Source organism: Streptomyces sp. HUAS YS2 (genome assembly GCF_033343995.1).
Classification (GTDB): Bacteria; Actinomycetota; Actinomycetes; order Streptomycetales; family Streptomycetaceae; genus Streptomyces; species Streptomyces solicathayae.
This window is the reverse complement of record NZ_CP137573.1, coordinates 903487-1364859: the sequence shown is the minus strand read 5'-3', so window position 1 is coordinate 1364859 and position 461373 is coordinate 903487. Positions and strand designations below refer to the sequence as shown.

At 72.4% G+C, this 461373-nt stretch carries 394 protein-coding genes, 5 tRNA genes, 10 pseudogenes and 1 riboswitch (2 of these 410 cut by a window edge); of the genes and pseudogenes, 208 read left to right on the top strand and 201 right to left on the bottom strand.

The features are described from left to right. The 6 genes from R2D22_RS06305 to R2D22_RS06280 all read right to left on the bottom strand — a co-directional run. Positions 1 to 895, bottom strand: the 5' portion of a protein-coding gene (locus tag R2D22_RS06305; protein WP_318101799.1) for a GH1 family beta-glucosidase. The gene continues 488 nt to the left of window position 1, outside the view; the window shows 895 of its 1383 coding nt (coding positions 1-895); it begins with the start codon at positions 893 to 895; the stop codon falls past the left edge of the window. A gap of 62 nt (positions 896 to 957) precedes the next feature. Beyond that, positions 958 to 1794: a carbohydrate ABC transporter permease gene (locus R2D22_RS06300; RefSeq protein ID WP_318101798.1), complete on the bottom strand. Its 837-nt coding sequence runs from the start codon at positions 1792 to 1794 to the stop codon at positions 958 to 960. After that, entirely contained in the window at positions 1791 to 2699 is a 909-nt protein-coding gene (locus R2D22_RS06295; protein ID WP_318101796.1) for a carbohydrate ABC transporter permease, read from the bottom strand. The genes R2D22_RS06300 and R2D22_RS06295 overlap by 4 nt, the downstream gene beginning before the upstream one ends. Positions 2700 to 2749: 50 nt before the next feature. Beyond that, positions 2750 to 4039: an ABC transporter substrate-binding protein gene (locus R2D22_RS06290; protein WP_318101795.1), complete on the bottom strand. Its 1290-nt coding sequence runs from the start codon at positions 4037 to 4039 to the stop codon at positions 2750 to 2752. Between the two features lie 208 nt (positions 4040 to 4247). Beyond that, positions 4248 to 5276 carry a LacI family DNA-binding transcriptional regulator gene (locus R2D22_RS06285; RefSeq protein ID WP_318101794.1) on the bottom strand — a complete coding sequence of 343 codons (1029 nt, stop codon included), beginning with the start codon at positions 5274 to 5276 and terminating at the stop codon, positions 4248 to 4250. Between the two features lie 203 nt (positions 5277 to 5479). After that, on the bottom strand, positions 5480 to 7042 hold the full coding sequence (locus R2D22_RS06280) for a M1 family metallopeptidase (RefSeq protein ID WP_318101793.1): 1563 nt from the start codon (positions 7040 to 7042) through the stop codon (positions 5480 to 5482). Between the two features lie 196 nt (positions 7043 to 7238). On the opposite strand from R2D22_RS06280, the gene R2D22_RS06275 reads away from it, so the two are divergent. From R2D22_RS06275 to R2D22_RS06260, 4 genes are all read left to right on the top strand, one after another. Continuing rightward, positions 7239 to 9251 carry a Xaa-Pro dipeptidyl-peptidase gene (locus R2D22_RS06275; protein WP_318101791.1) on the top strand — a complete coding sequence of 671 codons (2013 nt, stop codon included), beginning with the start codon at positions 7239 to 7241 and terminating at the stop codon, positions 9249 to 9251. Next, positions 9248 to 10594 carry a M14 family metallopeptidase gene (locus tag R2D22_RS06270; protein WP_318101790.1) on the top strand — a complete coding sequence of 449 codons (1347 nt, stop codon included), beginning with the start codon at positions 9248 to 9250 and terminating at the stop codon, positions 10592 to 10594. Before R2D22_RS06275 ends, R2D22_RS06270 begins: the two co-directional genes overlap by 4 nt. 83 nt (positions 10595 to 10677) lie before the next feature. Continuing rightward, positions 10678 to 12396, top strand: a complete 1719-nt coding sequence (locus tag R2D22_RS06265; RefSeq protein WP_411976984.1) for a BCCT family transporter — start codon at positions 10678 to 10680, stop codon at positions 12394 to 12396. Between the two features lie 96 nt (positions 12397 to 12492). Beyond that, positions 12493 to 12804: a hypothetical protein gene (locus R2D22_RS06260; protein ID WP_318101788.1), complete on the top strand. Its 312-nt coding sequence runs from the start codon at positions 12493 to 12495 to the stop codon at positions 12802 to 12804. 139 nt (positions 12805 to 12943) lie between these two features. Here the strand turns inward: R2D22_RS06260 and R2D22_RS06255 are convergent, their stop codons facing one another. Continuing rightward, complete coding sequence (locus R2D22_RS06255) at positions 12944 to 13891, bottom strand: NAD(P)/FAD-dependent oxidoreductase (RefSeq protein WP_318101787.1); 948 nt, start codon at positions 13889 to 13891, stop codon at positions 12944 to 12946. A gap of 68 nt (positions 13892 to 13959) precedes the next feature. Here R2D22_RS06255 and R2D22_RS06250 point away from each other — a divergent pair, with 68 nt between their 5' ends. From R2D22_RS06250 to R2D22_RS06240, 3 genes are all read left to right on the top strand, one after another. Beyond that, positions 13960 to 14994 (top strand): oxidoreductase, encoded by a 1035-nt coding sequence (locus R2D22_RS06250; protein WP_318101785.1) that lies wholly within the window; start codon positions 13960 to 13962, stop codon positions 14992 to 14994. Between the two features lie 159 nt (positions 14995 to 15153). Continuing rightward, positions 15154 to 16791 carry an ABC-F family ATP-binding cassette domain-containing protein gene (locus R2D22_RS06245; protein ID WP_318101783.1) on the top strand — a complete coding sequence of 546 codons (1638 nt, stop codon included), beginning with the start codon at positions 15154 to 15156 and terminating at the stop codon, positions 16789 to 16791. After that, positions 16791 to 17201, top strand: coding sequence for a HEAT repeat domain-containing protein (locus tag R2D22_RS06240; RefSeq protein ID WP_318101782.1), 411 nt, complete (start codon positions 16791 to 16793; stop codon positions 17199 to 17201). Before R2D22_RS06245 ends, R2D22_RS06240 begins: the two co-directional genes overlap by 1 nt. Positions 17202 to 17261: 60 nt before the next feature. Here the strand turns inward: R2D22_RS06240 and R2D22_RS06235 are convergent, their stop codons facing one another. Both R2D22_RS06235 and R2D22_RS06230 read right to left on the bottom strand, forming a co-directional pair. After that, on the bottom strand, positions 17262 to 19694 hold the full coding sequence (locus R2D22_RS06235; protein WP_318101780.1) for a Tex family protein: 2433 nt from the start codon (positions 19692 to 19694) through the stop codon (positions 17262 to 17264). An 86-nt stretch (positions 19695 to 19780) separates the two neighbouring features. Further along, positions 19781 to 20647, bottom strand: a complete 867-nt coding sequence (locus R2D22_RS06230) for an SCO6745 family protein (protein WP_318101779.1) — start codon at positions 20645 to 20647, stop codon at positions 19781 to 19783. Positions 20648 to 20769: 122 nt separating this feature from the next. On the opposite strand from R2D22_RS06230, the gene R2D22_RS06225 reads away from it, so the two are divergent. Continuing rightward, on the top strand, positions 20770 to 21783 hold the full coding sequence (locus R2D22_RS06225) for a GlxA family transcriptional regulator (RefSeq protein WP_318101777.1): 1014 nt from the start codon (positions 20770 to 20772) through the stop codon (positions 21781 to 21783). Between the two features lie 28 nt (positions 21784 to 21811). Further along, positions 21812 to 22447 (top strand): DJ-1/PfpI family protein, encoded by a 636-nt coding sequence (locus tag R2D22_RS06220; RefSeq protein ID WP_318101775.1) that lies wholly within the window; start codon positions 21812 to 21814, stop codon positions 22445 to 22447. 1 nt (position 22448) lies between these two features. Here the strand turns inward: R2D22_RS06220 and R2D22_RS06215 are convergent, their stop codons facing one another. Next, a complete protein-coding gene (locus R2D22_RS06215; protein WP_318109602.1) occupies positions 22449 to 23192 on the bottom strand; it encodes an enoyl-CoA hydratase/isomerase family protein in 744 nt (247 codons plus the stop codon). Positions 23193 to 23450: 258 nt separating this feature from the next. Here R2D22_RS06215 and R2D22_RS06210 point away from each other — a divergent pair, with 258 nt between their 5' ends. Beyond that, complete coding sequence (locus R2D22_RS06210; RefSeq protein ID WP_318101774.1) at positions 23451 to 23963, top strand: ATP-binding protein; 513 nt, start codon at positions 23451 to 23453, stop codon at positions 23961 to 23963. On the opposite strand, the gene idi is transcribed toward R2D22_RS06210, so the two are convergent. The 4 genes from idi to galE all read right to left on the bottom strand — a co-directional run bounded on the left by idi (position 23929) and on the right by galE (position 28197). Further along, a complete protein-coding gene (gene idi, locus R2D22_RS06205) occupies positions 23929 to 24537 on the bottom strand; it encodes an isopentenyl-diphosphate Delta-isomerase (protein WP_318101772.1) in 609 nt (202 codons plus the stop codon). The genes R2D22_RS06210 and idi overlap by 35 nt on opposite strands. A 154-nt stretch (positions 24538 to 24691) precedes the next feature. Beyond that, positions 24692 to 25945, bottom strand: a complete 1254-nt coding sequence (locus tag R2D22_RS06200; RefSeq protein WP_318101771.1) for a bifunctional class I SAM-dependent methyltransferase/N-acetyltransferase — start codon at positions 25943 to 25945, stop codon at positions 24692 to 24694. A 171-nt stretch (positions 25946 to 26116) separates the two neighbouring features. Next, positions 26117 to 27058, bottom strand: coding sequence for a cation diffusion facilitator family transporter (locus tag R2D22_RS06195; protein WP_318101770.1), 942 nt, complete (start codon positions 27056 to 27058; stop codon positions 26117 to 26119). Between the two features lie 155 nt (positions 27059 to 27213). Next, the gene (gene galE, locus R2D22_RS06190; protein ID WP_318101768.1) at positions 27214 to 28197 is read right to left on the bottom strand and encodes a UDP-glucose 4-epimerase GalE; all 984 of its coding nucleotides are present in this window, start codon (positions 28195 to 28197) and stop codon (positions 27214 to 27216) included. A 250-nt stretch (positions 28198 to 28447) separates the two neighbouring features. Here galE and R2D22_RS06185 point away from each other — a divergent pair, with 250 nt between their 5' ends. From R2D22_RS06185 to R2D22_RS06090, 20 genes are all read left to right on the top strand, one after another. After that, entirely contained in the window at positions 28448 to 30235 is a 1788-nt protein-coding gene (locus R2D22_RS06185; protein ID WP_318109600.1) for a DUF5941 domain-containing protein, read from the top strand. Continuing rightward, positions 30232 to 30969 carry a phosphocholine cytidylyltransferase family protein gene (locus tag R2D22_RS06180; protein WP_318101767.1) on the top strand — a complete coding sequence of 246 codons (738 nt, stop codon included), beginning with the start codon at positions 30232 to 30234 and terminating at the stop codon, positions 30967 to 30969. The genes R2D22_RS06185 and R2D22_RS06180 overlap by 4 nt, the downstream gene beginning before the upstream one ends. Continuing rightward, the gene (locus tag R2D22_RS06175) at positions 30957 to 32018 is read left to right on the top strand and encodes an iron-containing alcohol dehydrogenase family protein (protein ID WP_318101765.1); all 1062 of its coding nucleotides are present in this window, start codon (positions 30957 to 30959) and stop codon (positions 32016 to 32018) included. The genes R2D22_RS06180 and R2D22_RS06175 overlap by 13 nt, the downstream gene beginning before the upstream one ends. Then, complete coding sequence (locus R2D22_RS06170) at positions 31996 to 32775, top strand: CDP-alcohol phosphatidyltransferase family protein (protein WP_318101764.1); 780 nt, start codon at positions 31996 to 31998, stop codon at positions 32773 to 32775. The genes R2D22_RS06175 and R2D22_RS06170 overlap by 23 nt, the downstream gene beginning before the upstream one ends. Positions 32776 to 32786: 11 nt before the next feature. After that, positions 32787 to 33671, top strand: a complete 885-nt coding sequence (locus R2D22_RS06165; RefSeq protein ID WP_318101762.1) for a glycosyltransferase family 2 protein — start codon at positions 32787 to 32789, stop codon at positions 33669 to 33671. 103 nt (positions 33672 to 33774) lie between these two features. Continuing rightward, a complete protein-coding gene (locus R2D22_RS06160; protein ID WP_318101761.1) occupies positions 33775 to 34704 on the top strand; it encodes an ABC transporter permease in 930 nt (309 codons plus the stop codon). Further along, positions 34697 to 35482 carry an ABC transporter ATP-binding protein gene (locus R2D22_RS06155; RefSeq protein WP_318101760.1) on the top strand — a complete coding sequence of 262 codons (786 nt, stop codon included), beginning with the start codon at positions 34697 to 34699 and terminating at the stop codon, positions 35480 to 35482. The genes R2D22_RS06160 and R2D22_RS06155 overlap by 8 nt, the downstream gene beginning before the upstream one ends. Positions 35483 to 35621: 139 nt before the next feature. Then, positions 35622 to 36278, top strand: coding sequence for a TetR/AcrR family transcriptional regulator (locus R2D22_RS06150; protein WP_318101759.1), 657 nt, complete (start codon positions 35622 to 35624; stop codon positions 36276 to 36278). A gap of 352 nt (positions 36279 to 36630) precedes the next feature. Beyond that, the gene (gene hpnC, locus R2D22_RS06145) at positions 36631 to 37524 is read left to right on the top strand and encodes a squalene synthase HpnC (RefSeq protein WP_318101758.1); all 894 of its coding nucleotides are present in this window, start codon (positions 36631 to 36633) and stop codon (positions 37522 to 37524) included. Next, positions 37521 to 38471 (top strand): presqualene diphosphate synthase HpnD, encoded by a 951-nt coding sequence (gene hpnD / locus R2D22_RS06140; protein ID WP_318101757.1) that lies wholly within the window; start codon positions 37521 to 37523, stop codon positions 38469 to 38471. Before hpnC ends, hpnD begins: the two co-directional genes overlap by 4 nt. A 139-nt stretch (positions 38472 to 38610) precedes the next feature. Further along, positions 38611 to 40056, top strand: coding sequence for a hydroxysqualene dehydroxylase HpnE (gene hpnE, locus R2D22_RS06135; RefSeq protein ID WP_318101755.1), 1446 nt, complete (start codon positions 38611 to 38613; stop codon positions 40054 to 40056). After that, positions 40053 to 41153 (top strand): polyprenyl synthetase family protein, encoded by a 1101-nt coding sequence (locus R2D22_RS06130; RefSeq protein WP_318101754.1) that lies wholly within the window; start codon positions 40053 to 40055, stop codon positions 41151 to 41153. The genes hpnE and R2D22_RS06130 overlap by 4 nt, the downstream gene beginning before the upstream one ends. Before the next feature lie 107 nt (positions 41154 to 41260). Next, entirely contained in the window at positions 41261 to 43318 is a 2058-nt protein-coding gene (gene shc / locus R2D22_RS06125; protein ID WP_318101753.1) for a squalene--hopene cyclase, read from the top strand. Further along, a complete protein-coding gene (locus R2D22_RS06120; RefSeq protein ID WP_411976983.1) occupies positions 43318 to 44016 on the top strand; it encodes a phosphorylase family protein in 699 nt (232 codons plus the stop codon). Before shc ends, R2D22_RS06120 begins: the two co-directional genes overlap by 1 nt. A 6-nt stretch (positions 44017 to 44022) precedes the next feature. Then, positions 44023 to 45045: an adenosyl-hopene transferase HpnH gene (gene hpnH / locus R2D22_RS06115; protein ID WP_318101752.1), complete on the top strand. Its 1023-nt coding sequence runs from the start codon at positions 44023 to 44025 to the stop codon at positions 45043 to 45045. Between the two features lie 4 nt (positions 45046 to 45049). After that, positions 45050 to 46225 carry a flavodoxin-dependent (E)-4-hydroxy-3-methylbut-2-enyl-diphosphate synthase gene (ispG, locus tag R2D22_RS06110; protein WP_318101751.1) on the top strand — a complete coding sequence of 392 codons (1176 nt, stop codon included), beginning with the start codon at positions 45050 to 45052 and terminating at the stop codon, positions 46223 to 46225. A 31-nt stretch (positions 46226 to 46256) separates the two neighbouring features. Then, on the top strand, positions 46257 to 48137 hold the full coding sequence (gene dxs, locus R2D22_RS06105) for a 1-deoxy-D-xylulose-5-phosphate synthase (protein WP_318101750.1): 1881 nt from the start codon (positions 46257 to 46259) through the stop codon (positions 48135 to 48137). Further along, positions 48134 to 49522 (top strand): aspartate aminotransferase family protein, encoded by a 1389-nt coding sequence (locus tag R2D22_RS06100; protein WP_318101749.1) that lies wholly within the window; start codon positions 48134 to 48136, stop codon positions 49520 to 49522. Before dxs ends, R2D22_RS06100 begins: the two co-directional genes overlap by 4 nt. 106 nt (positions 49523 to 49628) lie before the next feature. Beyond that, on the top strand, positions 49629 to 50264 hold the full coding sequence (locus tag R2D22_RS06095) for a helix-turn-helix domain-containing protein (RefSeq protein WP_318101748.1): 636 nt from the start codon (positions 49629 to 49631) through the stop codon (positions 50262 to 50264). Between the two features lie 30 nt (positions 50265 to 50294). Further along, complete coding sequence (locus R2D22_RS06090; RefSeq protein ID WP_318101747.1) at positions 50295 to 50450, top strand: DUF6126 family protein; 156 nt, start codon at positions 50295 to 50297, stop codon at positions 50448 to 50450. 30 nt (positions 50451 to 50480) lie between these two features. Here R2D22_RS06090 and R2D22_RS06085 read toward each other — a convergent pair whose 3' ends face one another. After that, the gene (locus tag R2D22_RS06085) at positions 50481 to 51293 is read right to left on the bottom strand and encodes a tyrosine-protein phosphatase (protein ID WP_318101746.1); all 813 of its coding nucleotides are present in this window, start codon (positions 51291 to 51293) and stop codon (positions 50481 to 50483) included. Between the two features lie 384 nt (positions 51294 to 51677). Continuing rightward, positions 51678 to 51835: riboswitch (cyclic di-AMP (ydaO/yuaA leader) on the top strand. A 2-nt stretch (positions 51836 to 51837) separates the two neighbouring features. Between R2D22_RS06085 and R2D22_RS06080 the strand changes: the two genes are divergently transcribed. Beyond that, positions 51838 to 52764 carry a LysM peptidoglycan-binding domain-containing M23 family metallopeptidase gene (locus tag R2D22_RS06080; RefSeq protein ID WP_318101745.1) on the top strand — a complete coding sequence of 309 codons (927 nt, stop codon included), beginning with the start codon at positions 51838 to 51840 and terminating at the stop codon, positions 52762 to 52764. A gap of 173 nt (positions 52765 to 52937) precedes the next feature. Next, entirely contained in the window at positions 52938 to 53732 is a 795-nt protein-coding gene (locus tag R2D22_RS06075) for an SGNH/GDSL hydrolase family protein (RefSeq protein ID WP_318101743.1), read from the top strand. On the opposite strand, the gene R2D22_RS06070 is transcribed toward R2D22_RS06075, so the two are convergent. From R2D22_RS06070 to R2D22_RS06050, 5 genes are read right to left on the bottom strand one after another with little or no spacing between them, the layout of a single operon-like run. Then, the gene (locus tag R2D22_RS06070; RefSeq protein ID WP_318101741.1) at positions 53719 to 54585 is read right to left on the bottom strand and encodes an STM4011 family radical SAM protein; all 867 of its coding nucleotides are present in this window, start codon (positions 54583 to 54585) and stop codon (positions 53719 to 53721) included. The genes R2D22_RS06075 and R2D22_RS06070 overlap by 14 nt on opposite strands. Positions 54586 to 54626: 41 nt before the next feature. Next, entirely contained in the window at positions 54627 to 55961 is a 1335-nt protein-coding gene (locus R2D22_RS06065) for an STM4012 family radical SAM protein (protein WP_318101740.1), read from the bottom strand. Beyond that, entirely contained in the window at positions 55958 to 56773 is an 816-nt protein-coding gene (locus R2D22_RS06060) for an STM4013/SEN3800 family hydrolase (RefSeq protein ID WP_318109596.1), read from the bottom strand. The genes R2D22_RS06065 and R2D22_RS06060 overlap by 4 nt, the downstream gene beginning before the upstream one ends. Before the next feature lie 26 nt (positions 56774 to 56799). Beyond that, positions 56800 to 57966: an STM4014 family protein gene (locus R2D22_RS06055; RefSeq protein WP_318101738.1), complete on the bottom strand. Its 1167-nt coding sequence runs from the start codon at positions 57964 to 57966 to the stop codon at positions 56800 to 56802. Next, a complete protein-coding gene (locus tag R2D22_RS06050; RefSeq protein WP_318101737.1) occupies positions 57963 to 58922 on the bottom strand; it encodes an STM4015 family protein in 960 nt (319 codons plus the stop codon). Before R2D22_RS06050 ends, R2D22_RS06055 begins: the two co-directional genes overlap by 4 nt. A gap of 157 nt (positions 58923 to 59079) precedes the next feature. Between R2D22_RS06050 and R2D22_RS06045 the strand changes: the two genes are divergently transcribed. From R2D22_RS06045 to R2D22_RS06025, 5 genes and pseudogenes are all read left to right on the top strand, one after another. Further along, positions 59080 to 59406 carry a hypothetical protein gene (locus R2D22_RS06045; protein ID WP_318101736.1) on the top strand — a complete coding sequence of 109 codons (327 nt, stop codon included), beginning with the start codon at positions 59080 to 59082 and terminating at the stop codon, positions 59404 to 59406. Positions 59407 to 59429: 23 nt separating this feature from the next. Continuing rightward, positions 59430 to 60425: a DUF6745 domain-containing protein gene (locus R2D22_RS06040; RefSeq protein WP_318101734.1), complete on the top strand. Its 996-nt coding sequence runs from the start codon at positions 59430 to 59432 to the stop codon at positions 60423 to 60425. Positions 60426 to 60472: 47 nt separating this feature from the next. Then, a pseudogene (locus tag R2D22_RS06035) lies at positions 60473 to 61305 on the top strand (IS5 family transposase). A 147-nt stretch (positions 61306 to 61452) separates the two neighbouring features. Continuing rightward, positions 61453 to 61821, top strand: coding sequence for a hypothetical protein (locus tag R2D22_RS06030; RefSeq protein WP_318101733.1), 369 nt, complete (start codon positions 61453 to 61455; stop codon positions 61819 to 61821). Positions 61822 to 62003: 182 nt separating this feature from the next. Further along, on the top strand, positions 62004 to 62195 hold the full coding sequence (locus tag R2D22_RS06025) for a hypothetical protein (RefSeq protein ID WP_318101732.1): 192 nt from the start codon (positions 62004 to 62006) through the stop codon (positions 62193 to 62195). 67 nt (positions 62196 to 62262) lie between these two features. Here R2D22_RS06025 and R2D22_RS06020 read toward each other — a convergent pair whose 3' ends face one another. The 10 genes and pseudogenes from R2D22_RS06020 to R2D22_RS05975 form a co-directional block, all read right to left on the bottom strand. Beyond that, complete coding sequence (locus tag R2D22_RS06020; protein WP_318101731.1) at positions 62263 to 62781, bottom strand: hypothetical protein; 519 nt, start codon at positions 62779 to 62781, stop codon at positions 62263 to 62265. Positions 62782 to 62983: 202 nt separating this feature from the next. Next, entirely contained in the window at positions 62984 to 63544 is a 561-nt protein-coding gene (locus R2D22_RS06015) for a hemerythrin domain-containing protein (RefSeq protein WP_318101729.1), read from the bottom strand. 133 nt (positions 63545 to 63677) lie between these two features. After that, positions 63678 to 63797: pseudogene (locus R2D22_RS06010) on the bottom strand (PHP domain-containing protein); the annotation flags it as partial. Positions 63798 to 63917: 120 nt separating this feature from the next. Further along, positions 63918 to 64154, bottom strand: coding sequence for a DUF6480 family protein (locus R2D22_RS06005; RefSeq protein ID WP_318101728.1), 237 nt, complete (start codon positions 64152 to 64154; stop codon positions 63918 to 63920). A gap of 122 nt (positions 64155 to 64276) precedes the next feature. Then, positions 64277 to 64507 carry a DUF397 domain-containing protein gene (locus R2D22_RS06000; RefSeq protein ID WP_318101727.1) on the bottom strand — a complete coding sequence of 77 codons (231 nt, stop codon included), beginning with the start codon at positions 64505 to 64507 and terminating at the stop codon, positions 64277 to 64279. 124 nt (positions 64508 to 64631) lie between these two features. Then, positions 64632 to 65837, bottom strand: a complete 1206-nt coding sequence (locus tag R2D22_RS05995) for a PP2C family protein-serine/threonine phosphatase (RefSeq protein ID WP_318109594.1) — start codon at positions 65835 to 65837, stop codon at positions 64632 to 64634. Positions 65838 to 65903: 66 nt separating this feature from the next. After that, positions 65904 to 66203, bottom strand: a pseudogene (locus R2D22_RS05990) (STAS domain-containing protein); the annotation flags it as partial. Between the two features lie 78 nt (positions 66204 to 66281). After that, on the bottom strand, positions 66282 to 66620 hold the full coding sequence (locus R2D22_RS05985; RefSeq protein WP_318101726.1) for a helix-turn-helix transcriptional regulator: 339 nt from the start codon (positions 66618 to 66620) through the stop codon (positions 66282 to 66284). 142 nt (positions 66621 to 66762) lie between these two features. Further along, the gene (locus R2D22_RS05980; protein WP_318101724.1) at positions 66763 to 67953 is read right to left on the bottom strand and encodes a methyltransferase domain-containing protein; all 1191 of its coding nucleotides are present in this window, start codon (positions 67951 to 67953) and stop codon (positions 66763 to 66765) included. 79 nt (positions 67954 to 68032) lie between these two features. Continuing rightward, positions 68033 to 68335: pseudogene (locus tag R2D22_RS05975) on the bottom strand (FAD-dependent oxidoreductase); the annotation flags it as partial. Positions 68336 to 68529: 194 nt separating this feature from the next. Here R2D22_RS05975 and R2D22_RS05970 point away from each other — a divergent pair. Then, positions 68530 to 69153, top strand: a complete 624-nt coding sequence (locus R2D22_RS05970; RefSeq protein WP_318101723.1) for a hypothetical protein — start codon at positions 68530 to 68532, stop codon at positions 69151 to 69153. Positions 69154 to 69210: 57 nt separating this feature from the next. Here the strand turns inward: R2D22_RS05970 and R2D22_RS05965 are convergent, their stop codons facing one another. Then, on the bottom strand, positions 69211 to 69771 hold the full coding sequence (locus tag R2D22_RS05965; RefSeq protein WP_318101722.1) for a dihydrofolate reductase family protein: 561 nt from the start codon (positions 69769 to 69771) through the stop codon (positions 69211 to 69213). A gap of 154 nt (positions 69772 to 69925) precedes the next feature. Continuing rightward, on the bottom strand, positions 69926 to 70834 hold the full coding sequence (locus R2D22_RS05960; RefSeq protein ID WP_318101720.1) for an aldo/keto reductase: 909 nt from the start codon (positions 70832 to 70834) through the stop codon (positions 69926 to 69928). Positions 70835 to 70901: 67 nt separating this feature from the next. Between R2D22_RS05960 and R2D22_RS05955 the strand changes: the two genes are divergently transcribed. Next, entirely contained in the window at positions 70902 to 71900 is a 999-nt protein-coding gene (locus R2D22_RS05955; protein ID WP_318101719.1) for an ArsR/SmtB family transcription factor, read from the top strand. Positions 71901 to 71927: 27 nt separating this feature from the next. Here the strand turns inward: R2D22_RS05955 and R2D22_RS05950 are convergent, their stop codons facing one another. Together R2D22_RS05950 and R2D22_RS05945 are read right to left on the bottom strand one after the other, a co-directional pair. After that, positions 71928 to 72536: a TetR/AcrR family transcriptional regulator gene (locus R2D22_RS05950; RefSeq protein ID WP_318101718.1), complete on the bottom strand. Its 609-nt coding sequence runs from the start codon at positions 72534 to 72536 to the stop codon at positions 71928 to 71930. Between the two features lie 56 nt (positions 72537 to 72592). Continuing rightward, positions 72593 to 73771 (bottom strand): Glu/Leu/Phe/Val dehydrogenase dimerization domain-containing protein, encoded by a 1179-nt coding sequence (locus tag R2D22_RS05945; protein WP_318101717.1) that lies wholly within the window; start codon positions 73769 to 73771, stop codon positions 72593 to 72595. Between the two features lie 312 nt (positions 73772 to 74083). On the opposite strand from R2D22_RS05945, the gene R2D22_RS05940 reads away from it, so the two are divergent. From R2D22_RS05940 to R2D22_RS05915, 6 genes are all read left to right on the top strand, one after another. Beyond that, complete coding sequence (locus R2D22_RS05940) at positions 74084 to 75286, top strand: MBL fold metallo-hydrolase (RefSeq protein WP_318101715.1); 1203 nt, start codon at positions 74084 to 74086, stop codon at positions 75284 to 75286. Positions 75287 to 75752: 466 nt separating this feature from the next. Beyond that, positions 75753 to 77033, top strand: coding sequence for an extracellular solute-binding protein (locus R2D22_RS05935; protein ID WP_318101714.1), 1281 nt, complete (start codon positions 75753 to 75755; stop codon positions 77031 to 77033). 97 nt (positions 77034 to 77130) lie between these two features. After that, positions 77131 to 77868: a VOC family protein gene (locus R2D22_RS05930; RefSeq protein WP_318101713.1), complete on the top strand. Its 738-nt coding sequence runs from the start codon at positions 77131 to 77133 to the stop codon at positions 77866 to 77868. 346 nt (positions 77869 to 78214) lie between these two features. Beyond that, positions 78215 to 78469, top strand: coding sequence for a lipopolysaccharide assembly protein LapA domain-containing protein (locus tag R2D22_RS05925; RefSeq protein ID WP_318101712.1), 255 nt, complete (start codon positions 78215 to 78217; stop codon positions 78467 to 78469). Between the two features lie 270 nt (positions 78470 to 78739). Beyond that, positions 78740 to 79420, top strand: coding sequence for a hypothetical protein (locus tag R2D22_RS05920; protein WP_318101711.1), 681 nt, complete (start codon positions 78740 to 78742; stop codon positions 79418 to 79420). Positions 79421 to 79579: 159 nt separating this feature from the next. Continuing rightward, on the top strand, positions 79580 to 80215 hold the full coding sequence (locus tag R2D22_RS05915; protein ID WP_318101710.1) for a class F sortase: 636 nt from the start codon (positions 79580 to 79582) through the stop codon (positions 80213 to 80215). Positions 80216 to 80289: 74 nt separating this feature from the next. Here the strand turns inward: R2D22_RS05915 and R2D22_RS05910 are convergent, their stop codons facing one another. Next, positions 80290 to 81339 carry a PP2C family protein-serine/threonine phosphatase gene (locus R2D22_RS05910; protein ID WP_318101708.1) on the bottom strand — a complete coding sequence of 350 codons (1050 nt, stop codon included), beginning with the start codon at positions 81337 to 81339 and terminating at the stop codon, positions 80290 to 80292. Positions 81340 to 81674: 335 nt separating this feature from the next. On the opposite strand from R2D22_RS05910, the gene R2D22_RS05905 reads away from it, so the two are divergent. After that, complete coding sequence (locus R2D22_RS05905; RefSeq protein ID WP_318101707.1) at positions 81675 to 82838, top strand: esterase-like activity of phytase family protein; 1164 nt, start codon at positions 81675 to 81677, stop codon at positions 82836 to 82838. Positions 82839 to 82885: 47 nt separating this feature from the next. On the opposite strand, the gene R2D22_RS05900 is transcribed toward R2D22_RS05905, so the two are convergent. The 7 genes from R2D22_RS05900 to R2D22_RS05870 form a co-directional block, all read right to left on the bottom strand. Further along, positions 82886 to 84022, bottom strand: coding sequence for a hypothetical protein (locus tag R2D22_RS05900; protein ID WP_318101706.1), 1137 nt, complete (start codon positions 84020 to 84022; stop codon positions 82886 to 82888). 304 nt (positions 84023 to 84326) lie between these two features. After that, positions 84327 to 84920 (bottom strand): RBBP9/YdeN family alpha/beta hydrolase, encoded by a 594-nt coding sequence (locus R2D22_RS05895; protein WP_318101705.1) that lies wholly within the window; start codon positions 84918 to 84920, stop codon positions 84327 to 84329. Continuing rightward, positions 84917 to 86305: an MFS transporter gene (locus R2D22_RS05890; RefSeq protein WP_318101704.1), complete on the bottom strand. Its 1389-nt coding sequence runs from the start codon at positions 86303 to 86305 to the stop codon at positions 84917 to 84919. Before R2D22_RS05890 ends, R2D22_RS05895 begins: the two co-directional genes overlap by 4 nt. A gap of 36 nt (positions 86306 to 86341) precedes the next feature. Further along, positions 86342 to 87262: a TauD/TfdA dioxygenase family protein gene (locus R2D22_RS05885; protein ID WP_318101703.1), complete on the bottom strand. Its 921-nt coding sequence runs from the start codon at positions 87260 to 87262 to the stop codon at positions 86342 to 86344. 83 nt (positions 87263 to 87345) lie between these two features. Continuing rightward, entirely contained in the window at positions 87346 to 88320 is a 975-nt protein-coding gene (locus R2D22_RS05880) for a quinone oxidoreductase family protein (RefSeq protein WP_318101702.1), read from the bottom strand. 90 nt (positions 88321 to 88410) lie between these two features. Further along, on the bottom strand, positions 88411 to 89463 hold the full coding sequence (locus R2D22_RS05875; protein WP_318101701.1) for a beta-keto acid cleavage family enzyme: 1053 nt from the start codon (positions 89461 to 89463) through the stop codon (positions 88411 to 88413). A gap of 226 nt (positions 89464 to 89689) precedes the next feature. After that, complete coding sequence (locus tag R2D22_RS05870) at positions 89690 to 90721, bottom strand: AraC family transcriptional regulator (RefSeq protein ID WP_318101699.1); 1032 nt, start codon at positions 90719 to 90721, stop codon at positions 89690 to 89692. Positions 90722 to 90980: 259 nt separating this feature from the next. On the opposite strand from R2D22_RS05870, the gene R2D22_RS05865 reads away from it, so the two are divergent. Continuing rightward, the gene (locus R2D22_RS05865; protein WP_318101697.1) at positions 90981 to 92477 is read left to right on the top strand and encodes a long-chain-fatty-acid--CoA ligase; all 1497 of its coding nucleotides are present in this window, start codon (positions 90981 to 90983) and stop codon (positions 92475 to 92477) included. A 309-nt stretch (positions 92478 to 92786) separates the two neighbouring features. Here the strand turns inward: R2D22_RS05865 and R2D22_RS05860 are convergent, their stop codons facing one another. From R2D22_RS05860 to R2D22_RS05850, 3 genes are read right to left on the bottom strand one after another with little or no spacing between them, the layout of a single operon-like run. Next, positions 92787 to 93794 carry a MerR family transcriptional regulator gene (locus R2D22_RS05860; RefSeq protein ID WP_318101696.1) on the bottom strand — a complete coding sequence of 336 codons (1008 nt, stop codon included), beginning with the start codon at positions 93792 to 93794 and terminating at the stop codon, positions 92787 to 92789. Then, positions 93781 to 94515, bottom strand: coding sequence for a HEAT repeat domain-containing protein (locus R2D22_RS05855; RefSeq protein WP_318101695.1), 735 nt, complete (start codon positions 94513 to 94515; stop codon positions 93781 to 93783). Before R2D22_RS05855 ends, R2D22_RS05860 begins: the two co-directional genes overlap by 14 nt. 48 nt (positions 94516 to 94563) lie before the next feature. After that, positions 94564 to 95262, bottom strand: a complete 699-nt coding sequence (locus tag R2D22_RS05850) for a TetR/AcrR family transcriptional regulator (RefSeq protein ID WP_318101693.1) — start codon at positions 95260 to 95262, stop codon at positions 94564 to 94566. Positions 95263 to 95414: 152 nt separating this feature from the next. On the opposite strand from R2D22_RS05850, the gene R2D22_RS05845 reads away from it, so the two are divergent. Both R2D22_RS05845 and R2D22_RS05840 read left to right on the top strand, forming a co-directional pair. Beyond that, positions 95415 to 99989, top strand: coding sequence for an aminotransferase class I/II-fold pyridoxal phosphate-dependent enzyme (locus R2D22_RS05845; protein WP_318101692.1), 4575 nt, complete (start codon positions 95415 to 95417; stop codon positions 99987 to 99989). Continuing rightward, positions 99986 to 100819, top strand: coding sequence for a class I SAM-dependent methyltransferase (locus R2D22_RS05840; RefSeq protein ID WP_318101690.1), 834 nt, complete (start codon positions 99986 to 99988; stop codon positions 100817 to 100819). The genes R2D22_RS05845 and R2D22_RS05840 overlap by 4 nt, the downstream gene beginning before the upstream one ends. Here the strand turns inward: R2D22_RS05840 and R2D22_RS05835 are convergent. The 10 genes from R2D22_RS05835 to R2D22_RS05790 all read right to left on the bottom strand — a co-directional run bounded on the left by R2D22_RS05835 (position 100809) and on the right by R2D22_RS05790 (position 113513). Next, complete coding sequence (locus tag R2D22_RS05835; protein ID WP_318101689.1) at positions 100809 to 101906, bottom strand: GNAT family N-acetyltransferase; 1098 nt, start codon at positions 101904 to 101906, stop codon at positions 100809 to 100811. The genes R2D22_RS05840 and R2D22_RS05835 overlap by 11 nt on opposite strands. A 14-nt stretch (positions 101907 to 101920) precedes the next feature. Continuing rightward, positions 101921 to 103207, bottom strand: a complete 1287-nt coding sequence (locus tag R2D22_RS05830; protein ID WP_318101688.1) for a beta-galactosidase — start codon at positions 103205 to 103207, stop codon at positions 101921 to 101923. Next, entirely contained in the window at positions 103198 to 104343 is a 1146-nt protein-coding gene (locus R2D22_RS05825; RefSeq protein ID WP_318101687.1) for a glycosyltransferase, read from the bottom strand. Before R2D22_RS05825 ends, R2D22_RS05830 begins: the two co-directional genes overlap by 10 nt. After that, positions 104333 to 105937: an ArnT family glycosyltransferase gene (locus R2D22_RS05820; RefSeq protein WP_318101686.1), complete on the bottom strand. Its 1605-nt coding sequence runs from the start codon at positions 105935 to 105937 to the stop codon at positions 104333 to 104335. Before R2D22_RS05820 ends, R2D22_RS05825 begins: the two co-directional genes overlap by 11 nt. Next, positions 105934 to 106737, bottom strand: a complete 804-nt coding sequence (locus tag R2D22_RS05815; protein ID WP_318101684.1) for a PIG-L deacetylase family protein — start codon at positions 106735 to 106737, stop codon at positions 105934 to 105936. Before R2D22_RS05815 ends, R2D22_RS05820 begins: the two co-directional genes overlap by 4 nt. Then, positions 106719 to 108626: a glycosyltransferase family 4 protein gene (locus R2D22_RS05810; protein ID WP_318101683.1), complete on the bottom strand. Its 1908-nt coding sequence runs from the start codon at positions 108624 to 108626 to the stop codon at positions 106719 to 106721. Before R2D22_RS05810 ends, R2D22_RS05815 begins: the two co-directional genes overlap by 19 nt. After that, positions 108623 to 110065, bottom strand: coding sequence for a polysaccharide biosynthesis protein (locus R2D22_RS05805; RefSeq protein WP_318101682.1), 1443 nt, complete (start codon positions 110063 to 110065; stop codon positions 108623 to 108625). Before R2D22_RS05805 ends, R2D22_RS05810 begins: the two co-directional genes overlap by 4 nt. After that, positions 110062 to 111525, bottom strand: a complete 1464-nt coding sequence (locus R2D22_RS05800) for a glycosyltransferase family 4 protein (RefSeq protein ID WP_318101681.1) — start codon at positions 111523 to 111525, stop codon at positions 110062 to 110064. Before R2D22_RS05800 ends, R2D22_RS05805 begins: the two co-directional genes overlap by 4 nt. A 5-nt stretch (positions 111526 to 111530) precedes the next feature. After that, positions 111531 to 112313, bottom strand: a complete 783-nt coding sequence (locus R2D22_RS05795; protein WP_318109591.1) for a glycosyltransferase — start codon at positions 112311 to 112313, stop codon at positions 111531 to 111533. Between the two features lie 567 nt (positions 112314 to 112880). After that, positions 112881 to 113513 carry a glycosyltransferase family 2 protein gene (locus tag R2D22_RS05790; protein ID WP_318101680.1) on the bottom strand — a complete coding sequence of 211 codons (633 nt, stop codon included), beginning with the start codon at positions 113511 to 113513 and terminating at the stop codon, positions 112881 to 112883. Positions 113514 to 113753: 240 nt separating this feature from the next. Here R2D22_RS05790 and R2D22_RS05785 point away from each other — a divergent pair, with 240 nt between their 5' ends. Next, positions 113754 to 115604, top strand: coding sequence for a glycoside hydrolase family 15 protein (locus R2D22_RS05785; protein ID WP_318101679.1), 1851 nt, complete (start codon positions 113754 to 113756; stop codon positions 115602 to 115604). A gap of 37 nt (positions 115605 to 115641) precedes the next feature. Continuing rightward, entirely contained in the window at positions 115642 to 117087 is a 1446-nt protein-coding gene (argG, locus tag R2D22_RS05780) for an argininosuccinate synthase (RefSeq protein WP_318101677.1), read from the top strand. A 74-nt stretch (positions 117088 to 117161) separates the two neighbouring features. On the opposite strand, the gene R2D22_RS05775 is transcribed toward argG, so the two are convergent. Then, complete coding sequence (locus R2D22_RS05775; RefSeq protein WP_318101676.1) at positions 117162 to 117578, bottom strand: Fur family transcriptional regulator; 417 nt, start codon at positions 117576 to 117578, stop codon at positions 117162 to 117164. A 245-nt stretch (positions 117579 to 117823) separates the two neighbouring features. On the opposite strand from R2D22_RS05775, the gene katG (R2D22_RS05770) reads away from it, so the two are divergent. The 6 genes from katG (R2D22_RS05770) (at position 117824) to R2D22_RS05745 (ending at position 124535) form a co-directional block, all read left to right on the top strand. Continuing rightward, positions 117824 to 120037 (top strand): catalase/peroxidase HPI, encoded by a 2214-nt coding sequence (gene katG / locus R2D22_RS05770; RefSeq protein ID WP_318101675.1) that lies wholly within the window; start codon positions 117824 to 117826, stop codon positions 120035 to 120037. Between the two features lie 529 nt (positions 120038 to 120566). Further along, complete coding sequence (locus tag R2D22_RS05765) at positions 120567 to 122549, top strand: sensor histidine kinase (RefSeq protein WP_318101674.1); 1983 nt, start codon at positions 120567 to 120569, stop codon at positions 122547 to 122549. Between the two features lie 7 nt (positions 122550 to 122556). Continuing rightward, entirely contained in the window at positions 122557 to 122991 is a 435-nt protein-coding gene (locus R2D22_RS05760) for a roadblock/LC7 domain-containing protein (protein ID WP_318101672.1), read from the top strand. Between the two features lie 2 nt (positions 122992 to 122993). Beyond that, positions 122994 to 123365: a DUF742 domain-containing protein gene (locus R2D22_RS05755; RefSeq protein WP_318101671.1), complete on the top strand. Its 372-nt coding sequence runs from the start codon at positions 122994 to 122996 to the stop codon at positions 123363 to 123365. Continuing rightward, positions 123343 to 123966 (top strand): GTP-binding protein, encoded by a 624-nt coding sequence (locus tag R2D22_RS05750; RefSeq protein ID WP_318101670.1) that lies wholly within the window; start codon positions 123343 to 123345, stop codon positions 123964 to 123966. The genes R2D22_RS05755 and R2D22_RS05750 overlap by 23 nt, the downstream gene beginning before the upstream one ends. Next, complete coding sequence (locus R2D22_RS05745; RefSeq protein ID WP_318101669.1) at positions 123963 to 124535, top strand: GAF domain-containing protein; 573 nt, start codon at positions 123963 to 123965, stop codon at positions 124533 to 124535. Before R2D22_RS05750 ends, R2D22_RS05745 begins: the two co-directional genes overlap by 4 nt. A 69-nt stretch (positions 124536 to 124604) precedes the next feature. On the opposite strand, the gene R2D22_RS05740 is transcribed toward R2D22_RS05745, so the two are convergent. The 3 genes from R2D22_RS05740 to R2D22_RS05730 all read right to left on the bottom strand — a co-directional run bounded on the left by R2D22_RS05740 (position 124605) and on the right by R2D22_RS05730 (position 128019). After that, positions 124605 to 125807, bottom strand: a complete 1203-nt coding sequence (locus R2D22_RS05740) for an acyl-CoA dehydrogenase family protein (protein ID WP_318101668.1) — start codon at positions 125805 to 125807, stop codon at positions 124605 to 124607. A 589-nt stretch (positions 125808 to 126396) separates the two neighbouring features. Further along, entirely contained in the window at positions 126397 to 127296 is a 900-nt protein-coding gene (locus tag R2D22_RS05735; protein ID WP_318101667.1) for a transketolase family protein, read from the bottom strand. A 36-nt stretch (positions 127297 to 127332) separates the two neighbouring features. Next, positions 127333 to 128019: a transketolase gene (locus tag R2D22_RS05730; protein ID WP_318101666.1), complete on the bottom strand. Its 687-nt coding sequence runs from the start codon at positions 128017 to 128019 to the stop codon at positions 127333 to 127335. 128 nt (positions 128020 to 128147) lie between these two features. Between R2D22_RS05730 and R2D22_RS05725 the strand changes: the two genes are divergently transcribed. Continuing rightward, a tRNA-Pro gene (locus R2D22_RS05725) sits at positions 128148 to 128224 on the top strand. A 217-nt stretch (positions 128225 to 128441) separates the two neighbouring features. On the opposite strand, the gene R2D22_RS05720 is transcribed toward R2D22_RS05725, so the two are convergent. Beyond that, on the bottom strand, positions 128442 to 129392 hold the full coding sequence (locus R2D22_RS05720; RefSeq protein WP_318101665.1) for a glycoside hydrolase family 16 protein: 951 nt from the start codon (positions 129390 to 129392) through the stop codon (positions 128442 to 128444). 719 nt (positions 129393 to 130111) lie between these two features. Here R2D22_RS05720 and R2D22_RS05715 point away from each other — a divergent pair. Continuing rightward, a complete protein-coding gene (locus R2D22_RS05715; protein WP_411976982.1) occupies positions 130112 to 132262 on the top strand; it encodes a bifunctional polysaccharide deacetylase/glycosyltransferase family 2 protein in 2151 nt (716 codons plus the stop codon). 2 nt (positions 132263 to 132264) lie between these two features. After that, positions 132265 to 133521 carry an acyltransferase family protein gene (locus R2D22_RS05710; RefSeq protein ID WP_318101663.1) on the top strand — a complete coding sequence of 419 codons (1257 nt, stop codon included), beginning with the start codon at positions 132265 to 132267 and terminating at the stop codon, positions 133519 to 133521. Positions 133522 to 133543: 22 nt separating this feature from the next. Here R2D22_RS05710 and R2D22_RS05705 read toward each other — a convergent pair whose 3' ends face one another. The 3 genes from R2D22_RS05705 to R2D22_RS05695 form a co-directional block, all read right to left on the bottom strand. Continuing rightward, positions 133544 to 134212 carry a hypothetical protein gene (locus tag R2D22_RS05705; RefSeq protein WP_318101662.1) on the bottom strand — a complete coding sequence of 223 codons (669 nt, stop codon included), beginning with the start codon at positions 134210 to 134212 and terminating at the stop codon, positions 133544 to 133546. Between the two features lie 149 nt (positions 134213 to 134361). Then, positions 134362 to 135057 (bottom strand): alpha/beta hydrolase, encoded by a 696-nt coding sequence (locus R2D22_RS05700; RefSeq protein ID WP_318101660.1) that lies wholly within the window; start codon positions 135055 to 135057, stop codon positions 134362 to 134364. A 108-nt stretch (positions 135058 to 135165) separates the two neighbouring features. Next, entirely contained in the window at positions 135166 to 136335 is a 1170-nt protein-coding gene (locus R2D22_RS05695; protein ID WP_318101659.1) for a PucR family transcriptional regulator, read from the bottom strand. A gap of 210 nt (positions 136336 to 136545) precedes the next feature. Here R2D22_RS05695 and R2D22_RS05690 point away from each other — a divergent pair, with 210 nt between their 5' ends. After that, a complete protein-coding gene (locus R2D22_RS05690) occupies positions 136546 to 138255 on the top strand; it encodes an aldehyde dehydrogenase family protein (protein ID WP_318101657.1) in 1710 nt (569 codons plus the stop codon). A gap of 20 nt (positions 138256 to 138275) precedes the next feature. Here R2D22_RS05690 and R2D22_RS05685 read toward each other — a convergent pair whose 3' ends face one another. Further along, positions 138276 to 139337 (bottom strand): MASE1 domain-containing protein, encoded by a 1062-nt coding sequence (locus R2D22_RS05685; protein ID WP_411976981.1) that lies wholly within the window; start codon positions 139335 to 139337, stop codon positions 138276 to 138278. 49 nt (positions 139338 to 139386) lie between these two features. Next, on the bottom strand, positions 139387 to 140259 hold the full coding sequence (locus R2D22_RS05680; protein WP_318101656.1) for a PP2C family protein-serine/threonine phosphatase: 873 nt from the start codon (positions 140257 to 140259) through the stop codon (positions 139387 to 139389). 191 nt (positions 140260 to 140450) lie between these two features. Between R2D22_RS05680 and R2D22_RS05675 the strand changes: the two genes are divergently transcribed. Continuing rightward, the gene (locus tag R2D22_RS05675; RefSeq protein WP_318101654.1) at positions 140451 to 140747 is read left to right on the top strand and encodes an antibiotic biosynthesis monooxygenase; all 297 of its coding nucleotides are present in this window, start codon (positions 140451 to 140453) and stop codon (positions 140745 to 140747) included. A 61-nt stretch (positions 140748 to 140808) separates the two neighbouring features. On the opposite strand, the gene R2D22_RS05670 is transcribed toward R2D22_RS05675, so the two are convergent. From R2D22_RS05670 to R2D22_RS05635, 8 genes are all read right to left on the bottom strand, one after another. Beyond that, on the bottom strand, positions 140809 to 143775 hold the full coding sequence (locus tag R2D22_RS05670) for an NHLP bacteriocin export ABC transporter permease/ATPase subunit (protein ID WP_411976980.1): 2967 nt from the start codon (positions 143773 to 143775) through the stop codon (positions 140809 to 140811). Position 143776: 1 nt separating this feature from the next. Beyond that, the gene (locus R2D22_RS05665) at positions 143777 to 146050 is read right to left on the bottom strand and encodes an NHLP family bacteriocin export ABC transporter peptidase/permease/ATPase subunit (RefSeq protein ID WP_318101653.1); all 2274 of its coding nucleotides are present in this window, start codon (positions 146048 to 146050) and stop codon (positions 143777 to 143779) included. Then, positions 146047 to 146853: a biotin/lipoyl-containing protein gene (locus R2D22_RS05660; protein WP_318101652.1), complete on the bottom strand. Its 807-nt coding sequence runs from the start codon at positions 146851 to 146853 to the stop codon at positions 146047 to 146049. The genes R2D22_RS05665 and R2D22_RS05660 overlap by 4 nt, the downstream gene beginning before the upstream one ends. 76 nt (positions 146854 to 146929) lie before the next feature. Then, complete coding sequence (locus R2D22_RS05655) at positions 146930 to 147154, bottom strand: type A2 lantipeptide (RefSeq protein WP_318101651.1); 225 nt, start codon at positions 147152 to 147154, stop codon at positions 146930 to 146932. 561 nt (positions 147155 to 147715) lie between these two features. Beyond that, positions 147716 to 148513: an ABC transporter permease gene (locus R2D22_RS05650; protein ID WP_318101650.1), complete on the bottom strand. Its 798-nt coding sequence runs from the start codon at positions 148511 to 148513 to the stop codon at positions 147716 to 147718. Continuing rightward, positions 148513 to 149496, bottom strand: coding sequence for an ATP-binding cassette domain-containing protein (locus R2D22_RS05645; protein WP_411976979.1), 984 nt, complete (start codon positions 149494 to 149496; stop codon positions 148513 to 148515). Before R2D22_RS05645 ends, R2D22_RS05650 begins: the two co-directional genes overlap by 1 nt. Before the next feature lie 156 nt (positions 149497 to 149652). Then, a complete protein-coding gene (locus tag R2D22_RS05640) occupies positions 149653 to 150543 on the bottom strand; it encodes a DUF4097 family beta strand repeat-containing protein (RefSeq protein WP_318101649.1) in 891 nt (296 codons plus the stop codon). 83 nt (positions 150544 to 150626) lie between these two features. Further along, on the bottom strand, positions 150627 to 151145 hold the full coding sequence (locus R2D22_RS05635) for a hypothetical protein (protein ID WP_318101648.1): 519 nt from the start codon (positions 151143 to 151145) through the stop codon (positions 150627 to 150629). A gap of 356 nt (positions 151146 to 151501) precedes the next feature. Here R2D22_RS05635 and R2D22_RS05630 point away from each other — a divergent pair, with 356 nt between their 5' ends. The 3 genes from R2D22_RS05630 to R2D22_RS05620 are packed head-to-tail and all read left to right on the top strand — an operon-like array spanning position 151502 to position 155644. Then, positions 151502 to 154060 carry a SpoIIE family protein phosphatase gene (locus R2D22_RS05630; RefSeq protein ID WP_411976978.1) on the top strand — a complete coding sequence of 853 codons (2559 nt, stop codon included), beginning with the start codon at positions 151502 to 151504 and terminating at the stop codon, positions 154058 to 154060. A 55-nt stretch (positions 154061 to 154115) separates the two neighbouring features. Further along, positions 154116 to 154991 (top strand): ATP-binding cassette domain-containing protein, encoded by an 876-nt coding sequence (locus R2D22_RS05625; protein WP_318101647.1) that lies wholly within the window; start codon positions 154116 to 154118, stop codon positions 154989 to 154991. Then, positions 154988 to 155644: a hypothetical protein gene (locus R2D22_RS05620; protein ID WP_318101646.1), complete on the top strand. Its 657-nt coding sequence runs from the start codon at positions 154988 to 154990 to the stop codon at positions 155642 to 155644. The genes R2D22_RS05625 and R2D22_RS05620 overlap by 4 nt, the downstream gene beginning before the upstream one ends. Before the next feature lie 129 nt (positions 155645 to 155773). Here R2D22_RS05620 and R2D22_RS05615 read toward each other — a convergent pair whose 3' ends face one another. The 9 genes from R2D22_RS05615 to R2D22_RS05575 all read right to left on the bottom strand — a co-directional run bounded on the left by R2D22_RS05615 (position 155774) and on the right by R2D22_RS05575 (position 167496). Further along, on the bottom strand, positions 155774 to 156634 hold the full coding sequence (locus R2D22_RS05615; RefSeq protein WP_318101645.1) for a DNA/RNA non-specific endonuclease: 861 nt from the start codon (positions 156632 to 156634) through the stop codon (positions 155774 to 155776). 166 nt (positions 156635 to 156800) lie between these two features. After that, positions 156801 to 159590 carry a helix-turn-helix transcriptional regulator gene (locus R2D22_RS05610; protein ID WP_318101644.1) on the bottom strand — a complete coding sequence of 930 codons (2790 nt, stop codon included), beginning with the start codon at positions 159588 to 159590 and terminating at the stop codon, positions 156801 to 156803. Between the two features lie 201 nt (positions 159591 to 159791). Beyond that, positions 159792 to 161492 (bottom strand): S8 family peptidase, encoded by a 1701-nt coding sequence (locus tag R2D22_RS05605; protein ID WP_318109581.1) that lies wholly within the window; start codon positions 161490 to 161492, stop codon positions 159792 to 159794. Between the two features lie 468 nt (positions 161493 to 161960). Next, the gene (locus R2D22_RS05600) at positions 161961 to 162824 is read right to left on the bottom strand and encodes a GNAT family N-acetyltransferase (protein WP_318101642.1); all 864 of its coding nucleotides are present in this window, start codon (positions 162822 to 162824) and stop codon (positions 161961 to 161963) included. Between the two features lie 86 nt (positions 162825 to 162910). Beyond that, the gene (locus R2D22_RS05595; RefSeq protein ID WP_318101641.1) at positions 162911 to 163810 is read right to left on the bottom strand and encodes a diacylglycerol kinase catalytic domain-containing protein; all 900 of its coding nucleotides are present in this window, start codon (positions 163808 to 163810) and stop codon (positions 162911 to 162913) included. Beyond that, the gene (locus R2D22_RS05590) at positions 163807 to 164841 is read right to left on the bottom strand and encodes an SPFH domain-containing protein (protein ID WP_318101640.1); all 1035 of its coding nucleotides are present in this window, start codon (positions 164839 to 164841) and stop codon (positions 163807 to 163809) included. The genes R2D22_RS05595 and R2D22_RS05590 overlap by 4 nt, the downstream gene beginning before the upstream one ends. Before the next feature lie 83 nt (positions 164842 to 164924). Beyond that, positions 164925 to 165698: a MerR family transcriptional regulator gene (locus tag R2D22_RS05585; RefSeq protein ID WP_318101638.1), complete on the bottom strand. Its 774-nt coding sequence runs from the start codon at positions 165696 to 165698 to the stop codon at positions 164925 to 164927. Positions 165699 to 165736: 38 nt separating this feature from the next. After that, a complete protein-coding gene (locus R2D22_RS05580) occupies positions 165737 to 166483 on the bottom strand; it encodes an SDR family oxidoreductase (RefSeq protein WP_318101637.1) in 747 nt (248 codons plus the stop codon). After that, on the bottom strand, positions 166480 to 167496 hold the full coding sequence (locus R2D22_RS05575) for an alpha/beta hydrolase family protein (protein WP_318101635.1): 1017 nt from the start codon (positions 167494 to 167496) through the stop codon (positions 166480 to 166482). The genes R2D22_RS05580 and R2D22_RS05575 overlap by 4 nt, the downstream gene beginning before the upstream one ends. 89 nt (positions 167497 to 167585) lie before the next feature. On the opposite strand from R2D22_RS05575, the gene R2D22_RS05570 reads away from it, so the two are divergent. Further along, a complete protein-coding gene (locus R2D22_RS05570) occupies positions 167586 to 168542 on the top strand; it encodes a LysR family transcriptional regulator (protein ID WP_318101634.1) in 957 nt (318 codons plus the stop codon). Positions 168543 to 168554: 12 nt separating this feature from the next. Here the strand turns inward: R2D22_RS05570 and R2D22_RS05565 are convergent, their stop codons facing one another. Beyond that, positions 168555 to 169973, bottom strand: coding sequence for an MFS transporter (locus R2D22_RS05565; RefSeq protein WP_318101633.1), 1419 nt, complete (start codon positions 169971 to 169973; stop codon positions 168555 to 168557). Positions 169974 to 170069: 96 nt separating this feature from the next. Here R2D22_RS05565 and R2D22_RS05560 point away from each other — a divergent pair, with 96 nt between their 5' ends. Continuing rightward, positions 170070 to 170759 carry a helix-turn-helix domain-containing protein gene (locus tag R2D22_RS05560; protein WP_318101632.1) on the top strand — a complete coding sequence of 230 codons (690 nt, stop codon included), beginning with the start codon at positions 170070 to 170072 and terminating at the stop codon, positions 170757 to 170759. On the opposite strand, the gene R2D22_RS05555 is transcribed toward R2D22_RS05560, so the two are convergent. Continuing rightward, the gene (locus tag R2D22_RS05555; RefSeq protein WP_318101631.1) at positions 170680 to 171714 is read right to left on the bottom strand and encodes a DMT family transporter; all 1035 of its coding nucleotides are present in this window, start codon (positions 171712 to 171714) and stop codon (positions 170680 to 170682) included. The genes R2D22_RS05560 and R2D22_RS05555 overlap by 80 nt on opposite strands. Then, entirely contained in the window at positions 171711 to 172697 is a 987-nt protein-coding gene (locus R2D22_RS05550; RefSeq protein WP_318101629.1) for a phosphatase PAP2 family protein, read from the bottom strand. The genes R2D22_RS05555 and R2D22_RS05550 overlap by 4 nt, the downstream gene beginning before the upstream one ends. A gap of 202 nt (positions 172698 to 172899) precedes the next feature. Between R2D22_RS05550 and R2D22_RS05545 the strand changes: the two genes are divergently transcribed. Next, the gene (locus R2D22_RS05545; RefSeq protein ID WP_318101628.1) at positions 172900 to 173508 is read left to right on the top strand and encodes a TetR/AcrR family transcriptional regulator; all 609 of its coding nucleotides are present in this window, start codon (positions 172900 to 172902) and stop codon (positions 173506 to 173508) included. A 55-nt stretch (positions 173509 to 173563) separates the two neighbouring features. Further along, complete coding sequence (locus R2D22_RS05540; RefSeq protein ID WP_318101626.1) at positions 173564 to 173941, top strand: DUF488 domain-containing protein; 378 nt, start codon at positions 173564 to 173566, stop codon at positions 173939 to 173941. 78 nt (positions 173942 to 174019) lie between these two features. Here R2D22_RS05540 and R2D22_RS05535 read toward each other — a convergent pair whose 3' ends face one another. Next, positions 174020 to 174172, bottom strand: a complete 153-nt coding sequence (locus tag R2D22_RS05535) for a hypothetical protein (RefSeq protein WP_318101625.1) — start codon at positions 174170 to 174172, stop codon at positions 174020 to 174022. Positions 174173 to 174253: 81 nt separating this feature from the next. Here R2D22_RS05535 and R2D22_RS05530 point away from each other — a divergent pair, with 81 nt between their 5' ends. Genes R2D22_RS05530 through R2D22_RS05515 form a run of 4 tightly spaced genes read left to right on the top strand, consistent with a single transcriptional unit; the run spans position 174254 to position 178368 of the window. Beyond that, complete coding sequence (locus tag R2D22_RS05530; protein WP_318101624.1) at positions 174254 to 175522, top strand: cytochrome P450; 1269 nt, start codon at positions 174254 to 174256, stop codon at positions 175520 to 175522. 40 nt (positions 175523 to 175562) lie between these two features. Next, positions 175563 to 176297 carry a (Fe-S)-binding protein gene (locus tag R2D22_RS05525; protein ID WP_318101623.1) on the top strand — a complete coding sequence of 245 codons (735 nt, stop codon included), beginning with the start codon at positions 175563 to 175565 and terminating at the stop codon, positions 176295 to 176297. Further along, positions 176294 to 177706: a lactate utilization protein B gene (locus R2D22_RS05520; protein ID WP_318101622.1), complete on the top strand. Its 1413-nt coding sequence runs from the start codon at positions 176294 to 176296 to the stop codon at positions 177704 to 177706. The genes R2D22_RS05525 and R2D22_RS05520 overlap by 4 nt, the downstream gene beginning before the upstream one ends. After that, on the top strand, positions 177703 to 178368 hold the full coding sequence (locus R2D22_RS05515) for a LutC/YkgG family protein (protein WP_318101620.1): 666 nt from the start codon (positions 177703 to 177705) through the stop codon (positions 178366 to 178368). Before R2D22_RS05520 ends, R2D22_RS05515 begins: the two co-directional genes overlap by 4 nt. Here R2D22_RS05515 and R2D22_RS05510 read toward each other — a convergent pair. After that, positions 178365 to 178871: a DUF309 domain-containing protein gene (locus R2D22_RS05510; protein ID WP_318101618.1), complete on the bottom strand. Its 507-nt coding sequence runs from the start codon at positions 178869 to 178871 to the stop codon at positions 178365 to 178367. The two genes, R2D22_RS05515 and R2D22_RS05510, sit on opposite strands and share 4 nt — an antisense overlap. Before the next feature lie 140 nt (positions 178872 to 179011). Between R2D22_RS05510 and R2D22_RS05505 the strand changes: the two genes are divergently transcribed. Further along, positions 179012 to 179085, top strand: a tRNA-Pro gene (locus R2D22_RS05505). Positions 179086 to 179246: 161 nt separating this feature from the next. Here the strand turns inward: R2D22_RS05505 and R2D22_RS05500 are convergent. The 5 genes from R2D22_RS05500 to R2D22_RS05480 form a co-directional block, all read right to left on the bottom strand. Further along, positions 179247 to 181820, bottom strand: coding sequence for a SpoIIE family protein phosphatase (locus R2D22_RS05500; RefSeq protein ID WP_318101617.1), 2574 nt, complete (start codon positions 181818 to 181820; stop codon positions 179247 to 179249). Between the two features lie 461 nt (positions 181821 to 182281). Then, positions 182282 to 183997 carry an aldehyde dehydrogenase family protein gene (locus tag R2D22_RS05495; RefSeq protein WP_318101616.1) on the bottom strand — a complete coding sequence of 572 codons (1716 nt, stop codon included), beginning with the start codon at positions 183995 to 183997 and terminating at the stop codon, positions 182282 to 182284. Next, positions 183997 to 185544 (bottom strand): GMC family oxidoreductase, encoded by a 1548-nt coding sequence (locus R2D22_RS05490; protein WP_411976977.1) that lies wholly within the window; start codon positions 185542 to 185544, stop codon positions 183997 to 183999. The genes R2D22_RS05495 and R2D22_RS05490 overlap by 1 nt, the downstream gene beginning before the upstream one ends. A gap of 33 nt (positions 185545 to 185577) precedes the next feature. Then, positions 185578 to 186378 carry an alpha/beta hydrolase gene (locus tag R2D22_RS05485; protein WP_318101614.1) on the bottom strand — a complete coding sequence of 267 codons (801 nt, stop codon included), beginning with the start codon at positions 186376 to 186378 and terminating at the stop codon, positions 185578 to 185580. Next, complete coding sequence (locus tag R2D22_RS05480; protein WP_318101613.1) at positions 186375 to 187895, bottom strand: flavin-containing monooxygenase; 1521 nt, start codon at positions 187893 to 187895, stop codon at positions 186375 to 186377. Before R2D22_RS05480 ends, R2D22_RS05485 begins: the two co-directional genes overlap by 4 nt. A 106-nt stretch (positions 187896 to 188001) precedes the next feature. Here R2D22_RS05480 and R2D22_RS05475 point away from each other — a divergent pair, with 106 nt between their 5' ends. Next, positions 188002 to 188637: a TetR/AcrR family transcriptional regulator gene (locus tag R2D22_RS05475; RefSeq protein ID WP_318101612.1), complete on the top strand. Its 636-nt coding sequence runs from the start codon at positions 188002 to 188004 to the stop codon at positions 188635 to 188637. A 6-nt stretch (positions 188638 to 188643) separates the two neighbouring features. Here the strand turns inward: R2D22_RS05475 and R2D22_RS05470 are convergent, their stop codons facing one another. From R2D22_RS05470 to R2D22_RS05450, 6 genes and pseudogenes are all read right to left on the bottom strand, one after another. Continuing rightward, complete coding sequence (locus tag R2D22_RS05470) at positions 188644 to 189888, bottom strand: saccharopine dehydrogenase family protein (RefSeq protein WP_318101611.1); 1245 nt, start codon at positions 189886 to 189888, stop codon at positions 188644 to 188646. A gap of 235 nt (positions 189889 to 190123) precedes the next feature. Beyond that, complete coding sequence (locus R2D22_RS05465) at positions 190124 to 191659, bottom strand: flavin monoamine oxidase family protein (protein WP_318101610.1); 1536 nt, start codon at positions 191657 to 191659, stop codon at positions 190124 to 190126. Positions 191660 to 191725: 66 nt separating this feature from the next. Further along, positions 191726 to 193261 (bottom strand): class I adenylate-forming enzyme family protein, encoded by a 1536-nt coding sequence (locus R2D22_RS05460; RefSeq protein WP_318101608.1) that lies wholly within the window; start codon positions 193259 to 193261, stop codon positions 191726 to 191728. A 247-nt stretch (positions 193262 to 193508) separates the two neighbouring features. Then, positions 193509 to 194015 carry an NAD(P)/FAD-dependent oxidoreductase gene (locus R2D22_RS05455; RefSeq protein WP_318101607.1) on the bottom strand — a complete coding sequence of 169 codons (507 nt, stop codon included), beginning with the start codon at positions 194013 to 194015 and terminating at the stop codon, positions 193509 to 193511. Positions 194016 to 194079: 64 nt separating this feature from the next. After that, positions 194080 to 194562, bottom strand: a pseudogene (locus tag R2D22_RS36095) (NAD(P)/FAD-dependent oxidoreductase); the annotation flags it as partial. A 30-nt stretch (positions 194563 to 194592) separates the two neighbouring features. Beyond that, on the bottom strand, positions 194593 to 195396 hold the full coding sequence (locus R2D22_RS05450) for an MBL fold metallo-hydrolase (RefSeq protein ID WP_318101606.1): 804 nt from the start codon (positions 195394 to 195396) through the stop codon (positions 194593 to 194595). Between the two features lie 182 nt (positions 195397 to 195578). Here R2D22_RS05450 and R2D22_RS05445 point away from each other — a divergent pair, with 182 nt between their 5' ends. The 6 genes from R2D22_RS05445 (at position 195579) to R2D22_RS05415 (ending at position 203441) form a co-directional block, all read left to right on the top strand. Further along, entirely contained in the window at positions 195579 to 196067 is a 489-nt protein-coding gene (locus R2D22_RS05445) for a MarR family winged helix-turn-helix transcriptional regulator (RefSeq protein WP_318101605.1), read from the top strand. 214 nt (positions 196068 to 196281) lie between these two features. After that, entirely contained in the window at positions 196282 to 198354 is a 2073-nt protein-coding gene (locus R2D22_RS05440) for an MMPL family transporter (RefSeq protein ID WP_318101604.1), read from the top strand. A 202-nt stretch (positions 198355 to 198556) separates the two neighbouring features. After that, positions 198557 to 199177 (top strand): sigma-70 family RNA polymerase sigma factor, encoded by a 621-nt coding sequence (locus R2D22_RS05435; RefSeq protein ID WP_318101602.1) that lies wholly within the window; start codon positions 198557 to 198559, stop codon positions 199175 to 199177. A 99-nt stretch (positions 199178 to 199276) separates the two neighbouring features. Then, positions 199277 to 200533 (top strand): NAD(P)/FAD-dependent oxidoreductase, encoded by a 1257-nt coding sequence (locus tag R2D22_RS05430; protein WP_318101601.1) that lies wholly within the window; start codon positions 199277 to 199279, stop codon positions 200531 to 200533. Next, positions 200533 to 202608 carry a DUF1365 family protein gene (locus R2D22_RS36090; RefSeq protein ID WP_411976975.1) on the top strand — a complete coding sequence of 692 codons (2076 nt, stop codon included), beginning with the start codon at positions 200533 to 200535 and terminating at the stop codon, positions 202606 to 202608. The genes R2D22_RS05430 and R2D22_RS36090 overlap by 1 nt, the downstream gene beginning before the upstream one ends. Beyond that, positions 202605 to 203441 carry a DUF1295 domain-containing protein gene (locus tag R2D22_RS05415; protein ID WP_318101600.1) on the top strand — a complete coding sequence of 279 codons (837 nt, stop codon included), beginning with the start codon at positions 202605 to 202607 and terminating at the stop codon, positions 203439 to 203441. The genes R2D22_RS36090 and R2D22_RS05415 overlap by 4 nt, the downstream gene beginning before the upstream one ends. Before the next feature lie 97 nt (positions 203442 to 203538). On the opposite strand, the gene R2D22_RS05410 is transcribed toward R2D22_RS05415, so the two are convergent. Genes R2D22_RS05410 through R2D22_RS05400 form a run of 3 tightly spaced genes read right to left on the bottom strand, consistent with a single transcriptional unit; the run spans position 203539 to position 206456 of the window. Continuing rightward, positions 203539 to 204576, bottom strand: coding sequence for a MerR family transcriptional regulator (locus R2D22_RS05410; protein ID WP_318101598.1), 1038 nt, complete (start codon positions 204574 to 204576; stop codon positions 203539 to 203541). A gap of 60 nt (positions 204577 to 204636) precedes the next feature. Then, positions 204637 to 205209, bottom strand: a complete 573-nt coding sequence (locus R2D22_RS05405) for an SRPBCC family protein (protein WP_318101597.1) — start codon at positions 205207 to 205209, stop codon at positions 204637 to 204639. Further along, complete coding sequence (locus tag R2D22_RS05400) at positions 205206 to 206456, bottom strand: FAD-dependent oxidoreductase (RefSeq protein WP_318101596.1); 1251 nt, start codon at positions 206454 to 206456, stop codon at positions 205206 to 205208. The genes R2D22_RS05405 and R2D22_RS05400 overlap by 4 nt, the downstream gene beginning before the upstream one ends. A 262-nt stretch (positions 206457 to 206718) precedes the next feature. On the opposite strand from R2D22_RS05400, the gene R2D22_RS05395 reads away from it, so the two are divergent. After that, complete coding sequence (locus tag R2D22_RS05395) at positions 206719 to 207297, top strand: fasciclin domain-containing protein (RefSeq protein WP_318101595.1); 579 nt, start codon at positions 206719 to 206721, stop codon at positions 207295 to 207297. A gap of 106 nt (positions 207298 to 207403) precedes the next feature. Here R2D22_RS05395 and R2D22_RS05390 read toward each other — a convergent pair whose 3' ends face one another. Then, positions 207404 to 208006, bottom strand: coding sequence for a TetR/AcrR family transcriptional regulator (locus R2D22_RS05390; protein ID WP_318101594.1), 603 nt, complete (start codon positions 208004 to 208006; stop codon positions 207404 to 207406). Positions 208007 to 208173: 167 nt separating this feature from the next. Between R2D22_RS05390 and R2D22_RS05385 the strand changes: the two genes are divergently transcribed. The 7 genes from R2D22_RS05385 to R2D22_RS05355 all read left to right on the top strand — a co-directional run bounded on the left by R2D22_RS05385 (position 208174) and on the right by R2D22_RS05355 (position 216416). Next, positions 208174 to 209655 carry an aldehyde dehydrogenase gene (locus tag R2D22_RS05385; protein WP_318101592.1) on the top strand — a complete coding sequence of 494 codons (1482 nt, stop codon included), beginning with the start codon at positions 208174 to 208176 and terminating at the stop codon, positions 209653 to 209655. Between the two features lie 55 nt (positions 209656 to 209710). After that, on the top strand, positions 209711 to 211078 hold the full coding sequence (locus R2D22_RS05380; protein WP_318101591.1) for an aminotransferase family protein: 1368 nt from the start codon (positions 209711 to 209713) through the stop codon (positions 211076 to 211078). 231 nt (positions 211079 to 211309) lie between these two features. After that, on the top strand, positions 211310 to 212734 hold the full coding sequence (locus R2D22_RS05375) for an APC family permease (RefSeq protein WP_318101590.1): 1425 nt from the start codon (positions 211310 to 211312) through the stop codon (positions 212732 to 212734). A gap of 55 nt (positions 212735 to 212789) precedes the next feature. Next, positions 212790 to 214127 (top strand): flavin-containing monooxygenase, encoded by a 1338-nt coding sequence (locus tag R2D22_RS05370; protein WP_318101589.1) that lies wholly within the window; start codon positions 212790 to 212792, stop codon positions 214125 to 214127. After that, the gene (locus tag R2D22_RS05365) at positions 214124 to 214594 is read left to right on the top strand and encodes a RidA family protein (protein WP_318101587.1); all 471 of its coding nucleotides are present in this window, start codon (positions 214124 to 214126) and stop codon (positions 214592 to 214594) included. The genes R2D22_RS05370 and R2D22_RS05365 overlap by 4 nt, the downstream gene beginning before the upstream one ends. Then, on the top strand, positions 214591 to 215265 hold the full coding sequence (locus R2D22_RS05360) for a DUF1028 domain-containing protein (protein WP_318101586.1): 675 nt from the start codon (positions 214591 to 214593) through the stop codon (positions 215263 to 215265). The genes R2D22_RS05365 and R2D22_RS05360 overlap by 4 nt, the downstream gene beginning before the upstream one ends. After that, positions 215265 to 216416, top strand: a complete 1152-nt coding sequence (locus R2D22_RS05355) for a M20 family metallopeptidase (protein ID WP_318101585.1) — start codon at positions 215265 to 215267, stop codon at positions 216414 to 216416. Before R2D22_RS05360 ends, R2D22_RS05355 begins: the two co-directional genes overlap by 1 nt. Here the strand turns inward: R2D22_RS05355 and R2D22_RS05350 are convergent. The 3 genes from R2D22_RS05350 to R2D22_RS05340 all read right to left on the bottom strand — a co-directional run bounded on the left by R2D22_RS05350 (position 216384) and on the right by R2D22_RS05340 (position 219870). Then, complete coding sequence (locus tag R2D22_RS05350; RefSeq protein WP_318101584.1) at positions 216384 to 217640, bottom strand: MFS transporter; 1257 nt, start codon at positions 217638 to 217640, stop codon at positions 216384 to 216386. The two genes, R2D22_RS05355 and R2D22_RS05350, sit on opposite strands and share 33 nt — an antisense overlap. Positions 217641 to 217654: 14 nt before the next feature. Continuing rightward, entirely contained in the window at positions 217655 to 219028 is a 1374-nt protein-coding gene (locus R2D22_RS05345) for a GH1 family beta-glucosidase (RefSeq protein ID WP_318101583.1), read from the bottom strand. A 182-nt stretch (positions 219029 to 219210) separates the two neighbouring features. After that, positions 219211 to 219870: a TetR/AcrR family transcriptional regulator gene (locus R2D22_RS05340; RefSeq protein WP_318101582.1), complete on the bottom strand. Its 660-nt coding sequence runs from the start codon at positions 219868 to 219870 to the stop codon at positions 219211 to 219213. Between the two features lie 195 nt (positions 219871 to 220065). Here R2D22_RS05340 and R2D22_RS05335 point away from each other — a divergent pair, with 195 nt between their 5' ends. Further along, positions 220066 to 221901: an ABC transporter ATP-binding protein gene (locus R2D22_RS05335; protein ID WP_318101580.1), complete on the top strand. Its 1836-nt coding sequence runs from the start codon at positions 220066 to 220068 to the stop codon at positions 221899 to 221901. A gap of 83 nt (positions 221902 to 221984) precedes the next feature. Here R2D22_RS05335 and R2D22_RS05330 read toward each other — a convergent pair whose 3' ends face one another. Then, a complete protein-coding gene (locus R2D22_RS05330; protein WP_318101579.1) occupies positions 221985 to 223817 on the bottom strand; it encodes a glycoside hydrolase family 15 protein in 1833 nt (610 codons plus the stop codon). Between the two features lie 282 nt (positions 223818 to 224099). Here R2D22_RS05330 and R2D22_RS05325 point away from each other — a divergent pair, with 282 nt between their 5' ends. Further along, positions 224100 to 226391 (top strand): MMPL family transporter, encoded by a 2292-nt coding sequence (locus tag R2D22_RS05325; RefSeq protein ID WP_318101578.1) that lies wholly within the window; start codon positions 224100 to 224102, stop codon positions 226389 to 226391. A 33-nt stretch (positions 226392 to 226424) separates the two neighbouring features. Here the strand turns inward: R2D22_RS05325 and R2D22_RS05320 are convergent, their stop codons facing one another. From R2D22_RS05320 to R2D22_RS05310, 3 genes are read right to left on the bottom strand one after another with little or no spacing between them, the layout of a single operon-like run. Next, a complete protein-coding gene (locus tag R2D22_RS05320) occupies positions 226425 to 226796 on the bottom strand; it encodes a hypothetical protein (RefSeq protein WP_318101577.1) in 372 nt (123 codons plus the stop codon). Further along, positions 226796 to 227617: a TIGR01458 family HAD-type hydrolase gene (locus R2D22_RS05315; RefSeq protein ID WP_318101575.1), complete on the bottom strand. Its 822-nt coding sequence runs from the start codon at positions 227615 to 227617 to the stop codon at positions 226796 to 226798. The genes R2D22_RS05320 and R2D22_RS05315 overlap by 1 nt, the downstream gene beginning before the upstream one ends. Positions 227618 to 227662: 45 nt before the next feature. Beyond that, the gene (locus R2D22_RS05310; RefSeq protein ID WP_318101573.1) at positions 227663 to 229015 is read right to left on the bottom strand and encodes an MFS transporter; all 1353 of its coding nucleotides are present in this window, start codon (positions 229013 to 229015) and stop codon (positions 227663 to 227665) included. 134 nt (positions 229016 to 229149) lie between these two features. Between R2D22_RS05310 and R2D22_RS05305 the strand changes: the two genes are divergently transcribed. After that, positions 229150 to 229548, top strand: coding sequence for a VOC family protein (locus tag R2D22_RS05305; RefSeq protein WP_318101572.1), 399 nt, complete (start codon positions 229150 to 229152; stop codon positions 229546 to 229548). A gap of 54 nt (positions 229549 to 229602) precedes the next feature. Here the strand turns inward: R2D22_RS05305 and R2D22_RS05300 are convergent, their stop codons facing one another. Continuing rightward, entirely contained in the window at positions 229603 to 230256 is a 654-nt protein-coding gene (locus tag R2D22_RS05300; RefSeq protein ID WP_318101570.1) for a TetR/AcrR family transcriptional regulator, read from the bottom strand. 126 nt (positions 230257 to 230382) lie between these two features. Between R2D22_RS05300 and R2D22_RS05295 the strand changes: the two genes are divergently transcribed. Then, positions 230383 to 230781 carry a VOC family protein gene (locus R2D22_RS05295; RefSeq protein WP_318101569.1) on the top strand — a complete coding sequence of 133 codons (399 nt, stop codon included), beginning with the start codon at positions 230383 to 230385 and terminating at the stop codon, positions 230779 to 230781. Between the two features lie 9 nt (positions 230782 to 230790). Here R2D22_RS05295 and R2D22_RS05290 read toward each other — a convergent pair whose 3' ends face one another. Next, the gene (locus tag R2D22_RS05290; protein WP_318101567.1) at positions 230791 to 231147 is read right to left on the bottom strand and encodes an ArsR/SmtB family transcription factor; all 357 of its coding nucleotides are present in this window, start codon (positions 231145 to 231147) and stop codon (positions 230791 to 230793) included. Positions 231148 to 231240: 93 nt separating this feature from the next. On the opposite strand from R2D22_RS05290, the gene R2D22_RS05285 reads away from it, so the two are divergent. After that, positions 231241 to 231966, top strand: coding sequence for a CDP-alcohol phosphatidyltransferase family protein (locus R2D22_RS05285; protein WP_318101566.1), 726 nt, complete (start codon positions 231241 to 231243; stop codon positions 231964 to 231966). Here the strand turns inward: R2D22_RS05285 and R2D22_RS05280 are convergent. Then, entirely contained in the window at positions 231926 to 232426 is a 501-nt protein-coding gene (locus R2D22_RS05280; RefSeq protein ID WP_318109577.1) for an FAD synthase family protein, read from the bottom strand. The two genes, R2D22_RS05285 and R2D22_RS05280, sit on opposite strands and share 41 nt — an antisense overlap. A 241-nt stretch (positions 232427 to 232667) precedes the next feature. Between R2D22_RS05280 and R2D22_RS05275 the strand changes: the two genes are divergently transcribed. The 3 genes from R2D22_RS05275 to R2D22_RS05265 are packed head-to-tail and all read left to right on the top strand — an operon-like array spanning position 232668 to position 236868. Further along, the gene (locus R2D22_RS05275; RefSeq protein WP_318109575.1) at positions 232668 to 233870 is read left to right on the top strand and encodes a glycosyltransferase family 4 protein; all 1203 of its coding nucleotides are present in this window, start codon (positions 232668 to 232670) and stop codon (positions 233868 to 233870) included. Further along, positions 233867 to 235624, top strand: a complete 1758-nt coding sequence (locus tag R2D22_RS05270; RefSeq protein ID WP_318101565.1) for a lipopolysaccharide biosynthesis protein — start codon at positions 233867 to 233869, stop codon at positions 235622 to 235624. The genes R2D22_RS05275 and R2D22_RS05270 overlap by 4 nt, the downstream gene beginning before the upstream one ends. Further along, a complete protein-coding gene (locus R2D22_RS05265) occupies positions 235621 to 236868 on the top strand; it encodes an MATE family efflux transporter (RefSeq protein WP_318101564.1) in 1248 nt (415 codons plus the stop codon). Before R2D22_RS05270 ends, R2D22_RS05265 begins: the two co-directional genes overlap by 4 nt. Here R2D22_RS05265 and R2D22_RS05260 read toward each other — a convergent pair. Further along, positions 236841 to 238292, bottom strand: a complete 1452-nt coding sequence (locus R2D22_RS05260) for a hypothetical protein (protein WP_318109574.1) — start codon at positions 238290 to 238292, stop codon at positions 236841 to 236843. The genes R2D22_RS05265 and R2D22_RS05260 overlap by 28 nt on opposite strands. Before the next feature lie 257 nt (positions 238293 to 238549). On the opposite strand from R2D22_RS05260, the gene R2D22_RS05255 reads away from it, so the two are divergent. Both R2D22_RS05255 and R2D22_RS05250 read left to right on the top strand, forming a co-directional pair. After that, positions 238550 to 239086, top strand: coding sequence for a WcaF family extracellular polysaccharide biosynthesis acetyltransferase (locus tag R2D22_RS05255; protein ID WP_318101562.1), 537 nt, complete (start codon positions 238550 to 238552; stop codon positions 239084 to 239086). 14 nt (positions 239087 to 239100) lie between these two features. After that, a complete protein-coding gene (locus R2D22_RS05250) occupies positions 239101 to 240231 on the top strand; it encodes a glycosyltransferase (protein WP_318109572.1) in 1131 nt (376 codons plus the stop codon). Here the strand turns inward: R2D22_RS05250 and R2D22_RS05245 are convergent. The 3 genes from R2D22_RS05245 to gmd all read right to left on the bottom strand — a co-directional run bounded on the left by R2D22_RS05245 (position 240210) and on the right by gmd (position 244868). After that, positions 240210 to 240890, bottom strand: a complete 681-nt coding sequence (locus tag R2D22_RS05245; RefSeq protein ID WP_318101561.1) for a hypothetical protein — start codon at positions 240888 to 240890, stop codon at positions 240210 to 240212. The two genes, R2D22_RS05250 and R2D22_RS05245, sit on opposite strands and share 22 nt — an antisense overlap. Positions 240891 to 240981: 91 nt before the next feature. Beyond that, the gene (locus tag R2D22_RS05240) at positions 240982 to 243699 is read right to left on the bottom strand and encodes a LamG-like jellyroll fold domain-containing protein (protein ID WP_318101560.1); all 2718 of its coding nucleotides are present in this window, start codon (positions 243697 to 243699) and stop codon (positions 240982 to 240984) included. Positions 243700 to 243854: 155 nt separating this feature from the next. After that, the gene (gene gmd, locus R2D22_RS05235) at positions 243855 to 244868 is read right to left on the bottom strand and encodes a GDP-mannose 4,6-dehydratase (protein ID WP_318101559.1); all 1014 of its coding nucleotides are present in this window, start codon (positions 244866 to 244868) and stop codon (positions 243855 to 243857) included. Positions 244869 to 244981: 113 nt separating this feature from the next. Between gmd and R2D22_RS05230 the strand changes: the two genes are divergently transcribed. Further along, positions 244982 to 245950: a GDP-L-fucose synthase family protein gene (locus R2D22_RS05230; RefSeq protein ID WP_318101557.1), complete on the top strand. Its 969-nt coding sequence runs from the start codon at positions 244982 to 244984 to the stop codon at positions 245948 to 245950. 17 nt (positions 245951 to 245967) lie between these two features. Here R2D22_RS05230 and R2D22_RS05225 read toward each other — a convergent pair whose 3' ends face one another. After that, positions 245968 to 247446: a sugar transferase gene (locus R2D22_RS05225; protein WP_318101556.1), complete on the bottom strand. Its 1479-nt coding sequence runs from the start codon at positions 247444 to 247446 to the stop codon at positions 245968 to 245970. A 248-nt stretch (positions 247447 to 247694) separates the two neighbouring features. On the opposite strand from R2D22_RS05225, the gene R2D22_RS05220 reads away from it, so the two are divergent. From R2D22_RS05220 to R2D22_RS05205, 4 genes are all read left to right on the top strand, one after another. Next, positions 247695 to 248750 carry an LCP family protein gene (locus tag R2D22_RS05220; RefSeq protein ID WP_318101555.1) on the top strand — a complete coding sequence of 352 codons (1056 nt, stop codon included), beginning with the start codon at positions 247695 to 247697 and terminating at the stop codon, positions 248748 to 248750. A 71-nt stretch (positions 248751 to 248821) separates the two neighbouring features. Beyond that, positions 248822 to 250372 carry a glycoside hydrolase family 71 protein gene (locus tag R2D22_RS05215; RefSeq protein ID WP_318101554.1) on the top strand — a complete coding sequence of 517 codons (1551 nt, stop codon included), beginning with the start codon at positions 248822 to 248824 and terminating at the stop codon, positions 250370 to 250372. A gap of 51 nt (positions 250373 to 250423) precedes the next feature. Next, entirely contained in the window at positions 250424 to 251860 is a 1437-nt protein-coding gene (locus R2D22_RS05210; protein ID WP_318101553.1) for a WGR domain-containing protein, read from the top strand. Continuing rightward, positions 251857 to 252372, top strand: a complete 516-nt coding sequence (locus R2D22_RS05205) for a hypothetical protein (protein ID WP_318101552.1) — start codon at positions 251857 to 251859, stop codon at positions 252370 to 252372. Before R2D22_RS05210 ends, R2D22_RS05205 begins: the two co-directional genes overlap by 4 nt. Positions 252373 to 252385: 13 nt before the next feature. On the opposite strand, the gene R2D22_RS05200 is transcribed toward R2D22_RS05205, so the two are convergent. Further along, positions 252386 to 252997 (bottom strand): HdeD family acid-resistance protein, encoded by a 612-nt coding sequence (locus R2D22_RS05200; RefSeq protein WP_318101551.1) that lies wholly within the window; start codon positions 252995 to 252997, stop codon positions 252386 to 252388. 7 nt (positions 252998 to 253004) lie between these two features. Next, a complete protein-coding gene (locus R2D22_RS05195) occupies positions 253005 to 254384 on the bottom strand; it encodes a dipeptidase (RefSeq protein WP_318101550.1) in 1380 nt (459 codons plus the stop codon). A 179-nt stretch (positions 254385 to 254563) separates the two neighbouring features. On the opposite strand from R2D22_RS05195, the gene R2D22_RS05190 reads away from it, so the two are divergent. The 4 genes from R2D22_RS05190 (at position 254564) to R2D22_RS05175 (ending at position 260440) form a co-directional block, all read left to right on the top strand. Beyond that, the gene (locus R2D22_RS05190) at positions 254564 to 255115 is read left to right on the top strand and encodes a DoxX family protein (protein ID WP_318101549.1); all 552 of its coding nucleotides are present in this window, start codon (positions 254564 to 254566) and stop codon (positions 255113 to 255115) included. A 232-nt stretch (positions 255116 to 255347) separates the two neighbouring features. Next, positions 255348 to 256445, top strand: coding sequence for a molybdopterin-dependent oxidoreductase (locus R2D22_RS05185; RefSeq protein WP_318101548.1), 1098 nt, complete (start codon positions 255348 to 255350; stop codon positions 256443 to 256445). A 19-nt stretch (positions 256446 to 256464) separates the two neighbouring features. Next, positions 256465 to 257823 carry an MBL fold metallo-hydrolase gene (locus R2D22_RS05180; RefSeq protein ID WP_318101547.1) on the top strand — a complete coding sequence of 453 codons (1359 nt, stop codon included), beginning with the start codon at positions 256465 to 256467 and terminating at the stop codon, positions 257821 to 257823. 151 nt (positions 257824 to 257974) lie between these two features. Then, positions 257975 to 260440, top strand: coding sequence for an ATP-binding SpoIIE family protein phosphatase (locus R2D22_RS05175; RefSeq protein ID WP_318101545.1), 2466 nt, complete (start codon positions 257975 to 257977; stop codon positions 260438 to 260440). Positions 260441 to 260496: 56 nt separating this feature from the next. Here R2D22_RS05175 and katG (R2D22_RS05170) read toward each other — a convergent pair whose 3' ends face one another. Next, entirely contained in the window at positions 260497 to 262686 is a 2190-nt protein-coding gene (gene katG / locus R2D22_RS05170) for a catalase/peroxidase HPI (RefSeq protein WP_318101542.1), read from the bottom strand. 154 nt (positions 262687 to 262840) lie between these two features. Next, on the bottom strand, positions 262841 to 264574 hold the full coding sequence (locus R2D22_RS05165) for an FAD-dependent oxidoreductase (RefSeq protein WP_318101541.1): 1734 nt from the start codon (positions 264572 to 264574) through the stop codon (positions 262841 to 262843). A 245-nt stretch (positions 264575 to 264819) separates the two neighbouring features. On the opposite strand from R2D22_RS05165, the gene R2D22_RS05160 reads away from it, so the two are divergent. The 7 genes from R2D22_RS05160 to R2D22_RS05130 all read left to right on the top strand — a co-directional run bounded on the left by R2D22_RS05160 (position 264820) and on the right by R2D22_RS05130 (position 270086). Beyond that, positions 264820 to 265941: a SchA/CurD-like domain-containing protein gene (locus R2D22_RS05160; RefSeq protein WP_318101539.1), complete on the top strand. Its 1122-nt coding sequence runs from the start codon at positions 264820 to 264822 to the stop codon at positions 265939 to 265941. 66 nt (positions 265942 to 266007) lie between these two features. Next, a complete protein-coding gene (locus tag R2D22_RS05155; protein ID WP_318101537.1) occupies positions 266008 to 266433 on the top strand; it encodes a cupin domain-containing protein in 426 nt (141 codons plus the stop codon). Beyond that, positions 266430 to 267722 carry a beta-ketoacyl-[acyl-carrier-protein] synthase family protein gene (locus R2D22_RS05150; RefSeq protein WP_318101536.1) on the top strand — a complete coding sequence of 431 codons (1293 nt, stop codon included), beginning with the start codon at positions 266430 to 266432 and terminating at the stop codon, positions 267720 to 267722. The genes R2D22_RS05155 and R2D22_RS05150 overlap by 4 nt, the downstream gene beginning before the upstream one ends. Continuing rightward, positions 267719 to 268966: a ketosynthase chain-length factor gene (locus R2D22_RS05145; RefSeq protein ID WP_318101534.1), complete on the top strand. Its 1248-nt coding sequence runs from the start codon at positions 267719 to 267721 to the stop codon at positions 268964 to 268966. Before R2D22_RS05150 ends, R2D22_RS05145 begins: the two co-directional genes overlap by 4 nt. 23 nt (positions 268967 to 268989) lie before the next feature. Continuing rightward, entirely contained in the window at positions 268990 to 269250 is a 261-nt protein-coding gene (locus R2D22_RS05140) for an acyl carrier protein (RefSeq protein WP_318101533.1), read from the top strand. Between the two features lies 1 nt (position 269251). Beyond that, the gene (locus R2D22_RS05135; RefSeq protein ID WP_318101531.1) at positions 269252 to 269731 is read left to right on the top strand and encodes an SRPBCC family protein; all 480 of its coding nucleotides are present in this window, start codon (positions 269252 to 269254) and stop codon (positions 269729 to 269731) included. A gap of 22 nt (positions 269732 to 269753) precedes the next feature. Next, positions 269754 to 270086, top strand: a complete 333-nt coding sequence (locus R2D22_RS05130) for a TcmI family type II polyketide cyclase (protein WP_318101530.1) — start codon at positions 269754 to 269756, stop codon at positions 270084 to 270086. 88 nt (positions 270087 to 270174) lie between these two features. On the opposite strand, the gene R2D22_RS05125 is transcribed toward R2D22_RS05130, so the two are convergent. The 12 genes from R2D22_RS05125 to R2D22_RS05075 form a co-directional block, all read right to left on the bottom strand. Next, positions 270175 to 271203: a methyltransferase gene (locus R2D22_RS05125; RefSeq protein ID WP_318101529.1), complete on the bottom strand. Its 1029-nt coding sequence runs from the start codon at positions 271201 to 271203 to the stop codon at positions 270175 to 270177. Between the two features lie 67 nt (positions 271204 to 271270). Further along, the gene (locus R2D22_RS05120) at positions 271271 to 272344 is read right to left on the bottom strand and encodes a right-handed parallel beta-helix repeat-containing protein (RefSeq protein WP_318101527.1); all 1074 of its coding nucleotides are present in this window, start codon (positions 272342 to 272344) and stop codon (positions 271271 to 271273) included. Positions 272345 to 272477: 133 nt separating this feature from the next. Then, complete coding sequence (locus R2D22_RS05115) at positions 272478 to 273401, bottom strand: formylglycine-generating enzyme family protein (RefSeq protein WP_318101526.1); 924 nt, start codon at positions 273399 to 273401, stop codon at positions 272478 to 272480. Between the two features lie 76 nt (positions 273402 to 273477). Further along, positions 273478 to 274881, bottom strand: coding sequence for a sulfatase family protein (locus R2D22_RS05110; RefSeq protein WP_318101525.1), 1404 nt, complete (start codon positions 274879 to 274881; stop codon positions 273478 to 273480). Between the two features lie 167 nt (positions 274882 to 275048). Further along, the gene (locus R2D22_RS36085; protein ID WP_362739322.1) at positions 275049 to 275141 is read right to left on the bottom strand and encodes a putative leader peptide; all 93 of its coding nucleotides are present in this window, start codon (positions 275139 to 275141) and stop codon (positions 275049 to 275051) included. 90 nt (positions 275142 to 275231) lie between these two features. After that, positions 275232 to 278003, bottom strand: coding sequence for a fumarate reductase/succinate dehydrogenase flavoprotein subunit (locus tag R2D22_RS05105; RefSeq protein ID WP_318101524.1), 2772 nt, complete (start codon positions 278001 to 278003; stop codon positions 275232 to 275234). A gap of 12 nt (positions 278004 to 278015) precedes the next feature. Continuing rightward, on the bottom strand, positions 278016 to 278789 hold the full coding sequence (locus R2D22_RS05100) for an ABC transporter ATP-binding protein (RefSeq protein WP_318101523.1): 774 nt from the start codon (positions 278787 to 278789) through the stop codon (positions 278016 to 278018). Further along, a complete protein-coding gene (locus R2D22_RS05095; protein WP_318101521.1) occupies positions 278786 to 279682 on the bottom strand; it encodes an ABC transporter permease in 897 nt (298 codons plus the stop codon). Before R2D22_RS05095 ends, R2D22_RS05100 begins: the two co-directional genes overlap by 4 nt. Continuing rightward, complete coding sequence (locus R2D22_RS05090; protein ID WP_318101520.1) at positions 279679 to 281031, bottom strand: ABC transporter substrate-binding protein; 1353 nt, start codon at positions 281029 to 281031, stop codon at positions 279679 to 279681. Before R2D22_RS05090 ends, R2D22_RS05095 begins: the two co-directional genes overlap by 4 nt. A gap of 14 nt (positions 281032 to 281045) precedes the next feature. Continuing rightward, complete coding sequence (locus R2D22_RS05085; protein WP_017236562.1) at positions 281046 to 281273, bottom strand: 4Fe-4S dicluster domain-containing protein; 228 nt, start codon at positions 281271 to 281273, stop codon at positions 281046 to 281048. 58 nt (positions 281274 to 281331) lie between these two features. Continuing rightward, on the bottom strand, positions 281332 to 282099 hold the full coding sequence (locus R2D22_RS05080; protein WP_318101519.1) for a GntR family transcriptional regulator: 768 nt from the start codon (positions 282097 to 282099) through the stop codon (positions 281332 to 281334). Positions 282100 to 282276: 177 nt separating this feature from the next. Beyond that, the gene (locus R2D22_RS05075) at positions 282277 to 282564 is read right to left on the bottom strand and encodes a hypothetical protein (RefSeq protein WP_318101518.1); all 288 of its coding nucleotides are present in this window, start codon (positions 282562 to 282564) and stop codon (positions 282277 to 282279) included. A 123-nt stretch (positions 282565 to 282687) separates the two neighbouring features. Here R2D22_RS05075 and R2D22_RS05070 point away from each other — a divergent pair, with 123 nt between their 5' ends. After that, positions 282688 to 283005, top strand: a complete 318-nt coding sequence (locus R2D22_RS05070) for a hypothetical protein (protein WP_318101516.1) — start codon at positions 282688 to 282690, stop codon at positions 283003 to 283005. Here the strand turns inward: R2D22_RS05070 and R2D22_RS05065 are convergent. From R2D22_RS05065 to R2D22_RS05055, 3 genes are all read right to left on the bottom strand, one after another. Continuing rightward, on the bottom strand, positions 282921 to 283967 hold the full coding sequence (locus R2D22_RS05065) for an NmrA/HSCARG family protein (protein ID WP_318101515.1): 1047 nt from the start codon (positions 283965 to 283967) through the stop codon (positions 282921 to 282923). The two genes, R2D22_RS05070 and R2D22_RS05065, sit on opposite strands and share 85 nt — an antisense overlap. Before the next feature lie 66 nt (positions 283968 to 284033). After that, positions 284034 to 285896 carry a molecular chaperone DnaK gene (gene dnaK, locus R2D22_RS05060; RefSeq protein WP_318101514.1) on the bottom strand — a complete coding sequence of 621 codons (1863 nt, stop codon included), beginning with the start codon at positions 285894 to 285896 and terminating at the stop codon, positions 284034 to 284036. Positions 285897 to 285930: 34 nt separating this feature from the next. Next, positions 285931 to 286392, bottom strand: coding sequence for a universal stress protein (locus R2D22_RS05055; RefSeq protein WP_318101513.1), 462 nt, complete (start codon positions 286390 to 286392; stop codon positions 285931 to 285933). Positions 286393 to 286552: 160 nt separating this feature from the next. Here R2D22_RS05055 and R2D22_RS05050 point away from each other — a divergent pair, with 160 nt between their 5' ends. After that, on the top strand, positions 286553 to 287191 hold the full coding sequence (locus R2D22_RS05050; RefSeq protein ID WP_318101512.1) for an endonuclease: 639 nt from the start codon (positions 286553 to 286555) through the stop codon (positions 287189 to 287191). Between the two features lie 26 nt (positions 287192 to 287217). Here the strand turns inward: R2D22_RS05050 and R2D22_RS05045 are convergent, their stop codons facing one another. After that, the gene (locus tag R2D22_RS05045; RefSeq protein ID WP_318101511.1) at positions 287218 to 288018 is read right to left on the bottom strand and encodes a DeoR/GlpR family DNA-binding transcription regulator; all 801 of its coding nucleotides are present in this window, start codon (positions 288016 to 288018) and stop codon (positions 287218 to 287220) included. A gap of 272 nt (positions 288019 to 288290) precedes the next feature. On the opposite strand from R2D22_RS05045, the gene R2D22_RS05040 reads away from it, so the two are divergent. The 9 genes from R2D22_RS05040 (at position 288291) to R2D22_RS05000 (ending at position 298617) form a co-directional block, all read left to right on the top strand. After that, positions 288291 to 289556 (top strand): extracellular solute-binding protein, encoded by a 1266-nt coding sequence (locus R2D22_RS05040; RefSeq protein ID WP_318101510.1) that lies wholly within the window; start codon positions 288291 to 288293, stop codon positions 289554 to 289556. Between the two features lie 34 nt (positions 289557 to 289590). After that, on the top strand, positions 289591 to 290523 hold the full coding sequence (locus R2D22_RS05035) for a carbohydrate ABC transporter permease (RefSeq protein WP_318101509.1): 933 nt from the start codon (positions 289591 to 289593) through the stop codon (positions 290521 to 290523). Further along, positions 290523 to 291428 carry a carbohydrate ABC transporter permease gene (locus tag R2D22_RS05030; RefSeq protein WP_318101508.1) on the top strand — a complete coding sequence of 302 codons (906 nt, stop codon included), beginning with the start codon at positions 290523 to 290525 and terminating at the stop codon, positions 291426 to 291428. The genes R2D22_RS05035 and R2D22_RS05030 overlap by 1 nt, the downstream gene beginning before the upstream one ends. Before the next feature lie 51 nt (positions 291429 to 291479). After that, positions 291480 to 292430, top strand: coding sequence for an SIS domain-containing protein (locus R2D22_RS05025; RefSeq protein WP_318101507.1), 951 nt, complete (start codon positions 291480 to 291482; stop codon positions 292428 to 292430). Next, positions 292423 to 293445: an ROK family protein gene (locus R2D22_RS05020; RefSeq protein WP_318101506.1), complete on the top strand. Its 1023-nt coding sequence runs from the start codon at positions 292423 to 292425 to the stop codon at positions 293443 to 293445. Before R2D22_RS05025 ends, R2D22_RS05020 begins: the two co-directional genes overlap by 8 nt. Continuing rightward, entirely contained in the window at positions 293426 to 294262 is an 837-nt protein-coding gene (locus R2D22_RS05015; protein ID WP_318101504.1) for a class II fructose-bisphosphate aldolase, read from the top strand. The genes R2D22_RS05020 and R2D22_RS05015 overlap by 20 nt, the downstream gene beginning before the upstream one ends. A 201-nt stretch (positions 294263 to 294463) precedes the next feature. Then, positions 294464 to 295900 (top strand): Gfo/Idh/MocA family protein, encoded by a 1437-nt coding sequence (locus R2D22_RS05010; protein ID WP_318101502.1) that lies wholly within the window; start codon positions 294464 to 294466, stop codon positions 295898 to 295900. Between the two features lie 86 nt (positions 295901 to 295986). Beyond that, positions 295987 to 296982 (top strand): NEW3 domain-containing protein, encoded by a 996-nt coding sequence (locus R2D22_RS05005; protein WP_318101501.1) that lies wholly within the window; start codon positions 295987 to 295989, stop codon positions 296980 to 296982. Positions 296983 to 297147: 165 nt separating this feature from the next. Then, the gene (locus R2D22_RS05000) at positions 297148 to 298617 is read left to right on the top strand and encodes a PP2C family protein-serine/threonine phosphatase (protein WP_318101499.1); all 1470 of its coding nucleotides are present in this window, start codon (positions 297148 to 297150) and stop codon (positions 298615 to 298617) included. Positions 298618 to 298670: 53 nt separating this feature from the next. Here the strand turns inward: R2D22_RS05000 and R2D22_RS04995 are convergent, their stop codons facing one another. Next, the gene (locus tag R2D22_RS04995) at positions 298671 to 299567 is read right to left on the bottom strand and encodes an MBL fold metallo-hydrolase (protein WP_318101497.1); all 897 of its coding nucleotides are present in this window, start codon (positions 299565 to 299567) and stop codon (positions 298671 to 298673) included. Positions 299568 to 299822: 255 nt separating this feature from the next. Here R2D22_RS04995 and R2D22_RS04990 point away from each other — a divergent pair, with 255 nt between their 5' ends. The 7 genes and pseudogenes from R2D22_RS04990 to R2D22_RS04960 all read left to right on the top strand — a co-directional run bounded on the left by R2D22_RS04990 (position 299823) and on the right by R2D22_RS04960 (position 308811). Further along, positions 299823 to 301352 (top strand): Re/Si-specific NAD(P)(+) transhydrogenase subunit alpha, encoded by a 1530-nt coding sequence (locus R2D22_RS04990; protein WP_318101496.1) that lies wholly within the window; start codon positions 299823 to 299825, stop codon positions 301350 to 301352. Between the two features lies 1 nt (position 301353). Continuing rightward, on the top strand, positions 301354 to 302772 hold the full coding sequence (pntB, locus tag R2D22_RS04985; protein ID WP_318101495.1) for a Re/Si-specific NAD(P)(+) transhydrogenase subunit beta: 1419 nt from the start codon (positions 301354 to 301356) through the stop codon (positions 302770 to 302772). A gap of 225 nt (positions 302773 to 302997) precedes the next feature. Then, positions 302998 to 303228: pseudogene (locus tag R2D22_RS04980) on the top strand (SDR family oxidoreductase); the annotation flags it as partial. Between the two features lie 121 nt (positions 303229 to 303349). Further along, positions 303350 to 304222 (top strand): S1 family peptidase, encoded by an 873-nt coding sequence (locus R2D22_RS04975; RefSeq protein WP_318101494.1) that lies wholly within the window; start codon positions 303350 to 303352, stop codon positions 304220 to 304222. 238 nt (positions 304223 to 304460) lie between these two features. After that, positions 304461 to 306761, top strand: a complete 2301-nt coding sequence (locus R2D22_RS04970; protein WP_318101492.1) for a hypothetical protein — start codon at positions 304461 to 304463, stop codon at positions 306759 to 306761. 150 nt (positions 306762 to 306911) lie between these two features. Next, complete coding sequence (locus R2D22_RS04965; protein ID WP_318101491.1) at positions 306912 to 307799, top strand: DUF4436 family protein; 888 nt, start codon at positions 306912 to 306914, stop codon at positions 307797 to 307799. A gap of 199 nt (positions 307800 to 307998) precedes the next feature. Next, complete coding sequence (locus R2D22_RS04960) at positions 307999 to 308811, top strand: hypothetical protein (RefSeq protein ID WP_318101489.1); 813 nt, start codon at positions 307999 to 308001, stop codon at positions 308809 to 308811. A gap of 57 nt (positions 308812 to 308868) precedes the next feature. Here the strand turns inward: R2D22_RS04960 and R2D22_RS04955 are convergent, their stop codons facing one another. Then, positions 308869 to 310800 carry an ABC1 kinase family protein gene (locus tag R2D22_RS04955; protein ID WP_318101488.1) on the bottom strand — a complete coding sequence of 644 codons (1932 nt, stop codon included), beginning with the start codon at positions 310798 to 310800 and terminating at the stop codon, positions 308869 to 308871. A gap of 193 nt (positions 310801 to 310993) precedes the next feature. Between R2D22_RS04955 and R2D22_RS04950 the strand changes: the two genes are divergently transcribed. From R2D22_RS04950 to R2D22_RS04925, 6 genes are all read left to right on the top strand, one after another. Then, a complete protein-coding gene (locus R2D22_RS04950; RefSeq protein ID WP_318101486.1) occupies positions 310994 to 311650 on the top strand; it encodes a TetR/AcrR family transcriptional regulator in 657 nt (218 codons plus the stop codon). An 11-nt stretch (positions 311651 to 311661) separates the two neighbouring features. Then, positions 311662 to 312285 carry a TetR/AcrR family transcriptional regulator gene (locus R2D22_RS04945; protein ID WP_411976974.1) on the top strand — a complete coding sequence of 208 codons (624 nt, stop codon included), beginning with the start codon at positions 311662 to 311664 and terminating at the stop codon, positions 312283 to 312285. A 178-nt stretch (positions 312286 to 312463) separates the two neighbouring features. Continuing rightward, positions 312464 to 313219, top strand: a complete 756-nt coding sequence (locus R2D22_RS04940; RefSeq protein WP_318101485.1) for an SDR family oxidoreductase — start codon at positions 312464 to 312466, stop codon at positions 313217 to 313219. 11 nt (positions 313220 to 313230) lie between these two features. Continuing rightward, on the top strand, positions 313231 to 313899 hold the full coding sequence (locus R2D22_RS04935; protein WP_318101484.1) for an HAD family hydrolase: 669 nt from the start codon (positions 313231 to 313233) through the stop codon (positions 313897 to 313899). Between the two features lie 46 nt (positions 313900 to 313945). Continuing rightward, positions 313946 to 314986, top strand: a complete 1041-nt coding sequence (locus R2D22_RS04930; protein ID WP_318101483.1) for a phosphotransferase family protein — start codon at positions 313946 to 313948, stop codon at positions 314984 to 314986. Further along, the gene (locus R2D22_RS04925) at positions 314986 to 316221 is read left to right on the top strand and encodes an acyl-CoA dehydrogenase family protein (protein WP_318101482.1); all 1236 of its coding nucleotides are present in this window, start codon (positions 314986 to 314988) and stop codon (positions 316219 to 316221) included. The genes R2D22_RS04930 and R2D22_RS04925 overlap by 1 nt, the downstream gene beginning before the upstream one ends. Positions 316222 to 316301: 80 nt before the next feature. Here the strand turns inward: R2D22_RS04925 and R2D22_RS04920 are convergent, their stop codons facing one another. From R2D22_RS04920 to R2D22_RS04910, 3 genes are all read right to left on the bottom strand, one after another. Continuing rightward, positions 316302 to 319238, bottom strand: a complete 2937-nt coding sequence (locus R2D22_RS04920; RefSeq protein ID WP_318101480.1) for an ABC transporter permease — start codon at positions 319236 to 319238, stop codon at positions 316302 to 316304. 2 nt (positions 319239 to 319240) lie between these two features. After that, positions 319241 to 319987: an ABC transporter ATP-binding protein gene (locus R2D22_RS04915; protein ID WP_318101478.1), complete on the bottom strand. Its 747-nt coding sequence runs from the start codon at positions 319985 to 319987 to the stop codon at positions 319241 to 319243. Positions 319988 to 320107: 120 nt separating this feature from the next. Beyond that, complete coding sequence (locus tag R2D22_RS04910) at positions 320108 to 320653, bottom strand: flavodoxin domain-containing protein (protein ID WP_318101476.1); 546 nt, start codon at positions 320651 to 320653, stop codon at positions 320108 to 320110. Between the two features lie 727 nt (positions 320654 to 321380). Here R2D22_RS04910 and R2D22_RS04905 point away from each other — a divergent pair. Continuing rightward, the gene (locus R2D22_RS04905) at positions 321381 to 322745 is read left to right on the top strand and encodes a PP2C family protein-serine/threonine phosphatase (RefSeq protein WP_318101475.1); all 1365 of its coding nucleotides are present in this window, start codon (positions 321381 to 321383) and stop codon (positions 322743 to 322745) included. Positions 322746 to 322840: 95 nt separating this feature from the next. Next, a pseudogene (locus tag R2D22_RS04900) lies at positions 322841 to 323026 on the top strand (NUDIX hydrolase); the annotation flags it as partial. 88 nt (positions 323027 to 323114) lie between these two features. Here R2D22_RS04900 and R2D22_RS04895 read toward each other — a convergent pair. Beyond that, on the bottom strand, positions 323115 to 323321 hold the full coding sequence (locus R2D22_RS04895) for a hypothetical protein (protein WP_318101474.1): 207 nt from the start codon (positions 323319 to 323321) through the stop codon (positions 323115 to 323117). Positions 323322 to 323410: 89 nt separating this feature from the next. Here R2D22_RS04895 and R2D22_RS04890 point away from each other — a divergent pair. Then, positions 323411 to 323548: pseudogene (locus R2D22_RS04890) on the top strand (transposase family protein); the annotation flags it as partial. A 129-nt stretch (positions 323549 to 323677) separates the two neighbouring features. On the opposite strand, the gene R2D22_RS04885 reads toward R2D22_RS04890, so the two are convergent. After that, on the bottom strand, positions 323678 to 324697 hold the full coding sequence (locus R2D22_RS04885) for an MASE1 domain-containing protein (RefSeq protein WP_411976973.1): 1020 nt from the start codon (positions 324695 to 324697) through the stop codon (positions 323678 to 323680). A 115-nt stretch (positions 324698 to 324812) separates the two neighbouring features. After that, positions 324813 to 325655 carry a PP2C family protein-serine/threonine phosphatase gene (locus R2D22_RS04880; RefSeq protein ID WP_318101471.1) on the bottom strand — a complete coding sequence of 281 codons (843 nt, stop codon included), beginning with the start codon at positions 325653 to 325655 and terminating at the stop codon, positions 324813 to 324815. Positions 325656 to 326009: 354 nt separating this feature from the next. Here R2D22_RS04880 and R2D22_RS04875 point away from each other — a divergent pair, with 354 nt between their 5' ends. Then, complete coding sequence (locus R2D22_RS04875) at positions 326010 to 326156, top strand: hypothetical protein (RefSeq protein ID WP_318101469.1); 147 nt, start codon at positions 326010 to 326012, stop codon at positions 326154 to 326156. A gap of 247 nt (positions 326157 to 326403) precedes the next feature. Here the strand turns inward: R2D22_RS04875 and R2D22_RS04870 are convergent, their stop codons facing one another. Together R2D22_RS04870 and R2D22_RS04865 are read right to left on the bottom strand one after the other, a co-directional pair. After that, positions 326404 to 327546, bottom strand: a complete 1143-nt coding sequence (locus R2D22_RS04870) for an ABC transporter substrate-binding protein (RefSeq protein ID WP_318101467.1) — start codon at positions 327544 to 327546, stop codon at positions 326404 to 326406. A 122-nt stretch (positions 327547 to 327668) separates the two neighbouring features. After that, positions 327669 to 330335 (bottom strand): SpoIIE family protein phosphatase, encoded by a 2667-nt coding sequence (locus R2D22_RS04865; protein ID WP_318101466.1) that lies wholly within the window; start codon positions 330333 to 330335, stop codon positions 327669 to 327671. 551 nt (positions 330336 to 330886) lie between these two features. On the opposite strand from R2D22_RS04865, the gene R2D22_RS04860 reads away from it, so the two are divergent. Beyond that, positions 330887 to 332950: a SpoIIE family protein phosphatase gene (locus tag R2D22_RS04860; RefSeq protein WP_318101465.1), complete on the top strand. Its 2064-nt coding sequence runs from the start codon at positions 330887 to 330889 to the stop codon at positions 332948 to 332950. 674 nt (positions 332951 to 333624) lie between these two features. Here the strand turns inward: R2D22_RS04860 and R2D22_RS04855 are convergent. Then, positions 333625 to 333957: a hypothetical protein gene (locus R2D22_RS04855; protein WP_318101464.1), complete on the bottom strand. Its 333-nt coding sequence runs from the start codon at positions 333955 to 333957 to the stop codon at positions 333625 to 333627. 457 nt (positions 333958 to 334414) lie between these two features. On the opposite strand from R2D22_RS04855, the gene panD reads away from it, so the two are divergent. Then, positions 334415 to 334840, top strand: coding sequence for an aspartate 1-decarboxylase (panD, locus tag R2D22_RS04850; RefSeq protein WP_318101463.1), 426 nt, complete (start codon positions 334415 to 334417; stop codon positions 334838 to 334840). Between the two features lie 5 nt (positions 334841 to 334845). Beyond that, the gene (locus R2D22_RS04845) at positions 334846 to 335481 is read left to right on the top strand and encodes an aspartate/glutamate racemase family protein (RefSeq protein ID WP_318101462.1); all 636 of its coding nucleotides are present in this window, start codon (positions 334846 to 334848) and stop codon (positions 335479 to 335481) included. A gap of 375 nt (positions 335482 to 335856) precedes the next feature. Here the strand turns inward: R2D22_RS04845 and R2D22_RS04840 are convergent, their stop codons facing one another. Continuing rightward, a complete protein-coding gene (locus tag R2D22_RS04840; RefSeq protein WP_318109570.1) occupies positions 335857 to 336174 on the bottom strand; it encodes a cupin domain-containing protein in 318 nt (105 codons plus the stop codon). 270 nt (positions 336175 to 336444) lie between these two features. On the opposite strand from R2D22_RS04840, the gene R2D22_RS04835 reads away from it, so the two are divergent. Continuing rightward, positions 336445 to 337710 (top strand): transglycosylase family protein, encoded by a 1266-nt coding sequence (locus R2D22_RS04835; RefSeq protein ID WP_318101460.1) that lies wholly within the window; start codon positions 336445 to 336447, stop codon positions 337708 to 337710. Here the strand turns inward: R2D22_RS04835 and R2D22_RS04830 are convergent. Beyond that, positions 337591 to 338583 (bottom strand): DMT family transporter, encoded by a 993-nt coding sequence (locus R2D22_RS04830; RefSeq protein ID WP_318101458.1) that lies wholly within the window; start codon positions 338581 to 338583, stop codon positions 337591 to 337593. The genes R2D22_RS04835 and R2D22_RS04830 overlap by 120 nt on opposite strands. A gap of 210 nt (positions 338584 to 338793) precedes the next feature. Between R2D22_RS04830 and R2D22_RS04825 the strand changes: the two genes are divergently transcribed. From R2D22_RS04825 to R2D22_RS04815, 3 genes are all read left to right on the top strand, one after another. Then, positions 338794 to 339540, top strand: coding sequence for an IucA/IucC family C-terminal-domain containing protein (locus R2D22_RS04825; protein WP_318101457.1), 747 nt, complete (start codon positions 338794 to 338796; stop codon positions 339538 to 339540). A gap of 58 nt (positions 339541 to 339598) precedes the next feature. Continuing rightward, the gene (locus R2D22_RS04820; RefSeq protein ID WP_318101456.1) at positions 339599 to 341074 is read left to right on the top strand and encodes an SDR family NAD(P)-dependent oxidoreductase; all 1476 of its coding nucleotides are present in this window, start codon (positions 339599 to 339601) and stop codon (positions 341072 to 341074) included. A gap of 214 nt (positions 341075 to 341288) precedes the next feature. Further along, positions 341289 to 341459, top strand: a complete 171-nt coding sequence (locus R2D22_RS04815) for a hypothetical protein (protein ID WP_318101455.1) — start codon at positions 341289 to 341291, stop codon at positions 341457 to 341459. A 71-nt stretch (positions 341460 to 341530) separates the two neighbouring features. Here the strand turns inward: R2D22_RS04815 and R2D22_RS04810 are convergent, their stop codons facing one another. Together R2D22_RS04810 and R2D22_RS04805 are read right to left on the bottom strand one after the other, a co-directional pair. Further along, the gene (locus R2D22_RS04810) at positions 341531 to 342952 is read right to left on the bottom strand and encodes a lipase maturation factor family protein (protein ID WP_318101454.1); all 1422 of its coding nucleotides are present in this window, start codon (positions 342950 to 342952) and stop codon (positions 341531 to 341533) included. A gap of 32 nt (positions 342953 to 342984) precedes the next feature. After that, the gene (locus R2D22_RS04805; protein WP_318101452.1) at positions 342985 to 343524 is read right to left on the bottom strand and encodes a DUF1990 family protein; all 540 of its coding nucleotides are present in this window, start codon (positions 343522 to 343524) and stop codon (positions 342985 to 342987) included. 242 nt (positions 343525 to 343766) lie between these two features. On the opposite strand from R2D22_RS04805, the gene R2D22_RS04800 reads away from it, so the two are divergent. The 5 genes from R2D22_RS04800 to R2D22_RS04780 all read left to right on the top strand — a co-directional run bounded on the left by R2D22_RS04800 (position 343767) and on the right by R2D22_RS04780 (position 350652). After that, positions 343767 to 344849 carry a DUF6777 domain-containing protein gene (locus R2D22_RS04800; RefSeq protein WP_318101451.1) on the top strand — a complete coding sequence of 361 codons (1083 nt, stop codon included), beginning with the start codon at positions 343767 to 343769 and terminating at the stop codon, positions 344847 to 344849. 192 nt (positions 344850 to 345041) lie between these two features. Next, positions 345042 to 347051 (top strand): SpoIIE family protein phosphatase, encoded by a 2010-nt coding sequence (locus R2D22_RS04795; RefSeq protein WP_318109569.1) that lies wholly within the window; start codon positions 345042 to 345044, stop codon positions 347049 to 347051. Positions 347052 to 347128: 77 nt separating this feature from the next. Next, a complete protein-coding gene (locus tag R2D22_RS04790) occupies positions 347129 to 348469 on the top strand; it encodes a wax ester/triacylglycerol synthase family O-acyltransferase (RefSeq protein ID WP_318101450.1) in 1341 nt (446 codons plus the stop codon). Between the two features lie 695 nt (positions 348470 to 349164). Beyond that, positions 349165 to 350025, top strand: a complete 861-nt coding sequence (locus R2D22_RS04785; RefSeq protein ID WP_318101448.1) for an Fpg/Nei family DNA glycosylase — start codon at positions 349165 to 349167, stop codon at positions 350023 to 350025. Positions 350026 to 350184: 159 nt separating this feature from the next. After that, the gene (locus R2D22_RS04780) at positions 350185 to 350652 is read left to right on the top strand and encodes a MarR family winged helix-turn-helix transcriptional regulator (protein WP_318101447.1); all 468 of its coding nucleotides are present in this window, start codon (positions 350185 to 350187) and stop codon (positions 350650 to 350652) included. Between the two features lie 10 nt (positions 350653 to 350662). On the opposite strand, the gene R2D22_RS04775 is transcribed toward R2D22_RS04780, so the two are convergent. Then, positions 350663 to 350875 (bottom strand): DUF4287 domain-containing protein, encoded by a 213-nt coding sequence (locus R2D22_RS04775; RefSeq protein WP_318101446.1) that lies wholly within the window; start codon positions 350873 to 350875, stop codon positions 350663 to 350665. A gap of 124 nt (positions 350876 to 350999) precedes the next feature. Here R2D22_RS04775 and R2D22_RS04770 point away from each other — a divergent pair, with 124 nt between their 5' ends. Continuing rightward, positions 351000 to 351818 carry an alpha/beta fold hydrolase gene (locus R2D22_RS04770; protein WP_318101445.1) on the top strand — a complete coding sequence of 273 codons (819 nt, stop codon included), beginning with the start codon at positions 351000 to 351002 and terminating at the stop codon, positions 351816 to 351818. A gap of 25 nt (positions 351819 to 351843) precedes the next feature. On the opposite strand, the gene R2D22_RS04765 is transcribed toward R2D22_RS04770, so the two are convergent. Next, entirely contained in the window at positions 351844 to 352485 is a 642-nt protein-coding gene (locus tag R2D22_RS04765) for an anti-sigma factor family protein (RefSeq protein WP_318101444.1), read from the bottom strand. 113 nt (positions 352486 to 352598) lie between these two features. Between R2D22_RS04765 and R2D22_RS04760 the strand changes: the two genes are divergently transcribed. The 4 genes from R2D22_RS04760 (at position 352599) to R2D22_RS04745 (ending at position 356729) form a co-directional block, all read left to right on the top strand. Next, entirely contained in the window at positions 352599 to 353363 is a 765-nt protein-coding gene (locus tag R2D22_RS04760; RefSeq protein ID WP_318101442.1) for a LytR/AlgR family response regulator transcription factor, read from the top strand. A gap of 65 nt (positions 353364 to 353428) precedes the next feature. Beyond that, positions 353429 to 353779, top strand: coding sequence for a DUF485 domain-containing protein (locus R2D22_RS04755; RefSeq protein WP_318101440.1), 351 nt, complete (start codon positions 353429 to 353431; stop codon positions 353777 to 353779). Beyond that, positions 353776 to 355527 carry a sodium/solute symporter gene (locus R2D22_RS04750; protein WP_318101439.1) on the top strand — a complete coding sequence of 584 codons (1752 nt, stop codon included), beginning with the start codon at positions 353776 to 353778 and terminating at the stop codon, positions 355525 to 355527. The genes R2D22_RS04755 and R2D22_RS04750 overlap by 4 nt, the downstream gene beginning before the upstream one ends. After that, entirely contained in the window at positions 355524 to 356729 is a 1206-nt protein-coding gene (locus R2D22_RS04745) for a sensor histidine kinase (RefSeq protein WP_318101438.1), read from the top strand. The genes R2D22_RS04750 and R2D22_RS04745 overlap by 4 nt, the downstream gene beginning before the upstream one ends. Positions 356730 to 356736: 7 nt before the next feature. Here R2D22_RS04745 and R2D22_RS04740 read toward each other — a convergent pair whose 3' ends face one another. The 3 genes from R2D22_RS04740 to R2D22_RS04730 form a co-directional block, all read right to left on the bottom strand. Next, positions 356737 to 357258, bottom strand: a complete 522-nt coding sequence (locus R2D22_RS04740; RefSeq protein WP_318101437.1) for a hypothetical protein — start codon at positions 357256 to 357258, stop codon at positions 356737 to 356739. Between the two features lie 200 nt (positions 357259 to 357458). Continuing rightward, complete coding sequence (locus tag R2D22_RS04735) at positions 357459 to 357884, bottom strand: PaaI family thioesterase (protein WP_318101436.1); 426 nt, start codon at positions 357882 to 357884, stop codon at positions 357459 to 357461. Between the two features lie 4 nt (positions 357885 to 357888). After that, positions 357889 to 358449, bottom strand: a complete 561-nt coding sequence (locus tag R2D22_RS04730; RefSeq protein ID WP_318101434.1) for a sigma-70 family RNA polymerase sigma factor — start codon at positions 358447 to 358449, stop codon at positions 357889 to 357891. A gap of 271 nt (positions 358450 to 358720) precedes the next feature. Here R2D22_RS04730 and R2D22_RS04725 point away from each other — a divergent pair, with 271 nt between their 5' ends. Further along, complete coding sequence (locus R2D22_RS04725; protein WP_318101433.1) at positions 358721 to 359920, top strand: CapA family protein; 1200 nt, start codon at positions 358721 to 358723, stop codon at positions 359918 to 359920. 109 nt (positions 359921 to 360029) lie between these two features. Next, a complete protein-coding gene (locus R2D22_RS04720; protein ID WP_411976972.1) occupies positions 360030 to 360908 on the top strand; it encodes a polysaccharide deacetylase family protein in 879 nt (292 codons plus the stop codon). Positions 360909 to 360951: 43 nt separating this feature from the next. On the opposite strand, the gene R2D22_RS04715 is transcribed toward R2D22_RS04720, so the two are convergent. Beyond that, positions 360952 to 361614 carry a class F sortase gene (locus tag R2D22_RS04715; RefSeq protein ID WP_318101431.1) on the bottom strand — a complete coding sequence of 221 codons (663 nt, stop codon included), beginning with the start codon at positions 361612 to 361614 and terminating at the stop codon, positions 360952 to 360954. A gap of 383 nt (positions 361615 to 361997) precedes the next feature. On the opposite strand from R2D22_RS04715, the gene R2D22_RS04710 reads away from it, so the two are divergent. Beyond that, a complete protein-coding gene (locus R2D22_RS04710; protein WP_318101430.1) occupies positions 361998 to 362519 on the top strand; it encodes a hypothetical protein in 522 nt (173 codons plus the stop codon). 241 nt (positions 362520 to 362760) lie between these two features. Here the strand turns inward: R2D22_RS04710 and R2D22_RS04705 are convergent, their stop codons facing one another. From R2D22_RS04705 to R2D22_RS04695, 3 genes are all read right to left on the bottom strand, one after another. Then, positions 362761 to 363312, bottom strand: coding sequence for a hypothetical protein (locus R2D22_RS04705; RefSeq protein WP_318101429.1), 552 nt, complete (start codon positions 363310 to 363312; stop codon positions 362761 to 362763). 166 nt (positions 363313 to 363478) lie between these two features. Beyond that, a complete protein-coding gene (locus R2D22_RS04700; protein ID WP_318101428.1) occupies positions 363479 to 364243 on the bottom strand; it encodes a bestrophin-like domain in 765 nt (254 codons plus the stop codon). Positions 364244 to 364301: 58 nt separating this feature from the next. Next, positions 364302 to 364850: a hypothetical protein gene (locus tag R2D22_RS04695; protein WP_318101427.1), complete on the bottom strand. Its 549-nt coding sequence runs from the start codon at positions 364848 to 364850 to the stop codon at positions 364302 to 364304. Positions 364851 to 365058: 208 nt separating this feature from the next. Here R2D22_RS04695 and R2D22_RS04690 point away from each other — a divergent pair, with 208 nt between their 5' ends. The 3 genes from R2D22_RS04690 to R2D22_RS04680 all read left to right on the top strand — a co-directional run bounded on the left by R2D22_RS04690 (position 365059) and on the right by R2D22_RS04680 (position 369216). Continuing rightward, complete coding sequence (locus tag R2D22_RS04690; protein WP_318101426.1) at positions 365059 to 366024, top strand: SCO0930 family lipoprotein; 966 nt, start codon at positions 365059 to 365061, stop codon at positions 366022 to 366024. Positions 366025 to 366232: 208 nt separating this feature from the next. Next, the gene (locus tag R2D22_RS04685; RefSeq protein WP_318101425.1) at positions 366233 to 367045 is read left to right on the top strand and encodes an SAM-dependent methyltransferase; all 813 of its coding nucleotides are present in this window, start codon (positions 366233 to 366235) and stop codon (positions 367043 to 367045) included. Next, a complete protein-coding gene (locus R2D22_RS04680; RefSeq protein WP_318101424.1) occupies positions 367042 to 369216 on the top strand; it encodes a putative bifunctional diguanylate cyclase/phosphodiesterase in 2175 nt (724 codons plus the stop codon). Before R2D22_RS04685 ends, R2D22_RS04680 begins: the two co-directional genes overlap by 4 nt. Positions 369217 to 369219: 3 nt before the next feature. Here the strand turns inward: R2D22_RS04680 and R2D22_RS04675 are convergent, their stop codons facing one another. After that, on the bottom strand, positions 369220 to 370107 hold the full coding sequence (locus R2D22_RS04675) for a LysR family transcriptional regulator (RefSeq protein ID WP_318101423.1): 888 nt from the start codon (positions 370105 to 370107) through the stop codon (positions 369220 to 369222). Positions 370108 to 370179: 72 nt separating this feature from the next. Here R2D22_RS04675 and R2D22_RS04670 point away from each other — a divergent pair, with 72 nt between their 5' ends. Genes R2D22_RS04670 through R2D22_RS04660 form a run of 3 tightly spaced genes read left to right on the top strand, consistent with a single transcriptional unit; the run spans position 370180 to position 373599 of the window. After that, positions 370180 to 370905, top strand: coding sequence for a succinate dehydrogenase (locus tag R2D22_RS04670; RefSeq protein ID WP_318101422.1), 726 nt, complete (start codon positions 370180 to 370182; stop codon positions 370903 to 370905). A 1-nt stretch (position 370906) separates the two neighbouring features. Then, on the top strand, positions 370907 to 372853 hold the full coding sequence (locus R2D22_RS04665) for a fumarate reductase/succinate dehydrogenase flavoprotein subunit (protein WP_318101421.1): 1947 nt from the start codon (positions 370907 to 370909) through the stop codon (positions 372851 to 372853). Further along, positions 372850 to 373599, top strand: coding sequence for a succinate dehydrogenase/fumarate reductase iron-sulfur subunit (locus R2D22_RS04660; RefSeq protein ID WP_318101420.1), 750 nt, complete (start codon positions 372850 to 372852; stop codon positions 373597 to 373599). Before R2D22_RS04665 ends, R2D22_RS04660 begins: the two co-directional genes overlap by 4 nt. Positions 373600 to 373624: 25 nt before the next feature. Here the strand turns inward: R2D22_RS04660 and R2D22_RS04655 are convergent, their stop codons facing one another. The 6 genes from R2D22_RS04655 to R2D22_RS04630 all read right to left on the bottom strand — a co-directional run bounded on the left by R2D22_RS04655 (position 373625) and on the right by R2D22_RS04630 (position 380217). Continuing rightward, positions 373625 to 374269: a response regulator transcription factor gene (locus R2D22_RS04655; RefSeq protein ID WP_318101419.1), complete on the bottom strand. Its 645-nt coding sequence runs from the start codon at positions 374267 to 374269 to the stop codon at positions 373625 to 373627. Continuing rightward, positions 374221 to 375474, bottom strand: coding sequence for a sensor histidine kinase (locus R2D22_RS04650; protein ID WP_318101418.1), 1254 nt, complete (start codon positions 375472 to 375474; stop codon positions 374221 to 374223). The genes R2D22_RS04655 and R2D22_RS04650 overlap by 49 nt, the downstream gene beginning before the upstream one ends. Positions 375475 to 375490: 16 nt before the next feature. Next, positions 375491 to 376321 (bottom strand): CPBP family intramembrane glutamic endopeptidase, encoded by an 831-nt coding sequence (locus tag R2D22_RS04645; RefSeq protein WP_318101417.1) that lies wholly within the window; start codon positions 376319 to 376321, stop codon positions 375491 to 375493. Between the two features lie 122 nt (positions 376322 to 376443). After that, the gene (locus tag R2D22_RS04640) at positions 376444 to 378837 is read right to left on the bottom strand and encodes an ATP-binding cassette domain-containing protein (RefSeq protein WP_318101416.1); all 2394 of its coding nucleotides are present in this window, start codon (positions 378835 to 378837) and stop codon (positions 376444 to 376446) included. Positions 378838 to 378847: 10 nt separating this feature from the next. Continuing rightward, complete coding sequence (locus tag R2D22_RS04635) at positions 378848 to 379924, bottom strand: MsnO8 family LLM class oxidoreductase (protein ID WP_318101415.1); 1077 nt, start codon at positions 379922 to 379924, stop codon at positions 378848 to 378850. 77 nt (positions 379925 to 380001) lie between these two features. Continuing rightward, the gene (locus tag R2D22_RS04630; RefSeq protein ID WP_318101414.1) at positions 380002 to 380217 is read right to left on the bottom strand and encodes a dodecin; all 216 of its coding nucleotides are present in this window, start codon (positions 380215 to 380217) and stop codon (positions 380002 to 380004) included. A gap of 232 nt (positions 380218 to 380449) precedes the next feature. On the opposite strand from R2D22_RS04630, the gene R2D22_RS04625 reads away from it, so the two are divergent. The 3 genes and pseudogenes from R2D22_RS04625 to R2D22_RS04615 form a co-directional block, all read left to right on the top strand. Beyond that, positions 380450 to 381700, top strand: coding sequence for an extracellular solute-binding protein (locus tag R2D22_RS04625; RefSeq protein ID WP_318101413.1), 1251 nt, complete (start codon positions 380450 to 380452; stop codon positions 381698 to 381700). A gap of 144 nt (positions 381701 to 381844) precedes the next feature. Further along, positions 381845 to 382621 (top strand): GNAT family N-acetyltransferase, encoded by a 777-nt coding sequence (locus R2D22_RS04620; protein ID WP_318101412.1) that lies wholly within the window; start codon positions 381845 to 381847, stop codon positions 382619 to 382621. Further along, a pseudogene (locus R2D22_RS04615) lies at positions 382618 to 383196 on the top strand (lysophospholipid acyltransferase family protein); the annotation flags it as partial. The gene R2D22_RS04620 and the pseudogene R2D22_RS04615, both read left to right, overlap by 4 nt. A gap of 65 nt (positions 383197 to 383261) precedes the next feature. Here the strand turns inward: R2D22_RS04615 and R2D22_RS04610 are convergent. The 5 genes from R2D22_RS04610 to egtA are packed head-to-tail and all read right to left on the bottom strand — an operon-like array spanning position 383262 to position 387829. Next, positions 383262 to 383489, bottom strand: coding sequence for a hypothetical protein (locus tag R2D22_RS04610; RefSeq protein ID WP_318101411.1), 228 nt, complete (start codon positions 383487 to 383489; stop codon positions 383262 to 383264). Beyond that, positions 383486 to 384451, bottom strand: a complete 966-nt coding sequence (egtD, locus tag R2D22_RS04605; protein ID WP_318101410.1) for an L-histidine N(alpha)-methyltransferase — start codon at positions 384449 to 384451, stop codon at positions 383486 to 383488. The genes R2D22_RS04610 and egtD overlap by 4 nt, the downstream gene beginning before the upstream one ends. Beyond that, the gene (egtC, locus tag R2D22_RS04600; protein ID WP_318101409.1) at positions 384448 to 385206 is read right to left on the bottom strand and encodes an ergothioneine biosynthesis protein EgtC; all 759 of its coding nucleotides are present in this window, start codon (positions 385204 to 385206) and stop codon (positions 384448 to 384450) included. The genes egtD and egtC overlap by 4 nt, the downstream gene beginning before the upstream one ends. After that, positions 385206 to 386522, bottom strand: a complete 1317-nt coding sequence (gene egtB / locus R2D22_RS04595) for an ergothioneine biosynthesis protein EgtB (RefSeq protein ID WP_318101408.1) — start codon at positions 386520 to 386522, stop codon at positions 385206 to 385208. Before egtB ends, egtC begins: the two co-directional genes overlap by 1 nt. Further along, complete coding sequence (gene egtA, locus R2D22_RS04590; protein WP_318101407.1) at positions 386519 to 387829, bottom strand: ergothioneine biosynthesis glutamate--cysteine ligase EgtA; 1311 nt, start codon at positions 387827 to 387829, stop codon at positions 386519 to 386521. The genes egtB and egtA overlap by 4 nt, the downstream gene beginning before the upstream one ends. Positions 387830 to 387992: 163 nt before the next feature. On the opposite strand from egtA, the gene R2D22_RS04585 reads away from it, so the two are divergent. Continuing rightward, positions 387993 to 388880 (top strand): TIGR02452 family protein, encoded by an 888-nt coding sequence (locus tag R2D22_RS04585; protein ID WP_318101406.1) that lies wholly within the window; start codon positions 387993 to 387995, stop codon positions 388878 to 388880. Positions 388881 to 388933: 53 nt separating this feature from the next. On the opposite strand, the gene R2D22_RS04580 is transcribed toward R2D22_RS04585, so the two are convergent. The 4 genes from R2D22_RS04580 to R2D22_RS04565 all read right to left on the bottom strand — a co-directional run bounded on the left by R2D22_RS04580 (position 388934) and on the right by R2D22_RS04565 (position 392662). Beyond that, on the bottom strand, positions 388934 to 390349 hold the full coding sequence (locus tag R2D22_RS04580) for a flotillin family protein (protein ID WP_318101405.1): 1416 nt from the start codon (positions 390347 to 390349) through the stop codon (positions 388934 to 388936). Between the two features lie 84 nt (positions 390350 to 390433). Beyond that, on the bottom strand, positions 390434 to 390652 hold the full coding sequence (locus R2D22_RS04575; protein ID WP_318101404.1) for a hypothetical protein: 219 nt from the start codon (positions 390650 to 390652) through the stop codon (positions 390434 to 390436). Positions 390653 to 390666: 14 nt separating this feature from the next. Further along, positions 390667 to 391365: an alpha/beta fold hydrolase gene (locus tag R2D22_RS04570; RefSeq protein WP_318101403.1), complete on the bottom strand. Its 699-nt coding sequence runs from the start codon at positions 391363 to 391365 to the stop codon at positions 390667 to 390669. A 46-nt stretch (positions 391366 to 391411) separates the two neighbouring features. After that, positions 391412 to 392662: an MFS transporter gene (locus tag R2D22_RS04565; RefSeq protein ID WP_318101402.1), complete on the bottom strand. Its 1251-nt coding sequence runs from the start codon at positions 392660 to 392662 to the stop codon at positions 391412 to 391414. A 156-nt stretch (positions 392663 to 392818) separates the two neighbouring features. Here R2D22_RS04565 and R2D22_RS04560 point away from each other — a divergent pair, with 156 nt between their 5' ends. The 3 genes from R2D22_RS04560 to R2D22_RS04550 all read left to right on the top strand — a co-directional run bounded on the left by R2D22_RS04560 (position 392819) and on the right by R2D22_RS04550 (position 395817). Beyond that, positions 392819 to 393841, top strand: coding sequence for a LacI family DNA-binding transcriptional regulator (locus R2D22_RS04560; protein WP_318101401.1), 1023 nt, complete (start codon positions 392819 to 392821; stop codon positions 393839 to 393841). Positions 393842 to 393890: 49 nt separating this feature from the next. After that, on the top strand, positions 393891 to 394160 hold the full coding sequence (locus R2D22_RS04555) for a hypothetical protein (protein ID WP_318101400.1): 270 nt from the start codon (positions 393891 to 393893) through the stop codon (positions 394158 to 394160). 469 nt (positions 394161 to 394629) lie between these two features. Then, positions 394630 to 395817: a thiolase family protein gene (locus tag R2D22_RS04550; protein ID WP_318101399.1), complete on the top strand. Its 1188-nt coding sequence runs from the start codon at positions 394630 to 394632 to the stop codon at positions 395815 to 395817. An 84-nt stretch (positions 395818 to 395901) separates the two neighbouring features. On the opposite strand, the gene trxA is transcribed toward R2D22_RS04550, so the two are convergent. Further along, the gene (gene trxA, locus R2D22_RS04545; protein WP_318101398.1) at positions 395902 to 396279 is read right to left on the bottom strand and encodes a thioredoxin; all 378 of its coding nucleotides are present in this window, start codon (positions 396277 to 396279) and stop codon (positions 395902 to 395904) included. A gap of 148 nt (positions 396280 to 396427) precedes the next feature. Between trxA and R2D22_RS04540 the strand changes: the two genes are divergently transcribed. From R2D22_RS04540 to R2D22_RS04525, 4 genes are read left to right on the top strand one after another with little or no spacing between them, the layout of a single operon-like run. Continuing rightward, the gene (locus R2D22_RS04540) at positions 396428 to 397867 is read left to right on the top strand and encodes a dihydrolipoyl dehydrogenase family protein (protein WP_318101397.1); all 1440 of its coding nucleotides are present in this window, start codon (positions 396428 to 396430) and stop codon (positions 397865 to 397867) included. 60 nt (positions 397868 to 397927) lie between these two features. Further along, on the top strand, positions 397928 to 399148 hold the full coding sequence (locus R2D22_RS04535; RefSeq protein WP_318101396.1) for an RNA ligase: 1221 nt from the start codon (positions 397928 to 397930) through the stop codon (positions 399146 to 399148). A 3-nt stretch (positions 399149 to 399151) separates the two neighbouring features. After that, on the top strand, positions 399152 to 400069 hold the full coding sequence (locus R2D22_RS04530) for a phosphatase domain-containing protein (RefSeq protein WP_318101395.1): 918 nt from the start codon (positions 399152 to 399154) through the stop codon (positions 400067 to 400069). Positions 400070 to 400120: 51 nt separating this feature from the next. Further along, positions 400121 to 400966 (top strand): 3'-5' exonuclease family protein, encoded by an 846-nt coding sequence (locus R2D22_RS04525; RefSeq protein ID WP_318101394.1) that lies wholly within the window; start codon positions 400121 to 400123, stop codon positions 400964 to 400966. A gap of 19 nt (positions 400967 to 400985) precedes the next feature. Here R2D22_RS04525 and R2D22_RS04520 read toward each other — a convergent pair whose 3' ends face one another. Continuing rightward, positions 400986 to 401594 (bottom strand): TetR/AcrR family transcriptional regulator, encoded by a 609-nt coding sequence (locus tag R2D22_RS04520; RefSeq protein WP_318101393.1) that lies wholly within the window; start codon positions 401592 to 401594, stop codon positions 400986 to 400988. Positions 401595 to 401761: 167 nt separating this feature from the next. Here R2D22_RS04520 and R2D22_RS04515 point away from each other — a divergent pair, with 167 nt between their 5' ends. Genes R2D22_RS04515 through R2D22_RS04505 form a run of 3 tightly spaced genes read left to right on the top strand, consistent with a single transcriptional unit; the run spans position 401762 to position 406364 of the window. Continuing rightward, positions 401762 to 403165, top strand: coding sequence for a purine-cytosine permease family protein (locus R2D22_RS04515; RefSeq protein ID WP_318101392.1), 1404 nt, complete (start codon positions 401762 to 401764; stop codon positions 403163 to 403165). A 30-nt stretch (positions 403166 to 403195) separates the two neighbouring features. Next, positions 403196 to 404848 (top strand): amidohydrolase, encoded by a 1653-nt coding sequence (locus R2D22_RS04510; RefSeq protein WP_318101391.1) that lies wholly within the window; start codon positions 403196 to 403198, stop codon positions 404846 to 404848. 7 nt (positions 404849 to 404855) lie between these two features. Then, complete coding sequence (locus R2D22_RS04505) at positions 404856 to 406364, top strand: PE-PGRS family protein (RefSeq protein ID WP_318101390.1); 1509 nt, start codon at positions 404856 to 404858, stop codon at positions 406362 to 406364. Positions 406365 to 406401: 37 nt separating this feature from the next. Here the strand turns inward: R2D22_RS04505 and R2D22_RS04500 are convergent, their stop codons facing one another. Both R2D22_RS04500 and R2D22_RS04495 read right to left on the bottom strand, forming a co-directional pair. Next, positions 406402 to 406752 carry a tetratricopeptide repeat protein gene (locus R2D22_RS04500; RefSeq protein WP_318101389.1) on the bottom strand — a complete coding sequence of 117 codons (351 nt, stop codon included), beginning with the start codon at positions 406750 to 406752 and terminating at the stop codon, positions 406402 to 406404. A gap of 86 nt (positions 406753 to 406838) precedes the next feature. Then, complete coding sequence (locus R2D22_RS04495) at positions 406839 to 407408, bottom strand: hypothetical protein (RefSeq protein ID WP_318101387.1); 570 nt, start codon at positions 407406 to 407408, stop codon at positions 406839 to 406841. A 240-nt stretch (positions 407409 to 407648) separates the two neighbouring features. Here R2D22_RS04495 and R2D22_RS04490 point away from each other — a divergent pair, with 240 nt between their 5' ends. From R2D22_RS04490 to R2D22_RS04480, 3 genes are all read left to right on the top strand, one after another. Further along, positions 407649 to 408074: a hypothetical protein gene (locus tag R2D22_RS04490; RefSeq protein WP_318101385.1), complete on the top strand. Its 426-nt coding sequence runs from the start codon at positions 407649 to 407651 to the stop codon at positions 408072 to 408074. Positions 408075 to 408251: 177 nt separating this feature from the next. Further along, positions 408252 to 416813, top strand: a complete 8562-nt coding sequence (locus R2D22_RS04485; protein ID WP_411977124.1) for a golvesin C-terminal-like domain-containing protein — start codon at positions 408252 to 408254, stop codon at positions 416811 to 416813. Positions 416814 to 416921: 108 nt separating this feature from the next. Continuing rightward, positions 416922 to 417329 (top strand): hypothetical protein, encoded by a 408-nt coding sequence (locus R2D22_RS04480; protein WP_318101382.1) that lies wholly within the window; start codon positions 416922 to 416924, stop codon positions 417327 to 417329. 6 nt (positions 417330 to 417335) lie between these two features. Here R2D22_RS04480 and R2D22_RS04475 read toward each other — a convergent pair whose 3' ends face one another. Next, positions 417336 to 417686, bottom strand: coding sequence for a hypothetical protein (locus R2D22_RS04475; protein WP_318101380.1), 351 nt, complete (start codon positions 417684 to 417686; stop codon positions 417336 to 417338). Between the two features lie 46 nt (positions 417687 to 417732). Further along, positions 417733 to 420009 (bottom strand): MMPL family transporter, encoded by a 2277-nt coding sequence (locus R2D22_RS04470; RefSeq protein WP_318101379.1) that lies wholly within the window; start codon positions 420007 to 420009, stop codon positions 417733 to 417735. A 175-nt stretch (positions 420010 to 420184) separates the two neighbouring features. Here R2D22_RS04470 and R2D22_RS04465 point away from each other — a divergent pair, with 175 nt between their 5' ends. The 3 genes from R2D22_RS04465 to R2D22_RS04455 all read left to right on the top strand — a co-directional run bounded on the left by R2D22_RS04465 (position 420185) and on the right by R2D22_RS04455 (position 425529). Continuing rightward, positions 420185 to 421357, top strand: a complete 1173-nt coding sequence (locus tag R2D22_RS04465) for a sensor histidine kinase (protein WP_318101378.1) — start codon at positions 420185 to 420187, stop codon at positions 421355 to 421357. Next, positions 421332 to 421994 carry a response regulator transcription factor gene (locus tag R2D22_RS04460; protein ID WP_318101376.1) on the top strand — a complete coding sequence of 221 codons (663 nt, stop codon included), beginning with the start codon at positions 421332 to 421334 and terminating at the stop codon, positions 421992 to 421994. Before R2D22_RS04465 ends, R2D22_RS04460 begins: the two co-directional genes overlap by 26 nt. Positions 421995 to 422079: 85 nt before the next feature. Further along, the gene (locus R2D22_RS04455) at positions 422080 to 425529 is read left to right on the top strand and encodes a protein kinase domain-containing protein (protein WP_318101375.1); all 3450 of its coding nucleotides are present in this window, start codon (positions 422080 to 422082) and stop codon (positions 425527 to 425529) included. Positions 425530 to 425534: 5 nt separating this feature from the next. Here the strand turns inward: R2D22_RS04455 and R2D22_RS04450 are convergent, their stop codons facing one another. From R2D22_RS04450 to R2D22_RS04440, 3 genes are read right to left on the bottom strand one after another with little or no spacing between them, the layout of a single operon-like run. Further along, positions 425535 to 427052 carry a hypothetical protein gene (locus R2D22_RS04450; RefSeq protein WP_318101374.1) on the bottom strand — a complete coding sequence of 506 codons (1518 nt, stop codon included), beginning with the start codon at positions 427050 to 427052 and terminating at the stop codon, positions 425535 to 425537. Continuing rightward, positions 427040 to 428260, bottom strand: coding sequence for a DUF6236 family protein (locus R2D22_RS04445; RefSeq protein ID WP_318101373.1), 1221 nt, complete (start codon positions 428258 to 428260; stop codon positions 427040 to 427042). Before R2D22_RS04445 ends, R2D22_RS04450 begins: the two co-directional genes overlap by 13 nt. Then, positions 428260 to 428817, bottom strand: coding sequence for a tetratricopeptide repeat protein (locus R2D22_RS04440; RefSeq protein WP_318101371.1), 558 nt, complete (start codon positions 428815 to 428817; stop codon positions 428260 to 428262). The genes R2D22_RS04445 and R2D22_RS04440 overlap by 1 nt, the downstream gene beginning before the upstream one ends. 258 nt (positions 428818 to 429075) lie before the next feature. On the opposite strand from R2D22_RS04440, the gene R2D22_RS04435 reads away from it, so the two are divergent. Together R2D22_RS04435 and R2D22_RS04430 are read left to right on the top strand one after the other, a co-directional pair. Beyond that, complete coding sequence (locus R2D22_RS04435; RefSeq protein WP_318101370.1) at positions 429076 to 430347, top strand: MFS transporter; 1272 nt, start codon at positions 429076 to 429078, stop codon at positions 430345 to 430347. Between the two features lie 122 nt (positions 430348 to 430469). Beyond that, on the top strand, positions 430470 to 430973 hold the full coding sequence (locus R2D22_RS04430; protein ID WP_318101368.1) for a GyrI-like domain-containing protein: 504 nt from the start codon (positions 430470 to 430472) through the stop codon (positions 430971 to 430973). Here the strand turns inward: R2D22_RS04430 and pspAB are convergent, their stop codons facing one another. Further along, positions 430974 to 431639 (bottom strand): PspA-associated protein PspAB, encoded by a 666-nt coding sequence (gene pspAB, locus R2D22_RS04425; RefSeq protein WP_318101366.1) that lies wholly within the window; start codon positions 431637 to 431639, stop codon positions 430974 to 430976. A 5-nt stretch (positions 431640 to 431644) separates the two neighbouring features. Next, positions 431645 to 432562 carry a zinc metalloprotease HtpX gene (htpX, locus tag R2D22_RS04420; protein WP_318101365.1) on the bottom strand — a complete coding sequence of 306 codons (918 nt, stop codon included), beginning with the start codon at positions 432560 to 432562 and terminating at the stop codon, positions 431645 to 431647. Between the two features lie 245 nt (positions 432563 to 432807). Between htpX and R2D22_RS04415 the strand changes: the two genes are divergently transcribed. After that, positions 432808 to 433461, top strand: a complete 654-nt coding sequence (locus R2D22_RS04415) for a hypothetical protein (RefSeq protein WP_318101363.1) — start codon at positions 432808 to 432810, stop codon at positions 433459 to 433461. A gap of 46 nt (positions 433462 to 433507) precedes the next feature. Here the strand turns inward: R2D22_RS04415 and R2D22_RS04410 are convergent, their stop codons facing one another. The 6 genes and pseudogenes from R2D22_RS04410 to R2D22_RS04385 all read right to left on the bottom strand — a co-directional run. Then, on the bottom strand, positions 433508 to 433795 hold the full coding sequence (locus R2D22_RS04410; protein WP_318101362.1) for a cupin domain-containing protein: 288 nt from the start codon (positions 433793 to 433795) through the stop codon (positions 433508 to 433510). A 109-nt stretch (positions 433796 to 433904) separates the two neighbouring features. Next, positions 433905 to 435128, bottom strand: a complete 1224-nt coding sequence (locus R2D22_RS04405; RefSeq protein WP_318101360.1) for an MFS transporter — start codon at positions 435126 to 435128, stop codon at positions 433905 to 433907. A gap of 423 nt (positions 435129 to 435551) precedes the next feature. Next, a complete protein-coding gene (locus R2D22_RS04400) occupies positions 435552 to 436028 on the bottom strand; it encodes a hypothetical protein (protein WP_318101359.1) in 477 nt (158 codons plus the stop codon). Between the two features lie 163 nt (positions 436029 to 436191). Further along, entirely contained in the window at positions 436192 to 436518 is a 327-nt protein-coding gene (locus R2D22_RS36080; RefSeq protein ID WP_411977123.1) for an SCO0607 family lipoprotein, read from the bottom strand. Positions 436519 to 436630: 112 nt separating this feature from the next. Then, the gene (locus tag R2D22_RS04390; RefSeq protein ID WP_318101356.1) at positions 436631 to 437278 is read right to left on the bottom strand and encodes a TIGR03086 family metal-binding protein; all 648 of its coding nucleotides are present in this window, start codon (positions 437276 to 437278) and stop codon (positions 436631 to 436633) included. Positions 437279 to 437364: 86 nt separating this feature from the next. Beyond that, a pseudogene (locus R2D22_RS04385) lies at positions 437365 to 437457 on the bottom strand (YciI family protein); the annotation flags it as partial. 339 nt (positions 437458 to 437796) lie between these two features. Between R2D22_RS04385 and R2D22_RS04380 the strand changes: the two are divergent. After that, complete coding sequence (locus tag R2D22_RS04380; protein ID WP_318101354.1) at positions 437797 to 438153, top strand: hypothetical protein; 357 nt, start codon at positions 437797 to 437799, stop codon at positions 438151 to 438153. Positions 438154 to 438368: 215 nt separating this feature from the next. On the opposite strand, the gene R2D22_RS04375 is transcribed toward R2D22_RS04380, so the two are convergent. Together R2D22_RS04375 and R2D22_RS04370 are read right to left on the bottom strand one after the other, a co-directional pair. Next, positions 438369 to 439334, bottom strand: a complete 966-nt coding sequence (locus tag R2D22_RS04375) for a pirin family protein (protein WP_318101353.1) — start codon at positions 439332 to 439334, stop codon at positions 438369 to 438371. A 185-nt stretch (positions 439335 to 439519) separates the two neighbouring features. After that, positions 439520 to 442189 (bottom strand): FAD/NAD(P)-binding protein, encoded by a 2670-nt coding sequence (locus R2D22_RS04370; protein ID WP_318101352.1) that lies wholly within the window; start codon positions 442187 to 442189, stop codon positions 439520 to 439522. Positions 442190 to 442389: 200 nt separating this feature from the next. On the opposite strand from R2D22_RS04370, the gene R2D22_RS04365 reads away from it, so the two are divergent. The 5 genes from R2D22_RS04365 to R2D22_RS04345 all read left to right on the top strand — a co-directional run bounded on the left by R2D22_RS04365 (position 442390) and on the right by R2D22_RS04345 (position 445896). Further along, the gene (locus R2D22_RS04365; RefSeq protein WP_318101350.1) at positions 442390 to 442857 is read left to right on the top strand and encodes an RrF2 family transcriptional regulator; all 468 of its coding nucleotides are present in this window, start codon (positions 442390 to 442392) and stop codon (positions 442855 to 442857) included. A 36-nt stretch (positions 442858 to 442893) separates the two neighbouring features. After that, a tRNA-Asp gene (locus R2D22_RS04360) sits at positions 442894 to 442966 on the top strand. A gap of 6 nt (positions 442967 to 442972) precedes the next feature. Continuing rightward, a tRNA-Gly gene (locus R2D22_RS04355) sits at positions 442973 to 443045 on the top strand. Between the two features lie 41 nt (positions 443046 to 443086). Next, the gene (locus R2D22_RS04350) at positions 443087 to 444424 is read left to right on the top strand and encodes an SDR family oxidoreductase (RefSeq protein ID WP_318101349.1); all 1338 of its coding nucleotides are present in this window, start codon (positions 443087 to 443089) and stop codon (positions 444422 to 444424) included. Between the two features lie 329 nt (positions 444425 to 444753). Then, positions 444754 to 445896: a leucine-rich repeat domain-containing protein gene (locus R2D22_RS04345; protein WP_318101347.1), complete on the top strand. Its 1143-nt coding sequence runs from the start codon at positions 444754 to 444756 to the stop codon at positions 445894 to 445896. A gap of 9 nt (positions 445897 to 445905) precedes the next feature. On the opposite strand, the gene R2D22_RS04340 is transcribed toward R2D22_RS04345, so the two are convergent. The 3 genes from R2D22_RS04340 to R2D22_RS04330 all read right to left on the bottom strand — a co-directional run bounded on the left by R2D22_RS04340 (position 445906) and on the right by R2D22_RS04330 (position 449683). Next, on the bottom strand, positions 445906 to 446277 hold the full coding sequence (locus tag R2D22_RS04340; RefSeq protein WP_318101345.1) for a hypothetical protein: 372 nt from the start codon (positions 446275 to 446277) through the stop codon (positions 445906 to 445908). A 140-nt stretch (positions 446278 to 446417) separates the two neighbouring features. Next, positions 446418 to 448283 (bottom strand): AAA family ATPase, encoded by a 1866-nt coding sequence (locus tag R2D22_RS04335; RefSeq protein ID WP_318101343.1) that lies wholly within the window; start codon positions 448281 to 448283, stop codon positions 446418 to 446420. Then, positions 448280 to 449683: a vWA domain-containing protein gene (locus R2D22_RS04330; protein WP_318101342.1), complete on the bottom strand. Its 1404-nt coding sequence runs from the start codon at positions 449681 to 449683 to the stop codon at positions 448280 to 448282. Before R2D22_RS04330 ends, R2D22_RS04335 begins: the two co-directional genes overlap by 4 nt. Before the next feature lie 102 nt (positions 449684 to 449785). On the opposite strand from R2D22_RS04330, the gene R2D22_RS04325 reads away from it, so the two are divergent. Beyond that, a tRNA-Trp gene (locus tag R2D22_RS04325) sits at positions 449786 to 449861 on the top strand. Between the two features lie 52 nt (positions 449862 to 449913). Here the strand turns inward: R2D22_RS04325 and R2D22_RS04320 are convergent. Further along, positions 449914 to 450750 (bottom strand): hypothetical protein, encoded by an 837-nt coding sequence (locus R2D22_RS04320; RefSeq protein ID WP_318101341.1) that lies wholly within the window; start codon positions 450748 to 450750, stop codon positions 449914 to 449916. A 114-nt stretch (positions 450751 to 450864) separates the two neighbouring features. On the opposite strand from R2D22_RS04320, the gene R2D22_RS04315 reads away from it, so the two are divergent. The 5 genes from R2D22_RS04315 to R2D22_RS04295 all read left to right on the top strand — a co-directional run bounded on the left by R2D22_RS04315 (position 450865) and on the right by R2D22_RS04295 (position 457601). Beyond that, a complete protein-coding gene (locus tag R2D22_RS04315; protein ID WP_318101340.1) occupies positions 450865 to 454233 on the top strand; it encodes a hypothetical protein in 3369 nt (1122 codons plus the stop codon). Positions 454234 to 454355: 122 nt separating this feature from the next. Next, on the top strand, positions 454356 to 455132 hold the full coding sequence (locus R2D22_RS04310) for an amino acid ABC transporter ATP-binding protein (RefSeq protein ID WP_318101339.1): 777 nt from the start codon (positions 454356 to 454358) through the stop codon (positions 455130 to 455132). Between the two features lie 39 nt (positions 455133 to 455171). Next, positions 455172 to 456014 (top strand): glutamate ABC transporter substrate-binding protein, encoded by an 843-nt coding sequence (locus R2D22_RS04305; protein ID WP_318101337.1) that lies wholly within the window; start codon positions 455172 to 455174, stop codon positions 456012 to 456014. A 10-nt stretch (positions 456015 to 456024) separates the two neighbouring features. Further along, complete coding sequence (locus R2D22_RS04300) at positions 456025 to 456690, top strand: amino acid ABC transporter permease (protein ID WP_318101336.1); 666 nt, start codon at positions 456025 to 456027, stop codon at positions 456688 to 456690. Next, the gene (locus R2D22_RS04295; RefSeq protein ID WP_318101335.1) at positions 456687 to 457601 is read left to right on the top strand and encodes an amino acid ABC transporter permease; all 915 of its coding nucleotides are present in this window, start codon (positions 456687 to 456689) and stop codon (positions 457599 to 457601) included. The genes R2D22_RS04300 and R2D22_RS04295 overlap by 4 nt, the downstream gene beginning before the upstream one ends. A gap of 22 nt (positions 457602 to 457623) precedes the next feature. Here the strand turns inward: R2D22_RS04295 and R2D22_RS04290 are convergent, their stop codons facing one another. Further along, positions 457624 to 458046 carry an acyl-CoA thioesterase gene (locus R2D22_RS04290; RefSeq protein ID WP_318101334.1) on the bottom strand — a complete coding sequence of 141 codons (423 nt, stop codon included), beginning with the start codon at positions 458044 to 458046 and terminating at the stop codon, positions 457624 to 457626. Positions 458047 to 458163: 117 nt separating this feature from the next. On the opposite strand from R2D22_RS04290, the gene bla reads away from it, so the two are divergent. The 4 genes from bla to R2D22_RS04270 form a co-directional block, all read left to right on the top strand. Continuing rightward, positions 458164 to 459156 (top strand): class A beta-lactamase, encoded by a 993-nt coding sequence (gene bla, locus R2D22_RS04285; protein WP_318101333.1) that lies wholly within the window; start codon positions 458164 to 458166, stop codon positions 459154 to 459156. A gap of 83 nt (positions 459157 to 459239) precedes the next feature. Further along, complete coding sequence (locus R2D22_RS04280) at positions 459240 to 460370, top strand: GntR family transcriptional regulator (protein ID WP_318101332.1); 1131 nt, start codon at positions 459240 to 459242, stop codon at positions 460368 to 460370. A 70-nt stretch (positions 460371 to 460440) separates the two neighbouring features. Beyond that, positions 460441 to 461334: an SIS domain-containing protein gene (locus R2D22_RS04275; protein WP_318101331.1), complete on the top strand. Its 894-nt coding sequence runs from the start codon at positions 460441 to 460443 to the stop codon at positions 461332 to 461334. Positions 461335 to 461360: 26 nt separating this feature from the next. Then, a protein-coding gene (locus R2D22_RS04270; RefSeq protein ID WP_318101329.1) for a PIG-L deacetylase family protein crosses the window boundary here: on the top strand, positions 461361 to 461373 show its beginning. 749 nt of this gene lie beyond the right edge of the window; the window shows 13 of its 762 coding nt (coding positions 1-13); it begins with the start codon at positions 461361 to 461363; its stop codon lies off the right edge, out of view.

Below are 461373 nucleotides of genomic sequence, written 5' to 3'. Positions count from 1 at the left end.
AGTAGTAGTTCACGCCGAGCGAGTCGACCGGTGCGCTCACCGCCCGCAGGTCCCCGTCGTGCACGAAGGACCAGTCGGTGAGCCCGGCCGTGTCCTCGATCAGGTCGGCGGGCAGTCGGCCGTGGAACACCGGGTCGAGGAAGATCCGGTTGCCCACCGCGTCGATCCGGCGGGCCGCGGCCACGTCCGCCGGGGCGTCCGAGAGCGGGCGCACGGCGTGCACGTTGAGCGTCAGCGAGATCTCGGCCGGGGTGGGCAGCGCCGCGCGGAGCGCCGCGACCGCGCGGCCGTGCGCCAGGTTCAGATGGTGCGCGGCGCGCAGCGCGGCGGCCGGGTCCGTACGGCCGGGGGCGTGCACCCCGGAGGAGTAGCCGAGGAACGCCGCGCACCAGGGCTCGTTCAGGGTGGTCCAGGTGACGACCCGGTCGCCGAGCGCGTCCGCGGCCAGCGCCGCGTACTCGGCGAACCGCTCCGCGGTGTCGCGGTGCGGCCAGCCGCCCGCCTCCTCCAGCTCCTGCGGCAGGTCCCAGTGGTAGAGGGTGGCCACCGGCCGGATCCCGGCGTCGAGCAGCGCGTCCGCGAGCCGGCGGTAGAAGTCCAGGCCCTTCTGCAGCGCCGGCCCCCGTCCGGTCGGCTGTACGCGGGGCCAGCCGATCGAGAACCGGTAGTCGGTGAGCCCCAGCTCCCGCATCAGGGCGACGTCCTCGGGCATCCGGTGGTAGTGGTCGGCGGCGATGTCGCCGGTGTCGCCGTTGCGCACCCGGCCCGGGACCCGGCTGAACGTGTCCCAGATCGACGGCGTGCGGCCGTCCTCGGCCGCCGCCCCCTCGATCTGGTACGCCGCGGTCGCCGCACCCCAGCGGAAACCGGCCGGGAACTTCAGCGCGATGTTCATGGACGAGGAACTCCCTTGAGTGTCGCCGGATGTGAGAGAAGGTCAGCATGAGTGGAGAAGGCTCAGCCCTTGACCGCGCCCTGCATGATGCCGCCGACGATCTGCCGCCCGAGCAGGCCGAAGACCAGCAGCACGGGCAGGGTGCCGAGCAGGGTGCCCGCCATGACCACGGACTGGTCGTGGACGTAGCCGCCGCCGAGCTGCCGCAGGGCCACCTGCACCGTCGGTTCGGACGACGAGAGCGCGACGACCGGCCAGAAGAAGTCGTTCCAGGCGGCCATGAAGGTCAGCAGACCGAGCACCGCCATCCCCGGCCTGGCCACCGGCAGCACGATCGAGCGGAAGATCCGTGCCGAGGAGGCCCCGTCGACCCGGGCGGCCTCGATCAGCTCGTCGGGCAGCGCCTGCACGAGGAACTGGCGCATGAAGAAGACCCCGAAGGCCGACACGAGACCCGGCAGGATCACCGCCCGCAACTGGTTCACCCAGCCCAGCTCGGCGATCACCATGAACAGCGGGATCACCCCCAGCTGCGGCGGGATCATCATCGTGCCCACGGTCAGCGTGAGCAGCGCGTTCCGGCCCCGGAAGCGCAGCTTGGCGAAGGCGAAACCGGCCAGGGTGCAGCACAGGACGGTGCCGACGGTGATCGAGCCGGAGACGATCAGCGAGTTGAGCAGCGCCCGGCCGATGTCCGCCTCCTCCAGGACGGCCCGCACGTTGCGCAGCAGATGCGGTCCGGGCAGCAGGCTCGGCGGCACCTGTGCGAGGTCCGCGTTGGACCGGCTCGCGGCGACGATCGTCCAGTAGAACGGGAAGGCGGAGACGAGCACGGCCAGGATCAGCACCGTGTAGGTGATCCTCCCGCCGTGCCCGGCCCGCCCGGCGCGGGCGCTCACCGGCGCACCTCCTCGCGGGAACGGCGGCGCGCGAGCAGGGCGTTGACCCCGACGAGCACCACGATCAGCAGGAACATCAGCCAGGCGACAGCGGCCGCCCGGCCCAGATGGAAGAAGCCCCAGCCCTGCTCGTACAGGTAGAGCCCGAGGGTCTGGTACTGGTGCGAGATGCCGCCCGAGACCGAGCCCTCGAAGAGCAGCGGCTCGCCGAACAGCTGGGTCGCGCCGATCGTCGACACCACGACGGTGAAGACGATCGTCGGGCGCAGCCCGGGCAGCGTGACATGGACGAACTGCCGCCACCGGGACGCCCCGTCGACCTCCGCCGCCTCGTACAGCTCGGCCGGGATCGACTGCATGCCGGCCAGGTAGATCAACGCGTTGTAGCCGGTCCAGCGCCAGACGACGATCGACGAGACGGCGACCTGGGAGGCCAGGGTGCCGTTCTGCCAGTCCACCGGCCCCAGGCCGACCAACCCCACGACGTAGTTCACCAGGCCGAAGTCCCGGCCGAAGAGCTGGCCGAAGACGAGGGTGGCCGCGGCCACCGAGGTCGCGTACGGCAGCAGCATCGCGGTACGGAAGAACGTCCGGCCGCGCAGCTTGTAGTGCAGCAGGTGCGCGAGCCCGAGGGCCGTCGCGAGCTGCGGGACGGTGGAGAGCACGCCGATCGTGAACGTATTGCGCAGCGCCGTCCAGAAGTAGTCGTCGGCGAGGATCGCCGTGTAGTTCCCGAGGCCCCGCCACTGGAGGTCGCCGGGGGTCTGCAGTTCGACCCGGTAGAGCGAGACGAACGCGGTGTAGAGCAGCGGGAAGAGCCCGAAGGCGGCGAACAGGGCGAAGAACGGGGTGACATAGGCGTACGGGGCGAGAGTTCGCGGGGCGCGATTGCGCGGGCGGCTCACGGTGCGGGCCCTTCGGCAGGAGGTGAGGCGGGCGGGGCGGCCGGCGGGGCTCAGCCGGTGGCGTTCGCGACGCCCTTGCGCGCGTTCGACCAGGCCTTGTCCGGCGCGGTGCCCTTGCGCTCCACCTCGCTCAGCGCATTGGTGATCTGGTCGGCGACGTTCTTGTCGTGGACGCCGAGCACCTGCACCGGAGCGGCCTTCGCCGCCTCGCCGAAGATCTGCCCGATCGGCGCGCCCGAGAAGTACGGGTCGGTGGCGTCGGCGATCGCGTCGATCGCGCCGGTGGAGGACGGGAAGTTGCCCTGCTTGCGGAAGAGCTTCGCCTGTTGCTCGGGCGCGGTGAGCCAGGCGATCAGCTGGTACGCCTCCTTCTTGTGCTTCGCCGCCCGGGGCACGGTGAGGTACGAGCCGCCCCAGTTGCCCGCGCCGCCGGGGAGCTTCGCGACGTCCCACTTGCCCTTGCCGCTGTCGCCCGCCTGGCCCTTGATGTAGCCGAGCATCCACGCGGGGCAGGGGAGCGTGGCGAACGAGCCGGCGGCGAAGGCCTGGTTCCACTGCGGCGACCACTGGTCGAGCTTCGCGCTCAGTCCGTCCCGCGCGGCGCGCACCGAGGTGTCCCAGGCGGTCTTCACGGCCGGGTTGGAGTCGTAGACCAGGTCGCCGGAGGCGTTGTAGTAGCGCTCCTTTTCCTGGCCGATCATGACGGTGAACAGGCTGCCGACGCTGTCCAGCCAGGCGCTCTTGGCCGGGGCCTTGGCCCGGTACTGGCGGCCGAGCTCCAGGTAGCCGTCCCAGGTGGACCAGCGCTGGGCGAGCGTGGCGCGGTCGGTGGGCAGGCCGGCCTGCCGGAGCAGGTCGGTGCGGTAGCACATGGCCTCGGGACCGACGTCGGTGCCGAGGCCGAGCACCCGGCCGTCCCCGGTGGTGGCCGCGGACCACTTGGCGGCGGCGAAGGAGCTCTTCAGCGAGGCGGCGCCGTGCTGGTTCAAGTCCTCGAACTTGTCCGCCTGTTGGCTGGTCACAGAGGCGATCCGGCCGACCTCCACGGCCTGGACGTCGGCGAGTCCGGCGCCTCCGGCGAGCCGGGTCTGCAGCGACTTCCAGTAGTCCTGCTCGTCCTCGGTGTCGGTCTGCTTGATCTTCACGCCGGGATGCGAAGCCTCGTAGGCGGCGTACAGCCCGGCCTCCTGGTAGCCGAACGAACCGAAGAGGTCGACGGTCAGGGTGATGTCGCCGCCGGCGTCGTCGGACCCTCCCGAGCCCCCGGATCCGCAGGCGGCGATGAGCACCCCGGCGACGACGACCGCGCCGAGTCGGACGGCGGCTCTGGCTCTGGGCATGGGGAAGCCTCCCTGGGCTGGGGCTGGGGCTGGTGATCGGGCTCGGGCCGGCACCGAAGGCTGGACCGGGGGATGTGTGCAGGCGCGTGGATCCGGATCCTGAGAGCGCTCTCAGGACGAGGTTGAGAGCGCTCTCAGGGCCGCGTCTGGAGCGTGCCCGGCCCGGCCGCGTCCCGTCAAGAGGCGTGCGGCGTACGGAAGATGCGGATCAGGCGGAGGCCCGGCGGACCAGTGCGGTCGGTGTGACGACGGGCTCGACGCCCGGGCCGCCGTCCAGCAGCCGCATCAGCAGCCGGACCATCAACCGACCCATGCCCTCCACGTCCTGACGGACCGTCGTCAGCGGCGGCTCGGTGGCCTCCGCGATCGGGAGCATGTCGTCGAAGCCGACCAGCGCCACGTCGTCCGGGACCCGCAGGCCGCGTTCGCGCAGCACCCGCAGCGCGCCCGAGGCCATCAGGTCGTTGGCGGCGAACACCGCGTCCAGGTCCGGCCGCCGGTCGAGCAGTTCGGTCATCGCCCGGGCCCCGCTCTCCTCGGTGAAGGCGCCCTGTGCCACCAACGCCGTTTCCTCGTAGGGGAGTTCGTCCCGGTAGCCGGCCAGTCGGTCGAGCGCGGAGGTCTGGTCGGCCGGACCGGCGATGTGCGCGACGCGCGAGCGGCCGAGCGCGCGGAGGTGACGTACGGCGTCCCGCGCGCCGCCCCGGTTGTCGCAGTCCACGTACGGCGTCGCCGGCTCGTCCGCCCCGGCCGTCCAGCCGGGCCGGCCGCCGAACACCGTCGGCACCTGGATGCCGCGGACCAGGCCCGGCAGCGGATCGTCGTCGTGCAGCGAGAAGGCGAGCGCGCCGTCGACGTGGCCGCCGCCCAGGTACCGGACGATCCGTTCGTGGTCTTCCGGGCCCTCCACCCACAGGAGCACCAACTGGGCGTCGTGGGAGGCGAGTTCGCGACTGATGCCGCGCAACTGCCGCTCGAAGAACGGGTCGGAGAAGATCCGCAGCTCGGGCTCGGCGATGACGACGGCGACCGCCCCGTTCCGCCGGGTGACCAGGGTCCGGGCGGCGTGGTTGGGGATGTACCCGAGCTCCTCGACGGCCTTGCGCACCTTGAGGACCAGGGCCTCACGCACCCCGGCCCCGCCGTTGACCACCCGGGACACCGTCGCCCGCGAGACCCCGGCGCGCGCGGCCACGGCCTCGAGGGTGGGCCGCGTCCCGGACGTCGCTTCGCTCAAGACCAGCTCCCCACGGACGCGTCGGACGACCGTGCCGACGGCTCGGACGGTCTGACGGTACTGACGGCCACGAGCGTAACCGCTGACCGCCGCGTTGCGACCTCCCCCGGACTCCGTCCGGAGGCCTCGGGGAAAGCGCTCTCGACGCGGCCGGCCCGCCGCTCCCGCCCCGAGGGGGCGCGGAACGGCGGGCCGGCGGCGGCTCAGTGACCCCGCGCGCGCTCGTGACCGTGGTCGTGGACCGTGTTCGTCGCCGCGATCTTCTGCCAGGACTTCGGCCGCACCGGCTGCGCGACCGGCGCCGAGCCCTTGCCCGCGCCCGCCTCCGTGCCCGCGTCCGCCGTCCGCGCCGCGAGGCCCGCCTCCGCCGCGGCCGGCGCGGCCGGCTTCACCGGCTGGTACAGCCAGGTGTCGAAGAGGTCCGCCAGCGGCTTGCCCGAGACCCGCTCCGCGTACGCCACGAAGTCGCCGACCTTCGCGTTGCCGTACGCCCGCTCCGTCGGCCAGCCCTTGAGAACGGCGAAGAAGTCCTCGTCGCCGATCTCGTTCCGCAGCGCCTGCAGGGCCAGCGCCCCGCGGTCGTACACGGCGATGTCGAACTGGTTGTCCGGGCCCGGGTCGCCCGGCTTCACCGTCCAGAACGGGTCGTCGGCGGCGCGGCTCGCGTACACCCAGTCGGCAAGCTCCTGGGCCGTGCCCTCGCCCTCCTTCTCCGACCAGAGCCACTGGCTGTAGCGGGCGAAGCCCTCGTTGACCCAGATGTCCTTCCAGCCGTCGACGGAGACGCTGTCGCCGTACCACTGGTGAGCCAGCTCGTGCACGACCACCGAGACGTTCGCCCCGTTGGCGAACTGCCGCGGGCTGTAGAACGGCCGGGTCTGCGTCTCCAGGGCGTAGCCGCTGGTCACGTTGGGCACGTATCCGCCCAGCGCGTTGAACGGGTACGGCCCGAAGACCCCCTCCAGCCACTCCGCGACCTCGGTGGTGCGCTCGATCGAGGCCCGGGCCGCGCCCGCGTTGTCGCCGAGGTCCTTGCTGTACGCGTTGAGGACCGGCAGCCCGCCCGCGGTCTTGTCGGTCGTGATGTCGAACTTGCCGACCGCGAGCGTGGCCAGATAGGTCGCCTGCGGCTTGTTGGAACGCCAGTTGAAGCGGGTCCAGCCGAGCCGCGAGGACTGCGACTGGAGCACGCCGTTGCTGATGGCCTGGGTGCCGTCCGGCACCGACACCGAGACGTCGAAGGTGGCCTTGTCCAGCGGGTGGTCGTTGGACGGGAACCACCAGACCGCCGAGTCCGGTTCCTGCGCGGCGACCCCGCCGTCGGGGGTGCGGTGCCAGGCCGTCCAGCCGCCGATCTTCAGCTCGGACGGCTTGCCCGCGTACCGCACCACCACCGTGACCGGGGTGTTCTTCGCCAGTGGCGTCGCCGGGGTGACCTCCAGCTCGTGGTCGCCCGACGTGGCGAACGCGGCCTTGCGCCCGTTCACCCGCACCTCGTCGACCCGCAGTCCGAGGTCGAGGTTGAAGCGGGAGAGGTTCTGCTTGGTGGTGGCGAGGATCGTCGCCGTGCCCTCCAACAGGTCGGTCGTCGGCTGGTACTTCAGCCGCAGGTCGTAGTGGGAGACGTCGTAGCCGCCGTTCCCGCTCGCCGGGTAGTACGCGTCGCCGATGCCCGGGGCGCCGGGCTCGAAGCTCGCCGCCGATGCCGGGATCGCCAGCAGGACGGAGGCCGCGAGAACGCTCGGAACGACAAGTCTGCGGTGCACGCCAGAGCTCCTGTCTTGTAAGACGTGTGGGTGGTCGTCAGTCCTTATCGACACTATTCAGCGCCCTGTCGTGCCGTCATGTCCACAGTCCCTCCTGTCACACGATCGCCATTCGGCCGACATGAACACCCCTGAACCAGCTCTCTCACGACGGCACTCTTTTGCTCCGGAGTGGACCGGGGTACGTTCCGTGCTCATGCCGATACGTGTACGGAGAACCCGTAGAGCTCGTACCTCGTGCAGAACCCTGGTGGCGGCGACCGCCGTCCTGCTGACCTCCCTGGTCGCGCCCTCCGGCGCGGCCCAGGCGACCGTCCGACCTGCCGCGCAGGTACGGGAGTCGCAGCCCGTCCACTCGTACGCCGACGCGATCCGCGAGTCCGTCTGGGTGGACACCGGCCTCGACGGGGACGGCGACGGCCGCACCGACCGCGTGGCCGCCGACATCGTCCGGCCGCGCGAACCCGCCGCCGCCGGGCGGAAGATCCCGGTCGTCATGGATGCCAGCCCGTACTACTCCTGCTGCGGACGCGGCAACGAAGGTCAGCGGAAGACCTACGACGCCGACGGAAATCCCGTCCAGTTCCCGCTCTACTACGACAACTTCTTCGTGCCCCGCGGCTACGCCTTCGTCGCCGTCGACCTGGCCGGAACCAACCGCTCCGACGGCTGCGACGACGTCGGCGGTCGCTCCGACATCCAGTCCGCCAAGGCCGTCGTCGACTGGCTGAACGGCCGGGCCCGCGGCTACACCACCCGCACCGGCGGCGAACGCGCCCGCGCCACGACCTGGTCCACCGGCGCCGTCGGCATGATCGGCAAGAGCTGGGACGGCACCATCGCCAACGGCGTCGCCGCCACCGGAGTCGAGGGGCTGAAGACCATCGTGCCGATCGGCGCGATCTCGTCCTGGTACGACTACTTCCACTCCCAGGGCGCCCCGCTCTACAACGCCAACCCCAGCTGGCTCTCCGAGTACGTCAACAGCCCCGAGGCACAGGCCCGTTGCGGCGCCGTGCAGGACCGGGTCACCGCAGGCACCCCGTACAGCGGCGACTGGACCCGCGCCTGGACCGAGCGGAACTACGTCCCCGACGCCTCGCGCGTGAAGGCCAGCGTCTTCGTCGTGCACGGACAGCAGGACCTCAACGTCCGGGCCAACCACTTCGGTCAGTGGTGGGACGCGCTCGCCGCGCAGGGCGTCGAGCGCAAGATCTGGCTCTCGCAGACCGGCCACGTCGACCCCTTCGACTTCCGCCGCGCCGACTGGGTGCGCACCCTGCACCGCTGGTTCGACCACTACCTGCTCGGCTACGACAACGGCATCGACCGCGAGCCCATGGCCGACATCGAGCGCGCCCCCGACCGCTGGTCCACCGACCGCGTCTGGCCGCCGCGCGCCGCCTCCCCGACCACCCTGCGCCCCGGGACCGGCGCCGCACCCGGCGTGGGCACCCTCACCGCGAGCCGCGCCCCGGCGGGCGCGACCGAGACCTTCACCGACGACCCGGCACTCGGCGAGACCGACTGGGCCGCGCAGATCGACCGCTCCACCCCCGCCAAGGCCGGCTTCGTCACCGTCCCGCTCACCCGTGACCTGCGGCTGTCCGGCCCGTCGACGGTGACCGTGCGGGCCACGCCGACCACCACCACGGCGCACCTGTCCGCCGTCCTGGTCGACCTCGGCCCGGACACGATCCGGGACTACGCGGCCGCCGGCGAGGGCATCACCACGCTCCCCGAGCGGACCTGCTGGGGCGCGAGCACCCCCGGCGACAGCGCCTGCTTCAAGGAGACCCGGTCCCGGACCGCGGACGTCGGGTACACGGTCGTCAGCCGCGGCTGGGCGGACCTCGGCACCTGGGCCGACCCGGGCGAGCAGCGCCCGCTGACGCCCGGCCGGGCGTACCCGTTCACCCTGAAGCTCGCCTCCGCCGACCACGTCGTCCCGGCCGGCCACCGGCTCGCCCTGATCATCGGCGGTACGGACAAGGACCTGCTCGACCCGCCCTCGACCACCCCGACGGTCACCCTCGACCTGGCCCGCACCGACGCGCGGCTGCCGCTGGTCGGCGGGTCCGAGGCGTTCGCCCGGGCTACCGCGGGCTCCTCGTCCGCCGCCCGCCCGGCCCCCGGCACCGCGCCGCCGCTCAGCGGCGTCGCCGGACCGCGCACCGACCGCCCGATCCCGGAAGGGGCCGCCCGATGACCGCCCGCACGACCCGGACGCGAACCCGGGCCCTTTCCCGGACCCGCACCCGAACGCGCGCCCTCGTCCTGGCGGCGACCGTCGCCGCGCTCGGCCTGCCCCTGCTCAACGCCCCCGCGCAGGCCGCCGACTCGCCCGCTGCCACCCCGCTGCCGCGCACCGGCTTCGAGACGAGCGCGGGCGCCCGCTGGACCACCGAGGCAGAGGAGAGCGCCTTCCTGGCCGCCGTCGACCGGGCCAGCGACCGGGTGGCGACCCGGGTCATCGGGACCACCGGCCAGGGCCGCCCCCTCCGGCTCGTCACCGTCGGCGGCGGTACGACCGCGAACACCATGCTGCTGATCTGCAGCCAGCACGGCGACGAGCCGTCCGGCCGGGAGGCCTGCCTCACCACCGTCCGCGACCTCGCCCACGCCACCGACCCGGAGACCCGGCGCTTCCTCGCCCGCACCACCGTTCTCGTGGTCCCCACGGCCAACCCCGACGGCCGGGCCGCCGACACCCGAGGCAACGGCGACGGCGTCGACGTGAACCGCGACCACATCGCCCTGAAGACCGCCGAGGGCCGCGCCATGGCCGCCGTGATCCGGGACCGGCGGCCGGACGTGATCTACGACCTGCACGAGTACGGCGGCACCTCGCCCTACTACGACAAGGACCTCCTCGCCCTCTGGCCGCGCAACCTCAACACCGACCCGGACGTGCACGCCGAGGCGGACACCCTCTCCGAGCGGTACGTCCGCCCCGCAGCGGGCGCGGCCGGCTTCAGCAGCGGCATCTACGGCCTGTGGACCGACCCGCTCACAGGCGAGACCATCAAGCAGGTCGCGGGCGACGGCCAGGAGCGCATCCTGCGGAACACCGCCGGGATCAAGCACGCCGTCGGCCTGCTGGTCGAGACCCGGGTCGAACCCCTGACGGACGCGGAGAAGGCGGATCCGGCGCTCAACCAGCGCCGCCGGGTCCACACCCAACTCGCCGCCCTGAGGGGCGCGCTCTCGTTCGTCGACGAGCGGCGCGGCCCGATCGAGGCGGCCACCTCCGCGGCCCGGCAGGTCGGCCTCGCGGACCGCGGACCGGTCTACCTGGGCGGCGCCGACAACGACCCGGCGGAACCGGCCGAGATCGTCCAGGACCCGCCCTGCGGATACCGGCTCGACGCCGCGCAGTACGCGGAGTTCGCCGACGAGCTCGCCCTGCACGGTGTCTCCGTCCGGCGCTCCGGTGACGGTGACGGAGCGTACGTACCGCTGCGGCAGTCGCAACGGGCTCTTGTGTCGCTGCTCCTCGACGAACGGGCGGCATATCGGATCACAACGGGGCAAGCCGTCAACGCCTGTTGATCCCGGGAGTTCGGCACCGCATGTGCTAGGCGTTACGGAGCGCGCAATTCCGCGCTCCGCGACCCCTGCGAAAGGTGCCTGAAGTGACGCACGATCAGCCGGGACCGGACAGGTCCCGGGAGGGGGGCCGGGCGGGGCTGCCGGTGACGGCGGACCTCCCCGGTTTCCCCGAGCACCAGCACCACGCCCGCACCGACCGCATCGTCTTCGGTGTCACCGCGGTGCTCACCGTCGCCTTCGTCCTGTGGGGCGCGATCGCCACGGACAGCCTGGAGAGCGCGTCCAGCTCGATGCTCTCCGGGCTGATCCGCAACGGCGGCTGGGCGTTCATGCTGGCCGCGTCCGGCTTCGTCGTCTTCGCCCTCTGGCTGGCGATCAGCCGCTACGGCCGGATCACCCTCGGTCAGGAGACCGAGGGGCCGGAGTTCCGCACGGTGTCCTGGATCGCCATGATGTTCAGCGCCGGCATGGGCATCGGCCTGATGTTCTACGGCGTGAGCGAACCCCTCGCGCACTACGACACCCCGCCGCCCGGCACCCACCCCACGGACTCGGCCGAGCGCATGCAGATCGCGATGGCCACCACCCTGTTCCACTGGACGCTCCACCCCTGGGCGATCTACGCCGTGGTCGGCCTGGCCATCGCGTACTCGACCTTCCGGCGCCGCAGGCGGCAGACCATCAGCGCCGTGTTCGTCCCGCTGATCGGGGAGCGGCACGCGTACGGGGCCGGCGGCCGGATCATCGACATCCTGGCCATCTTCGCGACCCTGTTCGGCTCGGCCGCCTCGCTGGGGCTGGGCGCGCTGCAGATCGGCAGCGGCGTCCAGGAACTGGGCTGGATGGACAAGGTCAGCACCGGGCTGCTCGTCGGCATCATTGCCGCGCTGACCGTCGCCTTCGTGCTGTCCGCGGTCTCCGGTGTGGAGAAGGGCATCCAGTGGCTCTCCAACACCAACATGGTGCTCGCGCTGGTGCTCGCCGTCTTCGTGTTCGTCGCCGGACCCACCATCATCGTGCTCGACCTGCTGCCCACGTCGATCGGCGCGTACCTCGGCGAGCTGCCGCAGATGGCCGGCCGGACCGAGGCGGCCGGTGGCGAGAACGTGGCCGACTGGCTGGGCAGTTGGACGGTGTTCTACTGGGCGTGGTGGATCTCCTGGACGCCCTTCGTGGGCATGTTCATCGCCCGGATCAGCCGCGGCCGGACGATCCGTCAGTTCGTCGGCGGGGTCATCCTGGTGCCGAGCGCGGTCAGCCTGGTCTGGTTCGCGGTCTTCGGCGGCTCGGCGATGAAGCTGGAGGAGCGCGGTGAGCTGGGCGCCGAGGACACCCCCGAGGGCCAGCTCTTCGGCCTGCTGCAGCAGTTCCCGATCCCGACCGCGATGAGCCTGCTGGTGATGGTGCTCGTCGGGATCTTCTTCGTCTCCGGTGCGGACGCGGCGTCGATCGTGATGGGCACGCTGTCGCAGCGCGGGTCCTTCGAACCGACCCGGCTCGTCGTGGTCTTCTGGGGCGTACTGACCGGCGCCGTCGCGGCGATCATGCTGCTCATCGGCAACGGGCAGGGCGATGCGCTCGCCGGGCTGCAGAACCTGACGATCCTGGTCGCCGCGCCGTTCGTCCTGGTGATGATCGGCATGTGCGTGGCCTTGATGCGGGACCTGCGCAGGGACCCGCTGATCGTCCGCGGCGAGGTCGGCGTCGAGGTCGTCGAGCTCGCGGTGATCGCCGGGCACCAGAAGTACGACGGCGACTTCGAGCTGCGGATCGGGCCGGGGGGCTCGGGCGAGCCGCGGTGAGGGCGCGGATCATGTCGGGCTACCGTGAGTGACCGGCGTTGACCACGCCGTCATCGTTCGACGGGTCCTGAGGACCCCGGAGTTGGAGCCCCACCCATGCGTCGCATTCTGACGACCTTCGCCGCGTCGACCCTCGCGGCCGGCACCGTGCTGCTCGGCACGGACGCCCTGAACGCCCCCGCCACCGTTTCCTCGGAGCGCTTCGCGCCCGTGGGCGGGGAAATGACCTGTGACATCCCGGCGATGCGCGCCGACATCAGCAGGGAGCGCGACAGGGCCGCGCAGCTCGACCGGCTGGGGGAGAACGACGCCGCCGGCCGCGCCCGTGCCCGCGCCGACGCGACGGAGCGCCTCATGAACGCGTGCATCGCCGCGGAACGGGACCTGTCCGGTCCGGGCTGGAGGTAGCCGTCGGAACCCGGCCACCCGGCCGCCCGCCTGTCCGGCCGCCCGCCTGTCCGGCCGCCCGCCTGCCCGGCCGCCGGGCGGGGCGGGCGACCGTGCGAGGTCGGCGGTGTGGTTGTCGGTCGGCGCGGCACCCGGGCCGTCAGGCCAGAGCGGCCGCCGCCCGGGCGCAGCCCCAGGCGACGGTGACCCCGGCGCCCCCGTGGCCGTAGTTGTGCACGAGGCGCCCGCCGTTCGACAAGGGCTCCGTCGCGATCCGCACCCCGCCCGCGCGGGACGGCCGCAGGCCCACCCGGTGGCCGATGACCCGGGCCTCCGCGATCTCCGGGCGGATCCGCGCGCACCGGGCGATGATCGCCGCCGCCGTCGCCTCGTCCGGAGCGGTCCGCGCGTCGCCCTCCTCCGCCGTCCCGCCCAGCACCAGCCGCCCCGGCTGTGGGAAGTAGTACGTCGTCGCGCTCGACGCCGGATCGGCCGCCGTGAACCACTCCTCGATCCCCGGGTTCTCCACCAGTACCAACTGCCCCCGCACCGGCCGCAGTCCGTCGTCCGGCGCCAGCGTGCGGGCCGCGAGACCCGTGCAGTCGACCACCACCGGCGCGTCGGCCTCCGCGAACGACGTGATCGCGCGCCGCTCGACCGTCCCGCCGGCCGTCACCAACCGGTCCGTCAGCCAGCCCAGATGGACCGGCATGTCGATCAGCGGCAGCCGCGCCGCCAGCCCCGTCGCGTACGGCCCCGGCACCTCCTCCGGGCGCGCCCGCCGCAGCCCGGACACCTCGGCGGACCAGGAGCCGAGCCCGTCGAGGTCGACGTCCGCGTGGACGCCGTCCACCATCCGCACCCCGGTACGCTCCGGCTCGGCCGCCAGGTCCTCGTACACCCGCAGCGAGGCGAGGGACCAGGTGCCGACCTCGGCCTCCGGTTCGATCCGGTACGGCCACCACAGCGCACCGGCCACCGCCGACGTCGTCTCCCCGGGGGCGTCCCGCGTCCACACCCGGACCCGCCGGCCGCGCTCCGCCAGCGTCACCGCCGTCGTCAGGCCCACGACCCCACTGCCCACCACGATCACATCGTCGCCGCTCATGGCCGGACCGTAACGCCGATCCGCCGCCTCCGTGCTCACATCGGCCCGGACGTGGGGATACTCCCCCCATGGCAGCCGAGTACGCGACGTTCGCCCTGGCCCCGGCGGTACGCGCCGGCGGCGTCCTGGTCCGGGGCGCCCAGAAGCTCCACCGTGAGTTCCTCGACTTCGTCGTCGACGGACGGCCGCTGCTCCAGGAACTCTCCGAGCTGGACGCCGTCTCGCCGCTCGCCGCGGACGTGCCGCCGGAGATCTTCGGCGAGGACGTCCGCCGGCTCCTGCTGGAGGCCGAGCCGCCGCTCGCCGGCGGGCGTTGCGTCCTGTACGCCTGCCCCGAGTGCGCGGGGCTCGACTGCGGCGCCGTCACGGCGGTCGTGGAGCGCGACGGGGACGCGGTCGTCTGGCGCGACTTCGCCTGGCAGACGGACGAGGACGTCGACCTGGAGCGCGACGGCTACCACGGCATCGGCCCGTTCCGGTTCCGTGCCGACGAGTACCGGGCCGCGCTGGCGCCGCTGCTCGCGGCGGGGCGGCCGGCCCGGCCGCGGGTGCTGCTCGTCGGAGCGCGTGCCACGGGCCTTGGCCGGCTCGCCGCCGCGCTGCGGTCCATCGGCATCGGCGCCGACATCGCGCAGGACGCCGAGGGCGTCACGGCGGAGGAGCTGCGCGGGTACGGGGCGGTCGCCTTCGGCCCGGAGGTCGGCGAGCCGGTACGGGGCGCCGTCCGCCAGGCCTTCGCCCGGGCGGGCGCCGCGGACGTCGCGTACGTGGACGGCCTCGCGCCGGTGATCCCGCTCCTCGTCGCCCAGATCGAGCACGCCCTGGACCGAACCCCAACCGAGCTCCGCCGGGTGACCCGCCTGGAGGCGTCCTCGGGGGAAGCGGTCCTGGAGGTGACGGCCCCCTGCCGCGTCACGCTGCTCGCCTACCGCACGGGCCTCCTGAACCGCACCCGAGTCCACCTCCTCCACGACGAGATCCTTGCCCCCGGCACCCACCGGATCCCCCTGACCCCCCACCCCCTGAAAGGCCGCAGCTACATCCTGGCCCGCACCACGTCGAACGTCCCGGTCCCGCCGGTGACGTACGACCCGCCGCGTTAGAGGCGACGGGAGCCCGGGACAGCCGCCCGACCCGGCCGGGCTCGGGTCCTGGCTTCGCCGGGCTCGCTGCTGGTGCGTCCTTTGTGGTGCCGGGGCGCGTTCACCGCGCCGACCCGGCCGTCCCGGCCGCGGGCGTCCTGACCTAGGATGCTTTCCCTGATGACTGCAACCCTCGTCGCCAAGGATCTCGCCGCCGGGCACGGCGAACGCTCGCTCTTCGCCGGGCTCGATCTGGTCGTCGCCCCCGGCGACGTCATCGGGCTCGTCGGTGTCAACGGGGCCGGGAAGTCCACGCTGCTGCGGCTGCTCGCGGGGCTCGACACGCCGGAGGAGGGCGGGGTCACGCTCTCTCCGCCCAGCGGGACCGTCGGGCACCTGCCGCAGGAGCCCGAGCGCAGGGAGGGGGAGACCGTGCGCGGGTTCCTCGCCCGTCGTACCGGTGTCGCCGCCGCGCAGGCCGCCATGGACGAGGCCACCCAGGGCCTCGTCGACGGCGCGCCCGGCGCCGACGACGCGTACGCCGTGAGCCTCGAGCGCTGGCTCGACCTCGGCGGCGCCGACCTCGACGAGCGCGCCGAGGAGGTCGCCGACTCCCTCGGCCTCACCGTCGGCCTCGACCACCCCATGACCGCGCTCTCCGGCGGCCAGGCCGCCCGCGCCGGACTCGCCTCGCTGCTCCTCTCCCGGTACGACGTCTTCCTGCTCGACGAGCCGACCAACGACCTCGACCTCGACGGCCTGGAGCGGCTCGAGGCCTTCGTGCAGGGCCTGCGTGCCGGCACCGTCGTGATCAGCCACGACCGCGAGTTCCTCACCCGGACCGTCACCAAGGTCCTCGAACTCGACCTGGCCCAGCAGCAGATCACCCTCTACGGCGGTGGCTACCAGGCGTACCTGGAGGAGCGGGACACCGCCCGCCGGCACGCCCGCGAGGAGTTCGAGGAGTACGCCGACAAGAAGGCCGCCCTCGAAGGCCGCGCCCAGATGCAGCGCTCCTGGATGGACAAGGGCGTCAAGAACGCCCGCCGCAAGGCGACCGACAACGACAAGATCGGCCGCAAGTTCCGCAGCGAGTCCAGCGAGAAGCAGGCCGCCAAGGCCCGCCAGACCCAGCGCGCGATCGAGCGCCTGGAGGTCGTCGACGAGCCCCGCAAGGAGTGGGAGCTCCGTATGGAGATCGCCACCGCCCCGCGCTCCGGCTCGGTCGTCGCGACCCTGCGCGACGCCGAGGTCCGCCGGGGCGACTTCCGCTTCGGGCCGGCCTCGCTCCAGATCGACTGGGCGGACCGCGTCGCCATCACCGGCGCCAACGGCGCCGGCAAGTCGACCCTGCTCGCCGCCCTGCTCGGCCGCCTCCCGCTGGACTCCGGTCACGCCTCCCTCGGCTCCGGCGTCGTCGTCGGCGAGGTCGACCAGGCCCGCAAGCTCTTCCACGGCTCGGAGTCGCTGCTGGACGCGTTCTGTGCGGCCGTCCCGGACACCGAACCGGCCGACGTGCGGACCCTGCTCGCCAAGTTCGGCCTCAAGGCCGACCACGTGCTGCGCCCGGCGACCACGCTCTCCCCGGGCGAGCGCACCCGCGCCGCTCTCGCCCTGCTCCAGGGCCGGGGGGTGAACCTGCTGGTCCTGGACGAGCCGACCAACCACCTGGACCTGCCGGCCATCGAACAGCTCGAGTCCGCAATGGACTCGTACAACGGCACCCTGCTCCTGGTCACCCACGACCGGCGGATGCTGGACGCCGTCCGCACGACGCGCCGCCTGGAGGTCGCGGCCGGAAAGGTGATCGAGCACTGATGAACGCGACGGACCCGAGGATCGAGCGGCTGCTCGTCATGCTGGACGACCTCGACGCGGACGTGGACGAGACCATCGACCTGGCAGACGAGCTCGCCGCCACCGGCGACCCGTCCCTGCTGCCGCACCTCGAAGCGGGTCTCGACCGGGCCCTGACCGACCGGAACTTCTACGCCCGCGAGGTGCTCGGCGGCATGATCGGCACGATCGGCGGGCCGGACACCCTGCCGCTCCTGGTCCGCGCCTCCGCCGTGGACCTGGGCGACGACCAGGACGGCCTGGCGACCGAGATCGCCGACCTCGTCACCGCCGATCCGAAGAAGGCCCGCACCCTCCTCCAGCCCCTCCTCACGGACGACGACCTGACCGTCGTCAACCGCGCGGACTGGGCCCTGAGGTTCGCGGGGTAGCCCCGAACAACGACGCAGGGCCCGGCCGGAAGGCCGGGCCCTGCGTCGTTCACGTCGCCGTCAGCGACCGCCGCGGCGCTTCCCGCCGCCGCCCTCGTTCAGCAGACCCGCCTTGCGCAGGGCGTCCGCCATCGCGCTGTTCGCCGGGGCGGGAGCCTGCGAGCGCCCCCGGTCCCGGTCGCCGCCCCGGGCGGCACCGCCACCGTTGCCGCCACCGTTGCCGCCCCCGCCGCGCCGCTGCTGCGGCGGCCGGCCGCCCCGCTCGCGCTCACCGCGCTGCCGCTTCGGCGCGCCCGCGCCGGTCTCCGCCGCCGCCTCGTCGTCCAGCCGCAGCGTCAGCGAGATCCGCTTGCGCGGGATGTCGACGTCCAGCACCTTCACCTTCACCACGTCGCCGGGCTTCACCACGTCCCGCGGGTCCTTGACGAAGGTCTTCGACAGCGCGGACACGTGCACCAAACCGTCCTGGTGCACGCCGATGTCCACGAACGCGCCGAACGCCGCCACGTTCGTGACGACACCCTCCAGGACCATCCCCGGCGCGAGGTCGCCGAGCTTCTCGACGCCCTCCTTGAAGGTCGCCGTCTTGAACGCCGGCCGCGGGTCACGGCCCGGCTTCTCCAGCTCGCGCAGGATGTCGGTGACCGTCGGCAGACCGAAGGTCTCGTCGACGAAGTCGTCCGCCCGTAGCGACCGCAGCACACCCGTGTTGCCGATCAGCGCCGCGACCTCGCCGCCCGAGGTCTTCACCATCCGCCGCACCACCGGGTACGCCTCGGGGTGCACGCTCGACGCGTCCAGCGGGTCGTCGCCGCCCCGGATGCGCAGGAAGCCCGCGCACTGCTCGTACGCCTTCGGGCCGAGCCGCGCCACGTCCTTCAGGGCCTTGCGGGACCGGAACGGGCCGTTGGCGTCGCGGTGCGCCACGATGTTCTCGGCCAGGCCCGCGCCGATCCCGGAGACCCGCGAGAGCAGCGGCGCGGAAGCGGTGTTGACGTCCACGCCGACGCCGTTGACACAGTCCTCGACCACCGCGTCCAGCGAACGCGACAGCTTCACCTCGGACAGGTCGTGCTGGTACTGGCCGACGCCGATCGACTTCGGGTCGATCTTCACCAGCTCCGCCAGCGGGTCCTGCAGCCGCCGCGCGATCGAGACCGCACCGCGCAACGACACGTCCAGGCCCGGGAGTTCCTGCGAGGCGAACGCGGAGGCGGAGTAGACCGAGGCGCCGGCCTCGGAGACCATCACCTTCGTCAGCTTCAACTCCGGGTGCTTGGCGATGAGTTCACCGGCCAGCTTGTCCGTCTCGCGGGACGCGGTGCCGTTGCCGATGGCCACCAGCTCGACCGCGTGCTCCTTCGCGAGCCGCGCCAGCTTCGCCAGCGACTCGTCCCACTTGTTCGCCGGGACGTGCGGGTAGATCGTGTCAGTGGCCACCACCTTGCCGGTCGCGTCGACCACGGCGACCTTCACGCCGGTGCGGAAGCCGGGGTCGAGGCCCAGCGTCGCCCGGGTGCCGGCGGGGGCGGCGAGCAGCAGGTCGCGCAGGTTCGCCGCGAAGACGCGTACCGCCTCGTCCTCCGCAGCGGTGCGCAGCCGCAGCCGCAGGTCGATGCCGAGGTGCACCAGCATTCGGGTGCGCCAGGCCCAACGCACCGTGTCCAGCAGCCACTTGTCGCCCGGACGACCCCGGTCGGCGACCCCGAAGCGGTGCGCGACGATCGGCTCGTACGACGACGGACCGTCGGTGGGCTCCTCCGGCTCCAGCTCCAGGGTGAGGACGTCCTCCTTCTCGCCGCGCAGCATGGCGAGGATCCGGTGCGAGGGCAGCGCGGTGAACGGCTCGGCGAAGTCGAAGTAGTCGGCGAACTTCGCGCCCGGCCCCTCCTTGCTGTCGCCTTTGCCCTCCCTGACCTTCGCGACCAGCCGGCCCCGGCCCCACATCTGCTCCCGCAGTTCGCCGATCAGGTCGGCGTCCTCCGAGAACGTCTCGGTGAGGATCGCGCGGGCGCCCTCCAGCGCGGCGGCGCCGTCCGCTACGCCCTTGTCCGCGTCCACGAACGCCGCGGCCGCGGCGAGCGGCTCCACCGACGGGTCGGCGAGCAGCCCTTCGGCCAACGGCGCGAGCCCGGCCTCGCGGGCGATCTGCGCCTTGGTGCGCCGCTTCGGCTTGAACGGCAGGTAGATGTCCTCCAGGCGCGCCTTGGTGTCGGCGGCCCGGAGCTGGGCCTCCAGCTCCTCGGTCAGCTTGCCCTGCTCGCGCACGGAGTCGAGGATCGCGGTCCGCCGGTCCTCCAGCTCCCGCAGGTAGCGCAGCCGTTCCTCGAGCGTGCGCAGCTGCGCGTCGTCGAGCATCTCCGTCGCTTCCTTGCGGTAGCGCGCGATGAACGGCACGGTCGACCCGCCGTCGAGCAGGTCGACGGCCGCCTTCACCTGTCGCTCGCGTACGCCGAGCTCCTCGGCGATCCTTGCTTCGATGGACGTCGTCACGGTGTCCCGACTCGCCTTCTCGTGCCTCAAGCTTGCGAGTGCATTCTGCCGGGTCGGCCGACGCAACACCGCACGCGCCCCGCCGCTCAGCCCTTGCCGATGAGGTCGCCCGGGAACGCGCCCGCGACGGCGGCCGTGATGAGGAAGCCGCGGCCCAGCTCGGTGAGCCGCTCGACGCCTGCCGCGCCCAGGTGCTCGTACGGGGCGGAGTCCAGCCGGTCGGTCTGCTCCTCGGTCTCCTCGCGCAGGGCGACGCCGGCGGCCGTCAGCTCGCCCTCGGCGTCGAGCAGCCCGCGCGAGCGCAGCCGCTCGGCCGCCGCCTCCCAGTCGGCGCGCCGCCAGCCGCGGCTCGACAGCACCCAGCGCGGCGACATGCCCTTGCCGGTGGCGGTGTGGCTGACCAGGGCCTCCACCGGGTCGAGCCCGGCGGCAAGGAGTGCCGCGAGGTGCCCGTCGCCGCGGTGCTCGCGCAGCAGGGTGGTGGCGTGCCAGAACCGCAGGTGCGGGGCGTCCGGCACGGGCAGGTCGGCGTTGGCGGCGTACAGCGGGCGGGCGTGTCCGGTGCACGCCTCGGCGGCGCGCAGCGCCAGCTCGGCGGCCTCGGCCAGCTCCGCGGACGCGAGCGTCTCCTCGCCGAGCAGCCGGCGCAGCGTGGCGTCGACGACGCGCAGCCGGGCGTCGAGCACGGCGGCGGGGGAGGCGGTGTCCCAGACGGCCGGGAAGTGCTGCGCGAGCAGTGCGTGGTTGTAGTTGTAGAAGGTCGCCGCCACCGTGCCGGGGCCGACGGCGCCCAGGGGGGCGCTCCGCGCGGCCAGCCGGATCGCGTTCGGGTCGGTGAACCCGAGGGCCGAGAGCTCCCGGTCCAGATCCGGCGAGAAGAACAGCGTGGCGTGCAGCGAGTTCAGCGACGAGGCACAGCGGCGGCCCGCGCGCGGCGGCAGAAGGGTGCTCATGCACGGCACGTTACCGACTGGTCGGTATCGACCGGAAGCCCGGGTGTCGGGTCGAACGCGATGGCAGGAAAGGTGGGGCCTTCGTCATTGCGGCCATCGGCGGCGGAGCGAACGATGGAGGCATGACGCAGCGACCCGTTCTCGTCGTCCTCTTCGACGACGTGCAGAGCCTCGACGTCACCGGCCCCGTCGAGGTGTTCGCCGGTGCCGCCCGGTCCGCCGGGGACCCTGGCGCGTACCCGATCCGCACCGCCTCGCTGGACGGCGGACCGGTCCGTACCCAGAGCGGGCTGCGGCTGCTGCCCGACGCCTCCCTCGCCGAGGCGGTCGCCGACGGGCCGCCGCACACCCTGATCGTCCCGGGCGGCGAGGGCACGCGTACGCCCGAGCCGGCGCTGATCGACTGGCTGCGCGCGCACGCCCCGCACGCCGAACGCCTCGTCTCCGTCTGCACCGGCGCGCTGCTGCTGGCCGAGGCCGGGCTGCTCGACGGGCACCGTGCCACCACCCACTGGGTCGCCTGCGACCACCTCGCCCGCTGCTACCCCGAGGTGGACGTCGACCCCGACCCGATCTTCGTCAGGGACGGCCGGCTGTCCACCTCCGCCGGCGTCACCGCCGGCATCGACCTCGCCCTCGCCCTGGTCGAGGAGGACCTCGGCCACGACGCGGCCCTGACCGTCGCCCGTCACCTGGTCGTCTTCCTGCGCCGCCCGGGCAACCAGGCCCAGTTCAGCGCCCAGCTGTCCGCGCAGACCGCCCGCCGCGCCCCGCTGCGCGACCTCCAGCACTGGATCAGCGAGCACCCCGGCGCGGACCTGTCCGTCGAGACCCTGGCCGCCCGTGCCCGGATGTCGCCGCGGCACTTCGCCCGCGCGTTCCGCTCCGAGACCGGGACGACCCCGGGCCGGTACGTCGACCGGGTCCGGCTGGAACACGCCCGCAGGCTCCTGGAGGAGACCGCCGGCGGCGTCGAGGAAGTCGCCCGGACGGCCGGCTACGGCACGCCCGAGGCGATGCGCCGCGCCTTCGTCAAGGCGCTGGGCACCCCGCCCGCCGACTACCGCCGCCGCTTCCACGCCCGCGCGACCGAGACCACCACCACACCCACGACCACCGTCAGTACTCATCACTGACACCAGCACCCGTCATCGGAGGGGAACCATGCAGATCGCCGTGCTGCTCTACGACAACTTCACCACGCTCGACGCGGTCGGCCCGTACGAGCTCCTGGGCCGTCTGCCCGGGGCCGAGACGGTCTTCGTCGCCAAGGAACCCGGCCCGGTCCGCAACGACCAGGGCAGCCTCGCCCTCGTCGCCGACAAGGCCCTCGCCGACGTCCCGCACCCGGACATCGTCCTGGTCCCGGGCGGCGACGGGACGCGCGAGGCCATGCAGGACGAGGCGATCCTCGCCTGGCTGCGCACGGCCGACGCGACCAGCACCTGGACCACCTCTGTGTGCACGGGCTCGCTGGTCCTGGGTGCGGCCGGGCTGCTCGAGGGCCGCCGGGCCACCAGCCACTGGCTCGCGCTGGACGTCCTGCCGCTGCTCGGCGCCGAACCCACCGGCGAGCGGGTCGTGTTCGACGGCAAGTACGTCACGGCCGCCGGCGTCTCGTCCGGCATCGACATGGCGCTGCACCTGCTCGGCCGGATCGGCGGCGACGAGGCCGCGCAGACGGTCCAGCTGCTGACCGAGTACGACCCGCAGCCGCCGTACGACGCGGGCTCGCCGGAGAAGGCGCCGGCCGAGATCGTCGCGTACTGGCGCCGTCAGGAGCTCGTGAACGTCGGCTGAGTCAGAGCCCGTACGTGAAGCGCGGCGGACGGCGCTCCAGGAAGGCCGCGACGCCCTCCGCGGTGTCGCCGCTGCCGCGCGCCTCGTCCGCCCAGTGGGCGTCCCGGTCCGTGCGGCCGTCGGCGAACTCCTTCGCCGCGGCCTGCGTGAGCAGCGAGCGCGAGGCGAGCACGCGGGTGAACTCGGCGACCCGCTTGTCGAGTTCGCCGACCGCGAGCACCTCGTCGACCAGCCCGGTGCGCAGCGCTCGCTCGCTGTCGATCAACTCGCCTGAGAAGAGCAGGTACTTGGCGGCGGCCGGGCCCACCAGGGCGGCGAGCCGCCGGGTCGACGACGCGGGGTAGACGATGCCCAGCTTCGCCGGGGTCACCCCGAACCGCGCGCCCTCCTCTGCGAACCGCAGGTCGCACGCGGCCGCCAGTTGGCTGCCGCCGCCCACGCAGAAGCCGCGCACCGCCGCCAGTGTGGGCTTCGGGAAGGCGGCGAGCGCGTCCTCGGCCCGTACCGCGAGGGACTGCTGCTCGTCGCCGGGCTCGCGCAGGGTGGAGATGTCAGCCCCGGCGCAGAACGTGTCGCCGGCCCCGGAGAGCACCAGCGCCCGGACGGCGGGGTCGGCCGCCAGCTGTCCGAGCAGGCCGGGCAGCGCGCGCCACATCCCGGCCGTCATGGCGTTGCGCTTGGCGGGGTTGGTGATCACGACGGTCGCGATGCCGTCGGCGACGGAGTGCTTCAGCTGCGGCTCGATGGGCTCCATGCCCGGATGTTATCCGGGAGACCTAAGCGCACGCTCAGGAGGGGTGTCGCTGAGGACGCACAGGCGGATACGTCCGGTAACCCGTCACCGGAGGGTCAGGCGCAGTCGAACAACTGACGCGGGCATACTCAAGCGATCAGAAAGTGGTCGATACGTGTCGACTTCTGGTCAGTAGCCCGGTCCGTACCAGGGGAATGTTCAAGACTCGACCTCGTGGCGACAATCGAGCACGAGGGTGGGAGCCGGACTATGGAGAGCCGCGGGAGCGTCCCCGCCCGGCCACCGTCCTACGAGGGTGTCTGGCGCTTCACCGCCCCTGCGGTCGACGTCTCCGTGCCGCAGGCCCGGCACGCCGTCCGCGACCTGATCGGCCGGCAGGGCGTCCCGGCCCACGACGACACCGTGCAGGGCCTGCTCCTGATCGTCTCCGAGCTGGTCACCAACGCGGTCAAGCACGCGGCGCTGCTCTCCCCGGAGATAGCGGTCGAGGTCGCGATCGGCGCCGAGTGGATCCGGGTGTCGGTCGAGGACAACCACCCGTACCGACCCAAGGCGCTGGAGGCCGACTACGCGCAGACCGGCGGCCGGGGACTCCTGCTGGTGCGGGAGATCGCCCTGGAGGCCGGAGGGGCCTGCGACGTCGAGCACACCGCGAGCGGCGGCAAGATCATCTGGGCGGCGCTGCCCCTCGCCCCGCAGGTGCCGGGGCAAGGGGCGGCGCCCGAGGTCACCAGCCCCCGGCCGGACCCGTCAGTTCCTTGATCGCCGGACGCGCGGCGTCCAGCACGGTCATGAACCAGGCCGAGAACGGCGCCGAGGCGTGCCGCTCCGTCAGCTCCGCCGCCGTCACGAACGCGGTGTCCTCGATCTCCTCCGGGTCCGGCCGCAGCGGCCCCTGCACCATGCCCACGAACAGATGGTTGAACTCCTGCTCCACCAGGCCCGACGCCGGGTCCGGGTGGTTGTAGCGGACGGTGCCCGCCTCCGCCATCAGCGACGGGGAGACGCCCAGCTCCTCGTGCGTCCGCCGGGCCGCCGCCGCGAACGGCGCCTCGCCCGGGTAGGGGTGGCCGCAGCAGGTGTTCGACCAGACGCCGGGGGAGTGGTACTTGCCGAGGGCCCGGCGCTGCAGCAGCAGCCGGCCCGACTCGTCGAAGAGGAACACGGAGAACGCCCGGTGCAGCCGGCCCGGAGCCAGGTGCGCGGAGAGCTTCTCGGCGGTCCCGATCGTCCTGCCGTCCTCGTCGACCAGTTCGAGCATGATCGACGGCTCGACTCCGCTCGGCTGGACGCCGTTCGACGAGGTGTGCGCCGCGGTTGCGGGTGTGGTCGGCATACTCATCCTTCGCTTCGGTCCTCGGCCCGGTGGGGCTCGTCCAGTCTGCCGTACAAGAACGGCATGTCCCCATTTCGGCGGCCGGACGGGTCAGCTCCCGCCGTACCGGAGTACACGCGGTGCACCCACACGTACGACGGGAGCGGACGGAGCATCAGACCCCGAAGGCCGCCGGGTAGTGGATCATGCCCAGCGGAAGCGGAGCGGAACCGTCCAGTGCCAGCGCCATCATGGCCTCGTCCGGAACCTCGAAGCCCGGCCGGATCCCGTACTCCGACGCCCGGACGAAACCGAACCTCGGGTAGTACTCCGGGTGCCCGAGCACCAGCACGAGCCGCTCCCCGCGCAGCCGCGCCGCGTCGAGCACGGCCCGGACCACGGCCTCGCCGGCCCCCTGCCGCTGGAAGGCGGGTGCGACGGCGACCGGCGCCAGCGCGGCGGCCGGCTCGCCGCCGACCGTGCACCGGGTGATCAGCGCGTACCCGGCGACGGTGCCGTCCGGGGCCTCGGCGACGTACGACAGGCCCGGCAGCCAGGCTTCCGGGTCCTCGCGCAGGGCGTCGACGAGCCCGGCCTCCTCCGCGGTCGCGAAGGCCGCCGTGTTGATCTCCCGTACGCCGGCGACGTCCGCGGCCGTCTCTTCCCGGGTGCTCCAGCGGTCGTCCGCCCGCCGCAGCACGTAGCCGGTGTAGCCGTACTCGGCGCCGTGCTCGCGGCGCATCGCGATCTCCGCGCGGGTGGCCGCCAGAGCCTCGGCCATGCCGGGGGCCGACGGGTCCGCGGCGTCGGCCCGCTCGCCCAGTGGGCCGTAGTACGCCTCCCAGTCGCTCTCCGGCTGGGGTACGACGCCGAGGACGTGGTACCCGGCGGCGACCGTCGCCGCGGTGTTCTCGGCGGTGGTGCGGAGCGTGTAGTGCTGGTCCCAGAAGGCGCGCGCCTCCGGGCCGGGGGCGCCGGTGGTCCATTCGCACTCGGTGAGCACGAGCGTCCCTCCGGGCGCGAGCAGCCCGCGCCACGCGCGCAGGGCGGTGTCGAAGCCGATCACGTAGGCCGAGCTCTCCGCCCAGATCAGGTCGAACGACCCGTCCGGGAGGTCGAGCGCGCCCATGTCGGCCTCGACCGTGTGCACCGAGCCGCCCAGCCCGCGGGCCTCGGCGGCCGTGCGCAGCTCGTCCAGGAACGGCCGGTGCAGGTCGACGGCCGTGACCTCGGCGCCCGCCTCGGCCGCGAGCAGCAGCGCGCTGCGGCCCGGGCCGCAGCCCAGGTCGAGCACGCGCGGACGCGCGGGAAGCGGGCCGCAGAGCGAGAGCAGCCGGCGGGTGGTGGAATCGGAGCCCGGGCCCTGCCGCGGCAGACCGTGGTGCAGGGCGAAGAAGGCGTCGTACAGAGCGTTGTTGTTGTCGGACAACGTGGGAAACCCTTGTGTGAGAGGGTCCCGGCCGACGTGGTGTCAGGTCAGCCGGAGACCCGGAAGCTGAAGGCGGACCGGGCGCTGCCGAACACGGCAGCCTCCATCGCGACGGTCATCAACCTCAGCTCCTCTCCACACGCGTACGTACCCGACGAGGCTACCAGCGGCTCAGTGGCAGAGCCTCGCCTCGTGCTCCGCGTGACCCACCGGCTCCAGCTGGAAGGTGCAGTGCTCCACGTCGAAGTGGTCCCCCAGGCACCCCTGGAGGTCGTGCAGCATCTTCTCGTGGCCCACCGCGTCCAGCGCCTCCTGGTCGACCACCACGTGCGCGGAGAGCACCGGCATCCCGGAGGTGATCGTCCAGGCGTGCAGGTCGTGCACGTCCTGCACGCCGGGCAGCGCCACGATGTGGGCGCGCACCTCGGCCATGTCGACGCCCTTCGGCGCCGACTCCAGGAGCACGTCGAGGGTCTCGCGCAGCAGCTTCAGCGTGCGCGGCACGATCATCAGGCCGATCACGATCGAGGCGATCGGGTCCGCGTACTGCCAGCCGGTCGCCAGGATGATGCCGGACGAGATCAGCACCGTCACCGAGCCGAGCGCGTCCGCGAGCACCTCCAGATACGCGCCGCGCACGTTCAGGCTCTCCTGCTGGCCGCGCACCAGCAGCGAGAGGGAGATCATGTTGGCCACCAGGCCGACGAGCGCGAACGCGATCGCCAGGCCGCCCTTGGTCTCGGCGGGCTCGATGAACCGCTGCACCGCCTCGTACAGCACGTAGCCGCCGACGACGAGCAGCAGCAGACAGTTCGCGAGCGCGGCCAGGATCTCCGCCCGGGCGTAGCCGAAGGTGCGGTTCCCGGAGGGGGGCTTGTTGGCGAAGTGGATCGCGAGCAGGGCCATCGCCAGGCCCACCGCGTCGGTCGCCATGTGCGCCGCGTCGGCGATCAGCGCCAGCGAGTCCGCGACGATGCCGCCGACGACCTCCACCACCATCACCGAGAGCGTGATGGCGAGCGCGATGCGCAGCCGCCCGCGGTACGCGGCGGCCGCCGTGCCCGTCGGCGGCGGGCCGCCGTGGCTGTGCCCGTGGTCGTGTCCAGCCCCCATGACAAGGCCTCCCGGTCGTGTCGTCTCCTGTGCCCCGAGTGGCCAGTGAACTACGGGTGGGGGGTATCTGCAACACGGTACTGAACACCGTTGTCATGTGCTCTGACCTGCGGTTATGTCCGCAGGTCAGAGATCTTCCGATCGGGGCGCCCCGCTCAGCGGGCGGCGGCCTCCGGGTGGTGCAGCCGCCAGCCCTCCCAGGCCGACTCGACCATCTCGCGTACGTCGCGGCTCGCCGTCCAGCCCAGTTCCTCGGCGATCCGGTCCACCGAGGCGACCGCGCGGGCCGCGTCCCCCGGCCGGCGCCCCTCGACCACCGGCGTGCCCGTGAACCCGGTCACCTCGGCGACGAGATCGGCCAGCTCGCGCACCGAGACCCCGCGCCCGCGCCCGATGTTCACCGTCAGGTCCCCGGCGCCGCGCTGCGCCTCCAACCGGCGCGCGATCGCCAGATGGGCCTCGGCGAGGTCGGAGATGTGGATGTAGTCGCGGACGCAGGTGCCGTCCTCGGTCGGGTAGTCCGTGCCGAAGATCCGCGGGGCCTCGCCCCGGGTGATCCGGTCGAAGAACATCGGGATGATGTTGAACACCCCGGTGTCCGCCAGCTCCGGCCGGGCCGCGCCCGCCACGTTGAAGTAGCGCAGACAGGCCGTCGCGATGCCGTGCGCCTGCCCGGTCGCCCGCACCAGCCACTCGCCGGCCAGCTTGGTCTCGCCGTACGGGTTGATCGGCTCCGCCGGGGTCTCCTCGGTGATCAGCTCCACGTCCGGGACGCCGTACACCGCCGCCGAGGACGAGAACAGGAACCGCGGCACCCCGGCCGCGACCACGGCCTCCAGGAGCACGGTCAGCCCGTGCACGTTCTCCCGGTAGTAGTACAGCGGGCGCTCGACGGACTCCCCGACCTGCTTCTTCGCCGCGAGATGCACCACACCCGTCACATCGTGCTCGGCGAGGGTCCGGTCGAGGAGTTCCCGGTCGGCGATCGAACCCCGCACCAGCGGGACGCCCGCGGGCAGCCGCGTGGGAACGCCCGAGGTGACGTCGTCGAGCACGACGACCCGCTCGTCGGCGTCCGTCATGGTGTGCGCCACATGGGCCCCGATGTAGCCCGCTCCGCCCGTGATCAGCCAAGTCATGACAGCCACCCTAGGTCCTCCGGGGACGCGGTTTGTGGGCCGAGGTGTCGATCGCCCATGATGATCTCCACCACGGCCGCGCGGACCGGCGGGCGGGGACGCCCGGCAACCGACCGGGGGCGGCCGTAGCACAAAACCTCGGTGAACTCGCGCTTTCGTTCATCCGATAGCCTCAGCCGGCGAGCCGCCGCCCGGGTCACGGGCCCTGCCGCCGTGCCATCAGCCCTGTCAGCGCCAAGGAGTGAGTCGTCTGTCGACCGCCATCCTCACCGGCCCGCCGGTACCCGGATCGTCGCTCGACGGTGATCTGAAGTCGCTCGGCTTCGACGTCCAGGTCGCCTCCGGCCCCTCGGACGCGGCGGCGCTGCTCGCCGCCGTGCCGGCCGGACGTCGCGTCGCCGTCGTCGACCCCCGCTTCGTCGGACACCTGCACGCGCTGCGGCTGGCCCTCACCGACCCCCGCTTCCCCGCGGCCGCCGCCCCCGGCGCGCTCACCGCGCAGCCCGACGCCCGGCCGGCCCTGGAGCGGGCGCTGACCGCCGCCCCGGCGGACTCCGAGGCGCTGCCCGACACCCTCGCCGACGCGCTCGCCGCCGACGGCGTGGCCGTGCACCGCCCCGAGCTGGGCTCCCTGGTCGCCGCCGTGCCCGACGACTCCGAGAGCCGCCACCGGGCGCGCGCCGCCGTCGCCGAGGTCGACGACGAGGCGGTACGACTGCGCAACGCGGTCAAGGCCCACGACGGCTTCTTCACCACCTTCTTCATCAGCCCGTACTCGCGCTACATCGCCCGCTGGTGCGCCCGCCGCGGCCTGACCCCGAACCAGGTCACCACCGCCTCGCTGCTCACCGCCCTGATCGCGGCCGGCTGCGCCGCCACAGGCGACCGGGCCGGCTATGTCGCGGCCGGTGTGCTGCTGCTCGTCTCCTTCGTCCTGGACTGCACCGACGGGCAGCTCGCCCGCTACTCCCTGCAGTACTCGACGATGGGCGCCTGGCTCGACGCCACCTTCGACCGGGCCAAGGAGTACTCGTTCTACGCGGGCCTCGCCCTCGGCGCCGCCCGCAACGGCGACGACGTGTGGGTCCTGGCACTCGCCTCGATGGTCCTGATGACCTGCCGACACGTCGTGGACTTCTCGTTCAACGAGGCCAACCACGACGCCACGGCGAACACCAGCCCCACCGCGGCGCTCTCCGACAGGCTCGACAGCGTGGGCTGGACGGTCTGGGCCCGCCGCATGATCGTGCTCCCGATCGGCGAGCGCTGGGCCATGATCGCGGTCCTCACCGCCGTCACGACGCCGCGCGTCGTCTTCTGGGCGCTGATCATCGGCTGCTCCTTCGCCGCCTGCTACACCACCGCGGGCCGGGTGCTGCGCTCGCTGACCCGCAAGGCCCGGCGCACCGACCGCGCCGCACAGGCGCTGTACGACCTCACCGACACCGGCCCGCTCGCCGAGCTGGTGCGCGGGACGCTGATCCGCGTCGGCGCCAAGTCGCCGGGCACCCTCGGACTGGCCGTGCTGGCCTCCGCCCAGCTGATCTTCGCCGCCACCCAGCTGCCGGTCGGCAGCTGGGGCATGGTCCTCGCGGCCGGGATCTACGCCTTCTTCGCGGGCGGCGCCGTGATGGTTCCCCTCAAGGGCGCCCTCGACTGGCTGGTCCCGCCCGTCTTCCGGGCCGGCGAGTACGTGACCGTGCTGCTGCTCGCCGCCCGCTCCGACGTCCCGCACGCCGTTCCCGCGGCATTCGGGCTGATCGCGGCGGTCGCCTACCATCACTACGACACGGTGTACCGCATTCGCGGCGGCACCGGCGCGCCGCCCGCCTGGCTGGTGCGCACCATCGGCGGTCACGAGGGCCGCACGGTCCTGGTGGCCGTGCTCGCCGCCCTCACGGCGACCGCCGGCAGCGACTTCACCCTGGCGCTCACCGCCCTCGCGGCAGCCGTGGCGCTCGTGGTGCTCGTGGAGTCCATCCGCTTCTGGGTGTCGTCCGGAGCACCCGCCGTACACGACGAAGGAGAAACCGCATGATCGGCCTCGTACTGGCAGCCGGTGCAGGACGGCGTCTGCGCCCTTACACCGACACGCTCCCGAAGGCCCTCGTGCCCGTGGACGGCGAGACGACCGTGCTCGACCTCACCCTCGCCAACTTCGCCGAGGTCGGCCTCACCGAGGCCGCGATCGTCGTCGGCTACCGCAAGGAGGCCGTCTACGCGCGCAAGGAGGAGCTGGAGGCGAAGTACGGCCTGAAGCTCACCCTGATCGACAACGACAAGGCCGAGGAGTGGAACAACGCCTACTCCCTGTGGTGCGCCCGTGACGTCCTCAAGCGGGGCGTGATCCTCGCCAACGGCGACACCGTGCACCCGGTCTCCGTCGAGAAGACCCTGCTCGCCGCCCGCGGCGACGGCCAGAAGATCATCCTCGCCCTCGACACGGTGAAGCAGCTCGCCGACGAGGAGATGAAGGTCATCACCGCCGACGGCCAGGGCGTGCGGAAGATCACCAAGCTCATGGACCCGGCCACCGCCACCGGTGAGTACATCGGCGTCACCCTGATCGAGCCCGAGGCCGCCGAGGAGCTCGGCGACGCCCTCAAGGCCACCTTCGAGCGCGACCCCGACCTCTACTACGAGGACGGCTACCAGGAGCTCGTCCACCGCGGCTTCCAGATCGACGTGGCCCCCATCGGCGAAGTGAAGTGGGTCGAGATCGACAACCACGACGACCTCGCGAAGGGCCGTGAGATCGCGTGCCAGTACTGACCCGGCTCATTCCCTCGCCGGTCGTCGTCGACGTCAGCCGGGGTGCGATGGGGGACCTCGCCGGTCTCCTCGCCGACCAGCGGATCTCCGCCTCCGGCAAGCTCGCCTTCGCGATCAGCGGCGGCTCCGGTCAGAAGCTGCGCGAGAAGCTCGCGCCCGCCCTGTCCGGCGCCGACTGGTACGAGGTCTGCGACGGCACCCTGGACTCCGCGGTCAAGCTCGCCGACGACATCAAGGGCAACCGGTACGACGCCGTGGTCGGCCTCGGCGGCGGCAAGATCATCGACGTGGCGAAGTACGCCGCGGCGCGGGTCGGCCTGCCCATGGTCGCCGTCGCGACGAACCTGTCGCACGACGGCCTGTGCTCCCCGGTGTCGATCCTGGACAACGACAACGGCCGCGGCTCCTACGGCGTCCCGACCCCCATCGCGATGGTGATCGACCTGGACGTCGTCCGGGACGCCCCGGTCCGGTTCATCCGCTCCGGCATCGGCGACGCGATCTCCAACATCTCGGCCATCGCCGACTGGGAGCTGTCCCGCGACGTCAACGGCGAGCCCGTGGACGGCCTGGCCGCCGCCATGGCCCGCACCGCCGGCGAGTCGGTGCTCCGGCACCCCGGCGGCGTCGGCGACGACGAGTTCCTCACCGTCCTGTCCGAGGGCCTGGTGCTGTCCGGCATCGCCATGTCGATCTCCGGCGACACCCGCCCCTCGTCCGGCGCCTGCCACGAGATCAGCCACGCCTTCGACCTGCTCTACCCGGAGCGCTCCGCCGCCCACGGCGAGCAGGTCGGCCTCGGCGCCGCCTTCGCGATGCACCTGCGCGGGGCCGCCGAGGAGTCCGGCCTGTTCGCCGAGGTGCTGCGGCGGCACGGCCTGCCCGTCCTGCCCGAGGAGATGGGCTTCTCCGTGGACGAGTTCGTCGCCGCCGTCGCGTACGCGCCGCAGACCCGCCCCGGACGCTTCACCATCCTCGAGCACCTCGACCTCAACGACGACCAGATCAGGGACGCGTACGCCGACTATGCCAAGACCATCCGTAGCTGAACTCCGCCCGGTCGTGCACCCGGCGGGTGTGAAGGACCGGCGCAGCGGAGAGCACTGGGGCGGCCGCCTGTACATGCGCGAGATCTCGCTGCGCATCACCCGCCTCCTGGTCACCACCAAGGTCACGCCCAACCAGCTGACCTACGTGATGACCCTCAGCGGCGTCCTCGCCGCTCCGGCGCTGCTGATCCCCGGGATCTGGGGCGCCGTGCTGGGCGTGGTCGCGGTCCAGGGGTACCTGCTGCTCGACTGCGTCGACGGCGAGGTCGCGCGCTGGAAGAAGCAGTTCTCGCTGGCCGGCGTCTACCTGGACCGGGTCGGCGCGTACCTGTGCGACGCGGCGGTCCTGGTCGGCCTCGGCCTGCGCGCCGCCGACCTGTGGGGCACCGGCCGCATCGACTGGCTGTGGGCCTTCCTGGGCACCCTGGCCGCGCTCGGCGCGATCCTGATCAAGGCCGAGACCGACCTGGTCGGCGTGGCCCGGCACCAGGGTGGGCTGCCGCCGGTGAAGGAGGCGGCCTCCGAGCCGCGCTCCTCCGGCATGGCGCTGGCCCGCCGGGCCGCCGGCGCGCTGAAATTCCACCGGCTGATCCTCGGCATCGAGGCGTCGCTGCTGATCCTGGTCCTGGCGGTCGCCGACCACATCCGCGGCGATCTGTTCTTCACGCGCCTCGGGGTCGCGGTCCTGGCCGGCATCGCGCTGCTCCAGACGGTGCTGCACCTGGTGTCGATCCTGGCGTCGAGCAGGCTGAAGTGAGGACGACGACCATGAGCAAGCCACTGAAGCTGGGCGCCGTCATCATCACCATGGGCAACCGCCCCGACGACCTGCGCGCCCTGCTCGACTCGGTCGCCCGACAGGACGGCGACCCGGTCGAGGTCGTCGTGGTCGGCAACGGCGCGCCCGTCACGGACGTCCCCGCGGGCGTGCGGACCATCGACCTGCCGGAGAACCTCGGCATCCCCGGCGGCCGCAACGTCGGCATCGAGGCCTTCGGCCCCGGCGGCACCGACGTCGACGTCCTGCTCTTCCTCGACGACGACGGCCTGCTGCCGAACACCGACACCGCCGAGCTGGTCCGCCAGGCCTTCACCGCCGACCCGAAGCTGGGCATCGTCAGCTTCCGGATCGCCGACCCGGAGACCGGGCTCACCCAGCGCCGGCACGTGCCCCGGCTGCGCGCCTCCGACCCGATGCGGTCCTCGCGCGTGACGACCTTCCTGGGCGGCGCCAACGCCGTCCGTACCAAGGTCACGGCCGAGGTCGGCGGGCTGCCGGACGAGTTCTTCTACGCCCACGAGGAGACCGATCTCGCCTGGCGGGCGCTGGACGCCGGCTGGATGATCGACTATCGCTCCGACATGGTGCTGTTCCACCCCACGACGCCGCCCTCCCGGCACGCGACGTACCACTTCAACGTGGCCCGCAACCGGGTCTGGCTGGCCCGGCGGAACCTGCCCGCCCCGCTGATCCCGCTCTACCTGGGGGTCTGGCTGCTGCTCACCCTGGTCAGGCGGCCCTCCGGGGCCGCGCTGAAGGCCTGGTTCGGCGGCTTCAAGGAGGGCTGGACCACCCCGTGCGGTCCGCGTCGGCCCATGAAGTGGCGTACGGTGTGGCGGCTGACCAGACTGGGCCGCCCTCCTGTCATCTGACAAGCTCGGTATCTGAGAGCATCGGGTTACTCCTCGGGGCACGGACGCGCCGCGCCCCCGGCACCCGACTTGCCGCGCATCTTGAACACGAAAGTTTCAACTTGTGAGTGACACAACCCATGAGGGTGCGATCGCGATGACCGCGCCGCCATCCGTCGACGACGGCCTCTCCCCGGCGGAGCTGGCCGCGAAGTACGGCCTCGCGGTGAGCGGTGCCCGGCCGGGCCTCGTCGAGTACGTCCGGCAGCTGTGGGGGCGCCGCCACTTCATCCTGGCGTTCTCCCAGGCGAAGCTGACGGCCCAGTACGCCCAGGCCAAGCTGGGCCAGCTGTGGCAGGTGGCGACCCCGCTGCTCAACGCGCTGGTCTACTACCTGATCTTCGGGCTGATCCTGAACGCGAGCCGGGGCATGTCGAAGGAGGTGTACATCCCCTTCCTGGTGACCGGTGTGTTCGTCTTCACGTTCACCCAGTCCTCGGTGATGGCGGGTGTGCGCGCGATCTCCAACAACCTGGGTCTGGTCCGGGCGCTGCACTTCCCGCGCGCCTCGCTGCCCATCTCGTTCGCGCTGCAGCAGCTCCAGCAGCTGCTGTTCTCGATGATCGTGCTGGTCGCGATCGCCGTCGCGTTCGGCAGCTACCCGTCGCTGAGCTGGCTGCTGGTCGTGCCCGCGCTGGCGCTGCAGTTCGTCTTCAACACCGGCCTCGCAATGATCATGGCCCGGCTCGGCAGCAAGACGCCCGACCTGGCCCAGCTGATGCCTTTCATCATGCGGACCTGGATGTACGCCTCCGGCGTCATGTTCTCGATCCCGCTGATGCTCGCGGACAAGCCGGCGTGGATCGCCGACGTCCTCATGTACAACCCGGCGGCGGTCTACATGGACCTGGTCCGCTTCGCACTGATCGACGGATACGGCTCCGAGAACCTGCCGTCGCACGTCTGGATGGCCGGCCTCGGCTGGGCCGTGCTGCTCGGCGTCGTCGGTTTCGTGTACTTCTGGAAGGCGGAGGAGAGGTACGGCCGTGGATGACAACCGCAACCAGGGGCGCGTCCCCACCGTCATCGCCGACGATGTCCACATCGTCTACCGGGTCAACGGAGGCGGTGGCGGCAAGGGCAGTGCCACCGCCGCGCTGAGCCGGATACTCGGCAGGGGCAAGGGCGAGGCCCGGGGCGTCCGCAAGGTGCACGCCGTGCGCGGCGTCTCCTTCACCGCGTACCGCGGCGAGGCGATCGGCCTGATCGGGACCAACGGTTCCGGCAAGTCGACCCTGCTGCGGGCCATCGCCGGACTGCTGCCGACCGAGAGCGGCAAGGTCTACACCGACGGCCAGCCGTCGCTCCTCGGCGTCAACGCGGCGCTGATGAACGACCTGACCGGCGAGCGCAACGTCATCCTCGGCGGTCTGGCCATGGGCATGAGCAAGGAGGAGATCAAGGCCCGCTACCAGGGCATCGTCGACTTCTCCGGCATCAACGAGAAGGGTGACTTCATCACCCTCCCGATGCGGACGTACTCCTCCGGCATGGGAGCCCGGCTCCGCTTCTCCATCGCGGCCGCCAAGAACCACGACGTCCTCATGATCGACGAGGCGCTGGCCACCGGTGACAGCAAGTTCCGGATCCGTTCCGAGGAGCGGATCCGCGAGCTGCGCAAGGAGGCAGGCACGGTCTTCCTGGTCAGCCACAGCAACAAGTCGATCAGGGACACCTGCGACCGCGTCCTGTGGCTGGAGAAGGGCGAGCTGCTGATGGACGGGCCCGCCGACGAGGTGCTGAAGGCGTACGAGCGCGAGACCGGGAAGTAGTCCCGGCCGCACGCGCAGGCCCCCGTCGGAGTGATCCGGCGGGGGCCTCGTGCGTGCCGCCGCCACGCACGGGTGATGTGCCGGACGGGCACGCCACGTCCGGAAAGTTCATGCGGTCAACATCGGGCAGGATGATCCCATGGCAGCGATCTCGGGGGGAAAGTCCTACCACCACGGCGACCTGCGCAACGCGCTGGTCGACGCCGCCGTCGACCTCGCAGCGGACGGCGGTCCCGAGCGGGTGGTGCTGCGCGAGGCGGCCCGCCGGGTCGGCGTCTCGCCGACCGCCGCCTACCGTCACTTCGACGGGCAGGGGGAGCTGCTGGGGGCGGTGAAGAGACACGCGCAGGGGGCGCTCGCCGAGGCGATGGAGCGGGCCGCGAGCCGGGCCCACGGGTCCGACGACCCGGCGCTCGCCGCCGAGTGCCGGCTCGCCGCCCTGGTCCGCGGGTACGTCGCCTTCGCGCTCGCCGAGCCGGGCCTGTACCGCGCCGCGTTCTGCACCCCGCGCCCGCCGTGCGGCATGGGATGGCTCGCCGGGGCAGGTGCGGAACCGGCCGCGGAGCCCGAGGTGCGGGCGTTCGCCCTGCTCACCGAGGCGCTCGCGGCGCTGGCCGCGGCCGGCCCGGCGCCCCGGCCGGCCGCGCCGGACGTACAGGCCGCCGCGTGGTCGGCCGTCCACGGGCTGTCGCTGCTGCTGGTGGACGGGCCGCTGCGGCGACTTCCGGCCGGGCGGCGGGACGGGGTCGTCGAGCGGACCCTGGCCATGCTGGTCTCCGGCGTCCGCGCCGACTGAGGGTCACGGGCCGACAACGGTTCCTTACGTGCGTCAAGTGCCATGGCGCACGGGGTGGTTGGCGTTCTGACGTGGTGTGATCGTCGTCCGCCGCACACCCCGACGCGGCACTGTGCGTTGTACAACGTAAGCTGTAGCGGTGCCGATTCGCGGCAAGTGGGGCGATAACCCCTAGGCATCCGCCCTCCGGGCGGTCACTCCACCGGCGAGGACCGGCGGCGTGTCCGAAATAGGATGTATTGGGTCGGCAGTGTAGAACGGGAGATGTGACGGCAATGACGGATGATCTCCAGCTCCGCGAGGGTACGGCCGTCCCCGCGTCGGGCAGCCCGCAGTGACGGGTGCCGGGCAGGTGCGCCCCGACGCCTCCTCGCGCACCACACTCGGCAAGGCCGCGGACGAGAACTTCCCCGTGGCCCCCTTCTTCCTGCCGCGCGCCTGGCGCGACGACCTCATGGCCGTCTACGGCTTCGCCCGCCTCGTCGACGACATCGGCGACGGCGACCTCGCCCCCGGTGGCGCCGACGCCCGGCACCTCGGCGTCGAACCCGAGTACGCCGACGACCCGCTCGCCCTGCTCGACGCCTTCGAGGCCGACCTCATGCGCGTCTTCGAGGGGACCCCGCAGCACCCCCTGCTGCGCGCCCTGCAGCCGACCGTCCGGCGCTGCTCCCTCACCCCCGGCCCGTTCCTCGGCCTGATCGAGGCCAACCGGCAGGACCAGGTGGTCCGCCGCTACGAGACCTACGACGACCTCCTCGCGTACTGCGAGCTCTCCGCCAACCCCGTCGGCCGGCTGGTCCTGGCGATCACCGGGACCGCCACCCCCGAGCGGCTGGGCCGCTCCGACGCGATCTGCACCGCGCTGCAGATCGTCGAGCACCTCCAGGACGTCGCCGAGGACCTCGGCCGGGACCGGATCTACCTGCCCGCCGAGGACATGAAGCGCTTCCACGTCACCGAGGCCGACCTGGCGCGGCCGAGTGCGAGCGCGTCGGTGCGCAGCCTGATCGCCTTCGAGGCCGAGCGGGCCCGCACCCTGCTCGACGAGGGCGCCCCGCTGGTGGGCAGCGTGCACGGCAGGCTGCGCCTGCTGCTCGCCGGATTCACGGCCGGCGGTCACGCCGCCCTCGACGCGATCACCGCCGCCGGGTTCGACGTCCTGCCCGGGCCGCCCAGGGCCGGCCGGCCCGCACTGGTGCGCGCGGCGAGCCGCGTCCTGCGCAGGGCGCGGAGAGAGGGGTGAGCCGGACCGTGGAGCCGCACAACGAGCTGTCCGCGCCGGTACGGGCCGCGTACAGCTACTGCGAGACCGTCACCGGGCAGCAGGCCCGCAACTTCGCGTACGGGATCCGGCTGCTGCCGGCCGACAAGCGCCAGGCCATGTCGGCGCTCTACGCCTTCTCGCGGCGGGTCGACGACATCGGCGACGGCGAGCTGGCGCCGGAGACCAAGCGAGAGCGGCTGGAGGCCACCCGCGCGCTGCTCGACCGGATCCGCAAGGGCGACGTGGACCAGGACGACACCGATCCGGTCGCCGTGGCCCTGGCCGACGCCGCCGAGCGCTTCCCGATCCCGCTCGGCGGGCTCGACGAACTGATCGACGGCGTCCTGATGGACGTGCGCGGCCAGACCTACGAGACCTGGGACGACCTCAAGGTCTACTGCCGCTGCGTCGCGGGCGCCATCGGCCGGCTCTCGCTCGGCGTGTTCGGCACCCAGTCGGGCGCGCACGGCGCCGAGCGCGCCCCGGAGTACGCCGACACGCTGGGGCTCGCGCTCCAGCTCACCAACATCCTGCGGGACGTCCGCGAGGACGCCGGCAACGGGCGGGTCTACCTGCCCGCCGACGACCTCGCCAAGTTCGGCTGCACCGACGGCTTCCAGGACGCGGCCCTGCCCCCCGGGGCCGACTTCGCCGGACTCGTGCACTACGAAGTCCGCCGCGCCCGTGCCCTGTTCGCCGAGGGCTACCGGCTGCTGCCGATGCTCGACCGGCGCAGCGGGGCGTGCGTCGCCGCCATGGCCGGCATCTACCGCAGACTCCTCGACCGGATCGAGCGCGACCCCGAGGCCGTACTGCGCGGCCGGGTCTCGCTGCCCGGCCGGGAGAAGGCGTACGTTGCCGTCCGCGGCCTCTCCGGCCTGGACGCCCGGCACATCTCCCGCCGCACCGTGAGGAGGCGCGCGTGACGAGTCGAGCTGAACCCCTGGCTCCTGTGGTCCGTGCCGCAGGCCAGGCGCCTCGCGGCGGCCGGGCCGTGGCGGCCGCCCGCGCAACCCGCGCGAGGAGTACCGCGTCCATGCCTGGGGCGGCACGAAGGGAGGCGTCGTGACGACGGACGACAGCACGGGTCGCCTCACGGCGCCCGGCGACCGCGACGCACCGGACTCCACCGCGTTCGCGGCGGCTCCGCACGCCGTCGTCGTCGGCGGCGGACTCGCCGGAGTCACCGCCGCCCTGCGGCTCGCCGACTCCGGGGCGCGCGTGACCCTGCTCGAAGGCCGGCCGCGGCTCGGCGGCCTCGCGTTCTCGTTCGAGCGCGGGGAGCTGACCGTCGACAACGGCCAGCACGTCTACCTGCGCTGCTGCACCGCGTACCGCTGGTTCCTCGACCGGATCGACGCCGCCCACCTCGCCCCGCTGCAGGACCGCCTCGACGTGCCCGTGCTCGACGTCGCGCACCCGCGCGGGCCCCGGCTCGGGCGGCTGCGCCGCACCGGCCTGCCCGTACCGCTGCACCTCGCCGCCAGCCTGGCGACCTACCCGCACCTGTCCCCGGCCGAGCGGGCCGGGGTGGCGCGCGCCGCCCTCGCGCTCAAGAAGCTCGACCCCGCCGACCCGGCCCTCGACGGCATCGACTTCGCCACCTGGCTCGGCCGGCACGGCCAGACGCCGCGCACCATCGAGGCCCTGTGGGACCTCGTCGGCGTCGCCACCCTCAACGCCACCGCGCCGCACGCCTCCATGGGCCTGGCCGCGATGGTCTTCAAGACCGGGCTGCTCTCCGACCCCGGCGCGGCCGACATCGGCTGGGCGCACGTCCCGCTCGGCGAACTGCACGACACCCGGGCCCGCAAGGCCCTCGACTCACTCGGCGTCCGCACCGAACTGCGCACCAAGGCCGAGCGGATCTCCCGTACGGCCGACGGGCGCTGGGCCGTCCAGGTTCCCGGCGAGACCCTCGACGCCGACGCCGTCGTCCTCGCCGTTCCGCAGCGCGAGGCCCACGGCCTGCTGCCGGAGGGCGCGCTCGCCGACCCCGACCGGCTGCTCGACATCGGCACCGCGCCGATCCTCAACGTCCATGTCGTCTACGACCGCAAGGTCCTCCGGCAGCCCTTCTTCACCGCGCTCGGCTCGCCGGTGCAGTGGGTCTTCGACCGCACCGAGTCCTCCGGCCTGAAGGGTGGAGGGCAGTACCTCGCCGTCTCGCAGTCGGCCGCGCAGGACGAGATCGACGAGCCGGTCGTCGTCCTGCGGGAGCGCTACCTGCCGGAGCTGGAGCGGCTGCTGCCCGCCGCCCGCGGCGCCGGCGTACGGGACTTCTTCGTCACCCGGGAGCGGACGGCCACGTTCGCGCCCACCCCGGGCGTCGGGCGGCTCCGCCCCGGCGCCCGCACCGCCGCGCCCGGCCTCGCCCTGGCCGGCGCATGGACCGCCACCGGCTGGCCCGCCACCATGGAGGGTGCTGTGCGCAGCGGCTTCAGTGCCGCCGACGCAGCACTCTCGGCCCTCGGCCGCCCCCATGAACATCCGCTGCAGGAGGCGGTATGAGCGTGAGTACCGGAACAAGAGGAGAGACCGTGCCGACTGTGCCACCGGGCAACCCGGTTGTCGACACCGCGGACGTGACCGCACTTCTGGAGCGGGGGCGGGCCCTGTGCACCCCCGTCCTGCGGGCGGCCGTCGACCGCCTCGCACCGCCCATGGACACCGTGGCCGCCTACCACTTCGGCTGGATCGACGCACAGGGCAACCCCACCGACGCCGACAGCGGCAAGGCCGTCCGTCCGGCGCTCGCGCTGCTCTCCGCCGAGGCCGCCGGCAGAGCCCCCGAGATCGGCATCCCCGGCGCCGTCGCCGTGGAGCTGGTGCACAACTTCTCGCTGCTGCACGACGACCTGATGGACGGCGACGAGCAGCGCCGGCACCGCGACACCGTCTGGAAGGTGCACGGCCCGGCCCAGGCGATCCTCGTCGGCGACGCGCTGTTCGCGCTGGCCAACGAACTGCTCCTGGAACTCGGCACCGTCGAGGCCGGCCGCGCCACCCGCCGGCTCACCACCGCCACCCGCAAGCTGATCGACGGGCAGGCGCAGGACATCTCCTACGAGCACCGTGAGCGGGTCACGGTCGAGGAGTGCCTGACGATGGAGGGCAACAAGACCGGCGCGCTGCTGGCCTGCGCCGTCTCCATCGGAGCGGTGCTCGGCGGCGCCGACGACCGGACCGCCGACAAGCTGGAGGAGTACGGCTACCACCTCGGCCTCGCCTTCCAGGCCGTCGACGACCTGCTCGGCATCTGGGGCGACCCGGAGGCCACCGGCAAGCAGACCTGGAGCGACCTGCGCCAGCGCAAGAAGTCGCTGCCGGTCGTCGCCGCCCTCGCGGCCGGCGGCCCGGCCTCCGAGCGGCTCGGGCAGCTCCTCGCGGCCGACGCCAAGAGCACCGACTTCGACTCGTTCTCCGAGGAGGAGTTCGCCGCCCGCGCCGCCCTGATCGAGGAGGCCGGCGGCCGCGAGTGGACCTCTCAGGAGGCCCGCCGCCAGCACGGAACGGCCATCGAGGCCCTGCACGAGGTCGACATGCCCGAGCGGGTCAGGGCGCAGCTCGTCGCGCTCGCCGACTTCGTCGTCGTACGGAAGAGATGATCACCATCACCCTGATATGAGTGCGCGGTCGCCGGCCGGCGCCATCCGGCGCCGGCCGACGGCAGACCCGAAGAAGCAGAAGCAACCGACTGCACGAAGGGGACGCCATGACAGCGACGACCGACGGAAGCGCCGGGGCCGTGGGACCCCGGGCTGCCGAGGCCGGCCGTACGACCGACACACCATCCGCTCCGGGCGAATTGCGCGGCGCCGCCGCGCGCGCCGCACAGCGCTCGACCGAGCACCTCCTCGCCCGCCAGGACGCCGCCGGCTGGTGGAAGGGCGACCTCGAGACCAACGTCACCATGGACGCCGAGGACCTGCTGCTCCGTCAGTTCCTGGGCATCCGCGACGAGGAGACCACCCGCGCCACCGCCCTGTTCATCCGCGGCGAGCAGCGCGAGGACGGCACCTGGGCCACGTTCTACGGCGGGCCCGGCGAACTGTCCACCACCGTCGAGGCGTACGTGGCGCTGCGGCTCGCCGGGGACCGGCCCGAGGACCCGCACATGGCACGTGCCGCCGCGTGGATCCGCGAGCACGGCGGCATCGCCGCCGCCCGGGTCTTCACCCGGATCTGGCTGGCCCTGTTCGGCTGGTGGAGGTGGGACGACCTGCCCGAGGTGCCGCCGGAGCTGATCCTGCTGCCCTCGTGGTTCCCGCTGAACATCTACGACTTCGGCTGCTGGGCGCGGCAGACCATCGTGCCGCTGAGCGTCGTCTCGGCAAAGCGCCCGGTGCGCCCCGCGCCGTTCCCGCTGACCGAGCTGCACACCGACCCCGCCCGGCCGGTCCCGCCCGCCCGCCCGGCCCCGCCGGCCAGCTGGGACGGCGTCTTCCAGCGGCTCGACAAGGCGCTGCACGTCTACCACCGGGTCGCGCCGCGCCGGCTGCGCCGGGCGGCGATGAACACGGCCGCCCGCTGGATCGTCGAGCGGCAGGAGAGCGACGGCTGCTGGGGCGGCATCCAGCCGCCCGCCGTGTACTCGCTGATCGCCCTGCACCTGCTCGGCTACGACCTCGAGCACCCCGTGATGCGGGCCGGCCTGGAGTCCCTCGACCGGTTCGCGGTGTGGCGCGAGGACGGCGCCCGCATGATCGAGGCCTGCCAGTCCCCGGTCTGGGACACCTGCCTGGCCACCATCGCGCTCGCCGACGCGGGGCTCGCGCCCGACCACCCGGCGCTGGTGAGGGCCGTCGACTGGATGCTCGACGAGGAGATCGTCAAGAAGGGGGACTGGGCCGTGCGGCGGCCCGGACTCGCCCCCGGCGGCTGGGCGTTCGAGTTCCACAACGACAACTACCCGGACATCGACGACACCGCCGAGGTGATCCTCGCCCTGCGCCGGGTGAAGCACCCCGACCCCGCCAAGGTCGACGCGGCCGTCGCCCGCGCCGCGCGCTGGACCCTCGGCATGCAGTCGCGCAACGGGGCCTGGGGCGCCTTCGACGCCGACAACACCAGCCCGTTCCCCAACCGGCTGCCGTTCTGCGACTTCGGCGAGGTGATCGACCCGCCGTCGGCCGACGTCACCGCGCACGTCGTCGAGGTGCTCGGCTACGAGGGGCAGGCGCAACACCCGCGCGCCCGCAGGGGAATCGACTGGCTCCTCGCCGAACAGGACGCCGACGGGGGCTGGTTCGGGCGCTGGGGCGTCAACTACCTCTACGGAACAGCCTCCGTGGTGCCCGCGCTCACCGCGGCCGGACTGCCCGTCACGCATCCCGCGCTCCGGCGCGCTGTCGCCTGGCTGGAGTCCGTGCAGAACGACGACGGCGGCTGGGGCGAGGACCTGCGCTCGTACAAGGAGCGAAGCTGGATCGGGCGCGGTGTCTCGACCGCCTCGCAGACCGGCTGGGCGCTGATCGCGCTGCTCGCGGCCGGGGAGCGGGACAGCGAGGCCGTCGAGAGGGGCGTCGCCTGGCTCACCGAGACCCAGCGGGCGGACGGGACCTGGGACGAGCCGTACTTCACCGGCACCGGCTTCCCCTGGGACTTCTCCATCAACTACCACCTGTACCGGCTGGTCTTCCCGCTCACCGCGCTCGGCCGGTACCTGAACGGCGAACCCGAGCCGGCCGGGCTGCCGGCCCGGGCGCCCGGCTCGGCCCGAGCCGGGCGCCCCGGTGCGGACGCCGGTCCCGCGCACGCCGGGGAGGGATGATGCCCCGCGGACCGGAGCCCGCCGGTTCCGCATCGGCCGGTTCGGCATCCGCCGGTTCCCGGTCGGCCGGTGCGGTGCCGCCGCTCCTGATCGCCTGTGCGCTCGGCATCGAGCAGCTCGCCCTGCGGAGCGGCGGCCTCGGCGGCGCCGCCGGACCGGTGAACGTGCTGCGCACCGGCATGGGCCCCGCGCACGCCCGCCGGGCCGTCGCCCGGCAGCTGGGGCGCGAGCCCTGGCGCGACGCCGCCGTGCTCGCCTCGGGCTTCTGCGCCGGCCTCGCCCCCGGGATGCACCCCGGGGACCTCGTGGTCGCCGAGGGAACCCGTGACCCGGACGGCGACACGCCCTGCACGGGTACCGAGCTCCTTGTGAAGGCCCTGGTCCGAGCGCTGCCCGGTCGCACCGTCCACACCGGCCCGCTGACCGGATCGGACCACGTCGTACGCGGTCACGAGCGGGCCGAGCTGCTGGCCGGCGGGGCGATCGCGGTCGACATGGAGTCCGCCGCCACGCTCCGTACCGCGCTCGCCGCCGGACCCCGTCCGGTTGCGGCCGTCCGGGTGGTCGTGGACGCTCCAGAGCATGAGCTGGTCCGAATCGGCACGGTGCGCGGGGGAATATCAGCCTTCCGTGTTCTTCGTGCCGTCCTTCCCGCTTTCTTCGAATGGCACCGTTCTTTGCTGCTCCCCAGGAGGTGAGCGAGTATGGCCATGCCGCTCCGTCAGTCCATCCGGGTCGGGACCTATCTCTTCGAACAGAAGCTCCGCAAGCGGGACAAGTTCCCGCTCATCGTCGAACTGGAGCCGTTGTACGCCTGCAACCTGAAATGCGAGGGCTGCGGCAAGATCCAGCACCCGGCGGGCGTCCTCAAGCAGCGCATGCCGGTCGCGCAAGCCGTCGGCGCCGTGCTGGAGTCCGGTGCCCCGATGGTCTCCATCGCCGGTGGCGAACCGTTGATGCACCCTCAGATCGACGAGATCGTGCGCCAGTTGGTCGCGAGGAAGAAGTACGTCTTCCTTTGCACCAACGCCCTCCTGCTGCGGAAGAAGCTGGAGAAGTTCACTCCCTCCCCGTACTTCGCCTTCGCGGTGCACATCGACGGGCTCCGTGAGCGGCACGACGAGTCGGTGGCCAAGGAGGGCGTGTTCGACGAGGCGGTGGCGGCGATCAAGGAGGCCAAGAGGCAGGGCTTCCGGGTCACCACCAACTCGACCTTCTTCAACACCGACACCCCCCAGACGATCATCGAGGTGCTGAACTTCCTCAACGACGACCTTCAGGTCGACGAAATGATGATCTCGCCCGCCTACGCCTACGAGAAGGCCCCCGACCAGGAGCACTTCCTCGGCGTCGAGCAGACCCGCGAGCTGTTCAAGAAGGCGTTCGCCGGCGGCAACCGGCGCCGCTGGCGGCTCAACCACTCGCCGCTCTTCCTGGACTTCCTGGAGGGCAAGGCGGACTTCCCGTGCACCGCCTGGGCGATCCCGAACTACTCCCTCTTCGGCTGGCAGCGGCCCTGCTACCTGATGAGCGACGGATACGTCCCCACGTACCGGGAGCTGATCGAGGACACCGACTGGAACAAGTACGGCCGGGGCAAGGACCCGCGCTGCGCCAACTGCATGGCGCACTGCGGCTACGAGCCCACCGCCGTCCTCGCCACCATGGGCTCGCTCAAGGAGTCCCTGCGCGCGGCCCGCGAGACCGTCTCCCAGAACCACGGGTGACGTCGTGAGCGCGGGAGCGGACGGTCGTTCCGTCCCTCTGGGGCTTCCCCACCCCCCGCCCCGGCCCCTGGCGGAGCGCCGCGTCTCGCGGCGGATCCACGTCGGGCCGGTGGCGGTGGGCGGGGACGCGCCCGTCTCGGTGCAGTCGATGACGACGACCCGGACCTCCGACGTCGGCGCGACGCTCCAGCAGATCGCCGAGCTGACCGCGGCCGGCTGCCAGATCGTCCGGGTGGCGTGTCCGACCCAGGACGACGCGGACGCGCTCGCGGTCATCGCGCAGAAGTCGCGCATCCCGGTGATCGCCGACATCCACTTCCAGCCGAAGTACGTGTTCGCGGCGATCGACGCGGGCTGTGCGGCGGTCCGGGTGAATCCGGGAAACATCAAGCAGTTCGACGACAAGGTGAAGGAGATCGCGAAGGCGGCCTCCGCCGCCGGCATTCCGATCCGTATCGGAGTGAACGCGGGCTCGCTCGACCGGCGACTCCTCGAGAAACACGGCAGGGCGACACCGGAGGCCCTGGTGGAATCCGCCCTCTGGGAGGCGTCGCTTTTCGAGGAGCACGGATTCGGCGACCTCAAGATCTCGGTGAAGCACAACGACCCGGTCGTGATGGTGAACGCCTACCGCGGGCTCGCCGCGGCCTGCGACTATCCGCTGCACCTCGGAGTGACCGAGGCGGGACCGGCCTTCCAGGGGACGGTCAAGTCGGCCGTCGCCTTCGGGGCGCTGCTCGGCGAGGGCATCGGCGACACCATCAGGGTCTCCCTCTCGGCCCCGCCGGTCGAGGAGATCAAGGTCGGCATCCAGATCCTGGAGTCGCTCGGGCTGCGGCAGCGCCGCCTGGAGATCGTGTCCTGCCCGTCCTGCGGCCGTGCCCAGGTAGACGTGTACAAGCTCGCCGACCAGGTCACCGCCGGGCTCGAAGGCATGGAAGTACCGCTGCGGGTGGCCGTGATGGGCTGCGTGGTCAACGGACCGGGGGAGGCCCGCGAGGCCGATCTCGGGGTCGCCTCCGGCAACGGCAAGGGCCAGATCTTCGTGAAGGGACAGGTCGTCAAGACCGTCCCCGAGTCGCGGATCGTGGAGACCCTCATCGAGGAGGCGCAGAAGATCGCCGCGGCCATGGAGGACGCGGGGGTGGCCTCCGGCCCGCCCGCGGTCTCCGTCGGCTGACGGCAGCACAGGATCCGACAGGGGGCCGAGCATGACGATTCTGGAGACCATCCGGGGACCGCGCGACCTGTGGCCGCTCACCGTCCCGCAACTGAACGAACTGGCCGGGGAGATCCGCGGCTTCCTGATCCAGGCCGTGGCCCGGACCGGCGGCCACCTCGGGCCCAACCTCGGGGTGGTGGAACTCTCCCTCGCCCTGCACCGGGTCTTCGACTCCCCACAGGACAAGGTGCTGTGGGACACCGGACACCAGAGCTACGTCCACAAACTCCTCACCGGGCGGCAGGACTTCTCCAAGCTGCGCGGCAAGGGCGGCCTGTCCGGTTACCCGTCCCGGGCGGAGTCCGAGCACGACGTCATCGAGAACTCGCACGCCTCCACGGTCCTCGGCTGGGCCGACGGCCTCGCCAAGGCCAACGAGGTGCTCGGCCGCCCGCACCACGTCGTCGCGGTCATCGGCGACGGCGCGCTGACCGGCGGCATGGCCTGGGAGGCGCTGAACAACATCGCCGCCGCCAAGGACCGTCCGCTCGTCATCGTCGTCAACGACAACGAGCGCTCGTACGCCCCGACCATCGGCGGCCTCGCCAACCACCTGGCCACCCTGCGCACGGCCGACGGCTACGAGCGCTTCCTGTCCTGGGGCAAGGACGTCCTGGAGCGCACCCCCGTGGTCGGACGGCCGCTGTACGAGTCCCTGCACGGCGCGAAGAAGGGGTTCAAGGACGCCTTCGCGCCCCAGGGGCTCTTCGAGGACCTCGGGCTCAAGTACGTCGGCCCCGTCGACGGCCACGACGTCGCCGCCGTCGAGTCCGCACTGCGCCGCGCGAAGCGGTTCAGCGGCCCGGTGCTCGTGCACTGCCTGACCGAGAAGGGCCGGGGCTACCCGCCCGCCCTGGAGGACGAGGCCGACCACTTCCACGCCGTCGGCGCGATGGACCCGCTGACCTGCGAGCCGCTGACCCCGCCGGCCGGCCCCTCCTGGACCTCGGTGTTCGGCGACGCCCTCGCCGAGATCGGCGCCGAACGGCCGGACGTCGTCGCCCTGACGGCCGCCATGCTCCACCCGGTCGGCCTGACGAAGTTCGCCGAGCGCTTCCCCGACCGGGTCTGGGACGTCGGCATCGCCGAGCAGCACGCCGCCGTGTCCGCCGCCGGGCTCGCCACCGGCGGACTGCACCCGGTCGTCGCCGTCTACGCGACCTTCCTCAACCGGGCCTTCGACCAGGTCCTCATGGACGTGGCGCTGCACCGCTGCGGCGTCACCTTCGTCCTCGACCGGGCCGGCGTCACCGGCGCCGACGGGCCCTCGCACAACGGCATGTGGGACCTGTCCGTCCTCCAGGTCGTGCCCGGCCTGCGGATCGCCGCCCCGCGCGACGCCGACCAGCTGCGGGCACAGCTGCGGGAGGCCGTGGACGTCGACGACGCGCCGACGCTGCTGCGCTTCCCGAAGGAGTCGGCCGGCCCGCCGCTGCCGGCCGTGGGCCGGATCGGCGGCATGGACGTGCTGCGCCGGGAAGACGCCGCCGACGTCCTGCTGGTCGCCGTCGGCGTGATGGCCGCAGAATGCCTCGGGGCCGCCGAGCTGCTCGCCGGACGCGGCATCCGGTGCACGGTCGTCGACCCCCGCTGGGTCAAGCCGGTCGACCCGGCGCTCGCCCCGCTGGCCGCCGGGCACCGGCTGGTCGCGGTCGTCGAGGACAACAGCCGGACCGGCGGCGTCGGGGCCGCGGTCGGCCAGGCGCTGCGCGACGCCGGCGTGGACGTGCCGCTGCGCACCTTCGGCATCCCCGAGCAGTTCCTCGCCCACGCCTCCCGCAAGGAGGTGCTGGCCGAGATCGGACTGACCCCGGTGGAGATCGCCGGCCGGATCAGCGCCGCGCTCGTACGCAAGGAGAACCAGGAATGACCGACAAGGGATTCGACCTCGGGCGGCTGCTCGCGGAGCGCGGCGCGGAGCGGTACGAGCTGCACGCGAAGTACCTGAACCACCAGCTGCCGCGCATGCTGCACACCATCGGATTCGACAAGGTCTACGAACGGGCCGAGGGCGCCCACTTCTGGGACTCCGAGGGCAACGACCACCTCGACATGCTGGCCGGCTTCGGCGTGATGGGCCTGGGCCGGCACCACCCGGTGGTCCGTAAGGCCCTGCACGACGTCCTCGACGCCTCGCTCGCCGACCTGACCCGCTTCGACTGCCCGCCGCTGCCCGGCCTGCTCGCCGAGAGGCTGCTGGCCCACAGCCCGCACCTCGACCGGGTCTTCTTCGGCAACAGCGGCACGGAGGCGGTCGAGACCGCGCTGAAGTTCGCCCGCTACGCCACCGGCCGGCCGAGGATCCTGTACTGCGACCACGCCTTCCACGGCCTGACCACCGGCTCGCTCTCGGTGAACGGCGAGCGCGGCTTCCGGGACGGCTTCGCGCCGCTGCTGCCCGACACCGCGATCGAGCTGGGCGACCTCGACGCCCTGGGGCGGGAGCTGCGCCGGGGCGACGTGGCCGCGCTGATCGTCGAGCCGATCCAGGGCAAGGGGGTGCACGAGGCGCCGCCCGGCTATCTGCGGGCGGCGCAGGAGCTGCTGCACCGGCACAAGGCGCTGCTGATCGCCGACGAGGTGCAGACCGGACTCGGCAGGACCGGCGACTTCTACGCGTACCAGCACGAGGACGGCGTGGAGCCCGACCTGGTCTGCGTCGCGAAGGCGCTGTCCGGCGGGTACGTGCCGGTCGGCGCGACCCTCGGCAAGGACTGGATCTTCAAGAAGGTCTTCTCGTCGATGGACCGGGTCCTCGTCCACTCCGCCAGTTTCGGCTCGAACGCCCAGGCCATGGCGGCCGGGCTCGCGGTGCTGTCGGTGATGGAGCAGGAGGGGACGGTGGCGCACGTCCGGCAGGTCGGCGGGCTGCTGGCCGACCGGCTGCGCGCGCTGGTGCCGCGGTACGAGCTGCTGCACGAGATCCGCGGCCGGGGACTGATGATCGGGATCGAGTTCGGACGGCCCTCCTCGCTGGGGCTGCGCAGCCGCTGGACCATGCTCCAGGCGGCCCGGAAAGGGCTCTTCGCGCAGATGGTCGTGGTGCCGCTGCTCCAGCGGCACCGGATCCTCACCCAGGTGTCGGGGGATCACCTGGAGGTGATCAAGCTGATCCCGCCGCTGGTGATCGACGAGGCGGACGTGGACCGGTTCGTCGAGGCGTTCACGGCGGTGATGGACGACGCGCACGGCGGCGGCGGGCTCATGTGGGACTTCGGGAAGACACTGGTCAAGCAGGCCGTGGCGCAGCGCTGAGGGACGGGCACAGCGCTGGGGGACGGCCTCTCCGGCGCCGGTCGCGGGTTTTTGCCTCTCGGGCAAGAAAGTTGCCTCAGAGGAAAGATCCTGGCGGAATGGAGGCATGGAGCACCTCTCGGACCTCCCCGGGGACCCGTCCCCGGACGCCGCCCCGGACGTCCTGCCGGACGTCGCCCCGCAGCTGCGCGGCCTGCGCCGCCGCCGCGGGCTGACCCTGGAGGCCGCCGCCCAGCGGGCCGGCCTCTCGCCGGCGCACCTGTCCCGCCTGGAGACGGGCCGCCGGCAGCCCTCGCTGCCGATGCTGCTGGCCCTGGCCCGTATCTACGGTACGACGGTCTCCGCGCTCCTGGGCGAGGTCCCCCCGGAACACGACCCCGTGGTCCGGGCGGGCCGGTCCGAGCCGGTCGAGGCGGACGGCTGGGTGTACCACCAGGCCGGCGGTGCGGGCCGGGCGCTCCAAGCGCTCCGGGTCCACGTCCCCTACGCCACCCGGGCCGACATCGTGCGGGTCCATCCCGGCGAGGAATGGCTCCACGTGCTGCACGGCCGGGTGCGGCTCGCGCTCGGCGACGCCGTGCACGTGCTCGACCCGGGGGACAGCGCGCACTTCGACTCGCTCACCCCGCACCGGATCGGCGCGGCCACCCGCGACGGCGCCGATCTGCTGTTCGTCCACACGCTGCTGCAGAGCCCCGCCGCCGAGCTGTGCCTCGGCGACGCGACTCCGCACCGGCGCTGAGCCCAGCTGAGCCCATGGGAGGGCCTTGACATGTCCGAAAAGTCCACGGCGATCACCGGCCAGGAGCGCGGGGGCGGCAAGTTCCCCAAGGGGCTCGTGCTCCGGCTCTTCGCCTACCTGGTGGCCGGCCACCTCTTCGCCGGCTTCCTCTACCTGCTCTTCGCGGTCGGCGCGGGGAACCCCTGACCCGCGAGGGGCCGCGGCCGGCGTGCTCCGCTACGCCTCGGTGACCAGCCGGGCGCGCAGCAGCTCGCGCGTCTCGGCGGAGAGCTTGAGGCCCTCGGTGAGATAGCCCTCGACCGAGCCGTACGTGGCCTCCATCGTCTCGAACGCGGCCCGCAGGTACTCCACCCGCGCGTCGAACAGCGGGCTCAGCAGCTCCATGACCTCGGGCGCCAGCCCGTCCGGGGCGGTGGAGCTGCGCTGCACCTTGTAGCGGCGGTGCGGCTCGTTCGACTTCACGTAGTCGGCCTCGATGGCCTCCCGCTCCACGCCGACCGCCAGCAGCGACACGGCGATCGACAGGCCGGCCCGGTCCTTGCCGGCGGCGCAGTGCATCAGCGCCGGGACGCTGTCCTCGGCCATGGCGTGCAGGATCCGGCTGTGCTCGGCCGTCCGCTGCACAATCATCTTCCGGTACGAATCGGACATACGGTCGGCCGCCTTGCCGTTCCCGAGCATCTCCCGCAGCGTCGAGAGATCGCCCGACCGCACCAGCTTCCAGAACTCCTTGCCGTCCGCCGGGTCGTTCAGGGGGATGTGCACGTTCCGCGTGCCGGGCAGCTCGACGTCCAGGCCCTCGAACTTCCGGTCGGCCTCGTTGCGGAAGTCGAAGATCGTGTGCAGTCCGAGGGTCGACAGGAAGGCCGCGTCCTCCGCGGTGGCGTGTGCGAGGTGCCCGCTGCGGAAGAGCCGGCCCGGGGTCACGGCCCTGCCGTCCACGGTCGGCAGTCCGCCCACGTCCCGGAAGTTGCGGACCCCCGTCAGTTCGGGCTCGGTCGAGGGGACCTGCGGCGTCTGCTGCGTCACGGATGCTCCTGAGTGTGTGGCGACGAGAAATCGGTTCCTGGGGCAATCATCCAGACGGACTCCCTCGCGCGCACCCCCTCGGACGGGAATGTGCAATCTGTCCGAATTAGAGGTTTTGGGTATAGCGCGCCCCGATTGAAGGTGACATGGGATCAGAGGCGTGAGGAGCGTCATAAGCGTGACGGTCCGTGCCTGATCGTCTTCTCCAAATACCCTGCGCGGAAAGGAAGGCGAAGATCCGTCATCCACGGAGGGTGACCGGAATTCCGTATGAATTCCGCCGCCGTGAATGGGAAAAGGAAATGGCGGCTTGTTCGTGCCGACCCGGCTCGTCTAGCGTCACGCTCACTCCGGTCGGACCGCCGAATCCTGCCACCGTCCGGATTTCCGCACCCACCCACGTGTGGCAGGAGCGGGGGACCCAGGTAAGACGCCGGTCCTCACGCACAGGACGGCTTGGGGTGAAGTCGCGTACGACACGCGACCGGACATCTCCAGTCCGAACCCGACAGCTCACCTCGCAGGCGACGGAGAGGAATTCGCCATGCCCGCGAAGGGTAAGCACCGCCGTCCCAAGGTCAATCCGATCACGCGCGGACTCGTCGCCGCCGGCGCCGGTGGCGCCGTCGTCGCCCTGCCGCTCTTCGGCGCGACCGGCGCCCACGCCGCCGAGCAGGCCGCCCCGAGCGTGACCTCCCAGCAGGCCGTCGCCGCCGTGGCCGCCGCGAAGCCGGCCGCCGCTCCGCAGGCCGCCAAGGCCAAGGCGAAGACCAAGGCCAAGGTCTACAAGGTCGTCCGCGGCGACTACCTGTCCAAGATCGCCCAGGAGCACCACCTGGCCGGCGGCTGGCAGAAGCTCTACAAGGACAACCGCCAGGTCATCGGCGACAACCCGTCGCTGATCCGGCCCGGCATGAAGCTCACCCTCGGCGCCAAGTCGACGGCGAAGCCGGCCGCGCAGACCGAGCGCAAGGCCGCCCCGAAGCCGGCCCCGAAGGCCGCCGCCAAGGCCACCGAGACCCGTGCTTCCCGCAGCAGTGAGCGCGCGGCCGCCCCGGCCGCCGCCTCCGGCTGGTTCGCCCCGGTCTCCGGCGGCGTCTCCACCCCGTACCGCATGGCCGGTTCGATGTGGTCCTCCGGCTACCACACCGGTGCCGACTTCATCGCCTCCACCGGCACGTCGGTCCGCGCCGTCGGTCCGGGCACGGTCGTCTCGGCCGGCTGGGGCGGTGCCTACGGCAACGAGATCGTCATCCAGCACGCCGACGGCTCGTACTCCCAGTACGCCCACCTCTCCTCGTTGGCCGTCTCGGCCGGCGAGACCGTCACCGGCGGCCAGCAGATCGGCCTCTCCGGCTCGACCGGCAACGTCACCGGCCCGCACCTGCACTTCGAGATCCGCACCGGCCCGAGCTACGGCTCGGACGTCGACCCGCTGGCCTACCTGCGCAGCCACGGCGTCTCGATCTGACGAACGCCCGCGCGAGCGGCTCCCGGAGGCCCGGCACGTGTCCACGTGTCGGGCCTCCGGCGTATCCGGCGTATTCCGGGTTGGGTGAATCTTGACCGGTGGCGTATCTCACTCTCCGTCAACCCCTCCTTACGGTCGCGTAGGTCACATCCCGGGGTGAAGGATGTGCTCCCGTGGCAGACGATTCGAGATCAAGAGACAGTGGCGCATTCGGGTCGTACGCGGCGATCGGCGACAGCTTCACCGAGGGAGTCGGAGACCCCGGCCCGGGCGGGAACTACGTCGGCTGGGCGGACCGGTTCGCGGTCCTGCTCGCCGACCAGCTGCCGGAGCACGACGATTTCCGGTACGCCAATCTCGCCGTACGCGGCAGGCTCCTCGACCAGATCGTCGAGGAACAGGTCCCGCGGGCCAAGGAGCTCGCCCCCGACCTGGTGACCTTCTGCGCGGGCGGCAACGACATCATCCGGCCCGGGACCGACCCCGACGACGTCGCCGAGCGGTTCGAGCGCGCCGTGGCCGACCTGACCTCGTCGGTCGGCACGGTCATGGTGACCACCGGCTTCGACACCCGGGACGTGCCGGTGCTCAAGCACCTGCGCGGCAAGATCGCCACGTACACCGCGCACGTGCGCGCCGTCGCGGACCGCTACGACTGCCCCGTCCTGGACCTGTGGTCGCTCAAGTCCGTCCAGGACCGGCGTGCCTGGGACGACGACCGGCTCCACCTGTCGCCGGAGGGGCACACCCGGGTCGCGCTGCGCGCAGCCCAGGTGCTCGGCCTGCCGGTGCCCGCCGACCCCGACCAGCCGTGGCCCCCGCTGCCGCCGCGCGGCACCCTGGAGGTCCGCCGCGACGACATCCACTGGGCCCGCGAGTACCTCGTGCCCTGGATCGGGCGCCGGTTGCGCGGCGAGAGCTCCGGCGACCACGTGGCCGCCAAGCGGCCCGACCTCATGCCGTTGTGACGGGAAAGCCGGCCGGGATCCGTTCCAGGACCCCGCCGGCGAACACGTCGTACAGCGGCAGCGACTCCAGGTGGACGTACCCGATGTGGCAGTCGCACACCGCGAGCGGGCAGGCCCGGGGCCGCAGCGCGGCGCGGAACGAGCCGTCGTAGAGGTTGCCCAGCTCGGCCTTCACGAAGTGGCAGCGCCGCACCGTGCCGTCGCCGTCCACCGAGACCACCGACGCGCCGGTACGGCACGGCAGCCCGGCCGACCGGTGCGGATGCCGGCTGTACGGGAAGAGGGGGTCGAGGTCCGTCCAGACCCCGGCCTCCTCGTCCGTGTACGTGTGCCCGTCCGCCGCGTTCACCCACAGGTACACCCGCTCCGGCAGGTCGGCGCGCAGCCTGCGGGCGTCCGCCAGATGCCCGGGCAGGCCGACCACGCCGACGCTGAACCGGACGCCCCGGCCGGCCAGGTCCCGGCACTTGGCGAGGAAGCGGTCGTACGGGGTCTGGCCCGGGTGGTACGTGCACCACAGCGCCAGCGACTCCGGGTCCGCCTCCGCCGTCCACTCCGTCCGGCAGCTCAGGTTGGTCTGGATCGCCACCCGCTCGACATGCGACAGCCGCGACAGTTCCACCAGGGTGCGCCGGTACCAGGAACGGACCAGCCCCTCGCCCCACGGAGTGAAGAGGATCTTCAGCCGGTCGCCCGCCTCCCCGGCCGCGGTCGCCCACGCGGCGAACCGCTCCAGGGCCTCCCGGTCGGCGCGCAGCTGCTCCCGGCTGTCCCGGCGCTTCGCGAACGGGCAGTACGGGCAGTCGTAGTCGCAGGACGCCAGCGGGCCCCGGTACAGGATCGTCAGGTCCATGCCGGGCCTTCGTACGGGATCGTCAGGTCCATGCCGCGCCTCTACTTCGCCTCGTACGCGGCCATGGCCGCCCGTACCCCGGACGAGAACAGCTCGGGCCCGAGCCCGTCCGAATGCGCGAGCCCCTCGTCCGACAGCCGCAGCAGGCCCGCCGGCGCGTCCGCGTCCAGCCAGCCCAGCGCCTCGAACCGGGCCAGCTCCGCCGGGAAGTCCGCGAAGGGCGAGGAGCCGAACCGCTCCGCGTACCCGTCGAGCGGCATCCCCTCCGCCTGGAGCAGCGACTGCAGCAGATGGCGGCGCCGGGCCTCGCCGGAGTCGACCCGGCGGCCCACCTCGGCGCGGGAGAAGTCGGCCGTCGCCGTGTACGCGTCGATGATCGCGCGGATCTCCCGCATGTCGACCGCGTAGTCGAAGGAGTAGTGCAGCGAGGACGTGTACGAACGGGCGCCGCAGCCGAGTCCGATCATCCCGTCCGTCTGGCAGGCGTGATCGTCCGGACCCTGCGGCGGGGCGTCCGCGCGCCGGAACATCCGCATCGACACCTGCTCGTAGCCGTGTCCGAGGAGATGGTCCCGGCCGTACCGGTACAGCCGCAGCCGCTGCTCGTCCCAGGCCCGGTCGGCGGCGGGACCGAGCCGGCCGAGGCCGGTCAGCGGGCGTATGTAGAGCGGGTAGAGATACAGCTCCTCGGGCCGCCAGGCGAGCGCCGCGTCGAGCGAGTGCCGCCAGGTCGACTCGGTCTGCCCGTCGATGCCGTAGATCAGATCGATGTTGAGGACCGGGACGCCGCTGTCCCGGATGCGGCCGAGTGCCGCCTCCACGTCGGCGCGGCGCTGCGGACGGACCGCCGCCCGCGCCTCGGCCTCGACGAAGCTCTGCACGCCCAGGCTCAGCCGGGTCGCGCCGCGGTCCGCGAGCACCGCGAGCCGGTCCGCGGTCGCCGTCGCGGGGGACGACTCGACGGACAGCGGGACGGCGCGCAGGTCCGCGCCCATCCGCCGCTCGGCGATGTCGCAGAGCCGCTCCAGCTCGCCGGCCGTGAGGTAGGTCGGCGTGCCGCCGCCGAAGGCGGCCGTCGCGAACCGGACCGGCGACGCGTCGCCGAGCGCGTCCCGGACCGCCGTCGCCTGCCGGTCGAGCGCGTCGAGATAGCGGGTGGTCAGCTCGTCCGGGGCGCCGATCCGGGTGAACAGATTGCAGAAGCCGCAGCGCACCTCGCAGAACGGGATGTGCAGATAGAGCGAGAGCGCGTCCTTCGGCTCGCCCGCCCAGAGACCGGTGAGTGCGGGCCGGTCCGGGAGCGGACGGTACGCGGTCTTGTGCGGGTAGGCGTAGACGTAGCTCGTGTACGGGCGGGGCGGCTGATGCGCGTTCACGCGGTCGCCTCCGGCCCGTCCAGGAAGAACTGCGCGTACGGGACGGTCCACACGGACTCGTGGCCGATGCGGTGGCCGGTGAAGCCGTCCTCCCCGTACGCCGTGCCGTGGTCGGAACAGACGATCGCGAAGCAGCGGCGACGGCTGCTCATCGCAGCGAAAAGCCGGCCGACGTGCCGGTCCACGTACTCCAGCGCCGCCGCGTGGGTGGCTCGGGAGTCCCCTGCCTCGCGCGTCGCGCCGGGCAGATGGAACCAGTTCGGCTGGTGCAGCGCGGCCACGTTGACGAACAGGAAGAGCCTCTCGTCGGCGGGCAGCGCGGACACGACCTCCTCGGCCCGGGCGACCTGCGCCTCGAAGGAGGTCGGGGAGGCGACGCCGAACTCAGGCTCCCAGTGGCTCTCCTGGAACAGGCCGGGCAGCACCGAGCCGAGCGGCCCCTGCCGGTTGAAGAAGCCCACCCCGCCGACGCACACCGTGCGGTAGCTCTGCCGCGCGAGCCCGGAGACCAGGTCCGGGGTGTCGTACACGAAGGTGCCGCCTGCGGTGGTCTCGCTGCCCGCGAACCGGGCGGCGAACAGTCGCGGATGCGGGCCGGGGGAGGCGGGGGTCGGCAGGAAGCCGGCGAACATCGCCTGGTGGGAGGCGTACGTGAAGCTCCCGGGGGCGTGTCGGCGCTCCCAGCGGCCGCCGGGCAGGTGGCGGGCGAGATTCGGGATGCGGCCGGCGGCGGCGAGCTCGTCGGCGACGTCGTGGCGGAGGGTGTCGAGCGTCATGAGGAGGAGGTCGTGGGTGCCCACGATCTCGTTCATGTCCAGGGGTGCTTGCGCGTTCGCGTTCATGACCGGGGTGTTCCTGTGGTGGTGCGGGTGGTACGGGCGGTGTGGGCCGTGCGCGTGGTGCGGTGGGCTTCGGTCAGAGAGGCGACCTGGGCCGCGTACGTGTCGAGGCCCTCGGCGCCGCTGCCCGGCAGGCCCGTCAGCCCGGGCAGCAGGTCGCCGAAGGCGTTGACCTCGCCGACGGCGAAGCGCCGCCAGCCGGTCGAGGGCAGCAGATCGACGCCCACACAGCGGGTGCCGGGAAAGGCGGCGGCGGCCCGCTCGCACACACCGAGCGCGTCCGCCCACCGGCTGCCCGCGGCGGCGACCGCCGTGCGCGCCGCGTCCAGATCGCCCCGGGCGCCGCCGAGATGGAGGTTGGTCAGCGGGGAGCGGCTGGTCCGGACGAGGGCGTGGGTGGCCCGTCCGCCGATCACCACCACCCGCAGATCGGCGCTGCGGCCGCCCTGCGCCGCCTTCGGCAGCCAGCGCTCGACGTGCAGCCCGTCCGGCGCCAGCGCGTCGACGATCGCGCCGACCTCGGCCTCGCTCGTGTAGCGGCGCACCCACAGCGAGTTGAACAGCGCGCCGTCCGGGCCGCGTTCGACCGAGGTGGTGGCCTGGACCCGGCCCGTGCCCGCGGTCTCCACTGCGAGCACCCCCGAGGCGGAGGAGCCGTGCGCGAGCTTCACGAACACCCGGCGCAGCCCGTCCCGCGCCATCAGCGCCCGTACGTCGTCCCAACCGGTGACCGCCGGGGCGGCGGGCCCCGATGTCGGGGAGTCCGGTACCGGCACGCCGGCCGTGCGCAGCAGTCCGTGGGTCAGCCGCTTGTCGAACAGCATCGCCAGATCCGCCGGGTCGTCGAGCAGCACCGCGCCCGCCGCGGCCGCCTCGGCGGCGAGACCGGACACGGCGGCGGTGAACCGCGCGTACCAGCGGCCGCTGCCCTCGACGCGGGTCGGGTCGGCGACACCGCGCAGCAGCCGGTCGACCTCCGGGTGCTCACCGGGGGAGTCGAGCCGTACGGCCTCGCCCGCGCCGAAGCGCGCCGTGCCCCGCACCACGTCGAGCCACGGCACGACCCGGGCCTCCGGCAGGCCGGCGGCCCGTACCGCGTCCCGGAAGAACGCGACCCGCCGGTTCTCCGGATTGCCGACGACGACGAGGCGCGGGGCGGCGGTCATTCGCCGACCGCGACGTACCGGTGGCCCTCGCCGTCGCCCCAGTCCTCGGCCTGCTGAGGGTCGTCCACGACGACCCGGACGCCGTGCGGCGCGAGCGCGTCGACGACCCGCTCGGTCATCTCCTCGGACAGATAGTGGTGCGAGAGGTCGAGCGAGGACAGGTGCGTCAGCGGCTGGCCGCCGAGCAGCGCCACCGCGCCCAGGTCGCCGAGCGTGCCCATCGACAGGTCCAGGTGCTCGAGCCGGGCGACCACGGGCGCGCCCGCCATGGCCTCGGCGATCTCGTCCTGGATGACGCTGTTGCGCAGGCCGAGGTGACGCAGGGACGGGAAGTTCGTGCCGGCGAGCAGCGGGGCGAGGTCGCCGGGCACGCTGTCCGCGCCGTACTCGTCGGTGCCGAGCCACAGTTCGAGGTTCACCAGGGAGGGCAGGTCGCTGCCCGCGATGCCGCGCACCACCTCCGCGCCCAGACCGCCCGACTCGACGATGAGCGTCTCCAGCGCGGTGTGCCGGATCGCCTCGAAGCCGAGCCCCGAACCGCCGCGCACGCCGAAGCCCTTCAGCCCCGGGTACGCGTTGAGCAGCGGCGTCACATCGCTCTGCTGGATCCAGGAGATCTCGCAGTCCTCGTAGGTCATGTCGCCGAGGAAGAGCCCTTCGATCCCGGTGAGCCGGGAGTTGGCGGCGATCAGCCGGGTGACGATCTCGGCCGAGCTGGTGTCGTACGCGTCCTCCCAGCCGCCGACGACCAGCGCGCGGACCCGCTTCGTGTCGACCTGCGCCAGGAACCGGTCGAAGATCTGGTCCCAGTCCTCGTCGTCCCCGTCCCGGTACGTGGGGCCCGAGATGCGCCAGGCCACCGCATCGGCCTCCGGGAGCGGGACCGTGCTGCCGGGCTCCGGGAAGTCGAACACGGGCAGTCCGCTCAGCTGCTGCAGGGGGGACCCAATGGTCATGAGAGCTCTCCAGTCACCGGCCGCCCCCGGCGGGCGGCGTTGATCGGCTGATGCGAGCAGTTGTACCAAGCGCCTCCGACAGCGCGTTGTCAGACCCTGCCCCTAGCGTCGTTGACGTGCCCGGGGCATCGTGCCGCCGGGCGGGGAGGGGAGAGCCATGTACCGGCAGGGAGACGTACTGCTCGTGCCCGCGGCGGAGGACGCCGTACCGCCGCACGTGAAGGACCGGCAGGGGGAGCCGAGGGACGCGCGGGGCCGGCTGGTGCTGGCGCTCGGCGAGGTCACCGGGCATGCGCACGCCGTTCCGTCCCGGGGCCGGCTGGTGCGCGAGCCGGGTCCGTGGGGGCCACTGCTGCTCGAACTGCCGGAGGGCGGCCGTCTGGTGCACGAGGAGCATGCGCCGATAGCCCTGCCGAAGGGCTGGTACCGGGTGGTGCGGCAGCGCGAATACGTGCCGGGCGCGTACCGCGTCGTGGCGGACTGAGGGAACGACAGGGGGAGACGAGGATGAACGACACGCTGCCGGTGGACAAGTGGCGGGCCGTGGCCGCCGCGACCGGACCGGCCGACCGGGCCTCCGCCGAGGAGGGCGTACGGCTCGCCTACCGCCTCGCGGGCCTGCCGGAACCGCAGGAGATCCGGTGGGCGGACTCGCCCCGGGAGGCCGTAGAACTGGTGAAGGAGCTGACGGACCAAGGCCGTTCGGTGCGGGACGAGGTGCGCACCCGGCCCTGGGCCGACGAGCGCCGCCGCGTCCACGACGAACTGGGGCCCGGGGGCTGGACCGCGCACTGGTCGGCGACGGGCGCGATGCTGTGGGACACCACGCGCGCGCTCGCGGACCGGATACGCGACGGGGTGACGGACGGGCCCGAGCCCGACCGGGCGCGGCTGGTGCTGCTGGACGCGGTCCTCGGACAGCACGACGCCGCCTGGCTGGCCGCGTTCGACGGGCGGGGCGACCGCCTCGCCGGACTCGCGGCGGTCGCCGAGCACGCGGGCTGGTGGTGGCCGTACGAACGGGTGGCCGTCGTCTGCGAACGCCCCGTCGAGCTCCACCGCGACGAGGCAGGCCGGCTCGACCGGGGCGACGGCCCGGCACTGGCCTTCGCGGACGGCTTCGCGCTGTACGCCTGGCGCGGCATGCCGGTCCCGTCCGACTTCCCGGACGAGCTGGCGGCACTGACGCCGGAGCGGATCCGGGCCGAGCGGAACGCCGAACTGCGCCGTGTGATGCTGGAGTTCTACGGCTACGAGCGCTACCTCGCCGAGTCGAACGCCCAGCCGGTGCACCGGGACGAGACCGGTGTCCTGTGGCGGATCGCGCTGGCGGACGACGAGGACGTGGCGATGGTCGAGGTGGTCAACTCCACGCCCGAACCCGACGGCACGTACCGCACGTACTGGCTGCGGGTGCCCCCGGAGACCCGGACGGCGCGGCAGGGCGTCGCCTGGACGTTCGGCCTCCAGCCGGAGGAGTACCGCCCGCTCGTGGAGACGTGAGGGGGCCTAGGCCGTGTCCGTAAAGTTGTTGGCTCGTTACTCCGTTTGTGGTGCGTCGACATGAACTGACGGATGAGTCGTGGGCGTTGATCGCTCCGTTGCTGGCGCCGGGCCGTATGGGCCGGCCCGTGCGGGACCGGCGCCAGGTGGTCAACGGGATCCTTTGGAAGCTGTCCACCGGGGCCGCCTGGCGTGACCTGCCCGAGCGGTACGGGCCGTGGAAGACGGTCTACGAACGCTTCCGGCACTGGTCCGCCGACGGCACCTGGGACCGGCTGCTGGCCCACGTCCAGCAGCACTCCGACGCCGTCGGGACCGTCGACTGGTCGATCGTCTGCGTGGACTCGACCACGGTCCGCGCGCATCAGCATGCGGCCGGGGCCCGAAAAGGGGGCCCTGGGAAGGCGAGGCACTCGGCCGATCACGCGGCGGGCTGACCAGCAAGATCCACCTGGCCTGCGACGGCCAGGGCCGGCCACTGGCCTTCACCCTGACCGGCGGGAACGTCAACGACTGCACCCAGTTCGAGGCGGTCATGGACCGGATCCGCGTCGCCCGGCCGGGGCCCGGCAGGCCCCGGACCCGGCCCCAGCGCGTGGTCGCAGACAAGGGCTACTCGGCCCGCAAGATCCGGGCCTACCTGAGGCGACGCGGGATCGCCTGCACGATCCCGGAGCGGATCGACCAGATCAACGGGCGCATCCGCCGCGGCGAGACCCGCTGCCGCCTCGACCGGACCGCCTACCGGCGCCGCAACGTTGTCGAACGCTGTTTCAGCCGGCTCAAGCAGAACCGGGCCCTGGCCACCCGCTACGACAAACGCGCCGTCCACTACCAAGCCATGGTCACCCTCGCCTGCCTCCGACTCTGGCTCCCATGACTTTCCGGACACGACCTAGAGGCAGGAGAGCGGCACCGCCCTGGACGACAACGGCGGTGCCGACCTTGCGCCACACGCTCCGGGCCGAGGCGCGCCCGAGCCTCATGGTCCCGAAGCGATGAGTCATGTCCAGGAAGCATGGTGGGCATGACCACTGATCATCCTGCCGAGCGGTCCGGTGCCGGAAGCGATCGGTTCGCCGCGTTTGCAGATCGGGCGTCGAACGTCACCAGCTCCCCTCCGTTCTACGTCCTGTGCGTGCTCCTGGTCCTCGGCACGATCGCCCTGCACTTCGTGCACCCGCCGCTGTCCTGGCTGATCTTCGCCGGAGACGTCATGACATCGGTCAACCTCATGCTGCTCGCCCTGCTGAAGAACACCGAACGGCGTGACACACATGCCGTTCAGCGCAAGCTGGACGCCATTGCCGCTGCACTGCTGGAGCAGCGCGAAGGCACGAGCAGCGAAGCGGCTGACGAGCTGCGGCGTGCCATCCGTATGGAAGAGAAAGGGTGAGGGCCGGCCGAACCGGCGCGTCGGCGGCTACCTCGTCCGGCGGCCGTCGACGACCGATCCGGGACCGACGACGTCCCCGCCGAGCCGCCGGCCCGGGGCGCGGACGTCCCGTCCGCACGCCGACGCGGTTGCCGCTCGCGCCTTCGGGGTATTCCTCCGCTGCACTCGTCCGAGGGGGGACCATGAGCGGCGACAACGGTGACGATCACGCTGATCACGAGCACGAGCATGACGAGGACGCGCGGAAGCGCGTCGAATTGCTGTGGCGCATAGGCACGTTGGTGGCCCTGGTGGCCTTCGTCGTCTTCCTGATCTCCATCTACGAGGACCCCGGCCCGGTTTGCGGCACGGGCCAGGACAAGGGCCCCTGCTGAGACACGGGCGGGAGGTCGGCAGCTGAGAAGGCCGATGCCGTCGAGTTCCGAGCCGTGTCGGCTGCCCCTACCCGAGAGTGGCGTTCTCGTTGTCGAGCAGATCCAGACCCATCAGATCCAGCAGGGACGCCCGGTGGAGGGCGGCGATCGGTTCGAGCAGGTCGGGGTGGCGCAGCAGAGGTGCGGCGTCGTGTTCGTGGTTGCCGGGGCGGGTGAGGCGGGTGACCTCCCCTGCCTGGCCGCGATCGGCGAGGTGATGGGCGTCCATGGCCAGGGTGGGGTCCGCGAGGAGACAGGCGGCCCAGCTGACGACGGTTTCGTCCACCCAGGTCCGCCAGCCGGCATCGGCGTCGTCGCCGTGATCGGCGCCGGTCAGCCGGTCCAGCCGGGCGCTTCCGCCGGGGGAGAGGAGATGGAGCAGCTGTGCGTCCAGCGGGGTCGGGTACCGCAGAGCGGCTGCAAGGGTGACGGCCTGACCGGCCTGGGCCTCGGCCAGGGCCTGGCTGAACGCGCCCGGGGCGGGCGGGAAGGCGGTCAGCAGCCAGCGAGTGCCGGCGGCTATGACGGGTGAGAGATCGGCGGACACGGCGGCTTCCTCCCGGGCGTGCTCGCCCTGACCCGTGCCGGTCCGCGAGCTGCGGCGCGAAGCTGCGCCGCTCCGCTCGTGGGCGACCCAGGGTAGCCGGAGACGGCAGTCGCGCGGCATGACGCACGTCACCGACTGTCCCTGCCTCGGCGGGCCCGGACTTCCACTTCCGGGTCCGCCGCCGCGCTGCCGGCCCAAGGGGTCAGGACGTGCCGCGGCCGGTCACGAAGTCGCGGGCCCGATCCACCAGGCCTGCGCCCGGCGCCAGGAGCTTGCTGGCCGTGGGGCTGCTCGGTGCCGCCGGGTGCGGGCGGGTGGGCGCCATGGCCTTGGCGCGGCGGATCTTGTCCCCGAGATCGTCCAGCTGCTGCGACGTGCAGGCTCGCTCCAGCGCCGGGAAGAGGTTGCTCTCCTCGTCCTTGATGTGGGACGTGACCTCTTCCATGAGCTGCTTCAGGAGCGGCTTGATCTGTGCGTCGTCGGTGCTGATCTGCTCCAGCTGCTTGAGGATCTTCTCGACGCGGCTGTGATCCTCGATCTCCCTGTCGGCCATCCGCCCGCCGCCCTCGACCTGCTCGCGTACCGCCGGGTAGAGGTACTGCTCCTCGGCGACCGAGTGCCGCACCAGCTCGATGGTGATCTCGTCGATGAGACCGCGGAGCTCCTGCCCGCCGCCGGTCATGGCCTTCAGGCGGCCGAACATCTCCTCCACCTCCCGGTGGTCGGCTTTCAGCTCGTCGATCACATTCCCGCCGTGTCCCATGTCGCCTCCATGCGTGTTCGGGTCGGGCCGCCCTGGCCCGCCCCGATCCGTTCCCCGCCGGACCTGCCGTCGCCCCGCAGTACGCGGCGACTCACCCGCACGGACGGGGGAGGCGGGTGGTTCACCGCCGGCTGCGGAGCTTGGAGTGCACGGATGCCACGACGATGTCGAGCCGGCCGAGCAGGTCTTCGTCCTGGTCGAGTGAGCCGTCCTGGAGGATGTCGCATTCGATGCCGGGGAGCAGCCGAAAATCCGGGTGATGGGTGCCGATCCCGGCACGGGCCAGGACGGCCTGCGTGCAGTAGTCCTCCAGGAGGGGCTGCCCGGAGGTGTAGAACGCGACCGCATCCGGCTCCGCCGAGGCCGTGCGGCCTCACCCGGTGGCGAGGACGATGGCGTACGCCAGGAAGAACAGGGCGACGACGAGTGCGAGGGCCAGCACGATGAACAGCGGGGCGCGTGCCCAGCCGCGTTGCAACGGCCGGTACGGTCCCGTGCCGGTGCTCGTTCCCGATTCGGCGGGTGGGGTGTCGCCCGGGGGGACGCCCCCGCCCGGTTCGAGCCCTGTGGCGGTACGGGGGTCGGGGTCGGGGTTGCTCGGAGTGGTCATGACGCGCCTCCTGACCGAGCGTGTGGCTCAGGTACGGCTGCTACCCAGAGCTGGGCCGCTCACCCGGGAGAACGAGGCCGGACCCGCGCCGGGCGAAAGCCCGGTGGGGAGTTCGTTCGGTCCTACTGGTCGAATTCACCGCCTCGGACGCCGGCCGTGAAGGCGGCCCACTCGGCGGGAGTGCACAGCAGCGCGGGGCGGCTGAGGTCCTTGGAGTCGCGCAGGGCGACGGTTCCGCCGTCGAGGAACGCCACTTCCAGGCAATCGGCGCCGCCTTCGCTGTGGCTGCTCTTGTGCCATGCGGCGCGGGTCAGGTCGGTGCGGCGGTAGATGTCCGGGATGTCAGCGGGCACGGTCGAGTCCTCTCTCGATGTGTGGTCCCCCCGGTGGCAGCCTGACCGCAGGGCCGTGGCGGTGCTCGGCGGCGGGGGCCGTCCGGGGGGCGGGGCGCTCAGCCGCGTTCGCCCATACGGTGTTCTACGCACCTGCGGAGGTGGCCCGTTCATCCGCTGTGTGCGTGGGCCCGTGCCAGTCCAGGCACAGGACCGTGGCGTCGTCCTTCGGCGGGTGGCCGCCGTAGACGTCCGTGACGGCGCCGACCAGGGTGCGCACGACCTCGCGCGGATGCTCGGCTTCGGTCTTGCGCAGGAGAGCGGGCAGGTCCACCACTTCGGCGTCGCGTTCCTGCATGCCGTCGGTGTGGAGCAGGAGGCGGTCACCAGGGCGCAGGTCGAGGTCCTGGGCCTGGTAGGGGCCTTGCGAAGGGATTCCGAAGGGAAGGTTCACGGCCAGGGCCAGTTCGGTGACGGCACCGTCACGCAGCAGATAGGGCCGGGGGTGACCGGCGTTGACCAGCTGGGAGCGGGTGCCGTCCAGCGCGATGCGCAGCAGCTGTCCTGTGGCGAGGCTGTGGTGGCCGTGGTTGAGGAGGGCTTCGTGGATCTGGCGGGCCTGTTCGGCGAGGCCGACGCCGGCGCGGCGGGCGCCGCGGGAGGCGTTGACCAACAGGGTGGCCATCAGTGAGGCGCGGACGTCGTGGCCCATGGCATCGGTGATCGACAGGTGCAGGGTATGGGTGTCCAGGCTGTAGTCGTACGTGTCGCCGGCGATGTCGAAGGCCGGGACCAGGGCCGCGGCCAGGGTGAACTCGGAGGCCTCGCAGCAGGAGGCGGAGGGCAGGAGCTGGCGCTGGATCTCCGCGGAGAGGCTGACCGGCCCGGTGCGGTTGCCCCAGTGGTACAGGTCGGTGAAGCGGCGGTCGGTGACGATGATGTACGCCAGAGCGTGCGCGGCTTCCTGGACCTGCGTGCGTACCTGTGGTGTGGCCTGGGCGAGGAAGAGCTCCAGGACGCCGATGGTGTCGCCACGGTTGGTGACGGGGGCCAGCACCCGATGGCCGCCCTGGCCGTCTGCGGCCACCACCAGCTCCTGGCTGCGCAGCACGTCGTCGTAGATACTGCTGCCCGCGAGAGGGACCTTTTCGGCAGGCGGTTGCCCCGGCTCCGCGGCGGTGTCGTGGACGCGCAGCAGGCGCCGGCCGACGACGTCGACGAACAGGAACGACACGAATCGGGCGTCGAACCGGTCGCGGAGATTGCGTGCCACGACATCGAGGGAGTGCACGGGCGCGGCGTTCTCGGCTTCTTCCAGCACGTCGCCCAGCCCGATCCGATCACGCGCCACAGTCGCCTCTCCGAATACAGGCTCGCCCCGCCGGGAAGGCGTGGGCCAGGCGCGGACGGTCAGCAGATGCTGCACCCCGCTCAGGCGCAGCAGGCGAGCGACCGGCCCACTCAGGGCGGCCAGCACGAGGGATTTACCGGCCGCCAGGGCCAGCCGGTCCAGGTCCAGCAGGATGTGCAGTCCCGTGGTGTCGCAGAAAGTGACTGCGGACAGGTCAAGGTCGAGGCCGTCGCGGCTGGAGTTCAGCGCCGGGATGAGGTCTCCGCGCAGTCGGTCGCCGTCGTCCATGTCGATCTCGCCGCGCACGCGGGCCAGCACCCGCCGCGGTCCGGGCTCGAGGACCACACTGACGACCGAAGGGCGCATGGTGCCGCTGATGTGCTCCGCCGCAGTGAAGGACAGCCGGCCGGGAAGATCGGGAAGAGAGGTCATGGCCTGCTCCCTTCACACCCCGGTACCGGGAGGGTGGCCGGCCTTCCCGGCCCGTGGGCCGAGGTCGACCAGCAGGTGCAGGAGGTCAGCGACCTCGTGGCGACCCTCGGCCGGATGGCGGAAGAGGGTCCCCGGCGTGACCTCGTAGTGGTTGCGGCGGCCGCGACGTGCCCGCGTGAGGTATCCGGCGCTCTCGAGATCGCGGACGATGGCTCCGGCTGCCCGTTCAGTGAGCCCGCAGCCGGCGGCCAGGTCGCGCAGTCGGATCTCCGGATCGCGAAGGATCATGGCGAGGATCCGGGCGTGGTGGGTGACGAACGTCCAGCTGGTCCGCGGCTCGACCTGCTCCATGCCTGAATTGTACGATTTGCGATTCCGGTTTCGCCAGACCGGATCCCGGAATCCTGCGACGGGTCGAAGCGCAGGGTCTGTGGGTGGGGCGCGTCACCGCGGCGCCAGGGCGCGGGACGTTCGGGGCCGCACGCGGCGACGGTCAGTCCGCGCCGAGTGCGAGCTGGCCGAAGTCGTAGAACCACAGGCGCTTGCTGCCGTGCGCGTCGACGGTGAGGCCGTACCGGTCCACGGACGGGCGGCCGAGCCGCTCCCACCGTTCGTACGCCGCTGCGACCTCGTCCCACAACGCGCGCGGGCCGGCCTGCGCGACGGTGAACCGGGCGGCGGTGTCCCCGTCGTAGTCGATGGTTGCCCACGAGCCGGTGGTGTCGTCGCGGATCTCGAGACGGGTGTGCGTGTGCCGGCCGCTGGTGTCCCAGGCGAAGTGGGCGCCGGGGACGGTGAGGCCGATGTGGAACTCGGCGTCGAGGTCGCCGCCCGCCACCGCCCACGGCGACACGTCGGTCACCGTCTCCGCGGCGGTGGTCACCGCCTCGGCCGGCGCGGCCCCCGGTGGCGGTGCGGCCCCGGCGGGCGGGCGCATGGGCATGAACGACGCGAACGAGTGGAACCGGCCCTCGGCGCCCCCGTCCTGGCCGGCTGTCAGGGCGAGGGTGCCGTACCGGCACCAGCGCGACGTCCACGGCGTCACGATCCGCCCACCCGGCCGGACCTGCTCCAGCCACGCCGCGGGCACGTGGTCGACGGAGAAGGTGGCGAGGATCTGGTCGTACGGACCACCGTCGGACCAGCCGGCCGCCGCGTCCCCCGCGACGACCCGCGGAGCGAACCCGACCGCCTTCAGGTTCCGCTCGCCACGCGCCGCAAGTTTCGGGTCCAACTCGACGCTCGTGACCTGCTCGGCACCCATCAGCGTGCACAGCAGCGCCGCGTCGAACCCGGTGCCGGTCCCGAGCTCCAGCACCCGCCCACGGTGGTCCTGCTGCCCCGGAACAGACGGTGTGAGGTCGGCGAGGAGGAGGGTCCGGACGACCGTCGACGGCATCGACGCGGACGACGACGGCAGGCCGTCGGTGAACTGGGTGACGAGCGGCGCGTCGGAGTAGGCCGCGGCCATCCATTCGTCGGGCCGGTCGGCCCGGTCCACGCGCTCGTAGTCGCCGGCGCCGTCGCGGACCCAGATCCGCTCGGGCAGGAACCGGTGCCGCGGCACTGTTCGGAACGCGCGCTGCAGCGTGTCCGGCAGCGGCTCGCCGAGCTGCTCGGCGATGGCGGCCAGCAGCTCGGCGACCAGGTCCTCCGGCGCGGTGTCCGGGAGGCGTGCGGTCATGGGTTCTACCGTTCGTCCGACGGCGGCGGGTCCCAGAACCTCAACAGTAAAGGCGGGGGTGGGCCCAGGTACAGGGCGGTCAGGACGGCTGGACCTGGTCGAGGTGGGCGAGGGTTTCGGCGGGGTCCGGGCTGACGAGGCGTTCCGGACCGGCCGTCGTGAGCTTCGCCCACCTGCCGGCTCGTGCCCGCATTCGTTTCTCGCAGGCGCGGACGGCCTCGTCAAGATCTCCGGAGCCGGTGGCGATGGCCTCGGCGAGTTCGGCGCCTTTCAGCATCGCGAGGTTCGCGCCCGCTCCCAACGGGGGCATCAGATGGGCGGCGTCGCCCAGGAGCGTCACCCCGGGGACGTGGGTCCAGGTGTGGGACACGGGTGCCGCCCGGGGCGGGCGTCGGAGGCGGGATCGCCTGTTGCGATGCGCCGTCACGCCGAGACATCCTTCGCGACCGGCCTGGACCGGGTCCTCGACGCCGTGGTCGCCAAACTCGCGCGGAACCGGTCCGCCGAGGTGATTGGGCGGCGCCCGTTGCCAGTCCCGGGTCCGACCGTGTCAGTGGCTGGTGACAGGATCGAGAGGTGCTGATCAAGGGATATGACGTCGGCCCGTTGGTGCCGGGCGAGTCACTGCTGGTCCACCCGGGCTTCTGGTCGAACTACCTCTTGACGCTGTGTAGCGACGGAGGGTGTGCCGAGCCTCCGGTTCCGGAGTGGTTCGGTGAGGACGGTGCCGATGCCGATGCCATGTCCGAGGTTCTCTTCGATCCTGAGCGCTGGCCAGTGTTCAGGGTGCCGGCAGAGAACGGCCCTGGCGCCGTGGTGATCTACCGCAATCTGGACGGCGACTACGGCACCGACTACCTCCTCACCCACCCCGGCAGAAGCTACGTCGAGCAGATCGCCGGCTGGGACGGCGACTTCTCGGGCACGGGGCTGACATGGCTCGAACTGGTCCGGATCGCCGACAACCCGTCTCTTGCGGCCGAAGGTGCACAGGACACGGCCATCCGCCTCCTGCTGCTGCTTCCACTCCTCACCGACCCGGACATTCCGGAATCGGCATCGGCAAGGCTTGTCACCGCCCTGACCGTGGTCGGCGCGCCACAAGACACTGCCTCCATCGCGGCGGAGCACCTGCTGACTCACCTCACCAGGAGATCCCGTCACGATCCCGCGTGGGCGTCTCCGCTGAGCGGCAGCTGACTGCACGGCCCTCCATGTCAGAGGCAGCCAGAAGATCATTTACAGGACAGGCGGCTCTCAGGAGTTCAGGCCATGGCGGAGGAGGACCGAGCGGCCGTCGAAGGTACGGGTCTCGAGCAGGGTCAGTTCGGTGCGGGGGAGGCTCGGTGGGAAGGTCGGCCGGCCCCCGCCGAGGACGACGGGGTGGACGACGACGTGGTACTCGTCGATCACGCGGCGCTCGGTGAGATGGGCGGCCAGCTCCGAGCCGCCGAAGAGGACCAGGTCATGGCCGGCGGCCTTCAGGGCGGCGATCTCCTCTGCGGCGTTCACGGAGATCACCCGCGTGTTGTGGTCTGCCGTTCCCAGGGTGCGCGAGACCACCACCTTGGGCGCCTTGCGCCAGACCGGGGCGAACGCGAGGTCGTGGGGGTCGTCGGAGTACTGCTCGGCGTTCGGCCAGAAGCCGGCCATCAGGTCCCACACCTTGCGGCCGTACAGGAAGAGCGTGCCCTCGGGGGTGAGGTCCTGGGAGTACGCGGAGAGCTGCGGTCCCATCGCGGGCCAGTCGAACTCGCCCTGGGGGCCCTCGATGAAGCCGTCGAGGGACTGGTGCACGAGGTGGATCAGCTTGCCCATGATGTCGACCGTTTCCCTTGCTCGGGCGGTGCCCCTGCGGCGCCGTCACCCTCCGGTCGGAGCGGACGGCCGCGGCTCGACATCGATCCGCAAAACTCGTCCGGGCGGTGTCTGACGCAACGGCGAACCCGGCCCCGCCAGGTGTGGGCCTTGCTCATGCCGTCTCGTGGTGGAGGGAGTCCAGGACGGCGAGTTCTTCCTCCGACAGGCGCAATGAGCCGACGGCCACGTTCTGGGCGAGGTGGTCGAGGTCGCCGGTGCCGGGGATGGCCAGGACGTGAGGGCCCTGGTGGAGTGTCCACGCCAGTCGGATCTGGGCCGCGCTCACGCCGCGGGCGTGGGCGACGGCGTGCACCTCCGGGCTTTGGTCGGTGGTCGCGCCGGCGGTGCGTCCGGTGCCGGCGATCGAGTAGAACGGCACGAACGCGATGCGTTGTTCACCGCACAGGTGCAGGAACTCCTTGTGCTCGGGCGACGCGCCGATGCCGTACATGTTCTGGACACAGACCACCGGTGCGATGGTCCGGGCCTCGGCGAGGTGGTGGGGGCGGACGTTGGACAGGCCCAGGTGACGGATGAGTCCGGCCTCACGCAGTTCGGCGAGCGCGCCGAAGCGTTCGGCGATGGAGTCGGTGCCGACGATGCGCAGGTTCACCACGTCGAGGTGGTCGCGGCCGAGCTGGCGCAGGTTCTCCTCGACCTGGCCCCGCAGTTGCTCGGGGGTGGCATGCGGCAGCCACCGGCCCGAGGGGTCGCGGCCCGGTCCGACCTTGGTGGCGATGACGAGGTCGTCCGGGTAGGGGGCCAGCGCCTGGTTGATCAGTTCGTTGGCGGAGCGCAACGACGAGAAGTAGAACGCGGCGGTGTCGATGTGGTTCACGCCGAGCTCGACCGTCCGGCGCAGCACACCGATCGCCTGGTCGCGGTCGCGCGGGACGGCATCGGCCGCGAACGCCTCGCCGTGCTGCGGCAGGCGCATCGCGCCGAAACCGATCCGGTTGACCGTCAGGTCGCCGAGCTTCCAGGTACCCGATGCCGCCGCGGTGATCGTCTGTGAGGTCATGGCGGGATGATCTCCGCACGGTAGATTGGTCCGCCATTGATTCATACATGCCTGAATCCGTCGAGGAGTGGTCGTCCTGGCAGAGCTGGCGTTCTCGACGAGCGATCTGGCGCAGTTGCGGTTCGCCGTCTCCCCGATGTGGGAGGTCGCACCCAGCTTCCGTCTGCTGAGGTCCGGCACCACGCATCCGGTCCACCGGCCCTGGGCCGATCAGGTACGCCCGCGTATGGTGGCCGCCGGGCTGGACCGGGGCTGGCTCTGCGAGCTGATCCCGCCCACCGGCGGCTACATCCCCGACTTCCTCAACCCGGCCCCCGCCGGACCCGCCCCCACCCCGGCGGCGGAGCGGGACGCGATCCGGGCCTCGCCCGCCGACCGGGTGCGCCAGGACCTCGACCACCTGGCCCGCCATCAGGGGAAGATCGGCCCCCGGCTGCGGACGCTGCACAACGACCCGCAGGGCCTCCTTGCCAAGGTCGTGGAAGAGCTCGAAACGTACTGGGAGCTGGCACTCGCCCCCTACTGGGCACGCATCCGGGCGGTTCTGGACGCAGACATCCTCCACCGGGCCCGCATGGCCGCCGAGCACGGCACCGGCCACCTCCTCAACGACCTGCACACGTCCCTGAGCTGGGACGGCAACGCGCTACGGATGGCTCGCCGAAAGCAGCCACTGACCCGCACGACGGCAGGAACAGGACTGCTGCTGATCCCCTCGGCCTTCACCGGACCGGGACTGCGCACCCGGACGACGCTGCCGGACCCACCTCAACTCGCCTATCCGGCGCGCGGGATAGGCACGCTGTGGAGGCCGCGCCCGGTAACCGGGACCGACTCTCTCTCCGCCGTACTGGGCCGCTCGCGGACCCTGCTGCTGACCGAGTTGGAGATGCCGGCCTCCACCACACAGCTGGCCCACCGCACCGGACTCTCCCCCGCAGGGGTGTCCCAGTACCTCACCGCGCTACGCGACGCGGGCCTGGTCAGCGCCCACCGCGCCGGCCGCTCCGTCCTCTACGCCCGCACCACCGCAGCCGAAACCCTCCTCCAAGCCGCCACCGCCTGACGTCACGTCACGTCCCGAAGGACAGGATCAGCCGGGATGGTCGGCGGGCAGGCCCAGTTCGCGGGCGAGCGCTGCGTCGGCCCACTCCAGCATGGCGGCGCGGGAGAGCGAGCCGCTGTAGGAGGTCATCTGCACGGCGAGTCCGTCGAGGAACGCGGTCAGCCGCCACGCCGCGGCGGCCGGGTCCGGGCACGGGAACTCGCCGGCCGCGGCGCCCTGAGCGATCACCGCGGTCAGCTCGGCTTTCCACTGCTGGTCCAGGTCGCCCGCGACCTCGCGCAGTGCCGGCTCGCGCAGGGACACCGCCCAGCCCTCGATCCACAGCCGCCAGCCCTTGGCCTGCCCGGTGGGGGCGTACCAGCGGACGGCCGCGCGCAGCCGCCGTACGGCGGAGGTGCGTCGGCCCAGGAGTTTGCGCAGGTGGGCCAGGTCGCTCTCGGCGGCGTACGCGAACGCCTCCGCGACCAGCTTCTCCTTGGTGGTGAAGTGGTACAGCACCAGAGCGTTGCTCACGCCGAGATCGGCGGCGACGTCCGCGATCCGCACGGCGGTGACGCCCCGCGCCTCGATCTGGGTGACGGCGGCCCGCAGCAGTTCCTCACGCCGCTCCGCCACGTTCAACCGCACTCTTGCCACGCCGCCACCTTACACAGCACATGACACGGTCATGATCATCCGACGACGGCGGCAGATCAGTACCAGCCGTACCGCTCGGCGATCGCCGCCATCCGGTCCTCGGCCAGTGCGTGGGCCGCCGCGCGGGGCGTGGTGCCGTCCTTGTCGGCCCGGTCCAGCATGTCCCCGACGAGCTCCCGCAGCGACTTCCGGGTGTACGCGAACGCCTCGTCCGCGTCGGCCCGTACGTCCCCGAAGATCGTCCACCACCACCAGGCGTTGGTACCGGAGTTGACCACCACGTCGGGCAGGACGGTGACGCCGCGGGCGGTGAGCAACTCCTCGGCCTCGGGGAGCACCGGCATGTTCGCCGCCTCGACGATCCAGCGGGCCGTGATCCATGCCTGGTTCCCGGCGTCCACGGCGTACGAGACCGCCGCCGGAACGAGCACGTCGACGTCCGCCGAGAGCCAGGCGTACCCGGCCTCCTCGCGGTCGCCGGGCCGCAGCGCGCCGCGGTTCACGGTGCCGTACGCGTCGCGTGCCGCGAGCAGCGCGGGCACGTCGAGCCCCGCCGGATTGACGATGGTGCCGCGCTCGTCGGCCACCGCGGTGATCCGCAGCCCGGCCCGGTCGAGGAACAGGGCGGTCGCCCCGCCCATCGTGCCGAAGCCCTGGAGTGCCACCCGGGCCCCCGCGTACGGCTCGCCGGCCCGGTCCAGCACGGCGAGCACGGACTCGGCGACGCCGCAGCCGCCGACGAGCGCGTCCAGGCCGATGCCGTCGACCTCGACGGCGAAGGCGTCGGCGAGCCGCTGCCGGGCCTCGGCCTCGTCGTCGAGCAGCGGGAAGACCGCCTGGACGGACGAGACGAGCCCGGCCTCGGCCGCGGCGCGGTCGACGAGGTCCTGGGTGAGCCCGAGGTCCTCGCCGGTGGTCCAGAAGCGCTCGACGAACGGACGCATGGCCAGGAGGTAGCGGACCAGCACCCCGTACGCGTCGGGGTCGCGCGGGTCGCAGTCGATGCCGCCCTTGGCGCCGCCCAGCGGGACGTACCGCGCCTCGGGGTCGTAGTGCAGGGCTTCCTTCATCGTCATGCCGCGGGCGAGCCCGGCGACCTCGGCGCGCGTGCAGCCGGGCCGCATGCGCAGGCCGCCGCTGGCCACACCGCGTACCAGCCGGTCCACCACCAGGTGCCCGCGGCGACCGGTGACGTGATCGGTCCAGTCGACGGACAGGAGGGGGGCGCTGCTCATGAAAAGTGCTCCTCGGGGCTTACTGAATGCTGGTTCAGTATTCGAGACGGCGCGGGGGTCTGTCAAACGGCGGAGGGGGTCGCGGCGGCCGTTGAGAAGGGGAGAACCAGCAGGTCAGAAGGGTATGAGGGATATTTCGGCGCCGTGTGGGGCGGCGTGGGCATCGGCGGCGGAACCGCCGGTGGAACCGGGCCGCGGAATTCTTCCGACCCCTGCGGCCTTGCCCTGGTAGCGGTCCACTCGGTTCACGCCGCCCGGGCCGCGTTCTCGTACCACCCGTTCATAATGGAATCCCGAGACCCAGGAGGTGCCGTGGCCGGCGCTGACTCCGCTCCTTCCCTGCGTGCCCGCCTGCGCTCGCTGCGGCCCGAGGCGTTCGGCGCCGACCCCGCGGGAGAGCGGATGGAACGGATCCGCCGCTCGCCGAACTTCGCGGACGGCGTGTTCCAGAACCCCGTGTCCGCGCAGCACCGCCCCTCCGGCTCCACGGCCGTCGAGATGGCCAAGATCTACTTCGAGAAGGAGGCGCGGGTCCGCCGCGCCCCCACGGGCACGATCCCGGTGCACCCCACCACCCTGGCGGACCTGGCCAAGCCCCCGGTGTCCGGGCTGCGGCTCACCTGGATGGGCCATTCGAGCGTGCTCGCCGAGATCGACGGCCACCGGATCCTCTTCGACCCCGTGTGGGGCGACCGCTGCTCCCCGTTCGACTTCGTCGGCCCCAAGCGCCTGCACCCGGTCCCGCTGCCGCTCGCGGCGATGGGCCCGGTCGACGCGGTGGTGATCTCCCACGACCACTACGACCATCTCGACCTCCCGACGATCAAGGCGCTGGCGTCGAGCGACACGTACTTCGTCGTCCCGCTGGGCGTCGGCGCCCACCTGGAGCGCTGGGGCGTGTCGGCCGGCCGACTGCGCGAGCTCGACTGGAACGAGTCGACGGAGATCGGCGACCTGACCCTCACCGCGACCCCGGCCCGCCACTTCTGCGGCCGCGGCCTGCGCAACCAGCAGCACACCCTCTGGGCCTCCTGGGTGGTCGCCGGTCCCGAGCACCGGATCTACCACAGCGGCGACACGGGCTACTTCCCCGGCTTCCAGGAGATCGGCGCGGCGCACGGCCCCTTCGACGCGACCATGATCCAGATCGGCGCGTACTCCGAGTTCTGGCCGGACATCCACATGACCCCGGCCGAGGGCGTCCGCGCCCACCTCGACCTCCAGGGCGGCGCCCCGGCGGGCGTCCTGCTGCCCATCCACTGGGGCACCTTCAACCTGGCTCCGCACCCGTGGGCGGAGCCGGGGGAGTGGACGAAGTACGAGGCCGGGGAGGCGGCCCAGGCGGTGGCCCTGCCGCGCCCCGGCCAGCCCTTCGAGCCCGCGGGCAAGCTGCCCACCGACCCCTGGTGGCGCGGGGTGTCCCATCCGATCGCGCATCCGTGGCGCAGCGCTCGGCCCGCGGAGGTCGTCGTCGCGACGCGCAGTGACGATCTCGACCTCGCGGGCGAGCGGTGACGTCGATCGGGACGGGACGCGACCGGGTGCTGCGGGCGTTGGACCAGGTGCCGGGCTGGGAGCCCGGCCGGGTGGAGTTCTGCTCCTGAATCCCCGGGCGACGTACAACCTGGCCCTGCGCGCGTGGGCGGAGCCGGGGGATGGGGCGAGGCCACCTGATCGGCCGGGCGGGGCCTGGTCGCGCCGCCCGGTCACCCGGGCGCAGGGCGCGACGCCGGGGGTGCGTCGGCGGTGCGGCACTCACCGCGGGCGCCGCGTTCTTTCGTCAATGCTCCGGACGGGAGTCGCTTTCGACGCCATGGAGGGTTCTACGCGCGTCGGAATCAGCGTCGGCATATCGGAAAACACCAGCGGGAACCGGCCTACTTGGAGCAAGGGCACAACCGTCGGGTAGGGGGCGCAATTTGCCCGCGGGCCAGGAGAGAATCCCGGACGCACCATCCAAGGAAAGCAAAAGGAAACAACCGTGCGACCAAGACTCTTCGGCGCGACCGCCTCCGTGGCCGCACTCGGACTACTGGGCTCCCTCGTCACCGCCTGCGGCTTGTCCGGGAGCGACGGAGGGACGACGCTGCGCCTGGTGGCCGCCGAGTACGGCGACAGCACGGCGACGAGCTCCAAGGCGTACTGGGACAAGCTGACCGCCGCCTTCTCCGCCGCCCACCCCGGCAAGAAGGTTGAGGTGACGCTCTACCCGTGGGCCGACGTCGACCGCGAGGTCACCCGCATGGTCAAGGAGAACAACGCCCCGGACGTGGCCCTGATGGGTGCGTACTCCGACTTCGCCGCGCAGGGCCGCCTCTACGCCGCCAGTGAGCTGCTGCCGGTCAGGGCGGAGGCGAACTTCCTGCCGCCGCTCGCAGAGGCGGGGTCGGTCGGCAACGCCCTCTACGGCCTGCCCTTCGTGGCCAGCAGCCGGCTGCTCGTCTACAACGAGGAGCTCTTCGACAAGGCCGGAGCGAAGCCGCCGAGGACCTGGTCGGACCTGAAGAGCGCGGCCAAGGCGCTGAAGAAGGAGGGCGTGCTCTATCCGTACGCCCTGCCGCTCGGTCCCGAGGAGGCGCACGCCGAAGCCCTGATCTGGGAACTGAGCAACGGCGGGGGGTACACGGACGGCACCGGCGGCTACAACATCGCTTCCCAGGAGAACGCGCAGACGTTCCGCTGGATCAAGGACAACCTGGTCGGGCCCGCCCTGACCGGCCCGGTCCCGCCGGCCGAACTCAACCGCGAGGACGCCTTCGCCGCCTTCCTGCGCGGCGAGGTCGGCATGGTCAACGGCTACCCCTCACTTCTCCACGAGGCGAGGGCGAAGGGCATGAAGGTCGGCACCCAGAGCATGCCGGTGTCGGACACGCTGAGCGACGGGGAGACCCCGCCGGCGGTGGGAGTGGCCGACTGGATGATGGCGTTCAAGCACGACGACAACCGCGAACTGGTCTCCTCGTTCCTGGACTTCGTCTACCAGGACAAGAACCTCATCGAGTTCGCCGCGCGCTACCACCTGTTGCCCTCGACGGTGTCCGCCTCCCGGGCCTCCAAGGACGCGGGGGCGGACCACGGCGCCGAGCAGTTCCTGACCGCACTGCGCACTGCCCAGCTCTACCCGGTCAACGAACCGTCCTGGCTGCAGGTCAGCAACACCATCAAGCGGAACATCGGCAAGGCCGTCGCCCCGTCCGCCGACCCGCAGGTCGTGCTGGAAGACATCGCCCAGCAGGCCTTGGACGAAGCGACGCAGGGGTAGGTGAGCCGGCGCGGGTGCCCCCGGGACTTCGCCGGGGCCGCCCACGGCAAGATCATCGCGGCGGCCTGGGCCGGCGGCAGCTTCTAGGATCTGCGGCATGGCAACACGACTCGTGCAGATCAACATGAAGGCCCAGGACGACTCCGCGCTCGGCCGGTTCTGGGCGGAGGCACTCGGGTGGGGTGTCGACAGCGAGGGACCCGGCGTGACCAACCTCGAACCCGTGGGCTTCGCCTACCCCGACGCGGTGGCCGTCTGCATCGACATCGTCGCCCGCCCGGAGCCCAAGACGGTGAAGAACCGGGTGCACCTCGATCTGGCCACCGTCTCGACCGCCCATCAGGCGGAGTTGGTCGCGCGCCTGAAGGATCTCGGCGCGACGCCTGCCGACGTGGGTCAGGGTGACGTCCCCTGGACGGTCCTGGCCGACCCGGAGGGCAACGAGTTCTGCGTCCTGGAGCCCCGCGCGATCTACCAGGACACCGGGCCGATCGCCGCGGTGGTGGTCGACTGCGCCGACCCACGGGAGATGGCCCGGTTCTGGGGCGAGGCGATGGACTGGACGCTGCACGAGGTCGCCGACGACCACGCGACCATGCGCTCCGCCGAAGGCGTCGGCCCCTACCTGGAGTTCGTCCGCACCCCCGACACCAAGACCGTGTGGAACCGCGTCCACCTCGACGTCCGCCCCTACCCCGGTGACGACCTGAAAGCAGAGGAAGCCCGACTGCGCGCCCTGGGGGCCACCGACCCCGGTATCGACCAGTCCGCGATCTCCTGGACGGTCCTGGCCGACCCGGAGGGCAACGAGTTCTGCCTCCTCAGCCCTCGCTGACCTGGCGCGGCGGCTCCGGCCGGTTCCGGTTCGGCGGCGAAGTCCGCGTTTCGTGCAGGCCGGCCTCTGCGGCGCCGGGGCGGAGGTGCGGGCGGGGCCGCCGGTGCGTGGGCGTCGGTAGGCGAAGGCGTCCTCCCCGGCGGCGCCGACGCCATCGCGGACTTCGTCGCCAGGAACACCGCCTGACGAGGGGCTTCCGCGCCCATCCGCTCGCGCACCCGCGGCGCAGCCCTCGGCCCGCCGAGGTCGTCGCCGAGAGTGGGACGGCTGGTCGTACTGTGCGGTAACCCTGGGCTGCCCCGGCCCTGGGTCGACTGCCGGAAGTTGATCGACTCATACTGGACGTATGGCACGAAACGCAGCGAAAGTGCATGAGCACTCCACCCTGACGGTCCAAGGGCGCGCCGTCCGGTTGCGTACCATCGGCTTCGTCGTGCTCGCGGCTCTCGCCATCTGGTTCATCGCCGCCAACACCGGCTCGATCACGATCCGAATGTGGGTCGCCGACGTCACGCTCCCGCTGTGGACCGTCCTCGCGGGCACCCTCCTCGTCGGGATCGTCCTGGGCCTGCTCATCGCCTATCGGCGGGCACGACGCTGACCGACGCCGACGAGCGCGGGACTTCGGCGCTGTCGGCCGACGCCTCATGGTGCGGCCACGGAGGCCGCGTGCGGATGAGCGCACAACCCGTCACCCGCACCGGCGGCGACCCCCGGCCACGGCCATCACTCACCCATGCGGGCGCGACCGTGCTCGGATGCACTACCTCAAGTGGTAGCGAGGCCCTTGGTAACTGACGGTGGAGCATGTCGCTGCGCAGGGTAAGCGGACAGTGAGTCAGCTGGCGCAGACGACGGAAGGAAGTCAACGATGCGCTCTGCCCGCATTCTCTTCGCCGCCGTGGCTGCCGCCGGCTCCCTGGCCATTTCCGCACCCGGTGCGTACGCGAACTCAGCAGGGGACTGGGACAAGGACAGCTCGTCCCGCAGCCACGAGAAGAAGGACCACCACAAGCCGAAGGGTGGCGTGCACACCGGTTCTGGTGCGCTGTCTCTCGTGAGTGGTGACGAGTGGTCGAAGGGTGACCACGAGAAGAAGGACCATCACAAGCCGAAGGGTGGCGTGCACACGGGCTCCGGTGCGCTGTCTCTCGTGAGTGGTGACGAGTGGTCGAAGGGTGACCACGAGAAGAAGGACCATCACAAGCCGAAGGGTGGCGTGCACACCGGTTCTGGTGCGCTGTCTCTCGTGAGTGGTGACGAGTGGTCGAAGGGTGACCACGAGAAGAAGGACCACGACAAGCCGAAGGGCGGCGTGCACACCGGCTCCGGGGCGCTCTCGCTCGTCAACGACAACGACTGGTCCAAGGAGAAGGACAAGGACAAGGGCAAGGACGGCGGCTGGGAGAAGGACAAGCCGAAGGGCGGCATGCACACCGGCGGTGGTGGCCTCGCGGACACCAGCGTGAACGTGACCGGTGGAGTACTGGTCGTCGGAGGACTCGCCGCGTTCGTCCTCCACCGCCGCAGGAAGGCCGCCGGCGTCGTCTAGTGCGAACCGCCTGCTCGTGGCCGTCACCTCCTGGTGACGGCCACGGTCTCTGTCTCTCTCCCCCCGCTGTCCTGCCCGCATTCGAAAGGCCCTGGTGTGACGACCCGACCCGACCCCCCTGCCGGCGCGACAGCGGTGCGGCGCTTTCCGCGGTGGGTCGTGCCCGCCGTGTTCTGGACGGTCGTCCTGGCCGCCCTGCTGTTCTTCTTCGGGCCGGGTCTGGCCGCGGACGATGAAGCCCCTCCGGCGAGGCCGCCTGCCGCTCCGGCACGCGTGGACAGTGCCGCGGGAGCGACCCGGGAGAAGGTCGCCCCCGCATCGGCCGGTCCGGCCATGCCGCGATCGGCTCCGACACGTCTGAGGATTCCCGAGATCGGTGTGGACGCGCCGTTCACGGCCCTGAAGATCGGTGCTTCGGGTGCACTGGAGCCGCCCCCGGCCGACGACACGAATCTGGTCGGCTGGCACGCCGCGGGAACCTCCCCCGGGGAGCGGGGAACCGCCGTTGTCGCGGGCCACCTCGACACCGTCACGTCGCCGGCCGTTTTCGCCAGGCTCGGGGAACTCGGCTCCGGTGACCGTTTCGAGGTGCAGCGCACGGACGGCACCACCGCTCGCTTCGTCGTCGACTCCGTGGAGACCTTCCGGAAGGACGACTTCCCCGACGAGCGCGTCTACGAGGACACCCCCGCTGCGCTGGTACGCCTCATCACCTGCGCGGGGCCGTACGACCGCGAGGCGAAGGACTACACCGAGAATCTCGTCGTCTTCGCCCACCTCGAGAACCGCCGGTGACATGGCGCGGTGCGTGTGAGGGTTTCAGCTGGTCGGCGTGCGCGGCCCGGCCGGGACGTCGGTCCTGAGACGGCTCAGTGATGCGGTGAGCGGCGCACGGTCAGTACTGCCACGTCGTCGTGTCGGTCGCCGCCGCCGGCGAATGCGCGGGCGTCGTCGTAGAGCGTGCGCGGCAGGGCGGTGGGGGAGAGGGACACGTGCTGGGTGAGGGTTTCGGAGAGGGGGTAGAACGCGCCGTCCGGGGCGCGGGTCTCGGTGAGGCCGTCCGTGGTGAGGAGCAGGGTCGCGCCGGGTGGGAAGACGAACCAGTCGACCGTCGCGGGTTCGCCGGCGAGGTCCGCGAGACCGAGGGGGACACCGGACGTCAGGGCCGGTGTCGTGACGCCGGTGTCGGTCAGCAGGTGTGGCGGGACGTGGCCGCAGTTGATGGCCTGGGCCTCCGCACCCGCGTCGATGTTGACGATGAGCGCGGTGACGAACCGTTCGTCGTCGCCGGTCTGCGCGGCATAGGAGTTGTGCCGTACGACGGCGGCGTCCAGGGCATCGACGAGCGCGGTCAGGGTGGGTTCCCGGTGGGCCGTCGCACGGAAGGCGCCGATGACGGCGAACGCCGCGCCGACGGCCGGGAGGCCCTTTCCCTGGACGTCGCCGATCAGCACCCGGGTCCCCCACGGTGAGTCGACGACGTCGTAGATGTCTCCTCCGACCAGACGGTCCTCCTGCACGGGCTCGTACACGCCGTTCACCAGGACGTCGTCGGTGAGCATGGGCAGTTGGCGCAGGATGTGGCGCTGCATCGCGGCGGCCGTGGAGCGCAGCCGGATCATCTCCTGCTCGCGACCGATGCGTCGCCGGCACGCATAGACGGAGGCCGCACCCAGGACGAGGGTGAGCAGGACCATGAGGATCCTGTCGAGCCACGGCCGTCCGTCACCGTCCCGGATCAGCACGGTGACGATGACGACGAGCACGGTCCACGCGAACACGAACTTCGTCTGGCGTACGGTGCACAGCGCCGACGCGGCCCCCGGCAGGAACACGAGGAGGCCGAGAAGCCACACCGGGGACTGAGACAGGGCACCCAGAATCATCACCAGCAGGGTCACGGCGGCGACGGCGGTCACGACTGCGGCCCCGCTCGGAGGCGCGATGGCCTCCCCGGGACGCGTCGGCTTATTCGGCTGCTGACGGAGCACGGGACCTCCGGGACGAATGGCGCATTTCCGTCAACCGTAGGCGGCACCGATCACGGCCCGGCCGCGCCTCGCCGGGCGACCGCGCCCCCGCCGCCGTACGTCCCCGACGAGACCTACTCGCCTTGCACGGGTGCCGGGGGAGTGTGGCCGGGGTGATCATCATCCCGGTGTTGGTCCGCTTGGCGGGGGAGTGGCCAGGCGTAGGGGGTAATACCCGCACGGGTGACTGCGGAGCGTACGCGGGCGGGGCCATGATCATCGGCATGAGTGCCTCCCTGATCCGCCGTGCCTGTGCCGCGGCCCTGCTCCTCACGTCCACGCTCGCCCCCGCGGTGGCCGCCGCGCCCCAACCCGGCGCTCCCGCGCCGGAGTCGAAGCGTGCGGCGCAGGCGCGCCTGCTCGGCGAGAAGATCGTGCCGTACAAGCTCGACTTCCTGGGGACCACCGTCGGCGGCCTCTCCGGCATCGACCGCGATCGGTGCACCGGCGAGTACGTCCTCATCAGCGACGATCGTTCCTTCCTCCAGCCCGCGCGCGTCTACACCGCGCGCCTCGACGTCGACACCGACGGCGTGCACAGCGTCGACTTCACCGGGACCCGCCCCCTCCTCCAGCCGGACGGCTCGGTCTATCCGTCGCCCGCCCTCGGGGACGGCAAGGCCATCGACCCGGAGGAGATCCGCGTCGACCCGCTCAAGTGCCGCTACTGGTGGGGCCAGGAGGGGGACCGGCCCCCCGTCGCCGGCCCGCCGGTCATCCAGCCGTCCGTCGAGATCTCCGATCCCGACGGCAGCCACCGCGGCCGCCTGCGGCTGCCGGAGAACTACACGATCACCGCCGACCGCGGGCCGCGCCGCAACCAGGCCGTCGAGGCGCTCACCTTCGGCGCCCGTGGCACCGTGGTGACCAGCGCGATCGAAGGCCCCCTCGTCCAGGACGGCCCGGTGCCGGACCTCACGCACGGCGCGCTCGTCCGCGTCACGCAGCAGACCCGCGCCGGCCGGGTGCTCGGACAGTTCGCCTACCCGATCGAGAAGATCTTCGCCGAGTCCGACCCGACCAGCCCGTGGGGCCCCGACACCGGCGTACCGTCGATCCTCGCCTTCCCCGACGACCCCGCCCGCTACCTCGTCCTCGAACGTACCTGGGTCGCCGGCTCCGGCTACAAGATCCGCCTCTACGACGCCACCACCCGCGGAGCCACCGACGTGCAGGCCATGGACTCCCTCGTCGACCGGCCCGTCGTCCCCATGCGGAAGCGGCTCGTCGCCGACTTCCACACCCTCGGTCTGTCCACCGTCGACAACACCGAGGGCATGACCTGGGGCCCCGTCCTGCCCTCCGGCGAGCGGTCCCTGATCCTCGTCAGCGACGACAACTTCGACAAGGACGCGGTCACCCAGTTCGTCGCCCTCGCTCTCCGCTGAGCCGCTGAGTCGCTGAGTCGCAGAGCCGTGTGCGCGCAGGACGAGGTCTACTCGTCCTGCGCGTCCTCCGTGGGCTCCGGGGGTTCGGCCTCCTCGGGTGGGAGGACCTGGCGGATCTCGCCGGACGACGTCGTGACGTAGCGGATCTCGGTGTCGCCCTCGACCCGAGGTGGGGAGACTCGGGCGCGGAGGCGTTCCTGTCGGGCCGCCACCGACTTGTCGGTGTCGTACCAGCGGCCCTTGAGTTCGAGCCGGCCGAGCTTCTCGGTCAGTTCGGTTGCGGCTGCCGCAGTGGTCTCCAGCTGATGAACCTGCGTCTCCCAGAACCTCCGCAGTGCGGAGTAAGGATTGGTGGGATCCACGAGCGCCACCGCCGCTGCTTCGGCGAGCGTCGCCTTGCGGCGTATCGCGATCGCCGCTTGGGCCAGGTGGAGTTCCCGGACGAAGTGGTCGTCCTCCTTCGTCTCCCCGCCCAGGGCCTCTTCCAGACGGCGGTAGTCGACCTTGCCGTCGTCCTCCACCAGCTCGTCGACGACGCCGCGGTGCTTCTCCAGGAACTGCTGGGAGCGATAGAACTCGTCGTCCGCGCTCTTCAGGGCGAGTTCGAGATTCGGGTGGTGGCCGTCGAGCATCAGGCTGATCGCGCGGGACAACTGGGCGTCTGCCGAACGCTGATCCTTGATGCGCTCGACGTAGTGACGCTCCTCCTGGCGGCCCAGGAGGGCTTCGACTCGGCGTTGGTGCGCCCGCTGTTCACGCTGGGCCATCATGTCGATCGCCAGGACCGTTCCGGCGACGGCCAGTACCGGCCACCCCGCCGCGATGGCCCCGCCGGCGGCGACCGGCTTCAGAACGGCGTGCGCGGTGGTGCCGCCGGTGCGCGAGAACCCTCTGAACCCGGTGGTTCCGGCGGCCTTGACGAGCTCCGCACCCTTGGGCAGTACCACCCGGAACAAGGTCGGGCTCTTCGGGTCGAGGGCCTTGATGACACCTTCCAACGCCTGCTGGGCCGCCGCGTTCACGGGTATGGTCCGGAGCTTCGCGAGCTCGGGTTCGCTGACCGGGTGGTACTCGACGGCGACCGGCGCCGCCGCGGCTTCGAGCGCGTCCCAGATCGCGGTGGGCGTCGAGCCGGCGCAGCGGAGAACGTCCTCGGGGACCAGAAGCCCTGCCGGAGGGAACACGGGTCGAACTTCGGTCACAGCCTCGGTAGTTGATGCTGCGTGTCCGCCGCCCGAGGCAGTCGGGGTGTGTCGTGAGGACCGGCGGAGCAGCCACGCCGTGACAAGGGCTGCGACAGCGACGGCCGCGACGGCAACGAGTGCAACTGGCAGGGACATCAGGCCACGTCACGTCCTTCGGCAGGCTGCGGGGCGGTTGGGACCGGGCCCGAGCATAGTCAGGGTCGCCGCCACAGATCGGCGAACATCCGGCGGAGAACGTTCAAAGCGTTCTCCTCGGCCGAGTGCAGCACATCGGGGACGGTGTTCAACGTGGCCCTTCGCCGAGCCGGTCCACGTCGCGGAGCAGTTCCTCCGCGCGCGGCCAAGGGCCGTGTCCGGACGCGGGGTTGAGGTGGCCGACCGCGCCGAGTTCCACGAGGCGGCCGCCCCAGTCCCGGGCCAGCCCGGCGACGCGGTCGAGGGTGCTCAGGGGATCGTTCGAGCCGGCCGCGACGATGCTGGGGAAGGGCAACGGTGAACGGGGCACCGGGGTCCAGCCGTTCTCGTCGAGCACCTCTGGCGTGGGGTAGCCCGTCGGCAGTGGCCGTTCGAAGTCGGGTGGCGCCACGAGCAGCGCCCCTCGTACGCGGGCCTCGTGCCGCTGGGCCCAGTGGACGGTGGTGATCACGCCGGCGCTGTGCGCGACGAGTACGACAGGTCCCGCGACCTGCCCCACCTCCTTGTCCAGCGCGGCGACGCGGGCCGCGCGGCTCAGGGGGTCCCGCGTCAGAGGGAGGACGGTGCGGACGCCGCGCCCGGACTCGGCGAGCCGGTCCGCCAGCAGGGTCTGCCAATGGTCCTCGACGTGGTCGCGCAGGCCGGGGACGATCACGACCACCGACGCGGTGGCAGGGCTCATGAGGACGACTCCGTCTTCTTCCGGTCCGCCGCCTCGGCGCTCCCGGCGAGACGGCGGAGATCACGTTCGTAGGAGTGGCGGCCGATCAGGAACGCCCCGGTGGCCGCGATCGCCACGAGCGGGACGAGTCGCAGCGCGCCGAGCAGACCGAGGTGGTCCGCGAGCATGCCCGTGATCGCCGGGCCGGGGGCCAGGCCCAGCAGGCTGTTGGCAAGAGTGAGCGTGGCGAACGCCGTCGCGGCGATGACCGCGGGGGTCAGGTTCGCCACTATCGCGGCCGCCGGCCCGGCCGGTCCGGCGCAGAGCAGGGCTCCCAGGGCGAGGACCAGCAGCTGGGCCGGGCCGGCCGGCAGGCGGAACGCGAGCGTCAGCAGGACGAGGGAGCCCACGCTGCAGCCGATGGCGACGGTCCACTTGCGGATCGGGGCGCGCGGGCTGATCCGGTCCGAGACGATTCCGCCGGCGATCATGCCGGTTCCGATCACGAGGGCGAAGAGCCCCGCGGTCGCCCCGGCCTGCGCGGTCGGCAGGTCGTAGTAGCGGTTGAAGTAGCTGGGCAGCCAGGCGATCAGCGCGCCCGCGACGAACAGTTGCAGCCCGCTGCCGGCGTACGCGCCGACCACCGAGACGGAGGAGAACAGACGGGGGAGGAGCACGCGGAGGCGGGTCTCCGCGGGAGTGCCGGGCTCGGTGCCGGCCCCGTCCTCGGCACGGGTTCCGGCCCCCGTCGCATTTCCTGCCGGGGCCAGCCGTTTCTCCTGGACGACGACGGTGTACACGGCCGCCAGCACCAGGCCCAGCACGCCCATCGCCCCGAACGCCCAGCGCCAGCCGAACGCCTCGGCCAGCGCGCCGCCGACGGAGATGCCCAGGACCGAGCCGAAGGCCCCGCCGGCGATGAAGGCCCCGGACAGCGTCGCCCGCAGGGCGGGCGGGAAGACGCTGAGGACCACGGCGATGCCGACACTTCCGTACGCCGCCTCACCGACGCCGACGAGGAACCGGCCCACGAACATCTGGCCGTAGCTCGCCGCCACCGCGCAGCCCAGGGTCGCCAGGCTCCACATCGTCGCCGCGAGGACCAGGGACCTCACCCTGCCCCACCGGTCGGCCAACAGCGAGAGCGGGAAGGTGAGCAGACCGACCATGAGCGCCACGATGCCGCTGAGGGAGCCCAGTTGGGCGTCCGAGAGCAGCCATTCGGCTTTCAGCATCGGGAAGACGGCGTTCAGGACCTGCCGGGACATGTAGTCCGAGAGCAGCAGGCCGAAACTCAGTGCAAAGACCACCCAGGCGTACGCGCGCGACACGGGCCAGGTGGAGGCACCGGCGCCGGTTCTGGCCTGGGCGGGTTCCGCGGGTTCCGCAGTGGTGAGAAACCCCATTGTCATCACCTCGACCGCAGTGGACGGAAAGGAAGGTCAGAACGGCCTGTCGCCGACGATCCCGGCGCGCTCCATCCGGCGGACGGCGGGCCAGTAGTCCTGTACGGCGTAGTGCTGGGTGGAGCGGTTGTCCCAGATGGCGACGCTGTTCGGCGTCCACCGCCAGCGCACCTGGTACTCCGGGATCGCGGCCTGGCCGATCAGGTAGTTCAGCAGGAGTCCGGCGCCGGGGGCGTAGTCCTGTCCGAAGCGGACGTTCTCCGGCGTGTGGTAGTTGACGAAGTGCGTGGTGAAGGCGTTGACGAAGAGGCTCTGTTCGCCGGTCTCGGGGTGGGTGCGGACGACCGGGTGCTCCGCGTCGGGGAACCGCGTCTTCAGCTCGTACCGCTTCTTCTGCGGCAGGACGGCGCCGAACGTCGCCTCGATGCTGTGCCGCGCCCGCAGCCCCTGGATCTGGGTCTTGATGTGCTCGGGCAGCCGGCGGTACGCCTCGGTCATGTTGACCCAGATCGTGTCCCCGCCCACCGGCGGCGTCTCGATGCAGCGCAGGACGGCTCCCATGGACGGGTTCGCCCGCCAGGTGCCGTCGGTGTGGAGGGCGTTCTCGTAGTGCTCGGGCGGGCTGTCCAGATCCTTGTAGATCCGTACGAGGCCGGGGTGGTCGGGGTCGCTGCCGACGACCGGGTGGTCCTCCAGCCGGCCGAAGCGTCCGGCGAAGGCGAGGTGTTCGGCGCGGGTGATGTCCTGGTCGCGCAGGAAGAGCACCTTGTACGTGAGGAGCAGGGCCTTGATCTCGGCGAACAGGTCGTCGTCGCGCGACGCGTCGCCGAGGTTCACACCGGTGAGTTCGGCGCCGATGGTGCAGGTCAGCGGGTGGACCTCGATCGAGCCGCCGGAGCGGGTACGGATGGAGCCCGGTGCGGGCCGGGCCTCCGGCGGAGCGAGAGTCTTCTCCATGGTGCTTCCTCCTCGTCGAGAGGGTGGTGGGGGCGCGGGGCGGAGACGGAGACGGGGACGGGGACGGGGACGGGGACCGGGGCTCAGAGGACGAAGACCGACGAGCCCGTGGTCCCGCCCGCCTCGAGTGCGCGGTGGGCGTGGGCGGCGTCCTCGAGCGCGTAGCGCTGGTTGATCTCGATGGCGATACGGCCGGACGCGACGTGGTCGAACAGTTCGCCTGCCAGCTCGGCCCGCTCGGCGGGGTCCGCGATGTAGTCGGCGAGCGCCGGCCGGGTGACGAACAGGGAGCCCTTGACGGCCAGTTGCATGGCGTCGATCGGCGGGACCGGCCCGGAGGCCGTACCGAAGCAGACCAGCAGGCCGCGGCGGCGCAGCGACGCGAGCGAGGCGGCGTACGTGGTCCTGCCGACGCTGTCGAAGGCGACCGGGACCCCTGCGCCGTCGGTGAGTTCGCGTACCCGCTCCGCCACGTCCTCGCGCCGGTAGTGGACGACGTGGTCACAACCGTGGGCGCGGGCGAGCTCGGCCTTCTCCTCGGTGGAGACCGTGCCGATGACGGTCAGCCCGAGCAGCTTGGCCCACTGGCAGACGATGAGGCCGACGCCACCCGCCGCCGCGGTCAGCAGGATCGTGTCGCCGGCCTTGAGCGGGTGGATCCTGCGCAGCAGGTACGCGGAGGTGAGGCCGCGCATGGTCATCGCGGCGGCGGTCTCGAAGCCGATGCCGTCCGGCAGCCGGATCAGCGAGCCGGCGGGCATGACCCGCTCCGTACTGTAGGCCCCGAGCGGGCTTCCGGTGTACGTGACCCGGTCGCCCTCGGCGAGGTGGGTGACGCCCTCACCCACATCCTCGACCACCCCGGCGGCCTCGACGCCCAGTCCGGCGGGCAGCGGCGCGGGATAGAGGCCGGTGCGGAAGTAGGTGTCGGCGAAGTTGAGTCCGACGGCTGCGTGCCGGATCCGTACCTCGCCCGGGCCGGGCCGGCCGACGACGACCTCTTCCCAGCGCAGGACGTCGGGACCGCCGGTCTCCTTGAAACGAATGGCGTGAGCCATGAACGTGCTCCGTTTTCGGATGAGTTGGATGTCCGGGGGAAGACAGGGCCGTCGGTGCCGCACCGTGTGCGGGGCCCGACGGCCCCCGCGTCAGACCTCGCGCAGCATGAAGCCGCGCTGCCCGGGGCGGCGGTTCGGCACCATGCCGAGGCGGGCCAGGGTCTCGTCCGCGTCGGCGTAGTGCTCGCCGAGCCGGTAGATCTTCCTGGCCTCGGCGCCGCTCGCGATGTCGCGCCCGAGCGCCTCGGAGATCTGCACCATCTGCTCGACCTGCTCGACGGTGGTCATGCGCTCGCCCTTGCGCCGCCAGAGGTTGTCCTCGTTGCCCACGCGGACGTGCACGCCGAGCGCGATGCCGATCGCGTTCATCGGCGCGACGGCGCGCATCGAACTCTCGACGGTCAGGACGGCGCCGTCGGGGGTACGGCGGACGAACTCGATCAGGTCGGCCGGGTGCCGGCCCGCGAAACCGCCGCCGATGGCCACGTAGTTGAGGATCAGCGGTCCGGTGTGCACCCCGCTCCGGATGAGCCGCTCCACGGTCTCGAGCTGGGCCAGGGTGGCGAGTTGGAAGTGCGGCTGGATGCCGTTCGCACGCAGGCGCTTCAGGTGCTCCAGATAGAACTCGGGACCCGCCTCGACGACCATGTCGCGGTACGCCTGGTAGTACTCGGGCTTCCCGATCGAGGTGCCCTCCAGATCGTCGTCGGTCATGATCTCGACGATGTTCATCTGGCTGGTGTTGATCGCGATCGTCACCTGGTCCGGCGCGGGGGTGAGGTCGGCCAGCAGGTGGCGGGTGTCGTAGCTCAGCCACTTCGCCTCGCTGCCCTCGTCCTCCGGGGCGAACGAGATCGAGCCGCCGATCTGCAGGACCATGTCCGGCACGGCCTCGCGCAGCCGGCCGAGCAACTCGTTGAACATGGACATCCGCTTGGAGCCCTTGCCGTCGAGCTCACGGACGTGGATGTGGAGCACTGTGGCGCCCGCGTTGTGGCAGTCGACGGCCGCCTGGACGTGCTCGTCCATGGTCAGGGGAAGGTCCTCGGCGTCCCCGGGCAGCCACTCCGGCCCGTACGGGGCAGCCTGGATCACCAGCTTTTCCTGGTTCTCGGGGAAGAGCGAGTCGTCGTGGAAGTGCACGGTTCCGTCTCCTTCGTGGGATCGGTGATCACTCGCCGGGAGGGCGGGGCGCGGCGCATCGCGGCCCCGTTGCGGTCGACCGGTCCGGAGGGGACGTGGAGGGGCGTACGGCGATGCAGGCGATCGAGTGTCGCGGCTCTCCTCCGGGGGCCGACCGCGCCTGGCGGTGGTGCCACGGTAGGGGCGGGCGCGGGTGATCGCTTCACCTACAGGGACGGATAACTTGTCATTTGGGGACGTCGGTCCTCGGGGTGCTTCGGACACCGGGGTCGCCGCGCCACGCCCGCGGGCTGCACCCGAAGCGCTCGCGGAACCAGCGCGAGAAGGCGCTCAGCGACGAGAAGCCCAGCAGCTCGGCGATCTCCGTCAGCGAGCGGCGCGGGTTGGCGACGAACTGCTCCGCCAGGTGCGTGCGGGTGGCGTTGAGGAGCGAGGAGAACGTCTCGCCCGAGGCGGCCAGATGCCGGTGGACGGTGCGCCGGTCGACGCCGAGGCTGCGCGCGACCTGCTCGATCGAGCAGCGACCGCTCGGCAGCAGCACCTCGATCAGCTCCCGCACCTGGTCGGCGACCGTGGTGTCCCGGGGGACCGCGATCGCCTCGAAGTACCGGCGGGCGTATTCGAGCAGCAGCGGGTCCGCCATCGCGTTGGGCGCGTCGAGGTCGTCCGCGTAGAAGACGATGCCGTTGAACTCGCGGCCGAACTCCACCCTGGGTCCCAGGAAGCGCCGGTGCGTGGCGGTGTCCGCCGGCGCGGGGTGCGTGAACCAGACGGAGAGCGGCTGCCATCCGGTGGCCCGGAACTCGCGCAGGATCCGGAGGAACGCGGCGACGGCCAGCTCCGTCGCCTGCCGGGCCGCGATCGCCTCGCCGAGCCGCAGGTCGACCTTGAGCGTGGCCAGCCCGTCGCCCTCGGACAGCCGGGCGTGCAGGACCTCGTTGTACATGTGCTGATGACGGATCAGCAGACCGAGTGCGCTGCGCACGTCGGGTTCCTCGCGCACTACCAGACTGACCGGCCCGAGGTTGGAGAAGCGCCGGAGCTGCGCCATCCGCACGCCGAAGTCCTCGTGTCCCGAGGCCGCCGCCGACAGCTCGAGCAGCTCGACCGTCGCCGCGCCGGAGATCCACCGGTCCTGGGCCGCGAGGGCGGCGGTGTCCAGGCCGACCCGTGTCATCAGTTCCTGCGGATCGACTCCGAGGGAGCGGCACAGCTCGACATAGCCGCTCAGGGCTGCGGTGCGGACCAGGGGCTTCATGCACACCCTCCAGGACTGTGGCCGTCCGGAAACTGTCCCGAAAAGTAAAGCCTGATGTCACCTGGAGGCAAGCATCGAAGGGAGCGGCGGCCTAGCATGGCGCCGATTCGTCGTCCCGCGACGTGACGTCCCCCGCGATGCGATCGCGCCCGGGACGTGACTTCCTCCGCGATGTGATCTCGCCCGCGATGTGATCTCCTCGCGATGAGATCCCTCGCGATCGGAACCCGCGCGATCGGAACCCAAGGAGACCGCAGACATGACCAACCTCGCCGCGTTCCTCGTGGACTCCGCCGCGCACCGGGGCGATCGCATCGCCGTACGCCACGACGACCACACGCTCACGTACGCCGAGCTCGACGACGCGAGCGCCAGAGTCGCCGCCCTCCTGCGCGACCGCGGGGTCGAGCCCGGCGACCGCGTCGCGATGACCCTGCCCAACGTCCCGCTGTTCCCCGTCGTCTATTACGGCATCCTGCGGGCCGGCGGCGTGGTCGTGCCGATGAATCCGCTGCTCAGGGCCCGTGAGGTGGCCTTCACCCTGCGTGACTGCGGGGCGCGGCTCGTCCTGGCCTCCCCGCTCTTCGCCGACGAGGTGGCGAAGGCCGCCGGCGAGACCGGTACCGCCTGCCTGGTGACCGAGCCGGTGGCCTTCGACGACCTGCTGCGCGCGCACGAACCGATGCCCGGCTCGGTCGACCGGACCGAGGACGACCCGGCGCTCATCCTCTACACCTCGGGCACGACGGGGACGCCGAAGGGCGCCGAGCTCTCGCACCGGAACCTGGCCACGAACACGGCCACCACGGCCGCGACGCTCGTCCAGGCGGGACCGGACGACGTGCTCTTCGGCGGCCTGCCCTTCTTCCACGCCTTCGGTCAGACCTGCGCGCTCAACACCGCCGTCGCCGCCGGCGCCACGCTCACCCTGTTGCCGAAGTTCGAGCCGCGGCGCGCCCTGGAGATCATCGCCCGCGACGGGGTCACCGTGTTCCTCGGCGTCCCGACGATGTACGCGGCGCTGCTCCACGCCGAACTCCCCGAAGGCTTCGACGCCGGCCGGTTGCGCCTGGCCGTCTCCGGCGGCGCCTCGCTCCCGGTCGAGGTGCTGCGCGGCTTCGAGGACCGCTTCGGCGTGACCGTACTGGAGGGGTACGGCCTCTCGGAGACCTCGCCGGTCGCCGCCTTCAACCACCCCGACCGGCCGCGCAAGCCGGGCTCGATCGGGCAGCCCGTGCGCGGGGTCGAGATGAAGCTCGTGGCCGAGGACGGCGGCCCGGTGCCCGAGGGCGAGGTCGGCGAGATCGCGATCCGCGGCGAGAACGTGATGACCGGCTACTGGAACCGACCGGAGGCCACGGCCGACGCGATCCGCGACGGATGGTTCCACAGCGGCGACCTGGCCCGCGTCGACGAGGACGGCTTCTATTTCATCGTCGACCGCAAGAAGGATCTGATCATCCGCGGCGGCTACAACGTCTACCCGCGGGAGATCGAGGAGGTGCTGTACGAGCACCCGGCGGTCGCCGAGGCCGCCGTCGTAGGCGTGCCGCACCCGGAACTCGGCGAGGAGATCGCCGCGGTGGTCACGCTCCTGCCCGGCGCCCGGGCCACCGCCGAGGAGATCCGCGACCACGTCAAGGAGAGGGTGGCGGCGTACAAGTACCCGCGGATCGTCACCTTCACGACGGCGCTGCCCAAGGGCCCCACCGGCAAGATCCTCAAGCGGGAGATCGAGGTCACCGATCCGCGGTAGGCGGGGTGGTCGATCGTACGCGGCTGCGCACCGCGGACTCCCTCGTCGCGACGCTCGGGACGCGGGCGGGCATGCTCGTCATGCTTGAGGAGGAGCGAGCGGCGGTGCTGGGCCTGATCCGCGCGCCTTCCTCGCGAGCGAACCGGCGACCGCCCAGGGCGAGTTCACTCTCCCGATGCTGACGGGGGTGCTGCGCGTACGGCGGCTGTGACCACCGACCGCCTCACGCCCGAGGCGCAGGCCGCCCGGCACCCCGCGCGGGGCGGGCCGGCCGATCGGGCCGAACCGGTGCCGGCGCGCCGGGAAGGTTCATCCGCGTGCGCCGCGCAGCCCGAGGATGTAGGTCGCGGTCAGGGCGACCGCGCGGTCCTCGTCGTGGGCGAGGTCCGCGAGGGCGTGTGACGGCACGTCGCCCGGGATGTCAGCGAGTGCTTCGGTCAGGCGCCGGCGGCCGAGCGAGCCCGCGCCGGCGCGGGTCAGGCGGTCGACGAGGCCGGTGGCGATGCGGTCCGCCTGTGCGGGGTCGGCCGCCAGCGCGGCCAGGGCGTCCGCGGCGTCGGTGTCGTGCCTGCCGTCGGCGATCATGTCGATGAGCGTCGGGACGGCGTCGGTCACGCCACGGGCCCCGAGCGCCAGGGCCGCGTACCGGCGGACCGTGACGTCGGGGTGCGCGAGGGCGTCCCGCAGCAGTGCGCCGGCCGTGTCGTCCGGGAGTTCGGCGAGGGTCCGCACGGCGCGTTCGCGCACCTCGGCCCGGGCGGAGCCGAGGCCCTCCGCCACCAGGGCCGGTCCGTCGCCGCCGGATTGGGCCAGGGCCCAGCGGAGGGCTCCGGCGACGATCGGGTCGGACTCGTTCAGTACGGCCTCGACCAGCGCTTCCACCGGCACCGGAACCTCCTCGACCGCGGACAGCGCCGCGCGCTGCCGCGTCAGCGCGCTCTTCGACCCCAACGCCTGGAGGAGCGTGACGACCTGGAGGACGTCCTCCCAGCCGGCGGGGTCCGCCGCGCCGATCCGGTTGAGCCGTGCCAGCAGCTCCGTCTCCGCGGCGATGCGCTCGCGCGTCCGGCCGATGAGGTCGTCGACGAGTTCCGAAGGCTTGAAGCCGGGGTCGTCGAGCGCGCGTCCGACGTCGCGCAGCGACAGCCCCAATGACCGCAGGCTCTCGATGTGGAAGATGCGCCGGACGTCGTCGGCGGAGTACTCCCGATAGCCGGAGTCGGTGCGTCCCGTCGGCCGGACCAGGCCCAGCGCCTCGTAATGCCTGAGCATGCGGGCACTGACGCCGGACCGTCGCGCGACGTCACCGATCAGCACCGTCCACCGCCCCTTCCTGTTCCGCCCCGCCGGTCCCGTCGGCTCCGCCGGCCTCGCCGGTCCCGCCCGCCGCGCCGAGGGCGACGACCCGTTTCGCCTCCTCCGCGGCGAACTCGAACCCGGCGTCAGGATCGTGCCACAGCCGTTCCGTGGCCACGGCGTGCGCGCGCACCCGCGGGTCGGGGTGCGACGTCGCGGCGTCCAGGACCGGCAGCATCACCTCCCCGAGCGCGATCAGCGCCCGGCTGAGGCTCAGTTGCGTCTCGCGCTCGCCGCGCCCCAGCTGTGTCGCCAGTCTCTCGGCCAACGCCCGCTCCTCGCCCTCGGGTACGAGGACGACCGCCGCCCGCCAGGCGCTCCGGGCCACCTCGTCGTCGGCGTCGGACAGCAGCGCCGGCGTGATCGCCGGCCACGCCCGCCGGTCCCCGATCTTGGACAGCGTGTGCAGCGCCTGGCTGCGTGCCTGGGCTCGCGCCGAGCGGACCTCGCCGACGAGCAGCGGGACCGTCGCCGCTGCCGCGTGGCGGGTGAGCGCCCAGGTCAGCATCTCGCGCACGGAGAACTCGGGCTCGATCGCGCAGCGTTCGACGAGCGTGCCGACGAACCCCGGGTCCGGGGCCGTGCCGACCGTGAGCGCCGCCCGCAGTCGGACCGAGGAGCTGTCGTGCTCCAGCGCCTGGAGCGCGCGCAGCGTGTTCGTGTCCTGTTTCGGCGTGGTCATCCGGACCACCTCCTCGGCCACAGTGAAGACCTTGTCACCGTGTCAAGGTCAAGCGGAGCCCGCATCCGGGCCGAAGTGGTCGAGGAGGGTGTCGAGGCCGGTGGTGAGGCCGGCCTCGCCGGCGGGGGTGGCCAGGGCGGGGGTCGCGCGGCGCAGCCGGGGCAGGTCGGCGGCCGGCATCAGGTGCAGGCCGAGGCGGAAGGCGGGGTCGGGCTCGTCGGGGTTGTCGACCACCGCGCGCAGCTCGACGAAGACGTAGCCGAGGACCCACGCGGTGATCGCCCGGTGCGCCCGGGCCGCGGCGGACTCGTCCAGGCCGGCCCGTTCCAGGAGCTCCAGGGTGCGTTCGTGGTCGAGCAGCAGGGGGAGGGGGCGGCGGGCCAGCGGGACGGCGAGCATCCGGGTCGCGAGCAGCGGGACCACCCTGGGGTGGCGCAGGGCGACCCGGTAGGTCTCCCGCGCCTGCCGCTGGACCTCGTCGCGCCAGGTCGCGTCCTCGGCCGGGGCGGCGGCCAGGGCCTCCGCGAGCTCCCGGTAGAGGGCCTCCACCAGGCCGTCGAGGAGCGCCTCCTTGCCGGGGGCGTAGCGGTACAGGGCCATCGCCTCGACGCCCAGCTCGGCGGCGACCCGGCGCATGCTCAGCGCGGACAGGCCCTCGCGGTCCGCGAGGCCGAGCGCCGCCGCGAGCACTCGCTCCCGGCTCAGCCGCTCGCGTCGCCGCCGGCCGGGTTCCGCATGATCCGCCATCCGCCTTGACCCCTGTCCGGAAAGGGGAGCAAAGTATATGTATACGACGTAAATATAGCGTGTCAGTATATTCAGGTCATTCCTGGCAATTCACGAGCTCAATTCCCTACGTCCGCGGGGCGGCACCAGGCCGACCCCACCGGCAGGTGAACGTGCGCAGACTCGACACAGACCGGGAGAGCACCCACGCCACGGGGATCCTCCACCTGGTACGGGTGCGGTGGACGATGCACCGGCGGCACCTCGTCCACGCGATCTCCACGGCCACGCCCCTGCGGCGCTGGACGGCCGTCTACGTCCTCGCCGTCCTCGGCCTCGTCACCGCGTACCTCACCGTCCCGTCCCGGCACACCATCCTGTGGGCCCTCATCGGGCTCAGCGGTGTCGCCGCGATCCTCACCGGGGTGCACATCCACCGTCCCTCCCGGCGCTGGCCGTGGCTGCTGCTCGCCGCCGCCAATCTGACCTTCGTCGCCGGGGACACCGTCTACAACGCGCTGGAGGCGTTCTTCGGCGCGACCCGGCCGTTCCCGTCCCTCGCGGACGCCTGCTACCTCGCCACGTACCCGCTCTTCGCCGTCGGGCTCTACGGCTTCATCCGCTACCGGGCCGCCGGCCGGGACCTCGCCGTCGCCCTCGACGCGCTCATCCTGACCTCGGGCCTCGCCCTGCTGTCCTGGGTGAACCTGATCACCCCGCTGGCCAAGATGGAGGAGATGACGTGGGTCGAGAAGGCGATCTCGATCGCCTATCCGCTCGGCGACGTCCTCATGCTCGCGATGGTCGCCCGGCTGCTCGTCGGCGGCGGGCTGCGCTCCCGCGCCGTGCAGCTCCTCACGCTCGGCACCTGCGGGATCCTCGCGTCCGACGTCGTCTACGGGGTGCTCCAGCTCCGGGGGACCTGGCAGGTCGGCACCGTCCTCGACCTCGGCTGGGTGCTCTTCTTCACCGCCTGGGGCCTCGCGGCCCTGCACCCGACGATGACCGGCCTCACCGAGACGGCGCCCGAAGCCCCCCACGTCGACGCCGAACGCCGGCTGTTCCTGCTCGCCGCCGCCTCCCTCGTCGCCCCGGCCCTGCTCCTCTACGAGGCCCTGCGCCGGGACCGGCCGCAGGACATCGCCGTCATCGCGATCTTCTCCGCGATCATGTTCCTGCTGGTCCTGGTCCGGCTCTGGCACATGATGGCGGACCACCGCAGGGCCGAGGCCCGCGAGCGCAGCCTGCGGGTGGCCGCCGCGTCCCTGGTGGCGGCACTGAGCCCACGGGAGGTGGCGAGTGCCGTCGAGGCTGCCGCGGGCACCCTCTTCGGCTCCGGCGTGGAGCACCGCGCGATGCTGTTCGTGCGCGGCCCGCGCGGGCTGCTGCACGCCGTGCCCACCCCGGAGTCCCCCTGGGAGTGCTCGGTCGCCGTGCTCTCCGCCGTCCCCGGCGCCCAGCTCTCCGAACTTCTCGCGCACGGCGCCCGCGCCGTCCCCACCGCCTCCCTCCAGCCCGCCGTCGTCGAGGCCCTCGGACCCGACGTACTGGACCCCATGCCGCAGGCGCTGCTCTGCCCGCTGGCCCTCCAGGCGCCCGCCGGCGGCGAACCCCTGCTCGGCGTCCTGCTCCTCACCGGCCCCGAGAAGAAGATCAACGAGATCGCCGGTCCGGCCCAGTCGCTCGCCTCCCAGGCCGCGCTCGCCATCGAACGGTTCGGCCTCAGCGAGGAGGTCAACCGGCGCACCAGCGAGGCGTACTTCCGGACCCTCGTGCACAACACCTCGGACGTCATCCTGATCGTCGACGACGACAACACCGTGCGGTACGCGAGCCCCTCCGCCGACACCATGTTCGGCCGCGTGCTCCTCCCCGGCACCCCGCTCGTCCATCTGCTCGCGGCCCGGGACTCAGGCAGCGCCCTGCGCACGCTGCACGAGGTCCGCAACCACGAGGACGCCGACGCCCGCGACGACTGGCGCGTGCTGCGCGGCGACGACAGCCACCTGGAGGTCGAGGTCCGCTGCAGCAACCTGCGCCACGAGCGGACCGTCCACGGGCTCGTCCTCACCCTGCGGGACGTCACCGAGCAGCGGCAGCTGGAACGGGAACTCACCCACCGGGCCTTCCACGACTCGCTCACCGGGCTGCCGAACCGCGTGCTGCTCCTGGAACGGATCGAACGCGCCCTGCTGCGCGGCCGCCGCGACGGCACGCTGATCTGCGTGCTCTTCGTCGACCTCGACGACTTCAAGGTCGTCAACGACACCATGGGCCACTCGGTCGGCGACGAACTCCTCGTCGCCGTCGCCCGCCGGCTGACCTCCGCGCTCCGACTCAGTGACACCGCAGCCCGGCTCGGCGGCGACGAGTTCGCCGTCCTCATCGAGGGCGCCAAGGACGTGCGCGACGCCGAGTCCCTGGCCTCGCAGATCGTCAGCACGCTCAGCCAGCCCTTCCACCTCACCGACGGCGCGGTCTCCGCCTCCACCAGCGTCGGCGTGGCCACCACCCGCGACAGCGCCGACGCCGAGGAACTCCTCGGTCACGCCGACCTCGCCCTGTACGCGGCGAAGGCGGCCGGCAAGAAGCGCTGGCGGCGCTTCGAGCCCGACCAGCACACCGGCCTGATCGCCCGGCACGAGCTCCAGGCCGGACTGGACTCGGCGATCGCCGAGCACGCGTTCGCCCTGCGCTACCAGCCGATCATGGACGTGACGAGCGGCGCGCTGGCCGGCTTCGAGGCCCTCGTCCGCTGGCCCCACCAGCGCCGCGGCATGGTGCCCCCGGAGCAGTTCATCACCCTCGCCGAGGAGAGCGGCCACATCACCCCGCTGGGCGCGTGGGTCCTGGAGCACGCCACCGCCGACATCGCCCATTGGCAGCGGCTGCTCCCGTCCCAGCCGCTGTACGCCAACGTCAACGTCTCCGCACGGCAGTTCCGCGACCCGGGATTCCTCGACGAGGTGCGCCATGCCCTGGACTCCTCCGGGCTCGCAGCCGGCTCCCTCGTCCTGGAACTCACCGAGACCGTCCTGATGCGGCAGGACGACCAGATCCGCATCACCATGCGGGCGCTCAAGGAACTCGGCGTCTCCATCGCGATCGACGACTTCGGTACCGGGTTCTCCTCGCTGAGCTATCTGCGGGACTTCCCCATCGACATCCTGAAGGTCGACAAGTCGTTCATCGACGACATCACCACCGACCACCAGCAGGTCGCCCTCGTCGAGGGCATCGTCCGCATCGCCGACGTCCTCGGCCTCCGGGTGGTCGCCGAGGGCATCGAGAACGAGGACCAGCGGGCCCTCCTCGCCGGCATGGGATGCCAGTACGGGCAGGGGTTCTACTACGCCCGGCCGATGGCCGCCCGCGAGGCCGAACGCTTCCTGTACGAGGCGCCCGCCCTGGGACCCGAGCACGCGCGGCGCTCCCGCCCCGCGCGCCTCGTCGAGCCCGTCGCCGAGCGGGGCACGGTCCGCCGCGAGCCCAGGTGGCGGGACCTGGAACGACTCCGGCAGCGCACCCGGATGTGCGACGCGGTGATCGACGAGGTCAGCGGCCGAAAGCTGCGGGTCGGCGACGAGTGGCTCGTCGACTTCGCCTCCTGCAACTACCTCGGCTTCGACCTCGACCCGGAGATCATGGCCGCGATCGACCCCCAGGTCAGGCACTGGGGCACCCACCCCAGCTGGTCGCGGCTCATCGGCAGCCCCCGCCTCTACCCGATGATCGAGGAACGGCTCACCGCCCTGCTCGGCGCTCCGGACACCCTGCTGCTGCCCACCATCACGCTGATCCACCAGTCCGTCATCCCGGTGCTCTCCGACTCGGGGCAGATCTTCGTCGAGGCGACCGCGCACCGCACCGTGTACGACGGCTGCGTGGTCGCCCGCGGCCAGGGCGCCACCGTCCAACGCTTCCACTCCGACCGTCCGGACGAACTGGCCGGACTCCTGCGCGCGGCGCCCGCCTCCGGCCCCCGCGTGGTCTGCATGGACGGCGTCAACAGCATGAGCGGCAACTTCCCGGACCTGCCCACCCTGGCTGCGATCTGCCGCGAGCACGGCGCGCTGCTGTACGTCGACGACGCGCACGGCTTCGGCCTCATCGGCGAACGCCGGTCCGACGAGACGTCCCCCTGGGGATCCCGGGGCAACTGCATCGTCCGGCACTTCGGCGAGTCGTACGACGGCATCGTGCTCGTCGGCGGGTTCTCCAAGGCGTACTCCTCGCTGCTCGCCTTCCTCGCCGTCCCCGAGGGACTGAAGAACCACCTGAAGGTCGCCGCCGCCCCCTACCTGTACTCCGGCCCCTCGCCGACCGCCTCCCTGGCCACCACCCTCGCCGGACTCGACGTCAACGACCGGCGCGGCGACGTGATCCGCGGCGACCTGCAGCGCAAGACGGCCCGGGTGCTCGACCACATCCACGGCCTCGGCGTCGTCACCCCCAACACCGACGGCCTGCCGATCATCGAGCTCCCCCTGCGCGACGGCGAGAGCCTGGAGGAGGTCGCCGCGCTGCTGTGGGCGCGCGGCATCTACGTCACGCTCGCCGCGTACCCGCTCGTCCCGCGCGGCCAGGTCGGCTTCCGGGTGCAGGTCACCGCCCGCAACACCGACGAGGAGGTCGACCAGCTCAACTCCGCGCTCACCGAGCTGGCCGGGAACGAGTCGCTGCGCCGCGTGGACGGCGGACCGGCCCGGCAGGCATCGGCGGCGGACACCGAAGGACGGCGCCGGTGACCGGCCGGCCCGCCGGAGGCCCAGCAGGACCCTCCGGCGCCCGGCGGAACCGCGAGGCCGACTGGAACGCCTGGCCCGTGGGCGACTACCTCGCCGAGAACTACCGGCAGCTGCACCCCGTCGACCGGGGCGTCATCGCCCACCACTCCGCGTTCTACCGGCAGTTCCCGCCCGGCACCCTCGCCCGGTCGCTGGAGTTCGGCGCCGGGCCCAACCTGTATCCGCTGATGCTCGCCGCCGGAGCCAGCCGACGCATCGACGCCCTGGAGCCCAGCGACGCGAGCGTCGCGTACCTGCGCGCCCAGCTGACCGCCCCCGACGCCAGCTGGGAGCCGTTCTGGGCGGTGTGCCGCGGCCTCGACCCGAGCCTCCCGGAACGGCTCACCGAGGCCCTGGCCCGTGTGCGCGTGGTCCACGCGGACGCCCGGTCCGTGCCGGCCGGGACGTACGATGCCGCCTCCATGAACTTCGTCGCCGAGAGCGTGACGGAGGACGCCGGCGAATTCCGGGACCTGTGCGGCCTGTTCATCCGGTCCGTCCGCCCCGGCGGCCGTCTGGTCGCCGCGTTCATGGAGAACATGCCGAGCTACCGCATCGGTACGGGCCCGAGGTGGCCCGCGATCCCGGTGGACGAGGACGCCGTCCGCGCCGTGTTCGCCCCGCACACCGAGGAACTGCGGATCACCCGGCTCGGCAAGGACCGCACGCTGCCCGAGTACGGCGACAGTGGAGTCGTCCTGCTGCGAGCCACCCGCACAACGGACGGCCCGGACGGCCCGGACGGCCCGGCCGGACCGGCGGCACCGACCGCCCCCGACCTCAGCCCCTGAGCCGCGCGAGCCCCGCCAGCGGGCGGCCCGCCCCGGCCATCGTCCGCAGCGCCATCCCCCGCAGCACCGTGTTGCCCGCGACCGCCCGGCGCAGCCCGTGCGCCGCGTCCGCCTGGAACCGGCGCAGCGCCGCCGACGGCGTACCGCTGCTCACCCGCCCCTCCAGCAGCGGCAGTTCACCGGTCTTCAGGTCGTCCTTGTAGCGCTCGGCGCCCTTGCCCAGGTCGTAGTGGCCGATCCCGCGGGCCGCCGCCTCCTCCGCCATCCGCAGGTGCAGCAGCATGCCGGGCGAGCAGGTGGCGAACTCCGCGTCGTACGCGGGGAACCAGCAGCACAGCACCTGCCGTGAGCACGGCCCGAAGTGGCCGGCCACCGGGCGCCCGCCGGCGTACAGCACGGACAGCAGCCCGGTGCAGCCGGCCGCGCGGGTCGTGTGCAGCTCCCGCACCAGGTCCGCGACCCAGGGCCGGGCGAACTGGTCGACCCGGCTCCGCTCCCGGTACTGAGCGGACTTCCAGCGCATCAGCGCCTCCAGCGGTTCCGGATCCCGCTCGTCGAAGACGAACCGGAGCTCCCCGGCCCGCCGCTCCAGCCGCCGCTCCTTGCCGCGCAGACCGCGCAGGAACCCCTTCGAGCGGGCGCGCAGCAGGTCGCGGTAGGCCTCGTACCCGTCCGACAGGTCGACGACCGGGGACCCGGCGCGGCGCACCTCGCCGCCGGTGAAAGGCGTCTGGCCCGTGGTGAGATGGTCGAACTCCCACAGCCGCAGCCCGCAGCCGGACAGCAGCTCGGCCGCGTCCCATCGGGTGCCGGGGGCGTGGATCAGGCCCTGGCAGTCGCAGAGTCCGGTCGCGATCGGCGTGCCGAGCCCCAGCGGGCGCCGCTCGAACGGGAAGTAGCCCACCGGGCGGTGTCCGCCGTCCCTCAGCACCCCGACCCGCGCGGAGGGGCGCACCCGCCCGGCGGCCCGGGCGAACTCGGGGGAGAGGAACGGGTTCTGGAGCGCCGGATCGGCGCTCTGCATGGCGCGCCATGCGGACAGGTCGGCACCGGTGAGCTCGCCGGGCCTGGCGACGGTGACATCCATGGCGGTACACCACCTCACGTGTGGCGGTCGATCACTGCGGCGTAGTCGTCGAGGGACGAGCCGGGCGTCCCGTCGTACAGCTGGGCGTCGAACGCCCACATCAGCCCCCCGAGCCCGCACGACGTCAGCTGCCGGGCCGCGTCCTCCATGACGCCGGGGCGGTACGGGGAGACGTGCGGGCCGGCGCTCTCGCCGTCGATCCGGTCGAACCCCGCGCGCTTGGCGATCGCGGAGATCCAGCGGACCGACGACCAGTCGCGGATCGCGGAATTCTTCGATGCATGGATATTCACCCGATCGTCCTCGGGACGGCAGCCGCTGTCGGGCGACGTGCCCGTCCCGTCGACGAGCGCGGTGGACACCGGACGCACGTTGTCCAGCTTCCGGACCCCGCCCAGGGTCGTGAAGAACCCGGCGCCCCGCCCCAGCAGTTCCCCGGACTCCGGCCCGGCGAGATAGCCGGCCAGCGCCGCGTCCCGGTCGGCCGGGTAGTAACCGCTGCCCGGGACCAGCACCTTGAGCCGGCCCGTGTAGCCGAGCGCGGTGTACTGGTCGAGCTGCCAGTTGACGGCGTCGGTCAGCGCGCCGAGGTACCAGTCGTACCAGCGCGCCACCTGCTCCTCGGTGAACGGCCGCCCGGCGTACGTGCGCTCGCCGGGCCGCCAGCCGGGGAAGGGGTTGGCCGGCACCGTGGCGGGGCGCCCCGGGGCCACGGCCCCCGCCTGGGCATTGGCGTCGTAGGCCCAGTACGAGGTGGCGCCCGCGGTGCCGGACGGCGGATAGCTGAACTCGCCCGCCTCGTTCACCCCGACCCGCAGCGCCCAGAAGTTCTCCAGGCCCACCGTGCGGTCCACCTCCCGCAGGTACACCGCCACCTCGTCCCGGGCCTCCTGGCTGAAGACGAGGTTCGGCGTGCCCGCGTACCGGGCGCCGCGCTGGTCGACCCAGACGGCCGCCGGATGCGCCGCGGCGAGCCACTGCGGCGGGTGGTGCAGCCCGAGCCCGGCCTCGACCTTCAGCCCGGCGGCGCGCAGCTCACGGACCGTGGCGCGCACCTCCGCGGCGTACGCGGCGTCGAAGACGCCGTCGGCGGGCTCGAACCGTTCCCAGTCCAGCTGCAGATGGGCGACCCGGACCCCGGCGGCGTACTCGGTGCTCGCCCTGGCCGGATCGGTCTGCAGCGTCCCGAAGTACACCGCGTCCGCGTCCCCGCCGTCGTGCCCGAGGATCCGTACCACTCCCAGGGAGGCCAGGAGCACGCCCAGCACGCCGAGGAGCAGCAGCCGCCGCGTCAGTCCCATGCCAGCAACTCCCGGTAAAGGTCCCGGTACTGTGCGGCGAACCGGTCGGGGGCGAACCGCTCCTCGACCGTGCGGCGGCCGCGTTCGGCCAGCATCTCCCAGCAACGGGGCTGGTCCAGCAGCCAGGCGAGCAGCAGTCCGAGACGCAGCGTGTCGCCCGGCGGAGCCCGAAGCACCGCGTCGCCGAGGTCGGCGAACTGCGGCATGTCGGTCAGGATCACCGGCCGCCCGGTCGCGAGGGCCTGGAGCACCGAGTACGGGATGTCGGCCCGGCCGCCCAGGATCGTGGGCGGCAGCAGAAGTGTGTGCGCCGAGGCCATCAGGCTCGGCATGTCGTCGACGTAACCGCGCACCTGCACGTCGGGCAGCCCGGCGGCGTGCGCCCGCGCGAGCAGCGACTCGGCCGGCCCCTCGGGGTCCTGGCCCGGCCGCGAGCGGAGGGCGAGCACGAGCCGGAACCGGGCCCCGGCCCGGGCCGCGATCCCGGCGGCGTCGACGGCGTCCGTCGCCCCGCCCAGCGGGTCGTGGTGACCGGTGACCAGCACCACCGGCGTGCCCGCCGGGCGCGGCAGCCGCGGCCACCGGTCCAGCGGCACCATCGGGGCCACCACCCGCACGTCGCGGAAACCCGCGCCGGTCAGGCTCCGGGCGGTCGTCTCGGAGAGCGCGACCGTCGTGCCGAGCGGGCGCGAGCGGGCCGGGAGCAGCGGGGCCAGCACCCCGGGAACGGTGTGCAGGACCGGAGTCGAGCCGAGCAGCAGGGCACGCAGCCGGGAGTACGCGGGAAAGCCGTTGCCGATGGTCATCACCGCGTGGACCAGGTCCGTGCCGCGGGCCACGACGGCGGCCGTGAGCGCGGCCTGGAGCCGCTCCGGCACGTGCGGCGCGCCGTCCCACGACACGATCGGCAGCGTGCGGCCGGCGGCGGCCGTGGGCTGCGGAGGAGGCGGTCCGGCGACCGGGGGGCCGGCCCGTGCGGATCCGGCGCGCGGCGGCCAGCGGGTGAACCGGGTGAACTCCACCTCCGGCAGCCCCCGCACGATGTCCGCGGTCAGCCGCAGGTCCGCGCCGTCCGCGCCGTCGGCCGGGCCGCTGGTGAGCAGGAGCACCCGAGGGGCCCGCGGGTCAGCGGTCATCGGAGCCGCCACCCGCCGGAGGCAGCCGGTAGAGCGCCAGCGTTCCGTACGTCTCGCCGTGGAAGGAGAACAGCAGGTCGCCGTCGGCGACGAGCCGCCGCACCTCCCGCGCGTCGTTCAGCGCGTACCCCTCGTCGATCACCTTCCAGGGCACGACGACGTACCGCGCCCCCGCGAAGCCCTCGACCTCGGCCGGCACCCATTCGGTCGGCCGGTACCGGTCGCGCAGCGCCCAGTAGGTGATGCCGCGGGTCTCGCCGGTGTCGGCGGTGAGGATCGGCGTGCCGTCCGGGACGTGCGCCGCCAGGTAGGCCCGCAGCCGGGCGAATCCGTCGTCCGGGCGGAGCCGTTCCTGCGCGTACACCACGGCCGGCATGACCACGGCGCCCGCGACGGCGAGCGCGGCGAGGGCCCCCAGCACGCGCCGGGCCGCGCCGGGGCCCCGGGGCACCGGGAAGGTCACCGCGAGGGCCACCAGGTTGGGCACGAACAGCAGATAGAGCGCCTGTTCCTCCAGGGTGCCCAGACCGAGCGCGTAGCCGAGCGTCAGGATCGCCGACACGTGGAAGAGCGTGAGCAGCCGGTACACGGGCGCTCGGCGGCGCAGCAGCAGGAACAGGGCGAGCGGGGTCAGGAGCAGCAGCAGGTAGGTGGTGGTGTAGCCGGGCAGCCCCTCGGCGAGCCGGTCGCTGAGGGCGGGCGTGCCGGGGGAGTTGAAGCCGGTCTCCTGGAGCACCCCGGCGAGCCGCTTCACACCGCGGGTCTTGCCCGCCCAGAACGCGTCCAGGTGCCCGGACGAGGCGATGACGGTCACGTACACCGCGTAGGGCAGGGCGGTCGTCGCCAGGGTCACCGTCAGCAGCCGGCGGGAGGGGCCCCAGCCAAGGGCCAGGGCGGCCAGCAGCGGCAGGACGGTGATGAGTGTCGAATGGTCCTTCGTGAGGACCGCCATGCCGAAGCAGAGGCCGGCGCCCGCCGCGCGCAGGACGGTGCGGCGCGGCGGGGGCTGCCGGGTCAGTGTCACCAGGAGCAGCAGGCCCGCGAGGACCCAGAACATCGTCTCGGTGTCCAGCATGGCCCGGTCGTTCTGCCGGATGCAGTACTGGTCCAGGGCGAAGATCGCGCCGGCCACCGCGCCCGCCGTCCGGGACCTGATCCGGGCGACGAGCACGACGATCAGGACGGCCGTGCCGCCCGCGATCAGGGAGTTGAGCACTCGGATCGCGTAGATCTCGGAGAGCAGGTCGTGGTCGATCGGCAGGATCCGCAGCCAGCCGGCCTGGAGGTAGAAGAAGCCCGGAGGGTGGAGGAAGAACAGGCCGTCCTCGGTGTACGGGAAGCCGCCCGCGTCGGCGGTCCTGCCGAGCTCGTGGTAGATGAGTTCGTCGACGAACAGGTCGCCGGACCGGGCGAGTCCGACCAGCCGCAGGCCCGTCGTGAGCAGCCCGACGGCGGTGGCGATCAGCCAGACCGGCAGCGGCCGCCGGGGGAGCCGGCCGGCCGCGGGCAGGCGGCCCGCGAGGCCTTCGCCCGCGCGCCGGTCGCCCTTGTGCCGGTCGCCCGCGTGCCGCGGCGCGGCTTCGGTGCGGGTCATGGGGTCGCCCCCGCGCTCTCGTCCGGCAGCAGGTACACCTCGGGGGCGCGCGGGATGCTGCCGCGCGGGAACAGGGCGTCGGCCTGCGACCGGTAGCCGCGGATCAGCTCGGCCTTGTCGTCCAGGCCCGACTCCCAGTCGCAGCGCACCAGCGCGTGGCGGCGGGTGAAGGCCGGGTCCACGTCGTACTCCTGGTTGTACGGGAAGTCGCTGTAGTAGACGACGCGTTGGCGGCTCCGCTCGGCGACCGTCCGGACCAGCAGATGGTCGACGTGGCCGCCGACGGCAAGCGGGGCGAGCACCAGGGCGTGGCCGGGAGCGGTGAGTTCGGACAGCACGTCGGCGACCTGCCGGACCGTGCCGGCGTCCTGGTCGGAGATCCGTCCGGCGCTCAGGTGCAGCCGGTAGGTCGGATAGACGTGGTCGAGCTCGGGCACGCCCCGGGCCAGCGCCCGGCGCCCCGCGCCCTGTCGCTGTCTGCGGCGGAACAGCCCGTCCGGCAGCCCGGCGTGCTGCCAGGAGACGCCCAGGCGGTCCAGGACCGCCCGGTCCTCGTCCCGCCGGGAGGCGTACAGCCGCTCCGCGTCGGACGCCCGCGTCTGGCGGAGGTAGCGCCGCGCGGACAGGGTGTGCGGCGGCGGGCCGGAGTGCGTGAACAGGGTCGCGACCGTCACCGGTGTCCGGGGCCGCAGCCGGGCGAGCAGCGCTCCGCAGGAGAGCACGGCGTCGTCGAGATGCGGGGACAGCACGACCAGCCGGGTGCGCGCCTCGATCTCGGCGGTCAGTCGGTCGGTGGCCATGACGGACCCCCTTCGCTCGACGGCCGTCCGGGGCCGGACCGTTCCGGTCCCGGACGACCGGGACCCGGCGGCTCCGGGTCCGGTCGTCCGGAATCCGGGTACCGCGGACCGGGCTCGTCCGGTCCGCTCCCGGAGGCGAGGAGATGCCGGGCCAGCGACACGTACCGGCCGGTCATCTCCTCCCAGGTGTAGCGCTGCGCGGCCTGCCGGGCCTCGCGGCCCAGCCGGCGCCGCCACTGCGGGTCGGCCGCGAGCATGCGCAGGCCGTCGGCGAGCGCGTCCACGTCGAAGGGCGGCACGCCGACGTCGCCGCCGTCCCGCATCCAGCGCAGCGCGGGCAGATTGAAGTGCAGCACCGGCTTGCCGTACGACATGCCTTCGAGCGCGACGAGGCCGAACGTCTCGTGCCGGGACGGCATCACCAGGAAGGCGCTGCCGAGCAGCAGTTCGTGCTTGCGCTCGTCCTCGGCGTGGCCGAGCCAGCGGACGTCGCCGCCCTGCCGGTCGAGCAGTGCCCGGAGCTTGCGCTCCTCGGCCTCGGTACCGCTGCCGACCAGCAGCAGCGGCAGCGACGGGCGGCCCTTGCGGTAGGCGGAGAGCAGCAGGTCGAGGCCCTTCTGCCAGAGGTCGATCCGGCCGAGGAACAGGATGTACTCGCCCTCGCCGAACCGGGACTCGTCGACCTCCTGCTGCTCCACGCCGTTGGCGATGACCTGCACGTCCGCCTTGGGGTTGATCCGCCGGACCGACTCGGCGTCCGCCTCGTTCATCACCACGATGTTCCGGTAGCAGCGCAGGCCGAGCCTCTCGATCAGGAAGAACGGGATGTGGTACTTGTGCCACAACGCCTCGCCGCTGCGGCCCTGGTCGACCCCCACGACGGGCGCGCGCGAGAACAGCGGCAGGAAGCTGGTGGAGAACGGCGGCGTGAAGCTCTCGATCCACACGTCGTGCGGGACCCGGCGCGCCGCCAGCGGCAGCAGCGCCTGGAACAGGATCTGCCCGACCCGGGGCCCCGCCCAGCACACCGGGAGATAGACGTACCGGATGCCGTCGCGGATCCGGGTCCCGCTCCGGCGGCCCGCGGTGACCACGGTCAGCTGGAAGTCCTCGGCGAGCCGGCGGGCCATCTTGTCGACCACCAGGGCGCCGCCGCCGCGGTAGTCCGGGTTGCCGGCGTCGTCGAACGTCGACACGACGATCTGCCGCGGCCGGGCACCGGCCTCGGCACGCCGCCGGGCCGAGATCGCCCGGCTCCTTTCGGTGTCGAGGACGAAGTCGAGGGCGGCCCGCGCGAGCACCGACGGCGGGGCCTCGCCGTCCAGCGGGGCCACGTCGGGCAGCCGGTGCGCCCACGCCTTGTAGCGTTCCCTGAGGTCGTGCGGCGACGGCCAGTCCCGGGCCCAGCCACGGGCCGCGAGGGTCGACGCGGAGACTTCCAGGAGCAGCGTGAGGTCGCGGTTCCGGGAGAACGAGGAGTACAGCGCCGCGACCGTCGAACCCGGGTTCGGGTCGAAGGAGGCGAGAGCGTCGAGCGGTCCGCCGTCGGTCAGCACGACGGCCGGCCGGCCGTGCGCCCTGGCCCGTGCCAGCAGCCGGGCGGCCCCGGTACGGGCGGAGAGCTCCGCGGCGTGGAGGAGAGCGTGGGCGCGCCGACGGCGCGAGCGTGAACGCGCGGGACCGTACCGGCGGTGCGCCCACTCCTCTTCCCTTTCCCTCACTCGCGGTGGTCCGGAGAAGCGGTGGCACAGGAAGCAGACATGGCCCCGCGCGGTGCCGACGCTGAACCCGCGGGACCGCAGGAGCGCCGCGAGCCGCCGCACCAGGGACGACGTGCCGGAGCGGGCCGGGCCGGACACCGTCACGAGCAGGACTCCGTCGGTGGTCATCGCGGCCTCCTCGGAGCCGGGTCCGGGACCGGCGGGCGGGTCCGCCCGAGCCGGTCGCCGCGGCCGAAGAAGCGCCAGACGGCCCAGGCGGCCGTCACCGCGGCGGCGATCAGCCACCCGACGGTGTAGGGCCGCACGGCGACCAGGATTCCGGCGAGGGCCAGCGGTTCGAGCAGCAGTGCTTTGGGCGGCAGCGCGAGCCCGACGCGGCGCACCTGACGGTGCACCAGCAGTCCGAGGGCCACGACGCTGCCGCAGACCGCGCCGATCGCCATGCCGGTCACGCCGCCGCTCTGCCAGCCGAGCAGCAGCGCGGCGACGTAGCCGACCAGGCCCAGGGCCAGCGGGCGCAGGCAGCCGTAGTCGCTCACGGCCTGGGAGAAGGTCACGATCAGACTGAGTCCGCCCAGGGCCAGGCCGGCCAGCGCGGTGTACACCATCAGGGCGCTCATCGAGCCGTACCCGGTGGGGAACACCATGGTCAGCACGGCGCCGGGGGCGGTGGCGCAGACGGCGGCCAGGGGCAGCGCGACGATCACGTACATGCCGACGGCACTGGCCGCGAGCGGGGTGCCCGCCCTGCGCCGGGACAGCGCGGGCAGGAAGGCCATCGCGACCGCGCCCGCGAGGAACAGCGGGATCCGGCCGACCATGACGCTCGCCTGGTAACTGGCGGCGGCGGCCCGGTCGGTGGGCAGCACCGCGACGAGCACCATGTCGACGGCCGCCATCACGGCGACGACGCCCTGGAGGGTCGCGACGCCGACGGCCCGCCGCCACAGTTCGCGCTGTGCGCTCACCTTGAACAGCGGCCGTTCCTTGCTGCGGATCCGGCGCGGGCGGCAGACCACGAACGGCAGGACCGCGATGCCGAACGCCGCGAGGGCGCCGGTGTCGCTCATGCCGAGCGCGGCCACCAGCAGCAGGCCGGCGACCAGCTTGAGCGCGGCCTCGCTCGTGGTCACCGCGGCCAGCGTGCGCAGGCGTTCGGTGCCCTGCAGCCAGCCGACGGTGACCCGGGTGACGTAGATCAGCAGGGTGGTCGTGGCCAGGACCAGCGTGGTCGCGGGGCCCGCGAACTGCATGGCCACGGCGGCCACCGCCGCGGCGGCGAGGAGCCCGCCGGCCGCGCCGGTGAGGACGGCGAAGCGGACCGCGTCGCCGCGCTCCTCCTCGCTCGCCGCCCGGGCCAGCGACTGCGCGAGCATCCACGGCACGGTCACCACGGCGACCGCCGCGGTGCACAGGATCAGGCTCTGGCCGGCCGCGAACGTCGCGTACGCGGAGACGTCCAGGAGCCGCGTGAGGAGCAGGGCGTAGAGGTAGTTGAGGGCGCCGACGACCACCGAGGCGGTCGCGATCCAGCGGGCTCCGCGTACCGCGGTGAGCTCGTCCTGGAGCGCTGCCTCGCGCCCGGTGGCCTGTTCGGCGTAGGTCACGGCGCGGCCCTCCCCGTACCCACGAGGACGTCCCGGCCGCTCGCCAGCGCGACGGTGGCGTCGTGCACGTCGAGGCGGCGCAGTGCGCGCAGGGCGCGCAGTTCGTCGCAGCCGTGCAGCAGCAGTCGGAAGGAGTTGCCCTGCCGGCTCCACGCGTCGGTCTGCCGCAGCGAGCGGCGCACCACGCGTTCGGTGGAGTCGGCGTCCCGCACGGTGAAGCGGGTGAGCACCGTCAGGTCGCTGGGGCTGCGCCGGGAGCGGCGGTGCCGGTGCACCCGGCCCACCTCCTCCAGGACCACGCGGGCCAGGCGTTCCGCACTGTCGTCCCAGGAGAACGACGCGGCCCAGGCGCGGCACCGGTCGGCCGCGGCCTCGCGCGCGGCGTCGTCGCCGAGCCCGGCGAGCGCCTCGGCGATGCCGTCGGCGAGGTCGGTGCCCTGGGCCAGCAGCCAGCCGTTGCGGCCCGGGTGGATGGCGTCACGCAGTCCGGGAACGTCGTACGCGAGCGCGGGCGTTCCGGCGGCGTTGGCCTCGATCACGGTCAGGCCCCAGCCCTCGGCGACGGACGGTACGACCGTCAGCCAGGCGCGGGCCAGCAGTTCGCGTTTGCGCTGCTCGGAGACCCGGCCGTGCAGGACGATCGCGCCGTCCACACCGAGTTCCTCGCTCAGCGCGCGCAGGGCGGGCAGTTCGTCGCCGTCGCCGGCGATGTCGACCCGGATGCCGGGGTACGCGCGGCGCAGCGCGGGCACGGCCCGTACGAGCAGGTCGACGCGCTTGTGCGGCACGAGCCGGCTGATCACCGCCACCGCGGGCGTGAGACTGCGCGGCGGCAGATCGCGTGCGTCGGCGGGCGCGGCGGGACGCGGGGCGCCGTTGGGCACGATGTGGATCGGGTTGGGGAAGCCGAGTTCGCGCCGGGCGCCCTCGCGGGTCGACGGGGAGACCACGACCACGGGGCGGCCCCGGTAGACGCGGCGGCTGATCTGCTTCTCGAGCAGTCGTCCGACCGCGTTCAGCGGCCAGTGGAAACGCAGGTCGAACTGGCGCTGGTGGATGTGGTGGATCACGCAGATGTCCGCGGTCCAGCGCGGTGTGAACAGCGGGGAGAAGAACGGGATCCCGTTCTGGAAGTCGACGACCGCGTCGTACGCGTGCCGGTGCCGCAGCAGGTGGCGGGCGGCGGCCGCGTACACGCCGAACGTCCCGCCGCCGCGCACGAAGCGGATCCCGTCGCGGAACTCGCGGGCGGCGGAGCCGGGGTGCCGGGCGGAGAACAGCGTGACGTGTGCGCCCGCCTCGGTGAACCGCCGGGCCATCTCGTAGCAGTACGCCTCGGCGCCGCCGGCCTGCGGATGCGTGGGATCGCGCCAGTTCAGGAACGCGATCTCGGCCCGGGCCAGTTGGCCGAGCGCGGTGGGGCGCGGGTTCGGTGCGGGGGTCGGGACGGGCGCGGTCATGGTGCTCACCTGGCCAGCGAGATCCGGAGGAGATCGGCCATGGAGCGCAGACCGTCGCGCCCGGCCGAGAAGGTCGATCCCGGTACGTCCGTCCAGACGACCGGTACTTCCACGACGTCGTGCCCTGCCCGCAGCACCCGGGCCAGCAGCTCCACGTCGAAGGCGAAGCCGTCGACGTGGCAGCTCGCGGCGATCTCGCGGGCGAGCGGACCGGGGAAGAACTTGAACCCGCACTGGCTGTCGGCGATGTCGGGCAGCGTCAGTCGCGCCAGCGCGCGGAACAGCCGTCCGCCGGCCCGTCGCAGCGCCGACTGCTCGACCGCGCGGCGCGCCCCGTCGATCTCCCGGGAGGCGATCACGGCGCCGTGGCCGTCCGCCAGGAGCGCCATCACGGGCTCCAGGGTCGCGATCGGGGTGGCGTTGTCGGCGTCGGCGAAGCCGATGTACCGGGCCGCCGAGGTCATGATGCCGCGCCGTACGGCGGCTCCCTTGCCCTGGTCGCTGCAGCCGATCACGTGCACCGCGACGGGTGCGTCCGTGAACCGCTCCAGTGCCTCAAGGGTGCTGTCCACGCTGTTGTTGTCGACCACGACGACCGCCGACGACCAGCGCTGCGCGGCGAGATAGCCGGTGGTGGCGCCGATCGTCGCGGGCAGCCGACGCCGCTCGTTGAAGGCCGGGATGATCACTTCGAGATCGACCGGCGGCCGGGTGAGCCGGGACGGCAGGGGTTCCGAAACGGGCGCGGGGACAAGCCCCGGGACGTACGAGGGCAGCACGGACACCATCACGCGTCGCCTCCTTCGGGGACGCAGCGGCGGGTGGGGAATCGGGGGGTGGAGTGCCCGCGTCCGGCGCACCGGTGATCGGAGAACCGGCGATCGGAGAACCGGTGGGCCGGAGCGCGGGCACACGAACGGCGCGACGCGCTCAGAGAGCCGCGCGCCGCGTCGGCGGGGTGTGGTGGACTTCCGTCGGAATCGTCCGCACGGCGCTCGTGCGAGCCGCGCGTGGCGGACCGGGAGCGTCGGCGGCGAGCGGCCGGGCGCGGCCTGCGCGCCTCGGCGCGGCACAGCGGGGCCGCGGGGCGGAGCAGGTCGGTGGCGCGTCGGCCCGGACGTCCCCGGTGGCGGACCCGGCGGCGGCGGTCTCCGGCGGAGGCCGCTCCGCGACGGCCGGGTGCGGCAGTGGGCCAGTCGGTCACCCGCCGCAGTGGATGCGGCGTGGGTGCCACCGGTACGCGGTGGTTGTACGTGGGAGACACGAGAGGCCTCTTCCGTCGACCGACCCTGCCAGGGGTCCGAAATGCTCTGAATTCCACGGTTAGCACCATTTGCCGGACGAGTCAACCGGGGTCACTGCTGGAGCGCCCCGGGTGCCAGCCGGGGGAGCACGTTGTGCGGGCGCTCGTCCAGCAGGGTGCCGAGGATCCGGGCGCCGTCACGGACGGTGTGCGGGTGCGCCGGGCCGTGCCGCCGAGGCTGCTCCAGGCTCGGCACCTCCGCGACCCGCAGCCCGTAGTGCAGCGCGTGCGCCACCAGTTCGGCGCCCAGCTCGTAGCCGTTGGGCCGCAGATCGAGCAGGTCGACGAAGCCGCGGCGGAACGCGCAGAAGCCGTACCAGAGATCCGTGAGGTGCTGCCCGTACAGCCGGCGCGCGACGCGAAGCAGCGCGTGGTGACCGAGCCGGCGCAGCAGCGGGTAGTCGGTGAAGTCGCCGCCGGCGATGAACCGCGAACCCTTCACGAAGTCGTACCCGCTCTCCAGGTAGTGCAGGTAGTGCGGGATCTCCCGCGGGGACATGCTGCCGTCCGCGCCCATCACCACGATGTAGTCCCCGGCCGCGGCCAGCAGTCCCGCGTGCGGGACGTCGGCGTCGCCGTGCTCCGAGGGGCCGACGAGGATCACCTCGCTCACGCGCGGCGGGAGCCGGCCGAGCAGCCAGTCGGCGTCCCCGTCGTCGGGGTGCACCGGCACGACCAGACTCACCGTCGGGAGACGGTCGGGATCGGTCGACCTGCGCAGTGGATGTTCTGTCCCGGGTGTCGTGGTACTCATCGGGGTCATCCCCAGCCGTGAAGGTAATTCAGCATCCGTCCGGGAAAGGAGCGTCGTCAAGGCCCGGTATGAGCACCTCGCGCAATGCTGTGCGGAATTCCGAATACCTATGTGGAATCCCCGGACTTCCGCCGTTGCGCCGCACCCCGGACCCAGGCTTACAATCCCGTCATGGCAGGGCGAATTGAGGACTACGCCCTCATCGGCGACCTGGAGACCGCGGCCCTTGTGGGAAATGACGGGGCGGTCGACTGGTGGTGCGCACCGCGTTTCGACTCCCCGGCCCTTTTCGCCGCACTGCTCGGCACCGAGGAGAACGGGAGCTGGCGCCTCGCGCCCGCCGCCGGCGGCCGCTGCGGTCGGCGCTCGTACCTCGGCGACTCGCTCGTCCTCGAGTCGGTCTGGGAGTCGATCTCCGGAACCGTCGCCGTCACGGACTTCATGCCACCCCGCGAAGGGCCGCCCCGGATCGTGCGCATCGTCCGCGGAATCGCCGGACGGGTGCCCATGCACGGCGAGTTGAGGGTGCGCTTCAATCACGGAAGCGTCGTGCCGTGGACCCGCAAGACCGATCCGCGCACCGTCGTGGCGGTCGCCGGACCCGATGCCGCGTATCTGTTCGCGGACGGCGGCGCCGAACTCACCGTCACCAAGGAACGCACCTCGATCGATTTCACCGTGTCCGCCGGGGAATCAATTTCCTTCGCGCTCGACTGGACTCCCTCGCACGCCGGTCCACCGGCCCGCACGGACGCCGGCCGCGCGCTTTCCGGCACGCTCGGATTCTGGCGCGACTGGACCGCACAATGCCGTTACCAAGGCCCGTGGCGGGATGCGGTGATGCGCTCGCTCATCACTCTCAAGGCGCTCACCTACGAACCGACCGGGGGAATGGTCGCGGCCGTCACGGCGTCCCTCCCCGAACGCGTCGGCGGCGAACGCAACTGGGACTACCGCTTCTGCTGGCTGCGGGACTCGACGTTCACCCTGTCGTGTCTGCTGCGCAGCGGATTCCAGCACGAGGCGATCGCCTGGAAGGACTGGCTCGAGCGTGCGATCGCCGGTGAACCCGCGGACCTCCAGACGCTGTACGGCGTCGAGGGCCGGCGCAACCTGCCGGAGACCTTGGCCGACTGGCTGCCCGGGTACGAAGGCTCCGCCCCGGTCCGGTTCGGCAACGCCGCCGTCGACCAGTTCCAACTCGACGTCTACGGCGAGGTGTTGAACACCCTGTACTCCGCCGTGCGGGCCGGCATCGCCATCGGCGAGCACGAATGGAGCCTGGTCGCCGGCCTCATGGACTATCTGGAGAAGTGCTGGCGCGAACCGGACGAGGGCATCTGGGAGGTCCGCGGCCCCCGCCGCCACTTCGTCCACTCCAAGGTCATGACCTGGGTGGCGGCCGACCGCGCCCTGCGGCTCGCCCGGGTCGCCGGGCTGCGCGGCTCCGCCCAGCGGTGGCGGGCCCTGCGTCGCGAGGTGCGCGACGACGTCTGTCGTCGGGGGTGGAGCGCCGAGCAGCAGTCCTTCGTCCAGTACTACGGCGGCAGCCGTCTCGACTCGACCGCGCTGCTGATGCCGCGCCTCGGCTTCCTGCCGGCCGACGACCCCCGGGTGCTCGCCACCCTCGCGGCGCTGCGCCGGCTCGACGACGGCGGGTTCCTGCTGCGGTACGCCGACGTTCCGGGCGCCGCCGTGCACGAGGTCGACGGCCTCACCGGCGGTGAGGGCGCGTTCCTGGCGTGCACCTTCTGGTACGCCGACGCGCTGGCCATGGCCGGCCGGGAGACGGAGGCGCGGGCGGCCTTCGAACGGGTCCTGGCCGTCCGCAACGATGTCGGGCTGCTCTCCGAGGAGTGGGATCCGGCCGCCGGCCGGCAGCTCGGCAACACCCCACAGGCCCTCAGTCACGTGGCCCTCGTGAACACGGCCTTCACCCTCTACGGCACCCGCCGCACCGACCGTCGTCCCAGGTCGGCCGCGCGCCGGGAGCGACCGCTCGCTTCCGCCGCCCCGAACTGAGATTGCATGGTCATGCGTATTGGTGCATACTCTTCCTATGTCTAAGGTCCTCACCTCCCTTCCGGTCGGCGAGCGCGTCGGCATCGCCTTCTCGGGCGGCCTCGACACCTCGGTCGCGGTCGCGTGGATGCGCGACAAGGGCGCCGTCCCGTGCACCTACACCGCCGACATCGGCCAGTACGACGAGCCCGACATCGCGTCGGTGCCCGGCCGCGCCACGAACTACGGCGCCGAGATCGCGCGCCTGGTCGACTGCCGCGCCGCGCTGGTCGAGGAGGGCCTGGCCGCGCTCACCTGCGGGGCGTTCCACATCCGCTCCGGCGGGCGTGCCTACTTCAACACCACCCCGCTCGGCCGCGCCGTCACCGGCACCCTCCTGGTCCGCGCGATGCTCGAGGACGACGTCCAGATCTGGGGCGACGGCTCGACCTACAAGGGCAACGACATCGAGCGGTTCTACCGCTACGGCCTCCTCGCCAACCCGCACCTGCGGATCTACAAGCCCTGGCTGGACGCGGACTTCGTGACCGAGCTCGGCGGTCGCAAGGAGATGTCCGAGTGGCTGGTCGCGCACGGCCTGCCCTACCGGGACAGCACCGAGAAGGCGTACTCCACCGACGCCAACATCTGGGGTGCCACCCACGAGGCGAAGACCCTGGAGCACCTCGACGTCTCCCTGGAGACCGTCGAGCCGATCATGGGCGTCAAGTTCTGGGACCCCTCGGTCGAGATCCCGACCGAGGACGTGACCATCGGCTTCGAGCAGGGCCGGCCGGTCACCATCAACGGCAAGGAGTTCGCCTCCGCCGTCGAGCTGGTCATGGAGGCCAACGCCATCGGCGGCCGCCACGGCATGGGCATGTCGGACCAGATCGAGAACCGGATCATCGAGGCCAAGAGCCGCGGCATCTACGAGGCGCCCGGCATGGCCCTGCTGCACGCGGCGTACGAGCGCCTCGTCAACGCGATCCACAACGAGGACACCCTCGCCCAGTACCACAACGAGGGCCGCCGGCTCGGCCGGCTCATGTACGAAGGCCGCTGGCTGGACCCGCAGGCGCTCATGATCCGCGAGTCGCTGCAGCGCTGGGTCGGCGCGGCCGTGACCGGCGAGGTCACCCTGCGGCTGCGGCGCGGCGAGGACTACTCGATCCTCGACACCACCGGCCCGGCGTTCAGCTACCACCCGGACAAGCTGTCGATGGAGCGCACCGAGGACTCGGCGTTCGGCCCGACGGACCGGATCGGCCAGCTGACCATGCGCAACCTCGACATCGCCGACTCGCGCGCCAAGCTGGAGCAGTACGCCGGCCTCGGCCTGATCGGCGCCGCCGGACCCGCGATCGGCGCCGCGCAGGCCGCCGCGACCGGGCTCATCGGCGCCATGCCGGAGGGCGGCGCCGAGGCCATCGCCTCCCGCGGCGAGGTCTCCGAGGAGGACGAGCTGCTGGACCGCGCCGCGATGGAGTCCGGCACGGACTGACCGGACACAGCCGTACGAAGGCCGGTTCGACGCCCCTGGGCGTCGAACCGGCCTTCGTCGCGTTCCAGCCCGGTTCAGGCCCCGGCGCAGGCGGGGCAGAGGCCCCGGTAGGTGACCTCGGCGCCGGACAGGGCGAAGCCGAACCGCTCGGAGTCGGGCAGCGAGGTCAGCGGGTCGCCGGTGGGGTGGACGTCGCGGATCGCGCCGCAGCCCGAGCACACCAGGTGCTGGTGGGGGCGGTGCGCGTTCGGGTCGTACCGCTTGGCGCGGCCGTCGGTGGCGACCTCGATCACCTCGCCGAGCGAGACGAGCTCGCCGAGCGTGTTGTACACCGTCGCCCGCGAGACCTCCGGCAGCCGGGCGGTGGCGCGGGCGTGCACCTCGTCCGCCGTGAGGTGGACGTGTTCGCCGTCGAGCACCTCGGCGACGACCCGGCGCTGGGCGGTCATCCGCCACCCGCGCCCGCGAAGCCGGTCCACCAGGTCGCTCATGACCACCGCCTAACTGTGCACATTCCGACACCCGAATCCGTATGGATCTGGTCATCACATTGACTTGGACAAAGTCCATTGTAGGATCTGTTCTGGCAACAGCCAAGGGACAGGGAGGCAGCGCGACGAAACCCGGACAGGTTCGAGGGATCATTCGGCGACTCCCGTCGCCGCCAGAGGCCCCGGCCGTAGGGTGACGACGTTGTTCCCGAGCACCGTGATCCGCCTCATCCGGAAGGATTCCCATGCCTGAGAACCAGGACGCACAGGCCGCCGACGCGACGCCGGAGGGCGGTGGCTGCCCCGTGGCGCACGGGCGCGCCCCGCACCCGACTCAGGGCGGCGGAAACCGCCAGTGGTGGCCGGACCGGCTCAACCTGAAGATCCTTGCCAAGAACCCGGCCGTCGCCAACCCGCTGGGTGAGGACTTCGACTACGCCGCCGCGTTCCAGGCGCTCGACCTGGCTGCGGTGAAGCGGGACATCGCCGAGGTGCTCACGACCTCGCAGGACTGGTGGCCGGCCGACTTCGGCAACTACGGCCCGCTGATGATCCGGATGGCCTGGCACAGCGCCGGCACCTACCGCATCAGCGACGGCCGTGGTGGCGCCGGCGCGGGCCAGCAGCGTTTCGCCCCGCTGAACAGCTGGCCGGACAACGGCAACCTGGACAAGGCCCGCCGCCTGCTGTGGCCGGTCAAGAAGAAGTACGGCCAGGCGATCTCCTGGGCCGACCTCATGATCCTCACGGGCAACGTCGCCCTGGAGACCATGGGCTTCAAGACCTTCGGCTTCGGCGGCGGCCGCGTGGACGTCTGGGAGTCGGAGGAGGACGTCTACTGGGGCCCCGAGTCCGAGTGGCTCGGCGACGCCCGTTACTCGGGCGACCGCGAGCTGGAGAGCCCCCTCGGCGCCGTCCAGATGGGCCTCATCTACGTCAACCCGGAGGGCCCCAACGGCAACCCGGACCCGATCGCCGCGGCCCGTGACATCCGCGAGACCTTCCGTCGCATGGCGATGAACGACGAGGAGACCGTCGCCCTCATCGCCGGCGGCCACACCTTCGGCAAGGCGCACGGCGCCGGCCCGGCCGACCACGTGGGCGCCGACCCCGAGGCCGCCCCGCTGGAGGAGCAGGGCTTCGGCTGGAAGAGCTCGTACAAGTCCGGCAAGGGCGCCGACGCCATCACCAGTGGCCTCGAGGTGACCTGGACCAGCACCCCGACCCAGTGGGGCAACGAGTTCTTCAAGAACCTCTTCGAGTACGAGTACGAGCTCACCAAGAGCCCGGCCGGCGCCCACCAGTGGGTGGCGAAGAACGCCGAGGCGACCATCCCCGACGCGTACGACCCGTCGAAGAAGCACCTCCCGACGATGCTCACCACCGACCTGTCGCTGCGCTTCGACCCGATCTACGAGCAGATCTCGCGCCGCTTCCACGAGAACCCGGAGGAGTTCGCCGACGCGTTCGCCCGGGCCTGGTACAAGCTGACGCACCGTGACATGGGTCCGATCGTCAACTACCTCGGCTCCGAGGTCCCGTCCGAGACGCTGCTGTGGCAGGACCCGCTGCCGGCGCGCCAGGGCGAGACGATCGACGCCGCGGACGCCGCCGCACTCAAGGAGCAGGTCCTCGCCACCGACCTGACCGTCGCACAGCTCGTCTCGGCGGCCTGGGCCTCGGCCTCCTCCTTCCGCGGCAGCGACAAGCGCGGCGGCGCCAACGGCGCCCGCATCCGCCTGGAGCCGCAGCGTGGCTGGGAGGTCAACAACCCGGACGAGCTGGCGCAGGTGCTGCGTACGCTCGAGGGCGTCCAGGAGTCCTTCAACGCCAAGGGCGGCAAGCAGGTCTCGCTGGCCGACCTGATCGTGCTCGCGGGCAACGCGGCCGTCGAGCAGGCGGCCAAGGACGGCGGCGTCCAGGTCGAGGTGCCGTTCACCGCGGGCAGGGTGGACGCCGCGCAGGACCAGACCGACGTCGAGTCCTTCGCCGCGCTCGAGCCGGCCTCCGACGGCTTCCGCAACTACGTGGGCAAGGGCAACCGCCTGCCGGCCGAGTACCTGCTGCTCGACAAGGCCAACCTGCTCACCCTGAGCGGCCCCGAGACGACCGTCCTCGTCGGCGGTCTGCGCGTCCTCGGCGCCAACCACGGCCAGTCGAAGCACGGCGTCCTCACCGACCGGCCGGGCACGCTGACCAACGACTTCTTCGTCAACCTGCTCGACCCGGGCACGACCTGGAAGTCCACGTCCGAGGCGCAGGACGAGTTCGAGGCCCGCGACGCCTCCGGCGCGGTCAAGTGGACCGGTACCCGTGCCGACCTCGTCTTCGGCTCGAACTCCGAACTCCGCGCGCTCGCCGAGGTCTACGCGAGCGACGACGCCAAGGAGAAGTTCGTCAAGGACTTCGTCGCGGCGTGGGGCAAGGTCATGGAGCTGGACCGCTTCGACCTCGTCTGATCACCCGATCGCCCGACACGGGGCCGGCCCTTCGCGGGGCCGGCCCCGTGCCGTTTCCGTACGACCTGACCGATCACGACCAGCTTCGCTCGGTCGCGAACGCAATGGAAACGAACGCGGATTCGGACAGTGTCTCCCTGTGCGACAAGTGGCACCCCCGAGCTGCCCGCGGCGCGCCGGGAAGCGCGCACACCCCCCGCGTACCGCACCGATCCGGAACGTTCCGGTCCCGGGGATTCCCGCAGACCGCACGGGGTACGCCCGGTTCCGTCCCTTCCGTACCCGGAGCCCACCGACGATTTTCGGCCGCTCCCTCCGGTGTGCGCGTGCGGGCGGCCTTAGCAGAGTGGGATGCTCGCCGAGACGAGTTTGCCAACTGCGCACCGCACATGAACGGTTGACGACTACAGTGTGTGCTCGGTGATCACCGGTAGCCTCATCGCACTTCTTCTCCATAGCAATTCGTTGTCCCTGTAAGTCCGTTGTCTTCGCAGTACGCCGAATCCTGGGCCACGTACCAAGGACACTCATGTCTCAACTTCGCGCACCCGCCGCGCGCCCGGACCGCCGCGAGGGCGGGCGGCACGGCCGGCCGGGCGCCCGCTCCACCGCCACGGGCCACCCGAACCCCGCGCAGCTCGGACCGGAAGCCCGCTTACGACCTCAACTTCTGCGGACCTCCGTGCTGCCGGCCGTCGCGGTCGCCCTCGGCGGCGCCGCCGCCGTCCTGTTCACACTCCGCTCCACCGGGACCAGCCCCTCGCCGGGCCTCTGGGCCGCGCTGGCCGGATCCGCCGCCCTCGCCGTCGCCGCCGTCGCGGCGGCCGTGCTCGGGGCCGAGCGGGTCGCCCGGACGGTGCTCGGCCGCGCCGAGGCCCTGCGCCGCGGCGCCGCGCAGGGCCAGGACGAACTGCTCACCGTCGTCGAGCAGCTGCGGCGCGGCGAAGGCCCGTCCGCCCGCCCCGCCGTACCGCGCCGCACCTCCGGCGGCGACGAGTTCGACCAGCTCGCCCAGGAACTGAGCCGGTCGCACGAAGCGGCGGTCGCCGCCGTCGTCCAGGCGTCCCGGCTCTCCAGCAGCGTCGGCAACGAGCAGAAGGTCGAGGTCTTCGTGAACCTCGCCCGACGCCTGCAGTCCCTCGTGCACCGCGAGATCCAGCTGCTCGACGAGCTGGAGAACGAGGTCGAGGACCCCGAGCTGCTCAAGGGCCTCTTCCACGTCGACCACCTCGCGACCCGCATCCGCCGCCATGCCGAGAACCTCGCCGTGCTCGGCGGCGCCATCTCCCGTCGCCAGTGGTCGAACCCGGTCACCATGACCGAGGTCCTGCGCTCGTCCATCGCCGAGGTCGAGCAGTACCCGCGGGTGAAGCTGGTGCCGCCGATCGACGGCACCCTCCGGGGCCATGCCGTGGCGGACGTCATCCACCTGCTCGCCGAACTCGTCGAGAACGCGACGCTGTTCTCCGCGCCGCACACCACCGTGCTGCTGCGCGCGCAGCACGTCACGGCCGGTCTCGCCATCGAGGTCGAGGACCGCGGCCTGGGCATGCCCGTCACCGAGCAGAACAAGATGAACGCCCTGCTCGCCGACCCCGACCAGGTCAACGTGGCGCACCTGCTGCAGGACGGCCGCATCGGACTCTTCGTGGTCTCCGCGCTCGCCCGTCGGCACGGCATCGCCGTACGCCTCCAGGCCAACATCTACGGCGGCGTCCAGGCCGTGCTCGTCCTGCCGCAGGGCCTGCTCGGCCAGGACCAGGACACCGCCGCCGCGTCCGCGCCGCACACGATCGCCCCGCAGCAGCCGGAACCCGCGGCCCCGCACCCGGCCGTCACCCAGTCCGCCGCGCACACCGCCCCGGCAGCACCGGCCGACCCGTACGCCGCCCCGCAGGCCCCCGCGCCGGCCCAGGCCCAGGCGCCGGCTCCCCGCCACACCACCGCCGGCCACCGGCCGCTGACGTACACCACCGCCGCTCCGGGCATACCCGTCCAGCCGATGAACGGCGCCACGCCCACCGACGGGGCGCCGGCTCCGTACGCCGCCGAGCCCCTCGCCACCGGCCCGGTCACCGCGTCCCCGGCCCCCGGCCCCAACGCCCCGCTCCCCGTGCGCGGCGACCGGGCCGACCGCCCGACCCCGGCCGGCGGCCGACCCGTCGTCCCCCCGCAGTCCCCGCGCACCGAACACACCGCCGTGCCCCAGTCCCACCTCCCCGGGCCCACCCCGTCCGGCAGTCCGGTACGCGGCACCATGGGCCGTCCCCAGCTCCCCAAGCGCCGTGCCCAGGAGCACCTCGTCCCGCAGCTGCGCGACGAGCCCGCGGCACGCCCGTCCGAGGAGCACGCCCTGCACGACCCCGGTCTGATGGCCGCCTTCCAGCGGGGCATCGGACTCGCCGAGTCCCAGCCGGCACCCCAGCATCCCCACACCCCCTTCGAGGCGTCGCGCGACCCCCTCGCAGCGCCTCATGATCCGCTGCGTCACGACGACGCGCACAAGGAGTAGATGCACCATGGCGAGCAATGTGCCGAACGGCCATTCCTCGGATCTCGACTGGCTCCTCAGCGGACTGGTCCAGCGGGTCCCGTACACCCGTAACGCGGTCCTGCTCTCCTCCGACGGCCTGGTGAAATCGGTGCACGGCCTGGACACCGACGCGGCCGACCACATGGCCGCCCTCGCCTCCGGCCTGTACTCGCTGGGCCGCAGCGCCGGCGCCCGGTTCGGCGACGGCGGCGAGGTCCGCCAGGTCGTCGTCGAGCTGGACTCCACGCTGCTCTTCGTCTCCACCGCCGGTTCCGGCACCTGTCTCGCCGTGCTCGCGGGGCGCGAGGCGGACGCCGCCGTCCTCGGCTACGAGATGGCGATGCTCGTCAAGAGCGTCCGGCCGTACCTGGTCACGCCGGCCAGACAGGCCGCCGGGGCGCCGGGCGGTACGGGGCAGTGATCATGCCGTCCTCCCAGGACGGGCCCTGGCTCGACGACGCGGCCGGCCGGCTGATCCGGCCGTACACCGTGAGCGGCGGCCGGACCAAGCCCAGCACCGCCCTCGACCTGCTGTCGATGGTGATGGCGACCGGCTCCGCTCCGCAGTCGCACATGGGCCCCGAGCACACCCTCGCCCTGGGGTTGTGCGACGGGCCCACGTCGGTGGCGGAGATCGCGGCCCACTTACGGTTACCGGCCGTCGTCACCAAGGTGCTGCTCTCCGATCTCGTGGACTGCGGGGCCATCACGGCCAAGGCACCCCGCTTCCACGCCCATTCATCCGACCGTTCCCTGCTGGAGGCAGTGCTCGATGGCCTACGACGACGGCTCTGAGCGCCAGGACGCTTTCCCTGCCGACCCGTTCCCCACGGCCCTGAAGATCCTGGTGGCGGGCGGCTTCGGGGTGGGCAAGACGACCCTCGTGGGAGCGGTCAGCGAGATCGAGCCGCTCAGCACCGAGGAACTCCTGACACAGGTCAGCGCGGCCACCGACAGCCTCGTGGGGGTGGAGTCCAAGACCACCACGACCGTCGCCATGGACTTCGGCCGCATCACCCTGGACGCGCAGCACGTCCTGTACCTGTTCGGCACGCCCGGACAGGAGCGCTTCTGGTTCATGTGGGACGAGCTCTCCGAAGGCGCGCTCGGCGCGGTGGTCCTCGCCGACACCCGCCGCCTGGAGGACTGCTTCTCCGCCGTGGACTTCTTCGAACGACGAGGGATCGGATTCGTCGTGGCGGTGAACGAGTTCGACGGCTCGTACCGCTACGAACCGGACGAGGTCAGGGCCGCGATCGACCTGAAGCCGGAGGTGCCGGTCGTGCTGTGCGACGCCCGCATCTCCAGCTCCGGCATCCAGACGCTGCTCACCCTCGTCCAGCATCTGCTCACCACCACCCCGGCACCGACGCCGAGCTACGGAGCACCGTCATGACCTACGACCCGACCGGTCATCTGCTGCTGACCCCCATCGACCAGGAGGCACCCGCCCGCGTGCAGCGGCTGCGTCAGCTGGGGATAGGGGAGCGGCCGGAGCCGGTGTTCGACGAGTTCGCGCACAAGCTCGCGGAGGTGACCAACGCCCCGTACACGATGGTCAACTTCATCGACGAGAACCGGCAGTTCTTCGCCGGGCTGCACACCCCGGGCGGCACGCACTCCGGTTCCGACCTCGGGGCCGGCGTGGGCGGTTCGGGCGGCGTCAGCCGGTTCATGGCCCGCGACCACGGCTACTGCCCGCACGTGGTGGTGCGGCGCAAGGCGCTGGTCCTGGAGGACGTGTGCGACTACCCGCGCTTCGCGGGGAACCCGGTCGTGGACGAGATCGGCATCCGCTCCTACCTGGGCGCGCCGCTGATCGACCGGACCGGCGTGGCGCTGGGCACGATCTGCGTGGTGGACACCGAGCCGCGGCCGTGGGGTCGGGCCGGCCTGGAGACCATCAAGGCGATGGCCGCGGAGCTGGTCGAGAAGATCCACCGCCGCGAGGACGGGCTGATCTGACACCGGACCCCGGGCCGAGATCGGCGGCCCGGGGACGTCCGGAGAGGGGCGGAGTGCGGCCGCCCGGGGTCACATCGCCGCTGCGGGCTCCATCCGGACCACGTCGGAGAGCTTCTCGGACCAGCTGCCCTTGGCGGTGCCGAGGGCGACCTCGGCCAGCCGGAGTAACTGGACGTCGGAGGTGCCGGCGGGGGCGAAGATGTGGTGCGCGTCCCGCAGGTAGCGCTCGATCGGGCGGTCGGTGAACAGCCCGGCGGCGGCGTGGATCTCCATCGCACTGCGCCCGGAGTCGATCGCCGACTCGACGTTGATCAGTTTGGCGTTCATCAGCTCGGCGTCGCAGGACAGGCCCTGGTCGAGCAGGTGCACGGCGTGGTACGCGGCCAGCCGGGCGGTCATCAGCCGGGACTGCATCTGGCCCAGCTTCAGCTTCACCGACGGGAGTTCGTGCAGCGGCTTGCCGTAGCGGATCCGCTCGGAGGCGAAGCGGGTGGTCTCCTCCAGGATCGCCTGGTGGATGCCGAGCGAGACGGCGGTGAGGTTGGCCCGCCCGTACAGGACGCTGGAGGAGTACGCGACGGCCAGGCCGTCGCCCTCCTCGCCCAGCCGGTTGGAGGCGGGGACGCGGCAGTCCTCGAAGATGAGCTCGCCGAAGCTGAAGCCGTGCAGCCCCATCGCGGGCTGCTGCGGTCCGGTGCGGAAGCCGGGGCGGTCGGACTCGACGAGGAACGCGGTGAGCCCCTTCGAGCCGGGGCCGGTGCGGACCACGACACCGTGCAGGTCGCCGACGTGACTGTTGCCGACGAACACCTTGCTGCCGTTGAGGATGTAGTCGTCGCCGTCGCGGACCGCGTCGGCCGTCATGCCGAGGACGTGACCGCCGGACTCGGGCTCGGTGACCGCGATCGTCGGCAGGCACTCGCCGGCCGCGACGGCCGGCAGCCAGGTCTTGCGCTGCTCGTCGCTGCCGAAATGGACGATCTTCGCGGTCCCCAGTTGCGAGGCCTGGACCATGGCGCCCATCGCGCCGCTGACCCGGGAGAGTTCCTCGATGATGATTGTCTTGGCCAGATGGCCGGCGCCCATTCCGCCGTATTCCTGGCCGATGGTCGCTCCCAGCCAGCCCTGCTCGGCGATGAGCCGGGAGAGCTTCTCGTGGACCGTGCGGCTCGCCTCCATCTCCGGTATCCGGGGCCTTACCTCGCGCTCCGCGAAATCACGGACCGTGTCCCGAAGTTGATGATGGAGATGACTGGAGAAGTAGCTGTCCATTTCGAGCCCTCCCTGCGAAACGCCTGCCCGCGCGGTCGCTCGAACAGGTGGTGCATCGGCAGTGGTCCCGTCCCGAACAGGCCGACACTTCATGGTGTTGATCTTTAAGAGATCGATCAATATCGCCACAGAGTTTGTCCGAAACCCGGGCGGTTGACGTTTGGTTGTGCCTGTGTTTCGGGCGTTTTTGGCCTGCTGGGCGTTGCGTCCAGGGCATTCCCTTCGAGCATCTTTTTGCCACATGCCAAGGGCAAGCGTTTCCTGTGCATTTGGCGGGGACCCGCTGACCGCCACCTCGTTCATGTACTCGTGCACCAAGGGGAATCCTTCGCCCGAAACGTTACGCCGCCGGTGGGACCGGCTCCCGGGCCGCTCCGGAGCGCACCGACCTCCCCCGGCGCGGCGCATGGAGGCGCCTGTCGGCGCGTACGGCGCGTCATTCCGACGAGGGCGCACGCTCCGGCGCACAGGGCCGCCGGGCGCGCTCGCCGCCTGGCCCGCCCCCGGGGAGGCCGAAGCGGCCGGACGACCCGGAGGGACTGATTCCGGCCACGGGCGGGGAGCGGTCGTGGGGCGGGCGCGCTCCGCGTCAGCGGCCCAGGAAGGCTCCGATCCGGGACCGCAGGCCCGCCGGGTCGAGCCCGTGCGCCGCGACGTGCTCCTCGATCTCGCCGTACTTCCGCAGCTCGGGGCGCGCCACGCCCAGCCCCAGCACCCGGTGCGGCACGTCGGCCAGCGCGTCGTTCGCGGCGGCCGTCGACGTGCCGGCCAGGTACGGCTCGACCAGCACCACGTCCGCCCGCGCCCCGTCGGCGACGGCGCGGCGCAGTGCCTCCCCGTCGAACGGACGGACCGTCGTCGCGTACAGCACGGTCACGTCCAGGCCCTCCGTCGCGGAGAGGACGTTGTCGAGCAGCGGCCCGACCGCGACCACCACACCACCGCGTCCCTCGCGCAGCCGCAGGAATCCCGTCCCCGTGACCGGCCGGGCCTCGGCGTTCGATTGCTCGGACAGCCGCACGTACACCGAGTCGTCCGCCGCCACGGCCCGCCGCAGCAGCGCCTCGGCCTCGTCCGGATGTCCCGGCACGTGGACCGTCCACCCGTCCAGGGTGTCCAGGAGCGCCACGTCCCCGGGCGCCATGTGCGTGAAGCCGCCGGCCGGCCAGTCGTACGAGGCGGCGGCGCTGACCAGCACCCCGTTCAGTCCCTGGTGTCCGAAGTCCAGCTTGACCTGCTCGAACGGCCGCTCGACCAGGAAGCTCGCGAAGGTGTGCATGAGCGGCCGCAGCCCGGTCAGGGCCATCCCGGCGCCGGCGCCGATCAGCAGCTGCTCGCGGATGCCGACGTTGACCACACGGTCCGGGTGGCGGCGCGCCGCCGGCTGGAAGCCGGCCGCGCTGATCTCGGCGAGCACGACCGCCAGGCGCGGGTCCTCGTCGAGCAGCCGGGTGGTGGTGGAGATGAAGCGGTCACGCATCGAGTCCATGGCAGGGCCCCCTCGGGTGTGCGGATGGTGCGGTGGTCAGTTCTTCGGCTCGACACGGGCCACGACGGCCCGCGGACGCCCCGGGTGAGGGGCTGCGTACGCTGCGTACAGGGCCTCGTGGTCCCGGCCGTCCACGGTCTCGGCGGACCAGCCGGCCGCCTCGAACCGCGAGGCGATGCCCCCGGGCCAGCCGTGGGTCGCCGAGCCGTTGTCGATCACCAGCGTGTGCAGCTGCTCCAGACCGGCGGGCCCGGCGTACGCGAGGGCCTCGTGGTTGCTGCCCTCGTCCAGCTCGGCGTCCCCGATCAGCACCCACACCCGCGGATCGGTGAGCCCCTGGGCCCGCAGCCCCAGCACCGTCCCCACCCCCATGGGCAGCCCGTGCCCGAGCGAACCGCTGCTGATCTCGACGCCCGGGATCAGCGTCCGGTCGGGGTGGTGGCCGAGCGGCGAGTCGTACGAGCCGAAGCCGGGCAGCCACTCCTCGGGCACGAAGCCGCGCGCCGCGAGGACGGCGTAGTACGCCATGGGCCCGTGCCCCTTCGACAGCAGGAACCGGTCCCGCCCCGGGTCGTCCGCGGTCCCGGGCGCCACCCGCAGCACCCGGTCGTAGAGCACCCACAGCGCGTCGAGCGTCGAGGTCGCGGCGGGCGAATGCTTCTCGTCGCCGGTCATGAGCGCCATGAGCCGCTCGAGCCGGTCGATCTCTGCCGTCTTCGTCATGCGGACCAGCCTGCAACCTCAAGCTTGGTCGAGGTCAACCGACGTAAAGCCGTTCGTGAGCACAGGGGGAAGTGCGGTATTGTTCTCATGCGCGTTCGGCCGGGGGAAACCCCAGGTCAGACGGGCATCGGGACGTGGCGCAGCTTGGTAGCGCACTTGACTGGGGGTCAAGGGGTCGCAGGTTCAAATCCTGTCGTCCCGACCACGCGGAAACGCAGGTCGGAGGCCGTTCTCTCATCCATGAGAGGGCGGCCTTTCGTGTTTGTCGTCGTCCCGGCACGACGGAGAGCGGCCCCTCCTGGAGCAGGAGGGGCCGCTCTCCGTGGCAGAGGCCCGGCGGGCGCGGGGTGCGATTCCGGGTACGCCGAAGGGCCCCCGGCGTGGCGGCCGGGGGCTCGGTGGTTGCCCGTGGAGGGGCGGGGTCAGGACGTCGGCACGGTGTTGACGTAGTCGGTGCCGGCGCTGTAGAAGCCGTCCACCGTCTTCTGGACGTCCGCGGGGGAAACGGTCTCGTCGGCCTTGTAGTAGACCCAGTTGACCTTCATGTCCCAGGTGCGCGGGCCGCCGGTGAAGGGGAGGTCGATGAGCCAGTTGCTGAAGTGGATGTCCATCTTCTCGCGCGGGACGTACTTGCCGGAGCTGGTGAACAGGTCCTTGCCGTCCAGGGAGTAGGTGACCTTTCCGTTCATGGCGGTGATGATCATCGTGTGCCAGCCCCCGAGCTTCCGCTCGAGGGTGTTGTGGACCCGGTCCGGCGGATCGGCCTTGTACCAGCTGACGTTGTCGAGCTGCGGGCCCACCGAACCCCAACCGCCGTTCGGCAGGTACTCGAAGTCGAGTTCGCTGTACTTCTCCGAGGAGTCCGAAGGGGAGATGGGGAAGAAGGTCTGGACGACGTGGTCCCCGTCGCGGCCGCTGGTGGGCTTGTCGCTGAGGTGGACCCTGGCGGCGAAGGTGCCCGTGAAGAGGTTCTGGCCGGTGGTCTGCACCTCGACCTGCTGGGTGCCCTGTTCGGTGCCGTCGGTGGATGACCGCAGTCGCAGGACCTTGCCCCCCTGGGCGGTCGCGTCGGAGAGGAAGCCGGCGCCGGCCGCGCTCCAGGTGTCCTTGATCCCGGGACCGCCCCCGCCGGTACGGATCTCCCAGCCGTGCGCGGCGAGGGAAGGGTCGTCGGCGCCGCTGTAGTTGAAGTTGTCGAACAGGGTTCCCGGCGGTCCGGTGGGCGTCGGCGAGGCATCCCGCGCGGGGCCGGCGGCGTCGGTGCCCCCGCCGGTCGCGGGGTCGGCGGAACACGCGGCGAGTGCGCACAGGAGGGCGGGCAGCGTGAGCGCGGTCCACGTGCGGCGACGAGAGGTGCGGCGGGGCAGGCTCACACAGGCTCCTTGGGGCGTCGAGGCGGTTTCTGGACACGCCCGTTGCATGAGGATCAATCACTGATCGCATGAATTGAGGGGTCATCCTAGCGAAGCGTTCAGGCCACCCCGCCGGGTGTGCCCGACCCGGCCGCTCAGGGGTCGGGACATGCCCGTCGACATACCGATCCGGTTACGACATTCGATCGGATCATGTCAAAACCGGATATCGCGCCCCAATCGATCAGTGTCATCCGCTACGGTCCGCTCTACGCTTCAGCGGTCTACGTCCCTGCACAAAAAGGCCACACAAGATGCGCCAAGTCGCCACATCCTTCGGGCGTGGACCGGCACACCCGGCACAGGCCGGCGTGTCCGAATCTCATGTCCAGGAGCCTGTTCCGGCACCGGTGTTCGTCGACCAGTCGGGTCTGCGCAGCCGTCTGTTCCGGCGCTTGGGCTGGCCGGTCTCCGTGGTCGGCGCGATCCTGGCAGCCGCCATGGGCAGCAGCCTGATCGGTATGCAGTCGGACGCCCCGGCGATGGAGATACCGCCGAAACCCTCCTACTTGCCCACCAAGGGTCCCCTGTCGCCCTCCTGGCCCTAGAGGGCGGTCTGCGACACCCACCCGAGAAGTCCGGCCATCACGCCGAATGTCGCGACCGTCGTGCCGCCTCGAGCAACTGCGAGCCGGCCGAGCGTGCCTGATCGTCCGCACCACCCATCTCCAGGAGCGACCTTGTCCCGCCACCAGCGTCGTCGGCAGTCCCTGCTGAGACCGCGCCGACTGGCTGCGCCGCCGCTGCGCTTCTTCATGCCGCTGTCCCTGCTGGCCTGCCTGCTCGCGCTCCTCGTCCTGCGCGGCCTCGCCACCAACGAGGCGTTCCACGACACCCGGGTCGCGACCTCGGTCGACAAGACGACCGTGCCGGAGAACCTGCTCAAGGGCGGCCCGATCATCGACGCGCGCGGTGACAAGAACGAGCGCCCGCTGAGCTATCGGGTCCCCGACCGCACCGTGGTCCTGAGCTTCGACGACGGCCCTTCGCCGGAGTGGACCCCGAAGATCCTGGACGTGCTTGCCGCCCACGACATCCACGCGGTCTTCTTCGTGACCGGCGCGATGACCACGCGCCACCCGGAGCTGATCCGGCAGATCGTCGACGGCGGCCACGAGATCGGCGTGCACACCTTCACCCACCCCGATCTGGTCTACCAGTCCGAAGCCCGGATCAGTTGGGAGCTGGCGCAGACGCAACTGGCGCTGGCCGGCGTCGCGGGCGTCCACAGCTCGCTGTTCCGCCCGCCGTACTCCTCCGACGCCTCGGCGCTCGACGACTGGAACTACCCGGTGATCAAGTACGTGGGTTCCCACGGCTACCTCACCGCGTTCATCGACCGCGACACCGACGACTGGAAGCGTCCCGGCGTCGACGCGATCGTCGAGGCGGCGATGCCGCGCAAGCCCGGCGCCGGCGAGCTGATCCTGATGCACGACGCGGGTGGCGACCGTACCGAGACCATCGCCGCGCTCGAGCAGATCATCGAGAAGCTGCACGGCGAGGGGTACCGCTTCGCCACCATCTCCGAGGCGCTCGGCGCCACCGACGCCACCGTGCCGGTGCACGGCTACCAGCTGTGGGCGGGCAAGGGATACATCTGGGCCAGCCAGGCCGCCGTGCTCACCCTGCCGGTGCTGGTCGCGCTGCTGGCCGTCGTCGGCTTCCTCAACTTCGGCAGGTTCGCGCTGATGCTCGTCCTCGCGCCGCTCCACGCCCGGCGCTCCCGGCGGCGGGACGCGTGGGGACCACCCGTCACCGAGCCGGTCACCGTCCTCGTCCCGGCCTACAACGAACGCGAGTGCATCGCGAACACCCTCAACTCGCTGGCCGCCAGTGACTATCCGATCGAGGTCATCGTCATCGACGACGGCTCCACGGACGGCACCGCGGACATCGTCGAGGCGATGGCCCTGCCGTTCGTCCGGCTGATCCGCCAGGCCAACGGCGGCAAGTCCACCGCGCTCAACACCGGTATCGCGGCCGCGTCGCACGACATCGTCGTGATGATGGACGGCGACACCGTCTTCGAGCCGTCCACCGTGCGCGAGCTGGTCCAGCCGTTCGGCGACCGGACGATCGGCGCGGTCGCGGGCAACGCAAAGGTCGGCAACCGCGAGAGCCTGATCGGCGCCTGGCAGCACATCGAGTACGTCCTCGGCCACAACCTGGACCGCCGGATGTACGACATGCTCAACGTCATCCCGACCATCCCCGGCGCGGTCGGCGCCTTCCGCAAGGAGGCCCTGCGGCGGGTCGGCGGGATGAGCGACGACACCCTCGCCGAGGACACCGACATCACCATGGCGGTGCTCTGCGACGGCTGGCGGATCGTCTACGCCGAGCGCGCCCGCGCCTGGACCGAGGCCCCCGCCAGCCTCCAGCAGCTCTGGTCCCAGCGGTACCGCTGGAGCTACGGCAGCATGCAGGCGATGTGGAAGCACCGCCGCGCCGTGACCTCCCGCGGCCCGGCCGGGCGCTTCGGCCGGCTCGGGCTGCCGCTCGTCGTGATGTTCGGCGTGGTCGCCCCGTTGCTCGCGCCGCTGGTCGACATGTTCCTGCTGTACGGCGTGCTGTTCGCGGACGCCCCGATCACCCTCGCCAGCTGGGGCGGCTTCATCCTGCTCCAGGGCGTGCTGTCCTGGTACGCCTTCCGGCTCGACGGCGAGAAGCCCCTGCATCTGATCAGCCTGCCGATCCAGCAACTGGTGTATCGGCAGCTGATGTACATCGTCCTGTTGCAGTCCGCGATCACGGCGCTGACCGGTGGCCGACTGCGCTGGCAGAAGCTCCGGCGTACCGGCGAGGTCGCCGCACCGGTGGAGGCCTGACCATGACCGCATCCTTCGAGTTCGGGGGCACCCAGGAGACCCTCCGGCTGCGCGTCCCCGCCGTTCTGCTGCAACGGGAGCGGGAGGTGGAGCCGGCGGCACCGTCCAGGGCCAAGGGCGGCCGGGACCGCTATCTCGACATGCTGCGCGCCCTGGCGCTGGTTCGCGTGGTGCTCTACCACAACTTCGGCTGGTTCTGGCTGCCCGTCGTCTTCCCGTCCATGGGCGTGATGTTCGCGCTGGCCGGGTCGCTGATGGCCCGTTCGCTCAGCCGGCCCGCCCTCGGCGTCACCCGGGGCCGCCTGCGCCGACTGCTGCCGCCGATGTGGCTGTTCGGCGCGATCTTGCTCACCGCCCAGATTCTCGACGGCGACGGGCCCGACGCCGAGGGCCACCCCGACTGGTGGTGGGGGAAGCTGCTGTTCTGGATCGTGCCGCTGAGCACGCCGCCGTACGCCGAGTCGCTGAACGGTTTCGACCACCTGGTGGGGCCGGGCTGGGCGATGCAGGTCATCGTCCCGCTCTGGTACCTCCGCGCGTACCTCTGGTTCGTCCTGCTCTCGCCGCTGATGCTGTGGGCGCTGCGGCGGATGCCGGTGGTGACGCTGTGCGTGCCGCTCGCGCTGGCGATCGTCATGCACACGTTCTTCATCGACCAGGAGTTCATCTACAGCCGGGTCTGGGAGACCGTCAGCGACTTCGCCACCTTCGGCTCCTGCTGGATCCTCGGCATGGCGCACCAGGAGGGCCTGCTCAAGAAGATCCCGCAGTACATCGTGCCGTCCGTCGCACCGCTGATCATGGTGGCCGGCTGGTGGTACCTGCAGACCCGACCGGTCGATCCGACCGTGCACACGGACATCGAGAGCTGGCCGATAGCCCAGGCCCTGTGGTCCTTCGGCTTCGTCGCCATCCTGCTCCACGTCAGTCCGTCCTGGGAGCAGTGGCCCCGACCGCTGGAGCGCTGGAACGGCCTGATCAGCCTGCTCAACGCACGCGCTGTCAGCGTCTATCTCTGGCACGAGACCGCGTTGGTGGCCGCCATCCCTCTGATCGACCCCCTCTGGTCCGTCGGCTTCGTCTACGAGCACTTCCAGTGGCTGCTGAGCAGCCAGTGGTTCCCGCTGCTGGTGGCGATCCCACTGATCGGACTGCTGGTGCTGACCTTCGGCTGGGTCGAGGACGTGGCCGCCAAGCGCTCGCCGCGGCTCTTCCCGTACCCGCGCCGCGTGCGCGGCCGGCGCCGGGCCGGTGTCTGACCCGGCGCCTGCGCGGCCTCGGCTACAGGCCGGCCAGACGACGCATGATCGTCATGAGTTCGTCGGGCGGGGAGATGCTCATCGTCCGGCTTTCCTGGTCGAAGCGCGTGATCGATGTCAGGGTGCCGGCGCGCCACCAGAACACCCGGGGGGAGAGGCGTCCGGGGCCGTCCTCGTAGGCGCCCTGCCCGAACTGTGCCAAGGCGTTGACGGCTTCGCCCACGTTCCCGTCGGCGAGCGGGTGGAGAACGAGGTTGTGCCGGTTCGGGACGACGAGCAGCGCACCCTCGTCCGGGATCCCGGGGCCGCCGGCGGCCCGCAGCGTCTCTTCGAGGAAGAGCACCTTGCTGGCTGCGAACACCGACTCCGGGTGGCCGATGATATGGAGGACCGCGCCACCTGGGAGATCGTAGGTGTCGTAGTTGACCGGCTCGCCGAGCAGGTTGGCACGCGCGGCGCTCACGAGGGTGTCCCAGTCGCCGAGGGCCACGTCGCGGTCATCGAGGACGCGGACGTTGTCAGGGGTGTCGAGGGCGATGCCCACCAGGAGGTCCGTGGCCAGCGGTCGCAGATAGCTGAACTGCCCCCGCGCTTCCTCGGGTATCGATTCCTCGGCGACCAGCCTCAGGTACACGTGGCGCAGGGGGTCCGGGGGGCTGCTGTGGTCGGTGCGGGCTGACAGGTCGCTCATACGCGGTTCCTCGGGTGTGCGGCCGCGGCGGGGCGCCGGGCACATCTGGTCGGGTGGTCCGTCGGGCGGCTCACAGGTGGAGCAGCCCACCGAAGATCACGCGTCACCACCGCACCATGGTTCCGGCGCCGCGCCCCCGGCCCGAACGCTCAGCCCGTGGTGGCGTTCGCGGCTGCCTCGATCAGGTCGACGACGCGCCCGGGCCGGGAGGCCAGCGAGGCGTGGCTCGCGTCGAGTTCGACCGTCTCGCGCGGGTTCATACGGGCGGCCATGCGGCGCTCGTTGTCCGGGTGGATCATGCGGTCCTCGGTGGATACCTGGTACCAGACGGGTTTGTTCCGCCAGGCCGGTGCGGTCACGTTGTCGCCGAACGTGGAACCGATCGGGGCCTTCTGGGTGACGGCCATGACGAGGGCCTCGTCGGCGGAAACGTCCTGGGCGAAGCTCTCGTGGAACTTGTCCTGCTTGATCCACAGGTAGCCGTCGGAGTCGGGGGCGATGTTCTCGACGGCGGCCGGCGGCATCTCCTGGGTGATCCCGCCCGGGCTCTCGCCGGCGTCCGGTGCGAACGCCGCGATGTAGACGAGAGCGGTGACGTTGGGCAGGTCGCCCGCCTCGGTGATGACCGCGCCGCCGTACGAGTGGCCGACGAGGACCACGGGGCCGTCGACCTGCCTGATCATCTTGCGGGTGCGCTCGGCGTCGTCGGCGAGCGAGGTGAGCGGGTTCTCGACGGCGTGGATCCGGTCGTAGCCGCGCTTGTTCAGTTCGACGATGACGTTCGCCCAGTGGGCGGCGCCGCCCCAGAAGCCGTGGACCAGCACGATGGCGGGCTTGGCGGACATGGTGCTCCTTCTCTCCGGTCGGACCCCCGGGAGCGAGTCTGGTGCGCCGCGCCGCAGGTGGCGCGCCGCGGCGTCCGAAAGGGTCCGGCGGCCCGTCGGTTCCCCCGGTCAACCGGTGAGACGGAGGGCCCGCAGAGCGAGGTAGAGCTCCGCCGAGGCGACGGCGTCGGCGGTGCCGCGGCCGGTGAGTTCCTGGATGCGGTTCATCCGGTACAGGACGGTGTTGCGGTGGCAGTGCAGCCGCTCGGCGGCGCGCGCGGTGGAGCCGCCGGCGGCGAACCAGGCCTCCAGGGTGTCGAGCAGCGGCGCCCGCTCCGGCCCGGGCAGCGCGCGCAGGGGGCCGAGCACCGCGTCGGCGACCTCAGCCGCCGCCTCCGGCGAGGCGGCGGCGAGCAGCGAGACCGGAGAAGTGCCGTAGACGTGGCAGCCGGTGCGGCCGACGGGCACGCAGCGGGCCGCGTTCCTCGCCTGGCGCCAGGCGCGCGGGGTGTCCTCGGGCGAGGCGAAGGTCCGGCTCACGCCGATGCGGCAGTCCGCATCCGCCGCGAGCAGGTCGACGAGGACGGTCACGGCCGCTTCGTCCGGCGCGGCCAGGAGGCCGACGCGTGCACCGACCCGCCGCACCCACACGCCCGCGATGCCGGCAGAGCGGATCCGGCTCTCGGCGGGGAGCGCGCTGTCGGTCTCGGCGTGGACGACGGCGAGCGGCCCGTGGTCCTCCAGGCGCAGGGTGCGCAGCGCCTCGCGCGCGCCGGTGCCGGCGCTCCCGGCGCTGCCGTCGAGCAGGCCGGTCAGCAGCAGCCCGCGCGTCTCGGCGTCGCGGCGGGCCTCCTCCTCCACGGTGGCGCGGTAGGCGTCGGTCGCGGCGCTGGAGAACGCGTCGATGACGAGCCAGATGTCGGACGCGAACGGCAGCAGCTCGCCCGCGCAGTCCTCCCGCCGGGCCGCGTCGAGCAGCCGGTCCCAGAGGAACCGCCCGGCCAGCCGGAAGGCGTGCAGCAGGGAGGCGAGCGGGATGCCCTGCTCGGCCTTCAGTCGGCCGGCGGCGCCCGCCGCGTCGAGGCTCACCGGCTCGCCCTGGAGGGCGGCGAGCACACTGCGCAGATTGTCGTGGACGGTGGCGCGCAGCTCCTCGCGGGTCAGCCGCGCGTCCTCGGCGTACGCGAGCTCCTCGCGGGTGATGGCCTCCGTCAGCCCGTCCGCGAGCCGGTCCACCGGACCCAGCAGGCGGGTCACCAGCGCGGCGACCTGCGGATCGGAGGCGAGGTGGGTCGTCATGCGGCCAGCCTGGCACCTCTTGTGCGGTGGCACAAGCGCCGCCCGGATATCTCCGTCGCCCGCCCATGGAGATTCCGTACGGAAGGGAGGACGATCGCGGTCAGGGTGCGACGAAGGCGTCGCGTGGCGTCGCCGGGATCGTGCCCTCGCACAAAGAGCCCGCCACCCGGCCGCGACGCACGCGGCCGGCCTCGTCGAGGGAGTGACCCGATGACCGTCTCCGCGCCGGACACCGCCGAGGCGGCCCGGATCGACCGGGTGCTCGCCGAGCTCGCCGAGGGCGAGGCGGCCTGGGCCGCCTGCGGACTCACCCGGCGGCGCGAGCTCCTGGAGGAGGTGCACGCCGCGACAGGTGTCCAGGCCCGCGCCTGGGTGGAGGCGGCCGCCGGCTTCAAGGGGTTGCCCGAGCGCAGCCCGCTCCGGGGCGAGGAGTGGACCTCGGGTCCGTACGCCCTCCTGACCGCCACCGCCGCCCTGACGGAGACCGTCCGCGCGCTGGAGGCCGGCCGCAGCCCCGTCGACGACTACACCCTCGGCCGCGCCCCGGGCGGCCGGGTCGCCGTCCGGGTCCTGCCGCACGGCGGCCGGGATCGGATGCTCCTGAACGGCTTCTCCGCGGACGTCTGGATGCCGCCGGGCGTCACGGCCGCGGAGGTCCGCGAGCGGGCCGGGCTCGGGCTGCGCGCTCCGACGGCGACCACCGGCGTCGGCGTGGTCCTCGGCGCGGGCAACATCACCTCCACCCCGCTGCTCGACGTGCTCTACGAGCTGTACGCGCACAACCGCGTCGTGGTCCTCAAGCTCAACCCGATCACCGACCCGATGCTGGACGTCTTCCGCGCGGTCCTCGCGCCGCTGATCCGGGCCGGCGCCGTACGCGTCGTGACCGGCGGCGCGGACGTCGGCGGGTACCTGGTCCACCATCCGCGGGTCGGCCATGTGCACATGACCGGCAGCGCGGTCACCCACGACGCCATCGTGTTCGGCACCGGCGAGGAGGGCGCGCGGCGCAGGGCCGCCGGCACGCCGCTGCTCGACAAGCCGGTGACCAGCGAGCTGGGCGGCGTCTCCCCGGTCGTCGTCGTGCCCGGCGACTGGTCCGAGGCCGATCTGCGTTTCCAGGCCGAGCACGTCGCCACACAGCGGCTGCACAACGGCGGCTACAACTGCATCGCCGGCCAGATCGTCGTGATCGGCCGTGATTGGGCGCAGAAGGACCGCTTCCTCGCCCACCTGCGCGCCGCCCTCGCCGCCGCGCCCGCCCGGCCCGCGTACTACCCGGGCAGCGACGGCCGGGTGGAGCAGGCCCTCGCGACCCACCCCGGTGCCGAGCGCCTCGGCCGCGGCCGGGTACTGCTGCCGGGCCTTCGCCCCGGGGCCGCCGCGCTGACCACGGAGTACTTCGCCCCCGTGCTCGGCGTCCTCGAGCTCCCAGGCGGACCGCGCGAGTTCCTGGACCGGGCGGTGGGCACGGCCAACGACGAACTGCTCGGCACCCTCGGCGCCAACGTCCTCGCCGACCCCGTCACGCTCCGCGCGCTCGGCCCGGCCTTCGGCGCCGCGATCGCCCGGCTGCGCTACGGCACCGTGGCCGTCAACGCGTGGACCGGCCTCGGCTACCTCACGCCGACCGCGACCTGGGGCGCGTACCCCGGCCACACCCTCGACGACGTGCAGAGCGGTATCGGCGTCGTGCACAACGCGGTCCTGCTCGACGCCCCGGAGCGCACGGTCGTCCGCGGCCCGTTCCGGCCCGCGCCGCGCTCGGTCCTGCACGGCGAGCCGGCGCTCTCGCCGAAGCCGCCGTGGTTCGTCGGCAACCGCACCGCCGCCACCACGGCCCGGCGGCTCACCGCCTACGCCGCACGCCCGCGCTGGTCCGCCCTGCCGGGCATCTTCGCCTCCGCACTGCGGGGCTGACCGGGACGCGGGGGCTCCGATTACGGCGACCGCTCGTCCGGTCGCTCGTCGGGCGGCTCGTCCCACGGGGTCCCGTGCGGGTCGGCCGGAGGGGTGTCGTACGGGTCGGGGCGGGGATCCAGCTGGGCCAGCATGACCGCGAAGCGGGCGCAGAGGCGGCTGATCTCGTCGTGGGTCCGGTTGCGTTCGGTGATGACGGCGGCGAGCAGGAGGGCGGTCAGGGCCGTCGTGCCGTTGAAGGCCTGCAACGTGACCATGTCGGTGAACAGGTCGTCGTGCGCGAACGGCCCGATCCCGTCGGCCGCGGCCACGATCGCCAGCGTCGAGACCGTGAGTGCGCACGGCGCCGCACCCGCCAGCTGGAAGCGGAACGCGGCCCAGATCAGGAACGGCGAGACGAGGAAGAGCAGGCTCGAATCGGCCTTGCGGGTCGCCACGAGCGTGACGGCGATCGTGCCGGCCGCCAGCGCGAGCGCCTCGACCCAGCGTGCGGGTGAGGCCCGCACCGGCCACCGGGCCCGGCGCAGCACGAGGAGGAGGGGCGTCACGACGAGGATCCCCATCGCGTCACCGGTCCACCACACCGACCAGGTCGACCAGAAGGCGCCGGCGTCCACCGCCCCGGACAGCACCAGCGCACTGGTGCCGATCGTCGAACTGATCAGCATGCCGGCCAGCGCGCCGAGGAAGATCAGCGCCATCACGTCGCGCAGCCGTTCCAGGCCGGCCTGGAAGCCGGCCCTCCGCAGCATCAGGAAGGCACAGACCGGGGCCAGGGCATTGCCCGCCGTGATGGCGAGCACGGCCACCACCGACGGTCCGAGGAACACGTTCACCAGGAACGCGCCGATCGCGATGCCCGGCCAGACCCGCAGTCCGAGGAGGAGCAGCGCGGCCAGCGCCACGCCGGTCGGCGGCCACAGCGGAGTGACCTGATCGCGCACGAGCTGCTGGAGCAGTCCCAGCCGCGCGGCGCCGTAGTACAGCGCCGCGACGCCGAGGATCCACCACACGGTGGACCACTGACCGGCCGTGATGCGCGGCGCCGCGGACCCGTGACGTCCCGTCTCCGCACTGCGCACCACTGCAGTCTGCGCCCACATCCCACCGGCGGCGACCTCAGCGGCGGCCTCAGTGGGCGTCGCTCGGCCGGGCGGGTTCGGACGGGTCGTGCCGGACGGGTTCGGACGGGCCGTCGTACCGGACGACGAGCACCGCGGCGTCGTCGCGGTGCCCCGTCCGGTCGGCCACCTTCACGACCGCGTTGGCCAGCACGTCGGGATCGGCGTCGAACCCCCTGCGCACCAGGTTCGCCACCTCGGCGAGCCCGGCCTCCATCGGATAGTGCGGGCCCTCCACCACCCCGTCGGTCAGCAGCACCAGGACCCCGGCCTCCGTCAGGCGCCGGTGGGTCACCGGGTACTTCTCGCCGGAGGCGATGCCGAGCGGCGGCCCGCCGCTGTCCAGGGCGATGCCGGACCCGCCGCCGGCCGTCGCCCAGACCATCGGCACATGGCCCGCGCGGGACACGGTCAGGTCGCGCGTCATCGGGTCGAACCGCAGGAAGCAGCAGGTCGCGAACAGGTCGCAGCCCATGGAGATCAACAGGTCGTTGGCCTGGCCCAGGACCTCCCGGGTGTCGTTCGTCGCCTGCGCGATGGCCCGCAGGCTGGTCCGGACCTGCCCCATGAAGGCGATGGCCTCCACGTCGTGCCCCTGCACGTCGCCGATCGCGAGCCCCAGTGCCCCGTCGCTCATCACGAACGCGTCGTACCAGTCGCCGCCCACGTCCAGGCCGTCCCTGGAGGGCGTGTAACGGGCCGCGAGACGCAGGCCGGGCAGCTCCGGCAGGTGGGGCGGCAGCATGTGGCGCTGCAGGGCCATCGCCAGTTCGACCCTGGCCCGCTGGTACTTGATCCGGTCCAGGGCCTGATCGACGAGTTGCCCGAGCGCCAGCAGGAGCTGCTGTGCGCTGTCGGGCGACTCGGGGCGTTGTCCGCGCACGACGGGCTCCCGCGCATGCCGGGCTCCGGGTGGTCCCGCAGGCTCCTCCCTCACCCTAGCCGCCGCCGTCGCGCCCCTCCACAGGGGAGGAAACCGCAGGCCGGAGCGGGTTCCCGAGGCGGAAACGGGGAGCCGGGCCTACGGTGGTCGAAGAGCGGGGGCTCCGCTGGAACGCACCCGAGGAGGCCGCGATGGAGCATCGCTACGTCTGGGTCACGACCCGCCGCATCAAGCCGGGCACCCTGGAGGAGTTCGAGCGGGCCTGGCGTCCGGCGATCCACCCGGCCGGGCTGCGCCGCGCGTTCGCGTACTGGTCCGAGGACGGCTCGGAGATCACCGGCGTGTCGGTGTGGGACTCCCAGGACGCCTGCGAGGCGTGGCGCTCCTCCGACACCGAACGCGAGCGGCGCGAGGTCATGGCTCCGTTCGTCGTCGCCGAGCAGGAGGGCTTCTACCTCGGTGGCGAGCTGACCATCCCCGGCGGCTGAACCGGGCGGCTGACCGGGCGGTGCACCGGCGCATCGACCCGTGGGGGAACCCGCGGGGCGGTCATTTCATCTGGCGGCGCACCAGCTCCCACAGGTGACCGCCGGGGGTCGCGAGCAGCGCCGCCGGCGGACCCTGCTCCACTATCCGGCCGTCCGCCATGACGAGCACCCGGTCGGCGTCCATGACCGTGGACAGCCGGTGGGCGATCACGAACCGGGTGGCGCTCAGCCCGCGCGTGCTGTTCATGACGATGCGCTGCGTCTCGTTGTCCAGTGCGCTGGTCGCCTCGTCGAAGTACAGGATGCGCGGCCGCCGCACCAGCGCCTGCGCGATCATCAGCCGCTGGCGCTGCCCGCCCGAGACCGCGCCGCCGCCGGAGATCATGGTGTGCAGGCCCATCGGCATCCGCGCGACGTCCTCGGCCAGGCCCGCCATCGAGAGCGCCTCCGCCACCTCCTCCTGCGTGTACGCCTCCGTGCCGCGCACGCAGTCCAGGATCGAGCCGGACAGCGGCTGCGCGTTCTGCAGCACGACCCCGCACTGGCGGCGCACGGCCGCCTGGTCGAGGGCAGCCAGGTCCTGACCGTCGTACAGCACGCTCCCGGACACCGGCCGGTCGAAGCCGATGAGCAGTCGGAGCAGCGTCGACTTGCCGCAGCCGCTCGCTCCGACGACCGCGACGAACTCGCCGGGCCGGATCTGCAGGGAGACGTCGTCGAGGACCAGCGGGCCCTCCTCCGCATACCGGAAGGAGAGGTTGCGGGCCTCGATCGCGCCGGACAGCGCGCCGGGCCGCGCGCCCGCGCCGCGCACTTCCGGCTCCTCGTCGAGCAGCGGCCTGATCTGTTCGAACAGCGGCAGTGCGGCGGCGGCCGACACCAGCGCCCCGGTGACCTGGGTGACGGAGGTCAGCAGCATGGTGAGGGCGGTGCTGAAGGTGAGGAAGGCGCCGGCCGACAGCGTGCCCCGGGCGGGTCCCGCGAGCAGCACGAACATGACCACCGAGCACAGCGGCAGGCAGACCGCGTCGAGCACGGTGCTCAGGTTCCGGACCCGGCCCGCCTGCTGCTGGAGCTCGCGGGACCGGGCGAACTCGCGCGCCCAGGCCGCGTACGCGAAGCTCTCCGCCGCCGCTACGCGCAGCTTCGGCAGCCCCCGCAGGGTCTGGTACGCCTGGTTGTTGAGCTTGTTGCCGAGCGCGACCAGCCGTCGTTGCCAGCGCAGCTGCCACAGGCCCATTCCGAGGAACACCGCGCCGACGACGGCGAGCATCGCGAGCGCCACCAGCGCCAGCGGCACGCTGTACGAGAACAGCAGGACGACGTTCATCACGCCGATCGTGCAGGCCTGCACGACCACCGGACCGAGCCCGGACAGGACCTGGCGCACGGCGCTGACCCCCATGGCCGCGCTCGCCAGTTCCCCGGTGGAGCGCCCTGCGAAGAACGCCGTCGGCAGCCGCAGCAGCCTGTCCCACACGGCGGGCTGCAGCGCGCTCTCGATCCGGCCCTCCATCCGCAGGATCGTGAGGTTCTGCAGCAGCATGAACGCGGCGGTCACCAGGCCGGCGAGCAGCACGGCGACGGAGACCTGCACGATCAGATCGGTCCTGGCGTTCGGCACGTACTCGCCGAGCACCCGGCCGGTCGCGATCGGCACCAGCGCGCCGAGCCCCACCGTGACCAGGCCGCCCAGGAGCAGGTTCCGCAGGTCCGCCCGCGTGTCGCGGAGGCTGAACCGGAGCAGCTTCCACGGGGTCACCGGGCCCGGCGGCAGCGGCCGGTAGAACATGACCGCACGCGGCTCGAACTCCTCGGCGCGCTCCGCGTCGACACGGATCCGCCGCCCGCCGGCCGCGCCGACCGCCTCGTACCCGCCGCGCCGCCACAGCAGTGCGACCGGCGCGCCGGACCTGGCGCGGTGCCCCACCAGCGGCCCGCAGTCCTCCCGCCACCAGGTGCCGGCCAGCCGGACCTCGCGGGTGCGCAGGCGCGCGGCGGACGCGAGGCGCTCGACCGGGGTGACCCGGTCGTCCGCGTCGCCGCCGGAGCGCGGGGCCTCGGGCAGCCGGATGCCGGCCGCCGCGGCGACCATGCGGCACACGGCGTACGTCGCGTCGTCCTTCGCCCGGTCGCCCGCCGTGTCACGGCGGGCCGCGCCGCGCCGGGACCGGTCGATCGACGCCAACAGCGCCTGGTCCGCGCGGGCGCGTTCGGCCTCGCCGGCCCGGATGCCCTCGGCCGCTCGGTCCTCATGGGCGCGGTCCAGGCGCTCGATCCACCGGTCCACGGCGGACAGCAGCCGGTGCTGCTGGTTCACCATGCGCTGCCACAGGGCGCCGTCGACGAGCAGCCCGGCCGCCGCGTCGACGCCGTACGACGCGTCGTACGCCGTGCCGTCGTACTGCACGCTGCCCGGCTCGACCTGCATCCACAGCACGTCGTCGTCGGCGACCGGGTCCTCGGCGGACGGGCGGCCGTCGAGCGGGGCCTCGAACAGGACGCCCAGGCCCCGGCCGACCCCGAGCGCGAAGGCGTGCTCCAGCGGGCTGGGCGGGGGCTCGGCGGAGTACGCGGGCTGCTGCGCGAACGCGTGCGCGTACGGCTGCGGTTGCGGGTGCTCGTACGTGTGCCAGACGCCGTACTCGTCGTACGCGCCGTACTCCGGCCGGGGCAGCTCCCGCAGCGCGATCCGGCGCAGCAGGCAGTCCTGCGACGGCCGGCCGAGCAGCGTGTGGCGGGGGCCCTCGACCGGGCCCAGCAGCAGCGTCCCCGCCTCCAGGCGGCCGAGGAAGTGCCAGGCGCCCTGTTCCGCGGCGTCGGCCGCGAACAGGTCGAGCGCCCCGCCCACCACGAGCCACAGCACGTGCGGGCCTTCCAGGGGAACGGTACGCAGCCCGGCGCAGTCGACGGGGAACCCGACGCCGCCCAGGGCGGCGACCACCGCGTCGGCCGCGGAGTCGGTGCCGACCGGACGGTCCCCGCCGGGGTGGTGCCCGACGGATTCGGGGGAGTACGCGGACGACACGTCAGTGCTCCTTGACCAGTTCGGCGTACGCGCCCCCGGCGACGACCAGCTCCTCGTGCCGACCCCGCTCCACCACCGCGCCGTGGTCGAGCACGAGGATCTCGTCGCTGTCGCGGACGGTGCTCAGCCGGTGGGCGATGACGACGCAGGCGCAGCCGCGCCGCCGCAGGTTGTCGATGATGGTGCGCTCGGTCTCCGCGTCGAGGGCGCTCGTCACCTCGTCCAGGACGAGGACGCTCGGCCGGCGCACCAACGCCCGTGCGATCTCCAGGCGTTGGCGCTGACCGCCGGAGAAGTTCCGGCCGTCCTGCTCGACCCGGCCGTGGATGCCGTCCGGGCGGCGCTCGATCACGTCGAGCAGCGCCGCGTCCGCGAGGGCTGCGGTCACCGCCTCGTCGGGGATCGAGGGGTCCCACAGGGCCACGTTGTCGCGGACCGTGCCCTCGAACAGGAACACGTCCTGGTCGACGAAGGAGACGGAGGCGGCGAGCGTGCCGCGGGGGATGTCCTCCAGGCGCCGGCCGTCGATCCGGATCGTCCCCTCCCAGGGCGCGTACAGGCCCGAGACGAGCCGGGAGACCGTGGACTTGCCGCTGCCGGAGCCGCCGACGAGCGCGATCTGCTGCCCGGGGCCGAGCGTCAGCGAAAAGCCGCTGAGCAGGGGTTTGTCGAGCGGGCTGTACCCGAAGGTGATGTCCTCCAGGGTCACGTGGCCCTTGAGGCGGCGGGTGTCGGCGTCGGGCCCCCAGTGCACCGGGTCGACCGGGAAGTTCTCGACGTCCTTCAGCCGGGCGAGGTCCGCCGCGAAGTCCTGGATCCGGCCCGCGACGCCGTTGAGCCGGGTGATCGGCGCGGTGAAGCGCGCCACCAGCGCCTGGAACGCGACGAGCAGACCGATCGAGAGATGCCCCTCGACCGCCCGCAGACCGCCGATCCAGAGGATCAGCGCGCTGTTGACCGTGGCGAGCGCCGGCGCGACCACGGCCAGCCAGGCGCTCGGCACGCCGAGCCGCTGCTGCACGTCCAGAGTGGTGGCGTGCTGCCCGGCCCAGCGGCGGAAGAAGCCGTCCTCGCCGCCGGTGGCCTTCATCGTCTCGATGAGCTGGAGACCGGTGTACGAGGTGTTGGTGAGCCGGGCGCTGTCGGCCCGCAGCTTCTGGGTGCCGGTGGCCCGCAGCCGGACCACGATCCGCATCGCGACCACGTTCAGCAGCGCGATCAGCACGCCCACGACGGTGAGTTGGGGATCGTACGTCCACAGCAGCAGGGCGTACAGGAGCACCACGACGCCGTCGACGGCGGCGGCCGTCAGGTCCCTGGCCAGTGTCTCGGCGACGGCGTCGTTGGACTGCAGCCGCTGCACGAGATCGGCCGGGCTGCGCTGGGCGAAGAAGCCGACCGGCAGCCGCATCAGATGCCGGAGGAAGCGTGCGCTGCTCAGCGTGGACGAGATGATCCGGCCACGCAGCAGATTGGCCTGCTGCAGCCCGGTCAGCACGGCGGTGAGCGCCACCAGCGTGGCCATCGACGCGAACAATGGCCCCAGCAACGAGGTCTGACCGTCGATCAGGAACCGGTCGATGTAGGTCCGGCTGAGCGCCGGAAGCGCCGCGCCGACCGCGACCAGCAGCAGGCTCGCGAGCAGCGTCGCCAGCAGGGTGCCCGTGGTGCCGCGCAGCCGGGCCGGCAGTGCCCGCAGCACGCCCGGCCGCCGGCCGCCCGGCCGGAAGTCGGCGGTGGGTTCGAAGACCAGGGCGACGCCGGTGAAACTGGTGTCGAAGTCCTCAGCGGGCACGAAACGGCGGCCCTTGTCGGGGTCGTTGATGTGCACGCCCCGGCGGCCGAACCGGCGCGCGGGGCCGTCGTACACGACGTAGTGGTTGAACTCCCAGAACAGGATGGCGGGCGGGCGCACCGCGGCCAGCGCCGCGGGCTCCATCTGCATGCCCTTGGCCTGCAGTCCGTAACTGCGTGCCGCCTTGAGGACGTTGCTCGCGCGCGAACCGTCGCGGGACACCCCGCAGGCGATCCGCAGCTCCTCCAACGGGACATGGCGGCCGAAGTGCGCGAGCACCATGGCGAGCGCAGCGGCGCCGCACTCCACGGCCTCCATCTGGAGGACGGTGGGCGTGCGCACGGCCTTCTGCGCCTTGGCGGGCCGCTGCGCGGGCCGTCGCCGGTTCGGCCGCGGCGGCTGTTCGGGCTGCCGCTGCGCAGCCGGTCGCGGCCCGTGCCGGCGGCGGTCCGACGGGGGCAGGCGGTGCTGAGTGCTCACGGCAGCAGCCAATCGACCGGGTGCTGTTCGGCCAGCCGTACGACACCGCTCAGCGGAGTCATGGAGGCGGGGCGGAACGGCGGCCCGCCGGCGGACGACCAGGCGTATCCGGAGGTGGTGCCCGGATCGTGTTCCAGGCGTACGAGGACGGGAAGGGTCCGGCCCTGCCGGGCGAACTGCTCGGCGAGCTGACCGCTGCCCAGGAAGGCCGCCATCTGCTGACGGGACTGTGCGGTGCGGGCCACCGACTCGACCCGGCCGCGCAGCACGCCGTACTGCTGCCGGGCCACCGACTGGACGGTCAGGTCCACGGTGGCGCCGACCGGGACGGGGGGCGCGCCGTCGGCGGGCAGGTAGACCACGGCCTTCAGCGGGTCGTCGGTGCGGGCGACGCGCTCGACGGCGGCCACGTCCGCGCCGACGGTCACCACGGTACCGATCCCGGCGACGAGGGCGGTGAGGCGGCCTGCGGCGAGGGCGCGGACGGTGCCGGTGCCTTCTGGAGTGCGCAGTTCGAGGAGCGGTGCACCGGCGGGGACCCGGTCGCCCTCCTTCGCGAGGACCTCGGTGACCTGCCCGGCGACCGGGCTCTGCAGGACGTACCCGCCCTGCGCATGGGTGAGGAGACCGGGCGCGGTCAGATTGGACGAGACGGTGCCGGTGACGGCCCAGACCGACGCCGCGGCCATCACGAGGACGGTCACGGTCAGGACGAGCAGGCCCTGGGGACGGGCGAAGCGCACCGGCAGGTCGATGTCGTCGGACGACTGCAGCTTGGAGAGGGCCTGTTGGCGGAACTGCATGGAACTCTTCCCTCACCTGGGAGGCGGGCAAGCCCCGGGGCCTGGGAGGCCCCGGGGCATGCGATGCGACCCTCGGTCAGACGCCGGCGATCGTGGCGTTGACGAGACCGGCGACCGGAGCGGTGTTCAGGCCGGTGGCGCCCTCGACGGTGCCGACGAGCGTGCCGACGAGCGGGGTCACGGCCGGGACGATGCCGTCGAGCGCGAGGGTGCCGTGCGCGACGACGCCGCCACCGAGACCACCGGACACGTTGTCCAGGTCGGCGTCGGAGATCTCCATGGTCTCGATCTGCGGGTTCATAAGGTTTCCCTTCAACATGGGGACGTATGGAAACACCCGCGGGAAGACTGCCGGACCGATGGCATCGATCCGGAGGGGGAGCTTCCGCGGTGCCTGGATCAAAGCACGCGGGCCTCGCGGCCAGCCAGTCCGGAGAGGGGCTCAACGGCCCTTCCGACGCCATGAATTGCGATCCGGTGCACGCCCGTCCATCACTTGACGGCACCTTCTTCACGAGATCACCCGACGTGATCGCCGGGGGCAGGGATCCGCGCCGACCCCCGGTGGCCCGGAAAGAGACATTCCCGCACAGAGGGGCCCGGGCGTGGTCGCGGCACCGGTCCGGACCTGGGGGAATCCCGGGAGGCGGTGTGACCTCTGCGCAATCGGTGTGCAGATAGCGCGTTCGTCATGAGGCGTTGCGGACCGCTTCGGTGAGGTCACGGACCGTCATCCGGGAGCCGGGCCACGGAGATGGCGGCGGCGGGGCAGACCCCGGCGGCCATGCGGGCCGCGTGCCGGTGGGGCCGCTGCGAGAACACGGCTCGTGCGAGGGGCGGGAGTGCGGGCGGTGTTCGGCGGTCATCGGGTGGAGGTACGGCCGAAGGCGGAGCGGCACCAGAGGTAGCCGACCAGCGTCAGGCCGACGCACCAGGCGAGGGCGATCCAGGCGCTGTTGCCGATCGCCGTCCCCATCAGGAGGCCGCGCAGCGTCTCGATGGCCGGGGTGAACGGCTGGTACTCGGCGAACCAGCGCAGGCCGGTCGGCATCGAGTCGGTCGGCACGATCGCGCTGCCGAGGAAGGGCAGGAAGGTGAGCGGCAGGGGCGTGTTGCTCGCCGACTCCGGGGTCTTGGACACCAGGCCGATGCCGGCGGAGAGCCAGGTCAGCCCGAGCGTGAGGAGCGCCAGGAGACCGGCCGCGGCGGCCCACTCGACAGCCGTGGCGTTCGGGCGGAAGCCGATGGCGAGCGCGACGCCGACGACGAGGGCGATGGCGATCAGCGTCTGGATCAGACTGCCGAGGACGTGCCCGGTCAGGAACGCGGCCCGGGAGATCGACATCGTGCGGAACCGGTTGACGATGCCCTCGGTCATGTCGACGCACACGCCGACCGCGGTCGCCACCGCGCCGGCGGTGGCGGTCATCAGGATGATGCCGGGCGCGACGTAGTCGATGTACTCGCCGCCCGCACCGCCCTCCGCCGCGGGGCCGATCCCCGCGCCGAGCGCGCCGCCGAACGCGTAGTTGAAGAGCAGCAGCATCATCACCGGCATGATCACGACGGAGAGCGTCATGGCGGGGTAGCGCTGCGCGTGCTTGAGATTGCGCCGCAGCATGGTCATCGAGTCGCTCATGGCGTACGACAGGGTGCTCATCAGGAGGCTTCCTTGAGGGAGTCGGAGCGGCCGGTCAGAGTGAGGAAGACGTCGTCCAGGTCGGGCGTGTGCAGCGTCAGCGACTCGGCCCGCAGGCCCGCCCCGTCCAGGACGTCGAGCACGGCGCGCAGGGCGGGGAGGTCGCCGTCGCTCGCGATGCGCAGGGTGAGCGTCTCGTCGTCACGCGCCGAGGCGGTGAAGTGAGCGGCCGCCGCGTCGAGTTGGGCGGCGTCGGGGAAGCGCAACCGGATGTGGCCGCCGGGGATCAGCCGCTTGAGCTCCTCCGCGGTGCCCTCGGCGACGATCCGGCCGCGGTCGAGCACGGCGATCCGGTCGGCGAGCTGGTCGGCCTCCTCCAGGTACTGCGTGGTGAGGAAGATGGTGACGCCGTCGGCGACCAGGCCGCGGATGATCTCCCACATCGTGCGGCGGCTGCGCGGGTCGAGTCCGGTGGTCGGCTCGTCGAGGAAGATGATGCGGGGCCGGCCGACCAGTGTCATCGCCAGGTCGAGTTTGCGGCGCATGCCGCCGGAGAAGGTGGAGACCGGCTTGCGGGCGGCCTCGGTCAGCTCGAACCGCTCCAGGAGGGCGGTGACGCGCTCGCGGCTCGCGCGTCGCGGCAGGTGGTTGAGGTCCGCCATGAGGAGCAGGTTCTCCTCGGCGGTCAGCAGGTTGTCCACGGCGGCGAACTGGCCGGTGACCCCGATGGCGTCGCGCACGCCCTCGGGCCGGCCCGCCAGGTCGCAGCCCGCGACCTGGGCCTCGCCGCCGTCCGGGGTGACGAGGGTGGACAGGATCTCCACGGTGGTCGTCTTGCCGGCGCCGTTGGGGCCGAGGAGGGCGAAGACCGTGCCCTCCGGGATCCGCAGGTCGACGCCGTCGAGGACGACCTTGTCGCCGTACGACTTGCGCAGACCGACGGCCGAGATCGCGGGCGGGGCCTCGGCGAGGGGACCCGCGGTGGGCGTAGTTGTCATGGTCATGACCAATGCTCTTCCGTGTCGGGTTACGGACCGGCGGGGCGAAAAAGCCGGGTTGGGGGAGGTGAGGTCAGGCGGGTGGGGTCAGGCGGGGGGCGAGGTGAGGTCGGCGAGGTGAGGTCGGCGGGGGAGAGGGTCGGGCTGCGGGAGTGGGGAAGGTCAGGCGCGGCGTACGGCGATGTCGCCGAGGCTGGTGTGGGCGTGCACCTCGACGGTCTCGTCCGAGCCGCCGGGGCCCGTGGACGCGCCCAGGGAGTTCTCCACCCGGCCGGCCTTGGTGTGCAGGTCGAGCCAGGCGGCGGTGGACTCGCGGATGCCGACCTCGATGTCACCGACGGCCGTGCGCAGGTCGATCCGGCCGCGGAACACCTCGCCGATCCGGATGGCGCCGTTGGCGGACTTCACCTCGGCGGAGGCGTGCGCCACGTCGACCGTGATGCGGCCGTTGGCCGCGTTGGCCCTGAGTCGGCCGGTGATCTCGCCGATCTCCGTGTGGCCGTTGCCGTTCTTGACGGTCGCGTCTCCCCGGATCAGCCCGATCTCGGTGTCGCCGTTGCCGTTCTTGACGGTGGCGTCGCCCTGGATCTCGCCGACCTCGATCCGTCCTGCTCCCTGGATCTCGGCGTCGCCGGTGATGCGGCCGACGTGGATGTCACCGTGCGAGGTGCGCAGGTTCACGGTCTCGGCATCGCCGAGCCGGATGTCGCCCAGCGAGGTCTTGATCCGGCAGTCGGCGAACGGCCCCTCACAGGTGAAGTCGGCCATCGGCGTGTTGCCCTGGAGGTGGGAACCGGCGGGCAGTTCGACGGTCACGTCGATCGAACCGACCTTGCCGAACACGGACCGCTTCTTCGGGCCCTTCAGGGTGAGGGTGCCGTTGGCGTAGGTCACCTTGGTCTGCTCGGCGGCCTTCACGTCGATCTCCTCGGCGCCGTTGCTCGGCACCACCTCGACCACGGTGGTGCTCTGCTTGCCCGCGACGATCCGGGCGGTGCCGATGTCGAACTCGAGGACCGCGGTGATGGGTTCGGGCGTGTCGTACGAAGGCATGGCTGTCCCGTCCTCTTGACTCGGGTGGGTGTTTCCGCAGGTCGCGGGTGGTGCGTCGGCGCGGTGACGTGTGCGGTGCGGGCCTAGCGGACCCAGCCGGTGTAACTCTGGCCCACGTGGTTGGTCCGGCCGGCGGGCCGCGCGGGCTCGCCCGGCTCCAGCGAGCGGGCCACGGCCCGTACGAGCCAGGCGTTGACGGACAGGCCCTCCTGGCCGGCGACCTCCTCGACACGTGCCTTGAGGTGCGCGGGGAGCCGGAGGTTGATGCGGGCGGTGCCGCCCTCGTCGCCCTCCAGCGCGAGCGGTGCCGCCGGCGGTGCCACGGGCGTGGCGGGGGCGGCCTCGACGGGTTCCGGGGTCGGGGCCGGCGTCACGACGAACTCGGGGTCGAGCCCCCGGAGCCTGACGTCCACCGAACCCGGTGCCAGCTCCTGGGTGATCTCGTCCGAGGCGGCGGACAGCGCGTTCAGGATGGTCAGGCGTGCCGCCGACTCCAGCGGCGCGGTGAGCCGCTCGGCCAGGGCCCGGGCCTCGTCCCCGCCGGCGTTGGCGGCGACGGCGAGCTCGTGGCGGAGGTGGTCGACGTAGGGGGTCAGATCCATAACGCCATGGTGGCACCAATATGGTGCCATTGCAAGCGGGTGCGGCTCCGAATGGCGTCATTCCGCGTCACGGCGGCGTTCCGGGGGCTTCGGGTGGCGTTGTGGCGGCGCTCTGGTGGCATCGGATGGCGCCGTTATGGCACCGGGTGGCGTCGCGGCGATGCCGGGTGGCGTCGCGATGGCGCCGGGCGGTTCTGCGGCGGTACAGGGCGGCGGTACTGGGCGCTGTACCGGGCGCGGTGCTGAGCGGCGGTGCTGAACGGCGGTGCTGGAGGTGCGGAACGGCGGTGCGGGGCGGCCCCGTTCCCGTACGGCCCGAGGCGCGCCCCGCACACGCCCGGCGCCCACTCGCCGAGATGCGCCGCCCCACCGCCCTGGAGCATCCTGACTGTGTGACCTGGTCCGGCGCGGCCGGGCCCGCCCCCTCGGCCGAGAGCCCGTCGGACCGACCCGGGGCGGTCCCAGGGGGCGCGCACGCCGACGGGCTCGTCCCGCACGGGCTGCCCATGGCGCTCGCAGGAGCGACGGTGCAGGCCGTCGAGTCCGTCGGCGGGTCCGCGGGCGCCGTGTACCTGCGCTCCAGCACGCCCGGTCTGCTGCGCCTCGCGCTGCTCGCCGGGCTGCCCGGCCAGCTGTTCCGGCCGTGGTGGCGGATGCACGTGAACCGGCCGTTCCCCATCGCCGAGGTGTACCGCTCCGGACAGCCCGTCCACCTGGCCGACGCCGAGGAGGCCATGCGGCAGTTCCCGCAGCTCGCGGCCAGCCTGCCGTTCCCCTTCGGCTCCCTGTACGCGCCCGTGGTGCACGAACGCGAGCGGGTCGGCGTGCTCGTGGTGCTGCGCCCCGCCACCCCCGGCGTCCCCGTCGGTGAGGACGACCGGCACCGGATGGCGGAGGCCGGGCGGCGCCTCGGCGAGGCGCTCGCCGAACTCGCCGCCGACGGCAGGCCCGCCGTCTGGGACGACGAACCCGTCTGCGTCCAGCTGCCGTCCGTGATCGTCCCGCCGGTCCGGATCGGCTCCTTCGACTGGGACCTGACCACCGGGGCCGTCGCCGCTGACGACGGCCTCTGCGCGATCCTCGGCATCAGCCCCGGGGCCTTCGCCGGCACCGTCGAGGCCCTGGCCGAGCGTCTCGCCCCGGAGGACGCGTACGGGCTGTGGGCGCTGGCCCGCCAGGCGGCCGAGTCCGGTGCCACCGCCGCGCGCCGGATGCGGCTGCTCGGCCCGGACGGCCGCTCGCACCTCCTGGAGGTGTCCGCGCACGCCGATCCACCGGGCGGCGCCGGCACCCGTATGTCCGGCTTCCTGGTCGACCTGGGCGCCGTCCCGGTCGGCTCCGACGCGACCGAGCGGGTCCCCCGGGCCGTCGTCGCCGTCGACCGGCTGGGCCGGATCACGTACGTCAACCGGAAGACCGAGGAGCTGGTCAGGAAGTCCCGCGACGGGATGGTCGGGCAGCTCCTGCGGGACGCCCTGCCCTGGTTCGGGAACCCCGCGCACGAGGAGAGCCTGCGGGCCGCGCTGATCTCCGACGAACCCGTGCACTTCCTCGCCGGGCCCGTCGCGGACGAGTGGCTGTCGGTCTCGCTCTATCCGGGCCGCGAGGGCGTCACGATCGTGCTCGTCGAGGGCGAGGAGCCGGACCACCGGCCCGGATCGGTCACCAGTCCCGCGCCGGGGATCGGCTCGCCGGCGGACCGGGCGACCTCGCTGTACCGGCCGGTGGCCCTCGCGATCGCCCTCACCGAGGCCGTGACGGCACGTCAGGTGTCCGCCGTCGTCACCGAGGAGCTGCTGCCCGCGTTCGGCGGCCGTCAGCTCGCGATCTACCTGCTGAGCGAACGCCATCTCTACCTGGCCTGGGAGACCGGCTTCCCCCAGGGCTTCCTGGAGCGCTTCGACGGAGTCGGGCTCGACGTCGGGCTGCCCGGCGTCGAGACCCTCACCTCCGGCCGCCCGATGTTCTTCGAGTCGATGCAGCAACTGGCCCTGGCCTACCCCGACATCCCGCTCGACTCGCACAGCGGCGCCCGGGCGTTCCTGCCGCTGATCGCCTCCGGCCGGCCGGTCGGCTCGTGCATCCTCGGCTTCGACAAGCCCCGCGGCTTCAGCCCCGAGGAGCGCACCGTCCTCACCGCGCTCGCCGGGCTCATCGCCCAGGCCCTGGAACGCGCCCGGCGCTACGACACCGAGGCCGCGCTCGCCCGCGGCCTGCAGGACGCCCTGCTGCCGAACCGGCTGCCCGTCCGCGACAAGGTCGACACGGTGGGCCGCTATCTCGCGGGAACCCAGGGCATGGACGTCGGCGGCGACTGGTACGACGTCATCGAGACCGACAGCGGGCGGCTCGCCCTGGTCATCGGCGACGTCCAGGGGCACGGCGTGGCCGCCGCCGCGACCATGGGGCAACTCCGCAGCGCGGTACGGGCTTTCGCGCTGGGCGGGCATTCCCCGCAGGACGTCGTTCGGGGAACCAACCGGCTCCTCATCGACCTGGACCCCGGGCAGTTCGCCAGCCTCTGCTACGTCACCCTCGACCCGGAGACCGGAGCCACCCTCGCCGTACGGGCCGGGCACCCGCCGCCGCTGCTGCGCCACCCGGACGGCGCCACCGAGGTGCTGTACCTCGACGGCGGGGTCGTCCTCGGCATCGCCGACGACGCCACGTACCCCGTCACCTCCCTGCGGCTGGAACCGGGGGCCGTGCTCGCCCTGTTTACCGACGGGCTGGTCGAGCGCCCCGGGGCGGACATCGACGACGGCATCGAGCGGCTGCGCGCCTCCCTCGCCGAGCACGGCCTCGCCCCGCTCACCGAGACCGCCGACGACCTGATCCGCGAGGCCCGGCTGGCCACCGACCGTCCCGACGACATCGCCCTCCTGCTAGCCGCCCGCTGGGCCGACCTCGCCTGACCGGCTCCGCGTACGCTGGCCGTCCACGGAAGACGCGGACGGGGCGGGGCGGGACGTGCGGCTCGAAGCGGTGAGCAAGCGGTACGGGCGCGGCGGCTGGGTGCTCCGCGAGGTCCACGCGGAGGTCCCGCCCGGCGCGACGGTGGCCTTCACCGGCGGTAACGGATCGGGGAAGTCGACCCTGTTGCGGATCCTCGCCGGAGTGAGCCGCCCGACCGGCGGAGCGGTCACCGGCCGCCCGCCCGTCGTCGGCTACGTCCCCGACCGCTTCGCGCCCGAGGGGCGCCTCTCCGCCCGCTCCTACCTCACGCACATGGGTCGCGTCCGGGGGCTCGGCACCGGAGCGGCGGACGCCCGCGCCCGCCGGCTCCTGGACCGGCTCGCCCTCGTCGGCGGCGCGGACGCGCAGCTGCGCACCCTGTCCAAGGGCAACGCGCAGAAGGTCGCGCTCGCCCAGGCTCTGCTCGTGCCGCCGGGGCTGCTGGTGCTCGACGAGCCCTGGTCGGGGCTCGACACGTCCGCGCACGGCGTCCTCGCCGAGATCATGGCCGAGGTCGCCGAGGCGGGCGGCGCGGTGGCCTTCACCGACCACCGCGAGGCCGTGACCCGGGCGCACGCCTCCGTCGCCTACGCGGTCGAGGGCGGCCGCGTCCGGCCCGCCGAGCCGCCGGCGCCGCGCGCCCCGGTGGCCGAGGCGGTGTTCGCGCACCCGGACGACGGCCGCGTCCCGGAGCCGGTGGACTGGGCCGCGCTGCCCGGCGTCCGCGCCGCGTCCGGCGACGCCGCCGGGACCCGCGTCCGGGTCGAACGCCCGCACGCCGACGCGCTGTTGCGCACCGCACTCGACCACGGCTGGTCCGTCGCAGCCCTGAGCCGAGACCCGGCGCCCCCGGCGGGGACACCGACGCCGAAGACCGGAGGTCGCGCGTGACCGCGCTCGTCCGCTACACCTTCGCGCTCGCCCTGCACAGCCAGCGCTACCTCGCCCCGCTGCTCCTGTTCACCGGCCTCATGGCGGTACTGACCGTCAGCGGCAGCGGACCGCTGCCGCCCGCGTACGCCTCCTCCGCCGGCGCGCTCTTCGTCGCCTCCACCTGGCTGACCGTCGCGCTCTTCAGCCTGGACGCGCCGCCCCAGCGGGCCGTCCTCGCCGTCAGCACGGGCCATCCGCTGCGAATGCTGCTCGGGCAGGTCGCGACCGTCCTGCTGAGCTGCCTGCTGCTGAGCGTCCTCGGCCTGCTCTTCCCGCTCTGGGTCGGCTCGTACGACCCCGGACCCGCCGACCTCGCGCTCGGCGCCGTCGCCCAGCTGACCGGGGCCCTGACCGGCTGCGCGATCGGCGTGCTCTGCGCGCGCCCGGTGTTCCGCCGGCAGGGGTACGCCCTGGTGGCCGCCCTCGCGCTGGTCATGACGGCGCTGTTCGTGCCCGGACTGCCTCCGGTCAACCGGCTGTTGCGCCTGATGGCCACCTCGTCCGACTCGGCCGCGCTGATCCCCGGCACCGCCGCGCTGCTGGCCTCCGCGGCGGTCCTGCTCGCCCTCGCCACGACCCTCGCGCACGCCGTGGCGACCCGCCGCGACTGAGGTCAGAAGTGCGGGTCGAGCATCGAGCCGAAGGTGTACGTGCCCGCCGGCTGGTTGAAGCTCGGGTCGATGAGGACCTTCCACGTGGAGGTGGCGTGCCGGGTTTCTGTGCTCTGCGTGCGTTCCGGTTCAGGGCTCCATGACGATGTCGTCGTACGACTCGAGGCGTCGCCAGCGGTCCTCCGGGGCGCGGGGGAACGGCATCAGGTCCACATCCGGGAGCGGCCCGAACTCCAGCTCGGTGATCTCGGCGACGTCCGAGACGGGCACCTGGTACGTCCGGAACGGGCCCAGCGGCGGCGGTGCGCCCGCCTTCGCGCCGATCAGGGCGCGGTCGGCGTCGCGGCTCAGGTCGGGGCTCTGGTCGAGGACGTACCCGGTCGCGGCCAGCGCGCCGTCCTGCATGAACGCGGCGACCTTCCAGAACCGCAGCGGGACCTGGACGCCGCGGTAGGGCGGGTCGGAGTCCTGGAGCACCGGGCCGGTGAGCACGACGATCCGGTGGTCGAACCCGGCCGCGTGGTCGAGGAGGTGGTTCTCCAGGCCCTCCCAGACCCTCTTGCCCTGGTTGAACAGGTCGGACTGCGGCGCGGCGTTGGTGAAGTGGAACGTGTCGGCGTGGGCTCGTCGCGCGTCCGCCTCGGCGCCCCAGACCGGATCGAGCCGGCGCACCAGGTGCCCGCGCTCCAGGCTGTTGTTCCGGTAGAGCGCGTCGCCGGCCTGGAGCTCCTCGGGCACCCGCGGGTCGAACGCCCAGGTGTCGTCCCCGGACACCTCCTCGACGAGTCCGCGGCCGTCCACGCAGACGGCGGCCGAGGCGGCGAGACGCCGGTCCGGGCGCAGCGCCACGGTGAAGTGGGTGTACGGCAGGATCACGGTCTCGATGCCGGGCCGTACGGGGAGCGGCAGCGGGACGGCCGGGCCGAGGAAGGCCTCGTCGTAGCCCGTGCGTCCCGTAGGTCCGGACGGCGGCCGGTCGGAACTGTTCATACGAGGGTGTTACCGCGTATCGCGCCCGGCGCTCGGCACCCGCCCCCAGGCCACTCGATCAGCCGCCCGGCGCTGTCGGCCGCGCAGCTGGGGGAGCCGCGCGGCCCCGCGTCGTGCCGAGGGCCGTGGCGAGGTGGTCGCGCGAGCGCGCCTCCGGCCCCGCCGCTCAGGGTGCCGCGTGGCCCCGTGCCGCGCCGAGGGCCGTGGCGAGTTGGGCGCGGGAGCGGACGTCCAGCTTCTGGTAGATGCGGGTCAGCCGGGCCTCCACCGTCTTCACGCTCAGGAACAGCTTCGCCGCCGCCTCCTGGTTGCTCGCCCCCTGGCCGACCAGCAGCGCGAGGCGCTGCTCCGCCTCGGTGAGCGCGGCGAGGGCCACCTCGCCGGCCGGGGCCGGTTCCGCGGGCGTACGGGCCGACGGGGTCTCCGCGGCCAGCGCCAGCCACGGCGTCGCCCCCGCCCGCTCGAACACCCCGGCCGCCGTCTGCAGCGCGCTCTGCGCCGCCGACCGGCGCCGCCTGCGCCGCTCCACCCGCGCGAGCGCGACCAGCGCACGGCCCCGCTCCAGCGGCAGCCCGGCCGCGCCGAACCGCTCCGCGGTCGAGGCGAGCAGCTCCGCCGCCTCGTCCGCGCCGCCCACCGCCGCGAGCCGCAGCGCCTCCGCCCGGTCCAGGCCCAGCAGCACCGCCGTACGGCCCAGCCGCTCGGCCACCGGGCGCACCTCCGCCAGCAGGCACCCGGCCGCGTCCGGCCGGTCCGCCGCGACCAGCGCCTCCGCCAGTTCCTCGTGCCAGCGCAGCATCGACGGGTCGACCGTCGCCTGCGCCCGCTCCTCGGTGCGCACCCGGCTCAGCGTCTCCAGGGCCGAGGCCACGTCGCCGTTCACCAACTGCACCCGGCCCAGGGCGTACAGACTGCGCGAGAGGAAGACGTGATCGCCCTCCTCCTCCGAGGCCTGCACGCTGCGCCGGGCGTAGCTCGCCGCCCGGATGAAGCTGCCGCCCGCCGTCTCGGCGAGCGCGAGGCCGTACCAGGCGGGGCCCGGTGAGAGGCCCGCCTCCAGGGTCAGGGCGAGGGCCTGGCCGGCGTGCGCGAGCGCCGCCGCGCACATCCCGCGCCGGGACTCGATCTCGGCGAGCGTGCTGAACAGCTCGATGGAGTCCTCGACCGGGCCGCGCTGCTGCACCAGCGGGAGCAGCGCGTTGAGCGCGTCCCTGGCGTCCGACAGCCGTGCGTCGAACAAGGCGTGACGGATCGTCAGGATCTGGGCGGCGTTGCGGATGCCGAGCGGCCGCTCGGACATCTCGAGGGCCCGCGCCTGCGCGAGGACGGTCTCCGCGTCCGGCGACCCGAGCACCCGGTCCATCCGCGCCTGCACGGTCAGGGCGCGCGCGGCCGTCCGCGGGTCGCCCATCGACGCGGCCAGCGCCGCGGACTCGACCGCCGCGGCCCGGGACCGCACCGGATCGCCGTCCGCGAGCACGTACTTGACGGCCAGCCGCAGCAGCACGGCCGACCGCAGCGCCGGGTCGCCCTCGGAGTCCTCCATGGCGTGCACGTACAGCTCGTCGAGCCCGGTCAGTCCCTGCCCGGCCGTGTCGAGCACCGCGAGCCGGGCCCGGACCCGGTCCGGTGGCGAGGCGTCCCGGGCCAGCAGGTCGGTCGCGGCGCGGATCGCCAGGTCCGCGCGGGCCGCGCGGGCGGCCTCCTCGGCGGCGTCGACCAGCCGGGCGATCCGCCGCGGCCCGTGCTCGACCGGCGTGGACTCGGCGGCGAGCAGTGCCAGTTCGGCGGCGAGCGTGCTGTTCCCGCGCCGCCGGGCCGTTTCCGCGGCGACCCCGATCGCGGCGGCCAGCGCCGCGTCGGGGACGTCGGTGGCCAGGGCCCGGTGGCGTACCGCCTCCACCGGGTCGTCGACCACCCCGGCGAGCGCGGCGTGCCCGGCGCTGCGCTCGGCCCAGCAGGCGTCGTGCACGAGCGTGGCGGGCAGCACGCCCGCGGTGAAGGCGACCGTGCCGTCACCGCCGAGGGCGACCAGGTCGGCGCGTTCGGCGGCGATCAGGTCCGCCTCCGCGGTCGGTCGGCCGGCCCGCCGGATCAGCGCTGCGGACGGCCGCAGCGCCAGCGCGGCGAGCAGCAGCGTCTCGCGGACCTGAGCGGGAGCCGCGCCGAGCAGTTGACGGGCGAGGTCGCGGGCCCGGCCGGACAGGGTGAGCGCCTCGGCGTGGTGGACGGGGGTGCGGGCGTCGGCGAGCGAGCGCCCGACGGCGAGCGCGAGCCGCGGATTGCCGCCGCTGGCCTTGTGGATCCGGCCGGCCATCCGGGACGGCAGCCGGTGGTGGATCAGGAGTTCGGCGATCTCGTCGGCGTGCAGCGGCGGCACGAGCAGGACGTCGGCCTCGGACGGCACCCACAGCTGCGGTGCCTGCGGGGCGTGGCAGGCGGGGGTCTCGACGGCGACGACGCGCAGCGCGGGCGGGGCGAGATGGAGGGCGAACCGGAGCAGGTCGGCGCTGTCCGGGTCGATCCGCTCGACGCCGTCCAGGACCAGCAGCACCGGCCCGGCCAGGGCGGGCTCGCGCAGGATCTGCGCGAGGCCGAGTCGCAGGGCGATGAGGTCCCTGCCGTCCTCCGGGGCCGGGGCCTGCCGGCACAGCACGGCGACCGCGTCGCGCTGCGGGCCGGGGAGCCGGTCCAGTACGTCGGGGCGGGCGACGGAGGCGATCAGCGCGGCGGCCGAAGCGCCGGGTATGTCCCGGTCGGACGGCAGGGTGGCGAGCCAGATCACGGTCTCGCCGCGGGATTCGGCGCGGGCCGCGGCGGCCAGCGCGACCTCGGTCTTGCCGACGCCGGCGGGGCCGGTGAGCAGCGCGCGGCCGCGGGCGTGCAGCACGTGCTCCAGTCGGGCGAGGAGTTCCTCCCGGCCCACCGGCGCAGCACGGTAGGACGCTTCTCTCACGTACCCACCACCACCCTCCGGCGCACCCGGGCCCCCTGCCCGTGGGCAGAGAATACGGAGGTCACGGGCACAGTAAAGGCCCGCTGTCCGAATGACGGACAGCGGGCCCCGCAACCAACTGCGGGGCGCGCCAGTGGTGTAGACCATCGACGCGCCCCTGACCAGCGGTGTTGCGGTTGTGGGGGGTGGTTCAGGTGGTGATCAGAAGGTGAGACTCCAGGAGTCGATGTAGCCGGTGTCACCCGAGGCCACATCGCGTACCTGAAGCTTCCACGTGCCGTTGGCCACCTCGGTGGAGGCGTCGACCGTGTAGGTCGCGAGCACGTTGTCGGCGCTGTCGGAACCGGACGAGGTCTTCAGGTTCCGGACGGTGCCGTCGGGCGCGATCAGGTCGATCACCAGGTCGCCGCGCCAGGTGTGCTTGATGTCGACGGCCACCTTGAGGGTGGCCGGCGCGTTGCCGGTCAGGCCGGTGACGGCGATCGAGGACGACACGGTGGTGTTGTCCGAGATCGTCACGTTCATCGCGTTGGTGAAGACGTTGCCGGTCGGCGGGGTGGTGGTGCCGGTCACGGCGTCCACGGTCTTCGCGGTGTCGGCGATGCCGGTGCCGCAGCCGCCCGAGCAGGTGCCGGGCAGCGGACGGGCGTTGGTCTTGATCGCGGACTCGATCTCGGCCGGGGTGAGCGAGCTCTTGGCCGACTCGAGCAGCGCGGCGAGGCCGGCGATGTGCGGCGCGGCCATCGAAGTGCCCTGGTAGGGCTTGTAGTTCTCGGTCGACTGGGTGGTCGTGCCCGAGTTCAGCGTGGAGTAGATGCCGTTCTCGGGGGTGGTCACCGTGCCGGGCGTGTCGGTGGCGCGACGGGTCTCGCCGCCGGGGGCCGCCACGTCGACGATGGTGCCGTAGTTCGAGTAGTACGAACGGTTGCCCTCACGGCTGGTGGACGCCACGGTGATGACGTTCGCGCAGTTGGCCGGGGTGAAGCCGGAGGCGTTGGCGTTGCTGTTGCCGGCCGCCACGACGACGGTGGTGCCGCGGCTGACGGCGCCGTTGATCGCGTTCTGGTAGACGCTCGGGCAGGTGGAGCTGGCGCCGCCGAGGCTCATGTTGATGACCTTGGCCGGCGTCGGGTTCGCGGGGACGCCCGGGACGGTGCCGCCGGACGCCCAGGTGATGGCGTCGGCGATGTCCGAGGAGGAGCCGCCGCACTTGCCGAGGACGCGCACCGGCTGGATCTTCGCGTTGTACGCGATGCCGGCGATGCCCTTGGTGTTGTGGGTGACCGCGGCGATCGTGCCGGCCACGTGGGTGCCGTGCCAGGAGGAGTTGGACGCCGGGGAGCCGGTGCCGCACTCGCCGGCGGTGGCGTTCCAGTCGCCCTCGTCCTTGGAGTCCGCGTCGCGGCCGTTGCCGTCGCGGGCGTCGGCGGAGGAGGAGATGAAGTCGTAGCCGGAGATCACGTTGGACGCGAGGTCCGAGTGGGCGGCGTAGCCGGTGTCGATGACGGCGACGGTGACGCCGGAGCCGGTGGTCTTGTCCCAGGCCGCCGGAACGTTCATGCCGCCGGTGGGCTCGAACAGGTCCCACTGCTTGGCGTAGTCGGTGTCGTTCGGGGTGACGGCCATCGCGTAGGCGCGGATGTCCGGTTCCACGGAAGCGACGGACGGGTCGGCGCGGAAGGCGGCCATGACCTCGGTCACGTCCTGCTTGGTGGCGCTGTCGCCCAGGTCCACAAGAGCGCCGCCGCCGGCGAGTCGGCGCTCGAAGGCGAGCGCCTCACCGGTGGCGGCGCCCTTGGCCGCCGCGTCGCTCTTCGCGGCGGCGTTCGAGCCGGCCTCGGCCGTCTTGGCCTTGTAGGTCACGATGACCTTCTCGACCGGCGCCGACGGAAGCGCGGTCATGGCCTGGGAGGCCGGGGCGGGCTTCGGGGACGGGGCCGCGGGGGCGGCGAGGGCCACGGTGGAAGTGGCGGCGGCGCCGAGTACCGCGGCGCTCGCGACCACGACGGATATGAGTCTCCGCCTGGAACCGTTCAAGGTGGTGCCCTTTCAGCTACGACGTTTGCGGAGCGTTGGCGGGCGGCGCGGGAACCGAGGTGCGGGTGTGGGGTTCGCGGTCCACGGTTCCCTGGGCTTGGGGGGCCCACGCGCCGCCGCCGGCGCGACGGCCCGGGTCAAGGCCGCCCCCGGCGGAGCCCCACCTTCGACCTCTACATGCACCTGACAGGCACAGGCTGGAGGAGGGGATCTGCCGGTGCGGCAGACAGTAGGGAAAGCGGAGATGAACCCGATACGGGGAAAACCCTTGTCACCCCCCGAGGGGGGTGGGGGAGGGGCGGGGGAAACGCCTCGGGAGCGGGGGCGGGGTGGTCAGCCCAGTTCGAGGGTGGTGATGCCGTAGACGCGGGCGTGGGCGAAGGGACGTACGGGGCCCGTGTACATCCGGGCGGTCTCGAAGCTCGGGCTGAGCCCGCGGGAGGCGGCCAGGGCGGTCGCGGGCCCGTTGGACTCCGGGACGTCGATCGCGACACGCGGGGCGCCCATCGCGGCGGCCTCGGCGGCGAGGGCGTCGAGCAGCACGGCGGCGTCCTCCGGGGTGTCCGCGAACAGCGGCCCGATGCGGGCCTCTTCCTGGGCCGGGCGGACCACGCCGTACCCCGTGGGACGGCCGTCCACGACGCGGGCCAGGGCCCGGTGGCCGGGGTTGCCGAGCCAGTGGTCCAGGAAACGCGGCCGCTCGGCGGGGTAGCACGCGCTGTCGTAGGCACGCAGCGCCGCGGGGCCGAGCGCGGCCGCGGGGACGACGTCCGGGGCGGGCGCCTGCGGCGCTGGCACCGCGCCGATCCAGCGGGCCGTGCGGTGCGCCGGGGCGAACCCGGAGCGGCGGTAGTTGTCCTGCTGGTCCGGCACCCCGTCCAGGCCGACCGTACGGTCCCCCGCGTGCGCGAGCGCGGCCTGCCAGGTGGTCAGTCCGTGGCCGCGCCCCCGCATGTCGGGACGGACCAGGTAGAAGCCCAGGAACGCGTACGCGTCGCTGTAGTTGACCACCGAGATCGCGGAGACCGGCTCCCCGTCGAGCCGCCCCAGGAAGAACCCCCACGGGTCCTGCGCGAAGAACGACGGCGCGTCCTCCAGGCCCGGGTTCCACCCCTCGGCCGCCGCCCACTCCCGTACGATCCCCCAGTCCGCCAGGCTCGCGCGGGTGACCTCCAGTGCGGGGGACGACGGCGTCATCGAGAACCTCCGGGCGCGAGGGAACGCGGCGCGCGAGCCGCGCCGGTACGGTCGGATGTGTCCCGGATCCTAGCGAATCGCGACCTTCAGTCGAGCAGCCGCAGAGCGGTTCCGGCCACCCCCACCCGCACCGACTGACCCCACGTCAGTTCCAGCGCGTCCGCCTCCATCCCGTCGCCGAACGCCACCAGCCGGTCCGACTCCACCGTCAGCCGCAGCCCGTCGGCCCTGCCCAGCAGCCCCGCCACCCGCGACGTCCCGGTCGCCGGCGACGGCCAGGCCTCGCGCACGAACCAGACCAGCCGCGGGTCCACCGGCCCCGGAAGGGTGAGCGTGCTGGCGCTCTGCTGCCACAGCGACCGCAGCCAGCCCGTCGCCCCGGTCCCCGTCCCCACCAGCACCCCGGACGACGCCTGCGCCTCCGGCGCCGTCCGCCCGTCGTCCGGCCCCAGTCGGTAGCGGGCGGTCTGGTGTCCCGGCGGCCCCAGGTAGATCTCGTTGAGCGCGACCAGCCGCTGCGCGTCGTCCGTCACCGCCTCGACCATCGTCAGCTCGTCCACCGCGGCCCGCCCCGCCGTCGCCGCCGGCAGCAGCCGCGTCGCGTCCCGCGCCCGGTGCCGTACGAGCACGCCCGGGTTCCGCCCCGGATCCGTGTCGATCCCGATCACGGGCTGGCCGGCCAGGTACTTGGTGGCGTTGGCCACCAGCCCGTCCTGGCCGACCACGACCACCACGTCCTCCGGGCCGAACAGGAACCTGTCCAGATCCGCCCGCTCGACCCGGCTCTGCCGCCACTGCAACGGCACGGCCGCCGTCACCTCCGCGAGCGCCCGCCGGGTCCGCTCGTGCCGCTCCCGCACCTCGTCGATGCCGCGGCCCCGGCTGGACAGGAAGAACGCCGCCTGGCCGTGCGTGCCGTGCCGGGCGAGCAACTCCTCGTACTCGGTGGTCCGGTGGACGATCACCGCCCGGGGTGCGAGGCTCACGCCCGGCCTCCGTCGGCGTCGTCCGTACCGCTGCTCGTTCCGCCGCCGAGCTTCGACAGCAGCCCGGTCAGCACGTCCGGCGACAGCGTCACGCTGTTGATCCGCGGCAGGTTCTCGGCCGCCCGCGTCGCCGCCAGCGCGTGCAGCGTCGCCGCCTCCACCTCGCCGTGCACCCGCAGCCAGGCCGCCTGCGCCTGCGCCCGCGCCTCGCCGACCTCGCGCGCCGCCTCGGCCTCGGCCCGGGCCAGCCGCACCTTCCGCGTCGCCTCCGCCTCGGCCCGTACCGCGTCCGCCGCCGCGCTCTCCTCGGCCTCCCGGCGGGCGTTCGTGCCCCGCTGGTCGACCAGCCGCTCCTCCTGCCGGGCCAGCTCGATCTTGCTCGCCAACTCGTTCTCGGCGATGGTCCGTTCCCGTTCGACGGCCACCGCGCGCCGCTCGTAGGTCGCCCGGTCCGCCTCCTGCTGGATCTGCTCCCTGGCCGGCGTCCGCAGCGCCCGCTCCACCTCGGGCTCCGGGCGGATCGCCACCACCCGCACCGCCACGACCTCGATCCCGGTGGCCGGCAGCCGCGGCTCGTCGGCCAGACCGGCCGCGATCCGGTCCCGTACCGCCGCAACGCCGTCCACCAGCGCGGCGGCGAGCGGAGTCCGGGCGAGCACGTCGAGCGCGTGCTGCTGGGCGGTCTCGGTGAGCAGCGTGGAGATCTGTTCCAGCGGCGCGCCGCGCCACGCGCCGGTGTCCGGGTCGATCGAGAAGTCGATCCGGGTGGCCGCCGCCTCCGGCTCGCTGATCCGGTACGTCACGGTCGACTGCACGCTGACGTCCTGGAAGTCGGCCGTACGGGCGTGGAACGCCATCGTCAGCTCCCGGTCGTTCACCGGCACTTCGGAGAGCGCGGCGGACAGCGACCGGTACCAGAAGCTCAGCCCGGGCCCGTCGTGCACGAGCCGCCCGCGCTTGTGGTGCCGGATGTGGGCGGTGGGCGCGGAGCGCAGGTGGCGCCAGCCGGCGCGCCGGGTGATGTCGGCCATGGGGTCCCCCTGGAGACTCGTGACTCGTGACTCGTCCGTCGTCTTGTCGTCGACATGACGATATGAGAGTCGCGGTCTTTTCGTCAAGATGACGAAAGTGGTTCTCCGTCGTCCGTGCCCTTCTCCCGCACGGGCCCCCGGCCGTACCGGCGCGCCGTGACGTCCTCGTGCGCGAGTCTCCGAAGGGCGAGCAGGATCGGCTCGTTGAGCATCGTGTACGCCACCATCGCCTCGATCGCCTCCTCCAGGACCGGGTACTCGTCCTCGATCAGGCCGGCCTCCACCTCCGCCATCGGGTGCACGGCCTCCGCGTACCGCCGGACCGAGTCCAGCGGAAAGTCGTAGCCCAGCGCGCGGAGCGTCACCACGGCCCGGGTGAGGGTGTTGAGCGCCGGGGCCTCGTCGTGCACCCGCCAGTCGAGCTCGGTCAGGAGGGCGCGCAGTTCGCGGTGCGTCGCCTCCCACTCCGGTTTCTGGGGATCCTCCTCCGTGGGCGGCGTGACCTGCGGCGGGAGCATGTACTGGGCGATGCCGAGCTGTTCGTGCCGGGTGAAGGCGGGGTCGTCCGCGACGGCGAGCACGTCGCGCGCCTGACTGATCGTCATCCCGCCGACCGTGAGCAGGGCCCGGATCAGTCGCAGTCGGCGCAGGTGCTGCTCGTCGTACTCCGCCTGGCGGGCGGTGACGGGCGTGCCGGGGGCCAGGAGCCCCTCGCGCAGGTAGTACTTGACGGTCGCCACCGACACACCGCTGTGGCGGCTCAACTCCGAGAGGCGCAAGGACGATTCTCCGTTCCGGGGGCCGAAGGGCCACCGAGCGGTCTGCCCTCGCGCACCAAGGATAGAGGGCCTATCCACCAGGTGCGGCGGCAAGAGGCCAGGTCCGGGCGCGCTCGTCAGGCCGGAACGGCGCCGATCAGGCCGCCGTCGACGACGAGGTCCTGTCCGTTGACGTACGACGCGTCGTCCGAGGCGAGGAACGCCACCGCCGCCGCGACCTCCTCGGGCCGCCCGAAGCGGGCCGCGACGACCCGGCCGGTCAACTCCCGTGCCTCCGCCGGGCCCAGCGCGTCGAACGGGTACATCGGGGTGTCGATGTACCCCGGGCTGACGGAGTTGACGCGGATGCCGCGCGGGGCGAGCGACGCGGCGAGCGTCCGGGCGAGGTTGTGCGCGGCCGCCTTGGACGCCGAGTACAGCGACAGGACACTGTTGCCCCGGTGCAGGGTCCAGGACGCGTTGACGACGACGGAGCCGCCGTCGACCAGGAGCGGGAGCGCCTTCTGGACGGTGAAGAACACCCCCTTGAAGTTGACGTCGACACCGTGGTCGAAGTCCGCCTCGGTGATGTCCTCGAACGGCAGGAACGTGCCGCTGCCCGCGTTCGCGAAGAGGCTGTCCAGCCGGCCGTGACGGGTGCGGACCGTCTCCATCAGCGCGTCCACCGCGCCGAGGTCGGCGACGTCGGCGACGACGCCCGACGCCTCGGGGCCGAGCTGCCGGACGGCGGCGTCCACTCGCGCGGCGCTGCGGCCGGTGACGACGACGCGGGCGCCCTCGGCGATCAGACGGTGCGCGGTCGCCAGACCCATGCCACTGGTGCCGCCGGTGATGAGGACGGCCTTGCCGGCGAAGCGGTTCATGCCTCTGCTCCTGTCAGGGGGTGGGTGAGATGGCCGGCGAGGTGGTCGGCGAGCAGGGGCAGCCAGTCGGGCCGTGCATTGCCGAGCAGATGGTCGCCGTGCGGGACGGACAGGTAGACGCCCGCCGGCGCCGGACGGGCCAGCGACTCGCCGTTCGTCACGCCGGGGATGACGTCGGCGCCGCCGTCCACGACCAGCAGCGGGGCGGTGATGCGCGGGGCCAGTGCGGCCAGGTCCACATGCCCGGCGAACGCCCGGGCCGCTTCGGTTCCTCCGGTGCGGCGGGCCATGATGTCCCGTACCGGCGGTGGGAGTTCCTCCCACGCGAGCCGGAACGGGCCGCTGACGGTCGCGACCGCCGCCACGCGCGGCTCGAGCGCCGCGGCCCGGGCTGCGAAGTAGCCGCCCAGGCTGAGGCCGACGAGCCCGACGCGGGCGAGGCCGAGGGCGTCGACGACCCGGCTGACGACCCGCTCGTAGTCGGGCCGGAGGTGCGACCCGGCCGCGAGCACGCCCTGCCCGGGGCCGTCCATCGCGAACACGGCCAGGCCCCGCGCCAGGAGCGCGGCCGCCAGATCGAGGAACTCCTCCTTCGCCGAGTCCAGTCCGGGGACGACGATCACCGTGCCGGGCGCGTCGGAAGGCCCGCGCAGCCAGCCGGTGAACCCGTCACCGCTCACCCGCCGCGCCTCCGGTTCCAGCGCCGCGAGCGCCCGGCCCAGGGCCCGGTCTGCCTCGGCGGCGGCGCGGTCGGACTGTGGGTGCGGGGCGAGGGTGGCGAGGTGGAACCACCGCGCCGCTGCCAGCAGATGTCCGCCCGCGGAGGCGGCGGATCCGGCCCGCTCCGCGCGGTCGAGGTGTGCCTGCCCGGTGCGCAGGAACGACGGCCCCCAGTCGGCGACGGAGACGAGCCCGTCGGTGACGCGCCGGTACTCGTGGGGGTCGACGCCCGCGCCGGTGGCGCGGGTCCACTGCGCTGCGGCGAAGTCGGCGACTTCCATCAGTCTTCGCATGCGGAGAATGCAACCCCCGAGGCGTTCTCTTGATCCAACAACGGACGAGCGAGATCGACAACTTTCGGTTGTCACCTATGGTGGGAGCCATGGATCTCGACCTGGCGCAGGTACGTGCCTTCGTACGCGCCGCCGAGGAACTGCACTTCGGACGGGCGGCGGAGTCGCTCGCCATCTCCCAGCAGGCGCTGTCGAAGAGGATCGCGCGGCTGGAACTCCTGCTCGGCACGCGGCTGTTCCAGCGCGGCGGCACCGGCGTCCGCCTCACCGACGCCGGACAGCGCTTCCTGCCGCCGGCCCGGCGGGCCCTGACCGCGGGCGAGGCCGCCGTCGTGGCGGCGACGGGGGAGGACCGTCCGCTGCGCGTCGACGTATGGGGGCACCTTTACGCGCCGATGCGGACGCTGGCCGGGGTCGCCGGGCGGGCCGGGCCGATGGCGCCGGGTCACGGGCGCGATCTGCCGTCGGTGACGGCGGCGCTGCTGAACGGCGACATCGACGCGGCCTTCGGCCGGGTGCATCCGCCGCTGCACGCCGGGCTCACCCACCGCGTCGTCCGCCTGGAGCCGGTGGACGCCGTCCTCGGCGCCGGCCATCCGCTGGCCGCCGAACCGGTGCTGCGGCCCGACCAGTTGAGCGCCGGCGTGCTGTGGGCGCCCGGAGCGCTGGACCGGCTCGACTTCCTCCGGCGGTTCGCCGAGCGGTTCGCCGTCCGGGTCACGGCGACGAGCGTCAACCTCGGCCTGGCCCACTTCCTCGGCGAGGTCGCGGCGGACCCGCGACGCTTCTCCCTGGTGCCCGCCGACGTGCCCCTGCCGGATGTCCCCGGGCTCCGCTCCGTCCCCCTGGTCGACCCCACGCCGCTCTACGCCTGGTCACTGGTGTGGCGCACGGGCAACGAAAACCCGGGCCTGTCCCGCCTCACCGCCGCCTGTGCGGAGCAGGCGGGCCGGAGCAGATGGCTGGAGTACGACCCGACCCGCGACTGGCTCCCCGAACCGCCCGCGAACGGGGGTGGGAGTGCGGACGGGGGTGGGAGTGCGTGAGCGGCCCCCCGCTCACCGCGGCTGTGCGGCGGCGAGGTCGGTGGCGTCCTCCTTCGGTCGTGACATGTGGGCGACGAGGAAGACCAGTACGCCGCAGCCGGCGACCAGGATCCAGCCCGGGCGGGACGCCTGGGCGAGTCCCGTCGGCCCGGCGGTCGCGACCAGGCCGCCGGCGACAGCGATGCCGAGGGCGGAGCCGAGTTGCCGCGCGGTCGAGGTGATCGCCCCGGCCACGCCGGCACGGGCGGGCGGAAGCCCGTCGACCGCGGTGTTGGTGATCGGGGCGTTGGCGAAGCCGAACCCGACACCGATGAGCGTGTACGAGGCCAACAGCAGGAGCACGCTCGTGTGCTGGGTGAGCGAAACCATGCAGAGCCCGCCGACCGTGATGAAACCACCGGCGAGGAGCAGCGGAAGCCGCGGTCCCGTGCGGCCGGTCATGCGGCCGGACCAGGGGGCGCAGACCGTCGCTCCGACGGCCAGGGGCAGGGTCGCCACGCCTGCGGCCAGCGGCGTCCAGCCGCGGGTGTGCTGCAGGTAGAGGGTGTTCAGCAGCAGCGTCGTGCTCAGGGCGACGAAGACCGCCACGGCGCCCAAGACCGCCCCGGTGAAGACCGGGCGGCCGAAGAGCCGCAGATCCATCAGCGGCTCGGGCCGACGGGACTCGACCCACACGAATCCGGCCGTCGCCACGGTGGCCCCCGCACAGCCCGCCAGCGCCGCGGGCGACGTCCAGCCGATGCGCGGCCCTTCGATCAGGACGCCGACCACGACCGCGAGGACCGCGGTCAGCAGGACCTGGCCGGGCAGGTCCAGCCGCCGCGCCCGCGGTGCACGGGACTCCGGCACGAACACCGCACTCAGCAGCAGAGCGGCCGCCACGACCGGCGCGTTGATCCAGAACAGCGCCCGCCAGTCGAGCCCCGCGAGCAGCGCGCCGCCCGTGACGGGACCGGCGGCCATGCTCAGCCCGAACACCGAAGCCCAGATGCCGATCGCCTGTGCCCGTTCCTTCGGGTCGGGCATCGCGTTCACCACGATCGCCAGCGCGACCGGGCTGAGCATCGAGGCGCCGACGCCCTGCAGGGCGCGGGCCGCGACGAGTACGCCCGCCGAGGGGGCGAGCGCGCAGAGCACCGAGGCGGCGCCGAACACGGCGAGCCCGCACCGGAACACCCGACGGCGTCCGAAACGGTCCGCCAGGGCGCCGGAGGAGATCAGGAGACTGGCCAGGACGAGGGTGTAGGCGTCCACGATCCATTCGAGACCGCGCGTGTCGACGTCCAGGCCGCGCCCGATGGCCGGCAGACCCACATTGACGATGGTGGTGTCCAGGCCCACCAGGAACATGCTCAGGCAGCAGACGGCCAGTACCGTCCAGCGTCTGCGCGCGCTCAGCACGGGCTGCACGGGGTGAGTCGTCGTGGTCAAGGTCCACCTCTTACGTCCGGGAACACTGCCCGGCAACGATCGGACCGGACGACGGCCCCGGCCCATGGACTTTGCGAACACTGCAAAACTGGATCCATGAACACAGGAGCCAAGGACACGGAGTTGGAGCAGATCCTCGACGGCATCGGGCCCCGGCTGCGCAGGCTGCGCAAGGAACGGGGACTCACGCTCGAGGCACTCGCGGCCACGACCGGCCTGTCCGTGAGCACCCTGTCCCGCGTGGAATCGGGGAAGCGGCGCCCGACGCTGGACCTGCTCATCCCGCTGGCACGGGCGCACCACGTCGCACTCGACCAACTGGTGGCGGCACCGGCCAGCGGTGACCCCCGGGTGCACCTCCGCCCGCTGCGCAAGGAGCGCGGCAGCGTCCTCGTGCCGTTGACGCAATACCCGGGCCGCGTCCAGGTCTTCAAACAGGTACTTGCGCCCCGCCGGCCGGAACTGGTCACCCACGAGGGCTACGAATGGCTCTACGTGCTCGCCGGTCGGCTGCGTCTCGTCCTCGGGGCGCAGGACATCACACTGAGACCGGGAGAAGTGGCCGAGTTCGACACCACCGAACCCCATTGGTTCGGCCCCGCGGACGAGAGCACCGTGGAGATCCTGCACCTGTTCGGCCCCCGCGGAGACCAGGCCGTCGTCCGCGCCGGACCGTCCACGACCGATCGGTCCGTGGGCGAGGGGGTCAGCCCGGGGCGTTCGCCGGGGCCGGGAGCGGAGCCGGGGGCGGGAGCGGAGCCGGAGCCGGGGGCGAGTCGGCGGTGACGTCCGGTACGAGTCCGTGCGCGAGGGCGGGGAGGACGTCCGGGAGGACGACCGGCACGGTCGCGGGTGCGGCGGGGACGACCTCCGGCCTGGTGCTCGGCGGGGTGTCGGGCGGAGCCGTGGTCAGCAGGACCACGCCGCGGGCGGCGACCGCCGAGGCGGCCGCCGCGGCGAGCCAGCCCCATGCGCCGCCGCGGAACGACTCCCCGAGCAGCACGACGCCGATGACCGCGGCCGCCGCCGGGTTCGACAGGTTGACCACCGCGAGCGGAGCGGCCAGTCCGCCGCGATAGGCGGTCTGCGCGAGCAGCAGGCCACCCACGGCGAACCCCGCGATCAGCACCGCGAGCAGCGCCACCTGCCACCACGGTACCGGCCCGCCCGGAAGCTCCATGGCCAGCGCCGCCGTCAGCGTCTGCGTCAGCGCGGACCCCACGCCGGACGCGATCCCGGACGCCGTCGCGTGCCGGAGCCCGAGCGTTCGGCCCGCGCTCCGGCGGGCGGTCAGCAGCGCCACGAAGGATGCCGTCGCCGCCGCGACCGCCAGCGACTCGTTCAGGCTCAGCGCGTCGCCGGGTGCCGCCGGCCCGGTCACCGCGATGAGGCCGACCAGGCCGGCCAGCGTCCACAGCGCCCCGCGCCACTCGCCGCGCGTCACCCGCCGCCGCGCGTAGTGCGCGCCCAGCGGCAGCGCGGCCACCAGGGTCAGTGCCCCGAGCGGCTGCACCAGGGTCAGGGGCCCGTAGTGCAGCGCCGCGACGTGCGCGAGCGCGCCCGCCGCGTTGAACCCGACCGACCACCACCATCCGGCGTGGGTCAGCAGCGCCCGCAGCGAACCGCGGCCCGGTTCCGCGTGGGCGGCCAGCCGCGACTGGGCGACCGCGGCGAGCGCGTACCCGGCGGCGGAGACGAGCGAGAGCAGGACCGCGAGCACGATGCCGTCGACGGAGCTCATCGCACCGCCCCCGCCGTACGGGGCGCGGCGAGGCGCGACGACGAGACCGGTTCCGCGGGTCGAGGCCGTGGCAGCGGCAGCGGCGGTGGCACGGCCGTCGGGTCGGTGGGAGGCACCGCGCCGGTGGTCAGCGCCGGGTTGGCGGTACCTGCCGTGCCGGCCGCGCGCGCCGTGCCGGCGGCCGCCGAGGGCGTCGCTGCGGAGCGCCCGGCCGGCGCCTGCGCCGCCGCGCCCGCGCGCACCACCCTCCCCGGATTGTTCCCCGGTGCCCGAACAACGGCCAGCGCCACGCCCAGCAGGACCGCCGCCGCCAACGCGTCGAACCAGTAGTGGTTGGCCGTGCCGACGATCACGAGGAGCGTCAGCGCCGGGTGGAGCAGCCACAGCCACCGACACCGCGTGTGCGTCGCCGCGATCAGGCCGATCGCGACCATCAGCGCCCAGCCGAAGTGCAGCGAGGGCATCGCGGCGAACTGGTTGGCCATCGAGTCGGTCTCCGGCGTCGCGCCGTACACCGAGGGCCCGTACACCCGCGCCGTGTCCACCAGGCCGGCGGCCGACAGCATCCGGGGCGGCGCCAGCGGAACCAGCACGTGCAGGGCCAGCGCGGCCCCGGTCAGCAGCGCCAGCACGCGCCGCGCCCACACGTAGTGGCCGGGCCGGCGCCAGTACAGCCACCCGAGGAAGGCGAGCGTGGCCGGGAAGTGCACAGCCGCGTAGTACGTGTTGGCCGACCGGACGACGGCATCGGCGTGCAGCAGGAGCTGCTGCACGGCCCCTTCACCGGGGAGGTGCACCGCCCGCTCCGCGTCCCAGACGCGGTCCGCGTTGTGGAAGGCGCGGGTCTCGTGGCCGTTCGCGAACAGCCTGCCGGCCTTGTAGACGAGGAAGAGCGAGGCCACCAGCAGGAGCTCCCGCCCCAGCGGCGGCCGTACGGGTATGCCGGCGCCGTCTCCGGCGTCCGTACGCGTTCCGGCACCCATGACACGGCCCTTCTTGCCCGGCTCTCCGCCGATCCGTCCATCACCGAATCGGCACAAACGGGGGAAGCGTAGATCCGATTCGATCGAGACGCAAACGTCTCGATACGTTTGCGTCTCGATTGTGCACCCCCTACCCTCGGATGTGCACCCACCCCACCTCGCGGGCGGTGCCACGGAGCCCCGCCCGCACCGGGAGGAAGCGATGACCACCCAGGCCGCGACCGCGGCCGCCCGCCGCAGCAAGATCACCCCGGAGCGGGAGACGGAGCTGTACGAGGCGGTGCTCGACCTCCTTCGCGAGGGCGGCTACGACGCCGTGACCATGGAGGGCGTCGCCGCCCGCACCAAGTGCGGGAAGGCCACCCTGTACCGGCAGTGGAAGACCAAGCCGCAGCTGGTCACCGCCGCCCTCGCCAGGAGCCGCTGCTCGTTCTTCACCGGGATCGACACCGGCTCGCTCCTCGGCGACCTGCGCGAGGTGGCCCGGGTCACGTCGGGCCGGCGCGAGCGCGACGCCGAGCTGATGGAGGCCGTCAACCAGGCGTACGTCCGCCACCCCGACCTGCGGCAGGCGCTCTTCGAGACCGTCATTCAGCCGGAGGTCGCCGCGATCGACGCGATGCTGGCACGCGGCGTGGAGCGCGGCGAGATCGCGCCGGACAATCCGGCGATCGGCTTCATCGCGCCCTGCCTGATGGGGATGCTGCGGGTCGAACGACTCCTGGAGGAGCGGTTCGCGGACCTGCCCGACGCCATGGCCGTGTTCGTCGAGTCCGTCGTGCTGCCCGCTCTCCGACTGGACCCGCCCTAGGCTCGTGCGGGCGCGTCCGCGTGCGGTCGCGCCGCCTCCGCTGCACCCTGGTGGGATGCCGAGCACCCCCGGTCCCGCCGTCCGCGTCCGCCGGATCTACGACCCGCCGGAGCCCGACGACGGGCTCCGCGTCCTTGTCGACCGCCTCTGGCCGCGTGGCCTGAAGAAGATCGACGCGCACATCGACGAATGGCCCAAGGCGCTCACCCCGTCGACCGAACTGCGCCGCTGGTACCACGGCTCGGAGGGCGCGTACGAGGAGTTCTGCCGGCGGTACGAGGACGAGCTCGCCGTCCCCGAGGCCGCCGCCGCGCTCGACCGCCTCCGGGACCGGGCCGCCGAGGGGCCCGTCACCCTGCTCACGGCGGCGAAGGACCCCTCCCGCAGCCACACCTCCGTCCTGGAACGCGCGCTCGCCGCCCCGGGACGCTGACGCCAACCGGAGTCACATCCTCCCCGCGCGCACCGAATATCCCCCGGCCGGACCGTAGCCAGAGCCGAGCGCCGCCGGTCACCATGGCCGCACCGGCACCGGCACCGGCACCGGCACCGGCACCGGCACCGGCACCGGCACCGGCACCGGCACCGGCACCGGCACCGGCACCGGCACCGCGCCGACCCCGCACGACCGCCGTAGAACGCGCACCGCGAGCAGCACCCGCACCGAGCAGCACCCGCACCGAGCAGCACCCGCACCGGCACACGCAGAACCCGCACCGCACCCTTCCCGTCATGGAGGCGCCGCGTGGACGCGACCCGGCACGAACGGCTCGACGAGTTACAGCGCGACCCCTATCCCCTCTACGCACAGGCCCGACGCACCGAGGGCCTGACCTTCGTAACCGAACTCGACGCCTGGCTCGTCGCCCGCGACGCCGACGTGCGCGAGGTCCTGCTGCGGGCCGACGACTTCTCGTCCGAGCAGGCCCTGCGGCCCGACGTCATGCCCTCGCCCGCCGCCTTCGGCGTCCTCGCCCAGGGGTTCGGCAAGCGCCCCACCGTCGTCTCCACCGACGGCTCCGCGCACCGCCGCCACCGCGCCCCGCTGAACAGCAGGCTCTCCGCCTCCCGCGTCGCCGAGCTGCTTCCGTACGCCACGGAGCAGGCCACCGCCCTGCTCGACGGCTTCGTAGCCGACGGCCGCACCGAGCTCATGGCCTCCTACGCCCGCCGCCTCCCCGGGGCGGTGATCGGCCGGCTCATAGGCTTCGACCCGGCGGACGTGCCCGCCGCCGTGCACGGCGGACACCGGGCCGAGCAGCTCCTCTTCCGGCCGATGAGCGAGAAGGACCAGCTCGCCGCCGCCCAGGACGTCGTCGACCTCCAGCACCTGCTCGACCGCTACGCCCGCGCCCGGCACGCCGAGCCCCGCGACGACCTCTGCTCGGCCATGGTCGCCGCGCTCGCCCCCGGCGACGCCGACGGCGATCCGGACCGGAGTACCCACGGCGATCCGGACCGGTGCGCCGAACTCACCCCCGACCAGCGCGCCGAACTCGTCTCCAACCTGCAGAACTTCCTCATCGCCGGCCACCTCACCACCACCGCCCTGATCGGCTCCACCCTGTTCCACCTGCTCCGCGACGACCGCGCCCAGTGGGAGCTGCTCCGCGACCGGCCCGAGCTGATACCCGGGGCGGTGGAGGAGGCCGCCCGCTTCGACACCGCCGTCCAGGGATTCCGCCGCACCACCACCCGCCCGGTCACCCTCGCCGGCACCGAACTGCCCGCCGGTGCCACCGTGTTCGTCGCGTACGGCTCCGCCAACCGGGACGAGAGCCGGTACGCCGACCCCGACGTCTTCGACATCACCCGCACCCCGTCCCGCCACGTGGCCTTCGGCCACGGCGCGCACGGCTGCCCCGGATCCCAGCTGGCCCGCGCCCAACTCCGGCTGACCCTGCAGCTGTTCACCGAGCGGCTGCCCGGGCTGCGGCTCGCCAAGGACCACGAGGTCGTCATGCGGCCGACCCTCATCCACCGCTCGCCCCTGGAACTCCATCTCACCTGGTGAAACACCCGGCGCTCGGCCCGCCCCGGCGTATCCTGCGCGCATGCGCGTCGCACTCTTCGTCACCTGCGTCAATGACGCCCTGTATCCCGCCACGGGGGTGGCCACCGTCCGCATTCTGGAACGGCTGGGGGTCGAGGTGGACTTCCCGGCCGGCCAGACCTGCTGCGGCCAGCCGCAGTTCAACACGGGCTACCGGCAGGACGCGGAGCCGCTCGCCCGGCGACTGGCGGACGCGTTCCGAGGCTACGAGCACGTCGTGACCCCCTCCGGGTCCTGCGCCGCCATGGTGCGGGGCCACTACGCCGGATTCGGCGCGCAGGCGGCGGCGCTCGCACCGCGCGTGCACGAGCTGACCGAGTTCCTGGTCGACGTGCTCGGGGTGACCGACGTCGGCGCCTACTTCCCGCACACCGTCACGTACCACCCCTCGTGCCACGGCCTGCGCCTGCTCGGGCTCGGCGACCGGCCGCGCCGCCTCCTCGAGGCGGTCGAGGGCCTGGTACTGCGGGAACTGCCCGGCGCGGAGGAGTGCTGCGGCTTCGGCGGGACCTTCGCCGTGAAGAACCCGGACGTGTCGGCCGCCATGGGCAGGGACAAGATCGACCACGCGGTCTCGACCGGCGCGGAGGTGCTGTGCGGGGCGGACAACTCCTGCCTGATGCACCTCGGCGGCGTCCTGCGCCGCGAGGACGCGCCGCTGCGCGCCCTGCACCTGGCCGAGATCCTCGCGAGCACCGAGACGGAGCCCCTGGAGTGGACGGAGTCCCCGCGGTGAGCGGCACCTTCCTCGGCATGCCCGCCTTCCCCGTCGCGGCGAAGGCCGCCGTCGGCGACGCGACGCTGCGCGCCAACCTGCGGCACGCCACCCACACCATCCGCGACAAGCGGGCCGCCGCCGTCGCCGAACTCGAGGACTGGGACCGGCTCCGCGAGGCGGGGAAGCAGATCAAGGACCACACCCTGCGCCACCTCGACCGCTACCTCCTCAAACTGGAGGAGGCGGTGACGGCGGCCGGCGGCACCGTCCACTGGGCGGCCGACGCCGACGAGGCGAACCGGATCGTCACCGCGCTCGTCCGCGCCACCGGCGAGACCGAGGTGGTCAAGGTCAAGTCGATGGCCACCCAGGAGATCGGCCTCAACGAGGCTCTGGAGGCGGTCGGCATCGCCGCGTACGAGACCGATCTCGCCGAACTCATCGTGCAGTTGGGCCATGACCGGCCCTCCCACATCCTCGTCCCCGCGATCCACCGCAACCGCGGCGAGATCCGCGACATCTTCCGCGCCGAGATGGGGGAGTGGGGCCGCCCCGCCCCCGACGGGCTGACCGACACGCCCGCCGACCTGGCCCAGGCCGCCCGGCTGCATCTGCGGGAGAAGTTCCTGCGCGCCAAGGTCGCCGTCTCCGGGGCGAACTTCATGGTCGCCGAGACCGGCACCCTCGTCGTCCTCGAGTCGGAGGGCAACGGCCGGATGTGCCTGACGCTCCCGGAGACCCTGATCTCGGTCGTCGGCATCGAGAAGACCGTCCCGACCTGGCGCGACCTGGAGGTCTTCCTGCAGACCCTGCCGCGCTCCTCGACGGCCGAGCGGATGAACCCGTACACGACGATGTGGACGGGCACGACGGACGGCGACGGCCCGCGGGACTTCCACCTCGTCCTCCTCGACAACGGCCGCACCGACACGCTCGCCGACGAGGTCGGCCGGCAGGCCCTGCGCTGCATCCGCTGCTCGGCCTGCCTCAACGTCTGCCCGGTGTACGAGCGAGCCGGCGGCCACGCGTACGGCTCGGTCTACCCGGGGCCGATCGGCGCGATCCTCAGCCCCCAACTCCGCGGCACGGAGAGCGAGATCGACGCCTCGCTGCCGTTCGCGTCCTCGCTGTGCGGTGCGTGCTACGAGGTCTGCCCGGTCGCCATCGACATCCCCGAGGTCCTGGTCCACCTGCGCGAACGGATCGCCGACCAGGGCGGCCACCGCCTGGAGCGCGCCGCGATGAAGGCGGCCGGCGCGGTCCTGGGCAGCCCCCGGGCCCTCGCCGCAGCCGAACGCCTGGCGGCGAGCACCCGCCGCCTCCACCCGAAGCGGCTGCCGGGGGCCTCGGCCTGGACGGACAGTCGCGAACTGCCGGAGGTCCCGGCCGAGTCGTTCCGTGCCTGGTGGAAGAGGAACCGCACATGACGCACCCAGAGCCGACGGCCGCCGCGGCCGGCACCGCCCGGGAACGGATCCTCGCCCGGATCCGCGCCGCCGTGGCCGACGCCCCGCCCGCCCCCGAACCGGACCGCGGCTACCTGCCCGCCCACGTCCCCGACGACCCGGCGGCCCTCCTCGACCTGCTGCACCACAACCTCGCCGAGTACCGCGCCCTGGTCCACCGCACGGACTCCGCGGGCATCGCCGGCCTGCTCGGGCGGCTGCTCGCCGAGCGCGGGGCGGACATGGTCCTGGTCCCCCCGGGGCTGCCGCCGCGGTGGCTGGCGGCGGCGGACGCGACCCGGATCGCCGACAGCGCGACGACGACGCCGGGGGAACTCGACGCCGTCCACAGCGTCGTCACGGGCTGCGCGCTGGCGATCGCCGAGACCGGGACGATCGTCCTCGACGGCGGCCCGGACCAGGGCCGGCGCCGGATCACCCTGATCCCCGACCACCACATCTGCGTCGTACGGGCCCCGGCCCAGATCGTCGCGTCCGTCCCGCAGGCCCTGCCGCGCCTCGACCCCCGACGCCCGCTCACCTGGATCTCCGGCCCGTCGGCCACCAGCGACATCGAACTCGATCGCGTCGAGGGCGTGCACGGCCCCCGCACCCTGGAAGTCGTCCTGCTCCAGGAGGACTAGGACGCGTGCCCGCGCAAGCGCGGCGACACGGCCGCCGGGTCGACCGGCGGCCCGCCGGCCACGAGCTCGGCCAACTCCCGGGCCCAGACGACGAGTCCGGGAAGATCGATGCCGTACGGCGACGGCTCCGGCCACTCCGCGAGCCGCGCCGCTCCGCGCACCAGGAGCCGGGCGCCGCCCGAGGCGTTCCCCCGGGCCGCGTGCGTCAGCCCCACGGCGAGCTGCGCCAGCCCCTGCCACAGGTCGCGCTCCCCGGCGGGCCCGGTCTTCCAGGCGTCCTCGAACACCTCGTGCGCGTGGAAGGGCATCCCCGCGTCCAGCAGCCGCTGCGCCTCCCACACCGTCTCCGCCGGCGCCCGCGGCACCCCCTCGGGCTGCCGGGCCACGCCCTCCGCCCCGTACGGCAGCGGACGTCCCAGCCCGTCCCGGGGCCGCGCACTGCGCGCCCGCCCTTCCTCGTCCCGATCCCGGTCCCCGCCCCGGCCCGCCGTCGTCTCGCTCACGCCCCCATTGTCCCCCGCACACCCCGTGACATGCCGGAACGCGCCAGGGACCCCTGACGCCCCGTGTCCCGACCCACCCACGGAGTGAGGTAATGTTCTCCTGCACGCAGCCACCGGGAAGCCCCGGCGGCAACGAGCACCGGGACGTGGCGCAGCTTGGTAGCGCACTTGACTGGGGGTCAAGGGGTCGCAGGTTCAAATCCTGTCGTCCCGACTCGTGAGAGTCGTAGATCGAGGGGCCGTTTCAGAGTCATCTGAGACGGCCCCTCGATCATTCCCGGGGACCATTCGGGGATCAGTGCGCTTGACCGGTCCGAGCGCAACTTGACCCGGTCAAAGTGCGCTGCCCGAGACCGTCGAGCCGTCAGAACTGGTCTAGGCGAGGGCGCCGGCGGCGGGCAGGACCTGTTCGGTCCAGATGACCTTGCCTTCCGGTGTGTACCGGGTGCCCCAGTGCTCGCTGAGCTGGGCCACCAGGAACAGTCCGCGGCCTCCCTCGTCCGTGGTGGCGGCGTACCGCAGATGCGGGGCGGTACTGCTGCCGTCCCACACCTCGCAGGTCAGAGCGCGATCGCGCAACAGACGGACGCGAACTGGCGCGGCTGCGTACCGTATGGCGTTGGTGATGAGCTCGCTGAGGATCAGTTCTGTGGTGAAGGCGAGTTCCTGCAGGCCCCACTCCTCGAGTTGCTCGGCCGCGAGGCCGCGGATGGCGCCGACCTCACTCGGGTCGAACGGTACGTCCCACTCTGCGACCCGGCCCGGGCCCAGAGTCCGTGTCCGGGCGATGAGCAGCGCGATGTCGTCGGCCGGCCGGCCGGGGAGCAAGGCGTCGAGTACGGCGCGGCGGCTGGCTTGCGGCTCTCGGTCGGGGTGGCTCAGCGCCGTGCGCAGCCTTTCCACGCCCTCTGAAATGTCCCGGCTCCGCTCCTCGACCAGCCCGTCGGTGTACAGGACGAGCTGACTGCCTTCCGCCAGGTGCAGTTCCATGGTCTCGAACGGCATGCCTCCCAGCCCCAGCGGGGGGCCGGCCGGCAGTTCCGAGATCGTCGTCGTGCCGTCCGGGGCGACCACAAGCGGTGGCATGTGTCCTGCCCGCGCCATGGTGCAGTTCTGGGAGACCGGGTCGTAGACGGCGTACAGGCAGGTCGCGCCCAGGACGCCGCCGTCGGAGGGCGCGCTGTCGCCTTCCTGGTCCATGCGCTGGACGAGGTTGTCGAGACGGGCGAGGAGTTCGTCCGGCGGCAGGTCCAAGGAGGAGAAGTTGTGCACGGCCGTGCGCAGCCGTCCCATGGTGGCCGCGGCGTGCAGGCCGTGCCCGACGACGTCTCCGACGACGAGCCCGACCCGGCTGCCCGGCAGCGGGATCACGTCGAACCAGTCCCCGCCTACTCCGGACTGGGCGGGCTGGTAGAAGTGCGCGACGTCCACCGCACTCTGCTCGGGCAGATCCTGCGGCAGCAGGCTGCGCTGGAGCGTCACGGCGAGCTTGTGTTCTCGGGTGTAGCGGCGGGCGTTGTCCATGGTGACTGCGGCGCGGCCGACAAGCTCCTCGGCCAGGGACAGGTCGTCCTCGTCGAACGGATCCGGCTTCTGCGACCGCCAGAAGTTGACCACCCCGAGCACGACGCCCCTGGCCTTCAGCGGAGCCGCGATGAGCGAGTGGATCCCGTAGCCGACGATCGCCGATGCCCGCGGTGCGTCCTGGGCGTGCCAGCCCGGCGCGTCATGGAGATCGGGCACGAGTTCGGCTGTGCCCGTGCCGTAGCCGCGGGCCTGCGGCGTGGACGGCAGGAATTCGATCAGGCTACCGAGCGGATACAGCGGGTGATCGGAGCGGATGCCGCTGACCGCCGTGCGCCGCATGTCGGCGCCCGGGCCGGGCTCGTCGCCGTTCAGTACCGGGTCGGCCAGGTCGACCGTGACGAAGTCCGCGAACTGGGGAACGGCGACGTCGGCCAGTTCCTTCGCGGTGCGGACCACGTCGAGGGTGGTGCCGATGTCACCCCCGGCGTCGTACAGCAGCTTGAGCCGCTTGCGGGCCGTCTCCGCCCGGCTGCTCAGAAGCTGCATCTCGGTGGAGTCGCGGATGGTGACCGCCGAGCCCCGCGGGCGGGTGGGCCGCTGATTGACCACGAGCAGCCGGTCCCCGGCCTCCAGCACCTCGTCGGTGGCCACCCGGCCGGACAGCAGCAGTTCCGCCATCCGGTGATCCATGCCGACCTCGTCGACGGGGCGTCCTTCGGCGTCGTCCGGCAGGCCGAGCAGCCGTCCGGCCTCGTCGTTCGCCAGGAGTAGTCGTCCTTCGCCGTCCGTGATCAGCACCCCTTCGCGAACGGAGTGGAGCACCGCGTCGTGGTGCTCGTACATGCGGGTCATCTCCTGCGTGCCGAGCCCGTGGGTCTGGCGGCGCAGTCTTCGGCTGATCAGCGCCGTGCCGACGGTGGCCAGAGCCAGACCGATGGCGATGGCCAGGAGGATGACCGGCAGCTGGCGGTCGGCGATGCCGGTCACGCTCTCCACCGTCAGACCTGCCGAGACCAGGGCGACAACCTCACCCTCGGGCGAGGTGACCGGGACGATCGCCTGGATCTCCTTACCGAGCGGCCCGTCCACGCTCTCGGTGTGCACCTGGCCGGCGAGTGAGGGCTCGATCGTGCCGACGAACCGCTCGCCGATGCGGTCGGGTTGGGGGTGGCTGTAACGGATGCCGTTCGTGTCCATCACCACGATGAAGTCCACGCCTGCGTCCTTGCGTGTCTCCTCGGCGAGGGGCTGCAGGATCGCGGACGGGTCCGGCGACCTCAGCGCTTCCTGCAGGCCCAGGGAGTTCGCGAAGGTCTGCGCCACGGAAACCGAGCGGTTGCGTGCTTCACGGTCGATGTCGTGTCGCGACTGCAGCACCAGGGCCAGCAGGGCCCCGGCGGCGAGCAGCACCACGATCGCCACCTGAAGGACGAAGACCTGTCCGGCGACGCTTCCGAATCTTCTGCCTAGGTTCGACCGCACCGGTACGCCGGGCACGAGAGACGAGACGGGCTCACAACCCCAGTTGTAACACCTCCCCGCGACCAGGGCTCCCGGCGTTCACGGTACGCATCAGGGCCACGACACAAGGTTCCCGCTGCTGCTGGTCAGGGGGATGTGCGGTCGCAGGTCAGGGGCCGTTACAGAGCGATCTGAAACGGTCCCTGACTCGTTCGGCGGGGTCAGGCCGGAACCGACCGGTTCCCGCCCGGCGTGAACGCACTGTTCGACGGTGCCCGCGTCGGCCGGGGCGCGGTGCACCGCGGCGTGCGGCTGGGCAGAGCCGGATCAGTTGCTGCCTGCACCTCACGGCCATCGACGCCTCCGGCGCCCCGGTCGAGGTGCGCTCCGTGGGGGCGAGGCCGGCGGAGTTCCGGCCGGGGTCAGCCGCGCAGTGCGGAGGCGAAGATGCCGGGCAGGGCGGACCAGCGGGGCGCCGCGGCGAAGTCGACGAGGCGACGTCCCGTCGTGGCGGCGGTGCGGTTGTCGACGAACCACGGGGGCTTCGGCGACAGGGCGAGTTCGCCGTGCAGGACGGACCGCGGCGCGGGCCGGAACGGGCCGCGGACGACGGTACGTTCCGGTGCGTCGAGCAGCAGCGCGTTGTGCACGACACCGATGCCGCTCTGGACGTCGTCCAGGGTGTGTCCCGGGAAGGCGCCCCACGTGGCGGCCGCCGTCAGATAGCCGACACCGGTCCACGCGTTCAACGCCACCGTTCCGTAGCGGAGGTCGGCGATCGCGTCGTCGAGCGAGGAGCCCAGCCGCGCGATGGTGCGCGGGTGCGCTATGAGGTTCACGCCGAGCGTGCCGGCGAACCTCTCGTTCGCGGCTCGGACCGCCTCCGTGAGGAACGTGCCCGCGTCCCCGGGGATTTCGAGAACGGCCAGGACGGGCGCGAAGTACTCGGAGGTCAGTGCGGGGCCCGGATCAGCCGCGTCCAGGCCCTCGATCAGCACCCGTCCTCCGCCGATGCGCTCGGCACCGGCGTACGAAGCAACAGCGCCCTCCACCCGGCCGTCGCTGCCCGGGTAGTAGGCGGGCCGGGCCGGGGCCTCGGACAGCGCCCGGCGCACGTGCGCCAGGAAGCGGTCCTTCTGTGGCCAGTCGGAACCGACCACGACGACCTGGCTCGCCACACAGTTGTAGCCGCCGTTGTGCAGCTTTTGGGTGGCGATGTGCTCGGCCTGGTAGCGCAGGTCCGCCTCGGACCATGCCCCCGGCACCACGATCGTGGGCGACACTCCGCCCAGTTCACTGGTGACCGGCTTGTCGAGGAGGGGTGTCCCCGCCTTCTTCCGGGCCGCGCCCTCCTCGCCCGTGCCGAAGACGATCGCGTCGTGCGTCGCGGCGCTGCCGGTCATGTGGACGTGGCCGACCTTCGGATGGTGCACGAGGTACCTGCCGACGTCGGCGCCGCCGGTCAGGATCCGCACCGCGCCGATGTCGATCAGCGGGGCCAGGACCCGGCTGAAGACCTCGAAGAGGCCGTCGGTGACCGGGTTCAGCTTCAGGGCCACCACCCGGTTGTGCGCGTACAGCTCGTACAGCACGTCCAGGACCGGGATCGAGGTGATGTTCCCCGCGCCGAGCACCACGCCGACGCCACCGGTCAACGTCGGGCGGCGCTGGCCCAGGCCCGCCCGGCTGCGCACCGCCCGCTTCGTGACGCCCGGCCGCATCCAGACCTCGGCGCTGAAACCGCTCAGCAGCAGCCGGTCCCAGACGCTGTGCGGCAGCACCCGGACGGCCACCCGACCGCCGGGCGCCGGCCTGACGGAGAACCCGTCGACAGGGCTGCGGCCCGCCTCCAGGGCGCCGATGGTCGAGGCCAACGTGCCCGCGGAGGTCAGCACCGGGTACGGACCGGTGATCCACTCCTCGCCGAGGAGCGGGCTGCCCTCCGGAAGCCTCTTGTACGCGGCGGCGGCACGCACCCATGCCTCCGCCTGCTCGGCGGTGGCCGCGTGCACCCGCTCGATCAGCTCGCGCCGCTTCGCCAGGCCGCAGGCCGCCCAGGCGGCCTCGCCGCGGACCAGGTCGTCGACGGCCCGGTCGATCTCCCACACCTGCTCGATCGGCGGCTGAAGGGTCGTCATCACACGACTCCCTTGATGAGGGCGGCGGCCTTCTCCGCGACCATGATCGTGGGCGCGTTGGTGTTGCCGCGCGGCACCGTCGGGAAGACGGAGGCGTCGACGACCCGCAGGCCGTCCACGTCGTACACGCGCAGCTCGGGGTCGACCACCGCGCCGATGGCGCAGGTCGAGGTGGGGTGGTAGAGCGTCTGCCCGATCCGCTTCGCCCAGGTGAGGATGTCGGCCTCGGAGTCGGAGGCCGGCACCTCGTACGGCCCCGTGACCAGGTCCGTCACCGCCTGCTGTGCCGCGACCTCCAGGGCGATCCGCACGCCGGCGACGATGCACTCCTGGTCCTCGCGCGACACCAGGTAGTTGTGCACGATCCGGGGCGCGGCGTGCGGCAGCGGGGAACGCAGCGTCACCGCGCCGCGGCTCGTCGGGGCGAGCACGAGCGGGCCGAAACCGAAGCCGTGCTCGGTGGCCGTGCCGAGACCCTCCTGGTGGAAGAGCACGGGAGCGGCATGGAACTGGATGTCCGGGGCGGCGAGACCGTCCCGGCTGCGGAAGAAGCCGCCGGCCTCACCGATGTTGGAGGTCAGCGGGCCGCGTCCCTCGCTCTGCAGCAGGGCAGCGTTCTCCGGAGACGCGGCGCTGATCAGAGACTCGGTGTCGGTGCGGAAGTTCAGCATCGCCATGTAGTGGTCCTGCAGGCCCTGACCGACCGGCAGATCGCGTACGACCCGGATGCCGAAGGCAGTCAGCTGGGCGGCCGGCCCGATCCCGGAGAGCATCAGCAGCTTCGGGGACTCGTAGGCGCCCGCGGACACGATCACCTCGCGCTCGGCGCGGACGATCTCCAGGGCGCCACCGCGCTCGACCTCCACGCCCGTGGCCCGGCCGTTCTCGACCACCACGCGGCGGGCGCCGGTGAAGGACAGGACGGTGAGGTTCGGCCGCTCCAGGGCGGGGTGCAGATAGGCGACGGCCGCGCTGCAGCGCAGGCCGCCGCGCTGGGTCAGCTGGTAGGGGCCGACGCCGAACTGGTCCTCGCCGTTGAAGTCGTCGTTCGCCTTGTACCCGGCCTGCTGAGCGGCCTGCACGAAGGCCGAGGACAGGGGATGCCCGGAGCGGCCGTCGCTGACGGTCAGCGGACCGCCCACGCCGTGGAACGCGTCCTCCCCGCGCTCGTTGTCCTCCGCCTGCTTGAAGTACGGCAGGACGTCGTCGTAGCCCCAGCCGGTGGCGCCGTTCGCGGCCCAGCCGTCGTAGTCGGCGCGGGCGCCGCGTATGTAGATCATGGCGTTGATCGAGCTGCAGCCGCCGAACACCTTGCCTCGGGGCAGGTACGCCCGCCGTCCGTCGATGCCCGGTTCCGGGTCCGAGTCGAGGTCCCAGTCGAGCGCGGACTTGAACAGCTGCGGGAACGCGGCCGGGATGTGGATCTCCTGCGCGGTGTCGGCGCCGCCCGCCTCGATGAGGGCCACCCTGACCTCGGGGTCCTCCGACAGCCGCGCCGCCAGGACACAGCCCGCGGATCCGGCACCGACGATGACGTAGTCGTACATGTTCATTCCGTCCCTTGAATGAAGAGTGCGTGGTTACGAAGCGTTGCTTCGCGGTGAACGCGACGGGCCGAGGCAGCGCGACAGGAAGTCGAGCTGGTCGGCGAGCGCCCGCTGCTGGATCGGGCAGTCCACGCGGCGGGCGTAGGTGGTGGGCCGGTTGAGTCCGACTTCGAGCGCCGCCCGTGCGCAGACCTCGTTGCGCCAGGTCGGGCCGGCCATCGTGGCTGCGATCCGGTCGGCGAGCGGCGTCGTCATCATGGCCGCGGTCCCGGGGTGCGCCACGACGGGCAGGTGGTGCGGGGTCCGCCCGGTGACGGCACGGGCGGCGTCCCACAGGCCGTGTCCGGTCAGTCGCAGGAGCCGGCCGACCCCGGCGTGGCGTACGACGTGGCCCAGTGTGGCCAGCCCGTCCACCGCCGGCGTCAACGAGACGACCGCCGTGATGCGTCCGTCCTGCGCCGCGACCGGGAGGACATGACCGCCGGCGTACGAAGTTCCCCAGAGCGCGATCCGGTCCGGATCGACGCCGGGCAGGCGACGGGCGGCCGCGAGGGCCGCGTGGTAGTCCTGCCGCTGCCGGCGTACCGAGACGTCCTGCCGTGGGGTGCCGCCGGAGGCGCCGAAGCCGCGGTAGTCGAAGACGAACACGTCGATCCCGGCCTCGGCGAAGGGCTCGGCGTAGCCCAGCAGGCCGCTGTCGCGGGTGCCGCCGAAGCCGTGGGCCATGACCACGCACGGCCGGCCGTCGGGGCCGGCCAGGACGTCGCTCACGGCCGGCAGGTGCCAGGCCGCGCACCGTACGCCGTGGCTGGTGAAGGTGAGGTCCTTCTTCATCGTGCTCCCTCCGGGCGGGAGGCCGACAGCTCGGCGCCCGCGCTGGTGAACTGCAGCCCGCTGTCCTCGACGGGCCCCTCACGCAGCCGCTCGACGTCCTTCTCGTACGCCTGCTCGACCGTCCACGGACCACGGCTCCCCGCACACGGGAACCGCGCGATGCCGCGCTGGACGTAGTTCGACTTCAGGTCGAGGTACGGCACCCGCTCCTGGTGCCGGTCGTCGAGGACCGGTTCGACGGTGCTGTATCCGTGGAGGTCCATGTGGTCGAGCAGACGACAGAAGTGCTCGCAGACGAGGTCGACCTTGAGCGTCCAGGAGAGGTTCGTGTAACCGAGCGCGAACACCAGGTTCGGCATGCCGGAGAGCATCATCGCCTTGTACGCCATCGTGTCCGACGGATCCACCGGGCGGTCGTCGACGCTCAGCCGGATCTTGCCGAACGGCAGCATGTTGAGCCCGGTCGCGGTCACGACGATGTCGGCGGCCAGCTCCTGACCGGACTCGAGCCGGATGCCCGTCTTGGTGAAGCGGTCGATCCGGTCGGTGACGACCGAGGCCCGACCGGCCGAGATGGCCTTGAACATGTCGCCGTCGGGCACCACGCACAGCCGCTCGTCCCACGGGTCGTACCGAGGGGTGAAGTGGGTGTCGACGTCGAAGTTCTTCGGCAGCCGCCGGCGCACGTCGGCGATCAGCAGCTTGCGCATCAGCCGCGGCGCCCGCCGGCACACCTTGTACATCGCGCGGGTCACCGCGATGTTCTTGCGCCGGACGATCGGCTGGGCCCGCCGGTGACCGAGCAGCGCGTTGAGCGCGTTCGTGATCGGGTCCTCGGCAGGCGCCGAGAAGATGTAGCTCGGCGAACGCTGCAGCATGGTGACGTGGCCCGCGGTGCGAGCCATCGACGGGATGAGGGTGACGGCCGTCGCGCCGCTGCCGATCACGACCACGCGTTTGCCGGTGTAGTCGAGACCCTCCGGCCACTGCTGCGGGTGCACGACCTGCCCCCCGAAGTCCTCGACGCCGTCGAACACGGGGGTGAAGCCCTGGTCGTGGTCGTACATGCCGGTACCCAGGAACAGGAAGCGCGCCGTGAACCTCGCCTTCTTGCCGGTGCGCGCATGCTGTGCGGTGACGGTCCACCGTCCCCGCACGGACGAGAACTCCGCGCCGACCACCCGGTATCCGTAACGGATGTGCTCGGCGAGCCCGTTCTCGGCGACGGTCTGCTGCAGATAGTCCAGGATGACGTGCCCGTCGGCGATGGACTTGCGGTGCGTCCAGGGCTTGAAACCGAACCCGTAGGTCGGCATGTCCGAGTCCGACCTGATGCCGGGGTACCGGAACAGACTCCAGGTGCCACCGAGGGTGTCGCGCGCCTCCAGGACCGTGAACGAGGTGCCCGGACGGCGGGCTTTGAGGTGAGAGGCCGCGCCGATGCCGGAGATGCCCGCGCCGATGATCAGCACATCGACGTGCACGGGCTTCGTCTGGCCGGCGGTTGTGTTCGTCACTGGTGTCTCCTGAACCGTCAACTCGATCCCTCGCCGTACGCGCATCGACCTGGGGGGCGCGGAGTGACAAGGGGGCGTGGCATGGCAACTGCTACGATCTGGAATCGTGTTCGAGCAAAATCCGGCAAATAGGGCGTCGAGCCGTCCGGCGCAGCGCCGTGGAACGGAGCGCAGGCGGGCGATCGTCGACGCGGCCGAGGCGCTGCTCGTCGAGCAGGGCTACGAGGGCGCGACCCTGAAGGCGGTCAGTGAGCGGGTCGGCATCCCGATCACCTCCGTGTACCACTACTTCTCCGATCGCCATGAGGTCGAGGCCGCGCTTCTGCGGCGGCACATCGGCAAGCTCGACGCGATCGTCGCCGCGCTGCTCGACGAGCCCGGGCCGCCCACGCTGCGCGATGCGGTCGACGTCGTCACCGACGCGCTCCTGAACTACTTCCGTAGCCACCGTGACTGTGCAGAGGTGTGGTTCTCGGGACGCAGTGAGCGGATCCAGGAGCTGGTCCACGAGTTCGACCGGGTTCAGGGGGAGCGACTGCACACCTTCCTGATGGAGCGTCAACTCATCGTCGCCGACACGCCGTCGATCGTTCTGCAGCTCTCCTTCGAGGCCGGCAACAGGTTCTTCGACGTCGCGTTCCGCGCCGTGCCGACCGGCGACGACGTGGTCATCGACGAGGCGCGCCGCTTCATCACCGCGTACCTGGAGACGTACTCCGCGCCGCCGGCGGTGCAGGACTGACACCCGTCAGACCGACTCGACGATTTCGTCGCGAGGGGTGCCCACGCGCTCGAGGGCGGTGTAGAAGGCCTGGGGGTCGGCCCAGTCCTCGGGGGCGAAGGAGCCGGTGCGCTTCCCGGCCTCGTCCAGGGCGAGGAGCATGAAGGCGGCGCAGGCGGTGCCGGTGAGACCGCCCATGCTGTTGGCGAAGTAGAGGTCCGGTCCGCTGATGGGGGTGCGGCGGATCGCGACGGCGGGGATGCCGTCGCGGGTGCCGGTGACGCGGGCGACGAGGCCGCCGCGCCACCGGTAGCGCCGGCGGAGAGTGGACTTGGCGAGGAATGTGATCATCTCGCCGGTCTCCATCTCACCGCGCTTGATCTGTCCCCTCATGCCCTTGAGGCCGTGGCGCAGACCGGTGACGTCGGTGAAGCGGTTGTGGAGGACTTCCTGGATGTAGTCCACCGCCTCCTTCACCGTCATCTTGTCGTTCTGGATGGCGAGTCCGAGGCCGCGGGCGAGACCGTTGAACGGCATGGGGTCCAGGCCGCCGAGGCAGCGGATGCGCTTGGCCTGGGGGTACTTGCGGGGGAGGGTGACGGGCTCGGGGTGGGCCGTCTCGTAGAGCAGGGTGTCGCCGACGCCGCCCCCCATGGGCAGGATCCCGGTCTCGACGTACGAGTCGTGGACGACGGGTCCGCCGTTCTCCCAGGTGAGGCACTCGCCGGCGGCGATGTGCATGAGGTGTTCGAGGACGGCGCGTCCGACGTTGGGACGCTCGTCGCCGACGAGCCAGCCGAGTTCGATGTTCTCGACGGTGTCGAGTTCGTTCGCGGCGTCGACGGCGAGGACGTTGCTCATGCCAGGGGAGGCGCCGCAGCCGACGTAGAGCGGGATGCCGGCCTCCTTGGCCCTCCCGGCCAGCGACAGCGCATGGGTCGTGCTCTCGACGTCGTCGTCGAAGTCGAGGTACGGCACACGCGCCTCGAGACACGCCTCGATCACCGGCTCCGACGTGCGGATGTAGGGGCCCGCACCCAGGACGACCAGGGCGGCGCCGCTGATCACTTCGAGCAGGTTCTCGCGGTTGTACAGGTCGAGACGCCGGACGGTGGCGAGGCCGGCGGGGAGCTGCGTCGTCAGCGGCTCCAGGAGCTCGGGCCGGATGTCGCAGAGGGTGAGGTTCCAGTCACCCTCAGCCTTCGCGAAGCGCTCGATGGCCAGCCGGCACATCTCACCCGCGGCTCCGATGAAGACGACTCGCTGCGTCATGGCATCTCCGTTCTCATGGCCGCCGCCGGCGGTGCGGCGGCATACGTGTGGCTGATGGCCGCCGCTGTGCCGCGGCCGTTGCGCTTCTCTGAGGGCTTTCGCCGGACGGTGCGGCGTGCGCTTGTCGCGTGTCTCGTCGGCTCCAGCCGAGTGCGCGAGATTCGAACTCGAATTGATTCGAGTTTAACGGTCGGTGGAGTGCCGTCAAGGTCTCGTCACGGGTGATGCCGACTCTTTACGGGCGGGTGTGAGGGGTGCCTGCGAGCGCGGTCAGCGCCCCGCCGACCTCCTTCGCCGCGCGCTCGCCGGCCTGGATCGCCCCCTCGATGTATCCCTGGTACGCGGTCGCCGACTCGGTGCCCGCCCAGTGGATGCGGCCCACCGGCTTGCGCAGGGCGTCCGTGTACTGGGTGAGCAGGCCCGGCGGGGTCGTGCTCACACAGCCGTCGATCCAGGGCTCGTGAGCCCAGTCCTGCTCCAGGAAGCGGAGGGGATGTGCCGCCTGGGGGCCGAACAGCGTCACCATGTCGGCGAGGAACGCGGCCCGGCGCTCACGGGGGTCGTCGAGGACCTTGTCGCTCCAGGTGTGGCCGTGACCGGAGCCCGCCGTGCCCATGAACGTCAGGAGGATGCCGACACTGCCGTCGGGTGGCGAGTTGTCGACGACGAAACGCGCGAACGGCAGGTCGGTCATCGCCGACCCGTTGAGCCCCTCGGCCCGCCAGAACGGCTTCTCGTAGACCGCGAACAGCTTGCTCTCCGTGCCGTTGTGCCACTTGCGCTGCAGTGACGTGCGACGGGCGGGAAGGGGCGGAGTGAAGCGGATGCGTTCGGCGTCCGCCGGCGACATGGCGACGATCACCTGCTTGCAGCGCACGTCCGCCTTCGCCGACCGGACGAGGACGTCCCCGTCCCGTTGGCGGATCTCGCTGACCGGCGAGCCGACCACCACCCGGTCGCCGAGCTGCTCGGCCATCTCCAGGGAGATCCGCTGAGTGCCGCCGACCACGCGTGACTCCTGGGCGCCCCCGGTCGTGGAGATCATGTGCTCGATCCCGTCGGCACCCACGATGTGGAAGAGGGCCATGAGGAGCGAGGTGTTGTGCGGGTCCTCCCCCTGGATGACCGTGAATGCGAGCGTGAACAGCCACTTGGCCTCCTCCGTGCCGGCGTTCGCGTCGAGCCAGTGCCCGAAGGTCGTGGCGTCCCATTCGAGGGCGTTCTTCGCGTTCCACGGCGCGTCCACGGGGACGGTCGCGGCCATCTCCTCCAGGGTCGCCGCCAAGCGGCCGAAGTCTTCGAGCGCCTTCGCCGGCAGGGCGGGGATCGACCCGGTGAACTCCTGTCGCACGCCCTTGCGGTGGAGCAGCGACTTGCCGTCGACATAGGTCTTGAAGGTCTTCAGACCGAGCTCGTCGAGGAGCGCGAAGAGGCGGTCCTGACCCGGGCCGACCCACTGCCCGCCGCCCTCGGTGACGACGCCCTTGCCGACGCTGAGGTTGAGGGTCCGGCCCCCGACCCGGTCGTCGGCCTCCAGGACGAGCACCGAGCGGCCGGCCTGGGCCAGGCGACGGGCCGCGGTGAGGCCGGAGACGCCGGCCCCGACGACCACGACGTCCGCGCGGGACTGCTTGACGGGCCCCGGGGGCGTCGCGGAGGCGGGAGAAACCCGGCCGAGCGCGAACCCCGCGCCGATGGCCGCGGCACCGCCGCCCGCCAGTACGCCACGCCGTGGGATGCCGCTCTTGTCCTGCCTTGTCGTTTCTGTCACGGGTGCTCTTCTCCTTGCTGCGATTCTCTGGGGGAGGGAAGGAGGGGGCGTGCGGCAGTCGGAGCGCTAGCGCAGCGGCGCGCCCCAACGGACCTGCTCGCGCAGGCGGTTCTTCAGGAGCTTGCCGCCCGCGTTGCGCGGCAGTGCCTCGGCGACGACCGTCGCGTACTGAGGGATCTTGAAGTCGGCGAGGTGGTCCCGGCAGTGCGCGATCACGGCGTCGACGTCGATCCGGTCCCGGTCGGTGAAGAGGACGGCGCCGACCTTCTCGCCCATCACGTCGTCGGGCACGGCGAGGACCGCGGCGTCGCTGACACCCGGGGCGGACAGCAGGACCGCCTCGACCTCCACGCTGGAGATGTTCTCTCCGCCGCGGTTGATGATGTCCTTGCTGCGGTCGACGATGTGGACGCGACCGGCGTCGTCGACGCGGACGATGTCGCCGGTGTGCAGCCAGCCGTCGACGATCGTCTCCTCGGTGGCTTCCGGCCGGTTCCAGTACCCCGTGGTCACGGTGACACCGCGGACCACCAGCTCGCCCACGTGCGGGTCGTCGCCGACCGGTACGACGCCGATGTCCACCGAGGGCGCCGCGTACCCCACGGAATCCGCGTGCTCGACCGCGTCCTCGTGCGGCATGACCGTGATCAGCGAGGCGGTCTCGGTCATGCCGTAGCCGTTGACCAACCGGGTCTGCGGGAAGGCGGCCTGGAGAGCCCTCACCAGTGACGGGGCGATCGGAGCGCCTCCGTACGCCGCCCAGCGCACCCCCGACACGTCGGCGCCGGCGAAGGCCGGATGCCGCAGCAGGAGGGAGTACACGGCGGGCACGGTCACCATGAAGGAGATCCGCTCGCCCGGAAGCGCCTCCGTCAGCCGCGGCAGATCGAGCGCAGGCATGATCACCGAGGTCCCGCCGAGGTACGCCGCGACCATGAACTGCGCGTTGCAGGCCGTGACATGGAACAGCGGCACGGAGATCAGGGTGCGCAGGTCCGGTCCGACATCGCCGGGGATGCCGAGACATCGGATCAGGTTCTCGGAGTTGGTGAGGAACGCGCGGTGCGTGGTCGGCACGCCCTTGGGGCGTCCCGTCGTTCCCGAGGTGTAGAACAGCGCGGCCACATGGGAGGGTTCGAGCTCGTCCGCCACGTACGGATCGCCTTCGGGCAGCGGAGTGAGCGCCGACAGATCGACCTTCACGCCGGCGTCGCCGAGCACGAACTCCACCTCCGGCTCGGCCGACCGGGTGTTCACCGCCACGGCGACACCGCCGGCCAGGACCGTTCCCCAGAAGGCGAGCGCCCAGTCGGTTCCGGCCGGATACCGTACGGCCACCCGGTCGCCGTGCCGCACGCCTGCGGCCCGCAGACCGCCGGCCACCCGCGAAGCGCGCTCCCACAGCTGGGCGTAGGTCAGACGTTCCCCGCCGAGTTCGACGACCGCTTCGACGTCCGGGCGGGCGTCGACGTGGGCCCGGAGCATCTCCGGAAGCGTCGCGGGCAGATCCGAGTAACCCGGGACGCCGTCGGCGTCCCTCACGACGCCCTCCCGTGGGAAGGGGTTCTGCGAGCGCGGGATCTCGCTGACTGCAAGGGCCATGGGGGCTCTCCAAGAAGTGTGCGGGGGCGGCGAGTGCCGTGTGCCGATGCGACCGGAGCGTCGCCGCGAACGCGGGCGTGGCCGTCTCCGTACTCGGGCCGCGGAAGGCGCCTCGTGGGCGCGGGGTGCCGAGGGTGGGGTGCGGAATTCGAACTCGAATTGATTCGAGTTTAGCGAGCGGAATCGTGCCGTCAAGGTCTCGCGCCGGGGGCTTGGCTCTTCGGTACGGGGAGGCTCGACCCGCGGTTCACTCTGCGGTCGCTCGTCGCGCGTTGCGCCGGCTCCCGTTGACCAGGTCGTTCCAGCGATCGACCGCCCAGATCATTCGCAGGCCCAGGCGCCCCAGCGCCACGGCGGGCGGGAACTTCGACTTCCGCGTCCATACGTGTTCGAGGTCGTCGTGCCGATGCCCGTCGATGATCATGTCGGCGATGAGCGAGCCCACGTACGGCGCTTGCGCCAGCCCGTGACCGTTGCAGGCGATCGAGTAGAAGGTGTTGTCGCCGACCTGGCCCGCGAGCGGCAGGAACGAGGAGGTGATCGCGATCCACCCGCCCCAGGCACGCTTGACCGCGACGTCCGCGAGAGAGGGGAACCTCCTCGCGAAACCCTTCGCCAGATCGTCCACGGTTCCCTGGTCCGGCGCCTTCGCGGGCAGCGGGAACTTCGTCCCCCGCTCGAGCCTCCGGACACCGAACACGATGGTGTTGCGTGAGGTCAGGCGGTAGTTCTCCATGATGTTGTGCTGCGTCACGAGCCCTGACCGGCTCGTCCAGCCGAGCGGCCAGCCGCTCCTCGTCGATCGGCTCCGTCTCCGCCTCGATGATCCAGATCGGGACGGAGAGGTTCCTGGGAGTGATGTCCCACTCTCCCGCGAACGCGTTCGTCGCCAGCACGACCTTGTTCGCCCGCACCGCACCACGTGAGGTGGAGAGCACGACCCGGCCATCGCCATCGTCCCGGGTGACGTCGGTGACCTTCGTCCCTTCGAAGACCCGGGCCGAGGACGCCAGCAGCACCGTCCGGATGCCGCGGCTGAACTTGCCGGGGTTCATCATTCCGCCGATGACCTCGCGCATCCCGCCGACGAATCCGCGGGGGATGCCCAGCTCCGCACTCGTGCCCACCTCGACGTGTCCGCCGACGCGCCGCAGGATCCTGGCGACCCGGCGTACCCGGCCCATCTGCCCGCGCGACACGGCGGCGAAGCAGTTGCCCACCGGTTCGTAGTCACAGTCGATCTCGTGGGTGTCGATGAGGCCCTCGATGAAGTGAGCGGCGTTCTCGGCAAGCCGCACCATGCCGGGCATCTTCTTGCGGTACACGAGATTTCAGCGGGCGATGAACGGCTCGGTCAGGTGCGGTGTGGCGAGGTGGAGGGTGCCGGCGGCCCGGCTCCGGAGCACCCGCTCCCTCGAGGACCTTGCCTGCGCGACGTCCATCTCGTGGGCGTAGGCGAGTTCGGGGTGGAGCAGTTGGATCGCGTGCACGAGCAGGTCACCGGTGACGGCGACCAGGTCGCGACCGGATTCGACGAGCACGCTCTGATGCCCGGGCGTGTGACCGGGAGTGGCGCACACGCGCTCGCCGCCGCGCAGCGGGGCGTCTCCGTCGAGCAGACGTAGCTGATCGGTCTTCCGGAGCGGGTCGATCACGGCGGACCGCAACTGCGGGTTGACCTCGTCGATCGCGTCGAGTTCGGCCCGCTGCAACAGGTACGTGGCATTCGGGAAGTACGGCCGCGCCTGCTCGCCGCCGACGACGGCCCAGCCCACGTGGTCGGTGTGGAGGTGCGTGAGCACCACGGTGTCCACATCGGACGGCTCGATACCCGCGGCGGCCAGCGAAGCCGGGAGCGCCCCGGGCACGGGGGCCCATGAGGCCGCCGGGCTGTCGGCCGGGCCGATTCCCGCGTCGATCAGCGTCACACCCCGGTCGCTGCGGATCGCGAACGCGCGGAACTGGAGCCACCAGCGCCCGTCGGCGTCGAGCGCGCCGGGATCGAACCGGTCGGCCGCCGCCCACTGCTCGTCGGTGGCCTCGGGAAACGCCTCCGACCTGGGGGAGAAGAAGGGGCCCGCGCTGTCGGCGAGCGCGATGACGGTGTACGGACCGACCTGAAGGGAAGGGGGCATCCTGCAGATCATGCCACCGGCGAGCGGCCCCCGGCCAGGCGTCCCGGCTCGCGGAGGCCCCCTGCCGCCTCCGCCGTCACCACACAGGCAACCGCGGCGAGTTGACCACCGCGGCGGGCCGACAGGCGTTACGCGGGTGGGGCGAGTCCCTGCCGCGGCCGGCCTCCGCATAGGCTTGTCGAGTGAGTGAAGGGACCCCCGATCGGGCCGAGACCAAGACTGCGGGTGGCGGCGACCCGCAGCACTTCGGGGTCGCGCTGCGTCGCATGCTCGGCGAGATGAACCGGCTGGTCCACGGCTTCGCGCTCACGCAGAGGCTGCATCCCACCGACGTCCACGCGCTCTCGTTCGTGCTCGACAACCCCGACGCGACCACTCCGGGACTGCTCAGGGAGCATCTCGGCCTCACGTCGGGAGCCGTGACCGCCTGCCTCGACCGGTTGGAGAAGGCGGGCCACATCCGGCGCAGCAGGGCCGACGACGACCGGCGGGTGGTCCACATCCACTATGTCGAGGGCGCGCGGTCAGTGGCTCGGGCCTACTTCATGCCGCTCGCACAGGCGGCTGACCGTGCCCGAGGGCAGTTCACAGAAGACGAACTCGCGGTGGTCCTGCGTTATCTCGACGCGCTGAACGACGAACTCGGCGAGCTGCGCGTCCCGCAGCGCTGAACCCGCCCCCTGCCCCCTGCCCCCCGCCCCCTGCCTCTTCCTGCCGGTTGCCGACCGCATCCGTTCCGTGTCCGTGGGCGGAAAGCACGGTGATCGACCTGGGAGTGCGGTACCGCCCTCGTGATCCACCCGGTGTCCGGGGTTCGAGCACGCGTGGGCTAATCTCTCTCGATCATTGAGATTATTGACGGTCAAGAGATGTTCGGGGGTTTCCATGTCCACACCCGTGCGGTGGGCGAGCAGGTTGCTGCCGCTGCTGATGGTCGTCGTCTGGCTCGCCGTCGGGGGAGGGCTCGGCCCCTACGCCGGCAAGCTGGGCGATGTGGCGACCAACGACCAGGCCGCCTTCCTGCCCAGAAGTGCCGAGTCGACCCAAGTCCTCCAGGCCCAGGAGGCGTTCCGTCAGGAAGAGACGCTTCCCGCTCTGATCGTCTGGACCGCTGCGGGTGGCGGGCGACTCGAACCGTCGGCGCGGGCGGTCGCCACACAGGCCCTGACCTCCCTGAAGGGTGCCGAAGGCGTGGTCGGTGCGCCCTCCCCGGCGATTCCGTCCGCGGACGGCGAGGCCCTGCGGGGGATCGTCCAGCTCCGTCCGGACCTCGGTGACGAGCTGCCCATGACGCTGGAGAAGGTCGACGCCGCGGTCTCCGTCGTGCCGGGAACCGAGACGTGGCTGGCCGGCCCCGCCGCCACACAGGCGGACCTCCGCGACGCGTTCGCCGGCATCGACGGTCTGCTCCTCGTCGTCGCCCTGGTGACCGTCCTGGTGATCCTGCTCCTGGTGTACCGGAGCGTCCTGCTTCCGCTGATGATCATCATCGGTGCGGTGTTCGCCCTCGGACTGGCCTGCGCGGTCGTCTACGTCCTGGCGGACAACGACATCGTGCGGGTCGACGGCCAGGTACAGGGCATCCTGTCGATCCTCGTCATCGGCGCCGCCACGGACTACGCCCTCCTGCTCGCCGCGCGGTACCGGGAAGAGCTCGGCGCGCGGGACGGCGACCGCATTCCGGCCATGCGCGCCGCACTTCGGCAGTCCTTCGGGCCGATCGTGGCCAGCGCCGCCACCGTCGCGCTCGGCCTTCTCGCCCTCCTCCTCAGCGACCTCACCAACAACAGGGCCCTCGGCCCCGTCGGCGCCATCGGCATCGCCTGCGCCGTGCTGAGCGCGGTCACGTTCCTCCCCGCGGTCCTGGTCCTGCTCGGGCGGGCCGCGTACTGGCCCGCCCGGCCCAAGGCGGCGACCGGGGACGACGCGCACCCCGTCTGGCGCAAGGTCGCGGCCCTCGTCGACCGCGCGCCGCGCAAGGTCTGGGCCGGTTCGCTCGTGGCGCTCCTCGCCTGTGCCGCCTTCTCCTTCACGCTCGACTCGAAGGGCGTTCCGCTCGACGAGATCTTCGTCAAGGACGCTCCCTCCGTCGCCGCCCAGGCGCGGCTCGGCGAGCACTTCCCGGGTGGCGCCGGCAACCCGGTCGTCGTCATCGCCGACGCCGACGCCGCCGAGAAGGTGCGCACCACCGCCGAGGCCGTCGACGGAGCCGACTCCGCGACGGTGTACACCACCCCGGGCACCTCACGGCCGCTCGTCGCGGACGGCCGGGTCCGGATCGATGTCACCCTTGCCGATGCCGCGGACTCCGACGCCGCCAAAGCCGGCGTCGCCGACCTGCGGACCGTCCTGCACGCCGTACCCGGAGCCGACGCCCTGGTCGGTGGATACACCGCCCAGCAGTACGACACCCAGCTCACTGCGGAGCGGGACCGGAAGCTCATCATCCCGGTCGTGCTCGCGATCATCCTGGTGATCCTGGTCGGTCTGCTGCGCTCCCTCCTGCTCCCCCTGCTCCTGGTGGTCACGGTCGCGCTCAACTTCGTGGCCACGCTGGGCGTCTCCGCCCTGGTGTTCGAGCATGTCTTCGGGTTCACCGGAACCGATTCCGCCGTGCCTCTGTACGGCTTCGTGTTCCTGGTCGCCCTCGGCGTCGACTACAACATCTTCCTCATGTCGCGCGTACGCGAGGAGACGGAGTCGCACGGCACGCGCGAGGGCATGCGCCGGGGACTGATCGCCACCGGCGGAGTCATCACCTCGGCCGGTGTCGTCCTCGCCGCCACCTTCGCCGCGTTGGGTGTGATCCCACTGGCGTTCCTGGTGCAGATCGCGTTCATCGTGGCCTTCGGCGTCCTGCTCGACACGCTCGTGGTGCGATCGCTCCTGGTTCCGGCCCTCGTGCGGGACATCGGCCCCATGGTCTGGTGGCCGGGCGCACTCCGTAACCGGCCCTGATCCCCTCGGCGCTCGGGCCCTGAACCGACGCACAAACGATTCGACGCAGAAACGATGCGAGTTGCTCCAGGACGGCCGTCGGCCGGAATGTGAGGGGACGCGGGGCCGGTGAGGTCCCGCCGGATCGCCAGGACGGCGCTCCCACGGCGGCGGCATCAGCCCCCCGTGGAGGCACGCGCCACCGTCCGGAGGAGTAAGCGTCATGACCGCACACCGGATCACCGACGACGTCGCTGCCCCGACCGAGCGCCCTTCCCGCCATGTGCCGCCCGGCTGCGGGACCGACGACCGGATCGCCCGCGGACTCGTCGACGGCGACGAGTACTGCCTGGACGCGGCCTACCAGCGCTGGGGTCGACTGGTCCATGGGCTGGCCGCCCGGGCGCTGGGGGATCCCCGGGAGGCGGAGGACGTCGCACAGCAGGTCTTCGTCGCCGCGTGGCGTGGACGCGAGAACTTCGATCCCGAGCGGGGAACCCTGCCGGCCTGGCTCACCGGGATCACCCGTCGGAAGATCGCCGACGCTCTGACCGCCCGCACCCGCCGCACCGCGCTCGCGGCGACCCTCGGCGCCGCCCTGGAGCACGGGAACGGCGCCGCCGACGAGCCCGAGCGGGTCCTCGACCGGCTCGTGGTCATCGAGGAACTCGCCAGGCTTCCCCGCGTCCAGCGCGACGTCCTGCGACTCGCCTACTTCGCGGACCTGACGCAGGTGCAGATCGCCGACCGCACCGGCATGCCGCTGGGCACGGTCAAGAGCCATGCCCGCCGCGGCCTCCGACGCATGCGCCACAACCTGGCCCTCGCCGCGGCCGGAGACTGATCCGGCCCGTCGGCCGGGCCGTGACTCCAAGCAACCGATCGAAGAGGGCGGGCCGCCGGTCACGACCGGCGGACGGCCCTCACACAAGGGGTGGAGACGATGAACGGACGAAGTGTCGCGGTCGTGGGGGCGGGCGTGGCGGGCCTCACCGCAGCCCACATCCTGTCCCGCAGGCACGACGTGGTGCTGTACGAGTCCGAGGATCGGCTCGGAGGCCACGCGCACACGCACGAGCTGCCGGCCGCAGCGGGCGGGACCCTCCACGTGGACACGGGCTTCATCGTCCACAACGAGCGCACCTACCCCCACCTGCTCCGCCTCTTCCGCGAACTCGGCGTCACCACGCAGGACTCCGAGATGAGCATGTCCGTCCGCTGTGACGGATGTGGTCTGGAGTACGCGGGTGCCCGAGGCGTCCGCGGCCTCCTCGGCGGGGGCAACGTCCGCCGCGGCCGCCATCTGCTGATGCTCACCGACGTGCCGCGCTTCCACCGCGCCGCGCGCCGCCTGCTGTCCGCCGACGACACGACGCTCACACTCGGCGACTTCCTCAGGACCCACCGCTTCTCCGCCTACTTCGTCAGCCACTTCGCGATCCCGCTCGTCTCGGCCGTCTGGTCGTGCGCCCCCGATACCGCACTGCGGTATCCCGCCGCGTACCTCTTCCGCTTCCTCGACCACCACGGACTCCTGTCGGTGACCGGGTCCCCGCAGTGGAAGACCGTCAGCGGCGGTTCCGCGGTGTACGTCGAGCGCGTCGCCAAATCCGTCGCCTCGGTCCGGACCTCGACCCCGGTACGCACCGTCGTACGCGGTGCCGACCGCGCGACCGTAGTCACCGCCGACGGCGAATCCACGGAGCACGCGGCCGTCGTGATCGCGGTCCACCCCGACCAGGCCCTGCGCCTCCTGGCCGACCCCACCGAGCAGGAGCGACGACTCCTCGGCGCCTTCACCTACTCGACCAATCCGACCGTCCTGCACGGCGACACGAGGCTGCTGCCGCGGTCGCCCCATGCCCGGGCATCATGGAACTACTGGCTGCCCTCCTGTACCGCCCGACCCGGCTCCGTCCAGGTCAGCTACGACATGAACCGGCTCCAGCGGCTCCCCACCCACGAGCCCCACATCGTCACACTCAACCCGGGCCACCGCCTCGACGAGTCCACCGTGATGGCGCGCATGACGTACGAACACCCCGTCTACACACCGCGGTCCGTCGCCGCGCAGCGACTGCTTCCGGCCCTCCGCAGCTCCGTGACCGCCTACGCCGGCGCCTACCACGGCTGGGGTTTCCACGAGGACGGCTGCCGGTCCGGTGTCGAAGCGGCCCTCCATCTGGGGGTGACCTGGTGATGACCGGCCTCGTCCCACCGACACCGCCCGTCCCCGCCCTGTACGAGACCGAGGTCGCCCACACCCGCGTCACCCCCTTCCACTACGCCCTGCGTCACCGCACCTACCTCTGGCTGGTCGACATCGACGACCTGCCCGTACTGCCGAGACCGCTGCGCCCCCTCGCCCGCTTCGACCCGCGCGACCACTTCGACGGGAAGGCGCCCACGTTGCGCGCCGGTCTCGACGCGTACCTCGCCGGCCAGGGCGTACGGGACGCGGACGGGCAGGTGCTGATGCTCGCCCACGCGCGCGTCCTCGGACATGTCTTCAACCCGATCACCCTGTACTGGTGCCGGGACCGCGCCGGCCGACTCGTCTGCGTCGTCGCCGAGGTGCACAACACCTACGGCGGGCGCCACTGCTATCTCATGCGCCCCGACGGGCGGGGCCTTGCCGAAGTCGCCAAGGAGTTCTACGTCTCGCCGTTCCTCGACGTCGAGGGCGCCTACCGCATGCGGCTGCCGCTCCCCGGCGACCGCCTCGACCTCACGGTTCAGCTCCGCCACACGGACGGCTCCCGTCCGCTGACCGCCACGGTCCGCGGCGCCGGCCGGCCCGCTCGTGCCCGCACGCTGCTCGCCGCAGTGGTGCGACACCCCTGGTCGACTCTCGGCGTGTCGATCGGCATCCGCCGGCACGGGATCCGCCTCTACCTCAAGGGTCTTCCCGTCCGGCCGCGTTCCCGCACCGCCCCGTCCCCCCCAGGAAGGCACCCCGTGAACCTCTCTCTCCCCGCGACCGCGTCCACCGCACCTGCGGGCCCCGCCGAGGTGGATCCCGAGCGCTGGCCGGACGTTGCTCGGTTGCCCCGGGCCTCCTCCGCGCGCACCGCGGTCGCCCGCCGTCTCGTCGAGCGGGCCCTCGCCCGGTTGCCCCTGTGGACCCTGACACCGGACGACCCGTCCGGTGTACCCCGACCACGGGGTGGCACGACGGGCGGGCCCACCCTCACGCTTCATGACCCCGACGCCTTCCACCGTCGGATCGGCGCCGACGGACTGATCGGCTTCGGTGAGTCGTACATGGCCGGTGAATGGGACGCCGACGACGTGGTGGGAGTCCTCACCGTGCTCGCCCGGCACGTCGACGACCTCGTACCCGCACCACTGCGCCGACTCCGCGGAGCCTGGGTCCGGCGCAGGCCCGCCGTCGACCGCAACACCCTTGAAGGCGCACGCGAGAACATCCACCGCCACTACGACCTCTCGAACGAACTCTTCACCCTCTTCCTCGACCCCGGCCTCACCTACTCGGCGGCGATCTTCGACCCGCTGCCGCAGGCAGGAACCCTTGTAGGCGACACGGAGCTGGCCACTGCCCAGCACCGCAAGATCGACCGGCTCCTCGACCTGGCCGAGGTCGGTCAGGGCACCGAACTGCTCGAGATCGGGACCGGCTGGGGCGAGCTCGCCATCCGCGCGTCGGCACGCGGGGCCCGCGTCCGTACCATCACCCTCTCCGAGGAGCAGCTCGACCTCGCGCGCCGGCGCGTCGCGGACGCCGGGGCGGCCGACCGCGTGACGGTCGAACTCCTCGACTACCGCGCCGTTCAGGGACGTTACGACGCCGTCGTGAGCGTCGAGATGATCGAGGCCGTCGGCCCGGAATACTGGTCCGACTACTTCGTCGCCCTGCGCCGCCTCCTCGCCCCCGGTGGACGCGTCGCGCTCCAGGCCATCACCATGCCGCACGAACGGATGCTCGCCACCGCCCGCACGCACACCTGGATCAGCAAGTACGTCTTTCCCGGCGGGCTGATCCCGTCCCCGGAGGCCATCGCCCGCGAGAGCGCGGCCGCCGGACTGCGCATCACCCACGACACCGGCTACGGCGACCACTACGCGGAGACGCTCCGGCACTGGCGGGAACGCTTCCTGCGTGAGGAGAGCGCCGTCGCCGCGCTGGGATTCGACCACGTCTTCCGGCGCATGTGGGAGTTCTACCTCGCCTACTCCGAGGCCGGATTCCGATCCGGCTACCTCGATGTCCGCCAGCTCGGGTTCGTTGCCGACGACACGGAGGGAACCCGATGACCGCGGTCGACGCGGGAGCCCTCGGCGTCGTCCTGGCCGCCTCGGCGATCACCACGCTGGTCGTCATGCTGGTGGCGTTCGGGGTCGGCACGGCCAAGGGCGTCCATCGCATCGTGGACGTCGCCTGGGGGATCGCCTTCGCGGCCGTCGCCGTGGTGGCCTGGATTCTCTCGTCCGGCCACGGCGACGACGTCCGCCGTGCGCTGGTCGCGCTCGCCACCGTGGTGTGGGGACTGCGGCTCGCGGCCCATATCGCCCGGCGCGGACGTGGCCACGGTGAGGACCCCCGGTACGCCAGGATGCTCGCTCGTGCCCGTGGCAATCCCACGTCGTACGCGCTGCGGAAGATCTACCTCCTCCAGGGCGCGCTCGTCTGGCTCGTCTCCCTGCCCGTCCAGGTCGCGGTCCTGCTGCCCGAGCGACTCGGAGCGATCGGTTTCCTGGGCCTCGCCGTGTGGGCGGCGGGGCTCACCTTCGAGGCGGTGGGGGATCATCAGCTCGCCCGGTTCAAGTCCGATCCGTCGAACCGAGGCCGTGTGATGGACCGCGGGCTGTGGAGCTGGACCAGGCACCCCAACTACTTCGGCGACTTCCTCGTCTGGTGGGGCCTCTACCTGACAGCCTGTGCCACCTGGCAGACCGCCCTGCTCACCGTCGTCTCCCCGCTGGTCATGAGTGCCCTGCTCATCTGGGGCAGCGGGAAACGTCTCCTCGAGGCTCACATGGCCGATCGCCCGGGGTACGCCGCGTACCAGGAGCGCACGAGCGGCTTCCTGCCTCGGCCTCCCCGCCGCCGGGGGAGCGGGCCACGAACCGTCGACAACCGGCTCTGACCGTGAGCGACGAGCCGGATCCTGCTCGTGGGACGACGCCTCTGCTCAGCCGTCGGCGTGCCCGGCCCTGCTCAGCCGTCGGCGTGCCCGGCCCTGCTCAGCCGTCGGGGTGCCCGGCCGGCCGGCCGTAGAGACGGCCGATCGCGTCGAGGGCTTCGCGCAGGCCGCTGGGGCGGATCATGCCGTGAGCGGGCGCCCGGCCGAGCCAGCCGGGGCCCGCGAGCAGGACCAGCGGAGCGGTGCGGGCCCCCCGCACTCCGAAGGCCGTTCCCGCGACGTGACGGGCCAAGGCGTGATCCGCGGTGGACCTGGCCTGCGACCAGAGGGCGACGGCGGCCGGACCCGACCGCCGGACCGCCGCGTCCAGAGCCTCCGCCGGTACCGCCGCGCCGAACATCCTGGTCGGGAGCCCTTGCTCGGCCAGTCCCGCCGTCAGTGCTTCCAGGGGCAGCGTGTGCTGTTCCGCCGGGACGCAGGCCAGGACGACCGGAGCGGCGGAGGACGTGGTCACCGGGCCGGTGACGGCCGCCCGCCTCAGTGCGGTGGAGACATGCCAAGACAGCAGGTGCTCCACCTCGACGTAACGGTCGTCGGAGGACTCCCACTTGCGACCCACCGCGTGCAGCGTCGGGACCATCACCTCTTCCCACGCGGTGACCAGCCCGTACTGAGCAAGGACCTCCTGCAGCAGCCCCTCCATGGCCGCACCGTCCAGCCGCACGGCGGCGCGGGCCAGCCCGCGACACTCCTGCCGGACGCTGCCCAGCGGCAGCCCGCTGCCCGGTCCGGCACGGCGGGCCTCGACCGACGGCGCTCCCGTCGGCGGTGTCCTCCGTCCCACGGGCTCGGCGGACTCGGACGGGGGGACGGCGGCCGACTCGGTGGTCACCGGCCCGGCGCTCGGTCGCCGCTGGGCGGCATGTGCCGCCTCGGCGGGCGGAACGCCCGACGCCGTGAGCCGGCACATCTCCTCCAGCATCGCCACGTCCGCCGGGTACCACCGCCTGTGCCGCCCGTCCCCGCGCACGGCGGGACCGATGCCGTACCGCTGGTCCCAGGAGCGCACCGTGGTCGGCGAGACCCCGAGACGCCGTGCCACCGCGCCCGTCGTGATCCCGTGTTCAGGTTCGGCCATGTCATCCACCGTACGATGCGGAAACGATGCGAGTGGGGCGAGACGTCGACAGGTCTGCTGTCAGGTGCGTCCTGCCGCGGCGGCGGTCGGCAGGCACGCGGACACTTCGTCGGCCAGCCGCTCGAACTCCGGTCGCAACAGCGGTGCCGCCAGCTTTGCGAGGCCCTTGAACTTCAGCGAGGCCTGATACGTCAGCCGGGTGCCGTCCCCTTCGGGGTCGAAACGGAGATCGTCCACGGCGGTCACCGTGCTGTTCTCCCCGACGAAGACCAGCCGCGCGGGCTCCCGCACGACCAGCCGGTACTCGAGTTCCGTCGTACGGCCCCGGAAGCGTGACGTGTTGCGCCAGCGCGCCCCTTCCCGTACCGGCCCGTCGTCCAGCCGCACGCACGAGACCGTCCCGGGATCCCATTCCTCGGTACGGGCGAAGTCCTCCAACCAGGTCACCAGCTCGGGCAAGGGAAGGCGTACAACGAAACTGCGCTCCACACTGATCACCGCACGATCCTCCGTCTCTTCACCGAGGCCTTCCGGGATCCGGCCCCGACACTGATGCTTCCGATCGAGGGGAGCGTCGGATGCACCCGGCCGAGCCGCCTCCGGGAACACCGTTGCCTCCGGAACAGCGTTCAAGCGGCCCCGTTCAGGTCCTGGATCACCTCGCGGGCCGCACGTGCGCCCGATGCCAGCGCGCCCTGCAGCGAGCCGGTGGCGCGGTGATCGCCGCACACGTACCTGCCCGGTGCGAAACGCGTGCTCCTGGAGAGGGGGACGGCACCGGGCATGGCCGGCAGGGCGTCGGGGACGGTGACACGGTGGACGAGCTCCCAGTCGGTCGTGTCCGCGCCGTAGACCTCGCTCAGGGCGGGCAGGACGGCCGCGGTCTCGGTCGGCCCGGGGGAACCGAGGACCGAGGTGGACACCAGCGCCCGGCCGTCGGTCGAGAAGCCCGGATGGACGGCGGTGAGGACACAGGTGTTCAGGATTCTGCGCCGTGAGTCGACCACGAGCACGGGCTCCGCCAGAGGGGGCTCCGCCGTCGCGTGGTAGAGCGTGGTGACGGTCCGGCCTTCCGGCACGCGGAGCCCCGGGAGCAGCTCGGCCGCCACCCGTTGCCCGGTCGCGACGACGACCGCGCGGGCCCGCACCACGTCGCCGCCGGCGAGTGACACTCCGTCCGGCGCCGTGCCCGTGACGGCGACGCCGGTCCGCAGCACATGTACGGGCAGCCGTGAGGCGAGCTGGGCGGGAACCGCCCCGATCCCAGCGGCGGGAAGGCAGAGGGTGCCGCGCAGCATGCTCCGCCAGACCAGATGGAAGAAGCGGGCCGACGTCTCCAACTCGTCCTCCAGGAAGACACCGGAGAGGAAGGGACGGAAGAAGGTCTCCACCAGCTGTGGTGACACGCCCGCCTCGGCCAGGGCAGTGAGTGTCGTGGTCCCGTTGCCGCCCCGCAGCACGGAGGGAGGCGCGAGCGCGTCCCGGGCCGACAGCGCGCCCAGGGCGAGCAGGTCACGGCCGGACATGAGCCTGCCGGGCAGCAGATCACGGCACTCCTTGGGCCGCCGGGTCGGGTCGGCGAATCGGCGCAGCCCTTCCCGGGTGTGCACGAGCACCCCGGGTGTGAAGGCCCGCAGGCGGAGCGCCTTCAGGTCGATGCGGCGCTTGACCTGCGGATAGGACGTGTTGAAGACCTGGAAGCCCCGGTCGACCGTGAATCCCTTCACGCGGTCGGTACGCATGCGCCCGCCCACCGTGCCCTCTGCTTCCAGCAGGCGAACCCTCAGGCCCGCCGCGTCCAGGTCGCCCGCGCAGGCGAGACCCGCGGCCCCCGCCCCGACGACCACCACGTCGTACCGAACGTCATCCGTCTCCCGCATGGGTTCCCCACTCCTCGTACGTGGTCCGGGCGTCACGGGGCCAGGTCCTGCTCGAAGCGGGCGCCTGTAAGCCCTCGCCTCCACTTCGGCACGCGGGCGGACTTCGGATGCGTTCCGGTGCAGCCCGGGGGCCGCGGCGCAGCCGTGGAGAAATGTGCCGCTGATCTCATCCGGCGGCACGCTCGGAGCCGAAGCCTTGTTGAGAGGACAACTGATCCACGGCCGCGGACGGCCGGCGTCCGGCCGGTGGGAGGAGCACGTCATGAACACCACACTCACCCGACGTCGCGTATCGGCCGCCCTGGCCGCAGCGGCGCTCTCGGTCTCGCTCGGAGCGCTGGCGCCCCTGGCCTCTGCCCACGAGGGCGACAGCCCGTTCGGCTCCGGCTGCGCCTCGGTACCGAAGGAGGGTGCCGGTTCGTTCGCCGGTATGGCAAAGGACCCCGTGGCGACGGCAGCGTCGAACAATCCGGCCCTGTCGACTCTGGCCACTGCTGTGCAGAAGGCCGGTCTGGTGGACACGCTGAACAACGCGAAGGACATCACGGTGTTCGCGCCGACCAACGCCGCGTTCGCCAAGATTCCCAAGGCGGACCTCGCCAAGGTACTCGCCGACAAGTCCATGCTCACCAGGATCCTCACCTACCACGTCGTGGACGAACCGGTGAAGAAGGCCGACCTCGGGGACGGGTCCTTCAAGACTCTCCAGGGCGGCACGCTCACGACATCGGGGTCCGGGGACTCGTACAAGGTGAACGACACCGCCACTGTCGTGTGCGGCGATGTGCGGACCGCCAACGCGACCGTGCACGTCATCGACTCGGTCCTGATGCCGCAGTGAGGGAACGGCCCACATCCTGGCGTCCCGACTTGGGAGAGTCGCGCATCGAGGGGGCCGATTCGGCGGAGTCCGAATCGGCCCCTCGATCATCGCCGGGGCCGGCCGCTCACAGGTCCGCGCAGCCCGTCGCCGTCCGGGCGTACCCGAGGATCAGCCGACGCGCCTCGTCCGGGGTCAGTTGTGTGTTGCGGCTGACGATGTGCAAGCCGTACCCGTCCTCCAGCGCCACCAGGTTGCGGGCCAGGTCGGCGGGGGTCTCGGTGAGCGTGAACGCGCCTGCCGCGGCGCCGACTTCGAGCACCGTCGTGTAGAGCGCGACCTCGCGGGCGAACAGTGAGGCCATCAGCGCGGCGTGCCCGGCGCTGCGGTCCGCGCGCCGGTGCAGCTCGTACAGCAGGCTGTGCTGCGGGTCGCCCGCCCCGGTGGGCAGTCCGCCGGAGATCAGTCCGCGCAGCCGCTCGACGGGGTCGGCGACCCCGTCCGTGCTGTCGTGGCGGGCGGCGAGGTAGCGCTCGACGGCGCCCCGGTGCACCTCCAGGACCAGCTCGTCCATCTCCGGGTAGTAGTACAGGACCGAGCCTGCCGACATCCCCGCCTCGGCCGCGATGTCCTTGATCCTCAGGCCCTCGAGCCCCCGCTCCGCGATCGCGCGTCCCGCGGCGTCGACGAGGGCCTCGCGGCGTGCCGTCTGGTTCTTCGGTCTCCCCATGTAGCGATTCTCTGCCACCTGATTCAAGTAATGCAAGTTTCTGCCTCCAAGCTGTTGACGACCTTCCACTCGATTGTTTGACTTCGGGCTCAAAGAACGAGGAGGGTGGCCGGATGGCCGGGACACCGCCGCCACCTCGTCCGCCCCGATCACCGGAGTCACCGCCCATGACGACGACCGACACGTACGCCGACTGGCAGCGGCGCGCCGCCGCCCTCGACCTCCGCACCCGCGCCTTCATCGACGGCAGGTGGACCGGGGCCGCGGACGGCGCCGAGTTCGCCACCGTCGACCCCGCCACCGGCAAGGTGACCGCGCAGGTCGCCGAATGCGGTGCCGGGGAGATCGACGCCGCCGTGCGGGCCGCCCGTACCGCCTTCGACGACGGCCGCTGGTCGCGCACCGACCCCGCCGTGCGCAAGTGCGTCCTGCTGCGCCTCGCCGAACTCGTCGAGGCGAACGCCCGCGAGCTCGCGCTCCTGGACACGCTCGACATGGGCAAGCCGATCACCGAGTCGTACGGCATCGACGTGCCCGGCGCGGCGGGCTGCTTCGCCTGGTACGCGGAGGCGGCCGACAAGCTGTACGACGAGGTGGCCCCCACCCCGCCCGGGAACCTCGCGGTCGTCCGGCGCGCCCCGCTCGGGGTCGTGGGCGCCGTCGTCCCGTGGAACTTCCCGCTCGACCTGGCCACCTGGAAGCTCGCCCCGGCGCTGGCCGCCGGCAACAGCGTCGTCCTCAAGCCCGCCGAGCAGTCCCCGCTGTCCGCCCTGCGGCTCGCGGAACTGGCGGCCGAGGCCGGTCTCCCCGACGGCGTCCTGAACGTCGTCCCCGGACCGGGCGGGACGGCGGGCCGTGCGCTCGGCCTGCACCCCGACGTCGACACGCTCGTCTTCACCGGCTCGACGGCCGTCGGCAAGCGCTTCCTGGCGTACGCGGCGGAGTCGAACATGAAGCAGGTGTGGCTCGAAGCCGGCGGCAAGAGCCCCAACGTCGTCTTCGCCGACGCCGACCTCGACGCCGCCGCCGAACGCGCCGCCTGGGGCTTCCTCTACAACGCGGGCCAGGTCTGCTCCGCCAACACCCGCCTCCTCGTGGACGCCTCGATCGCCGAGGAGTTCACCGCCCGGGTCGTCGAGCATGCGGCGGCGTACGTCCCGGGCGACCCGCTCGACCCGGCCACCCGCCTCGGCCCGCTCGTCGACGAGGAACAGGTCGGCCGCATCCTCGACGCGGTCGCCCGCTCGGGCGGGCACGTCGTGTGCGGCGGTACGCGCCCGGCCCGTGAGGGCGCCTATCTGGACCCGACCGTCGTCACCGGGCTCGCCCCCGACGCACCCCTCGCCCGCGAGGAGCTCTTCGGGCCCGTCCTGACCGTGCTCCCGTTCACCGACGAGGCGCAGGCCGTCCGGCTGGCGAACGACTCGCCGTACGGGCTGGCCGCCTCCGTCTGGACCCGCGACCTCGCCCGCGCGCACCGCGTCGCCGACGCGCTGCACGCCGGGACGGTCTCGGTGAACACGGTCGACGCGCTCAGCACCGCGACGCCGTTCGGCGGCTTCAAGCAGTCCGGCTTCGGGCGCGACCTCTCCCTGCACTCCTTCGACAAGTACACGGGACTGAAGACCACCTGGATCGCGTACGCGTGACCGCAGCCGCCACCACCGCCACCACAACCGCCGCCCCTTGAAAGGACACACGGCCATGAACACCCCGCTCGCCCCCGCACAGCTCGCCGCCACCGACCGGGCGCACATCATCCACCCCTACCTGCCCGGCACGGCCGAGGAGCGCGTCATCATGACCGGCGGCTCCGGCTGCCGGCTCACCGACGCCGAAGGCCGCTCGTACCTCGACGCCACCGGCGGGCTCTGGCTGGCGCAGATCGGGCACGGCCGGGAGGAGATCGCGCGGGTCGCGTACGACCAGATGAAGCAGCTGGAGTACTTCACCAGCTTCTGGGAGTTCTCCAACGACCGCGCCGTCGAACTCGCCGCCCGGCTGGCCTCGCTCGCCCCCGAGGGCCTCGGGCACGTCTACTTCACCTCCGGCGGTTCGGAGGGCAACGAGGCCGCCATCAAGATGGCCCGTTACTACCACCACCGCCGCGGCGACACCGGCCGCACGTGGATCCTGGCCCGGCACAAGGCGTACCACGGCATCGGCTACGGCGGCGGTTCGGCGACCGGCTTCCCGGTCTACCACGAGGGCTTCGCGCCGATGATGCCGCACGTGTCGCACCTGACGCCGCCGTGGCCGTACCGGAAGGAACTGTTCGGCGGCCAGGAGCGCACGCCCGAGCAGGTCACCAACTTCCTCATCCAGGAGCTGGAGGAGCGGATCGCGGAGATCGGCGGCGAGAACATCGCCGCCATGATCGGCGAACCGATCATGGGCGTCGGCGGGATGCTGGTGCCGCCGCCCGACTACTGGCCGCGGGTCCGGGAGGTCCTCGACCGGCACGGCATCCTGCTCATCCTCGACGAGGTGGTCACCGCCTACGGCCGGGTCGGGCAGTGGTTCGCCGCGCAGTACTTCGGGATCACCCCCGACATCATCGTCACCGCGAAGGGCATCACCTCCGGCTACATCCCGCTCGGCGCCCTGCTGGTGGGCGACCACGTCGCCGAGGTGCTGCTGCGTGACCACGGCTTCCCGATGGGCTACACCTACAACGGCCACCCGGTCGCGGCCGCGGTGGCGCTCGCCAACCTCGACATCATCGAGCGTGAGGGACTGCTGGCCAGGGCCACCGCGATCGGCGGCCACCTGCACCGCGAACTGGAGAGCCAGCTCGGCGATCTGCCGATCGTCGGCGAGATCCGCTCCGTGGGCATGATGCTCGCCGTGGAACTGGTCGCCGACCGGAAGACCCGCGAGCCGCTGCCCATGCTCCAGCCGCTGCTTCCGGACGTCATCCGGCGCGAGAGCGGCGTCATCGTCCGCGACTGCGCCCACAGCCTGGTGCTGTCGCCGCCGCTGATCATGACCGAGACGGAGGCCAAGGAGACCGTCACGGCGATGCGCTCGGTCCTGGAGCGCACGCTCCCCACCGGCGAGATCCGCGCCTGACCGCCGGTTCCGGGGGCCGCCGTCGCCGACGGCCCCCGCCGCCGGCCCACGCCCCCGCCGCCGGCCCCGCCCTCGGCGCCCCACCTGCCCCGGTTCCCGAACCCCGCCCCCTCGCGTGCCCCTCGTCCCTCCCCGCGCGCCCCCCGTCGCGCGTCCCCTGCAGGAGGAATCCCCGTGTCGGCAACACCCGCAACACCCGCACCACCGGCAGCAGTGACGGAAACCGCCCCGGTGCCTCACCTGAGACGGAGCCTCCGCCGCTTCGACATCATGGCCATGGGCATCGCCGCCGTCATCTCCTTCGACGTCGTCGGCCAGATCGCCACCGGTGGCGGCGAAGCACTCACCTGGACCGCCGCGCTCGCGTTCCTGTTCCTCGTCCCCTACGCCCTGATCTTCGCCGAGACCGGCGCCGCGTTCCCCCAGGAAGGCGGCCCCTACGTCTGGGTCAAGCTCGCCTTCGGACGCTTCGCCGCCGCGCTGACCACGCTCTTCTACTGGGTCACCAACCCGGTCTGGCTGGGCGGTTCGCTGGTCTTCGCCGCGGCGAGCGCCTGGGACGGCTTCGTCTTCCGCCTCGGCACCGGCACCGTCGCCGACTACGCCTTCAAGCTCGTCTTCATCTGGGTCTCCATCCTCACCGCGGTCGTCTCCCTGCGCCGCGGCAAGTGGATCACCACCGCGGGAGCGATCGTCAAGGTCGGCCTGGTCCTGCTGTTCACCGGCACGGCCCTCGTCTACGGCATCGAGCACGGCTTCGGCGGACTCCACGACGCCGTGCTGTCACCGACCACCGCGGGCTTCCTCGGCCTGGTACCCGTCCTGCTCTTCGCCTACGTCGGCTTCGAGGCCCCCAACGCCGCCGGCGACGAGATGCACAACCCCAAGCGGGACGTCCCCGTCTCCATCGGCGTCTCGGCGTGCGTCGCCGCCTGCTGCTACCTGCTGCCGGTCGTGGCCATCCTCTCCGTCGCCCCGGCCGAACGGGCCAGCGGCATCAGCGGGTTCCTCGAGGCCACCGCGCTCGTCTTCGGCGTCTACGGCAGTTGGGGCGGCCCGCTGCTCACCACGGCCGCCGTCATGTTCGTCTTCGCGCTGCTGACGCAGGGCAGCGCCTGGATGATCGTCAGCGACCGGATGCAGGCCATGGCGGCCGCCGACGGCGCGTTCTTCGGCCGCTCGCTGGGCGCCTTCCACGACCGGCTCGGCACCCCGGTGCGCATGAACCTGCTGTCCGGGATCACCTCCACGGCCTTCATGTTCGCGGCGATGACCCTCGTGGAGGGCGACACCGCCGCCGTCTTCGGCGTCGTCCTCACCGTCGCCATCACCACCCTGCTCCTGTCCTACCTGGTGATCATCCCCGCGCTGGTCGTCCTGCGCCGGCGCCACACGGAGGTCCCGCGCCCGTACCGGGTGCCCTTCGGCACCGCCGGCTTCCTGATCTGCGCGGGCCTGGCCTACCTCTGGATCCTCCTCGGCTCCTGGACGGCGCTGTTCCCCGGCACGCTCGAACCGCTGCTGGGCGTCGCGTACGACTTCCAGGACATCTGGGGTGTCTCCCGCATCACCTTCGAGACGTTCACCCTCGGCACCGTGGCGGCCCTGCTCGTCGTCGGCGTACTCGGGCGGGCTCTCGGCTCTCCGGATCGATGACGATCCCTCACATCCATGAACGAAGAACAACCGCAACCCATGCACGGAGGCCGCAGTGCCCACTGAAGAGACCGAAGTAGTCGTCGTAGGGGCGGGCCAGGCCGGCGTGGCCATGAGCGAGCACCTGGGCGCCCTCGGTGTCCCGCACGTCGTCCTGGAGCGGCACCGGATCGCCGAGCGGTGGCGCTCGGAGCGGTGGGACTCCCTGGTCGCCAACGGGCCCGCCTGGCACGACCGGTTCCCGGGCCTCGAGTTCACCGACGTGGCCCCCGAAGCCTTCGCCTCGAAGGAGCAGGTCGCGGACTACTTCGCGGCGTACGCGGAGAAGATCGGCGCCCCGGTCCGGTGCGGTGTCGAGGTGACCGAGGTACGACGGCACGAAGGCCGACCCGGCTTCCGCGTCGAGACGTCGGAGGGCTCCCTCGACACGCGTTTCGTCGTCGCGGCGACCGGACCGTTCCAGCGGCCCGTGATCCCGCCCGTCGTCCCGGACGGCGCCGTCCCCCTACAGATCCACTCCAGTGCCTACCGCAACCCGGAGCAGCTGCCCGAGGGCGCGGTCCTGGTGGTCGGGGCCGGGTCCTCCGGTGTCCAGATCGCCGACGAGCTGCGCCGGTCCGGCCGCCGGACCTTCCTGTCCGTCGGTCCGCACGAGAGGCCGCCCCGCGAGTACCGCGGACGGGACTTCTGCTGGTGGCTCGGTGTGCTCGGGCGCTGGGACGCGGAAACCCCGGCCCAGGGGGCCGAACACGTCACCATCGCGGTCAGCGGCGCCCGCGGCGGCCACACCGTGGACTTCCGCGCCCTCGCCGCCGACGGCATCGAGCTCGTCGGCATGACCGCGTCGTACGACGACGGCGTCCTGAGGTTCGGGGCCGATCTCGGCGCGAACATCGCGCGGGGCGACGCCGCGTACCTCGAACTCCTCCGGGCTGCGGACGCGTACGTCGAATGCAACGGCCTCGACCTTTCCGAGGAGCCGGAGGCCCACGTCCTCGGCCCGGCCCCGGAATGCGTGACCCACCCCCGACGCGAGCTCGACCTGGGCGAGGCCGGCGTCACCTCGATCGTCTGGGCGACGGGCTTCGCCGCCGACTACGGCTGGCTGAAGGCCGACGCGTTCGACGCGAACGGGCGTCCGGCGCAGCGCCGAGGTGTCTCCTCCGAGCCCGGGGTCTACTTCCTCGGCCTGCCCTGGCTGTCCCGCCGCGGGTCGAGCTTCATCTGGGGCGTCTGGCACGACGCCCGGTACATCGCCGACCACATCGCCACGCAGCGGGGCTACCTCGCGTACGGCACGACCGACCCGACCGGTACCACCGACCGGACCCGGTACCACCGACCCGACCGGCACCGCGCCGGCCACGCACACGAACTGAGGAACGACTCATGACCACCACGAGCGAGGGGCGCGGCGCGAACGCCCCGATCGTCGCCGGCGGGCACACCCGGATCCGGCCGTTCAACACCCGCGACACCTATCCCGAGCAGAGCCTGGACAACGACCTCTGCCAGGCCGTCGTGGCCGGCAACACCGTCTACGTCCGGGGCCAGATCGGCCAGGACCTCGACTCCAGCGAGTCGGTCGGCATCGGGGACGCGGAGGCTCAGGCCGAGCAGGCCATGGCCAACATCAAGATGCTGCTCGAAGAGGCCGGCAGCCGCATGGAGCATCTGGTCAAGCTGACGATCTATCTGATCGACCCGCGCTACCGCGAGGCGGTCTACCGGACCGTCGGCCGCTGGACGAAGGGCGTGCACCCCATCTCCACCGGCCTGGTGGTGTCGGCCCTGGCCCGTCCCGAGTGGCTGTGCGAGATCGACGCGATCGCGGTGGTCCCCGAGGAGCGACAGGCATGACGCTCTCCCTGGTGGTGCGGGACGGCGAGCGGTTCGGCATCGTGGTCAGCTCGTCGAGCCCGGCGGTCGCCGCCCGCGTCGCGCACCTGGAGCCCGGCGTCGGCGCGGCGGCCTCGCAGAACGTCACCGACCCCACGCTCGGCACGAGCCTGCTGGCCGGACTGGCCGAACACGGCGACGCGCGACGCGCCCTGACCGACGTCACCGGCGCGGCAAGGAGCGCGCGGACCATCGAGTACCGGCAGCTCACGGTGGTCGGCCGCTCGGGTGCCGGGTTCGCCTACAGCGGCAGGGGGACCCTCGGCACCTACGCGTCGGCCACCGCGGACGGAGCGGCAGCGGCGGGCAACATGCTGGCCGGCGAGCACATCCCGCAGGTGCTGCTCGACGCCTACGCCACGGCCACGGGCGAGCTGGAAGAGCGTCTGTTCGCCGCCCTGCGCGCCGCCGTCGAGGCAGGCGGGGAGGAGGGGCCCCTCCGCTCCGCGGGTCTGGCCGTCGTCGCGGACGTGGACTGGCGGGTGACCGACCTGCGCGTCGACTGGGCCGACGAACCCGTCGACCGGCTGGCGGAGCTGTTGGACGTCTGGCTGCCGCAGCGCGACGACTACGTGCGGCGCGGGCTCGACCCCGCGACCGCACCCTCGTACGGCGTCCCGGGTGACATGTGATGGACACGCTCAAGAAGGCCGCCCGGCAGGAGGTCGACCGTCACGCCGACGAGCTGATCCGACTCTCCGAGCGGCTGCACGCCGACCCGGAGACGGCCTGGGAGGAGCACCGCGCCGCCGCCGCCGTACCGGACCTGCTGGACCGCGCGGGATTCGACGTCACCTCGTCCTACCTGGGCCTGGACACGGCGTTCCGGGCGAGGTTCGGCAGCGGACCCACCCGGATCGCGCTGTGCGCGGAGTACGACGCGCTCCCCGGCCTGGGCCACGCCTGCGGCCACAATCTGATCGCGGCGAGTTCCGTCGGCGCCGCGCTCGGCCTGGCCGCCGTCGCCGACGACGCCGGCCTGACCGTGGAGGTCTACGGCACACCCGCCGAGGAGGGTGGCGGCGGCAAGATCGAGATGCTCGACCGGGGCGCCTTCACCGGCGTGGACCTGGCCATGATGGTGCACCCGGCGCCCGTCGACGTCGCCGAGGCCCGTCCGTTCGCGGTCAGTCACTCCAAGGTCTCGTACGCCGGGAAGTCCGCCCACGCCGCCGCCTATCCGGAAGCCGGAGTCAACGCGGCCGACGCGTTCACCGTGGCCCAGGTCGCCATCGCCCTGCTCCGCCAGCAGCTGCCGGCCTCGGCCCGGGTGCACGGCGTGGTGACCCACGCCGGGGACGCCCCGAACGCCATCCCCGAGCGGGCGACCGGGCGTTGGTACGTACGGGCCGAGACCCTCGCGGAACTGGCGGAGCTGGAGCCGCGTGTGATGCGGGCCTTCGAGGCGGGGGCCCTCGCGACCGGGTGCACCCTGGAGATCGAACCGGAGAGCAAGCCGTACGCGGAGTTCCGCACCGACGGGACGGCCCTCGCGCACTACCGGCGCAACGCCCTCACACTGGGGCGGGAGTTCGCGCCGCCCGGCCAGGCCGCCCGGATGAACCGTGCCTCCACGGACATGGGCAACGTCTCCCAGGTGGTCCCGGCCATCCACCCCTACATCGGGATCGGCTCCCTGCCCGCCACCAACCACCAGCACGAGTTCGCCGCGTACTGCGTGGGCGGAACGGCGGAGCGGGCCCTGCTCGACGGGGCGATCGCCCTGGCCTGGACCGGCGTCGACCGGGCGTCAGGCCACCCCGCGGATACGGGTGACGAGTAGGCCGCCGAGGAGGATGACCACGGCCGCCGCCAGGTAGAGACCCGTGTAGCCACCGAGGTGGGCGATGATCGGCGCCGCCACTGCGGGGGCGAGGACCTGGGGACCGGAGTTGGCGATGTTGATGACGCCCAGGTCCTTCGCCCGGTCGGCGGCCTCGGGCAGGACCTGGGTGACCAGGGCCTGGTCGACGGCGAGGTAGATGCCGTAGCCCGCGCCGAGGACGGCCGCCGAGGCGAGCGCGGACGGCCACGTGTGCAGCAGCGCCAGCAGTACCGCTGCCGCGCCCATGACCAGCGAACAGAGCACGACGAAGCCCTTGCGGCGTCCGACGCGGTCGGAGACCGCGCCCACCGGGATCGCCGTGAGCGCGGCGCAGAAGGTGTAGACGAGCGTGAGGACCAGGACGCCGGTGCCGGGGTCGCCGTAGTGGACGGCGTCGGCGAGGAAGTAGAACAGGTAGAGGGTGCCGAGGGCGTTGCCCAGGTTGATCAGGAACCGGGTCAGCCAGGCCCAGCCGAAGTCCGGGTGCCTCCGGGGGCTCACCCAGAACGAGCGGGCGAACGCGCGGGCGTCGAAGGCGGGGCGCAGCTCCTTGGGCAGGGCCGGTTCTCTGCCCAGCCAGACGAAGGGCAGTGCGAGCGCGACCGTGAGCACGGCGAGGACTCCGTAGCCGGAGACGACGCCGGTGATCAGCATGGTGGTGATCAGGGCGCCGACGACCAGGCCGACGGACTGCATCAGACCGGTCCAGCCGGAGACCTGCGCACGCTGGGTGAGCGGCACGCGGTCGGCGATCGGGGTGGTCACCCCGGCCAGCATCGCGTTCAGGCCCGCCTGCGCGAGGCACCAGCCGACGGCGACCCCGGCGACGGTGTGCTGGGACGCGGTGACCATCAGACCCGCCGCCCCGGCCAGGGCGCCGCCGAGGATCCAGGGCCGGCGGCGGCCGAACCGGCTGGTGGTCCGGTCCGACCAGGCGCCCGCGATCGGGTTGGCCAGCACCGCGACGAGCGCGCCGAGCCCGGTGACGAGCGAGAGCGCGTCGTTCTTGCCGGCCGGGTCTATCCGCTCCAGCTGGAGCGGCAGCAGGATCTGAATGGGCGTCATGAACGCCATGAAGACGGCGAGCGTGGCCAGGGAGAGGTTCACCGTCCAGCCGGGCTTCACCGGCAGGACGGGCTCGGCGAGGACGGCGGAACCGTCCGCCACTGGGGCGTGGGCCATGGTGACTCCGTCGCTCAGGACCGGTGGGAGGCGATGAGGTTGCGGTACCACTCGAAGCTGGCGCGCGGCGTGCGCAGCCCGGTGGCGAAGTCGACCTCGATCAGACCGAAGCGCTGGTGGTAGCCCTCGGCCCACTCGAAGTTGTCGAGCAGCGACCAGGTGAGGTAGCCGCGTACGTCCACCCCGCGGGCCATGGCGTCGGCGACCGCCGAGATGTGCCCGGCGAGGTAGTCGATCCGCGCCCGGTCGTCCAGCCCGGCCGGCTGCGAGCAGCCGCTTTCCGTGATCCACACCGGCGGAAGGGCGTCGCCGTAGCGGGATTTGAGGCCGGTGAGCAGGTCCGTGAGCCCCTCGGGGACGACCGGCCAGTCGAAAGCCGTGCGCGGGTAGACCTCTTCGGGCTCGGCAAGGTCGAAGGGCAGCCCGGCGGCCGGATCGGCGGCAGCGGTGACCCACGTCGGGTTGTAGTAGTTGATCCCCAGACCGTCCAACGGCGCGGCGATGGTGGCGAGATCACCGTCCCGCACCACCCCTCCCCACTCCGGGTCCGCCATCCCGTAGTCCGAGAGATCGGGGTAACTGCCGAGCAGGATCGGGTCGTTGAACAGGCGGTTGTGCAGGATGTCGTACGCCGACGCAGCCGCCAGGTCCTCCTCCCGCCGGGCATCGGAGCGCAGCCGGACGGGCGTGCAGTTGTTGGAGAGCAGTACCTGTGCGTCCGGAACGGCGGCCCGCAGAGCGGCGGTCGCGAGCCCGTGGCCGAGCAGCTGGTGGTGCGCCACGGGCAGCGCGTCCAGCATCAGGGCGCGGCCGGGGGCGTGGACGCCGAAGCCGTAGCCGAACGACATGTGCACGAACGGCTCGTTCAGGGTGATCCACCGCTTGACGCGGTCGCCGAGCCGCTCCGCCGTCACGGCCGCGTACTCGGCGAACCGGTGGGCGGTCTCGCGGTTCAACCAGCCGCCCTCGTCCTCCAGGGCCTGCGGCAGGTCCCAGTGGAACAGGGTCGGGGTGGGCTCGATCCCCGCGTCGAGCAGCGCGTCGACCAGACGGTCGTAGAAGTCCAGTCCGCGCGGCTCCACCTTGCCCGCACCGGTCGGCAGGACGCGCGGCCACGACACCGAGAAGCGGTACGCGTCGAGCCCGAGCCGGCGCATCAGCTCCACGTCCTCACCGAACCGGTGGTAGTGGTCGCAGGCGACCTCGCCGGTGTGGCCGTCGCGCACCGCCCCGGGGCGCCGGACGAAGGTGTCCCAGATCGACGCGCCCTTGCCGTCCTCGTCGGCAGCGCCCTCGATCTGGTACGCGGCGGTCGAGGCGCCCCAGACGAAGTCGGCCGGGAGCCGGGGGGTCCGGGTGGGTTCGGTGGAGCTGGTGGTCACGAGCACCTGCCTTTGTCGCGGTCTGCCGTGCGAGGTGGGCCGCAACTTAACATGAACGAGTGTTCACGTTCTAGGGGTGGAGGGCAGCCCAAAGCCGCGCCCCGGCCGCGTCTGTCGGGCGGCCGGGGCGATCACATGGAGGAATGGAGGAGAGGAGAAAAGGAGGCGGGAGTCCCGGTCGGCCGGGGTCAGCCTGCCGAGGTCATCAGGCGGTCGCGCAGGTCCACCCAGTAGGCGTTCAGCATTCGCTTGAGCTCGTCCACGGTCTCCTGGTCCGGAGTGCCGGTGCCCTTGAACACCTCGTGCAGGACGGCGTTGGCGGCCCACACCACCATCCGCGTCGCCCGGTGCGCCAGCTCGCCGCCGGGCCCGCCGGTCAGGTGCTCCACGATGCGCTGCAGGCCCTCGGAGATGAGCGTGTTGCTCGCCTCGTCGGCCCGCGCCAGCTCGGGGCTGAGGTGACGCCCGGCCCACACGGCCATACCGCCGGGCTGTGAGCGGAAGAGCTCGGCGTACACATCGACCATCGTGCCGACCAGGTCGGTCAGTTCACCCGCGAGGGCCCGCTCGACCAGGTCGTCGATGGCCGCCTTGAACGCACCGAGGTACCGCTCGCCGAGGGCGTCCACGACGGCGCCCTTGTCGGGATAGAACTGGTAGATGCTGCCGACCGGCGCGCCCGACTCCTCGGCGATCCGCCGCATCGTCAGGGCCTCGTAGCCCTCCTGGGACAGGATCCGGTCGGCCGCGGCGAGGATCGCCTCGACCCGGGCCCGGCTGCGCGCCTGCTGCGGCTGCCTCCGCAGTCGCGGTCGTGACGCCTGCTGCGGCCTCGATGCTTCCGTCACCACGTGCTCCCGGTCGTCCGATGGGGTGAACGTAGCACGGGGCCCTGTCGCGGCCTCCCTGATCAGGGCCGTCGTGGTGCGGCCGGCGCGGCCGCCGGCCGCACCACGGCGGAAAACGCTTGGACCGGCCCCGCGCCGCTGCGGGACACTCCGTTTCCTCACCTACTGGTACGACTGCAGAGGGTTGGGTTGGAAATGCCAGAATCGAGCGAAGGATTACCGAGCAAGGGTTCGGTGCTCCTCGCCCTGCGCCACTACGGTCGGGAACTGGCCCGGCTGCGGTGGCTGACCGTGCCCGCGCTGCTGCTGCCGGCGCTGGGCAACATCGGGATCAACTACATCGCGCCGCTGATCGTCGCCAAGCTGGTCGGCCGGATCGCCGGGGGCGACGGCGACGCCTTCGACATCGGGCCGATGCTGCCGTACATCGGCGCGTTCGCCGGCGTGCTGCTGCTCGCGGAGACGCTGTGGCGCATCGGACTGCACTGCCTCAACCGGGTCGACGCGCGCGGCATCGAGCACCTCTACGTGGTCGGCATGGACGAACTGTTCGCCAAGGACGCCGCGTTCTTCCACGACAACTTCGCCGGCTCCCTGACCAAGCGGGTCCTGAGCTTCGCCACCCGCTTCGAGGAGTTCGTCGACACGCTCACGTTCTCGGTCATGGGCAGCTTCGTGCCGCTGTTGTTCGCCTCGGTGGTGCTCTGGCAGTACGACCCGCTGCTCGTCGTCGGGCTTCTGGTGCTGATCGCGCTCACGGCACTGTGCGTGACCCCCCTGATCCGCCGCCGGCAGGAGCTCGTCGCCGAGCGCGAGCAGGCCATCGCCCGGGTGTCCGGGCACGTCGCCGACAGCCTCATGAACATGGACACGGTCCGGTCGTTCGCCGCCGAGGACCGCGAGGCCGCCGAACACCGGTCCCGCGTCGCCGAGTCGAGGCGGCTCACGCTGCGGTCGTGGGACTACGGCAACCTGCGCATCGACACCTTCGTCGCGCCGATGTCCGTGCTGACGAACGTGCTCGGCCTCGTCCTCGCCCTGGCGCTCGGCGCGGGTCAGCACGGCGTGGAGGCGGTCATCGTGGCCTTCACCTACTACGCGAGCGCCACCCGGATCATGTTCGAGTTCAACCAGATCTACCGCCGTCTGGAGAGCTCGATGACGGAGGCCGCGCAGTTCACCGAACTGCTCCTGGAACCCCCGACCGTCCTCGACCCGCCGTCCCCCGAACCGCTCCGGCCGGCGTCCAAGGCGGTCGACGTGCGCTTCGAGGACGTGCGGTTCGCGCACGCCGCCGGAAAGCCGCTCTTCGAGGGCCTCGACCTGGACGTGCCCGGCGGGGCGAAGATCGGTCTGGTCGGCCGGTCCGGCGGCGGCAAGACCACGCTCACCCGGCTGCTGCTGCGGATGACCGACATCGACGGCGGCCGGATCCTCGTCGGCGGACAGGACATCAGCCGGCTGCGCCAGGCCGAGCTGCGCGGCCTGCTGGCGTACGTGCCGCAGGACCCGGCGATGTTCCACCGCACCCTGCGCGAGAACATCGCCTTCGCCCGGCCGGACGCCACCGAAGCCGAGATCCGCCGCGCCGCGGAGGCCGCCCACGTCACGGAGTTCGCCGACGCGCTGCCGGACGGGTTCGACACGATGGTGGGGGAACGCGGGGTCAAGCTGTCCGGCGGCCAGCGCCAGCGCGTCGCGCTCGCCCGGGCGATCCTGCGCGACGCGCCGATCCTGCTGCTCGACGAGGCGACCAGCGCGCTCGACTCCGAGAGCGAGATCCTCGTCCAGGACGCGCTGTGGCGGCTCATGGACGGGCGGACGGCGCTCGTGGTGGCGCACCGGCTGAGCACGGTCGCCACCATGGACCGGCTCGTCGTCCTCGACCGCGGACGGATCGTCGAACAGGGCTCGCACCAGGAGCTGCTCGCCGCCGAAGGCGCGTACGCCAAGCTGTGGCAGCACCAGTCCGGCGGCTTCCTCGACGACGCCCCCGCGGGGGCCGAAGTGCATCCGGGCACCCCGGGCTGACGGGGGCTGGGTCGGTCGACCCAGCCCATCCGCACCGCCCGCCCGCTGCGCGCCGGAAGATCCATCAGCGGTTGCAGGGCTGCTCAGCGATTGGAGAGCGCGTCGATCGCCTCGTCCAGTGTGGTCGCCGCCATGATGAGCGAGAGATGGGTGAACGCCTGCGGGAAGTTGCCCAGTTGCTCGCCCGTCGGGCCGATCTCCTCAGCGAACAGCCCCACATGGTTGGCGTAGGTGAGCATCTTCTCGAAGGAGAACCGGGCCTGGCGCACGCGTCCGGCCCGCGCCAGCGCGTCCACGTACAGGAAGGTGCACAGGCTGAACGTGCCCTCCGAGCCGCGCAGTCCGTCGGGGGAGGCGGCCGGGTCGTACCGGTACACCAGACTGTCCTTCACGAGGTCCCGCTCGATCGCGTCGAGCGTGGACAGCCAGGCCGGGTCCGTGGGGTTGAGCAGCCCCGCCCGGGGGATCAGCAGCAGCGAGGCGTCGAGCACGTCACCGCCGTACGACTGGATCAGCGCGTGGCGGCGATCGCTCCAGCCGCTGTGCATCACCTGCTCGAAGATCTCGTCCCGCGCGGCGCGCCAGGTGTCGAGCGCGGCCGGCCGCCCGAACTCCTGGGCGAGGCGCAGCCCGCGGTCGAAGGCCACCCAGGACATCACCCGGCTGAACGTGAAGTCCTGCTGCCCGCCCCGGGTCTCCCAGATTCCCTCGTCCGGGCCGTCCCAGGCGTCGGCCAGCCAGTCCAGCAACCCCGACACCGCCTGCCAGCCCCGGTACGTCGGCTTGTTGTCCAGGCCGAGGCCCTGGCCGAGCGCGTACATCGCCTCGCCGTAGATGTCGAGCTGGAGCTGTTCCGCCGCGCCGTTGCCCACCCGCACGGGGTACGAGCCGCGGTACCCCTCGAAGTGCTCCAGGATCTCCTCGGGCATCGAGGGGTCCCCGTCCAGCCGGTACATGATCTGCAGCGGGCGCCCCCCGGCCGCCGGGGCGGACACCCGCTCCTCGACCCGGTCGGTGAGCCAGCCGGTGAACGCGGCGGCCTCCTCCAGGAAGCCCAGGTCCAGCAGGGCCCGTACCGCCAGGGACCCGTCGCGGACCCAGGTGTAGCGGTAGTCCCAGTTGCGCTCGCCGCCGACCATCTCCGGCAGCCCGAGGGTGGGCGCGGCGATCGGCGCGCCGGTGGGCAGGTACGTGAGCAGCTTCAGGGTGATGGCCGAGCGGTGCACCATGTCGGGCCAGCGGCCGCGGTAGCGCGCCCGGCGCACCCAGTGCTGCCAGAAGTCGACGGCGTCCCACAGGGCCGCCTCGACCTCCTGCCCCTCCGGAAGCGGCGGTACGGGCGCGTCCGGGCCGGCGACCGTGAAGGACGCGCCGGCGAGGCCGCCCTCGGCGAGGTCGAGATGCCCGCGCACGTCGTGCGGGCCGTCCCGCTCCATCGGGATGTTGGTCTGCAGGAACGCGCACAGACCGCGGGTCCGGAAGGCCGCGCTGCGGCCGTCGATCAGGGTCTCGTGCGGATCGGTGCCGAAGCCGAAACGGGGCCGGCACTCCAGGGTGAACCGGACGTTCCCGCGCGTGCAGCGCATCACGCGCATGATCGCGTGCGTGTCGGAGGGCGCCGAGGAGCGCAGCGGCGGCATCCAGTCGAGCAACTCGCCCACGCCGTCGGGAGACATGAAGCGGGTGACCAGCAACGCGGTGTCCGGGTAGTACAACTGCTTCACCGTCACGTCGTGCGCGTCGACGGAGAGCCGGAAGTACCCGCCGCGGTCGTGGTCGAGCAGTGCCGAGAAGATGCCGGGCGAGTCGAAGCGGGGGGCCGCGAACCAGTCGACCACGCCCTCGTCGGAGATGAGAGCGGCGGTCTGCAGGTCGCCCACCAGGCCGTGGTCGGCTATGAGCGGGTAGCGCTTCATGCCCTCCACTATCAGCGACGGTACGGAATCGGGCTCGGCGGAGCGCACGCGGCGGATCCCACGCGGCCGGGCCGGGCCGACGGGGCGCTGACGGGGCGCTGATGGGCTGCTGACGGGCTGCTGACGGGCGGCTGAACGTCCGCTGCGGGGCCCGGAGCCCGTCGAGATGCCGGGTCGCCGCGCAGGGCGAACAATGGGCGATGTAGGCCGTGTGCAGGCCGTGCACCCCACCGGGTGCACCTCGTCCGCTCGGGGACGTCGTCGTCGGGATTCGGCCAGAATATGAACGCACGAAGCCCTGCCCCCGCCAAGGGAGGCAGCGCACCGCGCAAGAGCGGGTTGTACCGCCTCGGCCACTGGTGCGCTCGGCATTTCATCGTCGTCATCGCCCTGTGGCTGGCTGCCGTCGCGGGCCTTCAGATCACCGACCGCGCCGTCGGAGGCCAGTTCTCCGACAACTTCGCCCTCCCCGGCGTGCAGTCGGCGGAAGGCCTGGACGTCCTCCAGGCGCACGACCCGCAGGCCGGCGGATACGGCGCCCAGGTCGTGCTCAACCGGGCCGCCGGGCCGCTGACCGACCAGGCGGCCACGGTCAACTCCGCCGTCGCCGCCCTGGCGAAGCTGCCCGACGTGCTCAGCGCACAGAACCCGCTGCCGCCGCCGGGCTCCACGCCGCAGCCACCGCCTCCCGGGACGCCCAACACGGGCCCGCTGTCCACCGACGGCAAGACCGCCTACATCACCATCCGCTTCAGCGTGCCGCCCTCCACCCTCGGCACCGACTACCTGAACGGCGTCGACGCCGCCGTCCAGCCGCTGCGCGACGCGGGCATCGACGTCGAGTACGGCGGACCGCTCGGCGAACTCGCGCGGCCGGTGGCCGACGACCGCAGCAGCGAGGCGATCGGCTTCGCCGTGGCGATCGTCGTCCTGCTGATCGGCTTCGGCAGCGTCATCGCGGCCGTCCTGCCGCTGATCACCGCCCTGATCGGGGCGATCTGCGGACTGGCGCTGCTGGGCCTGATGGCGGCGGCGTTCACCTTCGGCACGGTCTCGCCGACGCTGGCCACGATGATCGGCATCGGCGTGGGCATCGACTACGCGCTGTTCCTGATCACCCGGCACCGCCAGAACATCATGGACGGCCACGATCCCGCCGACTCCGCGGCCCTGGCGGCGACCACCAGCGGCAGAGCAGTCCTGGTCTCCGGCTGCACCGTGATCATCGCGCTGTCAGGGCTCTGGGTCTCGGGGGTCACGTTCATCGGGAAACTGGGCCTCGCGGCGGCGTTCACCGTGATCACCGCCGTGATCGCGGCCCTCACGCTGGTGCCCGCCATGCTGGGCCTCGTCGGCCGCCGCATCGACCGCTACCACGTGCGCAAGCCCGTCGCGGAGACCGACGCGGAGCCCGGCGCCACCGCGCACGGCACCTGGCACCGGTACGCGCAGCGGGTGGAGAAGCGCCCGTGGTGGTTCCTGGTGTCCGGCGTGGTGACGCTGGCGATCCTCTCCATCCCCCTGTTCTCCATCCAGCTCGGCCACATCGGCGACGGCGCCGACCCGGAGTCCTTCACCGACCGCCGGGCGTACGACCTGATCGCGACCTCGTTCGGACCCGGCGCGAACGGGCCGCTGACCCTGGTCGTGGACCAGACGGCCGTGCCGTCCGAGGACCGGGCCGAGCTGGCCACGAAGCTCCAGCAGTCGCTGACGAACGTGCCCGACGCGGCCTCCATCACCCCGCTGCGGACCACCCCGGACGGCGACGTGCTCATCGGCACGGCGTACTCGGTGGCCTCCCCGCAGGACGAGAAGACCACCCAGCTGACCGAGCACCTCGTCGACGACGTGCTGCCGCAGGCGGTCGCAGGCACGGACGCGAAGACCTACGTCACCGGCACCACGGCGGCCCAGGTGGACTTCCTGGAGATCGTCTCCAGCCGACTGCCGCTGATCATCGCGGTGGTGGTGGCGCTCGCCTTCCTCGTCATCCTGATCGTGTTCCGCGGGCTGCTCGTCGCGGTGAAGGCGGCCGTGCTGAACGTGCTCTCCATCGCGGCCTCGTACGGTGTGGTCGTGGCCGTCTTCCAGTGGGGCTGGGGCGGACCCGCGCTCGGCGTCAACGGCAAGGTGCCCATCGAGAGTTACGTGCCGATGATGATGTTCGCCATCGTCTTCGGCCTGAGCATGGACTACGAGATCTTCCTGCTCTCCCGGGTCCACGAGGCGTGGCTGCGCACCGGCGACGCCGAGGCCAGTGTGGCGCACGCCCTGGAGATCACGGCCAGAGTGATCACGTGTGCCGCGCTGATCATGGTGAGCGTGTTCGCCGCGTTCATCGTCTCGGACAACATCGTGGTCAAGATGCTGGGCCTCGGCCTGGCCGTCAGCGTCCTCATCGACGCCACCGTGGTCAGACTGTTGCTGGTCCCCGCCGTCATGACCCTCCTCGGCGAGCGCGCCTGGTGGACGCCGAGATGGCTGGACCGGATACTGCCGCACCTGGACGCGGAGGGCGAGGCGGCGCTGGAGCGGGACATGGCGGGAGAGGACGTGCCGGCGAACAGGTAGCCCACGGTGCCGCCAGGTCCCGGTGACGGAGGGTCAGGCGAGGCGGTCGCGGGGTACGTAGGGCTCCAGGGCTCGCAACGTCCCTTCCGTGTCCGCGACATGGACGGAAACGCGGGCGAAGCGGTAGGTGCGGCGCAGCTCCAGGCAGACGACCGGGTGGCCGACGCGGATCGCGGCGAAGTCCTCGCCGTCCGGGAGGACCCGGATGCCGACGGCGATGCGGTCGGGGATCCACAGACCGCGACCGCGCAGGCCCCGCAGGGCGCGCCACCAGTCGGGTTCGAGGTGTACCTCGCGCAGTGCGGTGACGGGGACGCGGATGTCCCCGCGCCGGGCGGCGAGCTTCTCCCACGGGGCGAGGTGCACGACGATGTCGGTGTCGTCCTCCACGGTCACCCGGGCCATCAGCGGGCCCCGTCCGCGTGATGCCGCACGAGCGCCGGGAGGAGCGCCGGGAGGTCGGCGAAGGAGTCGACGACGTGGTCCGGCTCACCGGGGGCGTTCCGCAGCGTCTCGGGCCGGAACTTGCCGGTGCGGACCAGGACCCCGGTGATGCCGTGGCGCTGCGCGGCCAGGACGTCCGACTCGACGTCGTCGCCGATCATCACGGCGGCCTGCGCCGTGATGCCCAGGTGCGCCAGCGCGGCGGCGAAGAACGCCTCCGCCGGTTTGCCCGTGACGACCGCCTCGACCCCCGCGGCGCGTTCGAGCCCGAGGAGGAAGGCACCGGTGTCGAGGTCGAGCCCGCCTGAGGTACGCCAGTACAGGTTGCGGTGCATGGCGACGAGGCGGGCGCCCCGGTCGAGCTGCCGGAAGACCTGGTTGAGCGCCTCGTACGTGAACGCCTCGCCGGCCCCGCCGAGGACGACGATGTCCGGGCTGTCCGCTGCGTCCACGAGGGTCACGCCCTCCAGGTCGTCCCGTACGTCGCCGCTGGTCAGCAGAGTGCAGCGGGCGTCCGGGTGGTGCGCGCGCAGATAGCCGGCCGTGGCGGCGGGCGCGGTGAGGACGTCGTCGGCCCCGACGGGGAAGCCGAGCCCGGAGAGCTTCGCCGCGATCGAGGCGCGTGTGCGGGAGGTGTTGTTGGTGACCAGGGCGAACGGGTACCCGGCGTCCCGTAGCGCGGCCATGGCCGCGACGGCTCCCGGCAGCGGTTCCCAGGACACGGTGAGGACGCCGTCGATGTCGATGAGGACGCCGGTCCGCGTCCCGCCGGTACGACCCATACGACCGACCGTCGCCGATGCGAGGGGGCGCCGCAAGCGGACGGGTCAGTCGGCGGTGGACGCGGCTGCGGGCGAGGGCCAGCGGTGGTGGTAGCAGTCGATGACGTACGGGTGCCCGTGCCGCAGGCCGGCCCCCGAGGGCAGTGCGCCGGTGAGGTGGGGGTGGCCGGGCGGCAGGCCGGTGTGCACGTGGTCCAGCAGCTCCGGCTCGTGGCGCGGCCAGGCCCGCGCCGCTGCGGCGACGGAGACCAGGGCGAGGGCGCCGAGCACCGTCGCAGTGACGGGCAGCCCCGCGGTGGCCGCGAGCCATCCGGCGAGCGGGTAGGTCAGTAGCCAGCAGCCGTGCGAGAGGGAGAACTGCGCGGCGAAGGCGGCCGGCAGGTCGGCCTCGGCGGCCGAGCGCCGGAGCACCCGCCCGGCGGGCGTGAGCACGGCGGAGCAGCCCGCCCCGAGCAGGGCCCAGGCCGTCAGGACCGCCCACCACGCCCCGGTGCTGGGGGCCTGCGCCGTGAGCACGGCGACGGCGCCGAGCAGCGCCGGCAGCGCCGCGGCGGCGCCGAGCATCACCGTGCGGTCGCCGGTGCGCCCGAGCAGCCGGGGGAGCAGCAGCGCGGCGAGCAGGGAGCCCGCGCCGTACGCGCCGAGCGCGAGCGTCAGCGCGGCGGCGGGCCGGTGGAAGTGGTCCCGTACCAGCACGACCGAGTCGACGAACACGATCGCCCCGGCGGCGGCGACCGCGAGGTCGAGGGCGAGCAGGGCGCGCAGCCGGGGCGTGGCACGGAACAGCCGGACCCCGAACGAGGCGCGCGGCGGTGGGCCGCCGGGGGCCGGGCGGCGGGGCAGTGCAACGGTCAGGACGAGCGCGGCGGAGCCCAGGAACCCGACGGTCGTACCGGCGAACAGCCACCGGTACGGGACGACGCTCAGCAGCGCCGCGGCGAGCGCCGGGCTGAGCAGACTCTCCAGGTCGTAGGCGAGCCGGGACAGCGAAAGGGCCCGCGTGTAGTCCCGTTCGTCGGGCAGCACCCCGGGAATCGTGGCCTGGAACGTCGGCGTGAACGCGGCCGACGCCGCCTGCAGCAGCAGGATCAGCGCGTAGACCTGCCAGACCTCCGCGACGAACGGCAACGCCACCGCGGTGCCCGCCCGCACCAGGTCCGCCCCCACCATGAGCCCCCGCCGGGACACCCGATGCGCGACCGCCCCGACCAGGGGCCCGACCCCGACGTACGCGACCATCTTGATCGCCAGCGCGGTCCCGAGCACGGCGGAGGCATCACCCCCGGCCAGGTCATAGGCCAGCAGCCCCAACGCGACGGTGGCCAGCCCGGTCCCGGTCAACGCGACGACCTGCGCGACGAACAGCCGCCGGTAGACCCGATCACTCAACACGGACACCCGACCATCGTAACCAACATGTGCGCACGCGTGCACATGTTGCGGAGGTGGGCCCGGGGCAACGGTCCGAAAGACCTCGGATCCCTCGGACGGGCGCAATACCCTGAGCGCCGTCCGCACTATCTGGGAGAGAAATGACAAGTAGGTTCACCGAGTTGATCGTCGACTGCCACGATCCGGAGGCGCTCGCCGCCTTCTGGTGCGAGGTCCTTGACTTCAAGGTGATCGACCGGAGCGAGGGCAGGGTCGAGATCGGCTCCTGGGTGCCGACCGTCGAGGACGTACGGGCCCGCCAGATGCCGCCCACCCTGCAGTTCATCCGAGTGCCCGAGGGCAAGACCGTCAAGAACCGGCTGCACCTCGACGTCAGCCCGGTCGACGGCAGCACCGAGGACGAGGTGACCAGACTGCTCGCCCTCGGCGCCACCACGACGGACGTGGGCCAGGGCTCGGGCCGCAACTGGGTGGTCATGGCCGACCCCGAGGGCAACGAGTTCGACGTCCTGCGCTCCCTGGCGCCGCAGCGGAACTAGGTGCCGGGTGGAGGCGTGCCCAGGTTCGCCGGCCTGGCCGGCGAGGGGCAGCCCTTACGCCACGGCGTAGTCGCCGAGGGATGGTTCGAGCAGATCGAAGGCCCTCGTCGCCTCTGCCGTGATCGTTTCGGTGATCTTGCTGTTGGGGTGCCCGGCCAGGGTGAGGTCCTGGATGCGCTGGAACAGGATGCGGTGGACGGTGCCGAGCAGGCCGGCGGCGGTTCGGGCGGTGATGTCGTCCGGCGGTGCGCCGGTGGCGGCGACGAGCGCTTGCGCCAGGGCGCTTTCGCGCTGGTCGTGCAGGCCGCGGAGGCAGGCCGTGAGGGTGGGGCTGTCGGCGATCATGCGGGCGAACTCGGGGCCGGCGAAGCCGGAGACCGGGTCCGCGGCCGCGGCGGCGTCCATGAAGGCGCGACGCAGAGCCGTCAGTGCGGATTCGCCGGAACGGCGAACGGCCACCGTGTGCGCCAGGGAGGCGATGAACGCGTCCTGGTGGTCCAGGGCCAAGTCCTCCTTGCGCGCGAAGTAGTTGGTCACCGTCTTCTTGGCGACCCGTGCGGCGGCGGCGATCTCGGCGATGGTGGTCTGCTCGAAGCCCTGGCTGATGAACAGGCGGGTGGCCTGATCGGAGATGAGCTGCCGGGTCTCCTGCTTCTTGGATTCCCGCAGGCCGGCGGGTTGCGCGGGCGGTGTCGTGTCGGTAGCCATGAGGAAATCTTACCCTCGTAGCATTTTTATGTTGACACTCGCGCGCCCTGCGGGCTAACTTTACCTTCGTCGTAAGTTTACGACGATAGAAACCTACATGCTCGCGCATCCCTCAGGAGAGCCCACTTGCAGATCACCGCGTCCACCGTCTCGCTCACCGTCGACGACGTTGCCGCTTCCCGGCAGTTCTTCACCACCCACCTCGGCTACACCGAGCAGGCCGCTGCCGAGGGCTTCGCCTCCCTGTCGCGCGACGACGCCGCGGTGGACATCGTCCTGCTCGCTCGCGGGATCGAGGTGCTGCCGGCCGACCAGCGTGACCAGCACGCCTCCGGTCTGATCCTCGCCTTCACGGGTACCGACATCGAGAAGGAGGCGAAGCGGCTGAGCGCCGAGGGCGTCGAGATCACCATGCCGCTGCGCGAAGAGCCCTGGGGTGAACGCCTCTTCCAGATCACCGACCCCAACGGCGTGGTCGTCCAGTTCGTCGAGTGGGTCGCTCCGTCCAGCCCCCAGGGCGCCTGACAGTCCCCGTCAGTCGTGCGGAGGCAGGGCGCCGATCTGGTGGTCGGCCACGTTGAGGGCCTCGTCGACCAGGCGGCGCAGGTGGCCGTGGCGGAGGGAGTAGACGACCCGGCGGCCGTCCTTGCGGGTGGTCACGAGGCCGGCGAGGCGGAGTTTGGCCAGGTGCTGGCTGACCGAGGGGCGGGCGGCTCCGCACGCTTCCGTGAGCGTGGTGACGTCCGCCTCGCCCCGGCCGAGTTCGGCGAGCAGCGCAAGACGGGTCCGGTCGGCGAGCAGGGCCAGTACCGACACGGCCACGTCCAGCCGCTCTCCGGCGGCACCTTCCCGCGCGTGGTGCGCAACCGCCGGGTCCCTGCTGTCGCTCATCCGCCCATCGTAGGCCCGGGTGTGCCGGCGTACGTGCCCGCTCCTCCTGCGATGATGGCCCGCAGACCACACACCTTGAGACCCGGGGGGGCCATGGGAACCGTTGGGACCGCGCTGTCCGAGCTGAGATCCGCGCAGAAGGCGGCGAAGGGCGTCTCGCTCTACTCGCGCTTCGTCAACCGCCCGGTCGGCCGCTACCTGGCGGCCGGGGCGTACGCGCTCGGACTGACGCCCAACCAGGTCACGCTGATCAGCGCGCTCTTCAGTTTCTCCGCGGTCGCGGGCATCGCCCTTGGCGACCCGTCCTGGAGCCTCGGCGTCCTGGTCTGGCTCGGGCTCGCGGTAGGTTTCGCCTTCGACTCCGCCGACGGGCAGCTCGCCCGGCTCCGCGGCGGCGGCAGCGCCGTGGGGGAGTGGCTCGACCACGTCGTGGACTGCGCGAAGATCACCGCGCTGCACGCGGCCGTCCTGATCGCCTTCTACCGGTGGCCCGACCACTTCGGCACGCGTACGGAAGGCTGGCTGCTCGTCCCGCTGGCCTTCCAGTTCACCGCCGTCGTCACCTTCTTCGGCGGCCTGCTCACGGAGAAGCTGAAGCCCCGCCCCGCCCCCGGCGTCCCCGCGCCGCAGCCGTCCACGCTGCGCGCCGTCGCCCTGCTCCCCGTCGACCACGGGGTCTTCTGCCTGGTCTTCCTGCTGCTCGGCGCGGGCCAGGCGCAGTTCGCCCTGGCCTACAGCGCGCTCGGCGTCGCGAGCGCGCTGTTCCTGGCGGCCTTCCTCACGAAGTGGTACCGGGAACTGAACGCAGTCCGTCGCTGACCCCGGCGGCCGGACCGGACTCGGCCTCCTGCGTCAGGAGGTCGAGCGCCCGCCGCAGTTGCGTGCTGGAGGTGTGCACGGTGTACGGGAAGTAGACGACCTCCACCCCGACCCCCGCGAAGTCCTTCTCCAGCCTGTCGCCCTTCGGTGTGCCCCGCCAGTCGTCGCCCTTGAACAGCACGTCGAACCGGACCTGCTTCCAGGTCTCCAGTTTGTCCGGCACCGTCTCGACGAACGCCGCGTCCACGTACTTCACACTGCGCACGATCTCCAGCCGTTCGACCAGCGGAATCATCGGCCGGCGCCCCTTGGCCAGCTCCGCCATCTCGTCGGACACCACGCCGGCCACCAGATAGTCGCAGCGACTGCGGGCGTGCCGGAGGATGTTGAGATGCCCGATGTGGAACAGGTCGTACGCGCCCGGCGCGTATCCCACTCGGTACGGACGGTCGGCGGCCATACGGTCCGCGGCCGTGCGGTCAGCGGTCGTACGGTCAGTGGTCATGACGGATCCCCCCAACTGCTCGCGCTCCCCAGCGCGATGGAGATAACGACGATAGCGTGCACATTCCACCGAGACCGGATGAACGATTAGGGTGAGGTCCGGTTCACGTCTGGGGGAGAGGGAACTGCGCGTGACGCATGCGGCGGAGAGTGACGGCACCGGAACGACCAGAGGGAGCGCGCGCCGCCGCCTGCTGATGGTGTCCACCAACTACGCGCCGGAGCACGCCGGCATCGGCCCGTACGCCACCCAGATCGCCGAGCACTGGGCGGAACGCGGCCACGAGACCCACGTGCTCGCCGGCATGCCGCACTACCCCTCCTGGTCGCTCGACCCCGCGTACACCGGGGTCTGGCGGCGCACCGAGCAGCGGGCCGGTGTCGTCGTGCACCGGCGCCGGCACACGGTCCCGCCGCGCCAGACCGCCCTGAAGCGGGCCGCGTTCGAGGCGAGCGTGCTCGCCCACGGCCTCGTCGCCCCGCCCGCGATGGCCCGCCCGCACGCGATACTCGCCCAGATGCCCAGCCTCGCCGGCGGCATCATCGGCGCCCGGCTCGCCGCGCGCTGGCGGGTCCCGTACGTGCCCGTCGTCCAGGACCTGATGGGCGCCGCGGCCGCGCAGAGCGGGATACAGGGCGGCGACCGCGCCGCCGACCTGGCCGCGAAGGCCGAGGCGTACGCGCTCCGCCGGGCCACCCTCGTCGGCGTCATCCACCAGACCTTCGTCGACAAGGTCGCCGCCATGGGCGTCGACCGCTCCCGGATCCGGCTCGTGCCCAACTGGTCGCACGTGAGCAGCCCTTCGACGCCGCGCGAGAAGACCCGCGCCTGGCTCGGCTGGGGCGAGGAGACGGTCGTCCTGCACTCCGGGAACATGGGGCTCAAGCAGGGCCTGGAGGTCCTCGTCGAGGCCGCCCGCCGCGACCCCGAGACCCGGTTCGTGCTGCTCGGCGACGGCAACCAGCGCGCCCACCTCGAAGAACTCGGCGCGGGCATACCGAACCTGGACTTCCTCGAGCCCGTCGGCGACGACGACTTCCCCGACGTGCTCGCCGCCGCCGACGTCCTGGCCGTCACCCAGCGCGCCTCCGTGCTCGACATGAGCGTCCCCTCCAAGCTCACCTCGTACTTCGCCGCCGGCCGGCCCGTCGTCGCCTCCGTCGCCGCCGAAGGCGGCACCGCCCACGAGGTGCTGCGCTCAGGCGCGGGCGTCCTGGTGAAGCCCGAGGACCCCGACGCGCTGCTGGCCGAGATCCGTAGACTCGGGCAGGATCCGGTCGCCGCCGACACGCTCGGCGCCCAGGGGCCCCGCCACGTCGAGGCCCATCTGACCCGGGCGGCCGGACTGGCCCGGATCGACGCACTGATCGACGAGGCCATGGGGGTGCCGAGCACGTGAGCAACTTGCACGGAGCGGCGGTGGAGGACGACGAACCGGAGCTGTTGCGGGACCAGTTCAAGCAGCTGCTGCGCTATCGGGCGGTCATAGGGACCGGCATCGGCATCGGGCTGCTCGGGGGCGTCTGGTTCGGTCTGAGCAACGCCGACACGTACGTCGCCACCAGCCAGGTCGTGCTGCGTGCCCCGGTCAACGACCCCTTCAATCCCAGCATTTCGCAGGACAAGACGCTCAACGTCGGCTCGGAGCGGCAGACCGCGCTGAGCAGCAGCGTCGCCGAGGGGGCCGCGAAGAAGCTCCACTGGACCGGCACCATCGGCCGACTGCAGAGGGACCTCCAGGTCACCAACCCGCCGCAGAGCCAGGTCCTCCAGTTCAGCTACACCGCCGACACGCCCCAGGCCGCCGCCGACCGCGCCAACGCGATGACCCAGGCGTACCTCGAACTGCGCGAGAAGCAGTGGACCGCCATCCGGGCCAAGATGCTCCAGGGCCTGAAGAACGAGCTCGACGAGGCCTCGCTCCGGCACGACAAGCAGGAGAAGAAGGTCGACCGGATGCCCGCCGGCGCTGCTCGCGACGCCGAGTACGGCATCAAGACCAACCTGGCCAACCGGATGATCGAGCTCGAAGGCCGCGTCAGCGGGCTCAAGTCGCTCGACATGTCCGCCGGTACGGTCATCCGCACCGCCACCGCACCCGGCTACTCCGACGGCCCCAGCCTGGCCATGAGCCTGGGCCTCGGCGCGCTCGTCGGCGTCGCCCTCGGTCTCCTCGCCGCCTGGGTGCGGCTCGTCTTCGACCCCGCGCCGCGCTCCGCGGGCGACGTCGCCCGCGCCGTACGCGCCCCCGTCCTCGGCACGCTGCCGCGCGGCGCCACCGAGACCCTGCTGGCCGGCGACCACACCGACGCCAAGGTCGGCGAGGAGTTCCGCTCCGTCGCCTTCAGGCTCGCCTACGACCAGCGGTTCGCCGACCGCCGCCGGCTCCTCGTCGTCGCCCCGCGCGGCAGCAGCGAGCCCGCCGCGGCCGTCGCCACCAACCTGGCCGCCTCCTTCGCCGAGACCGGCAAGGACGTCCTGCTCGTCGAGGCCGACCTGCGCACCCCGACCCTCGCCGGCCGACTGCGCGCCAACGCCAGCGGCGCGCCCCGCTGGTCCTCGGCCGCCGAGCCCGACGAGAGCGGCTGGCCGGGCCGCCGCCAACTGTCCGTCGACGCGGGCGAGTCAGGGTCCTTCGGCCTGGTGCCCGGCGAGCGCGTCCGCAACGTCGCCCGGGCGCTGACCTCGCCCCGGGTGAGCCGGCTGATCGCCGAGGCCGACTCGCCGAACTCCACCGTCGTCGTCCTCGCCCCGCCCGTGCTCGCCTACGCCGACGCGCTGGCGCTCGTCGACCGGGTCGACGGCGTCCTCATCGTCTGCGACCCGCGCAGCGTCCACCGCGTCGACCTCCAGCGCATCCGCGAACTGATAGGCGGTGCGGGCGGCACGGTGCTCGGCGCCGTCATGTTCACCCCGCCCACCCGCCGGGCCGCGAAGGCCGCCGCCAAGGCCGCGGCCCGTTCCTCCGCCCGGTCCGACGCCCCGCAGAGCCGGCGCGGTGGCGGCCGGGCCAAGCCGCCCCGGCAACAGCCCGCCGGGCAGGAGGAGGAGTACGAACCCGAACCCGACCCGCGCGTCTGGGGCGGCGAGAACTCCGACACCGTGGCACTGCGCTCGGTACGCCCCGAGGACCTCCGCGCGGGCGACCGTTGAGACGGTCGGTCACGGTCGCGGCCTCCGTCCTCGACCAGGCCGCGTCCAGCGTCACCAACATCGCGGTGGTCCTGATCGCGGCGAGGGCCAGCTCGGCGGCGGACTTCGCCGACTTCTCCCTCGTCCAGATCACATTCGGCGTGCTGCTCGGTCTGAACATGGCCCACGTCGGCCAGACGGTCGTGCTGGTACGCGGCGGCGACGCCGCGGTGGGGGCCGCCGCGCGCTCGTCGGTCGCCTTCACCGCCGTCGCCTCCCTCGTCGCCGGGCTGCTCCTCGCCGGCGGCGGCGCGCTCGCCGGTGGTGACACCGGGCGCGCGTTCCTCGCGCTCGGCGCCGTCCTGCCGATCACCCTGCTCCAGGACGGGCTGCGGTACGCGTTCTCCGCGCTGCGCCGCCCGGACCGGGCGCTCGTCGCCGACCTCGTGCGGCTCGGCTGCGTACTGCCCGCCCTGCTCGCGCAACCCCAACCGTCGTCCGCGGCCCGGCTGGTGCTCGTCTGGGGACTGTCCGCGCTGCCCGCCGCGCTCCTCGGACTGCTGCTGCTCCGGCCGTACGTCGGCGGGTACCGCGCAGACCTCCGACGCCTGCTGCGCCGCGACCACCTGGGCCGCCGGTTCGTCGTCGAGTACGCGGTCGGCAACGGCTCCAGCCAACTTGCCGTCCTCGGCCTCGGCCTGTTCGCCGCCCCGCTCGCCGTCGGCGCGCTCCGCGGCGCCACCACCGTCTTCGGCCCGCTCAACGTGCTGTTCAACTCGGTCAACACCTTCGGCCCGCCGCTGCTCGGCCGGGCCGGTTCCCGCCGCGGCACGGTACGGGCCGCCGCCGCGCTCGGCGGCGTGCTCTCCTGCGTCGCCCTCGGCTGGGCCGCCGTACTGATCGCCCTCCCCGACCGGTACGGCCGCGAACTCCTGGGCGCCACGTGGGAGTCGGCCTCCGGACTGTTCCCGGCGACCGGGGCGCAGTACGCGGTGATGGCGCTCGGCACCTGCGCCCTGGTCACCCTGCGGGTGCTGAGCCCGCGGGCCACGCTCTCCGTCCAGGTGGTCTTCTCGCTGCTGTCCGTCGCCCTCATGCTCGGCGGCTACGTCCTCGGCGGCGTGCTCGGCGCGGCCTGGGGCCTCGCGGCCGGCTCCGCGTTCAAGGCGATCGCCGCCTGGACCCGGGTCGCGCGGACCCGCCCCGAGCAGGATCCGGACCCGGGCGCCGCGAAGGATCAACGCAGCAGCGCGCCCTTGTCCTGACGCCAGGTGGTCACCAGGGCGACGCAGATCAGCGCGATAGCGACCCGGCCCGAGGCCTGCAGCAGCGGCCCGCGCAGCAGGATGAACGAGTAGCCCGCGATCAGCGGCACCACGAGGGAGATCAGGCTGCCCGGCGGGGCCCTGCGGGTGCCGCGCCGGGCGAAGCGCCCGTCGACCCGGGCCGCCGCGTACCCCATGGCCGTCATGCCGGCCGCCATCCCGACCGCGCCGAAGTCGATCCACAGCTCGGCCCAGATGGGCGAGGACAGGTTGGTGTTCACCGCCCCCATCCACTGCCCGACCATCACCCCGGTGTCCCGCGGCTTGCCCGGCCACACCGAGCGGGGCACCGCGAACAGCACCGAGCCGGCCAGCTGGCGTCCGTACCGGTGGCGCGCCCCGGACTCCACGAACGTGATGGTGTTGGCGAACATGCCGATCTGGTCGTAGTCCTTCATGGCCAGCGGCTCCAGGACCGACGTGGTCTCCACCGGTTTGTAGTTCTTCTCGTCGTACCGGAAGCGGTCCGAGAACGGGAACACGATCAGCGCCATCACCACGCCGAGGCTGAGCGCCGACCGGTACATCGCCGCACTGACCGGGAAGACCGTGAACAACAGCGCGAACATCACCGTGAGGAACCAGTAACGCGGGTTCGAGATCGGGTTGTTGACCACGCAGTTCAGCGCCACCAGCGCCAGGAACACCGCGATCACGGTCGGTCGGCGGCGGGCCCGCCGCGAGGTGACCAGCCACCGCGCGTACACCAGGAGCGCGAACAGCGCAGGTACGGTGCCGAACCCGCGCAGGAACGCCTGCCCGGCCTGCGAGTCGGCCTGCGAGACGCCCGCCTCCTCGATCCCGGCGATGATCTCCTGCCGGCTGGAGAAGAACACCGCCGGGCCGCCCAGCTTCACGATGAACAGGCCGCTGCACGCGAAGGCGAGCAGCACCAGCAGATGGAGCCGGCGCCGGTGCACCAGCGCGGGCCGCTCCTCCTCGCGGGCCGAGCCGCCCGGCCGGCCGCGCGCGAGCAGCGAGCCGAGGTCGAAGGCGGCGCAGCCGACGAGGACCAGCGCCACCGCCTCCGTCAGATCGGAACGCGGACCGACCACCGGCGTCGGCACCCGGCCGAGCACGGCCTGCGCCAGTGGCGCCACGCCCATCGCCATGTACACGAACAGCCAGAACGAGCCCTGGAGCAGCTTGCGCCGGCTGGTCAGGATCATCGCCGACAGCCGTGCGCCGGCGTACATCGTCAGCGCGATCTGCACGTAGTACGCCGCGTCGTGGACGCCCGCGCCCGGCTGCACCGCCACCAGCAGCGGCAGGAACACCGTCAGGCCGAGGACCAGGGGGATCGACAGGGCGCGGGAGAGCAGTGTGCGCGGCCTCACGGGCGGCGCGAGCAGCATCGGAGGCATCGTCCCGCCACCGGCCGCACGGGACCCGCCGCCGGCCGCACGGGACCCGCCGCCGGCCGCACCGGATCCGCCGCCGGCCGCTCCGGATCCGGCCGTACCGCGCACGTCCGTCGCCATGCCGCCCCCTGAACTCCCGTGCCTTCCCGCCCCCGGAGAAGTCACCCCGGCGCAGTCTACCGACGACCCCCCGGTCACCCTGCGTCAACCGTTAGTCTGAACGCCTCGGCGCCAGGGGAGGCGCCGATGGGGGTGAACTCATGCGGAATCTCCCGGCCTTCACCTTGGCCGGCTACGAAAAAGGCCGCTCCAAGCTGGTCCAGGCGCTGTGGTTCGCGGTGATGAACACGCTGTTCATGGCGTGGTTCTGCCCGGCCCGGGTGCGCGTGGCGCTGCTGCGGGCGTTCGGCGCGACGATCGGCGAGGGCGTCCTGATACGCCACCGGGTCCGGGTGCTGTGGCCGTGGAAACTGACCGTCGGCGACCACACCTGGATCGGCGAGGGCGCCTGGCTGCTCAACCTGGAGCCGGTGACGCTCGGCGCACACGTCTGCGTCTCGCAGGAGGCGCTGCTGTGCACCGGCAGCCACGACCACCGGGCCGCCGACTTCCGCTACCGCAATGCGCCGATCACCGTCGAGGACGGCGCCTGGATCGCGGCCCGCGCCACGGTCCTCGCCGGTGTGACCGTCGGCCGGCACGCCGTCGTCGCGGCCGGCACCACGCTCCACCGCGACCTGCCGGAGCTGACCCTGCACACGGCCGACGGCCGCCGCCCGATCCCGGTGCCCGCATGAGCGCCCCGAGACCGCTGCGCGTCCTGCACGCCGTCACCCTGCACAGCCCGACGCACGCCTTCGGCGGACCGGTCCGGGTGGCCCTCAACCTCTGCCGAGGGCTCGCCGCGCGCGGCCACACGGCCCGGCTCGTCGCCCTCGGCGACGGCTTCGACGGCCCGCTGCCCACCGAGGTCGAGGGCGTGCCCGCCCGCCTCTACCAGGCCCGTTCGATCCTGCCCCTCGGATTCAGCGGCATCACCTCGCCCGCGCTGCTGGCCGGGGCGACCGGCCTCGTCCGGGACGCCGACGTGGTCCACGTCCACCTCGCCCGCGACCTGGTGACCCTGCCGGTCGCGCTGGCCGCGCTGCGGGCCGGCAAGCCGCTGGTCCTGCAGACCCACGGCATGGTCGACCCCAGTGACCGGCTGCTCGCAAAGGTCCTGGACGCCGTCGCCGTACGTCGCGTGCTGCGCCGCTCCTCGGCCGTGCTGTACCTGACCGGGCACGAGCGCAAGGGCCTCGACGCGGTGGTGGGCGGCATCCTGGAGCAGTCCGTACGGCTGGTCAACGGCGTCCCCGCGCAGGACCCGCGGCCGGCGCCGGCCGGACCACCGCGGATCCTGTACGCGGCCCGGCTCCAGGCCCGCAAGCGGCCGCGGGACTTCGTCGCCGCCGTGCCGGAGATCCTGCACCGCCACCCGGACGCCGAGTTCGTGCTCGCCGGTCCCGACGAGGGGGAGCGGGCGGCGGTCGACGCGCTGATCGCCGAACTGGGCCTGACGGAACGGGTGACGCGACCCGGACCGCTGTCCGCGGAGCGGATGCTGGAGGAGCTGCGCAGGGCGCACGTGTACGTGCTGCCGTCGGTGGACGAGCCGTTCCCGATGTCGGTCCTGGAGTCCCTCTCGGTGGGCACCCCCGCGGTGGTCACCACGTCGAACGGCCTCGCCCGGGACATCTCCGAGGCGGGCGCCGGCCGTGTGGTCGAGGACGCCGCCGGGCTCGCCCCGGCCGTTCTCGACCTGCTCGACCCGGCCGGGAACGACAGCGCCTCCGTGGCGGCCCGGAAGCTGGCCACGGAGGCGTTCTCGATGGACGCCGTCCTCGACACGCTCCTCGACGTGTACGGGACGGCCGCGCGCTACACCGGCAGCCAGGCGTAGCAGCTCGTCGAGACGAACTCGCGGGTGCCCGACGGGATCGTGGCCTTCACGGGCCCGTCGGCGCCGGTCGACGGGCCCGAGCCGAGGACCTTGCCGTTGCTGCCCAGGGCCCGCCACGTGCACGACGGGTCGGTGGTGAGGGCCCGGTACCTGCCCGGCTTCGGCTGCTGGACCGTGCCGGCCGGGAAGCCCGTCTCGGCCTTGGCCAGCAGCGGCTTCTGCTCCGGGCACAGGTGCTCGACGGCGGCCTTCGCGTCCGGGATCTCGCCGGCGATGACGGCCCCGATCGCAGCGTCCTTGTCGCGCTTGGCGGTGCGGGCGATCCGCTGGCAGGACTCCTCGCCGGTCTGGAGCACCGCCGCGGGGTCCATGGCCTTCGGCACCCGCCCGCTCAGGTACGCCTTCTGCTTCTGCGTGAACGAGCCGGTGGCCGGCGTGATCTTCGCGTCCGGAAGCACCTGGTCCTTGGGCAGCGCGGAAGGGGATCCGACCGGGCCGGTGGGCTCGGTCTCGATCTGCCGGTCCGGCACGGCCGGGCCGCTCGACGCCCGCGGGCCGGCGGCCGGCCGGTCGCCGTCGGAGGAGCAGGCGGACACCGTCAGGAGCGCGGCCAGCAGGGCCGCGGCGACCGCCGGTCGGCGGTGGAGTGGACGACGCATGGGGTGACTCCCGTAGTACGTGGATGCGGGGCCCGGCAGGCGCCGGGCCCCGCATCCTTGTCAGGTCGGTCGTTCGGTTACGACGCCGGGGTTACGGGGCGCCGAAGGTCAGCACCAGCTGCGGGGTGCCCTCCGCGGCCGCGGCCTCGGACGACCAGATCCACAGCGGGTCGGTGCCGGTGCTGGTCAGCGCCACGCTGTACGAGCCGCCGAGCGCCGCGGAGAGCGCCGCGGTGTCCAGCGAGGCCGAGTAGACGGCGGAGCCGTCCGTCGCGCCGGTCAGCGTGCCCAGCGTTCCGGAACCGAGCGCGGGGCGGTTGTTGTACGTCAGCGTCGTGTCGGTCCACGCGCCCGTCACCGGGACGACCGACTGGCTGTCGGCCGAGCCCGCGCCGGTCATCGTGGTGGTCTTCACCGCGAGCCGGGCGCTCTTCAGTACCGTGCCGGCCGGGGCCGACGGCAGCGTGAAGCGCAGGTACGTCTCGTACGCGGAGGTGCCGCGCACCGCGAGCGAGCTGGAGCCGGCGTAGTTGGTGGACGGCGCGCCGGCGTTGGCGTAGGTGTCGTCCGTCGCGGTCACGGTGCTGACCGTGTCGGCCGGCGCCTTGGCCAGGCTGTAGTGCTGCGCCACCTGGGCGGCGGTGAGCGCCGACGGGTAGACCGCGGCCTCGTCGATCTGCCCGGCGAAGAAGTTGCTCGTCGGACGGAGCGGCCAGCCGGACAGGTTGTCCGCGCCGACGTGCCAGTAGCCCGAGTACTGCTGGTTGCCGGTGACGGTGTTGGAGGAGATCTTCTGGCCGTCCACGTACAGCGTCATGCCGCCGGGGCCCTGGGTGCCGACCACGTGGTGCCAGGCGCCGTTGTTGTACGAGCCGAGCGTGCTGAGGGTCCTGGTCCCGCCGTTGTACACGCCGAACACCAGGTTGCCGGTGTTGGTCATGTACAGGTGCTTGTCGTAGTTGCCGCTGTTGCGGGTCGTGTTGTTGCCGAAGCCGATCAGCTTGCCGCCGCGGGTCGTGGTCGTCTTGAACCACGTCTCGACGGTGAAGGCGCCGGTCACGTCCTGCCGCTTGTCGCTGTAGACCTGCTCGTCGGTGCCGTTGAGACCGACCGCGGTGGACGGGCCGGTCACGGCGGCCGGGGTCTGGCGCAGCGCCGGGGCGTTGATGTACAGACCGCTGTTGTCGGTGCTGGAGTCCGCCGCGTACGGCGTGGTGGACTCGTCGAAGCGCCAGTACAGGTTCGCGCCGTCGGCGATCACCCGGGAGGCGTACGGCTCGGCCGAGGTCGGCACGGTCACCGTGGCGGTCGCGGAGAGCGCGCTGGTGTTTCCGTCCGCGTCACTCGCGGTGACGCGGTAGCTGTAGGTCTGACCCGGCGTCACATTGGTGTCCTTGAAGGAGACCTGGGGACGCGACCACTCCAGCGAGTCGCCGGTGACGGTCTTGATCGGGGTGGCCGCGCCGTTGCGGTAGACCTTGTACGTCAGCTTGCTGTCGTCCAGGTCCAGGCTGGAGCGCCAGCGGACGTGCACCGCGTCCGGGGTCACCGCCGCGGCGTTCGCGACCGGGACGGTCGGGGCGCCGGTGTCGGGGCCGGATGCGAAGCGGGTCAGGCCCTGGGCCGGGGAGCCGTTGGTGGTCGTGAACTCGCCGCCGACCCACAGGTACTTGGTGGTGCCGGTGCCCGAGATGGCGAAGGCGCGGGGGCCGATGCCCTCGCCCAGGCCGTCGTTGGTGTCCGGCATCCAGCCGAGCTTGCCGGTGGACGTGGTCGGCTGGGCCAGCAGGTGGTGGCGGCGCCCGTCCGGGAACTCGCCGATGCTGGAGCAGTCGTGGGCGTGCGAGGCGCTGTACAGCACGCCCTGGTACGACTCCACCGCCTGGGTGGCGCCGAGGCAGGTGTCGCGCCAGCGCTGCTCGAAGTCGCTCAGGTTGAGCGCGATCCGGCCGTCGAAGACGCCGCCGCCGGTGCCCTCGTTGCCGGTGTAGAACCCGGTCGCGTCCGTGTCGATGTCCTTGACGACGGAGTTGCTGGGGATCCAGCCGCTCGGGTACGCCTTGGTCACGGCGCCGGTGGTGGCGTTCACCACGGCCAGCGCGTGCGAGTTCGCGCCGTTGACGGAGAAGAAGTCGCCGCCGAGGAGGACCTTCTGCCCGTCAGGGGTGACCTCGATCGCGCGGCCGGGCTCGTCCGCGTTCGCGGTGAACGGCAGCAGCGCGCCGGAGGTGTCGACCGCCGCGAACCGCTCGCGGGTCTGGCCCTCGACGGTGCCGAAGTCGCCGGCCGCGTAGATCGTCGTGTCGGTGACGGCGAGCGCGCGGACGGTCGCCGGGAAGGACGGCGTGAAGGCCGCCTTCGGGGTGCAGGTGGCGATGTCGATGGCGGCGACGCTGCTGACCGGGGTGCCGTTGACGGCGCCGAAGTAGCCACCCGCGTACAGCGTCTTCTTGTCGGGCGAGACGACCAGGGTCCGCACGGTCGCGGTGCCGGTGCCGATGGTGAAGGAGAGGGTGCAGTCGGTCGGAGCACCCGTCGCCGCGTTCAAGGCGGCGAAGTTGACGGCGCTCCGCGGAGTGCCGGTGCCGCCCTCGGGCGGCCGGACCTCGGAGAAGGTGCCGCCGACGAAGACGGTGTCGTTCGCCTCGGCCAGCGCCCAGACGATGCCGTTGGTCTGCCAGGTCGGCAGATCGTCCGCGGTGAAGGCCACCGGCGGCGTCAGGGCCGCGGCCGTCGGGGCGAGGGAGCCCCCGGCTCCGGCCGCGACGGTCAGGACGAGGGCAGCGGAAAGCCCCCAGGATCTACGCATGTTCCCCCCAGGCGTTTTAGCCCAGTCAATGTGGCGTGAAGTGGTCCACGTGCCATGTGGTGAATGCGCACTGTACGACGAAATGACAACTGGATACGGCCACTTGACCATATCCGTACTGTGCGCGGTCGATGTCCGGAAGCGGAAATTCCGGCTCAGCGGTCGATGCGGACGGTGACGCCGGCGAGCTGGTCCTCGACCTGGCGGACGTCGGCGTCGACCATGATCCGGGCCAGCTCCTCCACCTGCACGGTGGGCTTCCAGCCGAGCAGTTCGCGGGCCTTGGACGCGTCGCCGATCAGCGCGTCGACCTCGCTCGGACGCTCGTACTTGGGGTCGTAGCGGACGTACTCGGCCCAGTCCAGGCCGGCGTGCGCGAAGGCCGTCTCGACGAACTGCCGCACCGTCGCGGCGACTCCGGTCGCCACCACGTAGTCGGTGGCCTCGTCCTGCTGGAGCATCCGCCACATCGCGTCCACGTACTCGGGGGCGTACCCCCAGTCCCGTACCGCGTCCAGATTGCCCAGGTACAGCCTGTCCTGCAGGCCCGCCTTGATCCGGGCCACCGCCCGGGTGATCTTGCGGGTCACGAAGGTCTCGCCGCGGCGCGGCGACTCGTGGTTGAACAGGACACCGTTCACCGCGAACATCCCGTAGGCCTCACGGTAGTTGACGGTCGTCCAGTAGGCGAAGACCTTGGCGGCGCCGTACGGGCTGCGCGGGTGGAACGGGGTCTGCTCGTTCTGCGGCGGGGGAGTGGCGCCGAACATCTCGGAGGACGACGCCTGGTAGATGCGGGTGTCGACGCCGCTCGCCCGGATCGCCTCCAGGAGCCGCAGCGCCCCGAGGCCGGTCACGTCGCCGGTGTACAGCGGCGCGTCGAACGAGACCCGTACATGGGACTGCGCGCCGAGGTTGTACACCTCGTCGGGGCGGATGTCCCGCAGCAGGTTCACCAGCGCCACCCCGTCCGACAGGTCCGCGTGATGCAGCACGAACGAGCGGTTCGCCTGCTGCGGGTCCTGGTAGACGTGGTCGATCCGTTCCGTGTTGAAGCTGGACGAACGGCGGACGAGGCCGTGCACCGTGTAGCCCTTGGACAGCAGCAGTTCGGCCAGATACGAGCCGTCCTGCCCGGTGACGCCGGTGATGAGTGCGGTCTTGCTCATGCGTGGTGCCCCTCCCGAACGGACCGGCCCCCAGCCGGTCCGTATCCTGCGGTTATGTGGTGACCCGGGGAGAAAATCCGGATCTGGTGTGCTGCGGTCACCCATGGCCTGGCATGATCCGGGCCATGACTGAATCGACGAGCGCATCGACGTCGTACCTGCCCGAGCGGGCCCGCATCTTCGTCGCGGGCCACCGCGGCCTGGTGGGCTCGGCGGTCGCCCGGAGGCTCACCGCGGACGGGCACGAGGTGCTCACCCGCACCCGCGCCGAGCTCGACCTGACGGACACGGCGGGCACCGCCGCGTTCCTGCGCGAGACCCGGCCGGACGCGGTGGTGCTGGCCGCCGCGAAGGTCGGCGGCATCATGGCCAACAGCACCTACCCCGTGCAGTTCCTGGAGGAGAACCTCCGGATCCAGCTCAGTGTGATCGCGGGCGCGCACGCCGCCGGTGTCGGACGGCTGCTGTTCCTGGGGTCGTCCTGCATCTACCCCAAGCTCGCGCCGCAGCCGATCGGTGAGGACGCGCTGCTGACCGGCCCGCTGGAGCCGACGAACGAGGCCTACGCGCTCGCGAAGATCGCCGGCATCGTGCAGGTCCAGTCGTACCGGAAGCAGTACGGCGCGGCCTACATCTCCGCGATGCCGACCAACCTCTACGGCCCGGGCGACAACTTCGACCTGGAGACCTCGCACGTCCTGCCGGCCCTCGTCCGGCGCTTCCACGAGGCCCGCGAGGCCGGCCTCGACGAGATCACGCTCTGGGGCTCGGGCACCCCGCGCCGGGAGTTCCTGCACGTGGACGACCTGGCCGCGGCCTGCGCCGTGCTGCTGCGGTCCTACGACGGCGACGAGCCGGTCAACATCGGCTGCGGCGAGGACCTGACGATCCGTGAACTCGCCGAGACCGTCGCGGAGGTGACCGGTTTCGAGGGCCGCCTGGCCTGGGACACCAGCAAGCCGGACGGGACCCCGCGCAAGTTGCTCGACGTGACCCGGCTGGCCTCCCTGGGCTGGAAGCCGGGCATCGCGCTGCGCGACGGGATCGCGTCCACCTACGCCTGGTGGCGGGAACAGGGCTGACGTCATGCGGCGGCCCGTCAGTACGCTCCGCGACCGTCGACGACGGCGCGGAACGTACGGGCCATCACGTCGATGTCGCTGGTGAACGACCAGTTGTCGACATAGTGCAGGTCGAGCTCGACCGTCTCGTCCCAGGACAGGTCCGAGCGGCCGCTGATCTGCCAGAGGCCGGTCATGCCGGGCCGCACGGAGAGCCTGCGCAGCTCCACGTCGTCGTACCGGGCGACCTCCTCCGGCAGCGGCGGACGCGGCCCGACCAGCGACATCGCCCCGCACAACACGTTGATCAGCTGCGGGAGTTCGTCCATCGAGGTGCGCCGGAGCAGCCGGCCCACGCGGGTCACCCGCGGGTCCCGGCGCATCTTGAACATCAGCCCGTCGTGTTCGTTGGACTGCGTCAGCTCCTCCTTGCGGGCGTCCGCGTCGAGGAACATCGTGCGGAACTTCCACATCATGAACGGCGCCTGGTCCTGGCCGATCCGCACCTGCCGGTAGAACACCGGCCCCGGCGAGGTGAGCCGTACCGCCGCGCCGATCCCGAGGAACAGCGGCGACAGGACGAGCAGGCCGAGCGCGGCGCCGGCCCGGTCCATGACCGACTTGAGCGCCTGCTGCACGCCGTTGCGGACCGGCGGGACGACCCGCAGCAGCGCCATGCCGGCCGCCGACACGGTCTCGATCCGCTTGACCGCACACTCCACCAGGCCCGGGGCCAGGGCGAGTTCGGTCCCCGAGTCGTGCAGTCCCCAGGCCAACCGGCGCAGCCGCGGCCCGGTCATCCGGGTGCCTGGCGCGACGAGCACGAAGTCGGCCCGCAACTGCCGGGCGGCTGCGAGGACTTCGCGGGCGTCGCCGTCGACGTCCTGCGGCGCGCTCAGGCCGAGCCGGGCGGTGACCGGCGCTCCGGTCGGCGCCGGGCCCTCGCCGATCGCGACGACGCCGACGACGACGTACGGATGGTCCGTACGCCCCGACAGGTGCTCCGCGACGTCACCGGCGGCGGTGGGCTCGCCGAGGACCAGGACGCGGGTGACGACCTGCGCCTCGCGTCGCGCCGCGACGAGGTGATGCCATGTCAGTTTGCGGCAGATCAGGGTCAGTACGGGGGCCGGCAGCAGCGCGGCCAGGCAGAGCAGTGGCGGGTGGTGCAGATCGGCCGCCGCACGCAACACGGCGAGCACGCCGATCAGGATCAGCCAGTCGTGCAGCACCGGGAGGCTGCCGCGCGACTCCCCGAGCGCGCGGGCGGCGTACCGGTGCCGCAGGGCCCGCACCGACACCCACGCGGCCGCCGCGGCGGCGGCCCACACGGTCGCGTACGGCTGGTGGTCGGTGTGCAGCAGCAGCGCGGTGGGCAGGGCGACGCCCGCCACGTCCGTGGTCAGCGCGAACGGCAGATACCACTCGGTCTTGCCGCGCGGATGCGGATGGACGGTCCACGTCCGCGATCCGGTTCTTCCCCCAGCTGTGGTCTCAGCTGTACGGGCATGCCACATGTACCCCCCCGGCACGTGTCGACTCTCGCGTACCGCCCATCGACCCCCGGATCGATGAACAAGTGTCGCAACGCGGAACAGTACGACAAACGCACGTACCTCGTCTGCTGTTTACACGAAAGACGTGACAGGGTGATGGTGTGTTCATCTCGTGACACGAGAGCCCGTGTGGGGGCGGTCAAACGCATGATACTTCTGTCGTGTTCACGCTTTTCGCACGTGAACCGGCACGCTGGGAGGGGTCTCGAGTGCATCAGGGGGAAGCGACGGACACGGCGCAGGACACGCCGGATGTGGCGGACGCCACGCCGCGGCCGCGCCGTCGGGTCCGGCCGGGCAGAGTGCTCCTCGGCGCGGTCGCGCTGCTGGGCGCCGGCGTGCTGATGGCCGCCGGGGCCGGCTGGTGGGCCGTCGACCACTACACCGGCAAGGTCGAACGCATCCCGGGCGCCTTCCCGACCCAGGTCCCCGACGCGAAGCAGCCCGCGCCGGGCAAGGGCGGGCTGACCTTCCTGCTCGTCGGCGTCGACAGCCGCTCGGACCTGCCGACCACCGGACGCGACGCCAAGGCCCCGTCCTGGAAGTACGGGGCCCAGCGCAGCGACACGATGATGCTGGTCCACCTGCCCGCGGACCACTCCAACGCCTACGTCGTCTCACTGCCCCGCGACTCCTGGGTCCCCGTCCCCGGACACGGCGACGCCAAGCTCAACGCGGCCTTCTCCTGGGGCGGTCCGCCGCTGCTCATCGACACCGTGCAGCGGTTCACCAACGTGCGGATCGACCACCTCGCGGTCATCGACTGGGACGGCTTCAAGAACCTCACCGACTCGGTCGGCGGCGTCGACCTCACCGTCGACGGCGAGGTCCGGCACATGAACGGCGAACAGGGCCTGCGGTACGTGCGCGAGCGCAAGAGCCTCGCCCGCGGCGACCTCGACCGGACGCACCGTCAGCAGAACTTCCTGCGCGCCGTGTTGGCCAAGGCGATGACCCCGCGCAACCTGACCAACCCGGTCAAGGCCACCGAGCTGCTCGACGACCTCACCGCCAGCGTCAGCGTCGACGACCGGCTCAGCGACTCCGACCTGCGCGACCTGCTGTGGAGCAACCGCGAGGTCCGGCCCGGCCGCATGGTCTTCATGAACGCCCCCGTCACCGGCACCGACATGATCAAGGGGCAGTCGGTGGTCCTCGTCGACCGGAAGAAGTCGGCCGAATTGTGGACCGCCATGCGGAACGACACGATGGACGACTACGTGGCCGGTCACTCCGTCGACCGGCTCGGAAGCGGTACCCGCTAGGCCCGCGCCGGTCATCCGCCGCACCGCGGACGGTTGTTGTTCCGGCGCCGGACATCGGTTGTACTACCGCCATGACGGACACCCGCGCCGGCGCCTCGCAGGGGCGCCGCACCTCCCACCGGTCGCCGCGCCGGCGCCGTCTGCTGCCCGGCCTCGTGCTCGGTGTCCTCGCGCTCGGCGCCTGGGTCGGCAGCGGCATGGCCGACGCGGTCCGCACGGCCGGCGGCGCGGACCGGCCCACCGCCGAGCGGCCCGCCGAGTACAGCACCGCCCTGCCCTTCGACCTGCCGTCCACCCGGGTCCTGCGCGACTCCGGCAAGCCGGTCTTCGCGCACTACTTCACGCCCTACCCGCTCTCCCTCGACAACGAGCCGCCGGAACGCGACTACTATGCCCGCAACTACCTGACCCCGCAGGGTGAGAAGGGCAAACACAGCGCGTACGGCGGACTCCTCCGCGACCGTCCGCTGCCCGCCCCGCGCGAGTCCGGCGACTGGGAACTCGCCCATCTGCGCCAGGAGATCAGCACCGCACGGGACGCCGGACTCGACGGGTTCACCCTCGACATCCTGTCGCTGACCGGACGCAACGCGGAGCGCGTCGAGAACCTGCTGCGCGCCGCCGACGCCGAGGACCCCGGCTTCCGGATCGTGCTCATGCCCGACATGACCTCCCTGGAGACGAGCCCCGACGCGCTCGCGGACGCCCTCGCCCGGCTCGCCCGGCACCGCTCGGCCCACCGGCTGGCCGACGGACGCCTGGTGGTCTCCCCGTTCAAGGCCGAGGCGCAGAGCCCCGACTGGTGGCAGCGCACGACGGCGGCGCTGGAGCGCGAGCACGGCATCCGCACCGCCCTCGTCCCGCTCTTCCTCGACTTCGCCGCGAACGCCGAGCGGTTCGCACCGATCAGCCACGGCTTCTCCGAGTGGGGCAGCCGCAGTTACAGCACCCAGTCCGGATCGGAGGACGCCACCCGCCGGGCGCATCGGCTCGGCAAGATCTGGATGCAGCCGGTTTCCGTCCAGGACGCCCGGCCCAACCAGGGCGTCTACGACGAGGCGGGCAACACCGAAACACTGCGCGCGAGTTGGGGCGAGGCCATCGACAACCGAGCCGACTGGGTGCAGCTCACCACCTGGAACGACTACTCGGAGGGCAGCCACTTCGCGCCGTCCCAGCACAACGGCTACGCCTACCTCGACCTCACGTCGTACTACCTGACGCGCTTCAAGACCGGCAGCTGGCCCAGGATCGAACGGGACACGCTCTACCTCACCTCCCGCGTCCAGTTCGCCGCCGCCCGCCCGCCGACCGGCACCCAGAGCCTCCTGACAGAGCCTCGGGACGGCTCGGCCGCCCCCCGGGACACCGTCGAGGTGCTCGCCTTCCTGACCGGCCCGGCGACCCTGGAGACCTGGACCGGCGACGAGCGGGCAGGCGGGCCGGCGCCGGCCGGGGTGTCCGCGCGGCTGCTGCCGCTGCGCACCGGAACGAGCGGCGCGCGCGTCGTACGGGACGGGACGACGACGACCTCGGTCACCTCGCGGTACCCGGTGCGGGACCGGGTCGCCAGGCAGGACCTGCAGTACTACGCCGTCACCAGCGGGCGCAGCCAGCGCTGACCGGCGCGGGGCCGGCTCGCGTTGTCAGTGCGGGGTCCTACCGTTTTCCCCATGACGACGAAGACCTATCTCGAGCTGTCGCAGGACGACGGCGGCGCGCACAAGTTCTACGAAGTGGTGGTGGACGGCACCACGGTGTCGGTCCGTTACGGACGGATCGGCGCGGCCGGCCAGACGCAGGTGTCCTCCTTCGCCACCGAGGAGAAGGCGCGCGCCGCGGCGGCGAAGAAGATAGGGGAGAAGGTCCGCAAGGGATACGCACCCGCGGTGCAGGGGCAGCGGGCCGCCCGGTCCGTGACCCGCCGCCAGGTCGTCTCGGCGCCCTCCACCGCCCGCGCGGTCGCGCCGGTCCTCTGGCGGTTCCGGACCGGCTCGTCGGCCTTCGGCATCCACGTCGACGACGACCACTGCTGGGTCGGCAACCAGTCCGGGGACGTGTACACGCTCAGCCACGGCGGCGAGGTCCGGGCCCGGTTCAATCTGCCCGACGGGGTGAAGTGCCTGGTCGCCGACGACTTCTGGATCTACGCCGGCTGCGACGACGGCAAGGTCTACGACCTGTCCTCGAAGCTGCCGTTCGCCGCGTACGACATCGCCGCCGACGTCGACATCTTCTGGCTGGACATCCACGAGGGCGTGCTGAACGTCGCCGACCGGGCCGGCCGGCTCACCGTCATCGACCACGAGGACGAGCACCAGTGGGCCCGCCGCAGCGAGGGCGAGCACGCCTGGATGGTCCGCGCCGACGACAAGGCGGTCTACCACGGCCACCAGCGCGGCGTGACGGCGTACGCGCCCGACGGCGGCGGCGAGCTGTGGCACACCCCCACCCAGGGCGGGGTGCTCTTCGGCTGGCAGGAGGACACCGCGGTGTACGCGGGCACCGCGCACCGCAAGGTGCAGCGGCTCGCGAAGGCCGACGGCCGGGTCGAGGCCGTGTACGCCTGCGACTCCGCGGTCTACTCGTGCGCCACCTCGCCCGGAGGCCGGTTCGTCTTCGCCGGGGACGCCGCCTCCTCGGTGTACTGCTTCGACGCGGACGGCACCCGGCTGTGGAAGCTCGGCACCGGGGGCGGCTCGGCGCTCTCCATGCAGTACCGCGACGAGCGGCTCTACCTGGTGACCACCGACGGCTCGCTGGCCTGCGTCGACGCGAGCGAGGCGGCGATCGCCGCCGCCCAGGAGGGCACCGTCCCGGAGGCGCGGGACGTCAAGCTCGCGGCGGCGCTGCCGACGTACGAGCCGGCGACGACGACGGAGGCCGTGGTCAGCGTGGCCGCGGCCCCGGCGGGCTCGGTGGTCGTCGAGTGCGTGCAGGAGAGCGGACGGGTCCGGGTGCGGGTGGTCTCCGACGGCTACGAGCCGTCGTGGAACGTCCAGTTCCCGCGGGCGATCCGCGAGCCGGGGACCCGGTACGCGGTGGACGCGCTGCACGCGGCGGCCGGCGGCTTCTACCGGGTGCGCGGCGACATCCGGCGGCTGCAGTGACCGCCGGGGCGTTCGAGGCGGCCACCGGCGACGGGCCCCGTCCCGGTGGCGGGGACGCCGAACAGCGCTCCCGCGACGTACGGGCGGCCTTCGACGGGCTGCTGCAGATCCGGCGGGCGACGAACGACCGGGGCGGCGATCCCCTGGCGCTCCCCGCCGAGTGGGAGCGCAGACAGCCGGTCCGGGCCGTCGCGCTCGCCCTGGAGGCCGCCGGGATCGTGCCCTCGGCGGTGGACGCCGCGACGGGCGAGCGAAGCGAGATGGGGGTCCCCCCGGCCGAAGGCTGGGGGAGTTCGGCCACCGGCTACCGGGTGACCGCAGGGGACCGTCCGGGGGCGGTCGTCGTGGAGTGGGTGGGCGCGCCGGGCAGCGGCGCGGCCCACGAGGAGGAGCAGGCGCTGGGCGCCTGCGTGCCGGTGCTCGGCCGGCTCGGCTGGGAGGCGCTGCTGTACCGGGGGCCGCGGAAGAGACGCTTCCTGGAGGTCGAGGCGGTGGGCCCCGACCTCCGGTGAGGCGGACGGCGGGTCAGGTGCCGGTCGGCAGGTCCTTCGCGCCGGACCGGATCATGAGCGCGGTGACGATCTCCACCACGCCGACCACCAGTGCCCAACAGCCGCCGAGCACGGTGAGCACGGACAGGGACTCCAGTGGCGAGGCGATCAGCACGACGCCGGCCAGGAAGGTGACGACGCCGAGGAAGATGTGCCAGCCCCGGGCCGGCATCGCCGGGTCGGAGATCGCCGCTACGGTCTCCATGATCCCGCGGAACAGCCAGCCGATGCCGATCCACAGCGCGAGCAGGAAGATCGACTGCGTCGCGCCGCGGAAGCAGAACAGGCCCAGCAGGATCGATAGCGCGCCGCTGATGAAGGCCATCACCCGCAGCGCGGTGGTCGTGTGCGTGCCGAACGCCGCGATCAGCTGCATCACGCCGCTGAACAGCAGGTAGAGGCCGAACAGCACGCCGATGGCGACCAGCGTCTCGTCCGGCCACGCCAGGACCAGGACGCCGATGATCAGCGTGGCGATGCCGGCGAACAGCATGAACTGCCAGGCACTGCGGGCGAGCATGCCCAGCGGCCCCTCGGTCGGCGAGTCCCCGAACGGCGAGGAGGGTCTGTCGTGTGTCTGCGTCATGGGTCACTCACTTCCGCGTGTCGGCGTAGGTGCTGAGGAACAGCGCCTCCGCCAGCGCCATGTGCTCGATCTCCGAGGGATCCACGCTCTCGTTCGGCGCGTGGATGAGGCAGCCCGGTTCCTCCACCCCGATCAGGGCGATCTCGGCGTCCGGGAACTGCGCGGCGAGGACGTTGCAGAGCGGGATGGACCCGCCCTGGCCGGACTGCACCATGTCCTTGCCGTACGCCTCCTTCATCGCCTTCCCGAGCGCGCGGTAGGCAGGTCCGTCAGTGCGCGCGCGGAACGGCTGGCCCGAACCCTCCGGCTCCACCTCGACCTTCGCGCCCCACGGCGCCGCCCCGGTCAGATGGTCGGTGAGCGCCTGGAGCGCCTTCTCGGCGTCCGTGCCCGGCGGCACCCGGAGGCTGACCCGGGCGCGGACCTTCGCCTGAACGGCGGCGGACGAGCCGACGACCGGCGGGCAGTCGATGCCGAGCACGGTCACGGCGGGGCGTGCCCACAGCTCGTCGGCGACCGAGCCGGTCCCGACGAGCGACACGCCGTCCAGGGCGCCGACGTCGGTGCGGAACTGCTCGGCCGGGTAGTCCACGCCGTCCCAGCTCCCGTCCCCGGGCAGGCCCTTGATCGCGGTGTTGCCGTGCTCGTCGCGCAGGCTGTCCAGGATCCGCACCAGCGCCGCCAGCGCGTCCGGGGCGGGGCCGCCGAACATGCCGGAGTGCATCTCGCCGCGCAGCGTGGAGACGGTGACGACCGCGTTGGCGAGGCCGCGGAGCGAGGTCGTCGCGGTCGGCAGCCCGAGCGCGAAGTTTCCGGTGTCGCAGATCAGCAGCGTGTCCGCCGCGAAGAGTTCGGGCTGCTGCGGGACCAGCCGCTCCAGACCGCCGGTGCCCTGCTCCTCGGAGCCCTCGGCCACGAACTTGATGTGTACCGGGAAGCCCCGCCCCTCCTGGCCGCCCAGCGCCCGCAGCGCCGTCAGATGCATGGCGATGTTGCCCTTGCAGTCCGCGGTGCCCCGTCCGTACCAGCGGCCGTCGCGCTCGGTCAGCTCGAACGGCGGTGTCGTCCAGGCGGCGTCGTCCAGCGGCGGCTGCACGTCGTAGTGGCAGTACAGCAGGACGGTGGGGGAGCCCTCCGGGCCCGGGGCGTGTCCAACGACCGCGTCGGTGCCGTCCGGGGTGGTCACCCGGCGCATGTCCCGCAGTCCCGCGTCGGTGAAGGCCCCGACCAGGAAGTCGGCCGCCTTCGCGCACTCCTCGGGCGGGAACTGGCGGGGGTCGGCGACCGAGCGCATCGCCACCAGCTCCGTCAGATCGGCCTTGGCCCGAGGCATCAGCGCCCGGACGGCCTCGCGCAGAGCGGCGGTCCCGGTGGACTCAGAGGTCATGGATTCCCACTTCCTTACGGGCGATCCCCGAGCAGGCAACAGCCACCTCACTAAAGCAAGACAGGGCAAACGCCGCAAAACATGACACGTATGGAGTATCAGCACCGCTCGCGGCGGCCCCCGCACGGCGAGAGTGGAAGCCCGAGCCCCCACCCGCGCACCACACTGGGAGACCCCTCATGGGAACCATCAACAGACGCGATCTCGGCCTGCTCGTCCTGCGGGTCGGCACCGGCGCGGTCCTCGCCGCGCACGGCGCCCAGAAGCTCTTCGGCTGGTTCGGCGGCGGCGGCCTGGACGCCACCGCCAAGGGGATGGAGGCCATGGGATTCCGGCCGGGCAAGGAGAGCGCCATCGCCGCCGGCCTCGGCGAGGCGGGCGGCGGCGCGCTGCTGGCCCTCGGCTTCGCCACCCCGGCCGCCGGCGCCGCCGCGGCCGGCGCCATGGCCGGCGCGGTCTCCGTGCACGCCCCGGCAGGCTTCTTCGCCCAGGGCGGCGGCTTCGAGTACCCCGCGTTCCTCGGCTTCACCGCCGCCGCGATCGGCGTCACCGGAGCGGGCCGCCTCTCTCTCGACCACGCCACCGACCACGTGCTCGACCAGCCGTGGGTGGTCGCCGTGGCCTTCCTCGGCAGCGCCCTCGCGGCCGCGGCCGTCGTCGGCCGCCGGCAGCTGCAGGAGGACGAAGAGGCGAAGCAGGAGGCGGCGGAGGAGGCGGCCGGGTCGGTGTGACACCCGGCCCGGCTCCCACGCTCTTCCCGCCCCTGGCTCCGACACCCGTCCCGGCCCGGCTCCCACGCCCCTCCCGTCCCCGGCTCCGACGCCCCTCGGCCCCGTAGTCCTCTCCCGTCACTTCCTGGCCCCCGCCGCGCGTCCTCGCACGTCAGGCCGCCCGCGGGTCCCCGGCGTACGCTGAAAGGAACCCGCGCCGCCCCGCGCCGCGCGCCCGACGGGAGGTACCGTCATGACCGCAGGAGCGATCTCGCCCGGGGCCGGGGCGAGGGCCTGGGCACCCGAGACGGTCACGGACGAGCCGTACAACGCCCAGACCCCGACCGCGGCGCTCGCCGAACCCGTCACCCCCGCCGGGGCGCTCTTCGTACGCGACCACTTCGGCATCCCCCGGGCGACACCCCGCACCTGGCGGCTGCGCCTCGAAGGCGCGGTCGCCGCCCCGTTCTCCCTCGGCCACCGGGAACTGGCCGCCCTGCCGCACCGGGAACTCGACGTCGTCGTCGAGTGCGCGGGCAATGGACGCAGCCTGATGACGCCCCGCCCGCCCGGCGTCCCCTGGACCCAACGGGCCGTCGGCTGCGCGCACTTCGCCGGCGTGCCGTTCCACGTCCTCGCGTCCCGGGCCCGGATCGACCCGGCCGCCGTGGAGATCGTCTTCGCCGGTGCCGACTCCGGCAGCGTGCACGGCCGCACCGTCGCCTTCGAGCGCAGCCTCCCGCTGGACGCCGCCCTCCACCCGGACACCCTGCTCGCCACGCACATGAACGGCGAACCCCTCGCACCCGAGCACGGCGCCCCGGTCCGCCTCGTCGTCCCCGGCCGCTACGCCGTCGCCGACGTGAAGTGGCTCGTCGAGGCCCGGGCGGTCACCCGCCCCTTCACCGGCGTCTTCCAGGCGGACGACTACGTGTACGTCGCCTCCCGCGGCACCCCCGACGGCCCGGTCACCACCCTGCGCGTCAAGTCACTGATCACCGAGCCCGAAGCGGACTCCGCCCTCCGCCGCGGCCGCGGGATCCTCGTACGCGGCCGGGCCTGGTCCGGCGCCGGGAGGGCGGTGCGCCGGGTCGACGTACGGGCCGAACTCCTGGAGGCCGGCACCACCGCCGGTGCGGCGCCCTGGCTCCGGGCGGAACTCGACCGGCCGTCCGGCGCGTACGCCTGGACCGGCTGGTCCTGCAGGTGGACCCCGGAACGGCCCGGCCCGTACCGGCTGATCGCCCGCGCGACCGACGACAGCGGCGAAAGCCAGCCGCTCCGCGCCCCCTGGAACGCGCACGGCTACGGCTGCAACCAGGTCGCCTCGGTCGAGGTCGTCGTGGTGTGACGCGAAGGAGGCCGGTGCCGTGCACGAGATCGAGATCCTGACCACCGACTCGCTCGGCGACAGCAGCTACCTGCTCACCAGCGGCGGCGAGGCCGCGCTCGTCGACCCGCAGCGCGACAGCTGGGACCTGATGGAGTCCTGCGCCCGCAGGCGCCTGCGGATCCGGTACGTCCTGGAGACGCACGTGCACAACGACTACGTCTCCGGCGCCCTGGAGGTCCGCGCGGCGACCGGGGCGACGGTCGCCGGCCCGGCCCGCGCCGCGTACGACTTCGACCACCTGCCGCTGGCCGAGGACGACGAGATCGCCTTCGGCGACCTGACCGTACGGGCCATGGCGACCCCCGGCCACACCGCCGAGCACACCTCCTACCTGGTCTTCGACGACGCGGAGGCCCCGGAGGACGTGGCCGCCGTGTGCACCGGCGGCAGCCTGCTCGTCGGTAACGCGGGCCGCACCGACCTCTCCGGCGACGCCCGCACCCAGGAGCTGGCCCGGGCCCAGTACCGCTCGCTGCGCCGGCTCGCGCTGCTGCCCGACGCGACCCGGGTGCTCCCGACCCACGGAGCCGGCAGCTCCTGCGCGGCCGGTCCGCTCTCGCGCGAGCGGACCACCACCGTCGGGGCGGAGCGGCGGACGAACCCCGCGCTGGGCGTGCGCGACGAGGAGGCCTTCGTGGTGGAGCGGACCGAGGGCCTGCCGCCGTACCCCGCGTACTACCACCACATGGCGCCGATCAACCGGCACGGACCGGACGTCCTCGGCCGGCTGCCCGCGCTCCGGCCGCTGACCCCGGCCATGGTGGAGGGCCTGATCGGCGGCGGGGCGCGGATCGTCGACGGACGCGACCGTGCCGCGTTTGCGGAGGCCCACCTGCCCGGCTCGATCTGCGACGAGCTCGACGAGCGGTTCGCGAGCCTGGTCGGCGAGGTCCTGCCGTTCGGCACCCGGCTCGTCCTGATCCTTCCGGAACCGGCCGGGGAGGCCGCCGGCGAGGCCGTGCGGCAGCTGCTGCGGATCGGCTTCGAGAACATCGCGGGACACCTGCCGGGCGGCGTGGACACCTGGGCCGCCGCCGGCCGCCCGGTGCGCACCTTCCGCACCGCGGACGCCGCCGAGCTGGCCGGCCGCCTCGACCGCACCCGCGTCCTCGACGTACGGCCCGAGCGCCCGGAGGGCGGGGTGCCCGGCACGCTCGGCATCCCGCTCGCGGAACTGCCGCGGCGGCTCGGTGAGCTGCCCCGCGACCGGGAGATCTGGACGGTGTGCGGCAGTGGCCGCCGCGCCACGATCGCGGCCAGTCTGCTCGACATGGCGGGGATCCGCGTCACCGCAGTCACCCGCGGCGGAGTGGCCCGCCTGCCGCGCCCCGCGTGACCCGCCGGGGGCCACGAGGGGCCGTGCGGGGCCACGCGGGCGGGGGAGCGGAGGCTGCGGCGACTGGCGGCGCGCGCGTGCGGAGGGATGATGGAGGGGTCTCGGCTGCCGTGAGGGTCGGCGACGGTGAGCGCACAGCCGCGCGAGGGAGGTGACGATCGAGGTGAACGGCCACCCCGACCGCGGCACGCCCCCGCACGACCAGGGCGGTCTGCTGCTGACGGACGGCGCGGCGGGGGCCCTGATCGACACGGACGGCCGCGTCGTCGGCTGGACGCCCGGCGCGGAGGAACTGCTCTCGCTGCCCGCCGGCAGCGTCTGCGACCGCCCCGCCCGGGAACTGCTCGCCGACGGGGACGCCTGGCCCGCCCTGCTCTCCGGGCGCCGCCCGGGAGCCTGGTCGGGCGAGGCGGTGGTACGCACCGGTGACGGCGGGAACCTGCGGGTCGACTTCCAGGTCTGCCCGCTCGCGCCCGAAGGGCCCGCCCGGTACTTCGTCCTCGCGGCCCCGGCCGGAACGGTCGCCCGCTGGCGCCAGGACCAGGCGTTCACCCGGGAGCTGTTCCTGCAGGACCGGGTCGGCCTGGCCGTCTTCGACGACCAGCTGCGGCTGGTCCGTACGAACACCCACCTCCTCCCGTACAGCGGCGTCCCGCGCGACCTGCGCAACCGGCGGCTCGGCGACTTCCTGCGGGTCGAGGACGCGGAAGCGATCGAGCGGCGGCTGCGCGAGGTGCTGCACACCGGCAGCCCGCTCATCCGGGCCGAGGAGACGGCCCGGACCCTCACCAACTCCGGCGGCGGCGCCGTCATGGCGATCACCGCCTTCCGGCTCCAGGACCGTGCCGGGCAGGTACTCGGCGTCACCGCCCTGTTCACCGACGTCACCGCGCCGCGCCGGACCACCGAGCGGCTGGCGCTGCTCCAGCGCGCGACCGCCGCCGTCGGCGCGTCGCTGTCCGCTGCCGGGACCGGCGAGGAGCTGGCCGCGGTGCTGGTGCCCTCGCTCGCCGACCTCGCGGTCGTGGAGATCGCCGAGGCGGTGTTCACCGGCGACGACCCGGCGCCCGGACCCGACGGGCGGCTGACGCTCCGGCGGACCGCGGTGGTGGGGGAGCCGGAGGCGGCCGGACCGCCCGCCGGCGTCGAGGTCCTGGCCGACCCGGAGGCAATGGAGGACATCACCGGCCCGCCGATGTCGATGACGGCCGCGCTTCGTGCCCGCGGCGGCCTCCTCGGCCGCGTGACGGTCCACCGCGACGCGGGCACGCAGCCCTACGAACCGTCCGACCTGGACCTCCTCCGCGAGATCGCCATCCACGCCGGCCTCGCCCTGGACAACGCCCGCCGCTACACCCGGGAGCACCGGGCCGCCGTCGGCCTGCAGCGCAGCCTCCTGCCGCCCTCCCAGACGGACACCGTCGCCGTGACCACGGCCGGTGTCTACCTGCCCGCGGACACCGGCACGGGCGTGGGCGGCGACTGGTTCGACGTCATCCCGCTCTCCTCGGCCCGCGTCGCCCTCGTCGTCGGCGACGTCGTCGGCCACGGGCTGGCCGCCACGGCCACCATGGGCCGGCTGCGCACCGCCGTCCGCACCCTCGCCGACCTCGACCTGGAGCCGGACGAACTGCTCGTCCACCTCGACGACCTGGTCTCCCAGCTCCGCGTCGAGACCGACGACGAGTCGGACCGGGCCGGCGACTCCGACGAGCCGGACGACGCCGACGAGGAGGAACAGGGCGGTCTCGGCGGCCACCCGGCCGGAGGCTGGGAGCGGATCGACCCGGTCGGCGCCACCTGCCTGTACGCCGTCTACGACCCGGTCTCCCGGCGCTGCACGATGGCCTCAGCCGGTCACCCGCCGCCCGCCGTACGGGCCCCGGACGGCAGCGTCGCGTACGTGCCCGTGGACCCAGGACCCCCGCTCGGCGTCGGCGGCCTGCCGTTCGAGACGGCCGAGATCGACCTCGAACCCGGCACCCTCCTCGCCCTCTACACCGACGGCCTGGTCGAAGGCCTCGCCGACGGCCTGCCCGAGGACGCACCGGCCGCCCCCGCCGGTGACGACTACGACGCCGGCACGGCGGAACTCGCCCGCCGCCTGGCCGCGGCCGGTGCCGGCGCACCCACCGTGCCGCTGCGCGAACTCGGCCGCGAGATGGTCGCGGGACGCCCCGCGCACCGCCGTACCGACGACGTCACCCTGCTCCTCGCCCGCACCCACGCGGTCCCCGCCGAGGACACCGCCGCCTGGCCGGTGGAGGCCGACCCGGCCGCCGTCTCCCGCGTCCGGGCCCTGGCCGCCCGACAGCTGACCGACTGGGGCCTGGACGAACTCGCCTTCACCACCGAGCTCGTCCTCAGCGAGCTGGTCACCAACGCCATCCGCTACGCCGGCGGTCCCGTCGAGGTACGCCTCATCCGGGCCGGCCGGCTGACCTGCGAGGTCTCCGACCCCAGCGCCACCCAGCCCCGGATGCGCCGCGCCCGCCTCACCGACGAGGGCGGCCGCGGCCTCTACCTGGTCGCCCAGCTGAGCACCCGCTGGGGCAGCCGCTACACCCGCGACGGCAAGACCATCTGGTCCGAGCAGGACCTCCCGGCCACGCCATGAGAACGCCCCGGTCGGCCGAGGGCGGCGGACCGGGGCGTTCATCGGGGCAGCGGGGTTCAGCGGAGGTCGAAGCGGTCCAGGTTCATCACCTTGTCCCACGCCGCCACGAAGTCGCGGACGAACTTCTCGCCCGCGTCCTGGGACGCGTACACCTCCGAGAAGGCGCGCAGCTGGGAGTGCGAGCCGAAGACGAGGTCGGCGGCGGTGGCGGTCCACCGCGCGTTCCCCGTGGCGCGGTCGCGGCCCTCGAAGACGTTCTCGTCCTCGGCCGACGCCTTCCACTCCGTGCCCATGTCGAGCAGGTTGACGAAGAAGTCGTTGCTCAGCACCCCCGGACGGTCGGTGAGGACGCCGTGGCGGGAGCCCTTGAAGCCGGTGTCCAGCGCCCGCATGCCGCCGAGCAGGACCGTCATCTCGGGGCCGGTCAGGGTCAGCAGGCTGGCGCGGTCCAGCAGGAGCGTCTCCGGCGACAGCTTCTCGCCGCCCCGCAGATAGTTGCGGAAGCCGTCGGCCCGGGGTTCGAGCACGGAGAACGACTCGACGTCGGTCTGCTCCTGGGCCGCGTCCGTGCGGCCCGGTGCGAACGGGACCGTGATCTCGAACCCGGCGTCCCGCGCCGCCTGTTCGACGGCCGCGCAGCCGCCGAGGACGATCAGGTCGGCGAGCGAGACCTTCTTGCCGCCGGACTGCGCGCCGTCGAACTCCTGCCGGAGGCCGTCGAGGGTCCGCACGGTCTCCTTCACCTCGGGCAGGTCGTTGACCTCCCAGTCCCGCTGGGGCGCGAGACGGATCCGGGCGCCGTTGGCGCCGCCGCGCTTGTCGGTGCCGCGGAAGCTCGCTGCCGACGCCCAGGCCGTGGCGGCCAGTTGGGAGACGGAGAGGCCGGAGGCCAGGATCCGGCGCTTGAGCTCGGCGACGTCCGCGTCGCCGATCAGCTCGTGATCGACGGCGGGGACGGGGTCCTGCCACAGCTGCGGCTCCGGGACCCACGGGCCGAGGTAGCGCGAGGCGGGGCCCATGTCGCGGTGCAGCAGCTTGTACCAGGCCTTGGCGAACGCCTCAGCGAGCCGGTCCGGGTTCTCGTGGAAGCTCTTCGCGATCGGCCCGTAGACCGGATCCAGCTTCAGTGAGAGGTCCGTCGTCAGCATCATCGGGGCGTGCCGCTTCGACGGGTCGTGCGCGTCGGGCACGGTGCCCTGGGCCGAAGGGTCCGTGGGCGTCCACTGCTTGGCGCCCGCGGGGCTGGTCGTCAGCTCCCACTCGTACCCGAACAGGTTGTCCAGGTACCCGTTGTCCCATTGCGTCGGCGCGGTGGTCCAGGCGCCCTCGAGTCCGCTGGTGAGCGTGTCGGCGCCCTTGCCGCTGCCGTACGTGTTCCGCCAGCCGAGGGCCTGCTGCTCCATGGGTGCGCCCTCGGGCTCCGGGCCGACGTACGAGGCGTCGACGGCGCCGTGACACTTGCCGAACGTGTGGCCGCCGACGATGAGCGCCACCGTCTCCTCGTCGTTCATCGCCATCCGGCCGAAGGTCTCACGGATGTCCCGGGCGGCTGCGACGGGGTCCGGATTCCCGTTGGGGCCTTCGGGGTTGACGTAGATGAGCCCCATCTGCACGGCGCCGAACGGACCGGCGAGCTCCCGGTCGCCGCTGTACCGCTCGTCGCCGAGCCAGGTGTCCTCCGGTCCCCAGAAGATCTGCTCGGGCTCCCAGATGTCCTCGCGTCCGAAGCCGAAGCCGAACGTCGTGAACCCCATCGACTCCATGGCGCAGTTGCCGGCGAACACCAGAAGGTCGGCCCAGGAGATCTTCCGGCCGTACTTCTGCTTGACCGGCCAGAGCAGCCGGCGCGCCTTGTCGAGACTGGCGTTGTCCGGCCAGCTGTTGAGCGGGGCGAAGCGCTGCGCGCCCCTTCCGCCGCCGCCCCGGCCGTCGGCGATGCGGTACGTGCCCGCCGCGTGCCAGCTCATCCGGATGAACAGCGGACCGTAGTGACCGTAGTCCGCGGGCCACCAGTCCTGGGACGTCGTCATCACGTCGAAGACGTCCTGCTTCAGCGCGTCGAGGTCGAGCGTCGCGAACTCCGCCGCGTAGTCGAACTCCTCGCCCATCGGATCGGACAGGGGCGAGTGCTGATGGAGGACCCGAAGGTCCAGTTGATTCGGCCACCAGTCCTCGTTGGTCCTGGGACGGGTGTCCGTGGGGGTGGGGGAGGGGATTGCCGGGTTCTCGCTCTCGCTGCCGGACACGTACCGTCCTTCTTCCTGTCTCGGTTTCTTCCTGAGCCGCTGCGGCGCTCGGCTCGTATGGTCGCGCACGACGGACCGTGCGGCACGAAAACACGCAGAGGGGCCATACGGGACAAACGGATTCTCGGCCGACGCCGGGGCGCCGGCCGAGCCGTCAGCCTCTGTCCAGGACCGCCGTGAGGGCCCGCCGCAGCGCCGCTTCGGGATCCGCCGACGTGCCCACCGACCGCCATGCGACGAACCCGTCGGGGCGGACCAGGACCGCGCCGTCCGCGCCGATGCCGTGGGTTTGCGCCCAGTCGACGTCGCCCTCGGGGGAGAGCTCGGCCTCGGGCGCGTCGCCGACGCGGTAGGCGTCGAGCGGTACGGAGAGACGTGCCGCCAGGCGTTCCGCGGCGGCGTGCCAGCCGCCCGCGCCGCCCGCCGAACTCAGCAGCACCAGGGACCGCTCGTACAGGTCGAGGGTGGAGATCCGGCTACCGGCGCGCTCGACCCACAGGTGGGGCGCCCGGGTGCCGGGCTCGCCGGCCAGCCGCAGCGCGTCGGGCACGACCGGAACGGTCCGGTCCGCGTCCTGGACCGCGCCCTGCGGGTAGCGGTAGCCGAGCACCACGTTGAGGATGCCGCCCTTCCGCCCGCCGGGGCCGCTGCCCGGACGGCCGCCAGGACCGCCGGCCGGACCGCCGCCAGGGCCGCCGCCGGGCCCGCCGACTCCGGGCCCGCCCGCTTCGGGCCCGGGCGTGTATCCGGGGTGGCTGTGCTCGACCGAACGCGACGAGGCGCGGATGCTCGTCGCCTCGGCGACCGGCCGGCGCTCCGCGTCGTACGACGCGAGCAGGCCGGGACCGGCCCAGCCGCCCAGAACCGCGGCCAGCTTCCAGGCGAGGTTGTGCGCGTCCTGGATACCGGTGTTGGAGCCGAACGCCCCGGTGGGCGGCATCTCGTGGGCGGAGTCTCCGACGAGGAACACCCGCCCGTCCGCGTACCGTTCGGCGACCCGCTCGGCTGCGTGCCACGGCGCCCGGTCGGTGATCTCGACGTCGAGGTCCGGCACCCCGACGGCCCGCCGGATGTGCTCGCGGCACCGTTCGTCGGTGAACTCCTCCAGGGTTTCCCCGAGTTCGGGGTGCCAGGGGGCGTGGAACACCCAGCGCTCCCGGTTGTCCACCGGCAGCAGGGCGCCGTCAGCGGCCGGGTCCGTCAGGTAGCAGACGACGAAGCGCCGGTCTCCGACGACGTCCGCGAGGCCGCGCGAGACGAACGTGATGCTCACGTTGTGGAACAGGTCGCCGGGGCCGTTCCGGCCGATGCCGAGGCTCTCGCGGATCGGGCTGCGCGGGCCGTCCGCCGCGACCAGGTAGTCCGCGCGCACGGTGGTGTGCTCGCCGGTCTCGCGGCTCTTGACCCGCGCGGTCACGCCCTCGGCGTCCTGCTCGAACGACATCAGCTCCGTCGAGAACCGCAGGTCTCCGCCCAGCCGCCGGGCGTGGTCGAGGAGCACCGGCTCGAGGTCGTTCTGGCTGCACAGACACCACCCGGACGGGCTGAAGCGGGCGAGGCCGCCGCCGGGGTCGATCTCCTTGAACAGCCACTCGCCGGCGTCGCCGACCAGGCTCGGCGTCTGCAGGATGCCGTTGTTGCCGGCGAGGACCGACGCGGCCTCCCGGATGCCCTGCTCCACCCCGGCCCCGCGGAACAGTTCCATCGTGCGCACGTTGTTGCCGCGGCCGCGCGGGTGCACCGAGGTGCCCGCATGCCGCTCGACGAGCGTGTGCGGCACGCCGAGCCGGCCCAGGAACAGCGAGGTGGACAGGCCCACCAGGGAGCCGCCCGCGATGAGCACGGGCGTGCGGAGACCGGCCTCGCCGGCCCCTTCGAATCCAGTCATTGATCTTCTCCGGCGCCGCACGCGCGACGCGATTCGGGGATGGGATGCAGATTCATGCCCGTTCGGGCCCGGGTCCGCGTGCCCGGGGCACCCGGATGACGCGCAGTTCACTCGTCCGCTCCGTGGGGCGTGCGCGCCGTCGCGGCTCCTGTCAACGATCGGCACATGACGACCCCGGCGTGTCGTGCCGGAAGTCGTCCGAACCTCCCTGAGAAGTGAACCTGAGAAGAGAAGAGGTGTGCCGGATGACTCCCTCGGGACGCGTGTCGCAGTCCGCGTTCGACGGCTCCAGGCTGCGGGTGATCCTGCTGCTCGACCTGTACGAAGGCGCCCAGCAGCAGTTCCTGGACGCGTACGAGACGATGCGCAGGCAGGTCGCCTCGGTCCCCGGTCACATCAGTGACCAGCTCTGCCAGTCGATCGAGAACCCCTCGCAGTGGCTCATCACCAGCGAGTGGGAGAGCGCCCCGCCGTTCCTCGCCTGGGTGAACAGCGAGGAGCACGTCGAGACCGTCCGGCCGATGCACAGCTGCGTCCGGGACACGCGCTCGATGCGGTACAGCATCCTCCGCGAGACCAGACCCGACCGGCCGGTCGAGCCGGGCGTACAGGCGCCGGGCACGCAGGCGGAAGCCCGGGTGGGCGAGGGCGTGGTGCGCCACGCCATCACCTTCACCGTCAAGCCGGGCTCCGAATCGAAGGTCGCGGAGATCCTGTCCGGGTACGAGTCGCCCCGTGCCCGGGTCGACGACAGCACCCGGCTGCGCCGCACCTCGCTCTTCATGCACGGCAACCGCGTCGTACGGGCCGTCGAGGTCGAGGGCGACCTGCTCGCCGCCCTGCGGCACGTCGCCCGCCAGCCCGAGGTGCGCGCGGTCGAGGAGGCCATCAACCCGTACCTGGAGCAGGACCGGGACCTGAGCGACCCGGAGTCGGCGCGGGTCTTCTTCACCCGGGCGGCCCTCCCCGCCGTCCACCACGTGGTGTCCGACCGGCCGGCCCCCGAGGGCCTGCGGCGGCACGCGCTGTACTACCCGGCCGCGAAGGGCCGCGGGACGGACCTGGCCCGGCTGCTCGCCCACCAGGACGAGGCCGCGGCGGCCGACCCGGACAGCCCCGTGTACGGCAGCACCGTCTTCCTGCGCGACGACATCGTGGTGCGCCTCGTCGACGTCACCCGCGACATCGACCTGGACCCGGTCGCGTCCCTCGGCATCAAGGGCCCCGGGAAGGCCGCCGAGCTGGAGCGGCTGCTCGACGGCGCCGCGATCGGCGTCGAGGGCTCCCTGGAGACGGACCGCAACATCAACCGGCTGCTGTCGCACGCCGACATGCTCCCCGTCACGGACCGCACCGCCGGTTCCTGACCGACAGCCGCGGCCCCCGGGCCGCCGCTCCCCAGCACGTCCCTGCCACACCCGGAGGTACCAACCATGCTCAAGCAGCTTCCCCGCATCGTGAACCTCAGCGATACGGAACCCAACCGCAGGCGGGGCGGTGATCTGCGCGCCATGCTGACGCCTGCCACCGTGGGTTCGACCAGCGGCTTCATGGGCCTGGCCATCGTTCAGCCCGGCGAGCGCATCGGCGAGCACTACCACCCGTACTCCGAGGAGTTCGTGTACGTCGTCTCCGGCGCGCTCGAAGTGGACCTGGACGGCGAGACGTTCGCGCTCCAGCCCGACCAGGGACTGCTGATCCCGATCGACGTGCGGCACCGCTTCCGCAACGTCGGGGACGTGGAGGCCCGCATGGTCTTCCACCTGGGACCGCTCGCTCCCCGGCCGAGCCTCGGCCACGTCGACACCGAGGTCACCGACGAGGTGCCGGCCCCCGAGCCGACCGGGGCACTCGAGTGAACCGGCGTGTGGCCGTCACGGGCATAGGCGTGGTCGCGCCGGGCGGCACCGGGGCGCAGGCGTTCTGGGACCTCCTGGCCGACGGCCGCACGGCCACCCGGGGCATCACCCTCTTCGATCCGGTCGGCCTGCGCTCACGGATCGCCGCCGAGTGCGACTTCGACCCGTACGAGCACGGCCTCGACCCGGAGCTGAGCGAACACGCCGACCGGTACGTCCAGTTCGCGGTCGTCGCCGCCGGAGAGGCGGTACGCGACTCCGGACTCGACGCCGACCGGGAGGACCCCTGGCGGGTCGGTGTCTCCCTGGGCAGCGCCGTCGGCGGCACCACCCGGCTGGAGCACGACTACGTGCTGGTCAGCGCGGGCGGGCAGCGCTGGGACGTGGACCACCGCGCGGCCGATCCACAGCTGCACATGGCGTTCTCGCCGAGCACACTCGCCTCGGTCGTGGCCGAGCGGTTCGGGGCCCGGGGCCCGGTGCAGTCCGTCTCCACGGGCTGCACCTCCGGGCTCGACGCGGTCGGCTACGCCTTCCACACCATCCAGGAGGGCCGGGCGGACGTCGTCATAGCCGGCGCGTCGGACTCGCCGATCTCTCCGATCACCATGGCCTGCTTCGACGCGATCAAGGCGACGTCGCCCGACAACGACGACCCGGAGCACGCCTCCCGGCCGTTCGACGCCGACCGCAAGGGCTTCGTGATGGGCGAGGGCGCCGCCGTCCTCGTCCTGGAGGAGTACGAGCACGCCCGCGCCCGCGGCGCGCACGTGTACTGCGAGATAGGCGGCTATGCCACGTACGGCAACGCGTACCACATGACCGGTCTGACCGGCGAAGGACTGGAGATGGCCCGGGCGATCGACGCCACGCTCGACCAGGCCAGGCTCGATCCCACGCTGATCGACTACGTCAACGCGCACGGCTCGGGCACCCGGCAGAACGACCGGCACGAGACCGCCGCCGTGAAGCGGTCCCTGGGCGCGCACGCCTACGACACCCCGATGAGCTCCATCAAATCCATGGTAGGCCATTCGCTCGGCGCGATCGGCGCGATCGAGGTCGCGGCCTGCGTCCTGGCGCTGAAGCACCAGGTGGTGCCGCCCACGGCGAACTACCAGACCCCCGACCCGGAGTGCGACCTGGACTACGTGCCGCGCACGGCCCGCCCGCGGAAGCTGCGCAACGTGCTCTCGGTCGGCAGCGGATTCGGCGGGTTCCAGTCCGCGGTGCTCCTGACCGGGCCCGGCGGGAGGACAGCACGAGCACCAGGCGGGAGGACAGCATGAGCACACAGCGCCCTCGACGCGCGGTCGTCACCGGGATCGGCGTGATCGCTCCCAACGGGCTGAGCGCCGAGGCCTACTGGAAATCGGTCGGTGAGGGCCTCGGCGTCCTGGACCGGATCACCCGCGAGGGATGCGAGCACCTGCCGCTCAAGGTCGCGGGCGAGGTCCGCGCCTTCGACGCCGCGGCGCTCATCGACGAGCGCTTCCTCGTCCAGACCGACCGGTTCACCCACTTCGCCATGGCCGCCGCCGCTCTCGCCCTCGACGACGCGGGCCTGGGCCGGGACGGGCCCGAGGATCCGTTCTCGATCGGCGTGGCGACCGCCGCCGGTTCCGGCGGCGGCGAGTTCGGCCAGCGCGAGCTGCAGAAACTGTGGGGCCAGGGCTCCAAGTTCGTCGGCCCGTACCAGTCCATCGCCTGGTTCTACGCCGCCAGCACCGGCCAGATCTCCATCCGCAGCGGCTTCAAGGGGCCGTGCGGAGTCGTCGCGAGCGACGAGGCCGGCGGTCTGGACGTCATCGCCCATGCCGCCCGTGCCGTGCAGCGCGGGACCGGCACGATGGTCGTCGGGGCGGCGGAGGCCCCCCTCGCCCCGTACTCGATGGTGTGCCAGCTCGGCTACCCCGAGCTCAGCACCGTCGAGGACCCGGACCGCGCCTACCGCCCGTTCACGGCGGCGGCCTGCGGCTTCGTGCCCTCGGAGGGCGGTGCGATGCTCGTCGTGGAGGACGAGGACCGCGCCCGCGAGCGGGGCGCGGCCGTGCGGGCCACCGTCGCGGGCCACGGGGCCACGTTCACCGGAGCCTCCCGCTGGGAGGCGTCCCGGGAAGGGCTCGCCCGCGCGATCCGCGTCGCTCTCGACGAGGCCGACTGCGCCCCGGAGGAGATCGACGTCGTGTTCGCCGACGCCCTGGGCGTACCGGAGGCCGACCGGGCCGAAGCGCTCGCGATCGCCGACGCCCTGGGGCCGCACGCCGCCCGCGTACCCGTCACGGCGCCCAAGACCGGCACCGGTCGGGCCTACTGCGGGGCACCCGTGCTGGACACCGCGGCCGCGGTGCTCGCCATGGAACACGACCAGGTGCCCCCCACCCCCAACGTGTTCGACATCTGCCACGACCTCGACCTGGTGATGTCCCGCGCTCGCCCCGCCGAGCTGCGCACGGCCCTCGTCCTCAGCAGGGGACTCATGGGATCCAACGCGGCGCTGGTCGTGCGCCGCGGCGGCGACTCCGCCCGGTAGGACCGGGCGGGAAGGAGGAACACATGATCACCACCGAAGTGACCTTCGACGAGCTGGCCGCGCTCATGAAGCAGGCGGCCGGTGTGACCGTCGGCGCCCGCGAGCTGGAGCAGGTCGCCGGGGAGCCGTTCGGCGCGCTCGGTGTCGACTCGCTCGGCCTGCTGGGCATCGTCGGCGAGCTGGAGAACCGGTACGGCCGCTCGCTGCCCAACGACGCGGAGCGGAGCAGGACGCCCGCCGAGTTCATCGAACTCGTCAACACCACCCTCAGGACAGGAGCCTGACGTGTCCGGACACACCGACAACAGCATCACCATCGACGCCCCGCTCGACCTCGTCTGGGACATGACCAACGACATCGAGAACTGGCCGCACCTCTTCAGCGAGTACGCGTCCGTCGAGGTGCTCTCCCGCGAGGGCGAGGCGACGACCTTCCGCCTGACCATGCACCCGGACGAGTCCGGGAAGGTCTGGAGCTGGGTCTCGGAACGCGTCCTGGACCACGACAGGAAGGTCGTCCGGGCCCGCCGCGTCGAGACCGGCCCCTTCGCGCACATGAACATCCGGTGGGAGTACGTCCAGCTGCCGGGAGGCGTCCAGATGCGCTGGACGCAGGACTTCGCCATGAAGCCCGACGCCCCGGTCGACGACGACTGGATGACCGACAACATCAACCGCAACTCCCGCACGCAGATGGCGCTCATCCGGGACCGCATCGAGCAGGCCGCCCGGGACCGCCGGCAGTCGCCGGTCGCACCCGGCTGACCGCCTCCCGGAAGGACACCCGATGCACCACACCCTGATCGTGGCCCGCATGGAGCCCGGCTCGGCTCCCGCGATCGCCGACGTGTTCGCGGACTCCGACCGCGGCGAACTCCCGCACCTGGTGGGCGTGAACCGGCGCAGCCTCTTCCAGTTCGGCGACGTCTACCTGCACCTCATCGAGACCGAGCAGGACCCGGCGCCGACCATCGCGAAGCTGACCGGCCACCCCGAGTTCCGGAGCGCCAGCGACCGACTGTCCGCGTACGTCACCGCGTACGACCCGCTGACGTGGCGCGGCCCCAAGGACGCCATGGCGCAGTGCTTCTACCGCTGGGAGCGGGACCCCCGCTCCTGACGGCGACCGGGCCGGACAATCCCGAGGCCGCCGACTCCGCGAAGACGCGGGGCCGGCGGCCTCGGGATGTGGCCGGGTGCTGCCGTGCTCAGGCGGGCACGGTGCACTCGAAGGCGTGCAGATAGGCGTTGACCGGGCGGATCTCACCGATGACGAGCCCCGCGTCCGTCAGTCGCTCGACCATGCTCTGGCGGGTGTGCTTGGCGCCACCGACATTGAGCAGGAGCAGCAGGTCCATGGCCGTCGTGAACCGCATCGACGGAGTGTCGTCCACCAGGTTCTCGATCACGACGACCCGGGCGCCGGGCCGCGCCGCCTTCCGGACGTTGGCCAGCGCCCTGCGGGTGCTGTCGTCGTCCCACTCCAGGATGTTCTTGATGATGTAGAGGTCCGCCCGGACCGGGATGTCCTCGCGGCAGTCGCCCGCCACGACCCGGACCCGGGAGGCCAGCGCCCCGCCCTCGCGCAGCCGCGGATCGGCGTTCCCCACCACGCCCGGCAGGTCGAGCAGGGCGCCCTGCAGGTCGGGATGCCGCTCCAGCAGGCTCGCCAGGACGTGCCCCTGCCCGCCGCCGATGTCGGCGACGGAGGACACGTCCCGGAGGTCGAGGAGCTCCGCGACGTCCCGGGCCGACTGCTCGCTCGACGTCGTCATGGCCCGGTTGAAGACGTACGCGGACTCGGGCGCGTCCTCGTTGAGGTACGAGAAGAACTCCCGGTCGTACACGTCCTCGAAGACGTTGCGGCCCGAGCGCACGGCCTCGTCGAGCTTCGGCCAGACGTCCCATGTCCACGGCTCGGTGCACCACAGCGCGATGTAGCGCAGGCTGTGCGGATCGTCCTCGCGGAGCAGCCGGGACATCTCGGTGTGTGCGAACGTGCCGTCGGGCAGCTCCGTGAAGACGCCCTGGCAGGACAGCGCCCGCAGCAGCCGGCGCAGCGTGCGCGGCTCGGTGCGCACCGCAGCCGCCAGGTCCTCCACGGACATCGGGGTGTCGCCCAGGGCGTCGGCCACGCCCAGGCGGGCGGCCGCGCGCACGGCGGCGGCGCAGGCCGCCCCGAAAACGAGCTCCCGCAGGCGCATGGGCGCCGGGGGAGCCGGATCAACCGTCGTCATGTGTTGCCTTGCCTTTGCTGTGTATGGGTGGCCCCGTGTGGGGGATCGGGGTCGGAGGTGCGGCCGGTCAGCACATGCCGGTGGGCTCCGAGACCTTGCAGGTGTTGCCGGTGAAGGAGTTGCCCACGCCGGTGTCCCGGTCGGCCAGGTCCGCGGTGCCGTTGCGCAGAACCACGTTGTCGCGGATCTCGTTCTGCTCGTTCGGGGCGCCCACGAAGCTCTTGAACAGCACGATGCCGCCCGAGAGCGGGGAGGAACCCACGTTGTCCACGACCCTGTTGCGCTCCACCAGCGTCTCCTCGGCGCCGGTGAGGACGATGCCCGAGCCCTGCAGGAAGGGCAGGCGCGGGGTCTTCGGGCAGTACTTGTTGTTGGCCTCGACGAGGTTCCGGCGCAGGGTGGCCCGGGCGCGCGGCTTGGACTCGTCGCCCACCACGAACACCCCGGCGCAGTTCTTCGTCACATGGTTGCGCTCGACGGTCACGTTCCGCAGGCGGCGTACCGTGATGCCGATCCGGTTGCCGGACGTGAGGTTGTGGCTGATCAGCGTGCCTCTGGCGTCCGTGGAGCCGTGCTCCCGGTCGACGGTGTTGGCGAGGAACAGCCCGGCGTCGCCGTTGTTCCGGGTGATGTTGTGGCGGAACTCGCCGCGTACGGCCCGCTCCAGGCCGATGCCCCATTTCCCGTTCTTGTCGGCGACCACGTGCCGGATCTTCAGCCGGTCGGTCCACGTCGCCCACAGGCCGTTGGCGGTGAAGCCGCGGAGGGTGAGCGAGCGGATGGTGACGCGTTCGACGGGGCGGTTCTCCGACCCGGCCACGCAGATGCCGTTGCCGGCCTCGGCGCACGCGTTGCCGGCGGCGGCCCTGTCGGCCGCCTTCCCGGGCTCGATGACCGTGGGGAAGATGCCGGACCCGCGCAGTGTCAGGTTCGACGTGGTGATACGGACGCTCTCCCGGTAGACACCGGGAGAGAGAAGGACGGTGTCACCCGGCTTCGCGGCGTCGACGGCCTTCTGGATGGATTGGCCGGGCTTCACCCGGTGCACCGTCGAGTGGGCGGCCGTGGGGGCGGCGGCACCCAGCCCCGTGGCCACGACAGCCGCGGTGCATGCCAGGTGGGCGATCTGTCGTCTGGTCATGTGCCGAAGCTAAGAGCGGGTGTTCCGGCCTGCCACCGCTGATCGGCCGGCCGGGCCAGGGCGTACCTCATTGCGACGCACGCGACCGCCCCCGAGCGGCCCGCCCCACGACCGCCGCGCCCCCCGGCCGGGCCTACGGCGCTCCGCCGTCCGCGGCCACGCGGAAGCCGATGTTGCCGGTGGAGCTGTCGGGAGTGTTGGAACTGCGGGCGGCGACGCGGTAGCGGTTGCAGTACGAGTCGTGGCAGAGGTACGAGCCGCCGCGCATCACCCGGCTCGTCTCCGGGGCGAACCAGTCGGCGCACCACTCCCAGACGTTGCCCACGACGTTGTGGAGACCGTAGCCGTTGGGCCGGAAGGCGGTCACCGGGGCCGTGCCCGCGTAGCCGTCCTCGGCGGTGTTCAGGGTGGGGAAGTCGCCCCGCCAGATGTTGCACATGTGCCGGCCGCCGGGGGTGAGCTCGTCGCCCCAGGGGTAGCGGCGCTGCTCGAGTCCGCCGCGGGCCGCGTACTCCCACTCCGTCTCGGTGGGCAGCCGGGTACCGGACCAGGCGCAGTACGCCTGGGCGTCGTTCCACGAGACATGGACCACGGGGTGGTTCTGGCGGCTGGTGACCGACGATCCGGGGCCTTCCGGGCTGCGCCAGCTCGCCCCGGGAACCGCCCGCCACCAGGGGACGGCTGCCACCGCCCGGGCGGTGGCAGCAACCTCGTCGCTCAGGAAACCGCCGAACACGAAGGAGAAGCCGAAGTGCTCGGCCTCGGTGACATGGCCGGTGTCCTTCACGAACGTGGCGAACTGCGCGTTGGTCACCGTCGTGGGGGCGATGCGGAACGGCCCGACCTCGGCCGCGCGCACCGGCCCCTCGCCGTCGTCCGGGAACCCGTCCGGGTCGTCCGTGCCCATGAGGAAACGCCCGCCCGGCAGGTCGACGAGTCGTCGCGCCGCCCGCTGGGCGGCCGCGGTGCGGGGCGGGGGCGGGGGCGCGAGGGAGAGGGACAGGGAGAGGATCCCGGCGGCGGCGTCGCCGTGACCGGGGGTGCAGCAGGAAGGCATGGCGGCTCCGTCCGAGGGGAGGGGGAGAGGGACGGGCGTCCCGCGGCGGCTCGCCGCGGGACGCCCCGCGGGGTCGCTAGGCGACGCGGTCCGCGGCGAGCTGCGCCTTCAGGGCGGGGATGCCGAGGTTCTGCTCCTCCGTGGGCGTGGCCTGGTACAGCTTGTTCGTCAGCTGGTACGGGTCGGCGGCGAGGTCGTAGTACTCGCGGAACTTCACCGCACCCGTGCCCGAGACGTTGCCGTCGCCGTCGGTGGTGAGCTCGTAGTACTCCGTGTACTGCTTGTCCTTGGCGACGTACGACGACCAGGTGGGCGGTCCGCCCGCGGCCGTGCCCTGCTTCCACCACTCGACGAGCAGGTGGTCGCGGCTGTACGAGGTCAGCAGCGACCTGCCGTCGACCGAGTGGGCGGGGCTGATCCCGGCCGCGTCGAGAACGGTCGGGGCGATGTCGATGTTGGCGGTGATGCGGCTGTCGGTGGTCCCCGCGCCCAGGCCGCCGGCCGGCCAGGAGAGGTAGAACGGAACCTCGTGCGCCGGACGGTAGGGCACCGACTTCTTGGTCCAGCCGTGGTCGGCCCAGGTGAAGCCGTTGTCCGCGATGTAGATGACCAGGGTGTTGTCGAGCTGGCCGAGCGCCTGGAGCTTGTCCTTGAACGCCTGGACCGCGTCGTCCACGGTGAGCAGGGTGCGGAGCTGCTCCGCGCGGATCTGCTGCCCCTCGGCGAGCGTGCCGGTCGCGTTCTTGATGTAGCCCGGCTTGTCGGCGCGGTCGTTCTCCGGGACGGACGGCCTGCCGTTCCACTCCGGGACGGCCGTTCCCGCGTACTTCGCCTCGGGCGTGCGCGGGCCGTGGGAGGCGTACGGGGTGACGTACGCGAACCAGGGCCGGGAGTCGGTCGCCGCCTTGTCGAGGAAGTTCAGGGTGCGGTTCTTGACGATGTTGGTGGTGTAGCCGTTGATCGTCTGGACGGTGCCGTTGACGTTCCACTGCGCGTCGACGTAGCCCGGCTGGAGCAGCGCGAACTCCTCGAAGTGCGGGGGGTTGTCCGACAGGGTCCAGGAGTTGAGCCACTTGCCGAACAGGCCGGTGCGGTAGCCCGCCTGCTTCAGGTAGCGGGGCAGCGTGGTGCTCTGGTCCAGCTCGTAGGAGGCCCCGTTGTTGAGGACGCCGTGGTTGTGGGCGTAGCGCCCGGTGAGGACCGACGAGCGCGAGGGGGAGCAGAGCGGGGTCGTGACGTGCCCGTTGGTGAACTTCACGCCCTGGTCGGCCAGCCAGGCGGTGGTCTTCGGGAGGGCCCATTCGGTGTGCTTGGGCTGATCGTCGGTGACGATCAGCAGGATGTTCGGGCGGGTGGTGGCGGCGGCCGGACCACCGGCTGCCACCTGCGCGATGGCGGGAACCGCCGCGGCGGCCGCGGCGGCCGCCGAACCGGCGAGGAAGCCGCGTCGGCTGACGGGCGTTCTGCGGTTTTCGCTCATGGGGAGTCTTCTCCGGAGTCTCGTACGGGCACGGCGGAACGGTCGCCGTGAAGGGGGAGGGGAGAGAGAAGGAGAGAGACGGGAGTCGGGCAGCGGCGGCCGGCCGGCCCGAGAGGGGCCGGCGCGGCGCGCGGTGCCAGGTGGGGATCCCGTGCGAAGGGGCGTCGTTACGATCGCGCCCGGGCGACCGTACACAGCGCGCTCGCCAGCCTGCCGAGATCGAGGTGGCGGCGAGCAGTGAGAGTGCTTCCTGCTGCCATGACGACGAGCCTAGGGGCGTGGCGCACGCCGGTCCATGTACGGCATGTGAAGTGTCGAACTCCGCTTCCTCCGACGCCCGTTCGGCGTCGTCACGACACGGCTCGGGACGCGTAGGAGCGGACGTCCGCGTCCGGGTCGGAGGTGGCTGCGGCCAGGGCCTCGCGGGCGTCCGGCTCGCCGCCGTGGGGGAGGAGCGCGAGCACGGCGGCCTTGCGGACGTCCGCGTTGGCGTCGGCCAGGGCCCCGGCGAGGGCCGGGACCGCCTCGGCGGGCGGCGCCGCCCGGAGCGCGGTCGCGGCGCCCACCCGCACCTGCCAGGCCGGGTCCCCGAGCGCCGCCGCGGCCCGCGCGGCGTAGGACGGCGGGCAGCCGGTCGCGGCCAGCGCGCCCAGTGCGGCGGCGCGGACGAGCGGGTCCGCGTCGTCCAGCAGCGGGTCGAGCGGCGCCGGGGCCGGGGCGTGCACGGCCGCGAACCCGCGGGCCACCGCGACCCGGACCTCGCGGTCCGGGTCGCCGGCGGCGACCGCCAGCTCCACCACGGCGTCGACCGAGACCAGCGCCCGGACGGCGGTGACCCGTACCTCGATGTCGTCGTCGGCCAGCAAGGCGGCGTACACCCCGGCCTCCCCCAGCCGCAGCGCGCGCAGCACGTCGAGCGCGGCGGCCCGGACGGCGGGATCGGCGACACCCAGCGCCTTCCGCAGCCCGGAGCCCAACTCGGCGTCGGCGGGCAGCACTTCGACCAGCTCGCGCAGTGCGGCCGCGGCTGCGCCCCGGACCTGTGGCACGGGGTCCCGGAGGCGTTCGGCGAGCGCGGGCCCGGTGCCGGCCGGCGTCACCTCGCCGAGGACGGCGACGGCGGCGGCCCGTACCGCGGCGTCGGCGTCGCCCAGGTAGGGGCGCAGGGCGTCCAGGTCGGGGGAATCCTCGGCGAGGGCGAGGAGACGCAGCAACGCGGGGCCGGGCGACACCTCCAGGGCCTCGACCGGGTCCGGCACCGTCGCGTCCGTCACCGTCGCGTCCGGTGCGGTCGTCGGCGTCACCGGGCGGGCGGCCGGGGCGGCGTCCCGCGGGCCGGCCGTGGCCACCGGGACCAGCGCGACCTCGCCCAGCAGCCGCTCCGGCCCCGGCGTCGGCGTGAACTCCGGTACCGGGACGACGTACGGCTCGACCGGACGCGCGGTGAACTCCATCGCACCTGAAGGGGACTTGCGCAGGTCGAGGTGATGCAGCCAGCCCGCGTCGTCCCGGACCGGGTGGTCCATCCGCTCGTGGTACAGCCCCCACCGGGACTCGGTGCGGGCCAGCGACGCCCGGGCGGCCATCTCCGCGCAGTCCCGGATGAAGGAGACCTCCGCGCACCGCATCAGCTCGTGCGGCGTGCGCGCGCCCATCCCGGCGATCTCCTCCGACATCCGGGTGAACGCCTCCACGGCCAGCGACAGTTTCGCCCCGGACTTCGGCGGTGCGACGTAGTCGTTGACGAACCGCCGTAGCTTGTACTCCACCTGCGGCTGCGGCGGCCCGTCGGGGTTGCGCAGCGGCCGGTAGACCAGCGCGTGCGCGGCAGCCACCTGGTCCCGGGGCAACTCGCCCTCGTACGTTCGGTACCGCGACGCGTCCTCACCGGCCAGGTCGCCGAAGACGAACGCGCCGATCATGTAGTTGTGCGGGACGCAGGCCAGGTCACCGGCCGCGTACAGCCGGGGCACGGTGGTACGGGCGTGCGCGTCCACCCGTACTCCGGACGCGGAGTGGCCGCCGCAGAGCCCGATCTCCGAAATGTGCATCTCGACGTCGTGGGTGCGGTAGTCGTGGCCGCGGCCGGCGTGGAACGTACCGCGGGTGGGCCGCTCCGTGGTGTGCAGGATCGATTCGACGGCGGTGACCGTCTCCTCGGGCAGATGGCTCAGTTTGAGGTACACCGGGCCCCGGTCGGAGGCGAGTTCGGCCGCGAACTCGGCCATCATCTGCCCCGACCAGTAGTCCGACTCCACGAACCGCTCGCCGTGCCGGTTCACCTGGTAGCCGCCGAACGGATTCGCGACGTACGCGCAGGCCGGCCCGTTGTAGTCCTTGATCAACGGGTTGATCTGGAAGCACTCGATCCCGGTGAGCGCGGCCCCGGCGTGGTACGCCATGGCGTACCCGTCGCCCGCGTTCGTCGGGTTCTCGTACGTCCCGTACAGATAGCCGGAAGCGGGCAGGCCGAGCCGGCCGCACGCCCCCGTCGCCAGGATCACCGCGCCCGCCCGGACGGTGACGAACGCCCCGGTACGGGTGTCGAACCCGGCCGCGCCGACGGCCCGGCCGTCGTCCGGATGGGTGAGCACCCGGACCGGCATGACCCGGTTCTCGATCCGGATCCGCTCGCGCATCTCGCGACGCCGTAGCTGCCGGTAGAGGACTTTCTTGACGTCCTTGCCCTCCGGCATCGGCAGCACGTACGAACCGGACCGGTGCACCTGGCGGACCGCGTACTCGCCGTGCTCGTCCTTCTCGAACTTCACCCCGTACGACTCCAGCCGCCGGACCATCGCGAAGCCGCGGGTCGCGGTCTGCCGGACGGTGGACTGGTCGACGACGCCGTCGTTGGCGCGGGTGATCTCGGCGACGTAGTCGTCGGGCTCGGCCCGCCCGGGAACGATCGCGTTGTTGACCCCGTCCATGCCCATGGCGAGCGCGCCGGAGTGCCGCACGTGCGCCTTCTCCAGAAGCAGCACCCGCGCGCCGCGTTCGGCGGCGGTCAGCGCGGCCATGGTGCCGGCGGTCCCGCCGCCGATGACGAGGACGTCGCAGGACAGCTCGGTCGCGTCGGCGAGGGCGGGGACGGGCAGGGGAGTGTCCACCAGGGTGTCCACGGCAGGTGCCTTTCAGAGGGATTCGAGGATGCGGCGGCGCAGTGCGGCGGTGCCGGGGTCGTCCTGCGCCGCGCGTTCGCGCGGATGGGGGACGTCGAGCACCTGACCGGAGCCCAGCAGGGCGACCCGGTCGCCGAGGTGGAGGGCCTCGTCCACGTCGTGGGTGACGAAGACGACGGTCGCGCCGCTGCCCCGCAGGATCTCCACGAGCAGGTCCTGCATCCCGGCGCGGGTGTGCGCGTCCAGCGCGCCGAAGGGTTCGTCCATCAGCACGGCACGGGGCCCGCCGGCCAGGGCTCGGGCCAGCTGGACGCGCTGCCGCTGACCGCCGGACAGCTGGTGCGGCAGCTTGTGGGTGTGCTCGGCCAGACCGACCCGGTCCAGCCAGTCGCGCGCCGACCGCCGCCGCTCGGCGCGGGGCACCCGGCGGATCGCCAGCGGCAGTTCCACGTTGGCGCGGACGGTGCGCCAGGGCAGCAGAGCGTCGTGCTGGAAGACCAGCGCCCGGTCGGCGCCGGGCCGGGTGACCGGCTCGCCGTCCTGGGTGACCCGTCCGTCCAGCGGGGGGAGCAGACCGGCGAGGGTGCGCAGCAGGGTCGTCTTCCCGCAGCCCGACGGTCCGACCACGGCGAGCAGTTCCCCCGGCGCGATGCGCAGGGCGACCGTGCCGGGGAGGGCGGCGCCGTCCGGGTGGCCCAGCCGCACGTCGTGCAGGGCGAGTTCGGCGCCGGCCGGTGTTGGCGCGGGCGCGGCCGACGACGTCGCGGTACTCGTCGCGGTGCTCATGGGACCGGCTCCTTCCGGGGAACGGTGGTACGGACCTGCGCGGCCGCGGCGGAGTCGGCCGCGGTGACCCCCGGGGTGAGGGCGGTCCGGCGGGACGCCCGGCGAGGCGGGCCGGCGGCCCGCCGCGCGGCCGGGCGGGGCAGCCAGGAGGTGGCGCGCCGGCCCAGCAGCTCCACCGCGGTGGAGGTGAGCCATCCCAGGGCGCCGATGGTCGCCATGCCGACGAACACCCCCGGGTAGTCGACGATCGTGTAGTCCTGCCAGGTGCGGTAGCCCACGCCGTACTCGCCGGAGATCATCTCCGCCGAGATCACACAGATCCACGAGACGCCGATGCCCACCGACAGGCCGCCGAAGACGCCCGGCAGCGCGCCCGGCAGCACCACCGAGAACAGCACCCGCAGCCGGCCGCCGCCCATGGTCAGCACCGCCTCCTCCCAGACCGGGGCGAGTGCCCGCACCGCGTGCCGGGTCGACACCACCACCGGGAAGAAGGCGGCGGTGAACGTGATGAACACGATGCCCTGCTCGTTGGTGGGCAGCAGCAGGATGGCCACCGGGACGAGCGCGATGGCCGGAACCGGCCGCACCACCTCCACCAGCGGGCCCAGCAGGTCGGCCGCCCACCGGGACCGGGCGACGGCCGTTCCGACCGTCACCCCCGCCACCGCGGCCAGCAGGAAGCCCAGCACGATCCGGCGCAGGCTGTGACCGAGGTCCTCCCAGTACGGGGCGGTGCCCACCCGGTCGGCGAAGGCGGCGGCCACCTCGCCGACCGTGGGGAACTGCTCGAACCGCAGCCACAGATTGACGTCCAGGGAGGTCAGCAGCTGCCACGCCCCGAGGGCCGCGGCGAGCGAGGCGACGCGCAGCAGGCGGCGGCCCGTGGTCATGACGCGAGACCCACGGCGTCGGCGTAGCTGATGATCCGGGATCCAGGGCGCCCGCCGGTGTACTTCTCCGCGCTCGCCGGAGTGACGAACGCGCGCAGCTCGGAGCCGTCCGCCACCCACACCGCCTTGTCGGCGAACCACAGGGTGCCGGTCAGCGCGTCCGGCACGTACGCGGCTCGCACGTCGGCCCCCTCGGCGGCCTTGAGCAGGTCCTTCGGGCTGTCGAAGGTACGGGTGGAGCTCTGACCCTTCAGCCAGAGTTCTGCCCTTGCGGCGCCCGCCTTCGGGTAGGACGGAGCCTGCTTCGCGCGCTTCAGCGGAGCCGTGTCGACGAAGGCGTCCACGTCGACGCCGTCGACCAGCCCGGCCGCCTTGAGCACCGGGACGTCCTCCTTCAGCGCGGCGATCAACTCCGGGCGGAGCTCCGGGTCGAACGTGGCGATGCCGTTGGCGCCGTTGTAGAGGTAGACCACTTCGGCCGGCAGCCCGGTCTCCTCGGCCACCGACTCGGCCGCGGCGACCGGCCGGGCACGCAGGTGGTCGGTGGCCCGCCGCTGCGCCGCGAGGAAGGCGTCGAGGACTCCGGCCCGTTCCTCGGCGAACTTCTTCCGGACCGTGACCCCGTGGAAGGTCGGCAGGTTCAGTTCCGCGCCGTCGTAGATGGCGGTGGCGCGCCCCTCGAAGGCCAGTTTGCCGGGCCAGGCGACGAACTGCGAGAGCGCGTCCGCGCTGCCCGCGGTCAGGGCCGAAGCACCCACACTGGGCTGCTGGTTGAGCTTGCGGATGCCCTTGTCCGGGTCGATGCCGGCCCGCTGCAGTGCCCGGACCAGAGTGCCGTCGGCGGCCGAGCCGACACTGGTGGACACCTTCTTGCCGCGCAGGTCGGTCAGTGACCGAACCGGCGAACCGGGGGCGGTGACCACGGTGTTCAGGCCGCCACGGAGGTTGTAGCCGGTGACCGCGACCAGCCGGGTCGGCTGCTTGAGCTCCTTGCCGCGGGCCGCGTTGATCAGCAGCGGGAAGTCGCCCATCGAACCGATGTCGATCTTCCCGGCGGTCATCTGCGCGGTGATCGGGGCGCCCGTCGCGTAGTCCTGCCACGCCACCTTGTAGGTGATGCCGTCCTTCTTCCCGCGGGCCGCGAGCTCCTCCTCGAAGTAGCCGAGGGAGCGCAGCAGGGTGCCGGCGGTGACGGTGTTGATGGTCTTCGACTGGTAGCCGACCGTCACCGTGACGGTCTTCGAGCCGGCCTCGCCACCGGCACCGGACGCGGCGCCGCAGGCGGTCGCGAGCGGGAGCAGCAGGGCCACCGGAAGGAGGGGCAGGAGCGGAAGTCTTGTGCTGTTCATGGGAGTCGGGCCTCTCAGCGGAGCAGGTAGGGCATGTTGACGGTGACCGCGCCGGTGGGACAGCGGGCCGCGCACGGGCCGCAGTACCAGCACTCGTCCACGTGCATGTACGCCTTGCCGTCGTCCTCGCGGATCGCGAGCGAGTCGAGCGGACACATGTCGACGCAGAGGGTGCAGCCGTCGATGCACTTGGACTCGTCGATGGTCACGGGCACGTCGGCGCGCTGAGGGACAAGAGGCATGGCTGTCTCCAAGGCCCGGTGGGGCGGGAAGGTGAAGGAAGGGCGGAGCCCAGGGGGGTCAGAGGGAGCGGTGCAGCAGGCCGCTCATGGTGATGCGGTCGCCGCGGAACCGGATGAACTCCAGGTCCACCGGCCGCCCGTCGGGCAGACAGGTCAGCCGCTCCAGCATCAGTACGGCGGCCCCGCGGGGCGCCTGGAGCACCGCGGCGGAGTGCGCGTCGGCGTTGACGGCCTCCAGGGTGATCTCGGCATGGCCCAACGGGCCGCCGGTCAGCGACTCCAGGAGCCGGAACACGTCCGTGTTCTCCAGGTCGCAGCCGAGCAGTTCGCCACCGATGTCCATCGGCAGGTACGACAGGTCCAGGGAGAGCGGCAGTCCGTTGAGGCGGCGCAGCCGCTCGATACAGAGCACGTCACTGTGCTCGGGCAGGCCCAGCCGGTGCGCGACCGGGCCCGAGGCGCTGACCGGCCCGACGGTGCGGACCTCGTTGGTGACCCGGCCGTGCTCGTGCAGTGTCTCGGCCAGACCCTGGAGGCGGTCGAGCCCGTGTGGGTACTTCTCGCAGACCACCACGGTGCCGACGCCCGGCTGCCGGTCGACGAGTTGCTCGCCGCGCAGCAGGTCGAGGGCCTGCCGGACCGTGTTCCGGCTTGCCCGGTAGTCGGCGGCGATGACGTCCTCCAGGGGCAGCACCCCGCCGGGGAAGCCGCCCGCCAGGACCTGGTGGCGCAGCAGGTCGGCGAGCTGCCGGGCCCGGTCCGCGCGCAGCCGCCGCCGGCGCGCGGCGGCGACGGGGAGGGCGGCGGGTGCGGGTTCGGCTGGCATGGCACGGAACGTACCGGGGGACCGCATGCGGTGGTGTTGCCGCAGTATTGCGCCACCTGACGCTCTGTACGAACCGCCCTGACCTGCGAATTCGCCGTTGGGGAGGCAAGATCCGCCACTTGCCCGACCGCATCGTGGATGCCAGGCGTCCACCACGCGGACGAGGACTCCCAGGGGTCAGCCGAGGCCGCGGTGGGCGGCCCACAGGGCCCCGGCGCGGCCGGCGGCCTCGGAGACCAGGGCGGCCAGCTCGGGCCTGTCGGGGACCGGGAACGACACGTAGGCGCCCCGACCGCCGGCGACCGGCCGGCCGTAGGCCTTCACGGCGAGGTGACCGTCCGGGAGGAGCCGGACGTTGAGGGTGGTCAGGGTGAACGCGTCACCGCGTCGCGTGTCCGTCCAGCGGAGCGTCTCCGGGATCGTGACGTTGATGGCCAGGGCACTCACTTCCAGGTCGCTGTTCATGGACGGATGTTCCCACGGGCCGGCGCCGACGCCGGCGTCATGGGGCGGGGCGGATGAGGTCTCCTGGGCCCGACGACGTGTCGCGCGCGTGCCGAGGCGGCCACGACCAGGGATCCTCGGAACATGACCGAGAACGAGATCAAGCTCAAGGCCATCGCCGCTCTCACCGCCCTGCGCGCGGGTGACTCCGAGAGCTTCGTCTCGGATCTCCTGGGCGAGGTGATTCCCGACCAGTTCACGGTTCCGGCCGTGCCGAGCGCCGAGGAGATCGGCCGGTCCGTGCTCCATCAGCTGTCCGGGCCGCTGAGCGCGCTGATCAGCGGGTTCATCAACGCCTTCGAGGCGGTCGCGCAGGCCTACGACGAGACGGGTGCCGAGCCGCACACCGACGGCCTCCTCCAGGAACTGGCCCTGCGCCTCGCCGACGACGATCTCGGATGAGGTGCGCCGTCAGGGTCAGGCGTTGCGCCATGCGTCGCGGTTGGCGGCCAGCCAGGTGGCGAAGTTCTGTAGTTCCGGGTTGAGTTCGCGGACGGCGACGAGGTCCCGGGCCGCGGTGAAGCGGTGCTCGCAGTCCGCGTAGTACTGGAACATGTTCCCCGACTCGTCCGCGCCGGGGAATCCCTGCGCGCGCCACTCGTCGGGGGTGAGGGGCCGGTAGCGCACCGGTTCGCCCCGCGCCTCCGTGAGGGCGGCGGCCATGTCGGCGAGCGAGAGGTGTTCGCCGCGCTGCTGATCGTGGCGGCGATGAGGTCGGTGCCGCGTCGGAGGACCGCCAGCGCGGTCCTGCCGATGTCCGCGACCGCGACGCCGGAGAGCCGGCTCCCGCCCATGGGGAACGTGAGCTGGAGCGCGCCGTCGGCGCCGCGCTGCGGGGCGTAGGCGCCGAGCAGGTTCTCCCAGTAGAACGTGGTGCGCAGGAACGTCGTCGGCACGCCCTCGTCGGGGAAGTGGTGGTCCGCCTCCGCCTTGCCGTCGAAGTGCGGCACCTTGTAGCGCTCCTGGAGCGTCGGCATCCGCTCGTCGTCGAGCGGGATGCACTCCCGGGTGTCCTCCAGGGTGGACCAGATCGCGTGCTGGACGCCCGCGTGCGCGGCGGCCCGCGCGACCGCGTGGGCCTGGGTCTTCTCCCGCTCCGCGGACATGTGCTCCCAGAAGTTCGTGACCACGAAGGCGCCGTACGCGTGCTCGAAGGCGGGCGCGAGGCTCGGCGGGTCGTCCATGTCGGCCCGTACGACCTCGACGCCCAGCCGCTTCAGCTCCGCGGCCGGCTCACCGTCCGGGTGCCGGGTGACGGCGCGGACCGTGAACTCGCCGTCCCGGTCCGCCAGTACGGCCCGCACGAGGCCGCCGCCCTGCCGGCCGGTCGCGCCGATCACCGTGATGATCTTCCTCTCGGTCATGGCTCGGTCGCCTCGTACCTCGTACCTCGTACCTCGAACCTCGTGCTTGGTGCGTCGAGTGCTTGTTCAGCCGCTGCCGTCGCGCTTGTCCTCGTCGACGATCTCCGCGTCGATGATGTCCTCCTCACCGCCCTTTTCCCCGCCCCCCGTGGGCCCTGCGCCTCCCCCGGAGTCCTGGGAGCCTGCGGACCCGGCGTACATCGCGGTGCCGATCCTCTGGGCCACCGTGCTCAGCCGCTCCACGGCCGAGCGGATGGCGGCGGAGTCCTCGCCCTTGAGCTTCTCCTTCAGCTCGGCCACCGCCGCCTCGACCTCGGCCCTGACGTCCCCCGGGATCTTGTCGTAGTTGTCCCGGATCAGCCTCTCGGTCTGGTAGACGAGCTGCTCGCCCTGGTTGCGGTTCTCGGCGGCCTCGCGGCGGGCGTGGTCCTCCTCCGCGTACTTCTCGGCCTCTTCGCGCATCCGGTTGACCTCGTCCTTCGGCAGCGAGGAGCCACCGGTGACGGTCATCTTCTGCTCCTTGCCCGTGCCCAGGTCCTTCGCGGTCACGTGCATGATGCCGTTGGCGTCGATGTCGAAGGCGACCTCGATCTGCGGGACACCGCGCGGGGCCGGCGGCAGACCGGTCAGCTCGAACATGCCGAGCTTCTTGTTGTACGCCGCGATCTCGCGCTCGCCCTGGTAGACCTGGATCTGGACGGACGGCTGGTTGTCCTCGGCGGTGGTGAAGATCTCGGACCGCTTGGTCGGGATCGTCGTGTTCCGCTCGATGAGCTTCGTCATGATGCCGCCCTTGGTCTCGATACCGAGGGACAGCGGGGTCACGTCGAGGAGCAGGACGTCCTTGACCTCACCCTTGAGGACACCGGCCTGCAGGGCGGCGCCGATGGCGACGACCTCGTCCGGGTTCACGCCCTTGTGCGGGTCCTTGCCGGTGAGGGATCTCACCAGACCGCTCACCGCGGGCATCCGGGTCGAGCCGCCGACCAGGATCACGTGGTCGACGCCGGCGACGTCGATGCCCGCGTCGTTCACCGCCTGGTGGAACGGGGCCCTGCAGCGCTCCAGCAGGTCCTCCGTCATCTTCTCGAACTGCGCCCGGCCGAGCTTCTCCTCCAGGTGCAGCGGGCCCTCGGCGGAGGCCGTGATGTACGGCAGGTTGATCGTGGTCTCGGTCGCCGAGGACAGCTCGATCTTCGCCTTCTCGGCGGCCTCGCGCAGCCGCTGCATCGCCATCCTGTCCGTGGACAGATCGACGCCGTACGCGTTCTTGAACCGGGTCACCAGATGGTTCACGACGCATTCGTCCCAGTCGTCACCACCGAGCCGCGTGTCCCCGTTGGTGGCCTTCACCTCGACCACGCCGTCGCCGATCTCCAGCAGGGACACGTCGAAGGTGCCGCCACCGAGGTCGAAGACGAGGACCGTCTGGTCGTCCTTGTCGAGGCCGTAGGCCAGGGCGGCCGCGGTCGGCTCGTTGACGATGCGCAGGACGTTGAGGCCCGCGATCTCACCGGCCTCCTTGGTGGCCGTGCGCTGCGAGTCGTCGAAGTACGCGGGCACGGTGACGACGGCGTCCGTGACGTCCTCGCCGAGGTACCCCTCGGCGTCGCGCTTCAGTTTCTGCAGCACCCGTGCGGAGATCTCCTGCGCGGTGTAGCGCCGGCCGTCGACGTCGCCTTCGGCGGGGAACCGCCACTCCGCCTCGCCCATGTGCCGCTTGACCGACCGCGCGGTGCGATCCACGTTCGTGATCGCCTGCCGCTTGGCCAGCTCGCCGACGAGCACGTCGCCGCCCTTGGCGAAGGCCACCACGGACGGTGTGGTCCGCGCACCTTCCGCGTTCGAGACGACGGTCGGTTCACCGCCCTCCAGCACGGACACGACCGAATTCGTCGTTCCGAGATCGATACCGACCGACCGAGCCATCATCGGCCTCCCAACCCTCCGTTGCGGAGCGCGCTCAGGCCGCTTCGGCCTCGGAGGCGTCCGCGCGCACGATGACCACCGGACAGGAGGCGTGGACGGCGCACTGCTGACTGACCGAGCCGAGGAGCAGGCTCTTGAACCCGCCCCGGCCCCGGCTGCCGACGACGAGCAGGTCGGCGCCGTGGGACGCCTCGATCAGCACCTTGGCGGGGTTGCCCCGGACCAGGTGCTGCTCCAGAGCCGGTACGTCACCGCTCCCCGCCAGGACGGATCCGAGTTCCTCGGACAGCGCCTGCCGGGCCCCCTTCTCGTCGAACGCAGCGTCCACCGGCGGCGCGGACCATCCCGTCGCCCCGGGCACGTCGTAGACCCCCACCACTTCCAGGGCCGCTCCGGTCTGCCGTGCCTGCCGGACCGCCCACCGCAGCGCCGCGTACGACGAGGGCGAGCCGTCGACGCCCACGACCACGCGGGGAGTGCCGTCGCCGCCGTTCATGATCGTGCCCCTTCTCGCTCACGCTCTCGATCGGGCCCGAGGGAGCGGACGGGGCACCCGGTCCCGTCCTCTCCTGTTGGACCGACTACCCGGGACGACGTCACGTACGCGTGGACGCCGGGTCGGGCGGGTAGTCGCGGACCGAAGGAGGGACGGCCCAGTGGACACCGCCGAGGTGATCGCCCGGCTGCTGCGCGAGCACGGGCGGACCTACGCCGACGAGGCCGGGATCGCCCTGCGTGACAAGCCCGCCCCGCTGTACCAGCTGCTCGTCCTCACGGTCCTGTGCTCGATCCGGATCCGGGCGGCCACCGCCACCGCGGCCGCCCGCGAGCTGTTCGCGGCGGGGCTGCGGACCCCCACCGCCATGGCGGACTCCTCCTGGCAGGAGCGCGTGGACGCCCTCGGGCGGGCGCACTACGTCCGGTACGACGAGAGCACGGCGACCGCGCTCGGCGACGGAGCGACGCTGCTCCTCGACCGCTACCACGGTGATCTGCGACGTCTTCGCGAGCAGGCCTCCGGCGATCCGGAGGAGCTGCGCGGGCTGCTGCGGGAGGTGCCCAGGATCGGCCCGGTGGGCGCAGGCATCTTCTGTCGCGAGGCGCAGGCGGTCTGGCCGGAGCTGCGCCCGTACTTCGACGAACGCTCCCGCACGACCGCGGCCGCCCTGGGCCTGCCCCACACCCCGGCCGGCCTTGCCCGGCACGTTCCCCCGGACGACCTGGCCCGCCTCGCGGCCGCCCTCGTACGGGCCGGACTGTCCGGCGAGACGGCCGAGCACCTGCGGGCCGCCTGAGCCCTGCGGGCTCCGGGACGTGACGCTCAGACGGTGATCACCTTGACGCCTGCCTCCACCAGGCGCGCGGACATGTCGGCGGGCAGCTTCGTGTCGGTCACGAGGACGTCGACGCGGTCCAGTCCGCAGATCCGGGCGAAGGCACGGCGCCCCAGCTTGGACGAGTCGGTCACGACGATCACGCGGTGCGCGCGCTCGGTGAACTGCCTGCTGACACCGGCCTCGTCCTCGTGATGCGCCATGATCCCCAGCTGCGGATCGACTCCGTCGACGCCCAGGACCGCCACGTCGAGGACCACCTCGTTGAGGACGTTCATGGTGAGCGGGCCGACGAGCTCGAACGTCTGCGGGCGGGCCACGCCGCCCGTGGTCACGATCTTGATCTGGGGGCGTACGGCGAGCTCGCCGGCGATGTTGAGCGCGTTGGTCACCACGGTCAGGGCGGGTACGGGCACACTTCCGTGGCTCGTGCGCTGGGCGCCGCTGGTCCGCAGCGCGAGCGCGCGCGCGACCTCCGTCGTGGTGGTGCCGCCGTTGATCCCCACCACCTCGCCGTCGGAGATGAGGTCGGCGGCCGCGGCGGCGATCCGCTGCTTCTCGGGTGCGTTGCGCGAGGACTTGTACCGCAGCGGCAACTCGTAGGAGACCCCGTGCGCGATGGCGCCGCCACGGGTGCGGACGAGCATCTGCTGTTCCGCCAGCTCGTCGAGGTCCCTGCGGATGGTCGCGCTGGAGACCTCCAGCGTGGTCGCGGCTTCCTCGACCTCCAGGCGGCCCTCGGCGGCCAGCAGTTCGAGCAGTGCGCTCCAGCGCTCTTGCTTGGACATCGTCGGACTCCTTGTCGGCCGGGCTCGTCGTGCCGGACGCGCGGTCGTGCCGATCGCCCCGGTTGGTCGTGCGCATCGTGATCGTACGCGGACTCGATGAGCAGTCGAGGGGGTTCGGCCCAGCTGTCACCGCAAGAGGATCGCTCGATTCTGCTCGAAGAGAGCACGAAATGAACAAGTCTTGACAGTCGCAGTGTCCCTACGGGAGCGTGCAGGACGCAAGAGTCCCCGTGCCCGGGGCCCTGATCGGTGTGCAGAAGGCGGTCATTGCCATGAACAAGCGCATACGCGCTCTCAGCGCTGCCTGTGTGATCGGCGCGTTCACCCTCACCGCGTGCGGCGGAGGCGGCGGCGGTTCGGCCGACGGCGAGGTGACACTCAAGCTCGTCGCCGCCGACTACGGGGACAAGGCGGCGAACAGCTCCGCCGGCTACTGGAAGGACGTGGCGAAGAGGTTCACCGCAGCCAACCCGAAGATCAAGGTCGACGTCCGAGTCATCAATTGGAACGACATCGACGCCCAGGTCAAGACCATGATCCAGAGCGGGAACGTCCCCGACGTCCTGCAGACCGGCGGCTACGCCGACAAGGTCTCCGACGACCTGCTGTACAAGGCCGAGGACGTGCTGTCCGAGCCGACCCGGGCCAACCTCATCGACAGCTTCGCCAAGGCCGGCCAGGTCGACGGTGTCCAGTACGGCATCCCCTTCGTCTCGTCCGCCCGTGCGTTCTTCTACAACAAGTCCCTCTTCAAGCAGGCCGGCATCACCGAGGCACCCAAGACCTGGGCGGACATCACGGCGGCGGCCGAGAAGATCAAGGCGAAGGTGCCCGGCGTCACCCCGTACGCGCTGCCGCTCGGTCCCGAGGAGGCGCAGGGCGAGAGCCTGATCTGGGAGCTCGGCAACGGCGGCGGCTACACGGACGCCAAGGGCGGATACACGCTCGACAGCAAGGCCAACATCGAGGCCTTCAACTGGCTGAAGAGCAACCTGGTCGGCCCCGGGCTCACCTACGCCAACCCCGCGACCACCGACCGCAAGACGGCCTTCGCGGACTTCGCCGCCGGCAAGGCGGCCATGCTCAACGGCCACCCGTCGCTGATCCAGATGGCGAAGGACGGCAAGGTCGACTACGGCGTGGCGCCCATCCCCGGCAAGTCCGGGGCCCTCGACTCCACCCTCGGCGTGGCCGACTGGACCATGGCGTTCAAGGACAACGGGCACCAGGCGGAGATCAAGAAGTTCCTCGACTTCGCGTACTCCAAGGAGAACACGCTGAAGTTCGACGAGATGTACAACCTGATGCCCGTCACCAAGGACACGCTGCAGGAGATGCAGTCGAACGGTAAGCACCAGGACCTCGCCCCGTTCTTCGAGCTGCTGCCGAGCGCGGTCTTCTACCCGCTGGGCGACACCACGTGGGACGCCGTCTCGGCGGAGATCAAGAAGAAGGGCGGAACCGCCGTCAGCGGCAACGCCGCCGAGGTGCTCGGCGACCTGCAGAAGACGGCCGAGGACGCGGTCGCCGACCAGTAGTCCGTCCGCACCCCCGCAGACCCGGAAGGTCCCCGTGTCCACCCACCACGCCACGTCCCCGGCCCCCGGGGCCCGGAGCGCCGCCACGCCCAGGCGCTCCGGGTTCGCCCGGCTCGGGCCGCTGCCCTGGATCGGCCCCGCCGTCCTGCTCATCGTCCTCGTCGTCGTCTGGCCCGTGTACGAGATGGTCCGGACGTCGTTCCTGCGCATCAGCAGCAGCGGATTCGTCCGCGGCTCCGCCGGCATCGACAAGTACCGTCAGCTGTTCGACGAGCCCTCGCTGCCCTCGGTCCTGCTCGCCACGGCCGTCTGGACGCTCGTCGTGGTGGCGCTCACGATGACGCTGTCACTGGCCCTCGCCCAGCTGTTCAACCAGAGGTTCCCGGGCCGCCGTGTGACCCGTTGGGCGCTCATCGCGCCCTGGGCCGCGTCGGTGGTCATGACCGCCATCGGCTTCAAGTGGATGCTGAACCAGACCGCCGGCGTCCTCAACACCCTGATGACGGACCTCGGTCTGATCGACGGTCCCAAGGACTGGCTCGGCACACCCGCCACCGCCTGGCCCTGGATGATGTTCGTGGCCGTCTTCGTCTCCCTCCCGTTCACCACGTACACCCTGCTGGCCGGTCTGCAGACCGTGCCGGACGAGGTGTACGAGGCGGCCAGGGTCGACGGCAGCGGCCCCTGGCAGACCTACTGGCGGATCACGCTGCCGCTGCTGCGGCCCGCCTTCCTCGTCGGCGTCGTGATCAACCTGATCAACGTCTTCAACTCCTTCCCGATCATCTGGAGCATGACCCACGGCGGCCCGGACAGCGACACCGCCACGACCACGGTGTTCATGTACCAGCTCAAGAACTCCGACATCGGCGAGTCCGCGGCCATGTCGGTCCTCAACTTCGCCCTGGTCGTGGTCATGGTGGCCGTGTTCCTCAAGGCGAGCCGCTGGAACGAGGAGGAGAGCTGATGGCCCACCAGACCATCGCACCGACCGCCCCGACGTCCACGGTGAAGCGGCGCCAGGAGAACGGACCCGGTGCCTCCCGCCCCGGACGCGGCCTGCGCCCGCGCACGTTGGTCATCACGGCCACGGCCTGGCTGCTCGCCGCCGTCTTCCTGCTGCCGTACGCCGAGATGATCGTCACGGCGCTGCGGCCGGCCGACGAACTGCGGGACGCGACGTACCTGCCCGGCGACTTCGCCTGGTCGAACTTCGTGAACGTGTGGCGCGACTCCAACCTCGGAGCCAATCTGCGGGTCACGCTCCTCGTGGCCGCCGGCTCCACCCTCCTGGTGCTCCTGGTCGCCCTGCCCGCGGCCTACTACACGGCGCGCATGAGGTACCGCGGCCGCAAGCTCTTCCTGCTGCTGGTCCTGGTCACCCAGATGTTCCAGCCGACGTCCCTGCTGGTGGGCCTCTACCGGGAGTTCTACCAGCTGGACATGCTGAACTCGGTCTGGACGCTCATCCTCTGCAACGCCGCGTTCAACCTGGCGTTCGCCATCTGGATCCTCACCGCCTACATCGGCTCCATACCGGTCGCCCTGGAAGAGTCCGCGATGATCGACGGCCTCAGCCGCTTCGGGGCGCTCGTACGGGTCACCCTGCCGCTGGCGCTCCCCGGCGTCGTCACCGCGATGATCTTCACCTTCATCGCCGCCTGGAACGAGTTCGTCATGGGCCTGACCCTGTCGACGGTTCCCGAGAGCCAGCCGCTGACCGTCGGCATCAACAGCTTCATCGGCAACTACACCGTCCAGTGGAACTACCTCTTCGCCGGATCGGTCCTTGCCATCGTCCCCGTCGTCGTCCTCTTCGCGGTCATCGAGCGCAAGGTCGTGTCCGGTCTGACGGCCGGCTCGGTCAAGTAGCGGACACCGCGCGGACGTTCGCCCCAACCGCCCATCAAGGAGTTCGATTCCATGCCCGCCCAGGACGCCTCCCGTACCTCCGCCGAGATCGCCTCCCAGCCCGACACCTGGCGGCGCGCGGCCGCATCGGTCGCCTCCCTCACCGACGTGCTGCCCCGCCGGGGGGAGCGAGTCGCCGTCGTCGGCTGTGGCACCTCCTGGTTCATGGCACTGGCCTACGCACAGCTGCGCGAGCGCGGCGGACACGGCGAGACCGACGCCTTCGCCGCCTCCGAGTTCCCCGTCGGCCGCGCCTACGACCGCGTTCTCGCCATCACCCGGTCCGGCACCACCACCGAGGTACTCGACGTGCTCGCCGCGGTGAAGGGCACCGTCCCGACCACGGCCGTCACCGCCGACCCCGCCACCCCCGTCAAGGACATCGCCGACGCCCTCGCCGTACTGGACTACGCGGACGAGGAGTCGGTGGTCCAAACCCGCTTCGCCACCACCGTGCTCGCGCTCCTGCGCGCCCATCTGGAGAGCGAGGGCGCGCTGCCGGCCGGGGTGGGTCCGATGGCGGAGGCCGTCGCCGATGCCGAGCGCGCCGTCGCCGAGCCGCTGGACGCAGCCGTCCGCGAGGCGGAGCAGTGCACCTTCCTCGGCACCGGCTGGACCTACGGTCTCGCCCTGGAGGCCGGGCTGAAGATGCGCGAGGCCGCAGGCGCGTGGACGGAGTCGTACCCCGCGATGGAGTACCGGCACGGACCCATCAGCATCACCGGACCGGGGCGCGTGGCCTGGGTGTTCGGCCCGGCGCCCAAGGGCCTCGCCGACGACGTCGAGCGGGTCGGCGGGACCTTCGTCGCCCGCTCGGGGGACGCCCCCGGTGACCTCGATCCGCTGGCCGACCTCGTACGGGCGCAGCGGCTCGCCGTCCTCGTCGCCGAGGCCCGCGGGTACGACCCCGACCGGCCGCGCAACCTCACCCGTTCGGTCATCCTCGACGGCAGCGATGCCTGACGCGCCTGCCGCGTCCGACTGCGTGATCGCGCTCGACGTCGGCGGCACGGGCATGAAGGGCGCGGTCCTCGACCGCACGCTCACTCCGCTGGAGACGCTACGTCGGCCGACACCGCGGAGTTCGGGGCCCGACGCGGTGGTGGACGCGATCGCCGCCGCCCTGTGCGGCCTTCGGGACCACGCGGAGGCACGGGGCCTGACCGTGCGCTCCGCGGGCGCGGCCGTGCCGGGGATCGTCGACGAGGCGGCCGGGCGCGCCCTCCACTCCGCCAACATCGGTTGGTCGGACCTGCCGCTCGCGGCACTGCTCGGCGAAGCCACCGGGCTGCCCGTCGCGCTCGGGCACGACGTGCGCGCCGGCGGGATCGCCGAGTGCCGCATCGGGGCCGCCCGGGGCGCCCTGGACGCGCTCTTCGTCCCCGTCGGCACCGGGATCGCGGCCGCGATCCTGTGCGACGGGCGGCCGGTGCGCGGACTCGGTCACGCGGGCGAACTCGGCCATGTCGTCGCCGAACCGGGCGGAGCCCGCTGCGCCTGCGGTTCCCGGGGCTGTCTGGAGACCGTCGCCTCCGCCGCGGCCGTCGCGGCGGCGTACACGGAGCGTTCGGGCCGTCCCGTCGACGGAGCCGCCCGGGTGGCCGCGCTCGTGGCCCGTGGCGATCCCGTCGCCGTGGCCGTGTGGGACCGGGCCGTCGACGCCCTCGCCTCGGCGCTCGCGACCGTCAGCACGCTGCTCGCCCCCGGACTCGTCGTGATCGGGGGCGGGCTCGCGGAAGCCGGCGACCTGCTGATCGAACCGCTGCGCGACCGCCTGCACGAGCGCCTCACCTTCCAGCGGGGGCCCGATGTCGTCCGCGCGCGACTCGGCGACCGGGCCGGCTGCCTCGGCGCGGGCATCCTCGCCTGGGAGGCGGCCGGATCCGGGCCGATGGCCGTCGGAACCGAGCACGGCATCGACGACGAGTTCCGTACCACCGTTTCCGTGGAGGAGACCCATGCCCCTGACCCCCACTGACCTCATCGCCGGTCCCGCACGTGCCGACAGCAAGGGTGTCGGCGCCTTCAACGTCGTACAGATCGAGCACGCCCAGGCGATCGTCGCCGGGGCCGAGCGGGCCGGCCACCCGGTGGTGCTGCAGATCAGCGAGAACACCGCCCGGTATCACGGCGCCCTCACACCCGTCGGTCTCGCCACCCTCGCGATGGCGCGGCGGGCGGCGGTTCCCGTCGCGGTCCATCTGGACCACGCGGAGTCGCCCGAGCTGGTCCACGAGGCGGTCGAACTCGGCTTCACCTCCGTGATGTTCGACGCTTCCCGGCTGCCGTACGAGGAGAACGTGGCCGTCACCCGCGACATCACCGCGCACTGTCACCACGCGGGTGTCTGGGTCGAGGCCGAACTCGGCGAGGTCGGCGGCAAGGACGGTGCGCACGCGCCCGGCGTGCGCACCGACCCGGACGAGGCGCGGGCCTTCGTCGCGGCCACCGGGGTGGACGCCCTGGCCGTGGCCGTCGGAAGTTCCCACGCGATGCTGAGCCGGGACGCCGTCCTCGACTTCGAGCTCATCGCACGGCTGCGGGCCGCCGTCGACGTCCCGCTGGTCCTCCACGGCTCCTCCGGCGTGTCGGACACCGACCTCGCGAAGGCCGTCGCCTCGGGCATGACGAAGGTCAACATCTCGACCCACCTGAACAAGATCTTCACCAGGACGGTGCGGGAGCGCCTCGACGCGTCTCCCGAGGTCGCCGACCCGCGCAAGTACCTCGGCCCGGCCCGCTCGGCCGTCGAGGCAGAGGTGGCCCGGCTGCTCGGAGTACTCGCCGGCGGCTGAGCCCCGGTCCTCGGCCCTGAGCCTCTGCTCCCTTTCACCGCAACCCGCCCCGCCGTGCGCGCAGATGCAGCGTACGGCGCGGCTCGTTGTTCATTTCTGCGCGGAACAAGCAATTCGCAATCATCTATTGACATGCAAATGTCATGCCCGTCACAGTCGTCCCGCCAGTGATGCCGACCAAGCCGAATCTGGAGATCCGTCATGTCTCAAGTCCCCGCAGTCTCACGGCGTTCGGTTCTCGGAGGGGCGGTGGCCACGGGCGCGATCGCCGCGGGTCTGGGAGCCGCCGCGTCCGCACCCGCGCTCGCCGCCACCGGCGCGGTCACGGCCTCCGATCCGCGCCGCCTCGCCGGCCAGACCTCGATGATCAACGTGCCGTACGCGGAACACCGGACCGTCCGGGTCGCCACCGTCGGCCTCGGCAACCGCGGGAACGGCATGACCAAGGGCTGGTCCGTTGTGCCCGGCTGTCAGGTCACCGCCGTCTGCGACATCCGCGCGGACCGCGCCAAGCGGGTCGCGGACGACCTGGTCAAGGCGGGCAAGCCGCGCCCCGCCGAGTTCGGTGGCTCGGCCGGCTCGTACGCCGAGATGATCCAGCGGGACGACATCGACCTCGTCTACATCGCCACGCCCTGGGAGTTCCACTACCAGCAGGGCAAGGCCGCGCTGCTGGCCGGCAAGCACGTCATCGTCGAACTCCCCATAGCCACCCGGCTCGACGAGCTGTGGGACCTGGTCGACACCTGCGAGCGCACCCGACGGCACCTGATGCTCGCCGAGAACTGCTCGTACGGCCGCAACGAGCTGGCCATGCTCAAGATGGCGCACGACGGTGTCTTCGGCGATGTCACGAACGGCCACGGCGGCTATCTGCACGACCTGCGCGCGTTGCTCTTCTCGGACACGTACTACACGGACTCCTGGCGCCGTCTGTGGCACACCCGCAGCGTCGCGTCCTTCTACGCGATGCACGGACTCGCCCCGGTCGCCGCGGCGATGGACATCAACCGCGGCGACCGGATGACCACACTGCGCGCCACCGCGACCGCCCCGAAGGGTCTCGCCGACTACCGCGCGCGCTTCGTCCCCAAGGGCCACCCGTCCTGGAACGAGACCTACATCAACGGCGACCTCGTCACCTGCATGATCGAGACCGCGAACGGCCGGACGATCCGCGCCGAGCACAACGTGAGCGAACCCCGTCCGTACAGCCGGATCAACAGCATCGCGGGCAGCCGCGGCATCTTCGAGGACTACGCCGGAACCTCCTCAACCGGTGCCCGGGTCTACTTCGAGCCCGACCACGGCGACGACGCCTGGCGGGACTTCGAGTCGTACCGCAAGGAGTTCGACCACTGGCTCTGGAAGAAGATCGGCGACGACGCCGCGAACAACGGCGGCCACGGCGGCATGGACTACGTCCTGCAGTGGCGCACCGTGCAGCTCATGCGGGCCGGCCTCGTGCCCGACATCGACGTGTACGACTCGGCGGCCTGGTGCGCGCCGGTGCCGCTGAGCGTCATGTCGCTGGAGCATGACGGCAAGCCCGTGGCGATCCCCGACTTCACCCGTGGCGCGTGGGTGAACCTCCGGCTCGGCCTCGACTCGCGCATGACGGAGATGCCGCCCGTGTGAGGCCGGCCCCGTCCCGTCCTGTGCCGGCCTGTCCCCGGCGCCCCGGCCGAGCACTGCCCGAACCGTGAGAGAGGGAACAACCACTCATGCTCGTACACAAGATCGCCCGAAGGGCCGTGGCGGCCGTGGCGGTGGCGGCAGCGGCGTTCGTGTCCGCCCCCGCGGCCGTCGCGGCGCAGGCACCGGCCGCGTCCGAGGCGCGCACCCAGGTGACGATCGCCCCCATCGACCTGGACGGCCCGGCCATCTCGGAGGTGAAGGTCACCGTCACCAACGCGGGGCCCGAGCGCCTCAGCCGACTGAGCGTCACCTTCAACGGCCCCGTCGGCTGGGCCGTGCAGCCCGCGGTGGTCGACGTCGACGGAGCGTACAAGCCGGGTGCCGCGGCCACGGCGGAGTTCCGGATCCAGGTGCCCGAGCAGCGCGACGGCTTCACCATGCGCACGTTCACGGCCACCGCCACGTACAAGGGAGGCGACGGCCAGGGCACCGCCACCGGCACCCGGGTCGAGCGTTTCGGCCCCGTCCTTGACCGTCTCTCCGACGCGTACAACAAGGTCGCGATCACCGACGAGAGCGACACCGGCGCCGGTGACTTCGACGGCGAGGGCAACAGCTTCTCCGCGCAGAAGCTCGCCGCGGTCGGGCTCACGCCCGGAGCGTCCGTCGACGCCCTCGGCGCGCGGCTGACCTGGCCCGCCGCGGCTCCCGGCACCAAGAACAGCGTGGCGAGCAGCGGACAGGCCGTGAAGGTCTCCGGAAAGGGCGGCAAGCTGGTCTTCCTCGGCTCCGGCGTCGGCTACGGGGCCACCGGCACGGCGACCGTGTTCTACACCGACGGGACGAGCACCACCGGGTCGATCGGCTTCCCCAACTGGTCGTTCCAGGACGCGACGGCGCACGGCGCCACGCTCGTGAAGTCCACGGACGGCCGCAACCGTCCCGACGGGTACGGCAACGCCGGCATCGACTACCGGGTCTTCGCCCACTCCGTGGCCCTGGACCCCGACAAGCAGGTCGAACTCGTGGTCCTCCCGGCCAACGCCGCCCTCCACCTCTTCGACGTCGCCCTGGCCCCGTAACACGCACCCGACGCCGCGCCGCCCCGGCCTGCCGACAGGCCGGGGCGGGAGTGCTGGATCCGGGGCGGACGAACCGGCATGCTTTCGGGCAGGCCGGGCACACGGGTGCCGGCCAGCGCGATCATGGCCGCACCCGTTCGGCGGCGGTGAGGACGGGGAGCGTCTGTGGCCTGGGGAACCCGTATCGCCCGCCCCTTCCAGTCCGTCACGGGCGCGCTGGTCGCCGCTGTCGTCATCGCCGTGGCACTGACGGTCATCGACGTCCTGATCGCCATGCAGGTCCGCACCGGGCCGTCGCTCGACGGCGGCCGGGCCGAGAACGCCACCCGGGGCATCGGCCGGCTGTTCGCCGTCGTCCACGAGAGCGAGGAGAGCCGGCACACGGACCTCGGAGCGTCGGCCACCGCGCCGTTACCCGACGCGTACGCGGACCGGGCTCTCGCGGTCGCGGACACGATCACCCACGACACCGACGCCATCGGCCTGGCGTCCGAGGGCACCGCCCTGCACTCCGCCCTCAGCACCTGGGTCGTCAACCCCGCCGCGGGGATCCAGCCCGTCCTCTCCACGGCGGACCGACTCGTCGCCGCCCTCGACGCCCGCAAGGCGCGGGCCCGCCACCAGGCCGAGACCGCGCAGAACACGCTGTTCGCGCTCCACTGCGTCTTCGTCGCCACCCTGCTCCTGCTGCTCGGCCTCATGGTGTGGGCGGTGTGGCGCAGGATCGTCCGTCCGCTCGCCGACCTGGAGGCGCGCCTCGGCAGCACCACCGCCGAGATCGCGACCCGGCCCTCCGGCCGCCGCGCCCACGGCTGGCTCGGCGGGGTGTGGGGCGAGGCGGAACGCACCCTGCTCCTGCTGAAACAGTCGCGCCACCGAGCCACCCAGGCCGACCATGCCCTGCGCACCGACGCCGCGACCTCCCTCGGCCTGCGCCGGATCCTCGCCGCTCAGCACAGCCCCGGCCCGGACGTGGACGCACACGGCGAGATGACCGCTGCGGAAGGCGTGATCGCGGGCGACTTCTTCGACACCCTCGCCCTGGACGACGGCAGCACCGCCCTCGTCCAGGGCGACGTGGCCGGTCACGGCGTCGCAGCCGGACTGCTCGCCGTCCAGACCAAGAGCGCCGTCCTGTCCGCGCTCCGCCTCAGCCTCGACCCCAGGATCGCCGCCGCGGCCGCCTGGTCCATGCTGGCCGCGGAGGACGAGCGGTTCACCACGCTGGTCATCGCCGTACTCGACCCCCGGCGCAGGACGCTCCGATGGCTCAACGCCGGGCACGAGATCGCCCGCCTGCGCCGGGCCGACGGCACCGTCGAGGCCCTCGCGCCGACCGGGCCGGTGATCGGCCCCTTCGTCCTGGTCCCCGACGGCACCTGGTCCGTCACCACGACCACCCTGTCACCGGGCGATCTCGTCCTGGTCGCCACGGACGGTCTGACCGAGGCCCGCGACGCCGACGGCGTCATGCTCGGCGAGCAGACCGTCACCCGACTCCTGGGTGCCGCCGGCCCGGAGCCGAAGGAGGCGGTCCGTCGGCTGCACCTCGCGGTCCAGCAGCACGGAGCCGACTGGGAGCGCGACGACATCACCGTCCTCGCGGCCACCCTCACCACCCCGCCGGCCGTGTGACCGTACCGGTCGGACCGGCGCGCGGGGCGGCGATCGGCTCGATGGTCACGCACTCACGTCGCGCGGAACCGTCCCTCCTCCGCCTCCGTGACCATGCCCCGGCGCGTCAACCGGTCCAGATGCTGCTCGGCCGTCCTTCTCTCCACCGGCCCCACCTGCGGTCCTTCGACATGGGCCCGGTAGACCAGCCGGTGCTCGACGATCTCCTCGACGGTCCGCGGCTCGCCGAGGAACGCGAGGAGTGTCGCGTCCCGCTGCTCCACCACGTCGGTGAAGGCGTCGAGCCGGCGCCGGAACTCCGCGGGGCCCTCGATCACGCCCTTCTGGTGGGACGTGCCGTACCAGCGGGCGTCGATCTCCCGGCACCGGCGCATCGAGGCCTCGAAGTCCACCAGGCTGCTGCCGACGTCCCCGTAGTACGGGCCGAACGACGTCAGGTCGATGTCCGCCACGAACAGGAATCCGTCCGGCTCGATCAGGAACCCGCTGTGGCCCGCGGTGTGGCCGGGGAGGTGCACGACGGTCACCGTGCGTCCGCCGAGGTCGAACACGGCACCGTCCTCGAATCCCGTCGCGTCGGGACGCCCCTGGACGTGGAACCGGTCGCGCATCGTCCGGTCGAGCTCCTCGGCCGCCTCGGCCGGAAGGCCGAACCCGGCGACGAGAACGTCGCGGGACCGCAGCGCCTCGAGATCGCCCTGGTGGACGTGGACCGGCACGTCGTAGCCGCCGAGCCCGGCGATGTGGTCCTCGTGGGCGTGGCTCACGAGGACCAGGTCCGCGGGCGGCGCCGCCCCGACGAGCGACAGCGACGGATCGACGACCAGGGAGGCGGTTGCGCCGCGTACGAGCAGCGAGTTGCCGTACGGGTAGGCGCCCCGCTCCGCGCCGAACAGCACGCTGACCCGGCCGTACTCCGCTGTCGTACATCCCGTGGCGGGCTGGTTCATGACGGGCGGACACTCCGATCCGGGACTGTCGGCTGCGCCGGCACAGCCGGTGGGGAAGGACGTTGGCGAACCATTGGGGACCACGCCTTCCGGGCGTTCACGAAGGCCGCGATCCGGTGGTGTGGCATTGATCACGGCTGGCACGCTTCCGATCGAGGTGGCAGCGCCCCGATTCTGATGGCGCACAAAACTCGATTCAGCGTCGAGGTTGTTTGCGAGCCGTTGACGACCAGCGCAGCGAAACGGAGAACCCTCGTGATTGTCGGAGTCCTCAAGGAAGCGCGGGCGGGTGAGAGTCGCGTCGCGGCCACGCCGGCCACGATCGAACAGATCCGCAAACTGGGGTACGACGTCGTCGTCGACCCGGGCGCGGGCGTCGCGGCGGGCTTCACCGACAGCGCCTACGAGCTCGCCGGCGCCACCGTCGGCGACGCGACCGCCGCTGACGTGGTGCTGGGCGTCAACGCCCCCGCTCCGGCACAGCTGGACGGGGTCCGGTCCGAGGCGACCGTGATCGCGCTGTTCGCGCCGGCGTTCGACCCGGCCATGGTCGAGGACCTGGGCCGCCGGCCGTTCACCGCGCTCTCGATGGACGCCGTGCCGCGCATCAGCCGGGCCCAGTCCATGGACGTGCTGTCGTCGATGGCGAACATCGCCGGTTACCGGGCCGTGGTCGAGGCGGCGCACGAGTTCGGGCGCTTCTTCACCGGCCAGGTGACCGCGGCGGGCAAGGTGCCGCCGGCGAAGGTGCTCGTCGCGGGCGCGGGCGTCGCCGGTCTGGCGGCGATCGGCGCGTCCGGCTCGCTCGGCGCGATCGTCCGGGCGACCGACCCGCGGCCCGAGGTGGCCGACCAGGTCCGGTCGCTGGGCGGCGAGTACCTGTCGATCGAGTCCCCGGAGGTGGAGGTCTCGAAGACGGGCTACGCCAAGGAGATGGGCGACGACTACAAGGCGCGCGAGGTCGAGCTCTACGCCGCGCAGTGCCGCGAGGTCGACATCGTCATCACCACCGCGCTGATCCCGGGACGCCCCGCCCCGACGCTGATCACCGCGGACATGGTGGCGAGCATGAAGCCGGGTTCGGTGATCGTCGACATGGCGGCCGCCAACGGCGGCAACGTCGAGGGCACCGTGAAGGGCGAGAAGGTCGTCACGGAGAACGGTGTGACGATCATCGGCTACACGGATCTGGCGGGCCGCCTGCCGGCGCAGGCCTCGCAGCTGTACGGCACGAACCTGGTGAACCTCCTGAAGCTGATGACGCCGGACAAGGACGGCCGGCTGGTCCTCGACTGGGACGACGCGGTGCAGCGCTCGATCACGGTCGTACGCGAGGGCGAGTCGGCCTGGCCGCCCCCGCCCGTCCAGGTCTCCGCCGCCCCGGCACCCGCGCCCGCGGCGACCGCGGTCGAGGCGCCGAAGCCGCAGAAGGCGCCGATGACGGCCGGGCAGAAGTTCGGCGGCGTGGCCCTCGGCGCCCTGGCGCTGTTCCTCACCGCCGCGTTCGCCCCCGCGGCGCTGCTGCCCCACGTCACGGTCTTCGTGCTCGCGATCGTGATCGGCTACTACGTGATCGGGCACGTGCACCACGCGCTGCACACGCCGCTGATGTCGGTGACGAACGCGATCTCCGGGATCATCGTCGTCGGCGCGGTTCTGCAGATCGGCCACTCGAGCACGGCGGTCACCGTGCTGTCGTTCGTGGCGATCCTTCTGGCCAGTATCAATGTCTTCGGCGGCTTCGCGGTGACGCGTCGCATGCTCGCCATGTTCAACCGGAGCTGACATGTCTGCGACCCTTGCCGCCCAGGCGGCCTACCTTGTTGCCGCGCTGCTGTTCATCCTCGCGCTGGCAGGACTCTCCAAGCACGAGTCGGCGCGGCTCGGCAACGCGTTCGGCATGCTCGGCATGGGCGTCGCGCTCGTCGCGACGGTCGTGCTCGCGGTCGACGGCGACGTCAGCACCGCCGGCCTCGGCCTGATGGCCCTGGCGATGCTGGTCGGCGCAGTGATCGGTGTGCAGCGGGCGCGCGGTGTCGAGATGACGGGCATGCCCGAGCTGATCGCGCTGCTGCACTCCTTCGTCGGTCTGGCGGCCGTGCTGGTCAGCTGGAACGGCTTCCTGAACGTCGAGTTCGACCCGAACGGCCACGAGGCCGAGGCGCTGGACGCGCTCGGCACCCTGGGCATCCACCACGCCGAGGTGTTCATCGGCCTGTTCATCGGCGCGGTGACCTTCACCGGCTCCATCGTGGCGAACCTGAAGCTCTCGGCGAAGATCAACTCCAAGCCGCTGATGCTGCCGGGCAAGAACGCCCTGAACCTCGGCGCGCTGGCCCTGTTCATCGCCCTGACCGTGTGGTTCGTCATCACGCCGGAGCTGTGGCTGCTGATCACCGTGACGGTCCTGGCGCTGGCGCTGGGCTGGCACCTGGTCGCCTCGATCGGCGGCGGCGACATGCCGGTCGTGGTCTCGATGCTCAACAGCTACTCCGGCTGGGCCGCGGCGGCCTCCGGCTTCCTGCTCGGCAACGACCTGCTGATCATCACCGGCGCGCTGGTCGGCTCCTCCGGTGCCTACCTGTCGTACATCATGTGCAAGGCCATGAACCGCTCGTTCCTCTCGGTCATCGCCGGCGGTTTCGGCATCGAGGCTCCCGCGGGTGCGGACGTCGACTACGGCGAGCACACGGAGATCACCGCGCAGGGCGCCGCCGAACTCCTCGGTTCGGCCCGGTCCGTGGTCATCACGCCCGGCTACGGCATGGCCGTGGCACAGGCGCAGTACCCGGTCGCGGAGCTCACCTCGAAGCTGCGCGCGAAGGGCGTCGACGTACGGTTCGGCATCCACCCGGTCGCCGGTCGCCTTCCCGGCCACATGAACGTCCTGCTGGCCGAGGCCAAGGTGCCGTACGACGTCGTGCTCGAAATGGACGAGATCAACGAGGACTTCGCCAGGACCGACGTCGTCCTCGTCATCGGCGCCAACGACACCGTCAACCCGGCCGGGGCCGAGGACGCGTCCAGCCCGCTCGCCGGCATGCCGGTCCTCACGGTGTGGGAGGCGGAGCGGGTGATCGTGTTCAAGCGCTCGATGGCCTCCGGCTACGCGGGTGTGCAGAACCCGCTGTTCTTCAAGGAGAACACCTCGATGCTCTTCGGCGACGCGAAGGACCGGGTCGAGGCCATCGTCGGCGCGCTCTGACCCGCCGGGGGCGGTTGCTCGGGGGCGTTCGGCCAGGGGCGGTCGGTCGGGGACGGGGGAGGCGGGCGTGTGCCGGCTTCCGACCGCCCCGACCGGCCGCCCTCGGTCGTCGACGCGGCCCTCAGGACCCGCTTTCCGATGGGCGGAACGCAGGCGGCCTCAGGCGTCCGGGGCCGCCCTGACGGCGCGCGAGCGCCGTACTTCAGCGTCCAGCCCGCACTGCCCGTCACCGTCAACGCCGTCGCACCCGGCGCCGCCCGGACGGCGACCAACGGATCGGCCTTCGAGGCGCCGGGGTTGGCCGACCTCATCGTCGCGACGACGGCGCTCGATCGGCTGGGCGGGCCCGACGACGTCGCCGACGTCGTCGCGTTCCTCGCCTCCGACGCGGCCCGCTGGATCACCGGACAGGTCATCGACGCCGGCGGCGGCCTGTTCCTCGGCCCCCGCGCCTGATCGCCAAGCGTCCGTTCCTCAATCGGCCACGCCCTCTTGTCAGTTGGTGCCGACCCTTCGAAGAATGCACATGACAACCGAAGGATCTTCGGATGCACCGTCATCAGAGGGGAACCCCCACATGAAGAAGCCTCTCGCCGGCGCCCTGCTCGCCCTGCTCCTGACAGGAGCGGCGGCAGCCCCGGCCGTGGCCTCCGCACCCCAGGACACGGCCGACCGGGCCGCGGCCCCCGCATCTCGGGACCGGGCCGCGACGGCCGTCGCCGTCGACTTCGCGGGAACGGTCGCGCTCAGCAACTGTTCCGGCTCCGTCGTGCGCACGCCCAGCTCCCTGCCGACCGACCCGGCCCTCGTCCTCTCCAACGGGCACTGCCTGGAGACCGGCTTCCCGGCGGCCGGTGAGGTCGTCAAGGACCAGCGGTCCAGCCGCTCGTTCACGCTGCTCAACTCGTCCGGCTCCAAGGCCGGGACGCTTCGGGCGAGCAAGATCGCGTACGCCACGATGACCGACACGGACGTCTCGATCTACCAGCTGACCAAGACCTACGCGCAGATCCAGAGCCAGTACGGCATCAATGCCCTGACCCTCGACGACGCCCACCCGACCCAGGGTGCGGCGATCAAGGTGGTCTCCGGGTACTGGAAGCGGATCTACAGCTGCAACGTCGACGGATTCGTCTACCGCCTGAAGGAGGGCGAGTGGACCTGGAAGGACTCGGTCCGCTACACCTCCTCGTGCAACACCATCGGCGGCACTTCCGGCTCGCCGGTGATCGACACGGCCACCGGCAGGGTCGTCGCCGTCAACAACACTGGCAACGAGAGCGGTGAGAGCTGCACCGTGAACAACCCGTGCGAGGTCGACGAGAGTGGTGCCGTGACGGTCCGCCAGGGCATCAACTACGCCCAGCAGACGTACACGATCGTTCCCTGCATCGGCGCCGGGAACGTCATCGACCTGAACCGTGCCGGCTGCCTTCTGCCGAAGCCGTAGCGCCCAGCAGCCGTAACGCCCCACCCCCGCCCGGCCGTCCGGAGCCGGTCGTCCCGATATGGGACGACCGGAGCCGGGCGGCCGCGCCGTTTCAGGCGTCCCCTGCCTCCTGCCCCCTGCGACATTTCTGTGACACGAGGTTCACGTGTTCCGTGCACAACTCCCGCCTCAGTGTGTACTGTTGACCGTGTTCACAGCTCGATGTCGGAACTTCGCCTGTTAACAATTGGGGGGTCAGGTGTCCCATCACCTGCGCACAACCAGCAGCACCATCCGAACCGGCCGCACCCGGCGTACCGCCACCGCAGCCGCCATCGCCGCCGTCCTCGGTGCCGGGCTGGCCACCGCACTGCCGGTCACGGCTCACGCCGCCGACGCGGCCGAGGTCCTGATACCCGCGCCGGACGCGCACAGCGCCGGGACGGAGACGCTGCTGGCCACCGGCAGCCAGGGCGTGCTGCACCGCGAGGGCGGCGGCTACCTCTGGACCAACACGTACAACAGCCGCACCAAGGCACTCCCGGAGCTCGACGGAGTCCCGGAGGACGCGATCGTGCAGGGCCACGACGAGTACAACCGCGTCGTCTACACCAAGCCGCGCGAGGACGGCGGCACGGACATCGTGCGGGTCGGAATCGAGGACCCCAGCTTCACCAACACGTACACCGTGCCCGCCGGATACCTGAACCCGCGGGTCGTCAACGGCTGGACGCTGGCCACCGTCGACCAGGGCGACGGCAACTACCAGTTGCGCGTGGCGCGCGGCGGCGCCCCGGCGGACGACCCCGTCGTGCAACTCCCCGCCGGCGCGACCACCGGCGCCGTGCCCCTCCTGTTCGGCGCCCACTACAACCGGCTCGTGATCGGCTGGCGCAACGCCGACGGCACCCTGGGGTACGGCATCCTCACGGCGTACAACGGAACCGTCGAACGCCTGCCCGTGACCGGCGAGGTGAGCAACCTCCGGATCACCGGGGAAACCGTCAGCTGGTTCACCCGCACCGGGCAGCCGGGCGTGCGGGTCATGGCGCGCGACAACATGTCCGCCGCCCCGCGGATCGTGCCGCTCGCCACGCAGTCGACCGACAGCAAGGTCACGACCTACGTCGTGGGCGAGAACGTGCTCTGGCGCGAGGGCGACGGCGGTCCCCTGCGCCTCACCCCCTTCGCCGGGGCGGAGACCGAGCGGACGCTGATGAGCGACGTCGAGTCGACGTTCCTGCGCGCCGAGGGCGGAGGTTCGCTGGTCGCGCTCGGCAAGGGCGCCGACGGCAACCGTGCCATCCGCCACTTCAGCGTGGACGGTTCCGGGCTCGTCTTCGATCTGCTCCTGCGCGAGGTGCCGGGGGGCGAGACGACGGACGGCCACATCCAGGCGCTGAGCCTCGACCGCGGGCGACTCCGGTACGTCAACTCCCTTGCCGGCAAGGAGACGTTGCACGGCACGGACATCGGAACCGGCCTCGACCCGGCGAAGGGCGCGGCGCTCGCCGACTTCCCCGGCCTGGCGGCGGGCCGCTTCGCCGACGGAACCGACGAGGGGCTGGCCCGCCTCGTCAAGGACCCGGACACGGGCGCCGACGTGCTGGTGACCGGCGACGACCCGGAGCACCCGGCCGACAGCTTCACGCTCCCGGGCAGGGACGGGCGGATCCTCGACGCGGCACCGGAGTTCGTGCTGTACGAGGCGGCCGGACGGCAGTACGTCGTGGACACCGCACGCGACGTCGTCGTCCGCGAGCAGCCCGCGCAGGGCGCCGTACTGGACCAGAAGCGGCTGCTCAAGGCGGCGCCGAAGAATCCCGGCACGGTCAAGGTGGTCAACGTGCTCACCGGCAACGTGACCCGGACCATCGAGCTGGGCACCGCGTGCGTCCCGAACGAACTCCAGCGCAGCGGAAGCCTGCTGTACTGGAGCTGCGCCTCCCAGGACGCGGCAGGAGTGCGCGACCTGGCGACCGGGCACACCTACCCCGCCCCGACGTCGGGCGTCCTCCTTGGCGACCGGTTCCTCGCCCACCGCGACGGGTCCGGCGATCTGCGCCTCACTGCGCTGCAGGGGGACGGTGGTACGGCCGATCTGGGCACCGTCACCGGCCTGAAGCCGCCCGCGAGCGGCGACGGCCGAGGCACCACCTGGACCCTCGACGCGGACGCGGGCAAGCTCGCCTGGGTCGGCGCGGACGACACCGTCCATGTCACCGCGCCGCAGCAGGCGGTCTCCCCGCTGCGCGTCGCCCGCACCGAGGCACCTCCCACGCTGGTGCAGGGCGACACCGCCGAATGGGCCGCCGCATGGTGGCTCTCCAAGCCCGCGGCGTCCTGGCGGGTGACGCTCACCCACCGCGAGACCGGCGAGGTGGTGCGCACCTGGACGGGTGACGGGACTCTCAGCGCCGTACGCGTCTCCTGGAACGGCAGGTCCGAGGCGGGCACCCCGGTGGCGGCCGGCTCCTACAGGTGGCAGCTGACCTCCACTCCGGCGGACGGCGCCGGCGCGGCGGCGACGGCCTCGGGCGTCGTCCAGGTCAACGGCTGACCGAGGCACCGCCCGGAAGCCGGCGCCTTCCCCGAGAGCCACTCGGGGAAGGCGCCGGATCCGCCCTGTCGAGCCGGCTTCCCACCTGCGCCGACACGCCTGCCCGGATGCGGTGGATCGCCGGCCCGGTCCACGAGGATCGGACCCACCATGACCCCACCGCCGGACCCACCCCGCCCGAGCCGCTTCAAGGCGTCGCTCCTGCCGATCCTGATCCCCATCGCGGTCCTGATCGTGGTGGCGGTGGGCGTGGGGTCGTGGCTGCAGTACCGCGAGAGGCAGGAGATCGACACGGTCCACACGGTCGGTTCCGGAGCCACCGACCGCGTGGACGTGGAGGCCACGGTCCAACGCGTGGACGCCGCGGCCAGGGAGCTGCTGCTGCGCGTGCGGGTCACCCCGCTCGGGAACCTCGGTGAGGCGGGCGGCACGGCCCCGGTGGCCGATCTCAGCCTCCAGACCTCCACGCAGACCCTCGGCGACCTGACGTTCCCGGCGCACGAGCGGCTCGCGACCAAGGACGTGAAGGTCGCGATCACGGGCGGATCGATCAGCGACTACCCGTTCGACGCCTACGAGACCGAGATCGGGTTCTGGGCGGTGCTGGGTGGCGAACAGGTGCCGGTACGGATGCGGTTCTCCAGCAACGACACGCTCTTCGCGGTCTTCCCGACCCCCACGACCTCGGCGGAGGAAGCCGTCCTGGCGCTGGACCTGACCCGATCGGCCAGCCTGCTCGTCTTCGCGGTCTTCATGATGGTCGTGATGTGGGCGCTGGCGGCGTCCGTGCTCATCGGCGCCTGGTACCTGACGACCCGCAAGCAGGGTCTGCTCTGGCCCGCCCTCGCCTGGATGGCCGCCACCCTGTTCGCCCTCTCGGCCTTCCGCAACACCGCGCCCGGCACACCCCCGATCGGCTGTGTGCTGGACTGGTTCGCCTTCCTGTGGGCCGAGACCGTCATCGCCCTCTGCCTGATCGCCGTGGTGCTCGCCGGCGTCCGCACCGCCCTGACCCAGGACACCGCCGCCCGCACCTAGGCTGACGGCTACCAGGCCTGGTGTCGTGCGGTTGCTCGCCGACGTCGACGAGAGTGGGGCGCTCGACTTCGCTGAGGTCGTCGTCGCCGCCCCTCGACACCCCGGCGTCCGACGGCACCGCACTCCTCCCGCGCAAGGGCCGGGGGAACGGGGATCCAAGGGGCTGACCTGGTCGAAAACCCGCTCTACGATCATGCCCATGTCGACATCCATCTCCTCCCTCCCGGTGCTCCGAGGCCGGGGCGGGGCCGTCCTGTCCGCCGAGGACATCGGACTGGTCCTCGACCTCCCGCGCGAGCAGGTCACCTTCACCCCCGACGGGCTGGGCCGGATACGCGCCGAGGGGCGCTCGGTCCTGATCGAGCTGCGGGCGAAGTCCGGAACGACACCGCGCGTCCACCGCATCGACGACGTGGACGAGGTGGCGGCGACCGCCTTCGCCGACGGGGTCAACGCGATCCTGGCGAACCGGACGGACAGCGACGACGTCGACGGGGCACCGTTCGCCGTGGTCCGCTCGCTCGCCCCCACCTGGCGGACGAGGTTCCACCGCCGGATCCTGCGGGGCGCGCTGTGGCACCTCCTGGCGCTCGTCGCCCTCTGCGCAGTGGCCGGCGCGCTGGGAGAGTGGGACGTGGTCGTCCTCACGATCCCGGTCGGCGGCCTGGCCTGGCTGGGCCTGTGGATCGGCCTCTACGGGGTGATCCGCGCACGGCGGGAACGGTGGCTGTACCGCCACGGCGTCATGGTGACCGCCACCCGGGCCACGATGACCCGCGGCGGATACGTCTACCCGGACGCGACCGGCACGTACCGCGGCTTCCTGCACGGCGAGGCCGGTCCCGCGATCACCGTGGCCCACCCACCGGAGGACCCGGCGGACGTGCTGGTGCCGGTGGCCCCCTTCACGCACCTGGTGGACACCTACGCCGGCGCCTTCCTGGCCGTCTGCGGCGGCCTCCTGGCCCTCCTCCACGTCGTGATGGCGGTGGTCTTCCTCCTCGACGGCTGACGAGCTCGCGCAGGGCTGCGGAGCACGGGTAGGACCGGGACTCGCGGGGAGCGGAAGTCAATCCATGGGCCGGCTGGTGACATAGACGGTACGGAGGACGAGGACGGCGGAGAGCAGCAGGAGGTTGAAGCCCAGCAGCCCGTACAGTCCGAGGCTTTCGCTCACACGCGGCCCGCCGTCCATGCCCAGGAGCCGAAGGCCCGCGAACCCGAGGAAGATCCCGACGAAGGCGTGCACCACCCGCCCGACGAGCTCGCCGACGACCCGCCGGTCGCGGGGATCGGCGAAGAGCCGCACGTTGACCCCGAGCCGCCCCTCCTCGAGCGCACCGCCCAGGCGGTCGAGGCGGCGCGGCAGCCGTCGCAGGACGGGCAACAGTGCGATCAGTTCGTCGCGGGCGGTGTCACGGGCACTCTGCGGTCCCAGCCGGTCGGTGAGCCGGGCCGAGGCGTACGTACGGGACGCCTCCAGCATGTTGAATCCGGGGGAGAGGCGGACCAGTGTGCCCTCCAGGGTGGCCAGGGCCCGGAACACGGCAGCGATCTCCGGGGGAACCGCCAGCCGGAAGTCGGCCACCAGCCGGAACAGATCGCTGAACATCTCCACGTCGGGCGCGGCTCCGCTCCCGAGATGGCGGGCGCTGAACTGGCCGAGCATGCGCAACAGCCGCTGTTCGTCGACGTCCTCGGGGCGGTCGGTGATCTCCAGGAGCGCCTCGCGCAGGGCGAGCGGATCGCCGCGGTCGACGGCGAGGAACAGGCCGCCCATCGACTCGCGGAGCCCGGCGTCGATCCGGCCGACGGATCCGAAGTCGAGCAGGGCGGCCGTGCCGTCGGGCTGGAGCAGGATGTTGCCGGGGTGCGGATCGGCGTGGAAGACGCCGTCCAGCATGATCTGGTCGAGCAGCGTGTCGAGCAGGGTCTCGGCCAGCCGGGCGCCGTGTCGGTCGTCGTCGGGGACCGCCTTGCCGAGCGAGGTGCCCTCGACCCGGCTCATGACGAGGACACGCTCCGTGCTGAACTGCCCGTACAGGACGGGGAAGGCGACGCCGGAGCCGCGGCGAGCCTCCGCGGCCCGTCGCACCGCGGTCATGTTGCGAGCCTCGACGCGGAAGTCCAGCTCCTCGCGCAGCGCGACGGCGAAGCCCTGCGCCAGTTCCTTCAGCCCCAGACCGCGCCCCCAGGCGGTGCGCTCGCTCAGAGCGGCGGCCAGGCGCCCGACGATGTCCAGGTCGCGTTCCACGAGTTCCGGTATCCCGGGCCGCTGCACCTTGACGACGACCTCGGTGCCGTCCCGCAGGACGGCCGCGTGCACCTGCGCGATGGAGGCCGCCGCCAGCGGGACCCGTTCGAACGTGGCGAACACCTCCTGCACAGGCGCTCCCAGGCTTTCCCGGAGCTGCGTCTCGACCTCGCTCCACGGCGCGGGCGGCACCTGGTCCTGAAGCAGGCTGAGCTCCTCGACGTACACCTCGGGCAGCAGGTCCCGCCGGGTAGACATAAGCTGCCCCAGCTTCACGAACGTGGTCCCGCCGGCCTGCAACGCCTGCCGCAGCTCCCGCGCCAGCAACTCGTGCCGGGTCCCGGGCGCGCGTCGCCGGCCCCGCAGATACGGCCCGAGCCCGTGCCGGCCGGCGATCCGCACCACACCGGAGTACCGCCGCGCCCGCGCGATCCGCCCCCGTACCGACTGTGCCCATCCGAGCGGCCGTACGGCGCCCACGGGGACCACGATGTCCAGCGCGACGAGCACCATCATCGAGGCGACCATCCCCACCCCGACCATCAGGGACAGCAGCGGCGCGAGTTCCCCCGACTCCTCCAGCCGGGGACCGAACAGCCCCCCGGACACCGTGAGCCCGCACGCCCCCGCCGTCGCGACCCGCACCGCCCCCGCGCGCACCCCCAGCAAGCGCCGCCCCACCACCGCAGGGGCCACCACCACGAGCAAGAAGACAAGCGCCCCGACCAGCGCACCGGTAATCCACATGGCGCCATTCAACAGCACACGCGTGCGACTCCCCGCGCCCGGCTTGCGGCCAAGTCGCCAAGTGCGGTGGTGACTTGGCCCGGGCCCACAGTGGGCCGTACCCCCGTCCGAAGCCGGACCGCTCGGCGCCGCCGAACGGCAGCCCGGGCTCGTTGCCAATGATCTTGTGTCGCCCGGCTGATATTCTCGACTCATGGTCGAGAATCCGGTGACGTCCCAGCTGGCCTCACGTCCGGCGCCCGTGCAGCGCCGGGGTGTGCTGCGTGCGCAGGCGATCCTGGACGCCGCCGAGCAGATCCTCGCCGAGGAGGGGTACGAGGCCTCCACGCTCGGCGCCATCGGCAAGCGGGCCGGCATTCCCACACCGTCCGTCTACCACTACTTCGCCGACCGGAACGAGGTGGACGCGGCGCTCCTGGAGCGCCACAGCCGGGACATCGACGCGCTCGTCGCGGAAGCGGCGGACGATCCCGAACTCGGCACCCTGCGCGAGGTGATCGACGCGCTCGTCGACCCGCAGATCGCCTACTGCCGCGAGCACCCGGGCGTGGTGGAGCTGTGGTACGCCCCGGGCCGCAGCCCGATGCTGGTGGAGCTCGAGGAGGCGTGGGGCAGGGCGCAGGCCGAGCGGCTCTGGCGCTACCTGCGCGAGCGCGAGCTGATCGCCGAGGACACCCCACTGCTCGCCGTGGAGGTCGCCTACGAGGCCGCCGACCGGATCTTCGGGGTCGCGTTCCAGCGGTCGGAGACCGGCGACCAGGCCACGGTCGACGAGGCGCGGCGCCTCATGACCGCCTACCTGGAGACGTACGCGCCGGAGGCCCCGAAGACTTCGCGGCGACGGCGCTAGAGGATCGGATCGTGTCCACCGCGCAGGGCCGCCGGCGGGGCCGGCCGCCGGCGACCGTCAACGGCCGCACCGCTCCGGAGCGGTTGCTGGACGCCGCCCTGCAACTCTTCGCGGAGAAGGGCTTCGAGGGCACCTCGGTGCAGGACGTGGTGCGCGCCGCGGGGGTCACCAAGGGCGCGATGTACCACTACTTCCCGTCCAAGGACGACCTGCTCCACGAGATCTACCTCCGGGTGCTGCGGATGCAGACCGAGCACCTCGACGCCGTGGTGGCGACGGGTCTCCCGGTCGCGGAGCGCGTCCACGCGGCGGTGGTGGACGTCGTGGTGACCTCGATCGAGAACATCGAGAGCACCACCATCTTCTTCCGGTCGCTGCACCAGCTCGCCGAGGAGAACCAGCGGCAGGTACGGCGCGAGCGCCGGCGCTATCACGAGACCTTCCGGGCGCTCATCATCGAGGGACAGCAGGAGGGCGTGTTCCGCGAGGACGTCAGCGCGGAGCTTGCCGTCGACTACTGCTTCGGCTCGGTGCACCACCTCCCGATGTGGTGGCGTCCCGAGGGCGTCGCCTCGCCCGCCGAGGTCGCCCGTACGTTCGCCGACCTCTTCGTCGCGGGCATCCTCGCCCGCTGACCGGGCCCGTAGGGCGCCGCGGACACCGTGGCGCGCGAAGCGCCTGCGGACTCCTGTCCACATGACATAGATCATCCCGCTCCGACCCCTGCCGCCTGTTGACGGCTCTCCCTCGTCCGCTGCACAGTAGGCCCACAGTCAATAAGCGACCGCTTAGCATGTAAAGAGAGGTGGAACAATGGAGCGTTTCGAGGGCAAGACCGCGATCGTCACCGGAGCCAGCCGAGGCATCGGCCTCGCCATCGCCGAGCGGCTCGTCGCCGAGGGCGCCCGGGTCGTCGTCACCGGCCGCACCAAGGACACGCTCGACGAGGCGGTCGCCGCTCTGGGCGGTCCCGCGTACGCGCTGGGCGTCGCCGGCAAGGCCGACGACCAGGAGCACCAGGCCGACACGGTCCGCCGCGCGATCGAGGCGTTCGGCAGCGTGGACCTGCTGGTGAACAACACCGGCATCAACCCGGTGTACGGCCCGATGATCGAGCTCGACCTGGCGGCCGCCCGCAAGATCGTGGAGATCAACTGCCTCGCCGCGCTCTCCTGGACCCAGACGGTCCACGGGGCGTGGATGAAGGAGCACGGCGGCTCGGTCGTCAACGTCTCCTCGGTCTCCGGTGTGCAGCCGGCGCCGATGATCGGCATGTACGGAGCCAGCAAGGCGATGCTGATCTCGATGACCGAGCTGCTGGCCGTCGAGCTGGCCCCGGACATCCGAATCAACGCCGTCGCGCCGGCCGTCGTCAAGACGAAGTTCGCGACCGCCCTGTACGAGGGCCGCGAGGCCGAGCTTGCCGCCGGTTACCCGCTCAAGCGGCTCGGCGAGCCCGAGGACATCGGCAGCGTCGTCGCCTTTCTGCTGTCCGAGGACGCCGCCTGGCTCACCGGCCAGACCGTCGTCATCGACGGAGGCGTCACGCTCGTCGGAGCAGCCGAGTGACCAGCGCCGACGTGTCTCCGAACGCACTGGTCGAGGCCGTCGTCCTCGACTACGGGGGTGTTCTCACCGGGCCCGTGAAGCAGTCCATCGATGCCTGGCTCGAGGCCGACGGCATCGAGCCGGAGTCGTTCTCCCGGACCCTCAAGGCCTGGATGTCGCGCAGTGCGCCCCTCGGCACTCCGATCCACCGCCTGGAGACCGGTGAGCTGGGCGTCGAGGAGTTCGACGCGCTTCTCGCCGCGGAGCTCACCACGATCGACGGCCGGCCGGTCGACCCGGTCGGCGTGCTCTCCCGGCTGTTCGCCGGGATGCGCCCGGACCCGGCGATGTTCGGGCTCGTGGAGGAGCTGCGCGAGCTCGGCGTCCGGGTCGCCCTGCTGTCCAACAGCTGGGGCAACACCTACCCGCGCGAGCGGATCGACGCACTGTTCGACCCGGTCGTCGTCTCCGGCGAGGTGGGCCTGCGCAAGCCGCTGGCCCCGATCTACGAACTGACCCTCGAGGGGCTGGGTGTCGTCCCCGGGCGCGCGCTCTTCATCGACGACGCCGAGCCCAACGTGCTCGGCGCGCGAGCCGTCGGCATGCGGGCGCACCTGCACGTCGACGCCCCTTCCACCCGCGCGGCGCTCGCCGCCCTCGTCCCGGGCCTGCGCGCCTCGCTGAACGGAGCACCGGCATGACCCACCCGGTCTGTGCGGCCGACACCGTCACCGTGGTGGTGCCGTGATGTCCCTTCCCGACCTCCCCACCTCCCCGACGGGCCTCGACCTGGTCCGGCTCGGCAGCTGGCTGGGCGCGAACGTCCCCGGAGCCGGCTCCGACCTGTCGGCCACGCTGATCGCCGGCGGGAAGTCCAACCTCACGTACCGGGTCACCGACGGCGCCACCACCTGGATCGTCCGCCGCCCGCCCCTCGGCCATGTGCTGGCGACCGCCCACGACATGGGCCGCGAGTACCGCGTGATGAGCGCACTGCGCGACACCGCCGTCCCCGTGCCGTACACGTTCGGCTTCTGTGACGACGCCGAGGTGCTGGGCGCGCCGTTCTACATGATGGCGCGTTGCGCCGGCACCCCGTACCGGCTCGCGGCCGAGCTCGCCCCGCTCGGCGAGGAGCGCACGCGGCTGATCTCGGAGCGGCTCGTCGACACCCTCGTCACGCTGCACCAGGTGGACCCGGCGGCGGTCGGTCTCGCCGACTTCGGGCGCCCCGAGGGCTATCTGGAGCGCCAGGTCCGCCGCTGGAGGAAACAGCTCGACGCCTCGTACAGCAGGGACCTCCCCGCCGCCGACGAGCTCCACCGCCGGCTCGCCGCCGCCATCCCGAAGGAGTCGGGGAGCGGCATCGTGCACGGCGACTACCGACTCGACAACCTGCTGGTCGACGACGAGGACCGGGCCACGGCGGTGCTCGACTGGGAGATGGCGACGCTCGGCGACCCGCTGTCGGACCTCGCGCTGATGGTCGTCTACAACCGGCTCGGCGAGGTCGTCGGCGACGCCGCCGGCGTCAGCACCGTCGCCGGCGCGCCCGGCTACCTCACCGAGACCGAGACCGTCGAGCGCTACGCCGCGGGCAGCGGCCGGGACCTCTCCGGATTCGGCTTCCACCTGGGCCTGGCCGCCTTCAAGCTCGCCGTGATCATCGAGGGCATCCACTACCGCCACCGCAGCGGCCAGACGGTCGGGGACGGCTTCGAGACCCTCGGCGAGGCCATCGATCCGCTGCTCGACGCGGGCCTTTCCGCACTGAAGGAGACGCACTGATGGAGTTCCAGTTCGACAACAGGACCGAGGAGCTGCGCGCCTCCCTGCTCGAATTCATGGACCAGTACGTGTACCCGGCCGAGGCGGTCTTCCACGACCAGCTCGCCGCACTCACGGACCCCTGGGCCTGGGACTCGGTCCCCGTCCTCCAGGAGCTGCGGACCGAGGCCCGCAAGCGCGGCCTGTGGAACCTCTTCCTGCCGGGCGAGGAGGGCGGGGGACTGACGAACCTCCAGTACGCCCCGCTGGCGGAGATCAGCGGGCGCAGCCTGCACCTCGCACCCCCGGCGATGAACTGCGCGGCGCCGGACACCGGCAACATGGAGGTGCTGCACATGTTCGGCACCCCGGAGCAGAAGGAGCGCTGGCTGGAGCCGCTGCTGGCGGGGGAGATCCGCTCGGCGTTCGCGATGACCGAGCCGAACGTGGCGTCGTCCGACGCCACCAACATCGGCACGTCGATCGTGCGTGACGGCGGCAACTACGTGATCAACGGCAGCAAGTGGTGGATCACCGGGGCGATGAACCCCCAAGCGACGATCTTCATCGTGATGGGCAAGACCGACCCGGGCGCCGAGCGGCACCGGCAGCAGTCGATGATCCTCGTCGAGCGGGACACCCCCGGCTTCGAGATCCACCGCGGGATGGAGGTCTTCGGTTACGACGACCGCGAGCACGGTGGTCACGCCGAACTCACCTTCACCGACGTACGGGTGCCGGCCGCGAACCTGATCGGCGGCGAGGGCGACGGCTTCGGCATCGCCCAGGCACGGCTCGGCCCGGGCCGGATCCACCACTGCATGCGCTCGATCGGTATCGCCGAGCGGGCCGTCGAGCTGATGTGCGCCCGTGCCGACGAGCGCGTCGCCTTCGGCCGGCCGATCGCCGAGCAGGGCGTCATCCGTGACTGGATCGCCGAATCCCGGGTGCGCATCGAGCAGTTGAGGCTGCTCGTGCTCAAGACCGCGTGGCTGATGGACACCGTAGGCAACAAGGGCGCGCACGCCGAGATCCAGGCGATCAAGATCGCTACCCCGGCCACCGTGCAGTGGATCCTCGACAAGGCGATCCAGGTCCACGGCGCCGGCGGCCTGTCCCAGGACTTCGTGCTGGCCAACATGTACGCCCACATCCGGACCCTGCGCTTCGCCGACGGTCCGGACGAGGTCCACAAGAACGCCCTGGCCAAGAGCGAGCTGCGGGACCAGGCCGCGAAGCGCGCGTCGCGCGCGTGACGGACCTGTCCGGTCCGTGAGCTCGTGGTGCAGAAGCAGGCCCGGCCCGGCCGGGAGGCCGGGCCTGTCTGCCCTGTCCTTCATTCGGTGACGCGGACCGCGAGCGCGGGGCGGATGGCGGCCGCGCGCCGTGCCGGACCGATCGTGGCCAGGAGCGACGCGGCGAAGGTGGCCGCTGCCAGGCCGCAGATGCTGGTCCATTCGACCGGGAATCCTCCTTCGAGCCCCTCGAACGCGGCGCTGTTGCTGTACATCAGCCGGGTGGTGAGCACGCCCAGCAGAGATCCGAGGACGATTCCTTCCACGGCGATGAAGGTGCTCTCCCACAGGAAGGACCGCTGCACGGTCCGCGCTCGGAAGCCGAGGGCGCGCAGGATTCCGATGGTGCGGCGGCGTTCGCGGACGGCTCGGACCATGACGACACCGAGGCCGGTGATGCCCACGCCGAGGCCGAGGGCGAGGAAACCCTGCATGAGGCGGAAGAAGGCGGTGCTGGAGTCGAACTGTTGGCGGATGTCCGACTCGATGGGCGTGGCGACCAGGCTCGACGAGAGCTGTTCGCCCTGGAGTCGGGTCGCCAGCGCGTCGGGGGAGGTTCCGGGAGCGGTTCTCACCAGTGCGGAGGCGTTCTGCGCCTGGGCGCCGAAGAGCGCGCGCGTCGCCCGCTCGCCCATCACCACGGGGTAGGTGGTCGAACTGGCTCCGGTGCCCGGGTAGAAGACCAACCCGTTGCTGAGCACGCCGGCGATGACCTTCTGTTCGCTGCGGCCCGTGCGGGGATCCGTCAGGGTGAGGGTGTCGCCGGGGTCGTAGTAGTCGCCGGCCGGGCCGCCGGTGCTGCCGAAGAAGCCGTCGAGCACGACGTAGCGGGGGTCGGAGGCGAGAGCCCGCCACACCGCGGGGTCGTCCGCCAGGCCGGGCAGTCGTTCGCGGAAGGTGATGCCGGTGATCGCTCCGTCGGGCACTCCGACGGCGGCGACGTCGAGGGGCTGGGCGCTGCGGTGCCCCGGGTCGGTGGCCCGTCCCATGGCGTTGATCAGCGGTGTCACGGCGGCGATCCCGGCAGCCGACGGACCGGTCCGCAGCTCGGCGCCGAGTCGGTCCCCGGCGACCTGCGGGTTGTAGTCCAGCCGGAGGGAGTATCCGGCGGTGGCGTCGGCGACGACTCCGTCGACTCCGGCGCGGAGGATGCCCGAGATCTCCGTCAGGAGCACGAGGACGAACACGATCAGCGTGTACATCACCAGGGTCGCGCCGGTCCTGAATCGTTTGGCCAAGGGGTACGCGACCGCGAGGCGGGCCGCCAGGCCACCCTCCGTCGGGCGCTGGAGGAATCGGCGTACGGGGCGGAGCAGCGTCCTCTGGTTGTCGCTGACGAGCACCACCGCGGAGAAGGCGGCCAGGGCGCCCTGGATGACGTACACGGACATCGAAGGAGTGTCGAAGATCCGCGGGCGTACGACGGGTGCCAGGAGTGTCCAGGCCAGTACGGCTCCCGCGACCGAGGTGGTGACCGTGTGCCGGGGGAGGACGCGCAGCAGCGCCGGAGCGGCGAAGGCGAGGGCGAGCGCCGGCATGAGGTACGTGGCGTCGGGCTGGCTGCGGGCCACGGCCGGGACGGCCGCGAACGCGCACAGGACCGCCAGGGCGGTGGAGACCGCGAGCAGACGGCGGCGCGGTCGCCTACCGGGCGTCGTCGGGAGGTCGCGGATGGCGGCGATGATGTTGAACCTGCTGATGCGCACGCTGGTCGCGAGGATCGCGGCGAAGGCGATGAGCAGACCCATGGCCAGTCCGTTGAGGACGCTGGTCGGGGTGACATCGAACGCGATGCGGATGCTGCTTCCGCCGACCGACCAGCCCTGGAAGATCTGCGCCGCCACCACGGCGACGCCCCAGCCGACGGCGACCCCGACGGCCGCTCCCGGCAGGGCGGACAGCAGCGCGTACGTCGCCCCTTCGAGGGTGAAGGACCCGACCAGCCGCGAGCGCTTCATCCCCACGGCCCGCACCATGCCCATCTGGGACTTCCGCTCCTCGCCGAGCATCACGAAGATGTTCACCAGGAGCAGTGCGCCCGCGATGATGCTGAAACTGCCGATCATGAGGAACAGGGCACCCAGGGAGTCCCCGGCCTGCTTCGCGTCCCGCAGGACCGTGTGCTTCGGCGTCTCGATCGCCGTCTGGCCGGCGAGCGGGCCCAGCGCCTGCCGGATGTCCGCGGTCACGCGGTCGGTCAGGGCTTCGCCGCTCTCGACGCCGCCTCGATTGGACACGAAGGTGACCGAGCGGGGCTCCGCACCGGCGGCCCGGGCGGTGGACTCCAGCGCCTCCGGTGGGAGGAAGACGTCACGGTTCAGCCTGCCGCCGAGGCCCACACCGGCCAGACCCTGCTCCGGGACCACGCGCTCGACCCGGTACGTCTGCGGCGCGCCGAACAGGTACAGCGTGATCGGATCCCCGGCTCCCACGCTCAAAGACCGGGCCAGCGGCTCGTTGACCACGACCTGGCCGGGCTTCGGGTTCGGTCCGCCGAGTCCGGAGTCCCCGCCCGGGGAGCCGAAGCGCGAGGCCTCGTCGAAGTCCATCTGCCAGGCCAGGACGCGCGGTTCGGCGGCCGTGCGGCCGTCGGCCGTGCTGACGGCCGATGCCTGGGTCGCCCGGGCGTTCAGGACCCCGTCGACGTCGGGATCTCCCGCCAGGCGGGCCATTCGTTCGGTGACGGCGCGGCCGGTCGGCCCCGGAGCGGCGACGACGCGTTCGTCCACCGGTCCGAGGGTGCGGTACGCCTCCTGCCGCACGGAGAAGTTCAGGGTGTCGCCGACGACCAGGGCCCCGATGACGATGGCCGTTCCGAGCATCGATCCGCCGATCACCAGCGCCGCCTCGGTGCGCCGGCGAGCGACCTGCCGGAAGGCCAGGCGCCGTGACACCGGCTGCCGGACCGCGACCAGCACCAGGGCCACGAGGGCCAGGGCCAGGGCGGTGAGCAGCGGGACCAGGAGGTTCGGGTACATGGTCAGCCCAGAGGGACGTCGGGCGTCACGGCCCGTGCGGGGACGGCCTGGCGGACGTCGTCGACCAGTTGCCCGTCGCGCATGCGGATCAGTCGGGGGACGCGCGCGCCGATGGCGCTGTCATGGGTGACCAGAACGATCGTCTGGCCCTCGTCCCGGTTGAGCTCGCACAGCAGGTCCATGACCTGGTCGGCCATCGCGCTGTCGAGGTTCCCGGTGGGTTCGTCCGCCCACACGATGGCCGGGCGGCCGGCCAGGGCGCGGGCGATCGTCACCCGCTGCTGTTCGCCTCCGGACATCTCGCTCGGCCGGTGCCCGACGCGGTGGCCCAGTCCCACGCGGTCGAGCATGGAGAGCGCCCTGCCACGTGCTTCGCGCGGCCGGGTGCCCACGAGCAGCAGGGGCAGTTCGACGTTCTCCACCGCGGAGAAGACGGGGATGAGATTGAACGCCTGGAAGACGAAGCCCATGGTGTGGGCTCGGTGCTCCGTGCGCGCCGCGTCCGACATCGCGAACAGGTCGTGCCCGTCGACCTCCACCCGGCCGCCGTCGATGTCGTCGAGCCCGGACAGACAGTTCAGCAGCGTGGTCTTCCCGGAACCCGACGGCCCCATGACCCCCACCATTTCCCCGCGGCGCACGACGAGATCCAGGTCGAGCAGGGCGGTGACCTCGACGGAGCCCGTCCGGTAGATCTTGCGTACCCCGGTGGCCACAAGGAGTGCCCGGTCGGGGGCCATGGATTGCATACCAACCTCCGGAAGGAATGCGGTCAGGCGTCCGGGGTCGCCCGGGCGCGTCGCCATACGGAGGTGGCGGCCGGCGTGCCGGCGCCTGTCGCGGTCACGGCGAGGAGGACTGTCCGTCGGTCAGGCGATCTGGAGGGCCGCGCCCCACGCCTTCGCCCGTTCCCGTTCGCCGGCGCGCAGCGGTCCTTCGGTGTCCTCGATGATGAATCCCTCCGGTTCCGCGACGAGTTCATAGCCATGGCCGCGCAGCCGACGTGCGATGCCGCCGGCGGCGGCGCCGGCCAGACGCATGTCCGCCCTGGTGTCGAAGGCCGCGGCGGCATGGGTACCGGTGTGGGCCTTCGGGAGCGTGTCATGGAACCAGTCGCGGACGCCGGGGCCCTCGGCGCCCTCTTCGGGGGTGAAAGGACGCTCCTGCTTCTCGGCCCCTTGCTTCTCGGCCTTCAGCCCCATCTTCCGGCTCATTCCGGTGGTCATGCCGCGCATATGGGTCGGCCCGCCCACGACCAGCAGGTCGGTGGGGCCGATGCGCTCCGGTAGCGCGTCGGCCACTGCCACGCACTCGACCTCGGCGTCCGGGTGCGCCTCCTTCACGCCCTCTCCGATCGCGTCGGCGATCTCGTGCGTGTTGCCGAACATGCTCTCGTAAACGATCACGGCACGCATGACGACTCATCTCCTCAGGTGCTTCCTTCTCGCGCCCCACGAGCTCTCCCAGGGCAACCCCCGGGCTGGGCCTCCAGGTCCTCTCTGTCCGGCACGCCACGCGCCCACATGAATGCGTCGAGCAGACTTCCACACAGCGTGTCCAGATCACGGGCTGCGCTGTACACGACGTCCGGCGCGGCGGCTGTCACGGCGCACTCCCCGCGGGAGAACCGGAACTCGGGCAGGGCCGCGTCGAGCAGGAGAGGTTCGCCTGTCGCGGTGACGCTCGGCTGGTTTTTCATACGGACCTCCCAGATCCGATACCACCAGTCTGATCCACAGGACAGGCATCTCGCTTGGGCCTAATGGACCCTCTGCTGCTTCGAGGCTTCCCTCGGGACCCGTCGTGTGACGCGTGCGACATGCCGCCTGTGGCGTAATAGACGGTTTGGGCTGTTTGGCGGCCTCACTCTGTTCGGGTTGATCGCGACATCGGGCACGGGCAGGCATGTCACTCCGGCCTTGGCGAGGACGAGGAGGTGGCTGGCGCAGTAGGTGCGGACCTCACTGCCGGACACGTTCGACCGGCTGCTGCTGAAGCCGGTGAAGAGGACTCACGCAAGGACGAAGGGCACGAGCGGATGACCCCCCGGATCACCTTCCAGGCAACCCCGGTCCGGACGGACACCGATGCCTACCGGCCCGACGCCACCAAGACCGGACACCGCACGGCCGGGCGCTCGTGATGGGGGGAGCGGAGGAACAGCCGGAGCAGCAGCAGTACATCGACCTGCAGGCGCGGCTGGATCGCCGGCTCGAGGAGATCGCCGCACAGCTACGGGAACTCGCCGGTGCCAAGGACCGGCTGCAGGGGCTGTTGAACGCGGTGCTGGCCATCACCCGGGAGACGGACCTGCCCGCGGTGCTGCACCGCATCGTCACCACCGCCATGGAACTGGTCAGCGCTCGCTACGGCGCCCTGGGAGTACTCGACGAGTCCGGCCAGGCACTGGAGCAGTTCATCACCGCCGGTCTGTCGGAGTCCGAGCGCGCCGACCTGTCTGACATCGAGTTCCCCCATGGACGCGGCGTCCTGGGACACCTGATCCACCACCCCGAGCCATTGCGCGTCGACGACATCGCTGCCCACCCCGCCTCCGTCGGGTTCCCGCCCGGCCACCCGCACATGGGCACCCTGCTCGGCGTCGCCGTCAGCGTCCGCGGCACCATCTACGGCGACCTCTACCTTTCCGAACGCCGTGACGGCCAGCCCTTCGACCGCGAAGACGAGGACATCGTCATCAGCCTCGCCGGAGCAGCCGGCATCGCCGTCGAGAACGTCCGCCTCTTCGAACAGGTCCGCGACAGCGCCGAACACTTCCAGCGGCTCCTACTGCCCACCCTGCCCGACCTGCATCCCCTCACCGCAGCTGCCACGTACCGGCCCGCCCCCACGCCCGGCCACCTCGGGGGAGACTGGTACGACGCCATCTGGCTGCCCGACAACGCCTGCGCCGTCGTCATCGGCGACGTCGTCGGCCACGATCTGCACGCGGCGGCCGCCATGGCCCAGACCCGCAGCATGCTGCGGGCCCTGCTCTACGACCACCTCACCCCGCCCAGCTCCGTCCTGCACCAGCTCGACGTCACCCTGCACGCGATCACCGACCTGCCCGTCACCACCGCCTGCCTCGCCCGCATCGAACCCGCGGGCCAGGGCTGGAGACTGCACTGGAGCACCGCCGGGCACCTCCCACCACTGCTGATCACCCTCGACCGGAACACGGAGTACCTGCACACCGAACCCGGCCTACCCCTCGCGGTGAACACCGGACACCACCGCCCTGACCAAACGTACCCCCTGCCCCCGGGTGCCACCCTGGTCTTCTACACGGACGGGCTGATCGAACACCCCGCCCAGTCGGTCGACGAGGGCATGGCCCAACTCGCCGAACTTGCCGCATCCCACGTCGACCTGCCCCTGCAGGACTTCGTGAACACGCTGGCCGACCACCACCCCAGCGACGGCCACGACGACCTGGCCATCCTCGCCCTACGCATCCCCCTCGACCCGGACCCTGCTCCCCAAGTCGGCAACCGGCCAGCGTGAGTCCTGCAACCTGGGGACAGCTGCCCGGGCAAGCGAATGGTCTTACGATCCGCGGACCGCCCTTGACCTGCGTGAAGTAGGCAGGGAGCAGACACTACCTCGCCCGCATCACGACCTGGTCCTTCGAGGACCGCACCGGACCCGAGTTCAGTGCCGAAGGCCGCGGCGAGTACGCGCTGGAGGAGGTCCCGCTGACTCTGGAGGGGCTCGACGGCATCGACCTCAAGCCCGAGGAGATCGCCCACGTCCTACGGGGGGCCATCAGCGCCGGAAGTCTCTGAGCTGAGGCATCGCTCTGACGCCTTCAGGTCCGTCAACCCGCGACCAGGGCCGGCACGGAGAGGAGCCAACCCTGGCGGCGTTCCGGCGTCAGCGAGCCGAGTCCGGACGGGGCTCCTCGTCCAGCCCTGGCAGCAGCCGCAGGGCGAAGACAGAGCCGTCGGCGTGAACGGAGACGGGACCGCCCCAGTCCTTGTCGAAGGCGAGGCGGGGGCGGACGTCGCGGCTCGCGTGGACGAGGGCTCGGCACTCCTCGATGTCGCCCCTGGCGAGGAGTCGGAAGACCTCCTCGTCCACGCCGGAGAACGCTTCGACACGGGGGCCGTTGAGGCGGAAGACGTGGTCGGTGCCGACGTACTTGTTGCCGAAGAGGGTCTGGGCGGCGTCCCATCACCGTCGAGCACGCGCTCGCCGACCACAAACGCTGGAGGCAGCTGACCCGCTGGACCCACCGGCGAGAGGTCCTGCCCGACACCTACCGGGCCATCCCCGGCCTCGTCTCCGACCGCAACACCACCACGTGACAAAACCACCAGCTCAGGACCGTGCATCTCCAACGCGATCACGCACCAGCTTGCCAGCGCCGGAGACAGTTCCCATGCCTTGCAGTTGTTGTACGGCTCCTGATCCCTGCGCCGGCTCCGGCGTGGGTGTCACGAATCCCGGTGCCCGCCGGGTGGTGCTGCCCGGCTCTCGGCGGTGCCGGGTGGACCCGGCGAGGGCTCGCCCGCCGCGAGGTGCTCCAGCACCTCCGCCAGTTCCTGGCAGGCGCGGCGCACCGACCGGCGGGTCGCACGCTGCTCGGTGATGACGGAGGCGAGAAGCAGGGCGGTCAGGGCGGCGGAACCGTTGAACGCCTGGAGCTTGGCCATGATCTCGACGTCCGTCAGGTGGAGGAACGCGCCCCGCCTGGAGGTCGCCTCGAAGGTGGTGAGCACGGAGGCGAAGAGCGCGCACAGCATGCTTCCGGCGAGCTGGAAGCGGAGCGCTGCCCAGATCAGCAGGGGGAAGACGAGGAAGAGCATGCTCATCGGGTTGAGCACGGCCATGGGCATGAGGACCAGGGTCGTCAGCCCCAGAAAGGCCGCCTCCTTCCAGCGCCGTAACCGGAACCGTCCGGCCGGCCCCGCGAGGACGAGCAGGAGCGGGGCGACGAGCAGCACCCCCATCGTGTCGCCCACCCACCAGGCCAGCCAGGCGGGCCAGAACTCGCTCTTGTCCAGGGAGCCCTTCGCCACCTGCAGTCCGACCCCCGCGGTCGCGCTGATCAGCATGGCGCCGAACCCGCCGAGGAAGACCAGGGAGAGTCCGTCCCGCAGCCGAGCCATGTCGCGCCGGAAGCCGGCCCGTCGCAGCAGCAGGAAGGCGCAGAGCGGCGCGACGGTGTTGCTCACCACGGTGACCACCGTGGTGGGCCCCGGAGCGGTGAGGGAGGCGATGACGAGGAAGGAGCCGAGGGCGATCCCAGGCCAGACCCGCGCGCCGAGCACCAGCAGGGCGGCGACGGCGACGCCGGTGGGCGGCCAGATGGGGGTGACCACCACGCCTTCGACGACGAGGCGGCCCATCAGGCCGAGTCGTCCGGCCGCGTAGTAGCAAACCGTCACGGCCAGCGACATCAGAGCCGCCTCCGTAGAGGGCCGGAACCGCCGAGTATCCAACACGTCAGCCATCAGACACCGGCCGGGCCGCCACGACCGGGCAAGGACCCCTGCGTGTCGGGCCCCGCCTTACGGCACGGGCCGGGCCGGTGCGAGGACCGACCCGGCCCGAGGCGAGCCCCCTCCCTCACTCCTCGGCCGCCGACCGGGCCGGACCGCCGTCATGGCCGACGACCAGGACGGCCGCGTCGTCCTCGTGCCCCACCGTGGCCGCCAGCTTCATGACGGCGGTGGCGAGCGCGTCGACGTCCAGCCCGGCGACAGCGGTGATCCCGGCGAGCCGCGTCACCCGGTCCAGACCCTCGTCGACGTGGAGCGAGGGCCCCTCCACCACCCCGTCGGTCAGGAGGACGAAGACACCGTGGGCGGTGAGCCGGTGGCGCGTGGTCGGGTAGTCGACGTCGCGGAGCACACCGAGCGGAGGCCCGCCCTCGCTGTCGTCGATGCCGGAGCGGCCGTCGGTGGTGGCCCAGATGTGGGGGATGTGACCGGCCCGAGCGCACTCCAGGGTGCCGGCAGCGGGGTCGAGCCGCAGGAAGGTGCAGGTGGCGAAGAGGTCGGCGCGCAGAGAGATCAGCAGGTCATTGGTGCGACCGAGCAGCTCTCCCGGGTCTCCGGTGACGGAGGCCAGCGCGCGCAGTGCCACGCGGACCTGTCCCATGAAGGCGGCGGCCTCGATGTTGTGCCCCTGCACGTCACCGATGGACATGCCGATCTGCCCACCGGGCAGGGAGAAGGCGTCGTACCAGTCACCGCCGACGTTGAGCCCGTGGTTGGCGGGCTCATAGCGGACGGCCAGCCGGGCGCCCGGAAAACTGGGCAGGTCCGAGGGCAGCATGTCACGCTGCAGGGCCAAGGCGAACTCGACACGGGAACGCTGCGTCTCGGCCAACTCCCGCGCTCTGGCGGTCAGCGACCCGAGCCGGACCAGAAGGTCCTCGCTATTGTCGGTCGGCCGTTTGCGGAACATCGATCACTCCGACGCCACGACAATCCTCGCATCACTCCGTCCCGTCTCCAGCACGCGGGACCACAGGGGACCACCTGGGTACGAACAGCTCCTTCCCTACTCTGCCCGGAGGGGACGACGTCCGCATCTCATCGGCGGAGAACGCGGTGGATCCCAGCGGGGTCACCCCACACCGCCGGAAACGAAAGCGGTTCGGCGAGATCGAAGGCATCGCCCCGCCCCTGACCCCGTCCGGACCGAGCAGGCCGACGCCGCGCGACTCGCCCGGCGGTCACCCGCCGCACCCGCCGCACCCGGCGCCCGGTGCCTGCCTGACCTGGCGGCAAGGCACCGGCGGCCCCAAGGACGCCGGGCATGACCACGAACCACACCCTCGTCCCCCTGGGCGCGAAGCGTTCTGCACCGGTCCTCCTCGCCGCCGGCGCGGCCGTCGGCCTGCTCGACGCGCTGCCGGGCGCGCCGGCCGGTCTCGCGGGCGCCGCTCAGCACACCTTCCGGTAGGGGATGCCGGGCAGGTACGTCCGCCACTCGGCGGGCGATAGCGCCCCTCCGGCGCGGCGGCACACCTCGGTGACCGCCCGCGCAGGGTCGATGTCGTACGTCTGGACGGGGACGCGCGCCCCCGCCGCGTGCAGGGTGCGGCCGTCCGCGCCGAACGCGAGCGACAGGACAGGACGGCGTCCCCCGCACCGGGCAGCGCGGTGCCCAGCGGCTGCTGGGAGGCCACGTCCCACAGCCGCACGGTGCCTCAGCTCGAGACGGCCTCGGCCCAGCCGCGGTTGACGGTCTCTCTTGCCTTCTCCCTCTGCGCCTCCGTCGGAAACGTCGGCGTGCCCTCGACCGTCGGCAGTTTCTCGGCGGCGGCCTTGTCGAGGGTGCCGTCCTTCTCCATGGCGTCCATGAGGACGGGGCGTGCATAGGCGCCGAGCCGGAGGTTCTGGCCCTCCGGGCTGAAGACGTACTCCTGCCACAGACGTGCCGCCGCGGGGTGCGGAGCGTCTTTGTTCACCCCGTTCGCGTAGTACTGGGCGAAGCTGCCGTCGAAGGGGATGGCGGTCCGCCAGTCGACGTCCGTGCCATTCTGGCGGAATGCGTCGGCGTATCCGAGGTTGAGGAAGTCCCAGTCGATGCTGATCGGGGTCTGGCCCTTCGCGATCGTGGCCGGGGTGGATTCGACCGGGATGAAGTTGCCGTTCTTGCTGAGCTCGGCGAAGAAGTCGATGCCGGGCTGGATGTCGTCGAAGGAACCCCCGTTCGCCAGGGCCGCCGCGTAGACCCCGGCGAAGGCGGAGCCGGACTTGGTGGGGTCGCCGTTGAGCGCGACCTTGCCTTTGTACTCGGGCTTGCGCAGGTCGGCGAAGGTCGCGGGGCAGGTCTTGACGCGCTTGGCGTCACAGCCGATCGAGATGTAACCGCCGTAGTTGTTGTACCAGCGGGCCCGGTCGTCCTTCTGTTCCTTGGGGATCTCGTCGTACGCGGCGACCTCGTACGGAGCGAGCAGGCCCTGCCGTGCCGCGGAGTGCGCGAACGAGCCCCCCACGTCGATCACATCGGGGGCGCGGCCTCCGCCCCTGTGCTCCTTCAGGGCGTTGATCTCGTCCTGGCTGGTACCTTCCGGGTTCTCCACCGTGACCTTGATCCCGTACTTCTTCTCGAAGCCGTCGATCACTGAGCCGTAGTTGGCCCAGTCGCTCGGGAGCGCGATCGTGTTGAGCGAGCCCTCTTTCTTCGCCGCTGTGGTCAGTGCTGCCATGCCGCCGGCGTCCGCGGCGGACGTGGCCACCGCGGGTGCTTTGGGCGCTGTGGTGGGCTTGTCTCCGCAGGCGCCGAGGGGCGCCGCGAGGACCAGGCAGGCGGCGACGAAGGCTGTCCGGAGACGAGGTGTGGGCACAAAGGCTCCATAACGGGCGGTCGCGTACTGATCGAGGCCAGCGTACGTTCGGCGGCCTCGGCGGCGCAGTCCAAGACGGTGGTGTCCGCTACCTTCCCTGCGGCTGCCGTACCGGCGCGTTCTCAGAGCCCCTCGTCGTCCCACCCGGCCAGGAGCGCCTCCCCGAGATCCATCGCGGGCGGTGCGGCCCCGTCGTGGAGGGCCTGCTCGCTCCAGATGATCTTGCCGCGGGCGGTGTAGCGGGTGCCCCAGCGCTCGGCGAACTGCGCGACGAGGAACAGGCCGCGACCGCCCTCGTCGGTGGCCTCGGCCCGGCGCAGGTGCGGGGAGGTGCTGGACCCGTCGGAGACCTCGCAGATCAGGCTGCGGTCGTACAGCAGCCTCACCCGGATGGGCTCGGTGCCGTAGCGGATGGCGTTGGTTATCAGTTCGCTGAGGATGAGTTCCGTGGTAAAGGCGATCTCCTCCAGGCCCCATTCCGCCAGTCGGCGGGCGCAGGCGTTGCGCACGGGGGACACCGCCGCAGGGTCGGGGCGCACGTCCCACTCGGCGATCCGCGCGGGGTCCAGTCGGCGGGTGCGGGCGACCAGCAGCGCGACGTCGTCGCTGGGCCTGGTGGGCAGCATCGCGTCGATCACCGCGGTGCAGGTTTCCTCCGGGGTGCGGGCGGGCCCGGCCAGGGCGGCGCGCAGCGCTGCCAGGCCCGCGTCCGGATCGCGGTCGCGGCTCTCGATCAGCCCGTCGGTGAAGAGTGCCAGCCGGGAGCCTTCGGGCAGGGTGACCGTCATGGTCTCCATGGGCAGGCCCTCGCCCAGGCCCAGCGGCGGGGAGACGGGCACCTCGGGGAAGGACACGGTTCCGTCGGGGTGAACCAGAGCGGGGCCCGGATGCCCGGCGGTGGCGGCCGTTACCTGCCCCGAGACGGGATCGTAGATGGCGCACAGGCAGGTGGCTCCGGTGATCCCCTGCCACTCCTGCTCGTCGGTGTCGATGTGGGCGACCAGCTCGTCCAGGTGGCTCAGGAGTTCGTCCGGGGGCAGGTCGAGGGTGGAGAAGTTGTACACGGCGGTGCGCAGGCGGCCCATGGTCGCGGCTGCGTGCAGACCGTGGCCGACGACGTCGCCGACCACCAGGGCCACCCGGGTGCCGGGCAGCGGGATGACATCGAACCAGTCACCACCCACACCGGCCTGGGCAGCCAGATAGCGGTGCGCGACCTCGACGGCGGACTGCTCCGGTACGCCCCGGGGCAGCAGGCTGCGCTGCAGGGTGACGGCCATGGTGTGCTCGCGGGTGTAGCGGCGGGCATTGTCGACGGCCAGTGCCGCCCGCGCGGTCAGCTCCTCGGCGAAGGACACGTCCTCCTCGTCGAACGGCGGGGAGTCCTGCCCCCGCCAGTAGCCGGCCATCCCCAGCACCACGCCCCGGGCCCGCAGGGGCACGGCGATCAAGGAGTGGATGCCGCGGTCCAGGATCCGCAGGGCGTTGGCCGGGTCCTGGGTCCGCCAGCGGTGGGTGGTGCGCAGGTCCGCCTCCAGGACCGCACGGCCGTCGGCCAGCCCAGCCGCCATGGGGCTGGTGGGAACGAACCGGATCAGCCTGCCGACGGGGTAGAGCGGGTGGTCGCCCTGAAGGCCGACGGCGGCGGTGCGGCGCATCTCGGTGCTCGGCTCGGTCGGTTCCTCGCCGCGCAGCACCGGGTCGAGCAGGTCGACCGTGACCACGTCGGCGAACCGCGGGACCGCCACCTCCGCCAGCTCCTCCGCAGTGCGCTCGACGTTCAGCGTTGTTCCCACCCGCACCCCCGCGTCGTAGAGCAACTTCAGCCGCTCGCGGGCCACCTCGGCCCTGCCGGAGAGCGCCCGCAGCTCGGTGGTGTCCCGCAGCGTGACGACGGTCCCGGCCTGCCCGTAGGGGGCGGTGGGCCGGATGTTCACCGACAGCAGCCGGTCGGCTGCCATGTGCAGCTCGTCGGTCGCGGAACGGCCCGATGCGATCGGCTCGGCGATCTCCTCCTCCAGACCCAGGTCCGTGACGGGGAGGCCTTCCGCATCCACGGGCAGACGCAGCAGCCGCCGCGCCTCGTCATTGGCCAGCAGCAGCCGTCCGCCGCCGCCGACGATCAGCACGCCCTCTCGCACCGCGTGCAGCACCGCGTCGTGGTGCTCGTACATCCTCGTCATCTCGGCCGGTCCCAGGCCATGGGTCCGGCGCAGCAGCCGACGGCTCACCAGGGCGGTTCCGCCCGCGGACAGGGCGAGCACCGCGGCTGCACTGCCGAGGACGACCGGCAGCTGCCGGTTCACCATGCTCTGCACGTTCTGGACCGTGACCGGGGAGGACACGATGGCGATGACGCGGTCGTCGGAGTCCTTGACGGGGACCACGGAGACCACGGACTGCCCCAGGGACCCTTCGAAGGTCTCGGTGAAGGACTGGCCTGCCGCCGCCTTGGAGAAGGGGCCGACGACGTGCTTCCCGATCTGCCGCGGGTCGCTGTGGGCGAGGGTGACCCCGGAGAGCGTGTACACGTTGATGCCGTCGACCCCGGCGATCTTCCGGGCCGCCTCGGCGCTCGGCTGTAGCAGTGCGGTCGGATGGGGGCTGCGCAGGGCCGCGACGATTCCCGGAGATTCGGCGAACGTTCCGGCTGCGGCGAGCGTACGGTGCCGGGCGTCCTCCATGCCGGCGCTCCGGGCTTGCACCACGAGCGCCACCACCGCGGCGACGACGAGCAGCACCACGACGGCCAGCTGCAGGAGGAACACCTCGCCGGCCACGCTGCGCACGCTCAGAAGGGAGGACAGACGCTGCGGCCGCCGCGCCCTTCCCTCGGGGGGCTGGGGGTGCTCCTGACGCTCCTGGTGGCTTCCTGAGCGGGGACGCCGAGGGGGAGAGGAAGAGCTCGTGGTCGAGCCGAGCAGCCGACGTCGGACGCGTCCAAGTAGGTCGCTCATACTTTATTTTCTAACCTCTATGGGCCGTCGGCAGCGGGGAGCGACGGTCGCCGAGCCGGCGATCCGGGTCCCCCTCCGCAGAGCGAGGGTGTGGCGTTGCGCGGCGCGTGGGGGGCGCGGGCGGGATCCGGGCCGCCGCCGCGCTGATGTGGATCCCCACGCCCACACGCCGTGCAGGAAGTGATGCTGGTTCAGGGAAGTGGAGGGGGGCGGGACGAGCGCTACGACGTGGCCGCCGCCGTTTCCGCCCTGCTGCGCCGAGCCGGCCACCGGCGGCCGGGGGCGTTTCTCTCGGCTCGGTCCTCGCCACGGCGCACTTCGCGCCGCGGAATGCCTGTGGTGTCCGGATAATGGATGGAACGGCGAGTGGAAGGGGACATCTCGTGCCATCGGCTCGGCCGGGGGGCGAGGAGACCCACGGCCCGTTCTGGTCCGAGCCGGGGACGCTGCTGGAGCACGTGCCCGTGGCCGTCTTCGGCCTCGATGACGGGGACCTCGTCTGTTACTGGGGGCCCGGCGCGCGGGACCTCTTCGGATATGACGCCACCGCCGTCCTGTCGAAGCCCGGCGCCGTTCTCTTCGCCGACGGGCCCCAGGGCGCCCCCGATCCGTGCTCCCGGCTGACCGAGCGAGGCCGGACCCAGGGTTACTGGAGGGGGCGGCTGCCGGTCCGGCATCGTGACCGCACCGTCTTCGACTGCGGCTTCCGGGCCTTCTCCGTGACCGGATCCGGCGGACCTTCGGTGGTGATGGTCCTGGCGAGCCGTAGTGACGAGCTCGATCGGGTCAAGACCAACCTCGCCTTCCTCGACGCCCTCTTCGAGACTTGCCCCATCGGTCTGGTCATGCTCGACCAGGACCTCCGGTACGTCCACCTCAACCAGGCGCTCGCCGACATGGACGGTCTGCCGATCGAGGCCCACCTCGGGCGGCGCATGGACGAAATCATGATCATGTCCGACGGTGGCGAGTACCAGCGCATGCTCCGCGGCGTCGCCCTGGGCGGAGCACCGGTCGTGGGGACCCTGGTGGGCATGCGTCCGCGGGGGCATCCGGACCGTGATCAGGTGCGGTCGGTGAGTTTCTTCCCCCTGAGCCAGGCGGTCGGCTCGCGCCCCGGAGTGGGCGGGCTGATGCTGGACGTGACCGACCGGGAACAGGCCATCCTGGAAGCCGCCGCCAGCCGTCGACGGCTGGCTCTGCTGGACGGGGCCTCCACTCGCATCGGGACCACCCTGGACGTGAACGTCACCGCCCAGGAGCTGGTCGACGCTTCAATGCCGGACTTCTGCGACGGCGCCGTGGTCGAAGTCGTGGAGTGGATGGACGAGGTAGAGGACTTTGACCCGGCGCGACCGCTGTTCACCCGCAGGATCGCCTCCGGGACGATCCTGCCCCCTCCGGCCACCGAACTCGTGAGCGGGGTGGAGACGGTGCGGTATCCGCCCGGCTCCGTCATCCACGACATGCTGAGGACCGGTCGCGCCATCTCCGCCGTGGTGAACGAGGAGTTCCTGGCCCGGACCGTCCTCGTCGAGTCACGCTCACGGCTCTTCGCCGAGAGCGGGTTGGCCTGCGTCCTCGTTGCCCCGCTCATCGCCAGGGGTACGGTCCAGGGAATCGCCATGTTCGGCCGGTCCACGGGCCGGCGGGCCTTCACCCCGGACGATGTCAGCCTGGCCGGTGAGCTCGCCTCACGGGCTGCGATCTGCCTGGACAACGCCCGTCTGTACAGCCGCGTCGAGGACATCGCCCTCACCCTGCAGCGGGCGTTGTTGCCCAGCGCGTTGGCGACCAGCCCGTACGTGGACGTGGCCCACCGGTACGTACCCGGCAGTCGGATCACCGAGGTCGGCGGAGACTGGTACGACGTGATCAGCCTGTCCGACGGCCGAGTCGCTCTGGTGGTGGGCGACGTGATGGGGCACGGTGTTTCGGCCGCCGCAGCCATGGGCCGCCTTCGTATCACCACCAAGGCTCTGGCCAGGCACGACAGCGAGCCCGACGACCTCCTCACCGAGCTCGACGCATGCGCCCAGGAGGCCGGCATCGAGCTGGCGACGTGTCTCTACATCGTCTACGACCCGAAGAGTGGCGGAGCCCGGATCGCCAGCGCCGGCCACCCCCCGCCCCTGGTACTCCGGCCGGACGGCACAGTGGAGACCATCGACGACGTCCTGGGAATCCCTCTCGGCGTCGCCGGCTGTCCTTTCCGGACGATCGAGATCGAACTCCCCGGGAACGCGAGTCTCGCCCTGTATACCGACGGCCTCATCGAGACACGAGACGCGGACCTCGAGGTCGGCCTGAAGGCATTGCGCGCCGAACTGGGCCGGCCCCCAGGCCCGTTGGAAGCAACCGCGGACCGCATCCTCGCGAGCCTGCTTCCCGCCCAGCCGGCCGACGACGCGGTTCTGGTCCTCGCCCGCGTCCGCCGCGCCCGTTGAGGAGGCGTTGAGTCCGGTGTGTCTTGGCCGCTGCTGGTACGCGGCCGGCGGGCCGCCGCAGGTCATGGCGGACGGTGACCGCATCAGCCGGGTGGCCGGTCCGCGCGCACCGTTCGCAGGCGAAGGCGGCCGGTTTCTCGTCCGGTCCCCAGGCGGACTCGGCCTCCCGCATGCCGCGTTCGGCCCACTCCAGGGCCTCGATCGTGCGGCCCGCCGCCTCCATCTGCCTGGCGATCAAGAGGTGGGCGTGGCCGTTCGGGGCGAGGCCCGCAGCGTAGATCGTGACCAGCGCGTCCACGCTGCCGCCGTCCGCCTTCAGGAGACGTTCCATGAGGGACTTCTCCGCCCACCCCTTTGGGTCGGCCCGCCAGGCGGCCACCACCAAGGGGTGGGCCCGGGCCATGCCCGGGCCCACCCGGCAGCTACCGGTAGTCGAACAGGTCCGTGTCCGTGGTGTCGTTGGCGTCGTTCAGCAGGTGGCTGAAGAGCCACCCGGCGGTCTCCACCGGATCGGGCGGGGCGGTCAGGCAGGCCCTCCGGGTGGGCCTCGGCCAGGCCGTTCGCGACGTCCCCGATCAGTCCGTCCGAGTCGTCGATCTCCCCGTACGTCCGCTCCAAGGCCCGCAGGGCCTCGCGGGCCACCTCCACAGCGTCGGCGGCCCGGCCGCTCGCCGTCAGCCCCGCACGGTGGTGACCGCCTTCACCGCCTGCTGCCCGTATGCGCGGGCGTCGGCGTACTCGACGTAGCCGTAGCGGGCGAAGAAGCGGGTGTCGAGGAGGCTCAGGATGCGCTCCCGGGTAATGCCGGTGTCCTCCCCGGCGGGGGCCGCACGCAGCTCGAGGTGCCAGCGCAGGTCACAGTCGCCTGCGAGCTGTTCCCGTACCAGGGCGAGCAATTCCTCGAGGGTACGGAACTCCAGCCGGGCATCCAGCAGCCGGGTACGCGACGCGGCTGCCGACCGCTGTCGAGGCACGGATTCGGCCTGCCCCAGGACAGCCAGGCCCACCGCCACACCGTGCTTGCAGAAATTGTTCTCCCGCCGTACGGGCAGTCGCACCAGCCGGCGAGCCCGTCGTCCTCGTCCTCGGTCAGCTCGACCTCGTAGGCGTCGCTTCCGTCCGTGGTCGCGTTGCCACGTCCCCGATCTCCAGCCGGGACACCGCGGACAGACAGCCGAGCCCCGCTCGAAGGAACGCGCCCTGTTGAACCGGCGCAGGTCTTTCTCGGTGAGGCCCGGAGCATGTGTCACGGCAATCATCGAACCGGACGGGAACCGCTCACCACCGGATGTTCAGGATGGTCCGACCTGGCCTGACGGTGCGTCGGAAGAGTCAGCCATGGGTCAGCGTGAGCTCTGCGACACCTGGGGACTGCTGACCGGACAAGCGAATCGTTGTACGCTCCGAAGACCGCCCTTGACCTGCAAAAAGCGGGCAGGGAGCAGACAGATCGGGAGTCACTCCGTGCTTCGTACCATGTTCAAGTCCAAGATCCACCGTGCCACCGTCACCCAGGCCGACCTGCACTACGTCGGGTCCGTGACGATCGACGCCGAGCTGATGGAGGCGGCGGATCTGCTGCCGGGCGAGCTCGTGCACATCGTCGACATCGACAACGGGGCCCGGCTCGAGACGTATGTCATCGAGGGCGAGCGCGGCTCCGGGGTGATCGGGATCAACGGTGCCGCGGCGCATCTCGTGCACCCGGGCGACCTGGTCATCCTCATCAGCTACGCGCAGGTCGACGACGCCGAGGCGCGGGCGCTGGTGCCGCGGGTGGTGCATGTGGACGCGGAGAACCGGATCGTGGAGCTGGGCGCGGACGCGTCCGCGCCCGTGCCGGGGAGCGACACCTCGCGCAGCCCGCACGCCGTGCCGGCGCGGGTCTGACGTTCGTGGGCCTCGCCCTGCTGCACACCTCTCTGGTGCATGTGCCCGTCTTCGACGGGCTGCGCGATCTGGACCACCCCGGGCTCGAACTGCGGCACCTCGTCTCCGAGGAGCTGCTCGCGCGGGCCCGGGCGGAGGGGCCGGAGGCGGTCGCCGGGGACGTCGCCCGGCTCATGGGGGAGGCCGTCGCGGCCGGGGCCACCGCGGTGCTCTGCACCTGTTCGACGATCGGCGGGGTCGCCGAGGCGGCGGCGGACGCGCTCGGCGTTCCCGCGCTGCGGGTCGACCGGCCGATGGCCGCCCGGGCCGCGGCGGCGGACCGGATCGTCGTCGTCGCCTCCGTGGCGAGCACCCTGGAACCCACGGTCGGGCTGATCCGGGAGGAGGCCGGGAGCCGCACCCCGCGGATCGCCACCCGACTGGTGGAAGACGCGTTCGAGCTCTTCGAGGCCGGGGACCGGGAGGGCTATCTGGATGCCGTGGCCGCCGTCGTCGATGCCGTCCCGGAGGATCAGGCGGAGGTGATCGTGCTGGCCCAGGCGTCGCTCGCGGATGTCGCCGAGCGGGTGACGACGCGCCGTCCCGTGCTGTCCAGCCCCCGGTCCGGGCTGGCCGCGGCCGCGGGAGTCGCCCGCGGGTGACTGGGCCCGGCGGGCGGGGGTACGCGCTGCGGGAGAGCCTGGAGCCGTACGGCCTGCCGAGTGGAGAGGCCCGTGATGACCGATCCGTACCTGGACCCCGTCCATCCGCCGATGCCCACGCCCGTGCCGGTGCCGCCGCCGAGTCCGGTGCCGCCGGGCCCGACGCCGCCCGAACCGGTGCCCTCGCCGCCCCATCCGGAGCCGCCGGCCCCCGTCCCGGGGCCGCCGCCGCCCGGCCCGCCTCCGGGGCCGGCGCCTGACCCGATCCCGGAACCGCCCGGGCCCGCGCCCGTGCCGGAGCCCGAGCCGACGCCGCAGCCGGGCCCCGACGGACCGCCCTGAGCCCCGCCGGCCGCCGGCGCCCCGTACGCCGCGCTACGGATTGACGGCCGTCAGGAGGACCACCGCGTCCTCCAGGGCCAGCAGCCCGTGCCGCACCTTGGGGACCCCGCTCAGCTGGCCCGTCGCCAGATCGTTCGACGCCTCGCCCGCCGTGATCCGCACCCTGCCCCGCAGGACCTGCAGGCTCGCGGCGGGCGGGGCGTTGTGCTCGTCCAGCGCGCAGCCCGAGGCGAGGGCGATCACGGTCTGGCGCAGGTAGGTGTCGTGGAGGACGACTTCGGCGCTGCGCCCATGGGCGTCCACCCTGGCCTTGGCCAGGTGGTTGTCGGCGAGTGTCGCCAGATCGTGCATGGTCCGCTCGTCGTGCATGGTTCTCTCCCTGCTGGTGCGCGGGGGCCCGGCGGGCGGGCCGTCGGTTCCAGCCTTGCGGCTGCCGGACCGAGCGCAACTCGGGCCTCTGCCGTCCGCCGGGCACCCCTCGCCCTCGCCGCGCCGCACGGAATCCTTCCTTCCGTCAACTTGGGGCGGGGAAGCGGTGTTTGGGCTTCCGCACACCCTCTTGTCATGGCCTGTTCCGTACGTTTACCTTGGGCGGCTGCTGCTCGCGTTCAAGGGGGGCCCATGGCCGTACGCGGACGACACCGCCGGTACCAGCCGAGCCGGATCAACCGTGCCTCGCTCACCGCCGCGGCGGGCGGAGCCGGAATGGCGCTGCCGCTGATCGGGGCGGGTGACGCGCACGCCGCGTCGACCGATGTCTGGGAGAAGGTCGCGGCCTGCGAGTCCTCCCACAACTGGCGCATCAACACCGGGAACGGCTACTTCGGCGGGCTCCAGTTCAGCCAGTCGACCTGGGAGGCGTACGGTGGCACGCGCTACGCGCCGCGCGCCGATCTGGCCACCCGGGACCAGCAGATCGCCATCGCGGAGAAGGTGCTCAAGGGGCAGGGCCCCGGCGCCTGGCCGGTCTGCTCCGTCCGGGCCGGACTGACCCGCGGCGGTGACGCCCCGGACATCGCCCCGAACGGCGGCCGGAAGCCGGACGCTGCGCCGAAGAAGGCGCAGCAGCCGAAGCCGCCCCGGCAGGCCGAACGGCCGAAGGCCCAGACCCCGCCCGTCTCGCCGACCACCGTGCCGACCGTGCGCGAGATGTACACGGTCGAGCCCGGCGACTCGCTCTCCCGCATCGCCCGGGACGAGCACGTCACCGGCGGCTGGCAGCGGCTGTACGAGTCCAACCGGAGCGTCGTCGGCGACGACCCCGACCTGATCTTCCCCGGCCAGCGGCTCGCCCTCCGCACGCCCACGACGGCGCCGCCCACGACCCGACCCGCGCCGCAGGCCGCCCCGAAGCCCGCGCCCGACGCCAAGGTCAAGCCCAAGGCCCCTGAGGCCCCCAAGCCCAAGCCCAGGGCCGAGCACGTCTCCAAGACCGCCACCAAGCCCGTTTCCAAGCCGCAGTCCCGCCCCGAGACCCGGAGCGGCGGACTCACCGCCCCCGTCTCGGCGAGCACCGGCACCCCCTACCGCAAGGCCGGCTCCGCCTGGTCGAGCGGCTACCACACCGGCGTGGACTTCCCCGTCCCCACCGGCACTTCCGTGAAGGCCGTCGCGAACGGCAAGGTCGTCTCCGCCGGCTGGGCGGGCGCGTACGGGTACCAGATCGTCATCCGCCACGACGACGGCCGCTACAGCCAGTACGCCCACCTCTCCGCCCTCACCGTGCGCGAGGGCCAGCGCGTCTCCAGCGGTCAGCGCATCGCACGGTCAGGATCGACCGGCAACAGCTCGGGACCGCATCTCCACTTCGAGGTGCGGACGGGGCCCGGTTACGGCTCCGACATCGACCCGCTCGCCTACCTCCGCCGGGGCGGCGTCTCGATCTGACACCCCCCGCCCCGCCGACTCCCGCCCCGTCGGCTCAGGGACCAGATCGTCCGCCGTCCGACCCAGGGTGAGCAGGACCAGGCCGCCCGCCGCCACCGCCCCGGCGAGCAGGGCGAGCGCGGCGCCCACGGCGCCGTACCGGAAGGTCTCGCCGAACAGGCTGAGCCCCACGGCCGCGGCGACGACCGGGTTGACCACGGTCACCGTGGCCAGCGGGGCGGCCAGCCCCGCACCCCGGTACGAGGCCTGCGAGAGCAGCAGCCCGGCCACCGCGAACCCGGCGGTGGCCAGGGCGCTCGGCCACTCGGCCAGCGGCGCGCTCGAGGTCCAGTCCTCCGCGACGGTCTTGGTGAACACCGAGGCCAGTCCGAAGGAGACGCCCGCCGCGCCGGCCAGCACCACGCCGCGCGCGACGGGCCGGCGTATCCGTCCGGACACGACGACCAGGACCGCCACGACGCCCGCCGCGACCCCCGCGAGTGCGAGCCGCTCACCGCCCGCGGGCGCCTGCGAGTCGGCGCCGCCGGTGAGGCTCAGCAGCCCGGCCAGGCCGACCGTCGCCATCAGGGCGCCCCGCCAAGCCGTACGGCCCGCCCGCCGCCCGACGAACAGCGCGGCCATCGGCAGGGCGAAGACTATGGTCAGCGCGCCGAGCGGCTGGACGACGCTCAGCGGCCCGTAGGCGAGCGCCGCGACGTGCAGCAGGCCGCCCAGGCAGTTCAGCGCCACCGATCCCCACCATGCGGGGCTGCGCAGCGGTGCGTAGACGTGGCCGGGCGAGGAGGCCGCGACCCGCTCCTGCACGATCGCCGCGGCCGCGTACGCGACCGCCGAGACCAGCGCCAGGAGCACGGACAGCAGGAGGGGGCTCATGTCGTCAACGATCTCTCTCAGGAGCGTTCACGTCGTCCACCCTGAGCACACGATTGCGCGTACTGCCGTAGGAGTACGGGACTACACCGCAAGTCGGTGACAGGTCCCGCTCGTCCGTGGCGGACGGTGGAACGAGACCTTCCCATTGTCCGGGTCGAAGCCCGCTCCCACCACCAGAGCGTCCCGGGCGCGGAGCTACCGTAGGGCCCGATGGACGAGCCGGACACCCCCACCCGCACCCCCGCCCCCACCTCCTGCACCGCCGACGCCGTCGGCGGCTTCTTCGTGCTGCGCCGCACCCCGCCCGGCACCGGCGGGCACCGCCCCCTCGCCCGCCTCTACGCGGGCGAGAGCGCGCCGCTGGCCGCCAGGATCGACCGGGTCGCCGCCGGGCTGCGTACCCCCGAGCGCCGCGTCGCCGCCTCCACCGCCCACCTCGGTCTCGCCGCGCGCCTCTGGTCCACCGCCCTCGGCGCCGCCGCCCTGCACGGCGCGTTCCCCGGTCTCGCCCCCGACGAGCTGTACTGGGACGGGGGCCTCGGCGCCCCGGACGACCTCTGGTGGTCCGGCACCGAGCTGCGTCCCGCCACCGCGGACGAACTGCGCGCGGCCGTCCTCGACGCCCACCTCCGCCCGCTGCACGAGGCACTGGCCCGGGACGGGCGGATCGCGCCCCGGCTCCTGTGGGGCAACGCCGGCTCCGCCCTCGCCGGCGCGCTGCGCGAACTGCTCCGCTTCTCCCGTGCCCACGGCCGTCCCGAGGCCGCCCGCCGGGCCGTCTCCCTGGTCTCCGGGCTGCTGGACCACCCCGACCTGGCCGGGACCGTCCGGGGCCCCGCGCTGCGCCGTACCACCTGCTGTCTCTATTACCGCTGCCCCGGCGGAGGTCTGTGCGGCGACTGCGTGTTCGACCGGCCACCCCGGACGGGTTTGGAGACAGGGCCACCCGCTCCGTAAAATTCCCTTTTCGTAGGTTCGTAGGAACGCAGGCACGAGCGATCGAGGAACGCAGGCCATGACGGTGACCGAAGAAACCCAGGAGTACGGGCCGGGTGTCGACCCCGAGCGCCTGGCCGTCTGCCTGAGCGTCCTGGAGGAGCTCGACAAGCTGGACGTGGACCACCCCGACGCCATCGTGGTCCGGCGTGCCACGGCCGGGATCTACCGGACCGTGAAGCAGCGCCGCCGCCAGGAGCGCCGGGCATCGAAGACCGCCAACGACAAGGCCGTCACCGAGGCCACCGCCACCGGCTCCGCCCAGCGGATCGACGACGAGACCGAGGGCATCCTGCCCTCGTCCGTGACGGAGGCCGGCAAGATCGCCGGGATACTCCAGCGCCCCCGGTCCTGCTACGTCTGCAAGACCCGGTACGTCGAGGTCGACTACTTCTACCACCAGCTCTGCCAGGACTGCGCGGCCCTGAACCGGGCCAAGCGGGACGCGGGCGCGGACCTCACCGGCAAGCGCGCGCTGCTCACCGGCGGCCGGGCCAAGATCGGCATGTACATCGCGCTGCGCCTGCTGCGCGACGGTGCGCACACGACCATCACGACCCGCTTCCCGAAGGACGCCATCCGCCGTTTCAAGGCGATGGAGGACTCCGCGGACTGGATGCACCGCCTCGAGGTCGTCGGCATCGACCTGCGCGACCCGGCCCAGGCCGTGGCCCTCGCCGACCAGGTCTCCGACGCCGGGCCGCTGGACATCCTGATCAACAACGCGACGCAGACCGTGCGCCGGCTGCCCTCCGCCTACGCCGCCCTCGTCGAGGGCGAGGGCGCCCCGCTGCCCGCGGGCGAGCTCCCGGCCCACCACGTCATCGGCGCCTTCAACTCCGGTGCGGTCGACGGGATCGCCGCCCTGCCCGTCGGCGTGAGCGGGCTCGACGCGCAGAAGGTCGCCGACCTCGCGCTGGTCGCGGGCAACGCCAGCGTCGCCCGTCACCTCGACGGCACCGCCATCGACGCGGGCGGCCTCGTGCCGGACGTCGTCGAGAGCAACACGTGGGTCCAGAGCATCGACCAGATCTCCCCGGTGGAGCTGCTCGAGACCCAGCTGTGCAACTACACGGCGCCGTTCATCCTGATCAGCAAGCTCCGGCCGGTGATGGCCGAGGCCGCCAGGAAGGCGTCGAGCGGGCGTTCCTACGTCGTCAACGTCTCGGCGATGGAGGGCGTCTTCGGCCGTGGCTACAAGGGCGCGGGGCACCCCAACACCAATGCGGCGAAGGCCGCGATGAACATGGTGACGCGGACCAGCGCCCAGGAGATGTTCCAGACCGACGGCATCCTCATGACCTCGGTGGACACCGGCTGGATCACCGACGAGCGGCCGCACTTCGACAAGCTGCGCCTCGCGGAGGAGGGCTTCCACGCCCCGCTGGACCTGGTCGACGGCGCGGCGCGGGTCTACGACCCCGTCGTCCGCGGCGAGGCCGGCGAGGACCTCTACGGCGTCTTCCTGAAGGACTACGCGCCCGGCCAGTGGTGAATGTCTGGAATGCGTCACACTTCTCAGCCCCATAGAGCGCGAGCGCGCTCATTTGGTTAGTCTGATGTCCACGGTCCGCCAAAGGGGCTTCACAAAACCCCCGCGGCCGGCCTGGGGACTGGCCTGCATCAGGGCCGCGGTCCCGCCCGAATGACGGCGCCACCGCGACCGAACGGCCATGTCCTCATCTCTACGCGACACAAAGGAGTGCGCGGTGACATCAGAACTGACGGAGCAGGAAGAACGACCCGTCGAACCCTCGGACCGGAAGATCCGGTCCGGCGAGCTGGGCAGCCTCGAAGTGTGGGCCCGCTCGGCCCCGATCCGGCTGGCCGGCTACGAGGACGACCTCGCGGAGCCGCACATCCTGCCGGGCATCGACTGAGTCGTACTGTCGCTTCGCCTCGTGCCCCCGGCCGCTTCCGGCCGGGGGCACGGGCATGCCGGGGACGGGACTCAGCGGTCCGCCGGGGTGCGCAGCCGCGCCGCCGGCAGGAAGTCGCGCACGTACGTGCGGTGCCACCAGGCCCCGGTGGCCCGCAGCTCCCGCCACGTCGTGTACCGGTACAGATAGAGGCGGGCCCTGATGTGCGTCGGAGGCGCGTCCGGGAACGGATTGCGCCGCAGCAGTCGCAGCGTGTCCCGGTCGCCCCGCAGCAGCCGCTCCACGAAGCCGCCGAACCAGCCCTCGGCGTACGCGGGGGAGAGCGCGGCGAACCACATCAGCCAGTCGAGCCGCAGGTGGTACGGGGCGAACTGGCGCGGCACCCGCCGGACGTCGCCCGGCTTGCCGTGGAACTCGTACTCCCGCCACACCGTGCCCTCGTGCAGCGCCGGCTCGTCGGTGCCCTCGATCACGATCTCCTCCCGCAGCCGGCCCACCGTCCCGAACGCCCCGTAGCTGTTGACCAGGTGGAACGGGTCGTACGAGCGGTTCATCGCCTGGCGCCGGGAGAGCAGGTTGCGGGCCGGGCGGTAGCTGCGGACCAGGACCAGAGCCGTGACGGCGCAGACGACGACCACGTACCAGACGGGTGGGTCGGGCTGCGGGTGCTCCCCGGCGACGAGCGAGCCGTCCACGGCGGCCAGCGCGAGCACGATGGTCAGCCAGTTCAGCCAGGCGAAGTTGCCGGACAGGACCAGCCACAGCTGGGTCGCCAGCATCAGACCGGCGGCGACCGTCGCCACCGGCTGCGGGGTGAACAGCAGCACCGGCACGACCAGCTGCACGACGTGGTTCGCCCCGGCCTCGACCCGGTGCAGAGGTCGCGGCAGTCGGTGGAAGAACCAGCTCAGCGGGCCCGGCATCGGCTGGGTCTCGTGGTGGTAGTACAGGCAGGTCAGGTTCCGCCAGCAGGGGTCGCCGCGGATCTTGATGAGTCCGGCGCCGAACTCGACCCGGAAGAGCAGCCAGCGCAGCAGGAACAGCACCAGGACCGGGGGCCCGGTGTCGGCGTTCCCGAGGAAGACGGCCAGGAATCCGGTCTCCAGGAGGAGCGATTCCCAGCCGAAGGAGTACCAGGTCTGGCCCACGTTCACGATGGACAGGTAGAGCACCCACAACACGGCCCACAGCAGCATCGACACCGCGAGCGGCACCGCGTCCCCGGCGCCCGCGACCAGGGCCAGCGCGACCGCCGCGCCGGTCCAGGCGCACGCCGCGAAGAGCCGGTCCGAGTAGCGCAGCCGGAACAGGGTGGGCGTGCCGCGCGCGGGGGCCCGGCGCAGGAACTCCGGTACCGGCAGCATCCCGCGCTCGCCGATCAGCGCCCGGAACTGCAGGGCGGCCGAGAGGAACGCGACGACGTAGAGCGCGGCAAGACCGCGCTGGAAGACGATCCGGCTCAGCCAGTAGTCCGGGGCGGTGAACCACTCCATCGCCTCCAGTATCGACCCGCGGGCGGTGCCGGTCAGTCCGTGGCGAGCCGCTCCAGGGTGCGGCCGAGACGGCGCGCGTAGGCGTGCTGGAGGGCCGGACCCACGGGGCCGCCGAGCCGGGAGTACCAGCGGGCGGGACGGCTGAACGCGGTGACGGTGAACCACACGGAGCCGTCGTCGTGCAGATCGACGACGAAGGACTCCTCGCCGCACTCGGGGTGGCCGTCGAGCGTCCCGTACGCGAATCCGGTGCGCCGGTCCTCGTACCGGGCCCAGATCACCTCGCAGGGGGCGCGCAGCCGCAGCGGCCCGGGCCCGGCCGACACCTCCACGCGTACGCCGGGCTCGGCGCGCGGCGCGCCGGCGCGGACCCGGGTGCCCGAGGCGCGGTGCATCCGCCAGCCGGTGACGGCCTCGCCCGCGGCCGCGAAGACGGCGGGGCCGTGGCCGACGGGGACGGTGAGGTGGAGGTGGGTGTAGCCGGTGGGCAGCGGGCCGCTCAGGGTGGCGCCGCGCTCGGGGTAGGTGAGCGCGGCGGGGGTGTCGGAGAGGCTGCGGATCAGGCGGGTCATGCGGCGTTCCCCTCGCGCGGACGGGTCTGCTCCGGGCGTCCGCTCGAAGCGTCACTTCCACGCTTCAGCTTGAACGCGTTCAATTCAACGGCTTCAGCGTAGGGGGTCGCCCGGAAGGCCTTCAAGGGGATCCCCTGGTGACCCTCCGGCCACCGCCACGACTGCTCCGTCCGGCTTGCGCGGCGATCTCCGATGCGGCAGACAAGGAGGAGTATTCCCGGGCAAAAAGGCTGGAGACCTCTGTGCGCGCATCCATACGCCGCTCCCGCGCCGCCGTACCCGCCTCCCTCGCGGCCCTCGGGGTCGCGCTGCTGCTCGGCGGCTGCGCGGCGGGGGGCGTCGCGGAGCAGCCGGCCGCGGCGGACACCAAGGACGTGCTCCTGCAGCCGGTCGCCGATCGCGGCCCCGACCCCTTCACCCCGTCCACCGCCGCCACGCCCCCGGCCCTGCCGCGGGACCCGTCCACCGCCCCGACGCCCTCGTCGACGCCCCCCGACGGGGCGCAGCGGCAGATCACCGGCTCGACCCCCGGCCTGTACGGCGGCACCCGCTCCCGGGCAGGCTGCGACGTCGAGCAGCAGATCGCCTTCCTCGCCGACGACTCCGCCAAGGCCCGGGCCTTCTCCGAGGGCGCCGGCATCAATGAGGCGAACCTCGCGAGCTGGCTGCGCGACCTGACCCCGGTCGTGCTGCGCGCCGACGTCAGGGTGACCAACCACGGCTACCGCGACGGAGCCCCCACCGAGTTCCAGTCCGTCCTCCAGGCGGGCACGGCCGTCCTCGTCGACCGGTACGGCGCTCCGCGCGTCCGCTGCGCCTGCGGCAACCCGCTGCGCTCCCCGGTCGCCCTCCGGGGCGCAGCCCACACGGGCAAGCCCTGGGCCGGGTTCCACCCCGGCCGGGTCGTCGTGGTCCAGCCCACCACCACGGTGATCGAGAGCCTGGTCATCGTGGACGTCGTGCACCACAGCTGGATCGAGCGGAAGACCGGCACCGACGGCCACCAGGACCGCGACCCCGTCGTCGTCCCACCGTGCGACCCGGACGAGTGCGACCTCGTCACCGACCCGCCCGCCCCGGTGCCCGAACCGTCCGACCCGGAGGCCTCGCCGAGCCCCGACCGGACCGGCGCCCCGCGTCGCTCGCCCGACTCCTCCACCGACCCCGACGCGCCGTCCAGCCCGCCCCCGCCGAGCTCCGAAGCGCCCACGGAACCTGATCGGCCCGCGCCCGAGGACCTGTTCCCGAGCGCGCCGGAAGGGCCGGACGGGCCGGCGGACCAGGGTGTGGTGCCGCCCGGGCTGCCGGAGACCTTCGAGGTCTGACGGCACCGTGACGAGCCTCCCGGGCCGCCCCCGCCACGAGGCCGGCCGCCCCTCCCGTCATGCCCTCCGTCCCGCCGTGCGCGCGTCGAGGGCTGCGCCTAGCGTGGCCCCATGAGCGCGGGCACAGCGGGTGCGGACGCGTCCGACCGCCACTGCTGCGGCGGACGGAGCGGCGGCGCGGCGTCCTGCTTCATGACGGAGTACGGCGCCGCGTTCCGCATGGGCAGCTTCGACTGGGACCTCGACACCGGCTCCATGACGATGGACGACTCCGCCCTCGCCGTGTTCGACCTGCGCCCCGACGAGTACGACGACAACCCCGTCACGCTCGGCGTGCGCGTTCCGTCCGACGAGGGCCGACGGCTCGACACCCTGGTCTCGTACGCGCTGAAGAACGGCAGCGCCGACTACGGCGCGTACTTCCGGATCCGGCGCCGCGACGGCTCCCTGCGCTGGACCCACACCCAGGGGATCATCCAGCGCGACGACACCGGCCGGCCGCGCCGCATCGTCGGCATCATCCGCGACGCCTCCTCCGAGCTCACCGAGTCCGCCACCCGGATCGTCATGGACGAGGGACGGCGCAAGCGCACCAGTGTCGTGGAGGGCACCACGGCGGCGCTCGCGCACGCCAGGACCGTCCAGGACGTCATCGAGATCCTGAACGACTCACAGGGCCTGGAGTACTTCGGCGCGACCAGCCTCGTCATGGGACTGCTGGAATCGGGGCGGATCCACCTGGTCGCCGAGGGCCCGGACGGCGCGTTCGTGCCCGGCACCCGGTTCACCCGGGTGGACGAGCAGTACCCGATGAGCGAGGTGATCCGGACGCTGACCCCCCGCTTCATCGAGAGCTCCCAGGACTTCGCCGACTCGTACCCGATCCTCTGGCCGCACATCAGCGGCCTCGGCATCACCGCCGCCGCGTACCTCCCGCTGATCGCCCAGGCCCGCCCGATCGGCGCACTCGGGCTGCTCTACAGCGACAAGACGGGCTTCACCGACGACGAGCGCAACCTCCTGGTGGCGCTCGGCAGCAGCATCGCCCAGAGCCTCCAGCGGGCCATGCTCTTCGAGCAGGAGCACGACCTCGCCGAGGGGCTCCAGCAGGCCATGCTGCCGCGCCGGATCCCCGACGTGCCCGGCGCGCACATAGCCGTCCGGTACCGCTCCGCCCGGCTCGGCCGGGACATCGGCGGCGACTGGTACGACATCATCCCGCTCCCGGGCGGCCGGGTCGGCGCCGTCATCGGCGACGTCCAGGGCCACGACACGCACGCGGCAGCCGTGATGGGGCAGCTCCGGATCGTGCTGCGCGCGTACGCCGCCGAGGGCCACACCCCGGCGACCGTGATGGCCCGCGCCTCGGTCTTCCTGCACGAACTGGACACCGACCGGTTCGCCACGTGCACGTACGCGGAGGCGGACCTGTCGACCGGAGTCGTCCAGGTGGTCCGGGCCGGGCACGTCGATCCGCTGGTCCAGGACACCGACGGCACGTCCCGCAGGCTGCCCGTGCAGGGCGGGCTGCCGCTCGGGCTCTCGGCCGAGTTCGGCCGGCTCGACTACCCGGTCACCGCGTTCGAACTCGACCCGGGCCAGACGCTGCTGCTCTACACCGACGGACTGGTGGAGAAGCCCGGCGCGGACCTCGACGACGGCCTGCAGTGGCTCGCCGAACTGGTCCGCGGCGGGCCGCGCGACCTCCAGAAGCTCGCCGACCACCTGTGCGAGGTCGTCGACGAGCGGGGCGGCGACGACGACGTGGCGATGCTGCTGCTGCGTCGCCGGGGCGCGCACTTCCCGCAGTCAGGCGGACGGCTCCAGCAGCACGTCGCCCAGGGCGATCCCGAGGCGCTGAGCTCGGCCAGGCACATGGTGCGGGCCGCGGTCCGGGCCTGGGGCGCCGGAGCGCGCGCCGACGAGATCGAGCTGGTCGCCGACGAGATGATGACCAACGCGCTGATGCACACCGACGGCGGGGCGATCGTGACGCTGCGGATGCTCGGCGGGCCCGAGCGGCGGCTGCGCGTCGAGGTCGAGGACCGGTCCAGCGCGCTGCCGCGCAGGCGCGACGCGGGGGAGTCGGGCGTGTCGGGGCGGGGGCTGCTGCTGGTCGACCGGCTGTCGGATGTCTGGGGCGTTGAACCGCGGGGAAGCGGCAAATGCGTCTGGTGCGAGTTTCTTGTTAACGATGAGTGAAATGACCGTACTTGACCGTAACCGTCCATTGGCGGTTGACTTCGGGCTCCACAGCCCTCTGAGGACATGAGGAACCGTTGAGCAGCGAGCTTCTGGCACCTCTTGATCTGGCGTTCTGGCACCTCGAGACCACCGACCATCCCATGCACCTGGGCGCGCTCGCCCACTTCGGCCCCGCCGCGGACGAGCCCGCCGCCCAGCTCCAGCTGCTCTCCCGCCGCGCCGCCGCGATCCCGCGGCTGCGGATGCGGGTCCGCGACGTGCTGCTGCCGGTCGGCGGCGCGGCCTGGCGGACCGACCCCGACTTCGACGTCCGCCGGCACGTCCGGCACGTCGCGCTGCCCGGCACGGACTTCGCCGCCGAGGCGGCCCTGCTGGCCGGCGAACTGATGGAACGTCCCCTGGAGCGCGGCCGGCCGCCCTGGGAGATGTACCTGCTGACCGGCGGTCCCGACGGCTCCTTCGCCGTCCTCGTCAAACTCCATCACGCGCTCGCCGACGGCATGCGCGCCGTCGCCATCGGCGCCGGGATCTTCGACGAGATCGCCGCCGCCCGGACCACCCGGACCACCCGCCGCCGCGCCGTGCCGCCCCGCTCCTGGATGCCAGGCCCCCGGCAGCTCGCCGGCGTCGCCCGCAGCCGGATCGAGGAACTCGGCCGGGCCGTCGGCGTCGGTGCGTCCGTCGTCCGGGCCAGCCGGCTCGACCCGCGCGGCGGCCACGCCGCACTCGCCGCCGACTCCAGCGGCACGCGCCGGGTCGCCACCGTCGTCCTCGACCTGGAGCGCGTGCACGCCGTGCGCCGGGCCGCCGGCGGCACCGCCAACGACGTCCTGCTCGCCACCGTCGCCGGGGCGCTGCGCCGCTGGCTCGCCGACCGCGGCGAACCGCTGCCCGGCGCCGACCCGCGCGCCCTCGTCCCGGTCTCCCGGCGGCGTCCCGGCGCGCCGCCGGACTCCGGCAACCGGCTCTCCGCGTACCTGGTGGGCCTGCCGGTCACCGAACCCGACCCGGCGGCACGGCTCGCCGCGGTACGGGAGGCGATGGACCGCAACAAGGCCGCCGGGCCGATGCGCGGTGCCGGGGCGGTCGCGGTGCTCGCCGACCAACTCCATCCCCTGGCCCACCGGTTCGGCGCGCCGATCGCCTCCGGCGCCGCCCGGATGCTGTTCGACCTGCTGGTCACCAACGTCCCGCTGCCCCGCTCGGCGCTCTCGCTGGGCGGCGCGCCACTGCGCGCGCTGTTCCCGATGGCGCCGCTCGCCCGGGGCCAGGCGCTGGCCGTGGCGATGTCGCCGTACGGGGGCCAGATGCACATCGGCCTGGTCGCGGACGGCAAGGCGGTCCCGGACCTGGCGGAACTCGCCGCCGGCCTGGCGGAGGAACTGGCCGAGCTGGAGACCTGGGCCGGCGGGTGAGGCGCGGGGGTAGGGGGCGGCCGGGAGTGAGGTGCGGCGGCGCCTGGCCGGCCGGGGGCGCGTCCGGGCCTGGGCGGCCGTAGGGGGTCGGCTGAGGCGGGGGTGGCGGCCGCGGGCCCCGGGGCCCGGGCGCCCCGGTTCCACCGGGCAGCTGGCCGGCTGTCTCCCGGTTCGCAACGCGCTGCCGTCCCGGTTCGCCGCCGGGCGGGCGCGCGGGTCGCCTGCTCGCTGCCGCGAGGTTTCGCGGGCTCGTTGCCGCGCCGGGCTCGCGGCCGTGGCGCCTCCCTGGTCGCCTCCGCGCGGACTCGCGGGCTCGCTGCCGCGAGACTCCGCCGGCTCGTTGGCGCCCCGACTCGCGGCCTTGCCGCCGCCCCGGCTCGCCGCCGCAAGGGTTCGCGGCCATGCCGCTGCCCTGGCTCGCCGCCGTGCGGGCTCGCGCCGTCCGAGGTCGCTGCCACGAGGCTTCGCCGGTTGTTGCCGCGCCGGCTTGTGGCCTCGCCGCCTTCCCGCTCCGCCGCCGCGCGGGCTCGCTGCTCCCGGCTCACCGCCGGCCGGGCGCGCGAGCCGACGGCTCGCCGCCGCGAGGGTTTGTTGCCGCGCCGGCTCCGGCCGCGCCGCCTCGCTCTGTCTGCCCGGCTCGCCGCTGTGCGGCTCGGGCGCGCGCGGGTTGGCGGGTGGTGCGGCAGGGTGGGGATATGCCCGAACTGCCCGAGGTGGAAGCGCTGCGCGAGTTCCTCGACGCCCAGCTCGTGGGCAAGGAGATCGCCCGCGTGCTCCCCGTCGCGATCAGCGTGCTCAAGACGTACGACCCGCCGCTGAGCGCTGTCGAGGGCGCGGAGGTCACCGGCGTCGCCCGGCACGGCAAGTTCCTGGACATAGAGGCCGGCGGCCTTCATCTGCTGATCCACCTCGCCCGCGCGGGGTGGCTGCAGTGGAAGGACGTCCTGCCGTCCGGACTTCCCAAGCCCGGCAGGGGGCCGCTCGCTCTGCGCGTCGCGCTCACCGGCGGTGACGGCTTCGACCTCACCGAGGCGGGCACGCAGAAGCGGCTCGCGGTCCACCTCGTCCACGCCCCCGCTGACGTGCCCGGCGTCGCCCGCCTCGGACCGGACCCGCTGGCCCCGGAGTTCGACCGGGCCGCGTTCGCCGCACTGCTCCAGGGCGAACGCCGCCAGATCAAGGGAGCGCTGCGGGACCAGAGTCTGATCGCGGGGATCGGCAACGCCTACAGTGACGAGATCCTGCACGCCGCCAGGATGTCCCCCTTCAAGCCGACCCAGAATATGTCGGAGGAGGAGACGACTGCCCTGTACGAGGCGGTGCGCAGCACCCTCGAGGAGGCCGTCGAGCGCTCGCACGGCCTCGCGGCCGGCCGTCTGAAGGCCGAGAAGAAGAGCGGCCTGCGCGTGCACGGGCGCACCGGCGAGCCGTGCCCCGTATGCGGCGACACGATCCGCGAGGTGTCGTTCGCCGACTCCTCCCTCCAGTACTGCCCCACCTGCCAGACGGGCGGCAAGCCGCTCGCCGACCGCCGGCTCTCGCGCCTGCTGAAGTAGGCGCACCACAGCGGTCGTTGCGACGACCGGCGCGCGCGGACCTCCCCGGCCGCCTCTTCACGCGCACGTCCGCCCCGCGGTGACCGTGTTGACCTCAAGTTTGCTCGAGGTCATACCGTCGGCGTCGAAGCGCAGGAACTCGACCGAGGAGTACCGAAGATGACCACGGACGCCGACCTCACCGACGCCGAACTCGCCGCCCAGCCCGCCGCGTACTGGACGGGCCTGGCCAACCAGGCCCTGGTCGCCTTCACCCGTACGTGGCTCGCCGAACTCGGCATCTCCCAGCCCCAGTACTGGCTGCTGCGCAACCTGTCGAGGAACGACCTGTCGCCGGACGGGCAAGGCATGACCGTGCCCGAGCTGCGGCAGGCGATGAGCTCGTACCTGCGCCCCGAGGACGACCTGGCGGCCGAGTCGGAGATCCTCGTCGACCAGGGCCGGCTCACCCGCGACGAGGCCGGCCGGCTGTGGATCAGCGAGGCCGGAGAGGCCGCCCGCGTGGACGTCAAGACGCACGTCCCGGCCTTCCGGGACCGTGTGCACGCGGGCATCGACGACGCCGACTACGTCACCACGCTCAAGGTGCTCCGCCAGATGCTGCGCAATACGGCCCCGACGTCCTAGCGGGGGCAATCTACTTGCTGCTCTCCTCCGCGAGGGTGTGCGCGACGAGGGCGTTGGCGTGGCCGTGGCCCAGGCCGTGCTCGGTCTTGAGCCAGGACACGAGCTCCATGTGCTTGCTCAGGGGTGAGGAGCGGATCAGGTCCTTCCACTCCGCGATCGGGCGGCCGTACTTCTTCTCGATCGAGGGGAAGTAGGAGGCCGGGCCCTTCACCGGTTCGGTCATGTTGCTGCATCCTTGTCCATCGGTGCTTCGTGATCTTGAATCATCGCCTTGCCGGGAGCCGTGGGCAAGGGCTACCCCCGCCACCCTCGCCACCTCCCACCCGACACACCCTCGAGGGGGCCGTATGACCTGGTCCGAGCGCACCGTCGTGCGCGACGGCGTACGCATCTCCTGCCGTGACTGGGGCGGGGCGGAGCCGCCCGTCGTCCTGCTGCACGGACTGGCCGGCCACGCGGGCGAATGGGACGCGATCGCCCGGCGGTTGAGCCCCCGGCACCGGGTCGTCGCCATCGACCAGCGCGGCCACGGTGCCAGCGAGCGGCGCCCGCACGACCGCTCGCGCGCCGCGTACGTCGCCGACGTCGTCGCGGTCCTCGACCGACTGGACCTCCGGCGGCCCGTCCTGATCGGCCAGTCGCTCGGCGGCCACACCGCCATGCTCACCGCCGCCGCTCATCCCGACCTCGTCCGCGGGCTCGTGCTCGTCGAGGCCGGCCCCGGCCGGGCGAGTCCGGAGGTGCCCGCCGAGATCGGCGGATGGCTCGACTCGTGGCCGGTCCCCTTCCCGTCGCGCGAGGTCGCCGTGGAGTTCCTCGGCGGCGGCCCGGTCGGCGAGGGCTGGGCCGCCGGCCTGGAGGAACGCGACGGCGCGTGGTGGCCGCGCTTCGACCGCGAGGTGATGGTCGACTCCCTGGCCGAGAACGTCCGGCGCTCCTTCTGGAACGAGTGGGCCGACGTCACCTGCCCGACCCTGGCCGTCCTCGGTCAGTCCGGCATCATCGCCCCGGAGGAGTGCGACAGCATGCTCCGACAGCGCCCCGCGACGGTGTCCATGAGCGTCCCCGGGACCGGACACGACCTGCACCTGGAACGCCCCGCCGTCCTGCACGAGGCGCTCGAGCGGTTCCTCCGCGATCTCGCGGCCGGGGCACGGCTCGGCTGAGCCTCCCCGTACCTCCCCACACCCCCTAGCGGCGCAGATCCGCGAGTCGGACGCCGTCGGGGGTGCGGACGGTCAGGTGGTCGATCTCGGACGGGTGGACGGGGGCCGCCGTCTCGATCAGCGGGGCGCCGGACCGGTCCGCGTCCGTGTCCGTGTCCGCGTGCCAGGTGAGCAGCGGGAGTTCGCGGCCCTGCCGGTCCACCGCGAACAGCTCGCACACGGTGGCGTCGGGCAGGCCCGACACCCGCAGGCCCACCGCCGTTCCCCACTCCCGGTCCTCCAGCGCCGCGGACGCCGTCACACCCGTGGCCCGGTCGGCGGCGGAGAACCGCACCGCCGCCGGCGGGTCGTCCGGCAAGAGCACCGCAGCCAACAGCACCGCGGCGACGGACGGCCAGGCCACGAGCCGCGCCGTCCAGCGCCGACGGCGGTCCGCGGCCCGCGCCGCGCGCGGGTCGGCCTCGGCCTGCGCGGCCGGTACGGGGCCGGTACGGGCCGGGGGCGGGACCAGCTCCGCCAGGGCCGCCGCGAGCCGCACGAACTCCGCGTGCTCCTGGGCGCATCCCGGGCAGCCCGTCAGATGGTCGGCGCAGCGCAGCGCGTCCAGTGGTTCCAGCACGCCGAGCGCGTACGCCGCCGCGTCCCGGTGCTTGTCCGCCGCGGTCATCCGCCGCCCACCGCCCTCACCTCCGCCACCCGGCTCTCCCTGCTCACCTCAGGGAATACGCAGCCGACCGCCCCCGTGCTCAACGTGGGGCCCGCCGCCTACACTCCGACACCATGCTGCGCGTACTGGCCGTCGACGACGAAGAGCCGGCCCTCGGGGAACTGCTCTACCTGCTGCGAGCCGACCCCCGGGTACGCACGGCCGAGGGAGCCACCGATGCCACCGAAGCGCTGCGGCGGATAGGACGGGCCCTGGACGCCGACGCCGACGGGGAGGACGGCATCGACGTCGTCTTCCTCGACATCCACATGGCCGGGCTCACCGGCCTCGACGTCGCCCGGCTCCTCGCCGGGTTCGCCCGGCCGCCGCTGATCGTCTTCGTCACCGCGCACGAGGGGTTCGCCGTCCAGGCCTTCGACCTCGAGGCGGTGGACTACGTGCTCAAGCCGGTCCGCGGCGAGCGGCTCGCGGAGGCGATACGGCGGGTCCACGAGCAGGTCCACGCCGCCGCAGCGTCCAGCGTGACCGCCGCGCCCGGTGTGACCGGTGAGCACATCCCCGTCGAACTCGGCGGCGTCACCCGCTTCGTACCGATCGACGACATCGCCTACGTCGAGGCCCAGGGCGACTACGCCCGGCTCCACACCGACGACGGCAGCCATCTCGTCCGCATCCCGCTGTCCACCCTGGAGGAGCGGTGGGCCGCGCGCGGCTTCGTCCGCGTCCACCGCAGTCATCTCGTCGCCCTCGGCCGGATCGACGAGATCCGCCTCGACGGCGGCTCGACCACCGTCCGGGTCGGCGCCGCCGAGCTGGCCGTCAGCCGCCGCCACGCCCGCCAGCTGAGGGACCTGCTGATGCGCCACGTCCGCGGCTGACCGACCGAAACCTGCCCACCGGCATCTCTACCCCGGCCGGGGGGCTGCTGCGTAGACTCCGCTCGATGCCAGAGTCCCAGCCCCGCCGCGAGACCGTGACCGGAGTGCCGCGCGCCACCCGCCGGCCGCCCGGCCACCCGCCCGCGCGGTCGGAGATCAACGAACAGACCACCCTGGGACACACCTACGTCCGCTCGCTGATGCGCAGCCAGCTGCGCGCCGCGCTCACCGCGCTCGCCGCCCTCGCGCTGCTGGTCGGCTCGCTGCCGCTGCTGCTCGCGCTGCCCGCGCCCGCGGCTGTGGTCTGGGTGACGCTCGGCGTCGGCGTCTATCCCGTGATCTGGGCGATAGCCCGCTGGTACGTCCGCCGGGCGGAGCGCAACGAGCGCGACTTCACCGGACTCGTAGAGACGTGAACCAGACCTACGCGGTCGCCGCGGTCACCGCCGTCGTCCTCGCCACCGTCCTGATCGGCGGGCTCGGCCTGCGCATATCCCGTACGACCTCCGACTTCTACGTCGCCTCCCGCACCGTCAAGCCCGGCCTCAACGCCGCCGCGATCAGCGGCGAGTACCTCTCCGCCGCCTCCTTCCTCGGCATCGCCGGCCTGGTCCTCATGCAGGGCCCGGACATGCTCTGGTACCCCGTCGGCTACACCGCCGGATACCTCGTCCTGCTCGTCCTGGTCGCCGCCCCGCTGCGCCGCTCCGGCGCGTACACGCTCTCCGACTTCGCCGAGGCCCGGCTCGAGTCCCCGCAGGTCCGGCGGCTCGCCAGCCTCTTCGTGGTGGGCATCGGCTGGCTCTATCTGCTGCCGCAGCTCCAGGGCGCGGGGCTCACCCTGGAGATCCTCACCGGCGCGCCGGAGTGGGTCGGCGGACTGGTCGTCGCCGTGGTCGTCACCGGCACCGTCGCCGCGGGCGGCATGCGCAGCATCACCTTCGTGCAGGCCTTCCAGTACTGGCTCAAGCTCACCGCGCTGCTCGTCCCCGCGCTCTTCCTGGCCGCCGCCTGGTTCGGCGACGACGCCCCGCGGGCCCGCTTCGACGCCCCCGCCGTGTTCCGCGAGCACACCGCCGTCCGGTTCGCCGACACCGTACGGATCGAGATCGACGCCCCGCTCACGCTCGCCGTCTCAGGGCGCGTCGACGGCACTTCGCACGACGACCGCCGCGTCACCCTGGGGACCGGAACGCACCGGGTCGAGTCCGGCACCACCCTGACGTTCCCCCAGGGCGCGCAGGTCCCCGAACGGACGGCGACCGGCACCGACCCCCTCGGCTGGTCGCAGCCGCTGGCGGGCGGCCGTGACGGACACCAGTTGTACGCCACGTACGGACTGATCCTGGCGACCTTCCTCGGCACCATGGGCCTGCCGCACGTCGCCGTCCGCTTCTACACCAGCCCGAACGGGCGGGCCGCCCGGCGCACCACGCTCGTGGTGCTCGGCCTGGTCGGCGCGTTCTACCTGCTGCCACCGGTGTACGGCGCGCTCGGCCGGATCTACGCCCCCGAACTCGCGCTGACCGGCGCCGCCGACGCGGCGGTGCTGGTGCTTCCGGACCGGATGCTCGGCGGGCTCGCCGGCGACCTGCTCGGGGCGCTGCTCGCGGGCGGGGCGTTCGCCGCGTTCCTCTCGACCGCATCGGGACTGACGATGTCCGTCGCGGGAGTGATCACGCAGGACGTTCTTCCGTCGCGCGGCGTACGCCACTTCCGCCTCGCGACCGTCCTGGCCACCGGCGCCCCGCTGGCCGTGGGCGTGCTCGCCGACAAGGTGCCGGTCGCGGACGCGGTGGGGCTTGCGTTCGCCGTGTCGGCCTCGTCGTTCTGCCCGCTGCTGGTGCTCGGCATCTGGTGGCGGCGGCTCACCCCGCCCGGCGCCGTGGCCGGTCTGGTCCTCGGCGGCGGTTCGGCGCTCACCGCCGTGATGGCCACCCGGGCCGGTGTCGCGCCCGTGGGCTGGCCGCACACGCTGATGGCCTGGCCCGCGGTCTGGTCCGTCCCGCTCGGCTTTCTCACCATGGTGCTGGTCTCGCTGGCGACTCCGCGCCGCATCCCCGCGGGCACCCCCGGGATCCTGGCCCGCCTCCATCTTCCGGAGGACCTTCTCGACCGACCACAGCAGGAGCGGGCCGACCGGCCGGAGAGGGCGGAGCGATGACGGGGATCGGGTACGCGGCGCTCGCCGTCGCCGGAGTCGCGCTGCTGGCCGCCGGGTTCGCGCTCGGCCGGACAGCCGCCCGGCGCGGCGGACGCGACGGCCTCGACCTCGGCACCCCCGTCGAGCGGGCCACCTTCCACACCCTGCACACCGCCTCGCTGGCCGCACCGCCGCTGCGCGCCGGGCTCACCGAGGACACCGCCCGCAAGGCCGTCGGCCGACTGCGGTCGCTGCTCGGCACCGAGGCGCTCTGTCTGACCGACCGGACCGCCGTCCTGGCCTGGGACGGACCCGGCGACGACCACCACCGCGCACACGTGATGGCGCAGGTCGCCTCGATCCTCGACTCCGGCCGCAGCCACAGCGCGCCCTCCGGCTGCGAGGACGTCGCCTGCCCGCTGCGCTGGACCGTGATCGCCCCGCTCACCGGGGAGGAGGGAGTCCTCGGCGCGCTCGTCGCGTACGGCGCGGGCGAGTCGGCGGTGCTGGTCCGGGCGGCGACCGAGGTGGCCCGATGGGTCTCGGTGCAGCTGGAACTCGCCGAGCTGGACCGCTCGCGGACCCGGCTGATCGAGGCCGAGATCCGAGCCTTGCGCGCCCAGATCTCCCCGCACTTCATCTTCAACTCGCTGGCCGCCATCGCCTCGTTCGTCCGGACGGACCCCGAGCAGGCCCGCGAACTGCTGTTGGAGTTCGCGGACTTCACCCGCTACTCGTTCCGCAAGCACGGCGAGTTCGCCCAGCTCGCCGACGAACTGCGCTCGATCGAGCAGTACTTGGCACTGGCCGGCGCCCGCTTCGGCGACCGGCTCAAGGTCACCCTGCAGATCGCGCCCGAGGTGCTGCCGGTGACGCTGCCGTTCCTCTGCCTCCAGCCGCTGGTGGAGAACGCGGTCAAGCACGGCCTGGAGGACTCCCTCGGGGTGTGCCGCGTCACCATCGCGGCCCGCGACGCCGGCGCCGAGGCCGTCGTCAGCATCGAGGACGACGGCGTCGGGATGGACCCGGACGTGCTGCGCTCCATCCTCGCGGGGGAGCGGCCGTCCTCGGGCATCGGTCTGTCGAACGTGGACGAGCGGCTGCGCCAGGTGTACGGGGACGAGTACGGCCTGGTCATCGAGACGGGCGTGGGCGCCGGGATGAAGATCACGGCACGCTTCCCGAAGTACCGGGCGGGGGTCCACCCGGGGCCGAGGCCGTAGCCGCGGCTCAGTAGAGGTGCAACGCCAGGTGGCCCAGCGGGAGTCCGAGCTGCCAGGCGGGCACCCAGGTCTGCGCCGACTCGTCCACCGCGTCCGCTCCGGCCGGCAGGTGTCCGGCGGAGGGCGGTAATCCGTCGAGGTCGGCGGCGAGCACCCAGGTCGCCTCCAACTGCCGCCAGGTCTCCCGGGCCAGGGCCAGGTCGGGGTCCGTCGCGGCCGACGGACCCGCCGCCCGCTCGGCGAGCCGCCCGCGCACCCAGTCCGGCCAGGGGTGGTCGTACGAGGTCCGGCTCAGCCACTCGGCGAGGCGGGCGGCGGCGCGGGTGTCGGCCAGGGCGCCGGAGTCGGTGCCGTCGCACAGGTGGATGGTGAGCGCCAGCGTCTGCCGGCCGACCCGGTACTCCAGCGAACCGGGCTCCACCAGGCGGCCCGCGCGCAGCAGTTCGTCGGCCGTGTACTCGGCGCACAGCCACGCCATCGGGACGGCGGTGCCACCCCCGCCGTGGCTGTCGGTGCTCTCGGGCAGCAACGCTTCCACCTTCTCCCGGACGTGTTCCGTGCGTGCCTCAGCGACGAGCCTCCACCGAAGGAGACGTGCGTGGGCCGCTCTTTACTCAACTCGCGTGTGTGGTTTCGGATACGTTCCCCCGCCGGTGCGGAACCGGTGGGGCGGTGGTGGACACGCGGGACGTCCGGGGCGCGGGAGACCGGCCGGAGGGGCCGGCCGGCTCAGCCGAGCAGTGCGTAGACGGCGGTGGCGTGCGCCGCCGGCTCCTCGCTTCCCTCGGCCGTCATGGTGATGTCCGCGAAGGCCATCCGCCGGCCGTCCTTGGTGAGCCGGGCCCGGACGAGGACGTCGGTGCCGAGTACCGCGCGCTGGAAGCTGATCGACTGCTGGACGGTCGTCATGGGGACGAACCCGCCGCGGGCCGAGGAGACCGCGATGACCGTCGCGGTGTCCGCCGCCGCCATCAGGGCCTGCCCGGACAGTCCGCCGCCCTCCCGGGCGAGCCGGTCGGACCAGGGGAGCCGGAGGACCGCCTCGCCCGGGCCGGTGGAGACCACCGACAGGCCGAGATCGAGCACCCAGGGGGCGAAGTTGTCGGCGAGGATCTTCTCGGCGGCGGCGAGTGTCAGCGTCTGCGTCTGCGTCACCGGATCATTGTGGGGTGGCCGCCGCCGGGCTGGAAAGAGCGTGGCCGCGCGGCCTGCTGTAGCCGGGCAGGCAGCGGCCGAGGGCCCGCAGGGCGTAGTGCGAGCGCGACTTGACGGTGCCGGCCGGGATGCCGAGCTCGTCCGCGGCCTCCTTGACGGTCAGCCCGTCGAAGTAGAGCCGGACCAGGACGGCGCGGTGTTCCGGACTGAGCCCGCGGACGGCGGCGCGCACGTCGAGCGCGGCGACCGCGCTCTCGGTGCGGTCGGCCGGGTCGGGGGTGGCGGCCAGGACGCCGTCGCCGATCTCCGCGGGGCGGGCGAGCCGGGAGCGGCGGGCGTCGATGGCGAGCCGGCGGGCCACGGTGAAGAGCCACGGGCGCATCGACTCGTAGGGGCCGTGGAAGGCCTCGGGGTGGAGCCAGGCCCGTACCAGGGTCTCCTGCACCAGGTCCTCGGCGCGCTGCTGGTCCCCGTACGTCAGCCCGAGCAGGAAGCTCAGCAGCGCCGGTCCGTGGTCGCGCTGCAGTTCCTCCAGGGCCCGTTCGTCGGTCGTCGCCGTCGTCATGCTCGCACCTCTTCCCGCCGTTCCGCGGCTCGTCGTCCCGGCCGTATCGGAGCGCATCCGGACCGGAAGCGACAGGTGGTGCACCGCCGTCTGCGACGAGCGGTCGCACGGAGCGGCGAATGGTGCGATGAGCGGTCAACCGGAGGCGAGGAGTCCGTTCCGGTGTGATTCGCGACCTGTGCGGCCTTGTCTCTTGACTGTCGGATATTTCCCTGTGGATCTTGATCATCGGATTGTCATACCGCAGTGATCGAGCCCACGGAGCCCCACGATGACCCACCGCAGAAGACCGGGGGCGGTGGCCGCCGTCGCCGCCCTGCTCCTCACGGCGGCGACCGGCTGTGCCGGAGCCGGCCGCGCACCCGGTACCGCCGCACCCCGGGAACAGGACTCCGAGCGCCCCGCGCCCTCGGCCGCCGCCGGCGGCGCGTCCGCCGAGACCGGCTTCACCCTCGTCGCCACCGGCGACGTCCTGCCGCACGACTCGATCATCCGGAAGGCCGCCGCCGACGCGGGGGGCGCCGGATACGACTTCCGCCCCATGTTCTCGGGCGTCAAGTCCGTCGTCTCCCGCGCCGACCTGGCGCTCTGCCACATGGAGACGGTGTACGGCGAGAAGGGCGGCCCCTACACCGGCTACCCCGCCTTCAAGTCGCCGCCCGAGGTGGCCGTCGCCCTCAAGGACACCGGCTACGACGGCTGCTCCACCGCCTCCAACCACACCCTGGACGACGGCGCGGCCGGGCTCGCCCGTACCCTCGACGCGCTCGACAAGGCGGGCGTGCGGCACGCGGGCTCGGCCCGTACCGCCGAGGAGGCCGCCCGTCCCACGCTGCTGAAGGCGGGCACCGCCACGGTCGCCCACCTCGCGTACACCTACGACACCAACGGCTATCCGCTGCCCGAGGGGCAGCCCTGGGCGGTGAACCTGCTCGACGAGCGGAAGATCATCGCCGACGCCCGGGCCGCCCGGAAGGCCGGCGCCGACATCGTCGTGGTCAGCCCGCACTGGGGCTCGGAGTGGCAGACCGAACCCGACGAGCGCCAACTCGCGCTCGGCCGCGCCCTCACCGCCTCGAAGACCGGCGACCGGCCCGACATCGATCTGATCATCGGCACGCATGCCCATGTCCCGCAGGCGTACGAGAAGGTCAACGGCACCTGGATCGTCTACGGCATGGGCGACCAGATCGCCGGCGACATGGTCAACCACGCGGGCGCGCACGACCCGCGCGGCAACCAGTCCACCATCGCCCGGTTCACCTTCGCCCCGCCCAGGACCCCCGGCGCACGCTGGGAGGTCGGCCGGGCAGAGTTCCTCCCGCAGTGGTTCGACACCGGGGCCGGCCGGGTCGTCGACGTCAACGCAGCCGTCGCGGACGGCGCCCCGCTCACCTCGGTGCGCGATCGGATCCGGGACGTCGCGCTCTCCCGCGGCGCGGCCGAGGACGGCCTGACGATGGGGAAGTAGCCGCGATGGGGAAGTAGCCGGGCCCGTCCTGTCGGCCCATCGGGTGGATTCCGCCGCCCGGCCGGTGTCGGTGGGGCGGTGGGGACGTCCGCCATGCGAGCCATTGGTCATGAAAAAGGATCAGATGCCCACAGGGCGTCGGTCGGTGCTGCGCATCGCCGCCGCGCTCGGGGCCGCCGCCACCGTCGGAGTCTTCACGGCGGACCGGTTCGGCGCACCCGAACGGTCCGCCACCGCCCCGGCCGCCGGGGCGCCGCCCCGCAGCGCCCCGCCGCCCGCCGGAGCGCCCGCCGCCGGGGCGCCGGCCGCCGCACGGCTCAAGCCGAGCGCGTACCGGCTCCAGCCCATGACCGCGGCCGCCCCGCCCGCCTACCGGCGCGCCCTGCCGCCGGTGCGGCACCGGCCGTTCCTCCAGATGTCCGGGGTCGGCCGCTCGATGGTGCTGACCTTCGACGACGGGCCCGACCCGCGCTACACCCCGGAGATCCTGCGCACCCTGCGGAAGTACGACTGCCGGGCGATGTTCTTCGTCTGCGGCGAGATGGCCGTGGAGAACCGGGACCTGCTGCGCGAGATGGCCGACGACGGACACGTCGTCGGCAACCACTCCTGGTCGCATCCGCTGATCCCGAAGCTGTCGCCGTCCCGCATCCGCGACGAACTCGGCGGCACGAGCGAGGTCGTCGAGAAGACCCTCGGCGCGGCCCCGCTCTGGTACCGGGCCCCCTACGGCGCCTGGAACCGGCTCTCGTTCGAGATCGGGGCCGAGCTGGGAATGGAGCCGCTCGCCTGGACCGTCGACACGCTGGACTGGAAGGAGCCCGGCACCGACAGCATCGTGCGCCGGGTCCTGGACGGCGCGGCACCCGGCGTCGTGGTGCTCTCGCACGACGCCGGCGGCAACCGTTCGCAGAGCGTGGCCGCCCTGAAGACGTATCTGCCCGAGCTCCTCGACGCGGGCTACCGCATGACGGTGCCCCGGCGCTGAGCCGAGGCCGGTTGATCCGCGTCCGACCCGCTGACGCCCGGCGTCAGCGGGTCGCGACCATCCGGGCGAAGACCACGACGTTGCCCGCGTAGCCGTTCGCCTTCGTGTAGCCGCCGCCGCAGGTGATGACCCGCAGTTCGGGCGCTCCGTTGTCGGCGTAGACCCGGACGCCCGGGAAGTCGGCCTTGGAGTACACCTCCACGCCGTAGACCTCGAAGACCGCGACCCGGCCGTCGTACCGCTCCACCTCGATGGTGCGCCCCTTCTCCAGGGAGCCGAGGTTGTAGAACACCGCGGGGCCCGCGGCGTTGTCGACATGGCCGACGAGGACCGACGTGCCGCGCTGACCGGGTGCGATGCCGTTCTGGTACCAGCCGGCCATGTTGGCGTCCTGCGCGGGCGGCGCCTCGATCCAGCCGTCCGCGTCCAGGCCCACGTCCATCACCGGGGCCTTCACGTCGATCGACGGGATCCGCACCCGCGACGCCGGCGCGAACGGCAGCGGGTCGACCCCCGGGAGCGTGTCCGGGGGCGTGACGCCGATGGGGCGGGTGTCGGGCGCGGCGGCCGCGGCCGGCTGGGGCGGGCCCAGCTCGACGTCCACCCCGTTCCGCATCATCGCCAGTCCGGACAGCATGACGAGAGTCAGTACGCCCCACGGCTGGCGTCTCCTCAGCACCACGGTCCTGAAGTCCTTGGGGCCCATGGTTCTCCCTTCGCGGCGTCGAGGGGAACGCTAGGCCCGGTGCGGACAACCGGCGATCGGAGCGGGGCGAACGGGTGGCGGCGCCGTCGCGGACCCCTTCCGGCAGGCTGCCGGAAGGCGGCGCCGGCGCCGCACGGGGCGGGGCGCCGGGCGGGTGACGGGACGCTGACCCATCCGAATGATCGTCATATCAGCGCTCTGGTGGTCTGTGACCTGCGGATCCGTCGGGCTCGGGGGTGGCGCGCCCCGGCGTGTCGCGTCACCGGTTGGCCCAGCGCCGAAATGCAGGGTGTCCGCCGAGTGGTGAGGGTTCGTCATGGGAGGCGTACTCGTCGAATTTCCCTGAGCACCGCTTTGGGGCGTCTTCCGATGGAGGTTCAACCATGCGTGCAGTACGCACTCTGGCGGTGACCGCCACCGCGATCGCGGCGGTCGGGCTCGCGGCCCCCCTCGCCGCCGCCACCAACAACGGGGGGAATGGTGGGACCGGCGGCAACGGCGGCCCCCGAGAAGTCACGATCAGCCCCGCGGCCGTCCACCAGGGCTCGACCCTCACCATCACCGTGAGGGGCTGCACCCGCGGTGGCACGGTGACCTCGAACGCCTTCCCGCAGACGAACCTGTCGGTGAACGCCAACGGCATCTCCACCGCGATCGCCAGGGTCTTCAACCACGCCACGCCGGGCAACTACAACCTCGCCGTCCGGTGCAACGACAACCCCAACGACGTCGCGACCCGCCAGTTCACCGTTCTCGAGGCGCGTGGCGCGCTCGGCGGCATCGGCGGCTCGCTGGCCCCGAGCTCCACCGAGATGGCCGTGGGCGGCTCGATGGTCGCCGCGGCCGCGCTCGGCGGCGGACTCTTCATCCTCCGCCGTCGCCGCCTGAGCAGCGAAAAGGTCTGACCGGCCGAACCTCCCGGTCCGGCTGAACACGCCCGTCGCCCCCGAGTCCGGTCCGGACTCGGGGGCGACGGGCGTGCGGGGCGGTTGCGGGGGCGAACGGGGCGTGTGGTGCGGGTGGTGCGGGGGACAGCAGGGCGGGTGATGCGGGGGCGAGCGGTGCGGGGGACAGCAGGGCGGGTGATGCGGGGGCGAGCGGTGCGGGGAACGGGAGGGCGGCAGGCGCCGTGCTCCGCTCACGCGGTCAGTGCTGCCGGCCGCCGGCGCGGCGCCGTACGACGTAGACCGCGCCGGCCGCCGCGGCCAGCACCAGTCCGCCGCCGGCCGCCAGCGCGCCCGCGTCCATGCCGTCGACCGAGCCGCCCAGGCCGCCCCGCACGCCGCGCGGCGGCGTGAGGATCGTCGAGCTGATCGTCGGGGACGCGGTGGCGCCCGCGATGGTCAGGTCGACGGTGTCGGTGATGCCGCCGGTGCAGTTGAACGCGACCGTGTAGACCGCGCCCCGCCTGGCGTCGAAGTCGACCGTGGCGGTGGCGGAGGAGCCCGGCGGGATGGTGACCGTGTCGAAGATGCCCGACGACGCGGTCGCCGTGCTGGCGCAGCCGGGCGCGCTGAGGGTGACCCGCCCGCCCGGGGCGACGGTGGAGGGCGAGATGACGAAATCGCCGGGCGCCTTCGCCCGGCGATGTCCGGTGTTCGGGGCGGGGGCGCCGTCCGCCGCCACGGCCGCCGGAGCGGCCAGGGCGAGGGCGGCCGCCCCCAGCAGAGCGGTCGACGCGGCACGTATCGCGCGCATGGTGAATCCTCCGGGTCCCGAGGCGCAGCTGCGGAACGGATTTCCACAAGAGGCAGGACATGCACCCCGATGCCGGAAACGCTAGGAGCCCTCTATCACATGCGCGATCCCAGCCGGGCGAATGGGGCACGCATGTCCCCCGTTCGGCCCTCGCGACGTGTTGCGGTCAGCTGCCGACCTGCGGGAACAGCGTGGTGAACGGGCCCGCGGTGGCGGAGATGCCACGGCCGAACGGCGCGTCGAAGTCCCAGATCAGGAAGAGCAGGAAGGCGATCAGCGCGCTGTAGAGGCCGGCCAGCAGCAGCTCGCGGAAGGTGCGCCGGATCTGCAGCGTGAAGATCAGGCCCACCGCCACCAGCGCGCCGGTGATCAGCCCGAACCACACCACGCCCGGCATCGTCGCCGCCGCGCTCTCGCCGCGGGCGTTCCGCGCGTCGTCGGCGGCCCCCACCAGGTCCACGAGCGGCTGGTACGCCTGCCCCTCGTGGTCGGTGGCCGGCTGGTAGTCGGTGACCGAGCGGCGGACCTGGTTCATCAGCTCGGTGCCCCGCTCGCTGAGCTCGCCGTGTTCCGACATGTACGGCCACTCGTCCTCGACGACGTAGGAGACGTACGCGTCGACGTCGGCCCGGATGCGCTCGCGGACGCCGACCGGATACACCTCCACCCGGGCGGAGATCTCGTGCAGCGCCTGGGCCTCCTGACGCACGGTCTCCTGCGCGGCGCCGCGCGCCTCCCACACGCCGGCGATGGCCAGGCCCAGGACGATCGCGTACACCACGCCGATCATCATCGTCATGTACTCGATGACGTCCGGGGTCTCGCTGGGATCGTCGTCGTCCCCGATCCGGCGGTTGTTGATGACCACGATGGCCAGGACGACGGCGCACGCGGCGGCCATCGCCAGAGTGAGAACAAGCCATTCCGACATGGGAATCCTTCGGCTGAGCAGGAAGAACGAGGAATGAGAGGGGTGGGGCGCGCCGGGGTCAGCGGGAGGAGCGGGGGCGCAGGATCGCGCTCGCCAGCACCGCGGGCGCGATGATCACCAGCGTCATGGAGACCAGCGAGGTGCCGCGCTCGGGGCGCGGACGCACCGCCCTGCGGTACGCGGGCAGCGCGACCGGCGTCGCCCGCGGTGGCGCGGGCCGGGCCGGGGGAGGCGTCGGCGCGGCGGGTGGCGGGGGTTCGTCCGCGGGGGGCCGCGGCGCCGGGGGAGTGGCCGCCGGGGGCTCAGGCGCGGGCGGCGGCGGATCCTCCCGTACGGGCGGCTCCGGCTCCGGCTCCGGCGCCGGAGCCGGTGGCGGGGGCTCCGGCGCGGGCGTGGGGGGCTTCGGGGCGGGCGTGGACGGCGGGGGCGGTTTCGGGGTCGGGGTCCTGCAGACCCCCGGTCCCGCGCTCGCCCACGCCCCCGAACCGCCCGGCCCGATCGAGGCGTAGGCGCAGCTGTCGGCCGTGGCGGGCGTCGGCGCGGCGAGCAGCCAGAGCAGCGCCGTGGCGGCGAGGGCCCGGGCGACGAGTGAGACGTACACAGACACGCCGACGAGCATGATCACAGCAGGCCCGCGGCAGGCCCGTAACGGCCCCGGATTCGCCGAATGGAGCGGATCTTCGGGTGCCGTGTTTGACGCCGCGAGAAATTTCTTCGCCCCGCGTTGAGTACGGGCGGGGGGCCGACCCGTACCCATGACCAGGAGCGGCACACGGGGGCCGCCACCAAAGGACAGTCACGGAACGGGAGTTGACATGAAGACCTGGCGGAGGATCTCGCTTGCCGCGACAGCTGCGGCCGTGCTCACGCTGACCACGGCGTGTGGCCAGGACCAGGGGGACCAGGGGCTGGGCGGAGCGCCCGCCGGGGCGGCCAAGCCGGCCGGTGCGCCCGCCGAGGGCGGTTACGGGGACGCCTACGGCTCCGGAACGGGCGCCGCGGCGAAGTCGGCCGGTCAACTCGCCGTCTGGAACGACAAGAAGCTCGGCAAGGTACTCACCGACGCCGAGGGCTTCACCCTCTACCGCTTCGACAAGGACTCGGCCAGTCCGCCCACGGCCACCTGCGAGGGCGAATGCGCCAAGGCCTGGCCGGTGGTGAGCCCCGACGGCGCCAAGCCGCCGGCCGGCGTCGACGCCGTGCAGCTCGGCGAGGTCACCCGCGCCGACGGCAGCAAGCAACTCACCGTGGGCGGCTGGCCGATGTACCGCTACGCGAAGGACACCAAGCCCGGCGAGGCCAACGGACAAGGCGTGGGCGGAACGTGGTTCGCCGCCGCGCCGGACGGAAAGAAGGCCGCCCCGGCGGGCGACGGAGAAGGCGGAGCGGATGATTCCGGCCAGGAATCCGGAGCGGATCTCGCCGGACTCTCCGTACGCAAGGACCCTCAACTCGGTGAGATCGTGGTGGATTCCCGCGGAATGACCGTCTACCGCTTCAAGAAGGATTCCGCCTGGCCCATGAAGACCGCCTGCACCGGCGCCTGCTTGGAGAAGTGGCCGGTCGTCGCGCCCGTCGCGAAGAACGACGTCAAGGGCATCACCACGAAGGGATTCGTCACCTTCGCCCGGCCCGACGGCATCAAGCAGCAGACCATCGACTGCTGGCCGATCTACACCTTCGCCGGTGACGCCGAGCCCGGCGACACCAACGGCCAGGGCGTGGGCGGGACCTGGTACGCCGTCTCCCCGCAGGGAAAGCTGGTCGGAGCGCCCAAGTAGGTCCCCCGCGCCGCGCTTCCGACCCGCCGGCCCGTCCTCGCGTCCCATGCGCGAGGGCGGGCCGGTCGCACATGCCAATGGTGTGTGACCAAGAACGGACCGCTAATTTCCGTTTCCCCTCGCTCTCTCGGCGGGCGATCAGTAGCCTCGGCTCGAACACCGGTCACGAACACATGGCCGCATCCCCTGAGGCTTGTTGGAGACATCGATGGAGCGTCCCGCCTGGGCTCCGCCCGGTATCGACATTTCGGTACCGAGCGTGTCCCGAATGTACGACTTCTATCTGGGCGGCTCGCACAATTTCGAGGTCGACCGTGAAGCGGCCCGAAAGGCCATGGAGTTCATGCCGGGACTCCCCAAGGTCATGCAGGCGAACCGGGCGTTCATGCGCCGCGCCGTGCGTTTCGCCGTCGACGAGGGCGTCACCCAGTTCCTCGACATCGGCTCCGGCATACCGACGTTCGGCAACGTCCACGAGGTCGCCCAACAGGCCAGCCCCGAGGCCCGGATCGCCTACGTCGATCACGACCCGGTCGCCGTCGCCCACAGCCGCGCCGTGCTCGACGGCAACGAGCAGGCCACGATCGTCGCCGCCGACCTCCGCAAGCCGCAGGACATCCTCGGCAGCCGCGAGGTCACCGGACTGATCGACCTGGACCGGCCGGTGGCGCTGCTCCTCGTCGCCGTCCTGCACTTCCTGGAGAACCAGGACGAGCCAGGCAAGGCCGTCGCCGAGCTCACCGAGGCGCTCGCCCCCGGCAGTCTGCTCATCCTCACCCACGCCTCCTACGAGGGCGTCCCCGTCTCAGAGGAGCAGGCTTCCGGCACGGTCGACGTGTACCGCGAGACCCGCAACCCGCTCGTGATGCGCTCCCGCGACGAGATCGCCGCCTTCTTCGACGGCTGGGAGATGGTCGACCCCGGACTGGTGTCCATGCCGCGCTGGCGGCCCGAGGGCCCGCTCGACCAGGAGGATCCCTTCGCCTTCTCGGGCTTCGCAGGGGTGGGGCGCAAGGCGTGAAGGTGCCGCCCCAGACCCCCGGCCCCGGCGCGGAACCGGACGATCCGGAGGACAGACTCCAACGGTTCACGACGATCTGGAGCCGGGCGGTCTTCCCCGTCACCGCCACGTCGCTGACCCGCGCCGAGGTGGCGGAGCACCTGCTCCCGCTCGCCCGCGAACTCTGCGACGCGCTGCACGCACGGCCGTTCGACCACGCCGCCACCGCCGCCGCGCACCGCGCCGGCGCCGGACTCGTCGCCGCCCACTGCACCGACCCCGAGGCGCTCCAGCGCAGCCTCGGGGTCGTCGACTCGTACCTGGTGCTCTACTGCGGCGCGGACGGCGGGCAGATCTCCGAGGAGGCGCGCGCCCGGTGCGCCCGCCTCCAGCACGCCATGGCCGCCGGGTTCGCCCAGGCGCTGCGCGAGCGGACGCTCACCGAGCAGGAGGCCATCGCGCACTCCGCGCTCTCCGCGCGCAGCGCCGCCGAGATCGCCCTGCACGCCACCGAGACCCGGTTCCGCGCCGTCTTCGACGGCGCGGCCGTCGGCATCGGCATCGCCGACCTCGACGGCAACGTCCTGGAGGTCAACGAGACCCTGACCCGGATGTTCGGCGGTCTGGAGCACACCGTCCGCAGCCGCAACGTCAGGGACTGGGGGCACCCCGAGGACGCCCCGCACGTCTGGAAGCTGTACGGCGAGCTGGTCCGCGGCGAACGCGAGCACTACCGTGTCGAGAAGCCGTACTACCGCACCGACGGCACCGTCCTGTGGACCAACCTGACGGTCTCTCTGCTGCGCGACGCCGAGGGCCGCCCGCAGTACCAGCTCGCGCTGATGGAGGACACCACCGAACGCCGGCTGCTCAACCTGCGGCTGCGGTACGAGGCCACGCACGACGCGCTCACCGGCCTGCCCAACCGCACCCTGTTCTTCGAGCGTCTGGAGAAGGCCCTCGCCCCCAGGGACGGCACCCGGTTCGGGCTCTGCTACCTCGATCTGGACGGCTTCAAGGCCATCAACGACAGCCTCGGCCACTCCGCCGGCGACCGGCTCCTCGTGGAGGTCGCGGACCGGCTGCAGAGCTGTGCGACCGGGCCGGGCGAGATGGTGGCGCGGCTCGGCGGCGACGAGTTCGTCGCCCTCGCCACCGGACCGCAGAACCCGGACTGCGTCGCCGAGCTCGCCCACCGCATCCTGCACGCGCTCGCCGCGCCGATCCGGATCGACGGGCGCGAGCTGACCGTCCGCGGCAGCATCGGCATCGTCGAGGGCCCGGCGGGCGAACGCACCCCCGCGGAGGTGCTGCGCAGCGCCGACATCACCATGTACCGGGCCAAGTCGGCGGGCGGCAACCGCTTCGAGTTCGCCGACGCCGAGGCCGACGCCCGGGCGATCACCCGGCACGGGTTGACCACCGCGCTGCCGGCCGCGCTGGAGCGCGGCGAGTTCTTCATCGAGTACCAGCCGCTCGTGCACCTCGGCGACGGCAGCGTGCACGGCGCGGAGGCACTGGTCCGCTGGTGCCACCCGCAGCACGGGGTGCTCGGCCCCGACCGGTTCATACCGCTCGCCGAACACACCGGTCTGATCGTCCCGTTGGGCCGCTGGGTGCTCGAAGAGGCGGTCCGCCAGGCCCGGTTCTGGCAGACCCGGCACGCCGACGGCGGCCCGCTGCGGATCAACGTCAACCTGTCGCCGACGCAGCTGCACCACCCCCGCCTCGTCGCCGACACCGTCGACGTCCTGGAGCGGTCCGGCCTGGAGCCCAGGGCGCTCTGCCTGGAGGTCACCGAGTCGGCGCTGATCGGCGCGGACGAGGACCTGCTGAAGCCGCTGCGCCACCTCGCCGAGATGGGCGTCGACATCGCGCTCGACGACTTCGGCACCGGCTACTCGAACCTGGCGAACCTGCGGCGGCTGCCGGTCAGCGTGCTCAAGCTGGACCGCTCCTTCACCCGGAGCATGCAGCAGCAGCCCGCGGACCCGGTCGACGTCAAGATCGTCGAGGGGATCGTGGCCCTGGCGCACAGCCTGGACCTGGCCGTGACGGTCGAGGGCGTGGAGACCGGGGCGCAGGCGGAGCAGCTGCGGGAGCTGGGCTGTGACACCGCCCAGGGCTGGTACTACGCCCGCCCGGGCGCCCCGGACCGGATCCACTCCCTGCTCCTCGCGGACGCGGTGTAGCCGTCAGGTCGGCGTGCGCGTGTCCAGGAGCATCCGCTGGAGCTCCCGGGCCGCGCGCGGCGGCGCCACGTCGGAGCGGTGGGCCAGCGCGATCGTGCGCCGCAGACCGGGCGGCGCGAGCGGGGTGACGCGGAGGTCGCCGGCCGTACGGTCGGCGACCATGCGCGGGACCACCGCCATGCCGAGCCCCGCCCGGACGAAACCGAGCACCGCGTCCATCTCACCGCCCTCCACCGTGAACGACGGCTCGAAGCCCTCGGCCCGGCACGCCGCCACCGTCAGCTCGCGCAGGTCGTAGCCGTGCCGGAACATCACCAGGGGCTGCTCCCGCAGATCCGCGATCCGCACCGGACCGCCGGGCGTCGGCGTCCCCGACCCCGACACCACCACCAGGTCCTCCCGGAGCAGCTCCACCGTCGTCAGCGCCGGTGACGCCGCCGGCAGCGGCAGCACCACCAGCGCCAGGTCGAGCGCCCCGCGCGCCAGCTGCCGCACCAGGTCGTGCGAGCCGCCCTCCTCGATCAGCAGCCGGATCCCCGGGTGCCGGTCGTGGAAGGCCCGCAGCACGTCCGGCAGCAGACCGGTGCACAGGCTCGGCGTGGCCCCGAGCCGGACCCGCCCGCGCCGCAGCTGGACCAGCTCCTGCACCTCGTGCCGGGCCGTGTCGGTGTCGGCGAGGATCCGCCGGGCCAGTGGCAGCAGCGCCTCGCCGGCGTCGGTCAGCGCGATGTTGCCGCGGGCCCGGCTGAACAGCTCCGCCCCCAGCTCCTTCTCCAGGGCCTTGATCTGCTGCGAGAGCGAGGGCTGCGAGACGTGGACCCGCTCGGCGGCCCGGGTGAAGTGCCGGGTCTCCGCCACGGCGACGAAGTACTGGAGCTGCTGGAACTGCATAGGCTCAGCCTATCGAGATCAGCTGGACCATGTCTTGGACCTCTCGGTACCTCCGGCCCTAGCGTCGACGGCATGGCTCTGGCAACCAGGACGGACCGACGGCCGTCCCCCCAAGGATCACCACGCCCGTCCGGCGGCTTCTGGGCGTCGACCATCGGCAAGAAGACCGTCATGGCCGTCAGCGGCCTGATCATGCTCGGCTACCTCGTCGCCCACGTGATGGGCAACCTGAAGGTCTTCTTCGGCCCCGAGGAGTTCAACGCCTACGGCCACTGGCTGCGGGTCATGGGCGCCCCGGTCCTGCACCACCACTGGGCCCTGTGGCTCGTCCGGATCGTGCTGCTCGCCGCCGTCGTCGGCCACGCCGTCGCCGCGTACCAGCTCAGCCGCCGCGACATCAAGGCCCGCCCGACCGGCTACGTCCACCGCCGCAAGCGCGCCTCGTACGCCACCCGCACGATGCGCTGGGGCGGGATCATCGTCGGGCTCTTCATCGTCTGGCACGTGCTGGACCTGACCACCGGGACCGTGCACAGCGGCGGCTTCCAGGAGGGCAGGCCGTACCAGAACGTCGTCGACACCTTCTCCACCTGGTACGGCAACGTCATCTACATCGTCGCGATGCTGGCCGTGGGCCTGCACGTCCGGCACGGCTTCTGGAGCGCCGCGCAGACCCTCGGCGTCGGCAACGCCCGCCGCGAGCGCGTCCTCAAGTTCCTCGCCAACGGCCTCGCCCTCGCGCTGACCGTGGGCTTCGTCTCCGTACCCGTCGCCGTCATGACCGGAGTGGTGAGCTGACATGAGCTTCCTCGACTACAAGACCGGCGAACCGGTCGTCGACCACGCCGCCCCCGCCGGGCCGGTCGCCGAACGCTGGGACACCCGCCGTTTCCAGGCCAAGCTGGTCAACCCCGCCAACCGGCGCAAGCACACCGTGATCGTCGTCGGCACCGGCCTGGCCGGCGGTTCCGCCGGTGCCACCCTCGCCGAACAGGGCTACCGGGTCGTCCAGTTCTGCTACCAGGACTCCCCGCGCCGGGCCCACTCCATCGCCGCGCAGGGCGGCATCAACGCGGCGAAGAACTACCGCAACGACGGCGACTCCGTGCACCGCCTCTTCTACGACACCGTCAAGGGCGGCGACTTTCGGGCCCGCGAGTCCAACGTCCACCGGCTCGCCCAGATCTCCGTCGAGATCATCGACCAGTGCGTCGCGCAGGGCGTGCCGTTCGCCCGCGAGTACGGCGGCCTGCTCGACACCCGCTCCTTCGGCGGCGTCCAGGTCTCCCGCACCTTCTACGCCCGCGGCCAGACGGGCCAGCAGCTGCTGCTCGGCGCGTACCAGGCGCTGTCCCGGCAGATCGCCGCCGGCAACGTCGAGATGCACCCGCGCACCGAGATGCTCGACCTGATCGTGGTCGACGGCCGGGCCCGAGGCATCGTCGCCCGTGACCTGATCACCGGCCGGATCTCCACCTACTTCGCCGACGCGGTGGTGCTCGCCAGCGGCGGCTACGGCAACGTCTTCTACCTGTCGACGAACGCCATGAACTCCAACGCCACCGCCGTCTGGCGGGCGCACCGGCGCGGCGCGTACTTCGCCAACCCCTGCTTCACCCAGATCCACCCCACCTGCATCCCGCGCACCGGCGACCACCAGTCCAAGCTGACGCTGATGAGCGAGTCACTGCGCAACGACGGCCGCATCTGGGTGCCGAAGGCCAAGGGCGACCAGCGGCCGGCGAACGACATCCCCGAGGACGAGCGCGACTACTACCTGGAGCGCATCTACCCCTCGTTCGGCAACCTGGTGCCCCGCGACATCGCCTCCCGCGCCGCGAAGAACGTCTGCGACGAGGGGCGGGGCGTCGGCCCCGGCGGCCAGGGCGTGTATTTGGACTTCGCGGACGCCATCCGGCGCATGGGCCGGGACGCGGTCGAGGAGAAGTACGGCAACCTCTTCGACATGTACGCGCGGATCACCGCGGAGAACCCGTACGAGACGCCCATGCGGATCTACCCCGCCGTGCACTACACGATGGGCGGACTGTGGGTCGACTACGACCTCCAGACCACAGTGCCCGGCCTGTTCGCGATCGGCGAGGCGAACTTCTCCGACCACGGCGCCAACCGGCTCGGCGCGTCCGCGCTGATGCAGGGCCTCGCCGACGGCTACTTCGTCCTGCCGTCCACCATCAACGACTACCTCGCCCGCGCCCCGAAGGCCGAGCCGCTCGACCACGACGACCCCGCCGTACGGGAGGTGCTGGCCGAGACGGAGGACCGGCTGAACCTCCTCCTCGCCGTCGACGGCGACCGCACCCCGGACTCCTTCCACCGCGAACTCGGCGAACTGATGTGGGAGTTCTGCGGCATGGCGCGCAGCGAGGAGGGTCTGCGCAAGGCGCTCGCGCGGATCCCGCAGATCCGCGAGGAGTTCTGGCGGCGCATCAAGGTCCCGGGCACGGGTGAGGAGTTCAACCAGTCGCTGGAGAAGGCCAACCGGATCGTCGACTACCTGGAGCTCGCCGAGCTGATGTGCCTCGACGCGCTGCACCGCGCCGAGTCCTGCGGCGGCCACTTCCGCGAGGAGTCCCAGACCCCGGACGGCGAGGCCGCCCGCCGCGACGAGGAGTTCGCGTACGCGGCGGCCTGGGAGTTCGCCGGCACGGGCGACGCCCCCGTCCTCCACAGGGAAGCCCTGACCTTCGAGTACGTCCACCCCACCCAGCGGAGCTACGCATGAGGATCGACCTGCGCGTCTGGCGGCAGAAGAACGCCGACGCCGACGGCGCCATGTCCACCTACCGGGTGGACGGGATCTCCCCGGACATGTCCTTCCTGGAGATGCTCGACACGCTCAACGAGGAACTCATCCTCAAGGGCGAGGACCCCGTCGCCTTCGACCACGACTGCCGCGAGGGCATCTGCGGCGCGTGCAGCCTCGTCATCAACGGCGACGCGCACGGCCCCGAGCGGACCACCACCTGCCAGCTCCACATGCGGTCGTTCCGCGACGGGGACACCATCGACGTCGAACCGTGGCGAGCCGCGGCCTTCCCGGTCGTCAAGGACCTCGTCGTCGACCGCTCCGCCTTCGACCGCGTCATCCAGGCCGGCGGCTACATCAGCGCCCCGACCGGCGCGGCGCCCGAGGCGCACGCCACCCCGGTCCCCAAGGCCGACGCCGACTCCGCCTTCGAGCACGCCGAGTGCATCGGCTGCGGCGCGTGCGTGGCGGCCTGTCCGAACGGCTCGGCGATGCTCTTCACCTCGGCCAAGATCAACCACCTGAACGTGCTGCCGCAGGGCGCACCGGAGCGCGAGACCCGGGTCCTCGACATGGTGGCCCAGATGGACGCGGAGGGCTTCGGCGGCTGCACGCTCACCGGCGAGTGCGCCACGGCCTGCCCCAAGGGCATCCCGCTGCCGTCGATCGCGGCCATGAACAAGGAGTGGCTCCGAGCGAACCGCAAGACCCGCCGCTCCTGACGGGCCTCGGCCGACGGGCGGCGTCTCAGCGGCGCAGGTGGGCGAGGACGGCGAGGACGCGCCGGTTGTCGTCGGCGGACGGCTCGATCCGCAGCTTGGCGAAGATGCTCGCCGTGTGCTTGGCGACCGCGCTCTCGCTGACGTGGAGGGTGTGGGCGATCGCCGCGTTCGAGCGACCCTCGGCCATCAGCCGCAGGACCTCGTGCTCCCGCGGGGTCAGCTGCGCGGTGTTCCCGCGGGCGTCGCCGCGGGCCAGCAGCCGGGCCACGACCTGCGGGTCGAGGACCGTGCCGCCCGCGGCGACCGTCCGTACCGCGTCGACGAACTGGGCCGTGTGCGTCACCCGGTCCTTCAGGAGATAGCCGACCGCCCCCTCCCCGCCGGCCAGCAACTCCTGCGCGTACAGCTGGTCGACGTACTGGGACAGGATCAGTACCGGCAGGCCCGGCCGCTCCCGGCGGGCGTCCAGCGCGGCCCGCAGGCCCTCGTCGGTGAAGCCCGGCGGCAGCCGGACGTCGATCACGGCGACGTCCGGCCGCTCCTCGCGCAGCGCGCGCACCAGCGCGGGATGGTTGTCCACGGCCGCGACCACCTCGCAGCCGTGCTCCTGGAGGGTCCGGGTCAGCCCGTCCCGGAGCAGGAAGAGGTCTTCGGCGAGGACGACGCGCACGGTATCTCCAGGGTCGCGAGGGTGGGTCCGCCCGGCGGACTGTGCAGGGCGAGGGTTCCGTCGAAGGCGAGCAGCCGTCGTCGTACGCCCGCCAGCCCGCCGGTGTCCCGGGACGCCTCGGCCCCGCCCCGGCCGTCGTCGGCGACGCTGACCCGGAGGACGTCGTCGCGGTGGCCGAGGCCGATGCGGACCTCCCGCGCGCCGGAGTGCTTGGCCGCGTTGGCGAGCAGTTCGGCCACCGCGAAGTACGCGGCGGACTCCACGGCCGCGGGGAACCGGCCGGGCGGCAGGGCGACGTCGACGTCGACGTCCAGGAAGCTGTCCAGGGCCAGCGAGCGCACCGCGTCGCCGAGTCCCCGGTCGGCGAGCACCGGCGGCAGGATGCCGTGGACCAGCTCCCGCAGGTCCTGCAGGGCCCGCTCCGAGACCGACCGCACCTCGACGAGCAGCGCACGCGCCGCCGCCGGATCGCTGTCGAGAAGCCGGGTCGCCTCCTCCAGCGTCATCCCGAGCGCCACCAGACGGGCCTGCGCCCCGTCGTGCAGGTCCCGCTCGATACGGCGGAGTTCGGCGGCCTGGACGTCGAGCGCGTCGGCCCGGGTGCCGGTGAGGTGATCGATCCTGCGGACGAGTTCGGTCGTGTACGGGGCGGACAGCGCCCACCGGGTCCAGCGGGCGTGCCCCGCGAGCGTCCGGGGCGCGAGGGCCACCGCGGACGCGAGGAACCCGGCGCCGAGGAGCAGCGCGGCCAGCATGGTCGCGGTGGACCGGACGGGCACGAAGGCGTACCAGTTCTCGTCCCCCAACAGCCGCCAGACGAACGGCTGCACCAGCACCCCGAACACCCCGTACCAGAACAGCGACAGCGGGACCGCGACGAGCAGCCCGCCCGTCAGCGGCTCGCACCACGCCCAGCGCACATCGCGCCAGAACCCCTCGTCGCCGAGGATCGCCCGGGTGGTGCGGGGAAGCGGCTCGGGCGGACTGACGGGCAGGCCGGACCGGTCGGCCGCCCGGGCCCGCTGCCGGTCGGAGCGCCGGCGCAGCGCCGCCGCCGCGGGCGGCAGGAGCGGGAAGCCGAGGCCCACCGGCAGCAGGAGCAGCGCGGCCACCACGAGCCCGCCGAACAGGGGGAGCACGAGGGCGTCCAGGGACCGCAGTTGGCATCGCCCGAGGGCGATCCAGGCGCCCCGTCCTCTCCCCACCGGTCGAACCCCCATGTCAGAGCGCGCTCCGTCGCGCCGCGGCGATCGTATCCGCCGGCGCTCGGCCCACCGCCCGCAGCACCCAGGGCGCCGCCGCGACCAGGCAGGCGCCGGCGAACAGCACCATCGGCGCCACCGCTCCGGACTCCTCGTCCATGAAGAGCAGCATCCCCAGATTGACCAGGGCGTGGAAGCCGCCGGCGAACAGCAGTCGGCCGGACCGCACCCGCTCGAGAGCGAGCCCGAGGACGACCGACATCGCCACCGTCGCCGTCAGGAATCCGGCCGCGTACGCCGGAGCCTGCGCGAACACGCCCACGTGCCACACCCCCCACACCGCCCCGACCAGGACGGAGGCCGCGAGCGGCTCGAACCGGTCCGCCAGCATCGGCTGGAGCAGACAGCGCCAGCCGACCTCCTCCCCGCACGCACCGACCAGCTGCGCCGCCGCGATCAGCGCGAACGAGTGCTCCAGGCCGCGCGGATCGGAGACCACGGGGTCGCCCGACCACCAGGCGTATCCGCCCGCGGCGAGAACGATGATCAACGGCGCCGTCAGGAGCAGCCGCACACCGGGGCGCGCCGCGCGCTCCGGACCGGGCGCGCGCCCGGCCTCGTACGCGGGGGGCGACATCCGCCGGGGCAGCGCCCCCGCAAGCCGCGCCCGGATCCGCGACGGCCAGAGGAGCGCCACTACGAGGACCCCCGCCGCCGGACCGAACTGGGTCAACTGGACCACCACGGGCGGTACCCCCGTCGCCGGCTGCACCGCCCCGAGGATCCCCGCCGCCACGAACGCGACGCCGAGGAACACCCCCGTCTCCGCCTTCCAACCCCGCACCCGCATACCGCGGCCTCCCCGTCGCTCGGTTCCGTTTCCGTCGCCGTCGACTCTGCCGTCCGGCGCGGTCCCGGTCCCTGGGGCCGGCTGCCCGGCGGGGGTGTATCCAGGTACACCCCCGCCGGGCCTCAGGCCCCGAGGGCCCGCGCGAGGTAGGGAGCGGTCCTGCTGCCGGCCGTACCGGCGACCGCCGCCGGCGGGCCCTCGGCGACGATCCGGCCGCCGGCCGCGCCGCCGCCCGGTCCCAGGTCGACGACCCAGTCGGCGGCGGCCACCACGTCCATGTCGTGCTCGACCACGACGACCGTGTGGCCGGTGTCCACCAGGGCGTTCAGCTGGGTCATCAGGACCTCCACGTCAGCCGGGTGCAGGCCCGTCGTGGGCTCGTCGAGGACGTAGAGGGTGTGGGCGCGCCGTACGGCCTGGAGTTCGGCGGCGAGTTTGATGCGCTGCGCCTCGCCGCCCGAGAGCTCCGTGGCGGGCTGGCCGAGCCGGAGGTAGCCGAGACCGACGTCCAGGAGGGTACGCAGGATCCGGGCGGCGGCCGGGGTGTCGGCAAGGAACTCCGCCGCCGATTCCACCGTGAGGTCGAGCACCTCGGCGACCGTCAGCCCGCCCAGCCGCACCTGGAGCGTCTCGGCGTTGTAGCGGGCACCGTGGCACTCCGGGCAGGGGGCGTACGTGCTCGGCAGGAACAGCAGCTCCACCGAGACGAAGCCCTCGCCCTGGCAGGTCTCGCAGCGGCCTCCCGCCACGTTGAACGAGAACCGCCCCGCCTTGTAACCGCGCTCCCGGGCCTCGTCCGTGGCAGCGAACTGCTTGCGCACCACGTCGAACAGCCCCGTGTATGTCGCCGGGTTGGAGCGGGGCGTACGTCCGATCGGACGCTGATCCACCGTCACCACCCGCTCCACACCCTCCAGCTCCGCCGTCAGTACGCCGACCAGCGTCGACTTGCCCGAACCGGAGACGCCGGTGACCGCCGTCAGCACGCCGAGCGGGAAGGCCGCGTCCAGGTCCACCAGGTTGTGCCGGGTGACCGGACCGGTGCGCAGCCAGCCCACCGGTTCCCGCACCCGACGGTCGGGAAGGGGCCCGCGGTCGAAGAGGTAGCGGCGGGTCGCCGACTCCGCGACAGCGGCCAGCGTCTCCGGCGGACCGCTGTGCAGCACCCGGCCGCCGTGCACCCCGGCCCGCGGGCCCACGTCCACCAGCCAGTCCGCGTGCCGCACCACGTCCAGATGGTGCTCCACCACGAACACCGTGTTCCCGGCCGCCTTCAGCCGGTCCAGGACCACGAGCAGTGCCTCGGTGTCCGCCGGGTGCAGCCCCGCCGACGGCTCGTCGAGGACGTACACCACCCCGAACAGCCCGGACCGCAACTGCGTGGCGAGACGCAGTCGTTGCAGCTCGCCGTTGGACAGGGTCGGGGTCGCGCGGTCCAGGCTCAGATAGCCCAGGCCGAGTTCGGTGACCGTCCCGATCCGGGCGACCAGGTCGTCGGTCAGCACCCGGGCCGTCTCGTCGCGACCGCCCGCCGGGCCCAGCACCTCCGCCAGCGTCGTCAGCGGCAGCGCCGCCAGCTCCGCGATCGTGCGCCCGGCGAACGTCACCGCCAGAGCCTCCGGCCGCAGCCGCCGGCCCCCGCACGCCGGGCAGGGCGCACTGGTCAGGAACCGCTCCGCCTTCGCGCGCAGCGTCGCGCTCTTGGAGTCGGCGAAGGTGTGCGTCACGTACCGCCGGGCGCTCATGTACGTGCCCTGGTACGGGCGTTGAATGCGCCCCGCCTCCCGTACCGGATGGACCGTCACGACCGGCTGCTCGTCGGTGAACAGGATCCACTCGCGGTCCTTCGGATCCAGCTCCCGCCACGGCCGGTCGACGTCGTGACCCAGCGCGTCCAGGACGTCCCGCAGGTTCTTGCCCTGCCAGGCCCCCGGCCAGGCCGCGATCGCCCCCTCGCGGATCGACAGCGAGGCGTCCGGGACGAGTAGTTCCTCGCTGGTGGTGTGCACCCGGCCCAGGCCCTGGCACTCGGGGCAGGCCCCGGTGGCGGTGTTCGGGGAGAAGGCGTCCGAGTCGAGCCGGGGCGCGCCCGGCGGGTACTCACCGGCCCGCGAGTACAGCATGCGCAGCGAGTTGGAGAGCGTGGTGACCGTGCCGACCGAGGACCGCGCGTTCGGCGCGGCGCGGCGCTGCTCCAGCGAGACGGCCGGCGGCAGTCCGGTGATCTCCCCGACCTTCGGCGCGCCGGCCTGGTGGATGAGCCGCCGCGCGTACGGCGCGACGGACTCGAAGTAGCGGCGCTGCGCCTCGGCGTAGACGGTGCCGAACGCGAGCGAGGACTTGCCGGAGCCGGAGACGCCGGTGAAGACGGTGAGGGCGTCGCGCGGCAGGTCCACGTCGACGTCGCGCAGATTGTGCTCACGGGCCCCGCGCACCCGGACGAACGGGTCGTGCGGGGCGGCGCCGGGTGGGGGAGCGGGCCGGTGGGCGGAGACCTGCGGGGTGGCGCCGTGCATGGGGCCGAGTCTAGGCGGGCGCGTCGGCCTCAGCCTGCGGGAGGCCGGCGGAATCGGCCCCGGCGGCCTCGGCCCCGGCCCCGGGGAGGCCCACCGCCCGCGCCAGGCCGCGGAAGGAGTCGAGCAGCGCCCCGCGGTCGTACGTGCTCGTGGTCACCAGCACCTCCTGCGCGCCGCTCTCCTTCACCAGCTCCTCCAGCGCCTCGCGGACGTGCTCCCCGGTGCCGTACAAGTGGCCGCGCAGCCCCTGCTCGTAGAAGCCGCGTTCCTTCTCCGTCATCGTCAGGGACTCGATGCGCTCCGGCGGAAGCAGCGGAGGGAAGACGCCGTGGGTGCGGGAGTACGCCATCGACCAGGCCTCCGGCAGCAGCAGACGGCGCGCCGCGTCCTCGGTGCCGGCGACCGCGACCGTGCCCGACACGACGACGTACGGCTCCTCGGCCCACGCGGAGGGGCGGAACGCCGACCGGTAGCCGTCGATCGCGGCCAGCATCCGGTCGCGGCCGCGCAGGTCGCCGATGACCAGAGGCAGCCCGGCGGCGGCCGCGATCGCCGCGCCCTCGCCGGTGGCCAGCACGTACGGCGGGACGCGCAGGCCCTCGGCCGGACGGGCGTGCACCTGGGGGTGGGCCCGCTGGCTGCCGTCGAACCAGCCGAGCAGCTCGTCGAGCTGCTCGGCGAAGCGCCCGGCGTCGTCCTTGTCCCGGCCTAGGGCCCGGCGGATGCCGTCGGTGAACCCGACGGAGCGGCCGAGGCCCATGTCGATCCGGCCCGGGAAGAGCGACTCCAGGACGCCGAACTGCTCGGCCACCACCATCGGCTGGTGGTTCGGCAGCATGACGCCGCCGGTGCCCACCCGGATGGTCCGGGTGGCCGCGGCCACGGCGGCGGCGAGGACGGTCGGCGCGGACCCGGCGACCCCGGGCACGCTGTGATGCTCGGACACCCAGAACCGGTGGTAGCCGAGCGCCTCCAGCTCCTGGGCCAGCCGCACGGTGTCGCGCAGCGCCTGGCCGCCCTCCTGGCCCTCGCGGGTCCGGGAGCGGTCGAGTACGGAGAAGCGGGTGTCCGCGATGACGTGGCTCACCTACCGTTCAACGCCCGGCCGGCCGGGGGATTCCCGGGGCGGGCACGCCGGTGTCGGTCGCCGTCGGGCGGAGGGCGTCAGTCGCCGTCCTCGAGGCGGAAGCCGACCTTCAGGCCGACCTGGTAGTGCTCGATCGCCCCGTCGACCAGATGCCCGCGTACCTGGGTGACCTCGAACCAGTCGAGCCCGCGGAGCTTCTGGGAGGCTCGCTCGATGCCGTTGCGGATGGCCTGGTCGACGCCCTCGGTGGACGTGCCGACGATCTCGGTGACGCGGTAGGTGTGGTTCGACATGGGGTCGGGCTCCTCTCGGTGCGTTCTCTCCACCGTGCCCCACACCCGCCGGGTCCGCGATCCGTGGCGCCGGTTCGGCGGCCTGGGCCGGAACGTGAGCTTCAGGGGCTTGACCTCCTCATTGGTCCAGACCAGAATCCAGGCCACACCCGTGCGAACCGTGCGTTCGGCCCCCCACGTCGGGTCCCCTCCCCATGCCCCGCCCCGAACGCCCGTCCGCGAAGGTGACCCCGTGAAGAACCGCTTGCTCGCATGTCCCCTGGTGGTCGTGACCGCCGTCGCGCTCGGCGGCTGCGGACTCCTCCCCGGCGGCGGGTCCGACTCCCGCACCGTCAGCGTCTGGCTGATGAAGGACAGCGTCACCGACGAGTTCCTCGAGCGGTTCACCGACGAGTACGAGGCCGAGCACGACGTCGAGCTGAAGTTCACCTTCCAGGAGTGGACCGGCATCGGCGCGAAGGTCACCGCCGCCATCGAGGGCACCGCCGACGGCCCCGACGTCATCGAGGTCGGCAACACCCAGGTCGCGCAGTACGCCGACACCGACAAGCTGTACGACCTCACCCTGGAGTCCGTCCGCGACCTCGGCTCCAAGGACTGGCTGCCCGGCCTCGCCCAGCCCGGCAGCATCGACGGCCGGCAGTACGGCATCCCCTGGTACGCGGCCAACCGGGTGGTGATCTACAACAAGGACCTCTTCGAGCGGGCCGGCGTCGACGAGCCCCCGGCCACCCGCAAGGAGTGGATCGAGGACACCCGGAAGATCAACCGCAGCGGCAGCCAGGGCATCTACCTCGCCGGCCAGGACTGGTACACCCTCGCCGGCTTCATCTGGGACGAGGGCGGCGAGCTCGCCGTCGACCGGGGCGGCGCGTGGACCGGCACCCTGGACAGCCCGGAGGCGCTGCGCGGCATGGCCTTCTACAAGGAGCTCCAGGCACTCGGCAACGGACCCCGGGACGCCGACGAGGAGACCCCGCCGCAGTCCGGGGTCTTCGCCAAGGGCGACGTCGCCCAGATCATCGGCACCCCGGGCGTAGCCGCCGCGATCGTCAAGCAGAACCCCGGGCTCCAGGACAAGCTGGGCTTCTTCCCGATACCCGGCAAGGCCGCCGGCAAGCCGTGCGCCGTGTTCACCGGCGGCTCCGACCTGATCGTCCCCGCGAACGCCCCGCAGCGGGCCGCGGCCATCGACGTCGTCAAGGCGCTGGCCGGCGAGAAGTGGCAGACCGACCTCGCCCGCACCATGAACTACGTCCCCAACAAGACCACCCTCGCCGGGGTCGTCGAGGGCCAGGAGGCCACCCGCGTCATGGCCGTCGGCGCGGCCCGCGGCCGGGCCACGCCCAACTCGCCCCAGTGGGCCGCCGTCGAGGCCGCCAACCCCATCAAGCCGTACATGACGGCCGTGCTCCAGGGCGAGGACCCCGCTCGGGCGGCGAAGGAGGCGTCCGAGGCGATCTCCGGCTCGCTCGCGGAGTGACCCGGTCATTCAGCCGTCGCACATCCACGGGCCCCCGCGCCGTCATGTCGAATCCAGCCGGTCACGGAAGAAGTAAGGAGCCGGACCACCCACCCGGCGGTCCGCGCTCCACCACCCGCCTTCCGTACGCCGGAGGATCACGACATGTCCGTATCGTCCGCAGTCGCCGTAGCCCCGCCCGCCGACGCCGAACCCCGGTACGTGGTCTCCCTCGCCCGTGACCAGGAGGAGGTCCGCGCCGCGCAGCGGCTGCGCCACCAGGTCTTCGCCGGCGAGATGGGCGCCCGCCTCGACGGCCCCGAACCCGGCCTGGACTCCGACGCCTTCGACGCCTACTGCGACCACCTCCTCGTCCGCGAGGAGTCCACCGGCGAGATCGTCGGCACGTACCGGGTGCTGCCGCCCGACCGCGCCGCCGTCGCCGGACGCCTCTACTCCGAGAGCGAGTTCGACCTCTCCCGGCTCGCGCCGCTCCGCCACGACCTCGTCGAGGTCGGCCGCTCCTGCGTCCACCCCGCGCACCGCAACGGCGCCGTCATCGCCCTCATCTGGGCCGGGCTCGCCCGCTACATGACCCGCACCGGACACACCTGGCTGGCGGGTTGTTGCTCGATACCGCTGTCCGACGGCGGCGCGCTGGCCGCGGCGACCTGGGACACGGTCAAGGCCAAGCACCTCGCCCCGGAGGAGTACTGGGTCACCCCGCACAAGCTCTGGTCCGCCGAGGGCGTCGCCCGGCCCGAGGGCCGCACCGACCTCCCGCCGCTGCTCCGCGGCTACCTCCGGCTCGGCGCGTGGGTCTGCGGCGCCCCGGCGCACGACCCCGACTTCGGCGTCGCCGACCTGTACGTGCTGCTGTCGCTGCGCCGCACCAACCCGCGCTACCTGCGGCACTTCCTCTCGCTCGCCCCCGTGCGATGACGACGGCGCCCGGCCGCCCCGCCCCGGCGGCCGTCTCGCCGTGGCTGCCCACGGCGCCCTGCACCGCCGGCCGGTGCGCCGTCCACCCGGGAGCCGGCGCGCACCGCGTCGGCCCGGTCCGGGCCGCGGCCCGGCTGGCCGCGGGGCTCGGCACCGTCCTCGTCGGCGTGCTGTGCGCCCCGCTCACCGCCGCCCTGCCCGCGGCGGCGCGGGCCGCGCTCGTACGCCGCTGGGCACGGGCGGTGCTGCGGGCCTTCGGGGTGCGGGTCCAGGGCCACGGGTGCCAGGCCCCGACCGCGCGGGTGCCGGTGCTGGTCGTCGCCAACCACGTCTCCTGGCTGGACATCCCCCTGGTCGCGGCCGTGCTGCCGGGCCGCATGCTCGCCAAGCAGGAGGTCCGGGACTGGCCGGTGCTCGGCCCGCTCGCCGCGCGCGGCGGCACCCTCTTCCTCGACCGGGACGGCCTACGGGCCCTGCCGGGAGCGGTCCGGCGGATCGCCGACGCGCTCACCGGCGGGTCCCGGGTCGTCGTGTTCCCCGAGGGCTCCACCTGGTGCGGCCGCGCCCAGGGCCGGTTCCGGCCCGCGGCATTCCAAGCGGCCCTCGACGCCGGCACGGCCGTCCAGCCGGTACGGCTCGCCTACACCCCCACCGACCCGGCGGCCTTCGTCGCCGACGACCCGCTGGCCGCCTCGCTCTGGCGGATCGCCAGGACCCGCGGCCTGACCGCCGACATCACGGTCCTGCCGCCGATCCCGGCGACCGCCCACCCGGACCGCCGCGCCCTGGCCCGCGCCGCCCAGCAGGCCGTGACGGCGGGCCCGCCGTCACCGGCCGGCCCGCCGGAACGCCGTCCGTGCCCGCTCAACGGGCCTTCGACAACGACAGCGCGAACCTGCCCTCCCGGTCCGTCCACCAGTGGGTCAGCTCAAGCTCCGCGTCCGCCAGCTCCGCCCGTACGCCCTCCTGACGGAACTTCGCCGACACCTCCGTCCGCATCTCCTCGCCCGCCGCGAACGGCGCCGCCAGGTCCAGTTCGGGGATCTTCACGGTCAGCGCGTGACGGGCGCGGAGCCGCATCTCGATCCACTCGTGCTCCCGGTCCCACCGGGCCACATGGTCGAAGTCCGCCGGGTTCACGTCCGCGCCCAGCTCGCGCGCGATCACCGACAGCACGTTCTTGTTGAACGCGGCCGTCACCCCGGCCGCGTCGTCGTAAGCGGCGACCAGCGTCGCCTCGTCCTTCACCAGGTCGGTGCCGAGCAGCAGCGCGTCCCCGGGTGAAAGGACCGCCCGAACCGACGTGAGGAACGCACGCCGCTCCGGCGGCAGCAGATTGCCGATCGTGCCGCCGAGGAAGGCGACCAGCCGCGGCCCGGGAGCTGCCGGCAGCTCCAGGCCACGGGTGAAGTCCGCGATCAGCGCGTGGATCCGCAGTCCCGGCCGCTCGGCGAGCAGCGCCTCCGCCGCCCCGGTCAGCGCGGACGCGCTCACGTCCACCGGTACGTACGTGTCGAGGGCGGGCAGCAGCGCGTCGATCAGGTGGCGGGTCTTCTCCGACGAGCCGGATCCCAGCTCTATCAGCGTGCGCGCCCCCGTCTCCGCCGCGATCCGCGGGGCCCGGGCGATCAGGATCTCCCGCTCCGCGCGGGTCGGGTAGTACTCGGGCAGCCGGGTGATCTCCTCGAACAGCTCGCTGCCGCGCGCGTCGTAGAACCACTTCGGCGGCAGCTCCTTGGGCATGCTCGTCAGCCCCTGCAGGACATCGGCGCGCAGATCGGCGTCCGTGGCGTCCTCGGGGAGGGTGCGGGTCAGCTGGAACGGGCTCACGAGGAAGGCTCCTTGAGCGGAGAGAGACGGACGTCGGTGCGGGTCGCGGTCAGCAGGGTCCGGTCCGGCGCCTCGCGCCAGGCCGGGTCGTCGTCGTACGGCTCCGAGGCCACCACCGTGCCCCGCCCGGCCGGGCCGGGCAGGTACCAGAGCGTGTCCCCCCAGGCGGTCGCGTGGACCGTCCGTCCGTCGGTGAGCAGCAGGTTCAGCCGCGACCCCGGCGCGGCGGCGGCCACCGCCCGCACCACGTCGGCGAGGGCCCGGCCGGCCTCGTCACCGGCCCGGAGCCGGTGCAGCACCAGCGCCCAGACCAGGGCCGAGTCGGTACGCGCCGCCAGGGACAGCAGCTCGGCTGCCGGCAGCTCCGCGGCCGCGGCGGCCAGCGAGTCCGGCCAGCCCGGGACCGCCCCGTTGTGGCTGAACAGCCACGGACCGGCGGCGAACGGGGCCGCGGCGGCCTCCCCGTCCGCGCCGGGCAGGGTGGCGTCCCGGACGGCGGCGAGCAGCGCGCCCGTCCGTACGACGCGGGCCAGATCGGTGAACGACGGGTCGGCCCAGATCGGGCCGGTCCGGCGGTAGCGCGCCGGCACCGGATCGCCGTCCGCGTACCAGCCGACGCCGAATCCGTCCGCGTTCACCGTCCCGTACCGCTGCCGGCGCGGGCTCCAGGACTGTCGCACCAGGCCGTGCGGCGGCTCGGCGAGAACCGCGCCGAGCGCCACCGGCTCGCCCACATAGGCGATATGACGGCACATCAGGAGGGCTCCGCGTCTCGTGCGGTACGGAACCCCGAGAAGATCTGGCGGCGCACCGGCAGGTCCCAGTTGCGGAACGTCCCCCGGCAGGCCACCGCGTCGACGGCGAACGAGCCGCCGCGCAGCACCTTGTGCGCGTCGCCGAAGAAGACCTCCGAGTACTCCTTGTACGGGAAGGCGGTGAACCCGGGGTACGGCAGGAAGTCGCTCGCCGTCCACTCCCACACGTCGCCGATCAGCTGCCGCACGCCGAGCGGCGAGCGCCCCTCGGGGTAGCTGCCGGCCGGCGCCGGACTCAGGTGCCGCTGCCCCAGGTTGGCGTGCGCGGGCGTCGGGTCCGCGTCGCCCCACGGGTACCGCCGGGAGCGGCCGCTCGCCGGGTCGTGCCGGGCCGCCTTCTCCCACTCGGCCTCGGTGGGGAGCCGGCGGCCCGCCCAGCGGGCGTAGGCGTCCGCCTCGTACCAGCTGACGTGCACCACCGGCTGGTCCTCGGGGACCGGCTCGTCGACGCCGAACCGGCGGCGCAGCCACTGCCCGCCGTCCTTCCGCCAGAACAGCGGCGCGGCGATGGAGTGCTGCCGGATCTGCGCCCAGCCCTCCAGCCGCCACCAGCGTTCGTCCGTGTAGCCGCCGTCGGCGATGAAACGCAGGTACGCGCCGTTCGTGACCGGCACGGTGTCGATGAAGAACGCGGGCGTGATCCGGGTGTGCGCCGGACGCTCGTTGTCCAGGGCCCACGGCTCGTCCGAGGTGCCCATGGTGAACGGGCCCCCCGGCACCCGGACTTCGGCGGGCAGCAGGTCGCCCGCGCCGTTGGCGGGCGGTGGGGGCGCGGTGAGGACGGCCGGGCCTCTGCGCAGCTGATGGGTGATCAGCATCGTCTCGTCGTGCTGCTGCTCGTGCTGGGCGATCATGCCGAACGCGAAGGCGGACTCGACCAGCGGCCGGCCCTCCAGCGCGGTGCGGTCCAGCACGTCGAGGACCCGGGCGCGGACGTCCGAGGCGTACGCACGGGCCTCGGCGGGCGGCAGCAGCGGCAGCGTGGGCCGGACCGACCGCGGATGCTCGAAGGCGTCGTAGACGGAGTCGATCTCGGGGCGCAGCGCGGCGCGGCCGGCGACCGTCCGCCACAGCCACTGCTCCTCCTGGTTGGAGATGTGCGCCAGGTCCCACACCAGCGGGGACATCAACGGCGAGTGCTGGGCGGTGAGTTCGCCGTCGTCCACGCAGTCGGTCAGCAGCGAGGTGCGGTTCCGGGCGGTGAGCAGGGCGTCCAGCGCGCGCTGCCGCAGGGTCGTCTCGTCGGTCACGGTCATGACCGCACCTCCTTCGCGTCGGTCACGTCGTCGGCCGGACATCGGCCCGGGACGACATAGCGGTCGTGGAACGCGGCCACCGCGTCGAGCACCGCGGCGGTCGCGCCGATCCGGGGCAGCGCCTCCAGCGCCGCCCCGAAACAGGTGAGCGCGGCGGCGTGCAGGTCCGGGGTCCCCAGTCCGTAGCGGGCCGCGTCCAGCCAGAGCGGGTTGCGCGGCGCGGGCACCGGACCCGCCAGCTCTGCGAGCGGCTTCACGGCCCGGTACACCGTCTCCGCGGCCTCCGGATCCTCGAACAGCGCGGTCGTCACCGCCACCGGTACCATCCATCCGTCCGGGCCGCGCTGCGCGTCGATCATCCGCAGCTCGAGGTGCCCGCGCGGCCGGACCGGCGGGAAGAGCGTGGTCAGGTGGTAGTCGAGGTCGTCGCGCCGCGGCGGCCGGGGCCGTCGGGAGCGCAGCCACTGCCGGAACGTGAGGCCCTCCGGCACCGTCCAGGGCCCGTCCTCGGCGCGGATGCACATCACCGGCGTGTCCAGCACGTGGGCCGCCCAGGCGGCCCGGGGCTCCCGCCCGGGCGCCGGCGCGAGCCCGCGGACCGGGTCGAGATAGGCCCACAGGGACTGCCGGGTCGAGCGCCAGCCGGTGCGCCGGCGGCCGTACACCGGCGAGTTCGCGAAAGCGGCCACCAGGACCGCGCCGAGCAGATGGGTCAGCTGCCAGCGGCGGTGGTACCCGAGCGGACCGGGCTCCTCGAGGCCGGCGTCCAGACAGACCTGGATGGACGCCGAGTCGCACATCATGGCCCGGCCGTCCGGGCCGTTGCGGGCGAGAGAGGCTTCCATCGCGTCGTACCGGGGCTCACGCAGGATGCGCTCGCGCCGTGCGTGCCAGGGGTCGACGCCGTAGCCGTCGAGGTCGAGGCCGAGCGGCCGCAGGGTGTCCCGGACGACGGCCAGGTCGGCGGCGAGGAGGTCCAGACACTCCATGAGGGAGGCTGCGGGCGGCGAGCTGAGCTCCAGCTGCCCGCCGGGTTCGATGGTGAGGGCCGAGACCAGCGGGCGGTCCCGGACGGACTGGAGCGCTGCGGCGAGCCGCGGCGCGGGGACGGGAGCCTGCGGCCGAGACCGCTCGTGTATCAGCCACTCCAGCTCGGCCCCGACCGTGCGGGGCGGGCCGGTCTTGAAACAGATGCAGCGCAGCAGATCCTCCGCCTCGTCCTCAGTGAGTTCCTGGGAGAACTCCCCGGTCAGCGGCGCGTACCGGTCGTGCGGTGGTCCACTGGCGGTGCGGTCGCCAGACGACATGTCGGATCCTCCTGTCCGAAGGCTCTGAGTCCACCTAAAGCCACCGCCGTGAGCCCTGCAAGAGCGCCTCCCGCGCCACGAGGCCCACCGGCCACTCCCGTCCCGCCCGTCACCGGCCAAAACCCGTTGCCGCGGCCGTCCGGAACCGATCATGCTGGCGCCCATGAGCGCACGACTGCGGGCCATCGCACGCGAGACCGAGGAGATCGTCGAGGCCGGGCGGTACCGGGGCCCCGGCGGGCGGTCGGTGTCGATCGAGGCCGAGCTGACCGCCGCCCTGGAGCACACCACGCTGTACGGCCCCGAGCCGGTCCCCGTCACCCCGGACACCGACCGCACCACCCGCTTCGAGGTCACCGGCGAGAGCAGCCTCGCGGCGGCCCACCGGCTCACCCGGGCCGGGACCGACCCGGTAGCCGTGCTGAACTTCGCCTCGGCCCGCAACCCGGGCGGCGGCTACCTGAACGGCGCACAGGCCCAGGAGGAGGCCGTCTGCCGGGGCTCGGCGCTCTACACGACGCTGCTGCGCGTGCCCGAGTACTACGAGCACCACCGGACCGCCAAGGACGCGTTCTACACGGACCGGGTGATCCTCTCGCCCGGTGTGCCCGTCATCCGCGACGACCGCGACCGGCTGCTCGACGCCCCGTACACGGTCGGATTCCTCACGTCACCGGCGCCCAACGCGGGTGTCATCCGCCGGACCGCGCCCGAGCAGGCCGGCCGGATACCGGCCGTCCTCGCCTCGCGGGCCGAGCGAGTCCTGGAGACCGCGGTGGCCGGCGGCTACCGCCGGCTCGTCCTGGGGGCCTGGGGCTGCGGCGTCTTCATGAACAGCCCGGCGGACGTCGCCGGCACGTTCCGGGCCCTGCTCACCGGCGACGGACGCTTCGCCGGCCACTTCGACCAGGTGGTCTTCGCGATCCTGGACCGGGGCCGGGACCGGACGACCGTGGCGGCGTTCCGGGACGTCTTCGCCGCGGAGACCGCCGGGACCGCCGAGACCGCCGGGATCGCCGAGACCGCGGAGACCACGGACGCGTCCGCCTAGAGCGTGGGGCCCGGGCGGAGGCGCGTACCGCCGCCCGGCCCCCGTACCGCCGCTCAGTCCTGCGCGTCGGTCACCGCGATCGCCTCGGACCGCGGGCCCGAGCCGTTCATCGACGGCGCCGGAGCCCCGGCCTGCTGTCCGTTCGGGCCCATCGTCGCGAGGAGCTGACGGGCCAGGCCCAGGCCCGTACCGCCCATGGTCAGCGCCTTGGCGAACATGTCCGCCATGCCGTCCGCGCCGTTCAGCAGCACCATCTGGTCCACGTTGCCGAACGCCGACGCGCCCGCCTCCACGATCTCCGGCCACTTCTCGGCCAGTTGCTGCGCGACCACCGCGTCCTGGTTCTCCGCGAGCGCCGCCGCCCGCGCCTTGATGGACTCCGCCTCGGCGAGACCCTTCGCCCGGGTCGACTCGGCCACCGCCAGGCCCTTCGCCTGCGCCGCAGCGGCCTCCGCCTCGCCGGTCAGCCGGGTCGCGGTCGCCGTCGCGGCGCTCGCCAGCTCGGTCTCCTTCGCCTCGGCCTGGGCCGCCGAGATCCGCGCGTCGCGCTCCGCCTCGGCCAGCGTCCGCTTCTCGTACGCCGCCGCGTCCGCCGGCTTGCGGACGTCCGCCTGGAGCTGCTGCTCGCGCCGGTGCGCCTCCAGCTCGGCCACCCGGGTCTCCTGGACGACCACCTCCTGCCGGGCCCCGGCCTCCGCGAGCGGACCCGCCTGCCGGGCCTTCGCGGACGCCTTGTCCCGCTCTGCCTGATAGCCGGCCTGCAGGATCTCGCTGTCCCGGGTCGCCTCCGACATCCGGGCCGCGGCCATCTGCTCCGCCTCGGTCGCCAGCCGGTTCGCCTCCGCCTGAGCGATCCGGGCGTCCCGCTGGACGGCCGCGGCGTGCGGCGCGGCCAGGTTCTTGATGTAGCCGGTCGGGTCCTCGATCTCGTGGATCTGCAGCGAGTCGACGATCAGGCCGAGCTTCTCCATCTCCGTGCCACAGGCCGAACGGGCCTGCCCGGTCAGCTTCTCCCGGTCGCGGATCATGTCCTCGACCGTCAACCCGCCGACGATGGCGCGCAGATGACCCGCGAACACGATGTGCACCCGCTCCGACATCAGCTTCTGCTGGTCGAGGAAGCGGCGGGCCGCGTTGGCGATCGACACGAAGTCGTCGCCCACCTTGAAGATCACCACGCCGCGGACCTTGAGCGGAATGCCCTGGTGGGTCACGCACTCCACGGACAACTGCGTCTCGTTGAGGTCCAGCGACAGTTTCCGCACCGCCTGCACACCGGGCAGGACGAGCGTTCCGCGCCCGGTGACGATACGGAACCCCATGCCCTCGCCCAGGCCCTCCATCTTGTGGTTCGAGCCCGAGATGATGAGCGCCTCATTGGGTTCCGCGACGCGCCACATCAGTTTGAACAGTGCGATCAGGACGACGAGGGCGCCGAGAACGCCGCCCGCCACGATGCCGATGCCCATGGGCACCTCCCCCTTCACCGGCGCCGCGGTCCGGCCCCGGTGAAGGGAGTGTGCGCCTTTCGTGCCCGGCGCTCAATGGATCGGTCAACTGTCGTACGCGGCTGTGACATACACGGTGCGCGGAGGAAGGTGCTCCACCACCGTCACCACCGTGCCCGGCTCCATCCGTTCCTTGCCCGTGGCCGGATAGGCGAGGAAGTGCTCGGCCCCGCCCCGGATCCGGACGATGACCTCGCCGACGAGGCCGGGCCCGACGGTGCCGGTGACCCGGCCGAGCATTCCCACCATCGACGCGTCGTCCATGGCTGAACGGTACGTCAGATCCAGCCGTCCAGGGCGGTCATGAACCCGTCGAAATCGTCCCGGTGGATCGTGTGGCCCGCCCCCGCGACCGTACGGACCTCGAAACCGCGCTCCCGCAGCAGCGCGGCGCGCTCCGGGGTGACGAGGAAGCTCGGGTCCGCCAGCGTCACCAGCGACGGCACCTCCGCCTTCGCCGGCAGCAGGTCCGTCCCCGCGAACTCCGGCAGCGCGTACGCCGTTTCGGTGTCCCACAGGGCCAGCGTCGCCAGCTCCACGGCGACGTCCGCCTCCTCCCAGCGCGGGTTCATGGCCCGGATCTGCTCCGCGGTGGCCGATTTGAAGCCGGCGAACAGCTCCGGGCCGAAGCCCTCCTCGGCCGTCGCCAGGTGCCAGGCCGGGTCGACGAACACGGCCCGCCGCGGCGCCAGCCGCGCCACCGCGCCGGCCAGCGTCAGCCCGCCCAGCGAATGGCCGACGGCCAGCTCGGCGCCCTTCGGCAGGGTCTCGACGACGTCGTCGGCGTAGTCGGAGGGGCGGTAGCGGTCGGCCCGCCCGCTGGCCCCGTGGCCGCGCAGGTCGACGGCGATCACCCGGTACCCGCGCTCGGCGAGGGCCGGGCCGACCCGGCGCCAGGTGCGGTGGTCGGACATGATGCCGTGGATCAGCAGGGCGACGCGGTCGCCGGTGCCCCAGGTGGTGGTGTGCAGCTGCATGGTGGTGCCTTTCGTGGTGCGGGTTCGACGGTGAAGGGGGCGCCGGTCAGCGGACGCCGCGGATCGGGCGGACGGCGAGCGCGCCGAGGACCGACAGCACGGCGGCGACCAGGAACAGCGGGGTGTAGCCGCCGCCGACGGAGACGATCACGGAGGCGACGAACGGGGCGACGATCTGCGGCCCGGCGTTCGCCACGTTGAGCACGCCCATGTCGCGGGCGGCGTCCTCGGCCTTCGGCAGAACCATGGTGACAAGGGCCGTGTCCACGGCCATGTAGCAGCCGAAACCGAGGCCGTTGACGACGGAGAAGGCGAGCATCGCGGCCCAGCCGGCGGACACGGCGGGTATCAGCAACGCGACGGCGGCCAGCGCGGCGGACGCGCCGACGAACAGCTTGCGCCGGTCGTAGCGGTCGGAGAGCCAGCCGCCGAGGACCGTGGAGACCACCATGGCGACGCTGTTGACCGGCATCAGGATCGCCACCGCCTCCTCCGGCGCGAGGCCGGCGGGCAGGTCGGTGTGGTCCTTGAGGATGTACAGCTGGAACCCGGACACCGCGAAGTAGCCGAGGATCAGCAGCGCCCGGCCGATGAACGCCCAGCGGAAGTCGTGGTTCTTCAACGCGCTGCCGAAGGCGGCCAGTTGGACCTTGACCGGGAGCGGCGCCTTGGGCGGCATGCGCTCCTCGCGGGCGCAGACGGTGAACAGCACGGCCGCCACCGCCATGATCGCGCCGAAGACGAGGTATCCGGTGCGGTAGTCGTCCGAGTAGGCCGCGCCGACCAGGGCGCCGATCGTGGAGCCCACGGGCAGGCCCAGGCCGACGGCGGCGGAGGCCTTGCCGCGAGCGGCCGTCGGGATCCGGTCCGGGACCACCGAGGTCAGCGCGGCCTGGTAGACGTTCATGACGGCCTGGCCCAGACACCAGACGATCGTGACCAGCAGGATGGTGTGGACGCTGCCGAGCAGCAGCATCACCGGAAGCGCGAGCAGGCCGCCGGCCAGGATCCAGGGGTTGCGGCGCCCGGACCGGTCCGACAGGGCGCCTGCCACCGGGTTGAAGACCGTCGCGAAGATCGCCGAGACGCCGGCGACCAGTCCGAGGTTGGCCACCTTCTGGGCCGGGTCGATCGCCTCGACCTGGAGCGCGAGCAGGACGCCGGCGACGCCGACGTAGAGCGCGTACATGGCCGTGTTCCCGGCCAGCAGCAGGGGGAGCAGGCCGCGTGCGGGGCGGGGCCCGGAGGCATCTGCGGCGGTGCGGGCCGCGTTCGTGCCGGGGGAGGAAAGGGCCACGGTGCCCTCCTGGGGGTGACGCCGACGAAGGGTCGGGGAGCGGAAGTGAACGAGATGGTTACACGTGTCAGTGGCACGCGTAACCTTTGTGTAGCACCTGAATCCGGCCATCCGCCAGACCCGCGGTCGGATCGTTCTGGAAAGATGCCGAGCGCGATGAGCCAGTCACCCGAGCAGTCCGCCGAACGCCCCGTCCCGACCAGCGCCGATGTCGCGCGCCTGGCAGGGGTGTCCCGGGCCACCGTGAGTTACGTGCTGAACAACACCTCGGCCGTGCGGATCAGCGAGCCGACCCGGCGCAAGGTCCGGGAGGCCGCCGACGAGCTCGGCTACGTGCCGCACGCCGCCGCGCGCAGCCTGCGCGCCGGGCACAGCCGGATGGTCCTGCTGCCCACCGCGCACGTCCCCATCGGCCCGCTCTACAGCCGCTTCCTCAGCGAGCTGCAGGGGGAGCTGCGCCGCCTCGACTACACGGTCGTCCAGTACGGCAGCCTCGGCCTGCGCGGCGACGAGGCCGCCCGCGCCTGGGCCGAGCTGCGCCCCGTGGCGGTGGTCTCGCTCGGCGAGCCCGCGCTCACCGCGCACGGGGTCGAGCTGCTCAAGCGCTCCGGCGCGAAGGCCGTCATCACCCTCGGCCCGGACCCGGCCCCCGGCGCCCACGCGCTGGTGATGGACCACCGGGAGGTGGGCGCCCGCGCCGTCGAGCACCTCCTGGAGCGCGGCCGGCGCCGGATCGGCGTGATCATGCCGGAGGAGCCCGGTCTGGAGATGTTCTCCGTGCCCCGCCTCGCGGGCGCCCGGGCGGCGGCCGCCGGGACGGAGGCCGAGATCGTTCCCGTCCCGCTGCGGTACGAGGAGGAGCCGGCGGCCGAGCTCGCGGGGCGCTGGCGGGACCTCGGGCTCGACGCGGTGTTCGCGTACAACGACGAGTTCGCGATGCTCCTGATGCGGGCGCTCCAGGACGCGGGCGTGGACGTGCCCGGCGAGACCGCCGTGGTCGGCGCGGACGACCTGCTGCTCGGCCGGCTGCTGCGGCCCCGGCTGAGCACGGTGCAGCTCGACATGGTGATCGGACGCCATCTCGCCGAACTGGTGGACCGGCTGGTCCGGGACCCGGCCGGGCCGCCCGAGCGGCACGACCTGATGGCCGTCCGGATGGTCCCCCGCGAGTCCAGCTGAGCCACGGGCGCGCCGGGCGAAGGGTGCGCGGCGGGCTTAGCGTCGGTGCATGAGCACAGTTCCGAAGCGTTTCGAGATCCTGGTGGTCCCCGCGCACGTGGAGGACCGCGGCGGGGCGTCGGTCAAGGACACAGCCGTACGGGCGGCGGTGGTGGAGGCGACCGGCGAGCGGGGGAACTCCGGCTATCCCCGGTACGCCGGGCACGGGATCGTCGCGGACATCGACCCGGAGACCCGGACCGTCGAGGCGATCCTGCTCGACGGGAACGAGCTCGACTACGGCCTGACTGCCCTGGCGCTCGACAGCACGGACGGCTGACGGACAGCTGGCGGAGGCTGACGGGCCACGGGGTCGCGGGGGCGTGAGGGCGTGGGGCGCCGGGCCGGCGGGGGCGGGCCGCGTGGGCGCCGCGGCGCCGTCGCCGCGCGTAGCGACTCCCTCGGGGCTGCCTCCGCCCGGGGACCGCCGGCGGGACCACGACACGCGGGCATGAGGTCGGCCAGGTCGCCGTCGCCGTTGCTCACGACGGCACGAGCTGCCGGCACGCCCGGCCGGGACCAGGCGGCCACGATGGCCGGGCGAACACCGGCGCCCGACGGTTCGTTCGGTGTAGGCGGCAGTCATCGCGCCCGCCGGCGGTTGACAGCGGGCGTCGCGGGGCACAAACTCGGCGCGGTTCGCCTGCGAACGACTGTTCACCGGGCGGACGCCGCCGGGACCGAACCGGGCGGAGCGCCAACGGAACGCGGGCCGGCAGCGGCCCGGACTGGGACAGGGGAGAGACCCGATGAGCATCCGCGACGTCTACATCGTCGACGCCGTCCGCACGCCGATCGGAAAGTTCGGCGGCGCCCTCTCCTCCGTACGACCCGACGACCTCGCCGCCCACGTCGTGAAGGCCCTCGTCGCGCGCACCCCCGAGCTCGACCCGGCCCGGATCGACGACGTGTACTTCGGCGACGCCAACGGCGCCGGCGAGGACAACCGCGACGTGGCCCGGATGGCCGTGCTGCTCGCCGGACTGCCCGCGTCCGTGCCCGGCGTGACCGTCAACCGGCTCTGCGGATCCGGCCTGGAGGCCGTGATCCAGGCCGCCCGCGCCATCGCGGTCGGCGACGCCCACATCGCCCTCGCGGGCGGCGTCGAGTCGATGTCGCGTGCCCCCTGGGTGCTGCAGAAGCCCGAACGCGCCTTCCCCGCCGGGCACCAGCAGCTGCACTCCACCACCCTCGGCTGGCGGATGACCAACCCGAAGATGCCCGCCGAGTGGACCGTCGCGCTCGGCGAGGGCGCCGAACTCGTCGCCGACAAGCACGCCCTCACCCGCGAGCAGCAGGACGCCTTCGCGCTGGAGAGCCACCGCAAGGCGGCCGAGGCGTGGGCCAAGGGCCTGTTCGACGGCGAGATCGCCGGTTACCCGGGCGTCGACCTGGCGCGCGACGAGTGCATCCGCGACAGCACCTCCATGGAGGCGCTGGCCAAGCTCAAGCCCTCGTTCCGGCCGGACGGAGGGACGGTCACGGCGGGCAACGCCTCGCCGCTCAACGACGGCGCCGCCGCGCTGCTCCTCGTCGACGAGGAGGGCCTCCGCGCGACCGGCCGCGAGCCGCTCGCCCGCATCCGCGCCTCCGCCGTCACCGGCATCGAGCCGCAGCTCTTCGGGCTCGGCCCGGTAGAGGCGGTCCGCCGCGTATTGGAGAAGGCCGGTCGGTCCTTCGCGGACCTGAGCGTCTTCGAGCTGAACGAGGCCTTCGCCGCCCAGGCGCTCGGCTGCCTCGCCGAGTGGCCGGAACTGGACCCGTCCATCGTCAACCCGCGCGGCGGCGCCATCGCCATCGGCCACCCGCTCGGCGCGTCCGGCGCCCGGCTGGCCGGATCCGTCGCCCACCAGCTCGCCGCGGCCGGCTCCGGTACGGGCCTGGCGGCCCTGTGCATCGGCGTCGGCCAGGGGATCGCCCTGGTCCTGGAGCGCTGACCGCGGGCGCCGGCCACAGGCTCTGACCACAGGCGCGACGAAGGGGCGCGTCCCGTGCGGCGACGCGCCCCTTCGTCGTGCCGGCTACTCGGCCTGCCCCTGCTGCTTGGCGTCCTCGATGGACTTGCGCACCTCGTCCATGTCCAGCTTGCGGGCCTGACCGATCAGGTCCTCCAGGGCGGCCTCCGGCAGCGCGCCCGGCTGCGCGAACACGGCCACGTTGTCGCGCACGATCATCAGCGTGGGGATCGAGCGGATCTCGAAGGCCGCCGCGAGTTCCTGCTGCGCCTCCGTGTCGACCTTCGCGAAGACCAGGTCCTCGTGACGCTCGGAGGCCTGCTCGAAGACCGGGGCGAACTGGCGGCACGGTCCGCACCAGGCGGCCCAGAAGTCGATGAGGACGAACTCGTTGTCGCTCACGATCTGGTCGAAGTTGTCCTTGGTGAGCTCAACAGTGCTCATGCTTCCTACCTCTTCCCGGTCCACTGCGGACTCGCCCCGCACAACGGCACCCGGCGCCCCACTATTCCGCGCCCCGCTCCAGCCCGCACGGCCGCGCGCCGATAGGCCCCTGTGGCCCCCGCCCCGCACTGCCGCCAGACTGGGCCCCATGACGCGAACCGTGGAGTACGACGTGGTGGTGCTGGGGGCGGGGCCGACCGGCGAGAACGTGGCCGGACGAGCGCGGGACGCCGGACTGAGCGTGGCCGTCGTGGAGAGCGAGCTGGTCGGCGGCGAGTGCTCGTACTGGGCCTGCATGCCCAGCAAGGCGCTGCTGCGCCCCGTCGTCGCCCGCGCCGACGCCCGCAGGGTGCCCGGCCTGCGGCAGGCCGTCGACGGCCCGCTGGACGTGGCCGCCGTGCTCGCGCACCGGGACGCGTACACCTCGCACTGGAAGGACGACGGGCAGGTGGCCTGGATCGACTCCATCGGCGCCCGGCTCTACCGCGGCCACGGCCGACTGCACGGCCCCCGCCGCGTCGTCGTCGACGGCCCCGAGGGCGAGCACCACGTGCTGACCGCGCGGCACGCCGTCGCCGTGTGCACCGGCAGCCGGCCCGCGCTGCCCGAACTGCCGGGCCTCGCGGGCGCGAAGGCGTGGACCAGCCGCGAGGCGACCAGCGCGCAGGCCGTCCCCGGCCGGCTCGCGATCGTCGGCGGTGGCGTGGTGGCCGTGGAGATGGCCACCGTCTGGCAGGCGCTCGGTTCGCGGGTCACCCTGCTGATCCGCGGCGCCGGCGCGCTGCCCCGGATGGAGCCGTTCGCCGGCGAGCAGGTGCTCGCCTCGCTCGTCGAGGCCGGCGTCGACGTGCGCACCGGGGTCTCCGTCGCCGCGCTGGTACGCGACGGGGACGGGGGGCCGGTCACCGTCGTCCTGGAGGGCAGCGACAAGTTCGAGGCCGACGAGGTGCTGCTCGCCACCGGCCGCGCGCCGCGCACCGACGACATCGGCCTGGAGACGGTGGGCCTGGAGCCCGGCGGCTGGCTGCCCGTCGACGACAGCCTGCGGGTCACCGGCAGCGACTGGCTGTACGGCGTGGGCGACGTGAACCACCGTGCCCTGATGACTCATCAGGGCAAGTACCAGGCACGGATCGCGGGCGACGCGATCGCCGCCCGCGCCGCCGGTGCCGAGGCCACGGAGACCGGCCGGTGGGGCGCGCACGCGGCCACCGCCGACCACGCGGCCGCCCCGCAGGTCGTCTTCACCGACCCCGAGGTCGGCGCGGTCGGCCTCACCCTCGCCGACGCCGAACGCGCCGGCCACCGCGTGCGCGCCGTCGACCAGGACCTCACCTCGGTCGCCGGCTCCGGCCTGTACGCCGACGGCTACCGCGGCCACGCGCGGATCGTCGTCGACCTCGACCGCGAGATCCTGCTCGGCGCCACCTTCGTCGGCCCCGGCGTCGGCGAACTCCTGCACTCCGCGACCGTCGCGGTCGCCGGCGAGGTCCCCGTCGACCGCCTCTGGCACGCCGTCCCCGCCTACCCGACCATCAGCGAGATCTGGCTCCGTCTCCTGGAGGCCTACCGCGAGGACCAGGGGTAATTGAGTACCGGCGCGTCCCTCCCGCGGGCGAGAATGAGTGATCGTCGAACGGGAGGAACCATGAGCCAGGAGACCCTGACTCTGCACGAGCTGCTGCCGCGGGAGGAACTCGCGGCGGCGCTCGACGCCGGCCACGTCACGCGCAAGGCGCACCCCGAACTGCCGCTGTCCATCTACACCTATACGCGTGCCGCTCAGTACGAACGGGTGTGGACGACCGTCACCACGCGCTGCCGGGGCCTGGTCGCCGACGACGAGACCGGCCGGATCGTCGCGCACTGCCTGCCGAAGTTCTTCAACGTCGGTGAGCACAGCAGCGGTCAGCCCTATGCGCCCGCTCTCCCCGACGAGCCGTTCGAGGTGTACGACAAGGTCGACGGCAGCCTCGCCGTCGTCTTCCACTACGCGGACCGCTGGCGGGTCGCGTCCAAGGGCTCGTTCATCAGCGAGCAGGCGACCTGGGCGCAGCGCCGGCTCGACGCGAAGGACACGTCCGCGCTGGTGCCCGGGGTGACGTACCTCGCCGAGATCCTGTACCCGCAGAACCGGATCGTCGTCGACTACGGCGACCGCCGGGACCTGGTGCTGCTCGCCGCCTTCGGGGCGGACGGGGCCGAGATCCCGCTCGCCGGCGCGGCGACGCACTGGCAGGGGATCGGCTCCGTCGTGAAGGTCTGGCCCGCGATGCCGCTCGACGAGCTGACGAAGCTCACCGAGTCCAGCACGCTGCCCGGTGGCGCGGCCGCCACCGGCACCGACGCCGAGGGCTTCGTGCTCCGCTTCGCGTCCGGCGTCCGGGCGAAGGCGAAGATCGCCGAGTACGTGCGGCTGCACAAGGTGCTGACCGGTGTGACCGAGCGGGACATCTGGCGCAGCCACGGCATCGAGCGGTTCGCCGGCGTGGCCGTGAAGCGGCTCGCGCAGGGCCTCGGGCTCTCGGTCGCCGACCTGGGCGGCGTGAAGTCGGCCGGCGGTCGGCCGCTGGAGGCGCTGCTGCAGCAGGTGCCGGACGAGTTCGACGCCTGGGTGCGCGGGGTCGTCGCGCGCCTGGAGGAAGAGGCGGCGGCACACGAACGCGCCATCGACGAGGCATACGCGCGGGTCGCTCATCTCGCCGCGGACCGGGGCGCGTTCGCGCGCGCGGTCCGCGAGCTGCCGGTCGACCCGGGCGTCCGCTCCGCCCTGTTCCTGCGCCTCGACGGCAAGCCGACGGACCTGCTGGTCTGGCGGCACGTACGCCCCGAGGCGTCCGACCCCTTCACCACCGACGAGGAGAACTGATCCGTGCCTGCCGTACACGTCATGACGGGGCTGCCGGCCTCGGGAAAGACGACCGCCGCGAGGAAGCTGCAGGCGGAGTCCGAGGGCCGGATGCGCCGCGTCAACCTCGACGACCTGCGGGCGATGCTCGACGTCCCGGCGCCCGAGCGCGGCCGGTCGCACTCCCATGAGCAGACCGTGCTCGCCATCCAGGACGCCGCGGTGCGCGAGGCCGTCGCCGGTGGTTTCGACGTCGTCGTCGACAACACCCACCTGACACCGCACATCCCGAAGCGGCTCAAGGCGGCCGTCACGGGCCTGGGCGCGGACTTCGTCGTGCACGACTTCACCGACGTGCCGGTGGAGGAGTGCATCCGGCGCGACGGCGCGCGCGAGCGGGCCGTCGGCGAGGAGATCATCCGGATCCTGGCCGACAAGCACGCCAAGGCCCGAAGGGGCGGCTGGCGGCTGACCGCGGAGTGGTTCAACGACCGGCCCGCCGCCGCGCCGTACGTGGCCGACCCCGCGCTGCCCTCGGCGGTGCTGTGCGACATCGACGGCACCCTCGCGCTGCGCGGCGACCGCGGCCCGTACGACTTCACCCGCTGCGACACCGACCTGCTCAACGTGTCCGTACGGCAGGCGCTTCGGGCCTTCCGGCACGCCGAGAACGACACGATCGTGCTGCTCTCCGGGCGCAGCGAGGACCACCGCGAGATCACCGAGCAGTGGCTGAAGCGGCACGAGGTGCCGTACGACGAGCTGTGGATGCGTGCCTCGGACGACGGCCGCAGCGACGACATCGTGAAGGCCGAGCTGTTCGACGCGCACGTCCGCCACCGTTACGCGGTCCGGGTCTCGCTGGACGACCGCGACCGCGTGGTGGCGGTCTGGCGCCGGATGGGCCTGCCGACCTGGCAGGTCAACTACGGGAACTTCTAGGGGAGCTGAAAGGCGATTACGGGGGGTTCGGGGGCCGAGGAAGGAGTGCCGGTGGACCGGACCAACGACTACCCCGCGCCGTGCGCGGCGTGCGGTGAGACCGTCCCGGCCGGGGCCGGGGTGCTGGTGGGGCTGCGCCCCAAGGGCTGGGTGGTGTACCACCCGGAGCACGTGCGCGAGCCGGGGCCGCCGCCTCGGCACGACCACCCGGGCTGGCACCGGAAGGCACTGACGGCCTTCGACATCGCGGCCACCGGCCATCGGTGCTCCGTCGACCGGATCCTCGCGGCCGCCGTCCGCGGCTCCGACGGCACCGCACGGGACTGGCTGATCGACCCCGGCCCGGGTCCGCTCTCCGTCGATCCCGGCAAACGGCACGGGATCACCGTGGAGCGGGCCCGCGCCGAGGGCGTCCCGGCGGCGCGGGCACTGGAGGAGCTGGCGGAGCTGCTCGCCGGGCGGCTCGCGGCGGGGGAGCCGCTGGTGGTCTGGTACGCGCCGTACGTGCTGACCATGCTGGAGGCCGAGCTGACCCGCCACGGCCTGCGCACCCTCGGCGAGCGCGCCCCGCACGGCGTCGCCCCGGTCTGCGACCCGCTGGTCCTCGACCGGCACGCCGACCCCTACCGCTCCGGCGGCCGGTCCTTGCAGACCGTCACCGCCTGGTACGGCGTCCCGCACGAGCGCCCCGGGGACGCCGCGTCCGATGCCGCGGCGACGCTGGCGCTCGCCCAGGTGCTGGGAGCCTGCTACCCGGCGCTGGCCCGGTTCTCCCGGCCGGCGCTGCACAACGAGCAGCTCCTCTGGAACGCGGCCGCCCACGGCCGCCACGAGCCGGAGCCCTGGCCGGTCGCCCCCTTCGCCCCGCTGCCCTGGCAGGCGCACGAGATCGGCTGACGCTCTTGGCCGGGTCGGGCTACGCGCGGCCGATCAGCCGCTCCGCCGCCGCCCGCGCGACCTCCAGGGCCGGGCGCGGGTCCGCGCTGGGGCCGCCCTGGGCCAGTACGACCCGGGTGCTCAGCCCGTCCAGCAGGGCCAGGAGCTCGGAGGCCCGCGCCGGGACGTCCAGCTCCGGGAAACGTCCCTGGGCGACGCCCTTGGCCAGCAGCGCCTCCAGGTCCTGCTGCCAGGCCAGATCCATCTCCTCCTGGGCGGCCCGCAGCGCCTCGTTCGCCGGGGTACGGGCCCACAGCTCGATCCAGAGCATCCAGCGCGGGTCGCGCGGGCCGCTCGGCAGATAGAGCTCCAGGTACCGGTCGAGCTTGCGCTCGGCCGTGATCCGGCGGCCCAGCAGCGCGCGGCGCTCCTCGGTCAGCGCGTCCTCGCTCCACCGCAGGGCCGCCATCAGCAGCAGGTCCTTGGAGCCGAAGTAGTACAGGATGTGGCCGCCGCTGGTGCCGAGGCGCTCGGCCAGCGCCGACATGGTGAGCGTGGCCAGCCCGTTCTCGGCGATGGCCGCCATGGCCTCCTCGAGCATCCGCTCCTGCGCGACGTGCCCGTCCCGCCGTCGTGCCGCGCCTGCCACGATCCCGTCCCTCGCCCGTTCGAAAGGTCATTTCCGAGCACGACCCTAACCGCAACGCGCCAGGTCTTGACGCGGTCGGGTCTCTTCGCACATCTTGAATGGCGTTCTAAAACTTAGAACGTCATTCAAGAACCGGCGCAGGTCGGTTCCGAGGAACGGAGCGCGGTGTGAACGCACAGCAGACCGCCGTACCAGCCGGTCGGGACGAGGTGTTCCAGGTCGAGGCGCACGGCATCGACCCCATCCCCGACGAGGAGCGGCACGGCAGCGCCAAGGACGTCTTCTGGCTCTGGTTCGGCTCGAACCTCACCTTCACGTACGTGATCAACGGTGCCCTCGCCGTCGCCTTCGGGCTCTCCTTCTGGCAGGCCACCGCCGTCGTCGTGATCGGCGGCCTGGCCTTCTTCGGGATCAGCGCGGCCGGCCTCAGCGGCATCCGCACCGGCACCGCCACCCTGGTCATCTCGCGCGCCGCCTTCGGCGTCCGTGGGAACTGGCCCGCCGGCCTGCTGAACTGGATCGTCAGCATCGGCTACACCATCGTGAACACGGTGGTCGGCACCCTCGCCCTGGAGGCCTTCTTCGCCGATCTCGGCTGGTCCGCGGGCCCCGTACCGCGCGCGACCGCCCTCGCCGTGACCCTCGCGCTCACCTTCGCCGTCGCCCTGTGGGGCCACGCGACCGTCCAGTTCGCCGAGCGCTGGATGGCGTACGCGCTCGCCGTCGGCTTCGCCGCGCTTCTCGTCTTCCTGCTGCCCGGCGCGGACACCGGGGCCCCGTCCGCCGCCCCCGGCGCCTCCGGCTGGAGCCTCGCCTTCGTCGTCATGCTCGCGGGCCCGTTCTCGTACGTGCCGATGCCGGCCGACTACACCCGCTACCTGCCCCGCACCACCAGCCTGCGTTCCGTCACCTGGAGCGGGGCGCTCGGCGGCTTCCTGTCCTCGGTGGCGCTCGGCGTCGCGGGCGTCGCCGCCGCCACGCAGACCGACATGACCGACGCCGTCGCGGGCGCCGAGCAGCTGCTGCCGAGCTGGTTCCAGCCGCTGTTCCTGGCCCTCGTCCTCGGCGGCTCCGTCACCAACTCGATCATCACGCTGTACTCCTCCAGCCTGAACCTCCAGGTCCTCGGCATCCCGTGGAGTCGCGCCAAGGCCATCGTCATCAGTGCCGCCGTCACCGCCGTCGGCTCGCTCGGCGCGCTGTTCCTCACCGACTTCACCGCCTCGCTGCTCTCCTTCCTCTCCCTCCTGATCATCGTCTTCGCCCCCTGGGGCGGCGTCTTCCTCGCCGACATGGTGCTGCGCCGCTGCCGGTACGACACCGACGCCCTGCACGAAGGAGCGGGCGGCGGCTACTGGTACCGGGCCGGCTACCACCCCGCGGGCATGACCGCACTGCTCGCCGGAATGCTCTTCGCCGCCCTCACCTGCGACTCCGAACTGTGGACCGGCCCGCTCGTCGCCCCGCTCGGCGGCGCGGACCTCACCCTGCTCGGCGCGCCCGTCGCCGCCCTCGTCTACGCGCTGCTGGCCCGCGGCCGCACCGCGGTCCCCGCGCCCGTCGCTCCCTAACAGCCCTCCTGCACCGAGGAGTTCATCGCAATGCCCCGCACCACCCCGCCGGCCGATCTCGTCCTCACGAACGCCCGGATCCACACCGTGGACCCCACCCTGCCGGAGGCCGAGGCGCTCGCGGTCCGCGACGGCAGGATCGTCTGGCTCGGCGCCACCGCCGACGCGGACACCTGGACCGGACCCGGCACCGAGGTCGTCGACGCGGCCGGCCGGCTCGTCCTGCCCGGCTTCGTCGACGCCCACAACCACGTCCGTCTCGGCTCCGACGACGCCTGCGTCCAGCTCGCCGGCGCCCGCAGCCTCGACGAGATCCACGCCCGCATCCGCGACTGGCACGCCGCCCACCCCGACGCCGCGTGGATCGAGGCCGAGGCCTTCGACTACTCGGCGCTCGGCGGCGGCCGGATGCCCACCGCCGCCGACCTCGACCCGGCCACCGGCGACGTCCCCGCGATCGTGCTCAGCTACGACGTCCACACCGCCTGGCTCAACACCGCCGCCCTGCGCCGCTGCGGCATCACCAGGGACCGCGTCAGCGTGCCCTTCGGCGAGGCCGAGACCGACCCCGAGACCGGCGAACCCACCGGATTCGTCCGGGACTTCGCGGTCAAGGGCCTCTCCCGCGACGGCCACCGCGCCCTGCGCGAACTCGGCGTGCCGTGGGCCTCGGCCGACCGGCAGTACGGCCGGCTCGCCCGCAGCCTCGACGACGCGATCGGCTACGGCATCACCACCGTCGTCGAACCGCAGAACTCCCTCGACGACCTCGCCCTCTTCCGGCGGGCCCGTGCCGAGGGCCGGCTCCGCTCCCGGATCGTCGCCGCGCTCTTCCACCCGCGCGGCACCACCGACGCCGAGCTGGACGAGTTCGCCGCCGCGGCCCGCGCGCACGCCGACGACCGGCTGCGCGTCGGCCCGCTCAAGCTGTACATCGACGACGTCGTCGAGCCCCGCACGGCCGCGCTCCTGGAGCCGTACGCCGGCTGCGGCCACCACCGCGGCGAGACCTTCTACCCGGCCGAGGAGTTCGCCGACCTCCTCGCGAAGCTCGACGCACGCGGTTTCCAGTGCTTCGTGCACGCCACCGGCGACCGGGGCATCCGCACCGTCCTCGACGCCGTCGCGCACGCCCGGACCCTGAACGGCCCGCGCGACGCCCGGCACCAGGTCGTCCACGTCGAATGCCTCGACCCCGACGACACCCCGCGCTTCGCCGAGCTCGGCGTCGTCGCCTGCATGCAGCCACGGCACGCCGCCCCGGAGATCGCCGGACCCGGCCAGGACTGGGCGGAGAACGTCGGCCCGGACCGCTGGCACAAGGCCTGGCCGCTGCGCGGCCTGCACACCGCCGGCGCGGTGCTCGCCTTCTCCAGCGACTGGAACGTCGCCGAGATGGACCCGATGATCGGCATCTACTCCGCCGTGACCCGGCGCCCGCTCGACGGCGGCGAGCCGTGGATGCCGCAGGAGGCGGTGGACGTCGAGACCGCGGTCGAGGCGTACACGATGGGCTCCGCGTACGCGAACTTCCTGGAGGACGAGCGCGGTTCGCTGACCGTGGGCAAGCTGGCCGACTTCGTCGTGCTGTCCCGCGACATCCTGCGGATACCGGCCGAGGACATCGTCGGGACGGTCGCCGAGACGGTCGTGGTCGGCGGAGAGATCGTGCACCGGGCATGATGCCGATGTGACGGATGACCAGGGGTGGGACGCGCTGTTCGAGGACGGGCCGGAGCTGCCGTGGCGGGTGCGCGGCGGCTGGCTCGAAGGACTCGGCTTCAACCGGGGCGCGCCGGACGACGTACAGATCCGGCTGCTGGACCACGGCGTGGACGCGTTCTTGTCGCGCGAGCTGTCGGACGCCGTCTTCGAGGCGACGGCGGCCCACCCCGAACGGGGGATCAGGGCCCGGCTCCTCGACACGTGGCGGCCGGCACTGACCACCGAGCAGTGGACGGCGCTCCTCCTCCGCGAGCCCGAGGACCGTCTCCGCGCGCACTTCGTCGAGCGGGCGGCGGTGTGGAACGTGCCGCTGCCCGCCGAGGCGCACGAGCGGCTGGCCGGCGACCCCGCGCCGAGCGTGCGTGCCGAGGCGGCCGCCCTGCCGGGGATGCCGCCGCCGTTGCTGACCGCACTGGCCGCCGATCCGGAGGCCGTGGTGCGGAAGGCGGCCTGCGGGGCCGCGTGGGAGCACCTGCCCGCGGCCGAGCGGGAGCGGCTGCCGGCCGACGACGACCTCGGCGTCCGTAATGCCGCGCTGCTCTGCCACCACCGGGACCACCCGATGCCCCGCGCCGTGTACGAGACGCTGGACCCGCGACTCCCGGTCGAGACCTGCCGTCTCGACCGGGAGCTCGCCGAGGAACTGGTCCGGCACGAGGACCCGGACCTGCGCCGGGCCCTCGCCCGCAATCCGGCGCTGGACGCCGATCTCGTCATGGCGCTCGCCGCGGACCCGGACCGCCGGGTGCGTTTCCAGGCGTCCGTGCATCCGGGTCTCGGCGAGGAGCGGCGCGCGGCCGCGATCCCGGCGGACTTCGACGCCGAGGGTCTGAGGTACGACGTGCCCTGGGTGCGCGAGCGGCACGGCGACCCCGACGAGATGCGCCGGCTCGCCGGCTCCGTCCACCCGGTGATCCGCAGCTCGGTCGCCCGGGCCGAGCGCCTGCCCCCGGACGTCGTCGAACGGCTGGCGCGGGACGAGGACCGGGTCGTACGGCTCTTCCTTGCCGAGTCCTGCGACGACGCGCCCGCCGACATGCTGCTGGAGGTCTGGCACTGGTGGACCGGCAGCTTCTCCAAGCCCGGCCGCCCCCGGACCCACCCGAACTTCCCCCGTACCGGCTTGCTCCGGTACGCCGAGGACCCGAACCCGCGGCTGCGGCAGCTGGCCCTCGACGACCCGGAGTCCTCGGCCGAGCTGGTCGAGCGGTTCGCCCTCGACCAGGACGGCGAGGTGCGCAGGCGGGCGGCGGAGGACGCGCGGCTCTCGCCGGAGTCGGCGGTACGGCTCCTGGACGACGCGGACGACGGCGTCCGGTACCGCGCGACCGCGCACCCGTCACTGCCCGTGCCGGTGCTGGTCCGGCTGCTGCTGCGCGAAAAGGTGCGGCCGTGGGAGGGCGCGGCCAGGAACCCGGCGATACCCGGCCCGGTCATGCACCGGATGATCGACCTCGGGGCGGCCGGTCCGTGACGAGGGGGCGGGAGCCTCGGCTCCCGCCCCTTTGGGCTCAGTCCGTGAACTCGCCCGCCATCGCCGCCGCCATCCGCAGATGCGGCGCGGCCTCGTCGTGCCGGCCCTGGCGCTCCAGGGTGCGGCCCAGCATCAGACGGGCGTAGTGCTCCACGGGGTCGCGGTCCAGGACCGCGCGCAGCTCCGTCTCCGCACGGCCCAGCTGGGCCGAGTGGTAGTACGAGCGGGCGAGCAGCAGCCGCTGCGCGGTCTGCTCCGGTACCTCGTCGACCAGGCCGCGCAGGATCCGGGCGGCGGTCAGGTACTCCTTGGCCTCGAAGAACAGCTGAGCGCGGTCCCAGCGCTCGGCGGCCGTCCCGAACTCGTAGTAGGTCTCGGTCTCGCTCACCGGCGCTCCTTCGTCGTGTCGTCGTCGGTACCGGGCCTCCGTGGCCCGGCACCCCGCTCAACACGCACGAGCGCTTGAAGATTCCACTACTGCGCTCCGGGGGCCCCGGCACCCTCGGGCGCGGCGAGCGCGCTGCTGCACGTGGCGCGCCCGAAGGCGCCGGACGCCGTGGCGAGCTGCACGTGCTTGCCGCCGACGGAGAGCTTGCACGTGGCCCGGCCGCCCTTCTCGCCGAGCGTGATGCTGACGATCGGCTGCTTGTCGCGCGCCACCCGCACCGTCCTGCTCCAGGGGAGCGACGCGGCGCGGGCCACCTCGGCCTTCCCTGCCCGGGCCGCCTCGCCGTCGCCGAGGAAGGTGATGTCGGCCGAACCGGAGCCGAGCACCTCGTAGGTCACCTCGGACGTCGGGACGGCCCGGCCGGCCGGCCGGTCGTCGCCGGAGTCGAGGAGCCCGTACCCGACGAGTCCCCCGGTGACGAGGAGGAGCGCGCCGACGACGGCGGCCACGGCGCGCCGGTCCGAGCCGCCGGCGGCCTTCTCGGCCTTCTCGCCCTTCTCGGGCCGGTCGGCGTTCTCGGCCTGCTCCTCCCGATCGGCCTTCTCGGACAGTTCGTCGCCGGACATGTCGCTCTCGGTCGTTTCACTCGTTGACATGGTGAGGCTTCCTTCGGCATGCATTCCCCGGGCGCGAATGCGGCGGTATCAAATCCGCCCGGTTCTACACCAGCTGATCGAGTCATGGCAAGAGGAAGGAGAAAACCGGCCATTCCGCCACCGTCCCCATAACTGTCCGGAATGTCCAGGGAGTTGACGGCGCATCGAAATGCCGACTAACAATCCGCCCCGAGATCGATGAAGTGGCGCAATGGGCGCCCGACAAAGGGGAGTTCACACATGACGGTCCGCGGTCGTCTGATTCAGTTCTTCGCCGTGCTCGCCCTGGCGGCGGGTTCCCTCGTCACGCTGCCCGCGCAGCCGGCCGCCGCCGCCAACGGCTGCAGCGGCACGGTGGAGGCCTGGAACGACTGGTACGACTCGGCCGGCCGGCTGGCCGCCAAGACCTACTACTACGACGAGGGCGCGAACACCTGCGTCAACCTCGTCGCGCAGGGCATCTACTACGGCCAGTCCAAGTACATGTCCATCAAGCTCTGCGACAGCTACAACTCGGGCTGCGTCAGCGACTCGGGCACCTTCCTCTACTACGCCGGTCCCGTCCGCCGCCCGGCCGACGTCTGTCTGTGGGCCGTCTCCACGATGAAGAACTCCGCCGGCACCACCATCGTGAACAAGAGCACCTACGTTCCGCCGTGCAACTGATCTTCCCGATTGACGTCAACTGCCCGAGTTGTCGTCCCGCTTGACGCAGCGTCATCGCGATGGTTAGAACCCCCTTCCTGAAATCGGCGCCCCAACGACCGATTTCGGTGATCCGGAGGGAAATACCACGTGAACGCACCATCGAGACGGCTGCTGACGGCAGCCGTCGCCGCCGCGATGGCCGGGACACTGATACAGCCAGTGTCTCCGGCCGTCGCGGATTCGAAGCCGCAGAAATTCGACGAGCAGAAATGGCGGGACGAACTCCGCGACTGGGAGACGTCCGGCCGCAAGGGCGACCCGCCGGTTCTGCCCGCCGAGGGTGTCGTCCGCAATGAGCGGCTGCCCAAGGGCCGGCCCGCCGCCAAGGCCGTCCGGGTCGCCGAGCTCACCGCGCGGCGCACCCCGAACTCCCGCTCGTGGCTGCTCTCCGACGGGCGCGTCCAGGCCGAGGTGTCGGTCGTCCCCACCTCGTACCGCGACGGCAAGACGTGGAAGACCCTCGATCCCGCGGTGACGCCGACGGACCGCGCGGGCTTCGACTTCGCCAACACCACCAACACCGGGCGCAGCTGGTTCGGCTCCGATCCGAAGCGCATGCTCCGCTTCGAGACCGAGGACGGCCACGCCGTCACCCTCGGCCTCGTCGGCGCGGGCGGGAAGCTGAAGCCGGGCGCCAAGGGCAGCACGGTCGCGTACCCGGACGCCCTGCCCGGCGGCACGGACCTCACCTACCAGGTCGGTCCCGGTCGGGTGAAGGAGAACATCGTTCTCGCCCGGAAGCCCGCCGGCCCGGTGAGCTTCACCTTCACCCTGGACGCCGGCGGACTCACACCGAAGGCCCGCAAGGACGGCTCCGTCGAGTTCTACGGGGAGGCCAGGCACCCCGTCCTCGTCATCCCGCCGGCCTTCATGACCGACGCCCGCAAGGACGCCGGCTCCCCGTACGGCCACGCCTCCAGCGACAAGGTCGCCCAGACGCTGACCCGGGACGGCAAGGGCTGGAAGCTCACCGTCACCCCCGACGCGAAGTGGCTCGCCGCGCCCGAGCGGCAGTACCCGGTCACCGTCGACCCGACCCTCACGATCGCGCCGACGCCGTCCGAGTCGCAGGACACGATGATCCTGTCCTCGGCCGCCGGCACCAACTTCAACGACACCTGGCGGCTCTCCGCCGGTCTCGACTCGGCGGGCAACGCCGCGCGCGCCCTGGTCCGGTTCGGGCTCTCCGGCGTCCCCGCCGGGACCAAGCTGGAGGACGCGCGCCTCCAGATGTACTACGACCAGACCCACACCGGCGTGTCCTCCGGCGCGCCCGTGACCCTGGGCGCCTACCGGGCCACCTCCGCGTGGACCGCAGGCCAGGCGAACTGGAGCAACGCGAACGGCCTCGTCGGCGAACTCGCCGGCTCGACCACTTTGGCCGACGACGGCGACGCGGGAACCACCGCCGCCCAGGGCGCCTGGCCGTCCTCGTCCAACACGGCCTTCACGCAGTACGCGATCAACCGCGACTACCTGTACAACAAGGACACGACGGCGGGTGACACGTACACCTGGCAGCCCAAGCTGCCTGAGGACGGCACCTACCAGGTCGACGCTCATGTGATCCCCGCCGACGACCGCTCCACCGCCGTGCCGTACACGATCACGTACGACGGCGGCAGCAAGCCGTACACCGTCGACCAGAAGACCGGCACCGGCGGCGTGTGGAAGCCGCTCGGCGCGCACCCGTTCAAGGCGGGCACGGCCGGCAAGGTCGTCCTCGGCGACGGCCCGGCCTCCGCGACCACCGCGGTGATCGCCGACGCCGTACGGTTCACCAAGCCCGGTACCGTCTCCATGCCGGCGAACACGTACAACAAGTGGCACTCGTTCTCGGTCAAGGACACCGTCCAGTCCTGGATCGACGGCACCCAGACGAACAACGGCTTCGTCGTCAAGGCCGTCGACGAGACCGCCGGCGCCCCCAAGGGCGGCCCGCGCTACGAGGCCTCCGAGTTCGGCTACGGCGGCGAGACCGTCAACTACCCCAAGCTGGTGCTGACCTACGGCCGGCCCAGCGTGACGCTGGACGCGCCCACGGTCATCCACGACACCGGCGCCGAACTGACTTGGTCCGGCTACACCGACCCGTCGACGGCCATCGGCGACGACCTGGCCGAGTACCAGGTCCACCGCAGCGTCTACCAGACGTTCACCCCGTCCGCCTCCACGCTGGTCGCCCCGGTCTCCGCCGGCACCACCGCGTACACGGACACCTCGGCGACGCCGACCCCCGCCGACGACGCCGACCCCTTCGGCCGCGCCTACTACTACATGGTCGCGGTCAAGACGAAGGACGGACAGGTCGTCCCGGCACCCACGCAGCTGGTCCGCCTGCCGAAGGCCGGCCGCACCACCAAGGTCGTCGAGGCCGCGCAGGACACCACGCTGTCCTCGACCGAGTCGACCCTGGCGCACGACACCATCCAGGACGGCGCCCCGCAGAACTGGGTCACCGTCGGCAACAACTCGCCGACGTACGGCAAGACCCGCACCCTGCTGAAGTTCCCGGCCCTCGGCATCCCCGCCACCGCCCGCGTCCTCGACGCGGACGTCCGGCTCTGGGGCACCCAGACCAGCCAGCAGGCCACCGGCGCCGTCTACGAACTGCGCCCGCTCACCCGGGACTTCGACGAGGCCACCGCGACCTGGGCCAAGGCGAACGCCACCACCTCCTGGACCACCGCGGGCGGTGACACCGGGGCCCCGGTCGCCGACACCGTCCCGGCCCTCAGCAACGACCCGGCGCGCCACGAATGGAGCGTCACCTCGCTGGCCCAGGGCTGGGTCACCACGCCCGAGTCCCAGCAGGGCGTGCTGATCAAGACGGCGAACGAGTCCGTCCCGCAGGAGCGGACGATCTTCCTGTCGTCCGAGGCGACCGAGCAGCGGCTGCGCCCGCGCATCGTCGTCACCTACATCGACTCCACCACCGAGTCGACGTACTACGCGCCGCAGACCCCGGCCCGGATGATCCCCGGCGACACCCACAACGTCGAGGTCACCCTCACCAACACCACCACCTCCGTCTGGCGCGCCACCGACCGGGTCCTCAGCTACACCTGGGCCCTGCCCGACGGCACCGACCGGACCACCGGCGGCAACCAGGTCGAGACCGCGCTGCCCGCCGACGTGTCCCCCGGCGAGACCGTCACCGTCCAGGCGCAGGTCAAGACCCCGATCAACTCGGACGAGGGCAACAAGCGCACCGACTACGTGCTCACCTGGGACCTGCGGAACAAGACCGCGGCGACCTGGCTCTCGGCCACCGACGGCATCGCCGGCCTGAAGCAGAACGTGGCGGTCGAGGACCCGACCTCCGACCAGCTCGGCCTGGAGAAGTTCTACTCGTACGCGGGCGAGAACACCGGTGCCGGCTCCTCCGTCATGAACAACACGGCGGCCGGCAACACCGTCTGGCAGTACAACGCGTTCTCCAACCCCGGTCGCGGTCTCGGCACGTTCGTGCGCTTCGCGTACAACTCGCTCGACACCTCCGACACGGTGCTCGGCCACGGCTGGTCGGCGCAGGCCGCCGGTCCGATCCGGCTCGGCGCGGCGCTGGACTTCCACCCCAACCCGAACCCGACCGAGGTGACGCTGCCCGACGGCGACGGCACCGCGCACGTCTTCCGCTGGGACGCCGCCAACAGCGTCTGGAAGGCGCCGGCGGGCGTGCACTACCTGCTCCAGCAGAAGGCCGGCGTCGACTGCAAGCCGTCCGGCGACGGCGACCCGCAGGCCTGGTCGCTGACCCGCCCGGACCGCACGCAGTTCTTCTTCGACTGCGACGGCTTCCTCACGTCCGTCGTGGACAAGAACGGCAACACGCAGACGTACACGTACGAGGAGCGCAAGTCCAACAACAAGCCGGTCAAGTTCCTCCGGTACATCACCGACCCGGCCGGCCGGCAGACGCTCACCGTCGAGTACTACTCCAAGGCCGACAGCTCCAACCCGAAGATCATCGACCACGTCAGGTCGATGACCGACATCTCGGGCCGCAAGGTCGCCTTCGCCTACTCGGACAAGGGTCTGCTGACCCAGCTGACCGACGGTGCCGGCTCGTCCCAGCCGAAGGTCTTCGGCTTCGAGTACGACGCCACGCAGGGCAACAAGAACGTCAAGCTGGTCAAGGTCACCGACCCGCGCGGGAACGCCACGCAGCTCGCGTACAACTACCCGCAGACCGGTGACGACCCGAAGTTCCACTGGTGGACCAAGACGGTCACCGACCGGCTCGGCGGCACCACCGGGTTCGTCTACACCGACCCCGACGGCAGCGCCGGTTCGACGATCGAGTCCAAGGTCACCGACTCCGAGAACCACACCGGCACCTATCTGACCGACGGCTACGGCCGGGTCACCCGGATCACCAACGCGGCGAACCAGACCACGAAGATGAGCTGGGACGCCGACAACAACGTCACGCGCCTCGAAGAGGCCAACGGCGCCGTCAACACCTGGTCCTACGACCCGAAGACCGGCTACCCGCTGGAGCAGAAGGACGCCGAGGCCAACAAGAACGGCACCGCCGCAGCCACCTACACCTACCAGACCGGACTGAACGGCCACGTCGCCGAGCTGTTCGAGAAGAAGTCGCCGGAGGGCCGCACCTGGCGGTTCGGCTACGACACCCGCGGCAACCTGACCGCGGTCACGGACCCCAAGGGCGTCGAGACCGCCACGGCCGACGACTACACCACGAAGTACGAGTACAACGCCGAGGGTCTGCTGACCAAGGCGACCGACGCCAACGGCAACGCCACCGTCAACAGCGACTTCGGTCCGACCGGCTACCCGGCGAAGATCACCGACGCGCTGCAGAAGACGGCCTCGTACGTCTACGACGTGCGCGGCCAGGTCCGCGAGTCCACCGACGCGCTCGGCAAGAAGACCACGCAGACGTACGACGTGTACGGCCGTCCGATGGAATCGACCGTGCCCAAGGACCAGGCCGCGGGCGAGCTGATCACCACGCCCGCCCCGGTCTACGACGCCAACGACAACGTCACCACGTCGACCTCGCCGAACGGGGCCGTCTCGACGGCCGTGTACGACAAGTCCGACCAGGTCACCGAGGCCACGGCGCCCAAGGACACCCCGACCCAGACCGAGCGCCGGACGCTCTACACCTACGACAAGGTCGGCAACCTCCTCACCACGACCGAGCCCAAGGGCGCGGCGACCGGCGCCGACCCCGACGACTACCGGACCACCAACCACTACGACGTCGTCTACCAGCTGACCTCCACGGTCAACGCGGCCGGCGACACCGTGTCGTACGCGTACGACGACGTCGGCAACGCCATCAAGGTCGTCGACCCGAAGAAGAACGCGACCGCGGACCCGGACGACTACACGTCGAAGACGGCCTTCGACCTGAACCACCGGGTCGTCTCCGTCACCGACGCGGCCGGCAAGACCGCGAAGCGCGAGTACGACAAGGACTCGCTCGTCACCGCCACGGTCGACCAGGAGAACAACCGCTCCCTGATCGCCTACGACGCGCGCGCCAAGACGATCGAGATGAAGGTGCCGCACGACGGCGTCGCGCCGATCGCGTACCGCACCTCGAAGTTCGAGTACGACCAGGCGGGCAACGCCACCAAGGTGATCACCCCGCGCGGCGTCGACACCGCCGCCGCGGACGACTTCACCTCGGAGACGGTCTACGACGCGCTGAACCGGCCCACCCGGCAGATCCAGCCGTACGACCCGGCCGACGCGCGCTACAACAAGAAGGTCTGGACGGAGACCAGCTACGACGAGGTGGGCCGGGTCTCCAAGGTCTCCGCGCCGCCCTCCGAGGGCCAGACCGTCCGCAACGACACCAGCTACAGCTACTTCGACAACGGCTGGGTCAAGTCCTCCACGGACCCGTGGGACATCGTCACCGCCTACGGCTACAACGACCTGGGCCAGCAGACCGCGCGGACGCTGACCTCGGCCGGCGGCTCGTCCGGCCGCACCATGGGCTGGGACTACTACCCGGACGGGAAGCTCAAGACCCGTACCGACGACGGTGTACCGGTCGGCAGCGCGGTGGTGCTGGTCGACAACTCGGACACCCAGAACACCTCCGCCACGGGCACCTGGACCAAGGGTTCGCTCACCGGCCAGCAGGGCTACGACCACCAGGTCCACGCCGCCGGCACGGGCACGGACGCCTTCACCTGGACCCTCAACATCCCCAAGAACGGCACCTACACCGCCTACGTCAAGTACCCGAAGGTCACCGGGGCCGCCACGGCAGCGAAGTACACGGTCACCAAGTCCGACGGCACCAAGACCGATGTGACGCGTGACCAGAACGCCGCCGCCGGCACCTGGGTCAGCCTCGGCTCGTACCCCTTCACGCAGGGCAACGCGGCCAAGCTCCAGCTGTTCCAGAACAGCGCGGGCGCCGTCGTCGCCGACGGCGTCAAGCTCGTCCGGGACAACTCCGGCGACAGCGACACCGAGAAGCGGACCTTCACCTACGGCTACGACCTCAACGGCAACCTGACGTCGATCGACGACACCTCGTCCGGCACGAAGATCGACGCCTACACGATGACCTACACGGGCCTCAACCAGGTCCAGAAGATCACCGAGGCGCTGGCCGGCCAGGAGAAGCGCTCCACGTCCTACGTCTACGACGCCAACGGCCAGCCGGACACCGTCACCCACCCCGACCAGTTCAACAAGTACACCTACGACCTGCGCGAGCTGGTCAAGACGGTGTCGGTCGGCAAGGACGCCGCGGACGCCTCGCCCAAGGTCACCGGCTACACCTACACCGACCGCGGCCAGAAGCTGCGGGAGACCAAGGCCAACCGGAACACCGTCGACCACACCTACTTCCTCGACGGCGAGATCAAGAACTCCGTCGAGAAGAAGGCCGACGGCACCCTCGTCGCCGAGCACACCTACGCCTACGACGCCAACGGCAACAAGGCGCGGGACACCGCGAAGAAGATGAACGCCGACAACCACGCGGCGTACCTCTCCTCCACCACCGACTTCACCTACGACCCGGCCGACCGGCTGGCGTCCTCGGTGAAGACCGGCAACGGCGCGGGCACCGAGACGTACGTCCACGACGACAACGCCAACGTCATCAGCCAGACGGTCAAGGGCACGTCCACCACGTTCACCTACGACCGCAACCGGCTGCTCAAGGCGACCTCCGGCGGGACGACGGCGACGTACAACTACGACCCGTTCGGCCGCCAGGAGTCGGTGACCGGCGGCGGCGAGATCGTCTCGCGCAGCGTCTACGACGGGTTCGACCACGTCGTGGAGAGCAGCAAGCTGACCGAGACCGGCGGGCAGGAGGTCACCAAGTACACCTTCGACCCGCTGGACCGCACCGCGACGAAGACGGTGGGCACCAAGACCACCGACTTCAGCTACCTCGGCCTGTCCAACGAGATCCTCGGTGAGGCGGAGGCCGGCCGGCTGACCAAGTCGTACCAGTACAGCCCGTGGGGCGAGCGTCTCTCGCAGATCAAGCACAACACGGACGGCACGACCGAGGACAGCTACTACGGCTACAACAGCCACACCGACGTCGAGACCCTGACCGGCAACGACGGCACCACCCGGGCCACGTACGGCTACACCGCGTACGGCAAGGACGACACGTCCGAGTTCACCGGCATCGACAAGCCCGACACCGCCGACCCGAACAAGGAGGCGTACAACCCCTACCGCTTCAACGCGAAGCGCTGGGACGCCCAGTCCGGCACCTACGACATGGGCTTCCGGGACTACAGCCCCGGCCTGAACCGCTTCACCAGCCGCGACATGTACAACGGCGCCCTCGCCGACATGCGCCTGGGCAGCGACCCGATGACCGGCAACCGGTACGCCTTCACCGGCGGCAACCCGGTCAGCTTCGTCGAGCTCGACGGCCACTGCTACCCGGCGGCCACCTGCTACGGCGGCGGCGACTCGTCCGGGACGTCGTCCGGCAGCAGCGGCTCCAGCGAGTGCGACCAGTACGGCTACCACGTCAAGGACGCCTGCCTGGCCGCCGGTTCGGGCTCCCCGACCGGTGACGGCGGCGACTTCCTGTGGGGCATGGGGCGGATGATCGCCTCCACCCTGGAGTTCATCGGCGAGGCCGGTCCGGGCTGCTGGTTCCAGGACTGCGTCACCATCCAGGAGGACTACGACAAGTTCGCCGAGGAGCACGGTGCCGACACCGGCTCCGACATGTACGAGAGCGGCGAGGTCGTCGCCAACCTGCCGTTCCTGGTCCGCGGCGCCTTCTCGATGCTCCGCAGGCTCGCGGCGGGGGCGGAGGCCGCCTCGGCGACCTCCGTCTGGAAGTTGCCGGCCAACGAGCGCGGCATCGCCATCGAGGACATGCGCGGCGGCAACCTGCCGAACAGCTTCCCGACGATCGACCGCTGGGACGCGGCCACCGGCACGGCCACCAGCATCAAGTCCATCGACACGACGCTGGCCTCGTACCAGAAGGCGTCGGGCATCACCGGCCTCGGACGGAAGTACGTGCGTGACATGGCGAACTTCAACGGCCGGACCTGGCGCGGGACGACCGTGGACGGCAGCGCGGTCCAGAACCGCAGGCTGGAGATCGGCGTGCCGCCGGGCATGAGCAGCGTCCAGCAGCAGGCGCTGAACGACGTGGTCACCTACGGCCAGCAGCAGGGGGTGGTCGTGGAGGTGTTCGAAGTGCCGTGACCCGAGGGGCGGCCGGGCGGCGGGTCCTCACCCGCCGCCCGGCCGCCCCGCCACTCGTGGTTACACTCCACCAGCCATCAGCACCATGACAGCGCAAGGACGAAACAGATGCCCGGACAGGGACTGGCCCACGACATCCAGGTCTACTCCGAGTGGATCGCCACGGCGCTCGGCAGCTCCGGCTACCGGGTCGACTTCACGCCGGCCAGCGCCCGGGAGATCGAACGCTTCCTGGCGGAGTCGGCGGTCGCCGGCACCCCCGTCCCGGGCGGACTGCTCGCCGAGGACACCGGCGCCCGGCTGTTCGCCACAGGCGCGTACGTCGGCGAGCTGATCCGCCGTACCGCCGGCGGTTCCTGGGTCGTCGACGACGCCGACCCGCAGGGCGAGATCAACGTGGAACTCCACCTGCCCGACGGGTCGGTCGTCTGGCCCGTGCAGCGGGTCCTCAAGCGGTTCCACGGCGACGCCTCGGAAAGCATCGCCGTGTACGTCGACACGCTGACGGCCGCCTAGCGGGCCTCAGAGCGGGTAGTCCTCGCCGTCGTCGCTCTGCAGCTTCGCACCGAGCAGGGCGGCGACGGCTTTCATCTTGGCCAGCAGCACGTCGTCCGGGTTCTTCGCGGTGACCACGCCCTCCCGCAGGTCCAGCCAGGCGCCGTCGGTGTCGGCCTCCGGATGCGTGGCCATCCGCGCCAGCAGCGGGTTCTCGTACCGCAGACCCGCGCCGTCGCCCGTCGCGGCCTCGGCCGCCCCGGCCATCTCCAGGTCCGGGTCGGCCTCGACCAGCGCGGTCCACTCGTCCGCGCCGATCGCCTCGCCCTCCTCGTCCCAGAAGAACTCGCGCCGCGTGATGTGTACGTCGTAACCCATGGCCGTATCGTACGAGCGGCTCCGCGAGGCCGGTCGGCGAGTCCGGTCAGCGCACCTGGCCGCCGGGCTCGAGCGCGACCGGCAGCGGTCCTTTGTCGTCGGCGGTGCCGGTGCCCGTGCCGACCGGGCCTCGGGGAAGCAACCGGTCCAGCCACCCCGGCAGCCACCAGTTGGCCCGGCCGAGGAGGGTCATGGTCGCCGGTACCAGCACCATGCGGACGACCGTCGCGTCGATGAGGATCGCGGTGGCCAGGCCGAGCCCGAACATCTTGGCGGAGGGGTCCTCGGCGACGGCGAAGGACAGGAAGACCGCCACCATGATGAGCGCGGCCGACGTGATGATCCGGGCGGTGCCCGCGACGCCCTCCACGATCGCCGTGCCGTTGTCGCCGGTGCGCACGTACTCCTCGCGCACCCGCGAGAGAAGGAACACCTCGTAGTCCATCGACAGGCCGAACAGGATGGCGAAGAGGAACATCGGGATGAACGACACGATCGGAACCGTCGCCTCCAGCCCGATGAGCGCGCCTCCCCAGCCCCACTGGAAGACCGCGACCATGACGCCGTAGGCCGCGCCGATGCTCAGCAGGTTCAGCAGCACGGCCTTGAGCGGTACGACGACCGAGCGGAAGACCAGCATCAGCAGCAGGAACGAGAGCGCCAGCACGGCGGCGACGAACAGCGGCAGGCGGTCGCTGGTGCGTCGGCCCACGTCGGACAGGCTCGCGGCGGCGCCGCCGACGTGCGCCCTGGCCGGGCCGTGCCCGATCGCCGCGGGTAGCACCTCGGTGCGCAGCCGGGAGATGGTGTCGGTCGTGGCCTTGTCCTGAGGGCTGGTGGTCGGGAACACCACGAGGGTCGCGACGCCGGTGGTCCGGTCGATGCGCGCCGGCGCGACGGACGCGATCCCCGGATCCGCCGCGACCGTCGCGACGAGACGGTTCAGCACTCCCGGATCACCGGCGGGGTCCGCGGCGATGACGAGGGGACCGTTGGTGCCCGGGCCGAACCCCTCGGCGACGAGGTCGTAGGCACGGCGCTCGGTACGGCTCTGCGGCAGCGAGCCGTCGTCGGGCAGGCCGACGCGCAGGCCGAGCACGGGCAGCGTCGCCGTCAGCAGAAGCGCCGCCGCGCCGACCGCGTACAGCACCGGGTGCCGGCCGACGTGCCCGATCCAGCGCCGCCACCCGGCTGCGGAGACCGCGCCCGCCCCCGTGTCCCGCCGTCGGCCGAGGCGGCCCGACCGCCCGGCCCGAAGAGCCCGGCCGATCCGGCCGGCCCGGCCCAGCCGCGGGCCCGCCGCGCCGAGGAAGGCCGGCAGCAGCGTCACCGACGCGAGCACCATCGTCAGGACGACGATCGACACGGCGACCCCGCCCACCGTCATGAACGGCACGTTCGCGACCGCCAGTCCGAGGATCGACACGACGACCGTGCCGCCGGCGAAGACCACCGGCCGCCCCGCCGTGGCCACCGCTCGTCCGGCCGCCTCGTGCGGATCGAGCCCGCGCGCGAGGTACTCCCGGTGTCTGGCGAGCACGAACAGCGCGTAGTCGATGCCCACTCCGAGCCCGACCATGCTGCCCAGGATCGGTGCGAAGGTGGGGACGTCGGTCACCCCCGCCAGTACCGTCATCGTGGCGACCCCGACGGTCAGTCCGAAGACCGCCATGCCGATCGGCAGCGCGGCGGCGACGAGCGAACCGAACGCCAGGAACAGGATCGCGGCCGCGGCGAGGAGGCCGATCAACTCGCTGACGCCGCCGTTCGGGTCGGAGAAGGCGTAGAAGAGGCTCCCGCCCATCTCGATGCGCAGCGGCAGCTCGGCGCGCAGCCGGTCGCCGAGATCGACGAGGGCGTCGAGGTCTTCGGCCGACAGCCGGCTCTGGTCCGGGTACTGCACCCGGACGACGGCGATCCGCCCGTCGGCCGAGACGAGGCCGCCGCGCACGGCGGTGTCCCCGCCCGCGTCGAGCGCCCCCGCCGGATCGCTCGTGCCGAGCACGTGCGGCAGCCGCTTCACCTCGGTCTGCAGCCGCGTGAGAGCGGTGCGCGCGCCGTCGTCGTCGAAGAACGTCGCACCGTCGACGGGGGTGACGACCACTTGGGCGGTCATTCCCTCCTGGCCGGTGCCGGCCCGCTCGATCAGTTCCGCGGCCCGCTGGGAGTCCAGTCCCGGAGCGGTCATCGAATCCGCATTCCGCCCGCCGAAGGCGACGGCGGCGAGCACGGCGAGCGTGGCGGCGACCAGCCATGTCGCGATCACCCGCCAGGGATGGCGGGCGGCGCTTGCGCCCAGGCGCAACAGGGCTTTCGAGAGCATCGGGTCCTCCAACCACCTCGTCGGCCGTCCTTTTACGGCCGCCGGTGCCGAGGTTCGTCGCCACGGCGCTCCGCGGCATCGGCCCGCGGGCCGCGGATCCGTCGGCCCCGAGGCGGAGTGACGCCCCGTCCTTTCGGCCGATGCGCGGCACACCGCGGTCCTTAGGCTGAGAACCGTGCTCCGAGACGACCTGCGAAACCTGTGGACCGAACCCCGGCCGCCCGACCCGCCCGCCCGGGTGTGGCGGGACTGGGCGCTGCTCGCGGCAGGCCTTGCCGGTGTGGCGCTGGAGGCCACCCTGCGGGAGAACGTCGTGTGGCGGCCGGTGGCGGTGGTGTTCGCCGTATGGCTGTGCCTGCTGCCCCTGTGGCGCCGGACCCGACCGCTGGCGATGGTGACACTGGCGTTCGGCTCGGTGGTCCTGCTTCCGGTGGCCTCGCTCGTCGGCGCACCGAGCGAGCCCGTCGGCCTGTACACCGGCGCGGTCGTGCTCGTGCTGGTGTACGCGCTGCCCCGGTGGGGGTCGGGACGCGAGATCGTGCTGGGCGGCGCGGTGATCCTCGCGGCCGGCGCGCTGTGTTCCGTCACGGACGAGACCCCGGTCTTCGAAAACCTCGTGGGCATCGCCTTCCTGCTGCTGCCCGGCGTGATCGGGGCCGCCGTGCGGTTCCGGGGGACCGCTCGCGATCGGCAGTTGGAGCAGGTGCGCTCCCGCGAGCGCGAGCAGCTCGCCCGGGAACTGCACGACACCGTGGCCCACCACGTGTCGGCCATGGTGATTATCGCCCAGGCGGGCAGGGTGCTCGCGGGCACCGACCCGTCGGCCGCCGTCGAGGCGCTCGAGGGGGTCGAGGAGGAAGGAGCGCGCACGCTGGAGGAAATGCGCGCCATGGTCGCCGCGTTGCGCGACCGCGGGGTCGGCGCCGAGCTGGCGCCCCCTGCCGGCGTCGCGGATCTGGAGCGCCTGGTGCGCACCCCGGGTGGTCGCCTCAGGGTCGACCTGGGGCTCGACGGCGAGCTGGACGCGCTGCCCCCGGCCGTGGACGCGGCCGTCTACCGGATCGTGCAGGAGTCGGTGACGAACGCGCTGCGCCATGCGGTCGACGCGACCGAGGTCGTCGTCCGGGTCGCCGCCGAACCGCACACGGTGCGGGTGAGCGTGTGCGACAACGGCCGGCGCACCGGCCGGGGGCGCGACGGATACGGACTTACCGGACTGCGCGAGCGCGCGACGCTGCTCGGCGGCACACTACGAGCCGGCCCGGGTACCGACCGGGGCTGGCATGTCGACGCCGAACTGCCGAGAGCGAGGAGCGAGAGCGGTGTCCATTCGCGTTCTCGTCGCTGACGACCAGACGATCATCCGTACCGGGCTGCGGATCATGCTGAACGCCCAGCCCGGCATCGAGGTGGTCGGCGAGGCCGCCGACGGGCGGGAGGCGGTACGTATGGCCCGCGAACTGCGCCCCGACGTCTGCCTGTTCGACATCCGCATGCCCGTACTCGACGGGCTCGAGGCCACCCGGCTGGTCGCCGGTCCGGGCGTCGCCGACCCGCTGGCCGTGGTCGTCATCACCACGTTCGACCTCGACGAGTACGTCTACGGCTCGCTGCGTGCCGGCGCCCGCGGATTCCTCCTCAAGGACACGGGACCGGACCTTCTGGCGCAGGCCGTACGGTCGGCGTCCGACGGGGAGGCGCTCATCGCGCCCAGCGTCACCGTCCGTCTGCTCCAGGCGTTCGCGGACCTGCCCGCCGGCCGGCCCGCGGCCCAGCCGGTCTCACCCGTCACCGCCCGCGAGGAGCAGGTGCTCCTCGCCGTCGCCCGCGGGCTGACGAACACCGAGATCGCCGACGCGCTGCACATCAGCCTCAGCACGGTGAAGACGCATCTGGCCAGCCTGATGGCCAAACTCGGCGCCCGCAACCGGGTCGAGATCGCCATGTGGGCCTACGAGACGCGCCGCATCCTCCCGGGAACCTGAGCCGGGCACGGGGTCATGACCCGAGGCGTCAGTGGTTTCTAATGGGCAGAAGTCGCGGTCGACTCGGCGAAGGGGCGTGTGGGGGATGGGCGTCAGGGCGATTGAGGAGGTTCTCGACGATCGCTACGAGGTCAAGGGGGTCGCGGGCGAGGGCGGGATGGGGCGGGTGCTGCGGGTCCTGCACCGGCAGTGGGGGATCGACCTGGCGGTCAAGACGCCGAAGCCGAAGGTGTTCGCGACCGATGAGCAGCGCGAGCGGTTCGTCACCGAGGCCGAGGCCTGGGTCGCGCTCGGGTTGCACCCGAACATCTGCGGGTGTCACTACGTGCGCGTGGTCGACGGCGTCCCCTACGTCTTCGCCGAGTACGTCGGCGACGGCAGCCTGCACGACTGGATCGCCGACCGCCGTCTGTACGAGGGCGGCCCGGAGGCGGCCGTGGCGCGCATCGTGGACCTGTCGATCCAGATGGCCTGGGGCGTGGGCCATGCCCACGCCGCGGGATTGGTGCACCGCGATGTCAAGCCCGCCAACGTGCTGCTGGACGTACAGGGCGGCGACATCGTCGCCAAGGTCACCGACTTCGGCCTGGCCCGCATCCGCCCGATCGTCGCCGAGGACGACGGGAACCTTCCGCACGGTGTCAGCGTCCCGGTCTCGGCGGGCGGGCGGACACCGGCGTACGCCTCACCGGAGCAGCTTTCGAACCGGCCGGTAGGGAGGCGAACGGACGTCTTCAGCCTCGGTGTCACGGTTCTGGAGATGTTCACCGGCGGGGCGCGCTGGGGCCGGGGTCCGTTCGCGAACGACACGATCAGAGAGCGCCACGGGATCGAGTCGTACGGGCCGGGCCTGCCGCCGCTGCCGCCGGATCTGGCCGATCTGCTGGAGCTCTGCCTCGATCCGGACCCCGGGAGGCGGCCGGGGTCGATGGCGGCCGTCGCCGAGGAACTGGCGGCGATCCACTTACGGGTCACCGGGGAGCGGTACCGGCGCCTGGAGCCGAAGGCCGCCGACCTGCGCGCCGACGAGCTCAACAACCGGGCGCTGTCGCTGCTCGACCTCGACCGCGACGAGGAGGTCGCCGCCGCGTTCACCGCGGCGCTGACGGCCGACCCGCAGCACGCCGAGGCGACCCTGAACTCGGGGCTGTGGCGTTGGCGCGGTGGCGAGATCACCGACGAACAGCTGGTCGCCGACCTCGACGCCGTCCGCACCGACAGCGACGATGCCTGGCCGGCGCGGCACGCGCTCGGCCTCGTCCACCTCGAACGGGGCGACCTCGCCAAGGCCCGACCGCTGCTCGAGCGCGTCGACCGTGAGCACCCCGGGCTGCGGGACGTGAGCGAGGCGCTGGACACGCTCGGCTCCGGAACGGTGCCGTCCGCGGACTGCATAGGGGTCAACGACATCCGCTGGAACCCGACCGCCGACGGACGACCCGACCCGATGCTCCACATCGATGTGTCCGCGGACGGGAGGACCGCCGTGACCGGTGGGGACGACGAACATGTCCGGGTGTGGGACGTGCTCACGGGCCGGTGCCTGCGTACGCTGCGCGGTCACGAGGCCAAGCTCCGGTCGGTCCGGATCACTCCCGACGCCGGGTACTGCGCCTCGGTCGAGTACGACTCGGTCATGCGCATCTGGGATCTGTCCGACGGCAGCTGCCTGCGGACCATCAAGGCGGCGGGGTCCTTCGACTGGGCGGCGGTCAGTCCGCGGGAGGGCGTAGCCGTCGCCACGGAAGCGGTCTGGAAGGACGGTGTGAGCGGCGTCGACGTCGTCGTGTGGGATCTGAGCCGGCGCCAGGTTCGCCGGCGGCTGCACGGCCCACTGGCGCAGTTCCCGAAGGCCGAGCTCAGCCCGGACGGGCGCTGGGTCCTCGTGGCCGGGTACGAGGACTGCATCGCCCGCCTCTGGGACCTGCGCACCGGGGAATGCGCGCAGGTGCTGGCCGGGAAAGGAGTGAACCAGGCCGTCCTGTGCTTCGACACCGGCAACGGCGTCGCGGTGATCGCCGACAACCACGACGCCATCGGCATCTGGGATCTGCGGACAGGGCGGCGGGTCCGGACGCTGCGCTGCTCCGTCAGGTCGCTCGCGCTCAGCGCCGACGCCGCGAGACTCCTGGTGGGCGCCCCCGACGGCGCGGTCCGTCTGTGGGACTTGGGGACCGGAAGGTGCCTGCGGACCTTCCGGGGCCACCAAGGCGAGGCAGGCCGCGTCCGCTGGGGAGCGGGCGACCGGTTCGCGCTGTCCGCGTCGCTCGACAACACCGTGCGGCTGTGGCGCATGCCCGACTCTCCCGCCGTTCCGTTCCAGGTGAGCCGGCCCCGCAGGCACGGCGTGCTGAACCTGTTGGAGGAGAAGGTGAAGGCACTGCTCGAGACCGCCAAGGCGCGGGAGGCGGCAGGCGACCGCGCTGCCGCGCTCGACGCGCTCCGGGAGGCCCGCGCCGTCCCCGGGTACGAGCGCGCACCCGACGTGATGGCCGCCTGGCGCGCCCTCGGCCGGTCGCTGGCCCACACCGGCATTCGGGCGGTCTGGCTCGCCCGCAGTTTCGCGGCGCACCGATCGAGCGTCGGTTCGCTCGACATCAGTGCGGGCGGGGATCTGATGGCCACCAGCGACGGCGCTGAGATCCGGCTCTGGGACCTGGGCACCGGCGCGCTCATGCGGACCGTCACCGGCTTCGAAAGCGGCGAAAGAGGCGGCCCCGTCGCCGGCATCGACAAGGTGCAGCTCAGTGCCGACGGCGGCACCGTCATGGCCTGGGGCCGCAGCGGATCGGCCAAGGCATGGTCGACCGGCAGCGGCGCGGAACGGTACGCGATGTCCGACGACCGGCTCATCGGCACGGACGCCAGACCCGAGTCGCTCAGGTGGATGATCCCCATGGGCATGAGTCCCGACGCGGCCCGGTTCACCGCCGACGGGCGCTGCGCGCTCATCGGCGGCGACGGCACGGACCAGCGGTTCCGGCTCTGGGACCTGGAGACCGGCACCCTCCTGCGCACGCTCGAAGGCCACACGGGAATGCCCCGGGCAGCGTGGCTCGGCCCGGGTGACCGGATCGCCGCCACGGGCGCGAGCGACGGGACGGTCCGCCTGTGGGACCTCGGGACCGGCCGCTGCGACGCCGTGCTGCGCGGCCACACGCATTGGGTCATGGCCGTGACGATGAGCGCCGACGGGAGCCTGGTGGCCTCCGCGGGCGGCTACGACGATCTGTCGATCCGCGTCTGGGACACCGCCACCGGCGCCTGCACCGCGCTGCTCGAAGGCAGGCGCGGAAACGCGCGGAGGATGCGTTTCACCCCCGACGGCCGCTTCCTGCTCTCGAGCCACGACGGCGACGAGATGCGGCTGTGGGACCTGGCCACCGGCACCTGCTTGCGGACGGTGGAGGCCCAGCCCGGGCAGCTGGGCCGGCTCGCCATGACGGCCGACGGCGCCTACGCGGTCTCGGGAGGAGCGGACGGACGCGTACACATGTGGACGCTCGACTGGAAGCTGGCGGAACCACGGGCCTGACCGGCTCATAGCCCCCAGCGCTCGCGGTACCGGCGCGCGAACTCCTCCGCGTACAGGTGCGGGTAGGAGCTCTGGGTGTCCGTGATCTCCATGACCTCGTCGTCGGCGACGAAGAAGAGCCCGCGTCCGATCCTGATCTCCCCGGCGGGGACCGGCGCGTAGACCTGCCATCCGCAGTCCACCCGCTGGGCCACGAGGTCCGCGGCCCGGTAGTCGGGGCTGTCCAGGTCGTGGGCGTGCATGTAGCGGCGCACGAGGGCGATCGCCTGGTGGCGGGGCAACTGCGGAAGGTCGGTGCCGTGTACGACGCCCGCCATCAGCAACTGGTGGTAGGCACCGTCGAGGTCGGCGCCCTCGCTGTTCCCGAAGACCTCGGCCAGCATGCCGCGCTCCGCGAATCCCCCTTCGGCGGCTGTGACCAGGCGCAGCGCGGCCGTCTCGGTGTCTCGTGCAACGGCCCGGGCCAGCTCCGACACGATGCCGGCGACCGTTCCACTGGTCCAGACCCCGGGCATCGCCGTCGCGAGCTCCTCCATCTTCGGCGATTCGCCCCGCAGCCAGCGCCCGCTCTCCCACCAGTAACAGAAGGACATCAGGCCGACCTTGCCCCGTTCGTCGAGCAGCGGATCGGCGACCCATGCCGGCGCCCCCGCGAACAGCTCGGGGTGCGGCGCGTCGCCACGATAGGCATCGGCCAGGCCGGGCGCGTCCCGGACGCCGCCGGAGAGGACGGCTCGGCCGCCCGCGAGCATCCACAGCGTCGAACCGCCGCCTGTCGAGCTCTGGAATCGCGCGTGGGAAGGTTGCATGCGAGGCCCCCGTTCGGAACCGGCCGCGACGAACGCCGCCGACAGGACGGCCCAGCGCGCCCAGATCTCGGTGAGGCCGGACAGTTCGTTCTCCGGGACACCTTGTGCGGACCGTGCACCGCGCGTGTCGGCCGGAACGGCGGCCTTCCGCGGGCTGCGCATCTGTCTGCCGCCGTGGCTGACGAACGCGGACAACCAGGTGGGGAGCTTCTCCGCCGGCCAGTCGAAGGCTTCGAGGTCGGCCCGGTAGTCCTCGGGGGCGAACAGGTGCTCGTCGGGGAAGGGCTCGTCGCCGTGGTCGAAGTCCACTTCGATGCCGCCGTCGATGCGCAGGTCGAGCGTCATGCGCCACCAGGGCCCGCGCGGCAGCCGGGCGGTGGTCCGGCGCAGTTCGCGGGCCAGCCGGAGGGCACCGGGGCTCGGCGCGGCGTTCGTGGAGGCTCGGTCGGTCGAGTGGCGGACGCGTGAGGCCTCCGAGCGGAGCGTCAGGGCGAACACCGCGGTGATCCGCCGGCAGTCGGACGGAGCTTCGGCGATGAGACACTCGGCGAGGCGCAGGGTCTGCCGGTCAGCAAGGTCGATGACCGCCGGATCGGCAGCGGGCTCGGGGATGAGCACGGGGCCGGAGTGGGTGCCGTGCCCTGGGAACGCTTCGTCGAAGGCGCCCGAAAAGGCGTCCGAGAAAGAGGCGCCGTCGCCCGTCACAGCGGCCATGCCCTTCGCAGCTTGTCGATCAACGTGTCGGGGCCGAGGGCCCGCTTGAGCTGAAAGAGGTAGCCGACGGGCGACTCCTGCGCGATCTCGCGGCGTCTGCGGCGCCACTCGAAGGGCGCGCCCACGACGCAGCCGGCGACCACGGCGGGGACGGTCAGCGCCGGGGCGACACCGACCGCGTCCGCCGCGAGCGCGGCGAGCGGCGGGAGCGCCACCGACCTGACGTTCGCCAGGGCCCGAGCGGTTTCGAGGCCGGCGCCACGCATGCGGTCGTCCAGATCGTCGAGCCGCGCGCGGACCTCGCGGTCGACCTCGGTGTGCAGGTACTCCAGGTAGAGCCCCGCGTCCCGCACATCCTCGAGGGAGCCGAGCCGCTGGACCTGGTCGGCCACGAACTCCCGGAACCCGTCCAGTTCGGAACCGAACTCGACGCGGATGTCGAGGATCTTCTCGATCGGGACGTTCCGTAGATCCGCGGGGATCACCGTCGCGAACGACAGGAACGCGAACGCCTCCTCGGGCGCCTGCCGCGCCGCCGGAGCCTGTGCCGCGAGAGCCAGTGCCGGGAGGTCGTCGAGGAGTGCCACCGCGAGCCGCTCGAAGGTCCAGCCGGACATGACGGCGTGCGGCAGCGTCTGGTCGGTGATCGGGTGCAGGCAGTTCTCGGCGGCGACCTGCTCGGCCAGTGCGAGCATGTAGACGGTGGCCAGTTGAGGGTGCATCGCCACCCAGATCCCGCCGCGGCCCGGGCCGACGACTGCGAGCCCCTGGTCGACGGCCGAGTCGAGGAGGCGCTCGCTGACGCGACTGGCGTGGACGTACCCGAATCGAGGGTTGAGCCAGGTCGCGCCGTCCTCGGTCGGCTCGTCCCCGCCGGCCGAGAACCCACCTGTGTTGCCGAAGCATGCCTCGGCGACCGGAAGGCCCCAGGTCTCGATCCGGTCGAGGCCGAAACGGTCGCGGAGGGCGGCGCCGTGTTCGTGGATCAGTTCCAGGAACGGCTCGGCGACCTCGGCGGCGGCCCATACGGGCGGTTCGAGGTCGAGCAGCCAGCGCGCGGAGTGGAGTTCCCGCGCGGCGGGCGAGTCCTGGAGCGGGTAGCCCGGCGGCCGGATCCGGGCCATCTTGGGCCAGTACAGGGCGGCGTACTTGAGCCAGTCGTCGTCGCGGACGTGGATGTGCGGGTAGTAGAGGGCGAACCGGTCCATCAGGGATTCCCTTCGTGCCGCGCCTCGTCGAGGTGCCTGAGTGCATGGGCTGCCTGCTCGTGGTCGCCCGTCGATCGGAAGAGCCTCGCGGCTTCGGTCGCGTACGGGACCGCCCGCCGGTACTGGCGCAGATGGTCGACCAGGATGCAGGAGATGCTCAGCAACGCCACGGCCCGCATCGCGGTCCTGCCCGCACCGAGCGCGTTCTCCGCGTTGGACTCGAAGATCTGGATCGCACTCTCGTACGCTTTGAGCTGCCACTCACAGATGCCGATGAGGGTGCGGCACTGCAGTTCCTGTTCGGCATCCCCGAGTTCGGCGAAGATCGCTGCCGCCCGAGCATGGACTCGCAGCGCTTCGGCGTAGTTCTGCCGGTCGCCGAGCCCGAATCCGAGTCGCAGCAGGGCCGTTGCCGTCGCCCGGCGCTGAGCCGCGGTGCCGCTGATCGCGGCGGCCCGCAGCAGTGGTTCGATCGCGTCGTGGAAGCGGCCCTTGTCGATCAGTGAGGTTCCCAGGTCGAGTGCCGCCTCGCCCTCGGATCGGTTCTGCGGTAACACGGTCCTCCAGGATGATCGGAATCCGTCCCACGACTCTGCCACATCTCGGAAGCGCTCGGGGTTCAGCTTCCTCGACCGGTCTGGATGTTGGGGATGCCGTTTGGGAGGATGCAACAGCAGGCACAGGACACTCAATTGATCATCGGGCTGAGACGCCGGCCCCATGCCCAATGTCCTGCGCGAAGTACGGACTGGAGATTCCGGTCGGGGCGGAGGCCCAACACCAATGATCACCGGAGTCATCAGGGAGTCCGCGGCATGACCGGCACCACGGAGGCCCTTGGCGGGCCGGCTGCAGTCGACGATGCGGCACGAAGTGTCGCGCGCCCGTTCTACGTGTACGCCGTGCTCGCCAACACGCTGTTCCAGCGCGGCGTATTCGTCATCTTCCTCTATCAGCGAGGCTTCTCCGTCGCGCAGGTGGCCCTCCTGCAGACACTGCTCTACCTGGTCAGCGGACTTGCGGAGGTGCCGACGGGAGTCATCGCCGACCGCATCGGCAGGCGGGCCGGCATCGTGATCGGCCAGATGCTGATCGCTGGTTGTCTGCTCGGCCAGGTGGCCTTCTCCAACTACTGGGTGTTCCTGGCGCTGTTCGTCGGGCAGGGCGTGGGCATGGCATGTGTGTCCGGTTCGGACACCGCCCTGCTGTACGACCTGCTCGTGCGCCGTGGTGCGACGGCCGGCTACGTCAAGATCAAGTCCCGGTTCACCATGCTCGGGACGGTCACCTCGGGAGCCGCCATCGTCCTCGGCGGCCAACTGCAGGAGATTTCCTGGGGAGTCGTCTACGCCGGTTCGGCGGCGTGTCTCGTCCTGGCCGTGGTGGTGCTGATGTCACGGGTGCCCGAGGTCCGCGGCGCGGATGCGGTGGACGAGCAGGACGGAGCCGAGGAGGAGCACGGCGACGCCACAGCATGGCGGGCGATGCTGCGGGTCGCCACGCCGGCGCTCGTGACGCTGGTCGTGGTGTCCGGGTTGATGCACGCGACTCTGACGCCGTACATCATCTTCACGCAGAAGACCCTCTCCGATCAGGGAGCGGGCACGGCGTTGGTCAGTGTGGTCATATCGGCGGGATTCTTCGCCGGCGGGCTCACTCCGCTGCTGTCGGACCGTGCGGACCGGCGCATCGGGTATCGGGTCATCGTCCCGGTGTCTCTCCTGACGCTCGCCGCGGCACTCGGCCTGAGCGGCCTCGGCCTCGTCTGGGTCACCGTCGCCGCGTTCCTGGCCCTGGTCGGGATTCCCGAGATCACCGCCGTGCTCGTGGACAACGTGTTCAACGAGGCCGTGCCGTCGCGCCACCGGGCGAGCCTCCTGTCGATGATCGCGTTCGTGGAGTCGGCGCTCATCGGGATCGGCTATCTCGTCCTCGGCGCGCTCATGGACGGGCTGGGCTCAAGTGTGGGTATGGCCACGTACGCCGCGGTCCCCGTGCTGGCATGTCTCCTGTGGCTCCCGGTGCTCTTCGGCGGGGCACGGGTGACCACCGAGATCGAGAAGCCCGCCGACCCGAAGGCATCCTGAAGCAGACCGTCGCGGGCCGTGCGCGGTGGATGCGGTTCCGGGCGCGGCGATGCCTTGTCGACGAGCATCCCGTCTGTACGTTCCCAGTACGCCGTCAACGCGGATCGGAGCGCGGGAACGACATGAGCACGGACAGCGAGCGCGACACCAGCATCCCGGACCCCGAGCAGCGGCCCCGGCTCGTGGAAATGGTCCCAGAGACGACCGCCGTCGTACGAGGCGTCGTGTCCCCCGGCGAACTGCGCACGTTCTTCGACGAGGCCTTCGGGACGCTCGGACGGGTGCTTCACGGGCAGCAGGTACCGCCGAAGGGCGCCGCCTTCGGGCTGACTCACGGGGGACCGGGGGAGAAGTGGGACCTGGAGGTCGGGTTCGTCACGGGGCAGGAGGTGCGGGCCGAGGACGGGGTCGTCCCCGGCAGGCTCCCTGGTGGCCGAGTCGCGCGGGTGACGCATCACGGCGGGTTCGACGGGCTGGGGGAAGCCTGGGAGAGGCTCGGGGCCTGGATCCGGGAGCAGGGGCTGCGCGGGGGTGCGGACCGGTGGGAGGTGTACGTGACGCGGCCGACGCCGGACATGGACCCGCGGGACCTGCGGACCGAGCTCAACTGGCCGATCGCCGACTGACTACCCCGCCCCGCCGAGCCCGGCCCCGCCGAGCCCCGGCGCGCCCCAGACCGGGAACCACCGCTCCATGTCCGGCTCCATCGCGAGGTCGTCGGCGAGCAGGCCCCCGACCTGGAGCTCAAGGGCGTTGTCGCGACTCTCGGCACGATCGGTGCGCGGCGCGAAGGGGTAGAACGTGCCGCGCTTGTACAGGTACACGAGCGCGAGGTCGCGCGCCCGGCGCCCGTCGGGGGCGCGGAACGCGGTCAGGGAGCAGAGCAGTTTGGGGCCGAACCCGGCTTCTTCGAGGAGCGTGTTGACCGCGTGCAGGTCATTGACCAGCGAGACCAGATCCTCGGCGGGACGTCGTACGGTGAGCCAGGTGTAACCGTACGTGTCCGAGGAGTACGTCACGGCGTACGCCCCCGGTCGGGCGTCTCGCCCCTCGCCGCCGCCCGCACCCTGGTCGGGTCCGGCCACCTCGACGTCGAGGAGATCCCGTACGTCCTCCTTCAGACGCGCGAAGGCGCCGCCCTCCACCGCGGCGAAGCACACCGACCCGGCGCCGGCCGGGACGAAGCCGGTGCCTGCCTGAAGGGTGATCGCCGCGGCCGGCAGTCCGAAGAGACGGTCCAGATCGGGCCGGACCGGCCGACTGCGCCCGAGGATGCTGTCGAGGAGCCCCACCGCCGTCACGCTCCACCGAGCTGCGCCGAGATCCGCGTGAGCTGCTCGAGCCGCTGCTCCAGAGTGGGGTGGCTGGAGAGCAGCCGGCTCAGGCTCTCCTTGGAGGAGAAGGCGGGCGCGAACCAGAAGGCGTTGTACGGCTCCGCTTTGCGTAGGTCCCGCGTGGGGATCCGGGCCATCTCGCCACTCACCTTGGTGAGCGCGGAGGCGAGCGCCGACGGGCGGCCCGTGAGGAGCGCGGCGGCGCGGTCGGCGGCCAGTTCGCGGTAGCGGGACAGTACCCGGGTCAGCAGGAAGCTGACGATGTAGACGGCACCGCTGACCACGGGGACGAGGATCACCGCGAGGCCCATGGTGCTGTCCCGGCTGCGGCCGAGACCGCTGTAGAGCGCGACCCGCGTCATCATCCCCGCGAGGACGCCGAGGAAGGACGCGATGGTCATGACCGCGACGTCCCGGTGCGCCACGTGCGACATCTCGTGCGCGAGGACCCCCTCCAGCTCCTCCGGTTCCAGGCGTCGGAGCAGGCCGGTCGTGACGCAGACCAGCGCGGTCTTCTCGCCGCGGCCGGTGGCGAACGCGTTCGGCACGTTGCTCTCGGCGATCGCCACCTTCGGCTTCGGCATGTCGGCCAGGGCGCAGATCCGGTCCACGGTGCCGTGCAGCTCGGGCGCCTGCTCGCGGGTCACCTCGCGTGCTCCCATGCCCAGCGCGGCGATCCGGTCGCTGAACCAGAACTGCCCGACGAACAGCGCGCCCGTGATCAGCAGGATGATCGGCCAGGACCCGCGCAGCAGTACGAGCAGGGCACCGACGAAGACCACGTACAGCAGGCCGATCAGGAACATCGTCGTCGCCATGCGCGTCTCGAGCCCCCGGTCGGGGGCGTAGAGCGAGCGGGACGAGGACCGAGTTCTGGGCATCCGCACACCCTCTTCCACGAGCGGGCGGGACCGACAGAACCCCGGGCGGGGCAAGCCTTCCGCCCCCTCCTGCCAGTGTGCTCCCTCGCCCGCCGGAACGGACGCGCGGACTCCGACCGGACCGGACCGGGCGCCGGACGTCGCAGCCCGCGCCGTCGTGAGCGGCACCGACGAAGCGGCGGCCCGCTTCTACAGTGTCCCGAGGTGATGGGGACGGGCGAGATCAGAGAGGTCGGCTCAAGGACGTGGTGCAGCAGATGGAGCAGTTGGCGGACCTGAAGCCCGTCCACCGGCGTCAGGCTGCCGTTCTGGCCCTGTGGCGGTGGCGTGCACCGGCACTCGCGTTCGAGCTCGACGCAGAGTGGGGCGTCGACCGGTCCGTGCTGGAGTCGCTGTTCCATCTGGCAGCATCACCCCCTGGTGAACAGTCGGATCGCGCGCACCGGCGAGCGATCGCCGAGCTGTGCACGGCCCCGCTCTTCACGTCTGAAGTCGACCCGGACACGGTCCAGCTCTTTCAGTTGGAGATCATCAGCAACCTGCTGGCCTTCGGCGAACTCCTGGACAAGCCTGGCGCGGACGAGGTCGAGCGAGTGGTCGAGGCCTCGGCCGGCCTGGCGGACTACCTCGACGGTCTCGTGGAGGGCTCCTTCTACTCTCACCCCTCGGAGGAAGCCCACCTCCAGTACCTCGCCGGCCTGGCGGACCGAGCGAGCGAGGGCTATTTCTCGACGCGCCACCTCGCTGTCGAGACCGCCTGCCACGGTGCACTCGCGTTTCTCCCCGATTCCGCAGGGTTGCCCGACTCGTCCAAGGGCCGCGAGTTGCTCGCGCTCTGCGAGGACTTCGGCGACGAGCTCGTCACGACGATGCAGTGGCTCCGCACGACGGGTCACTAGCGATCGCGTCGTGAGGCGCCCAGCCGAGAGGCAGGCGTCGTCTGGCCTACTGCCCCGTCTTGGTGGGCACCAGATCGAAGCGGTCTTCCTGGTACTGGAAGAGGAGGCAGTCCGCTCCCTTCTCGCATCCGCTCAGGTGCGGCTTGTCCGCGGGGAGGCGGTAGTAGGAGCCGGCCGGGTACCGGACGTGCTTCCCGTCGATCTTCGCGTAGAAGGTGCCCTTCAGAACGACGGTCGGAAGGTCCTGGCTGTGGACGTGCATCGGATTGTCCTTCCCTGCGGGGAACGACACGAACGCTTCATAGCTGCCCCCATCCGCGAGATCGCCCCGCACGTTCGCGTGCCTCGTCCTCCTGATGCGCTGTCGAGTTCACCGGCCGGAAGGGCCGGCCCGTCAGGTTCCGGCCCGTCGAGACGGGCGTCTCCCTACGCGAACCGGCTGGTCACGACGGCAAGTTGGCTTCGGCCATCGACGCAGGCCGATGTGGGTGGGATCTCGTGCGATCGGCCCAGCGGACGGCGGGCCCCATGGCGATACCCGCCGCGGCGAAGAGACCACCGAGCAGGAGCCAGCCGAGAGCACCCCAGCCCAGGACCAAGGTGGTCAGGACAAGAGGACCGAGCATTCGTGCGACGGACTGCCCGGTGCCGAAGAAGCCCTGGTACTGCCCCTGCTTGTCGGCGGGAGCCAGCCCGAAGCTGATCTCCCAGGCGCCCGAGGCGAGCAGCATCTCGCCGAGGACCTGCAGACCTGCCGCCGCCAGGAGAATGAGTGCGGCGGTCCAGGCGGAGGACCCGATCGCGGAGACGGCGAAGACGGCACATGCGGCGAACATGACGAGGCCCGCGTGCCGTACAAACCGCGCGGCGCTGCCGAGGCCCTTCACCCGCCGCGCGACCCGCACCTGGAAGAGGACCACAGTGAGGGTGTTGAGCACCAGGAGCGCGGAGACCGTCCACGTCGGCGCTTGCGTCTGTTGCACGATCCACAGAGGGATCACCAGGCTGATCAACGGCATGTAGAGCAGCATGACCGCATTGATGACGGTGACCACCGCATACGGCCGATCACGTAGGACCGCGAGCCGGGGCTCCCCCGGTTTCGCCTGCGCCGGACGGACCACGGGCAGGCGGCTCAGGACCGCCGCTGCGGCCAGGAAGCTCACGGCGTCCATGACGAAGATGGCCAAGTAGGCCTCGCGGGTGCCGGATTGCAGGGCGAGCCCGCCGAGTGCGGCGCCGACGGCCAGGCCGGCGTTCGTCGTCGACTGCAGGAAGGCGCGGACCTCGGTGCGCCTGTCCTGTTCGACCAGCCCGGCCAGGAGTGCCTGCCGGGCCGCGGTGAGCCCGCACTGGCAGCTCGCGTAGAGGACGGCAGCCACTACGAACAGCGGGAAGGAGCGCACCACCAGGAAGGAGGCCACCGCGAGCGCGGTGGCCAACGCGAGCACGACGGCGGTGCCGCGCGCGCCGCGCCGGTCGGCCTGGTGTCCCAGGGGAACCCCGACCACCGAACCGACCGCCCACCCCAGGGTCAGGCCGAAACCGATCTGGGCAGGGGGCAGGCCCACGATCCCGGCGAAGTAGAGAGCGGACGTGACGTAGAAGGCGCCGTCCCCGATCGAATTCAGCAGCTGGGCCAGTGCCAGCAGGCGCGGCGGCTTCATACGCACGCGCCGGAGGCGGCCAGGCGGGTCCCCGCGTCCGTCGGCGTAAGCGCGGCCCGCTCCTGAAAGAGCCCCTCCCGCCGAACCGCCATCACGTGAAGCCGTGGGGTGGGCCCGGCCGTTGTCGTCGAGCGCACGATGTGTGGGGCCCCGCAGGCGCCGTCCGGGAGCACGCGCACCTCGAAGGGTCTGTTCATGTCGGTCTCGTTCCGTGTGGCGTGCAACTGCGCATCATCATGCTTCCCCCTGTTTCAGCTGGTCGGGATACGTGCCGAGGACACCACTCAACTGCCATGCTGCACAGGGCATCAAGCCACGATCGGAACACGATCGTTCAGTGAAACTCAAGAGAGCGCGTCGTGCACGCGAGTCACCTCGCGGAGCTCTGGCATCCGACGCGCTCAGGGCAAGCGGGGACGACAGTCACTCCTCACGACGGGTCATGTGCATGTGCCAGTTGGTGAGCCAGGTCCGGCCCTCGTCAAGGGAGAACGCCTGCTCCCAATGAGCCGTCGTCTCGCTGATCTCGGACCAGGTGAAACGGACCTTCACCGGGCGACCGTCGTGCTCGTCGTCGCCGTGGAAGACGCCGGTGCCGTCGGCCTCGAAACGCCCGGTGACGGGAGGGAAGAGGGTGCCGCTGCGCTTGCTGGCCCAGTACAAGGACCAGGCGTCGGCGGCGGGATCGTACAGCCGGAGCGTCAGCCCGGCGAAGCCCTTGGTCGGGAACTCGATCTCGTCGAAGCTCGCACACCCGTCGAAGTGGGCTGACGCGCGGGTGAGGCCGGGGAACTCCTCCCATCGGTCCTCTCCCTCGGTGGGGTCGAGGAAGTCCTTGCGCCAGCGGTTGGCGACATCGTAGATGCCGGTGAAGAACGCGAAAGCGGTGCTGTGGTCCATGGCTCGAACGCTAAAGGGACTTCACTGACACCTCGTGTCAGTGAAGATCGCCAGGATTCGGGGCCGACCGGAAGTCCCACAAGCGCCGCCCGACTGCCTGCCCCCGCGACTGCAGCCGGGTCTGCTGAAGACAGGCGAGCTGGTCGGATCCGCTCGCTCCGGGTCAGCCTGCGTCCGGGGCGTCGATGATCTTGCCGTCCTTGTCGAGCGTGTGGGTGTGCCAGTACATGTCCCACTTGTCGCCGACCTGCTCCGGCACCTTGCCCGCCGGGTACCGCACGTACCCGGCTGGAGGCTCCTGCTCGTCCGAGACGCAAGCGGACCCGGTACCGCCCACGGACTGGACGGGATACTCGCCGCTGTTGCAGATGTCCTCCCGATACTCGAACGCGGCGCATCCAGTGAGGGCAACGGCTGCGGCCGCGCCCGCCAGAGCGGCAGCTCCGAAGCGGGCCCTCCCACGGTGCAGGAAAAAGGCGTATCGGCTCATCCCGCGGGACGTGTGCATGCTGGTCTCCAGTCACTCGGTCTGCCCCGTACTCTCGCCACCGGACAGCTGTCGCGCCTTGAGTACGCGTACTCAGATGCACGCGAGTGGATGCTCAACATGACGCATTCCCGTGAGAGTTCGTGAGGACCGGCCCCTGCTGCCGACTGCGCCCGGACAGGTACTGGGCCGGGCGCCAGTCGGGGCGACGGCCGCTGAGGCCGATCACGCGGTTCAGGAGGGGCGCGCCGTCCGGTACGGCGACGACGGGGCCGAAGAACCCCTCGTCGGAGGCGTCTGCGGCCGGAGTCAACAGTGCCTCGGAGACCCGCAGTTCCTCCTCGCTCACCTCGTACGTCCGGCCGCTCGCCCGTGCCAGGTCCCAGCCGTGGATCAGCAGCTCGTCGAGAGCGATCCGGCCCATGACGGTGGCCGGCAGGACGATCCCACCCGCCTGGGTATCTCCCTCCCAGGCTCCCGGCTCCCGCCAGGCGGCGGCCAGCTCGTCCAGTGCCTTCGGCAGGGCCGTCCGCCAGTCGTCCGCCAGTACCGGGCGGGACGAGCCGGGCGGTGTGTCGGTCGTCGGCCCGAACTGCTTGCGGGCCGCGTCGCGGAAGGCGACGCTGAGCCCGGCGACGTGGGCGAGCACCTCCCGTACGGCGTACTCGGAGCAGGGCGTCGGATCGCCGAGCCGCTCGTCGGCAATGCCTTCCGCGACACGGGCTACGCGCTCCGCGGCCGCCCCGAGATCGATCGGTTCCATGCGTGATGTGTTCTCCATGCAGTGGAGACCGCTGGTTTTGCCGAAACTCATCGCTCCGCGCGGCCTGGCAGCAACCGGCTGGGGTCCTGCTCGCTCCACACGGGGCTCTGCGCGGTGTCCTTGCCGCCCATGGCGTCGTAGTCGACCTGGGCGCCCTGCACCATGACGAGGTACTTCATGACGTCCTCCTTCGCTCGTGGTCTCCCTGTTGCCTTCCACAGGGGACGTCGAAGCAGGGCGCTGTTTCTCGACAGCTCGCGGAGCCCGCCCCGGATTCTCCTCCGATTCCACCCGCACGAACCACGGCAGTGTCCGGCGCATCATGTGACTGGTTCGTGCACGGGTTACCGGTCCGGGTTCCTGGCCGCGCGACAGATTTCCGTGAGAGCACTCGAAGGGGTGGATTGCGCCGCGCAACAGGCTGGGGATGGTTAACGCATCTCGATCAATCTGCCTAGGAGAAATGAATGACACGGAGTACGCGCTTCAGCCTCCGATCCCGGCGGTTCTGTGGAGCCTTGCTTGCTGCCGGGCTGCTCGGCACGGCTCAAGCCGGTATGGCCGTTGCTGCGGCGAAGCCAGTGCCCTTCTCCTTCAAGTACCGTCTTGAATCGCAGACATGGCAGCAGGGTGCTGGCAAGACGACTCTCAGGATCATGAACTGCAACAAGTCCGAGAAGTTCCACGCCGAACTGTTCCGCTCTCGGGTGGGGCGAGACGCGTCGGCGGGGGGAGCAACCCTGAAGTGTGCGAAGGGCCAGGAATTCACTTACAAAGCACCCGTCGAGGGAACCTACTACTTCGTGTTCACCAAGCTCGATGACCGCAAGGTGCTCAAGGGGGACGCGATCTTCCTCTTCCCCAATCCGTCCTGAGGTAACTGGAGGCCAATGCCCCGCCTCTGCGGGGCGCTGATCGGTCAGAGTAAGGATGCCGATGCAGGCGGCGGCCAGGATCTGGTGGCGGCAGCGCACCTCGGGAGAAGCCCGACGAGCCTTCTGGTGAGTGTTTTCGGGCGCAGCGAGCAGGGGCCGAGCGGGCAGGGCGGCGCTCGCTCGGCCCTCGTGCGACCGAGCCGCGAATGGGCAGGTCAGCGTACTCGGCCTCGGGGCTTGAGCGGGACGGGCGGCAGTTCGGGGGCGTCCAGGCGGTCGCCGGCGTAGCCCTTTACTTCGCCGAATCTCGACCCGGTCATCCAGTCCTCGCGGGCCTGGGTGATGTCGTCCTGCGACCTGCCGATGAAGTTCCACCACATCACCAGCTCCTCCTCGAACGGCTCGCCGCCCAGGAGCATCAGGCCCGCGTCGGAGACCGCGCGCAGTGGCAGTTCGGTGCGGCCGCAGCCGAGGTAGAGCATCGAGCCGGGCAGCACCGGCACACCGTCGACCTCGGCCTCGCCGGACATCGACAGGACCGCGTACTCGAAGTCCGGCTCCAGCGGCAGCACGGTCTCCGTGCCCGCGGTCACGGCGAGGTCCGCGCCGACGATCGGGCTGTACGTCGTGCCGGGGGAGCGGGCGCCGTCCAGCTCGCCCAGGATCACCGTGGCGGTCAGGCCGGTGGCCGTCACGCGGGGCAGTTCCGCGTGGTGCTGGAAGTGCGGCTCGACATGCCGGTGCGCGTCCGGCAGCGCCACCCACAGCTGCGCGCCGTGCAGGAAGCGGGCGTGGTCGCGCGGGCTCTCCTCCGAGTGGGAGATGGCCCGGCCGGAGGTCATCAGGCCCAGCTCGCGCGGCCGGATCGTCTGCAGGCTGCCGGTGCTGTCGCGGTGCAGCACCTCGCCCTCGTGCAGCCAGCTGACGGTCTGCAGCCCCATGTGCGGATGGGGCGGGACCTGCATGCCGGGCTCGTCCGCGATGTCGTCCGGACCGTAGTGGTCGACGAAGGCCCACGCGCCGACCATGCGCCGGCCGAGGTTGGGCAGCAGCCGGCGCACCTCGGTCGACTCGCCGAGCTTGACGTGGCGCGGGCTGAGGAGTTCCCGTACCGGCTCGGCGACGACGAAGCCGCGTCCGCCGCAGACACTGGGCGTGGGCTGACGGTCAAGGTTGCTCATGGGCCACAACCTAGTGGGCGCGGGGTCGTCCGCCGGGTGTTTTCGCCCGGCGTCCACCGGGCGATTTCGCCCGATGGAACACGCGCCGGCCGCCTCGGCCGACGCCTCGTCAGGCGAGTCCTTCGACGGCCTCGGGGGCCCGGACTCGCCCTGCCCCCGCCCCACTCCACCCCGCCCCCGGCCTGTCAGGCCTGTTCGCCGAGTGCCGCCAGGCGGCGGGTGTCCAGGGGGGAGTCGCGGCGGTCCAGGCGGGACTGGAGCAGGTGTCGGGCCGCGTCGCTCTGGCCGGCCTCCACCAGCGCGTACAGGAGCGTCTCCTCGACCACCTCGCGCTGCGCCGCGCTGCCGCCGACCCGGCGCAGCGTGGGCAGCAGGGCGCGCAGCCCCTCGACGGCCGCGGACCAGCGCTCCTCCAGTACCGCCTCCAGGGCCACGCACAGCGGGGCGACCACCTCGCGCTGCACCGCGTCCGCGCCCGCGGTGTGCCGGCGCAGTCGGCGCAGGCCCGCCAGGTCGCCGGCGGCGGTCAGTGCGACCGCGCCGTGCAGGGCCGTGAACGCCGTCGCAGGACGCTCCACCAGCTCGGCCGCGACCGCGTCGAGGACGTGCCCGACGGGCATCCGGCCCGCCCAGTTCCGGCACATCCGCGCCCGCCACAGCAGCGAACCCGAGTCGACCAGCGCCCGCACGCCGTTGACGCGGTGCGGGGCGAGCTGCGCGAACCAGCGGCGGCGCACCGCGTCCGGGTCGTCCAGGGCGAGTTCGTGCAGCGCCACGTGCCAGGAGAAGTGGGCGCGGTGGACCGCGCCCCGGCCGTGCCCGGAGATCCAGCCGTCGAGCCAGTCCCGCCCGGCGTGGTGGTCGCCGGACTCGTAGTGGACGTGGGCGAGCGCGTGCACGGCGTGCCCGGAGGCCGGCTCGGCGGCCAGCGCCTCCCGGGCCAGGACGCCGGCCTCGTCGATCCGCCCCTCCTCCTGGAGCAGGAAGGACCGCAGCGAGGTGTGGAACCAGTGCCCCTCGTACGCCGGAGCGGTGCGCTCCACCAGCCGCTGGGCCAGGTTGTCGTCGAGGTCGCCGACGCCGGAGAAGGCGATGGTCGGGACGGCGGTGCTCAGTGCCAACGCGTCGCCGGGGAACCGCTCCAGGTGCCCGACGAGCGCCCGGTCGCCGTCGTCCGCGGCGATCCGGCGGCCGACGACGTCCACGAACGAGCGCTCCCGCTCGTCCCCGCGCTCGGCCGCTGCTCGGCGGGCGTCCGCGAGCGCCCGTGGCACGTCGACGTCCGCCCCGCACTCGTGGCCGAGCAGCGCGAGCGCGGCATGGCCGAGCGCGAAACCGGGGTCGAGCTCGACGGACCGGGCGAAGGAGTCGGCCGCCTTGGCCCGTACGGTCACCACGCGGCCGAGCCCGGCGCGGTAGGCGGCCGCGGCGGCGGCGTGCGTGGACACCGGCAGCCCGAACTGGTCGGTGGGGCGGCGCCGGGCGGGCCGTACCCGCGCCGCGGCCGGCGCGAGCACCGCCTCGGCGACCTCCCGGGCCTGGGCGCGGATCTCCGGGATCGCGGTCGTCTCCCACAGCTCGCCGCGCCGGGGCGCGCCGAGGGTGAACAGCGGTCGTGCGGCGTTGTGTCGGGCCCCGACAAGCCGGCCGCCGTCGGTTGCGACGCCGATCCCCAGCGGGCCCGGCATGGCGAGCCCGTCGGCCAGCAGTCCGGCCCACAGCGGGTCGCCGTCCGGGCGCATCCCGGGGCCGGTGCAGTCGACGACCCGGCCGACGCGCAGCTCCCGCCCGTCGGCCAGGACGACGACGAGGCCGTCGTCCAGCGGGCGGACGGCGGCGACCCGGCCGGCGTGCACCCGCAGCCGGTGGGCGGCGCGGATCCGGGAGACGGCCTCGGCCGTGGTCGGCGCCATGCGGTGCCGGTGCACGTTCCAGCGGGTCGCGTCGCGGCCCAGGAACTCGGCGCGCTCGTCGTCGTCCAGGCCCTGCCACAGTGCGGCGATGTGCGGGCGGATGCCGTCCATCGCGGGCCGCCAGTCGCCGTGTTCGCGCATCGAGGCGGCCAGGTGGCGGCGGAGCGCGGCGCGGAGCCGGGGCAGCGGGAGGCCGGCCAGCCCTTCCGGGGCGGGCATCGGCGGCAGCGGGGCGACGGCGTGCGGCCGGGGGAGCAGGCCGCTGCGGGACAGGGTGTGCACGGTGCGGCCGGGCCGGTCCAGGACCAGCGCGAGGTCGACGGCGGTGAGCCCGGCGCCGACCAGCAGCACGTCCTCCGCGTCTCCGATCGCGTCGAGAGCCCCGGGGGCCCAGGGCCGGGCGACGAACCGGTCCGAGGCACGCAGTTCGTCCGGCGACCACGCGGACGTGCCCGGCGCGGGTCCGGTCGCCAGGACCACGGCGTCGGCGTCCAGGGTCGCGCCGTCGGCGAGGCGCAGGACGAAGCCGTCGGTCGCGTCGGGTCCGTCCGCCTTCTTCCGCGCCGCGCAACGGGTCACCGTGGTGCGCAGCCGGCGCACCGCGACCGTGCCGTGCGCCGTGATGATCGCCCGGCCGAGGGTGTCGGCGAGGTACGAGCCGAAGCGCCACCGCGCCGCGAAGTCCCCGGCGGTGACCGTCGATTCGCCGTGTCGGCACAGCCAGCGCTGGAAATGGCCGGGATCGTCGGGGTAACAACTCATCCCGCCGACCGGCACGTTGAGCCGGTGGGCCGGAACCTCGGTGGCGTACGCGACGCCGCGGCCGGCCTCCGGAGCGGGGTCGATGAGCACCAGGTCGAGCGGTGTACGGCGCCGCGCCGCGGTCTCGCACAGCTGGACGGCCACCAGCGCTCCGGCGGCCCCGGCGCCGACCACGGCCACCACGGGACGATCGGAGGTGGGGAGCGCTGACGTCGCGGGAACCAAAGGAACCACGGGGACCACGGGATGCACCTTGAACCTCCGGCGTCGGGGCGGGTGTCGCTCGCACTGGGAAGTTCACTATGTCGATGAACAATGTGTATCGCCAAGAGCGCCGCACCCCGGCCACCATTTCCCGCCACCCGTGAGACATTGAGGCGGTGAGGATCTCAGCGCGCACGGACTACGCGGTACGGGCCATGGCGGAGCTCGCCCGGTCCCCCGAGCGGCCCCGGAAGGCCGAGGACGTCGCGGGCGCCCAGGACATCCCCGTGCGGTTCCTCTTCGTCGTCCTCAGCGAACTGCGCCAGGCCCGGCTGGTGCGCAGCGAGCGTGGGCCGGACGGCGGCTACGCGCTCACCCGGCCGCCGGCCGAGATCACCCTCGCCGACGTGATCCGGGCCATGGACGGGCCCCTCGTCAGCGTGCGCGACCTGAAGCTGACCGGCCTGGCGTACGAAGGGGCGGCGGCCCCGCTCCCCGACGTCTGGCGGGCCGTGCGGACCAGCCTGCGGCAGGTCCTGGAGGGCACCACGCTGGCCGACCTCGCCTCCGGCGAACTGCCCGACCTGGTCCGCGAGCGGGCGCAGACGTACAACGACGACGTACGGAGCTACCCGCCGCGGTGACCCCGTGCGGGTCGACGATATGATCACCGGCACTGTCCGGACGTAGCGCAGAGGCAGGCGCGCCGACTTGTCAGGTCGAGTCACGTCGGTTCGAATCCGACCGTCCGGGCAGCACGGTCCTGTAGCGCAGAGGCAGTCGCACCCTCTTGCCCAGAGGGGACACGCCGGTTCGAATCCGGTCGGGGCCACGGGAAGGACGACAGCGGGGCAGGGCGGGGCGGGGCAGGGCATGGAACAGATCAGCGACGCGGAACTCGCCGCGTTCCACCGGACGGTCGGCCGGCTGCGCGCGCTGCCCGTCGACGACCCGGTCCGGCTCCACGCCGAGCAGGTGGCCGCCTCGTTCGCCCGCGAGGGCCGGAACCGCCGCCGCAAGTCCCGCAACGACGCGCGCGCGGCGGCGGACGCCGCCGTGGTGGCCGCGACGGCGACCGGCGCGGTCGCCCGGCGCGAGGACGCGCCGCTCACGCCCGGCGACGAGGGAACGGCCGGGGTCTTCCACCGGCCCCGGCGTTGCTACGTCTGCAAGTCGTTCTATCGACAGGCCGACGCGTTCTACCACCTGCTCTGCCCGGGCTGCGCCGCCGACAACACCGCCCGCCGCTCCCTGAGCACCGACCTCACCGGCCGTCGGGCGCTGCTCACCGGCGCCCGGGTCAAGATCGGCTTCCAGCTGGCGCTGATGATGCTCCGCGACGGCGCCGAACTCCTCGTGACCTCCCGGTTCCCGCACGACACGCTGCGGCGGTTCCGCGCCGAGCCCGGCAGCGAGGCGTGGCTCGACCGGCTCACCGTCGTCGCCGTCGACCTGCGCGACCCGCGGCAGGTCCTCGGCCTGTGCGAGCGGCTCCGCCAGGACGGCGAACCGCTGGACATCCTCGTCAACAACGCCGCCCAGACCGTCCGCCGACCGCCCGAGTCGTACGCGCTGCTCGCCTCCGGCGAGACCGCGGCGCTCCCCGAGGGCGTCTGGCACGCGCCCGGATACGCGCCGATGCGCGCGCTCGCGGCGCCGGCCGCGGGGGGCGCGCTGGCCCTCGTACTGGAGGAGGCGGACGAGGCGGGCCTGCTGCCCGACCACGCGCCCGCCAACTCCTGGTCCGCCCGGCTCGGCGAACTGGACCCGGCCGAACTCCTGGAGACCCAGCTCGTCAACGCCCTCGCGCCCGCGCTGCTGGTCGACCGGCTGCTGCCGCTGCTGCTGGCCTCGCCGCGGACGAATCGGTACGTCGTCAACGTCACCGCCGTGGAAGGCCGGTTCGCCGTCCGCAACAAGATGGCCGGCCACCCGCACACCAACATGGCGAAGGCCGCGCTCAACATGCTCACCCGCACCAGCGGCGCCGAACTCGCCGCCCAGGGCGTCCACATGTGCGCCGTCGACACGGGCTGGATCACCGACGAGAACCCCCTGCCGAAGAAGACCCGCATCGCCGACACGGGCTTCCGCACCCCCCTGGACATCGTCGACGGCGCGGCCCGCGTCTACGACCCGATCGTGCGCGGCGAGGCGGGCGCGCCGGTGTCGGGCGTGTTCCTGAAGGACTACCAGGAGGCGGAGTGGTGACGGCGACGGGGACGGGGGAGCACGGCGAAGCCGACGGAGGCGCCGAGAGCGCCGGAGGCGCCCGGCGGACCCCGTCCGCAGGCTCCGCCGGGGCGCCTGCGACGAGCGCTGCCTTCGCGTCGGGCGCGTCGTCGCCAGCCGTGTCCGCGGCGGACGCCGGCCCCGCCGGCGACTCGGGTCACACCGCGCCGCCCGCCGGTGCTGCCGGCACGGGCCCGTCGCACCGCGCGGCACCTGCGACGAGCGCTGACCTCGCTGATGCGTCGCACCACGCCGGCCGGCCCACCCCTGCCGGCTACGCCGGGGTCCCCGCTGTGCTGCCTCGGTCCGTGGCCGATCTCGGGCCGTTGCTGGACTGGCTGCGTGGTGGGGCGGTGGCCGAGCGACGACTCGACTTTCCGGCCGGGACGGCGATGCCCGACGGGCGGCTCGACCTGTGCAAGCAGGCGCTCGGGCCCGAGGGGGCCGCGCTCGTCGCCGAGGCTCTCGGCGACACCGCGCGACCGGCCCGCGTGCGGCATCTGCTGCTCGGTACCGACGGGCTCGGCGACGACGGAGCGGCCGACGTCGCCGAGAAGACCGTGGGCGCGGGAGTGGAGACGCTCTACCTGGGCTGCAACGGCATCACCGCAGGCGGCGCCTGCCGGATCGCCGACAGCCTGCGCGCCTCCGAGCACGTCGTCGGCGGCGTGTGGCTGAAGCGCAACCCTCTCGGCCCCGACGGCGGACGGGCCGCCGCCGACCTGGTCGCCGCCGCCTCCGGGCTGCGCACCCTCGACCTCGTACAGACCGGCCTCGACCCGGCGGGCCTCGCCGTCCTCGCCGAGGCGCTGCTCACGGCCGCCGCCTCCGGCCGCCGCATCGAACGGCTCTTCGTCGGCGGCAACCCGCTCGGCCGCACCGGCGCGGCCCCGCTGGCCGCGCTGCTCGCGGCCGGAGCGGTCGGCGAACTGTACGCGTCCGCCGCCCGGTTGGGCGACGAGGGCGCGCTGCTGCTCGCCGCCGCTCTGGAGCGAGCCCCGTACGGCCGGACGGCGCGGCTCTCGGTCGCGAGCAACGGCATCGGCCCCGAGGCGGCCGCCCGGCTCGTCGCAGCCGCGGCGGGCGCCGGCGTCGAACTCCTCGACTTCGGCCGGGTCCGGGCCGCCGGAACGCTCGGCGCGGCCGACAACCGCCTCGATCTTGCCGCCGCGACCGCGATCGGCGAGACCCTGGCCTGCCGCGAACACCGCCTGACCCACCTGGTCCTGGCCCACACGGGCCTCCGCAGCCGCGAGGCGCACAAGATCCTCGATGCCGCGCCGAACGCCGTCAGCCCCACCCGGTACGTCCTCGGCAAGGGCATCGCGACCAGCGTCCGCCGCCGGCTCGACGCCTTCAGCGCCCATCTGCCGATGCCGGCGGTCGCTGCCGACGTGGCCGCCGTTCGCAGCGTCCACCGCACGGCCCCACCGACGACCGAGGGGCTTTAGCAGTTCCCGCTACGCGATGAGGTGTTCTCCGTTGACCCATGCGCTCGCGTAGCCGAACATGCCCCCCGTGGCGATGCGGACGGGACCTGCGTAATAGCGGTAGTTGCCGTCGTCCTGTGGGCTGAGTGCACCGTCCTTCCGGACGATCTGGACGGCGGTGGGCAGGTAGACGCCCCAGTACGCATCCGTGTGGTAGACGATCGCGCAGTAGTTGTCGCCCTCCCGGAAGATCCTCAGGTCGCCCTTGACTCCGACATGGCGGCCCACCTGCGTCCCGCCGCAGCCCTCCGCCGCCTGAGCCGTCCCCGTGGCGGCCGTCGTGAGCCCCGCGGTCATCAGCAGCGTGGCGGCGACGCCGGCCGCCCTTCTTCTCAAGCTCATCGCACATCCCTTCGACGATGGTGAACACCCCGGTGTAGCGGCATCCGTCGGAGAAACGAATCGTTCCGCCGCGCCTTGGCCGGAACGGCACCGGGCCACGTCCGACAACCGCCGCCGCCCCCGCCGCCTGTCGGCGCGCGTCAGCGCGGCAGCGTCGTGAAGATCTCGATCCAGAACCGCTGGTGCTGCTCCGAGGCGCCCACCAGGTACGTCGAGCGCAGCTTCGGCGGCAGCAACGCCACCAGCCGGGCCACGGCCTTCCGGTGCTTCTTCAGCTGCGACAGCTCCGCGTTGGCGATGACCTGGTGCACCGTGTCGCTGTCGTCGCCGCCCTCGGGGGACCGTTCCGCCGCGCGGCGGAGCCGGGCCTCCCACGCGTCGACCTGCCGGGTCAGCTCCCGCAGCCCCGTGACCGGCCGGTTGTTCAGGCGGTCGATCAGCGAGGCCAGCGGCACCGGCGCGTACTCGCCGTCACCGAGGTAGACCGTGCCCATCTCCAGCGGCAGGCCCCGCTGGTGGAGCTTGATCAGCCGCTCGATGGTCCGCTTCGTGATCCAGGCGCGGCCGTCCTCGTCGATGTCCTGCTTCCACCAGTCGAGCACCGTCTCGGCCACCGGCCCGTACTTCTCGATCAGCCACTCGTTCGCCGGGATGTCCCCGGGCTCGACGGTCAGCGAGGCCGTGAAGCGGGTCGCCTGGGCGATGTTGTTGCGTGCCACCAGCAGCTTGCGGCCCAGGTGGTACGGGGGGTTCTGCACGGCGATCTGCGCCCGGAGCCCCTCGATCCGCCGGCCCGCCAGCGACCACTCCTGCGTGATCTCCATCAGCTTGGCGAACGCCGCCTTGTCCTTGGGGCGGTTGTACTCGTCCCAGACGATGGCCTTCGGCTCCGGCCCGGTGAACGCGGCCGCGAGCAGGTTGTCCAGCGATCCGTCCTGCGTCGGGACCGGCGCGCAGAGGTCCTCCACGTTGGTCACCGGCAGCGAGAAGTACAGCGGCTCCCGCCCGTCCAGGCCCTCCCGCACGGTCTGCCGGACCAGCTCCGTCTTTCCGCAGCCGGGCGGGCCCTGCAGCAGCACCGTCCACCGGTTGCGCAGTGCCGCCCGCACCACCCGGCGGACCGGGTCGGGGACGGTCGCCGGGTTCGGGACGCCCAGGGCCGCGGCGATCCGGTCCAGGATCTCCTGCGTCCGGTTCTGCCCCGGCCGGCCGTCGGCGAGCGGCTCGACGAGCCGCAGCCGCTCGCCGTTGACCAGCGGAAGGCCCCAGCGCAGCGGGAAGCCCTCCTGCGCGTTGGCGAGGATGTGGTCGAGGGTGCGCGGGGAGAGCAGCTCGCGCAGCGCGGGGCTCAGCGACGCCCACACCGCGTACACCCCGCCGAGGTCCCAGCTCCGGTACTTCGCGGCCAGCTTGAACCGCCACGCCGTGTCGTTCGCGGTGATCCGGACCGTGACCATCCGGTCGAGGATGGCCAGGTCGCTGCGCCGGGCCGCCGTCTCCGCCAGCGACTCGTTGTCGGTGAGGAACACCCCGATGCAGCCCAGCGCCCGCAGGTCGTAGCCGCCGAGCGTCCAGTTGCAGGCGATCTGCATCAGCTGGGACTGGATCGACTCCCCGGCCTGCAGCGAGTCGTCGATCAGCAGCACGAACGGCCGGCCCGGCTTGAGCTGGCTCATCACCAGCTGGCGCAGCACCAGTTCGCCGGTCGCCGCGTCCCGCACCGGCGCGTTCGCGAGGAGGTCGTCCGGGGTGAGGTTGGCGGCCGGGACGAAGACCAGCTCGGCGTCCGGGTACGCCTCGGCCACATGGGAGAAGAACGTCGCGGTCTTGCCGACGCCGTGCTCGCCGAAGACCTGGCCGGTCTGCCCCATGTCGATCATCGCGTCGATGAACGACTCCAGCCGCGACACACCTGTCCAGCCCTCCGGCGGCTTCGGATAGGTGGCGTTGGCCCGCCACGCAACCGCGCGGGCGGGGGGTGAGGGGACGGTGGGCGAGGTCGTCATCTCGATCCTGTCGTGACGCGATGGCAGGCCATCGGGGGAGTGTGGGCGTCGGGCCAGTCGCTGCCGCCCTCGGTGATCAGCCAGATCCACTTGTCGGGCTCGGCCGGGGTGATGTGCGGGGCATAGCCGTCGGTGAGCATCACCACGGCGTCCGGTGTCGCCTCGAACGGTCGCCCGTCGATCGTCGTACGGCCCTCCACGTAGTCCGCGACCGCCTGGAAGCTCGTCCCGCCGCCCCCATAGACCCGCTCGCCGGGCGCGAACGGCATCACCACGGCGTCGAAGGACAGCCAGTGCGCCTCCACCCCGTCGATCCCGCCGACCAGTTCGGTCAGCCAGTCGATCACGTACCCCGGCATCGAGCCGGACGTGTCGTACGCGATGACCAGGACCTTCTCCCGGACCGGGCCGCGCCGGGACAGCATCGGATCCTGGCCGAGCGCCGCGAGCAGCGCGCCCCGCTTCTTCGGGTACACCAGCCGCTCGCCGTCCCGCAGCTTGGACGCCATCACGTCCACCAGCCAGCGCTGCCACCAGTCCACCCGCCCCGTCCGCACGGTCTGCCCGCGCAGCAGCCCCGCGCCGAGCCGGCCCCACATCCGGGACACCCGCTCGGTCGCTCCGTCCGTGCGGTCGAAGAGGTCACCGAGCTCCTGCTCGGCCACCGCGTGCCCGCGGCGGGCCGCGAGCAGCGAGTTGAGCAGCACGGAGGACACCGTGGCGTCGACGGTCTCCTGGTCCGCCGGGATCCCGGCGTGCGTCAGGTGCACGCACACCGGGGGCGGCACCGGCGGATGGGCCATCCGCTTCAGCTCGCCGTACACCGTCATGTCCGTGGCGATGAACTGCGGGTACTCCACCGGCTCCAGGCCGTGCGCCCGCAGGTCCTCCTGGTACATGCGGTGGATCGCGTGCGGGTCGATGCCGGCCGGCCGGCCGTCGCGCAGCGGCAGCTCCTCGCGCCCGAGTCGGACCAGCGCCACATGGTTGATCGACACCTCGGCGGCCAGCGTGAACACCGGGTCGTCCCGCAGCTCCGGCTCGACGAACAGATGCCGGTGGACCAGGTGCCGCGCCTCGTGGAACAGGACGAACTTCACCCCGTCCAGGCCGAGATCGACGAAGAACTCCGGGTTGTAGAGCAGCAGGCAGGTACCGTCGCCGCTCGCCACCACGGCGGCGGTGTCGATCGCCGACGTCGGTATCTGGTGATGGCACTTCGCGTACAGCCACGAGGCCACCGCAGAGCCGGACAGCCCGAAGTCGAGCAGCGCGGCCTCCTTCAGCCGCCGCGCCTCGGCCACCACCGCCTCGTCGGCCGGCCGCCAGCGCTCCAGTGAGCGCCGGTCCGTCAGGTCGACGACATGACGCGGCCGTCCGCCGCGCTCCCCGTACGCCATGCCCCCGTCCACCCCCTTCGTGCGTGTTCATTGGTATCAGGGCCCACCGACAACCGGCGAAGGTGTTTCCGGCGGAACGGTTCGCCTAGGATCTGCGGCAAGGCGGGGCCGTAGCGCAGAGGCAGACGCACCGGTCTCCAGAACCGGAACACGCTGGTTCGACTCCAGCCGCCCCGCCCCCTACGCCCGTACAACGCGTACAACCCGTACGCGCCCTACGCCCCGTGCGCTCAGGCGATCGCGCCCGACGTGACGATCAGCTCCGGCGCCGTGCCGGTGAACGTGGGCAGCAACTGGGCGAGGACCGCCCAGGCTTCGAGGTTGCCGCCGAGCGAGTCCCGTACCAGCGGCCGCAGCACGGCCTCCGCCTCCGGCATGCGGGCGGGGAACGCCCAGCGCCCGGTGTCCAGGACGGTCAGGACCGTGCGGGCCGACCGCCACTCCCGTACGTACTCCGCAGGACCGTCGATGATGCCGCCGGTCCGCATCCGGTGCGCGTACGACGGGTGGTCCGAGAACCGCTGCCGCAGCACGTTCGGGCAGTCGGGCCGCAGGGCCAGTGCCCAGCGGGCGAAGCCGGGCAGCGGCTGTTCGACGTCAGCCTCGATCACGGCCGTCCAGTCCGCGCGGCCCAACTGGTTGGCGGCGGCACGTCCCTGTCGCATGGTGCGCACGGCGCGCAGCGCGGGCACCGCCTCGCCGGGACCGAATCGCCGGACCCCCTCCGGCATCGGCCGGCCGCGCAGGGCGCCGTTCAGCGGCAGGGTGCGTCCTCCGTCGGGGCCGAACGGCTCGCCCTTGAGGACGGAGAGCTCCAGGGCGCCGGGCAGGCCGCTGCTGAGGACGACGAGTTCGTTGATCTCGGGATCGTCGGCCTCCAGCATCCACTGGCGGGCGGAGACCGGCACCGAGGACGCGGCGATCCGCGGGATGGCGGTCCAGCGGTCCGGCACGGCGGCCGGACGGTCCTCGAGTCGGATCCGCTCGCGCACCCGCGCCGCGTCGTCCGCCTCGGCGAAGGAGAGCAGGACGTCCAACGCCCTGTCCGTGTCCTGGTCGTGCCTCATGACGCCCGCCCCTCCCGTGGTCGCGCGGTTCCGATGTCCCGCGGGTGCCGTCCCGATCATGCCAGCTCCGAAAAGCAGTACGAGAACCCGCCCGCGACCAGGCACAATCCCGGCATGACCGATGGCTCCCGCGTCCAGGCGGATCGTCTCCTCTCCGTACTCGAACCCCTCCCGTACCCCCGCCGGATGCGGGAACTCGCCGACCGGGCCGCGGTCCTGGACCCGGCCGGGGCACGGGCGCTGTTCGCCGAACTCGACGCGCGCGGACCGTACGAGCGCGGCCTCGCCGTGGTCGTCGCCGCGGTCACCGGGGACGGCGGCCGGCTGGGCGAACGGCTCGTCGACCCCGACGCGTTCGTGCGCGGCCACGTGCTGCGCGTCGCGACGCCGTCGGTGGTGCCGGACGAGGCGTTCGCCGCCGCGCTCGACGACGCGCCGGAGATCGTCCGCCGCGAGCTGTTCGCCGCGATCGTCGCCGGCGGGCGTTCGGCGCTCGCCGACCGGCTGGTCGACGGGGTCCGGGCGGACTGGGGCGACGAGGAGGCGGCCCGGCTCCTGCCCGGCTGCGGCCCGGAGACCGTACGACGGCTGCTGCCGGAGCTGTTCCATGCCGTGCGCGGCTGGACCCGGCTCGTCAAACGGCACCCGGAGGCCGTCGCCGACGCCGCCGAGCGGGAGTTGGCCGCCCTGCCGGAGGGGCTGCGCGACGACTGGTGGCAGCGGTACCTGGCCGCGCTCGCCGTCCTTGCCGGGGCGGCGCCCGCCCGGGTCGTCGGGCTCCTGGCCACGTACCGGCCCGGCGTCCGGCCCTGGAGGTTCGACGACGTCCTGCGCACGCTGGCACTCGGCGACCCGGCAGGCGTGCTGCGGCTGCTCCTGAGCGACACCGGCGGAATGACCAGTACCGTCCTGCACCGCCCCGAGGCCGCCCGCCGCATCGCGCGGACCGCGCCGCGGGACCAGGTCTTCGCGCTCGGCCGCGCCCTGACGGACCGGCCCTACGAACTCGCCCGGCTGATCGCCGCCCACCCGCCGGGCCGGCGTGCGGCGTTCCACGAGGCCGTACTCGAGGGCCGCAGCGGAACCAGACACCTCGCGGGGCCCGAGGTCCTGCGGGTCCTGCCCCGGGAGGCCGCGGCCCGCGAGGCGCGCCGCGTCGTCGCGTACTGCCAGGGCCGCCCCGGGAGGCGGGAGCGGCTCCTGGAGGCGGTCGCCTGCCTGCCCGTCGCCGAGGCCCGCGAGCCACTGCTCGCGGCCACCCGCGAGCCGGTCCTGGAGGAACGCGAGGCGGCCTGGCCCCGGCTGATCCGCAACGCGGCCCGCTCCGGCGACCCGGACGCCGTCACCACCGTCCTCGCCGACCTGGCCCGGCTGCGCAACGAACCGGACCCCGTCCGATGCGCCGCCCTGAACGCCCTCGCGGCGCTCCCGCCCCGCCTGCTCACCGCCTCCGCCGCCGCGCACCTCGCCCGCGTCGCCGCGGACGCCACCCAGGCCCCGGACCTCTCCGCCGAGAGCCGCCGCGCGCTCCACGCCCTGGCCGAGGCGGTGCTGCGCGAGCACCCGGACGAGCCCGCCCTGCGGGACGTGGCGCTCGACGTCCTGGTACGGCTCTGCCGGATCGCGGGAGCGGCCGGGCTCGGCCGGCTCGACCACGCGCTGCGCCCCGGGCAGGAGGCCCTTCTGCTCGCCGCGCTGCGGCCGCTGGTCGAACCGGCCGTCGCCAAAGCCGATTTCGGGCTCGTCATCGCGCTGGCCCGCGCACTCGGCCCCCGCGCCGCCGCACTCCCGGAAATCCAGGACCTGCTGTGGCGCGCCGTTCAGGAGGGCGGTGACGCCACCGCGCGCACCGCCGTCGGGCTCTGGCTCGCACCGGCCCCCGAGCGGGACGCCCGCGTCGAGCGGCTGCTCGCCCACGAGCCCTCGGCCGCCGTGCTGCCGGAAGTGCTCCACGTGCTCACCGGCCGCCGCACCGACCTGCTGGAGCCTCTGCTCGGCGACGAACCGCCGCACGGCCGCTTCCTCGCCGCCGGCCGCTGGACCGTCCCCGTGACGCCGGAGGCCCGTCGCTGGACCGGCCGCCAGCAGCGGGCGGTGGTCCGCCGGTGGCAGAGCGTGGTCGCGGACCGGTCGCTGTCCGAGTACGACCGGGCGGACGGCCTGCGCCCGCTCGCCGGGCTGCCCGAGGGCGCGGATGCCGTCCTCGCCGGTGTCGGCGACCCGTCCGTGGTGGTCGCCGAGGCCGCGCTCGCCGCCCTCTCCCATACCGTCCGCCCCGGCGACGCCCTGCCGGAGCTGCTCCGTCACGCGGGTGACGACCGGGCCCGCGTCGCCGTGTACGCGGCGGACCGCGCCACCCGCCACGTACCGCCGTCCCGGCTGTCCGCCCTGCTGCCCCCGCTGCTCGCCCCGGCCGGGACGAAGGTCACCAGCCGCAAGGAGGGCGTCCGGCTGGTCGCCGCCCGGCTGCCCCGGCCCGAGGCGGCCGCCCTGGTCGCCGAGGCGTACGAGCGGCCGGACCAGCATCGCGATGTGCGGGCCGTCTGCGTGGCAGCCGCCGCCCGGCTCTTCGAGCAGTCGCGCACCCGGCGCCTGCTGACCGAGGCCGCCTCGGGACACACCACGCAGCGGCGCGCCGTGCTCCGGGTCGTCCCGGCGCATCTGGCCGAGCCGTTCCGGCCCGCGTACGCCCGCCTCATGGAGGAGGTGTGCGACAGCGACGACGACGAGCTGGTGGGCGACGCCTACGAGGCGCTCGCCGCCTGGCTGCCGTGGTCGCCGCACGCCACCGGGATTCTGCAGGCCGCCGTCGTCGACCTCGGGACGGAGGCCGGCTGGTACGCCGCGACGCAGGGACTCGCCCGCGCCGCCTGTGCGATCCCGGCCGCGAGGAACGCGTACCTCGAGACCCTGGACGCCCTGCTGGCGGCCGACGCCGCTGCCGCCGGCGGCCCGCTGGACGCCGGGACGGAGCGGGACCGGCCCGCGCTGCAGCGCCTCGACACCCTGGTGCGCACGCTCTACCGGCAGGGCGAGCCGCTCGCTCCGATCCGCGCCGTGCAGGCCGAGGCCGCCGACCGGCTCGCCGGTCACGACGCCACCGCGGCGACGGCCGCCCAGCTGTGGGCCGAGGCACTCGATCTCGGCGCCGAACCCGACGTGCTGCACGCCGCCCTGACGCGCCTGGCCCGGCTACACGACGCTCGGCCCATGGGCCTCGCCCGCTCCGTGAGGGAGCTGGCGCGGCGTCTGGGGGGCCGGCAGCGGGAGGGGCACGAGGCGTCACTGCTCGCTGTCGCCCGGCGACTCGCCGCGACGGGCGGCCATGCCGAGGGCGTCCTGGCCGTCGTGCTCACCGCCGCCGGCGGCGAGCGCACCGACTGGGCCGAACCGTGGCGCACCCTGCTGCGCGAGCTGCGCGCCCACCCCCAGCCGGAGGTACGGGACGAGGCCCGGGGGCACCGGACCGCCTGGGCCTGGTGAGGCCTCCGGGGGCGCCGGGCCCGGCGCCCCCGGAGGCCCGGCGTGCGGCCGGATCGCGGAGGGCGGAGCATGAACGTGAGAAGGGACGGCAAGCGGGACGACGGTGACCCCAGGAGGGTGCCATGCCCCACCCGGAGAAGACGCGCGCCGATGTCGACACCGGCAACGCCTTGGTCGTGCTGAAGAACGTCGACAAGCACTTCGGCGCGCTCCACGTGCTCCAGAGCATCGACCTGACCATCGACCGCGGCGAGGTCGTCGTCGTCATCGGCCCGTCGGGATCGGGGAAGTCCACGCTCTGCCGCGCCATCAACCGGCTGGAGACCATCGACTCGGGCGAGATCTTCGTCGACGGTCGCCCGCTGCCCGCCGAGGGCCGCGAGCTGGCCGGACTGCGCGCCGACGTCGGCATGGTCTTCCAGTCCTTCAACCTGTTCGCCCACAAGACCGTCCTGGAGAACGTCACGCTCGGCCAGATCCGGGTGCGCAAGAAGGACAAGAAGGCCGCCGAGACACGCGGCCGGCAACTGCTCGACCGGGTCGGCGTCGCCTCGCAGGCGGACAAGTACCCGGCTCAGCTCTCCGGCGGCCAGCAGCAGCGCGTCGCGATCGCCCGCGCGCTCGCCATGGACCCCAAGGTGATGCTCTTCGACGAGCCGACCTCCGCCCTCGACCCCGAGATGATCAACGAGGTCCTGGAGGTCATGCAGCAGCTCGCCCGGGACGGCATGACCATGGTGGTCGTCACCCATGAGATGGGCTTCGCCCGCTCCGCCGCCAACCGGGTCGTCTTCATGGCCGACGGGCGGATCGTCGAGGAGACCACCCCGGACGAGTTCTTCAGCAACCCGCGCAGCGAGCGGGCCAAGGACTTCCTGTCGAAGATCCTGCATCACTGACGCCGCACCAGAGGCGCACGACCCCCAGGGGTGAACATCATGAACCGATCCAAGGGCCGCAAGGCCACCCTGGCCGCGGCCGCCGCGGCCGCGCTCGCCCTGGCCGCCGGCGCCTGCAGCGACAACGGCGGGGGCGGCGGCGGCGGTGACGACGACAAGATCACCGTCGGGATCAAGTTCGACCAGCCCGGCATCGGCCTGAAGACGCCGGACGGCACGTACACCGGCTTCGATGTCGACGTGGCGACGTACATCGCCAAGGAACTCGGCCACGATCCGAGCGACATCGTCTGGAAGGAGGCCAAGAGCGCCGACCGCGAGACGCTGCTGCAGCGCGGCGACGTCGACTTCATCGCGGCCTCGTACTCGATCAACGACGAGCGGGCGAAGAAGGTCGACTTCGCCGGACCGTACCTCCTGGCGCACCAGGACGTGCTGGTCCGGGCGGACGACGACAGCATCACCAAGCCCGCCGACCTCAACAACAAGAAGCTCTGCTCGGTCACCGGCTCCACGTCCGCGCAGAACGTCAAGACCAAGCTCGCGCCCGACGCCCAGCTGCAGGAGTACGGCGGGTACTCGGAGTGCCTGACCGGTCTCGAGAACAAGGCCGTCGACGCGCTGACCACCGACGACTCGATCCTGGCCGGCTACGCGGCGCAGGACGAGTTCAAGGGCAAGTTCAAGCTCGGCGGCTTCAAGATGAGCAACGAGAACTACGGCATCGGAGTCCAGAAGGGCAGCGAGCTCAAGGCCGAGATCAACACCGCGCTCGAGAAGATGGTCGAGGACGGGTCCTGGGACACCTACGTGAAGAAGAACTTCGGTCCGGCGAACTACCAGAACGAGCCCGCACCGGAGATCGGCGTCATCGTCAAGTGAGCAGGCCGCCGTGTTCGATTTCCTCGAAGGTTACGACCTGCTGGGAGCCTTCTGGGTGACGGTGCAGCTCACCGTCTACTCCGCGATCGGCTCCCTGATCTGGGGGACGCTGCTGGCCGCCATGCGGGTCAGCCCCGTCCCCCTGATGCGGGGCTTCGGCACCGCCTACGTGAACATCGTCCGCAACATCCCCCTCACCGTCATCATCGTCTTCACCTCGCTCGGCCTCTTCCAGACCCTCAACGTGAGCCTGGGCGCGGACGACTTCACCACCATCAATTTCCGGCTCGCCGTGCTCGGACTGATCGCCTACACCTCGGCGTTCGTCTGCGAGGCCGTGCGCTCCGGCATCAACACCGTCCCCATCGGCCAGGTCGAGGCCGCCCGCGCCATCGGGCTGAGCTTCCCACAGGTGCTGCGGCTCATCGTGCTGCCCCAGGCCTTCCGCTCGGTCGTCGGCCCGCTGGCCAACGTGCTCATCGCGCTCACCAAGAACACCACCGTCGCCGCGGCCATCGGCGTCGCCGAAGCGGCCCTGCTGATGCGGGAGATGATCGAGAACGAGGCCCAGCTCATCCTCATCTCGGCGATCTTCGCGGTCGGCTTCATCTGCCTCACCCTGCCGACCGGCCTGTTCCTCGGCTGGGTCGCCAAGAAGGTGGCGGTGAAGCGATGAAGCGCGACGCCACCGTCCTGTACGACGTCCCCGGCCCGCGGGCCCGGCGGCGCAACCTCCTCTACACCGGCCTGTTCCTGATCGCGCTCGCCGCGGTGGTCTGGTGGGTGGTCGCGAGCCTCGCCGACAAGGGGCAGCTCGAATGGCCCAAGTGGGAGCCGTTCTTCACCGACTCCCGGGTGTGGAGCACCTATCTGCTGCCCGCCCTGAAGAACACCCTGATCGCCGCGGCCCTCTCGATGGTGATCGCGCTGCCGCTCGGCGCCGTCCTCGGCATCGCGCGGCTCTCCGACCACCGGTGGGTGCGCGGCACGGCGGGCGCCGTCGTGGAGTTCTTCCGCGCCATCCCCGTGCTGATCCTGATGCTCTTCGCGAACGCCGCGCTCTCCGAGTTCACCGACATCAGCCCGGAGAGCCGCCCGCTGTACGCCGTCGTCATCGGCCTCGTCCTCTACAACGCCTCCGTGCTCGCCGAGGTCGTCCGGGCCGGCATCCTCGCGCTGCCCCAGGGGCAGACGGACGCCGCCAAGGCGATCGGCATGCGCAAGGGCCAGATCATGACGTTCGTCCTGCTGCCGCAGGCGGTCACCGCGATGCTGCCCGCGCTGGTCAGCCAGCTCGTCGTCATCGTCAAGGACACCGCCCTGGGCGGCGCGATGCTCGGCTTCTCCGAGCTGCTCGCCTCGGTCCGTCCGATGAGCGCCAACTACGGGGCCAACACCATCGCGAGCTTCACCGTCGTCGCCGTGATCTTCATCGTGCTCAACTTCGCCCTCACGACCTTCGCGAGCTGGCTGGAACGGCGGCTCAGGCGCGGCCGGAAGAGCACCGGCGCCGTCGTCGGGGCGGACGCGGTCGAAGAGCTGGCGACCCCCGGCGAGCACGTCGTCCCGCCGGACGGCACGAAGTGAGCCGGAGCCCGATGGCCGGGAGTCAGAGCCCCATGATCTCCGGGTGCTCGGCCAACTTGGCGAAATATTCGGCCGGATTCGGAAGCAGCTTCCGCTTCTCGAGGTCGAGGAGCCCGGCGACGCAGGAGACCTCGCAGGCCAGGACGCCGTCGGCCCGGCGGATCTCCTGCTCCATCCGGAACGTCTTCCCCTCGCCCCAGACCCAGGAGCAGGTCACGTCGACCTCGTCACCGCCACGCAGTTCCCGGTGGAAGCGCATCGTCTGCTCCAGCGCCGCCGGGCCGACGCCGGTGTCGATCAGCGCGGCCTGCGAGATACCGGCCGCACGCATGCTCTCCCACCGCAGATGCTCGCAGTACTGCAGGTAGACGGCCTGATTGAGATGTCCCTGGGTGTCGAGCTCGTAACCCCGGACGACGATGCGCAACGTGAACGGTTCCGTCATGGTCGGTCGACCCCCTCGATTGCCCCGTGGCGTTCCTCCCTCCCATGATCCCACGGGGTGATCTCCCGGGCCGTGTCTCTTGGACAGGGCACGGTCGTGGATGTTGAGGTGGGCGGTATGAACCTCACCCACTTACGAACCGAGGCGGGGCCGCGCATGGGCGCGCTCCTCCTGGCCCTCCTGCTCGGCGGCACCGCGGCCTGCGCGGCTCCCGCCCCCGCCCCCGACCCGGCCTCGGACCGGCCCGCCGTCACGTCCGCCGCGCCCGTTGCGGCGGACGCGACCCCGGCGCTCACCGCCACGCTGCGGAAGCTGGAGCGCGAACGCGCCGTCCGCATCGGCGCGGTGGCGTACGACACCGGGACCGGACGGACCGTCGCGCACCGCGCCGACGAGTCCTTCCCCATCCTGTCCGTCTTCAAGGCCTTCGCCTGCGCCGCCGTCCTCCAGAAGGCCCGCCGGACCGACCCCGGCCTCATGGAGCGGACCGTCCACTGGACGGCCGCCGACGAGGTGCCGAACTCACCCGTCACCGAGGGGCGCGGCGCCGCCGGTATGACCATGGCGGAGCTGTGCCACGCCACCGTGACCCGCAGCGACAACACCGCCGGCAACCTGGTCCTGAAGGAGCTCGGCGGCCCGGCCGGCCTGACCCGCTTCTTCCGCTCGCTCGGCGACCCGGTCACCCGCCTCGACCGCTGGGAACCCGAACTCAACGACTGGCGGCCGGGGGAGCGGCGGGACACGACGACGCCCGCGGCGCTCCGGCGCTCCTTCGTCCCGCTCGTGGCAGGACCGGACGACGGTGGGGCGCTCGTCCCCGCCGACCGCGACCGGCTGAACGCGTGGCTGCGGGCCACCGAGACGGGCGACAAGCGGATCAGGGCCGGGCTGCCGGACGGCTGGACCGTCGGTGACAAGACCGGCACGACCTCCTCGTACGGCGGCGCGCACGACATCGCCATCGCCGTCCCGCCGTCCGGCGCTCCGGTGATCCTGGTCGTCCTCACCCGGCGCACCGCGGCGACCGCCGCGCCGGACGACGCGGCCGTCGCCGCGACCGCCGGCGCACTCGTCCGGGAGCTGCGGCAGCCAGGTCCTCGTGCCTGACGAGGTCTAGACCGCGACCGTGGGGCCGGGGATAGTATTCGCCGCGCAATCCGACAGCAAACGGCGCGAGGTCAGGGGTCCGGGTGGCGCGGGACGACGTACCCACGAGCGGGCGCGAACTGAAGTTCCGGACCCTCATGGCCGAACTGCGGCGCGGCATCCTCGACGGGACCTGGCCCCCCGGCAGCAAGCTCCCCACCGAACGCGCGCTGGCCGTGGAGACCGGCCTGTCGGTCACCACGGTGCGCCGCGCGTACGAGGACCTCGTCGCGCTCGGACTCGTCGAACGCCGCCAGGGCGCGGGCACGTTCGCCGCCCAGCGGTACGACGAGGAGGCCGCGCGCCGCCGGATCGTCGGGGTCGTCGTCCCCGACACCGCGTTCTACTACCCGCGCGTGCTCCAGGGCATCGAGAAGGAACTCGCCGGCGCCGGCGCCCGGCTCGTCCTCGCCTGCTCGTCCTACGACCCCGCCGAGGAGGACGCCGCCGTCGCCCGGCTGCTCTCCTCCGGGGTGCACGGACTGCTCCTCGCCCCCACCCTGCACACCGCGACCGACCCGGGCCGGCGCGCCGAGGAACTCCTCGCGCTGCCGGTGCCCGCGGTGCTCGTCGAGCGCCGGCTCGCCGCGTACGGGCCCGGCGACCCGACCGAGCACGTCTGCACCGACCACGAGGGCGGCGCCTACGACGCCGTCCGGCACCTGCGCGGGCTCGGCCACGAAAGGCTCGCGCTCGTCGTCCGCTCCGACGCGCCCACCAGCGCGCCCCTGGAGTCCGGGTTCGCGCGGGCCGTCGCCGACCTCGGGCTGCGCGAACCGGTCCGCGTCCAGGGGCCGATGGCGGACTGGGACGCGGCCCGCGCCGACGCGGCGGTGGCAGCCGTGCGCGCCGCGGGGGCCACCGCCGCGCTCTGCTTCGGCGACCGCGAGGCCACGCTGGTGCTCGCGGCGGCCCGCCGCGCCGGACTCGACGTGCCCCGGGACCTGGCGCTGGTCAGCTACGACAACGAGTTCGCGGACGTCGCCGAGACCCCGCTGACCGCCGTCTCTCCGCCCAAGTTCCAGGTGGGCCGGCTGGCCGCGCAGATCCTGCTGCGCCGCCTCGCCGACGGCGACGCCAGCCCGCTCCACCAGGTGCGGCTGCGGCCCCGGTTGGTCGTCCGGGCGTCCTGCGGAGCGGCGGGCCCGCACAAAAGTCCAAGTCCTGCTCACTGATTGCTCATGGTGCGCTCCCCCGAGCCGGGATAGAAATCCGTCCGGACCGCCCAGACGAGAGGACCCGGACATGACCGCGCACGTCACCGCCGAGATCGCCGGCCAGCCCGACTGCTGGCGTCGCGCCGCCGACATCGCCGTCGCGCAGGCCGACCTGCTGCCCCGCCGGGGCGAGCGGGTGGCCGTCGTCGGCTGCGGCACCTCGTACTTCATGGCCCGCGCCTACGCGGCGCTGCGTGAGTCCCTGGGCGCAGGCGAGACCGACGCCTTCCCCGCCTCCGACCCGACGCCGATCGGCCGCGGCTACGACCGGATCGTGGCCCTGACCCGCTCCGGCACGACGACCGAGGTGGCCGACCTCCTCGCCCTCGCCCAGGGCCGCGTCCCCACCCTCGTCCTCACCGGGGTGCCCGACAGCCCGGCCGGGCGCCGCGGGGACGTGGTGCTCGACCTCGGCTTCGCCGACGAACGGTCCGTCGTCCAGACCCGGTTCGCCACCACGGCCCTGCAACTCCTGCGGGCCGGACTCGGCGTGGACCTCGCCCCGTCGATCACGGACGCCGAACTCGCCCTGTACGAGCCGCTGCCCCGATCCTGGGAGCTGCGCGGCCAGTTCACCTTCCTCGGCACCGGCTGGACGGTCGGCCTCGCCGACGAGGCGGCGCTCAAGCTCCGCGAGGCGGCCCGCGCGTGGACCGAGTCGTACGCGGCGATGGAGTACCGCCACGGCCCGATCAGCATCAGCGACCGGACCAGCCTGGTCTGGTGCTTCGGCCCCGTCCCGTCCGGCCTCGCCGACGAAGTCGAGTCCACCAGCGCCCTGTTCGCCGCCGACGCGCTCGACCCGGTCGCCGCCCTCGTCCGCGTCCAGCGGCTGGCCGTCGCCCTCGCGGGCCGCCGCGGGCTCAACCCGGACCGCCCCCGCAACCTGGCCCGCTCGGTCATCCTGACCGGCGCCGCCTGACCGCTCGGCGCGGGTAGGGTGCGGCCATGATCGACAAGA

Coding starts and splice junctions, on each gene's coding strand:
- R2D22_RS05410 (WP_318101598.1), bottom strand. CDS start 204,576: ATGGCCGAACCTGAACACGGGATCACGACGGGCGCGGTGGCACGGCGT.
- R2D22_RS06095 (WP_318101748.1), top strand. CDS start 49,629: ATGGAGCACCTCTCGGACCTCCCCGGGGACCCGTCCCCGGACGCCGCC.
- R2D22_RS04330 (WP_318101342.1), bottom strand. CDS start 449,683: ATGGCGTACGGGGAGCGCGGCGGACGGCCGCGTCATGTCGTCGACCTG.
- R2D22_RS05740 (WP_318101668.1), bottom strand. CDS start 125,807: ATGGACAGCTACTTCTCCAGTCATCTCCATCATCAACTTCGGGACACG.
- R2D22_RS04665 (WP_318101421.1), top strand. CDS start 370,907: ATGAGCTTCCTCGACTACAAGACCGGCGAACCGGTCGTCGACCACGCC.
- R2D22_RS06270 (WP_318101790.1), top strand. CDS start 9,248: ATGACCGCCCGCACGACCCGGACGCGAACCCGGGCCCTTTCCCGGACC.
- R2D22_RS04390 (WP_318101356.1), bottom strand. CDS start 437,278: ATGGAACCGATCGATCTCGGGGCGGCCGCGGAGCGCGTAGCCCGTGTC.
- R2D22_RS05630 (WP_411976978.1), top strand. CDS start 151,502: ATGCGCCGCCCCACCGCCCTGGAGCATCCTGACTGTGTGACCTGGTCC.
- R2D22_RS05920 (WP_318101711.1), top strand. CDS start 78,740: ATGCGCTCTGCCCGCATTCTCTTCGCCGCCGTGGCTGCCGCCGGCTCC.
- R2D22_RS04795 (WP_318109569.1), top strand. CDS start 345,042: ATGACGGAGTACGGCGCCGCGTTCCGCATGGGCAGCTTCGACTGGGAC.
- R2D22_RS05225 (WP_318101556.1), bottom strand. CDS start 247,446: ATGTGGCATGCCCGTACAGCTGAGACCACAGCTGGGGGAAGAACCGGA.
- R2D22_RS05255 (WP_318101562.1), top strand. CDS start 238,550: ATGCGGAATCTCCCGGCCTTCACCTTGGCCGGCTACGAAAAAGGCCGC.
- R2D22_RS05440 (WP_318101604.1), top strand. CDS start 196,282: ATGTCCACACCCGTGCGGTGGGCGAGCAGGTTGCTGCCGCTGCTGATG.
- dxs (WP_318101750.1), top strand. CDS start 46,257: ATGACGATTCTGGAGACCATCCGGGGACCGCGCGACCTGTGGCCGCTC.
- R2D22_RS05055 (WP_318101513.1), bottom strand. CDS start 286,392: ATGAACGGCGGCGACGGCACTCCCCGCGTGGTCGTGGGCGTCGACGGC.
- R2D22_RS05430 (WP_318101601.1), top strand. CDS start 199,277: ATGAACGGACGAAGTGTCGCGGTCGTGGGGGCGGGCGTGGCGGGCCTC.
- R2D22_RS06070 (WP_318101741.1), bottom strand. CDS start 54,585: ATGGACCTGACGATCCTGTACCGGGGCCCGCTGGCGTCCTGCGACTAC.
- R2D22_RS04585 (WP_318101406.1), top strand. CDS start 387,993: ATGAGCGCACGACTGCGGGCCATCGCACGCGAGACCGAGGAGATCGTC.
- R2D22_RS05905 (WP_318101707.1), top strand. CDS start 81,675: ATGAGTGCCTCCCTGATCCGCCGTGCCTGTGCCGCGGCCCTGCTCCTC.
- R2D22_RS05285 (WP_318101566.1), top strand. CDS start 231,241: ATGGGAACCGTTGGGACCGCGCTGTCCGAGCTGAGATCCGCGCAGAAG.
- R2D22_RS04400 (WP_318101359.1), bottom strand. CDS start 436,028: ATGGACCACAGCACCGCTTTCGCGTTCTTCACCGGCATCTACGATGTC.
- R2D22_RS04775 (WP_318101446.1), bottom strand. CDS start 350,875: ATGACCGAACCGGTGAAGGGCCCGGCCTCCTACTTCCCCTCGATCGAG.
- R2D22_RS06165 (WP_318101762.1), top strand. CDS start 32,787: ATGAGCAAGCCACTGAAGCTGGGCGCCGTCATCATCACCATGGGCAAC.
- R2D22_RS04910 (WP_318101476.1), bottom strand. CDS start 320,653: ATGCGTGCCGTGATCGTTTACGAGAGCATGTTCGGCAACACGCACGAG.
- R2D22_RS04295 (WP_318101335.1), top strand. CDS start 456,687: ATGAAGCGCGACGCCACCGTCCTGTACGACGTCCCCGGCCCGCGGGCC.
- R2D22_RS04495 (WP_318101387.1), bottom strand. CDS start 407,408: ATGTCAACGAGTGAAACGACCGAGAGCGACATGTCCGGCGACGAACTG.
- R2D22_RS04320 (WP_318101341.1), bottom strand. CDS start 450,750: ATGAGGCACGACCAGGACACGGACAGGGCGTTGGACGTCCTGCTCTCC.
- R2D22_RS05025 (WP_318101507.1), top strand. CDS start 291,480: ATGCCCGCCCAGGACGCCTCCCGTACCTCCGCCGAGATCGCCTCCCAG.
- R2D22_RS05825 (WP_318101687.1), bottom strand. CDS start 104,343: ATGACCGCTGACCCGCGGGCCCCTCGGGTGCTCCTGCTCACCAGCGGC.
- R2D22_RS06220 (WP_318101775.1), top strand. CDS start 21,812: ATGCAGATCGCCGTGCTGCTCTACGACAACTTCACCACGCTCGACGCG.
- R2D22_RS05290 (WP_318101567.1), bottom strand. CDS start 231,147: ATGAGCGACAGCAGGGACCCGGCGGTTGCGCACCACGCGCGGGAAGGT.
- R2D22_RS04490 (WP_318101385.1), top strand. CDS start 407,649: ATGACGGTCCGCGGTCGTCTGATTCAGTTCTTCGCCGTGCTCGCCCTG.
- R2D22_RS05945 (WP_318101717.1), bottom strand. CDS start 73,771: ATGAGCAGCGCCCCCCTCCTGTCCGTCGACTGGACCGATCACGTCACC.
- R2D22_RS05870 (WP_318101699.1), bottom strand. CDS start 90,721: ATGAAGCCCCTGGTCCGCACCGCAGCCCTGAGCGGCTATGTCGAGCTG.
- shc (WP_318101753.1), top strand. CDS start 41,261: ATGACAGCGACGACCGACGGAAGCGCCGGGGCCGTGGGACCCCGGGCT.
- R2D22_RS05165 (WP_318101541.1), bottom strand. CDS start 264,574: ATGACTGGATTCGAAGGGGCCGGCGAGGCCGGTCTCCGCACGCCCGTG.
- R2D22_RS05890 (WP_318101704.1), bottom strand. CDS start 86,305: ATGGGGTTTCTCACCACTGCGGAACCCGCGGAACCCGCCCAGGCCAGA.
- R2D22_RS04535 (WP_318101396.1), top strand. CDS start 397,928: ATGAGCCAGGAGACCCTGACTCTGCACGAGCTGCTGCCGCGGGAGGAA.
- R2D22_RS05215 (WP_318101554.1), top strand. CDS start 248,822: ATGACGGACACCCGCGCCGGCGCCTCGCAGGGGCGCCGCACCTCCCAC.
- R2D22_RS05160 (WP_318101539.1), top strand. CDS start 264,820: ATGACTCCCTCGGGACGCGTGTCGCAGTCCGCGTTCGACGGCTCCAGG.
- gmd (WP_318101559.1), bottom strand. CDS start 244,868: ATGAGCAAGACCGCACTCATCACCGGCGTCACCGGGCAGGACGGCTCG.
- R2D22_RS06030 (WP_318101733.1), top strand. CDS start 61,453: ATGACCACTGATCATCCTGCCGAGCGGTCCGGTGCCGGAAGCGATCGG.
- R2D22_RS04335 (WP_318101343.1), bottom strand. CDS start 448,283: ATGACGACCTCGCCCACCGTCCCCTCACCCCCCGCCCGCGCGGTTGCG.
- R2D22_RS06250 (WP_318101785.1), top strand. CDS start 13,960: ATGGCAGCCGAGTACGCGACGTTCGCCCTGGCCCCGGCGGTACGCGCC.
- R2D22_RS05830 (WP_318101688.1), bottom strand. CDS start 103,207: ATGGGACTGACGCGGCGGCTGCTGCTCCTCGGCGTGCTGGGCGTGCTC.
- R2D22_RS05330 (WP_318101579.1), bottom strand. CDS start 223,817: ATGAAGCGCTACCCGCTCATAGCCGACCACGGCCTGGTGGGCGACCTG.
- egtB (WP_318101408.1), bottom strand. CDS start 386,522: ATGACCGTGACCGACGAGACGACCCTGCGGCAGCGCGCGCTGGACGCC.
- R2D22_RS05865 (WP_318101697.1), top strand. CDS start 90,981: ATGACCAACCTCGCCGCGTTCCTCGTGGACTCCGCCGCGCACCGGGGC.
- R2D22_RS05600 (WP_318101642.1), bottom strand. CDS start 162,824: ATGACGCCGTCGTCCCCCGCACTGGAGGTCACCCGCGCGAGCCTGGCG.
- R2D22_RS05570 (WP_318101634.1), top strand. CDS start 167,586: ATGGATCTCGACCTGGCGCAGGTACGTGCCTTCGTACGCGCCGCCGAG.
- R2D22_RS06275 (WP_318101791.1), top strand. CDS start 7,239: ATGCCGATACGTGTACGGAGAACCCGTAGAGCTCGTACCTCGTGCAGA.
- R2D22_RS05985 (WP_318101726.1), bottom strand. CDS start 66,620: ATGGAGCAGGTCGAGCCGCGGACCAGCTGGACGTTCGTCACCCACCAC.
- R2D22_RS05190 (WP_318101549.1), top strand. CDS start 254,564: ATGGGAACCATCAACAGACGCGATCTCGGCCTGCTCGTCCTGCGGGTC.
- R2D22_RS05385 (WP_318101592.1), top strand. CDS start 208,174: ATGACGACGACCGACACGTACGCCGACTGGCAGCGGCGCGCCGCCGCC.
- R2D22_RS05230 (WP_318101557.1), top strand. CDS start 244,982: ATGATCCGGGCCATGACTGAATCGACGAGCGCATCGACGTCGTACCTG.
- R2D22_RS04920 (WP_318101480.1), bottom strand. CDS start 319,238: ATGTACCCGAACCTCCTGGTCCCGCTGCTCACCGCCCTGGCCCTGGCC.
- R2D22_RS05350 (WP_318101584.1), bottom strand. CDS start 217,640: ATGGCCCACGCCCCAGTGGCGGACGGTTCCGCCGTCCTCGCCGAGCCC.
- R2D22_RS05575 (WP_318101635.1), bottom strand. CDS start 167,496: ATGCGAAGACTGATGGAAGTCGCCGACTTCGCCGCAGCGCAGTGGACC.
- R2D22_RS05045 (WP_318101511.1), bottom strand. CDS start 288,018: ATGTCCAAGCAAGAGCGCTGGAGCGCACTGCTCGAACTGCTGGCCGCC.
- R2D22_RS05260 (WP_318109574.1), bottom strand. CDS start 238,292: ATGCCTCCGATGCTGCTCGCGCCGCCCGTGAGGCCGCGCACACTGCTC.
- R2D22_RS36080 (WP_411977123.1), bottom strand. CDS start 436,518: ATGAGCCGATACGCCTTTTTCCTGCACCGTGGGAGGGCCCGCTTCGGA.
- R2D22_RS04995 (WP_318101497.1), bottom strand. CDS start 299,567: ATGAACCAGCCCGCCACGGGATGTACGACAGCGGAGTACGGCCGGGTC.
- R2D22_RS04940 (WP_318101485.1), top strand. CDS start 312,464: ATGGAGCGTTTCGAGGGCAAGACCGCGATCGTCACCGGAGCCAGCCGA.
- R2D22_RS05070 (WP_318101516.1), top strand. CDS start 282,688: ATGACCGAGAACGAGATCAAGCTCAAGGCCATCGCCGCTCTCACCGCC.
- R2D22_RS04760 (WP_318101442.1), top strand. CDS start 352,599: ATGCTGCGCGTACTGGCCGTCGACGACGAAGAGCCGGCCCTCGGGGAA.
- R2D22_RS05095 (WP_318101521.1), bottom strand. CDS start 279,682: ATGACCACGGGCCGCCGCCTGCTGCGCGTCGCCTCGCTCGCCGCGGCC.
- R2D22_RS05490 (WP_411976977.1), bottom strand. CDS start 185,544: ATGTACGACTACGTCATCGTCGGTGCCGGATCCGCGGGCTGTGTCCTG.
- R2D22_RS04720 (WP_411976972.1), top strand. CDS start 360,030: ATGAAAAAGGATCAGATGCCCACAGGGCGTCGGTCGGTGCTGCGCATC.
- R2D22_RS04275 (WP_318101331.1), top strand. CDS start 460,441: ATGACCGCGCACGTCACCGCCGAGATCGCCGGCCAGCCCGACTGCTGG.
- egtC (WP_318101409.1), bottom strand. CDS start 385,206: ATGTGCCGTCATATCGCCTATGTGGGCGAGCCGGTGGCGCTCGGCGCG.
- R2D22_RS05855 (WP_318101695.1), bottom strand. CDS start 94,515: ATGACCACGCCGAAACAGGACACGAACACGCTGCGCGCGCTCCAGGCG.
- R2D22_RS05040 (WP_318101510.1), top strand. CDS start 288,291: ATGAACAAGCGCATACGCGCTCTCAGCGCTGCCTGTGTGATCGGCGCG.
- R2D22_RS05695 (WP_318101659.1), bottom strand. CDS start 136,335: ATGACGACCCACCTCGCCTCCGATCCGCAGGTCGCCGCGCTGGTGACC.
- R2D22_RS05075 (WP_318101518.1), bottom strand. CDS start 282,564: ATGAACAGCGACCTGGAAGTGAGTGCCCTGGCCATCAACGTCACGATC.
- R2D22_RS05615 (WP_318101645.1), bottom strand. CDS start 156,634: ATGAACAGTTCCGACCGGCCGCCGTCCGGACCTACGGGACGCACGGGC.
- R2D22_RS05240 (WP_318101560.1), bottom strand. CDS start 243,699: ATGCGTAGATCCTGGGGGCTTTCCGCTGCCCTCGTCCTGACCGTCGCG.
- pntB (WP_318101495.1), top strand. CDS start 301,354: ATGTCTGCGACCCTTGCCGCCCAGGCGGCCTACCTTGTTGCCGCGCTG.
- R2D22_RS04745 (WP_318101438.1), top strand. CDS start 355,524: ATGACGGGGATCGGGTACGCGGCGCTCGCCGTCGCCGGAGTCGCGCTG.
- R2D22_RS05200 (WP_318101551.1), bottom strand. CDS start 252,997: ATGACGCAGACACACGACAGACCCTCCTCGCCGTTCGGGGACTCGCCG.
- R2D22_RS05785 (WP_318101679.1), top strand. CDS start 113,754: ATGGCAGGGCGAATTGAGGACTACGCCCTCATCGGCGACCTGGAGACC.
- R2D22_RS06130 (WP_318101754.1), top strand. CDS start 40,053: ATGAGCGTGAGTACCGGAACAAGAGGAGAGACCGTGCCGACTGTGCCA.
- R2D22_RS05145 (WP_318101534.1), top strand. CDS start 267,719: ATGAGCACACAGCGCCCTCGACGCGCGGTCGTCACCGGGATCGGCGTG.
- R2D22_RS05315 (WP_318101575.1), bottom strand. CDS start 227,617: ATGGGTCGTACCGGCGGGACGCGGACCGGCGTCCTCATCGACATCGAC.
- R2D22_RS05550 (WP_318101629.1), bottom strand. CDS start 172,697: ATGGGTGCCGGAACGCGTACGGACGCCGGAGACGGCGCCGGCATACCC.
- R2D22_RS04430 (WP_318101368.1), top strand. CDS start 430,470: ATGAGCACGGACAGCGAGCGCGACACCAGCATCCCGGACCCCGAGCAG.
- R2D22_RS05395 (WP_318101595.1), top strand. CDS start 206,719: ATGAACACCACACTCACCCGACGTCGCGTATCGGCCGCCCTGGCCGCA.
- R2D22_RS05645 (WP_411976979.1), bottom strand. CDS start 149,496: ATGACCATGACAACTACGCCCACCGCGGGTCCCCTCGCCGAGGCCCCG.
- R2D22_RS04925 (WP_318101482.1), top strand. CDS start 314,986: ATGGAGTTCCAGTTCGACAACAGGACCGAGGAGCTGCGCGCCTCCCTG.
- R2D22_RS06100 (WP_318101749.1), top strand. CDS start 48,134: ATGACCGACAAGGGATTCGACCTCGGGCGGCTGCTCGCGGAGCGCGGC.
- R2D22_RS05580 (WP_318101637.1), bottom strand. CDS start 166,483: ATGAACCGCTTCGCCGGCAAGGCCGTCCTCATCACCGGCGGCACCAGT.
- R2D22_RS04880 (WP_318101471.1), bottom strand. CDS start 325,655: ATGTTCCGCAAACGGCCGACCGACAATAGCGAGGACCTTCTGGTCCGG.
- R2D22_RS05210 (WP_318101553.1), top strand. CDS start 250,424: ATGACGACGAAGACCTATCTCGAGCTGTCGCAGGACGACGGCGGCGCG.
- R2D22_RS05820 (WP_318101686.1), bottom strand. CDS start 105,937: ATGACCCGCACCGAAGCCGCGCCGCGGCACGCGGGCGACCGGCACAAG.
- R2D22_RS04310 (WP_318101339.1), top strand. CDS start 454,356: ATGCCCCACCCGGAGAAGACGCGCGCCGATGTCGACACCGGCAACGCC.
- R2D22_RS05085 (WP_017236562.1), bottom strand. CDS start 281,273: ATGCCTCTTGTCCCTCAGCGCGCCGACGTGCCCGTGACCATCGACGAG.
- R2D22_RS04455 (WP_318101375.1), top strand. CDS start 422,080: ATGGGCGTCAGGGCGATTGAGGAGGTTCTCGACGATCGCTACGAGGTC.
- R2D22_RS04375 (WP_318101353.1), bottom strand. CDS start 439,334: ATGAGCAACCTTGACCGTCAGCCCACGCCCAGTGTCTGCGGCGGACGC.
- R2D22_RS04620 (WP_318101412.1), top strand. CDS start 381,845: ATGTCCGTATCGTCCGCAGTCGCCGTAGCCCCGCCCGCCGACGCCGAA.
- R2D22_RS05020 (WP_318101506.1), top strand. CDS start 292,423: ATGCCTGACGCGCCTGCCGCGTCCGACTGCGTGATCGCGCTCGACGTC.
- R2D22_RS05925 (WP_318101712.1), top strand. CDS start 78,215: ATGGCACGAAACGCAGCGAAAGTGCATGAGCACTCCACCCTGACGGTC.
- R2D22_RS04675 (WP_318101423.1), bottom strand. CDS start 370,107: ATGCAGTTCCAGCAGCTCCAGTACTTCGTCGCCGTGGCGGAGACCCGG.
- R2D22_RS05005 (WP_318101501.1), top strand. CDS start 295,987: ATGCTCGTACACAAGATCGCCCGAAGGGCCGTGGCGGCCGTGGCGGTG.
- R2D22_RS04875 (WP_318101469.1), top strand. CDS start 326,010: ATGACCACGAACCACACCCTCGTCCCCCTGGGCGCGAAGCGTTCTGCA.
- R2D22_RS05090 (WP_318101520.1), bottom strand. CDS start 281,031: ATGAACAGCACAAGACTTCCGCTCCTGCCCCTCCTTCCGGTGGCCCTG.
- R2D22_RS05320 (WP_318101577.1), bottom strand. CDS start 226,796: ATGGCCCGGGTGACCGTGGAGGACGACACCGACATCGTCGTGCACCTC.
- R2D22_RS04785 (WP_318101448.1), top strand. CDS start 349,165: ATGCCCGAACTGCCCGAGGTGGAAGCGCTGCGCGAGTTCCTCGACGCC.
- htpX (WP_318101365.1), bottom strand. CDS start 432,562: ATGCCCAGAACTCGGTCCTCGTCCCGCTCGCTCTACGCCCCCGACCGG.
- R2D22_RS05450 (WP_318101606.1), bottom strand. CDS start 195,396: ATGCCCCCTTCCCTTCAGGTCGGTCCGTACACCGTCATCGCGCTCGCC.
- R2D22_RS05515 (WP_318101620.1), top strand. CDS start 177,703: ATGACGCACCCAGAGCCGACGGCCGCCGCGGCCGGCACCGCCCGGGAA.
- R2D22_RS05555 (WP_318101631.1), bottom strand. CDS start 171,714: ATGAGCTCCGTCGACGGCATCGTGCTCGCGGTCCTGCTCTCGCTCGTC.
- R2D22_RS05525 (WP_318101623.1), top strand. CDS start 175,563: ATGCGCGTCGCACTCTTCGTCACCTGCGTCAATGACGCCCTGTATCCC.
- R2D22_RS05390 (WP_318101594.1), bottom strand. CDS start 208,006: ATGGGGAGACCGAAGAACCAGACGGCACGCCGCGAGGCCCTCGTCGAC.
- R2D22_RS06150 (WP_318101759.1), top strand. CDS start 35,622: ATGGCAGCGATCTCGGGGGGAAAGTCCTACCACCACGGCGACCTGCGC.
- hpnH (WP_318101752.1), top strand. CDS start 44,023: ATGGCCATGCCGCTCCGTCAGTCCATCCGGGTCGGGACCTATCTCTTC.
- R2D22_RS04930 (WP_318101483.1), top strand. CDS start 313,946: ATGTCCCTTCCCGACCTCCCCACCTCCCCGACGGGCCTCGACCTGGTC.
- R2D22_RS06040 (WP_318101734.1), top strand. CDS start 59,430: ATGAACGACACGCTGCCGGTGGACAAGTGGCGGGCCGTGGCCGCCGCG.
- R2D22_RS04780 (WP_318101447.1), top strand. CDS start 350,185: ATGACCACGGACGCCGACCTCACCGACGCCGAACTCGCCGCCCAGCCC.
- R2D22_RS05675 (WP_318101654.1), top strand. CDS start 140,451: ATGGAGCATCGCTACGTCTGGGTCACGACCCGCCGCATCAAGCCGGGC.
- R2D22_RS06180 (WP_318101767.1), top strand. CDS start 30,232: ATGATCGGCCTCGTACTGGCAGCCGGTGCAGGACGGCGTCTGCGCCCT.
- R2D22_RS04485 (WP_411977124.1), top strand. CDS start 408,252: ATGGCCGGGACACTGATACAGCCAGTGTCTCCGGCCGTCGCGGATTCG.
- R2D22_RS04435 (WP_318101370.1), top strand. CDS start 429,076: ATGACCGGCACCACGGAGGCCCTTGGCGGGCCGGCTGCAGTCGACGAT.
- R2D22_RS05700 (WP_318101660.1), bottom strand. CDS start 135,057: ATGTCCGCCAAGCCCGCCATCGTGCTGGTCCACGGCTTCTGGGGCGGC.
- R2D22_RS04810 (WP_318101454.1), bottom strand. CDS start 342,952: ATGGAGTGGTTCACCGCCCCGGACTACTGGCTGAGCCGGATCGTCTTC.
- R2D22_RS05590 (WP_318101640.1), bottom strand. CDS start 164,841: ATGGCCGACATCACCCGGCGCGCCGGCTGGCGCCACCTGCGCTCCGCG.
- R2D22_RS04510 (WP_318101391.1), top strand. CDS start 403,196: ATGCCCCGCACCACCCCGCCGGCCGATCTCGTCCTCACGAACGCCCGG.
- R2D22_RS04915 (WP_318101478.1), bottom strand. CDS start 319,987: ATGCAATCCATGGCCCCCGACCGGGCACTCCTTGTGGCCACCGGGGTA.
- R2D22_RS05605 (WP_318109581.1), bottom strand. CDS start 161,492: ATGACCGCGCTTCCGTCGGCGCCGGTCGAGAAGGTCATCGTGACCTAC.
- R2D22_RS06045 (WP_318101736.1), top strand. CDS start 59,080: ATGTACCGGCAGGGAGACGTACTGCTCGTGCCCGCGGCGGAGGACGCC.
- R2D22_RS04470 (WP_318101379.1), bottom strand. CDS start 420,009: ATGCTCTCGAAAGCCCTGTTGCGCCTGGGCGCAAGCGCCGCCCGCCAT.
- R2D22_RS05850 (WP_318101693.1), bottom strand. CDS start 95,262: ATGGCGGATCATGCGGAACCCGGCCGGCGGCGACGCGAGCGGCTGAGC.
- R2D22_RS06015 (WP_318101729.1), bottom strand. CDS start 63,544: ATGGGACACGGCGGGAATGTGATCGACGAGCTGAAAGCCGACCACCGG.
- R2D22_RS05655 (WP_318101651.1), bottom strand. CDS start 147,154: ATGAACCCGCAGATCGAGACCATGGAGATCTCCGACGCCGACCTGGAC.
- R2D22_RS05130 (WP_318101530.1), top strand. CDS start 269,754: ATGCACCACACCCTGATCGTGGCCCGCATGGAGCCCGGCTCGGCTCCC.
- R2D22_RS05115 (WP_318101526.1), bottom strand. CDS start 273,401: ATGCCTTCCTGCTGCACCCCCGGTCACGGCGACGCCGCCGCCGGGATC.
- R2D22_RS04405 (WP_318101360.1), bottom strand. CDS start 435,128: ATGAAGCCGCCGCGCCTGCTGGCACTGGCCCAGCTGCTGAATTCGATC.
- idi (WP_318101772.1), bottom strand. CDS start 24,537: ATGCCGACCACACCCGCAACCGCGGCGCACACCTCGTCGAACGGCGTC.
- R2D22_RS05380 (WP_318101591.1), top strand. CDS start 209,711: ATGAACACCCCGCTCGCCCCCGCACAGCTCGCCGCCACCGACCGGGCG.
- R2D22_RS05560 (WP_318101632.1), top strand. CDS start 170,070: ATGAACACAGGAGCCAAGGACACGGAGTTGGAGCAGATCCTCGACGGC.
- R2D22_RS06080 (WP_318101745.1), top strand. CDS start 51,838: ATGCCCGCGAAGGGTAAGCACCGCCGTCCCAAGGTCAATCCGATCACG.
- R2D22_RS06225 (WP_318101777.1), top strand. CDS start 20,770: ATGACGCAGCGACCCGTTCTCGTCGTCCTCTTCGACGACGTGCAGAGC.
- R2D22_RS05360 (WP_318101586.1), top strand. CDS start 214,591: ATGACGCTCTCCCTGGTGGTGCGGGACGGCGAGCGGTTCGGCATCGTG.
- R2D22_RS05800 (WP_318101681.1), bottom strand. CDS start 111,525: ATGACCGCGCCCGTCCCGACCCCCGCACCGAACCCGCGCCCCACCGCG.
- R2D22_RS05415 (WP_318101600.1), top strand. CDS start 202,605: ATGACCGCGGTCGACGCGGGAGCCCTCGGCGTCGTCCTGGCCGCCTCG.
- R2D22_RS05080 (WP_318101519.1), bottom strand. CDS start 282,099: ATGCCAGCCGAACCCGCACCCGCCGCCCTCCCCGTCGCCGCCGCGCGC.
- R2D22_RS05750 (WP_318101670.1), top strand. CDS start 123,343: ATGGCCTACGACGACGGCTCTGAGCGCCAGGACGCTTTCCCTGCCGAC.
- R2D22_RS04445 (WP_318101373.1), bottom strand. CDS start 428,260: ATGGACCGGTTCGCCCTCTACTACCCGCACATCCACGTCCGCGACGAC.
- R2D22_RS04960 (WP_318101489.1), top strand. CDS start 307,999: ATGTCGACATCCATCTCCTCCCTCCCGGTGCTCCGAGGCCGGGGCGGG.
- R2D22_RS05735 (WP_318101667.1), bottom strand. CDS start 127,296: ATGGACTCGATGCGTGACCGCTTCATCTCCACCACCACCCGGCTGCTC.
- R2D22_RS05010 (WP_318101502.1), top strand. CDS start 294,464: ATGTCTCAAGTCCCCGCAGTCTCACGGCGTTCGGTTCTCGGAGGGGCG.
- R2D22_RS04480 (WP_318101382.1), top strand. CDS start 416,922: ATGCCCGGACAGGGACTGGCCCACGACATCCAGGTCTACTCCGAGTGG.
- R2D22_RS04575 (WP_318101404.1), bottom strand. CDS start 390,652: ATGGACGACGCGTCGATGGTGGGAATGCTCGGCCGGGTCACCGGCACC.
- R2D22_RS06240 (WP_318101782.1), top strand. CDS start 16,791: ATGAACGCGACGGACCCGAGGATCGAGCGGCTGCTCGTCATGCTGGAC.
- R2D22_RS05690 (WP_318101657.1), top strand. CDS start 136,546: ATGACCGTCTCCGCGCCGGACACCGCCGAGGCGGCCCGGATCGACCGG.
- R2D22_RS04715 (WP_318101431.1), bottom strand. CDS start 361,614: ATGGGCCCCAAGGACTTCAGGACCGTGGTGCTGAGGAGACGCCAGCCG.
- R2D22_RS05730 (WP_318101666.1), bottom strand. CDS start 128,019: ATGACGAAGACGGCAGAGATCGACCGGCTCGAGCGGCTCATGGCGCTC.
- R2D22_RS04555 (WP_318101400.1), top strand. CDS start 393,891: ATGAGCACAGTTCCGAAGCGTTTCGAGATCCTGGTGGTCCCCGCGCAC.
- R2D22_RS05335 (WP_318101580.1), top strand. CDS start 220,066: ATGCCAGAATCGAGCGAAGGATTACCGAGCAAGGGTTCGGTGCTCCTC.
- R2D22_RS05155 (WP_318101537.1), top strand. CDS start 266,008: ATGCTCAAGCAGCTTCCCCGCATCGTGAACCTCAGCGATACGGAACCC.
- R2D22_RS05400 (WP_318101596.1), bottom strand. CDS start 206,456: ATGCGGGAGACGGATGACGTTCGGTACGACGTGGTGGTCGTCGGGGCG.
- R2D22_RS05110 (WP_318101525.1), bottom strand. CDS start 274,881: ATGAGCGAAAACCGCAGAACGCCCGTCAGCCGACGCGGCTTCCTCGCC.
- R2D22_RS06195 (WP_318101770.1), bottom strand. CDS start 27,058: ATGGGGGCTGGACACGACCACGGGCACAGCCACGGCGGCCCGCCGCCG.
- R2D22_RS06170 (WP_318101764.1), top strand. CDS start 31,996: ATGCCAAGACCATCCGTAGCTGAACTCCGCCCGGTCGTGCACCCGGCG.
- R2D22_RS04770 (WP_318101445.1), top strand. CDS start 351,000: ATGACCTGGTCCGAGCGCACCGTCGTGCGCGACGGCGTACGCATCTCC.
- R2D22_RS05980 (WP_318101724.1), bottom strand. CDS start 67,953: ATGACCGCACGCCTCCCGGACACCGCGCCGGAGGACCTGGTCGCCGAG.
- R2D22_RS05705 (WP_318101662.1), bottom strand. CDS start 134,212: ATGAGCGACCTGTCAGCCCGCACCGACCACAGCAGCCCCCCGGACCCC.
- R2D22_RS06060 (WP_318109596.1), bottom strand. CDS start 56,773: ATGAACGAGATCGTGGGCACCCACGACCTCCTCCTCATGACGCTCGAC.
- R2D22_RS04885 (WP_411976973.1), bottom strand. CDS start 324,697: ATGGCTGACGTGTTGGATACTCGGCGGTTCCGGCCCTCTACGGAGGCG.
- R2D22_RS05300 (WP_318101570.1), bottom strand. CDS start 230,256: ATGGCTACCGACACGACACCGCCCGCGCAACCCGCCGGCCTGCGGGAA.
- R2D22_RS04690 (WP_318101426.1), top strand. CDS start 365,059: ATGAAGACCTGGCGGAGGATCTCGCTTGCCGCGACAGCTGCGGCCGTG.
- R2D22_RS05880 (WP_318101702.1), bottom strand. CDS start 88,320: ATGGCTCACGCCATTCGTTTCAAGGAGACCGGCGGTCCCGACGTCCTG.
- R2D22_RS04630 (WP_318101414.1), bottom strand. CDS start 380,217: ATGTCGAACCACACCTACCGCGTCACCGAGATCGTCGGCACGTCCACC.
- R2D22_RS05960 (WP_318101720.1), bottom strand. CDS start 70,834: ATGACCTCACAGACGATCACCGCGGCGGCATCGGGTACCTGGAAGCTC.
- R2D22_RS05245 (WP_318101561.1), bottom strand. CDS start 240,890: ATGCGTCGTCCACTCCACCGCCGACCGGCGGTCGCCGCGGCCCTGCTG.
- R2D22_RS04670 (WP_318101422.1), top strand. CDS start 370,180: ATGGCTCTGGCAACCAGGACGGACCGACGGCCGTCCCCCCAAGGATCA.
- R2D22_RS04340 (WP_318101345.1), bottom strand. CDS start 446,277: ATGAGCTTGAGAAGAAGGGCGGCCGGCGTCGCCGCCACGCTGCTGATG.
- R2D22_RS05545 (WP_318101628.1), top strand. CDS start 172,900: ATGACCACCCAGGCCGCGACCGCGGCCGCCCGCCGCAGCAAGATCACC.
- R2D22_RS05325 (WP_318101578.1), top strand. CDS start 224,100: ATGAACGCACGAAGCCCTGCCCCCGCCAAGGGAGGCAGCGCACCGCGC.
- R2D22_RS06055 (WP_318101738.1), bottom strand. CDS start 57,966: ATGACCGCCGCCCCGCGCCTCGTCGTCGTCGGCAATCCGGAGAACCGG.
- R2D22_RS04550 (WP_318101399.1), top strand. CDS start 394,630: ATGAGCATCCGCGACGTCTACATCGTCGACGCCGTCCGCACGCCGATC.
- R2D22_RS05460 (WP_318101608.1), bottom strand. CDS start 193,261: ATGGCCCTTGCAGTCAGCGAGATCCCGCGCTCGCAGAACCCCTTCCCA.
- R2D22_RS05015 (WP_318101504.1), top strand. CDS start 293,426: ATGCCCCTGACCCCCACTGACCTCATCGCCGGTCCCGCACGTGCCGAC.
- R2D22_RS04685 (WP_318101425.1), top strand. CDS start 366,233: ATGGAGCGTCCCGCCTGGGCTCCGCCCGGTATCGACATTTCGGTACCG.
- R2D22_RS05640 (WP_318101649.1), bottom strand. CDS start 150,543: ATGCCTTCGTACGACACGCCCGAACCCATCACCGCGGTCCTCGAGTTC.
- R2D22_RS04710 (WP_318101430.1), top strand. CDS start 361,998: ATGCGTGCAGTACGCACTCTGGCGGTGACCGCCACCGCGATCGCGGCG.
- R2D22_RS04820 (WP_318101456.1), top strand. CDS start 339,599: ATGACGGTGACCGAAGAAACCCAGGAGTACGGGCCGGGTGTCGACCCC.
- R2D22_RS05755 (WP_318101671.1), top strand. CDS start 122,994: ATGCCGTCCTCCCAGGACGGGCCCTGGCTCGACGACGCGGCCGGCCGG.
- R2D22_RS05635 (WP_318101648.1), bottom strand. CDS start 151,145: ATGGATCTGACCCCCTACGTCGACCACCTCCGCCACGAGCTCGCCGTC.
- R2D22_RS06210 (WP_318101774.1), top strand. CDS start 23,451: ATGGAGAGCCGCGGGAGCGTCCCCGCCCGGCCACCGTCCTACGAGGGT.
- R2D22_RS05495 (WP_318101616.1), bottom strand. CDS start 183,997: ATGACGACCCTTCAGCCGCCGATCGAGCAGGTGTGGGAGATCGACCGG.
- R2D22_RS04640 (WP_318101416.1), bottom strand. CDS start 378,837: ATGCACGGCGCCACCCCGCAGGTCTCCGCCCACCGGCCCGCTCCCCCA.
- R2D22_RS36090 (WP_411976975.1), top strand. CDS start 200,533: ATGACCGGCCTCGTCCCACCGACACCGCCCGTCCCCGCCCTGTACGAG.
- R2D22_RS04835 (WP_318101460.1), top strand. CDS start 336,445: ATGGCCGTACGCGGACGACACCGCCGGTACCAGCCGAGCCGGATCAAC.
- R2D22_RS06120 (WP_411976983.1), top strand. CDS start 43,318: ATGCCCCGCGGACCGGAGCCCGCCGGTTCCGCATCGGCCGGTTCGGCA.
- R2D22_RS04570 (WP_318101403.1), bottom strand. CDS start 391,365: ATGCAGCTGCACACCACCACCTGGGGCACCGGCGACCGCGTCGCCCTG.
- R2D22_RS05120 (WP_318101527.1), bottom strand. CDS start 272,344: ATGACCAGACGACAGATCGCCCACCTGGCATGCACCGCGGCTGTCGTG.
- R2D22_RS05485 (WP_318101614.1), bottom strand. CDS start 186,378: ATGAAGAAGGACCTCACCTTCACCAGCCACGGCGTACGGTGCGCGGCC.
- bla (WP_318101333.1), top strand. CDS start 458,164: ATGAACCTCACCCACTTACGAACCGAGGCGGGGCCGCGCATGGGCGCG.
- R2D22_RS04700 (WP_318101428.1), bottom strand. CDS start 364,243: ATGTCGGAATGGCTTGTTCTCACTCTGGCGATGGCCGCCGCGTGCGCC.
- R2D22_RS04450 (WP_318101374.1), bottom strand. CDS start 427,052: ATGGCCGCTGTGACGGGCGACGGCGCCTCTTTCTCGGACGCCTTTTCG.
- R2D22_RS05275 (WP_318109575.1), top strand. CDS start 232,668: ATGGTGTCCACCAACTACGCGCCGGAGCACGCCGGCATCGGCCCGTAC.
- R2D22_RS04540 (WP_318101397.1), top strand. CDS start 396,428: ATGACGCGAACCGTGGAGTACGACGTGGTGGTGCTGGGGGCGGGGCCG.
- R2D22_RS05100 (WP_318101523.1), bottom strand. CDS start 278,789: ATGAGCACCGCGACGAGTACCGCGACGTCGTCGGCCGCGCCCGCGCCA.
- R2D22_RS04765 (WP_318101444.1), bottom strand. CDS start 352,485: ATGACCGCGGCGGACAAGCACCGGGACGCGGCGGCGTACGCGCTCGGC.
- R2D22_RS36085 (WP_362739322.1), bottom strand. CDS start 275,141: ATGGCAGCAGGAAGCACTCTCACTGCTCGCCGCCACCTCGATCTCGGC.
- R2D22_RS05125 (WP_318101529.1), bottom strand. CDS start 271,203: ATGACGACGGTTGATCCGGCTCCCCCGGCGCCCATGCGCCTGCGGGAG.
- R2D22_RS05815 (WP_318101684.1), bottom strand. CDS start 106,737: ATGGCCACCGACCGACTGACCGCCGAGATCGAGGCGCGCACCCGGCTG.
- R2D22_RS06245 (WP_318101783.1), top strand. CDS start 15,154: ATGACTGCAACCCTCGTCGCCAAGGATCTCGCCGCCGGGCACGGCGAA.
- egtA (WP_318101407.1), bottom strand. CDS start 387,829: ATGTCGTCTGGCGACCGCACCGCCAGTGGACCACCGCACGACCGGTAC.
- R2D22_RS04840 (WP_318109570.1), bottom strand. CDS start 336,174: ATGCACGATCTGGCGACACTCGCCGACAACCACCTGGCCAAGGCCAGG.
- R2D22_RS04905 (WP_318101475.1), top strand. CDS start 321,381: ATGGGGGGAGCGGAGGAACAGCCGGAGCAGCAGCAGTACATCGACCTG.
- R2D22_RS05365 (WP_318101587.1), top strand. CDS start 214,124: ATGACCACCACGAGCGAGGGGCGCGGCGCGAACGCCCCGATCGTCGCC.
- R2D22_RS05305 (WP_318101572.1), top strand. CDS start 229,150: ATGACAAGTAGGTTCACCGAGTTGATCGTCGACTGCCACGATCCGGAG.
- R2D22_RS04350 (WP_318101349.1), top strand. CDS start 443,087: ATGGAACAGATCAGCGACGCGGAACTCGCCGCGTTCCACCGGACGGTC.
- R2D22_RS04725 (WP_318101433.1), top strand. CDS start 358,721: ATGACCCACCGCAGAAGACCGGGGGCGGTGGCCGCCGTCGCCGCCCTG.
- dnaK (WP_318101514.1), bottom strand. CDS start 285,896: ATGGCTCGGTCGGTCGGTATCGATCTCGGAACGACGAATTCGGTCGTG.
- R2D22_RS04305 (WP_318101337.1), top strand. CDS start 455,172: ATGAACCGATCCAAGGGCCGCAAGGCCACCCTGGCCGCGGCCGCCGCG.
- R2D22_RS05470 (WP_318101611.1), bottom strand. CDS start 189,888: ATGACGCAGCGAGTCGTCTTCATCGGAGCCGCGGGTGAGATGTGCCGG.
- R2D22_RS06050 (WP_318101737.1), bottom strand. CDS start 58,922: ATGACCATTGGGTCCCCCCTGCAGCAGCTGAGCGGACTGCCCGTGTTC.
- R2D22_RS05065 (WP_318101515.1), bottom strand. CDS start 283,967: ATGACCGAGAGGAAGATCATCACGGTGATCGGCGCGACCGGCCGGCAG.
- trxA (WP_318101398.1), bottom strand. CDS start 396,279: ATGAGCACTGTTGAGCTCACCAAGGACAACTTCGACCAGATCGTGAGC.
- R2D22_RS04580 (WP_318101405.1), bottom strand. CDS start 390,349: ATGGGCATCGGCATCGTGGCGGGCGGCGTTCTCGGCGCCCTCGTCGTC.
- R2D22_RS05895 (WP_318101705.1), bottom strand. CDS start 84,920: ATGAGCCCTGCCACCGCGTCGGTGGTCGTGATCGTCCCCGGCCTGCGC.
- R2D22_RS06230 (WP_318101779.1), bottom strand. CDS start 20,647: ATGAGCACCCTTCTGCCGCCGCGCGCGGGCCGCCGCTGTGCCTCGTCG.
- R2D22_RS04825 (WP_318101457.1), top strand. CDS start 338,794: ATGGACGAGCCGGACACCCCCACCCGCACCCCCGCCCCCACCTCCTGC.
- R2D22_RS05435 (WP_318101602.1), top strand. CDS start 198,557: ATGACCGCACACCGGATCACCGACGACGTCGCTGCCCCGACCGAGCGC.
- R2D22_RS04475 (WP_318101380.1), bottom strand. CDS start 417,686: ATGGGTTACGACGTACACATCACGCGGCGCGAGTTCTTCTGGGACGAG.
- R2D22_RS04315 (WP_318101340.1), top strand. CDS start 450,865: ATGACCGATGGCTCCCGCGTCCAGGCGGATCGTCTCCTCTCCGTACTC.
- R2D22_RS04560 (WP_318101401.1), top strand. CDS start 392,819: ATGAGCCAGTCACCCGAGCAGTCCGCCGAACGCCCCGTCCCGACCAGC.
- R2D22_RS05775 (WP_318101676.1), bottom strand. CDS start 117,578: ATGAGCGACCTGGTGGACCGGCTTCGCGGGCGCGGGTGGCGGATGACC.
- R2D22_RS05795 (WP_318109591.1), bottom strand. CDS start 112,313: ATGGTGTCCGTGCTGCCCTCGTACGTCCCGGGGCTTGTCCCCGCGCCC.
- R2D22_RS04965 (WP_318101491.1), top strand. CDS start 306,912: ATGACCCCACCGCCGGACCCACCCCGCCCGAGCCGCTTCAAGGCGTCG.
- R2D22_RS05965 (WP_318101722.1), bottom strand. CDS start 69,771: ATGGGCAAGCTGATCCACCTCGTGCACCAGTCCCTCGACGGCTTCATC.
- R2D22_RS05540 (WP_318101626.1), top strand. CDS start 173,564: ATGCCGAGCACCCCCGGTCCCGCCGTCCGCGTCCGCCGGATCTACGAC.
- R2D22_RS05745 (WP_318101669.1), top strand. CDS start 123,963: ATGACCTACGACCCGACCGGTCATCTGCTGCTGACCCCCATCGACCAG.
- argG (WP_318101677.1), top strand. CDS start 115,642: ATGTCTAAGGTCCTCACCTCCCTTCCGGTCGGCGAGCGCGTCGGCATC.
- katG (WP_318101675.1), top strand. CDS start 117,824: ATGCCTGAGAACCAGGACGCACAGGCCGCCGACGCGACGCCGGAGGGC.
- R2D22_RS04290 (WP_318101334.1), bottom strand. CDS start 458,046: ATGACGGAACCGTTCACGTTGCGCATCGTCGTCCGGGGTTACGAGCTC.
- R2D22_RS05835 (WP_318101689.1), bottom strand. CDS start 101,906: ATGGATGTCACCGTCGCCAGGCCCGGCGAGCTCACCGGTGCCGACCTG.
- R2D22_RS04950 (WP_318101486.1), top strand. CDS start 310,994: ATGGTCGAGAATCCGGTGACGTCCCAGCTGGCCTCACGTCCGGCGCCC.
- R2D22_RS04830 (WP_318101458.1), bottom strand. CDS start 338,583: ATGAGCCCCCTCCTGCTGTCCGTGCTCCTGGCGCTGGTCTCGGCGGTC.
- R2D22_RS05885 (WP_318101703.1), bottom strand. CDS start 87,262: ATGGAGAAGACTCTCGCTCCGCCGGAGGCCCGGCCCGCACCGGGCTCC.
- R2D22_RS05660 (WP_318101652.1), bottom strand. CDS start 146,853: ATGCAGTTCCGCCAACAGGCCCTCTCCAAGCTGCAGTCGTCCGACGAC.
- R2D22_RS06090 (WP_318101747.1), top strand. CDS start 50,295: ATGTCCGAAAAGTCCACGGCGATCACCGGCCAGGAGCGCGGGGGCGGC.
- R2D22_RS06290 (WP_318101795.1), bottom strand. CDS start 4,039: ATGCCCAGAGCCAGAGCCGCCGTCCGACTCGGCGCGGTCGTCGTCGCC.
- R2D22_RS05650 (WP_318101650.1), bottom strand. CDS start 148,513: ATGAGCACCCTGTCGTACGCCATGAGCGACTCGATGACCATGCTGCGG.
- R2D22_RS04805 (WP_318101452.1), bottom strand. CDS start 343,524: ATGACCCGCCTGATCCGCAGCCTCTCCGACACCCCCGCCGCGCTCACC.
- R2D22_RS05140 (WP_318101533.1), top strand. CDS start 268,990: ATGATCACCACCGAAGTGACCTTCGACGAGCTGGCCGCGCTCATGAAG.
- R2D22_RS04755 (WP_318101440.1), top strand. CDS start 353,429: ATGCCAGAGTCCCAGCCCCGCCGCGAGACCGTGACCGGAGTGCCGCGC.
- R2D22_RS04660 (WP_318101420.1), top strand. CDS start 372,850: ATGAGGATCGACCTGCGCGTCTGGCGGCAGAAGAACGCCGACGCCGAC.
- R2D22_RS06260 (WP_318101788.1), top strand. CDS start 12,493: ATGCGTCGCATTCTGACGACCTTCGCCGCGTCGACCCTCGCGGCCGGC.
- R2D22_RS06005 (WP_318101728.1), bottom strand. CDS start 64,154: ATGACCACTCCGAGCAACCCCGACCCCGACCCCCGTACCGCCACAGGG.
- R2D22_RS04645 (WP_318101417.1), bottom strand. CDS start 376,321: ATGCGGGTGCGGGGTTGGAAGGCGGAGACGGGGGTGTTCCTCGGCGTC.
- R2D22_RS04975 (WP_318101494.1), top strand. CDS start 303,350: ATGAAGAAGCCTCTCGCCGGCGCCCTGCTCGCCCTGCTCCTGACAGGA.
- R2D22_RS05195 (WP_318101550.1), bottom strand. CDS start 254,384: ATGACCTCTGAGTCCACCGGGACCGCCGCTCTGCGCGAGGCCGTCCGG.
- R2D22_RS06025 (WP_318101732.1), top strand. CDS start 62,004: ATGAGCGGCGACAACGGTGACGATCACGCTGATCACGAGCACGAGCAT.
- R2D22_RS05930 (WP_318101713.1), top strand. CDS start 77,131: ATGGCAACACGACTCGTGCAGATCAACATGAAGGCCCAGGACGACTCC.
- R2D22_RS04705 (WP_318101429.1), bottom strand. CDS start 363,312: ATGCGCGCGATACGTGCCGCGTCGACCGCTCTGCTGGGGGCGGCCGCC.
- galE (WP_318101768.1), bottom strand. CDS start 28,197: ATGACTTGGCTGATCACGGGCGGAGCGGGCTACATCGGGGCCCATGTG.
- R2D22_RS04955 (WP_318101488.1), bottom strand. CDS start 310,800: ATGTGGATTACCGGTGCGCTGGTCGGGGCGCTTGTCTTCTTGCTCGTG.
- R2D22_RS05280 (WP_318109577.1), bottom strand. CDS start 232,426: ATGGCCGCCGACCGTCCGTACCGAGTGGGATACGCGCCGGGCGCGTAC.
- R2D22_RS05710 (WP_318101663.1), top strand. CDS start 132,265: ATGACCGCATCCTTCGAGTTCGGGGGCACCCAGGAGACCCTCCGGCTG.
- R2D22_RS05810 (WP_318101683.1), bottom strand. CDS start 108,626: ATGACCACCGACGGAGTCCTGCTCGTGACGGTGTCCGGCCCGGCCCGC.
- R2D22_RS05760 (WP_318101672.1), top strand. CDS start 122,557: ATGGCGAGCAATGTGCCGAACGGCCATTCCTCGGATCTCGACTGGCTC.
- R2D22_RS04730 (WP_318101434.1), bottom strand. CDS start 358,449: ATGACGACGGCGACGACCGACGAACGGGCCCTGGAGGAACTGCAGCGC.
- R2D22_RS05765 (WP_318101674.1), top strand. CDS start 120,567: ATGTCTCAACTTCGCGCACCCGCCGCGCGCCCGGACCGCCGCGAGGGC.
- R2D22_RS05185 (WP_318101548.1), top strand. CDS start 255,348: ATGACCGCAGGAGCGATCTCGCCCGGGGCCGGGGCGAGGGCCTGGGCA.
- R2D22_RS05030 (WP_318101508.1), top strand. CDS start 290,523: ATGGCCCACCAGACCATCGCACCGACCGCCCCGACGTCCACGGTGAAG.
- R2D22_RS05355 (WP_318101585.1), top strand. CDS start 215,265: ATGGACACGCTCAAGAAGGCCGCCCGGCAGGAGGTCGACCGTCACGCC.
- R2D22_RS06255 (WP_318101787.1), bottom strand. CDS start 13,891: ATGAGCGGCGACGATGTGATCGTGGTGGGCAGTGGGGTCGTGGGCCTG.